381 protein-coding genes, 4 pseudogenes and 1 riboswitch (2 of these 386 cut by a window edge) are annotated in these 461,373 nt (G+C 72.1%); of the genes and pseudogenes, 208 read left to right on the plus strand and 177 right to left on the minus strand.

From position 1 onward, the window contains the following. A protein-coding gene (locus ACF08N_RS03675; protein WP_392322935.1) for a serine hydrolase crosses the window boundary here: on the minus strand, positions 1-430 show its start. It extends 470 nt beyond the left edge of the window; only the first 430 of its 900 coding nucleotides appear in the window; it begins with the start codon at positions 428-430; its stop codon lies off the left edge, out of view. 44 nt (positions 431-474) lie between these two features. Here ACF08N_RS03675 and ACF08N_RS03680 point away from each other — a divergent pair, with 44 nt between their 5' ends. Further along, a complete protein-coding gene (locus ACF08N_RS03680; RefSeq protein WP_392323417.1) occupies positions 475-1,419 on the plus strand; it encodes a LysR family transcriptional regulator in 945 nt (314 codons plus the stop codon). 19 nt (positions 1,420-1,438) lie between these two features. Here ACF08N_RS03680 and ACF08N_RS03685 read toward each other — a convergent pair whose 3' ends face one another. After that, a complete protein-coding gene (locus ACF08N_RS03685; protein ID WP_392322936.1) occupies positions 1,439-3,778 on the minus strand; it encodes an ATP-binding cassette domain-containing protein in 2,340 nt (779 codons plus the stop codon). 11 nt (positions 3,779-3,789) lie between these two features. After that, entirely contained in the window at positions 3,790-4,845 is a 1,056-nt protein-coding gene (locus ACF08N_RS03690; RefSeq protein WP_392322937.1) for an LLM class flavin-dependent oxidoreductase, read from the minus strand. Positions 4,846-4,925: 80 nt separating this feature from the next. Between ACF08N_RS03690 and ACF08N_RS03695 the strand changes: the two genes are divergently transcribed. Then, on the plus strand, positions 4,926-5,420 hold the full coding sequence (locus ACF08N_RS03695; protein ID WP_392322938.1) for a hypothetical protein: 495 nt from the start codon (positions 4,926-4,928) through the stop codon (positions 5,418-5,420). A 28-nt stretch (positions 5,421-5,448) separates the two neighbouring features. Here the strand turns inward: ACF08N_RS03695 and ACF08N_RS03700 are convergent, their stop codons facing one another. From ACF08N_RS03700 to ACF08N_RS03710, 3 genes are all read right to left on the minus strand, one after another. After that, positions 5,449-5,664, minus strand: coding sequence for a dodecin (locus ACF08N_RS03700; protein WP_392322939.1), 216 nt, complete (start codon positions 5,662-5,664; stop codon positions 5,449-5,451). A gap of 218 nt (positions 5,665-5,882) precedes the next feature. Beyond that, a complete protein-coding gene (locus tag ACF08N_RS03705) occupies positions 5,883-6,734 on the minus strand; it encodes an MBL fold metallo-hydrolase (RefSeq protein WP_392322940.1) in 852 nt (283 codons plus the stop codon). A gap of 130 nt (positions 6,735-6,864) precedes the next feature. Beyond that, entirely contained in the window at positions 6,865-7,881 is a 1,017-nt protein-coding gene (locus ACF08N_RS03710; protein ID WP_392322941.1) for a tetratricopeptide repeat protein, read from the minus strand. A 292-nt stretch (positions 7,882-8,173) separates the two neighbouring features. Between ACF08N_RS03710 and ACF08N_RS03715 the strand changes: the two genes are divergently transcribed. From ACF08N_RS03715 to ACF08N_RS03725, 3 genes are all read left to right on the plus strand, one after another. Next, positions 8,174-9,421 (plus strand): extracellular solute-binding protein, encoded by a 1,248-nt coding sequence (locus tag ACF08N_RS03715; RefSeq protein ID WP_392322942.1) that lies wholly within the window; start codon positions 8,174-8,176, stop codon positions 9,419-9,421. A 172-nt stretch (positions 9,422-9,593) separates the two neighbouring features. Continuing rightward, a complete protein-coding gene (locus tag ACF08N_RS03720) occupies positions 9,594-10,412 on the plus strand; it encodes a GNAT family N-acetyltransferase (protein ID WP_392322943.1) in 819 nt (272 codons plus the stop codon). Next, a complete protein-coding gene (locus ACF08N_RS03725) occupies positions 10,409-11,278 on the plus strand; it encodes a lysophospholipid acyltransferase family protein (protein ID WP_392322944.1) in 870 nt (289 codons plus the stop codon). Before ACF08N_RS03720 ends, ACF08N_RS03725 begins: the two co-directional genes overlap by 4 nt. Here the strand turns inward: ACF08N_RS03725 and egtD are convergent. From egtD to egtA, 4 genes are read right to left on the minus strand one after another with little or no spacing between them, the layout of a single operon-like run. After that, a complete protein-coding gene (egtD, locus tag ACF08N_RS03730) occupies positions 11,173-12,135 on the minus strand; it encodes an L-histidine N(alpha)-methyltransferase (RefSeq protein ID WP_392322945.1) in 963 nt (320 codons plus the stop codon). The two genes, ACF08N_RS03725 and egtD, sit on opposite strands and share 106 nt — an antisense overlap. Further along, positions 12,132-12,887, minus strand: coding sequence for an ergothioneine biosynthesis protein EgtC (gene egtC, locus ACF08N_RS03735; RefSeq protein ID WP_392322946.1), 756 nt, complete (start codon positions 12,885-12,887; stop codon positions 12,132-12,134). The genes egtD and egtC overlap by 4 nt, the downstream gene beginning before the upstream one ends. After that, a complete protein-coding gene (egtB, locus tag ACF08N_RS03740) occupies positions 12,887-14,203 on the minus strand; it encodes an ergothioneine biosynthesis protein EgtB (protein WP_392322947.1) in 1,317 nt (438 codons plus the stop codon). Before egtB ends, egtC begins: the two co-directional genes overlap by 1 nt. Continuing rightward, positions 14,200-15,474 carry an ergothioneine biosynthesis glutamate--cysteine ligase EgtA gene (egtA, locus tag ACF08N_RS03745; protein ID WP_392322948.1) on the minus strand — a complete coding sequence of 425 codons (1,275 nt, stop codon included), beginning with the start codon at positions 15,472-15,474 and terminating at the stop codon, positions 14,200-14,202. The genes egtB and egtA overlap by 4 nt, the downstream gene beginning before the upstream one ends. 138 nt (positions 15,475-15,612) lie before the next feature. Between egtA and ACF08N_RS03750 the strand changes: the two genes are divergently transcribed. From ACF08N_RS03750 to ACF08N_RS03765, 4 genes are all read left to right on the plus strand, one after another. Further along, positions 15,613-16,443: a TIGR02452 family protein gene (locus ACF08N_RS03750; protein ID WP_392322949.1), complete on the plus strand. Its 831-nt coding sequence runs from the start codon at positions 15,613-15,615 to the stop codon at positions 16,441-16,443. 231 nt (positions 16,444-16,674) lie between these two features. Then, the gene (locus ACF08N_RS03755; RefSeq protein ID WP_392322950.1) at positions 16,675-17,697 is read left to right on the plus strand and encodes a LacI family DNA-binding transcriptional regulator; all 1,023 of its coding nucleotides are present in this window, start codon (positions 16,675-16,677) and stop codon (positions 17,695-17,697) included. A gap of 70 nt (positions 17,698-17,767) precedes the next feature. Beyond that, positions 17,768-18,055: a hypothetical protein gene (locus ACF08N_RS03760; RefSeq protein ID WP_392322951.1), complete on the plus strand. Its 288-nt coding sequence runs from the start codon at positions 17,768-17,770 to the stop codon at positions 18,053-18,055. Between the two features lie 480 nt (positions 18,056-18,535). Beyond that, the gene (locus tag ACF08N_RS03765; protein ID WP_392322952.1) at positions 18,536-19,720 is read left to right on the plus strand and encodes a thiolase family protein; all 1,185 of its coding nucleotides are present in this window, start codon (positions 18,536-18,538) and stop codon (positions 19,718-19,720) included. Between the two features lie 131 nt (positions 19,721-19,851). Here the strand turns inward: ACF08N_RS03765 and trxA are convergent, their stop codons facing one another. Beyond that, positions 19,852-20,250, minus strand: coding sequence for a thioredoxin (trxA, locus tag ACF08N_RS03770; RefSeq protein WP_392322953.1), 399 nt, complete (start codon positions 20,248-20,250; stop codon positions 19,852-19,854). Between the two features lie 119 nt (positions 20,251-20,369). On the opposite strand from trxA, the gene ACF08N_RS03775 reads away from it, so the two are divergent. The 3 genes from ACF08N_RS03775 to ACF08N_RS03785 all read left to right on the plus strand — a co-directional run bounded on the left by ACF08N_RS03775 (position 20,370) and on the right by ACF08N_RS03785 (position 24,229). After that, entirely contained in the window at positions 20,370-21,803 is a 1,434-nt protein-coding gene (locus ACF08N_RS03775; protein WP_392322954.1) for a dihydrolipoyl dehydrogenase family protein, read from the plus strand. Positions 21,804-21,984: 181 nt separating this feature from the next. Continuing rightward, positions 21,985-23,181 (plus strand): glycoside hydrolase family 64 protein, encoded by a 1,197-nt coding sequence (locus ACF08N_RS03780; RefSeq protein ID WP_392322955.1) that lies wholly within the window; start codon positions 21,985-21,987, stop codon positions 23,179-23,181. Positions 23,182-23,281: 100 nt separating this feature from the next. Then, a complete protein-coding gene (locus tag ACF08N_RS03785; protein WP_392322956.1) occupies positions 23,282-24,229 on the plus strand; it encodes an AEC family transporter in 948 nt (315 codons plus the stop codon). 16 nt (positions 24,230-24,245) lie between these two features. On the opposite strand, the gene ACF08N_RS03790 is transcribed toward ACF08N_RS03785, so the two are convergent. Continuing rightward, on the minus strand, positions 24,246-24,590 hold the full coding sequence (locus tag ACF08N_RS03790; RefSeq protein WP_392322957.1) for a tetratricopeptide repeat protein: 345 nt from the start codon (positions 24,588-24,590) through the stop codon (positions 24,246-24,248). Between the two features lie 137 nt (positions 24,591-24,727). Here ACF08N_RS03790 and ACF08N_RS03795 point away from each other — a divergent pair, with 137 nt between their 5' ends. Beyond that, positions 24,728-25,693 carry a pirin family protein gene (locus tag ACF08N_RS03795; protein WP_392322958.1) on the plus strand — a complete coding sequence of 322 codons (966 nt, stop codon included), beginning with the start codon at positions 24,728-24,730 and terminating at the stop codon, positions 25,691-25,693. A gap of 79 nt (positions 25,694-25,772) precedes the next feature. Here ACF08N_RS03795 and ACF08N_RS03800 read toward each other — a convergent pair whose 3' ends face one another. From ACF08N_RS03800 to ACF08N_RS03820, 5 genes are all read right to left on the minus strand, one after another. Then, positions 25,773-26,894 carry an SDR family oxidoreductase gene (locus ACF08N_RS03800; protein WP_392322959.1) on the minus strand — a complete coding sequence of 374 codons (1,122 nt, stop codon included), beginning with the start codon at positions 26,892-26,894 and terminating at the stop codon, positions 25,773-25,775. Between the two features lie 179 nt (positions 26,895-27,073). After that, a complete protein-coding gene (locus ACF08N_RS03805) occupies positions 27,074-28,294 on the minus strand; it encodes a cytochrome P450 (protein ID WP_392322960.1) in 1,221 nt (406 codons plus the stop codon). A gap of 69 nt (positions 28,295-28,363) precedes the next feature. Next, complete coding sequence (locus ACF08N_RS03810) at positions 28,364-29,587, minus strand: beta-ketoacyl-[acyl-carrier-protein] synthase family protein (protein WP_392322961.1); 1,224 nt, start codon at positions 29,585-29,587, stop codon at positions 28,364-28,366. Then, positions 29,584-29,877: an acyl carrier protein gene (locus ACF08N_RS03815; protein ID WP_392322962.1), complete on the minus strand. Its 294-nt coding sequence runs from the start codon at positions 29,875-29,877 to the stop codon at positions 29,584-29,586. The genes ACF08N_RS03810 and ACF08N_RS03815 overlap by 4 nt, the downstream gene beginning before the upstream one ends. A 425-nt stretch (positions 29,878-30,302) precedes the next feature. After that, the gene (locus ACF08N_RS03820) at positions 30,303-30,875 is read right to left on the minus strand and encodes a hypothetical protein (protein ID WP_392322963.1); all 573 of its coding nucleotides are present in this window, start codon (positions 30,873-30,875) and stop codon (positions 30,303-30,305) included. 275 nt (positions 30,876-31,150) lie between these two features. Here ACF08N_RS03820 and ACF08N_RS03825 point away from each other — a divergent pair, with 275 nt between their 5' ends. Together ACF08N_RS03825 and ACF08N_RS03830 are read left to right on the plus strand one after the other, a co-directional pair. Next, on the plus strand, positions 31,151-32,383 hold the full coding sequence (locus tag ACF08N_RS03825; protein WP_392322964.1) for a macrolide family glycosyltransferase: 1,233 nt from the start codon (positions 31,151-31,153) through the stop codon (positions 32,381-32,383). A 281-nt stretch (positions 32,384-32,664) separates the two neighbouring features. Continuing rightward, positions 32,665-33,207: an NUDIX domain-containing protein gene (locus tag ACF08N_RS03830; protein WP_392322965.1), complete on the plus strand. Its 543-nt coding sequence runs from the start codon at positions 32,665-32,667 to the stop codon at positions 33,205-33,207. Between the two features lie 3 nt (positions 33,208-33,210). On the opposite strand, the gene ACF08N_RS03835 is transcribed toward ACF08N_RS03830, so the two are convergent. The 3 genes from ACF08N_RS03835 to ACF08N_RS03845 form a co-directional block, all read right to left on the minus strand. Then, complete coding sequence (locus ACF08N_RS03835; protein ID WP_392322966.1) at positions 33,211-33,741, minus strand: MarR family winged helix-turn-helix transcriptional regulator; 531 nt, start codon at positions 33,739-33,741, stop codon at positions 33,211-33,213. Positions 33,742-33,803: 62 nt separating this feature from the next. Next, positions 33,804-34,805 (minus strand): PP2C family protein-serine/threonine phosphatase, encoded by a 1,002-nt coding sequence (locus ACF08N_RS03840; RefSeq protein WP_392322967.1) that lies wholly within the window; start codon positions 34,803-34,805, stop codon positions 33,804-33,806. 663 nt (positions 34,806-35,468) lie between these two features. After that, positions 35,469-36,287: an alpha/beta fold hydrolase gene (locus ACF08N_RS03845; RefSeq protein ID WP_392322968.1), complete on the minus strand. Its 819-nt coding sequence runs from the start codon at positions 36,285-36,287 to the stop codon at positions 35,469-35,471. Positions 36,288-36,562: 275 nt separating this feature from the next. On the opposite strand from ACF08N_RS03845, the gene ACF08N_RS03850 reads away from it, so the two are divergent. Together ACF08N_RS03850 and ACF08N_RS03855 are read left to right on the plus strand one after the other, a co-directional pair. Continuing rightward, a complete protein-coding gene (locus ACF08N_RS03850; protein WP_392323418.1) occupies positions 36,563-37,924 on the plus strand; it encodes an FAD-binding oxidoreductase in 1,362 nt (453 codons plus the stop codon). Positions 37,925-38,220: 296 nt separating this feature from the next. Then, on the plus strand, positions 38,221-38,919 hold the full coding sequence (locus ACF08N_RS03855; RefSeq protein WP_392322969.1) for a DUF4142 domain-containing protein: 699 nt from the start codon (positions 38,221-38,223) through the stop codon (positions 38,917-38,919). A 187-nt stretch (positions 38,920-39,106) separates the two neighbouring features. Here the strand turns inward: ACF08N_RS03855 and ACF08N_RS03860 are convergent, their stop codons facing one another. From ACF08N_RS03860 to ACF08N_RS03870, 3 genes are read right to left on the minus strand one after another with little or no spacing between them, the layout of a single operon-like run. Next, positions 39,107-39,910 carry an ABC transporter ATP-binding protein gene (locus ACF08N_RS03860; protein WP_392322970.1) on the minus strand — a complete coding sequence of 268 codons (804 nt, stop codon included), beginning with the start codon at positions 39,908-39,910 and terminating at the stop codon, positions 39,107-39,109. 1 nt (position 39,911) lies between these two features. Then, positions 39,912-40,967 (minus strand): FecCD family ABC transporter permease, encoded by a 1,056-nt coding sequence (locus tag ACF08N_RS03865; RefSeq protein ID WP_392322971.1) that lies wholly within the window; start codon positions 40,965-40,967, stop codon positions 39,912-39,914. Beyond that, the gene (locus ACF08N_RS03870) at positions 40,964-42,034 is read right to left on the minus strand and encodes a FecCD family ABC transporter permease (RefSeq protein WP_392322972.1); all 1,071 of its coding nucleotides are present in this window, start codon (positions 42,032-42,034) and stop codon (positions 40,964-40,966) included. Before ACF08N_RS03870 ends, ACF08N_RS03865 begins: the two co-directional genes overlap by 4 nt. Positions 42,035-42,171: 137 nt before the next feature. Between ACF08N_RS03870 and ACF08N_RS03875 the strand changes: the two genes are divergently transcribed. Beyond that, positions 42,172-43,167, plus strand: coding sequence for an ABC transporter substrate-binding protein (locus ACF08N_RS03875; protein WP_392322973.1), 996 nt, complete (start codon positions 42,172-42,174; stop codon positions 43,165-43,167). A gap of 83 nt (positions 43,168-43,250) precedes the next feature. On the opposite strand, the gene ACF08N_RS03880 is transcribed toward ACF08N_RS03875, so the two are convergent. Beyond that, positions 43,251-44,108 (minus strand): (2Fe-2S)-binding protein, encoded by an 858-nt coding sequence (locus tag ACF08N_RS03880; RefSeq protein ID WP_392322974.1) that lies wholly within the window; start codon positions 44,106-44,108, stop codon positions 43,251-43,253. Positions 44,109-44,336: 228 nt separating this feature from the next. On the opposite strand from ACF08N_RS03880, the gene ACF08N_RS03885 reads away from it, so the two are divergent. Genes ACF08N_RS03885 through ACF08N_RS03895 form a run of 3 tightly spaced genes read left to right on the plus strand, consistent with a single transcriptional unit; the run spans position 44,337 to position 50,223 of the window. Continuing rightward, positions 44,337-45,527 carry an acetyl-CoA carboxylase biotin carboxylase subunit family protein gene (locus tag ACF08N_RS03885; RefSeq protein ID WP_392322975.1) on the plus strand — a complete coding sequence of 397 codons (1,191 nt, stop codon included), beginning with the start codon at positions 44,337-44,339 and terminating at the stop codon, positions 45,525-45,527. Then, positions 45,524-49,024 carry an IucA/IucC family protein gene (locus tag ACF08N_RS03890; RefSeq protein ID WP_392322976.1) on the plus strand — a complete coding sequence of 1,167 codons (3,501 nt, stop codon included), beginning with the start codon at positions 45,524-45,526 and terminating at the stop codon, positions 49,022-49,024. The genes ACF08N_RS03885 and ACF08N_RS03890 overlap by 4 nt, the downstream gene beginning before the upstream one ends. After that, the gene (locus ACF08N_RS03895) at positions 49,021-50,223 is read left to right on the plus strand and encodes a type III PLP-dependent enzyme (protein WP_392322977.1); all 1,203 of its coding nucleotides are present in this window, start codon (positions 49,021-49,023) and stop codon (positions 50,221-50,223) included. Before ACF08N_RS03890 ends, ACF08N_RS03895 begins: the two co-directional genes overlap by 4 nt. Before the next feature lie 71 nt (positions 50,224-50,294). Here the strand turns inward: ACF08N_RS03895 and ACF08N_RS03900 are convergent, their stop codons facing one another. Then, positions 50,295-51,242: a methionyl-tRNA formyltransferase gene (locus ACF08N_RS03900; RefSeq protein ID WP_392322978.1), complete on the minus strand. Its 948-nt coding sequence runs from the start codon at positions 51,240-51,242 to the stop codon at positions 50,295-50,297. Between the two features lie 246 nt (positions 51,243-51,488). Between ACF08N_RS03900 and ACF08N_RS03905 the strand changes: the two genes are divergently transcribed. The 5 genes from ACF08N_RS03905 (at position 51,489) to ACF08N_RS03925 (ending at position 70,834) form a co-directional block, all read left to right on the plus strand. Then, on the plus strand, positions 51,489-52,838 hold the full coding sequence (locus tag ACF08N_RS03905; RefSeq protein WP_392322979.1) for a lysine N(6)-hydroxylase/L-ornithine N(5)-oxygenase family protein: 1,350 nt from the start codon (positions 51,489-51,491) through the stop codon (positions 52,836-52,838). A gap of 91 nt (positions 52,839-52,929) precedes the next feature. Further along, entirely contained in the window at positions 52,930-53,964 is a 1,035-nt protein-coding gene (locus ACF08N_RS03910) for an iron-siderophore ABC transporter substrate-binding protein (protein ID WP_392322980.1), read from the plus strand. A 169-nt stretch (positions 53,965-54,133) separates the two neighbouring features. Continuing rightward, positions 54,134-55,126, plus strand: coding sequence for an iron-siderophore ABC transporter substrate-binding protein (locus tag ACF08N_RS03915; protein ID WP_392322981.1), 993 nt, complete (start codon positions 54,134-54,136; stop codon positions 55,124-55,126). Positions 55,127-55,169: 43 nt separating this feature from the next. Continuing rightward, a complete protein-coding gene (locus ACF08N_RS03920; RefSeq protein ID WP_392322982.1) occupies positions 55,170-70,628 on the plus strand; it encodes an amino acid adenylation domain-containing protein in 15,459 nt (5,152 codons plus the stop codon). Then, complete coding sequence (locus ACF08N_RS03925; protein WP_392322983.1) at positions 70,625-70,834, plus strand: MbtH family protein; 210 nt, start codon at positions 70,625-70,627, stop codon at positions 70,832-70,834. The genes ACF08N_RS03920 and ACF08N_RS03925 overlap by 4 nt, the downstream gene beginning before the upstream one ends. Positions 70,835-71,670: 836 nt before the next feature. Here the strand turns inward: ACF08N_RS03925 and ACF08N_RS03930 are convergent. Together ACF08N_RS03930 and ACF08N_RS03935 are read right to left on the minus strand one after the other, a co-directional pair. Then, a complete protein-coding gene (locus ACF08N_RS03930) occupies positions 71,671-73,473 on the minus strand; it encodes an ABC transporter ATP-binding protein (RefSeq protein WP_392322984.1) in 1,803 nt (600 codons plus the stop codon). A 56-nt stretch (positions 73,474-73,529) separates the two neighbouring features. Then, a complete protein-coding gene (locus tag ACF08N_RS03935; RefSeq protein ID WP_392322985.1) occupies positions 73,530-75,227 on the minus strand; it encodes an ABC transporter ATP-binding protein in 1,698 nt (565 codons plus the stop codon). A gap of 245 nt (positions 75,228-75,472) precedes the next feature. Between ACF08N_RS03935 and ACF08N_RS03940 the strand changes: the two genes are divergently transcribed. From ACF08N_RS03940 to ACF08N_RS03960, 5 genes are all read left to right on the plus strand, one after another. Beyond that, entirely contained in the window at positions 75,473-76,522 is a 1,050-nt protein-coding gene (locus ACF08N_RS03940) for a FecCD family ABC transporter permease (protein WP_392322986.1), read from the plus strand. Next, a complete protein-coding gene (locus ACF08N_RS03945) occupies positions 76,519-77,643 on the plus strand; it encodes a FecCD family ABC transporter permease (protein ID WP_392322987.1) in 1,125 nt (374 codons plus the stop codon). Before ACF08N_RS03940 ends, ACF08N_RS03945 begins: the two co-directional genes overlap by 4 nt. Beyond that, a complete protein-coding gene (locus tag ACF08N_RS03950) occupies positions 77,640-78,488 on the plus strand; it encodes an ABC transporter ATP-binding protein (RefSeq protein WP_392322988.1) in 849 nt (282 codons plus the stop codon). Before ACF08N_RS03945 ends, ACF08N_RS03950 begins: the two co-directional genes overlap by 4 nt. Positions 78,489-78,501: 13 nt before the next feature. Then, positions 78,502-80,061, plus strand: coding sequence for an amidohydrolase (locus ACF08N_RS03955; RefSeq protein ID WP_392322989.1), 1,560 nt, complete (start codon positions 78,502-78,504; stop codon positions 80,059-80,061). 82 nt (positions 80,062-80,143) lie between these two features. After that, entirely contained in the window at positions 80,144-80,668 is a 525-nt protein-coding gene (locus ACF08N_RS03960) for a GNAT family N-acetyltransferase (RefSeq protein ID WP_392322990.1), read from the plus strand. A 101-nt stretch (positions 80,669-80,769) separates the two neighbouring features. On the opposite strand, the gene ACF08N_RS03965 is transcribed toward ACF08N_RS03960, so the two are convergent. The 11 genes from ACF08N_RS03965 to ACF08N_RS04015 all read right to left on the minus strand — a co-directional run bounded on the left by ACF08N_RS03965 (position 80,770) and on the right by ACF08N_RS04015 (position 92,409). Further along, positions 80,770-81,981, minus strand: coding sequence for an acetylornithine transaminase (locus tag ACF08N_RS03965; protein ID WP_392322991.1), 1,212 nt, complete (start codon positions 81,979-81,981; stop codon positions 80,770-80,772). Further along, positions 81,978-82,835 carry an acetylglutamate kinase gene (argB, locus tag ACF08N_RS03970; RefSeq protein WP_392322992.1) on the minus strand — a complete coding sequence of 286 codons (858 nt, stop codon included), beginning with the start codon at positions 82,833-82,835 and terminating at the stop codon, positions 81,978-81,980. The genes ACF08N_RS03965 and argB overlap by 4 nt, the downstream gene beginning before the upstream one ends. After that, positions 82,832-83,986 carry a bifunctional glutamate N-acetyltransferase/amino-acid acetyltransferase ArgJ gene (gene argJ, locus ACF08N_RS03975; protein WP_392322993.1) on the minus strand — a complete coding sequence of 385 codons (1,155 nt, stop codon included), beginning with the start codon at positions 83,984-83,986 and terminating at the stop codon, positions 82,832-82,834. The genes argB and argJ overlap by 4 nt, the downstream gene beginning before the upstream one ends. Beyond that, complete coding sequence (gene argC / locus ACF08N_RS03980; RefSeq protein WP_392322994.1) at positions 83,983-85,014, minus strand: N-acetyl-gamma-glutamyl-phosphate reductase; 1,032 nt, start codon at positions 85,012-85,014, stop codon at positions 83,983-83,985. The genes argJ and argC overlap by 4 nt, the downstream gene beginning before the upstream one ends. A 66-nt stretch (positions 85,015-85,080) precedes the next feature. Further along, the gene (locus tag ACF08N_RS03985) at positions 85,081-85,737 is read right to left on the minus strand and encodes an isochorismatase family protein (protein WP_392322995.1); all 657 of its coding nucleotides are present in this window, start codon (positions 85,735-85,737) and stop codon (positions 85,081-85,083) included. 718 nt (positions 85,738-86,455) lie between these two features. Then, the gene (locus ACF08N_RS03990; RefSeq protein ID WP_392322996.1) at positions 86,456-87,223 is read right to left on the minus strand and encodes an MBL fold metallo-hydrolase; all 768 of its coding nucleotides are present in this window, start codon (positions 87,221-87,223) and stop codon (positions 86,456-86,458) included. A gap of 163 nt (positions 87,224-87,386) precedes the next feature. Further along, a complete protein-coding gene (locus ACF08N_RS03995) occupies positions 87,387-88,010 on the minus strand; it encodes a CGNR zinc finger domain-containing protein (RefSeq protein ID WP_392322997.1) in 624 nt (207 codons plus the stop codon). A 148-nt stretch (positions 88,011-88,158) separates the two neighbouring features. Beyond that, positions 88,159-88,464, minus strand: a complete 306-nt coding sequence (locus ACF08N_RS04000) for a hypothetical protein (protein ID WP_392322998.1) — start codon at positions 88,462-88,464, stop codon at positions 88,159-88,161. Between the two features lie 143 nt (positions 88,465-88,607). Further along, complete coding sequence (locus tag ACF08N_RS04005) at positions 88,608-89,930, minus strand: cation:proton antiporter (protein WP_392322999.1); 1,323 nt, start codon at positions 89,928-89,930, stop codon at positions 88,608-88,610. Then, a complete protein-coding gene (locus tag ACF08N_RS04010; protein WP_392323000.1) occupies positions 89,917-90,555 on the minus strand; it encodes a flavin reductase family protein in 639 nt (212 codons plus the stop codon). Before ACF08N_RS04010 ends, ACF08N_RS04005 begins: the two co-directional genes overlap by 14 nt. A gap of 255 nt (positions 90,556-90,810) precedes the next feature. Next, a complete protein-coding gene (locus tag ACF08N_RS04015; protein WP_392323001.1) occupies positions 90,811-92,409 on the minus strand; it encodes a tryptophan halogenase family protein in 1,599 nt (532 codons plus the stop codon). A 274-nt stretch (positions 92,410-92,683) separates the two neighbouring features. On the opposite strand from ACF08N_RS04015, the gene ACF08N_RS04020 reads away from it, so the two are divergent. From ACF08N_RS04020 to ACF08N_RS04085, 14 genes are all read left to right on the plus strand, one after another. Continuing rightward, positions 92,684-94,162 (plus strand): BTAD domain-containing putative transcriptional regulator, encoded by a 1,479-nt coding sequence (locus ACF08N_RS04020; RefSeq protein ID WP_392323002.1) that lies wholly within the window; start codon positions 92,684-92,686, stop codon positions 94,160-94,162. Between the two features lie 26 nt (positions 94,163-94,188). Next, positions 94,189-95,742 carry an aldehyde dehydrogenase family protein gene (locus tag ACF08N_RS04025; protein ID WP_392323003.1) on the plus strand — a complete coding sequence of 518 codons (1,554 nt, stop codon included), beginning with the start codon at positions 94,189-94,191 and terminating at the stop codon, positions 95,740-95,742. After that, positions 95,739-97,541, plus strand: a complete 1,803-nt coding sequence (locus ACF08N_RS04030; RefSeq protein WP_392323004.1) for a non-ribosomal peptide synthetase — start codon at positions 95,739-95,741, stop codon at positions 97,539-97,541. The genes ACF08N_RS04025 and ACF08N_RS04030 overlap by 4 nt, the downstream gene beginning before the upstream one ends. A gap of 4 nt (positions 97,542-97,545) precedes the next feature. Next, a complete protein-coding gene (locus ACF08N_RS04035) occupies positions 97,546-98,304 on the plus strand; it encodes a thioesterase II family protein (protein ID WP_392323005.1) in 759 nt (252 codons plus the stop codon). Positions 98,305-98,378: 74 nt separating this feature from the next. Further along, a complete protein-coding gene (locus ACF08N_RS04040) occupies positions 98,379-98,591 on the plus strand; it encodes an MbtH family protein (protein WP_392323006.1) in 213 nt (70 codons plus the stop codon). 1 nt (position 98,592) lies between these two features. After that, positions 98,593-99,822 (plus strand): cytochrome P450, encoded by a 1,230-nt coding sequence (locus tag ACF08N_RS04045; protein WP_392323007.1) that lies wholly within the window; start codon positions 98,593-98,595, stop codon positions 99,820-99,822. Then, a complete protein-coding gene (locus tag ACF08N_RS04050; RefSeq protein ID WP_392323008.1) occupies positions 99,819-103,838 on the plus strand; it encodes an amino acid adenylation domain-containing protein in 4,020 nt (1,339 codons plus the stop codon). The genes ACF08N_RS04045 and ACF08N_RS04050 overlap by 4 nt, the downstream gene beginning before the upstream one ends. 305 nt (positions 103,839-104,143) lie before the next feature. After that, positions 104,144-105,187 (plus strand): winged helix DNA-binding domain-containing protein, encoded by a 1,044-nt coding sequence (locus ACF08N_RS04055; protein ID WP_392323009.1) that lies wholly within the window; start codon positions 104,144-104,146, stop codon positions 105,185-105,187. Positions 105,188-105,295: 108 nt separating this feature from the next. Continuing rightward, entirely contained in the window at positions 105,296-106,579 is a 1,284-nt protein-coding gene (locus ACF08N_RS04060) for an MFS transporter (protein WP_392323010.1), read from the plus strand. Positions 106,580-107,024: 445 nt separating this feature from the next. Further along, positions 107,025-111,149, plus strand: coding sequence for an amino acid adenylation domain-containing protein (locus ACF08N_RS04065; protein ID WP_392323011.1), 4,125 nt, complete (start codon positions 107,025-107,027; stop codon positions 111,147-111,149). Continuing rightward, positions 111,142-114,501: an amino acid adenylation domain-containing protein gene (locus ACF08N_RS04070; protein WP_392323012.1), complete on the plus strand. Its 3,360-nt coding sequence runs from the start codon at positions 111,142-111,144 to the stop codon at positions 114,499-114,501. The genes ACF08N_RS04065 and ACF08N_RS04070 overlap by 8 nt, the downstream gene beginning before the upstream one ends. After that, the gene (locus tag ACF08N_RS04075) at positions 114,501-115,919 is read left to right on the plus strand and encodes a condensation domain-containing protein (protein ID WP_392323013.1); all 1,419 of its coding nucleotides are present in this window, start codon (positions 114,501-114,503) and stop codon (positions 115,917-115,919) included. Before ACF08N_RS04070 ends, ACF08N_RS04075 begins: the two co-directional genes overlap by 1 nt. A 16-nt stretch (positions 115,920-115,935) precedes the next feature. Then, entirely contained in the window at positions 115,936-117,126 is a 1,191-nt protein-coding gene (locus tag ACF08N_RS04080) for an acyl-CoA dehydrogenase family protein (RefSeq protein WP_392323014.1), read from the plus strand. Then, the gene (locus ACF08N_RS04085) at positions 117,123-118,265 is read left to right on the plus strand and encodes an acyl-CoA dehydrogenase family protein (protein WP_392323015.1); all 1,143 of its coding nucleotides are present in this window, start codon (positions 117,123-117,125) and stop codon (positions 118,263-118,265) included. Before ACF08N_RS04080 ends, ACF08N_RS04085 begins: the two co-directional genes overlap by 4 nt. Positions 118,266-118,442: 177 nt before the next feature. On the opposite strand, the gene ACF08N_RS04090 is transcribed toward ACF08N_RS04085, so the two are convergent. After that, positions 118,443-118,904, minus strand: a complete 462-nt coding sequence (locus tag ACF08N_RS04090) for an ATP-binding protein (RefSeq protein WP_392323419.1) — start codon at positions 118,902-118,904, stop codon at positions 118,443-118,445. Between the two features lie 363 nt (positions 118,905-119,267). Here ACF08N_RS04090 and ACF08N_RS04095 point away from each other — a divergent pair, with 363 nt between their 5' ends. Then, positions 119,268-119,891 (plus strand): nucleotidyltransferase domain-containing protein, encoded by a 624-nt coding sequence (locus tag ACF08N_RS04095; protein WP_392323016.1) that lies wholly within the window; start codon positions 119,268-119,270, stop codon positions 119,889-119,891. Here the strand turns inward: ACF08N_RS04095 and ACF08N_RS04100 are convergent. The 3 genes from ACF08N_RS04100 to ACF08N_RS04110 are packed head-to-tail and all read right to left on the minus strand — an operon-like array spanning position 119,878 to position 122,837. Next, positions 119,878-120,336: a PPC domain-containing DNA-binding protein gene (locus ACF08N_RS04100; protein WP_392323017.1), complete on the minus strand. Its 459-nt coding sequence runs from the start codon at positions 120,334-120,336 to the stop codon at positions 119,878-119,880. The genes ACF08N_RS04095 and ACF08N_RS04100 overlap by 14 nt on opposite strands. A gap of 27 nt (positions 120,337-120,363) precedes the next feature. After that, complete coding sequence (locus tag ACF08N_RS04105) at positions 120,364-121,365, minus strand: asparaginase (protein ID WP_392323018.1); 1,002 nt, start codon at positions 121,363-121,365, stop codon at positions 120,364-120,366. Positions 121,366-121,424: 59 nt separating this feature from the next. Further along, the gene (locus ACF08N_RS04110) at positions 121,425-122,837 is read right to left on the minus strand and encodes a helix-turn-helix domain-containing protein (protein ID WP_392323019.1); all 1,413 of its coding nucleotides are present in this window, start codon (positions 122,835-122,837) and stop codon (positions 121,425-121,427) included. Between the two features lie 305 nt (positions 122,838-123,142). On the opposite strand from ACF08N_RS04110, the gene ACF08N_RS04115 reads away from it, so the two are divergent. From ACF08N_RS04115 to ACF08N_RS04170, 12 genes are all read left to right on the plus strand, one after another. After that, positions 123,143-123,904: a hypothetical protein gene (locus tag ACF08N_RS04115; RefSeq protein WP_392323020.1), complete on the plus strand. Its 762-nt coding sequence runs from the start codon at positions 123,143-123,145 to the stop codon at positions 123,902-123,904. Further along, positions 123,901-124,587 (plus strand): dTMP kinase, encoded by a 687-nt coding sequence (locus tag ACF08N_RS04120; RefSeq protein WP_392323021.1) that lies wholly within the window; start codon positions 123,901-123,903, stop codon positions 124,585-124,587. The genes ACF08N_RS04115 and ACF08N_RS04120 overlap by 4 nt, the downstream gene beginning before the upstream one ends. Beyond that, the gene (locus ACF08N_RS04125) at positions 124,580-125,449 is read left to right on the plus strand and encodes an isocitrate lyase/phosphoenolpyruvate mutase family protein (RefSeq protein ID WP_392323022.1); all 870 of its coding nucleotides are present in this window, start codon (positions 124,580-124,582) and stop codon (positions 125,447-125,449) included. The genes ACF08N_RS04120 and ACF08N_RS04125 overlap by 8 nt, the downstream gene beginning before the upstream one ends. Beyond that, a complete protein-coding gene (locus ACF08N_RS04130) occupies positions 125,440-125,910 on the plus strand; it encodes an NUDIX domain-containing protein (RefSeq protein WP_392323023.1) in 471 nt (156 codons plus the stop codon). Before ACF08N_RS04125 ends, ACF08N_RS04130 begins: the two co-directional genes overlap by 10 nt. Positions 125,911-125,915: 5 nt before the next feature. Next, positions 125,916-126,581 (plus strand): TylF/MycF/NovP-related O-methyltransferase, encoded by a 666-nt coding sequence (locus tag ACF08N_RS04135; protein ID WP_392323024.1) that lies wholly within the window; start codon positions 125,916-125,918, stop codon positions 126,579-126,581. Continuing rightward, complete coding sequence (locus ACF08N_RS04140; protein WP_392323025.1) at positions 126,578-127,501, plus strand: NAD(P)-dependent oxidoreductase; 924 nt, start codon at positions 126,578-126,580, stop codon at positions 127,499-127,501. The genes ACF08N_RS04135 and ACF08N_RS04140 overlap by 4 nt, the downstream gene beginning before the upstream one ends. Further along, on the plus strand, positions 127,498-128,364 hold the full coding sequence (locus tag ACF08N_RS04145; protein WP_392323026.1) for a hypothetical protein: 867 nt from the start codon (positions 127,498-127,500) through the stop codon (positions 128,362-128,364). Before ACF08N_RS04140 ends, ACF08N_RS04145 begins: the two co-directional genes overlap by 4 nt. A 30-nt stretch (positions 128,365-128,394) precedes the next feature. Then, complete coding sequence (locus tag ACF08N_RS04150) at positions 128,395-130,278, plus strand: radical SAM protein (protein ID WP_392323027.1); 1,884 nt, start codon at positions 128,395-128,397, stop codon at positions 130,276-130,278. Beyond that, positions 130,275-130,994: a 2OG-Fe(II) oxygenase gene (locus ACF08N_RS04155; RefSeq protein ID WP_392323028.1), complete on the plus strand. Its 720-nt coding sequence runs from the start codon at positions 130,275-130,277 to the stop codon at positions 130,992-130,994. The genes ACF08N_RS04150 and ACF08N_RS04155 overlap by 4 nt, the downstream gene beginning before the upstream one ends. A 90-nt stretch (positions 130,995-131,084) precedes the next feature. Next, positions 131,085-131,246 (plus strand): hypothetical protein, encoded by a 162-nt coding sequence (locus tag ACF08N_RS04160; protein WP_392323029.1) that lies wholly within the window; start codon positions 131,085-131,087, stop codon positions 131,244-131,246. 57 nt (positions 131,247-131,303) lie between these two features. After that, positions 131,304-132,194 carry an aKG-HExxH-type peptide beta-hydroxylase gene (locus ACF08N_RS04165; RefSeq protein ID WP_392323030.1) on the plus strand — a complete coding sequence of 297 codons (891 nt, stop codon included), beginning with the start codon at positions 131,304-131,306 and terminating at the stop codon, positions 132,192-132,194. Between the two features lie 342 nt (positions 132,195-132,536). Beyond that, complete coding sequence (locus ACF08N_RS04170; RefSeq protein WP_392323031.1) at positions 132,537-133,460, plus strand: phosphorothioated DNA-binding restriction endonuclease; 924 nt, start codon at positions 132,537-132,539, stop codon at positions 133,458-133,460. A 179-nt stretch (positions 133,461-133,639) separates the two neighbouring features. Here the strand turns inward: ACF08N_RS04170 and ACF08N_RS04175 are convergent, their stop codons facing one another. The 6 genes from ACF08N_RS04175 to ACF08N_RS04200 form a co-directional block, all read right to left on the minus strand. Then, a complete protein-coding gene (locus ACF08N_RS04175) occupies positions 133,640-134,221 on the minus strand; it encodes a GNAT family N-acetyltransferase (RefSeq protein WP_392323032.1) in 582 nt (193 codons plus the stop codon). Further along, positions 134,218-135,312 carry a threonine aldolase family protein gene (locus ACF08N_RS04180; protein ID WP_392323033.1) on the minus strand — a complete coding sequence of 365 codons (1,095 nt, stop codon included), beginning with the start codon at positions 135,310-135,312 and terminating at the stop codon, positions 134,218-134,220. The genes ACF08N_RS04175 and ACF08N_RS04180 overlap by 4 nt, the downstream gene beginning before the upstream one ends. Continuing rightward, positions 135,309-136,007: a DUF2461 domain-containing protein gene (locus tag ACF08N_RS04185; RefSeq protein WP_392323034.1), complete on the minus strand. Its 699-nt coding sequence runs from the start codon at positions 136,005-136,007 to the stop codon at positions 135,309-135,311. Before ACF08N_RS04185 ends, ACF08N_RS04180 begins: the two co-directional genes overlap by 4 nt. Beyond that, positions 136,004-137,404, minus strand: coding sequence for a serine hydroxymethyltransferase (gene glyA / locus ACF08N_RS04190; RefSeq protein ID WP_392323035.1), 1,401 nt, complete (start codon positions 137,402-137,404; stop codon positions 136,004-136,006). The genes ACF08N_RS04185 and glyA overlap by 4 nt, the downstream gene beginning before the upstream one ends. Next, positions 137,401-140,736, minus strand: coding sequence for an amino acid adenylation domain-containing protein (locus tag ACF08N_RS04195; RefSeq protein ID WP_392323036.1), 3,336 nt, complete (start codon positions 140,734-140,736; stop codon positions 137,401-137,403). The genes glyA and ACF08N_RS04195 overlap by 4 nt, the downstream gene beginning before the upstream one ends. Before the next feature lie 76 nt (positions 140,737-140,812). Further along, the gene (locus ACF08N_RS04200) at positions 140,813-142,714 is read right to left on the minus strand and encodes a BTAD domain-containing putative transcriptional regulator (protein ID WP_392323037.1); all 1,902 of its coding nucleotides are present in this window, start codon (positions 142,712-142,714) and stop codon (positions 140,813-140,815) included. Between the two features lie 207 nt (positions 142,715-142,921). Here ACF08N_RS04200 and ACF08N_RS04205 point away from each other — a divergent pair, with 207 nt between their 5' ends. Then, complete coding sequence (locus ACF08N_RS04205) at positions 142,922-143,089, plus strand: hypothetical protein (protein ID WP_392323038.1); 168 nt, start codon at positions 142,922-142,924, stop codon at positions 143,087-143,089. A 395-nt stretch (positions 143,090-143,484) separates the two neighbouring features. Here ACF08N_RS04205 and ACF08N_RS04210 read toward each other — a convergent pair whose 3' ends face one another. Together ACF08N_RS04210 and ACF08N_RS04215 are read right to left on the minus strand one after the other, a co-directional pair. Continuing rightward, positions 143,485-146,505 carry a BTAD domain-containing putative transcriptional regulator gene (locus ACF08N_RS04210; protein ID WP_392323039.1) on the minus strand — a complete coding sequence of 1,007 codons (3,021 nt, stop codon included), beginning with the start codon at positions 146,503-146,505 and terminating at the stop codon, positions 143,485-143,487. A gap of 181 nt (positions 146,506-146,686) precedes the next feature. Then, positions 146,687-147,178 (minus strand): MarR family winged helix-turn-helix transcriptional regulator, encoded by a 492-nt coding sequence (locus tag ACF08N_RS04215; protein WP_392323040.1) that lies wholly within the window; start codon positions 147,176-147,178, stop codon positions 146,687-146,689. 260 nt (positions 147,179-147,438) lie between these two features. Here ACF08N_RS04215 and ACF08N_RS04220 point away from each other — a divergent pair, with 260 nt between their 5' ends. From ACF08N_RS04220 to ACF08N_RS04245, 6 genes are all read left to right on the plus strand, one after another. Further along, a complete protein-coding gene (locus tag ACF08N_RS04220) occupies positions 147,439-148,737 on the plus strand; it encodes an MFS transporter (RefSeq protein WP_392323041.1) in 1,299 nt (432 codons plus the stop codon). Beyond that, positions 148,697-159,829, plus strand: coding sequence for an amino acid adenylation domain-containing protein (locus ACF08N_RS04225; RefSeq protein WP_392323042.1), 11,133 nt, complete (start codon positions 148,697-148,699; stop codon positions 159,827-159,829). The genes ACF08N_RS04220 and ACF08N_RS04225 overlap by 41 nt, the downstream gene beginning before the upstream one ends. Before the next feature lie 75 nt (positions 159,830-159,904). After that, positions 159,905-160,912, plus strand: coding sequence for a branched-chain amino acid ABC transporter permease (locus ACF08N_RS04230; RefSeq protein ID WP_392323043.1), 1,008 nt, complete (start codon positions 159,905-159,907; stop codon positions 160,910-160,912). A 10-nt stretch (positions 160,913-160,922) separates the two neighbouring features. Continuing rightward, entirely contained in the window at positions 160,923-161,915 is a 993-nt protein-coding gene (locus tag ACF08N_RS04235; RefSeq protein WP_392323044.1) for a branched-chain amino acid ABC transporter permease, read from the plus strand. Next, positions 161,905-162,801: an ABC transporter ATP-binding protein gene (locus ACF08N_RS04240; protein WP_392323045.1), complete on the plus strand. Its 897-nt coding sequence runs from the start codon at positions 161,905-161,907 to the stop codon at positions 162,799-162,801. Before ACF08N_RS04235 ends, ACF08N_RS04240 begins: the two co-directional genes overlap by 11 nt. Next, on the plus strand, positions 162,791-163,552 hold the full coding sequence (locus tag ACF08N_RS04245; RefSeq protein ID WP_392323046.1) for an ABC transporter ATP-binding protein: 762 nt from the start codon (positions 162,791-162,793) through the stop codon (positions 163,550-163,552). Before ACF08N_RS04240 ends, ACF08N_RS04245 begins: the two co-directional genes overlap by 11 nt. Before the next feature lie 22 nt (positions 163,553-163,574). Here the strand turns inward: ACF08N_RS04245 and ACF08N_RS04250 are convergent, their stop codons facing one another. Continuing rightward, a complete protein-coding gene (locus tag ACF08N_RS04250; RefSeq protein ID WP_392323047.1) occupies positions 163,575-164,834 on the minus strand; it encodes an ABC transporter substrate-binding protein in 1,260 nt (419 codons plus the stop codon). Positions 164,835-165,027: 193 nt separating this feature from the next. Between ACF08N_RS04250 and ACF08N_RS04255 the strand changes: the two genes are divergently transcribed. Next, positions 165,028-165,936 (plus strand): aminoglycoside phosphotransferase family protein, encoded by a 909-nt coding sequence (locus ACF08N_RS04255; protein ID WP_392323048.1) that lies wholly within the window; start codon positions 165,028-165,030, stop codon positions 165,934-165,936. 477 nt (positions 165,937-166,413) lie between these two features. Here ACF08N_RS04255 and ACF08N_RS04260 read toward each other — a convergent pair whose 3' ends face one another. The 9 genes from ACF08N_RS04260 to ACF08N_RS04300 form a co-directional block, all read right to left on the minus strand. Beyond that, positions 166,414-167,409 carry an NEW3 domain-containing protein gene (locus ACF08N_RS04260; RefSeq protein WP_392323049.1) on the minus strand — a complete coding sequence of 332 codons (996 nt, stop codon included), beginning with the start codon at positions 167,407-167,409 and terminating at the stop codon, positions 166,414-166,416. Between the two features lie 49 nt (positions 167,410-167,458). After that, positions 167,459-168,907, minus strand: coding sequence for a Gfo/Idh/MocA family protein (locus ACF08N_RS04265; protein ID WP_392323050.1), 1,449 nt, complete (start codon positions 168,905-168,907; stop codon positions 167,459-167,461). A 638-nt stretch (positions 168,908-169,545) separates the two neighbouring features. Further along, complete coding sequence (locus tag ACF08N_RS04270) at positions 169,546-170,382, minus strand: ketose-bisphosphate aldolase (RefSeq protein WP_392323051.1); 837 nt, start codon at positions 170,380-170,382, stop codon at positions 169,546-169,548. After that, positions 170,363-171,295 (minus strand): 1-phosphofructokinase family hexose kinase, encoded by a 933-nt coding sequence (locus tag ACF08N_RS04275; protein ID WP_392323052.1) that lies wholly within the window; start codon positions 171,293-171,295, stop codon positions 170,363-170,365. Before ACF08N_RS04275 ends, ACF08N_RS04270 begins: the two co-directional genes overlap by 20 nt. Beyond that, on the minus strand, positions 171,292-172,308 hold the full coding sequence (locus ACF08N_RS04280; protein WP_392323053.1) for an ROK family protein: 1,017 nt from the start codon (positions 172,306-172,308) through the stop codon (positions 171,292-171,294). The genes ACF08N_RS04275 and ACF08N_RS04280 overlap by 4 nt, the downstream gene beginning before the upstream one ends. Then, complete coding sequence (locus ACF08N_RS04285) at positions 172,301-173,251, minus strand: SIS domain-containing protein (protein ID WP_392323054.1); 951 nt, start codon at positions 173,249-173,251, stop codon at positions 172,301-172,303. The genes ACF08N_RS04280 and ACF08N_RS04285 overlap by 8 nt, the downstream gene beginning before the upstream one ends. Positions 173,252-173,304: 53 nt before the next feature. After that, positions 173,305-174,198 carry a carbohydrate ABC transporter permease gene (locus ACF08N_RS04290; protein WP_392323055.1) on the minus strand — a complete coding sequence of 298 codons (894 nt, stop codon included), beginning with the start codon at positions 174,196-174,198 and terminating at the stop codon, positions 173,305-173,307. Further along, the gene (locus tag ACF08N_RS04295; protein ID WP_392323056.1) at positions 174,198-175,118 is read right to left on the minus strand and encodes a carbohydrate ABC transporter permease; all 921 of its coding nucleotides are present in this window, start codon (positions 175,116-175,118) and stop codon (positions 174,198-174,200) included. Before ACF08N_RS04295 ends, ACF08N_RS04290 begins: the two co-directional genes overlap by 1 nt. Before the next feature lie 39 nt (positions 175,119-175,157). After that, positions 175,158-176,420: an extracellular solute-binding protein gene (locus ACF08N_RS04300; RefSeq protein WP_392323057.1), complete on the minus strand. Its 1,263-nt coding sequence runs from the start codon at positions 176,418-176,420 to the stop codon at positions 175,158-175,160. Between the two features lie 319 nt (positions 176,421-176,739). Between ACF08N_RS04300 and ACF08N_RS04305 the strand changes: the two genes are divergently transcribed. The 4 genes from ACF08N_RS04305 (at position 176,740) to ACF08N_RS04320 (ending at position 182,432) form a co-directional block, all read left to right on the plus strand. After that, positions 176,740-177,537 (plus strand): DeoR/GlpR family DNA-binding transcription regulator, encoded by a 798-nt coding sequence (locus ACF08N_RS04305; protein WP_392323058.1) that lies wholly within the window; start codon positions 176,740-176,742, stop codon positions 177,535-177,537. A gap of 416 nt (positions 177,538-177,953) precedes the next feature. After that, the gene (locus ACF08N_RS04310) at positions 177,954-179,891 is read left to right on the plus strand and encodes a beta-N-acetylglucosaminidase domain-containing protein (RefSeq protein ID WP_392323420.1); all 1,938 of its coding nucleotides are present in this window, start codon (positions 177,954-177,956) and stop codon (positions 179,889-179,891) included. A 302-nt stretch (positions 179,892-180,193) separates the two neighbouring features. Next, positions 180,194-180,607 (plus strand): Fur family transcriptional regulator, encoded by a 414-nt coding sequence (locus ACF08N_RS04315; protein WP_392323059.1) that lies wholly within the window; start codon positions 180,194-180,196, stop codon positions 180,605-180,607. Positions 180,608-180,923: 316 nt separating this feature from the next. Beyond that, a complete protein-coding gene (locus ACF08N_RS04320) occupies positions 180,924-182,432 on the plus strand; it encodes an alkaline phosphatase D family protein (RefSeq protein ID WP_392323421.1) in 1,509 nt (502 codons plus the stop codon). A gap of 139 nt (positions 182,433-182,571) precedes the next feature. Here ACF08N_RS04320 and ACF08N_RS04325 read toward each other — a convergent pair whose 3' ends face one another. Together ACF08N_RS04325 and pgm are read right to left on the minus strand one after the other, a co-directional pair. Continuing rightward, entirely contained in the window at positions 182,572-183,060 is a 489-nt protein-coding gene (locus tag ACF08N_RS04325) for a hypothetical protein (RefSeq protein ID WP_392323060.1), read from the minus strand. A 293-nt stretch (positions 183,061-183,353) separates the two neighbouring features. Further along, the gene (pgm, locus tag ACF08N_RS04330) at positions 183,354-184,994 is read right to left on the minus strand and encodes a phosphoglucomutase (alpha-D-glucose-1,6-bisphosphate-dependent) (protein WP_392323061.1); all 1,641 of its coding nucleotides are present in this window, start codon (positions 184,992-184,994) and stop codon (positions 183,354-183,356) included. Between the two features lie 193 nt (positions 184,995-185,187). Between pgm and ACF08N_RS04335 the strand changes: the two genes are divergently transcribed. Continuing rightward, on the plus strand, positions 185,188-185,739 hold the full coding sequence (locus ACF08N_RS04335) for a tellurite resistance TerB family protein (protein WP_392323062.1): 552 nt from the start codon (positions 185,188-185,190) through the stop codon (positions 185,737-185,739). A gap of 51 nt (positions 185,740-185,790) precedes the next feature. Here ACF08N_RS04335 and ACF08N_RS04340 read toward each other — a convergent pair whose 3' ends face one another. Further along, the gene (locus tag ACF08N_RS04340; protein WP_392323063.1) at positions 185,791-185,982 is read right to left on the minus strand and encodes a CsbD family protein; all 192 of its coding nucleotides are present in this window, start codon (positions 185,980-185,982) and stop codon (positions 185,791-185,793) included. A gap of 187 nt (positions 185,983-186,169) precedes the next feature. Between ACF08N_RS04340 and ACF08N_RS04345 the strand changes: the two genes are divergently transcribed. Next, positions 186,170-186,466: a DUF6296 family protein gene (locus tag ACF08N_RS04345; protein WP_392323064.1), complete on the plus strand. Its 297-nt coding sequence runs from the start codon at positions 186,170-186,172 to the stop codon at positions 186,464-186,466. Between the two features lie 38 nt (positions 186,467-186,504). Here ACF08N_RS04345 and ACF08N_RS04350 read toward each other — a convergent pair whose 3' ends face one another. Together ACF08N_RS04350 and ACF08N_RS04355 are read right to left on the minus strand one after the other, a co-directional pair. Then, a complete protein-coding gene (locus tag ACF08N_RS04350; protein ID WP_392323065.1) occupies positions 186,505-186,948 on the minus strand; it encodes a hypothetical protein in 444 nt (147 codons plus the stop codon). A gap of 78 nt (positions 186,949-187,026) precedes the next feature. Beyond that, entirely contained in the window at positions 187,027-187,818 is a 792-nt protein-coding gene (locus ACF08N_RS04355; protein ID WP_392323066.1) for a transglutaminase domain-containing protein, read from the minus strand. A gap of 107 nt (positions 187,819-187,925) precedes the next feature. On the opposite strand from ACF08N_RS04355, the gene ACF08N_RS04360 reads away from it, so the two are divergent. Next, positions 187,926-188,222: a dsRBD fold-containing protein gene (locus tag ACF08N_RS04360; RefSeq protein ID WP_392323067.1), complete on the plus strand. Its 297-nt coding sequence runs from the start codon at positions 187,926-187,928 to the stop codon at positions 188,220-188,222. A 113-nt stretch (positions 188,223-188,335) separates the two neighbouring features. Here ACF08N_RS04360 and ACF08N_RS04365 read toward each other — a convergent pair whose 3' ends face one another. Beyond that, positions 188,336-189,193, minus strand: a complete 858-nt coding sequence (locus ACF08N_RS04365) for a universal stress protein (RefSeq protein WP_392323068.1) — start codon at positions 189,191-189,193, stop codon at positions 188,336-188,338. A 327-nt stretch (positions 189,194-189,520) separates the two neighbouring features. Here ACF08N_RS04365 and ACF08N_RS04370 point away from each other — a divergent pair, with 327 nt between their 5' ends. Both ACF08N_RS04370 and ACF08N_RS04375 read left to right on the plus strand, forming a co-directional pair. Further along, positions 189,521-190,321: an HAD family hydrolase gene (locus ACF08N_RS04370; RefSeq protein WP_392323069.1), complete on the plus strand. Its 801-nt coding sequence runs from the start codon at positions 189,521-189,523 to the stop codon at positions 190,319-190,321. Between the two features lie 2 nt (positions 190,322-190,323). Then, positions 190,324-192,738: a glycoside hydrolase family 65 protein gene (locus ACF08N_RS04375; protein ID WP_392323070.1), complete on the plus strand. Its 2,415-nt coding sequence runs from the start codon at positions 190,324-190,326 to the stop codon at positions 192,736-192,738. 187 nt (positions 192,739-192,925) lie between these two features. Here ACF08N_RS04375 and ACF08N_RS04380 read toward each other — a convergent pair whose 3' ends face one another. Next, positions 192,926-193,549 (minus strand): CBS domain-containing protein, encoded by a 624-nt coding sequence (locus ACF08N_RS04380; protein ID WP_392323071.1) that lies wholly within the window; start codon positions 193,547-193,549, stop codon positions 192,926-192,928. Positions 193,550-193,746: 197 nt separating this feature from the next. On the opposite strand from ACF08N_RS04380, the gene ACF08N_RS04385 reads away from it, so the two are divergent. Together ACF08N_RS04385 and ACF08N_RS04390 are read left to right on the plus strand one after the other, a co-directional pair. Next, a complete protein-coding gene (locus ACF08N_RS04385) occupies positions 193,747-194,451 on the plus strand; it encodes a helix-turn-helix domain-containing protein (RefSeq protein WP_392323072.1) in 705 nt (234 codons plus the stop codon). Between the two features lie 228 nt (positions 194,452-194,679). Continuing rightward, positions 194,680-195,459 carry an Fpg/Nei family DNA glycosylase gene (locus ACF08N_RS04390; protein WP_392323073.1) on the plus strand — a complete coding sequence of 260 codons (780 nt, stop codon included), beginning with the start codon at positions 194,680-194,682 and terminating at the stop codon, positions 195,457-195,459. Positions 195,460-195,713: 254 nt separating this feature from the next. On the opposite strand, the gene ACF08N_RS04395 is transcribed toward ACF08N_RS04390, so the two are convergent. Beyond that, on the minus strand, positions 195,714-196,895 hold the full coding sequence (locus ACF08N_RS04395) for a zinc-dependent alcohol dehydrogenase (RefSeq protein ID WP_392323074.1): 1,182 nt from the start codon (positions 196,893-196,895) through the stop codon (positions 195,714-195,716). Positions 196,896-197,355: 460 nt separating this feature from the next. Further along, positions 197,356-197,511: riboswitch (cyclic di-AMP (ydaO/yuaA leader) on the plus strand. Between the two features lie 5 nt (positions 197,512-197,516). On the opposite strand from ACF08N_RS04395, the gene ACF08N_RS04400 reads away from it, so the two are divergent. From ACF08N_RS04400 to ACF08N_RS04410, 3 genes are all read left to right on the plus strand, one after another. Next, positions 197,517-198,290: a transglycosylase SLT domain-containing protein gene (locus tag ACF08N_RS04400; protein ID WP_392323075.1), complete on the plus strand. Its 774-nt coding sequence runs from the start codon at positions 197,517-197,519 to the stop codon at positions 198,288-198,290. A 128-nt stretch (positions 198,291-198,418) separates the two neighbouring features. Continuing rightward, positions 198,419-198,910 (plus strand): metallophosphoesterase family protein, encoded by a 492-nt coding sequence (locus ACF08N_RS04405; RefSeq protein ID WP_392323076.1) that lies wholly within the window; start codon positions 198,419-198,421, stop codon positions 198,908-198,910. A gap of 45 nt (positions 198,911-198,955) precedes the next feature. Beyond that, on the plus strand, positions 198,956-199,801 hold the full coding sequence (locus ACF08N_RS04410; protein ID WP_392323077.1) for a hypothetical protein: 846 nt from the start codon (positions 198,956-198,958) through the stop codon (positions 199,799-199,801). 441 nt (positions 199,802-200,242) lie between these two features. Here ACF08N_RS04410 and ACF08N_RS04415 read toward each other — a convergent pair whose 3' ends face one another. The 3 genes from ACF08N_RS04415 to ACF08N_RS04425 form a co-directional block, all read right to left on the minus strand. Next, positions 200,243-200,986, minus strand: a complete 744-nt coding sequence (locus ACF08N_RS04415; RefSeq protein ID WP_392323078.1) for a cupin domain-containing protein — start codon at positions 200,984-200,986, stop codon at positions 200,243-200,245. A gap of 141 nt (positions 200,987-201,127) precedes the next feature. Continuing rightward, complete coding sequence (locus tag ACF08N_RS04420) at positions 201,128-202,099, minus strand: acetylxylan esterase (RefSeq protein ID WP_392323079.1); 972 nt, start codon at positions 202,097-202,099, stop codon at positions 201,128-201,130. An 84-nt stretch (positions 202,100-202,183) separates the two neighbouring features. Further along, positions 202,184-202,789 carry an ATP-binding cassette domain-containing protein gene (locus tag ACF08N_RS04425; RefSeq protein WP_392323080.1) on the minus strand — a complete coding sequence of 202 codons (606 nt, stop codon included), beginning with the start codon at positions 202,787-202,789 and terminating at the stop codon, positions 202,184-202,186. 428 nt (positions 202,790-203,217) lie between these two features. Between ACF08N_RS04425 and ACF08N_RS04430 the strand changes: the two genes are divergently transcribed. From ACF08N_RS04430 to ACF08N_RS04505, 16 genes are all read left to right on the plus strand, one after another. Next, entirely contained in the window at positions 203,218-203,454 is a 237-nt protein-coding gene (locus ACF08N_RS04430) for a DUF6186 family protein (RefSeq protein WP_392323081.1), read from the plus strand. A gap of 28 nt (positions 203,455-203,482) precedes the next feature. Then, complete coding sequence (locus ACF08N_RS04435; protein WP_392323082.1) at positions 203,483-203,908, plus strand: DUF6256 family protein; 426 nt, start codon at positions 203,483-203,485, stop codon at positions 203,906-203,908. Between the two features lie 398 nt (positions 203,909-204,306). Then, positions 204,307-205,776 (plus strand): cellulase family glycosylhydrolase, encoded by a 1,470-nt coding sequence (locus ACF08N_RS04440; protein WP_392323083.1) that lies wholly within the window; start codon positions 204,307-204,309, stop codon positions 205,774-205,776. A gap of 123 nt (positions 205,777-205,899) precedes the next feature. Beyond that, the gene (locus ACF08N_RS04445; protein ID WP_392323084.1) at positions 205,900-207,198 is read left to right on the plus strand and encodes an alpha/beta fold hydrolase; all 1,299 of its coding nucleotides are present in this window, start codon (positions 205,900-205,902) and stop codon (positions 207,196-207,198) included. 44 nt (positions 207,199-207,242) lie between these two features. After that, positions 207,243-207,992, plus strand: a complete 750-nt coding sequence (locus ACF08N_RS04450; protein WP_392323085.1) for a PIG-L deacetylase family protein — start codon at positions 207,243-207,245, stop codon at positions 207,990-207,992. 77 nt (positions 207,993-208,069) lie between these two features. Next, entirely contained in the window at positions 208,070-208,663 is a 594-nt protein-coding gene (locus ACF08N_RS04455) for a helix-turn-helix domain-containing protein (protein ID WP_392323086.1), read from the plus strand. A gap of 99 nt (positions 208,664-208,762) precedes the next feature. Then, positions 208,763-209,731 carry an NADPH:quinone oxidoreductase family protein gene (locus ACF08N_RS04460; RefSeq protein ID WP_392323087.1) on the plus strand — a complete coding sequence of 323 codons (969 nt, stop codon included), beginning with the start codon at positions 208,763-208,765 and terminating at the stop codon, positions 209,729-209,731. Further along, positions 209,728-210,918 carry an acyl-CoA dehydrogenase family protein gene (locus ACF08N_RS04465; RefSeq protein ID WP_392323088.1) on the plus strand — a complete coding sequence of 397 codons (1,191 nt, stop codon included), beginning with the start codon at positions 209,728-209,730 and terminating at the stop codon, positions 210,916-210,918. Before ACF08N_RS04460 ends, ACF08N_RS04465 begins: the two co-directional genes overlap by 4 nt. Continuing rightward, positions 210,915-211,991: an acyl-CoA dehydrogenase family protein gene (locus tag ACF08N_RS04470; protein ID WP_392323089.1), complete on the plus strand. Its 1,077-nt coding sequence runs from the start codon at positions 210,915-210,917 to the stop codon at positions 211,989-211,991. Before ACF08N_RS04465 ends, ACF08N_RS04470 begins: the two co-directional genes overlap by 4 nt. An 87-nt stretch (positions 211,992-212,078) precedes the next feature. Next, positions 212,079-213,677, plus strand: coding sequence for an ABC transporter substrate-binding protein (locus tag ACF08N_RS04475; protein ID WP_392323090.1), 1,599 nt, complete (start codon positions 212,079-212,081; stop codon positions 213,675-213,677). Beyond that, on the plus strand, positions 213,674-214,666 hold the full coding sequence (locus tag ACF08N_RS04480; RefSeq protein WP_392323091.1) for an ABC transporter permease: 993 nt from the start codon (positions 213,674-213,676) through the stop codon (positions 214,664-214,666). Before ACF08N_RS04475 ends, ACF08N_RS04480 begins: the two co-directional genes overlap by 4 nt. Further along, on the plus strand, positions 214,659-215,525 hold the full coding sequence (locus ACF08N_RS04485; protein ID WP_392323092.1) for an ABC transporter permease: 867 nt from the start codon (positions 214,659-214,661) through the stop codon (positions 215,523-215,525). The genes ACF08N_RS04480 and ACF08N_RS04485 overlap by 8 nt, the downstream gene beginning before the upstream one ends. 269 nt (positions 215,526-215,794) lie before the next feature. Further along, positions 215,795-216,694: an ABC transporter ATP-binding protein gene (locus ACF08N_RS04490; protein ID WP_392323422.1), complete on the plus strand. Its 900-nt coding sequence runs from the start codon at positions 215,795-215,797 to the stop codon at positions 216,692-216,694. Beyond that, a complete protein-coding gene (locus tag ACF08N_RS04495; RefSeq protein WP_392323093.1) occupies positions 216,687-217,343 on the plus strand; it encodes an ABC transporter ATP-binding protein in 657 nt (218 codons plus the stop codon). The genes ACF08N_RS04490 and ACF08N_RS04495 overlap by 8 nt, the downstream gene beginning before the upstream one ends. 135 nt (positions 217,344-217,478) lie before the next feature. Next, positions 217,479-218,348, plus strand: a complete 870-nt coding sequence (locus ACF08N_RS04500) for a phosphatidylinositol-specific phospholipase C/glycerophosphodiester phosphodiesterase family protein (protein ID WP_392323094.1) — start codon at positions 217,479-217,481, stop codon at positions 218,346-218,348. Between the two features lie 106 nt (positions 218,349-218,454). After that, positions 218,455-218,649, plus strand: coding sequence for a hypothetical protein (locus tag ACF08N_RS04505; RefSeq protein ID WP_392323095.1), 195 nt, complete (start codon positions 218,455-218,457; stop codon positions 218,647-218,649). A gap of 29 nt (positions 218,650-218,678) precedes the next feature. On the opposite strand, the gene ACF08N_RS04510 is transcribed toward ACF08N_RS04505, so the two are convergent. Next, a complete protein-coding gene (locus ACF08N_RS04510; protein ID WP_392323096.1) occupies positions 218,679-219,035 on the minus strand; it encodes a DUF779 domain-containing protein in 357 nt (118 codons plus the stop codon). A gap of 180 nt (positions 219,036-219,215) precedes the next feature. Between ACF08N_RS04510 and ACF08N_RS04515 the strand changes: the two genes are divergently transcribed. Continuing rightward, on the plus strand, positions 219,216-219,527 hold the full coding sequence (locus ACF08N_RS04515; RefSeq protein ID WP_392323097.1) for a DUF1490 family protein: 312 nt from the start codon (positions 219,216-219,218) through the stop codon (positions 219,525-219,527). A 2-nt stretch (positions 219,528-219,529) separates the two neighbouring features. After that, a complete protein-coding gene (locus ACF08N_RS04520; RefSeq protein ID WP_392323098.1) occupies positions 219,530-221,719 on the plus strand; it encodes a heavy metal translocating P-type ATPase in 2,190 nt (729 codons plus the stop codon). A gap of 29 nt (positions 221,720-221,748) precedes the next feature. Here the strand turns inward: ACF08N_RS04520 and ACF08N_RS04525 are convergent, their stop codons facing one another. Continuing rightward, positions 221,749-222,153: a DUF5997 family protein gene (locus ACF08N_RS04525; protein WP_392323099.1), complete on the minus strand. Its 405-nt coding sequence runs from the start codon at positions 222,151-222,153 to the stop codon at positions 221,749-221,751. 57 nt (positions 222,154-222,210) lie between these two features. Here ACF08N_RS04525 and ACF08N_RS04530 point away from each other — a divergent pair, with 57 nt between their 5' ends. After that, positions 222,211-222,990, plus strand: a complete 780-nt coding sequence (locus tag ACF08N_RS04530; protein ID WP_392323100.1) for a LysR family substrate-binding domain-containing protein — start codon at positions 222,211-222,213, stop codon at positions 222,988-222,990. A gap of 64 nt (positions 222,991-223,054) precedes the next feature. Here ACF08N_RS04530 and ACF08N_RS04535 read toward each other — a convergent pair. Continuing rightward, a pseudogene (locus tag ACF08N_RS04535) lies at positions 223,055-223,225 on the minus strand (thioesterase family protein); the annotation flags it as partial. A gap of 178 nt (positions 223,226-223,403) precedes the next feature. On the opposite strand from ACF08N_RS04535, the gene ACF08N_RS04540 reads away from it, so the two are divergent. From ACF08N_RS04540 to ACF08N_RS04565, 6 genes are all read left to right on the plus strand, one after another. Further along, a complete protein-coding gene (locus tag ACF08N_RS04540) occupies positions 223,404-223,625 on the plus strand; it encodes a helix-turn-helix domain-containing protein (protein WP_392323101.1) in 222 nt (73 codons plus the stop codon). Positions 223,626-223,720: 95 nt separating this feature from the next. Next, positions 223,721-224,092 (plus strand): hypothetical protein, encoded by a 372-nt coding sequence (locus tag ACF08N_RS04545; RefSeq protein ID WP_392323102.1) that lies wholly within the window; start codon positions 223,721-223,723, stop codon positions 224,090-224,092. A 28-nt stretch (positions 224,093-224,120) separates the two neighbouring features. Then, positions 224,121-224,459: a DUF6233 domain-containing protein gene (locus ACF08N_RS04550; RefSeq protein ID WP_392323103.1), complete on the plus strand. Its 339-nt coding sequence runs from the start codon at positions 224,121-224,123 to the stop codon at positions 224,457-224,459. A 245-nt stretch (positions 224,460-224,704) separates the two neighbouring features. After that, positions 224,705-225,283, plus strand: a complete 579-nt coding sequence (locus tag ACF08N_RS04555) for a Type-2Aa cytolytic delta-endotoxin (protein WP_392323104.1) — start codon at positions 224,705-224,707, stop codon at positions 225,281-225,283. A 187-nt stretch (positions 225,284-225,470) separates the two neighbouring features. Further along, positions 225,471-226,070 (plus strand): YdeI family protein, encoded by a 600-nt coding sequence (locus tag ACF08N_RS04560; protein ID WP_392323105.1) that lies wholly within the window; start codon positions 225,471-225,473, stop codon positions 226,068-226,070. A gap of 142 nt (positions 226,071-226,212) precedes the next feature. Then, entirely contained in the window at positions 226,213-227,667 is a 1,455-nt protein-coding gene (locus tag ACF08N_RS04565; protein WP_392323106.1) for a glyceraldehyde-3-phosphate dehydrogenase, read from the plus strand. A 137-nt stretch (positions 227,668-227,804) separates the two neighbouring features. On the opposite strand, the gene ACF08N_RS04570 is transcribed toward ACF08N_RS04565, so the two are convergent. The 5 genes from ACF08N_RS04570 to rhaI all read right to left on the minus strand — a co-directional run bounded on the left by ACF08N_RS04570 (position 227,805) and on the right by rhaI (position 235,108). Next, positions 227,805-228,740 carry a PmoA family protein gene (locus tag ACF08N_RS04570; RefSeq protein WP_392323107.1) on the minus strand — a complete coding sequence of 312 codons (936 nt, stop codon included), beginning with the start codon at positions 228,738-228,740 and terminating at the stop codon, positions 227,805-227,807. Continuing rightward, a complete protein-coding gene (locus ACF08N_RS04575) occupies positions 228,737-229,894 on the minus strand; it encodes a Gfo/Idh/MocA family protein (protein WP_392323108.1) in 1,158 nt (385 codons plus the stop codon). Before ACF08N_RS04575 ends, ACF08N_RS04570 begins: the two co-directional genes overlap by 4 nt. Before the next feature lie 78 nt (positions 229,895-229,972). Continuing rightward, a complete protein-coding gene (locus ACF08N_RS04580) occupies positions 229,973-231,448 on the minus strand; it encodes a rhamnulokinase family protein (protein WP_392323423.1) in 1,476 nt (491 codons plus the stop codon). Positions 231,449-231,608: 160 nt separating this feature from the next. Beyond that, the gene (locus ACF08N_RS04585) at positions 231,609-233,654 is read right to left on the minus strand and encodes a bifunctional aldolase/short-chain dehydrogenase (RefSeq protein ID WP_392323109.1); all 2,046 of its coding nucleotides are present in this window, start codon (positions 233,652-233,654) and stop codon (positions 231,609-231,611) included. A 293-nt stretch (positions 233,655-233,947) separates the two neighbouring features. Beyond that, positions 233,948-235,108: an L-rhamnose isomerase gene (gene rhaI / locus ACF08N_RS04590; protein ID WP_392323110.1), complete on the minus strand. Its 1,161-nt coding sequence runs from the start codon at positions 235,106-235,108 to the stop codon at positions 233,948-233,950. A gap of 249 nt (positions 235,109-235,357) precedes the next feature. On the opposite strand from rhaI, the gene ACF08N_RS04595 reads away from it, so the two are divergent. The 8 genes from ACF08N_RS04595 to ACF08N_RS04630 all read left to right on the plus strand — a co-directional run bounded on the left by ACF08N_RS04595 (position 235,358) and on the right by ACF08N_RS04630 (position 244,090). Further along, positions 235,358-236,887 carry a sugar ABC transporter ATP-binding protein gene (locus ACF08N_RS04595; protein WP_392323111.1) on the plus strand — a complete coding sequence of 510 codons (1,530 nt, stop codon included), beginning with the start codon at positions 235,358-235,360 and terminating at the stop codon, positions 236,885-236,887. After that, positions 236,884-237,936, plus strand: coding sequence for an ABC transporter permease (locus ACF08N_RS04600; protein WP_392323112.1), 1,053 nt, complete (start codon positions 236,884-236,886; stop codon positions 237,934-237,936). The genes ACF08N_RS04595 and ACF08N_RS04600 overlap by 4 nt, the downstream gene beginning before the upstream one ends. Further along, positions 237,920-238,972 (plus strand): ABC transporter permease, encoded by a 1,053-nt coding sequence (locus ACF08N_RS04605; RefSeq protein ID WP_392323113.1) that lies wholly within the window; start codon positions 237,920-237,922, stop codon positions 238,970-238,972. The genes ACF08N_RS04600 and ACF08N_RS04605 overlap by 17 nt, the downstream gene beginning before the upstream one ends. A gap of 14 nt (positions 238,973-238,986) precedes the next feature. Continuing rightward, positions 238,987-240,072, plus strand: coding sequence for a rhamnose ABC transporter substrate-binding protein (gene rhaS, locus ACF08N_RS04610; protein ID WP_392323114.1), 1,086 nt, complete (start codon positions 238,987-238,989; stop codon positions 240,070-240,072). A gap of 14 nt (positions 240,073-240,086) precedes the next feature. Beyond that, complete coding sequence (locus ACF08N_RS04615) at positions 240,087-240,407, plus strand: L-rhamnose mutarotase (RefSeq protein ID WP_392323115.1); 321 nt, start codon at positions 240,087-240,089, stop codon at positions 240,405-240,407. 12 nt (positions 240,408-240,419) lie between these two features. After that, positions 240,420-241,838, plus strand: a complete 1,419-nt coding sequence (locus ACF08N_RS04620) for a BNR repeat-containing protein (protein ID WP_392323116.1) — start codon at positions 240,420-240,422, stop codon at positions 241,836-241,838. Between the two features lie 14 nt (positions 241,839-241,852). After that, on the plus strand, positions 241,853-242,914 hold the full coding sequence (locus tag ACF08N_RS04625; RefSeq protein WP_392323117.1) for a LacI family DNA-binding transcriptional regulator: 1,062 nt from the start codon (positions 241,853-241,855) through the stop codon (positions 242,912-242,914). 162 nt (positions 242,915-243,076) lie between these two features. After that, positions 243,077-244,090 (plus strand): LacI family DNA-binding transcriptional regulator, encoded by a 1,014-nt coding sequence (locus ACF08N_RS04630; protein WP_392323424.1) that lies wholly within the window; start codon positions 243,077-243,079, stop codon positions 244,088-244,090. 100 nt (positions 244,091-244,190) lie between these two features. On the opposite strand, the gene ACF08N_RS04635 is transcribed toward ACF08N_RS04630, so the two are convergent. Then, entirely contained in the window at positions 244,191-245,696 is a 1,506-nt protein-coding gene (locus ACF08N_RS04635; protein ID WP_392323118.1) for an alpha-N-arabinofuranosidase, read from the minus strand. Between the two features lie 323 nt (positions 245,697-246,019). On the opposite strand from ACF08N_RS04635, the gene ACF08N_RS04640 reads away from it, so the two are divergent. The 7 genes from ACF08N_RS04640 (at position 246,020) to ACF08N_RS04670 (ending at position 254,651) form a co-directional block, all read left to right on the plus strand. After that, complete coding sequence (locus ACF08N_RS04640; protein WP_392323119.1) at positions 246,020-247,303, plus strand: ABC transporter substrate-binding protein; 1,284 nt, start codon at positions 246,020-246,022, stop codon at positions 247,301-247,303. 23 nt (positions 247,304-247,326) lie between these two features. Further along, positions 247,327-248,313, plus strand: coding sequence for a carbohydrate ABC transporter permease (locus tag ACF08N_RS04645; protein ID WP_392323120.1), 987 nt, complete (start codon positions 247,327-247,329; stop codon positions 248,311-248,313). Next, positions 248,310-249,185 (plus strand): carbohydrate ABC transporter permease, encoded by an 876-nt coding sequence (locus ACF08N_RS04650; RefSeq protein WP_392323121.1) that lies wholly within the window; start codon positions 248,310-248,312, stop codon positions 249,183-249,185. The genes ACF08N_RS04645 and ACF08N_RS04650 overlap by 4 nt, the downstream gene beginning before the upstream one ends. Before the next feature lie 75 nt (positions 249,186-249,260). Beyond that, entirely contained in the window at positions 249,261-249,848 is a 588-nt protein-coding gene (locus ACF08N_RS04655; protein ID WP_392323122.1) for a hypothetical protein, read from the plus strand. Between the two features lie 140 nt (positions 249,849-249,988). Beyond that, positions 249,989-252,730 (plus strand): Tat pathway signal sequence domain protein, encoded by a 2,742-nt coding sequence (locus tag ACF08N_RS04660; protein ID WP_392323123.1) that lies wholly within the window; start codon positions 249,989-249,991, stop codon positions 252,728-252,730. A 132-nt stretch (positions 252,731-252,862) separates the two neighbouring features. Further along, entirely contained in the window at positions 252,863-253,969 is a 1,107-nt protein-coding gene (locus tag ACF08N_RS04665) for a rhamnogalacturonan acetylesterase (protein WP_392323124.1), read from the plus strand. A 130-nt stretch (positions 253,970-254,099) separates the two neighbouring features. After that, on the plus strand, positions 254,100-254,651 hold the full coding sequence (locus ACF08N_RS04670; RefSeq protein WP_392323125.1) for an SgcJ/EcaC family oxidoreductase: 552 nt from the start codon (positions 254,100-254,102) through the stop codon (positions 254,649-254,651). On the opposite strand, the gene ACF08N_RS04675 is transcribed toward ACF08N_RS04670, so the two are convergent. From ACF08N_RS04675 to ACF08N_RS04695, 5 genes are all read right to left on the minus strand, one after another. Further along, a complete protein-coding gene (locus tag ACF08N_RS04675; protein ID WP_392323126.1) occupies positions 254,614-256,020 on the minus strand; it encodes a sensor histidine kinase in 1,407 nt (468 codons plus the stop codon). The genes ACF08N_RS04670 and ACF08N_RS04675 overlap by 38 nt on opposite strands. Then, positions 256,017-256,754 carry a response regulator transcription factor gene (locus ACF08N_RS04680; protein ID WP_392323127.1) on the minus strand — a complete coding sequence of 246 codons (738 nt, stop codon included), beginning with the start codon at positions 256,752-256,754 and terminating at the stop codon, positions 256,017-256,019. Before ACF08N_RS04680 ends, ACF08N_RS04675 begins: the two co-directional genes overlap by 4 nt. A gap of 123 nt (positions 256,755-256,877) precedes the next feature. Beyond that, positions 256,878-258,455 (minus strand): carbohydrate-binding protein, encoded by a 1,578-nt coding sequence (locus tag ACF08N_RS04685; RefSeq protein WP_392323128.1) that lies wholly within the window; start codon positions 258,453-258,455, stop codon positions 256,878-256,880. A gap of 717 nt (positions 258,456-259,172) precedes the next feature. Further along, on the minus strand, positions 259,173-260,099 hold the full coding sequence (locus tag ACF08N_RS04690) for an SDR family oxidoreductase (protein ID WP_392323129.1): 927 nt from the start codon (positions 260,097-260,099) through the stop codon (positions 259,173-259,175). 189 nt (positions 260,100-260,288) lie between these two features. After that, on the minus strand, positions 260,289-260,978 hold the full coding sequence (locus ACF08N_RS04695; RefSeq protein ID WP_392323130.1) for a class I SAM-dependent methyltransferase: 690 nt from the start codon (positions 260,976-260,978) through the stop codon (positions 260,289-260,291). A 220-nt stretch (positions 260,979-261,198) separates the two neighbouring features. Here ACF08N_RS04695 and ACF08N_RS04700 point away from each other — a divergent pair, with 220 nt between their 5' ends. After that, positions 261,199-261,408: a hypothetical protein gene (locus ACF08N_RS04700; RefSeq protein ID WP_392323131.1), complete on the plus strand. Its 210-nt coding sequence runs from the start codon at positions 261,199-261,201 to the stop codon at positions 261,406-261,408. An 81-nt stretch (positions 261,409-261,489) separates the two neighbouring features. Here ACF08N_RS04700 and ACF08N_RS04705 read toward each other — a convergent pair whose 3' ends face one another. The 5 genes from ACF08N_RS04705 to bfr form a co-directional block, all read right to left on the minus strand. Beyond that, the gene (locus ACF08N_RS04705; protein ID WP_392323132.1) at positions 261,490-262,566 is read right to left on the minus strand and encodes a lactonase family protein; all 1,077 of its coding nucleotides are present in this window, start codon (positions 262,564-262,566) and stop codon (positions 261,490-261,492) included. Between the two features lie 184 nt (positions 262,567-262,750). Beyond that, positions 262,751-263,803, minus strand: coding sequence for an ABC transporter ATP-binding protein (locus ACF08N_RS04710; protein ID WP_392323133.1), 1,053 nt, complete (start codon positions 263,801-263,803; stop codon positions 262,751-262,753). A 1-nt stretch (position 263,804) separates the two neighbouring features. Beyond that, entirely contained in the window at positions 263,805-265,340 is a 1,536-nt protein-coding gene (locus tag ACF08N_RS04715; protein ID WP_392323134.1) for an ABC transporter permease, read from the minus strand. A 29-nt stretch (positions 265,341-265,369) separates the two neighbouring features. Beyond that, the gene (locus ACF08N_RS04720; protein WP_392323135.1) at positions 265,370-266,419 is read right to left on the minus strand and encodes an iron ABC transporter substrate-binding protein; all 1,050 of its coding nucleotides are present in this window, start codon (positions 266,417-266,419) and stop codon (positions 265,370-265,372) included. Between the two features lie 150 nt (positions 266,420-266,569). Next, positions 266,570-267,043, minus strand: coding sequence for a bacterioferritin (gene bfr, locus ACF08N_RS04725; RefSeq protein ID WP_392323136.1), 474 nt, complete (start codon positions 267,041-267,043; stop codon positions 266,570-266,572). A gap of 149 nt (positions 267,044-267,192) precedes the next feature. Between bfr and ACF08N_RS04730 the strand changes: the two genes are divergently transcribed. Both ACF08N_RS04730 and ACF08N_RS04735 read left to right on the plus strand, forming a co-directional pair. After that, positions 267,193-267,900 carry a DUF2470 domain-containing protein gene (locus ACF08N_RS04730; protein WP_392323137.1) on the plus strand — a complete coding sequence of 236 codons (708 nt, stop codon included), beginning with the start codon at positions 267,193-267,195 and terminating at the stop codon, positions 267,898-267,900. 256 nt (positions 267,901-268,156) lie between these two features. Beyond that, on the plus strand, positions 268,157-268,765 hold the full coding sequence (locus tag ACF08N_RS04735; RefSeq protein ID WP_392323138.1) for a GNAT family N-acetyltransferase: 609 nt from the start codon (positions 268,157-268,159) through the stop codon (positions 268,763-268,765). 18 nt (positions 268,766-268,783) lie between these two features. Here ACF08N_RS04735 and ACF08N_RS04740 read toward each other — a convergent pair whose 3' ends face one another. Then, positions 268,784-269,731, minus strand: a complete 948-nt coding sequence (locus ACF08N_RS04740) for a GlxA family transcriptional regulator (protein WP_392323139.1) — start codon at positions 269,729-269,731, stop codon at positions 268,784-268,786. A gap of 100 nt (positions 269,732-269,831) precedes the next feature. Between ACF08N_RS04740 and ACF08N_RS04745 the strand changes: the two genes are divergently transcribed. Continuing rightward, entirely contained in the window at positions 269,832-270,938 is a 1,107-nt protein-coding gene (locus ACF08N_RS04745) for a saccharopine dehydrogenase family protein (RefSeq protein WP_392323140.1), read from the plus strand. A gap of 17 nt (positions 270,939-270,955) precedes the next feature. On the opposite strand, the gene ACF08N_RS04750 is transcribed toward ACF08N_RS04745, so the two are convergent. From ACF08N_RS04750 to ACF08N_RS04775, 6 genes are all read right to left on the minus strand, one after another. After that, on the minus strand, positions 270,956-272,044 hold the full coding sequence (locus ACF08N_RS04750) for an aldose epimerase family protein (RefSeq protein ID WP_392323141.1): 1,089 nt from the start codon (positions 272,042-272,044) through the stop codon (positions 270,956-270,958). A gap of 103 nt (positions 272,045-272,147) precedes the next feature. Then, positions 272,148-273,188 (minus strand): LacI family DNA-binding transcriptional regulator, encoded by a 1,041-nt coding sequence (locus ACF08N_RS04755; RefSeq protein ID WP_392323142.1) that lies wholly within the window; start codon positions 273,186-273,188, stop codon positions 272,148-272,150. 115 nt (positions 273,189-273,303) lie between these two features. Continuing rightward, positions 273,304-274,359, minus strand: a complete 1,056-nt coding sequence (locus ACF08N_RS04760; RefSeq protein WP_392323143.1) for an ABC transporter permease — start codon at positions 274,357-274,359, stop codon at positions 273,304-273,306. Beyond that, on the minus strand, positions 274,356-275,327 hold the full coding sequence (locus ACF08N_RS04765) for an ABC transporter permease (RefSeq protein WP_392323144.1): 972 nt from the start codon (positions 275,325-275,327) through the stop codon (positions 274,356-274,358). Before ACF08N_RS04765 ends, ACF08N_RS04760 begins: the two co-directional genes overlap by 4 nt. Further along, positions 275,324-277,144: a sugar ABC transporter ATP-binding protein gene (locus tag ACF08N_RS04770; protein WP_392323145.1), complete on the minus strand. Its 1,821-nt coding sequence runs from the start codon at positions 277,142-277,144 to the stop codon at positions 275,324-275,326. Before ACF08N_RS04770 ends, ACF08N_RS04765 begins: the two co-directional genes overlap by 4 nt. A gap of 175 nt (positions 277,145-277,319) precedes the next feature. After that, positions 277,320-278,405: an ABC transporter substrate-binding protein gene (locus ACF08N_RS04775; protein ID WP_392323146.1), complete on the minus strand. Its 1,086-nt coding sequence runs from the start codon at positions 278,403-278,405 to the stop codon at positions 277,320-277,322. Positions 278,406-278,988: 583 nt separating this feature from the next. Here ACF08N_RS04775 and ACF08N_RS04780 point away from each other — a divergent pair. Both ACF08N_RS04780 and ACF08N_RS04785 read left to right on the plus strand, forming a co-directional pair. Then, the gene (locus tag ACF08N_RS04780) at positions 278,989-282,312 is read left to right on the plus strand and encodes a LamG-like jellyroll fold domain-containing protein (RefSeq protein WP_392323147.1); all 3,324 of its coding nucleotides are present in this window, start codon (positions 278,989-278,991) and stop codon (positions 282,310-282,312) included. Positions 282,313-282,638: 326 nt separating this feature from the next. Next, entirely contained in the window at positions 282,639-284,759 is a 2,121-nt protein-coding gene (locus tag ACF08N_RS04785) for a PQQ-dependent sugar dehydrogenase (RefSeq protein WP_392323148.1), read from the plus strand. A gap of 83 nt (positions 284,760-284,842) precedes the next feature. On the opposite strand, the gene ACF08N_RS04790 is transcribed toward ACF08N_RS04785, so the two are convergent. From ACF08N_RS04790 to ACF08N_RS04805, 4 genes are all read right to left on the minus strand, one after another. Continuing rightward, on the minus strand, positions 284,843-285,772 hold the full coding sequence (locus ACF08N_RS04790; RefSeq protein ID WP_392323149.1) for a LysR family transcriptional regulator: 930 nt from the start codon (positions 285,770-285,772) through the stop codon (positions 284,843-284,845). 111 nt (positions 285,773-285,883) lie between these two features. Beyond that, a complete protein-coding gene (gene fdhD / locus ACF08N_RS04795) occupies positions 285,884-286,720 on the minus strand; it encodes a formate dehydrogenase accessory sulfurtransferase FdhD (protein WP_392323150.1) in 837 nt (278 codons plus the stop codon). A gap of 50 nt (positions 286,721-286,770) precedes the next feature. Then, positions 286,771-289,062, minus strand: a complete 2,292-nt coding sequence (locus ACF08N_RS04800; RefSeq protein ID WP_392323151.1) for an FdhF/YdeP family oxidoreductase — start codon at positions 289,060-289,062, stop codon at positions 286,771-286,773. 425 nt (positions 289,063-289,487) lie between these two features. Then, entirely contained in the window at positions 289,488-290,735 is a 1,248-nt protein-coding gene (locus tag ACF08N_RS04805; RefSeq protein ID WP_392323152.1) for a MalY/PatB family protein, read from the minus strand. Between the two features lie 81 nt (positions 290,736-290,816). Between ACF08N_RS04805 and ACF08N_RS04810 the strand changes: the two genes are divergently transcribed. Then, complete coding sequence (locus ACF08N_RS04810) at positions 290,817-291,302, plus strand: Lrp/AsnC family transcriptional regulator (protein WP_392323153.1); 486 nt, start codon at positions 290,817-290,819, stop codon at positions 291,300-291,302. 81 nt (positions 291,303-291,383) lie between these two features. Here ACF08N_RS04810 and ACF08N_RS04815 read toward each other — a convergent pair whose 3' ends face one another. Then, entirely contained in the window at positions 291,384-291,938 is a 555-nt protein-coding gene (locus tag ACF08N_RS04815) for a TetR/AcrR family transcriptional regulator (RefSeq protein WP_392323154.1), read from the minus strand. After that, on the minus strand, positions 291,938-292,258 hold the full coding sequence (locus tag ACF08N_RS04820) for a DMT family transporter (RefSeq protein ID WP_392323155.1): 321 nt from the start codon (positions 292,256-292,258) through the stop codon (positions 291,938-291,940). Before ACF08N_RS04820 ends, ACF08N_RS04815 begins: the two co-directional genes overlap by 1 nt. Before the next feature lie 113 nt (positions 292,259-292,371). On the opposite strand from ACF08N_RS04820, the gene ACF08N_RS04825 reads away from it, so the two are divergent. Then, positions 292,372-292,710 (plus strand): hypothetical protein, encoded by a 339-nt coding sequence (locus ACF08N_RS04825; protein ID WP_392323156.1) that lies wholly within the window; start codon positions 292,372-292,374, stop codon positions 292,708-292,710. An 88-nt stretch (positions 292,711-292,798) separates the two neighbouring features. On the opposite strand, the gene ACF08N_RS04830 is transcribed toward ACF08N_RS04825, so the two are convergent. The 11 genes from ACF08N_RS04830 to ACF08N_RS04880 all read right to left on the minus strand — a co-directional run bounded on the left by ACF08N_RS04830 (position 292,799) and on the right by ACF08N_RS04880 (position 308,002). Beyond that, positions 292,799-293,983, minus strand: coding sequence for an LLM class flavin-dependent oxidoreductase (locus ACF08N_RS04830; RefSeq protein WP_392323157.1), 1,185 nt, complete (start codon positions 293,981-293,983; stop codon positions 292,799-292,801). Between the two features lie 85 nt (positions 293,984-294,068). Next, positions 294,069-295,310, minus strand: a complete 1,242-nt coding sequence (locus ACF08N_RS04835; RefSeq protein ID WP_392323158.1) for a vanadium-dependent haloperoxidase — start codon at positions 295,308-295,310, stop codon at positions 294,069-294,071. Further along, positions 295,307-296,674: an LLM class flavin-dependent oxidoreductase gene (locus ACF08N_RS04840; protein WP_392323159.1), complete on the minus strand. Its 1,368-nt coding sequence runs from the start codon at positions 296,672-296,674 to the stop codon at positions 295,307-295,309. The genes ACF08N_RS04835 and ACF08N_RS04840 overlap by 4 nt, the downstream gene beginning before the upstream one ends. Beyond that, entirely contained in the window at positions 296,671-297,465 is a 795-nt protein-coding gene (locus ACF08N_RS04845) for an ABC transporter ATP-binding protein (protein ID WP_392323160.1), read from the minus strand. Before ACF08N_RS04845 ends, ACF08N_RS04840 begins: the two co-directional genes overlap by 4 nt. Continuing rightward, entirely contained in the window at positions 297,441-298,334 is an 894-nt protein-coding gene (locus tag ACF08N_RS04850; protein ID WP_392323161.1) for an ABC transporter permease, read from the minus strand. The genes ACF08N_RS04845 and ACF08N_RS04850 overlap by 25 nt, the downstream gene beginning before the upstream one ends. Further along, entirely contained in the window at positions 298,331-299,401 is a 1,071-nt protein-coding gene (locus ACF08N_RS04855; protein WP_392323162.1) for an ABC transporter substrate-binding protein, read from the minus strand. The genes ACF08N_RS04850 and ACF08N_RS04855 overlap by 4 nt, the downstream gene beginning before the upstream one ends. A 486-nt stretch (positions 299,402-299,887) precedes the next feature. After that, positions 299,888-302,134, minus strand: coding sequence for an endonuclease (locus ACF08N_RS04860; RefSeq protein ID WP_392323163.1), 2,247 nt, complete (start codon positions 302,132-302,134; stop codon positions 299,888-299,890). Positions 302,135-302,167: 33 nt separating this feature from the next. Beyond that, positions 302,168-304,204, minus strand: coding sequence for a M36 family metallopeptidase (locus tag ACF08N_RS04865; RefSeq protein ID WP_392323164.1), 2,037 nt, complete (start codon positions 304,202-304,204; stop codon positions 302,168-302,170). A 35-nt stretch (positions 304,205-304,239) separates the two neighbouring features. Further along, a complete protein-coding gene (locus ACF08N_RS04870; protein WP_392323165.1) occupies positions 304,240-306,123 on the minus strand; it encodes a M28 family metallopeptidase in 1,884 nt (627 codons plus the stop codon). Between the two features lie 299 nt (positions 306,124-306,422). Beyond that, positions 306,423-306,896, minus strand: coding sequence for a carboxymuconolactone decarboxylase family protein (locus ACF08N_RS04875; protein ID WP_392323166.1), 474 nt, complete (start codon positions 306,894-306,896; stop codon positions 306,423-306,425). 149 nt (positions 306,897-307,045) lie between these two features. Then, entirely contained in the window at positions 307,046-308,002 is a 957-nt protein-coding gene (locus tag ACF08N_RS04880; protein ID WP_392323167.1) for an adenosine kinase, read from the minus strand. A 341-nt stretch (positions 308,003-308,343) separates the two neighbouring features. Between ACF08N_RS04880 and ACF08N_RS04885 the strand changes: the two genes are divergently transcribed. After that, positions 308,344-309,672, plus strand: a complete 1,329-nt coding sequence (locus ACF08N_RS04885) for a DUF2188 domain-containing protein (RefSeq protein ID WP_392323168.1) — start codon at positions 308,344-308,346, stop codon at positions 309,670-309,672. A 139-nt stretch (positions 309,673-309,811) separates the two neighbouring features. Then, a complete protein-coding gene (locus tag ACF08N_RS04890; protein ID WP_392323169.1) occupies positions 309,812-310,072 on the plus strand; it encodes a type B 50S ribosomal protein L31 in 261 nt (86 codons plus the stop codon). A 27-nt stretch (positions 310,073-310,099) separates the two neighbouring features. On the opposite strand, the gene ACF08N_RS04895 is transcribed toward ACF08N_RS04890, so the two are convergent. After that, on the minus strand, positions 310,100-310,354 hold the full coding sequence (locus ACF08N_RS04895; protein WP_392323170.1) for a hypothetical protein: 255 nt from the start codon (positions 310,352-310,354) through the stop codon (positions 310,100-310,102). A gap of 87 nt (positions 310,355-310,441) precedes the next feature. Between ACF08N_RS04895 and ACF08N_RS04900 the strand changes: the two genes are divergently transcribed. The 5 genes from ACF08N_RS04900 (at position 310,442) to ACF08N_RS04920 (ending at position 313,378) form a co-directional block, all read left to right on the plus strand. After that, complete coding sequence (locus ACF08N_RS04900; RefSeq protein ID WP_392323171.1) at positions 310,442-311,023, plus strand: sugar O-acetyltransferase; 582 nt, start codon at positions 310,442-310,444, stop codon at positions 311,021-311,023. Further along, the gene (locus ACF08N_RS04905) at positions 311,023-311,568 is read left to right on the plus strand and encodes a TetR/AcrR family transcriptional regulator (protein WP_392323172.1); all 546 of its coding nucleotides are present in this window, start codon (positions 311,023-311,025) and stop codon (positions 311,566-311,568) included. Before ACF08N_RS04900 ends, ACF08N_RS04905 begins: the two co-directional genes overlap by 1 nt. Positions 311,569-311,788: 220 nt before the next feature. After that, a complete protein-coding gene (locus ACF08N_RS04910) occupies positions 311,789-312,505 on the plus strand; it encodes a DUF2267 domain-containing protein (RefSeq protein ID WP_392323173.1) in 717 nt (238 codons plus the stop codon). A gap of 23 nt (positions 312,506-312,528) precedes the next feature. Next, positions 312,529-312,939 (plus strand): DUF2267 domain-containing protein, encoded by a 411-nt coding sequence (locus ACF08N_RS04915; RefSeq protein ID WP_392323174.1) that lies wholly within the window; start codon positions 312,529-312,531, stop codon positions 312,937-312,939. A gap of 235 nt (positions 312,940-313,174) precedes the next feature. Then, the gene (locus tag ACF08N_RS04920) at positions 313,175-313,378 is read left to right on the plus strand and encodes a cold-shock protein (protein WP_215187024.1); all 204 of its coding nucleotides are present in this window, start codon (positions 313,175-313,177) and stop codon (positions 313,376-313,378) included. A 59-nt stretch (positions 313,379-313,437) separates the two neighbouring features. Here ACF08N_RS04920 and ACF08N_RS04925 read toward each other — a convergent pair whose 3' ends face one another. Both ACF08N_RS04925 and ACF08N_RS04930 read right to left on the minus strand, forming a co-directional pair. Beyond that, entirely contained in the window at positions 313,438-313,908 is a 471-nt protein-coding gene (locus ACF08N_RS04925; RefSeq protein ID WP_392323175.1) for an AAA family ATPase, read from the minus strand. A gap of 49 nt (positions 313,909-313,957) precedes the next feature. After that, complete coding sequence (locus tag ACF08N_RS04930) at positions 313,958-314,119, minus strand: hypothetical protein (protein WP_392323176.1); 162 nt, start codon at positions 314,117-314,119, stop codon at positions 313,958-313,960. Between the two features lie 381 nt (positions 314,120-314,500). On the opposite strand from ACF08N_RS04930, the gene ACF08N_RS04935 reads away from it, so the two are divergent. The 3 genes from ACF08N_RS04935 (at position 314,501) to ACF08N_RS04945 (ending at position 316,239) form a co-directional block, all read left to right on the plus strand. Further along, positions 314,501-314,953, plus strand: coding sequence for a YbhB/YbcL family Raf kinase inhibitor-like protein (locus ACF08N_RS04935; RefSeq protein ID WP_392323177.1), 453 nt, complete (start codon positions 314,501-314,503; stop codon positions 314,951-314,953). Between the two features lie 421 nt (positions 314,954-315,374). Further along, positions 315,375-315,767 carry a DUF2267 domain-containing protein gene (locus ACF08N_RS04940; RefSeq protein WP_392323178.1) on the plus strand — a complete coding sequence of 131 codons (393 nt, stop codon included), beginning with the start codon at positions 315,375-315,377 and terminating at the stop codon, positions 315,765-315,767. Positions 315,768-315,924: 157 nt separating this feature from the next. Beyond that, positions 315,925-316,239 (plus strand): hypothetical protein, encoded by a 315-nt coding sequence (locus tag ACF08N_RS04945; RefSeq protein WP_392323179.1) that lies wholly within the window; start codon positions 315,925-315,927, stop codon positions 316,237-316,239. Positions 316,240-316,485: 246 nt separating this feature from the next. On the opposite strand, the gene argG is transcribed toward ACF08N_RS04945, so the two are convergent. From argG to ACF08N_RS04960, 3 genes and pseudogenes are all read right to left on the minus strand, one after another. Beyond that, complete coding sequence (argG, locus tag ACF08N_RS04950; protein ID WP_392323180.1) at positions 316,486-317,934, minus strand: argininosuccinate synthase; 1,449 nt, start codon at positions 317,932-317,934, stop codon at positions 316,486-316,488. A gap of 77 nt (positions 317,935-318,011) precedes the next feature. Further along, a complete protein-coding gene (locus ACF08N_RS04955) occupies positions 318,012-319,565 on the minus strand; it encodes a polysaccharide lyase family 1 protein (RefSeq protein WP_392323181.1) in 1,554 nt (517 codons plus the stop codon). 281 nt (positions 319,566-319,846) lie between these two features. Further along, positions 319,847-319,930 (minus strand): annotated as a pseudogene (locus ACF08N_RS04960) (VOC family protein); the annotation flags it as partial. 183 nt (positions 319,931-320,113) lie between these two features. Here ACF08N_RS04960 and ACF08N_RS04965 point away from each other — a divergent pair. Genes ACF08N_RS04965 through ACF08N_RS04975 form a run of 3 tightly spaced genes read left to right on the plus strand, consistent with a single transcriptional unit; the run spans position 320,114 to position 321,596 of the window. After that, positions 320,114-320,560 (plus strand): SRPBCC domain-containing protein, encoded by a 447-nt coding sequence (locus ACF08N_RS04965; protein ID WP_392323182.1) that lies wholly within the window; start codon positions 320,114-320,116, stop codon positions 320,558-320,560. Continuing rightward, positions 320,557-320,940, plus strand: a complete 384-nt coding sequence (locus ACF08N_RS04970; protein ID WP_392323183.1) for an ArsR/SmtB family transcription factor — start codon at positions 320,557-320,559, stop codon at positions 320,938-320,940. Before ACF08N_RS04965 ends, ACF08N_RS04970 begins: the two co-directional genes overlap by 4 nt. Beyond that, a complete protein-coding gene (locus ACF08N_RS04975) occupies positions 320,937-321,596 on the plus strand; it encodes a hypothetical protein (protein ID WP_392323184.1) in 660 nt (219 codons plus the stop codon). Before ACF08N_RS04970 ends, ACF08N_RS04975 begins: the two co-directional genes overlap by 4 nt. Before the next feature lie 65 nt (positions 321,597-321,661). Here ACF08N_RS04975 and ACF08N_RS04980 read toward each other — a convergent pair whose 3' ends face one another. From ACF08N_RS04980 to ACF08N_RS05025, 10 genes are all read right to left on the minus strand, one after another. Continuing rightward, entirely contained in the window at positions 321,662-323,506 is a 1,845-nt protein-coding gene (locus ACF08N_RS04980) for a hypothetical protein (RefSeq protein ID WP_392323185.1), read from the minus strand. 80 nt (positions 323,507-323,586) lie between these two features. Next, entirely contained in the window at positions 323,587-325,134 is a 1,548-nt protein-coding gene (locus ACF08N_RS04985; protein WP_392323186.1) for a patatin-like phospholipase family protein, read from the minus strand. Next, positions 325,131-326,819, minus strand: coding sequence for a GMC oxidoreductase (locus tag ACF08N_RS04990; protein ID WP_392323187.1), 1,689 nt, complete (start codon positions 326,817-326,819; stop codon positions 325,131-325,133). Before ACF08N_RS04990 ends, ACF08N_RS04985 begins: the two co-directional genes overlap by 4 nt. Before the next feature lie 214 nt (positions 326,820-327,033). Then, positions 327,034-328,557: an aldehyde dehydrogenase gene (gene adh / locus ACF08N_RS04995; protein ID WP_392323188.1), complete on the minus strand. Its 1,524-nt coding sequence runs from the start codon at positions 328,555-328,557 to the stop codon at positions 327,034-327,036. 124 nt (positions 328,558-328,681) lie between these two features. Beyond that, complete coding sequence (locus tag ACF08N_RS05000) at positions 328,682-329,935, minus strand: GAF domain-containing protein (protein WP_392323189.1); 1,254 nt, start codon at positions 329,933-329,935, stop codon at positions 328,682-328,684. A gap of 89 nt (positions 329,936-330,024) precedes the next feature. Further along, complete coding sequence (locus tag ACF08N_RS05005; protein ID WP_392323190.1) at positions 330,025-330,615, minus strand: N-acetylmuramoyl-L-alanine amidase; 591 nt, start codon at positions 330,613-330,615, stop codon at positions 330,025-330,027. Positions 330,616-330,643: 28 nt separating this feature from the next. After that, positions 330,644-331,660 carry an acetamidase/formamidase family protein gene (locus ACF08N_RS05010; protein ID WP_392323191.1) on the minus strand — a complete coding sequence of 339 codons (1,017 nt, stop codon included), beginning with the start codon at positions 331,658-331,660 and terminating at the stop codon, positions 330,644-330,646. Continuing rightward, positions 331,657-332,109, minus strand: a complete 453-nt coding sequence (locus ACF08N_RS05015) for a hypothetical protein (RefSeq protein ID WP_392323192.1) — start codon at positions 332,107-332,109, stop codon at positions 331,657-331,659. The genes ACF08N_RS05010 and ACF08N_RS05015 overlap by 4 nt, the downstream gene beginning before the upstream one ends. A gap of 459 nt (positions 332,110-332,568) precedes the next feature. Continuing rightward, a complete protein-coding gene (locus tag ACF08N_RS05020; protein ID WP_392323193.1) occupies positions 332,569-333,873 on the minus strand; it encodes an SWF or SNF family helicase in 1,305 nt (434 codons plus the stop codon). Further along, positions 333,870-336,815, minus strand: a complete 2,946-nt coding sequence (locus ACF08N_RS05025) for a DEAD/DEAH box helicase (protein WP_392323194.1) — start codon at positions 336,813-336,815, stop codon at positions 333,870-333,872. The genes ACF08N_RS05020 and ACF08N_RS05025 overlap by 4 nt, the downstream gene beginning before the upstream one ends. Positions 336,816-337,235: 420 nt before the next feature. Between ACF08N_RS05025 and ACF08N_RS05030 the strand changes: the two genes are divergently transcribed. The 3 genes from ACF08N_RS05030 (at position 337,236) to ACF08N_RS05040 (ending at position 339,303) form a co-directional block, all read left to right on the plus strand. Next, a complete protein-coding gene (locus ACF08N_RS05030; protein ID WP_392323195.1) occupies positions 337,236-338,342 on the plus strand; it encodes an acyl-CoA desaturase in 1,107 nt (368 codons plus the stop codon). A gap of 69 nt (positions 338,343-338,411) precedes the next feature. Continuing rightward, positions 338,412-338,594: a hypothetical protein gene (locus ACF08N_RS05035; RefSeq protein ID WP_392323196.1), complete on the plus strand. Its 183-nt coding sequence runs from the start codon at positions 338,412-338,414 to the stop codon at positions 338,592-338,594. A 166-nt stretch (positions 338,595-338,760) separates the two neighbouring features. Continuing rightward, positions 338,761-339,303, plus strand: coding sequence for an MOSC domain-containing protein (locus ACF08N_RS05040; protein ID WP_392323197.1), 543 nt, complete (start codon positions 338,761-338,763; stop codon positions 339,301-339,303). 88 nt (positions 339,304-339,391) lie between these two features. Here the strand turns inward: ACF08N_RS05040 and ACF08N_RS05045 are convergent, their stop codons facing one another. The 3 genes from ACF08N_RS05045 to ACF08N_RS05055 form a co-directional block, all read right to left on the minus strand. Further along, a complete protein-coding gene (locus ACF08N_RS05045; RefSeq protein WP_392323198.1) occupies positions 339,392-340,261 on the minus strand; it encodes a hypothetical protein in 870 nt (289 codons plus the stop codon). A gap of 74 nt (positions 340,262-340,335) precedes the next feature. After that, positions 340,336-340,665: a hypothetical protein gene (locus tag ACF08N_RS05050; RefSeq protein ID WP_392323199.1), complete on the minus strand. Its 330-nt coding sequence runs from the start codon at positions 340,663-340,665 to the stop codon at positions 340,336-340,338. A gap of 152 nt (positions 340,666-340,817) precedes the next feature. Further along, positions 340,818-341,426, minus strand: a complete 609-nt coding sequence (locus tag ACF08N_RS05055) for a class I SAM-dependent methyltransferase (protein ID WP_392323200.1) — start codon at positions 341,424-341,426, stop codon at positions 340,818-340,820. Between the two features lie 159 nt (positions 341,427-341,585). On the opposite strand from ACF08N_RS05055, the gene ACF08N_RS05060 reads away from it, so the two are divergent. From ACF08N_RS05060 to ACF08N_RS05075, 4 genes are all read left to right on the plus strand, one after another. Further along, on the plus strand, positions 341,586-342,464 hold the full coding sequence (locus tag ACF08N_RS05060; protein ID WP_392323201.1) for an MHYT domain-containing protein: 879 nt from the start codon (positions 341,586-341,588) through the stop codon (positions 342,462-342,464). Between the two features lie 381 nt (positions 342,465-342,845). Beyond that, a complete protein-coding gene (locus tag ACF08N_RS05065; protein ID WP_392323202.1) occupies positions 342,846-345,581 on the plus strand; it encodes a nitrate- and nitrite sensing domain-containing protein in 2,736 nt (911 codons plus the stop codon). Continuing rightward, positions 345,578-346,000 (plus strand): roadblock/LC7 domain-containing protein, encoded by a 423-nt coding sequence (locus tag ACF08N_RS05070; protein ID WP_392323203.1) that lies wholly within the window; start codon positions 345,578-345,580, stop codon positions 345,998-346,000. Before ACF08N_RS05065 ends, ACF08N_RS05070 begins: the two co-directional genes overlap by 4 nt. Continuing rightward, complete coding sequence (locus ACF08N_RS05075) at positions 345,997-346,398, plus strand: DUF742 domain-containing protein (protein ID WP_392323204.1); 402 nt, start codon at positions 345,997-345,999, stop codon at positions 346,396-346,398. The genes ACF08N_RS05070 and ACF08N_RS05075 overlap by 4 nt, the downstream gene beginning before the upstream one ends. A gap of 37 nt (positions 346,399-346,435) precedes the next feature. On the opposite strand, the gene ACF08N_RS05080 is transcribed toward ACF08N_RS05075, so the two are convergent. Next, a complete protein-coding gene (locus tag ACF08N_RS05080; RefSeq protein ID WP_392323205.1) occupies positions 346,436-347,029 on the minus strand; it encodes a GNAT family N-acetyltransferase in 594 nt (197 codons plus the stop codon). A 188-nt stretch (positions 347,030-347,217) separates the two neighbouring features. Here ACF08N_RS05080 and ACF08N_RS05085 point away from each other — a divergent pair, with 188 nt between their 5' ends. From ACF08N_RS05085 to ACF08N_RS05095, 3 genes are all read left to right on the plus strand, one after another. Continuing rightward, entirely contained in the window at positions 347,218-347,823 is a 606-nt protein-coding gene (locus ACF08N_RS05085) for an ATP/GTP-binding protein (protein ID WP_392323206.1), read from the plus strand. Between the two features lie 118 nt (positions 347,824-347,941). Next, positions 347,942-348,343: a roadblock/LC7 domain-containing protein gene (locus ACF08N_RS05090; RefSeq protein ID WP_392323207.1), complete on the plus strand. Its 402-nt coding sequence runs from the start codon at positions 347,942-347,944 to the stop codon at positions 348,341-348,343. Between the two features lie 100 nt (positions 348,344-348,443). Next, positions 348,444-349,553 carry a DUF6397 family protein gene (locus tag ACF08N_RS05095; protein WP_392323208.1) on the plus strand — a complete coding sequence of 370 codons (1,110 nt, stop codon included), beginning with the start codon at positions 348,444-348,446 and terminating at the stop codon, positions 349,551-349,553. A gap of 83 nt (positions 349,554-349,636) precedes the next feature. Here the strand turns inward: ACF08N_RS05095 and ACF08N_RS05100 are convergent, their stop codons facing one another. Both ACF08N_RS05100 and ACF08N_RS05105 read right to left on the minus strand, forming a co-directional pair. Then, on the minus strand, positions 349,637-350,722 hold the full coding sequence (locus tag ACF08N_RS05100; protein ID WP_392323425.1) for an RES domain-containing protein: 1,086 nt from the start codon (positions 350,720-350,722) through the stop codon (positions 349,637-349,639). 56 nt (positions 350,723-350,778) lie between these two features. Beyond that, a complete protein-coding gene (locus ACF08N_RS05105) occupies positions 350,779-352,257 on the minus strand; it encodes an alpha/beta fold hydrolase (RefSeq protein ID WP_392323209.1) in 1,479 nt (492 codons plus the stop codon). Positions 352,258-352,490: 233 nt separating this feature from the next. Between ACF08N_RS05105 and ACF08N_RS05110 the strand changes: the two genes are divergently transcribed. The 5 genes from ACF08N_RS05110 (at position 352,491) to ACF08N_RS05130 (ending at position 357,370) form a co-directional block, all read left to right on the plus strand. Further along, on the plus strand, positions 352,491-353,516 hold the full coding sequence (locus ACF08N_RS05110) for a dipeptidase (protein ID WP_392323210.1): 1,026 nt from the start codon (positions 352,491-352,493) through the stop codon (positions 353,514-353,516). 247 nt (positions 353,517-353,763) lie between these two features. Beyond that, the gene (gene tdh, locus ACF08N_RS05115; protein WP_392323211.1) at positions 353,764-354,792 is read left to right on the plus strand and encodes an L-threonine 3-dehydrogenase; all 1,029 of its coding nucleotides are present in this window, start codon (positions 353,764-353,766) and stop codon (positions 354,790-354,792) included. Positions 354,793-354,834: 42 nt separating this feature from the next. Next, positions 354,835-356,028 (plus strand): glycine C-acetyltransferase, encoded by a 1,194-nt coding sequence (locus tag ACF08N_RS05120; RefSeq protein WP_392323212.1) that lies wholly within the window; start codon positions 354,835-354,837, stop codon positions 356,026-356,028. Between the two features lie 37 nt (positions 356,029-356,065). Further along, entirely contained in the window at positions 356,066-356,980 is a 915-nt protein-coding gene (locus ACF08N_RS05125; protein WP_392323213.1) for a LysR family transcriptional regulator, read from the plus strand. A gap of 57 nt (positions 356,981-357,037) precedes the next feature. Next, positions 357,038-357,370 carry a LysR substrate-binding domain-containing protein gene (locus tag ACF08N_RS05130; protein WP_392323214.1) on the plus strand — a complete coding sequence of 111 codons (333 nt, stop codon included), beginning with the start codon at positions 357,038-357,040 and terminating at the stop codon, positions 357,368-357,370. A gap of 119 nt (positions 357,371-357,489) precedes the next feature. On the opposite strand, the gene secD is transcribed toward ACF08N_RS05130, so the two are convergent. Beyond that, entirely contained in the window at positions 357,490-359,814 is a 2,325-nt protein-coding gene (gene secD, locus ACF08N_RS05135; RefSeq protein ID WP_392323215.1) for a protein translocase subunit SecD, read from the minus strand. A gap of 153 nt (positions 359,815-359,967) precedes the next feature. Next, the gene (locus ACF08N_RS05140) at positions 359,968-360,390 is read right to left on the minus strand and encodes a hypothetical protein (protein WP_392323216.1); all 423 of its coding nucleotides are present in this window, start codon (positions 360,388-360,390) and stop codon (positions 359,968-359,970) included. A 300-nt stretch (positions 360,391-360,690) separates the two neighbouring features. Here ACF08N_RS05140 and ACF08N_RS05145 point away from each other — a divergent pair, with 300 nt between their 5' ends. The 3 genes from ACF08N_RS05145 to ACF08N_RS05155 are packed head-to-tail and all read left to right on the plus strand — an operon-like array spanning position 360,691 to position 363,105. Next, the gene (locus tag ACF08N_RS05145) at positions 360,691-361,458 is read left to right on the plus strand and encodes an ABC transporter substrate-binding protein (RefSeq protein WP_392323426.1); all 768 of its coding nucleotides are present in this window, start codon (positions 360,691-360,693) and stop codon (positions 361,456-361,458) included. Continuing rightward, positions 361,425-362,255: an amino acid ABC transporter permease gene (locus tag ACF08N_RS05150; protein ID WP_392323217.1), complete on the plus strand. Its 831-nt coding sequence runs from the start codon at positions 361,425-361,427 to the stop codon at positions 362,253-362,255. The genes ACF08N_RS05145 and ACF08N_RS05150 overlap by 34 nt, the downstream gene beginning before the upstream one ends. A gap of 43 nt (positions 362,256-362,298) precedes the next feature. Then, positions 362,299-363,105 carry an amino acid ABC transporter ATP-binding protein gene (locus ACF08N_RS05155; protein ID WP_392323218.1) on the plus strand — a complete coding sequence of 269 codons (807 nt, stop codon included), beginning with the start codon at positions 362,299-362,301 and terminating at the stop codon, positions 363,103-363,105. An 80-nt stretch (positions 363,106-363,185) separates the two neighbouring features. Here the strand turns inward: ACF08N_RS05155 and ACF08N_RS05160 are convergent, their stop codons facing one another. Then, a complete protein-coding gene (locus tag ACF08N_RS05160; RefSeq protein WP_392323219.1) occupies positions 363,186-363,836 on the minus strand; it encodes a DUF4360 domain-containing protein in 651 nt (216 codons plus the stop codon). Between the two features lie 444 nt (positions 363,837-364,280). Here ACF08N_RS05160 and ACF08N_RS05165 point away from each other — a divergent pair, with 444 nt between their 5' ends. Next, positions 364,281-365,009 (plus strand): class I SAM-dependent methyltransferase, encoded by a 729-nt coding sequence (locus ACF08N_RS05165; protein WP_392323220.1) that lies wholly within the window; start codon positions 364,281-364,283, stop codon positions 365,007-365,009. Between the two features lie 12 nt (positions 365,010-365,021). Here the strand turns inward: ACF08N_RS05165 and ACF08N_RS05170 are convergent, their stop codons facing one another. Next, positions 365,022-365,762 carry a carbonic anhydrase gene (locus ACF08N_RS05170; RefSeq protein WP_392323221.1) on the minus strand — a complete coding sequence of 247 codons (741 nt, stop codon included), beginning with the start codon at positions 365,760-365,762 and terminating at the stop codon, positions 365,022-365,024. Positions 365,763-365,926: 164 nt separating this feature from the next. Here ACF08N_RS05170 and ACF08N_RS05175 point away from each other — a divergent pair, with 164 nt between their 5' ends. After that, on the plus strand, positions 365,927-366,814 hold the full coding sequence (locus tag ACF08N_RS05175) for an ATP-grasp domain-containing protein (protein WP_392323222.1): 888 nt from the start codon (positions 365,927-365,929) through the stop codon (positions 366,812-366,814). A 12-nt stretch (positions 366,815-366,826) separates the two neighbouring features. Here the strand turns inward: ACF08N_RS05175 and dnaN are convergent, their stop codons facing one another. Continuing rightward, positions 366,827-367,945, minus strand: a complete 1,119-nt coding sequence (gene dnaN, locus ACF08N_RS05180) for a DNA polymerase III subunit beta (RefSeq protein WP_392323223.1) — start codon at positions 367,943-367,945, stop codon at positions 366,827-366,829. Between the two features lie 138 nt (positions 367,946-368,083). Between dnaN and ACF08N_RS05185 the strand changes: the two genes are divergently transcribed. Then, positions 368,084-369,061, plus strand: a complete 978-nt coding sequence (locus tag ACF08N_RS05185) for an endonuclease/exonuclease/phosphatase family protein (RefSeq protein WP_392323224.1) — start codon at positions 368,084-368,086, stop codon at positions 369,059-369,061. Here ACF08N_RS05185 and ACF08N_RS05190 read toward each other — a convergent pair. Continuing rightward, on the minus strand, positions 369,051-369,965 hold the full coding sequence (locus tag ACF08N_RS05190; protein WP_392323225.1) for a LysR family transcriptional regulator: 915 nt from the start codon (positions 369,963-369,965) through the stop codon (positions 369,051-369,053). The two genes, ACF08N_RS05185 and ACF08N_RS05190, sit on opposite strands and share 11 nt — an antisense overlap. Positions 369,966-370,042: 77 nt before the next feature. On the opposite strand from ACF08N_RS05190, the gene ACF08N_RS05195 reads away from it, so the two are divergent. The 4 genes from ACF08N_RS05195 (at position 370,043) to ACF08N_RS05210 (ending at position 374,751) form a co-directional block, all read left to right on the plus strand. Continuing rightward, complete coding sequence (locus tag ACF08N_RS05195) at positions 370,043-370,774, plus strand: hypothetical protein (RefSeq protein WP_392323226.1); 732 nt, start codon at positions 370,043-370,045, stop codon at positions 370,772-370,774. A 75-nt stretch (positions 370,775-370,849) separates the two neighbouring features. Next, the gene (gene tap, locus ACF08N_RS05200; protein WP_392323227.1) at positions 370,850-373,258 is read left to right on the plus strand and encodes a telomere-associated protein Tap; all 2,409 of its coding nucleotides are present in this window, start codon (positions 370,850-370,852) and stop codon (positions 373,256-373,258) included. Between the two features lie 9 nt (positions 373,259-373,267). Next, positions 373,268-373,828, plus strand: a complete 561-nt coding sequence (gene tpg / locus ACF08N_RS05205) for a telomere-protecting terminal protein Tpg (RefSeq protein WP_392323228.1) — start codon at positions 373,268-373,270, stop codon at positions 373,826-373,828. A 56-nt stretch (positions 373,829-373,884) separates the two neighbouring features. Beyond that, positions 373,885-374,751: an aldo/keto reductase gene (locus ACF08N_RS05210; RefSeq protein ID WP_392323229.1), complete on the plus strand. Its 867-nt coding sequence runs from the start codon at positions 373,885-373,887 to the stop codon at positions 374,749-374,751. A gap of 138 nt (positions 374,752-374,889) precedes the next feature. Here the strand turns inward: ACF08N_RS05210 and ACF08N_RS05215 are convergent, their stop codons facing one another. Continuing rightward, a complete protein-coding gene (locus ACF08N_RS05215) occupies positions 374,890-375,642 on the minus strand; it encodes an aquaporin (protein WP_392323230.1) in 753 nt (250 codons plus the stop codon). A gap of 64 nt (positions 375,643-375,706) precedes the next feature. Then, positions 375,707-376,630, minus strand: coding sequence for a LysR substrate-binding domain-containing protein (locus ACF08N_RS05220; RefSeq protein ID WP_392323231.1), 924 nt, complete (start codon positions 376,628-376,630; stop codon positions 375,707-375,709). A 99-nt stretch (positions 376,631-376,729) separates the two neighbouring features. Between ACF08N_RS05220 and ACF08N_RS05225 the strand changes: the two genes are divergently transcribed. The 3 genes from ACF08N_RS05225 (at position 376,730) to ACF08N_RS05235 (ending at position 380,307) form a co-directional block, all read left to right on the plus strand. Further along, positions 376,730-377,836, plus strand: a complete 1,107-nt coding sequence (locus ACF08N_RS05225; protein WP_392323232.1) for a diaminopropionate ammonia-lyase — start codon at positions 376,730-376,732, stop codon at positions 377,834-377,836. Beyond that, positions 377,833-379,146, plus strand: coding sequence for a Zn-dependent hydrolase (locus tag ACF08N_RS05230; RefSeq protein ID WP_392323233.1), 1,314 nt, complete (start codon positions 377,833-377,835; stop codon positions 379,144-379,146). Before ACF08N_RS05225 ends, ACF08N_RS05230 begins: the two co-directional genes overlap by 4 nt. Positions 379,147-379,329: 183 nt before the next feature. Next, complete coding sequence (locus tag ACF08N_RS05235) at positions 379,330-380,307, plus strand: glycosyltransferase family 2 protein (RefSeq protein ID WP_392323234.1); 978 nt, start codon at positions 379,330-379,332, stop codon at positions 380,305-380,307. On the opposite strand, the gene ACF08N_RS05240 is transcribed toward ACF08N_RS05235, so the two are convergent. The 4 genes from ACF08N_RS05240 to ACF08N_RS05255 all read right to left on the minus strand — a co-directional run bounded on the left by ACF08N_RS05240 (position 380,282) and on the right by ACF08N_RS05255 (position 384,775). Beyond that, entirely contained in the window at positions 380,282-381,784 is a 1,503-nt protein-coding gene (locus ACF08N_RS05240) for a DUF6056 family protein (protein ID WP_392323235.1), read from the minus strand. The genes ACF08N_RS05235 and ACF08N_RS05240 overlap by 26 nt on opposite strands. A 155-nt stretch (positions 381,785-381,939) precedes the next feature. Continuing rightward, on the minus strand, positions 381,940-382,308 hold the full coding sequence (locus ACF08N_RS05245; protein WP_392323236.1) for a VOC family protein: 369 nt from the start codon (positions 382,306-382,308) through the stop codon (positions 381,940-381,942). 119 nt (positions 382,309-382,427) lie between these two features. Beyond that, positions 382,428-383,132 (minus strand): hypothetical protein, encoded by a 705-nt coding sequence (locus tag ACF08N_RS05250; RefSeq protein ID WP_392323237.1) that lies wholly within the window; start codon positions 383,130-383,132, stop codon positions 382,428-382,430. Then, positions 383,129-384,775, minus strand: coding sequence for a protein kinase (locus ACF08N_RS05255; protein WP_392323238.1), 1,647 nt, complete (start codon positions 384,773-384,775; stop codon positions 383,129-383,131). The genes ACF08N_RS05250 and ACF08N_RS05255 overlap by 4 nt, the downstream gene beginning before the upstream one ends. Before the next feature lie 271 nt (positions 384,776-385,046). Between ACF08N_RS05255 and ACF08N_RS05260 the strand changes: the two genes are divergently transcribed. Genes ACF08N_RS05260 through ACF08N_RS05270 form a run of 3 tightly spaced genes read left to right on the plus strand, consistent with a single transcriptional unit; the run spans position 385,047 to position 388,363 of the window. Then, the gene (locus tag ACF08N_RS05260; RefSeq protein ID WP_392323427.1) at positions 385,047-386,231 is read left to right on the plus strand and encodes a S1 family peptidase; all 1,185 of its coding nucleotides are present in this window, start codon (positions 385,047-385,049) and stop codon (positions 386,229-386,231) included. Positions 386,232-386,265: 34 nt separating this feature from the next. Further along, the gene (locus ACF08N_RS05265) at positions 386,266-386,712 is read left to right on the plus strand and encodes a carbohydrate ABC transporter permease (protein WP_392323239.1); all 447 of its coding nucleotides are present in this window, start codon (positions 386,266-386,268) and stop codon (positions 386,710-386,712) included. 49 nt (positions 386,713-386,761) lie between these two features. Beyond that, the gene (locus ACF08N_RS05270) at positions 386,762-388,363 is read left to right on the plus strand and encodes an alpha-amylase family glycosyl hydrolase (protein WP_392323240.1); all 1,602 of its coding nucleotides are present in this window, start codon (positions 386,762-386,764) and stop codon (positions 388,361-388,363) included. A 91-nt stretch (positions 388,364-388,454) separates the two neighbouring features. On the opposite strand, the gene ACF08N_RS05275 is transcribed toward ACF08N_RS05270, so the two are convergent. The 3 genes and pseudogenes from ACF08N_RS05275 to ACF08N_RS05285 all read right to left on the minus strand — a co-directional run. Further along, positions 388,455-389,705 (minus strand): pyridoxal-phosphate dependent enzyme, encoded by a 1,251-nt coding sequence (locus ACF08N_RS05275; RefSeq protein ID WP_392323241.1) that lies wholly within the window; start codon positions 389,703-389,705, stop codon positions 388,455-388,457. 88 nt (positions 389,706-389,793) lie between these two features. After that, positions 389,794-390,435 (minus strand): hypothetical protein, encoded by a 642-nt coding sequence (locus tag ACF08N_RS05280; RefSeq protein WP_392323242.1) that lies wholly within the window; start codon positions 390,433-390,435, stop codon positions 389,794-389,796. Positions 390,436-390,706: 271 nt separating this feature from the next. Then, positions 390,707-391,114, minus strand: a pseudogene (locus ACF08N_RS05285) (ornithine decarboxylase); the annotation flags it as partial. Positions 391,115-391,391: 277 nt separating this feature from the next. Here ACF08N_RS05285 and ACF08N_RS05290 point away from each other — a divergent pair. Then, a complete protein-coding gene (locus ACF08N_RS05290; protein WP_392323243.1) occupies positions 391,392-392,858 on the plus strand; it encodes a hypothetical protein in 1,467 nt (488 codons plus the stop codon). Between the two features lie 37 nt (positions 392,859-392,895). On the opposite strand, the gene ACF08N_RS05295 is transcribed toward ACF08N_RS05290, so the two are convergent. Next, positions 392,896-394,035 (minus strand): DUF2382 domain-containing protein, encoded by a 1,140-nt coding sequence (locus ACF08N_RS05295; RefSeq protein WP_392323244.1) that lies wholly within the window; start codon positions 394,033-394,035, stop codon positions 392,896-392,898. 179 nt (positions 394,036-394,214) lie between these two features. On the opposite strand from ACF08N_RS05295, the gene ACF08N_RS05300 reads away from it, so the two are divergent. Together ACF08N_RS05300 and ACF08N_RS05305 are read left to right on the plus strand one after the other, a co-directional pair. Beyond that, entirely contained in the window at positions 394,215-394,601 is a 387-nt protein-coding gene (locus ACF08N_RS05300; RefSeq protein WP_392323245.1) for a VOC family protein, read from the plus strand. Further along, positions 394,588-395,229, plus strand: a complete 642-nt coding sequence (locus ACF08N_RS05305) for a TetR/AcrR family transcriptional regulator (protein WP_392323246.1) — start codon at positions 394,588-394,590, stop codon at positions 395,227-395,229. The genes ACF08N_RS05300 and ACF08N_RS05305 overlap by 14 nt, the downstream gene beginning before the upstream one ends. A 138-nt stretch (positions 395,230-395,367) precedes the next feature. Here the strand turns inward: ACF08N_RS05305 and ACF08N_RS05310 are convergent, their stop codons facing one another. Then, complete coding sequence (locus tag ACF08N_RS05310; RefSeq protein WP_392323247.1) at positions 395,368-396,240, minus strand: LLM class flavin-dependent oxidoreductase; 873 nt, start codon at positions 396,238-396,240, stop codon at positions 395,368-395,370. A gap of 212 nt (positions 396,241-396,452) precedes the next feature. On the opposite strand from ACF08N_RS05310, the gene ACF08N_RS05315 reads away from it, so the two are divergent. Both ACF08N_RS05315 and ACF08N_RS05320 read left to right on the plus strand, forming a co-directional pair. Then, on the plus strand, positions 396,453-396,665 hold the full coding sequence (locus ACF08N_RS05315) for a hypothetical protein (RefSeq protein WP_392323248.1): 213 nt from the start codon (positions 396,453-396,455) through the stop codon (positions 396,663-396,665). 136 nt (positions 396,666-396,801) lie between these two features. Further along, complete coding sequence (locus ACF08N_RS05320; protein ID WP_392323249.1) at positions 396,802-397,530, plus strand: SDR family NAD(P)-dependent oxidoreductase; 729 nt, start codon at positions 396,802-396,804, stop codon at positions 397,528-397,530. Between the two features lie 28 nt (positions 397,531-397,558). Here the strand turns inward: ACF08N_RS05320 and ACF08N_RS05325 are convergent, their stop codons facing one another. Beyond that, a complete protein-coding gene (locus ACF08N_RS05325; protein WP_392323250.1) occupies positions 397,559-398,323 on the minus strand; it encodes a class E sortase in 765 nt (254 codons plus the stop codon). A gap of 236 nt (positions 398,324-398,559) precedes the next feature. Between ACF08N_RS05325 and ACF08N_RS05330 the strand changes: the two genes are divergently transcribed. The 3 genes from ACF08N_RS05330 to ACF08N_RS05340 all read left to right on the plus strand — a co-directional run bounded on the left by ACF08N_RS05330 (position 398,560) and on the right by ACF08N_RS05340 (position 400,160). Continuing rightward, entirely contained in the window at positions 398,560-398,967 is a 408-nt protein-coding gene (locus tag ACF08N_RS05330) for a helix-turn-helix transcriptional regulator (protein ID WP_392323428.1), read from the plus strand. Positions 398,968-399,023: 56 nt separating this feature from the next. Then, positions 399,024-399,470, plus strand: a complete 447-nt coding sequence (locus ACF08N_RS05335; RefSeq protein WP_392323251.1) for a VOC family protein — start codon at positions 399,024-399,026, stop codon at positions 399,468-399,470. A 72-nt stretch (positions 399,471-399,542) separates the two neighbouring features. Further along, on the plus strand, positions 399,543-400,160 hold the full coding sequence (locus ACF08N_RS05340; RefSeq protein ID WP_392323252.1) for a CAP domain-containing protein: 618 nt from the start codon (positions 399,543-399,545) through the stop codon (positions 400,158-400,160). Between the two features lie 34 nt (positions 400,161-400,194). On the opposite strand, the gene ACF08N_RS05345 is transcribed toward ACF08N_RS05340, so the two are convergent. After that, a complete protein-coding gene (locus ACF08N_RS05345) occupies positions 400,195-400,659 on the minus strand; it encodes an ATP-binding protein (protein WP_392323253.1) in 465 nt (154 codons plus the stop codon). A gap of 274 nt (positions 400,660-400,933) precedes the next feature. Between ACF08N_RS05345 and ACF08N_RS05350 the strand changes: the two genes are divergently transcribed. Together ACF08N_RS05350 and ACF08N_RS05355 are read left to right on the plus strand one after the other, a co-directional pair. Continuing rightward, complete coding sequence (locus ACF08N_RS05350; protein ID WP_392323429.1) at positions 400,934-401,149, plus strand: DUF397 domain-containing protein; 216 nt, start codon at positions 400,934-400,936, stop codon at positions 401,147-401,149. 92 nt (positions 401,150-401,241) lie between these two features. Beyond that, entirely contained in the window at positions 401,242-402,144 is a 903-nt protein-coding gene (locus ACF08N_RS05355; RefSeq protein WP_392323254.1) for a helix-turn-helix domain-containing protein, read from the plus strand. A 34-nt stretch (positions 402,145-402,178) separates the two neighbouring features. Here ACF08N_RS05355 and ACF08N_RS05360 read toward each other — a convergent pair whose 3' ends face one another. Continuing rightward, a complete protein-coding gene (locus ACF08N_RS05360; protein ID WP_392323255.1) occupies positions 402,179-402,991 on the minus strand; it encodes an SAM-dependent methyltransferase in 813 nt (270 codons plus the stop codon). A 192-nt stretch (positions 402,992-403,183) separates the two neighbouring features. Then, positions 403,184-403,636: a hypothetical protein gene (locus ACF08N_RS05365; RefSeq protein WP_392323256.1), complete on the minus strand. Its 453-nt coding sequence runs from the start codon at positions 403,634-403,636 to the stop codon at positions 403,184-403,186. A gap of 309 nt (positions 403,637-403,945) precedes the next feature. Here ACF08N_RS05365 and ACF08N_RS05370 point away from each other — a divergent pair, with 309 nt between their 5' ends. Then, the gene (locus ACF08N_RS05370) at positions 403,946-404,104 is read left to right on the plus strand and encodes a hypothetical protein (protein WP_177151492.1); all 159 of its coding nucleotides are present in this window, start codon (positions 403,946-403,948) and stop codon (positions 404,102-404,104) included. 53 nt (positions 404,105-404,157) lie between these two features. On the opposite strand, the gene ACF08N_RS05375 is transcribed toward ACF08N_RS05370, so the two are convergent. Both ACF08N_RS05375 and ACF08N_RS05380 read right to left on the minus strand, forming a co-directional pair. After that, positions 404,158-406,347 (minus strand): esterase-like activity of phytase family protein, encoded by a 2,190-nt coding sequence (locus tag ACF08N_RS05375; RefSeq protein ID WP_392323257.1) that lies wholly within the window; start codon positions 406,345-406,347, stop codon positions 404,158-404,160. Then, the gene (locus ACF08N_RS05380; RefSeq protein ID WP_392323258.1) at positions 406,344-406,784 is read right to left on the minus strand and encodes a hypothetical protein; all 441 of its coding nucleotides are present in this window, start codon (positions 406,782-406,784) and stop codon (positions 406,344-406,346) included. The genes ACF08N_RS05375 and ACF08N_RS05380 overlap by 4 nt, the downstream gene beginning before the upstream one ends. A gap of 245 nt (positions 406,785-407,029) precedes the next feature. On the opposite strand from ACF08N_RS05380, the gene ACF08N_RS05385 reads away from it, so the two are divergent. Continuing rightward, entirely contained in the window at positions 407,030-408,034 is a 1,005-nt protein-coding gene (locus ACF08N_RS05385; RefSeq protein ID WP_392323259.1) for a DUF3048 domain-containing protein, read from the plus strand. 13 nt (positions 408,035-408,047) lie between these two features. Here ACF08N_RS05385 and ACF08N_RS05390 read toward each other — a convergent pair whose 3' ends face one another. After that, positions 408,048-409,352, minus strand: a complete 1,305-nt coding sequence (locus ACF08N_RS05390; protein WP_392323260.1) for an MFS transporter — start codon at positions 409,350-409,352, stop codon at positions 408,048-408,050. Between the two features lie 198 nt (positions 409,353-409,550). Between ACF08N_RS05390 and ACF08N_RS05395 the strand changes: the two genes are divergently transcribed. The 3 genes from ACF08N_RS05395 to ACF08N_RS05405 all read left to right on the plus strand — a co-directional run bounded on the left by ACF08N_RS05395 (position 409,551) and on the right by ACF08N_RS05405 (position 420,708). Further along, a complete protein-coding gene (locus ACF08N_RS05395; RefSeq protein ID WP_392323261.1) occupies positions 409,551-418,664 on the plus strand; it encodes a DNRLRE domain-containing protein in 9,114 nt (3,037 codons plus the stop codon). Between the two features lie 14 nt (positions 418,665-418,678). Beyond that, positions 418,679-419,281 (plus strand): hypothetical protein, encoded by a 603-nt coding sequence (locus tag ACF08N_RS05400; protein WP_392323262.1) that lies wholly within the window; start codon positions 418,679-418,681, stop codon positions 419,279-419,281. 179 nt (positions 419,282-419,460) lie between these two features. Beyond that, positions 419,461-420,708: a PP2C family protein-serine/threonine phosphatase gene (locus ACF08N_RS05405; RefSeq protein ID WP_392323263.1), complete on the plus strand. Its 1,248-nt coding sequence runs from the start codon at positions 419,461-419,463 to the stop codon at positions 420,706-420,708. Positions 420,709-420,752: 44 nt separating this feature from the next. Here the strand turns inward: ACF08N_RS05405 and ACF08N_RS05410 are convergent, their stop codons facing one another. After that, entirely contained in the window at positions 420,753-421,982 is a 1,230-nt protein-coding gene (locus tag ACF08N_RS05410) for an MFS transporter (protein WP_392323430.1), read from the minus strand. 298 nt (positions 421,983-422,280) lie between these two features. Between ACF08N_RS05410 and ACF08N_RS05415 the strand changes: the two genes are divergently transcribed. Continuing rightward, the gene (locus tag ACF08N_RS05415; protein WP_392323264.1) at positions 422,281-423,699 is read left to right on the plus strand and encodes a cytochrome P450; all 1,419 of its coding nucleotides are present in this window, start codon (positions 422,281-422,283) and stop codon (positions 423,697-423,699) included. A 542-nt stretch (positions 423,700-424,241) separates the two neighbouring features. Here the strand turns inward: ACF08N_RS05415 and ACF08N_RS05420 are convergent. Beyond that, a complete protein-coding gene (locus ACF08N_RS05420) occupies positions 424,242-425,489 on the minus strand; it encodes a cytochrome P450 (protein WP_392323265.1) in 1,248 nt (415 codons plus the stop codon). 187 nt (positions 425,490-425,676) lie between these two features. Here ACF08N_RS05420 and ACF08N_RS05425 point away from each other — a divergent pair, with 187 nt between their 5' ends. After that, a complete protein-coding gene (locus ACF08N_RS05425; RefSeq protein WP_392323266.1) occupies positions 425,677-426,453 on the plus strand; it encodes a 2OG-Fe dioxygenase family protein in 777 nt (258 codons plus the stop codon). Positions 426,454-426,477: 24 nt separating this feature from the next. Here ACF08N_RS05425 and ACF08N_RS05430 read toward each other — a convergent pair whose 3' ends face one another. Together ACF08N_RS05430 and ACF08N_RS05435 are read right to left on the minus strand one after the other, a co-directional pair. After that, the gene (locus ACF08N_RS05430; protein WP_392323267.1) at positions 426,478-427,596 is read right to left on the minus strand and encodes a glutamate--cysteine ligase; all 1,119 of its coding nucleotides are present in this window, start codon (positions 427,594-427,596) and stop codon (positions 426,478-426,480) included. A gap of 71 nt (positions 427,597-427,667) precedes the next feature. After that, a complete protein-coding gene (locus tag ACF08N_RS05435) occupies positions 427,668-428,930 on the minus strand; it encodes a cation:proton antiporter (protein WP_392323268.1) in 1,263 nt (420 codons plus the stop codon). A 286-nt stretch (positions 428,931-429,216) separates the two neighbouring features. Here ACF08N_RS05435 and ACF08N_RS05440 point away from each other — a divergent pair, with 286 nt between their 5' ends. The 3 genes from ACF08N_RS05440 (at position 429,217) to ACF08N_RS05450 (ending at position 431,528) form a co-directional block, all read left to right on the plus strand. After that, positions 429,217-430,578, plus strand: coding sequence for an NAD(P)/FAD-dependent oxidoreductase (locus ACF08N_RS05440; protein WP_392323269.1), 1,362 nt, complete (start codon positions 429,217-429,219; stop codon positions 430,576-430,578). A 103-nt stretch (positions 430,579-430,681) separates the two neighbouring features. Beyond that, positions 430,682-431,239 (plus strand): GNAT family N-acetyltransferase, encoded by a 558-nt coding sequence (locus ACF08N_RS05445; protein ID WP_392323270.1) that lies wholly within the window; start codon positions 430,682-430,684, stop codon positions 431,237-431,239. A gap of 112 nt (positions 431,240-431,351) precedes the next feature. Then, positions 431,352-431,528, plus strand: a complete 177-nt coding sequence (locus ACF08N_RS05450) for a hypothetical protein (RefSeq protein WP_392323271.1) — start codon at positions 431,352-431,354, stop codon at positions 431,526-431,528. An 88-nt stretch (positions 431,529-431,616) separates the two neighbouring features. Here the strand turns inward: ACF08N_RS05450 and ACF08N_RS05455 are convergent, their stop codons facing one another. Then, positions 431,617-432,249, minus strand: a complete 633-nt coding sequence (locus ACF08N_RS05455) for a DNA polymerase ligase N-terminal domain-containing protein (RefSeq protein ID WP_392323272.1) — start codon at positions 432,247-432,249, stop codon at positions 431,617-431,619. Positions 432,250-432,479: 230 nt separating this feature from the next. Between ACF08N_RS05455 and ACF08N_RS05460 the strand changes: the two genes are divergently transcribed. Beyond that, the gene (locus tag ACF08N_RS05460; RefSeq protein ID WP_392323273.1) at positions 432,480-434,258 is read left to right on the plus strand and encodes an NUDIX domain-containing protein; all 1,779 of its coding nucleotides are present in this window, start codon (positions 432,480-432,482) and stop codon (positions 434,256-434,258) included. A 539-nt stretch (positions 434,259-434,797) separates the two neighbouring features. Here ACF08N_RS05460 and ACF08N_RS05465 read toward each other — a convergent pair. The 3 genes from ACF08N_RS05465 to ACF08N_RS05475 form a co-directional block, all read right to left on the minus strand. Then, complete coding sequence (locus ACF08N_RS05465; protein WP_392323274.1) at positions 434,798-435,643, minus strand: class I SAM-dependent methyltransferase; 846 nt, start codon at positions 435,641-435,643, stop codon at positions 434,798-434,800. Positions 435,644-435,854: 211 nt separating this feature from the next. Further along, positions 435,855-437,285 carry an FAD-dependent oxidoreductase gene (locus ACF08N_RS05470; RefSeq protein ID WP_392323431.1) on the minus strand — a complete coding sequence of 477 codons (1,431 nt, stop codon included), beginning with the start codon at positions 437,283-437,285 and terminating at the stop codon, positions 435,855-435,857. Between the two features lie 121 nt (positions 437,286-437,406). Further along, positions 437,407-437,736, minus strand: coding sequence for a hypothetical protein (locus tag ACF08N_RS05475; protein ID WP_392323275.1), 330 nt, complete (start codon positions 437,734-437,736; stop codon positions 437,407-437,409). Positions 437,737-437,840: 104 nt separating this feature from the next. Between ACF08N_RS05475 and ACF08N_RS05480 the strand changes: the two genes are divergently transcribed. The 7 genes and pseudogenes from ACF08N_RS05480 to ACF08N_RS05510 form a co-directional block, all read left to right on the plus strand. Next, positions 437,841-438,245, plus strand: a complete 405-nt coding sequence (locus ACF08N_RS05480; RefSeq protein ID WP_392323276.1) for a contact-dependent growth inhibition system immunity protein — start codon at positions 437,841-437,843, stop codon at positions 438,243-438,245. A 111-nt stretch (positions 438,246-438,356) separates the two neighbouring features. Continuing rightward, the gene (locus ACF08N_RS05485) at positions 438,357-439,025 is read left to right on the plus strand and encodes a DUF1524 domain-containing protein (protein ID WP_392323432.1); all 669 of its coding nucleotides are present in this window, start codon (positions 438,357-438,359) and stop codon (positions 439,023-439,025) included. A 65-nt stretch (positions 439,026-439,090) separates the two neighbouring features. Beyond that, a complete protein-coding gene (locus ACF08N_RS05490) occupies positions 439,091-439,609 on the plus strand; it encodes a GNAT family N-acetyltransferase (protein ID WP_392323277.1) in 519 nt (172 codons plus the stop codon). A gap of 9 nt (positions 439,610-439,618) precedes the next feature. Continuing rightward, entirely contained in the window at positions 439,619-439,792 is a 174-nt protein-coding gene (locus ACF08N_RS05495) for a hypothetical protein (RefSeq protein ID WP_392323278.1), read from the plus strand. Positions 439,793-439,954: 162 nt separating this feature from the next. Beyond that, positions 439,955-440,815 carry a PP2C family protein-serine/threonine phosphatase gene (locus ACF08N_RS05500; protein ID WP_392323279.1) on the plus strand — a complete coding sequence of 287 codons (861 nt, stop codon included), beginning with the start codon at positions 439,955-439,957 and terminating at the stop codon, positions 440,813-440,815. Between the two features lie 66 nt (positions 440,816-440,881). Continuing rightward, positions 440,882-441,898: an MASE1 domain-containing protein gene (locus tag ACF08N_RS05505; protein ID WP_392323433.1), complete on the plus strand. Its 1,017-nt coding sequence runs from the start codon at positions 440,882-440,884 to the stop codon at positions 441,896-441,898. Positions 441,899-442,051: 153 nt separating this feature from the next. Further along, positions 442,052-442,441 (plus strand): annotated as a pseudogene (locus ACF08N_RS05510) (Tat pathway signal sequence domain protein); the annotation flags it as partial. A gap of 370 nt (positions 442,442-442,811) precedes the next feature. Here ACF08N_RS05510 and ACF08N_RS05515 read toward each other — a convergent pair. Continuing rightward, the gene (locus ACF08N_RS05515) at positions 442,812-443,225 is read right to left on the minus strand and encodes an SMI1/KNR4 family protein (RefSeq protein WP_392323280.1); all 414 of its coding nucleotides are present in this window, start codon (positions 443,223-443,225) and stop codon (positions 442,812-442,814) included. Between the two features lie 239 nt (positions 443,226-443,464). On the opposite strand from ACF08N_RS05515, the gene ACF08N_RS05520 reads away from it, so the two are divergent. Together ACF08N_RS05520 and ACF08N_RS05525 are read left to right on the plus strand one after the other, a co-directional pair. Next, complete coding sequence (locus ACF08N_RS05520; protein ID WP_392323281.1) at positions 443,465-445,429, plus strand: glycoside hydrolase family 5 protein; 1,965 nt, start codon at positions 443,465-443,467, stop codon at positions 445,427-445,429. 336 nt (positions 445,430-445,765) lie between these two features. Continuing rightward, entirely contained in the window at positions 445,766-446,041 is a 276-nt protein-coding gene (locus tag ACF08N_RS05525) for a hypothetical protein (protein ID WP_392323282.1), read from the plus strand. A 260-nt stretch (positions 446,042-446,301) separates the two neighbouring features. Here the strand turns inward: ACF08N_RS05525 and ACF08N_RS05530 are convergent, their stop codons facing one another. The 6 genes from ACF08N_RS05530 to ACF08N_RS05555 all read right to left on the minus strand — a co-directional run bounded on the left by ACF08N_RS05530 (position 446,302) and on the right by ACF08N_RS05555 (position 453,443). Then, on the minus strand, positions 446,302-447,036 hold the full coding sequence (locus ACF08N_RS05530; RefSeq protein WP_392323283.1) for an alpha/beta fold hydrolase: 735 nt from the start codon (positions 447,034-447,036) through the stop codon (positions 446,302-446,304). 352 nt (positions 447,037-447,388) lie between these two features. Next, positions 447,389-448,411, minus strand: coding sequence for an NAD(P)H-dependent flavin oxidoreductase (locus ACF08N_RS05535; RefSeq protein WP_392323284.1), 1,023 nt, complete (start codon positions 448,409-448,411; stop codon positions 447,389-447,391). A 200-nt stretch (positions 448,412-448,611) separates the two neighbouring features. Then, positions 448,612-450,384, minus strand: a complete 1,773-nt coding sequence (locus ACF08N_RS05540; RefSeq protein ID WP_392323285.1) for an SDR family oxidoreductase — start codon at positions 450,382-450,384, stop codon at positions 448,612-448,614. Beyond that, the gene (locus ACF08N_RS05545; RefSeq protein WP_392323286.1) at positions 450,384-451,253 is read right to left on the minus strand and encodes a M24 family metallopeptidase; all 870 of its coding nucleotides are present in this window, start codon (positions 451,251-451,253) and stop codon (positions 450,384-450,386) included. Before ACF08N_RS05545 ends, ACF08N_RS05540 begins: the two co-directional genes overlap by 1 nt. 40 nt (positions 451,254-451,293) lie before the next feature. Then, the gene (locus tag ACF08N_RS05550; protein WP_392323287.1) at positions 451,294-452,388 is read right to left on the minus strand and encodes a PDR/VanB family oxidoreductase; all 1,095 of its coding nucleotides are present in this window, start codon (positions 452,386-452,388) and stop codon (positions 451,294-451,296) included. 176 nt (positions 452,389-452,564) lie between these two features. Then, positions 452,565-453,443, minus strand: a complete 879-nt coding sequence (locus ACF08N_RS05555; protein ID WP_392323288.1) for a metal-dependent hydrolase — start codon at positions 453,441-453,443, stop codon at positions 452,565-452,567. Between the two features lie 132 nt (positions 453,444-453,575). Between ACF08N_RS05555 and ACF08N_RS05560 the strand changes: the two genes are divergently transcribed. After that, positions 453,576-454,226 carry a TetR/AcrR family transcriptional regulator gene (locus ACF08N_RS05560; RefSeq protein ID WP_392323289.1) on the plus strand — a complete coding sequence of 217 codons (651 nt, stop codon included), beginning with the start codon at positions 453,576-453,578 and terminating at the stop codon, positions 454,224-454,226. Positions 454,227-454,396: 170 nt separating this feature from the next. Here the strand turns inward: ACF08N_RS05560 and ACF08N_RS05565 are convergent, their stop codons facing one another. Both ACF08N_RS05565 and ACF08N_RS05570 read right to left on the minus strand, forming a co-directional pair. After that, positions 454,397-454,552, minus strand: a complete 156-nt coding sequence (locus ACF08N_RS05565; protein WP_392323290.1) for a DUF6131 family protein — start codon at positions 454,550-454,552, stop codon at positions 454,397-454,399. A 95-nt stretch (positions 454,553-454,647) separates the two neighbouring features. Further along, complete coding sequence (locus ACF08N_RS05570; RefSeq protein WP_392323291.1) at positions 454,648-455,280, minus strand: TetR/AcrR family transcriptional regulator; 633 nt, start codon at positions 455,278-455,280, stop codon at positions 454,648-454,650. 125 nt (positions 455,281-455,405) lie between these two features. Here ACF08N_RS05570 and ACF08N_RS05575 point away from each other — a divergent pair, with 125 nt between their 5' ends. The 5 genes from ACF08N_RS05575 to ACF08N_RS05595 all read left to right on the plus strand — a co-directional run. Beyond that, entirely contained in the window at positions 455,406-456,851 is a 1,446-nt protein-coding gene (locus ACF08N_RS05575; protein WP_392323292.1) for an APC family permease, read from the plus strand. A gap of 10 nt (positions 456,852-456,861) precedes the next feature. After that, on the plus strand, positions 456,862-458,445 hold the full coding sequence (locus ACF08N_RS05580; RefSeq protein ID WP_392323293.1) for an amidohydrolase: 1,584 nt from the start codon (positions 456,862-456,864) through the stop codon (positions 458,443-458,445). A 319-nt stretch (positions 458,446-458,764) separates the two neighbouring features. Beyond that, positions 458,765-459,280 (plus strand): GNAT family N-acetyltransferase, encoded by a 516-nt coding sequence (locus ACF08N_RS05585; RefSeq protein ID WP_392323294.1) that lies wholly within the window; start codon positions 458,765-458,767, stop codon positions 459,278-459,280. 194 nt (positions 459,281-459,474) lie between these two features. Continuing rightward, positions 459,475-460,998 carry an APC family permease gene (locus ACF08N_RS05590; protein WP_392323295.1) on the plus strand — a complete coding sequence of 508 codons (1,524 nt, stop codon included), beginning with the start codon at positions 459,475-459,477 and terminating at the stop codon, positions 460,996-460,998. A 29-nt stretch (positions 460,999-461,027) separates the two neighbouring features. Next, positions 461,028-461,373: the start of a flavin monoamine oxidase family protein gene (locus ACF08N_RS05595; protein WP_392323296.1), read on the plus strand. Its footprint extends 1,340 nt past the window's final position; the window shows 346 of its 1,686 coding nt (coding positions 1-346); it begins with the start codon at positions 461,028-461,030; the stop codon falls past the right edge of the window.

The raw sequence follows: 461,373 nt of genomic DNA on the forward strand, positions 1-461,373 counted from the left end.
ACTCCAGCAGCTGCCGGGGACCGCCCACGATCCGGGTGTTCACCAGCCCCAGCTCCCCGGCCAGCAGGTTCACGGTGTCCACGCCCACCCGCTCCAGCAGCAGATCCGCGGCCGTGTTGTCGCTGACGGACATCGCGAAGTGCGCGAGGTCCCGCAGGGACAGCTCCACGTCGTCCAGGCACCCGCCCGTGCCCCAGCCCCCGAGCCGGTGCCCGGCCGTGACCAGCACCCGCTCCCGCGGATCGAGCTGACCGGCCGCCGTCTGCCGGGCGAACTCCAGCACCAGCAGCACCTTGAACACCGAGGCGAGGACGACCGGTTCGTCGGCCCCGTACCCCAGGTCCCGCCCGGAGTCGATGTCCACCGCGTGCAGACGGCCCTCGGCTCCCGCCGCCGCGAACACCGTGCGCAGCCTCTCCTCGCCCGTCATCCCGAGAACCCCTGCCCATCGCCTACTGTCGTTCCGTGGATCTCTTGCGCCACCTGCGTATCTTCGTCGCCGTCGCCGACGAGATGAACTTCGGGCGGGCAGCCGAACGGCTCGGCATGGCCCAGCCCCCGCTCAGCCGCGCCGTCCGCAGACTGGAGGACGACCTCGGCGCCGAACTCTTCGACCGCTCACGGCGCCAGATCCGGCTCACGCCGGCCGGCACGGTCCTCCTCGACGAGGCGCGGGACCTGCTGGCGCGAGAGGAACGCACCCGGGTCCTCGTACGGCGCGCCCGCGACGGCGACCTCGGCACCCTGCGGGCCGGAGTGCCGCCGGACACCTCGGCCGCGGTCCTCGGCGCCCTGCTCGCCGAGTGCGCGGACCGGGCGCCCGCGCTGCGGATCGACCTCCAGGAGGTGACGACGGACGAACAGCTGCGGCTGCTCGCGTCCGGCGGGCTGGACGTCGGCCTGGTGCACGCCCCCGTCGACGCCACAGACGTCGCGCTCGGACCCGAGGTCGGCATCGACCTCGGGGTCGTCCTGCCCCGGACCTCGCCCCTCGCCCGGCTGCCCGAGGTCGCGCTCGCCGACCTCGCCGGCCATGACCTGGTGCTCTTCCCGCGCTCCGCCGCACCCGGCTGGTACGACCGGACGCTCGACATCTGCCGGACGGAGGGCTTCGTGCCCGGCCGCGTACGCCACGCCCGCAACCCCGAATTCCTCATCGGGCTCGTGACCGCGGGCCGCGGAGTCGCCTTCGACCAGGGGCCGGTGGCCCGCAAGGAGCCCAGGGTGGCGTGGCGGCCCCTGGCCGGGCGGCCACTGACCCAGCGGATCCGCGCCGCGTGGCCGCGCCAGTCGCCGCACCCGGGGGCGCGGGAGTTCGCCGCGGTCGCGGCGGACGTCCTTGCACGCGACCGCACGACGGCGGCGCCGCGGTCCGATGAGGGGGAGACACCGCGCCCGTGGTCCGTGGTGTTCGGCTGACCACGGGCCCGCCGTACCCTCAGCCGAGGGCCTTCGCCAGATACGGCGCCGTACGACTGGACGGCGCGGCCGCCACCTGTGCCGGCGGGCCGGACGCGACGATCCGCCCGCCCTCGTCGCCGCCGCCCGGGCCCAGGTCCACCACCCAGTCCGCGGCGGCGACCACATCCATGTCGTGCTCGACCACCACCACCGTGTGGCCCGCGTCCACGAGCCCGTTCAACTGGCGCATCAGCACCTCCACATCGGCCGGATGCAGACCGGTCGTCGGTTCGTCGAGGACGTACAGTGTGTGCCCGCGGCGCATCCGCTGCAGCTCGCTCGCCAGCTTGATGCGCTGCGCCTCGCCGCCCGACAGCTCCGTCGCCGGCTGGCCGAGCCGCAGATAGCCGAGTCCCACGTCCGTGAGCGCGCGCAGGCTGCGGGCCGCGGCCGGCACCTCCGCGAAGAAGTCGGACGCCGACTCCACCGTGAGGTCCAGCACCTCGGCGATGTTCCGGCCCCGATAGGCCGGCTCCAGCGTCTGCGGGTTGTAGCGCGCGCCGCCGCAGTCCGGGCACGGGGCGTACGTACTGGGCAGGAACAGCAGCTCGACGGAGACGAACCCCTCGCCCTGGCAGGTCTCGCACCGCCCGCCCGCGACGTTGAACGAGAACCGGCCGGCCCGGTACCCGCGCGCACGCGCCACATCGGTGGCGGCGAACAGCTTGCGCACCACGTCGAAGAGACCCGTGTACGTGGCCAGGTTGGACCGCGGAGTGCGGCCGATCGGCTTCTGGTCCACCGTCACCACACGCCCGGCACCCGGCAGTTCCTCGGTGATCGAACCGACGAGGGTCGACTTCCCCGAGCCCGACACGCCCGTGACCACTGTCAGGACGCCGAGCGGGATGCGCGTCGTCAGCCCGCGCAGGTTGTGGCGGGTCAGCGGGCCGAGCGTCAGGTGCCCCGACGGCTCCCTCGGCGTCCGCGCGGGCGCCGGGCCGGTGTCGAAGAGGAAACGGCGGGTGGCGGACCCGGCCACCTTGGCGAGCTCGTGCGGCGGACCGCTGTGCAGCACCCGCCCGCCGTGCTCACCCGCGCGCGGCCCGACGTCCACCAGCCAGTCGGCGCGGCGCACCACGTCCAGATGGTGTTCCACGACGAAGACCGTGTTGCCGCTCGCCTTCAACCGGTCCAGGACCACCAGCAGGGCCTCCGTGTCGGCAGGATGCAGTCCGGCCGACGGCTCGTCCAGTACGTAGACGACGCCGAACAGCCCGGACCGCAGCTGTGTCGCCAGCCGCAGCCGCTGCAGCTCCCCGCTGGACAGCGTCGGCGTCGCCCGGTCCAGGCTCAGGTAGCCGAGGCCCAGCTCGGTCACCGTGCCGACCCTGGCCAGCAGATCCGCGGTGAGCACGCGGGCCGTCTCGCCGCCTTCCCCGTCCCGCAGGACGGCTGCCAGCTCGGTCAGCGGCAGCGCCGCCAGCTCGGCGATCGTGCGCCCCGCGAAGGTCACGGCCAGCGCCTCCGGGCGCAGCCGGCTGCCCCGGCACACCGGGCAGGGCTCACTGGTGAGGAACCGTTCGGCCCTGGCGCGCAGCGTCTGGCTCCTGGAGTCGGAGAAGGTGTGCATCACATAGCGCCGGGCGCTCATGTACGTGCCCTGGTAAGGGCGTTGGATGCGCCCCGCCTCCCGTACCGGATGCACCGTGACGACCGGCTGCTCGTCGGTGAACAGGATCCACTGCCGCTCCTCGGGCGCGAGCTCGCGCCACGGCCGGTCCACGTCGTAGCCGAGCGTGTCCAGCACGTCGCGCAGGTTCTTGCCCTGCCAGGCGCCCGGCCAGGCCGCGATCGCGCCCTCGCGGATCGACAGCGAGGGATCGGGGACCAGCAGCTCCTCCGTCGTGCCGTGGACCCGGCCGAGGCCGTGGCACTCGGGGCAGGCGCCGGCGGCCGTGTTCGGAGAGAAGGCGTCCGAATCGAGCCGCGCGGCCCCCGGCGGATAGTCGCCCGCCCGGGAGAAGAGCATCCGCAGCGAGTTGGACAGGGTGGTGACGGTGCCCACGGAGGAGCGCGAGGTGGGGGCCGAGCGGCGCTGCTCCAGCGAGACGGCGGGCGGCAGCCCGGTGATCTCGCCGACCTTCGGGGCTCCTACCTGGTGGATCAGCCGGCGGGCGTAGGGCGCGACGGACTCGAAGTAGCGCCGCTGCGCCTCGGCGTAGATCGTGCCGAACGCCAGCGAGGACTTGCCGGATCCGGAGACACCGGTGAAGACGACGAGCGCGTCACGCGGGATGTCGACGTCGACACCGCGCAGATTGTGCTCCCGCGCGCCGCGGACACGTACGAACGGATCGTGCGGGCTGCTGTGCATGAGGGACGATTCTAGGCGTCCGCGCTGGTCAGGCCACCGGCGGCAGGCCCGGCCACGGCCCCGGGCAGCTCCGCGACGCGCGCCAGGCGCCGGAAGGAGCCGAGCAGCGCGTCGCGGTCGTACGTGCTCGTGGTCACCAGCACCTCGTCCGCGCCGCTGTCCTTGATCACCGCCTCCAGGGCGTCCGCGACCTGCTCCTCCGTGCCGGCGACATGGCCCTCTACGCCCGCCCGGTGGAAGCCGCGCTCCTTGTCGGTCATCGCCAGCGCCTCGATCCGCTCCGGCGGCAGCAGCGGCGGGAAGACGCCGTGCGTCCGCGAGTACGCCAGCGACCACGCCTCGGGCACGAGCAGCCTGCGGGCCTCCTCCTCGGTCCCGGCGACCGCGACCGTCCCGGCGACGATCACGTACGGCCGCTCGGACCATGCGGACGCCTCGAAGCCCCGGCGGTAGTCCTCGATCGCGGCCAGCATCTTGTCCCGGCCGCGCAGATCACCGATGACCAGCGGAAGCCCGGCCCGAGCGGCGATCCCCGCCCCCTCGCCCGTGGCGAGGACGTACGGCGGGACCCGCAGGCCCTCGGCAGGGCGGGCATGGACCTGCGGATGCGCCCGCTGCCCGCCCGTGAACCAGCCCAGCAGCTCGTCCAGCTGCGCCGCGAAGTCGTCCGCGTCCTTCTTGTCCCGGCCGAGCGCCCTGCGGATACCGTCCGTGAAGCCGACGGAACGTCCGAGACCCATGTCGATCCGGCCCGGGAACAGCGACTCCAGCACCCCGAACTGCTCGGCCACCACAAGCGGTTGGTGGTTGGGCAGCATCACGCCGCCCGTGCCCACCCGGATGGTCGACGTGGCCGCCGCGACGGCCGCCGCGAGCACGGTGGGCGCCGAACCGGCGACACCCGGCACGCTGTGGTGCTCGGACACCCAGAACCGGTGGTAGCCCAGCGCCTCCAGCTCCTGGGCGAGGCGCACGGTGTCACGCAGCGCGGCCGGCCCGTCCTGCCCCTCACGGGTGCGGGAACGGTCCAGAACGGACAGGCGGGTGGAAGCGATCACTGAGCTCACCTCCTGTTCAACGCCCGTGCGCCGTGCAGATTCCCGCACCGGCCGCACCTCCGCGCCCGGACAGCCCCTACTCTTCTGCCGTGACGCGAAACACCAGGCCGCTGGCCGTCTTCGACCTCGACGGGACGCTCTCGGACGCCGGGCACCGCCAGTACCTGCTACAGCGCACGCCCCGCGCGTGGGACGCGTTCTTCGCCGCGGCCCCGCAGGACCCACCGCTGCCCGAGGGGGTCCGGCTGTGCCTGGAGGCGGCAGAGGAGTGCGAGGTCCTGTACCTCACGGGCCGGCCCGAGCGGTGCCGTGCGGACACCGTGGACTGGATCGCCGCCCAGGGACTGCCCGAGGGGCGTGTCTTCATGCGGCGCAACGACGACCGCCGGCCCGCGCGCAGGACCAAGCTGGAGATCCTGCGGCGACTCGGCCGCGATCGGGAGGTCCGGATGTTCGTCGACGACGACGAGCTGGTGTGCGAGGACGCCGAGCGCGCCGGTTTCCGGGTCGTACGGGCGCGGTGGGGCGAGCGGAGCACGAGTGAGGCCATGAAGGACGCGCAGGAGCGCGAGGGACGTACCTGACGCCTGCCGCTCCGGCCCCGCCGGCGCCTCAGGCACCGTCCTCCAGGCGGAAGCCGACCTTCAGACCGACCTGGTAGTGCTCGATCTGCCCCTCGACGATATGGCCCCTGACCTGCGTCACCTCGAACCAGTCGAGGCCGCGCAGCGTCTGGTTCGCGCGCGTGATGCCGTTGCGGATGGCCTGGTCGACGCCGTCCGGGGAGGTGCCCACGATCTCGGTGACACGGTAGGTGTGGTTCGACATGTGCGTCGCACTCCTCTCGATGCGTTCCCTCCACGGTGCCCCACGCGGACCGGTCCCGCGAGGCGTCGCACCCGGCCGGGCCGGCCCCGGCGGCAGGCCCGGCCCGCGAGGACCGACGCCGGGCTCTCCCGGGCCGCCGGTTCCGCACCGGACGCCGGCGCGGCCGGTGTACGCGTCAAGGGCGGCCGTCATGGTCACATCGGCCGGCTGACGCGGACTCACCGCCGCTGGAACGGGGCTCCGGGATGGCGGTGCGGCTCCTCGTGCGGGTGGTGCTCCGCGGACGGTTCCACGAACGAGCGGGTCAGGTGCGCCGTGCCCAGCAGGGCCCGGCGTTCCACCGCCAGCGCCAGCAGTGCCTCACGCGAGACGCGGGCCGCGGCCGGGTCCCGCTCGTGGGCGTACGCCACGGCCGGATCGGCCAACTGCACGGCGTGCACCAGCGCGTCACCGGTGATCATCACGTCCCGGTCGCCCGGCCGCTGCCCGGTCACCAGCACCGACTGGTGCCCGGGAGTGTGCCCCGGGGTGGGCAGCAGCTCCACACCGCCACCGAGCCGCAGCGCCCCGTCCGCCGCCTGCAACTGTCCTGCATCGCACAGCGGTTGCACCACCCAGTCCCACACCGGGTCCTGCCGGTCCAGCGCCTCGGTCTCGGCGCGCTGCACGACATATCGGGCACCGGGGAACATCGGCTCGCCCTTCGCCGCCATCGACCAGCCCACATGGTCCTCATGAAGATGTGTCAGGACCACCGTCTCGACGTCCGCCGGATCGATTCCGGCGTCGGCGAGCACCCAGGGCAGCCGCCCCGGCACCGGGCACCACTCGGCACCCGGTCCCTCCGCCGGGCCCACTCCCGCGTCCACCAGCAGCCACCGCCCGCCCGGGCGCGGGACCGCGAAGCAGCGGAAGTCCAGCAGCCAGGCGCCGTGCGGCCCCGCCGCGCCGGGGTCGACGGCCGCGGCCTTCGCCCAGGCGCCGGCGTCCGCGCCCGGAAAGGCGAGCGCGGCGGGCTTGAAGAACGTTCCCGTGGCGTCGAGGAGCGCCAGGACCTGTCCCTGCGCCATCACCGGATCCATCTCCCCACCCTGGCACACGTCAAGGCCCGCCACCCCCTGCGGCGCCGGACTCCGGTCCGGTGGAGTCTCAGGGGGCGGTCGGTGGCAGGGCCGCGCCGGCACACCGGCGCGCCGGTCGTCACGCCGCCATCAGCTCGGCCCGGAACGCGGCGGCGGTCCGGCGGGCCTCACGCAGGCCGATGCGCCCGAATTCGCCCTCCAGGTCCGAGAGTTCGGACAACACCTCGTCCCGTGGGCGGCCGCAGCGGAACCGGGACCGGGCGAGGCCGAGCCGGGCCAGCGCCGCGCCCCGTGCCTCGTCCATGTCCCGGAACTCGCGGAGCGCCACCGCGTAGACCGCGCGCGCCTCCTCGTAACGCCCGGCCCGGAACAGGACGTTGCCGCGCATCTTGTGGTTGTACGCGAGCGCTCCCGCCAGCTCCATCTCGCGGCAGACGGCCTCGGCCCGCGTCAGCAGCGCGAGGGCACGGTCCGTCGCGCCCCGCAGCGACAGCACATCGGCCATGCCGCGCAGCGACCACGCGCGCCCGCGGGCGTCGTCGGCCTCGGTCGCGATCCGTACGCACTCCGTGAACAGCTCCAGCGCCGTGGCGTGGTCGCCGGTGTTCCGGTGCATCTGGGCGATGCCGGACATCGCCCACACCATATGCCGGGACTCGCCGTGCGCCCGTGCCTGCCGCAGCAGTTGCTCGTGCAGCTCGGCCACGGCCGCGTAGTCGCCCTGTATCCGGCCCGTCTCTGCGAGACCGGCGAGGGCGTAGCCGTGGGCGAGACGGTCGTCCGCCGCCTCCGCGCACGCGACGGCGGCGGACAGCAGCCGGCGCGCGAGCCGCAGTGCGCCGCACTGGCGCGCGAGCGTCCCGCCGCTCCACAGCGCCCACGCCATCCCCGCCGGGTCACCGGCCTCGCGGGCGCAGCGGTAGCTGTCGTGCCAGGCCGCCCGGGCGTCGGCAGAGCGCCCGAGCCGCCGGTTGGCCTCCGCGACCGCCAGCGCGGCCCTGGCCCGGTCGAGAGCCGATCCCGCCTCGCGCCGGGCACGCCGCGCGGTGGCGAGGACCTCGTCGTACGAGGAGTTCACACTGAGCGCCGAGCCCAGATCGCCCTGGTACTCCGGTGCGAATGCCTTGCCGTACATGTCGAAGGGGCCTCCTGACCGTGGGGGGTTCGCTCACGAAGCTATGAGCGGCGGTCCGTAGCCCGGATCAGCCTGCCTATGTGTTCGCGGGGTCGGCCGCGAGTGCTACCCGACGTCGCCGCGTCATCATCACGACGGACCGGCAAACCGTCGATGCGCGCCCGGACGGGGAGCCGACAGGGCTTGACCGACCCTTTGGTCCATACCAAAATCCAGCCACACCCGTGCGAGCGCGCGCGCTTCCCCCCATGTCGGGTCCGTCCTCCATGCCCTCACGCTGAAGGTGACCCCCGTGAAGAACCGCCCGCTCACCCTGTCCACCGTCCTCGTGTGCGCCGTCACGCTCGGCGGCTGCGGGCTCGTACCGGGCAGCTCCGGCACCCGGACCGTGCACATCTGGCTGATGAAGAACAGCGTCTCCCAGGACTTCCTGGACCGCTTCACGGAAGCCTTCGAGAACGAGCACCCCGGCATCGAGCTCGACGTCGCCTTCCAGGAGTGGACCGGCATCGGGAAGAAGGTCACCGAGGCCCTGGCGAGCGACGACGCCCCCGAGATCATCGAGGTCGGCAACACCCAGGTCGCCCAGTACGCCGAGAGCGGCGCACTGCGCGACCTCACCCTCGAGTCCGTCCGCGACCTCGGCAACGAGGACTGGCTGCCCGGCCTCGCCGAACCGGGCAGCATCAACGGCTCCCAGTACGGCATCCCCTGGTACGCGGCCAATCGCGTCGTCATCTACCACAAGGACCTCTTCGCGCAGGCCGGCATCAAGGCGCCCCCGAAGACCCGCGCCGAGTGGCTGGAGATCTCCGAGCGGCTCAACACCGCGGGCACCGACGGCATCTACCTCTCCGGCCAGGACTGGTACACGCTCGCCGGCTTCATCTGGGACGAGGGCGGCGAACTCGCCGTGGAGAGAGCCGGCGAATGGGAGGGTGCCCTGCACACCCCCGCCGCACTGCGCGGCATGGACTTCTACGAGCGGCTCCAGTCGTACGGCTCCGGCCCCAAGGACGGCGACGAGGAGACCCCGCCGCAGGCCCAGGTCTTCGCCCGGGGCAGGGTCGCCCAGATGATCGCGGTCCCCAGCGCGGCCACCGTCATCGAACAGGCCAATCCCGCGCTCAAGGGCAAGCTCGGCTTCTTCCCGGTCCCCGGCAGGACCGCCGCCGAGCCGGGCGCCGTCTTCATCGGCGGCTCCGACCTCATCGTGCCCGAGAACTCCGCCGAGCGGGCCGCGGCCGTCGAGGTGGTCTCCGCGCTGGCGAGCGACACATGGCAGCTCGACCTCGCCCGGACGATGAACTACGTGCCGAACAAGACCACGCTCGCCGCCGAGCTGGAGGGCGAGGAGAGCACCGCCGCCATGGCGGCCGGCGCCGCACAGGGCCGAGCCACCCCGAACTCCCCGCAGTGGGCGAACGTCGAGGCGGACAACCCGATCAAGCCGTACATGACGGCCGTCCTGACGGGCCAGGACCCGCGGCGCGCCGCTCGGACCGCCTCCGACCGGATCACCGCCGCCCTGCTTCCCTGACCCCCGACACACGGACGGTGAACGGATCCGTACGCCGAATGCCCGGCATTCAGCGTCCGCACATCCACTCTCCGCCGGGCTGTCATGTCGAATCCAGCCGGCCACGGAAGAAGTAAGGAGCCGGGCCGCCGCACCCGCGGTCCGCCCCCTTCGTCCGGCACAGGAGACCGCCATGCCAGCATCGCCCGTCGTCGCCGCCCCGGCGCCCGCACTGATCCCGGCCCCCGCCCCGGTGCCGGACCAGACCCCCGAGGCCGACGAGCCGCGCTACATCGTCTCTCTCGCCCGGGACCAGGAGGACGTGCGCGCCGCCCAGCGACTGCGGCACCAGGTGTTCGCCGGAGAGATGGGCGCCCGTCTCGACGGCCCTGAGCCGGGGCTCGACACCGACGCCTTCGACGCGTACTGCGACCACCTCCTCGTCCGTGAGGCGGTGACCGGCGACGTCGTCGGCACCTACCGGCTGCTGCCCCCCGAGCGCGCCCGCATCGCCGGCCGCCTCTACTCCGAGGGCGAGTTCGACCTCGCCCGCCTCGCGCCCATCCGGGACGACCTCGTCGAGGTCGGCCGCTCCTGCGTCCACCCCCTGCACCGCAACGGCGCCGTCATCGCGCTGATCTGGGCCGGCCTCGCCCGCTACATGACCCGCACCGGGCACAACTGGCTGGCCGGCTGCTGCTCCCTCCCGCTCGCCGACGGGGGCACGCTCGCCGCCGCGACCTGGGACACCGTGCGCGCCAAGAACCTCGCCCCCGAGGAGTACTGGGTCACCCCGCACAAGCTCTGGAACGCGGACGCCGTCGCCCGCCCCGCAAGCCGCGTTGAGCTCCCGCCCCTGCTGCGCGGCTACCTGCGCCTCGGCGCCTGGGTGTGCGGCGCGCCCGCCCACGACCCCGACTTCAACGTCGCCGACCTGTACGTCCTGCTGTCGCTGCGCCGCACCAACCCCCGCTACCTGCGCCACTTCCTCTCGCTCGCCCCGGTGCGATGAGCGTCTGGCTGCCCACCGCGCCGTGCACGCCCCGGACGTGCGCCACCCACACGGGACGCACGGTCGCCGCACCGCTCGCCGTGCTCCGCCTGCTCGCCGGCGTGTCGGTCGTCCTCGCCGGGGTGCTGCTGTCCCCGCTCGCGGCGCTGCTCGGCCTGCTGTGCGGTGCGCGGGTACGCCACGCCCTGACCCGGTACTGGGCGCGCGCGGTCCTGTGGGCCTTCGGCGTACGCATGCGCGTCACCGGCGTCCCGCACGGCGAACGTGCCTCGCTCGTCGTCGCCAACCACATCTCCTGGCTGGACATCCCGCTGCTCGCCGCCGTGATGCCGGGCCGGATGCTCGCCAAGAGCGAGGTGCGCCGGTGGCCGGTCCTCGGCCCGCTGGCGGCCCGCGGCGGCACGCTGTTCCTGGAACGCGACCGGCTGCGCGCCCTGCCCGCCACCGTCGCCGCGATGGCGGACGCCCTCCGCGGCGGCGCCCGGGTGATCGTCTTCCCCGAGGGCTCCACCTGGTGCGGCCGGGGCCAGGGCAGGTTCCGGCCCGCCGCGTTCCAGGCCGCGCTGGACGCGGGCGCCGCCGTCCAGCCCGTGCACATCGGCTACGGGCCCATCGGAGCGGCCGCGTTCGTGGGCGACGACCCGCTGCCCGCGTCCCTGTGGCGGGTCGCGACGGCCGGTGCCCTCACCGCGGAGATACGGCTGCTTCCGCCGATACTCCCCGGCAGCCGCACCGACCGCCGCTCACTCGCCCTCGCGGCTCAGGCCACGGTCGCCAGACTCAGCGCGAACCGGCCCGCCCCGTCGGTCCACCAGTGCGTCAACTCCATACCGGCACCCGCCAGTTCGCTGCGCACACCGTCCTGACGGAACTTCGCCGACACCTCGGTGCGCAGCTCCTCACCGGCCTCGAACGGCACCACCAGATCCAGCGCACGGATCTTCACGCTGAGCGCGGAACGTGCCCGCAGCCGCATCTCGATCCACTCCTGCTCCCGGTCCCAGACCGCCACGTGGTCGAAATCGGCCGGGTCCACGTCCGCGCCCAGCTCCCGGGCGATGACGGCGAGCACGTTCTTGTTGAACTGCGCCGTCACCCCGGCCGCGTCGTCGTACGCGCGCACCAGCACGTCCTCGTCCTTCACCAGGTCGGTGCCCAGCAGCAGCGAGTCGCCCGGCGACAGCAGGGCACGCACCGACTTCAGGAACACCGCGCGCTCGGCGGGCAGCAGATTGCCGATCGTGCCGCCGAGGAAGGCGACCAGCCTCGGCCCCGGCGTGCCGGGCAGCGCCAGGCCCCGGGTGAAGTCGGCGATCAGCGCGTGCACGGAGAGTTCCGGCCGCTCCGCGAGCAGCGCCTGCGCGGCTCCCGTCAGCGCGCTCTCGCTCACGTCCACGGGCACGTACGTGTGCAGATCCGTCAGCGCGTCCAGCAGGAAACGCGTCTTCTCCGACGACCCGGAACCCAGCTCCACCAGAGTGCGGGCCCCGGTCGCGGCCGCGATCTCCCCGGCTCGCGCGGCCAGGATCTCCCGCTCGGCACGGGTGGGGTAGTACTCCGGCAGCCGGGTGATCTCCTCGAACAGCTCGCTGCCGCGGGCATCGTAGAACCACTTGGGCGGCAGCACCTTCGGCGTACGGGACAGGCCGTGCAGGACGTCGGCACGCAGATCGGCCTCCGTCGCGTCCTCGGGCAGGGTGCGGGTCAACAGGAACGGGCTCACTGGGTGGGCTCCTTGAGCTCGGTCAGCAGGAGATCGGCGCGCGTCGCGGTCAGCAGGGTCCGGTCCGGCACCTCCTGCCAGCGGGGATCGTCGTCGTACGGCTCCGAGGCCACGACCAGGCGGCCGCCGGAGCCGGCGAGGTACCAGAGGGTGTCGCCCCACGCGGTCGCCGCGATCGCGTGGCCGTCGGTGAGGAGGAGGTTCAGCCGGCAGTCGCCGGCCGCCGCCGCCGTGTCGCGCACGGTGTCGGCAAGGGCCTGACCGAGGTTGTCGCCCGCACGCAGGCGGTGGAGCACCAGGGCCCAGATCAGTGCGGAGTCGTTGCGTGCCTCCAGCGACAGCAGCTCGGTCGCCGGCAGCGACGCGGCCAGGCCCGCCAGGGAAGCCGGCCAGCCCCGCACCGCGCCGTTGTGGCTGAACAGCCAGCGTCCCGAGGCGAACGGTGCGGCCGCCGCCTCGTTGTCCGCCCCCGGCTCGGTGGCATCGCGCACGGCCGCGAGCAGCGCCTCACTGCGCACGACCCGGGCCAGATCGGTGAAGGACAGGTCCGCCCAGATCGGCCCGGCGCGGCGGTAGCGGGCGGGCAGCGGATCGCCGTCCGCGTACCAGCCGACACCGAAGCCGTCCGCGTTCACCGTGCCGTAGCGCTGCCGGCGCGGTGCCCAGGACTGGCGCATCAGGGCGTGCTCCGGCTCGGTGAGCAGCGCGCCGAGCGGCTCCGGGGGTCCGAGATAGGCGAGGTGGCGGCACATCAGGCGGCACCTCCCGTGCGCACCTCGGCGTCCCGTGCGGTGCGGAAACCGGAGAAGATCTGCCGGCGCACCGGCAGGTCCCAGTTGCGGAAGGTGCCCCGGCAGGCCACCGGGTCCACGGCGAACGAGCCGCCCCGCAGCACCTTGTGCGCGCTGCCGAAGAACACCTCGGAGTACTCGCGGTACGGGAAGGCGGCGAAGCCGGGATACGGCAGGAAGTCGCTCGACGTCCACTCCCACACGTCACCGATCAGCTGACGCACCCCGAGCGGCGACGCGCCCTCCGGGTAGCCGCCGGCCCGGGCGGGCCGCAGATGGCGCTGCCCCAGATTGGCGTGCACCGGCTCCGGATCGGCGTCGCCCCATGGATAGCGCCGGGAGCGTCCCGACGTGGGATCGTGCCGGGCCGCCTTCTCCCACTCGGCCTCGGTCGGCAGCCGGCGGCCCGCCCAGCGGGCGTACGCGTCGGCCTCGTACCAGCTCACGTGCAGCACCGGCTCGTCGGCCGGCACCTCCTCGGTGACACCGAAGCGGCGCCGCAGCCACACCCCGCCCTCGCGCCGCCAGAAGAGCGGTGCGCCGATGCCGTGCGCCCGGATCTGGTCCCAGCCCTCCTCGGCCCACCAGCGCCGCTCCGTGTAGCCGCCGTCGTCGATGAACGCCTGATAGGCGCCGCACGTCACCGGCACCGTGTCGATCCAGAAGGCGGGTACGTCTCGCCGGTGCGCGGGCCGCTCGTTGTCCAGCGCCCACGGCTCCGTCGAGGTGCCCATGGTGAACGGGCCGCCGGGCACCAGGACCTCGGCCGGCAGCGCCTCCACGGGATGGGCGGGCGGCTCCGGCGCGGTGAGCGCCGCGGGCCCCTTGCGCAGCTGATGGGTGATCAGCATCGTCTCGTCGTGCTGCTGCTCGTGCTGGGCGATCATGCCGAACGCGAAGGCGGCGTCGATCAGCGGCCCGCCCTCCAGCGGCGTGCGCTCCAGGATGTCCAGCACCCGGCCGCGTACGTCGGCGGCGTACACCCGGGCCTCGGCCGGAGCCAGCAGCGGCAGCGACGGCCGGGAGGCCCGGGGATGCTCGAAGGCGTCGTAGAGGGAGTCGATGTCCGGCCGCAGGGCCTCACGGCCGCCGACCGTGCGCAGCAGCCACTGCTCCTCCTGATTGCCGATGTGCGCCAGGTCCCACACGAGGGGGGACATCAACGGCGAGTGCTGCGCGGTCAGTTCGCCGTCGTCGACGCACGACGTGAGGACGGCGGTACGGGCACGGGCACGGGTCAGCGCGTCGAGTGCGTCGCGCCGCAGTTCGTCGGTCATGTGACAGGCTCCCAGGCCACGGAGGGATCGCGCTGGTCGTCGGCGGGGCAGCGGCCCGGCAGGACGTGGCGCTCGTTGAATGCGGCGACGCTCGCGCGCACGGCCTCGGACGCGCCGATGCGCTCCAGGGCCCCCAGCGCGGCGGCGAAGCAGGTGACGGCCGCGGAATGCAGTTCGGGGTCGGCCAGTCCGCGCCGGGCGGCGGCCACCCACAGGGGATTGCGCGGCGCCGGCAGTGAACCGGCGTACTCCGCGAGCGGTTTGACCGCCCGGTACACCGTCTCGGCCGCCTCGGGATCGTCGAACAGCGCGGTGGCGACGGCGAGCGGCACCATCCAGCCGTCCTCGCCCGGCTGGGCGTCGATCATGCGCAATTCGAGGTGGCCGCGCGGCCGGACGGGCGGGAAGAGAGTGGTCAGGTGGTAGTCGAGGTCTTCCTTCGTGGGCGGTCGCGGACTTCCCGAGCGCAGCCACTGCCGGAAGGTGAGCCCGTCGGGGGAGTCCCAGGCGCCCTCCGCCCGGCGCAGGCACATCACCGGTGCGTCCAGGGCGTGCGCCGCCCATGCGGCGCGCGGCTCCCGCGACAGGTCCGGGGCGAGGGGCCGCACCGGGTCGAGGGCCTCCCACACGGCCTGCCTCGTCGAGCGCCAGCCGGTGCGGTGCCCGGCGCGGACGGGGGAGTTGGCGAAGGCGGCCAGGAGGACCGCGCCCAGCAGATGGGCGAGCAGCCAGCGTCTGGCGTGTCCGAGGGGTCCCGGTTCCTCCTCGCCCGCGTCCAGGCAGACCTGGACGGATGCCGAACTGCACATCATCGTGCGTCCGGCGGGACCGGAACGGTCCAGATGCCGTTCCATCGCGTCGTAGCGCGGATCGTGCAGGAATCGGCGGGGCGGGTGCCAGGGATCGAGACCGAATCCGCTCGTGGCCAGACCCGCGGAGCGCAGTACGGCGCGTACGGCACGCAGGTCGGCGGCGGTGGAGTCGATGCACTCCATCAGGGTCGCGGCGGGACGGGAGCTGAGCTCCAGCTGGCCGCCCGGCTCGAAGGTCAGGGCCGAGTCCAGCGTCAGGGTGCGTACCTCGTCGAACGCCGCCGCGAGGCGTCCGGACGGCACCGGTGCACGGGGACGGTCGAGGTCATGGACCAGCCACTCGACCTCCACGCCCACCCTGCGGGGCGGGCCCGTCTTGAAGCAGATACATCGGAGCAGGTCCTCGGCTTCGTCCTCGGATATCGGGTGCCCGAAGTCGCCGGTATCTGGTGGATGCATGAATCCACTCCTCCTGTCGGGGGCCCTCGGCAGGGCCTGATGTCAACCTAAAGCCACCGCCGCCGGTTCGCACAAGAGTGCCCCTGAGGAGCGGAAATGCGGTTGCCGGTGTCCTCGCCGGTCACGGAGCATGCCGTCATGAGCGCACGACTGCGGGGGATCGCGAAAGAGAACGAGGAGATCGTCGCGGCGGGGGCCTACCGGCTGCCGGACGGCCGTGAGATCCGGCTGGCGGACGACATCGCCGCCGCCGTCGCCGGAACGCGGCTGTACGGCCCCGAACCCGTCCCGGTCACGCCCGACACTGACCGGCCGACCGTCCTCGACGTCACCGGCGAGAGCAGCACCCAGGCGGCCAGGAGGCTGACCGCCGCCGCCCCCGGAGCTGTCGCCGTACTCAACTTCGCCTCCGCGCGCAACCCCGGCGGCGGCTATGTGAACGGCGCCCAGGCGCAGGAGGAAGCCCTGTGCCGCGCCTCCGCGCTGTACACCACGCTGCTGCGCGCGCCCGCGTACTACGCGCACCACCGCGCGGACCGCAGCCCGTTCTACTCCCACCGTGTCATCATCTCGCCCGGCGTGCCCGTCTTCCGCGACGACCGGGGACGGCTCCTCGAAATCCCGTACCAGGCCGGATTCCTCACCTCTCCCGCCCCCAACGCCGGAGTGATCACCCGCCGTACGCCGGAGGAGGCGCACAGGATCCCCGCGGCACTCGCCACCCGCGCGGAACGCGTCCTGGAGGTCGCCGCCGCGGGGGGCTACCGGCGCCTCGTGCTCGGCGCCTGGGGCTGCGGCGTCTTCCGCAACGACCCCGCCGAGGTCGCGGGCGCCTTCCGGACACTGCTGGGCCCGGGCGGCCGGTTCGGGGGCCACTTCGACGAGGCCGTCTTCGCCGTCCTCGACCGAACTGCGGGGGAGAGGACCCTGGGGGCCTTCCGCCGGGTCTTCACGGGCGCGTCCGCATAGCGCCGCCGCCCCCGGCACCCCGGCGTGAGATCCGGCCATCGGGCGCCGCGGGGCGATGACCGCGGCCATGCCGGGACGGGTGCCGCGACCGGGCCGCGAGCAGGCCCGCGGCGCCCCCGGAAGTGGATAGCCCGCGCAACTGCCGCCCCCAGAAGGCGAGTTCGGTGCGGGAGTGTTTCCGGCCATCCTCCGGATCCGGTGATGCGCCGGTCTGGAAGGATGGCGCGGGCGATGAGCCAGACACCCGAACTGCCCGTGCAACGCTCCGTCCCGACCAGTGCCGACGTCGCCCGGCTGGCCGGAGTCTCCCGGGCCACCGTCTCGTACGTCCTCAACAACACCGCGCGGGTCCGCATCAGCGAAGCCACCCGGCTCCGGGTGCGCGCCGCCGCCGAGGAACTGGGGTATGTGCCCCACGCCGCGGCCCGCAGCCTGCGCGCCGGACGCACCCGCACCGTGCTGCTCCCCACGGCCCACCTGCCCCTCGGACCGCTGCCCGGTCCCTTCTCCGACGAGTTCCAGCGGGCCCTGCGCCGCCTCGACTACACCGTCGTGCAGTACGGCAGCCTCGGCCTCGAAGGGGACGAAGCCGCCCGCGCCTGGGCCGAGTTGCGACCGGTCGCCGTAGTGTGTCTCGGCGACGCCGAACCCACGGCGCACGGCGTGGAGGTGCTCAAACGGTCCGGTGCGCGGGCCGTCGTCACCCTCGGGCCGCACCCGGTGCGGGGCGCGCACGCGCTCGTCATGGACCAGCGCGCGGTCGGCGGCTGCGCGGCCGGGCATCTGATCCGGCGGGGCCGGCGGACCGTGGGGGTGGTCGTGCCCGAGGAGGCGGCACTGCGTCCGATCGCCGCGCCGCGTCTGGAGGGGGCGCGCGCCGCCGCCGACGGCACGGGCACGCGGATAGTGCCGCTGGCCATGGCGTACGCGGAGGAGTCGGCGGCGGCGCTCGCCGCCCGCTGGCGCACACTCGGCCTGGACGGCGTCTACGCGTACGACGACGAGTACGCGATGCTGCTGATGCGGGCCCTTCAGGACGAGGGCGTCGACATCCCCGACGAGACCGCCGTGATCGGCGCCGGGGACCTGCTGCTCGGCAGGCTGCTGCGGCCCCGGCTGAGCACCGTGAGCATCGATCTCGTCAGCGGGCGCCGGCTCGCCGAGCTCGTGGACCGCGTGGTCCGCGAGCCGGGGACGCGGCCCGAGCGGCACGAGCTGATGGCGGTCGGACCGGTGCACCGCGAGTCCAGCTGACACCGCCCGCGCCGCGGCCGCATGCGCCGACAACGTGCGAGCACGGCCGGGGATGTCTAGCGTCGCCTGCATGAGCACTCAACCGCAGCGCTTCGGGATCCTGATCCTGCCCGAGCACGTCGAGGGCGACGACCCGGTCACCGCGGCCGACAGCGCGATCCGCTCGGCCGTCGTCGACGCCACGGGCGAGCTCGGTGCCTCCGGCTATCCGCGCTACGTCGGGGACGGGGTCGAGGCGGACATCGATCCGGAGACCCGCGCGGTGGAGGCGCTGCTCGTCGACGGGGCGGAGCTGGACTACGGGCTGACGGTACGGGTGGTGGACGCCACGGAGGCCAGGGACGCCACGGAGACCTAGGGCCTCTCGTTTGGATCATGCCGGGCTCGCGGGCCCTGGCACGCTCCCCCGCAGCCTCCGGCGCGGGAGGTACCCCCACCCCCGTAGCCCTTCGGGCACGGGAGGTGCCCCCACGCCGCGTTGTCGTCGGTCGCCATGGCTCCGCCATTGTCTCCTCCCCCTACGCCTTCGGCGTGGGAGGTACCCCCACCTCCGCCTTGCGATCGCACGCACCAGACCCTCCCCCTACGCCCTGCGGGCCTGGGGAGACCCCATGCACCGGACGCCGCCTCCTGTCCGGCCCGGAACCACCGGACAGCCCTACGGACCGGTGTCCTCGCGACCGCGCCCCCCAGCGGCATCCGCCGGGGGCGTGGTCACGGCAGGCTGCCGTTGACATGCTGCCGTTGACATGGGGAGGGGACCGGCACAGACTCGGGCGACTCGATTGTGGACCATGGTTCATCAGGGGAACCTCGGTCCTGGCCCGGGAGAGATTCGATGAGCATCCGCGACGTCTACATCGTCGACGCCGTCCGTACGCCGATCGGAAAGTTCGGGGGCGCCCTCTCCTCCGTACGGCCCGACGACCTCGCCGCGCATGTCGTCAGGGCGCTCGTCGACCGTACTCCCGAGCTCGACCCGGCCCGTATCGACGACGTCGTCTTCGGCGACGCCAACGGCGCTGGAGAGGACAACCGTGATGTCGCCCGGATGGCGGTACTGCTGGCGGGCCTGCCCGTCTCCGTGCCCGGTGTGACCGTCAACCGCCTCTGCGGCTCCGGGCTCGAGGCCGTCGTCCAGGCCGCCCGGGCCATCGCCCTCGGCGACGCCTCGATCGCGGTCGCGGGAGGCGTCGAATCCATGTCCCGGGCCCCCTGGGTGCTGCAGAAGCCGGAGCGCGCCTTCCTCGCCGGCCACCAGCAGCTCCACTCGACCACCCTGGGCTGGCGCATGACCAACCCGCGCATGCCCACCGAGTGGACCGTGCAGCTCGGTGAGGGCGCGGAACTCGTCGCCGACAAGCACGGCATCGGCCGCGAGCAGCAGGACGCGTTCGCCCTGGCCAGCCACCGCAAGGCGGCCGAGGCGTGGGAGAAGGGGCGCTACGACGGCGAGGTCGTCGCGTACGAGGGCGTGGACCTGTCGCGCGACGAATGCATCCGCGACAACACGTCCATGGAGGCGCTCGCCAAGCTGAAGCCCTCCTTCCGCCCCGACGGCACGGTGACCGCGGGCAACGCGTCACCGCTCAACGACGGCGCCGCCGCGCTGCTCCTCGTCGACGACGAGGGCCTGCGGGCGACCGGCCGGGAGCCGCTCGCCCGCATCCGCGCGTCGGCGGTGACGGGCATCGAGCCGCAGTTGTTCGGACTCGGGCCGGTCGAGGCTGTGCAGCGGGCGCTGGCCAAGGCGGACCGGTCGTTCGGCGACCTGACGACCTTCGAGCTCAACGAGGCCTTCGCCGCCCAGGCGCTCGGCTGTCTCGCCGAATGGCCGGAGCTGGACCCGGCCGTGGTCAACCCGCGCGGTGGCGCCATCGCCATCGGCCATCCGCTCGGCGCGTCCGGGGCGCGGCTGGCCGGTGCGGTGGCCCACCAGCTCGCGGAGGCCGGCTCGGGCACGGGCGTCGCGGCGCTGTGCATCGGGGTGGGGCAGGGACTCGCCCTGGTCCTCGAACGCTGACCGGGGCCGGCCCGGGGCAGCGAGACGCGTATGACAAGCGGACGGCCGGGGTGCCGCGAGAGGCGAGCCCTCGCGGCACCCCGGCCGTATTCACCGGCCGTACTCCGCCGTGCGCAGCGCCACCGGCCGGATCAGGCCCCCGCGGGTCCGCCCGCCTCCGGCGAGCCGTTCTTCTGCGCTTCCTCGATCGACTTGCGCACCTGGTCCATGTCCAGCGCGCGTGCCTGGCCGATCACATCCTCCAGTGCGGACTCCGGCAGCGCACCGGGCTGCGCGAAAACGGCCACGTTGTCGCGGACGATCATCAGCGTCGGGATGGAACGGATCTCGAAGGCCGCGGCCAGCTCCTGCTGCGCCTCCGTGTCGACCTTGGCGAAAACCAGATCGGGGTGCCGCTCTGATGCGCCCTCGAAGACGGGGGCGAATTGACGGCAGGGTCCACACCAGGAAGCCCAGAAGTCGATCAGGATGAAGTCGTTGTCGGTCACGACCTGATCGAAATTGTCCTTGGTGAGCTCAAGTGTGCTCATCGCCTGTGTACCTCTTCCTGATGTCCGGTGGACTCGCCCCGCACAACGACGCCCGGGGCCGTGCTATTCCTGCCCCTGCCCATGTGGCCAGGACGCACACCCGGCAGCAGACTGACGCTATGACCCAAGCTGTGGAGTACGACGTCGTAGTGCTCGGTGCGGGCCCCGTGGGGGAGAACGTCGCCGACCGGACCAGAGCGGCAGGCCTGAGCACCGCGGTGGTGGAGAGCGAACTCCTGGGGGGCGACTGCTCGTACTGGGCCTGCATCCCGAGCAAGGCACTGCTCCGGCCCGTGATCGCCCGCGCGGACTCCCGCCGGGTCCCCGGACTCAGCGGCGCGGTCCAGGGCCCCCTCGACACCCCCGCCATCCTGGCCCGCCGCGACGAGCAGGTCTCCCACTGGAAGGACGACGGCCAGGCCGGCTGGCTCGACTCGATCGGTGCCCGCGTCTACCGCGGTCACGGCACGCTGCACGGTCCGCGAACGGTCGTCGTCGACGGCCCCGAGGGCGAGCACCACCTGCTGACCGCCCGCCACGCGGTCGCCGTCTGCACCGGCAGCCGCGCCGTCCTGCCCGAACTGCCGGGCCTCAAGGGCGCGCACGCGTGGACGAGCCGTGAGGCCACCAGCGCCCGCGAGGCGCCCGGGCGGCTCGCGATCGTGGGCGGGGGAGTCGTCGGCGTCGAGATGGCCACGGCCTGGCAGGCGCTGGGCTCTCAAGTGACGCTGCTGGCACGTGGCGACGGGCTGCTGCCCCGCATGGAGCCGTTCGTCGGCGAACACGTCGCGGCGGCGCTCAAGGAGGCGGGCGCGGACGTGCGGCTCGGTACGTCCGTCGCGGCCGTCGACCGTCCCGGCGGCAGCACCGGGCCCGTGACCCTGGTCCTGGAGGACGGCAGCAGTACCGAGGCGGACGAGGTCCTGTTCGCCACCGGACGGGCGCCGCGCACCGACGGCATCGGACTGGAGTCGGTCGGCCTGGAGGACGGCTCCTGGCTGTCCGTCGACGACAGCTGCCGGGTCGAGGGAACGGACTGGCTCTACGCGGTCGGAGACGTCAACCGCCGTGCCCTGCTGACCCATCAGGGCAAGTACCAGGCCCGGATCGCCGGAGCGGCCATCGCGGCCAGGGCCCAGCACGTTCCGCTGCTGGGGAGCGACCGCTGGGGTGCGCACACCGCGTCGGCCGACCGCTTCGCCGTGCCCCAGGTCGTCTTCAGCGACCCGGAGGCGGCGGCCGTCGGCCTCTCGCTCGCCGAGGCCGAGAAGGCCGGCCACCGCGTGCGCGCCGTCGACTACGACATCGGCTCGGTGTCGGGAGCGGCGCTGTACGCCGAGGGCTACCGCGGCCAGGCCCGTATGGTCGTCGACCTGGACCGCGAGGTGCTGCTCGGGGTCACGTTCGTCGGCCCCGGCGTGGGCGAGCTGCTGCACTCGGCGACCGTCGCGGTCGCGGGCGAGGTGCCGATCGACCGCCTGTGGCACGCCGTTCCGGCGTTCCCGACGATCAGCGAGATCTGGCTGCGGCTGCTGGAGACCTACCGGGGCTGACGCCGCGGAACGCTGCCCGGTCCGGCGCGTCCGGACCGGGCAACGTCGCGTCCGGGTACGGAAATCCTTGCCGGAGACCTTGACGGGGAGCTTGCCGCCCCCGACGCTGAGAGCGCTCTCAGGGGCGCCCTGTCCGGGCCCGGGCGTCCTCCCCCCACATCGACTGCCCAGGAGGTGGGACATGCGTGTTCCACGGAAAATGCTCGCGTCGGCGGCCGCCGCCCTGTTGTGCGCCGCGGGCTTCACGGCCACCGGGTCCACGGAGGCCGCCGACGCCGCCGTCCCGGCGACCGTACCGCTGACCTTCACGAACAACTCGGGCCGCAGCGAGCCGATTTACCTCTACAACCTCGGAACCGAACTCAGCAGCGGCCGCCAGGGCTGGGCCGACGCCGCCGGGACGTTCCACCCCTGGCCGGCCGGCGGCAACCCGCCCACCCCCGCCCCCGACGCCTCGATCGCGGGCCCCGCCAACGGCCGTTCCGTCACGATCCAGGTCCCCAAGTTCTCCGGCCGGATCTACTTCTCCTACGGCCGGAAACTGGTCTTCAAGCTCACCACCGGCGGACTGGTGCAGCCCGCCGTGCAGAACCCGTCCGACCCGAACCGCGACATCCTCTTCAACTGGTCCGAGTACACGCTCAACGACGCCGGCATCTGGCTCAACAGCACCCAGGTCGACATGTTCTCGGCCCCGTACGCGGTCGGTGTGAAGGCGGGCGACGGCACCGTGCGGAACACCGGCCGGCTGAAGCCCGGCGGCTACAAGGGCTTCTACAACGCGCTGCGCGCCCAGTCCGGAGGCTGGGCGAACCTCGTCCAGACCCGCTCCGACGGCACCGTCCTGCGCGCCCTCGCCCCCGGCCACGGCATCGCGGCCGGAGCCCTCCCCGCGGGTGTCATGGACGACTACATCAACCGCGTCTGGAGCAGGTACGCCACCTCGACGCTCACCGTCACACCCTTCGCCGACCGACCGGACACCAAGTACTACGGCCGGGTCTCCGGCGGGGTCATGAACTTCACCAACACCTCCGGTGCCGTCGTCACCTCGTTCCAGAAGCCCGACGCGGACAGCGTCTTCGGCTGCTACAAGAAGCTGGACGCGCCCAACGACCAGGTGCGCGGCCCCATTTCCCGCACCCTGTGCGCCGGGTTCAACCGCTCCACGCTGCTGACCAACCCCAACCAGCCCGACACCGGCAGCGCCGGCTTCTACCAGGACCCGGTCACCAACCACTACGCCCGCGCGATTCATGCGCAGATGGCGGACGGAAAGGCGTACGCCTTCGCCTTCGACGATGTCGGCGCCCATGAATCACTGGTGCACGACGGCAACCCGCAGCACGCGTACATCACGCTCGACCCGTTCGACTGACAGGCCGGCCGGCGCCCCGCCGTCCACCTGAGCGGCCGCCCCGGACCGTCGGTCCCGGGGCGGCCGCGGCACCTTGATCGCCCTCGGGCATGCTGGGTCGGTGACCGTCCTCTCCGGCTTCCTGCCCATCTGGGCCGTCACCGCGGTCGGCTGGGCAGCCGGCCGCTTCGACGTGCTCGGCAAGCAGGCACAGTCGGTGCTCGGCCGCTTCGCCTTCGCGTTCGCCATGCCCGCGCTGCTGTTCCTCACGCTCGCACGGGCCGACGTCTCGCGGCTGGCCACCCCGGGGGTCGCGGTGTTCGCGGCGAGCGTGCTCATCGTGTTCGCGCTGGGACTGCTGCTCGGCCGCCGGGTGTTCCGCCGCAGCCCTGCCGACCGGGCCATCGGCGCGATGGCGGGGTCCTACGTCAACTCGGCGAACCTCGGCATCCCGGTGGCCGTCCACGTCCTCGACGACGCGTCGTTCATGATCGCGGCCGCCCTGTTCCAGACGCTGTTCGTCACGCCGCTGATCCTGGTCCTCATCGACCTCGACGCGGGCGGCAGCGCACCGCGCGACCGCTGGAGGCGCGTGCTGCGGCTGCCGCTGCGCAACCCGATCATCGCGGCGTCGGCCGCCGGGATCACCATGGCACTGCTCGACGTGCGGCTGCCGCCCGAGGTGAGCGAACCCCTGGGGATGCTCGGCGGCGCGGCGGTCCCGGCCGCCCTGTTCGCGCTCGGCATGTCGCTGGACGTACGGACGACACGGACCGTCGGCAAGGAGGGGCGGCGGCCGCCGGGGCAGCGCGCCGACCGGCGGGTGCCGGTGGCGCTGAAGACCGTCGTCCAGCCGCTGCTCGCCTATGTCCTCGCCCGCTGGGGCTTCGGCCTCCACGGAGACGACCTGTTCGCCGTGGTGCTGTGCGCGGGCCTGCCGACGGCGCAGAACGCGTTCGTCTTCGCGTCCGAGTACCGGCTCGACACCGACCTGGCCAGGGACACCGTCCTGCTGTCGACGTTCGTGTCGATGGGGTCGCTGTCCCTGATCACCTGGCTGCTGGCGTAAGCCTCCCGTGGCCGGGTCAGGGGGCCTGCTCGCCCGCCATTGCCGCGGCCATCCGCAGATGCGGCGCCGCGTCCTTGGGCCTGCCCTGCCGTTCCAGCGTGCGGCCGAGCATCAGCCGCGCGTAGTGCTCGACAGGGTCGCGCTCCAGGACGGCCCGCAGCTCGGCCTCGGCCCTGCGCAGCTGGGCCGAGTGGTAGTAGGCACGGGCCAGCAGCAGCCGGGGCGCCACCTGCTCGGGCACCTCCTCGACCAGACCGCGCAGAATGCGGACCGCCGTCATGTACTCCTTGGCGTCGAAGAACAGCTGTGCCCGGTCCCACCGCTCGGCGGCCGTCCCGAACTCGTAGTAGCTCTCGCTCACGTGCTCTCCTTCCCTGGTCACGCGCTTGCCGCCCCGGTCAACAGCACATTGGTCCCTTCCATTCCGCTCCCCGCTCCACTTCGGGAAGTCGGGGCCACGACCGGACCGGGACGCCGTACAGGAACTAGGTTGTGTCCATGAGCAATCTCGATCGTCAGGCCGCCCTGTCCGTGTGCGGCGGCCGGGGCTTCGTCGTTGCCGAGCCCGTCCGCGAGCTCCTGAGCCCCCGCCGCGTCCAGCTCGGCGAATCCACCGAGGTCCGCCGGCTGCTGCCCAATCTCGGCCGCCGCATGGTGGGCGCGTGGGCCTTCGTCGACCACTACGGCCCCGATGACATCGCCGACGAACCCGGCATGCAGGTCCCGCCGCATCCGCACATGGGCCTGCAGACCGTGAGCTGGCTGCACGAGGGCGAGGTGCTGCACCGCGACAGCACGGGCTCGCTGGCCACCATCCGCCCGAAGGAACTGGGGCTGATGACCTCGGGTCGGGCGATCAGCCACTCGGAGGAGAGCCCCAAGCAGCACGCCCGGTTCCTGCACGGCGCCCAGCTGTGGGTGGCGCTGCCGGACGCCCACCGGACGGTCGAGCCGCACTTCCAGCACCACACCGCCCTTCCGCAGGTCACCGCCCCCGGCGTGACCGCGACGGTCGTGCTCGGCACCCTCGACGGCGCGACGTCGCCGGGCGCGACGTACACCCCGATCGTCGGCGCGGACCTGGCGCTGGCCGGCGGCGCGGAGGCGATGCTTCCGCTCGACCCGGACTTCGAGTACGCGGTGCTGGCCATGTCGGGCGAGGCCCACGTGGACGGAGTCCCGGTGCTCCCCGGCTCGATGCTCTACCTCGGCTGCGGCCGCTCCGAACTGCCGCTGCGCGCGGAGTCCGACGCGGGCCTGATGCTGCTGGGCGGGGAGCCGTTCGAGGAGGAGATCGTGATGTGGTGGAACTTCATCGGGCGCTCCCACGAGGAGATCGAGGCGGCCCGCACGGACTGGATGGAGAGCTCCCGCTTCGGCGAGGTCCACGGCTACGCCGGCGGCCGCCTGCCCGCTCCTGAACTCCCGCCTGTAGCGCTGAAGCCACGAGGCAGAGTGCGCTGACCTGTGATGATGTGACCGAGACGAGTCGCCCAACCAGGTAGACGGCTCGATCCCGGACTCGTCGCGCCCCCGCCCGTGATCAACATGTGAGCCGGGCAAGCGTCGACCTCCGTGCCGGGGGCGCGAAACTGGCACGCAGGTAGCGGCTGTCGAGAACGGGGGGATCGGCGAGGCCCAGAGCGGCGCATCGCGTCCGGTCATAGGTCCGGTGCAGGAATCCGTACGCCGCGATCCCTCCGCTCATCCGGTTCAGCAGCTTCTCCAGCACGCCGTGGGACGCGCCGCCCGCCGCTCCGATGTGGATCCGCAGCCACGGGGCGTGATGGGTGAGGGCATCCACGAGTGAGCGGATCGGCGTCTGCCGCGGATGGACCACGTGATAGGTCGTCACTCCCGGTACTGCGGGCTGCTCGGCGGCACGGATCATGGCGTCCGCCGCATACTGCACAGGCAGCACGTTCATGTGTGCGTCCGGGTCGCCGGGCATCGTGGCCACCACCACGCCGCCGGGCGGCATGCTGAACCGGTGGGCCAGCGGACCGGTGAGCATGTCCCCCAGGCGCGCGATCCCCGCCGCAGCGACCGTGTGCGGGCTGCTCGGGGAGCCGGGCGCGGGCACGCGGTCGTCGACGAGAACGCCTGGGCGGAACACCGTGACGGGGGTCTCGCGCTGCTCCGCGAAGGCACGAACGATCTTCTCGGCGCGGAATTTCGAGCCCTCGTACTCCGTGAGAAAGCCGGCCGAGTCGTCGAGCTCGTCCTCCGCCACGTGGCCATGGCTGTGCCGTCCCGCCACGTATGCCGTGCTGGTGTGAAAGAAGGGCACGGGGCGGCGGGTGGCGCCGACCAGGCCGAGGACGTGCCGCGTGCCCTGGACGTTGGTGCGGTCCAGCACCTCCGGTCGTGCGGTGAGCCGAATGTCTCCGGCCATGTGCCATACCGCCTGCGCCTTTTCGGCGAGTTCGTGATAGGTCCCTTCGTCCAGACCCAGGCGCGCGTGACCGAGATCCGCACGGACCAGCCGTACTCGTGCGTCGAGGTCTTCGGGCACCGGGACGCCTGTGGCGTGCAGCGCGGTACGCAGGCGGACGGAAGCCGCACGGGAGTCGTCGCGTACGAGTACCACGACGTCGGTGTCGCGCTGCTCCCGTAGCAGGCGGATCAGCACGTGGGAGCCCAGGAATCCGGTGGCCCCGGTCATGACGACAAGTCGTGGTGTTCGCCTGCCCGTATCAGAGCGAGTCATTTCGGATTACCCTTCGGGACGCTGTTGTGAGCGCGGCGGGAACCTTCGCCGTGCAAGTGCCCGGCGCCGGCCGCCGATCTGCGGTCCAGAACAATGCCTCCGGGTCGGCCGGGACGGCCCCGGCGGAGCGGTGGTCACGCTCCGGTCCGTACGGGCACGGCCATGAAGTGCCGGGAGACGTTGCCTCGGCAGCGCAGTTCACGGGCGTCGCCCGCCAGGGCGAGACGGGGGAAACGGCGGAACAGCTCCGTGAGCGCGATGCGCGTCTGGAGCCGGCCCAGACCCGCGCCGGGGCAGTAGTGGGGCCCGTGGCCGAACGAGAGGTGCGCCGCGGGCCGGGGCCGGTCGGCGCAGACGTTCCACGGGTCCGGCCAGGTGCCGGGGTCGGTGTTGGCCGCGGCGAGGCAGAGCACCACGGGGTCTCCGGCGGCGATCGGCTGCCCGCCCATGGCGACATCCGTGGAGGCGAAGCGCCAGATGCCGTGGACGAACGGCGCGGCCAGACGCAGCGCGTTCTCGATGAGCGCGTCCACCGCGCCGGATTCCCGGTGCAGCCGGTCGGCGGCGCCGGGCGTGCGCATGATGTGGAGGGCCGCGGCCGGGATCGCCGCCACGGTGGAGTCGATCCCGGCGAAGAGGAGGAATCCGAGATTGCCCAGGAGTTCCTCGGCAGTGAGATCGCCCGTTTCGCGGGCGGACAGCAGGGCGGAGCCGAGGCCCGTCTGCGGTCCGCCGCGGAGTTGGGCGATCACGCGGGTCAGGAGCTGCGGCATGCGCTGCGCCGCAGCGGTCATCCGCGGCGTCAGCGGGTGTTCGGCGTCACTGAGCCGCAGGCTGGTCTCGACGGCGGGGCGCAACGGGGTGGCGGGGACTCCCAGCAGAGCGCAGACGGAGGCGGTGGCCACGGGCAGCGCGAGATCGACGACCAGGTCTCCGCCACCACGCTCGGCCATGCGGTCCAGCGCGTCGTGAGCGGCGCGGCGCACCACGGGTTCCGCCGAGGTCACCGAGTGCGGAGTGAAGTAGGGGCGCATCAGGGCCCGCTGCCTCGTGTGGTCCGCGGCGTCGCTGCTGAGCACGTGACGGGTGCGGGACAGCCAGTCCAGTGGGTAACGGATGCGAGGAATGCCGTGCGGCGCCACGTCGGCGATCCTGCGCGGGTCGTGGACCAGCCGAGGGTCGCGCACGGCGGCCTGGATCTCCCGGTGGCCCGTGACCAGCCATGCGGACAGTCCCCCTGGGAGCATCACCCGTTGCACCGGCCCCTTGTCCCGCAGCAGCCGGTAGGAGTGGGCGGCTGTGCTGTGGGCCGGGCCGGGCAGCGTGACCGGGCACAGCTCAGTTGCGGCACGCATCACGTGTCGGTCCTTTCCTTCCGCGGCCTGCCCGATGAGGGAGACGGTGCGACGGGCAGCCGCCGCGGGTCATGCGGCGGTGAACACCAGGACCGCGTTCTGGCCTCCGAACCCGAACGAGTTGCTGATGGCGGCTCGCAGTCGTCCCCGGCGGGGCACCTTGGCGACGACATCCAGATCGATATCGGGATCGAGACGCTCCAGGTTCGCCGTGGGCGGGATCTCCTGGTGCTGGAGGGTCATGACGGTCAGGGCCGCTTCGATCGCGCCGACGCCCTCGATGGCGTGGCCCAGTACTCCCTTGGGGGCCGTTACGGGAGGAGGCGTACGGAAGACCGAGCGCAGGGCGTGCGCCTCGGCCAGGTCGTTGAGGCGGGTGGCGGAGCCGTGGGCGTTGACATGGTCGATGTCCTCGGGGCCGAGGCCCGCTGAGGCAAGGGCGGCTCGGATGGTCCGGGCGGCACCGGAGCCGTCAGGGGTCGGGGCCGTGGAGTGATGCGCTTCCGAGGTGAGGGCGGTCCCGGCCAGGTAGGCACGCACCGCCGCACCCCGGGCGCGTGCGTGACGGGCGTTCTCGAGTACGAGGATGCCTGCCCCCTCGCCCAGGACGAATCCGTCACGGTCGGCGTCGAAGGGGCGGCTGGCGGCCTGGGGCGCGCTGTTGCGGCGGGACAGGGCCGCCAGTTTGTGGAAGCACGCCGCCGCCATCCTTCCGGTGGCCACTCCGCTGCCGCCGGCCAGAACGATGTCGCAGACGCCCGAACGCAGCAGATCGCGGGCGACGCTGATCGCCGTCGCGCCGGAGGAGCAGGCGGTGTGGACGGCCAGACCCGGGCCCTGGATGCCGAGGTCGAGACTGATCTCGCCAGCGGCCATGTTCGCGGCGCCACGGGGAATGGTGGTCGGTGAGATTCCTTTGTGGCGCCCGCTGAGCAGCTTCTGCCACGCCCCGCCGATCGTGCTGTCGTCCTGTCCGCTGGCGCCCACGACCACGCCGACACGGGTGGCGTCCCAGGCGGCGTGGCCGAGGCCGGCGTCCCCGACGGCGTCCCGGGCGGCGGCGAGGGCCAGGTGGACGAACCGGTCCACCCGCCAGGTGAGCTGCCGGCCGAGCACCTTTTGCGCCTCGAAGGAATCCGCCCGGCAGGAGAACGTGACGGGCAGTCCTTCGAGGAGAGGGTCCGTCGTCGCGGTCGACACCCCACGACACATGCCGTCCCACGTGGACGAGGCATCGATGCCCGCGGGAGTGACCAGGCCGATGCCTGTCACCGCGACGGCGTCGGGCGTCATACCGCGGTCCCACTGCCCGCCGCGGTGACCTGCCGGTCACCCTCCGCGGACACGGACGCCGCCTGCAGATCGATCAGCGCCGCGACGTCGCCGAGTGTCGAGCTGCCCTTCAGCGATCCGTTGTCCTCGGGCATCGGGATGTCGTGTTCGTCCTCCAGGATGGTCAGGAGCTCAAGCACCGCAAGGGAGTCGAGCCCCAGGTCCTCCAGCCGACTGTCGGCCGTGACGATCTGCGGATCACGCCCGAAGTGCTCAACGAGATAAGTCGTCAGCAAGGGCAGCACGGACATGATGGGTCCTCTCTACGGCAGTGATGCACAGGAGTCCGCCGGTTGGGGTCCAGATCCATCCCGGCGGGACTGCAGAACGATCTCGTGATAAGTCGTGCAATGCAACGACTTTTCCCCTCAAATGGCACGAAATGGCCTGTTGTGAAGTCGAATGGCGCCATCCCGCGATTATCGGAATGCGGGATGGCCCCTTCGGTCCGGCGGGCCGTGCCCGCGGACGCGGTCCGCTCGGCCACGCCGCAGCAGCCGCAACACCCGGTACTTCCCTACGTGCCACGGAGGTCGCGCTTCACCACGGCGCCTCGGGCCGGCACCGGGCCATGGGCGGCAGTGCCGAACTGGAAGCGCCAGTCGCCCGGGAGCCGCAGCGGAACAGGCTCGGCGTGCCCGTCACCGATGCCGGTAGCCGGCACCGGCGGCCCGCGTCACCGGCTCAGGAAGGAGACGGTGCCCGACGCCTTCGTCCCGGTCACCGGCGTGGAGGCGGTGCACGTCGACGACGGAACGAATTCCATCGTGCCCTGGACGCCCAGCGCGGCGCCGGCCAGCACCTGGCTGTCCGCGGTCACGGCCGGGAGGGTGCCGTCGCTGCGCAGCTCCATGACCGAGGTGCCCAGGGTCGTCCCCGTCCGGCCGGGACCGGAGAACCACGTGACGGTGAGCCTCCCGGTGCCCGCCATGCCTTCGAAGCAGGATGCGACGCCTTCCTCCTTGAGGACGATCGCGGCGGAGCGAAGCCGGCTGTTGGAACCGTCCGGCGACGTGCAGTCGTCGAGCGCGCCGACACCCTCGGCGGTGTAGGGGCGGTCGGCCTCCCCTACGGCGGGGCTGACCTTCGTCTCCAGGGAGGCGCTACAGGTGAGATGGACAGCGGATGCCGCCACCTTGTTCGCCTCGGGCGCGGCGGTGTCGGCGTGGGCCTGGGCGACGGTTGTTGTGGCAGCCAGCGCGGCGATGCCCGCCATGGCGGCCAGGATGCCCTTAGGGACGGGAAGCATGCTCTCTCCTCAGAGGATGGATGGGTTGGATTCCGGATGAATGGGACCCGGTGTGATCATCTCCGTCCCGGCCGGGTCGTGAACGCTCTGCACGGAACCTCACCCGCCCGGACAGATCCAACGGGTGACCAGGAGCCCAACGAAGGGCCTGGTATCCCCCGTGCGGGTGGGGGAGCGGAACGACCTCCACGACTCCACGCGTCCCGGACGGTTTGATCTGTCAGTCGGCCCCCATCCCGGCGGCCGGCCCACCCAGTCCACCGGACGGAGTCTCCATGCCCGCTTCCGCCACAACAGCCTCCTCTGCGCCGGCCACCAGGGAGCCCGCGATCCGGCAGCAGGAACGACCGGGATCCGGCGGGGCGCACATCGCGGTGTTCGGCGTGCCGATGCCGGGCCACATCAATCCCACCCTGGCCGTCGTCGAAGAGCTCGTCGCACGTGGCCACCGGGTCAGCTACGCGATGACCGACGAGTTCGCCCCGCTGGTCAAGAGCGTCGGTGCCGAGCCCGTGGTGTACCCCGATGCCGTTCCCGGTGAGCACCAGACGGCGGAGAACGTGAACCGCCACCTGTCCCTGTCGCTGGTGCAGACCGCCCACGCCCTGGGCCCGTTGGCGGCCGCCTACGCCGACGACCGCCCGGATCTCGTACTGCACGACGTTCTTGCCTGGTCCGGCCTGATGCTGGCCCGCCAGTGGAAGGTGCCCTCGGTTCTGTCGTCGCCGACCCACCTGCCGTACGAGGGCGTCATCCCCGAAATGTTCGGCGTCGCAGACATCTACGACATCGAGGGCATCCCCGAGGTCGAGCCGGCCCTCGCGCACTACGGCATCACGGCCACCGCAAGGGAGGTGGCGTTCTCCCACGAGCGGGCCGTGGCGTACTTCCCGTCCGTCTTCCAGCGCCGGCTGGAGACCGTCGCCGTCAAGAGCGCCGCCTTCGTCGGGCCGGTCATCGGTGACCGGTCCTTCCAGGGGAGCTGGCAGCCGCCCGCTGACGGCCGGCCCGTCCTGTTCGTGTCCCTCGGCACGGTGTGCGTGTGGCCCCCCGAGTTCTTCCGTGCATGCGTGGACGCCTTCGCGGACCTGCCCTGGCACACCGTCGTATCAGTCGGCAGGAGCCTGGACCCACTGTCGCTGGGGCCGCTGCCCGACAACATGGAGGTTCATGCCAGCGTCCCCCAGCTGCGTGTCCTGGCCCACGCGCGAGCGTTCGTCACGCACGCCGGCATGGGCGGCACCATGGAGGCCGCGCACCATGGCGTGCCGATGGTCGCCATCCCCCAGACCGCCGAGCAGCAGGTCAACGCCGACCAGATCGAGAAGCTCAACCTGGGAGTCCACCTGCCCCCCGGCAGGCTCAGCCCCCGGGCCCTGCGCGAAGCCGTCCTGCATGTCGCGTCCAGCCCGGTCATCGCGCGCGGCATCACCGCCATGCGCCGGCACCTCGACGAAACGGGCGGCGCCACAGCCGCCGCCGACGCACTCGAAAGCCACCTCCCGTAACCGGCGAAGCGGCTTCAACCCCCGCCGTGGGCCGGGCGGTGGCACCGGCTGTGCCGGTGACCGCCGTGTCCCGGCCCGGAGCGACACTCGCGAGCAGCCGTGTGGACAGAGAGCTGTAGCACGTTGGGCATGGGAACCTTGCAGTGCAGCCTGCGAGCGCGACTCGCGAGGGGATGGACAGCTCCCGCTTCGGCGAGGTCCACGACTACGCCGGCGGCCGCCTTCCGGCGCCGGCGCTGCCGCCGGTGGCGCTGAAGCCGTAGGGGAGGGTGCGCTGACCTGTGGACGACATCGCCGGCGACGGTGTGGACTTCACCGCCTTCATCAACGGTCAGGAATGGCGCGTCGCGTGGTTCCCGCCCCCTGACGCGCCTCCGGGGACGCCGCACGGTGCGGAGGCGGTGTGTGTCGCGGGCGACCGGATTGTCGTGATCAGCGGTGACGGACAGCGATGGGGCCTGCCCGCGGGCCGCCCCGAGGGCCAGGAGCAGTGGGTCGACACGATGCGCCGCGAGGTCCGTGAGGAAGCGTGCGCGGAGGTGTCGGAGTGCCGGCTCCTCGGGTTCAGCCGGGGCCTGTGCATCGGGGGTCCCCAGGAAGGGCTCGTACTGGTCCGGTCGATGTGGCGGGCGGAGGTGCGTACGGCGGCGTGGGCCCCGCGCTTCGAGATGGCCCACCGCCGTCTCCTGCCACCGGACCAGGCGTTCCGGTCCCTGACCGTCCCCCACGGTCTCGGTCCCTTCTACCGGCGGCTGTTTACCGAAGCCGCCGTACCCCTGCCGGCTTCCGCGACCTCTGACGAGTGTCGCCGGGATGTCGAGTAGGACTCATCTGCCCTGGTGCAGCGGCGCGTCCGCCCAACCCAGTGGAGACGCACCGGTGTGTCCCACGGTCACGCCGGGCTCGCCGCCTGCCTCGGTGAAGGCGGTCAAGGCGTCTATGAGAGCCGAGCGCCGATCGGGAGACAGGCGCTCCACGATCGTCGCGATCTCCTGTCGGCGCTTCGCCGTGACGTCCTCGACGAGTGCACGGCCTTCGTCGGTGAGCCGCAGGACGGTTTCGCGACGGTTCTCGGGGTTGGTCCTGCGGTCCGCGAGACCGGCCGTGATGAGCCGGTCGATCATGCGCATGGCCGTCGAGGGATTGACGCCGAGCCGGTCCGCGAGCACGACGAGCTTGGCCGGGCCGTGGGTGGACAGCACGACGAGCAGCCGGAACTGCGCCAACGTCACTCTGTCCTCGACCGCCGCAAGGGAGCGCGCGGAGACGGCGACCAGCAGGCGCGACGCGGTGAGCACCGCACGGGTCACCGCGTCGACATCGTCGACGTCCTGCGGGCACTGCACTTCGTCGGCCATGCCGTCCTTTCTACCGTGCCGTGTCGACCCGTCGGGCCGCCGCCCCGGCAGGGGCCACCGCGTCAGCGCCCCTGGTAGCGCAGCAGCAGCATGGCCGCGTCGTCGTGGAGGGGGCCCTCGGCGTGCTGAACCAGGTCCTCGCGCAGGGCCTGGAGGGCCGATTCGGGGTCCGGGTCCTCGAGGAGGCCGGCCCGCTCGTCGAGGGGGTAGAAGCGGTTCGCACGGTCGCGGGCCTCCGAGACGCCGTCGGTGTACAGCAGGAGTTGATCGCCAGGGGCGAAGTCCGCCCGGTACGGCTCCGGTCCTTCCGCGGCGTGTATGCCGAGGCCGAGCGGCAGAGCATGACGAGGTGGCTCGGCGAAGTGCACCTTCCCGTCGGCGCGCACGATCAAGGGCGCCGGATGACCGTAGTTCAGCAGGGTGACACTCCTGTCGTCCGCCACCTCGGCCAGCACTGCGGTGACGAACTTCTCGCCCTGGAGCTCCCGGTCGGCGACCCGTTCGAGCCGTGCGCCGACGCTCCGCAGGTCGGGCTCGTCATGTGCGGCCTCGCGGAAGGCGCCCAGCACGACGGCCGCCGTTTCCACCGCCTCCAGCCCCTTGCCCTGCACGTCTCCGACGACGACCCGTACGCCGCCGGGCGATGCCACGACCTCGTACAGGTCCCCGCCGATCCGTGCCTCGGCGACCGCCGAGGTGTACGAGACACCGACGCGCAGGTGCCCGGCGCTGCGTGGCACCGGTCGCAGCAGCACCCGCTGGGCGACCTCCGCGATGGAACGGACGCTGGCGAGTTCGGCCTCTCGCCGCTGTCTCGTCACCGCGGCCACGAGTCCGGCCGCGGTCACTCCCGCGACCGAAGCGAGCGCGGTGTAGCCGCGGCGGCCGGCGAACAGGCCGTCGTACATCCCGAGTCCGAGGCAGAGCAGGAGGGCGAGGGCGCCGATGAACGCCGTACGCCGCCATCCGCCGGACAGGCCGGCGAACGCCGGTCCGAGGGACACCAGCGGCAGAAAACCCACCGAGGGCCCCGCGGTGATGTCGACCACGGTGACAACTGCCATGACGGCGTACGGCAGAACGGAAAGCAGCGCAAAGCGCTGTGGTGACTCCTCGGCCACGTCGCACCCTCGCGGTCTCACGGGCGGTGCGGCCGGCCTCGTCTTCCGGTCCCTGGCACCGCGCTGCAGAGTGACCGAAAGCTTTAGACTATGCAAAGATTTCACAGGCGAAGCATTTTGACCGGCCTGTTACCGAACCGCAGCCCAACTGGACGGTCTGGATGGGGCGGTGAGCACGTACGTGAGGTGCTCACTGGCTTCCGCTCGGGGAGTCCTGAACTGGCTCGTGAGGGAGAACCCAGGCCCGACTTCGCGCCAGGCGGCCCGGTTGAGCCCAAGTACGCCGCCAAGGCCCGTGAGCTCGGCGTCCACGTTCGTACGGTCAAAGGAGTGGGTCGCGGTTCCGGCGACACGGCGAGGCGGGGCTGGCCGCGAAGAAGAAGCCTGTCCGGCGTCGGTGCGGCCCTGCTGCCGGTCCGAGTGAGATCGTCGTGGTCGCCGCCGTACAGGTCGGCCACTGTCTGGGTACTTGGCCATGCGGCTGAGACAGCAGGTGTCCCGTCGCAATCACGCTGGCGGATTCTCACTCAATCTCATTCGTGCTGACAGATTCTGATCCGAGGCGGTGGCGGGCCAGGGCGCTGCCCTTCGGTGTTCAAGCGCGCATCAGGTTTCTCGGTCCCGCGCCTCGACCTCCCGCCAGAAGGCGTCGACCCGGGTGTTGAACATGGCGGGGACCTCCTGGAACGGCTGATGCGCCTCGCCGGGCAGCACCTCGAACTTGGCACCCGGGATCCTCTCGGCAACCGCGCGGCCAAGGCGCGGCGGTGCGGCGATGTCCAGTTCACCGGCCAGCACCAGGGTCGGCGCGGTGATCTCGGCCAGGCGGGCGAGCGTGTCATGGGTTCTGAACGGGGCGAGCTGGCGCTGGAAGGCCTCGACGGACTGCGGATACGGGAAGGCGAGCGTCTCCTCGATGATCCGGTCCACCGTGCCGTCGGCGTGCGCCCGCGGGGTGTACATCCACAGGTGGAACGCCTCCAGCATGGCGCGCTCGCTGGGGGCACGCTCGGCCATCCAGTGCCAGAAGTCCGCCATCGACCGGAAGTAGGCATCGGGGCGGCCCCATGTGCTCACGAGGACGAGGCTGCGGACGAGCCGGGGATGGCTGAGCGCCAGCTCCTGTGCGATGCGGCTCCCTCCCGAGAAGCCCATGACATGGGCGGCCGGGATGCCAAGCGCGTGCAGCACCGCGGCGGCGTCCTCGGCCATCCCGGGTACCGACAAAGGCCCCTCGGGCAGCGGCGTACGTCCAGTGCCGCGATTGTCGTAGGCGGTGAGCCGGTAGCGGTCGGCGAGCCCATCGAGCTGTGCCTGCCAGGCTTCGGCGGGATCACTGAGCCCCGCGATGAGCAGGACGTCCGGGCCCTTACCTCGGCGCTCAACCCAGATCTCGCCACCGTCGGCTTTGATCAGTTCGCCCATGCCCGGCCTCCTGGAGCGGATCTTCGTGGAGAGCTCACGCCAGTGCACCCGTATTCACACCGTCCCACAAGTCCCGGAGGTCTGCCTGAGTTGCAGCGCCGCGGAGGCCGTGCCGCTGTCCCGATGGCGGCCTCCTCCATCCGGGACGATGCTGAAAGCGGGAGGCGACCACCATGAGCGAGACGCACAACCGTGGAAATGCTCCCGACCGTGGAGAACGGACCAGCACGGATACCGGTCTTCCCGGCCCCGTCCTGGATCGCTTCGCCTCACGGCTGCGCGGGCGCCTCGTCCGCCCCCGGGACCCGGATTACGCGTCGGCGAGAGCACTGTGGAACGGCATGATCGACCGGCGGCCGGCGCTTGTGGCCCGATGCCGCGGTGAGGACGATGTGGTCGCCTCCGTGGACTTCGCCCGGGACAACCTGCTGCCACTCGCAGTGCGCGGGGGTGGGCACGGAGTGGCTGGCCAGGCCCTCTGCGACGGCGGACTGGTCGTCGACCTGTCGGAGATGACGGACATCGACGTCCACCCCGAGGGGCTCACCGCCCGTGCGCAGGGCGGCTGCACCCTGGGAGACCTCGACCGCGCAACCCAGCGGCACGGGCTCGCCGCACCCCTGGGGGTGGTGTCGGCGACCGGGATCGCCGGGCTCACCCTGTCGGGCGGAATGGGCTGGCTCCGGCGCAAGCACGCTCTGAGCTGCGACAACCTCGTATCGGCGAGATTGGTCACGGCCGACGGGAAGCTGCTCACCGCGAGCGGGAGCGAGGAGCAGGACCTCTTCTGGGCCATCCGCGGGGGCGGCGGCAACTTCGGCGTCGTGACGTCTTTCGAGTATCGCCTGCATCCCGTGGGCCCCCGCGTCTTCCTCTGCAACGTGTACTTCCCCATGGAACGCGCCGGGGAAGTGCTCAGGGCCTGCGAGCGGTACGTCGCGGAGGTGCCCGACGAGGCGGCACCGCTCGCCGTCCTCGGCCGGATACCGCAGGTCGAGGAGTTCCCGGCAGCGGTGCACGGAGAACCCTTCGTGGCACTCCTCGCCGTGTGCCCCGGCGCCGGTGAGGCCGCGGCCGAAGAGGGTCAGCGCGCGCTGCGGCCGCTCCGGGAGATCGCCGAGCCCCTCTGCGACCTCAGTGAGGTCACCACGTACACCGAGGCGCAGAAGTTCCTGGACGACGACTACCCGGACGGCGGGCTCTACTACTGGAAGTCCGTGAACGCGCCCGAGCTCAGCGACAAGCTGATCGAGCGCCTCACTGAAGACGCCGCCGCGGCACCCTCGCCCGACTCGACCATCGACGTTTGGTACCAGGGCGGCGCTATGGCGCGGGTGGCCGAGGAGGCAACCGCCTTCGCCAACCGCGGCGCGCCCTACCTGGTCGGCATCGAGGGGAACTGGGACCACACAGCCGACTCGGAGCGGAACGTGGCCTGGGTCCGTGACACCTTCGCTGACATGCGTCATTTCTCCACCGGGGGCGTCTACCTCAATTTCCCCGGCTTCCTGGAAGAGGGGGAGCAACTCCTGCGGGAGGGCTACGGCAGTAACTACGAGCGGCTGTCCGAGGTCAAGGCGAAGTACGACCCTGGCAACCTTTTCCGCTTCAACGCGAACATTGCTCCGAAGGGCTGAGCGCCGCACCGCCCCCGCGAACGGCTCCCTCTGCCATCTCCAAGCCCTCGTCCGGCACTTGGGAGGGGCTGCGCCGCCGGGGCCTTCGGACTCGCTCCCCGCTTCGCCGATTCCCGCCGCCGGGCAGTGCACACGCGAACAGGTGACCTCGCCGTAGGAAACGAGCGGCGAGAACCACACGATCGCTGAACGCCCCGGCGCCCCCATCCGTACCTGTGGCTGTGCGCCGTGCCAGCCGCCACACCAGCTCCCGACGACATGTACGACCAGCTCTCCATGCCGAACCGGGAGGCATCATGCGTCCGAATCGACGCGCAGCAACGCCCAGGATCTCGATGCGGGTCGTCGCGGTGATCGCCGCGATATGCGCCGCCGTCGCGACCGTTCTCGTCGCCGTACAGAGCAGTGGCGGCGAGGCCGCGGCCACGCAGCAGAACGGCTATGACCACTTCTCCGGCGCAGGTGCCGGACACTCCTCCGGGGCGGGACCGGCCACGACGACCGGTGCGGGCCCGCAGGCGGTGACCGAGATCGACAAGACCTTTCTCGTGAAGGTGCGGCAGGCGGGCCTGTGGGAGATCCCCGCGGGCCGGCTGGCCCAGACGCATGCTTCCAGCGAGGCCGTCAAGCGCGCCGGCCTGCATCTGATCGACGGTCACAGCAAGCTCGACCAACTCGTCCGGGAGGACGCCCGGATTCTCGGCGTCCAGCTCCCCGATCTGGCGACCGCCGAGCAGCAGGACTTCGTCAGGCAGCTGGAGAACGCCCACGGGGCCGAGTTCGACCGCCTCTTCGCCAACCTCCTGCGCTCCTCGCACGGGAAGATCTTCGCCACGATCGGTGAGGTCAGGGCGGCCACCCAGAACGACCTCATCCGCCGTCATGCCCGTCAGGCCAACCAGACCGTCCTGGACCACCTCGAAGTCCTGGAGGACACCGGCCTCGTGGACGGCGCGACCTTCGAGGAGGTCGAGAAGGCGGTGACTCCGCGGTAGCCGGGAAGGAGGCGGCGAACCCTGGAACTCTCCTTTGCACTGTGCAATGCTGCGGGGCGAGGAGGGCTCGGCGGATGGTCGGTCCTTGCCCGGGAGCTGGGCGCTGGCACGGTGAACAGCTGTACACGGCACGCCGGCCCCATCGCCGAAGCCCTCCTCACCAGCATGCGTACCGGTGCCGCCCTCGTCAGACGGTCTCGGCCCTGCGCCGCCCTCCCTCGGGAACGACGAGGGGCGTACCGGCCACCGGGCAGTCGATGACCGCCGCGCGCAGCCCGAACACCTCATGGACCAGGTCCGGTGTGACGATCTCGGACGGTGAACCGGCAGCCATGACGCGGCCGTCGCGCATGGCGATCAGGTGGTCGGCGTAGCGGCAGGCCAGGTTCAGCTCGTGCAGCACCATCACCACCGTGCGGCCCTCGGAGCGGTTGAGCTCCGCGACCAGTTCCAGCACGTCGACCTGATGGGCGAGGTCCAGGTACGTCGTCGGCTCGTCCAGCAGTAGCACGGGGGTGTCCTGGGCGAGGGCCATCGCGATCCACACCCGCTGGCGCTGGCCGCCCGAGAGTTCGTCGATGGAGCGGTGGGCCAGGTCGGCCGAGCCGGTCGCCGCGAGGGCGGCGTCCACGGCCGCCTCGTCGGACGAGGACCACTGGCGCCACCAGCGCTGGTGCGGGGTGCGGCCGCGGGCGACCAGGTCGCGGACGGTGATGCCGTCCGGGGCGCTCGGTGTCTGCGGCAGGAGGGCCAGGCGCAGGGCGAAGTCGCGGGACGACATGCCCGCGATGTCCTCGCCGTCCAGGTGGACGGTGCCGTCGGCCGGCTTGAGGAGCCGGGCCAGGGCGCGCAGCGCGGTGGACTTGCCGCAGGCGTTGGGGCCGACCAGGGCGGTGACCCGGCCCGGCGGGATGGCGAGGTCGAGGTCCTCGGCGACGATCCGGTCGCCGTAACCCAGGCGCAGGCCGGTGCCGTTCAGAGCGGTGGTCATGTCAGCCTCCCTTTCCGGCCCGGTTGGCCCGGGCGAGGAGCAGCAGCAGGTAGGGGGCGCCGACGGCGCCGGTGAGCACTCCGACGGGCAGTTCGGTCGGGGCCAGGACGAGCCGTGCGGCGAGGTCCGCGAGGATGAGCAGCACCGCACCGGTGAGCGCACTGGTGACCAGCGGAATCCCCGCGGTTCCGGCGAGGCGGCGGGCGATCTGCGGAGCGCCCAGTGCGACAAAGGCGATCGGGCCCGCGGCCGACGTGGCCAGGGCGGTGAGGCAGGTGGCGAGGACGAGCAGTGCGATCCGGGCATGCCGAAGCGGGATGCCGAGGCTGCACGCCGTGTCGTCGTCGTACTGGAGGAGTTGGTAGGGACGTGCCAGCGCGAGTGTCAGCGGCAGCAGCAGGGCCAGGGCGAGTCCGGACCACTGCACGTGCTCGTAGCCGCGGCCGTTGAGGCTGCCGGTGAGCCACACCATGGCGCGGGACGCCTGGTCGATGTCGGCGCGCGCCAGCATCCAGCGGGTGAGGGCGATGAGGGCGCCGTTCGCGGCGAGACCGACGAGCACGAAGCGGTAGCCGGTGATGGTGCCGTCCCGGTAGGCCAGCGAATAGATGACGGCGGAGGTGAGCAGTGCGCCCACGAGCGCGCCGAGCGGCACCGCTCCGAAGGTGCCTGCTCCGGCGGCCGTGACGCCGCCGATCAGGATGGCGCCGACCGCGCCCGCCCCCGACCCGGCCGCGATGCCGATGAGGTCGGGGCTGGCCAGCGGGTTGCGGGTGACGGCCTGGTAGACCGCGCCCGCGAGCCCGAACGCGGCGCCGACCAGCAGTGCGGTCAGCGCGCGGGGCAGGCGCAGCTGATGGACGATCAGATCGGCCGCGCCGTCACCGGTGCCCAGCACCGCGCCGAGCACATCGCCGACCGGGATGGCGTACGTGCCGAGCGAGACGGAGGCGATGAGGGCCGCGAAGCCCGTCAGGGTCAGCAGGACGACGGTGGCGGCGACCCGGGGCCGCACGGCGGCGCCGAGCGGGCCGGCCTCGAACGTCAGGGCGCTCATCGGGTGTGCTCCTTGAGCTTGCCGCGCTTGACCAGCGCGGCGAGGAACGGGGCGCCGAGCATGGCGGTGACCACTCCTGCCTCCAGTTCGCCGGGGCGGGCGACCATCCGACCGACGACGTCGGCGGTGAGCATCAGAGCCGCACCGCCGAGCGCCGAACAGGGCACCAGCCAGCGGGCGTCCGGCCCGGTGAAGGCCCGTACGACGTGCGGGACCACCAGGCCGATGAAGGAGACGGGCCCGGCCGCGGCCACCGCGGCACCGGTGAGGAGGATGACCGCGAGTGCGCCCAGGGCGCGGGTGGTCCTGACCCGGGTGCCCAGTGAGGTGGCGAGGTCGTCGCCGAGGGCCAGGGCGTTCAGCCGGCCGCTGAGTGCCACCGCCAGCAGCAGCCCGACGGCGATGAACGGCACGAGTTCCATGGCGAGTCCCGCGTCGCGGCCGGCGAGGGAGCCGACCGCCCAGAAGCGGTACTGGTCCAGGGTGCGGACGTCGAGCAGGACGAGGGTGTTGGTGCCCGCGTCGAGCAGGACGGTGACGGCCGCTCCGGCGAGGGCCAGCTTGGCGGGCGTGGCGCCGCCGTAGCCGGTGCCGCCGACCGCGTACGCGAGCAGGCCCGCCAGCGCGCCACCGAGGAAGGCGAACCAGACGTACTGGTACGAACTGGTCAGCCCCAGCGCTCCGATGCTCGCCGCGACCGCGAAGGCGCCTCCCGCGCTGATGCCGATGAGACCGGGGTCGCCGAGCGGATTGCGGGTGATGTCCTGGGCGACGGCCCCGGCGGCGCCGAGCGCGAGGCCCACCAGCAGGCCCAGGAACGTGCGCGGCATGCGCAGTTCCCGGACGACCACCGCGTCGCCGTCCGTGCTGCCGCCGATCGCGGCCAGCACGTCGGACAGGGGGACGGCTTTGGTGCCGATCGCGAGCGACGCGCAGGCCGCCGCGACAACGGCGGCGAGCAGGACAACCGCCACCGAGACGCGCCTCCCAACGTGCGGGGAGGGCAGGGGTGGTGGGGCGGGGCGGGGCAGGGCGGCCGCCCCTGTGGTGACGGGGTTCGCAGACACGTTGCTCAAGGTAAGGCACGCCTTACCGGTGTTGTCAGCCACCCCCTGTATGTATTCGGCCACTGCCAGGCGTTATCCTCACAGAACCTTTATGGAGGTAAGGCTTACCTAAGCACCCTTTCGTCCCTGGAGACCCGATGAACACCCTCGCTCAGCGTCGCCGGCCCGGCCGGATCGTCGCTGCCGTACTCACCGCGGCCCTGGCCTTCTCGGTGACCGCCTGCGGCAGCGGCGGCGACAGCAAGCCGTCCGCCGACAAGCCGTCCGCTGCTTCCGACGCGGGCTTCCCGCGCACCGTCACCCACGACAAGGGCAAGACCGAGATCAAGGCCAAGCCCAAGCGCGTCGTGGCGCTGGACAACAGCCTCGTCGAGGCCGTGATCGCGCTGGACGTCCCGCTGGTCGGTGGCATCGGCTCCTACCGGGACCAGAAGGGCTTCCCCCCGTACCTCGGTGCGGCGGTCGAGAAGACCAAGGACGTCGGCCCGATCGACAGCCCGAACCTCGAGGCGATCGCCGCTCTCAAGCCCGATCTGATCGTCTCGGCGACGGTCCGGCACGAAGACCTCTACGAGCAGCTGACCCAGATCGCGCCGACCGTCTTCGTGGCGACGACCGGCCCCATCTGGAAGGAGAACATCACCTTCCTGGGCAAGGCGCTCGGTGAGGAGAAGAAGGCCGCGGCCGAACTCACGGCCTACGAGACGCGCGCCAAGAAGATCGGTGCCGCGATCAATGCCAAGAACCCCGGGCAGACGTACTCCCTCGTCCGCTTCCTCGACGGTCCGACGCGCATCTACCTGCCGAAGACCTTCAGCGGCATCATCCTGGCCGACATGGGTCTCGCGCGGCCGGCCAACCAGCAGGACCCCGAGGAATTCAACATCGAGATCAGTGAGGAGCAGATCGGGCAGGCCGATGCCGATCACATCTTCGTCACCACCTTCTCGGGCGGTGAGGAGCGCAGGGAGAAGTTCCTCGCCAACCCGCTGTGGAAGCGCCTGAACGCCGTTCAGAAGGGCAACGTCCACGAGGTCGAGGACGCGGTCTGGATGACCTCCGTCTCGCTCCAGGGCGCGGACCTGGTCCTCGACGACATGGCGAAGACCTTCAAGGTCGACCCGGCGAAGTAACTCCGGACACCTGCTGCCGGCCGGTACAGGCGGCGTACGCATCCGTACGCCTCCGGTACCGGCCGGAGCCGTTTCGGGCGCTGTCAGTGCTCGCCCTGCAGCCTCTGCAGGCGCTCCGCGTCGCACGTCCGCGGGCATGTCAGGCATGCCTGGTCGGGATCGAGCGCGTAGTAGAGGCAGCAGCCGAGCCGGGTGCGCGTCGGGTGCCGCTGCCCTTCGCGTCCGGTCAGCCGGCGGAAGGCGGCGCCGCCGGGGAACGGTGGGATGCCGGTCGGGAGCAGCTCGGTCGCGGCCCGAACGGCTCGTTCCTCCTGGTCGAGCACGCGGCCGAGGTACCAGATGCCGGACACGAGGTCGTCGGCGACCATGCCCCACAGGGCGCGCGGGCCCCGGCGGGCGACCGGGCCGATGGCGGTCAGCAGGGGCCGTACGTGGTCGGCGACGGCGGACCGCAACTCCGCGCGCAGCGCCTCCTCGTGGCCGACGACCCGGGCGCCGGGCAGGAGTGCCGCCGGGTCGTCCGGCAGGCAGGCGAAACCGGACGTGGGGGAGACCTCCACGGCACCCGTCGCGAGGTCCAGCCGGATCTCGCCCGGGCGGATGCGCGGCACCCGCCGCTCCAGGTACCAGGGGCCGCTCATCAGCAGGCCGACGGGCCAGAGGTAGCCGTGCAGCGCGCGGGAGGCGGCGACGTCCCTGCGGGCGGTGAGCCCGTGGCGTTCCCGGATGCGGGCGGCCTCGGCGTCGACGAAGGCGTGCAGGGCCTCCTTGCTCTCCGCCGCCTCCGCGCCGCCGAGGTGCCCGCCGGCCGCCGGGCCCGGGGACGCGATCCGCACGTTCAGCGCTTCGCAGCAGGCCCTCAGGCGCAGATACGTGCCGGTGAGGGGAGAGGCGGCGGTCAGGTCAGGGCCGGCCGCGGCAGTCCCCGGAGCCATGGTCATCGACGCTCCAGCGTGAGGGAGGAAGGTAAGGCTTACCTTACGCATATCTCGGCTGACGCTGATCGAGGGGGTGTCACTTCCCGCGTGGCGGACGGAAGTTGATCCCTTAGGGTTACCTAACCTAAGCTGCCGCCGCCGAAGCCGGGAAACCGTCGGCACCGAGCCGGCCGCGGAGTACCCCATGCCGCTCATCACACGACCTCCTCGACTCGGAAGGGGCCGCCGCCCATGCGGCTGTACCTGCTTGCCCTCAACCCCACCGACTCGGTGACCGAAGGCTTCCTCCCCGCAGCAGCACGGCTCGGCCTCGGCGTCACGGTTCTCACGGACCAGCCCGACGCGCACCTCCGTTGCTCCCCGGACATCGAGGTCCTCCCGTGCGACGTACGCGACTTCCGCGCCGTCATCACCCGGATCTCGACACACCGCACGCCGGACGCGGTCTTCACCAACAGCGACCACCTCCAGACCCAGGCCGCCCTGGCCGCCCAGTACTTCGGGCTGCCGGCGAAGAACTGGCAGGCCGCGCTCCGCGCCAAGGACAAGGCGCACATGCGCCGTCACCTCGCCGCGACCGGTGCCGACACGGTGTGGTCCGCCGAACTCCCTGCCCAGGAGGACCCGGCAGTGCTGTCCCGCCTCGACGTGCCCTACCCCTGCGTGCTCAAGCCGCGTGAGGGCGTGGCCAGTGAGGACGTGGTGCTGGTCGACGGCGCCGAGGCCCTCGTACTGCGCTGCGAGGAGATCCGGGCCCGGCGGCCGCAGGCGGCACTGGTCGTGGAGGAGTACCTCGCCGGCGACCTGTACACCCTGGAGACGCTCGGCGACGGCCGCGTCCGGCACGTCCTGGGCGGCTTCCGCACGGACGTGTCCCCGCCGCCGTACTTCGTCGAGGAACGGATGACGCTGGTCCCGGCCCACCCCGAGCCGGTCGTCGCGCAGGTCCTCGCCCAACTCGACGCCCTCGGCGTCGGCTTCGGCGCCTGCCACACCGAATTCGTCGTCCTTGACGGCCGGGCCCGCCTCATCGAGGTCAACTACCGTGCCGCAGGCGACCACTGCGACCTGCTCCTGGCCCAGCTGCTCGACATCCCGCTCTTCGAGCACATCCTGCGTACGCACCTCGGAGAGCCGCTCCCGGACGACCTCGGCGCGCGCACCGGCGGCGCGGCCCGGATCGAATACCCCTGCGCCCGCACCGCGGGAACGCTGACGGCCGCCCCGGCCGCGGCGGACCTCCAGGTCGACGGCGTGACACTGTCGTACCGGCCACTGCGCGAGGTGGGCGAACGGCACGAGCTGTACCACACCAACCGCGACTACGTCGGCGTGCTCCGCGCCACCGGCACCGACCAGGAGACGGTCGACCGCGTCGCCACCGGCTTCCTCGCCGCGCAGGTCTGGGAGATCACCCCTTGACGGCAACGATCCCGGCCGCGACGAGCACCGCTGCCCCCGACACCGCCGAGAGCGACCTGCTGGTACGGGTCCTCGGCGCGCTGCTGCGGGAGGACGTCGTCGGCCTGCGCACCCGCTCCACGCTCGTCGACCGGCAGGACGGCCCCTGGCTGCGGCTCACGCCCCCCGGACGCGGCGACGATGCCCTGCTGCTCCCTGTGGTGGAGGACGGGTTCCAGAGTGTGTACGCCGCCAGGCTGCCCCTGCTCGTACGGGAGTCGGACGGCGCCGAACTGACCGGCTGCGGCCCGGTGCTGGACGCCCTGAGGGCGCTCGCCGACCCCGCCGACCGAGGCGGCTTCGACGCCCTCGCCGACGAGTGCCGACAGTCCCTCGCGACGACGCGGCTGCACACCCGCACCCGCGACGACGTCGTCGGCGGCCTGACGGCCCGCTACGGACCCGACCCCGCCGACTGGACCGGCCTGCGCGGCGGCCTCGCCCACGACACCCTCGCAGCCCGCCACGAGCACCCCGTCTACCCGACCGCGCGGGGGCGCTCCGGGCTCGACGACGGACAACTGCGCGCCTACGCACCCGAGTTCCACCCCCGCTTCGCGCTGCGCTGGCTCGCCGTGCCGCGGCATGCCCTCACCGTGCGGGGCACGCTCCCGCGTCACTGGCCCACACCCGCGACCCTGGGCCTGCCGGAGCTGTCCGCCGGCCATCTCGCCCTTCCCGTGCACCCGCTCACGCCCGGCGCCCGGCTGCGCGAGGCGCTGCGGGCAACGGGACTGGAGGGCGACGCGGTCCTCGCCGAGCTCCCGTACCTCGACGCCGTACCGACCTTGTCGATGCGCACGGTCGCGCTCGCCGCCCACCCCACCGTCCACCTCAAGCTGCCGCTCGCCACTGCCACCCTGGGGTGGCTCAACCGGCGGACCATCAAGCCCGGCACTCTGGTGGACGGCATGGCGGGTCAGCGTCTGCTGGAGAGCGTGATCGCCCGCGAGCCGCGTTTCCGCGACACCGTTCTGCACGCCGACGAGACGGTGTACGCCCACGCCGGGCACGAACTCCTCGCCGTGCTCTGCCGCCGCTACCCGGCCGGCCTCGACGACGCCGTGGTCGTGCCCATGGCGGGGCTGCTGAGCGAGGGTCCCGGTGGCCGACTGGTGATCGACCACCTCGCCGACCGCTTCTACGGGGGCGAACCGGTCGCCCTGCTCGACGCATGCCTCACTTTGCTCTTCGACTGGCAGACCACGCTCTTCGGCTACGGCATCGCCCTGGAGTCGCACCAGCAGAACATCTCGCTGGTCCTGGACGGCCGGCCGGGGCGCACCCGCCTGCGGCTGCTGCTCAAGGACAATGACGGCCCGCGCGTCAACACCCGCCGCCTGCGCGAGGCCCTCGGTGCCGACGCCCTCGCCGCGGCCGGGTTCGACGACGCCCGGATCCTCGTCGACGACGACCGGGCCGTCACCGACCTGTTCACCACGATCACCGTCCACCTGTGCGCGGGCGCGTACGCCTTCGGGCTGGCCCGGCACGGCCGCGCCCCGCTGGAGACGCTGCTCGGGCTGGTACGCGACCGGCTGGCCGAGGCCGTCGAGCGGCTCGGCACCGCGCCGGGGCAGCCGGGTGCCGTGCTCCGCGCCCATGTCCTGCGCGCCCCCGAACTGCCGGTCAAGGCGATGGTCACGGCCGGGACCCTGCTCACCAAGGAGCGCTCGGGCGCCGCCGACATCAACAAGCACTACACGACGGGCCCGAACTACCTGCGCCGGGTGAACCCGCTCGGTACCGCCCCCACCGGCCTCCCCACCGCCGACCACGTGGTGGCCCACACCCTGCTCAACTGCTTCCTGCGCGAGGTCTCGGGTCCCGAGCACCAGATCGCCGTCGACGACGGCCATCTGCTGTTCCGCCTGCCCCGCCGAGATGTCCTGCTGCGCATCGCTGTGCGCCGTACGTCCCTGCTGGGCGCCCACCGGTTCAGGGGGCCGGTGCTGGAGCAGCGGGACGGCGGCTGGGCGGACGTCGACTGGCGGCGCCTCGCCGCGTACGTCCAGGAGGAGCTGTCGCTCCGCACGGGTGTCCGGAACGAGGAGTTCTCGGACCAGCTCGTCTCCAGCCACCGGGCCGTCTCCGCCGCGCTCGCCGCACGATCCGGGCAGGCAGCGGCCGGCGGCGACGGGCTCGCCACCTACCTCGCCTCCGAGCAGTCCCTGCTGTTCGGCCACCGCTTCCACCCGACGCCCAAGGCCCGCTCGGGCGACGCCGCCTCCTGGCTGTCGTACGCGCCCGAGGCCGGTGCCTCCTTCCCGCTGCGCCATCTCGCCGTCCGTGAGCACCTGATCGCCGAGGAGGCCGCAGGGGACGGCGCCACCGCCCCGCTCGACGGGCTGTGCCCCCATGTCCCGGCCGGCTACCGGCTGCTGCCCGCGCACCCGTGGCAGTACGAGATGCTGCGCGACCGTCCCCCGTTCCGGGAGGCCCTCGACCGGGGCGACATCCTCGACCTGGGCCCGGGCGGCCGGCCCTTCGCCGCCACCGCCTCCGTGCGCACCCTCTACGACGGCGAGACGTTCCTGAAGTTCAGCCTGAACGTCCGCATCACCAACTGCCTGCGCAAGAACGCCAGTTACGAGCTGTCCGGGGCGGTCGCCCTGACGCGGGTGCTGGAGCCGGTCCTCACCGATCTGGCCGACCGCTTCCCCGGCAGCGCCGTGCTCCGCGAGCCCGCCTACCGCAGTCTCGCCCTGCCCGGCCCCGACGGCACACCGGACCGCGCCCTGCTCGAAGGCTTCGGTGTGATCGTCCGCGAGGGACTGTCCGCCCGGCTCATGCCCGGCACCACCCCGCTGCTCGCGGCCGCCGTCGCCGATGAGTACCCGACGGGCCCCGGCCACCTCTCCCGCCTCCTGGACGGCGCGGGCCCGCGGGCCGCACTCGACTGGTGGGCGGCGTACCTCCAGCTGCTCGTACCGCCCGTCCTGGCCGCCTACTTCGACCACGGACTGGTGCTGGAACCGCACCTGCAGAACGTGCTCGTCTGCGTGGACGACGACGGCATGCCCGCCCAGGTCCTGTTCCGTGACCTGGAGGGGACCAAGCTCGTCCCCGAACACCACGCCGACACCCTCGCCGGGCTCCCGGCCGACGTCGCCCGCCCCCTGACGTACGACGCCCGGCGGGGCTGGGACCGCGTCGTGTACTGCCTGCTGGTCAACCACGTCGCCGAGATGCTCGGTGCCGTCGCGGACCTGCACCCGCGGACAGAGCCCGCGCTGTGGGCCGAGGTCCGCGCCACCCTTCAGACGTATGCCGACCGGCACGGCTGCCCGCCGCGGCTCGCGGCCCTGCTCGCCGGGGTGCCCCTGCCGGCCAAGGCCAACCTGCTCACCCGCTGGGAACGCCGGGCCGACCGCGAGGCCGGTTACCTGTATCTGCCCTCACCGCTCGCGGAGGACGTGGTGTCCACCGCCGACCCCGTCCGGAGCGATGCCCGATGACCGCCCCCACCGCCGCCGTGCGCGACCGCGTCCTGGCCCTGTCCTCGGCGGAGCTGCCCGCCTACGTCTACGACCTCGCGGCCCTGCGCGAGCACGCGGCGGCCGTGCGGACGGCCCTGCCCGAGCGCGCCGAGCTGTACTACGCCGCCAAGGCCAACCCGGAGCCGGAGATCCTCGCCGCCCTCGGTCCGCTGGTGGACGGCTACGAGGTCTCCTCGGGCGGCGAACTCACCCACGTCGGCAAGGCGGTGCCGGGTCACCCCCTGGCCTTCGGCGGCCCCGGCAAGACCCCGGCCGAGATCACGACTGCGCTGGAACAGGGCGTGGGCCGCTTCCACATCGAGAGCCTGCACGAACTCGCCGTGCTGGCCGAACTCGCCCGCCGCGTGGTGCCGGACACGCGCGTGGCCGTCCTGATCCGCGTCAACCTGCCTTTGGCTCGGGCACCGGAGGGCTGCTCCCTGGTGATGGGAGGGCGCCCGACCCCGTTCGGCCTCGACCCGTCCGACGCGGACACGGTCGTCCGCCTGCTCACCGACGGCACCCACCCGCACCTCGAACTCCACGGCGTCCACGCCCACCTGGCCAGCGGCCTCGACGCACCCGAGCAACTGGCGGTGGCCGAGTCCGTCGTGACCTGGGCCGCCGGCCTGGCACGACGCCACCGGATCCGCCTCACGGAGGTCAACGTGGGCGGCGGCATGACCGTCGACTACGCAGACCCGCGGCGTCGCTTCGACTGGACCGCCTACGGCACGGGCCTCGCCCGCCTCGCCGGCGCCCACCCGGACCTGACCCTGCGCATCGAGCCGGGCCGCGCCCTGACCGCGTACTGCGGCTGGTACGCCACCGAGGTCCTGGACGTGAAGAACAGCCACGGCGAGGAGTTCGCCGTCGTCCGCGGCGGCACCCACCATCTGCGGACCCCGGCGACCAAGGGCCACGACCAGCCCTGCTCCGTCCTGCCGGTGGACGCCTGGGCCCACCCCTGGCCGCGTCCCTCTGCCCGGCACGGCCGGATCACCCTCACCGGCCAGCTCTGCACCCCCAAGGACGTTCTCGCCCGGAATGTTCCGGCGCCCGGGCTCCGAGCCGGTGACCGGGTGGTGTTCGGCCTCGCGGGAGCCTACGCGTGGAACATCTCGCACCACGACTTCCTCATGCACCCCCGGCCTGGCTTCCACTTCCTCGACCACTGACGCGAAAGCGCCGCCGCCGCGTGGACCGGCTGATCCACGCGGCGGTGCCGGCCGGACGGTGCAGCCCGTCGTCAGGGACGACTGGTGAGATATCCGCCCATCGCGGTGAAGTAGTCGGTCGCGGGCATCTCCTCACCGTCCTCCGTGCGTATCCGGGTGATGGCGAGGCCGTGGTTGCGGCCGGTGCGGGCGTCGGCTCCGGCCACGATCACCACGCCGTCGCCCTCGCGGTAGAAGATGCGGCCGGGAGTACCGCCGTAACGGCCCTCGGACACGACCGCCGCCAGGATCTCCAGGCGCTTGCCCTTGTGGAAGGTGAAGGCGCTCGGGTACGGGGCGGACTGGGCGCGGACGAGGCGGTCGAGGTCTTCGGCGGGCCAGTTCCAGTCGATACGGATGTCTTCGGCGGACCGCTTGTGGAAGAAGCTCGCCTGGGACCGGTCCTGCTTGGTGAAGTCGGTGCGTCCGGACGCGATGAGGTCGAGCGCGCCCGTGGTGACCGGGGCGATGAGGTCCACGGTCTTGTGGAACAGGTCGGTGGTCGTGTCCCTCGGCCCGACGGCCACCGCCTGCTGGAGCACGATGTCACCGGCGTCGAGCTCGTCGTCCATCATGTGCGCGGTCACGCCGACTTCGCTCTCGCCATTGATGAGCGCCCAGATCAGCGGGGAGAAGCCCGCGTACTTCGGCAGCAGCGAGTCGTGGACGTTGAGGGTGCCGTGCCGGGGCAGGCCGAAGATGCGCGGGGGAATCCACGTCCGCCAGTTGTTGGCCACGATGATGTCCGGGTCCGCCTCCTTGAGCCGCGCGAACAGCTCCTCGTCGTCGGGGCGGTTGCGGATCAGTACGGGGACGCCGTGCTCCTCGGCGAGGTCGGCTACCGAGTCGCTCCAGATCTTCTCGTACGCGTGGTCGCTCTTGGGGTGCGTCACGACCATCACCACGTCGTGTTCGGAGTCCAGGAGCGCTTGCAGGGTGCGATGCCCCCAGGTCTGATAACCGAACATGACGACCCGCATGGGTTCCTCCTCAGAGCGATGATGAATCAGCGCCAAGTAAAGCAAGCCTTACCTAACAGTGCAACGACGCCTGATTTGGGCGATGTTCGGGCCCATGCTCCACCGCTTGTCCGTTTTGTCCGGTCGACACGGCTCCCCAGATCAGGTTAGCTTTACCTAAGTTCCGCTGGGCCGCCGCTTCGCCGGTGTGCCCTGCTGCCGTTCCCCAACGCCTGACAAGCGGCTGCCCCGCACGATGGGAGTGACATGTCACAGGCTCTTCCTGACGACGCACCTCTGATCCACGACCTCATAGGAATCGGCTTCGGGCCGTCCAATGTGGCCATGGCGATTGCGCTCAGCGAGCACAACGCAAGCGTCGGAAGGCAGGAGGCGGTCACTGCTCACTTCTTCGAGCGGCAACCGCGCTTCGGCTGGCACCGCGGCATGCTGATCGACGACGCCACCATGCAGGTCTCCTTCCTCAAGGACCTGGTGACCCTGCGCAATCCGGCGAGCGAGTACAGCTTCCTCTGCTACCTGAAGAGCAAGGGACGGCTGATCGACTTCATCAACCACAAGAACCTGTTCCCGCTGCGGGTCGAGTTCCACGACTACTTCGAGTGGGCCGCGGCCAAGGTGGACGACATGGTGTCCTACGGACACGAGGTCGTCTCCGTGCAGCCCGTCGTACACGACGGAGTGGTGCAGTACGTGGACGTGACGGCCCGTTCGGGGTCGGAGCTGGTCGTCCACCGGGCGCGCAACCTCGTGATCGGCACGGGTCTGCGGCCGCAGATGCCCGAGGGCATCGAGCGTACGGACCGGATCTGGCACAACTCCGACCTGCTGGCACGGGTGGAAGGGCTGAAGGACGCCGACCCGTCCCGCTTCATCGTCGTCGGCGCCGGCCAGAGTGCCGCGGAGAACGTGGCGTACCTGCACCGGCACTTCCCCCGGGCCGAGGTCTGCGCGGTCTTCTCCCGCTACGGCTACAGCCCCGCGGACGACAGCAGCTTCGCCAACCGGATCTTCGACCCGGAAGCGGTCGACGAGTTCTTCACGGCGCCCGAGGACATCAAGCGCAAGCTGATCGGCTACCACGGCAACACGAACTACTCTGTCGTGGACATCGACCTGATCGACGACCTCTACCGCCAGGAGTACCAGGAGAAGGTCCTCGGCACCCGGCGTCTGCGCTTCCTCAAGGTGTCCCGGGTCACCGATGTGGTCGAGACCCCGGACAAGGTCCGTACCACGGTCGAGTCGCTGGTCACCGGAGAGAAGACTCCGCTGGACGCGGATGTGCTGGTCTATGCCACCGGATACCGGTCGGCCGACGCCTTCGGACTCCTCGGAGACGTCGAGGCGTACTGCCACCGCGACGACGAGGGCCGCGTCCGCGTCGAGCGTGACTACCGCATCGCGACGAACCCCGAACTCCGCTGCGGGATCTACCTGCAGGGCGGCACCGAGCACACGCACGGCATCACGTCGTCCCTGCTGTCGAACACCGCTGTCCGGGTCGGCGACATCCTTCAGTCGATCGTCGAACGAGGGCAGGAGCCGGCCGGCGTTCCCCGGCACGCCGACGACGAGATCCCCTCCTCCCTCTGATCAAGCCTCCCCCACAGTCGCGCCCGCTCGGTGGCTTCGCCGCCGGGCGGATGTGACGCGCTCCGTGAAACCCCCGTGAAAGGAAACATCCGTGTCCATTGGTTCACGCCCCGCGCTGACGAGGATCGTCAGACACCTCCCCCGCGTGGCTGTCGCCGCTGTCGCGGCGTTGGCGCTGACCGCCTGTGGCGGTGGCGCCGACAAGACCGAGTCCAAGCCGTCCGGGGAGTCGAGCGCGAAGTCGGCGGCGTTCCCGGTGACGGTCGAGCACAAGTACGGCAGCACGACGATCGAGGCGGAGCCGAAGAAGGTCGTCACGCTGGGCCTGTCGGACCAGGACGCGGTGCTGGCGCTGGGTGTCAAGCCGGTCGGTTCGGTGGACTGGTTCAAGGAGCAGCCGTACGGCAAGTGGCCGTGGACCAAGGAGCTGTGGGGTTCGACGCCGCCGCAGATCGTGGGCGAGCGTGACGAGTACAACATGGAGAAGATCGCGGCTCTCAAGCCGGATCTGATCATTGCTCAGTACTCGGGCATGAAGAAGGAGCAGTACGACACGCTCTCCAAGATCTCCAAGGTGGTCGCCCAGCCCAAGGGCGCCGAGGACTACCAGGCGTCCTGGCAGGTGATGACCCGGCAGATCGGCAAGGCGTTGGGCAAGACGGCCGAGACCGAGAAGCTGATCAGCGGCATCGACGAGCGCTTCAAGGCCGTCCGCGACAAGCACCCCGAGTGGAAGGGCAAGACCGTCGCCGTCGGCGAGCCCTTCGGCGGCAAGTACTCCGCCTTCTCGCCCAAGGACCCCAAGGTCGTCTTCCTGACCGAGATGGGCTTCACCACCTCCAAGGCCTATCAGGACGCGCTGGGCAAGCAGAACATCGCCGAGCTCAGCTCCGAGCGCCTCGACGTGATGGAGGCCGACCGGACCGTGTGGCTGGGTACGCCCGAGTCGGAGAAGGCCGTGAAGGCGGACCCGCTCTACAAGAAGCTGAAGGTCCACCAGGAGAAGCGTGACCTGTTCCTCCCGTACAGCGACCCGGACATCGGCGCGGCGCTCTCCTTCAACACCGTGCTGAGCATTCCCTACGCCATCGACGAGGTCGTGGCAAAGCTTGAAGCCATCAAGTAGCCGGCACGCCTCCCCGCGATACGTCCGGCTCCCACAGTCGCGCCTGCCCGGTGGCCGTCTCCCACCGGGCAGGCGTGACAGGCACCGTGGAACCACCTGAAGGGAAAGTCCTGTGTCCTTTGGCTCACGCCCCGCGCCGCTGACGTGGACCGTCAGACGCATCCGACGTGTGGCTGTCGCCGCTGTCGCGGCGTTGGCGCTGACCGCCTGTGGCGGTGGCGCCGACAAGACCGAGTCCAAGCCGTCCGGGGAGTCGAGCGCGAAGTCGGTGGCGTTCCCGGTGACGGTCGAGCACAAGTACGGCAGCACGACGATCGAGGCGGAGCCGAAGAAGGTCGTCACGCTGGGCCTGTCGGACCAGGACGCGGTGCTGGCGCTGGGTGTCAAGCCGGTCGGTTCGGTGGACTGGTTCAAGGAGCAGCCGTACGGCAAGTGGCCGTGGACCAAGGAGCTGTGGGGTTCGGCGCCGCCGCAGATCGTGGGCGAGCGTGACGAGTACAACATGGAGAAGATCGCGGCTCTCAAGCCGGATCTGATCATTGCTCAGTACTCGGGCATGAAGAAGGAGCAGTACGACACGCTCTCCAAGATCTCCAAGGCGGTCGCCCAGCCCAAGGGCCACGAGGACTATGCCGCCCCCTGGCAGGTGATGACCCGCCAGATCGGCAAGGCGCTGGGCAAGACGGCCGAGACCGAGAAGCTGATCAGCGGCATCGACGAGCGCTTCAAGGCCGTCCGCGACAAGCACCCCGCGTTCGCCCGGCAGAGCCTGACCGTGGCCGACAGCTTCCAAGCGGGCACGTACTCGGCGTTCACCAGCACCGATCCCAAAGCGATCTTCTTCTCCCAGTTGGGCTTCCGACTGAACCCCGAGATCGACAAGCTCGCCAAGCCCGGCTGGAACGTCGCCGAACTCAGTGCCGAACGGCTGGACGTGCTCGACGCCGACCGGCTCGTCTGGGTCACCTCCAGCACCGGCGCCAACGACCGGATCAAGGCGGAGCCCCTCTACAAGAAGCTGAAGGTCGCCCAGGAGAAGCGCGACCTGTTCGTGCCGTACCAGGACCCCGACATCGGCGCGGCGTTCTCCTTCAACACGGTGCTGTCGATCCCGTACGCCATCGACGAGATCGTGCCGCTGCTTGCCGGCGACGCCAACTGACGACTCACCACAGAAGCACAACCAGGGAAAGGCCACACGAACGATGTTTGACGCCGAGTCGGACCGGACATCCGCTGCCGGGACACCCGTCACCGGCGGGCAATCCGGTATCTGGCTTGCCCAGCAGATCGAGCCCGACAGCTCGGCCTACAACATCGCGTTCTTCCTGGAACTGGGGGGCGACGACCTCCACCTCGAGCGCCTGGCCGCCTCCGTACGGCAGGCCGTCGAGGAGGCGGAGTGCGTGCACGTGCGCGTCGACGCCGAGAACGGCGAACCGCGCCAGACTCCCGCGCGCTTGCCCGTCGACGTCCCCGTCCTCGATCTGCGGGACGAACCGGATCCCGCAGGCGCCGCCGCCGACTGGGCGGAAGCCGAGCGCGATCGGCCCGCCGACATGGCACGCGGCCCGCTGTTCGCACAAGCGCTGCTCCGGCTCGCTGACGACCGCGTCCTGTGGTACCAGCGCTACCACCACATCGTCATCGACGGCATGGGCGTCGCACTGATCACCCGCCGGGCCGGTGAGATCTACACGGCCGGTGAGCCGGCCGGCGAGCCCGCCGGGGACGTCGACTGGGCGCTGTCCCCGCTGGTCGCCTCCGACCGGTCCTACCGCGAGTCCGAGCAGTACCAGGAGGACCGCGCGTACTGGCTGAACCGACTGGCCGACCGGCCGGAGCCCGTGCGCCTCGTCGAGCGCGCGCAGGCACCGATGACGCGCCGGGTCCGGCGCACGGCGGAGCTGTCGCCGGAGGACACCGCCCGGCTGCGCGTCGCCGCGACCGGCGCGGGCGTGCGCCTCTCCCGGCTGCTCGTGGCGGCCGTGGCCGCCTACCTGCACCGCGTCACCGGCGAGCAGGACCTCGTCCTCGGCCTGCCGGTCACCGCCCGGCAGGACGCCGCGTCGACGGACGTGCCGGGCATGGTGTCCAACGTCCTCCCGCTGCGCGTCTCCGTTCGCGGGGGCATGACCGGGTCCGAGCTCGTGGACGCGGTGCGGAGCGAGGTCGCCGGGGCGGTCGAGCACGGCCGTTACCGTGCCGAGGACCTGGCGAGGGACCTCGGCCTGGTCGACGGCATACCGGAACTGGTCGGCCCCACGGTCAACATCCTCCCTGGCGGGGAGGGGATACGTTTCGGCGACCACGAGGCCGACCTCCACCCCGTATGGCTCGGCCCCGTCAGCGACCTGGCCGTCACCGTCGTCGAGGCCCGGGCGGGCAGGACCCTGCGTGTCCACTTCGACGCGGACGCGGAAGCATGCGACGAGCGGACGCTGCACGACCACGCGCGCCGATTCCTCATGCTCCTCGACACCTTCGTCGAGGGCATGGACCGCCCCATCGGCCACATCGAGCTGACTTCCGGCGCGGAGCGGGCCCAGCTCCTCGACGAGTTCGGTATCGCGCCGTGCGAGGTGCCCGAACTGTCCTGGCCCGCCGCCTTCGAGCGGCAGGTGCGCCGCTCGCCCGACGCCGTCGCGCTCGTCTGCGAGGAGCGGGAGCTGTCGTACGCCGGGCTCAACGCCGCCGCCAACCGGCTGGCCCGCCTGCTGATCGCGCGCGGCGTGGGCGCCGAGGACGTCGTCGCCGTGGCCGTCCCGCGCTCGCCCGAGCTGGTGGTCTCCCTGCTGGCGGTGATGAAGGCGGGGGCGGCGTATCTGCCGCTGGACGCCGACCACCCCCAGGACCGGATCGCCTACATGCTGTCCGACGCCGGCGCGCGGACCGTCGTCACCACGCGCGAGCTCGCCGGTGAACTGCCGGCGGCACCCGGCGTCGCACAGGTCCTGCTCGACGACCCGTCCGTGGCTGCCGAGTGCGCCGCGCTGGACGACGCGGACCCCGGCCTGCCGATCGCCCTGGACCAGGCCGCGTACGTCATCTACACCTCCGGCTCCACCGGCCGCCCCAAGGGCGTGGTGGTCTCGCACGACGGCGTCGGCAGCCTGATCGCCACAGCGACCGAGCGGATCGGCATCGACGCGGACAGCCGGGTCGTGCAGTTCGCCTCGGTCGGCTTCGACGTGACGGTCTGGGACCTGATCATGTCGCTGTGCGTCGGCGGCCGGATCATCGTCGTTCCCACCGAGCGCCGGGTCGCCGGGCCCGCCCTCACGGACTACATCGAGGAGCACCGGGCCACCCACATGATCCTGCCGCCGTCGCTCGTGTCGGCGCTGCCGCAGGACTGTGAACTGCCCGAGGGGGCAGTGCTCGTCGTCGGCACCGAGGCGGTGCCCAGCGAGCTGATCGCCCGCTGGTCCGGTCGGCTGCAGATCGTCGTCGCCTACGGCCTGACCGAGGCGACCGTCAACTCCACCCTCTGGCTCGCCGAGCCCGACTGGCAGGGCCCCGCGCCTATCGGCCGCCCCGACCCGAACACCTGCGCGTACGTGCTCGACGCGGCACTCCGTCCGGTCCCGGTGGGTGTCGAGGGTGAGCTGTACGTCGGCGGGCGCGGCCTGGCCCGCGGCTACCTCGGCCGGGCGGGGCTGACCTCGGAGCGGTTCGTCGCCGACCCGTTCGGACCGTCGGGCGCGCGGATGTACCGCACCGGCGACCGGGTGCGCTGGAGCGCCGACGGCAACCTGGAGTTCCTCGGCCGCGCGGACGGACAGGTCAAGATCCGCGGCCACCGGATCGAACCGGGCGAGATCGAGAGCGCGTTCATGGCGTGCCCGGGCATCTCCCAGGCCGCCGTCCTCCTGCGCGAGGACCACCGGGGAGTCAAGCGCCTCGTCGCCTACCTGGTCGCCGACGACGGCGCGGACGCCGACGCGTCCGTGGCGGCGGCGCGCGCCCAGGTGTCGGAGGCGGTGCCCGAGTACATGGTGCCGTCGGCGCTCGTGCTGCTGGACGGCCCGCTGCCGCTGACGCCCAACGGCAAGCTCAACGCCCGCGCCCTGCCCGAGCCGCAGTGGACGGCGATGACCGGTGACGCCGCCCCGACGACGCCCGCCGAAACCACCCTCGCCGAGCTGTTCGCCGAGGTCCTCGGCCTGCCTTCGGTGGGCGTCCACGACAGCTTCTTCGAGCTCGGCGGTGACAGCATCGTCGCGATCCAGCTCGTGAACCGGGCCCGTGCGGCCGGGCTGGCGATCACGCCGCGCGATGTCTTCCGACGCCGTACGGTGGCGGCACTCGCGGCACTGGCCGATGCCGCCGGCACGGTCGCCGACGCGGCCCCGGTGGAGCTCGACGAGACGGCGCTGCCGGTGTCCCCCCTCCAGGAGGGCTTCTTCTTCCACGCGCAGTTCGACGAGGACGCCGCCGACCTGTACGTGGTCCAGGAGCTGTTCGACCTCGCCGGACCCGTCGACCCGGAGCGGCTGCGGCGTGCCCTGCAGCAGCTGCTCGACCGGCATGCACTGCTGCGCGCGTCGTTCCGCCAGCTCCCCGGCGGAGAGGTCGTCCAGCAGCTCGCGGAGAACGTGACGCTGCCGTGGCGGGAGACCGACGTACCCCGAGAAGGGGTCGACGAACTGCTGCGGGCGGACCGGGCCGAGGAGTTCGACCTCGCACAGCCGCCGCTGATGCGCGCCACCCTGCTCCGGGACGGGCAGCGCCACCGGCTCCTGCTCACGCTGCACCACATCATCGCCGACGGCTGGTCGGTCTCCGTCCTGCTGCGCGAGCTGCTCGCGGCCTACCGGGGCGAGGAACTGCCCCCGGCGCCCGCCCCGCACGCGTACCTGTCCTGGCTCGCCGGCCGCGACCGCGAGGCGGCACGCGACGCCTGGCGGCTCGCCCTCGCGGACGTGGCCGGTCCGACCCGGCTGACCGCACCCGACACCGCCGCGGCCTCGGACGAGCACGGGTCGCCGGCCCGGCCCGAACACGTCGACGTCCGCCTGCCCGAGCGGCTCACCACGGACCTGACGGCCTACGCCCGGGCGCACGGTCTCACGATGAGCACCGTCGTCCACGGGGCCTGGGCCCTGCTGCTGGGCGGGCTCACCGGCAACGCGGACGTCGTCTTCGGCAGCACCGTCTCCGGGCGGACCACCGAGGTCGACGGCCTGGACTCCGCCGTGGGCCTGTTCATCAACACCCTTCCCGCGCGGGTGCGCATGCGCCCGGACGACTCGCTCACCGAGCTGCTGCGGCGCGCACAGGACGAGCAGGCCGGGCTGCTGGACCACCAGCACCTGGGACTCGCCGAGATCCAGCGGATCACCGGCAGCGGCGAACTCTTCGACACCCTGGTCGTGTTCGAGAACTATCCGGCCCAGCGCCTGCCCGCCGACCCGGACGCGCTCGCCATCACCGGCGCCGAGGTGTTCGACGCGGTGCACTACCCGCTCGCCCTCGTCGTGCAGCCGGGCGAGTCCCTGGAGCTGCGCTTCAAGCACGACGCGGCCCGCTTCGGCCACACCGCGGTCGCGGTGCTCGCCGCCCGGTTCGTGGCGCTGCTGGAGGCCGTGGTGACGAACCCGGACCAGCGGGTCGCCCAGCTCGAACTGCTCTCCGCCCGGGAGCAGGAGCACCTCGGCGAGCTCAACGCCACCGCCCACCCGGTGCCCGACCACACGCTCGTGTCCGCCTTCGCCGCGCAGGTGGCACGGACCCCGCACGCCACGGCCGTCGTCTTCGAGGACACCGCGCTGTCGTACGCGGAGCTCGACCGGCGCGCCGAAGCGCTCGCGCGACGCCTGCGGGCGGCCGGCGCCGGACCGGAGCGGTTCGTCGCGGTCGCCGTCCCGCGCTCGGCCGAGCTGATGGTGGCGCTGCTGGGCGTCCTCAAGTCGGGCGCCGCCTACCTGCCCGTCGACCTGGACTACCCCGCCGACCGGGTGGCGTTCATGCTCGCCGACTCGGGCGCGCGTACCGTCGTGACCACCGCCGAGGCGGCCGAGCGGCTGCCGGAGGGCACCGGACTGGAGTGCCTGGTCGTCGACGGCGCCGAGGACGCTGCGAACGTTCCCGATGTTTCGGGTGAGCAGGCCGGTCCCGACCACCCCGCCTACCTCATCTACACCTCCGGCTCCACCGGGCGCCCCAAGGGCGTCGCGGTCACCCACCGCGCCATCGTCAACCGGCTCGCCTGGATGCAGGGCCAGTACGGACTCGACGCGGACGACCGGGTGTTGCAGAAGACCCCGTCGAGCTTCGACGTGTCGGTGTGGGAGTTCTTCTGGGCGCTCCTCGAAGGGGCGACGGTCGTCCTCGCCCGCCCCGACGGGCACCGCGACCCGGCCTACCTCGCCGAGCTGATCCGCGCCGAGCGCATCACGACGCTGCACTTCGTGCCCTCCATGCTGGCCGCGTTCGTGCAGGCCATGGAGGAAGGCATGGGCGCCCGCGACTGGGCGGCGAGCCTGCGGCGCGTGTTCTCCAGCGGTGAGGCGCTCACCGGTGACGTCGCCCGGCGCTGGTGGGACGTGACGTCCCGCTCCGGGCGCGGCCCCGTGCCGCTGCACAACCTCTACGGCCCCACCGAGGCGGCCGTCGACGTGACCTGGTTCCCGTACGACGGCGGCTCGGAGCTGTCCGTCCCCATCGGCCGCCCGGTGTGGAACACCCGGCTGTACGTGCTGGACGCGTTCCTGCGCCAGCTCCCGGACGGCGTGCCCGGCGAGCTCTACCTGGCCGGAGTCCAGCTGGCCCGTGGCTACCACGACCGGCCCGGCCTGACCTCCGACCGGTTCGTCGCCGACCCGTTCGGCGCGCCGGGGGAGCGGATGTACCGGACCGGAGACCTGGTCCTGCGGCGTGCGGACGGGGCCATCGAGTACCTGGGCCGCACCGACCGGCAGGTCAAGATCCGCGGCAACCGCATCGAACTCGGCGAGATCGAGGCGGCGCTCGCCGCGCAGGCGGGCGTCGCCCGCGCGGCCGTCGTCGTCCGCGACGGGGCACTCGTCGGCTACGCAGTGCCCGCACCCGGTGCCGGTGCTCTGGACGCCGACGCCCTGCTTGCGGCGGTCGCCGACGCGCTGCCCGCGACGATGGTGCCGGCCGCCGTCGTCGTCCTCGACGAGCTGCCCCTGACGCCCAGCGGCAAGCTCGACCAGAACGCGCTGCCCGCGCCCGCCGTCACCACGGGGGCCGCCGGACGCGCGCCGCGCGACGAGCGCGAGCGCGCACTGTCCGAGATCTTCGCCGCCGTTCTCGGGATCGACGAGGTCGGCCCCGACCAGGACTTCTTCACGCTGGGCGGGGACAGCATCCTGTCCATCCTCGTGTCCAGTCGCGCCCGAAAGGCCGGTATGCCCATCAGTCCCCGGGAAGTGTTCGAGCACCGCACGCCCGCCGCGCTGGCCGCGGCGGTCGGGGAGACCGAGGAGACCGCGCCCCTGGCGGCGGTGACCGACTCCGACGGCGTGGGTGACGTCCCGCTGCTGCCGATCGTCCACTGGCTCCGCGAGCACGGCGGAACGATCAACCGCTTCAACCTGTCGATGCTGCTCCAGACGCCCGCCGCAGCGGACACCGACTCGCTGACGCGGGTCCTGCAAGAGGTGCTGGACCACCACGACGGCCTGCGGCTCACCCTGTCCCGCATGGACCTCGGGCCCGCCATTCCCCAGCTCTGGTCGGCCCAGACCCGCGCCCAGGGCGCGGTCGACGCGGCAGCGCTGCTGCACCGCGTCGACGTGCGCGGACTCGACGACGACGGCCTGCGCACGGTCATCGCCGACGAGTCCGACGCCGCCGCCTCACGGCTCGCCCCCGACGACGGCGTCATGGTCCAGGCGGTGTGGTTCGACGCCGGCGACGGCCGGCCCGGACGGCTGCTCCTCGTCGTCCACCACCTGGCGGTCGACGGCGTGTCCTGGCGCGTTCTGCTCGGCGACCTCGCCACCGCGTGGGAGGCCGTCTCCCGCGGGAAGCGCCCGCACCTGGAGCCGGTGCCGACCTCGCTGCGGCGGTTCGCCCGCGCGGTCGCCGAACAGGCCACCTCACCGCAGCGCCAGGCCGAGCTGCCGTACTGGGCCAAGACCCTGGCACCCGGCGCCGAGCTGATCGCCGGAGCCGCACGGAACGGAACCGCAGGCGCGGCCCGCGACCACATGGTGTCCCTCGCCACGGACGAGACCCAGGCCGTGCTGACCTCGGTGCCCGCCGCCGTGGGAGCCGATGTCACCGAGGTCATGCTCGCCGCCCTGCGCGTCGCCGTGTCGCGGTGGCGCGGTGAGGCGGGCGACACCGCGGGCGACCTGCTGGTCGACCTCGAACGCCACGGACGTGGCGGCGTCGACATGGACCTGTCGCGCACCGTCGGCTGGTTCACCAGCCTGCACCCGGTCCGGCTCCCCGCCGCCCACGACGCCCTCGACGTGCTCAAGCGCGTCAAGGAGTCCGTACGCTCCGCGCCCGACTCGGGCGCCGGGTACGGCATGCTGCGCTACCTCAACCCGCAGCTCGCCCCCGTCTTCGCCCAGCTGTCCAGCGCGCAGGTGCTGTTCAACTACTTCGGCCGGCTGCCCGCCGAGCAGCACCAGGACTGGGCCCCCGTGGCCGAGTCCGAGGCGCTGCGCACCGGACCCGACGCCGACCAGGCCATGCCGTACCCGCTCCAGGTCAACGCCGTGTGCGCGGACACCCCGGGCGGCCCCGAGCTGCGCGCGACCTGGAGCTGGACCGACGGCGGCGCGCTGACGGCGCAGGACGTGCAGGACCTCGCCCGCGCCTGGGCGGACGCCCTGCGTGAACTCGTCGCGCAGACGGCCCAGTCGGGGTCGGCGGCGCGTGCGCTCACCCCGTCGGACGTCCCGCTCGTCCGGCTCACGCAGGCCGACATCGACCTGGTCGAGAGCGTCAGCCCGGCCCCGGTCACCGACATCTGGCCGCTGTCGCCGCTCCAGGAAGGCATCCACTTCCACGCCAGCTACGACACCTCCGCGCTGGACGTCTACACCGCACAGGAGAGCTACGACTTCGGCCACCGCCTCGACATCGAGCGGGTCCGCGCGGCCTGCGCGACGATGCTGCGCCGGCACCCGAGCCTGCGCGCCGGCATCACCAGTGACGGCCTGCCGCGACCCGTGCAGTTCGTCTGTCCGGCGGACGAGATCCAGGTGCCGCTGACCGAGGTGGACCTCACGGGCCTGACCGAGCAGCAGCGGCAGGCACGGCTCACCGAGATCGCCGACGCCGACCGGCGGCAGCGTTTCGACCTGGCCGCGCCCCCGCTGTTCCGGCTCAAGCTGATCCGGCTCACCGACACCACCGACCGCCTGATGCTCAGCCACCACCTGGTGGCCTGGGACGGCTGGTCGCAGTCGCTGGTGTTCGACGAACTGCTGGAGCTGTACGCGGCGTCCGGCGACGACACGGCGCTGTCCGAGCCCGGCAGCTACCGCGACTACCTGACCTGGCTCGCCGGGCAGGACTTCGACGCGGCCCGCGAGACGTGGCGGCAGGCGCTGGCGGGCCTCGACGAGCCGACGCTCGTGGCGCGCGAGCGGGGCGACGAGCCGACGATCCCCCGACGCCGCACCTTCGAGCTGACCCCCGAACTCAGTGACCGCCTGCGGGCGTCCGCCCGTGAGCACGGGCTGACCATCAACGCGGTGCTCTCCGCCGCCTGGGCACTCGTCCTGTCCGCGACTGTCGGCAGCGACGACGTCGTGTTCGGCGCCACCGTCTCCGGACGTCCGGCGGACGTGGCCGGAGTGGATACGACGATCGGCATGTTCCTCAACACGGTGCCCCAGCGGATCGCCCTCGACCCCGACGAGCCCGTCGCGGACCTGCTGCGCCGCATGCAGTCCGAGCGGGTCGCGCTGATGGACCACGAGTACCTGGGTCTGGCCGAGCTCCAGCGGGTCGGCGGCCACAGCGTCCTCTTCGACACCCTGTACGTGCTGCAGAACTTCGCCGACGAGACCGCGTTCCGCCGGCTCACCGAGCGGCACGGCATCACCGGCGTGGCCAGTGTGGACGCCACCCACTACCCGATGACCCTCATCGTCAACCCGGCCGAGGTCGTCCGGGTGAAGCTGGAGTACCGCCCGGACCTGATCGACGACGACCGGGCCACGGCCACCCTGGAGCGCTTCGGCACCCTCGTGGAGCGGCTGATCGGCGACCTCTCCGCCCGCGTCGGCACCCTGGACCTGCTGCTGCCCGGCGAGCGTGCCGCGCTGCTCTCCGAGTGGAAGTCCAGCAACAACCCCGTGCCGAACGAGACCGTCGCAGACATGCTCGCCGCGCAGGTCGCCCGCACCCCCCAAGCGGTGGCCCTGGTGTTCGGCGAGCGCGCCCTCACCTATGCGGAGCTGGACGGGCAGATCAACCGGCTCGCCCGGCTGCTGCTCGCCCGTGGCGCCGGACCGGAGAAGGTCGTCGCCCTCGCGCTGCCGCGCTCCATCGAGATGGTCGTCGCACTGTTCGCGGTGCTGCGCACCGGCGCCGCCTACCTGCCGCTCGACCTGGACCACCCCGCCGACCGGCTGCGCCTGATGGTCGAGGACACCGGGCCGCTGTGCCTGCTGTCCACGACCGCCGTCGCCCCGACGCTGCGGGGCCCCTCCGGCCCGCTCGCCCAGGAAGTCCTGCTGGACGACCCGGCCGTCACCGGGGAACTCGCCGCCCTCCCGGACGGTGAGATCACCGACGCAGAGCGGCCCGCGTTCGCGCACGACGTGCCGGACCGGCTGGAGCACCCGGCGTACGTCATCTACACCTCCGGCTCGACCGGCAAGCCCAAGGGCGTCGTCACCCCGTACCGGGGCCTGACGAACATGCAGCTCAACCACCAGAAGGAGATCTTCGACCCGGCGATCGCGTCGGCGGGCGGGCGGCGCCTGCGCATCGCGCACACCGTCTCCTTCGCCTTCGACATGTCCTGGGAGGAGCTGCTCTGGCTCGTCGAGGGACACGAGGTCCACGTCTGCGACGAGGAGCTGCGCCGCGACGCCGAAGCGCTGGTGGCCTACTGCGACCGGCATCAGGTCGACGTGGTCAACGTGACGCCCACGTACGCCCAGTTGCTGATCGAGGAGGGCCTGCTCGACCAGGACGAGAGCGCCGGCAAGCACCGGCCCTGCCTGGTCCTGCTCGGCGGCGAGGCCGTGTCCGACGCGGTGTGGACGCGCCTGCGCCGCACCGAGGGCACCTACGGCTACAACCTGTACGGGCCGACCGAGTACACGATCAACACGCTCGGCGGCTCCACCGCCGACAGCGCGACCCCCACGGTCGGCATGCCCATCCGCAACACCCGGGCCTACGTCCTCGACGCGATGCTGCGCCCGGTCCCGCCGGGCTGCCCCGGTGAGCTGTACATCGCCGGCACCGGCCTCGCCCGGGGCTACCACGACCGGCCCGGCCTCACGGCCGAGCGGTTCGTCGCCGACCCGTTCGGCGCCCCCGGTGAGCGGATGTACCGCACCGGCGACCTCGTACGGCAGCGCCCGGACGGTCTGATCGACTTCCTCGGCCGTACCGACGACCAGGTCAAGATCCGCGGCTACCGGATCGAACTGGGCGAGATCTCCACGGCCCTGGCCGCCCACCCCGAGGTCGCGCACGCCGCGGTCGTCGTGGCGGAGACCGCCGGTACCAAGCGCCTCGTCGGCTACGTCGTACCCGAGGAAGGCACCGAGCGGGGCGAGACGCTGGTCCAGAGCCTGCGCGAGCACCTGAAGGCCGGCCTGCCGGACTACATGGTCCCGGCCGCGCTGGTGGCGGTGGACACCCTGCCGCTGACCGTCAACGGCAAGCTCGACGTCAAGGCCCTGCCCGCGCCGGCCTTCGCCGGGCCGAGCAGCAGCCGCCCGCCCCGGTCGCCGCAGGAGGAGACGCTCTGCGCGCTCTTCGCCGAGGTGCTCGGCCTCGCCGAGGGCAGCGTCGGAATCGACAGCAACTTCTTCGAGCTGGGCGGCCACTCCCTGCTGGCCACCCGGCTGATCAGCCGCGCCCGCACCGCGCTGAAGGCCGAGCTGGCGATCCGGGACCTCTTCGAGGCGCCGACCGTCGCCGAACTGGTGGAGCGCGCGGGCAGCACGCACGCCGCCGACCGGCCGGCGCTCACCGCCGGCGAGCGGCCCGACGAGCTGCCGCTCTCCCACGCCCAGCAGCGGCTGTGGGTCATCCAGCAGATCGAGTGCACCTCGGCCGCCTACAACTTCCCGCTCGTGATGCGGCTGCGCGGCGCGCTCGACGTGGACGCGTGGCGGGCGGCCCTGGCCGATGTGGCGGCACGCCACGAGGCGCTGCGCACGGTCTTCACCGAGCGCGAGGGCCAGGCGTTCCAGCGGGTGCTCCCCGCCGAGCAGGCGCAGCCCGAGGTGGAGTGCGTCCGCGCCGGTGAGGACGAGCTGGACGGCATCGTCGACGCCGCCGTCAACCGGCCGTTCGACCTCGCCACCGAACTGCCGCTCCGCGCGACGATCGTGGAGGTGGGGCCGGAGGACCACGTCGTCGTCCTGCTGCTGCACCACATCACCACCGACGAGTGGTCGGACCGGCCGTTCCTCCGCGATCTGGCCACCGCCTACGCCGCCCGCAAGTCCGGCTCGGCGCCCGAGTGGGAGCCGCTGCCCGTCCAGTACGCCGACTACGCACTGTGGCAGCAGCGCCTGCTCGGCGACCCGGCGGACGCGCAGAGCCTCGCCGCCCGTCAGCTGGAGTACTGGCGCACGACGCTTCAGGGCGCGCCCGAGGAGATCGAGCTGCCGACCGACCGGCCCCGGCCCGCACGGCCGGCGTTCACCGGAGCCGAGCTCGACATCGAGTTCGACGCCACGTCCTACCAGGGCCTGAAGCGACTGGCCCGGGAGAGCGGCGCCAGCATGTTCATGGTGGCGCACGCGGCCGTCGCCGCACTGCTCCACCGCATGGGCGCCGGCACGGACATCCCGCTCGGTTCGCCCATCGCCGGGCGCAGCGACGAGGCGCTCGACGAGCTGGTCGGCTTCTTCGTCAACACGCTCGTCCTGCGTACCGACCTCACCGGCGACCCGAGCTTCACCGAGCTGCTGGGCCGGGTCCGCGACACCGACCTGGCCGCGTTCTCCCACGCGGACGTGCCGTTCGAGTCCGTCGTCGAGAAGCTGAACCCGACGCGGTCGCTGGCCCGTAACCCGCTGTTCCAGGTGATGGTCGGCTACCACAACCGCACCGGCGACGCGATGGAGCTGCCCGGCCTCGGCGTGGAGCATGTGCCGTTCCGCATCCGCTCGGCCAAGTTCGACCTCGTGTTCAGCTTCACCGAGCACGTGAACGCTGCCGACAGCGACGAGGGCACTCTGGGCTGCCGGCTGGAGTTCGCCACCGAGCTGTTCGACCAGGAGACCGCCGAGCGCCTCGGCGACCGCCTGCGGCAGTTGGTCGCCGCGGTGGCCGCCGAGCCGGAGCGGCCGGTGTCCCGCGTGGACGTCCTCGCCGCCGACGAGCGGCAGTTGGTTCTGGAAGGCTTCAACGCCACTGCCCGGGAGGTGGACGAGGCCACGCTGCCCGCCCTGTTCGCCCGGCGGGTCGCCGAGCGGCCCGACGCGGTGGCCGTCGTGGAACGGTCCAGGTCGGTGACGTACGCCCAGCTCGACGCCAGGGCCCAGCGGATCGCCCGGCTGCTGGCCGCGCGCGGGGTGGGCGCCGAGAGCGTGGTCGGCGTGGCCGTGCCCCGGTCGGTCGACATGGTCGCCACGGTGCTCGCCGCCCACAAGCTGGGCGCCGCGTTCCTGCCGCTCGACCTGGTCCACCCCGCCGACCGGCTCACGTACATGATCGAGGACTCCGGGGCCGCGCTCGTCGTCGGCACCGAGCCGGTGGCCGGGAAGATCCCGGACGTCGCGGGCGTACCCGTGGTCCTGCTCGACGCTCCGGAGACCACGGCCGAACTGGACCGGCTGCCCGAGTCCGAGGTGGACGAAGCGCCGGTGAGCCTGGACCAGGCCGCCTACGTGATCTACACCTCCGGTTCGACCGGCCGCCCCAAGGGCGTGGTCGTCCCGCACGAGGGCATCTCCAGCCTGGTCGCCACAGCGGTCGACCGCATGGGCCTGGAACGCGACAGCAGAGTGCTCCAGTTCGCCTCGATCGGCTTCGACGTCTTCGCCTTCGAACTGTCGATGGCGCTGTGCCACGGCGGCCGGCTCGTGCTCATACCCGACGAGGCGCGCGTCGCCGGACCGGCGCTCACCGACTTCCTGGCGGACCAGCGGGTCACCCACATGATCCTGCCGCCCTCCCTGGTGTCGGCGCTGCCGGCGGGCTGCGAGCTGCCCGAGGGCTCCACCGTCCTGGTCGGTACGGAGACGGTGCCGCCGGACCTGTTCGAGCGCTTCGGCGCCACGGCCAACCTGATCTGCGCGTATGGCCTCACCGAGGCGACGGTCAACTCCACGCTGTGGCCGGCCTGGGAGCACGGCGGACGGCCCGCCGGACGGGTCCCGATCGGCAGGCCCGACCCCAACACGGTCTGCTACGTGCTGGACGAGCGCCTCTGCCCCGTCCCGCCCGGTGTGGTCGGCGAGCTGTACGTCTCCGGACGCGGACTCGCCCGCGGCTACCTCGGCAAGTCCGCGCTGACCTCCGAGCGGTTCGTCGCCGACCCGTTCGGTCCGGCCGGCAGCCGTATGTACCGCACCGGTGACCGTGCCCGCTGGCGTCGGGACGGCAACCTCGACTTCCTCGGCCGGGTCGACACCCAGGTGAAGATCCGCGGCTTCCGTATCGAGCTGGGCGAGATCGAGGCGGCCCTCGCCGGTCACCCCGGGGTCGCCCAGGCCGCCGTGGTGCCGGACCGGGACGGCGACATCGTCCGGCTGGTCGGCTACGCCGTTCCCGAAGCCGGGGAGCTCGACCCGCAGGCGCTGCGCACGCACGTCGCCGGGCTGCTGCCCGAGTACATGGTGCCCGCCCTGGTGGTGCCGCTGGACGGCCCGCTGCCGCTGACCCCCAACGGAAAGCTGGACCGCAAGGCGCTGCCCGTACCGGACTGGTCCGGGATGACCGGTGACGCCCGCCCGGCCACCGCGACGCAGGCCCGCCTGGCGGAGCTGTTCGGCGAGATCCTGAAGCTGGAAGAGGTCGGCATCCACGACAACTTCTTCGCCCTGGGCGGCCATTCGATGGCCTCGATGCGGCTCCTCGGCCGCATCCGCTCCGAGTTCGGCGTCGAGCTGACCATCCGGGACGTCTTCGACGCCCAGACGGTCGCCGGTATCGCGGCCAAGCTGGACGGAGCGTCGGCCGCCCGGCCCGCGCTGCGCCCGGTCGAGCACCGCGCGGACGGTGCCGCGCTGCCGGTCGCCCCCGTACAGCGCCGGCAGTGGTCCTCGTACCGCAGGCACGCGGCCTTCGACCACGCACTCGTGCTGCGCGCGCCCGGCGGGCTCGACGCCGACGCGCTGTCGGCCGCGCTGGGTGACGTGGTGGCACGGCACGAGCCGCTGCGCACGCTCTTCGCCGAGCGGGACGGCCAGGTGTGCCGGCAGGCCGCCGGGTTCCCGGCCCTGGAGGTGGAGCGGTGCGCCGACCTGGACGCCCGGCTCGCCGAACTCGCGGCCGAGGCCCCGGACCTGTCCGAGGAGCCGCCCCTGCGGGCCCGGCTGCTCACCGGGGCGGACGGCACCCAGGCGGTGCTGCTGACCATGCACTACCTCGCGGTGGACGAATGGTCCGTGGTACCCCTGTTCCGCGACCTCACCACGGCGTACGCGGCCCGTACGGAAGGCCGGGCCCCCGAGTGGGAGCCCCTGCCGGTGACGTACGCCGACTACACGCACTGGGCGCACGAGGTCCTCGGCGACCCCGCCGACCCCGACAGCCTGGGCGGGCGACAGCTCGCGTACTGGCAGCAGACGCTGAAGGACATCCCACGTGTGCTGGCGCTGCCGACGGACCGGCCGCGTCCCACCGCGTCCGGCCTGCCCGGCCACAGCGGTGACTACGTCGGATTCTTCCTCGACGAGCGGCTCCACGCCGACGTGGACAAGCTCGCGCAGGCGACCGGTACCAGCATGTTCATGGTGCTGCACTCGGCCCTGTCCGCCCTGCTCACCGCCCACGGCGCCGGCACCGACCTGCCGATCGGCACCATGGTCGCCGGCCGCGGCGACGACCAACTCGCCGATCTCGTCGGCTGCTTCGCCAACACCGTGGTGCTGCGCACCGACACCGCTGGCGACCCGACCTTCGCCGAGCTGCTGACCCGGGTACGGGAGACGACGCTCAGCGCGCTGGACCGGCAGGACGTCCCGTTCGACGAGGTCGTCCGCGCGACCGGCCTGCCCGCGGAGGGGCCGCAGGTCATGGTGATCCACCATGAGCAGGCGGACTTCCATGAGCTGGAGGGCGGCATGGGCTCCTTCCACGCCGTACCGACCGGCTCGACGCGGGCGGAGCTGACCTTGAGCTTCTACGAGCCGCGCGGCGACGGACCGGTCCACTGCGAGCTGATCCACGCGACCGAACTGCTCGGCGAGGCCAAGGCGCGCCGACTCGCCGACGAACTTCAGGTGCTGCTGCGGACCGTGGCAGCCGACCCGGAACAGCCGCTCTCGGAGCTGTTCACCGTTATGTCCATGAGGAGTGACAACATATGACGACCAACCCGTTCGAGGACCCGCAGGGCCGCTTCCTGGTTCTGACCAACGACGAGAACCAGCACTCGCTGTGGCCCTCCTTCGCCGAGGTGCCGGCGGGGTGGCGGACCGTCTTCGGTGAGGACACCAGGGAGGCGTGCCTCGCCTACGTGGAGGCCAACTGGACCGACCTGCGGCCCGCGAGCCTGATCGCGCAGCAGGCCTGACGCCTCTGAGAACCAGTCGCCGCCCGCGGTGAGCCGTCCGCTCACCGCGGGCGGCGTTGTGCGTTCACCGCCGCGCGGCACGTTTCTCTGCGGGACCGGGCGGCCGCGCAGGGCGCTGTACTTCGCCGACGGGCGGCTCGTCCGCGCCTGCGGGACCGGGCGGCCCGCGCCCCGGGTGGAACCCCGCGACCCTGGCGGCCCGCGTCTCCCCTGCGGACTGGTCGCCCTGGTGGCTGTGACCGTGGCGGTGTCATGCCCCCGGTGGGGCCGCGCCCCGTGCGGTCGTGACCCTGGTGTGGCCGTGACCCTGGTGGGGAGTCATGTCCCTGCCGGGGCCGCGCCCGGTGCGGTCGTGAACCCTGCGGACCGTGGCCTTGTGTGGCCGTGACCCTCGTGGGGCCGCCCGGTGGGCCATGACCCCGGTGGGGCCGCGCGCCCGTGCGGCTGTGAACCGGTGCGGACCGTGGCCCTGGTGGGCCGTGACCCCCTGCGGCCGGGAACCCAGGCCGGACGCGTCCCCGGCCGGACCGCGTCCCCGGCCGGACCGCGTCCCCGGCCGGACCGCGTCCCCGGCCGGACCGCGTCCCCGGCCGGACCGCGTCCCCGGCCGGACCGCGTCTCCGGGCGGACCGCGTCCCCCGGCCGCATGGGGGCGCCCGGTCGGGGCGGCCAGGGGCGTGTCGCAGCGGGTATGCCGGCGCACGGCCAGGACCGGCGGCCCGGCCCAGGAAGCGTTCGCTGCGGCGGTTGTTCGCGTCGTGTCGGGCACGCGAGCCCGACACCAACGCGTAGGCCCCTGGGGGAATCCCCCAGGGGCCTACGCATCGGTGCCGACTTCAGGACGCGGCGCTGCCCGGCTCCCGCCGGCTGTCGGACCACGCGGCCCACAGCGCCGCGTAGCGACCGCCCGCGGCCACCAATTCGTCGTGCGTGCCCGTCTCGACGACCCGGCCCTGGTCGAGGACGACGACCCGGTCCGCGGTGGCGGCTTGGGGAAGCCGGTGGGCGACCATCAGGCCCGTACGTCCCTCGAGTGCCCGCAGGGCGGCCGTCTCCAGTGTGCGGGCGCCCGCGCTGCCGGCGTCCGCGGTGGCCTCGTCGAGGATCGCGACCGGGGGATCGGCGAGGACGAGGCGGGCCAGGGCCAGTTGCTGGGCCTGGGTCACCGTGAGCCGGTGCCCGCCCTCGCCGACCACCGTGTCGAGCCCCTCGGGAAGTGCTTTCGCCCAGCCCAGGGCGTCGACGCGGGCGAGCGCGGCGCGCAGCTCCTCGTCGGTGGCGTCCGGCCGGGCCAGCCGCAGGTCCTCGGCCAACGGCCCCGCGAACACGTGGACTTCCTGGCTGATCAGCGTCACGGCCCGCCGGATCCCGTCGGGGCCGAGCTCCCGGCTGTCGACGCCGCCCAGGGAGATCGAGCCGCCGGTCGGCTGGTGGACGCCCGCGATGAGTTTCGCCAGGGTCGTCTTCCCGGCCCCGCTGGCGCCGACCAGGGCGACCCGCTCCCCGGAGCGCACCTCCAGGTCCACCTCACGCAGCACCTGGTGCCCGGAGACGTACGCGTGTCCGAGCGCGGACACCTTCACCGAACCGTCCACCGGCGCGGCCGACCCGTCGGACTCCGGCTCCGCAGTCAGGCTCGACACACCGACGAGTCGGGCGAGGCTCGCGCCGGCCGACTGTGCCTCGTCGATCAGGAAGAGCGCGGCGTTGACGGGGTTGAACAGGCTGTGGAAGTACAGCGCTGCCGCGGTCGCCGTGCCGATGCTCACGGAACCGTTGTCGACCAGGACGAATCCGGTGACCAGGACCCCCGTCAGTCCGATGAACTCGGCGAGGTTGAGCCGCGAGAAGAACCCGGAATAGAGGCGGATGCCGCGCAGCGCGAGCCCGACGGCTTCCTGCGACCGCTGCTCCAGCAGCTCCGCGTGCCTGCCGTTCAGCCGGAACGCGCGCACGGTCCGCACGCCGCCGACGCTGTCGAGTAGCTGGTGCTGCAGGGCGCCCGTCGCCACCCGGTGGGCGGCGTACACGGGCGTGGACCGGGGGATGTACCACCTGACGGTGAGGATGTGGACGGGCACGGCCAGCAGGACGGCGAGCAGGAACCGCCAGTCCAGGACGGCGAGCCCGGCCAGCGTCAGACCGATGGTCAGCAGGGCGCTGCTGAACTCGGGCAGCGCCTGGCGTACGGCCTTGGTGATCAGCGTCACATCGCCGGTCACGCGGGAGGTCAGGTCGCCCGAACCGGCCTTCTCGACGCGTTCGAGGGGCAGTCGCAGCGCCCGCTCGATGAACCGCTCGCGCAGGCTCGCGAGGATGCTCTCGCCGAGACGGGCGACGAGGGAGCTGCCGATCGCGGTGCCCGCACCCCGGCCGATGGCCACGGCGATGAGCAGGACCATGGGCAGGGTGAGCGAGCCGGGACCGCGCTGTTCGATCACCAGGTCGACGATGCGGCCGAGCAGCGGGGCGGTCAGCATGCCGATGCCGGTGCCGACGAGCAGGACGGTCACCGCGGAGACGGCCAGGAGCCGGTGCGGGCGCAGCAACGCGCCGACGACGGCGAGCGTCTGGGCGCCCGTGGCGATCGGCAGGAGCTCGCGCTCCGGGCCGGCGGCCCGCGTGCTGGTTCCGCTCATCGTCCGTCCTTTGTCGTTCGCGCCGTTGTCGTTCACTGCTTCGTCCGTCGGGGCCGTCATGCCAGGACCACCGAGCGGTACGCCTCGTCGGTCGCGACGAGGTCCGGATGGCGGCCGTCCGCGGTCACGGCACCGTCGTCGAGCACCACCACCCGATCGGTCACGGCGAGGAGAGCGGGACTGGTCGTCACGAGGACGGTGGTGCGGTCGCGGCGGAGCTCCTTCAGACGGGCGGCGATCCGCGACTCGGTGACCGTGTCTACGGCGGTGGTCGGATCGTGGACGACCAGAACCGGGGGATCGGCGGCAAGAGCCCGGGCCAGCGCGACCCGTTGACGCTGTCCGCCGGACAGGGAGCGCCCGCGCTCGGTGAGCATCGTGTCCACGCCCTCGGGCAGGGCCCGTGCGACGTCATCGGCGGCCGACGCCTTCAGCGCCGGTTCGATGTCCGCCGTGTCGCTGTCCGTTCCGGCCCGTACGTTGTCCAGCAGGGTGCTCTCGAACAGGTCCGCGTCGTGGTGGGCGACCAGGATCGCGCCGCGCACCGCGTCGGGGTCGAGCGAGGCAAGTGATACGCCGTCGAGCTCGACGGCCCCTTCGTCGGGGTCGCGTTCGCGGCCCAGGCAGAGCAGCAGGTCGGTCGCCGCGGCCGGGTCCTTGGCGACCACGCCGACGAAGTCTCCTCGTGCGATGTCGAGGTCGACGCCGCGCAGCGCGCCGTGCGTGACGCCACGCAGCCGGAGCCGCCCGGCAACCGGATGGGCAGGTGTGTCCGATCCCTCCGGCACGGCCGGGGGTGAGGCGAGAACTTCCGCGATCCGGCCGGCCGAGGCACGTCCCTGGGCGAACTCGGCACTCACATAGGTGAGGAGCTGGAACGGTCCGAGGAGGAACTGGGCGAGTCCCACAGCCGCCACCAGGTCCCCGACGCTGATGGAACCGCGTATCGCCAGATGCGCGCCGACCAGCCCGATGACCGCGATGAAGATGCCGGTCAGACAGAGCACCGCGCCGGCGTGCCAGGCCCGGCTCCGGGCGGCACGCAGCGCTGCCGACAGCGAGTCCTGACTGGTCCGCCGGTACCGGGACACCGCGGCCGGTTCGGCGCCGATGCCCTTGAGGACCCGCAGGCCCGCGACGAGGTCGGCGGCGACGCCGGACGCGTGTGCGGCGTGCTCCTGTTCGGCCTCGCTGCGCCGTTCGAGCGGTCGGCTGATCCGGTGGCCGAGCCACAGCAGGGGCGGGACGCCGAGGAGGATGAGCAGGCCGAGCGGCACCGAGATCCGAAGGAGCGTCACCGCGCTGATCGCGAGTCCGGCAACCGCCGACATCGCGTACGGGAGTGCGGACGCCACCGCGCCGACCCGTTTGGCGTCGCCGGTGGCGATGGCGGTCAGCGCGCCGGGGAGCCGGCCCGCGTCCGCTCCGCCGCGCGGGTGGAGCACCCGGGCGCCGAGTTCGAGCCGTATTCGGTGCGCGGCGTGTTCGCTCGCCCCGTCGGTGATCCTCGCGGCGGTCCGGTAGCACGTGGACAGGACGAAGAAGAGTACGGCGAGCACTACCAGCCAGCGCAGCAGGGCGCCGGAGGAACCCGTCGCCACCGCTTCGTCGATGATGACGCCGATGACGACGGGAACCATCGCCTCGCAGGCCTGGTGCGTCATGCCGAGCAGTGACGCCCCGGCCAGGCGGCGACGCTGGCTCCCGATCGCCCTTCGGAGGACGTGGCCCCCCGTCGGTCCTCCGTCGAGCATGCGGGTACCTCCGCGAAGATGGTGGGATAGTTAGGTAAGGCTACTCTAATCAAATGTGGCGCCGAGCTCCCCGTCCGGCCAGGTCCGGGTCGTGTACTGGCGGGAAATGCGCGGGCGTTGACCCTGAATTACGGTTCGGTTAGGCTCACCTAAGTACGTCATTTCTTGCGCGTCCGCCCTGTTTCCGGCGCGACGCGCAATCTGCCGCCGGGGGGTATTTCTTGTTGTCGGTCGAGGCCCGGGCGGTGTCCGAGAGCGGTGCCGACGATCCAGCCACGCCGTCGACGCGCCGGGTCGCGGCGGCAGCACTGCGCAGCGTGGGGCTCCTGGTGGGCCTCGGCGCGCTGATCGTGGTCGCGCTGCTCAGCGTGTGGGTGGGCACCAGGGACATCTCGTTCACCTCGACGTGGAGTGTCCTGTGGCAGCCCGACGGGTCGAACGCGGCGGTCATCATCCACGAGTACCGGATCCCCCGTACCCTGCTCGGCCTCATGGTGGGCCTGGGACTGGGGCTTTCGGGCGCCCTCATGCAGGCGTTGACCCGCAATCCGCTCGCCGATCCCGGTCTGCTCGGCGTGAGCCTGGGCGCCTCGACCGGTGTGGTGGTCGCCATCGCGTTCCTCGGTGTGGGGACGGCCCTCGGCTATGTGTGGTTCGCCTTCGTCGGTGCGGCGATCGCGTCCGTCGTGGTCTTTCTGCTCGGCTCCTCCGGACGCACGCTGGCGACCCCCGACCGCCTGGTCGTCGCGGGAGCGGCGGTCACGGCGGTGCTGTACGCCTTCAACTCGGCCGTGATGCTGCTCGATCCGCGGGCGTTCGACCACTTCCGGTTCTGGACCGTGGGCGCGCTCGCGGGCCGCAACTACGACGTCCTGTACGTGATCCTGCCCTTCGTCGCCGTGGGCGTGGTGATCGCCCTGGCCCTGGCCCCGTCGCTGAACGCGCTGGCCATGGGCGACCAGATGGGACGCGCTCTCGGCGTCGACGTGGGCCGCACCCGGGTGCTCGGCGCCGTCGCGGTGATGCTGCTGTGCGGCGCCGCCACCGCCGCGGCGGGACCGATCGGATTCGTCGGTCTCGTGGTGCCGCACATGGCGCGATTCGTGGTCGGCCCCGACCAACGATGGGTGCTGGCGTACTCGATGCTGATCGCGCCGATCCTGCTGATCGGCGCGGACACCCTGGGGCGGGTGATCGGCGCGCCCGGCGAGGTCCAGGTCGGCATCGTCACCGCGTTCATCGGGGCACCGCTGTTCATCGCGCTGTGCCGCCGCCGAAAGCTGGCGATGCTGTGAGCGCCGTACGGGAGGCCGGCACCTCCACGACCCAGGCAACCGACAAGGTGAGCGATTCCGTGGTCCCGAAGCCCCGCGTGGTGAGCGGTGTCATCATCCGTACCCGGACGGGACGGCTCTCCCTGCGGGTCCAGAGCCGTACCGTCGCCGTGACGGCGGCCCTGCTGGTCGCGCTCGTCGTGGTCATGGGCATCACCCTGACGACGGGGGACTTCCCGTTGTCGCTCACGGAGGTGCTTCAGGCGCTGGCCGGAAACGGGTCGGGCGGCGCGGACTTCATCGTCAACACCCTGCGCATGCCACGACTGGTGACCGCACTGTGCGTCGGGGCGGCGCTGGCGGTCAGCGGGGCCATCCTCCAGAGCCTGACCCGCAATTCGCTCGGCAGCCCGGACATCATCGGCTTCACGAACGGGTCGGCGACCGGAGCGCTGCTCGTCATCGTCGTGCTCAACGGCAGCATGACCCAAATCGCGCTCGGAGCACTCGTCGGCGGGCTGGCCACGGCCGCCGTGGTCTACCTGCTGGTGTTCAGCGCCGGTATGCACGGCTTCCGGCTCGTCGTCATGGGCATCGGTGTGAGCGCCCTGCTGCTCGCCGTCAACTCGTACCTGATCACCCGGGCGAGCTGGCAGGAGGCGCTGGAGGCCCAGGCGTGGCTGATCGGCAGCCTCGGCAACCGGGGCTGGGACCACGCCGGCGCGGTGGGCATCGCGGTGGCGGTCCTCCTCCCGCTCGCCTTCGGCCTCGCCCGCAGACTGTCCATGGTGGAGATGGGCGACGACACGGCGACGGCACTCGGCGTCAACGTGTCGCGCGACCGGCTGGCCCTGCTCTTCATCAGCGTCGCCCTGGCGGCGTTCGCCACCGCGGTGACCGGTCCCATCTGGTTCATCGCGCTGGCGGCGCCCCAGCTCGCCCGGCGGCTCATCAGTTCGTCCGGCGGCGCCGGACTGGTCCCTGCCGCCCTCATGGGCGCCGTACTGCTGGCCGGGAGCGATCTCGCGGTGCAGCGCATCTTCTCACCCGCTCTCCTTCCGGTGGGCACGGCGACCGGCACCATCGGTGGGTTGTATCTCATCTGGCTGCTGGTCACAGAATCGCGAAAGAGCCGCGCATGACAGCGACGATCCCCCCGACAGCCCGGCTGCGTGCCGAGGACCTGACACTCTCCTACGAGCAGCGGACCGTGGCCACCTCCCTCGGGGTCGTCATTCCCGACCACTCCTTCACGGTGATCATCGGTCCGAACGCCTGCGGAAAGTCCACCCTGCTCAAGGCGTTGGCCCGCATGCTGCGGCCCAAGGCCGGAGAGGTGTATCTCGACGGGGCGGCCATCTCGTCGTACCGGACCCGGGAAGTCGCGCGCCGGCTCGGCCTGCTCCCGCAGTCGTCGACCGCGCCCGGCGGCATCACGGTGGGGGACCTGGTGGCCCGCGGCCGCTACCCGCACCAGCGGATGCTCAAGCAGTGGTCCGCCGACGACGAGTCCGCCGTGATCGAGGCGATGAGCCAGACCGGCGTACTGGAACTCGCCGACCGGCCCGTCGACGACCTCTCCGGCGGCCAGCGCCAACGCGTATGGCTGTCGATGGTGCTGGCGCAGGAGACGTCCATCCTGCTGCTCGACGAACCGACGACCTACCTCGACATCGCGCACCAGGTCGAGGTGCTGAATCTGTGCGCCGATCTGCACGAGCGGAAGGGCCACACGATCGTCGCGGTCCTGCACGACCTCAACCAGGCCTGCCGCTACGCCAGTCACCTGGTGGTGATGCGGCCCGGCGGCACCATCGCCGCCGAAGGGGATCCGGCGACGGTCATGACCGCAGAGCTGGTCGAGGACGTGTTCGGCCTGCCCTGCAGGATCATCGACGACCCGGAGACCGGCACACCGCTGATGGTGCCCACCGCTCGCAAACCTCACGCCATGGCCGGCGACGCCGCGGCAGCGGACACACGCTAGGGACGGACTGCCCATGCTCTGCACCAGGCTGACGAACGCGAACATCGTCACCATGGCCCCGGACCACCCCGTCGCCCACGACCTGGGCATCTGGCGCGGCCGGATCGTGGGTCTGGACGACGCGGTGACCTCGCTGCCCGCACGCGAGGTGATCGACCTCCAAGGCGCCACCGTGCTGCCCGGATTCATCGACAGCCATGTGCACATGGCCTGGACGGGTCTCAAGGCGAGCACACCGAGCGTGGCGCCGTGCACGCGGGTCGAGGACGTACTCGCGGTCGTGGCCGAGGCGGTCGCCCGCAAGCCGTACGGTGCCTGGGTGGACGTCGCGGGGTACGACCAGCGGGCGCTGGGGCGCCACCTGACCGCGGCCGAACTGGACAAGGTCGGCGACGGGCGCAAGGTTTTCATGATGCACGACTCGGGACACGCCTGCGTCGTCAACAGCGGTGTCCTGGAGCTGCTGCCCGCCGACGTCCCGCACCAGGACGGTTTCCTGGCCGAGAGCGCCATGACCGCCGCGCGGCGGCTGCGGCTGCCGTACTCCCAGGAGGAGATCGCCGACGCGATCGAGCGCGCGGGCCGGGTCTGCCTGGCGGAAGGCATCACCGCCTGCGCCGAGGCGGGCATCGGAGGCGGCCTGCTCGGCCACAGCCCGGTCGAGCTCGGCGCCTACCAACTCCTGCGGGACCAGGGGCGCCTGCCCCTGCGCGTACAGCTCATGGCCGCCGGTGACACGCTGCGCCCCGTCGCCGCGCACGACTCCGACGGCATTCCCCGGGCCCTCGACCTCGGGCTGCGCACCGGCTTCGGTGACGACTGGCTCTCCATGGGCGCGCTGAAGATCTACACCGACGGCGGCATGATGGCCCGCACGGCCGCACTCACCAGGCCGTACCAGGGGATGGAACACACCGGCCAGTTCCAGGACGAGCCGGAGCGCATCGCGGACACCATCGTGGCCGGGCACCTCGCCGGCTGGCAGCTCGCCGTCCACGCCATCGGCGACCGCGCCGCCGACCTCGCCCTGGACGCCCTGGAACGGGCACAGAGCATCCGGCCGCGTCCGGGCGCCCGGCACCGCATCGAACACGCCGGCCTGATCCGGCCCGACCAGCTCCCGCGCTTCGCACGGCTGGGCGTGGCGGCGGTGATCCAGCCCAACTTCCTGCGCTACTTCGGCGACGACTACGCCGCGATCATGGGTGAGGACCGGGCACCGTGGCTGTACCGGGGGAGAGGGTTCCTGGACCACGGCATCACCCTGGTGGGCAGCTCCGATCGTCCCGTCACGGACGGATCGCCGCTGCGGGCCGTCCAGTTCATGGTCGAGCGTGCCTCCGAGTCGGGTCAGGTCATCGGCCCGGACGAGGGCATCACCGTCGAGGAGGCCCTGCGTGCGTACACCGTCGGCGGGGCCTACGCCTGCCACTGGGACGACAGCGCGGGCACTCTCGCTCCGGGGAAGCGCGCCGACCTGGTCGTGCTGGGCGACGACCCATGGCGCGTCAGCACCTCACGCATCGGTGACATCGCCGTGGTGTCGACATTCGTCGACGGGCGCCGGGTTTAGGTTAGGCTAACCTTAGTTCATGTCCCAAGTGTCGGCGCCGGCCGGCCCTCTTCGTCGGGGTGGGACCGAAGGAAGGAATGCCTTGACCACGGCCACCCCGCGCCTCGGCGCACTGCTGCCACGCACATCCCCGCCCGCCTCGCTCACCGTACGGTCCGCGTCCGCCGGGGATGCCCGCGCCCTCGAAGCCCTTTCGCGGCCGTTCGTCCGCACGGGCGCGTTGCGGGCGCGTCCTCGTTCCCTCTACGCCGCCGACGCGGCCGACTTCCTGGTCGTGGACGCCCCCGACGGCACGCTGGACGGCTGCCTGGGCCTGCGTGTTCACGCCGCCGACACGGTGGCCGGCCGCGGGCCCATGGGGATCCTGTACAACTTCTGCGTCGCGCCGCACCGGCAGGGCCACGGGGTCGGCGGGCTGCTCCTGCGCGCGGCGCTGGCCAGGGCGACCGCTCAGTCGCTGGACGCCCTGTTCACCGCGACGACCGGCGGTGGTGAACTCTTCCGCCGGCACGGCTTCGCACTCGCCAGTGCGCGTCTCGCTCCCGCGGCCTGGGCGAACTCCCTCGACCCCCGCCGCAATTCGCAGGTCCTCGCCCACGTGCTCTGAACCGCTTCTCGCCCACGTGCTCCGAACCGCGGGGCGGTTCGCACGCAGCAGGGGCTGGTCCGGAACGCCTCCGGACCAGCCCCTCCTGCGTGACGCCCTTGTCAGGCGTCGAGAACGCCCGGCAACGCCGCGAGCAGAGCGTCCACCTGCGCCTCGCCGACCGTCAGCGCCGGAGCCAGCCGCAGCGTCGTGGGGCCCGTGGCGTTGACCAGGAAACCCGCGTCCTGCGCGGCCTTCTGCACGCGCGGCGCGACCGGTTCGGCGAGGACGACGCCGAGCAGCAGGCCCACGCCCCGCACATGGCTCACGCGGGGATGCCCCAGTTCCTCGACACCGCGCCGCAACCGCTCGCCCACACACGTGACATGAGCGAGCAGCCCCTGCGCCTCGATGGTGTCGAGTACGGCGATGCCGGCCGCACACGCCACCGGATTGCCGCCGAAGGTGGAACCGTGCTGCCCCGGTGTCAGCAGGTCCGCCGCGGTACCGAACGCCACCGTGGCGCCGATCGGCAGACCGCCTCCCAGCCCCTTGGCCAGGACCACCACATCGGGGTCGGCGCCGTCCACCGCCTGATGCGCGAACCACCGTCCGGTGCGACCGATTCCCGTCTGCACCTCGTCCAGCACCAGGAGCGTGCCGGTGGCCCGGGTGATCTCACGGGCCGCCCGCAGGTACCCCTCGGGTGCCGGAATCACCCCGGCCTCGCCCTGCACCGGCTCGATGAATACGGCCGCCGTCTCCTCCGTGACCGCTGCCCGCAGCGCCGCCACATCACCGAAGGGCACATGGGTCACCTCGCCGGGCAGCGGCAGAAAGGGTGCGCGTTTCGCGGGCTGCCCGGTGAGGGCGAGCGCTCCCATCGTCCGGCCGTGGAAACCGCCCTGGGCCGCGGCCACATGGGGACGCCCGGTCCGACGGGCGATCTTGAAGGCCGCCTCGATCGCCTCCGTCCCGGAGTTGGAGAAGAACACACGACCTTGTCTTCCCAGCAGCCGCAGCAGGCGCTCCGCCAGTGCGACCGGAGGCTCGGAGACGTACAGGTTGGAGACGTGACCGAGCCCGGCGATCTGGGCGCTCACCGCCGACACCACGGCGGGATGGGCGTGCCCGAGTGTGTTCACGGCGATCCCGCCGGTGAAGTCGAGGTACGCGCGCCCGGACTCGTCCCATACGGTGCTCCCCTCGCCCCTGACCAGAGCCAGTGGGGGAGTGCCGTAGGTGTCCATCATCACGGCGCGCCAGCGGTCGGTGAGCAGCGGGCGGTCCTCCTCGGCAGCGGCCAGGAGCGCCTCGTCATGGCCGACGGTCATGCGTGCTCCTCCTGCGGGTCCGGAACCACGGTGGTCCCGGAGCTGTCGTGGGTGAAGACGCCCCGCACCACGGAGTGGGGCACCCGGCCGTCCAGGACGTGCGCCATGCGCACGCCCGACTGGACGGCCCGCAGGCAGCCCTCCATCTTGGGGAGCATCCCGCTCGCCAATTCCGGCAGCAGCTTCTCCAGCTCACCGGCCGTCAGATGGGCGATCACCTCGGGGCTGTGGGGCCAGTTCGCGTACAGGCCCTCGACGTCGGTCAGCATGACCAGCTTCTCCGCGTCGAGAGCCACCGCCAGCGCTGACGCCGCCAGATCGGCGTTGATGTTGTAGACCTGCCCGTCCGCGCCCCGCGCCACGGGGGAGACCACGGGGATGCGGCCCTGGTCCAGCAGAGCGCGCACGGTTTGCGGATTCACCTCGGTGATGTCGCCGACCTGCCCGATGTCCACCGGTTCGCCGTCCACCCATGCCACCCGCCGCACGGCCGTCATGGTGTGCGCGTCCTCGCCGGTCATCCCCACGGCGAACGGCCCGTGGTGGTTGATGAGGCCCACCAGCTCCCGCTGGACCCGGCCCGTCAGCACCATCCGGACCACGTCCATGATCTCCGGAGTGGTGACCCGCAGTCCCGCCTCGAAGCGGACCTCCAGATCGAGCCGTTCGAGCAACGCGCTGATCTGCGGTCCGCCGCCGTGCACGACCACCGGGCGCAGCCCCGCGCGCCACAGCTCCACGACATCCTGGGCGAACGTCCGCTTCAGGTCCTCGTCCACCATGGCGTTGCCACCGAACTTGATCACGACCGTCCGGCCCCGGAACGCCTCCAGGTGCGATTCCTCCGCGCTCATGAGCTGTACGCGCTGTTCTCGTGGACGTACTCGGCGGTCAGGTCATTGGTCCAGATCACCGCCGACGCGTCACCGGAGCGCAGATCGACCGTGACCCTGATCCGGCGCCCCGACAGGTCGACCTTGTCGCGCGACTCACCCGCCGCGCCGTCCCGGCACACCCACACATCGTTGATGGCCACGTCCAGGCGGTCCGGGTCGAACACGGCATCCGTCGTACCGATCGCCGACAGCACCCTGCCCCAATTCGGGTCCTCCCCGTGCAGAGCGCACTTGAGCAGGTTGTTCCTGGCCACCGAGCGGCCCACCGTCACGGCGTCCCCCTCCGACGCCGCGCCGACGACCTCCACCTCGATCTCCTTCGAGGCGCCCTCCGCGTCCGCGACCAACTGCCGTGCCAGGTCCAGGCACACCGTGTGCACCGCCGCGGCGAAGGCGGCCGGATCCGGTGTCACCCCCGAGGCGCCCGACGCGAGCAGCAGCACGGTGTCGTTCGTGGACATGCAGCCGTCCGAGTCCACCCGGTCGAAGGTCGTACGGACCGCCTCCCGCAGCGCGGAGTCGAGGTCCGGCGCGCTCACCTCCGCGTCCGTCGTGAGCACCACGAGCATGGTGGCCAGGCCGGGCGCGAGCATGCCCGCGCCCTTCGCCATACCGCCCACCGTCCAGCCGCCCGGGCCGGACGCCACCGCCGTCTTGTGCACCGAGTCCGTCGTCTTGATGGCGACGGCCGCGTCCTCGCCCCCTTCGGGCGACAGCCGTGCGGCGGCGGCGTCGATGCCCGCCGTGACCCGGTCCATCGGCAGCCGCACGCCGATGAGGCCGGTGGAGCACACCGCGACCTCGTCCGCGGCTGTTCCCACGGCCCGCGCCGTCCGCTCGGCCGTCACCCGCGTGTCGTCGGCGCCCGCGGGCCCCGTACAGGCGTTGGCGCCACCGGAGTTGAGGACGACGGCGGAGATCCGGCCGTCTGCCAGCACCCGCCGGGACCAGCGGACGGGGGCGGCCTGGACCCGGTTGGAGGTGAACACCCCGGCCGCCGCGCGCGACGGGCCACTGTTCACCACCAGGGCAAGGTCGGGATCACCGGACTCCTTTATCCCGGCGGCCACACCGCTCGCGAGGAATCCCTGTGCAGCGGTCACGGTCACGGGGCCACTCCATTCGTGGGAAGGCCCAGCCCTTCCGGCAGGCCCAGGGCGACATTCATGCTCTGCACCGCGCCACCCGCGGTGCCCTTCGTCAGGTTGTCGATGGCGCTCACGGCGATCAGGCGACCGGCCTGCTCGTCCACCGTCACCTGCACCTGCGCGGTGTTCGACCCGAGGACGGCGGCGGTGGACGGCCATTGGCCGTCCGGCAGGAGCCGGACGAACGGCTCGTCGGCGTAGGCGGCTTCGTACGCGGCCCGCACCTCGCGCGGGCCGGTGCCGGCCGGACGTACACGCGCCGAGCAGGTGGCGAGGATGCCCCGGGCCATCGGCGCCAGAGTGGGCGTGAAGGACACGGTCACGTGCTCGCCCGCCACCCGCGACAGGTTCTGCGTCAGTTCGGGCGTGTGCCGGTGGCCACCGCCGACTCCGTACGGGCTCATCGCGCCCATCACCTCGGAGCCGAGCAGGTGGGCCTTGGCCGCACGGCCCGCTCCCGAGGCGCCGCTCGCGGCCACGATCACGGCATCCGGCTCCACGAGGCCCGCGGCGAACGCCGGGAACAGCGCCAGGGTCACCGCGGTCGGATAGCAGCCGGGCACGGCGACGCGGGCCGCTCCCTTCAACTCGGCGCGTGCGCCCGGTAGTTCGGGCAGACCGTAGGGCCAGGTGCCGGCATGGGCCGAGCCGTAGAACCGCTCCCAGTCCGCCGCGTCACGCAGCCGGAAGTCGGCGCCGCAGTCCACGATCAGGGTCTCGGGAGGCAACTGCTCGACCAACGCGGCGGACTGCCCGTGCGGCAGTGCCAGGAACACCACGTCGTGTCCGCGCAACGACGCGGCCGAGGTCTCCACGAGCACCCGGTCCGCGAGCGCGGCCAGGTGCGGCTGCACCTCCCCGAGCGTGCGGCCCGCGCTGCTGTGTGCGGCGACCACGCCGATCTCCACCTCGGGGTGTGTCACCAGCAGGCGCAGGATCTCCCCGCCGGCGTAGCCGCTCGCTCCGGCCACCGCGACCCGTACCGTCATGTTCCTTCGTCTCTCCTCGTGCCTGCTCGGTGCCGGCCGCTTCCCGGCCGGATGTGTGATGTGCCGTCATGCGCCGCGTGTGGACCTGCCGATCAGGAGGTCGCGCAGCAGTGCGTCGGTGGTGCACACCACGCCGCTGCGTGCGGCCCACCGCAGCGCCATGGAGTGTTCCTCGGCGGAGAAGTCGGCCACGGCGTCGGCGACGACGAAGGGCTGTATGTCGTGCATGAAGGCGTCCGCCGCGGTCAGCAGGACACCGAGATGCGCGTACACACCACAGAGGATCAGCTGGTCCCGGCCCGTGGAGTGGAGCAGTCGGCCGAGATGGCTGCGGAGGAAGGCGTTGTGGCGCACGTTGGCCAGCAGGTGCTCTCCGGGCCGTGGAGCGAGCGGCGCGACGATCGCGGCGGCGTCGGGCTCGCGGCCGATTCCCGGGCCCCATACGTCGGCCAGCAGTCCGCGCTGCTCGGGCCGTTGAGCGGCCGGCTCGGCGCTGAAGACGACCGGCATGCCGAGTGTGGCCGCGAGTTCGCGCAGGGCGGCGATGTTGTCGACGAGCTCCACGACGGGGGAACGCCCCGCCGGGAACGCCTGGACGAAGTGGTTCTGCATGTCGTGGACCAACAGCGCGGCCCGTGCCGGGTCGATGGTCCAGGGGACGCAGGAGGGAGGGATCGCGGAGCGGTCGGGCATGGGGTAGGAGCCGATGGCCGGCAGGCCCATGGGTGATCTCCTCCCCTGATGACATGTCCACCGAGTCCGGACCCCATGCGCGCGCCCTGAACCGGCGGCCGGAGGACCGATGGGCGCCGGCATGCTGCCGACGGCGCGGCGGCTCCGGATCCACTTAGCTTAGCCTAACCTAATCGCCCCGGGTGATGTTCTTCTCGCCGTGAACGACGGCGCGGGTCCGCCCTGTCCGTCCGGACAGGGCGGTGCGTCCGGCGGGACCGGCGTTCAGAAGTACTGACAGTGGTCGGCCGGGATCGCCTTCTCCTCCAGGAACCACGTGGCGTCGACGGGCGTTCCGCCGCCGCTTCACCGCGCATGCCCGCCGCCGCGTACGCGTCGGTCGCGCTCTCCCGCTCGGTGACCGCGCGCGGCCGGTCACCCAGCAGCCCGGCGGCGTTGGCCGGTCTGCGATGCGCCGACGCGGCAGGCGCGATCTCGCCCCGGGAGCGGCGAAGCCGGGCGACGTCGGTCCACACCGCCACGGCCGACTCGAGCTTCCCGCACAACTCGGCACAGTCCGCCATGCGCTCCAGCGTGGTGATCCGGGCGTCCGGGTCGGCATCCTCCGGCCAGACGGCGAGTGCCCGCCGCGCCGGCGCGGCGGCGTCCCGGTAGGCGTGCACGGTGCAGTGCCGCTCGGCCGCGGCGAGCAGCAACGGCCGCGCACGCCCCGGTCGGTCCTCTCGTGGCCGCCGCTCGCGCAACCGGGTCAGGCCAGGTCGACGCGATCCAACAGCCCTGCCGCGCCGAAGGCGTTCACCAGCTCGTCGCGGCCCTCGGTGAAGTGGGCCCAGCTGTCGAAGTGGACGGGGACGATCTGGCGCGCGCCGAGGATCTGGGCGGCTTCGGCGGCCTGCGCACTGTCCAGGGTGAGCAGCGCGTGGTCGAGGATGGCGGTGCGGACCGCGCCGGCGAAGAGGACGGCGGTGTCGACCGGGCCGAAGCGTCCGGCGATCTCCTTGACCAGGCCGAGCTGGGCGTTGTCCCCGCTGACGTAGACCGTGGGCAGGCCGTCCCCGGTCAGGACGAATCCGACGACCTGGCCGACGATCGGTTCGAGCTCCGCGCGGTCCCCGGGGCCGTGCAGGGCGGGCACGCCCGTCACCGTGATCGTTCCGCCGTCGGGGCGGTCCAGTTCGACCGCCTCCCAGTCCGCAAGGCCCCGGGCGTTGCCGCCCAGGCGGGCCGCGCCGCCGGGGGTGGTGAGGGTGAGCGGGACGTCGGCGAGCAGGGCCCGGCCGGAGGCGTCGAGGTTGTCGTCGTGCTCGTCGTGGGAGAGCAGGACCACGTCGATGCGGCCGAGGTCGGCGGGAGAGGCGGCGGACGGGGCCGTCTTGGTGAGGCCCGAGTCGTAGGCGCGGGGGGCATCGAAGGTCGGGTCGGTGAGGAACCGCAGGCCGCCGTACTCGATGAGGGCGGTCGGGCCGCCGAAGACGCGGACGGGGACCTGCGCGGAGGGCGTCTGGGTACCGGTCATCAAAACACCTCACGGTTGAGATAGCGGTTATCCGTGAAGTGACCGTAGCTGGTTCTCACGGATGGCGGCAAGTCTTAACGTGAGGTGGGGGAAGTGTTGAGGCCCCTCCGCGGGTGCGGAGGGGCCTCAGTGGGTGGTCGGGCGGGGTGTTTCGCGTCCGTGCTCAGTCGGCCGCGGACTGGGTGCGGCGGGCGTAGGCGCGGGCCGCGCGGGCACGGTCGCCGCACCGGACCGAGCACCAGTGGCGGCGCCCCGTGCGCAGCAGGTAGCGGTTGCAGGGAGTGGAGTCGCAGGCGGCGAGGCGGTCCGCGTCGGGGCCGGTGAGCAGGTCGGCCGCGTTCGCGGCGAGGACGCCCAGGGCGTGGTCGACGATCTGGTCGACGGGATGCGCGGCGGTCCGGTGCAGGCCCCGGGCCGCGTCCCAGTGGAGGAGGGAGGCCGTGGGGACGCGGCTGAGCGCGTCGTTGACGGCTGCCAGCGCCGCGGGAGGGGCCGGCTGGCCGACGACCCGGGAGGCGAGCAGGGCGCGCACCTGTTCGCGCAGGGACCGCACCCGCGCCGCGCAGATCTCCTGCAGTCCGGCGCTCTGCGGGGCGAGGCCGCGCTCGGCCAGCCACCGTGACGCGGTGGCCGGCGTGCCGAGCAGGTCGAGGGACTGGCCGCCGGGCAGGGTGACGGCGCTGTTGGCCAGATCGAGCGCGGGGTACTGATCGGCGCCCGGTGCGGGCGGCAGGGCGGGGTCGACCTGCTCGGCGGGCGCGGTCTCGGCGGGCGCGGTCTCGCTCATGAGGCTCACGGTACAGCTTGCTTCAATCCGTGACAAAAGCATCTCGGACCCCACGGGCGGCCCGCTCCGGCCCGGGCGCCCGGCCGCTCCCGCCATTCCGGCGCGCGTGACGGCGGGTCAGGTCGCTCCGGTCGCTCGGGTCGCCGGCTCAGAAGGGAGGGTCCCCGCTGCCCTCGATCATCAGCAGGCCACGGTCGAAGCTGCGGCGGCCCACGACGAAATCGCCGATGCGACCGTCCGGCATCCGCAGCTGACAGGTCTGCGCATGGAAGACGGTGTCGGCGACCTCCTCGCTCTCCACCTCGAGCGATCCGTTCCAGTCGGACAGCCCCTCGATCCTGCCCTCGGCCCCACCGGCTTCCGGGTCCTGTTCGCCCCAGGAGCGCAGGTCGGCCGTTGCTGCGATCTCGACGCCATCGGCGATCACCGTGACGTCGTCGTGGAAAGCGCCCATGGTCCCAGTGTGCGCCTGCCTCGGCCGTCACGGGCAACGGCCTGGTCGGCGGGCAGCGGTCGAGGAGTCGCCGCGGGTCAGGGGCCGCCCCGCGCCCGGCCGGCGAACCCGTGGTCACCGGCCGGGCGGAGCCCCGTCGTGGCTCACGTCGAGGACGCGGCCGCCGTGGGCGTCGGCGGTGCCGGGGCCGACGAGGACGCGACCGCCGTCGCCGGGGCCGCGGTCGGGGCCGGTGTCGGAGGCTTCGGGGGCTGGAAGCGGCTGACGGCCGGGGACGTCGCCGCCGTGGTGATCAGCGCCATCAGGACCAGCATCGTGAACAGCTCCGGCCCGATCACCCCCAGTTCCAGGCCGATGTTCAGCACCACCAGCTCCGTCAGGCCCCGGCAGTTCATCAGGGCGCCGACCGACAGGGCCTCACGCCAGGTGCGGCCGCAGGCGCGGGCCGCCCCTGCCGCACCGCCCCACTTGCCGAGCACCGCGACCGCCAGCACCGCCCCCGCCCACAGCCACTGCACCGGGTCGGCGGCCAGGGCCCCGATCTCCGTGCGCAGGCCGGTGTGCACGAAGAAGAGCGGCAGCAGCACCGGGACCGCCACGGCGCGCAGCCGGGCCGCCGACGCCTCGATGCGGCGATGCCCGCGGGGCGTGACGACGCCGAACAGGAAGGCCCCGAACAGTGTGTGCACCCCCACGAGGTCCGTCATGAGCGCCGACAGGCTCAGGCCGCTGAACAACAGGACCAGCACCACCCCGTCGTTCGTCCGGTCCGCCCGTGCCGCCGCCCACCGCGCGAGCAGCGGACGGACCACCAGCACCATGGCGGCGGCGAAGCCCACCGCGAGTCCGGCCGTCGTGAGCGCGTCGAGCGGGGAGCCCGCCGAGGCCAGGGCCACCACCAGGGCCAGCAGGCACCAGGCGGCGACGTCGTCGAACGCCGCGCAGGCCATCGCGAGCGTGCCGAGCGGTGTCCCGTACAGGCCGCGGTCCACCAGGATCCGGGCCAGCACCGGGAAGGCCGTGACACTCATGGCCACCGCCACGAACAGGGTGAAGGGCATCAACCCGACCCCGTCCGGGGCGAGTTGCCCGTACATGCCGAGGGCCAGCAGCGCGCCGAGGCCCAACGGAAGCAGCATGCCCGCAGTGCTGACGGCCACCGCGATCCGGGAGTGGCCGCGCAGCGCGCCCAGGTCCAGTTCCAGGCCGACGAGAAACATGAACGCCAGCAGCCCCAGCTGCCCCAGGACCGAGGTGTACGGGAGGACCGCCTCCGGAAACAGCCAGTGGTGCGCCTCGGGCCACAGCCAGCCGATGAGCGAGGGGCCGAGCACGATGCCCATGGCGATCTCGCCGATCACGGGCGGCTGGCCGAGGCGTCTGAGCAGAGTCGCGCCCGTCTGGCAGGCCAGGATCACCGCGGGCACGGCGACGAGCAGCGCGGGCAGCGGGTCAGCGGCGGACACCGGCGGCTCCTTCGGACGGCAGCACGGGAGGTGCGGGCGCCGCCGCCGGCTGCGGCACGGAGGCAGCGTCGGACCATCCCGCGTAACGGCGCAGTCCGTACAGCAGCGGGTGCGCGGCGGGGCGCACCGTCACCCGGCTCGCCTGCGCGAAGACGGCCGTGTGGTCGCCGAACGCGAGCGTCTTCACGACGGTGCAGTCGGCGATGGCGTGGGCGGCCGCGATCAGGTGCGGGCCGCTCGCGCCCAGCGGCAGCCGCCACTCCGTGCGCTCGAAGCGGTCGGGCGCCCCGGAGGCGAACAGGTCGGAGGTCGCGCGGGCCCGCTCGTGCAGCAGGTTGAGCGCGAACTGCCCCTGTTCGAGCAGGGCCTGGAGCGTCGGACTCGCGGTCCGTATGCACACCACCAGCGTGGGCGGGGCCAGCGCGACGCTCGCCAGTGAACTGCACGTCAGGCCGCGCGGCCGGTCGTCGGCGCCGAGCGTGGTGACCACCGACACCCCGGACGGGAAGGCGGCCATGAAGGGTCGGAGGTCGGTCTGCCGGAGGACGGCGGAGCCCTCGGCCCCGGGCGTCCCTTCGTTGTCGTCGCTTCCCGGTACGTCCCGGTGCGGCGCGGAGTTGGGCATGTCTGACTCCCTGTGGGTGACGAAGCAGTGCGGCCCGGCACCCGGCGGGTTGCGCCGGGTGCCGGGCCGTGGGAGCGGCGACAGGGCCGGGGCCCGGGGGAGGCACCGGATCTGCGCCGGGGAGGGGAGGCGCCTGAACGGGGCCGTGGCTTGCCCGGGCAGGGGCCGTTGACGGTTGCTTTCCGGTGGGTGGTTTCCACGGGGTGCGGCGCCGGGACCGGGGGAGGCGACGCGCGGTCCGGTCCCGGCCACTGCCTACGCGTGCAGGTGCTTCAGGTACTCGTAGGCGCTGGGCAGCGTCTCCAGCAGGTTCTGCTGCTGGCGCTTGACCGTCTCGAACAGCGGCTCCGCGCCCGCCACGGACTCGGGCTTGTACGCCAGTGCCGGAAGCGGCGCGTCCGGCTCCAGGCCCAGGCCGGCGAAGATGCAGTAGTAGCTGCCGTTGGTCCAGAAGTTGCGGAACTCGGCCTCGAAGTTGCCGTAGTACGTCGACTCGTCGGTGATCGGCGAGTTGATGGGCAGCCCCGCCCGGTACGCGGAGATCTTCTGCTGGATGTTGTCGGGGAGGGTCAGCTTCTTGTTGGCCTGCCAGAACGGCGTGTCGTTGCGCGGCGCGTAGAAGAAGTGCGCCTGGATGAAGTCACGGGTGTCGTCGAACATCACCTCGATCTCGTGGTTGAAGCTGTCGATCAGACCCTGGTTGAAGGTCTTGTCGGGGAAGTGCTTGGCCAGCTGGTAGATCGCCGCGGTGATGAAGTAGATCCCGGTCGACTCCAGCGGCTCCAGGAAGCAGGACGACAGGCCGATGCCGACCACGTTCTTCACCCACGCCCGGCGGTTGCGGCCGACCCGGAAGCGGATGTGGTTGAACTTCGTCTTCTCCGGGTCCAGGCCCCACATCGCCGCGAACTCGGCCGTGGCCTCGTCCTGTTCGGTGAACTTGCTGGAGTAGACGTAACCGGTGCCGAAGCGGCCCAGCATCGGGATCTTCCACGCCCAGCCCGACGACATCGCGATAGCGGAGGTGTACGGCTCCACACCGCCCGCCTCGTCGTCGTGCGGCACGGCGGTGGCGACCGCGCTGTCGCACAGCAGGTGGTCGCTCATGTCGATGAACGGCTCCGCCATCGCCTGGTTGATCAGCAGTCCGCGGAAACCGGAGCAGTCCACGAAGAGGTCGGCGTCCAGCACCCTGCCGCCCTTGGTGTGCAGCTCCGTGACGAAGCCGCGCTCGTCCTGCCGCACCTCCGTCATCTCGTCCTGGACATGGTGGATGCCCTGCTTCTCGATGGCGAAGCGGCGCAGGAAGTCCGCGACGAGCTGGGCGTCGAAGTGCCAGGCGTAGCGGGTGGCGGACCGGCCGTCGAGCCAGCGCGGCGACTTCATCGCGTCCATCACCGGGGGCTCGCGGAAGCAGGCGTAGTCGAACGGCTCCGTGGTGCGGCCCTCGTGCTTGCGCTTGAACCAGTAGTGGGACAGCGGCGTCTGGTCGTAGTCGGGCAGCAGGCCGAACGGGTGGTAGAAGTGGTCGGGCCGGCCGTCGGGCAGCTCGCGTGCCGTCGCCTCGCCCTGGCCCTCCGTGCGCCAGTTCACGAACCGCACCGCCATCTTGAAGCTGGCATTGCACTCACGCATCCACTCGTCCTCGGCGATGCCGAGGTAGTCGAAGAACGCGCGCTGCAGATTGGGCACGGTCGCCTCGCCGACGCCGATCCGCGGGATCGTCGGGGCCTCCAGGACCGTGATGTCGACCGTGCCCTGGAGAGCCTTGCCGAGATACGCGGCGGTCATCCAGCCGGCCGTGCCGCCGCCCAGGACGACGACCTTCTTCAGTCGGGAGTCGGTGCTGGTCATGGAGCAGCCCTCATTTCGGAGTCGGGATTCGCGGCCGGAAGCCGAGGAGCTGGAGAAGAGGCGAGCCGGTGGGTGCCCGGGCCGGCCGCGTCCGGGCGGTCGCGGCCGGACACGTCCTGCGGCGTCGGTCCCGGGACCGATGGGCCTCAGTCTGCGCAGCCGCCCTATGACGGACCTACAGAGGCGAGATCCGGCCGGTATAGGGCGTTTGTAGAGCGCGGGAACACACTCGCCGCAGGCAGAACGGCGATACGACGGACCCCGGGAGGAAGCGATGACCACCGCGGTGACCGGTTTTGCGCGGCAGGCGGTACGCATCCGCTTCCTGGGCGACTTCGAACTGACCGTGAACGGGGCCCCGGTGCGGCACTGGCGGGCCGGCAAGGCCCGCGGGCTCTTCCAGTACCTCGTGATCCACCGTGGCCAGACGCTCACGCGCGACCGGCTGTACGAGGCGCTGTGGCCCGGCTCCGACCCGTCGGCGGGCGGCAGTTCGCTGAAGGTGGCCGCGCACGGGCTGCGCCGGGTCCTCGACGCGCACCCCGACAGCCCGCGCGAGTCGGGCATCCGGCTGCACTACCGTGACTTCGGCTACGCCCTGGACATCGCGGAACTCTGGTCCGACGTGGACCGCTTCCAGGAGCTGGTCCACACCGGCCTGCGGGCGGCCGCGGCCGGTGACCGCACCGGCGCCCGCGAGCAGCTGCGGTCGGCGGTGGAGCTGTACGCGGGGGAGTTCCTGCGCGGGGAGAGCGCCGACTGGGTCGTCGAACAGCGCGAGTACCTGCGGTCGCTTGCGCTCCGCGCCCTGGACGTCCTGCGCGCCGACGCCGTCGGGCGCGACGACTTCCCGGACCTGATCGAGATCTGCCGGCGCACGCTCGGCATCGACCGGCACCACGAGGAGACCTACCGCGCGCTGATGACGGCGCACGGCCGGCGCGGCGAGCACGCGTGTGTGCGGAACTGGTACGAGCTGTGCGCGCGCCGGTTGCGCGACGACCTCGATGTGGCGCCCTCCCGGGAGACGGACGAACTGCTCGCCGCGATACTTCCGGCGCCGGTGGCTCCCGCCGGGGGGCCGCCGCGCAGGGTGCGGACCATGACGCCCGCCCCGTCCCGCCGCACCCGCCCGGACCCCCGGGCGGCGGCCCGCGCAACGCCCCGGGGTTCCGTGCCGGTTGGGTGGCCCAGGACCCGGGCTGCCACCGCGTCCGATGCGTGGCCCGTGTCCCGGGCCGACGCGCGGCCCGGGCCCCGGTCCCGGGTCCGTCCGGAGGCGCGGCCCGCGTCCGGGGCAGGACCTCGGCCTGTCGGCCAGACCGGAACCCGGTCCGCTTTCCCGGCTGATGCCAGGTCCGGCGGCCGGCCCGTCTCCCAGACGCAAGTCCCGCCAGGGGTGCGGGCCGACTCCGGGCCCGACGCCCGGCAGGACGCCCTGCTCGCATCCCGGTCCCGAGTCCCGCTGCGCGGGCGGGGCGACGGCAGGCCCGAAGCCCGGCCCGGCGGCCGGACCGCGTCCCGGGCCGACCAGGGTGCTGCGCCCGGAACCGGTCGCCGAGTACCGCCCGGTGGACGGGTAGATGCCCGGCCCGGCGGCCGGACCGCGTCCCTGGGCGAGGCCACGCCGGGCGCCTCGCCCGACGCGTCGGGCGTCTTCCGGGCTGACGCCCGGTCCGCCGGCCCGGCAGGAAAGCCGGGCGATGCCGCGACAGCCGCCCCGGGCGCCGGGGCGCGCGGGCGAATTCAGTGATCGAGCGACTCAGTGAGGAACCCACCGTGACCGTGCTGACCGCACCGACGGCCCACCCGTCCGCGGCCTTCTTGCCGCCCCGCTACGACGACCAGTGGATCGGCGGCCGCTGGACGCCGTCCGACGCCGACAGCCGGCTCGTCGTCACCGACCCCAGCACCGAGGCGCCCCTGGCCACCGTGCCCGCCGGTACCGCCCGCGACGCCGACCTCGCCGTGCGTGCCGCCGCCGCGGCCTTCCCCGGGTGGTCCGCCACACCCGTACGGGAGCGGGCCGCCATGCTGCGCCGCGTCGTCGAGGGCCTGGAGCGCACCGCCGAGCGGTTCGCCGACGTCATCACCGCCGAGGTGGGCGCTCCCTCCCGGGTGTCCCTGCACACCCACGTCGGGCTGTCCGTCGGCATGGCGGCGCACTGCGTGGAGACCGCCGCCTCCTACGCGTACGAGGAGCGCGTGGGCCACTCCCTGGTCGTGCGGGAGGCCGCCGGTGTCGCCGCCTGCATCACCCCCTGGAACACCCCGCTGCTGCTCACGGTGCAGAAGCTGCTGCCCGCGCTCGCGGCCGGCTGCACCGTCGTCCACAAGCCGAGCGAGCTGACGCCGCTGCACGCCCGCCTCCTCGCCGAGGTGTTCGCCGAGGCCGATCTGCCGCCCGGCGTCGTCAACATGGCCGTCGGCACCGGCGACACCCTCGGCACGGCCCTGGTCACCCACCCCCTCGTCGACGTGGTGTCCCTGACCGGATCCACCCGTGCCGGGCGTCAGGTCTCGGCCCTCGGCGCCGACGGCATCAAGCGGATCCATCTGGAGCTCGGCGGCAAGAACGCCAGCCTCGTCCTGGACGACGCCGACCTCGCCGCCGCCGTCGGCGCCACCGTCGACCAGGTGCTCTTCAACACCGGGCAGACATGCCTGCAGTGGAGCCGGCTGCTCGTGCCCCGCGACCGGCAGGACGAGGCGGTGGAGCTCGCCGGACAGGCCATGGACGGCTATGTCACCGGCGACCCCCGCGACCCGGCCACCGACCTCGGCCCGCTCGTGACCGGCGCCGCGCACGCCCGGGTGAACGACTACATCCGGCGCGGCACCTCGGAGGGCGCCCGCCTGGTACGCGGCGGACCCGGCCGTCCCGAGGGCCTGGACACCGGCTACTACGTCCGGCCCACGATCTTCGCCGACGTCGACCCGATGTCCACGCTCGGCCAGGAGGAGATCTTCGGGCCGGTGCTGTGCGTCATCCCGTACGACGACGAGGACCAGGCGGTACGGATCGTCAACGGCACCCGCTACGGGCTGCACGGCGCGGTCTGGTCCGGGGACGACGCCCGCGCCGAGCGCGTCGCACGGCGGTTCCGCACCGGCCTCGTCGACGTCAACGGCGGAGCCTTCAACCCCGCCGCCCCCTTCGGCGGCTTCAAGCAGTCCGGGATCGGCCGCGAGTGCGGCACCGCCGGAGTCGAGTCGTTCCTGGAGACGAAGTCGATGCAGCTGCCCCAGGGACCCGAGGGCCGGCTCGTCGGCCCCCGCCTGCGCGCCACCGCGCCGGCGACCGCCCAGACCCCGGAGAGGAACGACGGATGACCGCCCAGCACGCCGGCCGACCGCCCAGAGACACGCTGCCGCCGCTGTTCGCCGCCCTGGAGCGCTGGACCCGCGAGCGGCCCGGCGAACGCGCCGTCAGCGCCGAGGACGGCACTCTCACCTACGCGGCGCTCACCGCACGTACCGCCGCCACAGCGGCCGCGCTCGCCTCCGCCGGCGTGGGGCCCGAGACCGCCGTCGGGCTGCTCCTCGGCCGCTCCCGGGAGAGCGTGCCGGCACTCCTCGCCGTCTGGAGCCTCGGCGCCACCGCCGTACCGCTCGACGCCGCGCACCCGGTCGAAAGGCTCGGTTCCGTCCTCCGCGACGCCGAGGTCTCCGTCCTGGTCGCCGCGGACGTCCCCGAGGGGCTCGACGTCACCGGCGTCCGCACGATCGACCCGGCGCAGCTGCCCGGCACCCCGCCCGGCCCGCTCGGCGTGGCCCGCCCCGGACAGGACGCCTGCGCCTACGTCGTCTACACCTCAGGAACCACCGGCCGGCCCAAGGGAGTCGAGGTCACCTACCGCGGCCTGGACACCTTCGTCGACGCCCTCGCCACCCTGGGCCTGCCGCCCGGCGGCCTCGGCCTCAACGCCGTCTCGCCCGCCTTCGACGGCTGGCTCTGGTGCACGCTGCTCTACCTCGTCCACGGCCAGGGCGTGGCCCTCGTGGACCTGTCCCTCGACGGGCTGCGCCGCGCCGGCGCCGAGGGCCGCGAACCGCTGCCCGCCGGACTGCGCACCGCGTCCCTCACGCCCTCCCTGCTGGCCGCCCACGGCGGCGGGCTGGACGCGGCCGAGGTCGTCGTCGTCGCCGGCGAGGCGTGCCCGGCGGCGCTCGCCGAACGCTTCGTCCGGGGACGGCGGCTGCTGAACGTGTACGGACCGACGGAGACCACCATCGCGGCGACCTGGGCCGACAGTGAGCGGGGTGACGACGTGACCACCATCGGACGACCGCTGCCCGGATACCGGGCGTACGTCCTGGACGACGACCTGATCCCGGTCGCCGCAGGCATCGAGGGGGAGCTCTACCTCGGCGGACCCGCCGTGGCCCGCGGCTACCGCAACCGGCCCGGCCTCACCGCCGCCCGGTTCCTGCCCGACCCGTTCCAGGGCGGCGGTGCCCGGATGTACCGCACCGGCGACCTGGTGGTCCGCCGGGCCGGCGGCGAACTGGAGTACCGGGGCCGCCGCGACGACCAGGTGAAGATCCGCGGCCACCGCATCGAACTGGGCGAGGTGGAGCGGATCGCCGCCGAACTCCCCGAGGTCGTCGCCGCCGCCTGCTGCACCCTCGCCGCAGGCCAGTCGCTGGGACTCGCGGTCGTCGCCGCCCCCGGCGCGCCCGAGGACCTGGCCGACGCGGTCGCCGCACACTGCGCCACGCTCCTCCCCGAGGCCGCGGTGCCCGCCACCGTCCGCGTCGTCGACCGCATCCCCACCCTCAGCACCGGCAAGGCCGACCGCGACGCGCTCGCCCGCCAACTCACCGCCCCGGCAGGGGCAGCGGAACCGGGGGCCGCCGCCACGGCACGCGAGCGCGAGGTGATGGCCGTCTGGGCCGACGTCCTCGAACGCGAGGTGCCGGGGCCGGACGCCGACTTCTTCGAACTGGGCGGGCACTCGCTCGCCGCGGCCCGGGTCGTCGCCGACCTGCGCCGGACCACCGGACTGCGCATCACACTGGGGAAGCTGCTCACCCGGCCCACCGTCGCGGACGTCGCCGCCGAACTCGACCGGCTCGCGGACGGCGCCGCGGCGGCACAGGCCCACGTCCTCACCGCCGAGGGGGCCTGACGCGATGGGCACCTGGATCTCCACCTGGCCGACCGGACCCGGCGACGCGGACCTTCCGGCCCTGCTCTGCCTGCCGCCGGCCGGCGCGGGCTGCCAGCAGTTCCGCGCCTGGACACCGGCGCTCGCCGGAGTCGCCCAGATCTACGGCGTGCAGCTGCCGGGCCGCGAGAACCGCTGGCGCGAGCCCATGCCGGAGACGTTCGACGAGGCCGTCGAGGCGATCGCCGCCGAGCTGCGGCCGATCGTCGGCGCCGGCCGCCGGCTTGTCGTCTTCGGGCACAGCTTCGGCGGGCTGCTCGGCTACGAGGTCGCCCGACGGGTCACGCCCGCCGCCCTGGTCGTCAGCGCCTGCCGGGCACCCGGTCACTGGGACGGCGCCGGCCGGGGCATCGTCGACGCCTCCGCCGATGACGACGAACTCGACAAGCTCTTCGACACCGCCGGGATGGACCCCGCCTACCTGGACGAGGACACGCGGGCGCTGATGGTCGAGATGCTCCGCAAGGACGCGCAGCTGTCGCTGAGTTACACCCATGCCCCAGGCGGCCGGATCCCCCTCCCCGTGCACGCCTGGGGAGCCGACGGCGACGAGACCGTCACCGCGCAGGACCTGGCCGGCTGGGCCGCGGTCACCACGGCCGGCTTCCACGTCCACCGCGTCACGGGCGGCCACCACGCCGTGCTGCGCCGCCCCGAGCCCGTACTCGAGCACCTGGCCGGACTGCTGCGGGAGGACGTGGCCGGACCGGCCCGCACCGCCTGACCGAGCCCGGCGGCCGTCCGGCCGGAATGCGCCGGACAGCCGCCCAGCCCGCCCACCCGATTCCGGAGGACGTCGTGCCCACCACCTACCAAGTCCTCGTCAACCACGAGGACCAGTACGCGCTGTACCCCGCGGCGCGCCGGCTGCCCGACGGCTGGACGCCGGCCGGGTTCAGCGGCACCGAGGACGAGTGCGCCGCCCACGTGGACGCGCGCTGGACCGACATGCGTCCCCGCAGCGTGCGCACGGCGGCAGCCCACCCCGCGACGCCGGGCGAAGGAGTCTGAGATGCACATCGACCTGCTCGACCCGGCGCCCTTCGCCCGCAACGACTTCTGGTCCGCCTTCACCTGGCTGCGCGCCAACTCGCCCGTCCACTGGCACCCCGAACCCGGCGGCGACGACGGCTTCTGGGTGCTCAGCAAGCATCGCGACATCATGAGCGTCTACGCGGACAGCGACACCTTCAGCTCCGCGCAGGGCATGCGGCTCGGCAGCGACCCCGCCGCCGTCGCCGCCGTCACCCAGCGGATGCTGATCGTCTCCGACGCGCCCCACCACACGCGTCTCAAGCGGGCCCTGTACCAGGCGTTCGGGCCCCAGCAGATGCCGAAAATGGAGGCCCTCGTCGAGACGGTCGTCGCCGAGCTGGTCGCCGAGGCCGCCGAGCAGGACGAACTGGACTTCATCGACCTCGCCAAGCAGCTCCCCAACCGGGTGGTCTGCGCGATGATGGGCATTCCGCGGGCCGACTGGTCCTGGATCGGGGCGCTCACCACCGACGCGTTCGACTCCCCGGACGAGAGCGTGCGCAGCAGCGCGCACTCCGAGATCTTCCTCTACTTCATCGAACTCCTCGGCGAGCGCAGGGCCCGCCCCGGCGACGACCTGGTCAGCCAGATCGCCCACGACACCCTCGTCGACGAGGGCGACGGCACCGAACGGCCGCTCACCGACGAGGAGATCGTCTTCAACTGCAACGGTGTGCTGTCCGGCGCCAACGAGACCACCCGCTACTCCGCCGCCGGCGCGGTGCACATGTTCGCCCGGCTCCCCGACCAGTGGGACCTGCTGCGCGGCCTCGGCCCCGCCGGCATCGCCCCGGCCGTCGAGGAGATCCTGCGCTGGACCACGCCCGGCGTGCACGCCCTGCGCACCGCCGTCCGCGACACCGAGATCAACGGGACGCCCATCGCCGCCGGCGACCGGGTCACGCTGTGGAACGTCTCCGCCAACCGCGACGAGGACGTCTTCACCGACCCGCACAGCTTCCGCGTCGACCGGCACCCCAACCGGCACGTCGCCTTCGGCCACGGCCGCCACCTCTGCCTCGGCGCCCGGCTGGCCCGCTTCGAACTCGGCGCCCTGCTCACCGAGATGCTCGACCGGTTCGACGGCTTCGAACCGACCGGTCCCGCCCTGTTCAACTCGTCCAACTTCACCTGGGGGATCCGGAGTCTCCCGGTACGGCTGCTGCGCAGCCGAGCCTTCGCACAGGCAGAAAGGGCCGCGCTGTGACCACCGCACTGATCGACTTCAACCGGACCGACACGGATTTCCCCGTCACCGGCTACCCCGAACTGCTCGCCGAGCAGACCGCCCGCACCCCGAGCGCTCCCGCCCTCGTCCAGGGCGACCGCTCCTGGACCTACGCGGAACTGGAGGCCGCCACCAACCGGCTGGCCCACGCGCTGATCGCGCACGGCGCCGCGCCCGGCGAGCGGATCGGCCTGTGCTACCCGCGCAGCGCCGACTACGTCATCGGCTCCCTCGCGATCATCAAGACGGGCGCCGCGATCGTCGCGCTCGACCCGGTCAACCCGGACGACCGGCTCGCCGCGATGATCGCCGACGCGGCCCCGCTGCTGGTCCTCACCCCGGCCGAGGTCGCCCCCCGGATGCCCGAGGGCGTGGCCCTGGCCGAGGTCGCCACCGAAGGCCGCGGCCGGCCGGAGACGCCGACCGGCGTCGTCACCGGCCCCGACACGGTCAGCCACCTCATCTACACCTCGGGCTCCACCGGCACCCCGAAGGCCGTCCTCGAACGGCACGGCGCCCTGACCAACCTGGTCCACTGGACCGCCCGTGCCTACGGGGTGCGCCCCGGCGACCGGGCGTCCTGGATGTCCACGCCCGGCTTCGCGGTACAGATCATGGAGTGGCTGCCGTATCTGCCCATGGGCGCGGCGATCCACATCCCCGAGGCCGGTCAGGCGCAGACGCCCGAGCAGATCCGCGACTGGCTCGCCGCCGAGCGGATCACCCACACCATGCTCGTCGCCGCGCTCGCCGAGCCCGTATGGGGACTCGACTGGCCCGCGGACACCGCGCTGCGCATCCTGGTGACCACCGCCGAGCGGGTGCACAGCTGGCCGCCCGTCGACACCCCCTTCCGGGTCGTCATGACGTACGGCACCACCGAGACCACCAACGTCCTCACCTGCCTCGACCTCGGCGCCGGCGTCGACTTCACCAGCCAGGCCACCCCGGAGGAGATCCGCGCCACCCGCCAGGTGCCCGTCGGTGTGCCCATCGCGAACATGCGCGTGCACCTGCTGGACGAGGAGGACCGCCCGGTCGCCGACGGCGAGGTCGGACGGCTCCACGTGTCGGGCGCCGGAGTGGCCGCCGGATACCACGGCCGCCCCGAGCTGACCGGTGCCAGGTTCCGTACCGGCGTCGTCCCCGGAGACCCGCACCCGGTGCTCTACGACACCGGTGACCTCGCCCGCCGCCGCGAGGACGGGGCCGTCGAACTCCTCGGCCGCTCCGACGCCCAGGTCAAGATCCGCGGCTTCCGCGTCGAACTCGGCGAGGTCGAGACCCATGTCGCCCGCCTCGACGGCGTCGCCGAGGCCGTCGTCGTCACCCACGAGCGCGGGACCAACGACAAACGGCTCGTCGCCTACGTCTCCGCCGACGGCGACGCGGCCCCGGACCCGGCCGGGATCCGGGCCGCCGTGGCCCGCACCCTGCCCTACTACATGGTCCCCGCCACCGTCGTCGTCCTGCCCGCGCTGCCCCGCCTGGCCAACGGCAAGGTCGACCGGCGCAGCCTGCCCGAACCGCCCGAGTCCCGCGACGCCGTCAGCGCCGGATACGAACCCCCGCGCAACGAGATCGAGGACGGCCTGGTGCGCCTGTGGGCCGAGGCGTTCCGCACCGACGGCGTCGGCATCCACGACAACTTCTTCGAACTCGGCGGCCACTCGCTGCTGGCGTTCCAGCTGATCGACGAGATCCGCCGCCGCTACGGCACCGAACTCAGCCTCTCCGACCTGTCGTCCTGCCCGACCGTCGCCGAACTGGGCACCCTCATCGTCACCGAACGCACCGCCGGGCGCGGCGAGTTCGGCGGCCTGGCCGCGATCGTCCCCGACCCGGACAACCGCTTCGAGCCCTTCCCGCTCACCGAGAGCCAGCAGGCCCTGTGGATCGGCCGGGGCGGACTGGTCGAGCTCGGCAACGTCGGCTGCCACGGCTACTTCGAGTGGGACAGCGAGCACCTCGACGTCGCCCGCTTCGAGGACGCCTGGCGCCGGCTCGTCGAACGCCACGACGCGCTGCGCACCCGCATCCTGCCCAACGGCACCCAGCAGGTGTACGAGGAGATCCCCGACTACTCCATCCCCGTCACCGACCTCGGCTCCCTGGACGACGCCGCCCGCGAGGCGGAACTCGCCGACCTGCGGGAGCAGTTGTCGCACCAGGTGCTCGACGCCGACGGCTGGCCCCTGTTCGACGTGCGGATCAGCCTGCTCGGCGGCGGACGCGCCCGCATCCACCTGTGCCTCGACTTCCTCGTCGCCGACGCCTGGAGCTACTTCCAGGTCCTGATCCCGGACCTGGTCGCCTACTACACCGAGCCCGGCACCGACCCCGTGGAAACCACCCACCGGACAGCAACCGTCAACGGCCCCCGACCGGGCAAGCCACGGCCCCGGTCAAGCGAGCTCGCGCCGCTGGAGCTGACGTTCCGCGACTACGTGCTGGCCGTGGGCAGCTCGCTGCGCGACAGCGAGCTCTACCGCCGCTCCGAGTGGTACTGGCGCGACCGCCTCGCCACCCTGCCGCCCGCCCCGCAGCTGCCCGAACGGCCGGCGGACGCCCCCGAGCTGCCCGTCCGTTTCGAACGCCTCAGCCACGTCGTGCCCGCCGAGCTGTGGAACCGTATCCAGGAGCGGGCGAGCGACCGCAAGGTCACCGCGTCCGGTGTGCTCGCCGCCGCCTACGCCGAAGTCCTCGGCAACGCCAGTGGGCAGGCCCGCTTCACCATCAACTTCCCCCTCTTCAACCGGCTTCCGCTGCACCCGCAGGTCAACTCCCTGCTGGCGGACACCACGACCACCCTGCTGCTCGCCGTCGAACAGCAGGAGACCACCTTCGCGGGCCGCGCCCAGGCCGTGCAGCGCCGCCTGTGGGCCGACCTGGAGCACCGCTACTTCAGCGGCGTCCAGGTGCTGCGCGAGCTGACCAAGCTGCGCGGCTCCCTCGCGCCCGCCATGCCCGTGGTGATGACGAGCCTCGCCGGCCACCCGCCGCAGTACGAGGAGACCGAACTGGGCGTGCCGGTGTACGGGATCTCCCAGACCCCGCAGGTCTCGCTGGACTTCCAGGTCTTCGAGAAGGCCGGCGGTCTCACGTTCAACTGGGACCACCTGCCCGCCGTCTACCCCGACGGGCTGATCGAGTCGATGTTCCGGGAGTTCGTCGAACTGCTCGAAGCCCTCGGCGACGAGGAGATCTGGGAGCGCTTCTCGCCGCCGCCCGGCGACGAGAGCGCGACCGCCGAACCCGTCGAGGAACGCGACACCGGCGACGCCTGGGAGCGCTACTGGGCCGGGATCGAGCGCACCGGCCGCGGCGGCGACGTCATCTGGGACGCCGACAGCGGCGAGGAGTTCCAATGGCTGCTCGGACAGGCGCGCACGCACTTCGGGACCGACCTGCCGGTCATCGACCTCGGCTGCGGCAACGGCCGCTACAGCCGCGAACTCGCGCCGCACTACCCGCGCGTGGTGGGTGTCGACGTCTCCGCCAGCGCGATCGAGCACGCCGCGCGCGAGGCGCGGGCGGCGGGCGTGACGAACGTCGAGTACCTCGCCGTCGACATGACCGACGCCGAACAGGCCGCCGCCCTGGGCGAGGGGCCGTACAACATCTTCGTCCGCGGCGTCTTCCACGTCCTCGACAGCGCTGCCCGGGCACGTCTCGCAACGGTCGCCGGCCGGCTGCTCGGCCCCGACGGAGTGCTGATCGTCCACGAGCCCGACTACTCCAGCAACTCCTTCGGGTACCTCGGCTTCGTCGGCGGCAAGCGCGGCCGCGCCGAGGACCTGGTCGGGCCGCTGGAGGCGGCGGGCGTACGCCACTCCAACCGCTTCACCCGTCCCGAACTCACCGCCGCCTTCCCGGCGGACGACTGGGAGATCCTGGACGACGAGGCGATCCAGCTCCACGCCATCGATCCGCAGTCGGACGCGGACGCGCTCCTGCTGCCGGGCTACTACGCGGTGCTGCGCCGCAGGCGCTGACGACTGCCGGCCCGCTGTTGTCCCGCCGTGGCGGGACCGGACGGCTTCGTCGCCGTTTCAGACTGCCGAGGGCTCCGCGCCACCCGCCTGCTCCGGCGGCCGGCGCGGAGCCCGACGGTCGTGCGAGAGCCGCGGGCGGTGCTTTGTGCCTCACGGCGGCCCGGGCCGCCGTGAGGACGGGGCGCCTACCCCTGCGCGTGGGCCGAGGCGGCCCGGACCGGAGCACGCGAGGAGTGGCCGACTGTGCGGCTGCCTGTGTACAGGAGCCGCCGTGTGCGGTGTCCGACGATGAAAGACTGGGGACCGTGGAACGACGAACTGCCGACCGGCTGCTCCGGGCACGCGCACAGGCGATCGGGGGCCGGGTCCGCGAGGCGACGGTCGCCGCCGCCCTGGACCGGGTCCTCGCCGTCCAGGCGCAGGACCTCGCGGCCGCCGGCCTCGGCCTGCGCGCCCGCGTACAGGGCCTGACCGCCGACGACGTCCGGCACGCCACCGACACCGAACGCAGCGCCGTCCGCGGCTGGTTCATGCGCGGCACGCTGCAGCTCGTGCCGGCGGCCGACGCCCGCTGGCTGCTCGGCCTCTTCGGCCCCGTCTACCTGGCACTCGCCGCCCGCCGGCTGCGCGAACTCGGCCTTGACGAGGCCCTGTGCGAACGGGCGGCGAAGCTGATCGTCAGCGCGGTCGACAGCGAGGGCCCGCTCACCCGGGCCCAACTCACCGACCGGCTGGGCACCTTGGGCGTGGAGTCCAAGGGCCAGTCCGCCTTCCACCTGATCCGCCGCACCGCGCTGTCCGGGCTGATCTGCCACGGGCCCCAGCGCGGGGGAGAGGCCACGTTCGTCCTGCTCGACGACTGGCTGCCGGCCTCCGGCCCGCCGCCGCTCACGGGCCCCGCCGCCGTCACCGAACTCGCCCGGCGCTACCGCGCGGCACACGGCCCCAGCGACGTACAGGATTTCACCCAGTGGTCGGGCCTGCGGACGACCGTCTGCAAAGCCGCCTGGGCGGCCGCCGGCGAACCTCCGCCGGAAGACGCCGGGGACATCCCGCAGGGCGACGTGCGGCTGCTGCCGGCGTACGACAACTACCTCGTCGGATACCGCGACAGAGACCTGTCCGTGCCCGCGGAGCACGAGCGCCGCGTCTGGCCCGGCGGCGGCGTCATCCGCGCCACGGTCGTGGTGGACGGCTGGGCGGTGGGCACCTGGTCGGGAGGCCGGCGCGGCGCCGAGCCGGTGGTGGAGCCCTTCACCGGGGACGAGCCGCTCGACGCCGCGGTCTCGGCGGGGATCGCCCGGGAGAGCGCCGACATCGCACGCTTCTACAACGCCTCTCATACGTAGTCCATCACCGGTCTTGCACCGGCCCGATCCGTAACCGGCCGCAAACCGGCTCTCCCTAGCGTCAGTGCCGTCCGACAATTCCGTCCCCAACCAGAAAAGGGCGTCGACATGGCACTCGGTCGGCATTCCGATTTCAATCGTCTGTGGTTCGGGCAGACCGTCAGCAACTTCGGCGACAAGATCTCACTGCTCGCGCTACCGACCCTCGCGGTCGTCTTTCTCGACGGAGGAGCGTTCGAGGTCGGCGTCCTCGGCGCACTGCGCTTCCTCCCCTTCCTGCTGCTGGCCCCGGTCGCCGGACTGGTCGCGGACAGGGTCTCGCGCCGCACGGTCATGATCGTGGCCGACCTGGGCCGCTTCGCGGCACTGGGCTCGATCCCGCTGGCCTTCGCGTTCGACTCGGTCACCATGACGCACGTCTACATCGCGGCCGGCGTCACCGGTGTCCTGACCACCTTCTTCGAGGTCTCCTACCAGTCGTGGCTGCCGCAGCTGATCGGCACGGAGAACCTCGTCGAGGGCAACACCAAGCTCCAGATCAGCCGCAGTGTCGCGGAGGCCGTGGGCGCCGGCGCCGGTGGCGCGCTGATCCAGCTGCTCGGCGCGGCCCGTGCCGTCACCGCGGACGCGTTCACCTTCCTCGTCTCCCTGGTCGCCCTGCTGGTCATCCGGCACCGTGACACCCGGGCCCGGGTGGAGGAGACGAAGGCGTCCGCCAAGGCCGAGATGAAGGAGGGACTGAAGACCCTCTTCGGCAACCCCGTCCTGCGCGGACTGTTCACGGCCAACGTCGTGGTCAACCTCGGTGCCGCCATGGGCGACGCCCTGCTGATCGTGTACGCGTACAAGGTCCTCGACCTGAGCCCCGGCCAGGTCGGCGCGGCCTTCGCCGTGATGTCGGTCTTCGTCATCGTCGGCGCGGTGCTGTCCGAGCAGGTCACCAAGGTGCTCACGGTCGGCCGCACGCTGGTCCTGACCGCGGTCGTGCTGGGCGCCGGGTACATCCTGGTGCCGACGGGCGGCGCGGTCGCAGGATTCGTCGGGCTGATCGTGGTCCAGGCCGTCATCGGCTTCGTGTCCCCGATGTTCGACATCCACGTCCTCAGCCTGGTCCAGGGCATCACGCCGAACGAGCAGATGGGCCGCGTCAGCGGCGCCGCGCTGTCGGCCGTCTACGGCGCCCTGTCCCTCGGCTACTTCGCGGGCGGCGCGCTCGGCGAGGCCTTCGGCCTCACGGCGGCGCTGGCCGTCGCCGGCGCGATCACCATCGTCGGCGGCCTGACGCTGCTGGGCGGCCCCGTGGCCGCGATCAAGGAGATGCCGGGCGCCGACGCCGCCGAGGGCGCGGCCGCCGCCGAGTCCGAGGCGGACGACGCCAAGGTCGGGGCGTAGCCCGACCGGACCACGCCGGAGCGGGTGCCGCCCCACACGGCACCCGCTCCGCAGCCGCCCCCCGGCCTGCCCCTTCCGCGGCCGGCGGCCCGCAGGCCCCACCACGGCGGTGCCGGGGCACACGCCCCACCACCCCGGCCGGTGGCCCGGAGGCCGCACCACCGCGGCTGCCGGCCAGCACGCCGCACACACCGCGGTGCTCGGGGCACCTGCCGCCAGACCGGGGCCGGCGGCCCGGAGACCGCACCACCCCGGCCGGCGGCCCGCACGCCGCACCACGTCGGTGCCGGGGCATACGCCGCACCACTGCGGTGCCGGCGCGAACGCCGCGCCTGACCGGAGCCGCCGCCTCGGCGGCCCCAGCCGGCAGCCCCCACCGGCCATCGGGGCGCTCCGCGCCCCACTCGCCGTATTCCTCTTCCTTCAGACCGCACGGAGGCACAAGGTGAGCGAGTCCCTCGCCGAACGCATAGCCGCACTGCCGACGCACCGCAGGGCACTGTTCCAGGCCCTCGCGGGCCGGGACGGAGGGCGCGGCGCCGTACGGGAGGACCCCGAACCGGCGCCGCGAGATCCCTCCGAGGCGCCCGTGCTCTCCTTCGCCCAGCGCCGCCTGTGGTTCATCGACCAGCTCCAGCCCGGCAGCCCCGCCTACAACGTGCCGGTCGCCACCCGTATCCGCGGACCTCTCGACGTGCCGGCCCTGCACGGCGCCCTCCAGGACGTGGTGGACCGGCACGAGGTGCTGCGCACCGTCTACCGGGACGTTCCCGGTGCCGCCGAGGCCGAGCCCCATGTGCTGCACGGTTTCCGGCTGCCGCTGCCGGTGACCGATCTGCCGGACGAGGCCGCCGTCCGCGCGTTCTACGACGCGGACGCCTCGGCGCCGTTCGACCTCGCCGGCGCCGTACCGCTGCGCGCCTCGCTCGCGCGCGTCGGCGCCGACGACCATGTCCTCGTCCTCAATCTGCACCACATCGTCACCGACGGCTGGTCCATGCGCCTGCTCTACACCGAGCTCGAGCGCGCGTACGCGGCACGCGTCGGAGCGGCCGCCGAGCCGCTCACCCATCTCGCCCTCCAGTACGCGGACTTCGCCGCCTGGCAGCGCCGCCGCATCAGCGGCGAACGACTGGAGAAGCTCACCGGCTTCTGGCGCGAGGAGCTGGACGGAGCCACCCCCGTCGACCTCCCCACCGACCGGCCCCGGCCGCCCGTCTTCGGCCACGCCGGAGCCTCCCGCTACATCGACCTGCCGCCACGGCTCATCGCGCGGCTGCGGGAGTTCGGCAAGTCGGAGGGCGCCACGCTCTACATGACGATGCTGGCCGGCTTCGCCGCCACCCTGCGCCGCTGGACCGGCCAGGAGGACATCGTCGTCGGCACCTCCGTCTCCGGCCGCGACCACCCCGCCTTCAGCGACCTCGTCGGCTTCTTCGTCAACACCCTGCCGCTGCGCATCAGGACGGGCGGTGACCCGGGCTTCGCCGAGCTCGTCCGCGCCACCCGCCGCACCACGCTCCAGGCGTACGCGCACCAGGAGCTGCCCTTCGACCTGATCGTCGACGCGCTCGCGCTGCCGCGCGACCCCAGCCGCCCGCCGCTCACCTCCGTGATGTTCCTGCTGGACGAGACCCCGGACACCGCACCGGGCCTCGCCGGACTCGCCACCGAGCCCATCGACTTCTCCTCCCGCGCCACCAAGTACGACCTGATGATCAGCGTCCACGACACCGGCAGCGCCGTCCGCGCCCTCGTGGAGTACCCCACCGCACTCTTCGACGCCTCGACCGTCGACCGGCTGCTCGGCCACTTCCTCACCACCCTGGAAGCCGCCGTCGCCGTGCCCGACGTGCCGATCTCCGCCCTGCCGCTGCTTACCGGCACCGAGCGCCGCACGGCCCTCGACGACTGGAACGCCACCCGCGCACCCTTCCCGCAGGACGCCTGCCTCCACCACCTGTTCGAGGAGCACGCGGACCGGCGCCCCGACTCCGCCGCCGTCGTCTGCGGCGGACTCGGCGGCTGGACCGTCACCTACCGGGAGCTGGAGGAGCGGGCCAACCGCCTCGCCCACCACCTGGCCGAGGCGGGCGCGGGACCGGACCGGACCGTCGCCCTGTGCCTGCGCCGCGGCCCGGGGCTCGTCACCGCGATCCTCGCCGTCCTCAAGGCCGGCGCCGCCTACGTCCCCCTCGACCCCGAGTACCCCGCCGAACGCCTGGGCCTCCTGCTGCGCGACGCCGCCCCGCCGATCGTCGTCTCCGACGCGGAGCTGATCGGCCGGCTCCCGCTGGGCCCCGACACCGTCCGGGTCCTGCTCGACACCGACCGGCCGGTGCTGGAGAGCCTGCCGGCGACCCGTCCGGCGGTCCCCGTCACCTCCCGGGACCTCGCCTACGTCATCTTCACCTCCGGCTCCACCGGCACCCCCAAGGGCATCGCGCTGGAGCACCGCGGGGTCGTCAACAACCTGCTCGACCTCAACCGCTCCTACGGCATCGGCCCCGGCGACGCGGTCCTCGCGCTGTCCTCGCCGAGCTTCGACATGAGCGTGTACGAGACGCTCGGCATACTGGCCGCGGGCGGCACCCTCGTCCTGCCCGACCCCGCCGCCGCCAAGGACCCTGCCCATTGGGCCGACCTGATCGAGCGTCACGGCGTCACCGTGTGGAACTCGGCGCCCGCCCTGCTGGGGCTTCTCCTCGACCAGCTCGAACACGCGGGCGGCCCCGCCCTGCCGAGGCTGCGCACCGCCTTCCTCGGCGGTGACTGGATCCCCGTCACCCAGCCGGACCGGCTCCGCGCCTTCGCCCCGGGGCTGGCGTTCGCCGCTCTCGGCGGCGCGACCGAGGCATCGATCCACTCCGTGGAGTACCGGGTCGGGCGGGTGGACCCCGGCTGGACGAAGCTCCCGTACGGCCGGCCCATGGCCAACCAGCATGCCTACATCCTCGACCCCGCCGACCGGCTGGTCCCCGTGGGCGTACCCGGCGAACTGCACCTCGGGGGAGTCGGACTGGCACGCGGCTACCTGAACCGGCCCGAGCTGACCGCCGAGAAGTTCGTCCACGTCGAGCTCGAACCCGGCCGCACCGAACGGCTCTACCGCACCGGTGACCTCGCCCGCTACCGGCCCGACGGCACCATCGAACTCCTCGGGCGCACCGACTTCCGCATCAAGCTCAACGGGCTGCGCATCGAGCCCGGTGAGGTGGAGAGCGCCCTGCGCGAGCAGCCCGGGGTCCGCGAGGCCGTCGTCGTCGCCCGCCAGGGCGCCGGCTCGGCCCGCCTGATCGGTTACGTCGTCCCCGAGGACGGCGCCGCCCCGGACCCGGCCGCCCTGCGAGGCGCGCTGGGAACCGTGCTCCCGCCGCACTGCGTGCCCGCCGAACTCGTCGTCCTGGACCGGCTGCCGCTCAGCCCCAACGGCAAGGTCGACCGCAAGGCCCTGCCGGAGCCACGGACCGCACGGCCCGCCGCCGGCGCCGTCACCGCGCCCACCGACACCGCAACGCCCGACACGGCCGCGCCCGCGGCGCCCACCGACGGCGACCCGGTCGCCATGCGCGTCGCCGCCGTCTGGGCCGAGGTCCTGGGCCTGGAGGCCGTCGGGCCCGACGACGACTTCTTCGCCATCGGCGGCGACTCCTTCGCCGCCGTCCGCGCGGTGCGAGCCGTCGCCGAGGCGCTGCCGCAGGCCCGCGGCCTGCGCGTGGTGGACCTGTTCAGCAACCCCACCCCCGCGGGCCTCGCCGCCCGCGTCACGGAACTCGGCGGGAGCAGCGCCGACGGCCCGGCCCCGCACCGGCTGCTGCACCGGCTGTCCCCGCGGCCCGCCGAAGGGCCCGCCGCCCTCACCCTCGTCTGCTTCCCGCACGGCGGCGGCGACGCCATCGCCTACCAGCCGCTGGCCGCCCACCTGCCGCCGCACATCGAGCTGCTGGCCGTGTCCCCGCCGGGACACGACCCGCTCAACCCGGGGCCGATGCTCCCGGTCGCAGAGTTCGCCGAACTCGCCGCCCGCGAGATCGCCCGCACCGTCACCGGACCGTTCGCCGTCTACGGCCACTGCGCCGGCGTCGTCTCCGCCCTGGAGACCACCCGCGTCCTGGAGCGCGACGGCCTGCGGCCGGTCGCCCTCCACCTCGCCGCCGCCCTCCCGGAGGAGGACCCCGCGTACGCGCTGGAGATGGAACGCGTCTCCAGCGACGACGACCTCGTCGGCTACCTCACCGCCATGGACGGCTTCGACGGCGTCCTCGACGACAGCGACCTGACCGCCGTGCTCCGGATGGTCCGGCACGACATGACCGAGGCCGCCCGCTTCTTCGCCCGTACGCCCGAGGGCTACGCATCCCCTCTCGTCACCCCGCTCACCTGCATCGTCGGTGACGCCGACGACGCGACCGAGGGCTACGAGCAGGGCCACCGCGCCTGGGGCCGCTACGCCCGCGACCTGCGGCTCGCCGTCGTCCCCGGCGGCCGCCACTACTTCGCCAAGCACCTGCCCGACCGGCTCGCCGCGCTGCTGGCCGACCTGCACCGCAACGGAGGAACCCATGTCTGACCTCGCCGAACGGCTCGGCCGGCTGCCCCAGGGACAGCGCTCCCGGTTGCTGGGCCGCATGCGCAACCAGATGACCGCCGCCGTCGGTCCGCGCAACGAACTGAGGCGCATCGACCACGGACCCCGTTCCCGCGCCTCCTTCCAGCAGGAACAGATGTGGTTCGTCGACCGGCTGGGGGCGGGCAAGGCCCGCAACAACATCGCCCTCGCGATACGCCTGGACGGCCCGCTCGACCGCGCCGCCCTCCACGAGGCGCTCAACGCGGTCGTCGCCCGCCACCAGGTGCTCCACAGCAAGCTCGTCGAGGTCGACGGCGTTCCCTGGCAGGAGCCCGTGCCCGGCTTCGTCCTCGGCGTGCAGACCAGCGACTTCGGCGACAGCGACGACCCCGACCGGGACCTCGCCGAACTCACCGCCTCCTGCGCGTCGGCGCCCTTCGACCTCGCCGCCGCACCGCCCGTACGGGCCCACCTCGCCCGCCTCGCCGACGACCGGCACATCCTGCTCTGGGTGGTGCACCACGTCGTCTGGGACCCCGGCTCCACCCGCATCTTCACCGAGGAACTCACCTCCTGCTACGCCGACGCCGCCCAGGGCAGGCGCCCCGAGGCCGGTGAACTCGCCGTCCAGTACGCCGACTTCGCCGCCTGGCAGCGTGCCAAGCTGGAACACCCCGAACACCGGCGGGCACTGGCCGACAAATGGCGGCAACTGCTCGCCGGCGCCGAGGCCACCGAGGTCATGCCCGACCACCCGCGCACCCCCGAGACGCGCGGCGACGGCCGCGGCCTGTCACTCACCCTCGAACAGGAACTGCTCGACCGGCTGAACGCGGTGGCCGAGAGCTCCGACACCACCGTCTTCACCACGCTCCTGGCCGCCTTCAACGCGCTGCTGCGGCACTGGACACACACCGAGGACGTCGTCGTCGGCACGGCGAGCGCCTCCCGCCCGCACCCCGACCTGGAACGGGTCATTGGCTGCTTCGTCCAGATGATCACCCTGCGCACCGAGGTCGGTGACACCCTCACCTTCCGCGAGCTGGTCGCCCGCACGGCGGGCACCGTGATGGACGCCTTCACCAACAGCGAGCTGCCGTTCGAGCAGGTCGTCGACGCCGTCCGCCCGGTCCGCGACCCGCTGCGCCACCCGCTGTTCCAGATCGAGTTCACCTCGCTCGGGCGCTGGGGCACGCAGACCGCCGAGGCGGCCGGGGTCGGGCTCGCCGTCGAGCAACTGCACGACGGGGCCGCCAAGTTCGACATGAGCTTCCTCGTCGGCGAGAACGACGGCCTGGAACTGTCCCTGGAGTACAACACCTCCCTCTACCGGCACGGCACCGCCTCCGCGCTCCTGACCGCCTTCCGGCGGGTCATCGAGCAGGTGGCCGAGAATCCCGACATGCGGATCGGCGACCTCACCCTCGTCGAGGAGCCCGCCGCCTCCCGCCACGCCCGCGAACTGTCCCGCGGCGGCCCGCTCGACGAGACCGCCTGGACCACCACCCTCGACCGCGCCTTCCGCGAGCGCGCCACCATCCGGCCCGACGCCGTCGCCGTCCGCCACGGCGCCACCACGCTCGACTACGCGGCCCTGGACCGCTGGTCGGAAGCCATCGCCCACCGCCTGCGCGACCGCGGCGTACGGCACGGCGACCCGGTCGCCGTCCGCCTCGGCCGGGGCCCCGCCGCCGTCGCCGGTCTGCTCGGCATCCTCAAGGCCGGCGCCCACTACGTGCCGGTCGACCCCACGGCCCCCGCCGACCGGACCAGGACCGTGCTCGCCGACGCCAAGGTCCGGCACGCCCTCGTCGACGACGACGCCGCCGACCTGCCCGTACCCCTCGAACGCGTCACGGCCGGCGCCACCGCCCCCGTGCGCGACGTGCCGTCCCTGCCCCCGGCGTCGACCCCCGCCGACCTCGCCTACGTCCTCTACACCTCGGGCAGCAGCGGCACCCCCAAGGGCGTGATGATCGAGCACCGTTCGGTCACCCACTTCTCCCGCACCATCGCCAGGGCGTACGAGATCGGCACCGGCGACCGCGTCCTCCACTTCGCCCCCCTCACCTTCGACGTCTCCGTCTTCGAGGTCTTCACGACCCTGCTCGCCGGCGCGGAACTGGTCATCGCCACCGACGACGAACGCCGCGACCCGGCCCTCCTCCAGGCCCGGATGCGCGAGGACGCCGTGACCGTCGCGGAGCTGCCGCCCGCGCTGCTGCCCCTCCTCGACCAGGCCGGGCTGCCCGCCCTGCGGCTGGTCTCTGTCGGCGGCGAGGCGTTCCCCGGCAGGCTGGTCGCCGAATGGACCGCGGGGGACCGCCGGTTCGTCAACGGCTACGGCCCCACCGAGGCCACCGTCGCCGTCACCCTCATGGACTGCACCGGCAGCTACGACCGCAACCCGCCCATCGGCCGCCCCATGCCCGGTCACCAGGCGTTCGTCCTCGACGACCGGCTGCGCCCGGTACCGCCCGGCGTGCCCGCCGAACTGTGCGTGGCCGGGCCCGGCGTCGCCCGCGGCTACCTGAACCGGCCCGAGCTGACCGCCGACCGGTTCGTCACCAACCCGTACGCCGACGGCCCGGAGACCGAGCGCCTCTACCGCACCGGCGACCTGGTGCGCTGGCTGCCCGGCGGCAACCTGGAGTTCCTCGGCCGCACCGACCGCCAGGTGAAGCTGCGCGGACACCGCATCGAACCGGGCGAGGTCGAGGCCGTGCTCATCGGCCACCCGCGCGTCCAGCAGGCCGTCGCCCTCGCCCAGCCGGCCGCGGGCGGCGACAAGATGCTCGCCGCATACGTCACCGTCGAGCAGGTCGGCGCGTACGCCTCCGAGGTCGTCGACGCCGAAGCGCTGCGCGCCTACGCCGCGTCCCGGCTCCCCGGCTACATGGTCCCGGTCGTCGTCGTGCTGGACGAGCTGCCGCTCACCCGGCACGGCAAGGTCGACGTCGCGGCACTGCCGCTGCCCACCGACCACGCCGCCGCCGGGGGCACCGCGCCCCGCGACGCGATCGAGGAGCAGATCTGCCGGGACATCCTCACGCCGATCCTCGAATGGTCCAGCCCCGACGTCGAAGGCGACTTCTTCGCCCTCGGCGGCAGCTCGCTCCAGGCCACCATCGTCGTCTCGCGGGTCCGCGCCGTCTTCGGCATCGACATCGCGCTCGCCGACTTCTTCGGCCGGCCCACCGTCGCGGGACTCGCCGACCTCGTCCGCACCGCGCAGGCCGAGGCGGCCGGCGAACAGGACCGGCTGCTGGCCGTCTTCGACCAGATCGAGAACATGTCCGACGACGAGGCGGCCGCCCTGCTCAAGTCCCTGCAGAACCCGGACGGCGCCTGATGACCGCTCCCTCGGACACGGGGGTCGACCAGGCCCTCGCCGCCCTGCCGGAGTCCAAGCGCGAACTGGCCCGGATGCTCCTGGCCGCGCGGCGCCCCGTCACCGCCCGGCCGGCCCCGCGCTCCGGCGCGGGGCCGGTCCCGGCCACCGCACTGCAGGCCCGGCTGCGGCGGCGCGAGCAGACCCGGCCGGGCACCGGCACGGGATCGCACGCCGTACGGCTCACCGGACGCCTCGACCACGGACGCCTGCGGGACGCGCTCACCGGTGTGCTCGCCCGCCACGAGGCCCTGCGCTGCCGGATCGCGGACGCCCCGGACGGCGGCCGCCCGCAGCTGACCGTGGACGACGAACCGGTCCTGCGGCTCATGTGCACGGACTTCACGGGCCGCGCGCCCGCCGAGCAGGACGAGGCCGTGAGGCGTGCGGTCACGGAGAGCGCCGAAACCGCCCTGTCCCTGGAGACCGGTGCGACCAGCCGATTCCGGCTTCTCACGCTCGCCCCCGACGAGCACGTGCTGATCCTCGCCTCGCACCTGGCGGTCTTCGACGGCTGGTCGTCGGGCGTCTTCCTCACCGACCTCGCGGCCGGGTACCGGGACGGTGCGGCCGGTCTCGCTCCGCCGGAACTCCAGTTCCCCGACTACGCCGACTGGCAGCGGCACTGGCTCACCTCCTCGGACGGCGCCGCCGAACTGGACCGCCGGAGGGCCGCGTTCGCAGGCGTCCCCCCGGCCCCGCGTGCCGCCGGCGGCTTCGAGCGCGGACACCTGCCGGTGCACCTGGACCGCGGGCCCGGAAGTGCCCTCGACGCCGGACTGGCCCTCGGCGCCGCCGAGGGAGCCACCCCCTTCATGACGCTGCTCGCGGCCCTCGCGGTGGTCCTCGCCCGCCGCGACGGGAGCACCGACGTCGTCGTCGGCACCCCGGCCGCCGGCCGCTTCTCCACCCAGCTCGAAGGAGCCGTGGGGCAGTTCACCACCGTGGTCCCGATCAGGATCGATCTGGCGGGCCGTCCGTCCTTCTCACAGCTGCTGCACCGCACCCGCGCCTCGGTCGCCGACGCGCTCGCCCACCAGCGGCTCCCGGTCGACGAGCTGTTCACCGACGGGACCCAGCCGTACAGCGTCCTGTTCGCCCTCCACAACTACCCGGCCGTGCCCTTCGGCCTCCCCGGAATAGAGGTGAACCAGCTGCCCGGCCCCCCCGCACGCCACCTGGAGCTCTACAGCCCCGACCCCGCCGCGACACTCGCCTGCCTCGGCCTCGTCGAACGCGACGGCGAGATCGGCGGAACAGCCGAGTTCAACCGCCAAGCCGCCGCTCCCGAGGACGTGACCGCGCTGCTCACCGGCATCGAGGACGTCCTGCGGCACGCCGCCGCGTCACCCGCCCCCCCCGGGATCACCACCCGATAGCCCCTGGGAGTATCCGTTGCTCACCACCGAGTTCTACCGGGCACCCGCCGACTGCGGGCTCGTCCGTTCCGGCGACGGCGTGCCCCGTACGCCCATGCGCGCCCTCCGTGAGGAGATCCACGATGTCCTGGTGTCCGCGCCGGTCGCCGCGGCGCGGCGCACCCGCGACCCCCGCCCCGTCCACCGGGCACTGGGGGAGGCCGGTCTGCTCGCCCCGCAGTGGCCCGAGGAGTACGGCGGCCGCGGAGTCAGCCAGGTCGCCGCCGCCGTCCTCGTCGAGGAACTGGCGATGCACGACGTGCCCGACCTGCTGCACACCCTGACCGTGCAGATCGTCGGCTCCACCCTGCTCAACGTCGCGAGCCCCGCGATGAAGGCCCGGCACCTGCCGGGCTTCGCGTCCGGGACCGCCTTCGGCTGCGTGCTCTTCAGCGAGCCGCAGGCCGGCTCCGACCTCAACATCCTCTCCACCCGCGCCGTTTCCGACGGCAACGGCGGCTACAAGCTGTACGGCACCAAGGTCCACTCGCTGTTCGCCGGACTCGCCGACTACGGGCTGTGCCTGGCCCGCGGCGAGGACGACGCCTTCAGCCTGTTCCTGGTCCCCCTCGCCCAGAAGGGCGTCACCATCCGAGCCGTCCCCGGCATCGGGGACGACGCCTTCCACGAGGTCACCCTCGACGGGGTGGCCGTCACCGCCGACGACGTCGTCGGCTCCATCGGGCAGGGCTGGGCCATCGTCGTCAAGACCCTCGCCTTCGAACGCACCGGACTCGACTACTACGTCAAGGCCCTGCGCTGGTACCGCGCCGCCGTCGAACGGCTGGAGGCGCACACCGACCGTCTCGAGGCCGGCCAGCACGACCACATCGGCCTGGCCAAGCTCAACGCCCGGCTGCTCGCCGCCGGCACGCTCGTACGCCGCGTCCTGACCCGGCTCGACCGGGGCGAGCTCAACGAGGACGAGGCGGCGGCGGCCAAGTGGTACACCACCGAGCTCGCGGCAGAGGTCGCCTGGTGGGCGGCCGAACTCGACGGCGACCGCAGCATGACCCTCGACGACCCGGAGGTCGACGGGGTGGCACACCCACTGGACTCGGCGATGCGTGAAGCCCCCGGGATGCGGATATCCGGCGGCACCGCCGAAATGATGCTGGAGACGCTGGCCCGGCTGCGTCTCGACTCAGGGGCGGAGGTACGGCCGTGACACAGAGCGCGACCACGGGACAGGAGGCCGGCGGCAGGGTGCCCGCCGAACGGTGGCGGGAGCGCGAGGAGGAGGACACCCTCTTCCGGCAGCTGCGCCTCACCGTCCGCCAGGGCCTGGAACTCGACTCCGGAGGCACCGCCGAATGCGCCTGGGTGGCACTGACCCAGGTCGGCGCCTGGGAGTTCGCGCTGCCCATCGACCGGGACGGGCTCGACCTCGGCCAGGCCGTCATCGCGATGGTCTGCGAGGAGGGCGGCAACGCGATGCAGCCGCTCCCGCTGACCGACACCCTCCTCGCCCTCGACCTGCTGTCCGGGCTCGGGCCCCTCGCCCCCGAAGGAACCGAGAGCCTGCTCGACCGGATCCGGGCCGGTGAGCACCCGGTGGCCGTGCCGGGGAGGCTGCCCGACCCGTGCGGTGCGGTGCGGTCCGGCATCACCTGGAAGCCGGACGGCGACAGCGGCGGCATCGTCCTGACCGGCACCGGCGGGCCCTTCGCCGCCGGCGTCGGCCCCGGCTCGCTGCTCGTCCTGGCCGACGGGCCCGACGGGCCGTGCGTCGCCCTGGTGGAACTGCCCGCCGACGGCGTCGCGTTGCGGCCGCTGCCCGACCACGGCGGCGGAGCGACCGCCGCCGCCGTCCTCGACGAGGCCCGCGTGCCCGCCGAGGCCGTCCTGCTGCGCGGGATCGCCGCCGAACGGGCACTGGCCCGGGTGGGGCTGCGGGCGGCCGTGCACCAGGCCGCGCTGCTCGCCGGCATCACCGCGGCCGCGCTGACCGCGGTGGTCTCGCGGATCAGGAGCCGGCAGCAGTTCGGCCAGGCGCTGGTCAAGCACCAGGGGCCGCGGCTGCGGGTGGCCGGGCTGCTGGCCCGTCTCGACGCGGTCCGCTGGGCGGTCGGGGACGCGGCCAAGGACCTCGACGAGGACCGGCTCACGCCCGGCGAGGCCGCGGGCCTCATCGCCCTGACGGCGGAAACGGCCCTGGACGTGACACGCGACGCGGTCCACCTGCACGGCGCGTCGGGACTGGTCCGGGACAGCCCGGTCGCCACCTGCTACCGCCGCACGGCCTGGGAGGCCCTGCGCTGCGGCCGCCCCACACAACTGTGGGACACGGCGGCGCACATGCCCTGAGGGGCGGGCAGGCGGCACCGACGCCGGGGAGTCTCGGGGCGCGTGCCGTGGCGGTTCCGGGCCCTGCCCGGGGCCGCCGCGCCGCCGCCACGGTGAGCGTTCGCGGTGGCGGCGAGGAGGCAGGAGGCAGGAGGCAGGCGGGGCCAAACAATGGTCGCGCTCATTGGCCAGGACCCGTCAGCGTTCTGCTCCCGCATCACCGTTGCTTGCCCAATCAGCGCAAAGGCGATCTCGATGGGTGCCGTCGGGCGGCGTCGCAGCGGATCCCGCGGCCAGCACGACCCAGGCTGCCTTGGTGCCGCATTCCGTGACGAGGAACCCCCACTGCCCCCGGGCCAACTCGTTCACGATGCGCAGACCTCGCCCGCGTTCAGCGAGTAACCCGCTCACACCCTCCACCGGTTCGGCGTTCGCCGAGGGCACGGCAGCGACGTACAGGTCCGCAGGGAGGAGGGGCTCCCCGTCGTGGATCTCGCAGACGTACCTCCCTCCGAACGAGCGAAGGTGCATCTCGTACGGTCCACAGGCGTGTTCGTGCGCGTTCGCCACAAGCTCGGAGACCGCGAGAGCTCCTTCGCTGATGGTGTTGCCGGACTCTAAGAACGGCCCGGGCTTCGCCGGTCGGGTTGATGGTGTGATCGTTCCAGCGGTACACGAGGCCGAGGGCGGTGGACGGCGCGCTGATCATTGGGCTGCGGACCTCCTGTGGGTGGCGTCGGTGGCCCTCCCGGGGGTCCGATGCGGTCGCGGAAGTGCGGCAGTACACCGCCGAGGGGCGTACTGCCGCAGGACGCACCTTGACGTCGGGTTGCGTGCGGCCCCGGGAAGATCGTGGCTCAAACCCCAGCCACGAGGCCGGACGTGAGTCACGCACTCAACGATCGCCGCCGGTGCCCCTGATGCTCATGGGCGTTTATGAGCACCGGACAGGCGCTCCGGCCGGTGCGTCGACCCGCCGTCGGCGTTCGCCTCCGCCGGTCTGGGCGCTGCGAGTATGGACGGGTGAGTGCTGACGTGCTGGGGCGCTGGGTGCCGGATCGTCCCGAGGATGTGGCCGCGGTGTTGGCCAAGGCGGACTTCCCGTGGTGGATCGCCGGCGGATACGCGATCGAGCTCGCGGCCGGCCGTGAACTGCGCCCGCACAGCGACCTCGACGTCCTCGTCCTCCGCCGCGACCAGGCCCTCGTACGTGATCTCCTGGCCGACTGGGACCTGCACGTGGCGGACCCGCCCGGCCAGGGGAAGCTGCGACCGTGGCGTCCCGGAGAGGTCCTTCAGCCGCCGCTCCACGACATCTGGTGCCGCCGCAGGCCGGAGGCCCCCTGGTCCATCCAGCTCATGCTGGACGAGGCCCAGGGCACCCAGTGGGTCTCGCGGCGCGACGCGGCGATCCGGCTACCGATCGACAGGCTCGGGCGAACGAGCGAGGCGGGTATCCCGTATCTCGCGCCCGAGGTGCAGCTCTTCTACAAGGCGAAGGCGACCCGAGAGAAGGACGAGACCGACTTCCGAGCGGTACTGCCGCTGCTGGACGCTCCGGCACGCGCCTGGCTGGCAGACGCGATCAAGGCGATTGCGCCGGACCACCCCTGGCTCCGCCGACTCCTTCCGATCAGCCGAACGTGAGCAGCGGAACGTCGTAGAGATCGGGGTTCCGGGGCCGGGTCATTGTGGGTGACGTGACCTCCACAATCAGCAGCTCGCTGAGGAACTGGACCTTGGCGCTGAGGAGGTGGCTCGTCCTGCCGTCGGCCGACTGGGCCTTCAGGCCGGCGGAGACGTGGATGTGCGGGAGTATCTCGCCGGAGACGGGATCGTGGGCGAGGGTGCCCGCCCCGAACGCCTCGACGTTGGTGACGTACGTCTTCGCCCAGACCGGCGCGTCCGGGTCCGCGAGTTTCTCGCAGGCGCCTACGATCTCGGCCTCCGCGAAGGCTCCGATGAACGAGGGGATGTAGCCCTGCCGCACGCCGTTGTCCCGGCAGAAGGAGGACAGCGCCTCGAAGAAGTCCTCCCCGTGATCGAAGGTGACGCCGAAGGTACGGCCTACGGTCAGCTCGTGAGCGCGCATGTGCGGGTGTCTCCTGAAGAGGTGGGATCAGCAGGCGGAGGCGGTGGTGAAGGTTTTGCGAACCGCCGCCCCATCGGCGCCCTGGGCGAGCAGGGCGTGCAGCAGAAGCCGCGCCTGATACGGGCTGAGGTCTCCGGCACCGATGAGCCCTCGGTCGAGGAGGTCCTTCTCGGAGCCGGGGAAGCCGTACGTGTCGGACAGGACGGGGCCGTTGCCGATACGGGAGGTGAGTACCACGGGAATGCGGGACGCGAGCTTGGTGAGCCCTTCGACGAGAGGCTCCGGGACGTGGCCGACGCCGAAGGCCGCGACCACGAGTCCGTCGCAATTGCCGCCCCACAGGTCGAGCAAGGCGCCGTCGTCGCCGAGGGTGACGGTGTACAGCCCGACGCGCGCCTGGCGGGTGGGGGCGCCGATCAGCGGTCCGCGGCGCGGCAGGCCGCCTGTCATCCGCACCCGGTTCTCCGCGATCCTGGCGATCGGGCCGCACGCCGGTGAGGTGAAGGCGGCGGGGCTGGTGGTGTGGGACTTGCGGACAGTCCGGGCCGCGTGGATCTCGTCGCCGAGTACGACGAGGCAGCCAGCGCCCCTGAGGCCGGGATCGGCGGCGGCCAGGACCGCGGCGTGGAGGTTGGCCGGGCCGTCGGCGCCGGGCATGGTGGGGTTGCGCATCGCGCCGGTGACGACGAGCGGCTGCTCGTGGCCGTGGTAGAGGTCGAGGAGGAAGGCGGTCTCCTCGATGGTGTCGGTGCCCTGGGTGATGACGACGCCCTCGACGTCTCCGGTCTCCAGCTCCGCCGTGATCGCGGCCGACAGTACGGTGAGGTCGTCGAAAGTCAGGGAGGCGCCGGGCAGACGTCGAAAGTCCCGTACCTTGAGGCCGATGCCGTTCGTGGATAGGGCGGGTACCGCAGCGAGGAGTTCGTGGGCTGAGAGCGCGGGTACGACGCCTCCGCTGGTGGGATCGGTGGTCATGGCGATCGTGCCGCCGAGGGAGAAGACCGCCACGTTCCTGACAGAATCCGTCATATCCCCTGCTCCCCTGTCCGGACGCCGCCGAGCTCGGCCTCACGAGTGGTTCAGGCAGGCTATCTGGTCGGCGCCGTCCGGGTACGCGGAATGATCACCAGCTGCTCGGCCACGAACCGGCAAGCGGCCTCCAGCCCTTCGAGGCCGAGCAACCGGCTGCGCGGCCGGGCGAGCCGCTCCGTGCCGACGGCCGACAACTGTGCGCACCGGCGACCGAGCCAGGAGGCGTCGAGCCCTAGGTACTCCGCCGTGGCCGCCAGTCGCATTCCGGGTTGTTCGGCTGCGGTGACGGAACGGTGGCTCGCGTGGCCGGTCACGTCGGCGAGGGTGCGCAGGGCTCCCGGCCGCGCGGTGATCGCGAGGTGGGAGGCCCCCTCGGTTCGTACCCAGGTGGCGATTAGGGCCCTGCGTCCTTGGGAGAGGGCGAAGCCGTCGGTGTGAGCGAAGCTTCCGTCGTCGGTCACCCAGGTACGGATACCGAAGGACTCCATGAGCGCGAGGGCGAGGAAGAGCAGGACGCGCTCGTACGCGGGTGAGGAGGCGACCGCTGTCTCGGGGACGCAGAACCCCCGGCCGCTGGCACCGCCCGGCTGTCGGGGTGCCGTGCGTTCGAGATACCGGTACTTGTGTCGGAAGAACAACCACGTGGCGGCCTCCTCCCCGCGCTGTTCCCTGGTCCAGAAGACCGGTTCGTCGGCCAGGTGGTCGCGGTGCCCCAGGATGTACCGGGCGCAGGTCTCCGAGCCGATCAGCATCCGGGAGACTTCGGTCAGGCCCTGATCGGAGGCGACGGGAGAGCCAGGTGCAGCGGGAAGCGACGCCAACGACGCGTGCAGTGCCTGATCATCACCCAGTAGTGCCGCCTCGAATCCCGACACAGCCCACAGAATGCCGTAGGTCAGGTCGTCCAGTTCATACGCAGCGGGAATGTCGACCGGGTCGGAGGCGGTGCCGCGTACGCCGCTCGGTCGGGCGTCGGTGACGAACTGCCGTACGGCCCCGTCCACCGTGCGGTTCGCGACGACGAGCGCGCGCATCGGCATGGTGCGCCAGGCGTCCAGCTCCGGGCGGGAGTCGAGTCTCAGGCTGTCCCCGAGGAAGGAGGCGGCCGGAAGGGTCAGCACAGGAAGCGCCGTCGTCGCGACGGACCGGCCGGCGGGTAACAGGAGCTGGCCCGGCCCTTCGGGCAGCGCCGCGTACCCACGGGCGCCGCTGTCCGCCGTCCCCCGTCGGCCCGCGGAGTCCGGAATGTGCGGATCGGCCGTGGGCAGGAGCCCGAGCAGCTCCTCCGGAACTCCCAGTGCATCGGTCCACTGGACGAACTGCCGGCGGTCGCGGATCCGTTTGAGGCCACGTTCCAGTCTGCTGACCTCGGCCTGGTCGATGCTGACCATCCGCGCCACGCCCGCCTGGGAGAGGCCCGTGTGCTTCCTGAACAGCTTGACGACGGTGCCGAGTTCCCATGCGGCCACGGCTCGCCGGACCGTCGGATCACGCCAGAAGGCCGGGTCGGCCCGTCGGGCGGCCGGCCCGTCCTGGCACGAGGCGCATCGTGTACCGGCGTTGAAGCGACTGAGTAGGACACCGCAGCGCGTACACCGCCGCTGTCCGCCGTCGACCATGGTCGGCATTCTCCCTCGCTCTGCGACCACCCGGACACGTTCCGCTGGTGGGGCTCATAAACACTCATAGGCGTGGGCCTTCGTGGCGGCCATCGTGGTGGAGCACCACCGACCGGAGCCGCGTGCCGCGACTCCCCGGACGTGAGGATCCACCTGTGACCTCCTTGACCCTGCCGCCAAGGCCCCCCGGTTCGCCGCCGCTGGCCCATGCATGGCAGACGCTGGCGGACGGGCTGCTGACCCAGCGGCTCCATCTCCATCTCGACGAATGGCGGGCTGCCGTCGCCGAGAAGAAGACGCTGCCCGACGTGCCGGGCGCCGATGTCTCCGTGCTGGCCCAGCGCCCGTCCCCGCTGGCGGCAGGCGACGAGTCCGCGACGGCGCTGCTGGAGGACGCCGGGCTCGGCTTCTGGTGGCAGCTGCCCCAGCAGCACGGAGCGGAGTCGCGGAACCAGCGCGGGGCACTTCACCGCGCCGCCGACACCGCTGCCCAGAGCATCCTCGCGGAGCAGTCCGGGGCGGCCTGGTCCGACGCCGTGACCGCCGCCAGCGCCGCCGCCGCGTGGTGGGTGGGCTTCTTCGCGGTGATCCGCCATGGCGGGGTGCACCACATCACGCTGGAACCGCACCCGGGCCCGCTGCATGAACAGGCCCTGGGTACCGCGGTGGGCGTCGTGGCCCACGGCATGGCCACGCGGGTGCTGGAGGCGGCGCTGCGCGACTCCGACGACGACCTGGACCTCCGCGCCGCGTCCTGCCGGGCCATCGAGGCCGGCATCTGCGCCGAGCCCGAGCTGCCCCGCCTCATCGACGAGGTGGCGGAGCTCCGGCTCGTGGACCTGGTGTCCACCACGGCCCGCTGGCGGGGCCGCTTCACCAAGTACGCCGGCGGCACGGGGGCGGGGCAGGTCGAATGAACCACCGCTATCCGTTCATCGTCATCGAGGGGCTCGACGGCACCGGCAAGACGACGCTGCGCAAGGGCCTGTTCCGGCTCTGGGAGGGGCTCTACGGCGTCACCCCGCTGTGCGTGCTCACCACCAACTTCCTCGCCGCCGACCAGGCCGCCGCCATCGTCACCGGCAAGTACCAGCCGAACGCCGGCAACCGTGACGCCTACCTGTCCGCGATCTCGGCGGACAAGCGGGCCACGCTGGATCGCCTCGTCCTCCTCCAGCGGCCGACCCGGCCCGTAATCGCGGATCGTTGGCTCCTCAGCGAGCTGGCCTTCTTCGCGGTGAAGCACGGCATGAGGGCATCGGAGACGTACGAGACGCTGGCCGCGCACCTCACCGTGGCCCCCGATCTCACGGTCGTCCTGGACCTGGAGACCGACGCCTCGATGAGCCGGGCGCAGGCCCGCCAGGGTGACGCCGTCCGGGCCGACTGGGACGTGCACGACGTCCAGAGCCGGGTTCGCGAGACCTACGAGGCCGTGGTCACGAAGCCCGACGCGTTCCCGCTCCTCGGCGATGTGGTCCGCCTGGACGCCCGCCGGCCCCGGTCCGAGGTGCTGCTCGCGACCTGGGACGTACTGCGCGAACGGCAGCTGGTGCCGTCGCTCGCTGCCCACGCGGAAGGAGGAGAGACTCATGGCTGACGACACGAAGGCGATGCATCTGCGTGAGGCCCTCGAAGACAGCGCGCGGAAGCACCCGCTCCTGGCAATCGGTGCGGTGAACGCACTCGCTGCGCACGTCGCGGCGGAGGCGGGCTTCGACGCCCTGTGGGTGAGCGGTCTGGAGGTGTCCGCGGCCTCCGGGCTGCCGGACGCCAACGTCCTGGGCCCCCGGGACCTGTCCGACGTCGTCGCCTCGCTCGGCCGCGTCACCGAGCTGCCCGTCATCGTGGACATCGACAACGCGGGCGGCTCGGGGCGCACGGCGGAGCGGTTCGCGTCCGACCTGATGCGCGCCGGAGCCGCGGCGGTGTGTGTCGAGGACAGCGCGTACCCGAAGTGCAACAGCTTCGCGGCCCACCGGGCCCAGACCCTGGCCGACCGGGACCTGCTGTGCGAGCAGGTAGGGCGCATACGGAAGGTCGCCGGTGACGGCCTCGTGGTCGTGGCCCGCACCGAGGCCCTGATCGCCGGCGAGGACATGGCCACGGCGATCGCCCGCGCCGAGGCGTACGGCGAGGCCGGAGCGGATGCGGTACTCATCCACTCCAAGGACGCGACCGGTGATCAGGCGCGGGCCATCGGAGGTGCGTGGAGGCACGGCGTACCGCTGGTCAGCGTGCCCACGGCGTTCCCCGACCTGAGCGCCGCCGAGCTCGGCGAGGCCGGCTTCCGCCTCTGCATCTACGCGAACCAGCTCAGCCGTGCCGCCCTCGCGGGTATGCGCACCGCCGCCCGTCAGTTCCGGCGCGGAGGGAGTTTCCGCTCCACCGTCGCGGGGTCCCTCGCCGAAGTCGGCGAGCTGATGCGCGTCGGCGAACCGGAGGCGCTGTCGTGCCTCTGACGCCCGAACTGCCTCGGATCAGTGTCTCCGTGAAGGCGGCGATCGTGCGCGACGGCGCCGTCCTGCTGCTGTCGTACGACGACGAGGCCGGGTTCCACTACAACCTCCCGGGCGGCAAGGCCCAGGTCGGCGAGGACCTGCGCCAGGCCATGAACCGCAAGGTCGCGCAGGAGACCGGTCTGCAGGTCGTGGCCCGGCGTCTGCTGTGCGTCGTCGAGTACGTGCCCGAGTCGTGGCAGGGCGAGTTCGGGGACGTGCAGAAGGTTCAGTTCAACTTCCTCGCGGAGCAGGTGGACGACGCCGAGCCGCGCATGCCGAAACCGCCGGACCCCATCCAGGTGGGCTTCGAGTGGGTTCCGCTGGAACGTCTGGGCGACGTGTACCTGCTGCCCCGGATCCACCGCCCGCTGTCGGCGGCGTTGCGCGGGGAACTCGCCGACCCCTTCGTGGACAGGTGGTGACCTTCATGTATCCGACGTTGAAGGATCTGCGGGAGTGGCTGCTGCGGGAACACTCCGGGACGGTCTGTGCCGACCGGCTCCGAGTGATCGCCGACGAGCTCGCCAACCTGACCATCCGCGGCGTGCCGGGCGCCGTGGTGGAACTCGGCTGCTACAGGGGCGCGATGGCCCTCTGGATCCGTAGCGTGCTCGACTCGCTGGGCGACAGCGACCGCGAGATCCACGTCTACGACTCCTTCCAGGGCATGCCCGCGCCCGGCGCCGAGGACTCGGACCATCTGGCAGCGGGCGAGCTCCGGTCATCCCCGGACGACGTGCGAGCCACGCACGCGGCCTGGGGCAGGCCAGCGCCGGTCATCCACCCGGGATGGTTCGACGAGACCCTTCCCAAAGAGTTGCCCGACGAGATCGCGTTCGCCTACCTGGACGGCGACTTCTACGACTCGACCCTCACGGGACTCACGCACTGCGTCACCCGCCTGATGCCGACGGGCGTGCTACTCGTCGACGACTACGCGGACACGGCGGTCAGTCCACGGGCCTGGGACGGGCTCCCGGGGGTGAAGCGCGCCTGCGACGCATACTTCGCGGAGCCGTCGCCCGTGACCGTCGTCGTCGGCGAGGGTGATCTCGCCTTCGGCCGGTACGAGAAGCCGGAGTTCCTCGGATGAGCGCTGTCCTGGTGCTACGCGGTGCGGCGGACGCAAGCGCGATCCGCCGCGCCCTGCCCGATGTCCTCGTACACGAATTGCCGGACCTGGACTCGCCTCCGCCCGCCGACACGGCCGTGCTCGTCCTGCGTTCCGGCGTCCGTCTCGGCGAGCGGGAGCTCGACGCGCTCCCTCGTCTGCGGCACGTCGTACGGACCGGCTCCGGCATCGACCACATCGACGTGAGCGCCCTCCGGCACCATGGCATCACACTGCACCGCAACCTCGAGGCCGGCGCAGGCGCCGTGGGCGAGTGGGTCCTCGCCGCTGCCCTCGCCCTGGCCCGGCGGATCCCCTTGGGGCAGCACGCGCTGCTACTCGGCCAACACGAGAAGCAGGCGTGCATGGGCGCGTCACTCGGCACCCTGGCCACAGGGATCTGGGGCGCGGGCCCGGTGGGACAGGCCGCCGACTGGGCCCTCGCCCCCTACGTGGGCCGCACGGCCTTCGCTGCGTGGCCATCGAACCCTCCCGGTCTGCGTGAGCTGTCGCAGACAGCACTCATGAAGCAGTCGCAGGTACACGTGATCGCTCTGCCGCTGCGCCCCACGACCGAACAGCTCATCGGTGAGGACTTTCTCGCGCGCGTCGCTCCGCAGCGGCCTCTGCTGATCTGCGCCGGGCGGCTGGAGACCCTGGACGTCGCGGCCTGCCTGCGGGCACTGGCGGACGGGAGGCTCTCGGGTCTCGCCCTCGACCCGGTCGAGCGGGAGCACCTGCCGCTCCTCACCGGCTCCACGACGCCGCTCAACCTCCTGGCCTCGCCCCACATCGGCGCCCAGCGCTCCGACGTGCGCGGCGCACTCGACCGATGGGCCGTCGGACTCCTCAGGGAGATCACCGCCGACGACAAGATCCTGATCGAAGGAGGCCACCGGTGAACCCATCGGCACGACGGCGCCGGGAGATCGCCGACAGGGTCGCCCAGGCGCTGCTCGCATCCGGTGAGGCCCGCGAGGTCTGGCTGGAGGGAGCCCTCGCCTGCGGCTTCGCCCACGCGGCGAGCGACATCGACCTGCGTGGCATCGTGGACGGCGCCCTTCCGGCGTGGGAGTCACGCATCGTGGACGGCGTCCGTGTCGACCTCCAGGCGACGGCGCCGCAACGAGCCGAGGAACTCCGTCATCTGCTCCGCTCCTTCGACGTCCACCGCGACGATCTCGGATCGTTCCGCCAGGTACGCGCCTCGATGCACGACCTCATGTGTCTGCGCACCGCTCTCTCGTACGGCTCCGGACGCTGGGATCCGGTGCTCGCCCCCGGGGAGCGCCAGGGCTACCGACGCTGGGCGGTCGCCGACCAGGCCGAGGTCGCGGCGAGTCTTGCCGAGGACCTGATCGGCCTCGTCGAGGACGGCCTCGCCGAACCCGTCGGCGTCGTGTGCCGGAAGCTGGAGAGCTGCCTCACCGCGCTCGAGTGCGCGACGGCCGGGCATCCGGTCCTGGGCGACAAGTGGCTGCCGCTGCTCGCCAGCGCTCCGTCCCGTCCGCCGATCGACCCGGCCGGCGCAGGAACGTGGGAGTGGTTCCGTCCGGTTCAGCGACGAGTGACCAGAGCGCTCCTGGGCTGCTGGCCCGTCAACGACCCGCTGCGGACGCCCCCCAACCTGGGTGCCCCTGACGCCAGCTGGCTGCCCCAGCGGTATGCCGACGGATGGTTCCTTCGCCGCGGCGACGTCCACATCCCCATCACCGGCGGACAGCTTCTCGGGTGGCTGTCCACGGTTTCCACCGGTGGCGCGTAGACCGCGCCTCTCCTCCTCGGGAGGTCTCTGATGCCCGTCACCCGCACCACCCCCATGGACCTGGAGAGTCTCTACGCCCCAATGTCGAGCACCGGGCCGGACACGGCGGTCTCCGTCATCCTCAAGCTGCGGGGAGAGACCTGCGATATCGACTGCCTGTACTGCTTCGAGAAGCGCAAGGAGTCACCGGGCGGCGCCCGTATCAGCACGGGACAGGTCCACCGCCTCGGTTCGATCTTCTCCGGGCGTCCACTCAGCGTCGAACTCCACGGCGGGGAGCCCCTGACCGCCGGCCGGGAACGGATCGCGGAGATCCTGGACGCGCTGGCCGCACAGCCGAACGTCATCCGCGTGAGCCTCCAGACCAACGGCCTCCAGCTCGACGACGCCTGGCTGGACCTGTTCGAGCGGCACTGCCCGGAGCTGGAGATCGGCATCTCCCTCGACGGGGACGCGCTCGGGAACTCGTGGCGCGTAGGTTACGACGGCCGCCCCACCTACGCCCGAGTGGTCGAAGCCCTGGAACTCCTCGGCCGTCGGGAACGCCGCGTCGGCGTCATCTGCGCGGTCACCCCGTACGTCCTCGGCCGGGCGTCCGAGGTCATGGAGCACCTCGCCTCCTTCCCCACCGTGACGACGGTCAGCCTTGTGCCGTGCTTCGACGCGGCGGTCAGCCGGCCGACCACGGTGGTCGGATCCCGTGCGCCGACCAGTCGGGCACTCCAGCGACGGGCCATCGGCCCCACCGGCCCGGCCTGGGCCGTCACGCCTCGTCAGTACGCCGACTTCGTGTTGGAGGCCGCCCACCACTGGGTCGCCAATGGCCTGTTCCGCCGCATCAAGCTGGAGCCCGTCGTCTCTGTCATCCGCCGTCTAAAGGGTTTGCGGACCCGTTCCTGTCACTTCTCCGACTTGAAGTGCGACCACGTCCTCACCCTCTATCCCGATGACCGCCTGGGAAGCTGCGACGAACTGCCCTGGCCGCAGGCCGGCCTCACCGCGCTCGGCGACGTACACACTGAGGCGGACGTAGCCGACGCCCAGGGCAGCTCTCCCCTGCTCCGGCAGGCACGCTCCCTGGTCACGAAGTGCACGACCTGCGACTACCGCGACACCTGCAGCGCGGGCTGCCCGGCAGTCCGCCTCCGCTTCGCCGCCGCGGGCGACGAAGACGCGTACTGCGACCACCGCATGCGCCTGATCGACGGCGTCGCCGCCATCCTCGCCCAGCCGGACCTCCAGCCCGGCGCGCCCTGCGCCCGACTGCGATGGCGCCCCATCCGCCCCAATGACATGCACCACGTCGCGGCGTTCCTGGCCCGGTGGGACGACCCCGCCGCGCCCCGCCCGACCGCGCGCCTCCAGGTCGGCGCCCACGGCAACATCAACACGGTCGGGCTCCCCGGCATGCACGAGGCAGACGATCTCGACCCGCAGCACCCCCAGTGGTACGAGGGCATCGAGCCCGGCGTCCGTCCGGTCGTCGACGCGCTCACCACGGGCTGGAACACCGTCACCTATGACAGCTGTCAGGGCCACACCTACGACGGCCTCCCCGGAGCCGAGCCCCGCTTCCTCTCGGTCGGTATCCTGCCGCGCGACCGCGCAGAGTACACGCAGACAGCGGCGCGCCTGTGCCGCGCCGCCGGCCGGGCCGAGTCCTCCCTGCCCAGGACGTGCTCGTTGGTTCTCGGCCGCAGCGAGCTCACGTGCCGCACCACCGGCCGGGGGTATCCAACGCTCGACCTCCATCTCGCTCCGGTTACCGAGGCGACGTCTACGGAGTACTTCCGGGACCTCGACCGAGCCGTGAAGGTCCTCACCGAGGCCCTGGCCGAGACGCCCCCCGCTCCGCCGTCCACTGGCTGCGGCTGCACGGCCGGCGCCGATCCTGCCGACGGAGGCCAGCAGTGATTCACATCGCCGAGACGCTGTCCATCCGTACCGTCGAGGGCTTCCTCGCGCCGACCGAGATCGAGCGCCTCAACCGCGTCATGGACGACACACTCGGCTCCCTCGGGCACGACCGGTACGGCACGACCCGCCGCACCACGATCCACGAGATCCCCGGCCACGCTCCCGCCCAGGCACAGGAGGTTTACGAACCGGCCGGCCGGGTCGAAATGACCGAGATCCCGTACGAGGCGACCACTCTCCTCGACCAGGCCCTGAAGCACCACATGGCCGCCGTCACCCGCACACTGCCGTCGGTCACCGGCCACCGACCGTGGATCTACCTCGAGTACGCCGCCGGCCAGTACATCACCCCGCACGCCGACGGCATCGCCCCCGATCCGCTCGCCCGGCCCCGCCAGATCGCCGCCGCCACGATCACGCTCACCGACACCCACAACACCGGCGGCGCGTTCTACGTCGAGACCTCGGGCAGCGACGCCCCCTGGGTCGCCGACGAGGCACCGGCCGAGTCGGGCTACGCCCCGGGAATGCGCTTCGTACATGACGGGACGGACATGTCCTCGCCTTGGTTTCTCGCCATGCCCCGCACCCGATGGAGCGTCTCACCCGCTCCCGGAACACTCGTGGTCTTCGGCAGCCAGCTCGTACACGGCACCGAGCCTGTCCGCATCGGCCGTGTACGCAAGTTCCTCACCCTCTTCGTCTCTGACTAGGGAGCCCGGCGCCATGACCGGACCCCGCGGCCCGCCCGCATCGCCCTCAACACAACCCACGGCCCCGATCACGAGGAGAGAGAGCGAGCAGTGGCAGACGACAAGACGTTCGACGAGTTCCTGGAGGCGGTTGCGTCCCTGCGCGACAGCGACACGGTGCGCACGACCGCGCACACCTCCAATGCGGCCACCGAGAGGTGGCTCGCCGCCACGGCCGAGCCCGGCGCCACCGCGCCCACCGCCACGTCCTGACCGCCACGGGGGCCGGACCAGCCGGGTCCGGCCCCCATTCCACCCCCTGGAGCTTGGATGAGCACCCTCTCCCCGGAAGCCCTGGTCACCCTCGACGGCATCGCCGGCCACCAGCAGCTCCGGACCAGCCGCATCGCCTCCGTACTCGGCAACCGCCTCGGCTCGTCCGCCCTCGACTACGCCGTGGCCCACCACCTACTCGAAGGCGCCGAAGAGGCCGCGCGCTCCCGGGACGCGGACCGCCTCGCCTGGTACCGCAATACGACGTCGCAAGACCTGACCCACCTGTCCGCCGGCTCGCACATCATCCTCAATCCGCGCCCCGCGGACCTTCTCCGCTCGGAGATCTCCGAAACCGCCTACTACCTCGTCCGCCCCGACACCATCCCCGCCCCGCACAAAGCCCAGGCCCTCGTCCATGCCGCCCTTGCCTCCGCCACCGAGCACGGCTTCGGCACGCTGCTCACCCAGCACGCCCCCGTAATCTGCCTGCTCAGCCCCCGCCGACTGGACGAGACCCTCCACAGCTGGGCCCTCACTCGCCTCCCGGGCACCGTCTTCACTGACTACACCGCCCACCCCGAGGTGCTGGCACGCGACCTGATCCACGAGGCCGCCCACAACTGGCTCAACGACGCCCTGGCCGCGCAAGACGTCAGCCTCCCCGCCGACGTGACCTTCTACTCCCCCTGGCGAGGTACCCCGCGTCCCGTCTTCGGCTTCCTTCACGCCTGCTGGGCATTCGCTCTGACCATGCTGTACGCACGGCAGGCCCGCCGCGACGCCACGGGTGCTGTGGTTCCCTTTCTGAACGCCCACCTGCACCAGCAGGAGGGCCAGTTCGCTTCCGCCGCCGAGTCCTTGGAGAAGGCACTCTCGTACGTCCCCGCGGACGAAGTCCGTGATCACGTCGGCCGCGTGGTCGGCGAGGTCATGGGAGCGGCATAGCTTCTGCCCGGGCCCCGGCTCAGGAAGGGAAGCACATCAGCGTTCCGTCCCCCGGGTGTGATGGGTAGGGCGGAAGCTCGGTGCGTATGCCCAGGTGCTGCGTCTACCTGGCCTGGGTGCCCACTCCTGGGCAAAGGTCTCGCGAGATACTCGAGATCGTCGAGCGCCTCAACACCGAAATCGATGACGCGATCGCGGCCCTTGAGGCCGCCTGCGCAGCAGCGCGATAGGCCGCATCCGGCTACAAGCAGCACTTCAGGAACGGGGCGGCCCGGGCGGGTCGGCCGTCGGTTGGCCGTTGCATACTTGGCCTTTCCATGAGAAGGCAGGGTGACGTCTGTGATGGCGCGTGACGAACTGATGAGCGCCCTGTCCGGACTGCGGCGGGCGCAGATAGGCGGCCGCCGAGCTCCGCACAAGCCGCTGCTCGTGCTGTGGCTGCTGGGGAGGTTCGCTGAATCGGGCAGCACGGCGGTCACGTACGACGAAGCTGAAGAGCCGGTCAGCCAGCTGATCAACGACTTCGGGCCGGTCGTGACGAGCCCGACGCGGGCGCGGGAACGGGCTGCGATGCCGTTCGTGCATCTGGAGCGCGAGCTGTGGGACTTGCGGGACCGAGACAGCAACGCTATCGGCCCGGATGTCTCCGAGCGGGGTAGTCCGCTGCGAGCCCGGGGGGCCCACGGCCGACTGCGTCCCGAGGTCGAGAAGCTGCTGGCCGAGCCCAGCACGCTGGCCGCGGTCGTACGGCTCCTGCTGGAGCAGCACTTCACCCCGGCGCTGGAGGCGCCCATCTGCGATGCGGTCGGCCTGGACCTGTCCGGGCTGGACGAGGCGGGATACGGGTCGGCGGAGCGGAAGCGGCGCAAGCGGCGCGCCGGGTTCGCCGAGGAGGTGCTGCACGCCTATGCATACGCGTGCGCATTCTGCGGGTTCGACGGTGCGCTGGGCCGGAATCCAGTGGGCCTGGAGGCGGCGCATGTGCGGTGGCACAGCCAGGACGGTCCGGATGAGGTGCACAACGGACTGGCCCTGTGCTCTCTCCACCACACCCTATTCGATGTCGGTGTGCTGGGTCTTCTGCCTGATCTGCGGATCCAGGTCTCGCAGTTGTACGTCGCACGCAGCCAGTCGGGGCAGGCCATTGACGCTCTTCATGGCCAGCCGGTTGGGCACCCCAGGCCCGGACGGCCCACCATCGACCCCACGTTCGTCCTCTGGCACGGCCAGCAGGTCTTCAAACGCCCTGGCGCGCAGGTCGCGTAGTCAGCGGTTCGGCGACGCAGCAGAGCTGCCGGGCAGGCCCGCGACAGCCATGTCGCCGCCACCGCGACGTCGCGCCGTCGGCGCGCGACCTCCGGCCCGACGCCGTCCGCGCCGCGGGGGCGACCGGCACAGTGAAGGGGCCCCGGCGCGGCCCCCTCACCACGTGCCACGCGACCCCGTCAGTCCAGGTCGCGCCGCATCACCCACCGGTACCGCTTGTCGCTCTTCGCCTCCGTCCGCTTCACGCGGCGGAAGCCCGCCCGTTCGAACATCTCCATCGTGCCGACGTACGCCAGCGTCGGGTTCACCTTGCCGCCCTCGGGGTCCACGGGGTAACCCTCCACCGCCGGAGCGCCGTTGGCCCGCGCGTGGGCCACCGCGCCCTCCAGCAGGCCCGACGCGACCCCCTTGCCGCGGAAGTCCTTGCGGACGACGAAACAGGTCACCGACCACACCGGGGTGTCGTCGACCGGCGTGATCGTCTTCGACGACGCGAGACGGTCCAGCTGCTTGCGCGGTGCGACGTTGCACCACCCGGCCACCTCCCCGTCGAGGTAGCCCAGCACCCCCGGCGGGGGATCGGCCGCCTCGACGAGGGAGCGCATGTGCTCGCCCCGCTCATCGGCGGTCATCCGCCCGTAGTCGCCGGTGGACAGCCGCCAGGCCATGCACCAGCACGTGTGTGCGCTCTTCCTGGGCTGCAGAACCGCCTGCAGGTCGTCCCAGCGCTCGGCGGTCGCCGGCAGAACTTCCAGACTCATACCGCTACTTCGCTCTCTTTCCCTTGCCGTGTGTGCTCCGCCGCCGTGGTCCTGCCCGGTCCCGGACGGCCTTCACCCATAACGGCCGTCAGGACCTCCACGGCACGACGGCACGCCTGTCGTCCCACATCCAGATGCGTGACCAGCCGGACCACTCCCGGACCCGGCGCGGTCACCAGCACTCCTTCCCGCGCCGCCCGTACCACGACATCCTCGGCGCCGGGCGTCTCGACGAGAACGATGTTGGTCTCCCGGGGCCGCACCGCGTACCCCGCCTCCCGCAGCCCGTCCGCGAGCAGCGCCGCGTTGGCGTGGTCCTCGGCGATGCGCTCCAGATGGTGGTCGAGGGCGTGCAGGCCGGCGGCCGCCAGGATCCCCGACTGCCGCATGCCACCCCCCAGACCATGCCGCAGCGACCGTGCTCTCGCCAGGAGTTCGGCGGATGCCAGGAGTACGGACCCCACCGGCGCGCCCAGTCCCTTGGACAGGCAGACCGCGAGGGTGTCGGCGACCGGTGCCCCGTACGCGCCGAGGGGCGTGCCCGTCGCGGCGTGCGCGTTCCAGATCCGCGCGCCGTCGATGTGCACCGCGATGCCCGCCTCCGCGGTCAGCCCGCGCACCGCGCGCAGGGTCTCCAGCGGGTACACGCTCCCGCCCGCCCGGGTGTGGGTCTGTTCGAGCGCCACCGCCCGGGTGCCGACGGTGTACGCGTTGCCCGGCCGCAGGATGCCCGTGAGCGCCTCGACGCCCACCAGGCCCCGCTCGCCGGACACGGTCCGCGTCTGGATGCCGCCGTAGCGCGCGGGTGAGCCCTCCTCGTGGGCGAGGATGTGCGCCTCGGCGTCGCACACGACCTCCTGGCCGGGCGCGGCGAGCAGCCGCAGCGCGATCTGGTTGGCCATCACGCCCGACGGGACGAACAACGCGCCGGGGAAGCCGAACAGGCCGGCGACCCGTTCCTCCAGCGCACGGACGGTGGGGTCCTCCCCGAACAGGTCGTCCCCGACCTCCGCGGTCGCCATCGCCCTGCGCATGCCGGGCGTGGGCCGGGTGACGGTGTCGCTGCGCAGATCCACCATCTCGGCCGTCATGGCGATGTGTCAGCTCCCTCGGTCGCGGGGGTCCGGGGCCGCGGTGTCAGCCCGCGGGCCGCGACCCAGTCCAGCAGCGGGCGCACCAGCTGCCAGGTCTCCCGGACGAAGTCCGCGGCCCGGTCCGACCTCAGGTCGGGGCCCGGAGCGAGACGCCGCCCGGCGTCGATCCTGCGGTGCCGCAGCAGGTCCAGCCGGGGATGGTCGGCCGGTACGCCGCGCGGCCGGGACTTCAGCCGGTCGCCGCCGATCGTGAACCCCTCCTTCTCAAGACCGGCGGTGATCGCGGCCAGTTGCGTGCCGCCGTCCTCCTCGTCGACGGCGGCCCGGTAGCGGGCGACCTCCTCGCCCCCGTACGGGTAGTAGCGCCCGGAGGCGTACAGCCCGTCGCGGTCCAGATGGACCCAGAAGCCCAGACAGGGCAGCACGTCCAGGTAGCCGCCCTGGTAGGTCTTGTACGGGGACTTGTCGTGGGACATCCGGGTGTCGCGGACGGGGCCGAGCACCCGCACCCCGTCCGCACCGCCGTACTCCGCGAAGTCGGCGGACAGTTCGGCGGCCAGCTCGTCCATCGGCGCGCGCACGTCCCGCTCGTACACCGCGCGGTGGCGCAGCCGCCACGCCTCCTTGGAGTTGTCGTCCGCCAGGTCCTCGTACAGGCGCAGCGCCGACGGCGGAAATCCGTTGAACGTCACGACCGGTACCCCGGCAGCGGGTAGCGGGCGCAGAGCTCGGAGACCCGGGTGCGCGCCGCGGCGCGCACCGCCGCAGGGAGCACCCCGCCGCCGGCCCGCAGCGCGTCGAGCACGTCCGCGACCAGGTCCGCGCAGGCGGCGGCCGCGCCGCGGTCCATCCCGCGGGCCGCCAGCGTGTTGCTGCCCAGCCGCAGGCCGCCGGTGGTGCGCACGGGTGTCGTGTCGCCGGGGACGCGGTTGCGGTTGACGACGATCCCGCAGGACTCCAGGGCCTCTTCGGCGACGTCGCCGGTCAGTCCGGTGCCGCGCAGGTCGATGAGCACCATGTGGGTGTCCGTGCCGCCGGTGACCAGGCGCATTCCGCGCTCCAGGAGCCGTTCGGCGATGGCCTGGGCGCCGTCGGCGAGCCGCTTGGCCAGTTCGGCGAAGTCGGGTCCCGCCACGAAGTCCAGCGCCCGCGCCTTCGCCGCGACCGACGCCAGGTCGGGGGTGCCCTGGGTGAAGGGGAAAACGGCCCGGCGCATGGTCGCCGCGAGCGTGCCGCGCTCCGGTCCGGCCTTGCGGGCGTCGCGGCCCAGCAGGATCAGGCCGCCGCGCGGCCCGTACAGCTGCTTGTAGGTGCTCGTGGTGGTGATGTGGGCGTGGTCGACGGGGCTTTGGTGCAGTCCGGCCGCCACCAGGCCGGCGATGTGGGAGATGTCGGCGAGGAGGTAGGCGTTGGCCTCGTCCGCGATCTCCCGGAAGCGGGCGAAGTCGATGCTGCGCGGATACGCGCTGGCACCCGAGACGATCAGCTTGGGCCGGTGGGTGAGGGCCAGTTCGCGGATCTGGTCGTAGTCCAGCAGGCCGTCCGGCGTGACCCGGTAGCCCACCGCCCGGTAGTAGCGGCCGCTGACCGAGGCGGGGGAGCCGTGCGTGAGGTGACCTCCGCAGTCGAGGTCCAGGCCGAGCAGCGTGTCACCGGGGCCGAGCAGGGCGGTGAGGACGGCGAGGTTGGCGGACGACCCGGAGTGCGGCTGGACGATCGCGTCCCTGGCCCCGAACGCCGCGCGGGCCCGATCGATCGCCAGCTGCTCGATCTCGTCGGCGACACCGCATCCCGCGTGGTACCGGCCGCCGGGATAGCCCTCGGCCGTCAGGTTCCCGAGGGCGCTGCCGCCGCAGGCGAGCACCGACGGATCGGCGACGCTGGAGGCGGCGACCATCATCAGGGTGTCGTTCTGCCGGGCCGACTCCCGGTTCAGCAGGTCGTACAGTGCGGGATCGGTCTCCCGGAGCCGGGCGGCCGCGCGGCCGGCGAAGTCGCCGAGGTCGGTTCCGTGCGGTGCGGGTCCGGCGGCCGGCCGGGTGCGCTCCTCGGCCGGTACGCCGAGTGGTGCGGGCAGGGTGAAGGTCATGACTGTCCCCTCCTGGAGTTCCGGCTGTCGGTGGCGTCCGGGCCGCCCGTCCCGGCGGAGGCGGGCGCGTCGGCCGGGTCGTCGGTGTCGTCCGGGGACATGGCGGCCAGCGCCTCGGCGGCGGCCACCGCCCCGGCGCCGTACTCCTCGTCGGCGGCGATCTTCCCGGCGAGCTCGGCGACGACCGGCGTCTGGAACACGGTCTTGACCGGTACGGGCACGCCCAGCAGCTCCTGGAGCAGCCCGGCGAGCCGGGTGCCGCTGAGGGAGTCCCCGCCCAGTTTGAAGAAGTTGTCACCCGGGCCCACGTGGTCGAGGCCGAGGATGTCGCCGACCGCCGCGCAGAGCACCAGCGCCAGGGCGTCGTCCGGCTCGGCGCCGCCGTCCGCGGCGGCCGCGTCCGCAGCGGGCTGCTGCGCCCCCGCGGTCTGCGCCAGCAGCAGCCGGTCCACCTTGCCGTTGCGGGTGAGCGGCAGCTCGTCGAGGACGGTGATCGCCGACGGGACCATGTAGGAGGGCAGCTGCTCGGTGAGCCGGGCGAGGATCTGCTCCCCCGAGGTGCCGCTGCCGGCGACGACATAGGCGTGCAGGCGGCGTACGCCGTGGGAACTGGCCGGGGCGACGACCACGGCCGCGGTGACCCGCTCGTCCTGGCGGAGTGCGGCCTCGATCTCGCCGAGCTCGATCCGGTGGCCCTGGACCTTCACCTGGAAGTCGTCCCTGCCGAGGATCTCGATGCTGCCGTCGGGCAGGTAGCGGCCCAGGTCTCCGGTCAGATAGGCGCGTTCACCGGTCTCGGGGAGGCGGACGAAGCGGCTACGGGTGCGTTCCTCGTCGCCCCAGTAGCCGAGCGCAAGACCCACGTCGCTGGCCACGGCCATCTCGCCGACCACGCCGAGCGGGCGCTCGCGCGCGGTGCTGTCGACGATGTAGTAGCGCTGGTTGGTGATGGGCGTGCCGTACGGGATGCTCGTCCACGCCGGGTCGATCTCGCCGATCGGCTGGAACAGCGACCAGCAGATCGTCTCCGTCGGACCGCCCGAGCCCACGACCTGGATCCGCGGGCTCTGGGCGCGCAGCCGGTCCGGCAGGGTCAGCGGGATCCAGTCGCCGGACAGCACGGACAGCCGCAGGGACTCCAGCGGCCGGCCGCCGCCGCGCCGCTCGCGCACCTCCGCCTCGCCGACGAGGAGTTCCATCAGCACGGGCACCGAGTTCCACAGCGTGACCCGCTCCGCGGCCACCAGATCGGCCCACACGTCCGGCTGCGCGTGCTCGAAGGGCGGCGGGATCACGACCGTGCCGCCCTGCGTCAGCACGCCGAAGACGTCGTAGACGGAGGCGTCGAAGTGCAGCCCCGAGACGGCCAGCAGCCGGTCGGACGCGTCGACGCCGAACCGCTCGGCGACGTCACGGATCAGGTTGACCACACCGATGTGGTCGACCATGACGCCCTTGGGCTCGCCGGTCGAACCCGAGGTGAAGATGGTGTACGCCAGGTCCGCCGGGGTCTGCGCGATGTCGGGCCGGGTGGTGTCGCCGACCTCGAAGTCCTGGTCCACGCGGTAGCGCTGAACGTTCGGCGGCCAGGCGATCCGGGTCTCCAGCGAGGACTGGGTGAGGACCTTGTCGACGCCGGCGTCGGCGAGCAGCCGGCGCAGCCGCTCGGGCGGCACGGTCGCGTCGAGCGGAAGGTAGGCGGCGCCGGACGCGAGGACGCCGTAGACCGCCGCGTACTGTTCCCAGCCCTTCTCCATCACGACGGCGACCAGCTCGCCGGGCTTCGCGCCGTGCTGCCGCAGCCGGTGGCCGATGCGCCAGGCGTACGCGGCGAGTTCGGCGTACGTCAGCCGGCGCTTCGCGTCGACGACGGCCTCCGCGCCGGGGGTGCGCGCGGCCTGCTCGGCGAACAGCTCGTGCAGGGTGGTGTACGGGATCTGCCCCGCCGTGTCGTTGATCCGGCGGCGCAGCTCGCGCTCGGCCGCAGGGATCAGGTCGAACCGCTCGGTGCGCAGGGCGTCCGGGTCGTCGAGGATGCGCTGGAGCAGCGCGACGTACACGCCGAACGCGGCTTCGGTGAAGCCGGGCGCGAAGGCTCCGTCGACGTAGTCCCAGATGATCCGCAGCTCGCCGTCCAGTTCGCGCAACTGGACGTCGAGGGACACCTGCGGGGTCTGCGAGATCGAGTAGACCTCCCGCCCCAGGTCGGTGACCGGGCGGCGGACCGGGTAGTCGAGCAGGCTGGTGACGACCACCGGCATGCCGGCCTGGTCGCCCACGCCGTGCAGCCGGGTCAGCTCGCGCAGCACCCGCACCCCGTTGAAGGCACCGTGCTCCAGGTCGCGGTTCAGCTGGTCGCGCAGGGCGTGCGCGCGGTCCAGGAACGTCCGGCCCGAGCTGTCCGCGGCGAGCAGGACGGCGTTGGTGAAGTCGCCGAGGACCGCGCCGATGTCCTCGTGCACCCGGGGCCGCTGGAAGACCGGGTAGTTGAGGGTGAAGTCCGCCTCCTGCGCCCAGCACCGCACCACCTCGGCGAACGCGGCCGTGAGCAGCACGGACGGCGTCAGCTCCGCCTCGTCGGCCACGCTCCGCAGCCGCTGCCAGTCGCCGGGGGAGAGCCGGTGCTCGTGCCGCTCGAAGCGGACCGCGCCGTCGCGGGCGCCGCCGGCCGGCAGCGACGGCGCCGGCGGCAGCTGGGGCACCCGCTCCAGCCAGTACTCCCTGGCCGCGCGGAACGTCTCGGTGTGGGGCATGTCGTCGGCACGCCAGCGCGCGTACTCGGCGAACGTGATGCCGGGTTCCGGCAGCTCGGCCCGCGGGTTCTCGTACAGGTCGATCAGGTCCGGGAAGAGCACCTGGAAGGCGCTGGACGCGTCCAGCACCTGGAGATCGATGCCGAGATGGATACGGCTGAGGTTCTCCTCGCCGGGCAGCAGGATGATCCGCAGGTCGAACAGGGGCCAGCTGCCGACCGGGAACACCTGGTGGCTCATCTCCGCCCGCAGCTCCGCGAGCCGCCGCTCCGCGTCCGCCGCATCGAGACCGCGCAGGTCCAGGACCGGTATGTCGTACGGCGGCGGTTCCCTCAGCACCTGTTGGGTTCCGTCGGCGCGGCCGACCGCGCGGAGCATGTCGTGGCGGGCCACCACCCGCCGCCAGGCGGTCGCCAACCGCTCCGGGTCCAGATCGGCACGCTCCCACTCGAAGTAGCCGTAGCAGCCGATGCTGCCCAGCTCGACACCCTCGCCCCGCCCGATCATCAGCGCCTGCTGCGTCTCGGTCATGGGGAAGAAGGCGGCGCTGTCGGCGCGGCCGTGCAAGAGCTCGGTCATGGTCCAACTCCACTCGGTTCAACGGAATTCGGAAGGCCGGGGCCACAGGGGGTGCCGCGCTGCTGGCACGGCGAGGCTAGGGGCGGCTGGTTAGCCACCGGTTACGCGCCACCGGAACCTCCTCCCGGCCCGCACGGTCGCGTCCCTCCGGCAGGGACAGGGCGAAGAGCCGGACCAGCGGGTGGAACAGGTAGCAGGGCCGGCCCCACGCGTCGGCGCCGCTGACGTCCAGCAGCGCGGCGTCCGCCATCGCCTCCAGCAGCAGCTCGGCGTCCTGCTCCGGCAGGTCCAGCAGCACCGCCGCCTCCAGCGCGGCGAACGGTTCGGGGCCGAGACCCGCCAGCGCGGGAAGCGCCCGGCGCGCCCTGGGCTCCAGCGCCCGCCACGACGGCAGCAGCGCGCCGTGCACATCAAGGTCCCCCGAGTGCAGTTCGCGCAGCCGGGTGGCGGGATCGGCCAGCCGCCGGGCGAGCCGGTCCGGCGCGAAGTGCGGTCGGGCGGCGATCCGGGTGCCCGCGATCCGCAGCGCCAGCGGCAGCCCGGCGCAGTGCTCGACGATGACGGCCGCCGCACCGGGGGCCGCGGCGATCCGGTCGGGGCCCGCGGCGGCGGCGAGCATCTCCAGCGCCGGGCCGTCCTCCAGCGGGTCCAGGGCCACGGTGTGCGCCCCGGCCACGGTGGGCAGGGCGGTGCGGCCGGTCACGAGGACGGCCGGTTCGGGGGTGTTGGGCAGCAGCGGGCCGAGCTGGGCGGAACTCTCCGCGTTGTCCAGCAGGATGAGCAGGCGTCTGCCTGCGGTCCGCTCCCGGTAGAGACGGACCAGCTCGTCGAGATCGTCGGCCGCCGCGGTGTCCACGGGCCGGCCGAGGGAACGCAGCAGGTGCAGCAGCACCTGGCCGGCGGGCCGCGGCGTGCCGCCCGGGGCGCGCAGGTCGGCGTACAACTGGCCGTCCGGGAAGTGCGGTGTGCAGCGGTGCGCCGCGTGCACGGCGAGCGCCGTCTTGCCGACCCCGGCCATGCCGGTCACCAGGACGCGGCGCGGGCGGCCGGGCGCGGCGGAGTCCGGGGCGAGTGCCCGGTGGAGCACGTCGAGTTCGCGCTCGCGGCCGGTGAAGTCGACGGTGTCCGGGGGAAGGGTCGCGGGGGCGCCCTGGGTCTCCTGGACGGACGTCTCCGGCGGGCGCCGCACGGCGCGCGCCCGGGTCCGCGGCTGCGGCAGGCGCACGAGCGAGCCGTCGAGCAGGGACTGGTAGGTGGCCTGCAGTTCCTCGCCGGGATCGACGCCGAGCTCCTCGGCCAGCACCTCGCGTCCGTGGTGGTACAGGTGGATCGCGTCGGCCTGCCGGCCGCTGCGGCACAGTGCGGTCATCAGCTGGCTGCGGAAGCGCTCGCGCAGCGGGAACTCGGCGACCAGGCCGGTGAGTTCGACGGTGATCTGCTCGTGCCGGCCGAGCGCCAGGTCCGCCGCGATCCGGTGCTCAAGCGTTGCCGCGCGGGCCTCGGCCAGGCAGGGGGCCTCGGAGTCGAAGAGATGCTCGGTGGTGTTCGCGAGCGGACGGCCGTTCCAGCGTGCCAGCGCGTCCCGCAGGAAATCGCCCGCCCTTTCGAAGTCTCCCTCGAGCAGAGCCTCCCGGCCTTTGCAATCACATTCCTCGAATTCTGTCAGGTCGAGACTGGAATTACCGATGGACATGACATAGCCGGGCGGCCTGCGGTCGATGAGCACGTCGTCACCGAGTATTTTCCGCAGCCGCGAAATGTAGGTGTACAGCTGCGCGTTCGCGGTGGCCGGCGGTGCCCACCCCCACAGCAGGCGGCTGAGCCGGTCGTCGGACACGACCTCGCCGCGGGCCAGCAGGAGAGCTGCCAGCACGGTGTGCAGCTTGGTGCCGGACAGCGGCGCCCTGCGTCCCTGGTCGCGCACCTCGACCGGCCCGAGAACTCGGAATTCCATGGGCACCCCCCGTTCGTGATCCATGTGACGAATCTACGGACGAAGATATGGGCTCCCGCTGTTCTCTCGTTATCGTCTTGATTTCACGGGACCCGGCGCTGAAAAACCGAAGGGACAGGCCAGGAAAAGGACGCGTCCCTACTGTCCGTCGCACCGCGGCAAGCGGCAATCACGGTCGACGGATGAGGCGGAATGGATATGCGAATCACTCGGACGGGAAAGCGGGCGACGATGGCCGGTCTGATCGTACTTGCGGGACTGATCGCGGGCTCCGGCGCGGCGGGACAGGGCGCCCCCGCGTACGCGGACACGGTGGCGGGCGACGACGACATGCCGTGGGGCGTCGTCGAACCGGCCGCGCCGCGTGCCGCCGGCGACGACGACATGCCCTGGGGCTGAATCCGGCGCCCGGATGAGGGCATGCTCCTGCGGGCGGGATCTGTGCCCGGGCGAGGGCAAGCCGGGAGCCGGGAGCCGATAGCTGGAGCTGGGAGCCCGAAGCTGGAGCCGCTAGCTGGAGTTGGAGCCGGCAGCCGTGCTGGATAACGGCATGCTCAAGAGGCCGGAGCCCGGCGCCCGGATGACGGCAAGCTCCTGAACCGGAACCGGAACCGGAACCGGAACCGGAACGGACCCGGGCCCGGTGACGGGGTGCCGTGGGGCCCCGGTGCGGGACGTGGGGAGTGCCGTCAGGCGACGGGCGCGGCCCGCGTCAGCCGGTCAGTGGGCGAGCGCGGCCTTCGGCCGCCCCCGCCGGTCAGTGGGCGAGCGCGGCCTTCGGCCGCCCCCGCAGGTCAGTCCGGCCCGTCCGACAGCAGGAGTTGCAGCGCCTGCGGTGTGACGGATCGTTCCGTCCCGGTGCCGGGTGGCGCGGCGTCCCCCTCGTACGCGCCCCGTACCCGCGTGAGCAGCCGCATCACCCGCGCCCGCCAGGGCTGCGCCCCCACTTCGCCGAGCGCCGCGTGCGCCCGCTCGAACCTCTCCGCCGCGGCCGCGTGGTGACCGCCGATCGCCTCGACACAGCCGAGATCGGTTTCCACCCGCGCGTAGAGAAAGCGGTCGGCCAGCTCCTCGGTGATCTCCAGGGCCTCGTTCAGCGTGCGCTCGGCGGCGGGGAGCATGCCCTGCGTCCACTGCGTCTCGCCCAGTCCGCGCAGTGCGTGGGCCTCCCCGACCCGGTCGCCCTCCCGGCGGGACAGCTGGAGGACCTCGTGGAAGGATTCGGCGGCCCGGTCCAGATCGCCCGCCCGCAGCCGGACTTCGGCCAGGCGGTAGATGCTCTGCGTCTCGGCGCGGACCGACCCGGTGCGCCGGCTGAGCGCCAGTGCCTCGACGGCCAGCGGCAGCGCCCGTTCCACCTCACCGCGGTCCAGCTCGATCTGGGCGAGGTAGCCCATCAGGTGGGCCTCGTTGCCGCTGTCCCCGACCTCGTGGAAGCCCTGGAGTGCCGCCCGGCAGTACTCCAGCGCCCGGTCCCAGTCGCCCTGGAAGCGGGCGCACATGGCCAGGTTCCGCTGGGCGAGCGCCGCTCCGGGTACGTCGTCGCTCTCCGCGAGCAGTCGCAGCGCGGCGAGGTTCCACCCCTCGGCCTGCTCGTAGCGCCGCTGGTAGATGGCGAGCGAGCCCAGCACCCGCAGCATGGTGGCCTCGCCCGTCCGGTCGCCGGTGCGCCGGGCCGACGACAGTGCGGCCTCGGCACAGCGCTGCCAGTCCTCCAGGTAGTTCCTGGTCTCGAAGTGCGGCACGGCGCTCTCGGTGAGCGCCCAGGCGTACCGCGCCCGGTCCGTCTCGGCCGCGTGCACCACGACGTCCGTGACGGTGGCGCGCTCGGAGTCGAACCATTCCAGCGGCGCGGCCAGCAGGTCGTCCGCCGTGCCCCGCAGGAAGGCCGGCCCGGGCTCCGGAGGATGGGTGACGGGGAACTCCCGCCCGTCCAGCCGCCGGTGGGCCTCCTCGGCGAGCCACAGCCAGGCGGCGAAAATCCGGTCCAGTGCCGCGTCGCACTCCGCATCCGTCTCGTCGGCCTCGGCGCGTTCACGGGCGAACAGCTGGAGCAGGTCCTGGAACCGGTAGCGGGCGGCACGGCCCGGCACCGGCTCGACCGACTCCAGCAACTGGGCGTCGACGAGCTGGTCGAGCAGCTGCTCGGCGTGCCAGACGTCGGTGCCCAGCGCCGCCGCGCCCACCCAGGCGGCGAAGTCCGCCGTACGCAGCAGTCCGAGCCTGCGGTACATCCGGGCGGCGTCCGGGGACAGATCTCGGTACGTCAGCCGGAAGCCGGCCCGCACTCCGCCCTCCGAGGGGCTCAGCTCGTCCAGGCGCCGCCGCTGATCGCTCAGCCGTTCCACCAGACCGCGCACGGTCAGGCTCGGCTTGGTGGCCAGCCGCGCCCCGGCGATCCGCAGTGCCAGCGGCAGGCAGTCGCAGAGCGCGCTCAGCTGCTCCAGCGCCACCGGGTCACTGCCGAAGCGGTCGGCACCGGCGATCCTGGTGAGCAAGGTGGTGGCCTCGGCCGGCGGCAGGACGCGCAGCCTGATCCGCAGGGCCGTGTAGTCGCCGGTCACATCGTCGAGGGCCTCGCGGCCGACCGCCAGTACGACACTGCGGCCCCCGCCCGGCAGCAGGGGTCTGAGCTGGTCGAAGGACCGCACGTTGTCGAGGACGATGAGCGCCTTGCGGGTGCTGAGCAGACTGCGGAACAGCGCCGCGCGCTCGTCCGGCTCCGCGGGGATCTGCGGGGCGGGCGTACCGAGGGCCCGCAGGAAGCGGTCCAGCACCACCGCCGGGGAGACCGGCGGGTTGTCCTCGTCGTAGCCGCGCAGGTCGGCGAAGAGCTGACCGTCGGGGAAGCGGTCGGCGGCCTGGCTCGCCCAGTGGACGGCCAGCGCGGTCTTGCCCACCCCGCCGACGCCGACGATCGTCGCCAGGGCGGGTGCGTGCGGCTGGTACGGCTCCTTCAACAGCCGGTCGAGCAGGGCCATTTCCTCCTGGCGGCCGGTGAATCTCATGACGTCCGCGGGGAGCTGGGCGGGCGTGGTCTGGAGGGTGACCGGGGCGGTGGGGGCGGCGGCGACCGGCCGGGTCAGCTCCGGCGAGTCGTGCAGGATCAGCTCGTGCAGCTGCTGGAGCGCGGGGCCGGGCTCGATGCCCAGCTCCTCGTTCATCAGGGAGCGGCCCTGCCGGAAGACCTCCAGGGCCTCGGCGCGCTGCCCCGAACGGTAGAGCGCCAGCATGAGATGCTCGCGCGACTGCTCGCGCAGCGGGTGCCGGGCGACCAGTTCGCCGAGTTCCCCGGTCAGCAGCCGGTGCCGTCCCAGCTCCAGCATCAGCCCGGCGCGCTCCTCGATCAGGTCGAGCCGCAGGTGTTCCAGCCGGGCCGCCTCCGCCTCGATGCGCTCCCCGGGCAGCTCGTCGAGGGCCGCGCCGCGCCACGTGCTGAGCGCCTCCTCCAGCAGGGCGCACGCCTCCTCGGCCCGGCCGTGCCGTGCGGCGTTCCGCCCGCGCTCGGCATCCTGGAGGAACTCCATGACGTCGATGCGGTGCGTGCCCCGGGCGAGGACGTAACCCGGGGGAGAGGTCAGCAGGATGTCGCTCCCCCCGGCCTCCTTGAACGTCTTGCGCAGCGTGGCCACACAGATCGCGATCTGGTTGCGTGCGGTCGCCGGAGGGGAGTCGGGCCACACGGCGTCGACGAGCGTGTCGACGGACACGATCCGGTCGGCGGAGAGCAGCAGCATCGCGAGAACGGTGGACTGCCGCCTGCCCTTGATGCGCACGGGTGCCCCGTCGGCCTGTACGAGCAGTGGCCCCAGCATTCTGAAGACGAACTGATTCACTGGTCCCCCCGGCCTGTGACCTTAAGGCAGGTCGGTAACGGTACAACAGGGAAGTGGCCCCGATCAGTGGGGAGTCGGCACGTGTCAGCGGGGCGGATGCCGCGGCGCGTGGGCCGGTCGAGGGTGGGGCCGCAGGCCGCGCGGCGGTTCGTCCGCGACCTCAGGACCGGGCCTGGGGGACAACGGCGCCGAGGGCGAGCGACAGCTCGCGCAACACCTCGGTGGTTCTGCCGAATTCCTTCTCGCCGCCCAGCTCCAGGCACAGCCGGCGGGCCAGTTCGGCGTGCCCGGCGTCGATCTCGCGCAGCACCGCCTGCCCCCGCTCCGTGGCCACCAGCAGTCGGGCGCGCCGGTGCGCGGGATTGGCGCGGTAGTCGGCGAGCTGCTGCGCCACCAGCAGGTCGGCGATGCGCTGCACGCTCTGCCGGGTGACGCCCAGCAGACGGGCGATGCCGGAGACCGGCTGCGGTGCGTCCTCGACCGCGCCGAGAACCTGCCACTGGGCGGCGCTCAGCCCGGCCGGAGCCGTCAACTGGTCGAGCAGGGCGCCGAATCTGCCGTTCAGATGGAAGACGGCCAGGGCGGAACGGCTGAACGCGTCGACGGAGTTCATGCCGTCGCGGATCTGCTCACCGGATGTCGCGACACGCACTACGGCCCCCTCCGCCGGCAGTCGACGTCCGCGGCCGGGAATGACCCCGGCCATGCGTTGCTGCACCGTACATGCGTGCGACATGGCTGTCCATGGAGGAGGGCCGGGCGCGGGGCCGGGTCCCACGGGGCACGAGCCGGGTCCCCGGCGCCGGCGTTCCGCGTCGGACCGGTGGTCGGGCCGCGCCGCACTCGACATGCCGGGGACGGCATGGCTACGGTTCCGGGGCGGCGGAGGTCCGTGGTGCTCGGGGGAGTGAAGTGACGGCTGTGAGTGGGCGGTTCCGCTGCCTGGTGTCCGCGTACGCCGTGTCCTGCTACGGCAACTACCTCAGCCTCATCGCCCTGAGCCTGTTCACCTACGAGGTGACGGGCAGCGCGTTCGGCATCGGCGCGCTCATGGCACTGCGGCTGTTCGCCGGCATGCTGGCCGGCGTCGCCGCCGGAGCGCTCGCCGCGAAGGCGGGCCGCCGGGCCCTGATGATCTCCGCGGACCTCGCCCAGGCCGGCGCCATGGCCGTTCTCGCGGCGACCGCGCCCAGCACCCCGGTGCCGCTGCTCGCCTGCGCCGTCGTGGTGCTCGGCGCGGGGAACACCCTGTTCACCGTCGGCCTGCGCAGCGCCGTGCCGGTGATGGTCGGTCAGGAGGAGCGCGTAAGGGCGAACGGCCTGCTCGTCACGGTGCGGTCCTTCGCCACCGTGCTCGGCTTCGCGTCCGCCGCGCCCGTCATCGGATACGGCGGCTACGCGGCCGCCTTCGCGATCAACGGCGCCAGCTTCCTCGTGTCCGCGGCGGCGCTGCTCGTGCTGCGGCCCCGCACCGACGCCGACGAGGCGGACGAGCCCGCGGAAGCCGCAGGCGCCCGCGCCGCCGAGCAGCGGCGCGGACTGCGGGGACTGCGCGGCCTGTCCGCCCTGCTGATCGGGATGATCCTCCTCAGAGGCGCCGACGCCCTGGCGTCGTCCTCGCACAACGTGGCCCTGCCGGTCGCCGCCGGCGGCGCGTCGCCGGACAACCCCGCCCTGTTCATGACGCAGTTCTGGGCCGCCTGGGCCGTCGGCACGCTGCTCGCCCACCAGGTGGTCAAGCGCCGGCTGCGCGGCGACAGGGTGGCGGGGGACCGCGCCTTCGCGATCGGCACCTGCGCCATGTCCCTGTTCTTCGTGCTGGCGTTCACCGGACTGCCCGCGCCCGCGCTGGTGATCGTCGCCCTGGGCGCGGGCCTGGCGGACGGCTGCACCGAAATCGTCTACACCTCCCGGCTGCAGGCCGTCCCCGACCGGCAGCGCAGCCGGCTGTTCGGCCTCTCGGCCACGGCCGAGACCTCGGGATTCACGCTCGGGACCGTCGCCGCCGCCGCGGCGCTCGAGGCCCTGCCCGCCCTCGCCGTGGTGGGGGCGTTCCACGGAACGGCCGTCATCGGGGCGCTGGCCCTGCTGATGTCCGCCGCACGGGGCGGTACGGCCCCACGGCGGTCACGATCCACACACGGTGCGACACGAGGAGGAGAGACCACGCATGGAGCGCGGACGGGGACAGGCGATCTGCCGGGGGCCTGAGGCGGAGTACACCGACGACGATCCGCGGGACGCGGTCCGGGCACTGCTGCGCGCCGCGGACCGCGCTCCCGAAGCGGCTGTCGTCACCGTCGCACAGGACGGCGCCACGACCAGGCAGACCTATCCCGAACTCCTCTCACGCGCCCGCCGACTGCTCACCGGCCTGCGCGGCAACGGCCTGCGCCCCGGTGACGCCCTCGTGCTGTGCGGACTCCCCCTCGACGAGTTCTTCCCCGCCTTCTGGGCCGCCGTGCTCGGCGGCGCCCGGCCCGTGGCCATCGCGGAACGCCCCGGTGAGGGGTCCGGGGCCCTCGAACGCCTGCGGCACACCTGCGATCTGCTGGACGGACCGCTCGTGCTCAGCGACGCCGCCGGAGCCGCGAGCCTCGCCCGGACAGCCCCCGGCCTGCGGGTCGCCGTCGCCGCCGACTGCCTGCGCCACGAGCCCGCGGACGACCACGAGGAACCCGCGGGGACGGACGTCGCCCTGCTGATGCTCTCGTCCGGCAGCACAGGCGTGCCCAAAGCCGCGCAGCTCACGCACGGCGGGCTCGCGGACTTCGCCGCGAGCAGCCGGCGGCTCCTCGGCGTGCATCCCGGCCACACGACCCTCAACTGGCTGCCCGTGGACCACAGCGGCGCCTTCCTGCTGTACCACGTGCTCGCGGTGTTCACCGGCTGCACCAACGTCCACGTCCCGACCGGACCGGTCGTCGCGGAGCCCCTGCGCTGGCTCGACCTCCTCGAGGAACACCGCGCCGAGCACAGCTGGGCACCCACGTTCGCCTACCAGTTGGTCGCCGACGCGCTCGCCGAACGGCCCGGCGGCAGCAGGCGTCTCGACCACCTGAGGACCCTGGTGTGCGGAGGCGAGCAGATCGCACTCCCGGTGCTCCGCCGCTTCCTGGCGGCGACGGCTCCGTACGGCATCCGGGACGAGCACATCGTGCCGGTGTGGGGGATGGCCGAGACGGTCACCGGCATCACGTACGGCAGGCTCGACCGGCCGGGAACGGTGCAGCGCATCCTCAGGAGCAGCCTCGGCGGTCCCCTGGTGGCGGCCGCGGAACACACGCCCGACGAGGAGTGCGTCACCTTCGTCGCGGTCGGCTCGCCCGCCCACGGGACCACGCTGCGCCTCGTGGACGACGCCGGGGAACCGGTCGCGGAGAACAGGATCGGCCGGCTCCAGGTGAGGTCGGAGGCCCGCGTCACGCCGGGCTACGTCCGCGACCCGGAGGCCGACGCCGCCGCCTTCCCCGCGGAGCCGGGCTGGCTCGACACCGGTGACCTCGCCTTCTTCGCGGAAGGCCAGGTGGTGATCACCGGCAGGCGCAAGGACCTGATCATCCTCAACGGCCACAACATCTCCTGCCACGAGGTCGAGGACGCCGCCACCGCCGTCACCGGCGTCCGTACGGGGGACGTGGCCGCGTGCGGAATCCCGGACCCGGACAGCGGTACCGAGACCCTGGCGGTGTTCTTCGTGAGCCGGGGCGGCCGCGAGGACGCGCGCATCGCGAGGGAGCTCAGGTCGGTGCTGTACGGCCGGCTCCGGCTGACCGCGTCCCACGTCCTGCCGGTCCCGCCGGCGGAGTTCCCGCGGACCCCCGCGGGCAAGGTGCGGCGAGGCGGCCTGCGCGACCGGCTGGCCACCGGCGGGTTCGCACCCCCCGCCCCCGCGGCCGTCCCGGCCCTGCGGCACACCGGGGAGGTGTCCTCGGCCGTCCAGGAGGAGATCACGGCAGTGCTCGGTCACCCGGTGCCCGCGCACGTCCCGTTCTACGAACTCGGCCTGGACTCGGTGAAGTTGGTGCGCCTGCGCGTCCGGCTGGAGGAGCGGTTCGGTACGGAGATCGCGCAGACCGCGCTCTTCGAACACCCCACGGCCGCCGAGCTCGCGGCCCACCTGGCCGCGGTTCCCGGGACGTTGTCGGGGACGCCGTCCGACGCCGTGCCGCAGGCAGCGGCGGACTCGAGTGCGGGTACGGGCGCGGGTGCGGATCCCGGCGCGGACGCCGGGACGGGTGAGCGTTCGGGTACGGACGCCGGAACGGGCACGGAACCCCACGCGGACGCGGGGACGGGTACGGAACCCCACGCGGACGCCGGGACGGGCGCGCGTGGCGACCACCGCATCGCCGTGATCGGCATGTCCGCACGCTTCCCCGGGGCGCGTTCGACAGCACAGTTCTGGGCGAATCTGCGCGATGGCGTGGACAGCGTCCGCCGCTTCACGCCGGACGACCTGGTGTCCGCCGGGCTCTCCGCCCAGGAGGCGGGGGCCGCCGACCGGGTCCCCGTCGCCGGAGTGCTCGACGGCGTCGAGGAGTTCGACGCGGAGTTCTTCGGCGTGAGCCCCAAGGAGGCGCGCCTCACGCACCCGGCCCACCGGCTGTTCCTCGAATGCTGCCACGAGGCACTGGAGGACGGCGGCTACGCGGCGACCGCACCCGGCACCCGCGTCGGCGTGTTCGCCGGCTCAGGGATGAACCTCTACGGCCACCAGCACCCGCCCACCGCCACCCGCGACGACGGCGATCCGGCCACCGGCATGCAGACGGCCATCGGACAGCAGCCGGACTTCCTCGCCTCCCGGGTCGCCTACCGGCTCGGTCTCACCGGCCCCGCCATCGGCGTCCAGACCGCGTGCTCGACGTCGCTCGTCGCCGTCCATCTCGCGGTCCAGGCGCTGCTGAGCGGCGACGCGGACCTGGCCCTCGCGGGCGCCGCGGCCGTGCACACCCCCCAGGAGACGGGCTACCGCAGCCACCCCGGCTCGATCCTGTCACCCACCGGACGCTGCCGTGCCTTCGACGCCGACGCCGACGGCACCGTGGGCGGCAACGGCGTGGCCGCCGTCCTCCTCAAGCGGCTCGACCGGGCCCTCGCCGACGGGGACACCGTGCACGCCGTGATCCTCGGCTCGGCGGTCAACAACGACGGGGCCGCGAAAGTCGGGTTCAGCGCCCCCGGCGTCGCGGGCCAGGTCGAGGTCGTACGGCAGGCGCTGCGCCGGGCGGCGGTCCCCGCGGACACCGTCTCGTACGTCGAGGCGCACGGCACGGGCACACGGCTGGGCGACCCGGTGGAGTTCGAGGCACTCGCCCGGGCCCTCGGCGAGGACACCGACCGGACGGGCTTCTGCACCGTGGGCTCGGTGAAGCCGGCCGTCGGACACCTCGACAGCTGCGCCGGCATGGCCGGCCTGATCAAGACCGTGCTGATGCTCGAACACCGCACGCTGGTCGCGACGCTGCACCTGGACCGGCCCAACCCCGAACTGCGCCTGGCCGACGGCCCCTTGGTCCTCGGCACGGAGACCGTCCCCTGGCGGACGCCGGACGGAGTACCGCGCAGGGCGGGCGTCAGCGCGCTCGGCGTGGGCGGCACCAACGCCCATGTGATCCTCGAAGAGGCACCCGAGCGCTCCGCTCCCGCCGACCCCGGCCCCTCGGACGAGCCCGTCCTCGTACCGCTGTCCGCGCGCGATCCCCAGGCGCTGGCCGAGTCCGCCACCCGGCTGCGCGAGCATCTGCTCGCCCACCCCCGCCTCGCGGCCGCCGACGTGGCTGCGACGCTGGCGCTGGGCCGGCCGCACCGCGCGGCACGCACGGCCGTCGTCGGCCGGACGGCTCACGGGCTCGCCCGCGCGCTGGAACGCCCGCCCGCCCAGGAGGCCCCTCTCGGGCCCGTCGCCTTCGCCTACAGCGGGCAGGGCAGCGCCCGGCGCGGCATGGCCCGCGGCATCTGGGACGCGTACCCGGAGGCCCGCCGCGTGCTCGGACGCTGCGAGCGCGTGTACGGCGACGAGTTCGGCGGCAGTCTGCTGCACCTGCTCCTCGACGAGGACCCGGCCGCAGACGGCATCTGGCCCACCGACACGGCCCAACCCGCCCTGTTCGCCCACCACATGGCGCTCACCGAGTTGTGGCGCGCCTTCGGCGTGCGCTCCGCCCTGCTGCTCGGGCACAGCGTCGGCGAGTACGCGGCCCTGTGCGCGGGCGGCGCCCTGTCCCTGGAGGACGGCCTGCGGCTCACCGCATGGCGAGGCAGGCTGATGCAGGAGACCGCCGCACCGGGCGGCATGCTCGCCGTGCGTGCCGACGCGGCGACCGCCGAACGGATCGCCCGCGCCGCGGGTGCCGAACCGGCCGCCTTCAACGGGCCCCGGTCCCAGGTGATATCCGGGTCGGAGCGGGCCCTGGAGGAGGCGGCCTGCCTCCTCGCCGCGGAGGACATACGGTCGCGGGCGCTTCCGGTCGACCGGGCGTTCCACTCGGCCGCGCTCGACGAGGCGCTCCGCCACTTCCGCGTGTACGCCGAGAAGACGGCGTATGCGCCGCTGCACACCCCGCTCGCGTCGGGACTCGACGGCGAGCTGCGCCCCGAGGGCTGGACCGTCGACGCCGAATACCTCTGCCGCCAGGCACGCCTGCCGGTCCGGTTCGACCGGGCGGTGGCCGCCGCGTCGGGCCGGGGGTGCGCGGACTTCCTGGAGATCGGGGCGGGCAGCACACTCGCCGGCCTGGGCAGGCACTGTGCACCGGAGAGCCGCTGGTACGCCGGCCAGGGCCAGGGTGCCGAGCAGGTGACCGGCATGACGGAGACGCTCGGGGAGCTGTACCGCGCGGGGGCCGCACTCGAGTGGGGGGCCGTCACCAGGAGCGGGGGCAGGATCCCCCTGCCCGGCCATCCGCTGCGGCGCCGCACGGTCGCCGCCGTGGCCGCGCGGGCGGTAGCCGCTCCGGCCGCCACCGTCGCCGCCCCTGCCGGGCCGGCCGTCGTGGCCGAACCGGCACCTGTACCCGCACCCGCACCCGCACCCGTACCCGCGCAGCCGGAACAGGGCCCCGTACCCTCGGACGAACTGCTCGACGACATCAGGCGGTTGACGGCGCAGAAGCTGGGGGCCGAGGTGTCCGACACCTCACCCGACACCTCGTTCTTCGCCCTGGGCGCGGACTCGCTCGCCCTGATGGGCATGGTGGCGGAGCTGGAGAGCCGTCACGGGGTACGGGTCCGGGTCCGCGACCTGTTCTCGGACGCGGACACGCCGCGGAAGCTCGCGGCCCACGTGGCGGGCCTGCGGGGCGGCGTGGCCGCCGCCGCGCCCCCCGTGCAGCCTGCGACGGCGGCCGTACCGCCTGCGAGCGAGCCCGCCGCCCGGCCCGCACTCACCTCCGCCGCGCCCGCCGCGCACCCCGCCGCCGAGCCCGCTCCCGTCCCGGCCGCCGACGAGAGCCTGCACCAGCTGTTCACGCAGCAGATCCGGCTCGCCGAGAACCTGGTGGAGCAGGTGACCGGGCTGCTCACCCGCCAACTGGACGCCCTCCCCAGCGCCCGACCGGCGCAACCCGCCCCGCCACCGCAACCCGCACCGCCCGCCGCGGCGCGACCGCAGCCCGTGCGGCCGCAAGCACAACCACGAACGCAACCGCAATCGCAACCACAAACGGCGCGGGCGTCCTCCGACGCGGCGCACTGCGATCTCAGCCTGTACTTCTTCGGCGACTACCCGCAGGAGGCCGACGGCGACAAGTACGCGCTGATCATGGAAGCGGCCGAGTTCGCCGACCGGCACGGCTTCCATGCCCTGTGGTTCCCCGAACGGCACTTCAACTCGTTCGGCGCGCTGTTCCCCAACCCCTCGGTGCTCGCCGCCGCCCTGGCGGCCCGGACCGAACGGATCCGGCTGCACGCGGGATCCGTGGTCCTGCCGCTGCACCACCCGGTCCGGGTCGCCGAGGAGTGGTCGGTGGTCGACAACCTCTCGGGCGGCCGCGCGGGCCTGTGCTTCGCGAGCGGCTGGCACGCCACGGACTTCGCCCTGGCCCCGGAGAACTACGGCCGGCACCGCGACGTGATGTACGAGCGGCTGGAGGACGTCCGCCGACTGTGGTCGGGGCAGCCGCTCCCGGTGACCGCAGGGGACGGCACGGCGACCGAGGTCCGGCTGCATCCGCGGCCCCTCCAGGCCCAGCCGCCGCTGTACGTCGCCGTGGTCGGCAACCCGGACAGCTACCGGCAGGCCGCAGCCCGCGACCTCGGCGTGGTCACCAACCTGATGGCGCAGACGGTCGAGCAGCTCGCGGAGAACATCGCCCTGTACCGCCGCACCCGTGCCGAGCACGGGCTCGACCCGGAAGCGGGCCGGGTGGTGGTCCTCGTGCACACGTACCTGGCCGACGACGCCGAACGGGCGCGTGCCGAGGCGTACGGGCCGTTCGTGTCGTACCTGCGTTCCTCGCTGTCACTCTTCGACCAGGTCACCAACAGCCTCGGTTTCGAGGTCGACCTGGAGAACACCTCCGAGGACGACGTGGAGTTCCTGCTCGGCCGCGCCTACGAGCGGTACTGCGACTCCCGCGCCCTGATCGGTGACGAGGACACCGCGGCCGCGACGGTACGCCGCCTCGTGGACGCCGGTGCCGACGAGATCGCCTGCTTCGTCGACTTCGGTGTCCCGGCGGAGCGGGTGCTGGCCGCGCTGCCCGCCCTCGACCGGCTCCGGCAACGGCAGCACAAGGCTGCCGGCGGCACCGGGATCGTACCGACAGGTGGGCGTACGGGCCCCACGGCCGACAGGGGCCGCGAAGGGCGGCGGTCACCGCTGTCGCCGGCCCAGCGCCGCATCTGGTTCCTCGAACAGCTGCACCCGGGGACGCGCATGTACCACGAGCCCAAGGCCGTCCGGCTGGAGGGACCGCTGAACACCGAGGCGCTGCGGTGGGCGCTCCAGCAGGTGTGCGACCGCCACCCCGCGCTGCGCACCGTGTTCCGGGAAGCCGGCGGCACGCCCTACCGGGAGGTCCTCCCGCACGTGCGGCTCGATTGCCCGGTGGCCGACCACACCGGGGACACCGAGGAGGCCGCGCTGCGGGCCGCCCTCGAGACCGAGGGGCGCCGGACATTCGACCTGAGCGACGGACCTCTGGTCTCGGCGCGCCTGCTGCGTCTCGCGGACGACCGGCATCTGCTGTTCCTCCTCGCCCATCACATCGTCTTCGACTCGTCCTCCACCACCGTGCTCACCCGCGACCTCGCCGCCTTCTACCGGGCCTGGCCGCACCGGGACGACGCCGCTCCCGTGCTGCCGCCCCTGACCGCCCTGCCCGCCGATCCGCCGGACCGCGCTCGGACCGCCGAGGCCCTGGCCCACTGGCGGCGCGAGCTGAGCGGGGCCCCGGAGCTCGCCCTGCCCACCGACCGGCCCCGGCCCCCGGTCAGGTCGGGCGAGGGAGCGAGCCTCACCTATGAGTTCGACGCCGAACTCACCAGTCGGCTCCGGCAGTTGGCGGCCGGTCACCGCGCCACTCTGTTCATGGTGCTGACGAGCGCGATCGGTGCCGTGCTCGGCCGCTTCAGCGGACAGCAGGACGTCGTGATCGGCACCGCCGTCGCCGCGCGGCCCGCCGAGGCCGCAGACCACATCGGTCTGTTCCTCGACACCGTGCCGCTGCGCCTCGACCTGTCCGGCGACCCCGGCTTCGGCGAACTGCTGCGCCGGGTACGGGAGAGCAGCACCGCGGCGTTCGAACACCGCGACGTCCCCTTCGACGAACTCGTCGGCGCGCTCAACCCGCACCGCGACGCCGGCCGCAACCCCCTCTTCCAGGTGCTGGTGGAGTACGAGAACGCGGGCGAGGCGGAGTTCGACCCGCCCAGGGTGACCGCCACCCTGCTCGACCTGCCCAGCGCCCGTGCGCCGTTCGACCTCACCGTCTATCTGACGCACCACCGCGAGGGCGTGCGGTGCGCGGTCGAGTACGACACCGCCCTCTTCGACGCGTCCACGGTGAGGAGACTGCTCGCCCACGTGGAGAGCGTGCTGCGCCGGGCGCTGGAGACGACGGCCGCAGCGCTGTCCGAACTGACGGCGCCCACCGACGCCGACCGCGCTGCCCTGTCCCGCCTGGGCCGTCTGGACGAGGCCCTGCCGGGGTATGCCGACACGCTGAGCGGGCTGTTCGAGGCCCAGGCGCGACGGACCCCGGACGCGGTCGCCCTTGTCCACGGCGAGGAGCGGGTCGGCTACGCGGAGCTGGACCGGCGGGCGAACCGCCTGGCCCGGCGGCTGCGGGCCGGGGGAGCGGGACGCGGAGAGCGGGTGGCGGTGCTGCTGCCCCGCGGCCCCGAGCTGATCACGGCCCTTCTCGGGGTGCTCAAGAGCGGCGCCGCGTACCTTCCCCTCGACGTCTCCCTGCCCACGGCCCGGCTGGAGCTGCTCCTCGCCGACGGCGACCCGGCTCTGCTGCTCACCACGGCCGCGCTGCTCGACCGGCATCCGGCCCTGGCGGCCCGGCCCGTGCACCTCGTGGACGGACCGGCGGCAGGCGGGGACGAGGACGACGTCCCGGGCGGCACGGACCTCGGCCCGCACGACGGGCCGCGGCCGGAGGACCCCGCGTACTGCATCTACACCTCCGGCTCCACCGGCCGCCCGAAGGGCGTCGTCGTACCGCACCGCGGCCCGGCCGGACTGGTGCGCGGCCACCTGGAACAGCACCCCCCGCTGCGCACCCTCCAGTGGACCTCGCCCGCCTTCGACGTCAGCGTGCAGGAGATCTTCACGACCCTGGCGGCCGGCGCGGAGCTCGTCCTCGTCGACGACGACGTACGGCTCGACCCGGCCGCGGTCGCCGCGGCGGTGCGCCGCCACGCGGTCGAGCGCCTCTTCATGCCCTGCACCCCGCTCCGGTACCTCATGGAGACCGGACCCGAACTGCCCACCCTGCGCGAGCTGTTCTCGGCCGGTGAGGCACTCGAACTCACCGCGGCCTTCCGCCGGTTCCTCGCCGCACACCCGCGCTGTGCGCTGTACAACCAGTACGGGCCCACCGAGACCTCGATCATCGTCACCTCGCACCGGGTCGACCCGGCCGCCGACGAACGCCCGCCCATCGGCACCCCGGTCCGGGGCGCGGCCATCCGGCTCCTCGACGCGGAGGGCCGCCCGGTGCCGCTGGGCGCGGTCGGCGAGATCCATGTGTCCGGGACGCCGGTCGCGTACGGGTATCACGCACGCCCCGAGGAGACGGCCGCCGCCTTCGTCACCGACGACACGGGCGCGACCCTGTACCGGACCGGCGATCTCGCCCGCTGGCGCTCCGACGGCACCCTCGCCTACCTCGGCCGCGCCGACGACCAGGTCAAGATCCGGGGCCACCGGGTCGAACCGGCCGAGGTCCAGGTCGTGCTGAACGCCCGCGCGGACGTCGTCGAGGCGGCCGTCGTCGCCCGCCGCGACCGGGCCGGAGAGGCCGAACTCGTCGCCTACGTGGTCCCCGTGGAACCGGACGCCGACGTCGGCCGGCTGCGCGCCACCCTGGCCGCCGCCCTCCCCGATCACCTGGTGCCACGCCACTGGGTCCGTATGGACCGGCTGCCCGTCAACGCCTCCGGGAAGCTGGACCGGGAGCGGCTGCCCGCCCCGGACGGGGGAACGGCCCCGGCGGGCGCCGAGCCCGCCACCCCGCTGGAGAAGGAGCTGCACGAGCTGTGGTGCGGCGAACTCGGCCTGCCGCACGCGTCCGTGACCCGGTCCTTCTTCGAACTCGGCGGGCACTCCCTGAGCGCGATCCGGCTGCTGAACCGGATGTCGGCGCTGCTCGGTGCCGAACTCGGCATGGCCGACTTCTTCCGCGCCCCCACCATCCGGGGGGTCGCGTCACGGTTCGAGGAAGGCGAGTTGCCCGCGCCCGGGGCCGGAGCGGAAGCCCCCGGGGCCGTCGCCGCCCTCGTGCCCATGACGTCCACCCTGCGCCGGCTGTGGCGGCGTCACCACGAGCGCACCGATCCCAGCGTCTACAACGTCGCCCACCGCATCGACCTCGAGGGGCCCCTCGATCCGGACGCCCTGACGCGTGCGCTGCGGGACCTGGTGGAACGACACGAGGCGCTGCGCAGCAGGGGCGTGCAGCGCGACGGCGACCTCTTCGTCGAGGTGCTCGCCGAGGTGCCCGTGGACGTCGAGGTCACCGACCTGACCGCGTACGCCGGCGACACCGCCCGCGTCGAGCGCTGGTGCCTGGACCACGCCTGCGAGCCGTTCGCGCTGGATGCCGCCCCGCTGTTCCGCTTCCGGCTCGGCAGGCTCGGCCCGGACCGCTGGGTGCTGGTGGCCGTACTGCACCACGCCGTCTGCGACGGCTGGTCGATGGGCATCGTCTGGAACGACCTGCGGGAGCTGTACAACGCCCACAGCGAGGGCTCGGCCCCCGCATTGGTGCCGCCGCCCGCGCAGTTCACGGACGTCGCCCGGGCGGAGCACCGGCTCACCGACGCGCGCCGGGAGGAACTGGAGCGCTTCTGGCGCACCGAGCTCGCGGGCGTGCCCCTGAAGCCCGGCCTGCCCTGCGACCGCCCCCGGCCGGACGCGCCGTCAGGCCGCGGCGCCCTGCACACCTGGGTCATCGAGGGCGCCGCGCCGGGCCGGGCGGCCCGGGCCGCAGAACAGCTGGGCGTCACCCCGTACGCGGTCCTCGCGGCGGCGTTCGCGACCTGGACGGCCCGGCTGTGCGGGCGCACCGACGATGTCGTCCTCGCGGCCTCCAGCGCCAACCGTGCCCGGCCGGAGCGGGAGGGCGTGGTCGGGCTGCTGGGTGATGCGGTGCTGCTGCGTGCCCGCCTGTCGCAGGCTCCGGTGTTCGCCGACCTGGTGACCCGGCTCGGCTCGACGCTGTTCAGCGCACTCGACCACCAGGACCTGCCGCTCACCGAGGTCGTACGGCTCGTCTCGCCCGAGACGGCCGACGGGCTGTTCCCCACCGTGCTGTTCACCGTGGTCACGACACCGCCACCGGCACTGGACCTGCGGGGGGTGTCCGCCACGGTCCGCGGCCTGCCCACCCGGGCCGTCGCCCGCAACGAGCTGTACGCCGTCCTCGTCCCCCGCGGCGACGCGATCGACGTCACCTTCGAGTACGCCACCGACCTGTTCGACGCGGCCACGGTCCAGGCCTGGGCCGAGGACTTCACCGCACTGTTCGACAAGGTCACGGCGGAGCCGTCGACGCCGGTCGCCGAGCTGCTGAGCCCGGCCGCGGGAGCGGAGGGCAGCGGGGTGAACGAGCCGCCCTCCACCGCCTGATCATCTCTGTGCCGGCACCCCGATGCGCGCCTACACTGAGCGCATCGGGGTGCTTGCGAGAGACCGGACCGGACCGTGGGGCATCAGCGGTTGTTCGTGGCGGCACTCGCCCTGCTCCTCGCGGCCCTGCCGGCGGCCGGCAGCGCGGCCGCGGACACCGCACAGGGCGAGGAGGTCCCGCACGGCCCCGGATTCGGTGCCCGGGCCCTTCAGGCGCTGATCGACGGCATCCAGTTCGGCGTGATCATCGCGATCACCGCGGTCGGGCTGTCGCTGATCTTCGGGACCATCCACCTGATCAACTTCGCGCACGGCGAGCTCGTCACCATCGGCGCCGCGTCCGCCTTCTTCCTCAACGTCTCCCCGGCGGGCCCCGGCTGGCACCTGGTCCCCGCCGCCTTCGCCGCCGTGGCCTTCGGCGCCCTGCTGGGCGCGGCGATCGACCGCGGCCTCTGGCGTCCGCTGCGGGCCCGCGGCACCGGGCTGATCAACATGTTCATCGTCACGATCGGCCTGTCCCTGCTGCTGCGGCACATCGTGCTCGTGCTCTACGGGGCCCGCCCCGGCTCCTACGCCCAGTACGACATCCAGCAGACGATCGACCTGGGCCCGGCCGGCATCACCCCCCGGGACCTCACCGTCACCCTGCTCTCCCTGCTGACGCTGCTCGGCGTCGCGGCACTGCTGCAACGGACCCGGATCGGCACCGCGATCCGCGCGGTCTCCGGCAACCGCGACCTCGCCGAGGCCTCCGGCATCGACGTGCAGCGGGTCGTGCTCGTCGTCTGGATGCTCGGCGGCGCGCTCGCCGCCCTCGGCGGGGTCTTCTTCGGACTGGTCGAGGTCGTCACCTGGGACATGGGGTTCAAGCTGCTGCTGCTCATGTTCGCCGGAGTGATCCTCGGCGGTCTCGGCAACGCGTACGGCGCGATGGCCGGCAGCCTCGTCATCGGCGTCGTCGCCCAGATGTCCACCCTGTGGTTCCCGGTCGACCTGCAGTACGCATGGGCCCTGCTGGCCCTGATCGTCGTGCTGCTGGTGCGGCCGCAGGGGATCCTCGGCCGGGCCGAACGCATCGGGTGAGGAGCGCGCCGTGGACTTCTCCGTCATCCTCTCCGACGCGATCCGCTCCGGCATCGGCCCCATCGCCGCGATCTACGCGATCGCCGCCCTGGGTCTCAACCTGCACTTCGGCTACACGGGCCTGCTCAACTTCGGCCAGGTCGGCTTCATGCTCGTCGGCGGCTACGGACTCGCCATCACCGTGGTCACATGGGGCGGTTCGATGTGGCTCGGCATCCTGGCCGGGCTCGCCTCCGCGGTCGTCCTGGCCCTGCTGCTCGGCCTGCCCACCCTGCGGCTGCGCGCCGACTACCTCGCCATCACCACGATCGCCGCGGGGGAGACACTGCGGCTCTTCTACCGCTCCAGCTGGGCCGAGCCCACCACGGGCGGGGTGTTCGGCCTCCAGCGCTTCGCGGGCGACTTCTACGACCTCAACCCGATCCCGCCGGGCCGCTACGGCGTGTGGAAGGTCGAGTTCACCTCCCGGGACCTGTGGGTGCTGATCGTCGCCTGGGCCCTGGTCGTCGTGCTCGCCGCCCTGCTGGCCCTGCTCGTGCACAGCCCCTGGGGCCGTGTCGTGCGTTCCGTGCGCGAGGACGAGACGGCCGTACGCAGCCTGGGCAAGAACGTGTACGCGTACAAGATGCAGAGCCTCGTCATCGGCGGCGTGATCGGGGCGGTCGCCGGGATACTCCAGGCGATCCAGGTGCAGTCGGTGAACCCGGACAGCTACGACCCCGCCGTCACCTTCTTCCTCTACACGCTGCTGGTGCTGGGCGGCGCCGGGCGGATCCTGGGGCCGGTCGTCGGCTCGGTCCTGTTCTGGTTCGTCCTCACCTTCCTCGACAGCGCTCTGCGCCAGGCCATCGGCACCGGAGCCATCCCCTCCGAGGTGATCAGCACGTCGGAGGTCGGCGCCGTGCGCTTCGCCCTCGTCGGGCTGGCCCTCATCCTGCTCGTGGCGTTCCGCCCGCAGGGCATCCTCGGGAGCCGGAAGGAGATGCTGCTCAGTGGCCGCTGAGAACCGCAGCCCCGCCACGCCCCGCGGCCCCCGTGCCACGGACGCGCAGGCCGTCGCGGCCGAACCCGGTGTGCGCAAGCCCGACGCGCTGCTCGTCCTGGACGGCGTGCGCCGCAGCTTCGGCGGCCTCGCCGCCGTGCACGTCGACCACCTGGAGGTGCAGCGCGGCACCATCACCGCGCTCATCGGGCCCAACGGCGCGGGCAAGACCACGCTGTTCAACGTGGTGAGCGGCTTCGACCGGGCCGACGGCGGCCGGTGGGCGTTCGACGGGCAGCCGCTCGCCGGCCGCCCCGCCCACACGATCGCCCGCAGCGGCCTGGTGCGCACCTTCCAGCTGACCCGCACGCTCTCCCGGCTCACCGTCCTGGAGAACCTGCTGCTCGCCGCGACCCCGCAGCGCGGCGAGCGGCTGCTGCCCGCGCTGCTGCCACCGCTGTGGCGCGGCCAGGAACGGGAGAACGAGGCCAGGGCCGGTGAGCTGCTGGGCCGTTTCCGTCTCGGACCGCTGCGCGACGACTTCGCGGGCACGCTCTCCGGCGGGCAGCGCAAACTGCTCGAACTCGCCCGCGCCCTGATGGTCCGCCCGCGGATGGTGCTGCTCGACGAGCCCATGGCCGGTGTGAACCCCGCCCTGACCCAGTCGCTGCTCGGTCACATCACCCAGCTGCGCGACGAGGGCATGACGGTGTGTTTCGTCGAGCACGACATGGACGTGGTGATGGGCATCAGCGACTGGGTGGCCGTCATGGCCGGCGGCCGCCTGGTGGCCGAGGGCCCGCCGTCCGCGATCGGCCGGAACGCGGCCGTGGTCGACGCCTACCTCGGCAAGCACCACGACGAACCCGAAGCCACCGGCGAGGAGGACGAGTCCCGTGACACCTGACCGCATCCCGGAGCGGCCCCCGACCGCGCCCCCCGTCCTCGCGGCCGACGACGTCGTCGCCGGCTACGTGCCCGGTGTCGACATCCTGCGCGGCTGCAGCATCGAGGTCCGGCCCGGCGAACTGGTCGGCGTGATCGGCCCCAACGGCGCCGGGAAGTCGACCCTCGCCAAGGCCGTCTTCGGACTGCTCCGCATCCGCGGGGGATCCGTGCGGCTGCACGGCGAGGACGTCACCAACCGGCCCGCGCACGAACTGGTCCGCAGCGGCGTCGGATACGTGCCGCAGCTGCAGAACGTCTTCCCCGCGCTCACCGTCGAGGAGAACCTGCGCATGGGCACGTACCTGCGCCCCAAGTCCTTTGCGGCGCGTGCCCGGGAGGTCGAGGAGATCTTCCCGGTCCTGGCCGACCGCCGGAAGCAGAAGGCGGGCTCCATGTCCGGCGGCGAGCGGCAGATGCTCGCGATGGCCCGCGCGCTGATGACCGAGCCGCGGCTGCTGCTGCTCGACGAGCCGTCGGCCGGACTCTCACCGCGCTACCAGGACCAGGTGTTCGACCGCGTCAAGGAGATCAACGGCGCGGGCGTCGCGGTGCTCATGGTCGAGCAGAACGCCCGCAGGTGTCTGCAGATCTGCGCCCGTGGCTACGTCCTCGACCAGGGCCGCAACGCCCACACCGGCACCGGCACGGACCTGCTCCACGACGAGAAGGTGATCGAGTGCTACCTCGGCACCCTCGCCCGCGTCCGCTGACACATCCGTTTCCACGGCCGTCTCACTCCTCGCCCCGGCTCACCTCGGTGCGCACGGTCTGCAGCTTGCCCTGGTCGTCGTAGGTGTAGACCTCGATCGTCGCCTGGCCCGGCTCGCCGGCGTCGGTGAACTCCAGCGGACCGCTCACGCCGTCGTAGTCGATGTTCCTGCCGTCGGCCAGCAGCTCCTTGCACGCGGCGAAGGACGTGCACTTGTCGCCGTCCTTGGTGACACCGACCATCTCCTCGGAAAAGGCGCCCGGGTCGTCCGACTTCGCCTGCTCGGCAGCGAGCGCGATCGTCGTGACGCAGTCGAAGACCTGCGGCGCGAACTGCAGCTCCTTCAGCTCGGGCGCGAACGCCTTGAGCTGCCTCACGTACTCCGCGTTGGACGCCGACGCCGGGGCCGTGCCCTTCATGCCGGCGAGCCGTTCGGGGTTCCTCGGCGCGACCAGGGAGGGCAGTTCCGCGCTGCGCAGGCCGTCGGCTCCGTAGACACCGATCTGCTGCGGCCCCACTCCGGCCTCGATGAGCCCTTGCAGGATCTGCGCACCCTCCTCGAACGAGATCACCACGACGCCGTCCGGGTTCGCGTTCCTGACCTGCTGCACGAGCTGGTCGTAGTTGGTCGCCCTCGTGTCGTACGTCTCGGCGACCACGACCTCCGTGCCGCCTTCCTCCAGAGCGTCCCTGGTGGACTCCAGCAGCCCGCGACCGTAGTCGTCGGCCCGCGCGACCAGCGCCACCCGGTCGTGGCCGTCGGCCTGGATGACGTCGGCGAGCACCGGCGCCTGGAGCACGTCGCTCGGCGCGGTACGGAAGTAGAAGCCGTCGTCCTCGTAGTCGGTGAAGGTCGGTGCCGTGTTGGAGCCGGAGCACTGGACGACGCCCGCCCCGGTTACGCGGTCGATGAACGACAGCGACATCCCGGATGCCGCCGCGCCGATGATCGCGTCCACTCCGCTTGCCAGCACGCGGTCCGCCGACTGCGCCGCCACGGCCTCCTGACCTGCCTCGTCACCGGAGACCACCGCGGGGATCGGCTTGCCGAGCACTCCGCCCGCGTCGTTGATCGCCTTGATCGCGAACTTCATCGACTGGATCTGGGGAGGCCCGAGAAAGGCCAGCTGACCGGTCTCGGGCAGGACGTACCCGAGCTTGAGTACACCGTCCTCGTCGCGCGCCGCCGCTGCCGAAGCGCCCCCACCGCTCGAGCCGCAGGCGGCCAGCAGAAGCGTGGCCGCGCCCAGGAAGATCGCGGACCGCCGTATCGACGTGTGCATGTCCGCCTCCCTCAGTAGAGGCTGTGTGCTGTTTTGTCAAAGAATAGGCCGTTTGGGGAGGGGTGGCCCCGCCGACCGTTCCCGTCCGCGCGCGGAAAAGCCGTCGCGGCGGCCCGGACCGGCTGGCTAGGCTCCCGCTCCCGCCGTGCTCCAGCGAGCGCGTCCCTGTCCGTGTACCCCGCCGAGGAGGTCCATGTCCGGCGTGAAGATGCATGCCGACGAGGTCGACATCGACGCGTCGCTGGTCGGCCGGCTGGTCGCGGCGCAGTTCCCCCAGTGGGCCCGTCTGCGCGTCACGAAGGCCCCCTCCGCGGGTACCGACAACGCCATGTACCGGCTGGGTGACGACCTGGTGGTCCGCCTGCCGCGCATTCCGGGCGCGGCGCGACAGGTCGGCACGGAGCAGCGCTGGCTCCCGTTCCTCGCCCCGCATCTGCCGCTGGCCGTGCCGGTGCCGCTCGGGCGGGGCGTTCCGGGCGAGGGGTACGAGCTGCCCTGGTCGGTGTACGCATGGCTCGACGGCGCGAACGCGTTCGACGAGCCGCTCGCCGATCTCGCCCACACGGCCGTGGAGTTGGGCCGGTTCGGCGCGGCCCTGCGCACGGTCGACGCCTCCGGCGGGCCGCCGTCCTTCCGGGGCGGCCCGGTCGGCACGCACGACGCCGACGTCCGCGCGGCGATCCGGGCCCTGGGCGCGGACGGCACGGTGGACGCGGACGCGGCGACGGCGGCCTGGGAGGAGGTCCTGCGGCTGCCCCAGTGGCAGGGCGACCCGGTGTGGGTCCACAGCGATCTCCTGCCGGGGAACCTGCTCGTCCGGGACGGCCGGCTCGCCGCCGTCATCGACTTCGGCGGCGTGGGCGTCGGCGATCCCGCCTGCGACATGATGGCCGCCTGGACGCTGCTCACGGCCGGGACCCGGGACCTGTTCCGCGAGGCGGCCGACGTGGACGACGCCACCTGGGCACGCGGCCGGGGCTGGGCGCTGTCCTGGGGGCTGATCACGGAGCACTACTACCGCGTCAGGAACCCCGTGCTCGCCACGGTGGCGCGCCGCGCGATGCGCGAAGCCCTCGCGGAGTACGAGTCCGGCACGGCCTGACCCTGCCCGGCGCCGGGGCGCTTCAGGCCCGGGCGGTCCCGGCGGACCACCTGGCGCACGACCTCCGTCAGCGCCTCGGCCCGCGCGGTCTGCCGCACGTCGGCCGGCCACCGTGCTGGTCACCCTGCGGCTGCGCCCCCGGGACACCCCGCGCCGCTACCGGGTCCCCTTCGGCACCGTCGGCTTCCGCACCTGCGCCGTGCTCGTCTATGCGTGCATCGTCCTCGGCCCCTGGACCGCTCTCTTCTCCGGAACCCTGGAACCCGGGACCGGGGCTCCCGCCGGCCGGACGAACGCCGGCCGGCGGAGGGCATCACTCCGCCGGCCGGCCGTACAGCGGGTACCCCCGGAGCCAGGCCCTGTCCGGGCGATCTTGCCGGGCTCGCGTGCCCTGGCACGCACTCCCCGTATCCCTTCGGGCAACGGGAGAGGCTCCCTCCTCCGCTCACTGATCCGGCCTGGCCCAAACGAAAGACCCTAGGGGGCGACCGCCATGTCGAACACATGGACATTGGCGTTGCCCGGCAGCACGACCAGCTCGACCGTCTTCTCGGGATCGAGCGGGACCGAGTGGGCGAACACCCGGTAGGCGATGCCCGCGTTGCCGTAACCGTCGGGCCGGTTGCGGCCGTTCGTCGACTTGATCAGCGTCGCGCCGTGGTCCGTGGCGTTCTGGAACGACCAGTTGGGGAAGCCCACCGCACCGCTGGTGCTGGACCCGTCGGTGTAGAACACCGTCGCGGTGCCGGTGGCCCCGGTGGTGACACCCGAGCCGAGCAGGACCAGACGGCTGCCCCGACCGTCGAGCCGCACGGCCTGCCCGGAGCTCGCGACGTTGTTCATCGTCCCCGGGGCCGCGGTCGGCCAGGTCAGCCGCGCTCCCAGGGCGGTCACGGCCGCTCCTGGCGTGAGCCCGACGTCGGCCAGCTTCTGCGCCGAGAAGCTGTTTCCGTCACCGTCGTAGTCACCGGGCGCGGTGTTGCTCTCGTCGGTGATGCCCACGTTGTTGTAGGCGTCCGAGAGGCGGGCCAGGACCGGACCGTAGCGCTGCACCCGGGTGCCGGTGGCCGTGCCCTCGCCGTCGCCGCCTTCGTAGGTGGCGGTGGCCGTGAACGTGCGCATCGTGAAGCCGGAGCGCTTCTCCGGCACCTGGATCCTGAACTCCGCCGTGGCATCGGCGCCCGGCGCGTACGACCCGTCGACGCTGCGCACCGAGGGCTGCACCGCCCACCCCGCGGGGCCCGCGAAGGTGACCTTGAGGCGGCGCATGCGCTCCGGGCCCGCGTTGGTGACGGTGACCTTCACCGCCGAGATGGCCGGCCCGTCCAGATCGACGGGGGATATCGCCACCTCGGTGCGTGCCGCGGGCTCCTCGGCGGCGTATGCGGCGGCCGCGTGGGCGGGGGTGAACGCCACCGCCACCACCGCCAGGGCCGCCACGGCTCTTCGTGGCGCGGTCAGAAGGACGGACATGGCTGCTCGCTCCTTGTCTCGGTGGAACGGGGCATGGCAGGGGCCGGCGTCACACCGGCGGCATGTCGGTCATGCGCGAGTCGAGCCCGCCGCGCAGGTTCACCCACGAGCCCCGCGTGAAGTCGGGCACCGCCACGGGCTTGCCCTTGCGGTCGAGGGACATGACGCTCAGCGGGACCGGCGAGCACCAGGCGGCCGAGTCGTACACGTCGATGTCCGGTACCAGACCGGCCCGCATCTGCTGCACCGTGCGCCACTGCAGCACGTAGTCCATGCCACCGTGGCCGCCGTTGTTCGCCGCGTCGTCGCCGATCTTCACCCAGAGCCAGTGGTCGAACTCCTTGCGGTACGGCGCGAAGTCCCGCCACGCGTGCCCGCCGTGATCGGGCTCGAAGTAGATGCGCCCGCCGGTGGTTGACGTGCCCGCGTAGTCCTCGAAGATGCCGCGGCTGCCGGCGAGGGAGTTGATCCGGCTGTAGGGGCGGGGGGAGCTGACGTCGTGCTCGGCGCGGATCACCCGGCCCTTCGCGGTGTCGATCATGCAGGTGACCAGGTCACCGTTGATGTACGTCTCGTTCCAGGACGGGTGGCCCTTGGGGACGAAACGCTCCCGGTAGTCGGCGAGGCCCTTGGGAGCGGTCGCGGTGGCGCGCAGCGTCGTCATCCGGTCGCCGCGGTTGATGTCCATCGCGGCGGCGACCGGGGCGAGCCCGTGCATCGGGTAGAACGACGCGGTGCTGCGCGTGTGCCACAGACGGCGCCAGGCGTCCGTGTAGTACGTGGTGGAGAAGAGCAGCGCGCGCAGGTCGTGCAGGTAGCCGCCGTGCCCGTTGGTGACGTCGCCGAACACGCCTTCGTGGGCCATCTTGAGCATGGCCAGCTCGTTGCGCCCGTACGAGCAGTTCTCGGCGAGCATCAGGTGGCGGCGGGTCCGCTCCGAGGTGTCGACCAGGTCCCACAGCTCGTCGAGCTCGGTGGCGATGGGCAGCTCGACGATGACGTGCTTCCCCGCGAGCAGCGCGGCCCTGCCCTGCTCGTAGTGGAACTCCCACGGCGTCGCGATGTACACGAGGTCGATGTCGTCGCGCTCCAGCATCCGCGCGTACGACTCCGCGGAGCCGCCGTACTCGGCGGGGCGCGGCTTGCCCGCCTTGACCAGGTCGTCCGCGACGCGCTTCGCGCGGTCGGCGCGGATGTCGCAGACGGCGGTCACCCGGCAGCCGGGAACGACGGACCAGCCCTTGGTCATCCCGTTGCCGCGGTTGCCGAGTCCGATGGTGGCGACCCGGACCGTGCGGTGTACCTCGTACGGCACATTGATCATGGACGTCTGACCGGCCCGGCGACTCGGCGTCGCGGCCCCGGCGGCGGAGTCGGCGTCGGCGGCCGGCGCGGCGAGAGCCGGCGCGGAGCCGCCGGCTCCCAGGCCGACGGCCAGCGCACCGGCGGCGGCACCTCCGAGCACCGAACGCCGGGAGACTTCGGGGACTTCAGGCATGACGAACTCCAGACATGGGGTCGGCATCACTGGCGGGACGACTCTGACGGGACCGCCACAGATGTGTCAATGGATGCTCACTGGAACCCGATTGCAAACAAAAATGCACAAGGCAGCGGCGGTGCCCGGGCCTTCGCGCCTGGCCCGGCAGAGCCCGTGGTCACACCGCCCCGGCCCCCTCGTCACCTGGCACCGTGCGATGCGGGCGCGCCGAAGGGCTCCGGGCGGAGATCCGAACGGGCCCTGGATGCCCGGCGCTTGGGGACGGGCTCACACGGCCCGTCGGGCCGAAGGCGCAACACGCCGGTTCCGCCAGGGGCGCGGGCCGTACGTGCGCCCGGCGCCGACTGTCCCCGGTGCGCGCGGACATGGGGCGCGGCGGTCCGCCCGTACGGCGGACCCGACACTCCGCCGTACGGCCCTGTGGGCCACGCGTTGGGCTGGGGGAGGACCGCAGACGGCGGGCCTTTCGCGTGGCCGCCCGGCCGGACAGGACCTAGGGGGTGTCTCGCCGAGCCGGGCTCGCGACGCCTGGCACCGCGCCTCTCCCCCGTAGCCCTTCGGGCACGGGTGGCGCCCCCAGTGTTGTCGTCGGTCGCCGACGCTCCGCGTCGCCTCCCTGCTCCGCCTTGCGATCCCTAGACCCCCGCGAGGACGCCCAGCAGCCTGGCCACCTCCGACGCCACCGCGTCGCGGGCCGGGCCCAGGTACTTGCGGGGGTCCGCGACGTCCGGGGACGCCTCCAGACGTTCCCGCACGGTCCGGGTGAACAGCTTGTTGAGGTGCGTGGAGATGTTCACCTTCGTCATGCCCGCCGCGACCGCTTTCGCGAGGTCCGTGTCACCGACACCCGACGAACCGTGCAGGACCAGGGGCACGCCGACGGCCTCGCGCAGTCGGGCGATGAGCTCGAAGTCGAGGACCGCGTCCCGGGTCAGCATGGCGTGCGAGCTGCCCACCGCGACGGCCAGCGCGTCGACGGCCGTCGCCTCGGCGAACGCGCGCGCCTCGTCCGGATCGGTGCGGACACCGGGCGCGTGCGCGCCGTCCTTGCCGCCCACCTCGCCCAGCTCCGCCTCGACCCACACACCGGCGCGGTGGCAGTAGTCGGTGATGTCCCGCGTGGCGGACACGTTCTCGTCGTAGGGAAGCCTGGAGGCGTCGAACATGACCGAGGTGAAGCCGAGTTCGACGGCCTCCCGGACGAGGACGGCCGACTCGGCGTGGTCGAGGTGGACCGCCACCGGGACGGTGGCCGCCCGCGCGACGGCGAGGGAGGCGAGGCCGACCGGGGCGAGCGCGCCGTGATAGCGGGCGGTGTTCTCGCTGATCTGCAGGACGACCGGCAGCTGGGCGAGTTCGGCACCGGCGACGATGGCCTCGGCGTGTTCGAGCTGCACGACGTTGAACGCGCCGACCCCCGAGTTGCCGGCACGGGCGGGACCGACGATGGCGTCAGTGGATGTCAGAGGCATGGGTGTTCTCCACGGAAACGGTGGTACGGAACTGGTCGTAGATGTCCCGGTCGACATCGCCGGCCATGGGACAGGGCACCGCGGCCGCCGACAGCGCCACGGCCTCGCGCAGCCGTACGGGCCACGGTTCGCCGCTCGCGAGCGAGGCGGCGAGCGCCGCGACACAGGCGTCTCCCGCTCCCGTCGGGTTCCCGGACAGCCGACGCGGGGGAGTGGCCCGCCACGCACCGTCCGGGGTGACGGCGTACAGCCCTTCGGGCCCTCGGGAGGCCACCACGGCCTGCGCTCCGCGCGCCCGCAGCGCCTCGGCGGCGGCCACGACGTCCTCGTGGCCGGTGACGTCGGCGATCTCGGCCGTGTTGGGCTTGACGACGGTCGGCCCGGCCGCCAGCGCCGCCGTCAGGGCCGGCCCGCTGGTGTCCAGGACGGTGGACGCCCCCGCCGCGGCGGCCGTCCGGACGAGCCGCGCGTACGCGTCGGAGGGCAGCCCGGGCGGCAGACTGCCGGACAGCACCACGACCGCGGCCTCGCGGACCAGGCGGGCGAAACGCGCGGCGAAGTCCGCCCAGGCCGCCCGATCCACGTGCGGGCCGGGCTGGTTGAAGACGGTGGCGTCGCCGTCGTCGCGGGAGACGACGGTGACCGTGCGGCGCGAGTCGCCCGCCATGGGCACCAGTTCGTCCCGCAGTCCGGCCGTGCGCAGCTCGTCACGTACGAGCTGCCCCGTCGGGCCACCCGCGAGCCCGGTCACCGTCGCCGGTGTGCCGAGGGCCGACAGGACGCGCGCGACATTGACGCCCTTGCCACCGGCCCGTTCATGGACGGCGCGCACGCGGTGCGAGCCGCGCGGCACCAGGGCGTCGACCTCGTAGGTGACGTCGAGCGCCGCGTTCAGGGTCACGGTGAGGATCACGGCGCCGTCGCTCCCGCCACCGGCCGGTGCCCGCGCGCGGGAGCGGCGGATTCCGCAGGCACCGGCTCGCGGACGGCGGGCTCGACCCCCGCCGCCTGCCAGGCCAGGATGCCGGCACCCAGGCAGCCTGCCTCGTCGCCCAGTCGGGCGCGGACCAGGCGTGGCCGGCGCTGGAAGGTGAGCCGTTCGCCGAGCCGTGCCCGCAGCGGATCGAGGAGCAGGCCGCCCGCTTCGGCGAGGCCGCCGCCGACCACGATCAGACCGGGGGCCAGGAGCGTCGTGAACGTCGCCAGCGCCGTGGCCAGCGCGTCGACCGCGCGCTCCCACACGGCCACGGCCTCGCGGTCGCCGTCCGCCACCAGACGCGCCACCCCGGCGGCGCCGTCGACGGTTCGTCCGGTACGCGCCGTGTACGCCGCCGCGATCGCCGCGGCGGACGCCACGGTCTCGAGGCAGCCGCGGCTTCCGCAAGCGCACGGGTCGCCGCCCGGCTCCACCACGGCGTGCCCCAGCTCCCCGGCGTGGCCGAGGCCGCGCACCACCTGTCCCTCGCACACGACGGCCGCCGAGATGCCCGTGCCGATCGGCACGAACAGCACGTCCCGCGCGCCGCGCGCGGCACCGGTACGGCACTCGGCGAGTCCGCCGGCGCGCACGTCGTGCCCGAGCGCGACGGGCAGGCCGGACGCGTCCCGGAGCAGTGCCGCGAGGGGCAGGTCCGACCAGCCGATGTTGGCCGAGTACACCGCCCGCCCGGCCTCCTCGTCGACGATGCCGGGCACCACCGTGCCCGCCTGGCGGACCGTCAGGCGCCGGGCGGCGGCCTGCGACGCGAGGTCGCGCAGCACGGTGGTGATCGCGGTCACCACCGCTTCGGGGCCGTCGCGGCGGGGCGTCGGCCTGCGCAGCGTGGTCAGGGGCGTCAGCTCCCGGTCGAGCAGGGCCCCCTTCATGCCGGTGCCGCCGACGTCCAGCGCGACGACGCAGTCGCGCCTGCCGAGCGTGTCAGGCATGGCTGTTCTCGAGGATCACGGACCGGGTGAGGTTGCGGGGGCGGTCGGGGTCGTAGCCGCGGGCCTCGGCGAGCAGAACGGCCAGCCGCTGCACCCGTACGAGGTCTGCCAGCGGGTCGAGTTCACCGGCCGCGTCCCCGGACCCGGCGACGAAGGTGCCGCCGACCCGCGCGACGTCGTCGGCCAGTCCCGTGGGCGCCGCACCGAAGAGCCATGCCACCCGGCCCGGCCCGGTGATGCTGATCGGCCCGTGCCGGTACTCCATGGCCGGGTACGACTCGGTCCACGCGCCCGCGGCCTCCCGCATCTTGAGCCCGGCCTCCAGCGCCAGGCCGTAGGTCCAGCCGGTGCCGAGGAAGGTGAACTGCTCGGCGGCGCGCACCTGGGCGCTGAGCGGCTCGGCGAGGGCACGCTCGGCATCCTCGACCGCCCGTGCCAGCGGCCGCACCCCGGCCGGCAGCGCGTCCTCGGCCTCCAGGTGCGCGCGCAGCAGGGCGAGCGCGGTGGTGGCGAAGCGGGTCTGGACGACCGAATCCTCGTCGGCGTAGTCGAGGACGGCGACGGCGTCGGCGGCGTCCATGACCGGGGTGGCGGGGTCGGCGGTGAGGGCCGCGGTCGCGACGGTCCCCTTCACCCTGGCCAGCAGGTCGAGGACCTCGGTGGTGGTGCCCGACCGGGTGATGGCGAGAATGCGGTCGTAGGCGCGGCCGGCGGGGAACTCGGAGGCGGCGAAGGCGTCGGTCTCGCCGTGGCCGCCCGCCTCGCGGAGGTGGGCGTAGGCGAGGGCCATGAACCAGGAGGTGCCGCAGCCGACGACGGCGACACGCTCGCCGCGGCGCGGCAGGACGCCTTCGAGCGAGCCGAGGGACTCGGCCGCTCGCCTCCAGGTGTCCGGCTGGGAGGCGATCTCGACCGAGGTACGTGAGGCGTCCGGGGCGGTCATGGGCTGAACTCCTTGCTGAGAGCGGTCGGTTGACGGATCGGGTGGCAGGCCCGCTATTTGACGGAGCCGGCGGTCAGACCGGACACCACCTTGCGTTCGATGAAAGCGAACAGCACGACGACGGGCACGATGGCGATGACCGAGCCGGCGAAGAGATAGTTCCACTGCACGGTGTAATTGCCGATGAAGCTGTTGATGCCGACCGTAAGGGGCTGGCTCTCCGGGATCGTCGACAGGGTCAGGCCCATGACGAACTCGTTCCACGCCGCGATGAAGGTGAAGATCATCGCGGTGACGACCCCGGGCAGTGCCAGCGGCAGGGTGACCCGTACGAGCGCGCCGATGCGGCCGAGGCCGTCGATCATCGCGGACTCCTCCAGGGCCACCGGGATGGAGCCGATGTACGCGGTCAGGATCCAGATGGCGAAGGCGAGGTTGAAGGCGGCGTTGCACAGGATCAGCGTCCACACCGAGTTGAGCATGTCCAGCTGGTAGAACTCGCGGTAGAGGCCCACCAGAAGCGATGTCGGCTGGAACATCTGGGTGACCAGCACGAGCAGCAGGAACAGCCTGCGGCCGCGGTACCTGACGCGAGCGGTGTAGTACGCGGCGGGCAGCGCGACCAGCAGGACCAGCAGCGTGGACCCGCCGGCCACCAGGAGCGTGACGCGCAGATTGGCACCCAGGTTCGAGTCGCGCCACACGTCGACGAAGTTCGACCAGGCGAACGCCTCGGGCAGGTAGGTCGCGTCGCGCAGTTCGTCGGCCGGCCGCAGCGCGGTGATCACCATCTCGGCGTACGGCAGGAGGAAGACCACGGCGATCATCCAGGCGGCCGCCGCCACGACGACCGTGCGCGGCCGCAGGGTGCCGCGTGGCCGGACGGTGTCGGGGCGGGGCCCGCCGGGGGGCCGCGTGACGGCGGGGGCGAGCGTCTGCTGGGCCATCAGTTCTCCTCCTGGTTCCACCGGCCGGCCTTCAGGAAGACGGCGACCATGACCACGACCAGGGCGAAGTTGACGACGGACATGGCGGCGGACTCGCCGATGTCGGAGTTCTTGAGCTGGTACATGAAGACGGTGGTGGTGGCCGTGTCGCTGTCCGGACCGCCGTGCGTCATGCTCCAGATGATGGGGAACGAGTTGAAGACGTTGATCAGGTTGATGACGACGCCGACCAGGAAGGCCGGCCGCAGCAGCGGCAGGGTGATCCGCCGGTAGGTCTGCCACGTACCGCTGCCGTCGACCCTCGCCGCCTCGTACACCTCGCCCGGCACGGTCTGCAGACCGGCCAGCAGCGTGTACGTCGTGAAGGGCAGGGAGACGAAGACCGCGACGAACATCATCCACGGCCAGGCGGTGGCCGGTGTGCCGAGCCAGTCCTTCGGGCCGTCGATGAACCCCAGGTCGGTCATCAGGGTGTTGAGAACGCCCGCGGTCTGGTTGAGCATCCACTTGAAGCCGATGGCGGTCATGACCACCGAGGCCGCCCAGGGCGCGATGAGCGCCCAGCGGGTCAGGCGACGGCCCGGGAACTTCTGGTCGAACAACTGGGCAAGGGCGAGGGAGACGACCATCGTCGCGGTCACGACGACCACTGTCCACACGACGGTGGCGAGGAGGACCGAGGGCAGCGACGGGTCGTCGAACAGCTGCCGGTACTTGTCGAATCCGGCCGAGCCGCGGACGAAACCACTGCTGCTGATCCTGAGGAACGAGGTGCGGACCATCTCGAAGACGGGCCAGACCACGACGAGCACGATGAGCAGGACGGCGGGCCCGATCCAGGGCAGCGGGCCGAGACGGGCGAGCCCGCCGCCCCGGCCGGTGCGGCCGGAGCGGCGAGTCGTGGGGGAGGTGGTGGACACGAGGGTGCCTTCCGTGTCGGTGCGGGAACGGGCCGTCGGCTACTGGTCGGCGACCGCGTCCTCGGCCTTCTTCTGCAACTCGCCCAGCACCTTGGCCGGATCGCCGCTCACCGCGGTGCCGCCGCTCTTCTTGATCTCGGCCGAGACGGTGTCCCAGGTGGTGTCGCCGAGCGGGTAGAACACCGCGTTCGGCAGCAGCTCGAAGAACGGCTCCAGGTCCTTGTGCTTCCCGCTGCCCGTCATCTCCTTCAGGGTGTCCTCGGTGACGGGCATCAGGTTGTAGGTCTCGTCGAACTTCAGCGTGTTCTCCTTGGAGTACGCGAAGTCGAGGAACTTCCTGATCTCCTCCTGGTGGCCGTTGTCCTTGAAGGCCATCATCCAGTCCGCGACGCCCAGGGTGGAGGTCAGTGCTCCCGTGCGGCCCGGGATGGGGGCGACCCCGTAGTCGACCTTGCCGTCCTTCGCCATCCGGATCAGCGAGGGGTGGCCGTTGAGCATGGCGGCCTTGCCGGCCGCGAAGTCCGCGAACGCCGTCTTGCGGTCCGTCGTCGCCGGGTTGGCGTAGGTGAGACCCGGCGCGACCAGCTGGGACTTCAGCCAGGAGAACGCCTCGACGTTGGCCTTGCTGTCGAGGGTGTACGTGCCCTTGGCGTCCGTGTAGCCGCCGCCGTTGCCGAGCTCCCAGATCAGCGACTCGCCCTGCGCCTCCTCGGGGCCGAGCGGCAGCGCGTACGGGGTGACGCCGGGAGCCTCGGCCTTGATCTTCTCGGCGGCGGCCTTCACCTCGTCCCATGTCTTCGGCGCCTCGTTGATGCCCGCCTTCGCGAACACCGCCTTGTTGTAGAACAGGGCGCGGGCCGAGGAGACGAACGGGATGCCGTACTGCGTCCCGTCGACCTCGCCCGCCTTCGCGAAGCTGTCGATGAGGTTGGCCCGGGTCTTCTCCGACAGCACCTCGTCCGCCTTGTGGAGCAGGTCGTCGGCGACCTTGTCGGCGTAGCCGCCGGTCTGGAGGACGTCCGGCACGTTCCCGCTCTGGATCATGGTCTTGACCTGGGCGTCGATGTCGTTCCAATTGATGACCCGGACATCGACCTTGATCTTCGGGTTGGCGGCGGTGAACCGCTTCGCCACGTCCTCCCAGTACGCCGTGGAGCTGTTGGACGCCTTGTCCCCGTAGTCGACGGCGACGAGCTTCAGCGTCACCTCTCCGTCGGCCGAACCGCCGCCACCGCCGCATGCCGTGAGCGTGAGCGCGCCGATCGCGCAGGCCGCGGAGAGAGCGAGTATGCGCTTGTTCACTGCCAAGACCGCCTTTTGTCACCAACCGACCCTGCCCCAGCACGGGGCCCTTGCGCTCAGCACGCTGTCGCACTGTCGGCGCTCTTGTCAAGAGTTGCTCATTTCTCGGGACTTTCAAGCAGAAGTAAGCGAAATGCTTGTGAGGCGGGGCCCCGGCAGGGGCACCGGTCCCGACATGTGTCCGCGGCATCCCAGTACGATCAGTTCCGTACAAGGGCAGCTCAGGGGCGGGTTGCGCAGGCTCCCGCCGGCATGAGCCCCCAGGAGGCCCGGCGACGACAACCGGTCCGCACCAGTCCTCCCGACAAGGAGTCCGACGATGTCCAAGCACGAGCGCTGGAGCGCGCTGCTGGAACTGCTGGCCGCCGAGGGGCGCCTGGATGTCGAGGAGGCCGCGACCGCGCTGGACGTGTCCAGTGCGACCATCCGCAGAGACCTCGACGAGCTGGCGGAGCAGCAGATGCTCGTCCGTACCCGTGGCGGCGCGATCGCGCACGGCGTCTCCTACGAACTGCCGCTGCGCTACAAGTCCTCGCGGCACGCGCCGGAGAAGCAGCGGATAGCGGCGGCGGCCGCCGACCTCATCGGCGACGGCGAGGTGGTGGGCCTCAACGGCGGGACGACGACGACCGAGGTCGCCCGGGCGCTCGCGCTGCGGGCGAGCGGCGGACAGCGGGAGTCCACGGGGGCGCCATCGCCCGCTTTCACCGTGGTGACCAACGCGCTCAACATCGCGGGCGAACTCGCGGTGCGTCCCCAGATCAAGATCGTGACCACCGGCGGCGTGGCCCGCCCGCAGACCTACGAACTCGTCGGCCCGCTCACCATGGGCGTCCTCAACGAGGTCGTGCTCGACGCGGTCGTCCTCGGTGTCGACGGCGTGGACCCGCAGCTGGGGATCATGGCGCACCACGAGGACGAGGCGAGTGTCAGCAGGCTGTTCGCCGAGCGGGCGCACCGGGTGATCGTCGTGACCGACTCGTCCAAGCTGGGCAGGCGCGCCTTCGCCCGGATCTGCGGACTCGACCGCATCGACGTCCTCGTCACCGACGCCAACATCTCCGCCGAGACCTCGGCCCGCCTGGTCGACGCAGGCGTCAAGGTCGTCGCCGTCTGACACCGCGCCGGGCCCACCGGTGCTGCCCGAAGCGCGGGGGCGGCCCCGGTCGCCCGGCCGTCATCCGCTCCTCGGCGGCGTCGGGGGCGGACCCGCCCCGGTGACGTGCCCATCGGGGACGCGGTCGGGTCCAAGCGGTCATGATTGCCCTGCAGACCGCCCGCCCGGCGCCACTTGGGTGCTGCGCGGCCGGCAGAACAACCCGTCGGCCCGATTCATCGACTCGGTCGACAGGAGCAGACTGCTCATCGTCGAACACGCCATCACGATGCCCCACAATCCAACGGCGCGTTCGCACACAACCCCACGGGACCCCTTGACCGCTCCTGCCCCTCGCGAGACTCTGGCCGCCCAACTGGTTTAGACCACATGGAGTCTCAGTGAGACGACGCGACGTGACATCACTCGCCTGCCTGATGGCCACGACCACGACCGCCCTGGTCTGCCTGACGCCCCCCGCCGCCGCGCGCCCGGCCGTCGAAGCGGTCCGCACCTCCGCCCTCCCTCCGGTCTCTCCCACCCCCCAGTCCCTCACCCGCTCCGGAACCGACGCCGCCGTCACGGACCGGGTGCTGGTCGTCGCCGACGAGCGCACCGATCCCGCCGCCCGCCATCGCCTCGTCGAGGAACTGAAGGCGCACGGTGCCCAGCGCGTGGACGTCGTCGCCCCCGGCAGCATCCCCCCGGCCGCCGCCGGTCTGCTCACCGTGCGCCTGGGACCGGCGGCCCGCCCCGACATCGCCGCCGCGCTCGCCGGCACCGCCGCGCCCGACCGCGCCGAGGGCTACGCGCTGCGCGTCTCGGCAGCGCACCCCGGCGCGACGATCGCCCTGGGAGGCTCGGACGCGACGGGCCAGTTCTACGCGGTGCAGACCCTGCGCCAGCTGTTCGTGCGCGCGGACGACGGCTGGAAGGTCGCGGGCGCCCAGGCGGCGGACTTCCCCTCCATGCCACTGCGCGGCACCATCGAGGGCTTCTACGGGCAGCCGTGGACCCACGCCGAACGCCTCGACCAGATGGACTTCTACGGCGACGTGAAGGCCAACACCTACATCTACGCGCCCAAGGACGACCCGTACCACCGCAGCAAGTGGCGCGAGCCGTACCCGGCCGCCAAACTCGCCGAACTGGGCGAACTGGTGCGGCGGGCCACCGCCAACCACGTCCGCTTCACCTTCGCCGTCTCTCCCGGCGAGTCGGTGTGCTACTCCGACCCCGAACACCGCAAGGACCTCAAGGCCAAGCTCCAGGCGCTCCACGACCTCGGCACCCGCGCCTTCTCCGTCCCGCTGGACGACATCAGCTACACCCGCTGGAACTGCGAGGCGGACCGGGCCGCTTACGGTGCCCCCGGCCGGCAGGCGGCGGCGAGGGCTCAGGTCGACCTCCTCAACGACGTGCAGCGCACCTTTGTGGCCACGCACGAGGGCACCCAGCCGCTTCAGATGGTCCCCACCGAGTACGGCGACCTCACGGACACCTCGTACAAGCAGACTCTCCGGGCCACGCTCGACCCCGCCGTCGAGGTGATGTGGACGGGCACCGACGTCGTGCCGCCCAGCATCACCAACCAGCAGGCGGAAGGGGCGGCGAAGCTCTTCGGCCGCAAGGTGTTCGTCTGGGACAACTATCCCGTCAACGACTACTGGAACACCGGCGGACGGCTGCTGCTCGCCCCGTACGACAAGCGGGAGGCGGGCCTGTCCCGGCATCTGACCGGCATCGTCGCCAACCCCATGAACCAGCCCTACGCGAGCAAGGTCGCCGTCTTCGGCACCGCCGACTTCACCTGGAACGACGCGGCGTACGACGCGCGCGCCAACTGGCCGCGCGCCATGGCGTATCTCGCCGGCGGCGACCGGGCGGCGACCGAGGCGCTGCTGGTCTTCGGCGACCTCGAACACATGGCGCCCACCTTCGGTGCCACCCCCTGGCAGCCGCAGGCGCCGGAACTCGCCCGCCGGGTCGCGGCGTTCTGGTCGGCGTGGGACGCGGGCGACCGGTCCGGCGCGGTGCGGGACCTGCGGCCGTACGCGATGTCGATCGAGAAGGCGCCCGGGACGATCCGCGGCGGTGCCGTCGAGGACGGGTTCGTCACCGACGCCGCGCCCTGGCTGGACGCCACCGAGCTCTGGGGTCGCGCCACCGTCATCATGCTGGACGCTCTCGACGCCTGGCGCTCCGGCGACCGGGACAGGGCCGCCCAACTCCTCGCGCAATCACGGTCCCTGCAGGACCGGGCCCGCGCGGTGCGGGTCGATCCGGCCCGCAACACGTGGGGCAGGGTCCAGCCGAAGGTGGGCGACGGCGTGCTCGACACCTTCCTCGCCCAGGCCGAGGCCCGTATGCGGTGACCGGTCCGCGGTGCGGGCAGCGGTGCCTTGTTGAAAACGATTGCCATTCCATCTAGGGTGTGCGTCGTCGCGTCGTGTCCGCGACGGGCGGGGCCGTGGCGGGCCGCGGCCGTCGCGCCCGGCGGCGCACACCGGTGCCGTACCGCGACCGCAGGCGGCGGGACCGCCGCCTCCTGAACGGGAGTTGCGCCTCGCCTTCCCCGGGGCCGCGGCGTCCCGCCGGCCGGCGCCGGGACTCCTCCTCCCCGGCGCCGGTCCCACCGTCCGCCGAAGCCTTCTCGTCCCCTGGGAGTCCGTCACCCATGCAGCACGTCCGGGCCCGCCGCGCGGCCGCACGCAGGAACGCGGTGCTCGCCGCGCTCCGGGACCTCGGAGGTTTCGTCAGCGCCCAGCAGCTCCACGTGACGCTCGTGGACCAGGGGTGCGTGGTCGGGCTCTCGACGGTCTACCGGGCACTCGCCGAGGCCGATGCCGACGGACTGCTGGAGACGGTCCACGGCTCGGGCGGCGGCCGCGCCTTCCGCTACCTCTCGGTCCACGAACACCGCATCCGGTGCACGGTGTGCGGGGACAGCGTGTCGTTCCTCTCCCCGGAACTGGAGCACTGGATCGAGAGCCTCGGCCCCACGTACGGCTTCCACGACGTGCGCCACGCCGTGAGCGTGACCGGCACGTGCGCCCTCTGCGCGACCGGCCCGGCGGACGACCCACCCTGACGCGCGGCCGCGCACCACCGATCCAACCGTCCGCCGTGCACGCGCCCTTGGGCCGCGCCGCGACCGTCCTGAACGGCAGCCCGAGCCGCGGCGAACAGCAGGGCAACGCGGCGACCTCGGCATGCGGCGCGCGCCAAGTGGCTGTCGTGTTCACGTACTTCTCGGGACCCGGCCACTTCACGGGCGGCCACGGGTCATCGACCCCCACGAGGGTTCTGGCGGTTCACACCGAACAGCCAAGGAGGACCCCGTGGGCGTACGCCCCCTGTCCCGGCGGAAGTTGCTCGGCCTCGGCGGCGCAGGGGCCGCCGCGCTGATGCTGGGCACCGGCGAATGGAGCACCGGCGCCGCGTTCGCCGCACCCGCCATGAAGGGCAACCCCTTCACGCTCGGCGTTGCTTCCGGCGACCCGCGGTCCGACGGCGTGGTGCTGTGGACCCGTCTCGCCCCCGACCCGTTCGCGCAGGACGGCCTCGGCGGCATGCCCGCGACACCCGTCCGCGTGCACTACGAGGTCGCCGAGGACGAGCGGTTCCGCCGTGTCGTGCGCAGCGGCAGCGTCGTGGCCACGCCCGAACTCGCCCACTCCGTGCACCCCGAGATCGAGGGCCTGCGACCCGACCGGGTCTACTACTACCGCTTCCGCGCGGGCTCCGAGATCTCACCGGTCGGCCGTACCAGGACCACCCCGCTGCCGTGGGCGGTCCCCGCGGACCTGAAGTTCGCGTTCGCCTCCTGCCAGGCCTGGCAGGACGGCTACTTCACCGCCTACCAGCACATGGCCGAAGAGGATCTCGACCTCGTGGTCCATCTCGGCGACTACCTCTACGAGTACGGCGTCAAGACGAACAAGCGCGGTGTCGTCACCGACCCGAAGTTCCACACCGAGACCGTCGACCTCGCCCGCTACCGGCTCCAGTACGGCCTCTACAAGTCCGAGGCCCCGCTGCAGCAGGCGCACGCCCGCTTCCCGTGGATCATGACGTTCGACGACCACGAGGTGGAGAACGACTGGGCCGACGGCATCCCCGAGAAGGACCAGGACCCCGAGGCGTTCATGCTGCGCAGGGCCGCCGCCTTCCAGGCCCTGTACGAGCACGCGCCGCTGCGCCGCCCCCAGCTGCCCGAAGGCCCGGACGTGCAGATGTACCGCAGGCTCTCCTACGGGCGCCTCGCCGACTTCACCATGCTCGACACCCGGCAGTACCGCGACGACCAGGCGTGCGGCGGCGGTGTCTCGGCGGACTGCGCCGACCGCTTCGCCCCCGACCGGACGCTGCTGGGCGCCCGGCAGCGGGACTGGGTCCTCAAGGGCTTCAGCCGTTCCCCCGCCCGCTGGCAGATCCTCGGCAACCAGGCCCCCATGGGCCAGACCGACCACGACCCGGGCCCCGGCACGACGGTGTGGACGGACCCCTGGGACGGCTACGTGTCCGAGCGCAACCGACTGCTCGCCGAGGCGGACTCCCGCGGGGTGCGCAACCTCGTCGTCATCACCGGCGACCGGCACCAGAACTACGCCTGGGACCTCAAGCGGGACTACGCCGACCCCCAATCGCCCACGGTCGGATCCGAGTTCGTCGGCACGTCCGTCACCAGCGGCGGCGACGGCGCCGACATGACGGCCCAGGGGCAGACGTTCCTCGCCGCCAACCCGCACATGAAGTTCTTCAACGGCCAGCGCGGCTATGTGCGCGTCCGTGTCGACGGCAGCCGCTGGACGAGCGACTTCCGTGTCATGCCGTACGTCACCAGGCCCGGAGCCCCGATGAGCACGCGTGCCCGCGTCGTGGTCGAGGACGGCGTGCCCGGCGTCCAGGTCTGACGGCACCTCACGCGGAGGCCGTGCCGGCGGAAGCCGGTGCGGCCCTCGCCGCGACCGGCTCACCTCCGCGGCACTGGCACGGCGGCGGTGCGCGGGTCCGGCAGCGGTCGGACCTGGCGCGGGCGGGGCGCTGCCAGGGTCAGAGCCGGCCGCTGCTGCGGCGGCGAAGAAGGACGGCTCCGGCGGCCGCGGCCACGCCTGTCAGGGCGGCGCCCGCGGCGACCTCACTGGTGCCAGGTGTGTAGGAGCCGCCGAGGCCGCCTTGCGCTGCCGTGCCGGCAAGGACGGTGAACGTCGCGCTGGCGGTGCGGCCGCCACAGTGCACGCTCAGGGTGGCCGCGCCGGGGGTTGCGGTGTTGTCCACCCGCGCGGTGGCCGTCGTCGTCGCACCCGCGGGCAGCGTGACGGTGGGGAAGGCGGCCGAGGTGACGGTCCCGCCGCCGGTACAACCCGAGGCGGTGACCGTCAGCGTTGCGCCCTGATGCACCTGCGCCGGGCTCACCCGCACATTCGACGGCCCCGATGCCGCCCCGGGAGCGCCGTCCGCCCACGCCACCGTCGGCGAGAGCGCCAGTATCCCGACGACGGCTGCTTCGGCCAGCCCGACACATATCCGTGAAACACGCATGACACTCCTCCCGAAAGGCAGCCCTGGCGGTGGAAGGCGCGGCCGTAGCGTTCCCGGAGGGGGTGTCGTCGGCTGCCTCCCGTACACACTCTGCGCACGATCACCGGCAGCGGCACGCCCACATCACCCTTGTCCTGTCCCGAAGATGGGGGGAAGCGCAGGTGACAGGGGGTATCGACGGCGTGGGCCGGGCGGTGGCGCGTTGGTGCAGTCGGCCTATCGACGGCCTGTTCCGCCCGGCCCGGCGGACGGGAGGCATCCTCCCGCCGGCGCAGGACAACCGGTCGGGTCGGTCAGGCGCTCAGCGCCGCCGACACGACCGCACGGGCCTCCTCCTGGACGCGGGCGAGGTGCTCGGGGCCGAGGAAGGACTCCGCGTACACCTTGTAAACGTCCTCCGTGCCGGACGGGCGCGCCGCGAACCAGGCGTTGGCCGTGGTCACCTTGATGCCGCCGATCGCAGCGCCGTTGCCCGGCGCCTCGGTGAGCACGCCGGTGACCGGCTCCCCGGCCAGCGTGCCGGCCGTCACCTGCTCGGGAGACAGCCGGCTCAGCACCGCCTTCTCCTCCCGCGTCGCCGGGGCGTCGACACGGGCGTACGCCGGCTCCCCGAACCGGTCGGTGAGCGCCGCGTAGTGCTCACTCGGCGTCCGGCCCGTCACCGCCAGCATCTCGGAGGCCAGCAGGGCCAGGATGATGCCGTCCTTGTCGGTGGTCCACACCGAACCGTCGCGGCGCAGGAACGAGGCCCCGGCCGACTCCTCGCCGCCGAAGCCCAGCGTGCCGTCCGCCAGCCCGTCCACGAACCACTTGAAGCCGACGGGCACTTCCACCAGCTCGCGGCCGACGTCGGCGGCCACCCGGTCGATCATCCCGGACGACACCAGCGTCTTGCCGACGGCCGCCCGCGCGGGCCACTGCTCGCGGTGGCGGAAGAGATAGCCGATCGCGACCGCGAGGTAGTGGTTGGGATTCATCAGCCCGCCGTCCGGGGTGACGATGCCGTGCCGGTCGGCGTCCGCGTCGTTGCCGGTGGCGATGGCGTAACGGTCCCGGGCCTCGATCAGTGAGGCCATCGCGTACGGCGAGGAGCAGTCCATCCGGATCCTGCCGTCCCAGTCGAGCGTCATGAACCGCCAGGTGGGATCGGTGTGCGGATTCACCACGGTCAGGTCGAGCCGGTGCTCCTCCGCGATACGGCCCCAGTACGCCACCGAGGCGCCGCCCAGCGGGTCCGCACCGATGCGCACACCCGTGGCCCGCACCGCGTCCAGATCGAGGACGGCCGGCAGGTCCCGCACATACGAGCCGAGGAAGTCGTACCGGCCGGTCGTCTCCGCGGCCAGGGCCCGCGCATACGGCAGCCGCAGCACGTCTTTCAGCCCGCCGCCGATGATCTCGTTCGCCCGCTCCTGGATCCAGCCGGTCGCCTCCGACCCGGCCGGTCCTCCGTTCGGCGGGTTGTACTTGAAACCGCCGTCCGACGGCGGATTGTGCGACGGCGTGACCACCACCCCGTCCGCCCGCCCGCCCGGCCGCGACCGGTTGTGGGCGAGGACGGCGTGCGACACCGCCGGCGTGGGCGTGTAGCCGTCGGCCGAGTCGAGCAGCACGGTCACGCCGTTGGCCGCGAAGACCTCGACGGCGGTCACCCGCGCGGGCTCGGACAGCGCATGGGTGTCCGCGCCCAGGAACAGGGGCCCGTCCACGCCCTGACGCGCCCGGTACTCGCAGATCGCCTGGCTCGTCGCGGCGATGTGGTCCTCGTTGAAGGCCGTCGCGAGGGACGACCCGCGATGCCCCGACGTGCCGAACGCGACACGCTGGGCCGGGTCGGCCGGATCGGGGTGCAGGGCGTAGTACGCGGTCACCAGCCGCGCCACGTCGATGAGGTCCTCCGGCCGCGCCTGCTGTCCCGCGCGCTCGTTCGGCATCCGTCCACTCCTCCACGTCGGTCGGGTCCGTTCAGTGTGGCGTCACCGTGTCCGGCGGCGCGAGGCGGCCCCGCCGGGACTTCCGTGCACGCCTGCCAGGAACTTCACGGGTCCCGGCGGCGTTGCCATGGTGACGCGCGGGAACGCGCCGAGTACGGACCGGAACGACACGGGCAGAAGCCGAGGTGCACCAGTGGCGATGTGGGATCGGATCAAGGACCAGGCCAAGAGCCTGCAGCAGCAGTCCCAGGGCGCGCGGGGCGCGGCCGGACACGGCAGGCCGGGACCGGGCTCCTCGGGCGGCTCCCGCGCCCAGCTCGTGAGCACGCTGAAGACGCAGCTCACCTCGCTGAAGACGGAGTTGAAGAGCGGCGCCTACCGGGACGCGAGCATGGCGATGTGCGCCCTCGTGGCCGCCGCCGACGGGCATGTCGACCCGGCCGAGAGGCAGCACGTCGAATCGCTGATCCTCGGCAACGACGTCCTGCAGAACTTCCCGCCGGAGCAGCTGCGCCAGCGGTTCAACAAGCACGCCGACCAGCTGGCCTTCAACTTCCAGCAGGGCAAGGCAGAGGCCCTGCAGGAGATCGCCAAGGCCGCGAAGAAGCCGGCGGAGGCCCGTGCCGTGATCCAGACCGGTTTCGTCGTGGCGGGAGCGGACGGGTACGTGGCACCGGCCGAGGAGCAGATCCTCCGCGAGGCCTGCTCCGTCCTCGGACTGTCACCGGCCGAGTTCGGTCTGTGAGCACTGCTCCGCCGCCGTCCCGGGGCAGGGACGGCGGCGGAGCCGGTGGTGTCAGGTTTCGTCCCGCAGAGATCGGCCTGCGCCGCGTGCACGGTCCTTGGCGTCCCCGACTGCCTTCTTGGCCCGGGCCTTCGCCTGGTCCGCGCGGCCCTCGGCCTGCATCCGCTCGTTGCCGGTGGCCTTGCCCATCGTCTCCTTGGCCTTGCCCTTCAGCTTGTCGGCCTTGCCCTTGTCCTTCGCCATGACGTACTCCCAGGTGGAGGCGGCGGCCGCAGGACCGCGGCCGAGTGAAATCTCACCCTGCGGGTACCCCGTTTCTGGACGACATGCATGCGGAGCGGCAGGTCATCACCGGGGCCGCCGCGGATCCGCCGTCCCGGGAGGCGCCGGGCAGCCGCACGGGCCACGATGGAAGAAGGCGGTGGCATCCATGAACAACAGTCCTGATACCTATGAGCTCGTATTCCAGGCCCCTGCTGTGGAGGACGACGTCGTCGTGGTCCGCCGCACCGAGAGGGCGGGCGCGGGCGGCTACCCCGTGTACGAGGACGACACCGGCATCGTGCGCGCGGAGATCAGCGACCGGGGCGAGGTGAGGATGCTGGCCAGCGGCGGACACCAGACCTACCACTTCCCCGTCCTGGCGCGCGTCCCGGCCCCGGACCGGGCAGGCCCTCCGCCGGAGGCCCCACAGGGCGGCCGCACGGGTCAGCCGGCGGCTGCCTGACGGAGCGGGTCCACGGCGAACCGCAGCGCACCACCGGCTTACCAGGACAGACGCGGATCCCGTGCGTGCTCCGGCGAGTGCTCGGGCGGGATTCCGCCCTGGCCGGTCCGGAGCAGGACACCGGGATCCGGGCTGTCCGCACGCCACGACGGGGGAGGCGTGTGAATGCGCCGAGTGCCCGGGATCGCCACCTCCACCAGCGCGCCGTCCCGGAACATCCACAGGCCGAAGCAGTCGTCGTCCTCGTCGTGCAGCATGACCTGCACGCACTCCGGGTTGTTCCACGGCAGCGACTCCAGGTCCCTGAGTACTCCGGAGCGCTGCTCCCACCGGGAGAACTCGATGTACCAGCCGCCGACGAACCAGTCGGGTATCTGCTCGAACCGGCCGCGCCAGGTGCGCGCCTCGTCGTACCGCGTCAGCGGCTCCATCACCTCGTCCTCGTACCGCGCCAGCACGATGATCTGCGCCATTCTGCTCATGGCCGCATGTCATCGTCCGCGGGCGCCGAGGGCAAGTCGTTTACGGCGCCGACGCCGACGGCTGGGAGCGCCCGCCCGTCAGCGTGCCGATGAACCCGCCGAACGGCGGCCCATCACCGGCTCGGCCACCAGGCGTGCCGTGCGGCACAGCGTCTGGCCGTGAAGGGCGAAGAGAGCATCGCGCGAGTCGAAACGGCCCAGGTCCGTGACCACATGGCCGGACAGGTCGCAGGACGAGGCGTCCGCGGCGCAGCCCGTGCGCCCGTCCCAGTCGATCGCCGTACGGGACAGGGCCTCGAACAGGGTCTCCGGGCCCGCGTTCGTGAAGCCGCCGCCGGGGCGGCCGCTCAACTCCTCGAGTCCGCCGAAGAGTTCGGAGACGGTGACCCACCCGCCGTCCGCATCGTCGGCCGACCCCAGTCGGAACTCGGGCCACGCCAGCAGCACCTCGTCCGGGACCAGCCGGCGCATCCGCGGGAAGCGCGGGTACCACAGCGTCCCGTCCACCACCAGGCCGCGGACCCGGGTGGCGACACCGCCGGCCCGCGCCACGGACTCGAGGACCGCGAGGCGCTGGCTGCACGACCCGCGGCCGCGCCGCAGCACCTCCGACACGGGGCGTTCGTCCTGCACGGAGTAGACGGGCCGCACGGTCGCGGCGATCCTGCGGTGCGCCCGGCGCAGGGCCTCCAGCCGCCGGCCGACGGACGCGTCCCGACCCGGCGCGGCGCCGAGGCTGCCGAGCAGTTCGCCGACCCGCGGATGGCGCCAGTCCAGGATCCGCGTCGGCTCCGTGCTCCCGTCCGCGGTCCTCCCGTCGGGCGTGGCAGTGCGGAGCCGGTTCCGCGGCCGCAGTATCGAACTCGTCATGGCGGCCATTGTGCCCCCCGCCGCCCCGGGCCCCGCAGCCGGTCGCCGAAGAGCGGGCCGGGACGGATGCTGGTAGCAGGATCCCCGACAGGCCGGGAGAGTGCGCCATGACAAGGACGCTGGAGTGGAAGGTCGGGATCGTCCTCGTCGAGGAGGACGGTACGACCAGAGCTCGGGCGGTGCTGGACACCGGCACCACCACGATCACCGGGCACGGCACGGCCCACCGCAACCCGCAGGACGTGGACGTACCCGAGATCGGCGACGAGCTCGCGGCCGCCCGCGCGCTGCACAGCCTCACACGGCAGCTGATGAAGGCGGCGGACCATGACCTCGAAGCGGTCGGCGCCGGCAACGGCACCCCGCCCGGCGAGGGATACGGCTGGCCCTACACGACTCCATGAGCGCGACGGCCCGCGCCGGGTGCCTGGACGGGTGTGGCCGCACCGGGTGTCCCCGTGGGTCCGCTCGCCCCCGGGTGCCCGGACGGGACCCGCGCCCCGCGCCCCGTGCCCCGTCAGTCGTGGGCGACGACCGCCACCGGCGCCCGGCAGTGGTGCATCGTGGCATGCGCGACATGACCGATGTGCGGCACCAGTGGCGCGTGGCGCACGTGGCGTCCGACCACGACCAGTCCCGCGTCGGCGGCCTCGTCGACCAGCACCTGCGCACCGGAGCCCATCACGGACCGTTCCACCACCTCCACCGAGGGATGCTCCCGGCGCCACGGCTCCAGCGCGGCGCCGAGGGCCGCGGCCGCCTCGCGCCCGCCCTCGGCCCGGGCGTCGGCCGCGTGGCCGAGGACCAGCGGCAGCTTCCACGCGTGGACGGCCCTCAGGAGGCACCCGCGCCGCGCGGCCTCGTCGAAGGCGAAGGCGAGCACCGGATCGGCCGGCCGGTGGAGATCCACCCCGACGACAACGTCCTTGTCCGGGGCGTGTCCGCCGACGTTGCCCTCGGCCCGTACGACGACGACCGGCGTCCGCGTGGCTCCGATGGTCGCCAGGCCCACGGAGCCCATGAGCGCGCCCATCACCGTGCCGAGTCCCCGCGAGCCGAGGACCAGCAGCTCCGCGTCGTCCGCCTCGACGGCAAGTGCGGCGGGGGGCCGCCCCGACACCCGGCGCGTGGAGATCCGCAGGCCGGCGTGGGTGGCGCGCAGTTCCCCGGCGGCGCTCTCCAGCAGCCTGTCCGCCCAGGTCCGGTGGTCGTCGCGGGTGACCGTGGGCATGGCCACGGCCACCGGAAGCGGCCACTCCTCCACATGCACCAGGAGCAGGTCCGCACCGCGCAGCCCTGCGTCCCGGGCCGCCCAGTGGGCCGCCGCGAGGCTCTCGGGCGAGTTGTCCAGGCCGACGGTCACATGCCGGGTCATGGTGGCTTCCTCCTTCGGATCGCTCCTGCGGCCACCTTCCAGCGTCCCGCTCCGGCGCGCCCGGCGGCATTCCGGCTGGTGCCCGCTCGCGCCCGCGTACATGCGCCCTCGCCGGCCGCCGGTCGCGTACATGCGCCCGGGCCCGCCCGTGCCCGTGCGCATCCGGCCGCCCGCCGCGCCGCCGGGACGCACGGCCGGGGAAACACCGTTCGGCGGGCGCCCGACGGGGTACCCGGCCGTCCTCACCGCCGCGGCCACCCCGCGTCGCGGCCAGGACGGGCCCGCCGCACGTACCGGTGCGCCGGGCGCAGGACAGGGAGGGCCGTCATGACCGCGGACAAGGGCGCCGCCCGGCCGGGCCCCGGCATCAGTCCGGCCTGGCGGGACGCCGAGGCCGTCGTCCTCGACACCGACGGCGTCATCACCGACTCCGCACGCGTCCACGCGGCCGCCTGGAAGACCGCCTTCGACGCCTGCCTGAGGGACCATCCGCCGGACGACCCCCGCGAGCGCCGCCCCTTCGACGCCCGGGACGACTATCTGCGCCATGTCGACGGCAGGTCCCGCCTGGACGGGGCCGCCGCCTTCCTCGACTCCCGCGGCCTGCGCCTGCCGCGGGGCAGCGCCGACGACCCGCCGGGCACCGGCACCGTGTGCGCCGTCGCCGCCTACAAGGAGCGGCTGTTCACCGAACGGCTGCGGCAGCAGGGCGTCGACGCCTATCCGGGGACCGTACGCCTCCTGAAGGAGCTGCACTCGCGGTCCGTGCCGCTCGCCGCCGTGTCCGCGTCCCGCCACGCCCGCGAACTGCTCACCCACGCAGGCGTCCTGCCGTTCTTCGACGCCCTGGTCGACGGACACGAGGCGGCCCGCCTGCGGCTGACGGGCAAACCGGACCCCGCGCTCTTCCTGGAGGCGGCGCGCAGGCTCGGCGTGCCGCCCGGCCGGTGTGCCGTCGTCGAGGACGCGCTCGCCGGTGTGGCGGCGGGCCGGCGCGGCGGCTTCGCCCTGGTCGTCGGTGTCGACCGCACCGCCGGCCCCGGAACGGGGGCCGCGCTGCGCGAACACGGCGCCGACCTCGTCGTCCGCGACCTCGCCGAACTGCTTCCCGACGCCCCCGAGGACTGACGATGCCCGAGTGGATCTGGACGTACGAGGGCTACGCCGCCGGCCGCGAGCGCCTGCGGGAAGCCCTGTGCACGCTCGGCAACGGCTACTTCGCCACCCGCGGCACCGCCCCCGAATGCGTCGCGGACGCCGTGCACTACCCCGGCACCTACGCGGCCGGCTGCTACAACCGGCTGACCTCCACCGTTGCCGGCCGTCAGGTCCTCAACGAGGACATGGTCAACCTGCCGAACTGGCTGCCGCTGCGTTTCCGTATGCACAGCCCGAGCGGCGACGCCCCCTGGTTCCACCCCGACAGCACGGCCCTGCGCGAACACCGCCAGCGACTCGACCTGCACGCCGGGACGCTGGAACGCATCCTGCGGTACGCGGCGGGCGACGGGCGCGTACTGGCGGTGCGCCAGCTGCGGTTCGTCCACATGGGAGACCCCCATCTCGCCGTGCTGCGCACCCAGTTCACCGCGGAGGGCTGGTCCGGGGACATCGAGATCGAGGCCGCGCTCGACGGGTCCGTCACCAACAGCGGCGTGGCCCGCTACCGCCAGCTCAACGGCAGCCACCTCGTCCACGTCAACGCGGGGGAAGCCGAGCGAGACGTGATGTGGCTGCGGTGCCGTACCACCGCCTCCGACATCCGCGTCGGCATGGCGGCCCGCACCACCGCCGACGAGCCCGAGGACCCGCGGCGCACGGACACGGAGCGGCTGCGTACGGCCCATGAACCGCTGCGTGCCGTACAGCTGGTGCGGCTGTCCCTCGCGGACGGCCGTACCCGCACCGTCGACAAGACCGTCGCGCTGCACACCTCCCGGGACGCGGCGATCAGCGACCCCCTGCACGCCGCCGTCGACCGCGTCGACCGCGCCCCCGCCTTCGACGCCCTCCTGGAGTCCCACCGCACCGCCTGGCGGCAGCTGTGGGGGAGGGGTGAGCTGGACGTGCCGGGGGAGGCCGGCCGCATCCTGCGCCTGCACCTCTTCCACGTCCTGCAGACGCTGTCGCCGAACACCGCCGACCTCGACGTCGGCGTACCGGCCCGCGGGCTGCACGGCGAGGCGTACCGCGGGCACATCTTCTGGGACGAGCTGTTCGTCCTGCCCTATCTGAACCTGCACTTCCCCGAGGTCTCCCGGGCCCTGCTCATGTACCGCTACCGCCGCCTGGAGCAGGCCCTGCGGCTGGCCCGCGATGCCGGGTACACCGGGGCCATGTACCCGTGGCAGAGCGGCAGCGACGGCCGCGAGGAGACGCAGGAACTGCACCTCAACCCGCGCTCGGGGCGCTGGCTGCCCGACCACTCCCGGCTCCAGCACCATGTCGGATCGGCCATCGCGTACAACGTCTGGCAGTACTGCGAGGCGAGCGGCGACGCGGAGTTCCTGCACACCAAGGGCGCGGAGATGCTGACGCAGATCGCCCGCTTCTGGGCCGACTACGCCTCCTACGACGAGGACATGGAGCGCTACCGCATCCGCGGTGTCGTCGGACCCGACGAGTACCACGACGCGTACCCCGGAGCGAAGCTGCCGGGACTCGACGACAACGCGTACACCAATGTCACCGCCGCCTGGGTGCTCACCCGGGCACTCGACGTCCTGCGTGAACTGCCCTCGCCGCGCCTGCGCGAACTGAGCGATCGCATCCTGCTCGACGACACGGAACTGGAGCACTGGGAAGAGGTCTCGCGGCGGCTGTACGTGCCCTTCCACGACGGCGTCATCAGCCAGTTCCACGGCTACGGCGAACTGGCGGAACTCGACTGGGCCGGGCTGCGCGGCCGCCACGGCGACATCCGCCGCCTCGACCGCGTCCTGGAGGCCGAGGGCGACACCGTGAACCGCTACAAGGCGTCCAAGCAGGCCGACGTGCTGATGCTCGGCTACCTGTTCTCGTCCGCCGAGCTGCGCGGCATCTTCCGGCGCCTGGGCTACGAACTCGACGACGAGGCCTGGCACCGGACCGTGGACTACTACCTGGGGCGCACCAGTCACGGCTCGACGCTGAGCGGACTGGTCCACGGCTGGGTGCTGGCCCGCGTGCGCCGGAAGGACGCCTGGGAGTACTGCCGTGAGGCGCTGGAGGGCGACATCGCCGATCTGCAGGGCGGCACCACGGAGGAGGGCGTGCACCTGGGCGCCATGGCCGGCACGCTCGACCTCGTGCAGCGCGGCCTGACGGGGATGGAGACCCGGGGCGGGGCGCTGCGGTTCGACCCGGTCCACTCGCCCGAACTCCCCGACTACGGGTTCTCCGTCCGCTACCACGGGCACTGGGGCGTGCGGGTGCGCATGCGGCCGGGCGAGCTGGAGATCGGGGTGCCCGACTCGGACGCGTCCCCGATCGAGGTGCGCCTCACGGACAGCGCGGTGTCGGTGGAACCGGGTACCTCGTGCGTGCTGCCGTTCCCCGTCGACTAGGGGGGTGTCTCGCCGATCTTGCCGGGCTCCCGGCGTCTGGCACCGCGCCTCGCCGCGTTGTCGTCGGTCGCCGACGCTCCGCGTCGCCTCCCTCCTCCGCCTTGCGATGCACGGCACCAGACGCCGCTCGCTGATCCGGCCTGATCGACAAGACACCCCCTAGGCCGTTCCGTCCGCCGGGGCCGGCTCAGGCGTGGGCCGTGTCGTCCTGCGCGTACGCGAGGCGGTCCACCACGTCCACGACTCCGTCGACGCTCTGGCACAGGCGTACCACCACCCGCACGAGGCTCCTGCGCTCCAGCGTCCCGCTGAGCGTCACCCGGCCCTCGTCGACCTGGACGGTGACCGCCGCGGGCGACACGCCCAGCGTGCCGCCGAGGACGTCCTCCACGATCTCCTCCTGAATGGCGCGGTCCCGCCGCAGGAACAGCTGGAGGAGGTCGCTGCGGCTCACCACGCCGATCAGCCGCCCGGAGCCGTCCACCACCGGCAGCCGCTTGATGTGCCGGTCCTCCATCACCCTGGCCGCGGCCACCGCGCTCCACTCCGGCCGCGCGACCACGGCGGGGCTCGTCATCAGCCCCTCGGCCGTGTCGCCGTTCCCGCTCGTGCCGGAGCCGGTCCCGCTGGTGTGCCGGCGCAGCAGGTCGGCCTCGGACACGACGCCGACGGGCCGCCCGTCGTCGTCTATCACCGGCACGGCCGTGATGCCGAACTCGTCGAGCAGCCGCGCGATCTCCTTGAAGGTGGTGCCGCGCTGGACGCACACCGCCTCGGGCGTCATCAGGTCGGCGACGGAGCGGTGTCTCATCGTGCACCGGTCCTCGGCGTCATGGCTCCACCTCCACCTGGGGACAGCTCGTCGTCCCCAGTATTTCCGAGGCACCCGCCCCGGTCGCGGCGGGGCCCCCGGGGGCTCCTGCCACCGTGCGGCCCCCGGGGCCCCTGGCTAACGTGGGCGCGAGGCCCGAGCCGCACCCGGAACACCGACCTGGGAAGGTGCCCACCATGCCCGAGAAGCCGCAGACGGGAGCCCCCGCCCCGAGGTCCTCCAGGGGCGACATCGGCCGCCGGGTGGCCGCCCGCCGGCAGCAGCTCGGGCTGTCCCGCGAGGACGTCGCGCTGCGCGCCGGATCCGCGCCCGGGTACATCGAGTACCTGGAGGAGCAGACCGCGACCCCGGGCATGGGGTTCCTGCTGCGGTTGGCCGACGCTCTGGAGACCACCGTCACCGCGCTGACCGGAGCCGACGTGGACGCGCCGCCCGGTTCGGGGCGGGCCGCGCACCGCCCCGAACTGGTGGAGCTGGCCGAGGACGAGTGCTGGGCACTGCTCGGCACGCACGGAGTGGGACGTATCGCCGTCGCGGGCCGGGACGGGCCCGCCATTCTCCCGGTCAACTACGTGGTCGCCGAAGGGGAGGTGGCGTTCCGCACCTCCCCGGAGGCGCTGCCCGGGCAGGCGGCGGGCCAGGAGATCGCTTTCGAGGTGGATCACATCGACGAGGCGTTCAGCCGCGGCTGGAGCGTCCTGATCGTCGGCGCGGCACGGTCGGTCACGGACCAGGACGCCGTGCGGGAGCTGGAACGGCAGGCGTACAGCGCGCCGTGGGCAGGTGGCGAGCGGGACCTGTGGATCGTCCTCGCCCCGGACCGGATCACCGGCCGCCGCATCCTCGTGCGCGGTGCGCAGGCACCGTGGGACATTCGCTGACGCGGACCGGCCCTCGGGTCAGCAGCCCCAGCACGACCGTCTGCACCGGCCCCTGGGTGGCGAGCAGTCCGGCCGGTCGTCGCGGCCCAGGTCCCCGAGGACGAGCGCACGGCCCTCTCCTCCGGGGCAGTTCCGGTACGCGGCCACCCGCGCGGGCGTCGTTCACCCGCGGACGTATCGCTGGTGCGCCGCGGGGTACCCGGGGGACGGCCGACGAGGGAGAAGGACATGCCCGAGCTGCCGGATGTCGAGGGGTTCCGGGAGGTACTGCGCTCCTGCGGCACGGGCCGCCGGATCAGCAGGGTCGACGTGCGCGACCCGGGCGTGCTGCGCGGGGTGACCGTGCGGCGGCTGCGGAAGGAACTCGAGGGGCGGCGTCTGGAGGAGCCCTGGAGGCACGGCAAGTGGCTCGTCGCCCCCACCGACGGGCCCCGCGTCGTCTGGCACTTCGGCATGACCGGGCTGCTGCTGTGCGCCGCGCCCGGCGACCCCGTGGCGGACCACGACCGCCTCGTGCTCACTCTCGACGACGACCGCAGGCTGCACTACCGCGACCAGCGCAAGCTCCAGGGCGTCCACCTGGCCGGCAGCGACGAGGCCGTCGAGCATGTACTCGGTGATCTGGGCCCCGACGCGCTCGGCCTGCCGAGGGACACCTTCCTGGAACGCGTCGCCGGGCGGCGGGGCGCCGTCAAGAACGTGCTGATGGACCAGTCGGTGCTCGCCGGCCTGGGCAACCTGCTCACCGACGAGATCCTCTGGCGCGCCCGGGTGGCGCCCGGGCGGCCCGCGCGTGACCTCGACGAGGCCGAACTGCGCCGGATCCATGCGGCGATGGGCCGGGTCCTGCGCTCGGCCGTGCCGACCGCGCGCGTACCGCCCCGGCGGACCTGGCTCACCGGGCGCCGGGACGACCGGGACCCGGTGTGCCCGCGCTGCCGCGGACCGCTGCGCGCGGACCGCACGGGCGGACGCCGCTCGATGTGGTGCCCCACCTGCCAAACCTGACCGGGCGCCGCGAGTACCTGCGGCTTGGGGGCGCCGCACCGCTGGTGGGCTACGGCGCAGCGCGCTGCGGGCAGCGAGGGGGCTGAAGCTTCAGCGCGCGCCGGCAACAGCGACGGTGCTGCGGCTCCCGCGCGCCGCGGACAGCCGGGCGCTACGGGTTCAGCGCGCCGCGGACGGCGAGGGCGCTCCGGCTCCGCCGCGCCGCGGACGGCCGGGGCGCGCCGCGGCCGCAGCGCGCTGCGCACCTCCGGGCGCTACGGCTTCAGCAGCGTCTTGACCATGCCATCACCCTTGGCCTGGAAGGTCGCGTACGCCTCGGGTCCCTTCTCCAGCGGCATGGTGTGCGTGGCGAAGCCCTCGACGCCGAGCGGATCGGCGTCCGTCAGCAGCGGAAGGATGTCGTCCACCCACCGCCGGACGTTGGCCTGCCCCATGCGGAGCTGGATCTGCTTGTCGAACAGGGTGAGCATCGGCACGGGATCCGCCATGCCGCCGTAGACCCCGGCCAGCGAGATCGTGCCGCCGCGCCGTACCGCGTCGATGGCCGTGTAGAACGCCTCCAGCCGGTCCACGCCGACATGCTCCATGACGCGCCGGGCCACGCGCCCTGGCAGCAGGCCGGTCGCCCACTGTCCCGCCTTGGCGACCGGGGCGCCGTGGGCCTCCATGCCCACGGCGTCGATCACCGCGTCCGAGCCGCGGCCGTTCGTCAGGTCGCGGACCGCGTCGGCGACCTCGTCGTGCTCGCGCAGGTCGAGGACCGTCACTCCCCGCGCCTGCGCCCGGACCAGGCGCGCGGGGACGAGGTCGACGCCGATGACGAGTCCGGCGCCCCGGTGCAGTGCGACGCGGCACGCCATGTCGCCGATCGGCCCGAGGCCCAGGACGGTCAGCGAGCCGCCGGGCGGGACGTCTGCGTACTCCACGGCCTGCCAGGCCGTCGGCAGCACGTCCGAGAGGTAGACGAAGCGCTCGTCGGGCGGTCCCTCGGGCACCTTGACCGGCAGCGTGTCGCCGAAGGGCACCCGCAGGTACTCGGCCTGTCCGCCGGGCACCTGTCCGTACAGCTTCGTGTAGCCGAACAGCGACGCTCCGGTGCCCCGGTCCCGTACCTGGGTCGTCTCGCACTGCGAGTGGAGTCCCTGGTCGCACATGAAGCACTCGCCGCACGAGACGTTGAACGGGACGACGACGCGGTCGCCGGCCGAGAGAGCGGTCACCTCCGGTCCGGTCTCCTCGACGATGCCCATGGGCTCGTGGCCGAGGATGTCGCCGGGATCGAGATAGGGGCCCAGTACCTCGTACAGGTGCAGATCAGAACCGCAGATGCCGGTGGACGTCACCCGGACGATCACATCCTTCGGCTCGGTGATGCGGGGATCGGGGACGGTCTCGATCCGGACGTCTCGCCGGCCCTGCCATGTCAGTGCGCGCATCGTGTCCTCCCGCGTGATGTCGGTGGCGGCGGGCGACCGCGTACGGGCGGAGAGCCGCGCCCCCGGCCACCGCGGACGAGTACCCGAAGCGGACGATGCCATTACATAAAGAATAAAACGGACTATTAGCACCCGATGAGTTGTGAGCTTTTCCTCTCCGGGGCCGCCCTCCTCCATTCCTTAATGTCCGTTTACGTGCGACTCGGGCGACTCGTCTTTCTTGTTCTCGGTTCCGTGACATCGGTCACGCGGTGGAACCACGACAGCGGCGAGCGCGTCCGCACCCTCCTTGTGCGGAGGGAAAGTTGAGTTCCCGACAGAAGGCGAGGAAGGTCGTTCCTGCCCCTTTTCCCCGGTTCCGCATTGCGGTTGTGAATTCAGGGCTTGTTCCGTCGGGCCGCTCTCGCTTACGGTCACCGCAATCCGGATGGACCGCCGAATCCTGCCGCCGTCCGGAATCCGACCACACGCACTCACGTTCGGCAGGAGCGGGGGACCCAGGTAAGCCGCCGATCCGGAAATCCGGAACGGCTCGGGGTGAAGTCGCACCGACCATGCGACCGGGCATCTCCAGCCCGAACCCGACAGCTCACCTCGCAGGCGACGGAGAGGAAATGCGTCATGCCTGCAAAGGGTAAGCACCGCCGTCCCAAGTCCAGCCGACTCACCCGCGGCTTCGTCGCCGCGGGCACGGGCGGCGCCGCGCTCGCCCTGCCGGTGATCGGCGCGACCACCGCCTCCGCCGCGCAGCCCGCGATCGCGAAGGCCGCCGTCACGGCGCCCGCCCCGGCGAAGAAGGCCCCCGCCACGTACACCGTCGTAGCGGGTGACTCCCTGGCCAAGATCGCCGAGGAGCAGTCCGTCAGCGGCGGCTGGAAGAAGCTCTACAACGACAACCGCCGGAACATCGGCGCCGACCCGTCGCTGATCCGCCCCGGCCTGAAGCTGACCATCGGCGCCAAGGCCAAGCCCGCGGACCGCACCGCGGACACCGGCCGCGCCGACCGCTCCGAGGCCCGCACCGCCCCGGCGAAGAAGACCCCGGCCGCGAAGCCCGCCAAGGCCAAGGCGTATTCCAACGATCTCGACGGCTGGATCAAGGAATCGCTCGACGTCATGGCCAAGCACGGAATTCCCGGCACCTACGAGGGAATCCACCGCAACATCATGCGCGAGTCCTCCGGAAATCCGCTGGCGATCAACAACTGGGACATCAACGCGGTCAACGGCACGCCGTCCAAGGGCCTTCTCCAGGTGATCGACCCCACCTTCCGGGCCTACCACGTGCCCGGCACGCCCTTCGACAGCTACGACCCGGTCGCGAACATCACCGCCGCGTGCAACTACGCCGCCGCCAGGTACGGCTCGATCGACAATGTGAACGGTCCGTACTGACCGTAGCCCCGAATTCGCGGCTTCGATTGCAGATGGAATCGCGCCGGGCGCCCATTCTGACGTCACGTCAGTGCGGCGCCCGGCGCGGCCGTGTGCCCGCCGGGCGCCGCAGCGGGAAGGTGGCAGGCATGCGACTGCTGCTGATCTCCGACACCCATGTGCCCCTCCGTGCCCGCCGCCTGCCCGATGAGGTGATGGCCCGTGTCGAGGAGGCCGACGTGGTGATCCACGCCGGCGACTGGGTCGACACCGCGACCCTCGACCTCCTCCAGGAACGCTCCGCCCGCCTCCTCGCCGTGTACGGCAACAACGACGGCCCCGAACTGCGCGCCCGGCTCCCGGAGGTGGCCCGGGCGGAGCTCGGCGGCCTCCGGTTCGGAGTCGTGCACGAGACCGGCCCGTCCCGCGGGCGCGAGCAGCGGTGCGCCGACCGCTTCCCCGACCTCGCCGTGCTGGTCTTCGGCCACAGCCACATCCCCTGGGACACCACGGCCCCCGGCGGCCTGCGGCTCCTCAACCCCGGCTCCCCGACCGACCGCAGGCGCCAGCCGCATCACACGTACATGACCGCGCAGGTGGCGGACGGCCTGCTGACCGAGGTCCGGCTGCACCGCCTGTGACCGGACCGAGTAGTTTTGCGGTCAACCGATCACAGGAGCCGCCCCGTGTCCGCCAGGTCCCGCCTGCTGTACGTCACCGACCTTGCCTACCAGGCCAAGGGCCGGCGGTACTGCGACGAGGACATCCACCTGTCCTCGCGGCTGCGTGAGGAGTTCACCATCGCCCTCGCCCATCCGGCGGACGCGGCCGCACTGATGGACGGCTTCGACGGCGTCGTGGTCCGCAACAGCGGGCCCGTCCTGCACTACCAGGACGCGTACGACGCCTTCCGCGCGCGGGCGGCCGAGCGCGGCACCCGGGTCTACAACCCCCTGACCGCCCGCGGCGACATGGCCGGCAAGCAGTACCTGCTCGACCTCACGAAGGCCGGCTACCCGGTCATCCCCACCGTCGACCGGCTCGACGACCTCGGCCTGCTCCCTGCCGCCGACGAGTACGCGGTCAAGCCCAAGGCAGGCGCCGACTCCATCGGCCTCCACTTCGCGGACCGCGGCCGGCTCGCTCAGCTCGCGCGTGGCGACGTGCTGATACAACCGCGCATCGACTTCCTCTACGAGGTCTCCTTCTACTTCGTCGACGACGCCTTCCAGTACGCCCTCCACGCCCCCGACCCCGCCCGCCGCTGGGACCTGGCGCCGTACGAACCCACCGCGGCCGACCTCGACTTCGCCCGGCGCTTCATCGCCTGGAACACGGTCGACCACGGCATCCAGCGCGTCGACGCCTGCCGCACCCGTGACTTCGGCCTGCTGCTCGTCGAACTCGAGGACCTCAATCCGTACCTGTCCCTGAACCTGGTCGACGACGCGACCCGCGAGGCGTTCGTCGCGGCGATGAAGACCTCACTGCACTGCTTCCTCGCCGCCCCGTCCGCTCCCGCCGCCCAGTGACTGTCCGGCCCCGTCGGCCCGTCCGCTCCGTACCTGCTCGAACAGGCGAGCCCAGCGGGCGGGACGCCGGGCGTCCCCCTCGCCGTCGCGGCGCGCCGCTGGAACTGGACCGCCGCGCCCGCAAGACCTTCCGCAAACCCGCAGAACGCACGGGCGGCTGCGGGCCACCTATGACCAGATCGCTGGACTCCGCGCGAAAGCCAAGCGCCGGGCCATCGACTGGCAACACCAGGGCAGTCGTCAGGCGTGCGAAGCGCGTCAAGCCCACCACCGCAAGGTAGGAGGGAATCTCCCGGCTTCAGCCGGGAGAGCACTTCAATCGCTCACCCTGCTCGTGCGCGCAACAGCCTCACCGGACTGCGCGCCCTCCCGGACACGCCCGCGGCACGGGACGCCCGCGCGTACGGCCGACTCCGCCGGCCCCGCCCCCGCCGGCCGCGCTCATGCGGGTCGTGCGTCGTACACGTCCAGGCGGCCGCACATGCCGAAACGGCCGTGGGCCGTGGGCCGTTCCGCCCGTACGGTGGCGTCCGCCAAGTACGCGGCGTCACCACTTTCCAGACGCGCGAGCTGCGCGCCGGTGGCGGCCGACGCGGCCGCGGCGCCCGTCAGCCACCGCTCACGCCAGCGCTCCGTGAGCGGGCGCACCAGCGCGGCCGCCGCGCGGTGGAACGCGGCCAGCGGCCGGGCGTCCCCGGCGTCGGCCGCTGACCGCAGCGCGGTGAAGCCCTCGATCGCCAGGTCACGGCGGCGTCGGGCGGCCCCGGCGAGCTGTTCCTCGGAGCCGGTCGCGGGCAGGGCCACGGTCTCCCGGTAGAGGGCCGGGTCGGCCAGGTAGCGCGGCGGCAGGGTGAGCACCGCGTCGCCGGCCTCCGGCAGCCCGCAGTTCTGCATCAGGACGACGATGGTCAGGTCGCCGTCGTTGACCAGCCGGTGGATCGTGCCGGGGGTGAACCAGACCAGGGCGCCGGGGGCGAGCGGCGTCTCCTCGAACCCGGAGGCGGTCAGAGTCTGCACCGCGCCGCGCCCTCCGGTCACGGCGTACCCCTCCGAACAGGTCAGGTGCAGATGCGGCGTTCCGCCCCGCAGCCCGTCCGCCGTCGGCCAGTCGTACACGCGCAGGCGGGACACGCCGATCCCGCCGGGGAGACCGTCGTACGCGGTGGCTGTACCGGGAGGGTTCAACTCGGCCTCCTGGGGACGGGGCGGCGGTGTTCACCACGCGGCGAGACGGTGCGTGCGGCGTTCAGCAAGCGCTTTCCACCGCACGCTAGGCCGCGCCCTCCAGCCCGGTCAAGAGCGCCGGTGCCGCCGCGCCGACGGCGGTCACCGCATCAGCGCGTCCGGCAGCCACGCCAGCCGGACCGCCTCCTGGAAGGGACCGCCACCTTCGTGGTCGTTGAAGTCGTACACCTCGATGCGCTTCTCCTCGTGGGCGTAGGCGTTGAACGCGGCGAACACCGTCGAGGGCGGGCACGTCTGGTCCTCCAGAGCCGCCGAGAAGAGCGCCGGGGCCCGCCCGCGCGCCGCGAAGTGGACGCCGTCGAAGTAGGCGAGCGTGCGCGCCGCCTGCTCGCTTCGGCCGCGGTGGGTCCGCAGGTAGTTGCCGACCTCCCGGTAGGGGTCGCGGTCGGTGAGCGTCGTCGCGCGCGGGAAGTCGCACAGGAACGGCACGTCCGGGGCGACGGCCGCGAGATCCGGCACCAGGCCGCCCACGGCCAGCGCGATGCCGCCGCCCTGGCTCGCACCGACGGCCGCCGTCCTGGACGCGTCCGTCAGCGGATGGGAGCGCGCCGCCTCGACGGCGCGCACGGCGTCGGTGAACACCCGACGGTAGTAGAACTCGTGCGGGTCCTCGATGCCCCGGGTGAGAAAGCCGGGGTAGGCGGGTGCACTGCCCACCGGGTCGGGCGTGCTGCCGTTCGCCCAGCCGCTGCCCTGGCCGCGGGTGTCCATGACGAAGTGGGCGAAACCCGCCGACGCCCACAGCAGATGGGTGTGGGGCAGTCCGCGCCCGCCGCCGTAGCCGAGGAACTCCACGACCACCGGAACCGGTTCGGCGGCCCCTGCGGGCAGCACCAGCCAGCCCTTCACCGGATGGCCGCCGAAGCCGGCGAAGGTCACGTCGTGGACCTCGACCGACGTCAGACGGGTGCTGACGCGCTCGAAGCGCGCTCCGAGATCGTGACTGCGGGCCTCAGCCAGCGTCTTCGTCCAGAACGCGTCGAAGTCCGCCGGTGCGGCGGAGACACTTCGATACCTGCGCAGCTCGTCGAGCGGGAGATCGAACAGGGCCATGGGCACCGCCTTCGGTACGGGAGAAGGGAGCAGATCAGCACGCTCGGTCGCCGCCTGGCAAGAGCGCGGCTCCCCAGGGCGGTCTCACGCGTCCGCGACCGAGTCGAACTCCACCTGGTCGCGGGCCACTCCCTGCGCGTCCGCGTCCACCGAGCGGCGCAGCGCCTCATGGAGCTTCGCCGGCGTCAGTACGCCGAGGAATCGTGTGCCGTCGAGGACCGCCACCCAGCCGGCGTCGTGCGGAAGCATCTCGCTGAACGCCTGTTTCAACGGCGCGCCGACCGGCACCCAGGCGTCCATCCGGCGGGTCAGGTCACCGACCGTGCCCTGCTCGCCCGCGATCGCCAGGGAGTCGTCCGACACCCATCCGTGCAGGGTGCCGTCGCCGCCGAGGACGACGGCCCAGCGGGCGCCTTCGGCGCGCAGCCGTGAGGCCGCAGCCTTCGCGGAGTAGCCGATGCGGCGGCGGAGCTTCACCGGGTCGACGGCGGCGATGTCCGCACCGTCCACGAGGATGCGGCCCGCGGTGGGCTCGATGAGCCGGTTGACCATCATCGTCGTGGTCGTCTTCCCGCAGCCGGACGGGCCGACGAGGGTGACCAGTTCGCCCTCGGTGACGTCGCAGGAGAGATCGTCCACGGCGGTCGTGCCGTCCGGGTACACCTTGCCGACGTGCTCGAACCGGATCATGGGCTCACCGTAGAAGCGCCGGGACGGGGCTGCACACGCGCCGGACTGTCCGTGTCGCCGGCCGACCCGCGTTGCGCCCCGCCGGCGCTCGGCGTCCCCCGCGGAAGCGCGGCGTCGTGCCCCGCGGTGCTGTGCCGTTCGGCGTAGCGCCGCGCGCCGCCCGACCGCGCCTCTCCTACGGTCGAGAGGCGGCCGCAGGGGCCGTGAGGAGGCACCAGAGCGAACAAGCCGAACAGCCGGTCTCTGTGCGGCCGGCGGGACCGGCATCGCCGCGGCCCGCCGTCGCCCACGCCCGTAGTGACGCCGGTGGTACGCCGGTTCGCGGTTCCGTCGGACCTGGGCACCGCACCGGTCGCCCGAGCGTCGTGACCGATGCACGGCCCGGCAGCCCGTGGCGGCGGTCGGCGCACGCGCGTGTGGAGGTCGCGATGAGGGAGCATCCGGTGATCGGCTATCTCGTCTGGGCGATTCTGTTCGGCGCCGTGTTCGCCTGGGAGGGTCTGGCCCTCGTGCGCACTGGGGACACTTTCCCCACCCTGAGCGATGCCCTGCGCGCGGTGATGCGCTACCCGGTCGGGCGATGGGCGCTGTTCGCGCTGTGGTTGTGGTTCGGCTGGCACACGTTCGTCCGCGGCTGGCACTTCCTGCTCCGGGACGCACCGTGACGGCCCGGCCGGACGCAGGGTCGCTCCCGTGCTGCCCCTCCCTCTGAACATCGGGCTCATGCTGACCGGCTACCTGCTGGTCATGGGGTACCTCGGCCTCGGCCTGTGGCTCCTGCGCCGACAGCCGCCCGGCCGCGGCACGGCGACCGGGCGGCCGGAGCGCCGACTCGCGCGACAACTCGCCCCCGGCGCGGCGAGACGCGGCTGGTCCGGTCTGATCCGCCAGGTGCTCGGCACGGTCGTCGGCGGATACGTGCTGCTCATGGCGGTGGTGGTCGGCTACTACCACGGTGTGGCACGCCTGGGCGGCCGCTTCCTCAACAGCGCGTTCACCGGTTCGGCAGTGCTGGTGGGCGTCGCCCTGCCGGTGTTCTCCGCCGCCTCGTGGCTCGTCGAACGCCGGCGCCGCAAGCGGCACGGGGCGCGGGACATCCGTGGCGGCGAAGAGCGGTGACCCGTTCCTCACGCGGGGACCGGAGCGTCGTCGCCACGAGGATCTGCCCGGCCCGCTCGACGCAGCATTCGCCGGCGGGGGGCGAGGAAGGCCTGGAGCGCGGCTTCCCGGTGCCCGTGGTCGGCGCCCTTGGTGCTTACGGGTGGGGCGTTCTCCCTCTCCCGTGCCGCTGTTGCCGGGCTCCGTGCGGGCCTCCGCCGGCCGGAGCCGGGGACCGCCGGCTCTGTGTCGGGCGCCGAGCCGTGGACGGCCGCTCCAGGCGTGTCCGTCGTGTCCGGGCCCTTGCCGAGCGGTGGTCGCCCCTGCTATCTCTCTCGGTTAGGAAAGTTTCCTTCCAATCAGCGCCCCGATGCATCGGTTCTGTCCCGGCCCATCCGCCCAGCCAACGGAGACCCCCCATGAGACCGGCACGGCTCTGGAAACGCCCGCTCACCGCCCTCGGCGTCATAGGCACCGCCCTGACCCTGGCCCTGGCCGTGGAGGCCACAGCACCCGCGGCCCCCGCCCACGAAGCCCTCGCCCCCGCCGCCGCCGTCACCCACGAGGCCGAGAACGCGACCGTCTCGCGCGCTCTCGTCGAGTCCAACCACGCCGGCTACACCGGCACCGGATTCGTCAACTACGAAAACGCGAGCGGCAGTTACGTCCAGTGGTCGGTCAGTGCCGCGCAGGCGGGCCGGGCCACCCTGACCCTGCGCTACGCCAACGGCACCACCACCAACCGCCCGATGGACATCTCCGTCAACGGCACCCTCTCCGCCGACGAACGCGCCTTCAACGGAACCGGCTCCTGGTCCTCCTGGTCGACAGTCACCGTCACGGCAGACCTGAAGGCCGGTGCCAACACCATCAGGGCCACCGCCACCACCGCCAACGGCGGTCCCAACGTCGACCACCTCGCCGTCGACGCCGCCCCGACCACTGCCGGCACGCCCGTCGCGGTCAACGGTCAGCTGAAGGTCTGCGGCACCAAGCTCTGCAACCAGTACGGAAAGCCCGTCCAGCTGCGCGGCATGAGCACCCACGGCCTGCAGTGGTACAGCCAGTGCGTCACCACCGGTTCGCTGAACGCGCTGGCGACCGACTGGAACGCCGACGTCCTGCGCATCTCCATGTACATCCAGGAAGGCGGCTACGAGACAGACCCGCGCGGCTTCACCGACAAGGTCCACTCGATCATCGAGCAGGCCACGGCCCGCGGCATGTACGCGATCGTCGACTGGCACATGCTCAGCCCGGGCGACCCGAACCACAACCTCGCCCGCGCCAAGACGTTCTTCACCGAGATCGCCCAGCGCCACCGCAGCAAGAACAACCTGCTGTTCGAGATCGCCAACGAGCCCAGCGGCGTGAGCTGGTCCACGGTCAAGAGCTACGCCGAGCAGCTGATCCCGGTCATCCGGCAGAACGACCCCGACACCCCGATCCTCGTCGGCACCCGCGCCTGGTCCTCCCTCGGCGTCTCCGAGGGCTCGAACGAGAGCGAGGTCGTGAACAACCCGGTCGACGCGGCCAACATCATGTACACCTTCCACTTCTACGCGGCCTCGCACCGGGACGAGTACCTGAACACCCTGTCCCGTGCCGCCGACAAACTCCCCATGTTCGTCACCGAGTTCGGCACCCAGGACTACGCCGGCGAAGGCGCCGACGACTTCACCATGTCCCAGCGCTACCTCGACCTGATGGCGAGCAAGAAGATCAGCTGGGTCAACTGGAACTACTCCGACGACCAGCGATCGGGAGCCGTATTCAAGACCGGCACCTGCAACAACAACGGTCCCTGGACCGGCACCACGTCGCTGAAGCCCGCCGGTGTCTGGATCCGTGACCGCGTCAGGACTCCGGACAACTTCCCGACCGGCTGATCCCGTTCCCGGAGGCTTCCCGGCCCCGCCTCCGGACACCCCCTGCCGCGTCCCCGTCCGCCCGCTGTGATCCACTGGGCGGACGGGGGCGCCACAGGGAACAGGGCACACACAGGAGCAGCATTGACCAGGTACCGGCAGCCGGGAGTCGTCCTCACCGACCACCGCTTCACCGTCCCGCTCGACCACGACGACCCGGGCGGCGAGCAGATCGAGCTCTACGGCCGCGAGGTCACCGGTGCCGGCCGCACCGGAGACGACCTGCCCTGGCTCCTGTACCTGGAGGGCGGGCCCGGCAACGCCGCCCGACGCTTCGTCGGGGCACAGGCCTGGCTCGCCCGCGCCGTGAAGGAATACCGCGTACTCCTCCTCGACCAGCGCGGCACCGGCCGCTCCACGCCCCAGAGCCGCCAGACGCTCGCGCAGCGCGGCGGGCCGCGGGAACAGGCCGCGCACCTCGCCCACTTCCGCGCCGACTCCATCGTCCGCGACTGCGAGACCATCCGGCCGCGGCTCACCGGCGGGGCGCCCTGGACCGTGCTCGGCCAGAGCTTCGGCGGCTTCTGCACCACCCACTACCTCTCGACCGCCCCCGAAGGACTGCACACCGCCCTGATCACCGGCGGTCTGCCCGCCCTCGACGGGCACGCCGACGACGTCTACCGGGCCGCCTATCCGCGCATCCGGCGCAAGGTCGAGGCCCATTACGCCCGCTACCCGCAGGACGTCGAGCGGGCTCGGCGCATCGCCTCCCACCTCGCGGACCGTCCCACCGTGCTGCCCGGCGGCTACACCCTCACGCCCGAGGCGTTCCAGTCGCTCGGTATCGTCCTCGGCGGCCAGGACGGCAGCCACCAGTTGCACTACCTGCTCGAGAACGCCTTCGTGCGCACCGCGTCGGGCCACGAACTCTCCGACGCCTTCCAGGAAGCCGTCCGTCCCGTCCTGTCGTTCGCCGCCAACCCCCTCTACGCCGTGCTGCACGAGGCGATCTACGCCCAGGGCGGCCGGCCCACCGACTGGGCCGCCGAGCGCGTACGGGCCGAGTTCCCGGAGTTCGACGCGAAGACGGCGCTCGCGGGCGACGGTCCGCTGATGTTCACCGGCGAGACCATCCACCCCTGGCACTTCGAGGCGGACCCCGCGCTGCGCCCGCTGCGCGAGTGCGCCGAACTGCTCGCCGCCCGCACCGACTGGCCCGCGCTCTACGATCCGGCACGCCTTGCCGCCAACGAGGTCCCGGTCGCCGCGGCGGTCTACCACGACGACATGTATGTCGACACCGACGACTCGCTGCGCACCGCCCGCGCCGTCCGCGGACTGCGTACCTGGGTCACCGACGAGTACGAGCACGACGGCGTCCGCGCGAGCGGCACCAGGGTCCTCGACCGCCTGCTCGCCCTCGCCCGTGACGAGGTCTGACGAACCGTCCTGTCCGCCGTGGGCAGGGGCCTTATCCTGCGGCCATGACCGATCATGTGACCGAACAGCTCCAGGAGATGCCCGGCGACTGGCAGCGCGCGCTGGCCGTCGTCGCCCACCCCGACGACCTCGAATACGGCTGCGCCGCCGCCATCGCCGGGTGGACCGACGAGGGACGCGAGGTCGTCTACGTCCTCGCGACCCGGGGCGAGGCGGGCATCGACTCCCTCGCCCCGGCCGAGTGCGCACCGCTGCGCGAGCAGGAGCAGCGCGCCAGCGCCGCGGTCGTGGGCGTCTCCACCGTCGAGTTCCTCGACCACGAGGACGGCGTCATCGAGTACGGGACGGCGCTGCGGCGTGACATCGCGGCCGCCATCCGCCGCCACCGCCCCGAGCTGGTCATCACCCTCAACCACCGTGACACCTGGGGCGGTACGGTCTGGAACACCCCCGACCACCGCGCCGTGGGCCGTGCGACCCTGGACGCCGCCGGCGACGCGGGCAACCGCTGGATCTTCCCCGAACTCGTCTCCGAGCAGGGCCTCGAACCGTGGGACGGCGTGCGCTGGGTGGCCGTGGCGGGCTCGAACAACCCGACGCACGCGGTCGAGGCGGGGCCCGGCCTGGAGCGGTCCGTGCGCTCCCTGCTGGAGCACCGCCTGTACATCGAGGGCCTGACGGACAAGGACTCGGAGGAGTACTGCCGCACCTTCCTCACCGGTATGGCCGAGGCCGCGGCGCCGCGCTTCGGCGGCCGCCCCGCCGTCACGTTCGAGGTGTTCCCGCGACGCTGACGCGCCCGTGCCGCACACGGCCCCGGACCGCCGCGCGGTCCGGGGCCGGTTTGACAAATGGCCTTGCTGTTTCTGCAATGAAGCGCATGGACGACGACGCACGGCTCGACGCCGTACTGAACGAGGTGGGGCCGAGGCTCCGCAGGATCCGGCGCGAGCGCGGCGCCACGCTCGGCAGCCTGTCCGAGGCGACCGGTATCTCGGTGAGCACCCTGTCCCGGCTGGAGTCGGGCGGGCGCAGGCCCAGCCTGGAGCTGCTGCTGCCCATCGCCCGCGCCCACCAGGTGCCGCTCGACGAACTGGTCGGCGCCCCGCCCGTGGGCGATCCGCGCGTGCGGTCCAAGCCGATCGTCCGCGGACACCGGACGATGTATCCGCTCACCAACCGGCCGGGTGGCCTCCAGGCGTACAAGGTGGTGCACAAGCCGAGCGCGGAGCCCTGTGAGCAGCGCACGCACGACGGCTACGAGTGGCTCTACGTGCTCTCCGGCCGGCTCCGGCTGCTGCTCGGCGACCACGACGTGGTGCTGGCCGCGGGGGAGGCGGCTGAGTTCGACACCCGGGTACCGCACTGGTTCGGCGCGGCCGACGACAAGCCCGTGGAGTTCCTGAGCCTCTTCGGCCCGCAGGGGGAGCGGATGCACGTGCGCGCGAGGCCGCGGCGCGACTGAGGAATCCGGCGGTCGGCCGGGCAGGGTCTTCCACGCGAGCAAGCGACCGCTTAGTATGCGGCCCAGCGCAGTACGCCTACGGCTGTGGGAGGCCCTGACATGCAGGCATGGCAAGTGCACCGGAGCGGCGAGCCGAGCGAGGTGATGCGGCTCGAAGAGGTGGACCGGCCCACGCCCGGCGAGGGGCAGGTCCTCCTCCGGGTCCGTGCCGCGAACATCAACTTCCCCGACGCGCTGCTGTGCCGGGGGCAGTACCAGATCAAGCCGCCGCTGCCGTTCACCCCGGGCGTGGAGATCTGCGGCGAGACCGGGGACGGTCGCCGGGTGATCGCCAACCCCGCCCTGCCGCACGGCGGTCTCGCCGAGTACGTGGTCGCCGACGCGGCCGCGCTGCTGCCCGCGCCCGACGCACTGGACGACGCCGAGGCCGCGGCCCTGCACATCGGCTACCAGACCGGCTGGTTCGGACTCCACCGCCGGGCGGGCCTCAAGGAGGGCGAGACGCTGCTCGTCCACGCCGCGGCCGGCGGTGTCGGCAGCGCCGCCGTGCAGCTCGGCAAGGCGGCCGGGGCCACGGTCATCGGGGTCGTCGGCGGCCCGCAGAAGGCTGCCGTCGCCCGCGAACTGGGCTGTGACGTGGTCGTCGACCGCCGCACCGAGGACATCGTCGCCGCCGTCAAGGACGCCACCGGCGGCCGGGGCGCCGACGTGATCTACGACCCCGTCGGCGGCGACGCCTACGCCAAGTCCGCGAAGTGCGTCGCCTTCGAGGGCCGCATCGTGGTCGTCGGCTTCGCCAGCGGCGACATCCCGGCCCCCGCGCTCAACCACGCCCTGGTCAAGAACTACTCGATCATGGGCCTGCACTGGGGCCTCTACGCCCAGAAGGACCCCGCGTCCATCGGGCACTGCCACCGGACGCTGACCGAGTACGCCGCCAAGGGACTGATCAAGCCCCTGGTCAGTGAGCGGGTCCCCTTCAAGGACGCCGCCGACGCCGTCCAGCGCGTCGCCGACGGCACGACCACCGGCCGCCTGGTCGTCGTCCCGGAAGGAGCGCACCGGTGAACAGGACCCCCGACGCCGCCGAACTGCGAGAGCGGACACAGGAGTTGCTCGCCGCGCACCCGCCGGCCACCACGGAACGCGGCGCGTTCCTCCGCGCCCGCTTCGCTGCCGGACTTGCCTGGGTGCACTGTCCCGAGGGCCTCGGCGGCCTCGGCGCGCCCCGCTCCATGCAGGCCGTCGTCGACGCCGAACTCGCCGCCGCCGGCGCGCCCGACAACGACCCCCGCCGCATCGGCATCGGCCTCGGCATGGCCGCGCCGACGATCCTCGCCCACGGCTCCGAGGAGGTGCAGCGGCGCTTCCTCGAACCCCTGTGGACCGGCGAGGAGGTGTGGTGCCAGCTGTTCAGCGAGCCCGGCGCGGGCTCCGACCTCGCGGCGCTCGGCACGCGCGCGGTCCGCGACGGCGACCACTGGGTGGTGACCGGGCAGAAGGTGTGGACCTCCAGCGCCCATGTCGCCCGCTGGGCCATCCTCATCGCCCGCACCGACCCGGACCTGCCCAAGCACCGGGGCATCACCTACTTCATCTGCGACATGACCGACCCCGGTGTCGAGGTGCGGCCACTGCGCCAGATCACCGGCGAGGCGGAGTTCAACGAGGTCTTCCTCACAGATGTCCGGATCCCCGACGCACACCGGCTCGGCGAGGTCGGCGCGGGCTGGAAGGTCGCCCAGACCACGCTGATGAACGAACGGGTGTCCATCGGCGGTATGCGGCTGCCCCGCGAGGGCGGAATGATCGGCCCCGTCGCCCGCACCTGGCGCGAACGCCCCGAACTGCGCACCCACGACCTGCACCAGCGGCTGCTGACCCTTTGGGTCGAGGCCGAGGTCGCCCGGCTCACCGGCGAACGGCTGCGCCAGCAGCTGGCCGCGGGCCGGCCCGGCCCCGAGGGCAGCGGCACGAAGCTCGCCTTCGCCCGCCTGAACCAGGAGATCAGCGGCCTGGAGGTCGAACTCCTCGGTGAGGAGGGGCTGTTGTACGACGACTGGACCATGCGCCGCCCCGAGCTGGTCGACTTCACCGGTCGTGACGCCGGCTACCGCTACCTGCGCTCCAAGGGCAACTCCATCGAGGGCGGCACCAGCGAGGTGCTGCTCAACATCGTCGCCGAACGCGTCCTCGGCCTGCCCGCCGAACCGCGCAGCGACAAGGACATCGCCTGGAAGGACCTCGCGCGATGACGGACCTGCTGTACTCCGAGGCCGAGACCGATCTGCGGGCCGCCGTCCGCTCGCTGCTCACCGCGCACGCCGACCCCGCGGCCCTCGTCGCGGGCGCAGCCGAGAGCGGCAACCCGTACGACGCCGGTCTGTGGAAGGCCCTGGCGTCCGACGTCGGCGCCGCCGGGCTCCTCGTGCCCGAGAAGCTGGGCGGTCAGGGTGCGAGCCACCGCGAGGCGGCGGTCGTCCTGGAGGAGCTCGGCCGCCGTGTCGCCCCGGCGCCGTATCTGACCAGTTCGGTCGTCGCGACGGAGGTGCTGCTCGCGCTCGGTGACGACGCCGGGGAGGTGACCGCGCTGCTGGGCGACCTCGCCGCGGGCCGCCGCACCGCCGTGACCGCCCTGCCGCTGTCGGCATCCGCCGACGGACCGCTGCCGCTGGACGCGGAACGGGTCACCGGCGTCGCGGACGCCGTCCGCGCCGACGTGTTCCTGGTACCGCGGGCGGACGGCCTGTACCTGCTGGAGCGTTCCGAGGTCTCGGTGGAACCGCAGACCGCGCTCGACCTGACCCGTCCGCTCGCCTCCGTCACCCCCGGCCCCGGGGGCACGCGCGTCGCGGGCCGCGAGGCGGGCGAGGCGGCCGTACGGCGCGGGCTGCTCGCAGGGGCGGGGCTGCTCGCCTCCGAGCAACTGGGCGTCGCGGAATGGTGCCTTGAGGAGACGGTCCGGCACACCCGGGAGCGGCACCAGTTCAACCGGCCCGTCGGCTCCTTCCAGGCGCTCAAGCACCGGATGGCCCAGGTGTGGCTGGAGGTCGTCTCGGCGCGGGCCGCCGCGCGCGCCGCGGCCGACGCCCTGGCCACCGGGAGCCCCGATGCCGCGACGGCGGTGGCCGTCGCCCAGGCGTACTGCTCGCGGGTCGCCGTCCACGCCGCCGAGGAGTGCGTGCAGCTGCACGGCGGTATCGGCATGACTTGGGAACACCCCGCGCACCTCTACCTCAAGCGGGCCAAGGCCGACGAGATCGCCCTCGGCACGCCGGGCCGCCACACGCAGGCACTGGCCGAGCTCGTCGATCTCCAGGCTCCGTAACACCCCCTGTTTCGTCACGCCCTTTACGTGTTGTTTAATTGCGATCAGTTTGCAATAACGGCTGATCTTCAACAGGGGTGTACGAGCATGACGGGCCGATCGATACGAGCCGCGGCCGCCACGGCGCTCGCCGCCGCGCTGACCTTCGGCGCGGCGGCCTGCTCCCAGCCGGGCAGCGCCGGTGGGACCGGCGGGCGGGCCGAGGACTCGGCGGTCGTCGGCATCGCCTACGAACCCGAGACGCTGAGCCCGCTCCTCGGCTACGGCAAGGACGGCAACTCCAAGATCTTCGACGGACTGCTCGCCTTCGACGCGGACATGAAACTCCGCCCGGCGCTCGCCGCCGCGCTGCCCGAGGTGAGCGACGACGGGCTCACGTACACCTACCGGCTTCGCAAGGGCGTCGAGTTCAGCGACGGCGAGCCGTTCGGCGCCGGTGACGTCGTCTTCACCTACCGGACCATCCTCGACAAGCGGACCAACAATCCGTCCCGGACCGAACTGGACGTCGTCAAGGACGTGAAGGCCGTCGGGGACGACACCGTCGTCTTCACCCTCAAGTACCCCTACGCGCCGTTCGCCCAGCGCACCGTCCTGCCCATCGCCCCCGAGCACATCGCCGGCCGGCAGGACGTCAACACCGGCGACTTCACCACCGAGCCCGTCGGCACCGGCCCCTACATTCTCACCGGCTGGTCCAAGGGTGAGAAGATCAGCTTCAGGGCCAACCCCCGCTACTGGGGCGGCGCACCCGCGGTGAAGAAGTTCACCATGGCGATCATCAAGGACGACGACGTCCGCGCCACCCGGCTGCGCGCGGGCGACCTCGACGGGGCCATCCTGCCGCCCAACCTGGCCAAGGGCTTCGGCAGGGACGCGGGCCGGAAGACGTACACGGCCACCACCTACGACTACCGCACCGTCACCCTGCCCACCGGCAACAAGGTCGCCGGCGACACCGCCGTCCGCCGCGCCCTCGACATCGCCGTCGACCGCGAGGCCATGGTGAACAGCATCCTCAGCGGCGCGGGCAAGCCCGCCTACGGGCCCGTCCCCATCGGCAGCGAATGGTTCACCCGGGGCACCGAGCGCCGCCACGACCTCGCGGCGGCCAAGGAGATCCTCGACGACGCCGGCTGGAAGCCCGGCAAGGACGGCATCCGCGTCAAGGACGGCGTCCGCGCCGCCTTCCCGCTCTGGTACCTCACCGGCGACAAGCTCCGCCAGGACCACGCCCTCGCCTACGCCTCCGACGCCAAGAAGGCCGGCATCGACATCACCACCAAGGCCGGCACCTGGGAGGTCATCGAGCCCCGTATGGAGCACGACGCCGTCCTCGCGGGCGGCGGCGCACCCGGTGACCCCGACTTCGACCAGTACCTCCTGCTGAACTCCCGCCTCGCCGGCGACGGCTTCAACAACATGGCGCACTACGACAACCCGGCCGTCGACAAGGCCCTGGAGGACGGCCGCCGCAGCGGCGACAAGGCCGCACGCAAGGCCGCGTACGACACCGTCCAGCGCGAACTCGTCAAGAACCCCGGCTACACCTTCCTCACCCACATCGACCACGTCTACGTCGTGAACGACCGGTGGGACGGGCTGAGCACCCAGGTCGAGCCGCACGACCACGGTCTGGCCTCCGGCCCCTGGTGGAACGTCGAGGACTGGACGCCGAAGCAGTGAACCGCCGCCTCCCCTGGGGCGCGCTCGCACGCATGACCGGGCGGCGGGTCCTGCTCGCCGTGCCCGTCCTCGGCACCGTGACCTTCGCCGTGTTCGCCGTGGCCGCAGCCTCACCCTTCGACCCGGTCAAGGCGTACACCGGCAGCGCGGGACTGACCGCGTCGCAGGAGAACCTCGACCAGATCCGTGCCAACCTCGGCGTCGACCAGCCGCTGGTCACCCGCTGGTGGAACTGGCTGACGGCCGCCCTCCAGGGCGACTTCGGCGACTCCGCCGTCATGCGCATGCCCGTCGCCGACGTCATCGGCGAACGCATCGGCTGGTCCGTGCTGCTCGCCGCGACCGCGTTCGCACTCGCCGTCGTCCTCGGCACCGCCCTCGGCGTGCTCGCGGCCCGCCGCCGCGGCGGCTCGCTCGACCGCTGCGTCAGCTCCGCCGCGTACACCCTGGAGGCGGCCCCCGCGTTCTGGCTCGGACTGCTCGCCATCTGGTTCTTCGCCCTCGAACTGGGCGTCCTGCCCGCCGGCGGGCTCACCGACACCGCCAGCGACACCGTCACCTTCGGCCAGGTCGCCACCCATCTCGTGCTGCCCGCCGCCGTCCTCGGCATCACCCAGCTGCCGTGGTTCTTCCTCTACGCACGCCAAGGCGTCGGCGATGCCCTGGAGGAGGACCCGGTGCGCGGCGCCCGCGCCCGCGGCCTCACCGAACGCACCGTGCTCATCGGCCACGCCCTGCGCTCGGGCATGCTGCCGATGCTGACCCTCATCGGCTCCCGCGTTCCCGAACTCATCACCGGTGCCCTGCTGGTGGAGACGGTCTTCAGCTGGCCCGGCATCGCCGCGGCCACCGTCCAGGCCGCCACCTCCGTCGACTTCCCGCTGCTCGCCGCACTCACCGTGTTCGCGACGGCGGCCGTGCTGCTGGGCAACCTGATCTCCGACCTGCTGTACGGCCTGGCCGACCCGAGGGTGGGATTCGATGGCTGACCTCGCCTGGACGTCGCGCGGCCGCACCCGCCGCTCGACCCGCGCCGTGCGCGTCACCGTGTCGGCCGCCGTCGTCACCGTCGTGGCGCTCGCCGTCCTCGTCGTACCGCCCCTCGTGCAGCTCGACCAGCAGGCCGTCGACTTGTCGATGAAGCTCCAACCGCCCTCCGCCGCCCATCCGTTCGGGACCGACGACGTCGGCCGGGACCTGCTCCTGCGCTGCGTCTACGGGCTGCGCGTCTCGCTGCTCGTCGGTCTCGTCGCCGCCGTCGTCGCGACCCTCATCGGCACGGCGGTCGGAGCGGCCGCCGCGGCGTGCGGCGGCTGGACCGACCGGCTCCTGATGCGACTGGTGGACACGTTCTCCTCCGTGCCGCATCTGCTGCTCGGCATCTTCGTGGTCGCCATGTTCCGGCCGGGGGTGTGGCCCGTCATCGTCTCCGTCGCCCTCACGCACTGGCTGTCCACCGCCCGGATCGTCCGCTCCGAGGTGCTGTCCCTGCGCTCGCGCCCGTACATCGACGCGGCGATCAGCGGCGGCGCCACCAGGTGGCGGGTGACCGTACGGCACCTGCTGCCGGGCGTGCTGCCGCAGGCCGGGCTCGCGGCGGTCCTGATGGTGCCGCATGCGATGTGGCACGAATCGGCCCTGTCGTTCCTGGGCCTCGGCCTGCCGACGCACCAGGCCAGCCTCGGCAACCTCGTGCAGTCCGCACGCGGTTCGCTGCTCGCCGGCGACTGGTGGCCCACGCTCTTCCCCGGACTCCTCCTCATCGTCCCCACGCTGGCGATAGCGGGCCTGGCCGGCGCCTGGCGCGAAAGGATCAACCCGCGACGCCGATCGGAGCTGATGCTGTGACCACGCCGCAGACCCCCCGCCCGGCGCCACCGGACTCCTGCACCGCTGCGCCTGCGTCTGCGGCGGCCTCGGACGCGCGTGTGCGTGCCACGCAAGGTGCTGCCTCCGCCCCCGACGCGCTCGCCGGCGACGCGCCCGCGCCCGCGACGCAGCCCGCGCCTGCGGCAGACTCGGGCGCGCCCGGGCGCGCCGCGCGCGCCGTGCCCGGCGCAGACGTCGGGCCGCGGCCGCCCGTCCTCGGCGTACGCGGGCTTTCCGTGCGGTTTCGTATGCGTGGTGGGCGGCACGTCGCCGCCGTCGCCGACGTCTCGTTCGACCTCGCGGCGGGGGAGTGCCTCGCCCTCGTCGGCGAGAGCGGCTGCGGCAAGTCCGTGCTCGCCTCCGCGCTGCTCGGGCTGCTGCCGGGCAACGCGCAGACCGCCGGGTCCGCGGTCGTCGACGGCATCGAACTCCTCGACGCCGACGAGCGGACCCTCGCACGCACCGTCCGAGGGCGGCGCATCGGTCTGATCCCGCAGAGTCCCGCCGCCCACCTCACGCCCGTGCGGACCGTCGGTGCCCAACTCGCCGAGACCGTACGGCAGCTCACCGGACTTCGCGGAGCCGCAGCACGCCGCGCCGCCGCCGAGGCTGCTCAGCGTGCCGCGTTCCCCGCCGGCCACCTCGACAGGCACCCGCACGAACTGTCCGGCGGTCTCGCCCAGCGCGCCGCGACGGCGCTGGCCCTCGTCGGTGACGCGCCCCTGCTGCTCGCCGACGAACCGACCACCGGCCTCGACCGCGACCTCGTCGAGCACACCGCCGACGAACTGCGCCGCCACGCGGACCAGGGCCGTGCCCTGCTCCTGATCACCCACGACCTCGCCGCCGCGCAGCGCACCGCCGACCGCGTCGCCGTCATGTACGCCGGACGGATCGTCGAAATCGCCGATGCCGCCGGGTTCTTCGGCACACCCGGCCCCCGCCACCCGTACGCCCGTGGCCTGCTGAACGCCCTGCCGGAACGGGAGTTCGCGCCGATCCCCGGCCTGCCGCCGGAACTCGGCGACCTGCCGCCCGGATGCGCGTTCGCCCCGCGCTGCGTGCGCGCGTCCGACACCTGCGCCGCTCTGCCCGCACTCACCGACGGCGTCGCCTGCCACCACGCCGAGGAGCTCGACCGTGTTTGAACTCCAGGACGTCACCGCGGGCTACGACCGCCGCCACCCGGTCGTGCGAGGCGCCTCGCTGCACCTCGCGCCCGGCGAGGCCGTCGGCCTCCTCGGCCCCAGCGGCTGCGGCAAGTCCACCCTCGCCAGGGTCGCCGCGCTGCTGCACCGCCCCGACGCGGGCCGCGTCGTCCTCGACGGCGCGCCGGTACGCGGCTGGCGGCACGCCGCTCCCCGGGACCTGCGTACCGCCATCGGCGTCGTCTTCCAGCAGCCCCGGCTGTCCGCCGACCCCCGCCTGACGCTGCGGGCCCTGATCGCCGAACCGCTGCGCGCGACCGGGCGGCGGGCCGGGGCGGCCGACCGGGTCGAGGAGCTGGCGCGCACCGTGGGCCTGACCGGTGAACTCCTCGGCCGCCGACCGCACGAGGTCAGCGACGGCCAGCTGCAACGCGCCTGCCTCGCCCGAGCCCTGGTGCTCCGCCCGCGCTGGCTGATCTGCGACGAGATGACCGCGATGCTGGACGCCTCCACCACCGCGGCCCTCGTGGCCGCCGTCGAGAGCTACCGGCAGGACAGCGGTGCGGGCCTCCTCGCCGTCGGTCACGACCACGTCCTGCTGGGACGCTGGTGCGACCGCACCGTCCACTGGTCCCAGATCGCTTCCTGACGGCCCATAAGCCACCGGTCGCCACCACACGCACAGGTGACGGATGGCCGAACTCTTGGCCGTGGCCTGCCCATTGGCTCGCCGTCGTCGGATACTCGCGGAGCCCCGTCCGACTCGCCGAGCCCGGAGGCCACCGTGCCGACCACCCGTCGCAGAGCCGTCACCACGTTCGCCGCCGCACTGGCGGGCGCCGTCGCCGCCCCCGCCGCCGCGCAGGCCGCCGAGCGCGGCGGCGGACCCGCCCGGCCCACACCGCTCCGCCGCGCCCATGCCCACAACGACTACCTGCACGAACGGCCGCTCCACGACGCCCTCTCACACGGCTTCACCAGCGTCGAGGCCGACATCTTCCTCGTCGACGGCGACCTGCTCGTCGCCCACGAGCCCGCCGAACTCGACCCCTCCCGCACCCTGCGCGGCCTCTACCTCGAACCGCTGCTCGCCCGCGTGCGCGCCAACCACGGCAGCGTGTACCGCGGTTACCGCCGGCCGGTGCAGCTGCTCGTCGACATCAAGACGGACGGCGTCGCCGCCTACCGCGAGCTCGACCGCCAACTGCGCGACTACCGGCGGATGCTGAGCAGCTGCACCGACGGCCGCGTCCGCCTGGGCGCCGTCACTCCCGTCGTCTCCGGCGACCGCACCGCCCGTTCCCCCATGGAGGAGCAGCGCCGCCGGTACGCCTTCTACGATGGGCGCCTGGACGACCTCGCCGCCCCGGCGCCCGCCCCCGCCTCCTTCATCCCGCTGATCTCCAGCAACTGGACCCACAGCTTCAGCTGGCTCGGCATGGGCCCGTTCCCCGCGGCGGAACGGGAGAAGCTGCACGCCCTCGTCGCCACCGCCCACGGCCGCGGCCAGCGGGTCCGCTTCTGGGCCACCCCCGACACGCCCGGCCCCGCCCGCGACGCACTGTGGCGCGAACTGCTGGCCGCCGACGTGGACCACGTCAACACCGACGACCTGGCAGGACTCGAGAGGTTCCTGCGTTCCGAGGACCGCTGAGCCGAGTCACCCGTACGGCCGACACGCCAGTCGGCCGTACGGGCCCACCGCTGCGCCAGACTGGCCGCCGAACGCCGCAATCCCGCCGCGGCGAAGGAGGTTGGTGATGGCCATTTCGATCTCGTTGGTACTTCTGCTCCTCGTACTGGCAGTGATCTTTCTGCGCAACGGTGGTCTGAAGATGTCCCATGCCGTGGTCTGCGCCCTGCTCGGATTCTTCCTCGCCGGCACGAGCATGGCTCCGACCATCCACGAGGGCATCGCGGCGACCGCCGATGTCGTCGGCAACCTCAGGCCATGAACCACCTGCTCAGGCCATGAACCACCTGATCAGGCCATGAACGACCTGATCAGGAACCGCACTCCCTCAGGGGCCTCCAGTGAGAAGCCGCTGCCCCGGCCCTCGACCACGTCGACCACGAGCCGGGTGTGGCTCCACCGCTCGTACTGACTCCGGGACATCCAGAACGGAACCGGCTCCCCGACTCCCTCCACACCCAACTCGGCCAGCAGCACGTCCGACGCCCCGGTCCGGAACTCCCCGGCCTGGTAGCACATGGGCGCACTGCCGTCGCAGCAGCCGCCCGACTGGTGGAACATCAGCGGCCCGTGGGCCGCCCGCAGCCGCCGCAGCAGATCGGCCGCCGCGGGCGTGAGTTCCACCGGGCGGCTCCCGTGCTCGTTCATAGGACGACCCCTTCTCGACCACCTGCCGACGCGGACAGTGACCAGTCAACTCCGCCGCGGGTTGCGAGAACGTTGCACGCCCGGCGGGCCACACCGGCGCTGGTTGCCCGTCGTCGGCGCAGGGGGCCACAATTGAGGCAGGTTGGGTCATGGGGGCGCAGGACCTCATAAGGAGCGCCCATGCATCCCGCTGCTCTGGCCGGTGCCGCCGCAGGCCGCCTGGCACACTTCGCCGTCTCGGGCACAGTCGGCGCACTGATCCTCCGCGGAGCCGCCAAAGCCGCGCCCGCTCTGAAGCCCGCTGCCCGCAAGGCACTCGTCGGCGGGATCGCGGGCGGGATCGTGGCAGGCCGCTGGCTCGGTTCGGCGGCCGAGGAAGCGCGGCTCAAGGCGGGGGACATGATGGCCGAGGCCCGGTCCTCGCTGGGTGAGGAGGCGCCGCCGCCCTCCGCGGTCAGCGTCGAGGGCCACGACCACGACCACGAACACTGATCATGTCCGGCATCGCCGTGCGCTCCGTGGCCGCGGGCCGGGTGCGGCTGACCGTGCCGTGGCTCAGGGACCGGCCCGGCTGCGCCGGCCTGGTCGACGAGCGGCTCGCCGATGTCCGGGGGTTCCGGGCGCTGCGGATCTTTCCCCGCACCGGCAGCGTGGTGGTCTGGGTCGCGCAGGACCACCTGGACGTGGACCGGCTGGTGGCCGCCCTTGAGGAGGCGCCGCCGCCGTCCGCCGTGGTCCGGGAGAGCCGCGCGACACCGGACTCCTCCACGGGTGAACTCGCCCGGCTGGTGGTGGGCGGAGCCGTCCTCGCGGTCGTCGCCGTGCACCGGCTGCTGCTGCGCCGCCCGCCCTGGACCGGGGGAGGCCGGCTGGGCTTCCTGCGCTTCGCCACCGTCTTCAGCGGCCTGCCCTTCTTCCGCGGCGCCGTGACCACCGCGCTGGGCCGCAGGTACCCCGGTACGGACACGCTGGTCACCGCGGCGACGGTGATTTCGCTGGTGCTGCGGGAGAACGTGGTGGCGCTGACCGTGCTGTGGCTGCTGAACATCGGCGAGTTCCTGCAGACCATCACGCTGCGCCGCACCCGCCGGGCCATCGAGGAGCTTTTGAGCGTCGGGGAGGAGCGGGTGTGGCTCGTACGCGAGGGCGTCGAGGTGGAGGTGCCCCTGGAGGACGTCGCGACGGACGACCTGGTCGCCGTCTACGAGCACCACAGGATCCCCGTCGACGGCACGGTCGTCGCCGGTGAGGGCCTGGTCGACCAGGCGGCGATCACCGGAGAGGCCCTCCCCGTCTACATGCACCAGGGCAGCGACGTCTACGCCGGCACCGTCGTCACCAACGGGTCCCTCATCGTCCGGGCCACGTCCGTCGGCCGCGACACCACCGTGGGCCGCATCATCGGGCGGGTGGAGGAGGCCCAGGCGGACCGGGCGCCCATCCAGACCGTGGCGACCCGCTTCACGCGCCGGTTCGTCCCGGTCTCCTTCGCCCTCGCGGCGGGTACGTACGCCCTCACCCGTGACGCCCGGCGGGCCATGACCATGCTGCTCATCGCCTGCCCCTGCGCCGCCGGACTGGCCACGCCGACCGCGATCAGCGCGGCCATCGGCAACGGCGCCCGCCACGGAACCCTCATCAAGGGCGGCACACACCTGGAGGGCGTCGGACGGGTCACGGCCGTGGTCTTCGACAAGACCGGCACCCTCACGCTGGGCCGGCCGCTCGTCACCAGCGTGGTCACCTTCCACGACCGGTTCACCACCGACGAGGTGCTGAGCCTCGCGGCGTCGGGCGAACTGCACGCCCGGCACCCCCTGGCGGAGGCCATCGTGCGCCGCAGTGAGGAGCAGCACCTGCAGGTGCCGATCCACCAGGCGTGCGAGGTCGTCCTCGGCATGGGGATGCGCGCCGAGCTGGACGGCAGCCGCCTTCTCGTCGGCAGCCCGGCCCTGCTCCGCAGGCACGGGATGCAACTGCCGCCGGACGCGCAGGCGTGGACGGAACGGCTGCGCGCACAGGGCGAGACCGTCATCTGCATCGCCCACGACGACGACCTCATCGGCATGCTCGGCCTCTCCGACGCCGTCCGCGGCGGAGCGCACACGGTCGTGCGGCAGCTGGAGGACCTCGGTGTGCGGCGCATCGTCCTGCTCACCGGAGACGCCCCCGAGACGGCCCAGGCGGTCGCCGACGCCCTCGGCATCACCGAGGTGCATGCCCACGCCCTGCCCGAGGGCAAGCTCCAGCTGATCCGCGACCTTCAGGACGAGGGGCATCTCGTCGCCATGGTCGGCGACGGCACCAACGACGCCCCAGCTCTCGCCCTGGCGGACGTCGGCATCGCGATGGGCGCGCACTCCTCGCACGTGGCGCTGGAGACCGCCGACATCGCGCTGGCGGGCAACGACCTCCAGCAGGTCGCCGCCGTCGTCGAACTGAGCCGCCGGACGCTGCGCGTCGTACGGCAGAACTACGGTCTGGCCATCGGTGTGAACCTGGCCGGCCTCGGCGCCGGGGCCGGCGGCTCGATCAACCCGGTGGTGGCCGCCCTGCTGCACAACACGAGCAGCATCGCGGTGGTCGGCAACTCGGCCCGGCTCGTCAACCACACCCCGCGCCTGCCGGGCGAACGAGGCCCGGCCCGGTACGCGGCGCCGCTGGAGAGCCGCCGGGTGATCTGAGAACCGGACCCCGCGACCGGGCCCGGAGGTCAGCGACGTGGCTGCTCGTCCGCGGCGGCCCGCTCCTCGTTCTTCGCCTTGATACGCGCCGCTTCCTTGCGGACCTCGGCCTGGGTGGCCCGCTCCTTCTGCAGCCACTCGGGGAGGTCCCGCTTCAGCGCGTCGATCTGCTCCGTGGTGAGCGGGTCGGTGATTCCGCCGCGGGCGAGGCCCGCGATCGAGATGCCGAGCTTCGCCGCGACCACCGGCCGGGGGTGCGGGCCGTTGCGTCGCAGGTCCTGCAGCCACTGGGGCGGATCGGCCTGCAGGGCGTTCAGTTCGGTGCGCGAGACGACACCCTCCTGGAACTCGGCGGGGGTGGCCTCGAGGTACACACCCAGTTTCTTCGCCGCGGTGGCGGGCTTCATCGTCTGGGTGCTCTGGTGCGACGTCATGGGTCAAGGGTATCGAGCGTGTGTGCTGCCGCCGACCACGGACGGTAGCCTTGCGGCGTGACAGGTTCGGAAGCATCCCCTTCGTTCCGGCTCGCCTATGTCCCGGGAGTGACGCCCACGAAGTGGGTGCGGATCTGGAACGAGCGGCTGCCCGACGTCCCCCTGACCCTGGTCGGCGTGGCCGCCGACGAGGCGTTCGACATGCTGCGGGGCGGTGACGCCGACGCCGGTTTCGTACGGCTGCCGGTCGACCGGACGGACCTCAGCGCCATCCCCCTCTACACCGAGACGACGGTCGTCGTGGTCCCGAAGGACCACCTCGTCGCGGCGGTGGACGAGGTGTCCACCGACGATCTCGCCGACGACATCGTGCTGCATCCCCTCGACGACACCCTCGACTGGGAGCACCCGCCGGGACGCCCCGCGATCGAGCGCCCGGCGACGACGGCGGACGCCGTCGAACTGGTGGCGGCAGGGGTGGGACTGCTGGTCGTCCCGCAGTCGCTGGCCCGCCTGCACCACCGCAAGGACCTGACCTACCGGCCCGTCTCGGACGCCCCCCAGTCACGCGTCGCGCTGTCGTGGCCGCAGGACGAGACCACCGACCTGGTGGAGCAGTTCATCGGCATCGTGCGCGGCCGCACCGTCAACAGCACGCGGGGCCGCCCGCCGGCCGAGGCCCAGCCGAAGACCAGGACCAAGCCCAAGGCACAGAGTCAGGACAAGGGCGGCGCACGGCGGAAGCCCGCGGCCGGCACGTCCTCCGGCCGCGGCCCCCGCACCGGTTCCGGCGGCGCCAAGGGCGCCAAGCGCGGCCGTCCGCGGCGCAAGTCCTAGGGGGGTGTCTCGCGCCGACGCCGTCCCCGCGCCTCACGGTCCGGGGTCGGCGGCCGGCAGCGGGCATGGTCAGGATCTGCTGCGCGTGTCCGACCGGGCCGGTGACGTCGTGCAGGACGGTGCTGGTGATGCCCTGGCCGGCGGGGCCGAAGGTCACCGTGGTGTCGAGTCCCGTCCAGCGGCCCTCGGGCCGGCGGTGGAGGTGGACGGTCAGGTCGACGTTGGGGTCCATCCACCTCGGGTGGGCGGGCTGGACGTGGTGACGCGGGCGGGGCTCAGGGACCGAGGACCGTACTGGCCAGGACCACGTGGACGGCCGTGCCGCCGAGGATGCTCAGGTACCGCACGGTGCTGCTCGCGCGCAGCGGGGCGAGGGCGGCGCAGATGCAGGCCGAGCTGGACGAGGTGATCTGATGCCGATCGCCGTCGACATCGACGTGATGCCGGCCAAGCGGAAGATGTCCGTGGGTGAACTCGCGGAACGTGTCGGGATCACCCCCGCCAACCTGGCGGTGCTCAAGAACGGCCGCGCCAAGGCGGTGCGCTTCACGACGCTCGCCGCGCTCTGCGAGGCACTGGAGTGCCGGCCGGGAGACCTGCTGCGCCGGGAGTCCGAGGACGCCGCGGAAGGTTGACGTCCGCGGCCGCCGGCGACGGCGGGCACGGCTGACGCGTCGTATCACCGCGCCGCACTCGCCAAGTAAATTCGAACAGGAGTATGGTTTCGAGCATGGCCGAGACCGACTTCCCCGACGACCTGCGCAATGCCCAGACCCGGCTTCACCAGGCAACATCCGAGCTGGCCGCGCTGTGCCGCACCCTGCCGTGGAGTGTGGAGCCCCTGGCCGGCTGGGAAGGGCAGGTGCATCCGCACACCGGCGACGTCACCGGTGGTCGCGAGGACAGCCCTGGCTGGACCGAGCAGCAGAAGGCCGCCGTGGACAGGCTCCGCGCGGAGTGCCTCGCGCTGTCCGCCGCCGTGGCCACGCATCCGTACTGGGACACCGTCGAACGGGAGAAGGCCGTGGACACCCGGATGCGGCTGAAGTCCGTCACCCGGCCCGAGGCGGTGCCCGTCGTGGACGTCGAGACCGCCGCCTAGAGCGACCGACCGAGATACCTGTCCCGCCATGTCCGATCCGATACCCCAGCTGTCCCGTCTGCAGAAGCTGCGCATCGTGGAGCAGTACCAGGCGTACCAACTGGAGCGCACCAGGGCCACGATCAGCGCGCTGGAAGCGGCGGAGGGGCGCCGGCTGAAGCAGGAGCGCGCGGCGCGCGAAGGGGCCTCGTGGAAGATCGAGCCGTCCCGGGCGACAGCCGACGACTTCGCGATCCTGCACCGCGGCGGCTGTCACATGTACCGGCATCCGGGAGGCCGACTGAGCCGCGAGGAGGCGGTGATCGCCCTCGGGGAGGCGGACATCAGGCCGTGCGAGATCTGCCGGCCGGAGACCGGGCTCGCGTGACGTACAGGGCGCGCGGCCTCCGGCAAGCCGCCGGAGGCTCGCGCCGGCGTACGGGCCGGGAGGGCGGTTCAGGCGTCGGGGCCGTACGCGTCGCGCAGTTCGGGGCGAGTTGAGGTGTTCCGGATCGTGGACGCGACGAGGCGCGGGAGGCGCGGCGCCGTCCGCACGGCGGGACACCGTCGCCCGGGTGGGGCCGGCTCGGCATACTGACGTGTCTTGATCACCGCCACTCACCAGGAGGAGCCATGGCTGCTGCTTTCAAGACCGTCATCCGGGTGGACCCGGACCATCTCGAACAGGCCCGGGCCATCGACCGGTTGTTCCAGGAGGCGATCGCCCCGGCGACCGTCAACTTCGACTTCGGCAACATCCGGGCCGCCGCCGCCTCGCTCCCCGACAGCGCCATCGTGAAGATGGTCCGGGGCTGGGGGCTCCAGGAGATCGCACCCGCCATGGTCATGGTGCTCTCGCTCAAGGAAGCGGTCCGCCAGGCCCTGCCGGGGACGTTCGCCGACGCCTCCTGCTGGGAGACGGTCGAAGAGGAACTCGTCCGCGCGTTCGCCGGCCTCGGTGCGCAGCAGGGTGAGCCGGGCCTCTCGTTCTACGAGGAGGGCGCGGACCGCACCAGCTACTACCGGGACCTGTTCTTCGCCCTCCAGGACGAGGAGACCGGTGAGCACCTCTACGCGATCGCCCTGTGCATCGATGTGACCGTCGGCCTGGGGAAGGCCGCGGTCGAGGCCCTGGAGATCTCGGACATCGCCCCGTACGCGATCCGGCTCAACGCCATCGTGCTGCGGCAGCAGCTGGGGCTCGCGGCGTGACGCACGTCTGACCGGCACCGGTACGCACTCGCACCGGTCCCGCCCCGGCCCGCCGTCCCGGGCCGGAATCCCGCACACGTCCGCCCCGATCCACACCAAGGCCCGCCGGACCCGGAACACATGGTCCGGTTCCCGCACAACGCCCCATCCGCTCGCCTCCGTTCACGGACGGCGCTAGCGTGACCGGGTGGACACGATCAACGGGGTGGAGATCATCGCCTTCCCGGACGCCGAGGCGTTCGATGACTGGCTCGCGCACCACCACACGCGCCGTGAGGGCGTGTGGGTCAAGGTCGCCAAGAGAAACTCCGGCATCCCGTCGGTCACGAGCGAGGAGCTCGTGGACGTGGGACTGTGCTACGGCTGGATCTCCGGGCAACGGCGGGCGCTCGACGACCGGCACTACCTCCAGAAGTACGTACCGCGGCGACCCCACAGCCTCTGGTCGCAGGTGAACGTCGAGAAGGTCGTGCGACTCACGGCAGAGGGACGCATGCGGGAGCCCGGCCTGGCCGAGGTCCGCAAGGCGCAGGAGGACGGGCGCTGGGCCAGGGCGTACGAATCGCAGAAGTCGGCCACGGTGCCGGACGACCTCATGGCCGCGCTCGATGCGCACCCCTCGGCGAAGACGGCCTTCGAGGCACTGGACAGGACCGATCGGTACCTGCTGATCCTGCCGCTGCTCCAGGCGCCCACCGCCCGTGCCAGGCGGCTGCGGCTGGACAAGGCGCTGCGCACGCTGACCGAAGGGCCGTCGGGTCCACCCCACTCGCCGGCCGCTCCCTGAGCAGCAGCGGCGGAGCAGAGCCGCGATGAGCCGGGCACAACAGGGCGAATCGGCACAGACTGTCGCTCGGGCAGGGGCGATGGAATGATCGAAAGAGAGGGGGGTTAGCATATGAGCGCCGCCTAGCTCGAAAGATAAACCTGTGACTGTCAACGACGACTCGTTCACCAACTGGAAGAACCGCGAAGAGATCGCGGAGTCGATGATCCCGATCATCGGGAAGCTGCACCGGGAGCGGGACGTCACCGTCCTCCTCCACAGCCGCTCCTTGGTGAACAAGTCGGTGGTCAGCATCCTCAAGACCCACCGCTTCGCCCGGCAGATCGCAGGCGAGGAGCTCTCGGTCACCGAGACCCTGCCGTTCCTGCAGGCCCTCACCGCGCTGGATCTCGGGCCTTCCCAGATCGACATCGGCATGCTCGCCGCGACGTACAAGACCGACGACCGGGGTCTGTCGGTGGACGAGTTCACCGCCGAGGCCGTCGCCGGTGCCACGGGCGCCAACAAGATCGAGCGCCGCGAGGGACGCGACGTCGTCCTCTACGGCTTCGGCCGCATCGGCCGCCTCGTCGCCCGCCTCCTCATCGAGAAGGCCGGTTCCGGCAACGGCCTGCGCCTGCGCGCCATCGTCGTGCGCGGGGGCGGCGAGCGGGCCGCCGAGGACATCGTCAAGCGCGCCTCGCTGCTGCGCCGCGACTCGATCCACGGCCAGTTCCAGGGCACCATCACCGTCGACGAGGCGACCAGCACGATCGTCGCCAACGGCAACGCGATCAAGGTGATCTACGCGAACGACCCGTCCGAGGTCGACTACACCGCGTACGGCATCAAGGACGCCATCCTCATCGACAACACCGGCAAGTGGCGCGACCGCGAGGGCCTGTCGAAGCACCTGCGTCCCGGCATCGACAAGGTGGTCCTGACCGCCCCGGGCAAGGGCGACGTCCCCAACATCGTGCACGGTGTCAACCACGACATGATCAAGCCGGACGAGCGGGTCCTGTCCTGCGCCTCCTGCACCACCAACGCGATCGTCCCGCCGCTGAAGGCGATGGACGACGAGTACGGCGTCCTGCGCGGCCACGTGGAGACCGTCCACTCGTTCACCAACGACCAGAACCTGCTGGACAACTACCACAAGGCCGACCGCCGCGGCCGCTCGGCGCCGCTCAACATGGTGATCACCGAGACCGGTGCCGCCTCCGCCGTCGCCAAGGCGCTGCCCGACCTGAAGGCGCCGATCACCGGCAGCTCGATCCGCGTCCCCGTCCCGGACGTCTCGATCGCCATCCTGAGCCTGCGCCTGGGCCGCGAGACCACCCGCGACGAGGTCCTGGAGTACCTCCGCGACGTCTCGCTGCACTCGCCGCTCAAGCGCCAGATCGACTTCACCACCGCCCCCGACGCGGTCTCCATGGACTTCGTCGGCTCGCGTCACGCCTCGATCGTCGACGCCGGTGCCACCAAGGTCGACGGCGACAACGCCATCCTCTACCTCTGGTACGACAACGAGTTCGGCTACTCCTGCCAGGTCATCCGGGTCGTCCAGCACGTCTCCGGCGTGGAGTACCCGACCTTCCCGGCTCCGGCGGTCTGATCCCGGCAAACCGTCCGGCCGTTCGATCCGGTGACCCGGCAGGCGGGGCGGCGGTGGGGCAACCGAGCCCGATCAGGGGTCCGGTTGCTCTCCCACCGCCACCCGCCGGCCGGCACCGGGGGCTCCCCGCCTGGGGCTCACCACCCGTGGGACGTGAGGTAGGACTCGATCCGGTCGCCGTCCCATGCGCCGTCGGCGACCACGATCCGGTAGCGGTAGGAGAAGCCGTCTCCGGGCGGCAGTTCGAACTCCTCGTAGAAGGCCCACGAGACGGCGACGGTGGGAGTGGGTTCCGAGCGGACGAACCAGTGGGACTCGTGGATCGCGCCGCTGTTCTCCGGCGCGTGGGCGAAGACCAGCGTGCTGTGCGCGTCGACCGCGTCGTGCTCCCCGGTGAAGGCCAGCCACGGGGCCTGAACCCCCATCATGTCGGCGGCTCCCGCCTCCCCGTCGCCCCCGCGCCCGTCGGGACCGAGAACATCGCCGCCGGTGAAGTCGCGCGGCCCGCGCCAGTGCAGCCCGGTGTAGCCGGCCCGCTCCCGGCCGGCCGTGGCCGGGGACCCGAACCACAGAGGCTCCGAACGGACGTTGGTCAGGTGGATCGACCAGTCCAGCGCCCAGGCACCCTCCTCCGGCTCGACGGAGTGGACGGCGACGGTGCGCCGCTCCCGCGCCCACTCCCGGCCACCGTTCTCGACCCACGACAGCCGTTCGGTGAAGGCGAGCCTGTCGTCGGACGGCTCGAACGCGTCGAAGCCGTCGTGCCGCATCCGGCCGATCCGGCCGGGCAGCGGCAGATAACCCTCGCCGTGGACATAGGAGTTGCCGCCCCAGAAGTTCTGGCCTGACAGATGGCTCGCGGTCATCTGCAGTCCTTTGTGCCAGCGGTGGTCGTGGGGACGGTAGCCCGAGACCGGGCGGCCGGACAGCGTGCGCAGCGGGTGGACATACGGCTTGCGGGACTCGAACGCCTCCGGATCCGGCCGGTACACGTACGTCATGAGCTCGACGCCGCCGGCCGCGACCGTGATCTGCTCGCCGTGCGTGTGCCTGACGGTGATCGGTGCGCTCATCGGCCCTCGTCCTCCGTGGTGGTCGCCGTGCGCGGGGCCCAGTCGGGGTGGTCTCCGTGCAGGGCGGCGTAGTACGCGTCGCCGGGCGTGATCTCGCCCGCCCGCACCGGCAGTCCGGTGAACGCCGCCTTGTAGAGGGCGGAGACGAACTCCAGCGTCCGGCGGGCGTCGTGGAGCCCGCCGGGCGGGCGGGTCGCCGAGCGCATCGCCTTCAGGAGGCCCCCGAGCTGGGCGGCGTGCGAGCTGGGGACATCGGCGGCGGGTGTCCGCCAGACGTTTGTCCGGGGCGTGTCGGCGGCGACGTGCGGGGCCGGGGTGTAGACCCAGTCGTCGTTGGTGTGCCCGTAGAGGTGGGTGAGTTCGACGGTCGCGTCCGAGCAGTCGATGCGGATGCGGCTGACCTCGTGGGGCGAGAGCACGCTGTTGACGACGGTGCCCACCGCCCCGTTGGCGAAGCGCACCAGCGCGGTGGACACGTCCTCGCTCTCCACGTCGTGCACCAGACGGCCGGCCATCGCCCGTATCTCGGCCCAGTCGCCGAGCAGGTGCAGCAGAAGATCCATCTGGTGGATGCCGTGCCCCATGGAGGGGCCACCGCCCTCGGTGGACCAGCGGCCACGCCAGGGGACGGCGTAGTAGGCGGTGTCGCGGTACCAGGTCGTCTGGCAGTGCGCGACCAGCGGGGTGCCCAGTGCGCCCGAGGCCAGCAGGTCGCGGGCATGGACGGCCCCCGAGCCGTAGCGGTGCTGGGAGATCACGGCCGCGTACGGGCCGCCGTGGCCCCCTGCGCCCTCCGCCTCCGCTTCGACGATGGCGTCGTACTCGGCGAGCGACAGGCACAGCGGCTTCTCGCACAGCACCCAGGCACCCGCGCGCAGGGCGGCCACCGTCTGTTCGAGGTGGAAGGCCGGCGGCGATCCGATCAGTACCAGGTCGGGGCGCTCGGCGGCCAGCATCTCGTCGAGCCGCAGGTAGCCCGCGACGTTCCCGCCGGCGACCCTGCGGAAGCCGTCGAGCCGTTCGTCGTCCACGTCGACGGCGGCAACGAGCTCGACGTCGCGGGCATGAGCGGCGAGAGCGGGCAGGTGGCTGCCGCGGGCGATGGCTCCGGTGCCGACGACGGCGGCCCGGATGCGCGCGGTGGCTGAGGACATGTCGGTTCGCTCCTCGGAGAGGGGGACAACGCACGTGCCGTACAGGGTTCTTGTTCGTGCGGTGAGGCGTTCGGCCCCCTAGGGGCCGTCCGGAGCGGGCCGGCCGGTCGCGCACGCATCGCTCTCCTCCCGCACGACAGCCGCGGCACGGTCCCACGCGGAGCGGTCGGCCGATGGCGCGTACCGGCGCAGCGGCTGCGTCCGGCGCAGCAGCGCCCTCAGCTCGGGAAGACCGCCGCGCACGGCGCCCGCCGCCCGCGCCTGGACGAGGAGGTTCCCGAAGGCCGCGGCCTCCGCCGGACCCGCGACGACGGGCATCCCGCAGGCGTCGGCGGTCAGTCGGCACAGCAGCTCGTTGTGCGCCCCGCCGCCGACGACGTGCACCACGTCCACCGCACGGCCGGACAGCCGCCGCGCGTCCTCGACCGCCAGCCGGTGGGCGAGGGCGAGGGAGTCCAGCACGCACCGCGTGGTCTCGGCCGGGGTGCGCGGTACGGCCCGGCCGGCGCGACGGCACGCGTCCGCGATCCGCTGCGGCATGTTGCCAGGCGCCAGGAACTCCCGGTCCCCGGCGTCGATGTACGACCGCAGCGGCGGCACGTCGGCGGCCTCCTGGAGCAGCGGTGCCAGATCCTGCCCGCGGCCCTCGGCCGCCCAACTGCGCAGGCACTCCTGGAGCATCCACAGGCCCATGATGTTCCGCAGGTACCGAACGGTGCCGTCGACCCCCAGCTCGTTGGTGAAGTTGGCCCGGCGGCTCTCCTCGGTGAGCACCGGTGCGTCCAGCTCGACTCCGGCGAGCGACCAGGTACCGGTGGCGATGTACGCGAAGCGGTCCCCGTCCGCCGGGACTCCGGCCACCGCCGACGCGGTGTCGTGCGAGCCGACGGCCGTCACCGGCACGGGGCCGGTGAGGCCGGTGTCGGCCAGCACACCCGGGAGCAGATGCCCGGCGGGGGAGCCGGGGCGGCGCAGCGGCGGGAACAGGCTCAGATCGATGCCGAGCGCCGCGGCGACGGGCCGGGACCAGTCGCGGGTGCGCGGGTCGATCAGCTGGGTGGTGGAGGCGTTGGTCAGCTCGGTGCCCATGTCGCCGGTCAGCCAGTACGCGATGAGGTCGGGGATCAGGAGCAGGCGGTGGGCGACGACGAGTGCGGGCGTTCCCTGAGCCGCCGTCAGCTGGTAGACGGTGTTGAAGGGAAGGTGCTGCAGGCCGGTCGCCGCGTACAGCTCCGACGGGGGCAGAGCTTCCGCCACCTTCTCCGCAGTGCCGTCGGTGCGGGCGTCGCGGTAGTGCACGGGGTTGCCGAGGAGCGCGCCGGAGGCGTCGAGCAGCCCGTAGTCGACGGCCCACGTGTCGATGCCGACACTCGTCAGGCGACCGCCGGTGACGCGGCCCGCCGCGCGCAGGCCGTCGAGCACGCCCCGGTAGAGGGACAGGATGTCCCAGTGCAGGGTGCCGCCGACGCGCACCGGGAGGTTCGGGAAGCGGTGCACCTCCTCCAGCCGCAGGGCGCCCGACCCGCCGGGACGTACGGACACGTGCCCGACCATGACGCGCCCGCTGGACGCGCCGAGGTCGACGGCGGCGAAGGGGAGGGAGTCGGTGGATGACACAGCAACCTCGGGAATCGGCGGAGTTCGGTGAGCGGCACCGGTCCCGGGCTGTGCCGCTCACCGTTGGGCCGGGCAGCGACAGGACCGTGACGGTACGTCAGCGCAGGAACGCGGCGGCGACACCGGCGTCGACGGGCACGTGCAGTCCTGTGGTGCGCGAGAGTTCGCCGCCGGTGAGGGCGAAGACCGCGCTCGCCACGTGCTCCGGCAGCACCTCGCGCTTCAACAGCGTCCGCTGGGCGTAGAACTCGCCGAGCCTCTCCTCGGGCACGCCGTACACCGCGGCCCGCTGGGCGCCCCACCCGCCGGCGAAGATGCCGGAGCCGCGGACGACGCCGTCGGGGTTGATGCCGTTGACCCGGATGCCGTGCCCGCCGAGCTCCGCGGCCAGCAGGCGCACCTGGTGCGCCTGGTCGGCCTTGGTGGCGCCGTACGCGATGTTGTCGGGACCGGCGAACACGCCGTTCTTGGATGCGATGTAGACGATGTCGCCGCCGAGTCCCTGCTCGATCATGACGCGGGCCGCCTCGCGGGAGACGAGGAACGAGCCGCGCGCCATGATGTCGTGCTGCAGGTCCCAGTCCTCGGCGGTGGTCTCGAGCAGGGGCTTGGAGAGGGAGATGCCCGCGTTGTTCACCACGAGGTCCACACCGCCGAAGGCGAGGGCCGCGGCCCGGAACGCCTCGGCGATCTGCTCCTCGGACGTCACGTCGACGGTGACCGCGATCGCCCGGTCGGGGCCGCCGAGTTCCTCGGCGACCGCCGTCGCACTGTCGGCATTGAGGTCCGCGACGACCACGCAGGCGCCCTCGGCGGCCAGCCGGTGGGCGATGGCCCTGCCGATGCCGGAGCCCGCGCCGGTGACCAGCGCGATCCGGGTGGCCAGCGGCTTCGGCTCCGGCATGCGCCGCAGCTTGGCCTCCTCCAGCTCCCAGTACTCGATGCGGAACTTCTCCGACTCCTCGATGGGGGTGTAGGACGAGACGGCCTCGGCGCCGCGCATGACATTGACGGCGTTGACGTAGAACTCGCCCGCGACCCGGGCGGTCTGCTTGTCCTTGCCGAACGAGAACATGCCCACACCGGGCACGAGGACGATCGCCGGGTCGGCGCCGCGCATCGCGGGGGAGTCGGGCGTCGCGTGGCGCCGGTAGTAGGCGGCGTACTCGGCCCGGTACTGCTGGTGGAGTTCCTTCAGCCGGGCGACCGCCTGCTCGTGCGGGGCGCCGGCGGGCAGGTCGAGGACCAACGGGCGCACCTTCGTCCGCAGGAAGTGGTCCGGACAGGACGTGCCGAGCCGGGCCAGGCGCGGGTGCTCGGCCCGGGAGAGGAAGTCCAGGACCACGTCGGAGTCGGTGAAGTGGCCGACCTGAGGCCGGTCGGTGGAGGCCAGGGCGCGGACGGCCGGGGCCAGCGCGGCGGCCCTCGCGCGGCGCTCGTCCTCCGGCAGCGGGGCGTACCCCGGCAGTACGGGACCGAACGGCTCCGTCCTGCCGCGCCGGGCGAGGAACTCCTCGGCGGTGCGGATGATGTGCAGCGAGTTGCGCTCGCACTCGTCGCCGGTGGCGCCCCAGGCGGTGATGCCGTGACCGCCGAGGATGCAGCCGACTGCCCGCGGGTGGGCCTTCCGGACGGCGGCGATGTCCAGGCCGAGCTGGAATCCGGGGCGGCGCCAGGGCACCCAGACCACCTGGTCGCCGAAGCACTCCTCGGTGAGTGCCTCTCCGTCGGCGGCACAGGCGAGCGCGATGCCGGAGTCGGGGTGGAGGTGGTCGACATGGGCGGCGTCCACGAGGCCGTGCATGGCGGTGTCGATGGACGGAGCCGCCCCGCCCTTGCCGTGCAGGCAGTAGTCGAACGCGGCGACCATCTCGTCCTCGCGCTCCACCCCGGGGTACACCCCGGTCAGCGCGCGCAGCCGGTCGAGGCGCAGCGCGGCCAGGCCGTCGGCCGTGAGCGTGCCGAGGTCGCCGCCGGAACCCTTGACCCACATCAGCTCGACCTTCCCGCCGGTCACGGGGTCGATGGCCGTGCCTTTGGCGGAGGTGTTGCCGCCGGCGTAGTTGGTGTTGCGCGGGTCGGACCCGAGCCGGTGCGAGCGCCGCAGCAGCTCCGCTGCCTCGGCATGGACGTCGGGGTTCATCGTGTCTTCCCTCGTGCCTCGTGGTGGGTGGCGAATGCGTCGTGGTGGTGGCGGCGGGCCGGCGCCGCGCGCCGTTCGCTGCGGGCGCGGGCGCGGGCGCGGGCGCGGGCGGGGGCGGGGGGGCGAGTGCGGGCGTGGCCCGGGTGCGGGTGTGCGGGTGTGCGGGTGTGCGGGTGTGTGGGTGCGCGCGCGGGCGTGCGTGGGCGCGGCTCGCCGTCGTGGGTCGGGTGGGCGCGTCGGTGGGCGACCGAGTGCTGCCGCGCTCGTCCGCCCTGCCGCCCCCGAGGCGGCGGCTACGCGCCCCAGCCGGCCTGTTCGCCACCGACCCGTTCGGCGACGATGCGCTCGGCCCAGCCCGACCGGCGGTAGGCGGCCACCGGATCCGGGTCCAGGCCCATCTCCTCGCGCACCTCGGCGAGCAGCGGCCGTACGTCGGTGTTGTACGCGTCCATCAGGACGGCGTTCGCGCCGAGGACATCACCGCTGCCCTGCGCCTCCGCCAGTGCCGCCGAGTCCACCAGCAGCGCCTTGGCCGTGGCCTCCTGGACGTTGAGCACCGAGCGGATGACGGCGGGGATCTTGGGCTCGATGTTGTGGCACTGGTCGAGCATGAAGGCGACGTCGGGGGAGTAGCCGCCGCCCCGCACCACCTCGTGCATGATCCGGAAGAGCTGGAAGGGGTCGGCGGCGCCGGCCATCAGGTCGTCGTCGGCGTAGAAGCGGGAGTTGAAGTCGAAGCCGCCGAGCTTCCCCTCGCGCAGCAGGAACGCCACGATGAACTCGATGTTGGTGCCCGGTGCGTGGTGTCCGGTGTCCACCACCACCTGCGCCTTCGGCCCGAGCCGCTGGCAGTGCGCGTACGCCGTGCCCCAGTCGGGGACATCGGTTGCGTAGAAGGCGGGCTCGAAGAGCTTGTACTCCAGCAGCATCCGCTGACCGTCGCCCAGCCGCTCGTAGACCTCGCCCAGCGCGGCGGCGAGGCGGTCCTGCCGGGCCGCGATGTCGTCCTGGCCCGGGTAGTTGGTGCCGTCCGAGAACCACAGCTTGAGGTCGCGCGAGCCGGTGGCGTCCATGATGTCGACGCACTCCAGCAGGTGGTCCGTCGCCTTGCGGCGGACGGCGGGGTCGGGGTGGGTGACCGAGCCCAGCCTGTAGTCGTCGTCCTGGAAGACGTTGGCGTTGACGGCGCCGAGCTTCACGCCGCGGTCCTCGGCGTACTTGGCGAGCGCGGCGTAGTCGTCCACCCGGTCCCAGGGGATGTGCAGCGCGACGGTCGGCGCGACGCCCGTGTGGGCGTGGACGCGGGCGGCGTCGTCGAGCTTCTCCTGCGCAGTGCGCGGAACACCGGGCTGTGCGAACACCTTGAAGCGGGTGCCGGAGTTGCCGTACGCCCAGGACGGCGTCTCGATGGCCTGCGTCTTCAGGGCCGCCTTCACGGCGGGTACGGCGGTCATGGATAGCACTCCCATGCGTCCCGAAGCTATGAATCGTTTCATCGAGGAAGCTAAGGGCGAGTCAGGCGCCTGTCAAGGCCGGATACAGGAACCCTCGCGGCTGGGCAACCGCTTGGGGCGGGGTGGCAAATTCCGGCCGCAGAACCATTGACTCCGTTGCCGGGCCGCCTCTACGTTCCGTGAAACGTAATTGAAACCTTTCACAGCGTGTGGTGCCGAATCCCGCTCGCCGCCGCTGAGGAGCCCCTCATGAATCAGTCCGAAACGGGCGACGCCGCGCCCGTCCTCGCCCTGCGGGACGTGCACAAGTCCTTCGGGGCCGTGCGGGCCCTCCAGGACGTCTCCCTGGAGCTGTACGCCGGTGAGGCGCATGCTCTGGCCGGCGAGAACGGCGCGGGCAAGTCCACGGTCATCAAGACGCTCGCCGGCGTCCACCGCCCCGACTCCGGGCAGGTCCTGCTCGACGGCGTTCCCGTGGTGTTCCACGGTCCGGCCGATGCCCGGGATGCCGGCATCGCGGTCATCTACCAGGAGCCGACGCTCTTCCCCGACCTCTCCGTCGCCGAGAACATCTTCATGGGCCGTCAGCCCCGCGGCTCGTTCGGGCGGATCGACCGCAAGGCCGTCCACGACACCACCGCGTCCCTCATGCGCCGGCTGGGCGTCGACCTCGACCCGGCCCGGCTGGCCCGCGGCCTGTCGATCGCCGACCAGCAGATCGTCGAGATCGCCAAGGCACTGTCGTTCGACGCCCGTGTCCTGATCATGGACGAGCCCACCGCGGCCCTCACCGGCAGCGAGACCGCGCGCCTCTTCGGCGTCGTGGAGAACCTGCGGGCCGACGGCGCGGCCGTCCTGTTCATCTCGCACCGCCTGGAGGAGATCTTCGAGCTGTGCCGGCGGGTCACCACCCTGCGCGACGGCCGGTGGATCTCCTCCGAACCGCTGGACGGACTCACCGAGGACGACCTCGTGCGCCGCATGGTCGGCCGCGACCTCGACGACCTCTACCCCAAGCAGGCCACGACGGTGGGGGAGACCGCCCTGTCGGTGCGGCGCCTGACGCGCGAGGGCGTCTTCCGCGACATCTCCTTCGACGTGCGCCGCGGCGAGATCGTGGCCCTCGCCGGACTCGTGGGCGCCGGGCGCTCCGAGGTCGCCCGGGCCGTCTTCGGCGTCGACCGCGCGGACGCCGGCGAGGTACGGGTGAACGGCACGGCGCTGCGGCCGGGTTCGCCCACCGCCGCCATGGACGCCGGGCTCGCGCTCGTCCCCGAGGACCGCCGCCAGCAGGGACTGGTGATGGACCTGTCCATCGAGCGCAACATCGGCCTGACCGGTCTCGGCGCGCTCGGCAGCGCGGGCCTGGTGCGCCGGGCCCTGGAGCGCGGGCGGGCGGCCGACTGGGCCGTGCGGCTGCAACTGAAGTACAACCGCCTCTCCGACACGGTCGGCGTGCTCTCCGGCGGCAACCAGCAGAAGGTCGTCCTCGCCAAGTGGCTCGCCACCGAGCCGGCCGTCCTTGTCGTCGACGAGCCCACCCGCGGCATCGACGTCGGGACCAAGGCGGAGGTCCACCGCCTGCTGTCCTCTCTCGCCGCCGAAGGACTCGCGGTGCTGATGATCTCCTCCGACCTGCCCGAAGTGCTCGGCATGGCGGATCGCGTCCTGGTGATGCACGAAGGCCGGCTGGTCGCCGAGATCCCGCGGGACCGTGCCACCGAGGAGTCGGTCATGGCGGCGGCCACCGGCCGCAACGGAAAGGAGAGGGCCGCATGACCACGACGCTCCCGCGGCCGCCCGCCGCCCCGCCCGCAGACGCCCGCTCGGCGCGCTCGCTCGTCGACGCGGTCTTCCGCGCCCGCGAGATCAGCATTGCCGGCGCACTCGTGCTGCTCCTCGTCGGAACGTGGATCACCAACCCGCGCTTCCTGTCCGACCAGGGCGTGAAGGACCTGCTGCTCAACGCCTCGATCCTGGTCCTGCTCGCCGTCGGCCAGACCGTCGTGGTGATCACCCGCAACATCGACCTGTCCGTCGGCTCGGTCGTCGGCCTCTCCGCCTTCGCCTGCGGCACCTTCGTCGCCGGTACGGACCACGGGCCGCTCACCGTCCTGCTGCTCGGCACCGCCATCGGCGTGCTGTGCGGACTCGTCAACGGGGCGCTCGTCAGCTTCGGCAAGGTCCCCGCCCTGGTGGTCACCCTCGGAACGCTCTACATCATCCAGGGCATCGACTACTGGTGGGCGCAAGGCCGGCAGATCAGCGCCAACGAGGTCCCCGACGCCGTGCTCAGGCTCGGCAGCGGAAGCGTCCTCGGCATCCCCTATCTGCCGCTGCTCGGCGTGGCCGTGCTCGCCGTGACGGCGTACTACCTGCGCAGCTACCGCAGCGGGCGCGAGCTGTACGCCATCGGCTCCAGCCCCCAGGCAGCCCGGCTCGCCGGTGTGCCGATCCGCCGCCGCGTGTTCGGCGCGTACCTCTTCTCCGGCGCGGTCGCCGGGTTCGCCGGAGCCCTGTGGCTCGCCCGCTTCGGGACCGTCGTCGCCGACAACGCGCGCGGCTGGGAGCTGACGGTCGTCAGCGCCGTCGTGGTCGGTGGCGTCGCCGTCGTGGGCGGTGTCGGGAGCGTCTGGGGCGCGGCGCTCGGCGCCCTGCTGCTGACCACCATCGGCAGCGTCCTTGTCGTACTCAAGGTCGACGCCTTCTGGCAGGGAGCCATCACCGGCGCCCTCCTGCTGGCGGCCATCAGCGTCGACCGCATCGTGAACCTGCGCGTGACCCGTGCACTGACGAAGAGGAGCGCCCGCCATGGCAACGGCGCCTGACACCGCGGCACGGACGCCGCGGCCCGCCCCGCCCTCCCGCGCACGGCTCGTCAGGAGCGCGGGCCTGCGCTGGGACACCGCGATCGCCGTCCTGCTGGTCGCCGTGTTCGTCACCGGCCTCGGCACCACCGAGGGCTTCGCCAGCAGCGGCAACCTCGCCTTCGCGCTCAACGACGTCGTCGAGGTCGCCCTCATCGCCCTGCCCATGACCCTGCTGGTGGTGGCCGGGCAGGTGGACCTCTCGGTCGCTTCCATGCTGGGCCTGGGCAGCGCGCTGACGGGAGCGCTGTGGGAGGCCGGCTGGGCCTTCGAGCTGATCGCGCCGGTGGTCCTGGTCGTCGGCGTCGCGGGCGGGCTGCTCAACGGATGGCTCGTGACCCGGGTCGGGCTGCCCTCGCTCGCCGTCACCATCGGCACCCTGGCCCTCTACCGGGGGCTCGCCTCGGTCGTGCTCGGCAGCGACGCGGTCACCGACTTCCCCCAGGCGTACGCGAGTTGGGCCACCGACACGACGACCGTCCCCGGCACGTTCCTGACCTACCCCGTGGTCCTGTTCGCCGTGCTGGCCGTCGTCGCCGGCGTGGTGCTGCACGCCACCGGACTCGGCAGGTCGCTGTACGCCATCGGCGCCCAGGAGGAGGCCGCGTACTTCGCCGGCATCCGCGTGAAGCGCATCAAGCTCCTGCTGTTCGTCGCCACCGGCCTCTTCTCCGCCTTCGCCGGGATCGTGTTCACCCTCCGCTACGGCAGCGCCCGCGCCGACAACGGCTTCGGCTTCGAGATGCTCGTCATCGCCTCCGTCCTCCTCGGCGGTGTCGACTTCGACGGCGGCAAGGGCACCCTCTTCGGCGCCGTCGCCGGGGTGCTGCTGATCGGCCTCCTGAAGAACCTGCTCACCCTCGGCGACGTGGCCAACGAGGTCCAGGTGATCGTCACCGGACTTCTGCTCGTCGCCTCCGTCCTGACCCCCCGCGTCGTCGCCACCCTGGTGGAACGGCAGCACCGGCGCGCAGCCGCCGCCCCCCGGTCCTCCTGAAAGGTCAACCGCCCATGTTCCCGCACACCCCCGCCCGGCGCCGCGCCGCCGCGACCGCCGCCGCCTGTGCCCTGGCCGTCGCCCTGGCCGGCTGCTCCGGCACCACGAAGGACTCCGTCGAGAAGAGCTCCGGGGGCGCCCAGGGCTCCAACGCGAAGGCCGACCCCGACGCCCCGCTGAAGAAGAACCTGAAGGTCGCCTTCCTGCCCAAGCAGATCAACAACCCGTACGAGAAGATCGTCGACGAGGCGGGCATCGAGGCCGCGAAGGAGTACGGGGGGACCGGCAAGGAGGTCGGCCCCTCCGACGCCAGCGCCTCCTCCCAGGTCTCCTACATCAACACCCTCATCCAGCAGCGGCAGGACGCCATCCTCATCGCCGCCAACGACCCCAACGCGGTGTGCGGCCCGCTCAAGCAGGCCATGAAGCGGGACATCAAAGTCGTCGCCTACGACTCCGACACCGCGAAGGACTGCCGCCAACTGTTCATCAACCAGGCGTCCTCGGAGGAGATCGGCCGCAGCCTGGTACGGAACCTCGGCAAGCAGATCGGCTACCGGGGCGAGATCGCCATCCTCTCGGCCACGCAGAACGCCACGAACCAGAACGCGTGGATCGCGTTCATGAAGGACGAGCTGAACAAGCCCCAGTACAAGGACATGAAGCTGGTCAAGGTCGCCTACGGCGACGACGCCGACCAGAAGTCCTTCCAGCAGACCCAGGGCCTGCTCCAGGCCTACCCCGACCTCAAGGGCATCATCTCGCCCACCACCGTCGGCATCGCCGCGGCCGCCCGCTACCTCAGCGATTCCTCGTACCGGGGCAAGGTCGTCCTCAACGGCCTCGGCACACCCAACCAGATGCGCAAGTACGTCAAGGACGGCACGGTCGAGCAGTTCTCCCTGTGGGACCCGAAGAAGCTCGGCTACCTCGGCTCGTACGCCGCGGCCGCCCTCGCCTCCGGGCAGATCACCGGCGCCGAGGGGGAGAAGTTCACGGCCGGGAAGCTCGGTGAGTACACGATCGGCAAGGACGGGGAGGTCATCCTCGGTCCGCCGACGGTCTTCAGCAAGGACAACATCGACGACTTCGACTTCTGAGGCCGGGCGATCAGATGCGGCGTGTCTGCTTTCTGCTGAAGGTCCGTCAGGACCGCCTGGAGGAGTACCGGGAGCGGCACGCCGCCGTCTGGCCCGAGATGCTCCGGGCGCTCTCCGCGGCCGGATGGCACAACTACTCCCTCTTCCTGCGGGAGGACGGCCTCCTCGTCGGCTACCTCGAGACCGACGACTTCGCGGCCGCCCAGGAGGCCATGGCCGCAACCGAGGTCAACGCCCGCTGGCAGGCCGAGATGGCCCCCTTCTTCGAATCGCTCGACGGCGCGAAGCCGGACGAGGTCATGAGCCCGCTCACCGAAGTCTTCCACCTGGACTGAAACGAGACCCCCATGAGACCCCCGGCCGCCGGGGTGCTGAGCGCTGCCCTGCTCACCGCCCTCACCGTGACCGCCCCCGCCCACGCCGCCGACCCGGCGCCCTCCGTCACCCGCATCGCCGACACCGAACTCGACTCCCGGGCCGTCTACTTCGTCTCCTACGACGGCCTGGTCAACAACAACGCGTTCCAGAAGAACGGCCTGCTCACCTACAAGGGCTACCAGTACGCCGCCTGGTACACCGCCGAGCGGAACGCCGTGGTCGCCCGCCGCCCGCTGAACGCCACGACCTGGGAGACGGTGACGCTGCCCCACAAGCTCACCGTGAACGACTCCCACAACGTCATCTCCATGGGCATCTCGCGCATCGACGGCCGGCTGCACCTGAACATGGACTCGCACAGCAACGGCTTCTTCTACGTGAAGTCGGCGGCCGGGCTCATGAACTCGCCCGCCGGACGGGCCTGGAACGACAAGGCGTTCGGTGCCGTCCGGACCACCCTCGACGGCCTCACCCTCACCGACCGCTTCACCTACCCGCAGTTCGTCTCAACCCCCGAGGGCAGGCTCCAGCTCAGCTACCGCGCGGGCGTCTCCGGGAACGGCACCAACGGCCTCGCCGAGTACGACGGCCACCGGTGGCGGGCCCTCGGCGAGTGGACCGGCGCCACCGGCACGTACACCAGCGAGCACGGCTCCAGCACCCGCCGCAACATGTACCTGCACGGCATCGACTACGGGCCGGACGGCACCCTGCACGCCTTCTTCACCTGGCGCGAGCAGAACGGGGCCGTCATGTGCGCCGGCGGCGGCCTCACCAACCACGACACCGGCTACGTCCACAGCACCGACCGCGGCCGCACCTGGCGCAACCCGGCAGGCGAGGTCGTCGGCACCACCGGCGGCCAGGACCGGGTCTCGGTCGACGACGCCGGCACGGTCGCCGACCCGCTGAACCCCGACCACGCGCTGATGAACCAGGAGAGCCAGGCCACCGACTCGGCCGGACGGCCCCACGCCGTCGTCAGCTACGTCCCCGGACGCTTCACCCGGTGCAGCACCGACTACGTGGCGGACCGGGTGAAATACGGCCGGGCCTTCCACGTCTTCGAGGACGCCGCGGGGCGCTGGAAGAAGACCGAGATCCCCGTGCCGCTGAACTCCAGCCAGCGCACGCACCTCGTCTTCGACACCCACGACAACGCGTACGCCGTGATGCCCTACGGCCGCATCGTCGCCGCGTCCAGGACCTCCGGCTGGACCGACTGGAAGACGGTGTTCGACGGCAGCGGGCTGAACGCCTTCGGCGAGGTCGTCGTGGACGACACACGCGTCGCCCAGGACGGCATCCTGTCCTTCATGTACCAGCAGAAGTCGACCGGGACCACGCCCTCGCCGATCCGCGTCGTCGACTTCCGCCTGCCGCGGTAGGGGACACGACGCCGATGGGCCAGGCGGTGGGAATCAAGGACGTGGCCCGGGCCGCGGGAGTCTCCGTCGGCACGGTCTCCAACGTGATCAACCGGCCGGACACGGTCTCCGAGGAGACCCGGGCCCGGGTCCTGTCCACCATCGACCGGCTCGGCTACGTCCGCAGCGAGTCCGCCCGGCAGCTGCGGGCGGGCCACAGCCGCATGCTCGCCCTTCTGGTCCTCGACATGGCGAACCCGTTCTTCGTGGACGTGGCCGCGGGCGCCGAGCGGTCGGCGCGCGAGACCGGGCTCGGCATGATGGTGTGCAACAGCGCGGAGAGCCCGCAGGAAGAGGCCTCCTACCTGTCGCTCTTCGCGGAGCAGCGGGTGCGCGGGCTGCTGGTCACCCCCGCCGACACGACCGGCCGCACGCTGGAGCGGTTCCGGCGGCACGGCATCCCGTTCGTCTTCGTCGACCGGCTCGTACCGAGCGCGGAGGCGTGCTCCGTCTCGGTCGACGACGTCACAGGCGGCGCCCTCGCCGTGGGGCATCTGCTCGACCAGGGCCACCGCACCCTCGCCTACGTCAGCGGCCCCATGCACCTCGCCCAGTGCCAGGACCGTCACGCGGGCGCGCTGCGCGCCTTCGAGGCGGCCGGAGTGCCCGCGGAACGGCTGCGGCACCTGGAGGCGGAACGCCTCGACGTGGCCGCGGGGCGGGACGCGGGGGCTCGGCTGCTGGGCATGTCGCCGCGCCCGACCGGGGTGTTCTGCGCCAACGACCTGCTCGCCCTGGGCGTGCTGCAGACGCTGTACGGGGCCCGGGTGGCGGTGCCCGACGACGTCGCCCTCGTCGGGTACGACGACATCGAGTTCGCCGCGGCGGCGGCCGTCCCGCTGACCTCCGTACGCCGCCCCGCGTTCCACATGGGCCGCACCGCCTCGCGCCTGCTGATCGAGGAGACGGGCGCGACGGCGTCCGCGCACGACCACCGGCGGATCGTGCTCCAACCCGAGCTCGTCGTGCGTGAGTCGACGCTGGGACGACACCGGCGCGCGGCGCGGACAGGAAGCGGCCCGGGAGCCGGCGCATAGGCGGTCGGTCCGCGCGGAGGCGGCCGCACGCTCGCGGCGCGGGCCGCGTGCAGGCCGTCCGGCTGCTCCCGTGCCCGTGCGGGCGGCCCGGTCCCTTCGGCCTGCTGAAGGGACGGGGCCCGGCACCGGTCAGGAGTGCGTAGCATGTCGCTCGTGTCACGCATGGTGGGAATCAAGGACGTCGCCCGGCGGGCGGGGGTGTCGGTCGGGACGGTCTCCAACGTGATCAACCGACCCGACATGGTGGCCGAGGAGACCCGCGAGCGCGTCCAGGCGGCCATCACCGCCCTGGGGTACGTCCGCAGCGAGACGGCCCGGCAGTTGCGGGCCGGCCGCAGCCGGATCATCTCCCTGCTGGTCCTGGACATGGCCAACCCGTTCTTCGTCGACGTGGCCTCGGGCGCCGAGCGGGCGGCGCGCCGGGCGGGCCTCGGTGTGATGCTGTGCAACAGCGCGCAGAGCCCGGCCGAAGAGGCGGAGTACCTCTCCCTCTTCGCGGAGCAGCAGGTGCGCGGCGTGCTCATCACTCCCGCCGACATGACGGGACGCAACCTCGCGGACTTCCGGCGCCGCGGGATCCCCTTCGTCTGCGTCGACCGGGTCCTCGGCAGCGCCGAGGGCTGCTCGGTGTCCGTCGACGACATACTGGGCGGCGAACTCGCGGCCCGCCACCTCATGGAGCAGGGACACCGGGACCTCGTCTACATCAGTGGACCGATGTTCCTCGCCCAGTGCCAGGACCGGCGCACCGGAGCCCTGAACGCGCTGCGCGAGGGCGGCCTGCCCGAGTCCGCGCTGCGGCACATCGAGACCGAGCGCATGGACGTGGCCGCGGGGCGGGACGCCGGTGCCCGGCTGCTGGGCATGTCACCGCGCCCGACCGGGGTGTTCTGCGCAAACGACCTGCTCGCCCTGGGCGTCCTCCAGGCGCTCTACGGCGCCGGGCTGACCGTTCCCGACGACATGGCCCTGGTCGGGTACGACGACATCGAGTTCGCGGCGGCCGCTGCCGTGCCTCTGACGTCCGTACGCCAGCCCGCCCACCGCATGGGCCGGACGGCGGCGGAGCTGCTGATCGAGGAGACCGGCGACAGGGCGGACCGGCACGAGCACCGGCAGATCGTCCTCGAACCGGAACTGGTGGTCCGCGCCTCCACCCTCGGCACCCGGGTCTGAGACCGGACCCTCAGCGCCCTTCGCCGCAGCGGAGCCCCCGCTCGCCGGCACGTCTTCGCTGCCGCAGCGGGCCCCCGCTCGCCGGCACCCCGCCGCCTGCTCACCCCAGCCGGATGACGTTCCACGACATCGGCTCCAGCGTGGCGCGGAGGGTGCCGTCGGCCAGGGTGGTCCCCTGTCCGGTGCGCGGGGTGACGCGGTCCGGTGCGTCGAGGGTGTTGCGGGCCTCCGGATCGGCGTCGGCGAGCACACCGTGCCCGATCACCTTGCCGACCGCCGCCCCGCGCAGGTCCACCTCCAGCGGAAGCGGCTCGCTCAGGCTGCGGTTGACGGCGAAGAGGGTGATCGCGCCGGTGGCATCGTCCATGGTCGCGGTGGCGTGCAGCAGCGGCACCTCGCCGTATCGGGCCGTCTCGTGCACGGGGCTGTCGACGTCTACCCGCAGTGCCCGGCCGCGGCCGTACCGGCTCGCCTGCGCGAACGGGAAGAAGGTCGTCTGCTTCCACGCCGGTCCGCCCGGCTCGGTCATGATCGGGGCGATGACATTGACGAGCTGGGCCAGACAGGCCACCGTCACCCGGTCGGCGTGGCGCAGCAGGGCGATGAGCAGCGAGCCGAGGACGACGGCGTCGGTCACCGAGTAGTTGTCCTCCAGCAGCCGCGGCGCCTCGTCCCACTCCGGCAGGCCCGCGTCCCGGAACCGTGCCTGGTACCAGACGTTCCACTCGTCGAAGGACAGCTGGATCCGCTTTTTCGACTTGAGGCGGGCGCCGACGTGGTCGCAGGTGGCGACGACGTTGTCGATGAAGGACTCCATGTCCACGGCGGAGGCGAGGAACGAGTCCCGGTCGCCGTCGACTTCCTCGTAGTAGGCGTGCAGCGAGACGAAGTCGACCAGGTCGTACGCCTCTTCCAGCACGGTGGCCTCCCACGCCGCGAAGGTCGGCATGGACTGGCTGGAGCTGCCGCACGCGACGAGCTCCACCCCGGGGTCGAACTGCCGCATGGCGCGGGCGGTCTCGGCGGCCACCCGCCCGTACTCCTCGGCGGTCTTGTGCCCGGTCTGCCAGGGGCCGTCCATCTCGTTGCCCAGGCACCACAGGCGGATGCCGTAGGGCTCCTTGTCGCCGTGGGAGACGCGGCGCTGCGACAGCTCGGTGCCGCCGGGGTGGTTGGCGTACTCCTGGAGTTCGAGGGCCTCGGCCACGCCCCGGGTGCCGAGGTTGAGCGCCATCATCGGCTCGGCGTCGACCTTGCGCAGGAAGTCGATGTACTCGGACAGGCCGAACCGGTTGGTCTCGGTCGAGCGCCAGGCGAGGTCGAGCCGGCGCGGGCGCCGCTCGACCGGGCCGGTGCCGTCCTCCCACCGGTGGCCGGAGACGAAGTTGCCGCCGGGATAGCGGACGACGGTCACGCCGAGCTCGCGGACGAGGGCCAGGACGTCCCGGCGCAGACCGGCCGCGTCGGCGGTGGGGTGGTCCGGTTCGAAGACGCCGGTGTAGACGCAGCGTCCGAGGTGCTCGACGAAGGAGCCGAACAGGCGGGGGCTGACGTCGCCGATGGTGAAGGCGGGGTCGAGTGTGAAGCGTGCGGTGCCGTCGGACATGGGTTCCTTCCCGGTGCGGTGCAGGGCGTCCCGTCATCGGCCTAGGGGCTGTCCGGCACAGCGGGGGTGAGGCCGGGCTTCGGGGTGCCGCTGTCATGGCGTGTCCAAAGGATTGAATCGATTTTGTCCCTCGGGCGGGGAGGGTTCCAACCGGCGACCGGCATGTCAACACTTCGGGCCGACACGGCCCCCTCTCAGTAGGTGCCGTCACCGTTTCTCCGTCCCAACCGTTGACGTACCCCGCACCACTCTTTACGGTGTCGCAGAAAGCGCTTGCTTGCAACGATTCAATATGCACTCCCCCGTGGCTGGAAGGACAAGCTGTGCGCAAGAACGCGAACATCGACCGGCGCAGTCTGCTGAAGATCGGCGGCGGCTCCCTGGCCGCCCTCGGGCTGACCGCGGCCGGCTGCGGCGGCAGTGGGTCCGGCAGCGGCGGACCCGTGACCATCCGATACGCCTGGTGGGGTTCCGAGGACCGTGCCCAGCGGATCAACCAATCGATCAGGCTCTTCGAGAAGAAGTTCCCGAAGATCAAGGTCAAGACCGACTTCCAGCCCTATCTGGACTTCTGGAAGAAGTTCAACACGCAGGCGTCCGGCGGCAACCCGCCCGACGTCTTCCAGAACGCCATCGGGTTCCTGCGCAAGTACGACGCCAAGAACGTCCTGCTCGATCTGCACGCGCAGGCCGGGGCCGGCAATCTCGACCTGGGCAACTTCCGCGCCGGACTGGAGAAGTTCGGCGAGGTCGACGGCAGGCTCCTCGGCGTTCCGGTCGGCAGCAACTCGATGGCCTTCGTCATCGACAAGCCCGTCTTCGAAAAGGCCGGCATCGCGCCGGAGATGGGCTGGACCTGGGACGACTTCGACGCCGCCCTGCGGGGGATCCGCCAGACCCAGAAGATGGCGGGCGACAGCGGCATGTACGGCGTGATGTATGCGTACGACCTCTATCTGCGCCAGCAGGGCAAGGCGTTCTTCTCCGGGAAGGGGCTGGGCTTCACCGAGGCCGACCTCACCGCCTGGTGGACCAAGGCATCCGCGGGTGTCCGGAGCGGCATCTTCGCCGACCCCAAGAAGGTCGCGCAGGTCAAGCCCAAGTCGGCGGTGTCGGCGAAGCTGGCGGCCGGCGAGTTCACCTGGGACAACTTCATCGTCCGCTACACCTCCGAGGGGCAGAGCGACTACGGCCTGGCGCCGATCCCCACCACCGACGGCAAGCGGACGGGCCAGTACCTCGGCTCCCTGATGCTGAGTGCCTCCAAGCGCACCAAGCACCCGGCGGAAGCCGCCCAGTTCATCAACTTCATGGTCCACGACCCCGAGGTCGGCAGGATCATGGGGTACGACCGGGGTGTGCTGGCGACGACCGAGCAGTACGACGCGTTCCAGCCGACCGACGCGATCAACAAGCAGATCGCCGCGTACGAGAAGCAGCTCGTCGACGCCCGGGTGCTGGAGCCCATCACCGTCCACCCGGCCGGTTCCGACATCGCCGAGGCGGCCTTTCTGAGGGTCGCCGAGGAACTGGCCCTCGGCCGGCGTTCGGTCGACGAAGCGGTGGAGATGTACTTCACCGAGACGAAGACGGCCTTCAGCGCCTGAGGGGAACCACGGTGACGCACATCATGACCCCTGCGGCCCCGGAGACGGTTGCCACAGGCCCCGGGCCGGGGCCCGGCCCGGGGCGCCCGGCAGGACCCGCCGCCGTACGCAGGCGCGGCCGCCGGGAGAACCTGGCCGGCTATCTCTTCCTGTCCCCCTGGATCGCCGGATTCCTGCTGCTGACCGCGGGTCCGATGGTCGCCTCGCTGTACTTCGCGTTCACGGACTACAACCTCTTCGACACGCCGGAGTGGATCGGCCTGCGCAACTTCACCGACATGTTCGCCGACCCCCGGTGGCGCAAGTCGGTCGAGGTGACGGCGTGGTACGTGGTCGTCGGCACGCCGGTGAAGCTGATCGCCGCGCTCGCGGTGGCGCTGCTGCTCAACCAGAGCCGGCGCGGCCAGGGGTTCTACCGGGCGGCGTTCTACGCCCCGTCGCTCATCGGCGCGAGTGTCTCCATCGCCATCGTGTGGCGTGCGCTGTTCTCGGACGACGCGATCGTCGACCGTGCCCAGAAGGCATTCGGTTCGGATGTCGGCGGCTGGATCGGCGATCCGGAATGGATCATGTACGCGCTGGTGGCGCTCACCGTGTGGCAGTTCGGCGCGCCGATGGTGATCTTCCTCGCCGGTCTCCAGCAGGTGCCGCGCGAGCTGTACGAGGCGGCCCAGGTCGACGGCGCGGGGAGCCTGCGCCGGTTCTGGAGCATCACCCTGCCGATGATCTCCCCGGTGCTGTTCTTCAACGTCCTGCTGGAGACCATCCATTCCTTCCAGATCTTCTCCTCGGCGTACATCGTCGGCGGGGGAGCGGGCGGCAACGCCTGCGGCCCCGCGGACGGTTCGCTCGTCTACACCTGTTACCTGTACGTCCAGGGCTTCGAGAACAGCCGCATGGGCTTCGCCTCCGCCATGGCCTGGATGCTGCTGCTGGCGGTCGGCCTGGTGACGGCGTTTCTGTTCTGGTCCCAGCGACGCTGGGTGCACTACGAGGAGGGGGCCCGATGAGCAGCAGCGTGCAGCGCCTGACGGGCGCGACGGGGAACCGCAGGCGTGTCGCGGGGGCGCTGGCCTGGCATCTGGGCGCGCTGGCCGTGCTCGCGGTGGTGCTCTACCCGCTGGTCTGGCTGATCGGGGGTTCGTTCAAGCCGAACGACCAGATCGTCGGCTCGCTCGACCTGTTCCCCGTGGACGCCGTCGTCGGCAACTACACCCGGCTCGCGGACGGCATCGCGGACATACCGATCTCCACCTTCTTCGTGAACTCAGCGATGCTCGCGGTGGGTTCGGTGGTGGGCGTGCTGCTGTCCTGCTCGCTGGCGGCCTACGCCTTCGCTCGGGTCCGTTTCGCCGGCCGCAACGTCCTGTTCGCGTTGATGATCGGCACGCTGCTGCTGCCGTACCACGTCCTGCTGATCCCGCAGTACGTGCTGTTCCAGAAGCTGGAACTGATCAACACCTTCACACCGCTGCTGCTCGGCAAGTACCTGGCGACGGACGCGTTCTTCGTCTTCCTGATGATGCAGTTCATGCGGAGCCTGCCCCGGGAGCTGGACGAGGCGGCCCGCCTGGACGGCTGCGGACACCTGCGGATCTACTGGTCGATCGTGCTTCCGCTGTGCCGGCCCGCGCTGATCACGAGTGCGATCTTCACCTTCATCCAGGCGTGGAACGACTTCATGGGCCCGCTGATCTACCTCAACGATCCCGAGAAGTACACCGTCTCCCTCGGCCTGAAGATGTTCGTCGACCAGGAGGGCGTCGCCAACTACGGCGGCATGATCGCCATGTCGCTCGTCGCGCTGCTGCCGGTGGTCCTGTTCTTCCTGGCCTTCCAGCGCTACCTGGTCGACGGCATGGCCACGTCCGGACTGAAGTGACGGCACGAGCGCCGAAGTGACGACACCGGCGACGACGTCGGACGACCCGAAGGGCCGATCAGCGAGATGAGCGTCATGTCCCGTTCCCGGGCACCCCGTCAGGAGTCCCCCGCCGCAGAGCGGTTCGGCGTCTTCGCCGAGTGCCTGCTCACCGGCGTGTGGATCGCGCTGGCGGCTCTGCCGGTGGTGACCCTGCCCGCCACCGTCGCCGCGGGCGCCGCGCACCTGCGGCGCCACGGGGCGGGGGAGCGGTCCACCTGGCGCGAGTTCACCGCGGACCTGCGGGCCGCCGCCCGGCGCGGCTGGCTCGTGGGCCTGGCGGGGACGGCGGCCCTCGGCGTGCTGTGGGCGGACCTCGCGGTCGCGCGCGCCGCCCTGCCCGGCGGGCCGTTGATCGCGGCGGTCGTGGCCCTGTGCATGCTGGGCGTGGTCGTGACCGGGCTGCGCGCGGCCGTGTCCTGGCGGCCCGGGGAGTCGTGGCGGGCGCTGTCTGCCGCGGCGGCCCGCCGTACGGTCCTGGACCCGGCCGGCTCGCTGACGCTGGTCTGCGGTTTCGCCGTCGTCGGGGTGTCGGCCTGGTTCGCCGCACCACTGGCCGCGCCCGCACTCGGCATCGTCACGGGCGCGGCGCTGGCGGTCGAGGAACGCCGTCGCCGCCGCTGAATCTCCCACCTCTCCACTCGTCTTGCTCGCCCGGTCCGTTCCGGCACACGGTACCCGCGGCGACATGTCATGCCCATGATCGACCCATGCTCAGAGGCACGCCGGAGGCACCGGCGGTTCTCACACGGAAAGGAACGACGATGTCTCCGATCCCCCGCAGATCCCTGCTGAAGGCCGCCGCCGTGGCCGGCGCCGCCGCCCAGTTCAGCTGGACACTCGGCCGGGCGGACGCCCACGCCGCCCCCGCGGCCCCCGAGGCCGGCGAACCGGTCGCCGTCGAGTGGCTGGAGAAGGGCGGGCTGGGAGCCGCCCCCGGCAACACGTTCGGGGTGGCCTGGCCCAAGGGCGCCCATCCCGGCGACCGGACCTTCGCGCTCGCCACCACCGACGGCAAGGAGGTCCCCGTACAGAGCTGGGCGACCGCCTACTGGCCCGACGGCTCACTGAAGTGGTCCGCCCACGCCGTCGGGCCCGACGCCGCAGGCACCGACCGCTTCACGCTCACCGCCGGCGACGCCGCCGCCCCGGCGAAGACGGTGACCGTCACCGAGACGGACGGGCGCATCACCGTCGACACCGGAGTGGTCAAGGCCGTCATCGGCAAGGACGGCACCCGGCTCGTGCACTCCGTCACCCGCGGCGGCACCACGATCGCGACGGACGGCCGACTGGTCGTGCTGCGCCAGGGCGAACTCACGGACGGCGACCAGGGCAACGCCAAGTGGGAGCGGTTCGACGGCGAGATCGAGGAGGCGACGGCGGAGCAGGACGGACCCGTCCGCGCGGTGGTCCGCATCGACGGCAGACACCGCAAGGGCCGCCGCAGTTGGCTGCCGTTCAGCGTCCGGCTCTACTTCTACGCCGGCGCCGAATCGTTCCGCATGGTCCACACGCTGACCTACGACGGCGACCAGACGGCCGGACAGTCCACCGGGGACTTCATCCGCGGCCTCGGCGTCCGCTTCAGCGTGCCGATGCGGGACAAGGAGTACGACCGGCACATCCGCATCGCGGGCGAGGGCAAGGGCTTCCTCACCGAGGCCGTCAAGGGCATCACGGGCATGCGCCGCGATCCGGGCGCCGCCGTGCGGGCCGCCCAGGTCAAGGGCGAGAAGCTGCCCGACCCGGCCACTTGGGACCAGCGGGTCACCAGCCGCCTGCACCTCATCCCGACCTGGGGCGACTACACGCTCGCCCAGCTCTCCGCCGACGGGTTCACCCTGCGCAAGCGCACCAAGCCGGGGCACGGCTGGATCACCGCGGGCGGCGGCGGCCGTGCGTCCGGCTTCGGCTATGTGGGCGGGGTCAGCGGCGGACTCTCCTTCGGCCTGCGGGACTTCTGGCAGCGGCACCCCACCCAGCTCGACATCCGCGGCGCCGCCGGCGCCGAGGCCGAGGTGACCCTGTGGCTGTGGTCGCCCGAGGCGCAGCCGATGGACCTGCGCTTCTACCACGACGGCATGGGCCAGAACACCTACCCGGAGCAGCTGGAGGGCCTGAACATCACCTACGAGGACTACGAGCCCGGCTTCGGCACCCCGTACGGCATCGCCCGCACCAGCGAGCTGATGTTCTGGGCCAATGCCGCCACCCCGAGCGCGGACGTCCTCGTCCAGCAAGCTGCGGCGGTGCGCACCCCGCCGCAGCTCGCCGCCGGACCGGAGACTCTGTCCCGCGCGGGCGTCTTCGGCGGCCTGTTCGCCCCGGTGGACCGCTCCACGCCCGCGAAGGCCGCGATCGAGGACCACCTCGACTTCCTCTTCACCTACTACCGGGACCAGGTGGAGCAGCGCCGCTGGTACGGCTTCTGGGACCACGGCGACGTCATGCACACCTACGACACGGACCGGCACCAGTGGCGCTACGACGTCGGCGGCTACGCCTGGGACAACTCCGAGCTGTCACCCGACCTGTGGCTCTGGTACGCCTATCTGCGCTCCGGCCGCGCGGACATCTTCCGCTTCGCGGAGGCGATGACCCGCCACACGGGCGAGGTGGACGTCTACCACCTCGGCAAGTGGGCCGGCCTCGGCACCCGGCACGGCGTGCAGCACTACGCCGACAGCGCCAAACAGCAGCGCATCTCCACCGCCGCGTACCGGCGGTTCTACTACTTCCTCACCGCCGACGAGCGGGTCGGCGACCTCATGCACGCGCTGGTCGACTCCGACGAGACGTTCCTCGTCCTCGACCCCATCCGCAAGATCCGCACCGAGCCGTACGAACCGGACCGCAACGCCCTGTCGATCGGCTTCGGCACCGACTGGAGCGGACTGGCCGCCGCATGGCTGACGGAGTGGGAGCGCAGAGGCCCCAAGGCGGCGAAGGCCGAGGCGCGGCTGCGTTCCACCATGGAGACCATCGCGGCGCAGCCCAACGGTTTCGTGCAGGGCAGCGGCCTGTACGACCTCGACACCGGTCGCTTCGCGCTCGCCGACAGTCCCGTGGTCAACGTCTCGCACCTGTCGGCGGTCTTCGGCCTGGTCGAGATGTGCGCTGAGCTGATCGACCTGATCGACATGCCGAGGTTCACGGAGGCGTGGCTCGACTACTGCCGCTACTACAACGCCACCAAGGCCGAGCAGGCCGCCCGCTACGGCAAGAACTTCGGCAGCATCATCCTCTTCCAGGGCCACTCGCGCCTGGACGGGTACGCGGCCGCCCGGCTCGACGACGACGGACTGGCGGCCCGGGCCTGGCAGAAGTTCCTGCGCAGTGACGGCTACACCGTGGCCATGAACTGGAGCAGGACCGAGCTGGAGGGCCCCGCGGTCCTGGAACCCGGCTACGAGAACCCGGCGATCAGTACCAACGACACGGCACAGTACGGGCTCGCCGCCATCCAGAACCTCGCGCTGGTGGGCGACAGGCTGCCCGGCTGAGGCCCCGCTCCGCCCCTCGCCGCGGCCGGACCCGGCGCTTCCGTACGGGTCCGGCCGCGCACCTCGCCTTGTCCCACTGCTCCACCCGCACGGCACGACCCGTTCCCGATGAAGCCCGGAAGGACACCCCTGATGCGACGTGCCGCCCCCGCCCTGTCGGCCGCCCTCACCGTGGCCGCGATCTGCACCGTCGTCGGTCCCGCCCACGCCGACCGGCCCGGTTACGGCACCGGCCCCGGTCTCGCGCACTGCACCGGCAGCTCCCCGACGGTCTGCCACTTCGACGTCCCGCCCGGGACCTACGACGTCAGCCTGACGATCGGCGGCCCCACAGCCGGCCGTACCCGTGTCACCGCCGAGACCCGCCGCCCCCTGCTCGCCGAGACGGTGACCGACGCGGGCGAACGCGTGCGCCGTGACGTCACCGTGGACGTACGCGCCCCCGAGGGCGAGCCGACGGGCCCTGCGGGCAGCCCGGGGCTCGACCTGTATGTGGACGGCCCGGCGCCCCGCCTGGCCGCACTGCGGGTCACGCCCGCACCGCGCACCGCCCGGCTGTTCCTCGCCGGTGACTCCACCGTGTGCGACCAGCCCGGCGAGCCGTACTCCGGCTGGGGCCAGCAACTCCCGCAGTTCCTCACCCGGGGCCTCGCGGTCGCCAACTACGCCGACTCGGGGGAGGGTTCCCAGTCCTTCCTGGACACACCGGCCCTCTTCCCCGCGCTGGAGGCCCGCCTCGCACACGACGACCTAGTGCTGATCCAGCTCGCGCACAACGACAAGCAGACACCGGCCGACGTCTACCGCGCCAACCTGACCGCCATGATCGAGCGCGCACGGGAACGCGGCGCACGCCCCGTCCTGGTCACCCCGGTGGTGCGCCGCTGGTTCAACGGCGACGGCACCCTCGACAACGCCCCGGCCCTGCACGTCAACGGCCTCGGCGTCGACCTCCCCGCGCAGATGCGCTCCCTCGCCGCGGAGCAGCACGTACCGCTCGTCGACCTCACCGCGCTCAGCAAGCGGCGGGTCGAGGAACTCGGCCCCGAGAACTCCAAGCCGCTGTTCCTCACCGCCGAGAAGCGCGACAACACCCACACCTCGGCCCGCGGCGCCACCGAGTTCGCCTCCCTGGTCCTGGGCGAGCTGAGAGCGCAGGGACTGCTGCCGGCGGACCAGGCCGTCGCCGCCCCGTCCCGAGGTCTTGACTCCGGCGCGACGCGTGAAGCGGTGACCTAGGCTCACCTTCCGTGACTTGGACGGATCTTGTTCATGTGCTGGACGACCGTTGTACGGGCCTTGGACGGCGGCCCGAGAAGGTGAGGGCACTCCCGCAAAGGCGGGGGGACACCGCACCGAAGGATGTGTCATGAAGCGTCGGATACCTGTCCGGGCCGCCCTCGCCACCACGGCCGCCGCCCTCGTCGTCGCCGGTACCGTCACCGCCGGCGTCAGCGCGGCCACTCCGGAGCACAGCGGGTCGCAGGCCCGGCACAGCGCACCGCCCGCGCAGTCCACCAAGGCCACCAAGGTCACGAAGCAGGAGATCGCGGCGCTCTTCGACCAGTGGAACGCCGCGCTCCGAACCGGCGACCCGCGGAAGGTCGCCGACCGCTACGCGTCCGACGCGGTGCTGCTCCCCACCGCCTCACCCGTGATCCGTACCGACCGCGCGCAGATCGTCGACTACTTCGAGCACTTCCTGCTGAAGAAGCCGGAGGGCGAGAAGATCCGCTCGGTCGTGAGCGTCCTCGACCGCGACTCGGCCATCGACGCGGGGGTGTACGCGTTCCACCTCACCGACTCGAAGACCGGTGAGAAGAGCACCGTCGAGGCCCGCTACACGTACGCGTACGAGAAGCGCGGCGGCAAGTGGCTCATCGTCAACCACCACTCCTCGGTGCTGCCGGCCGCGAGCTGAGCCGCAGCAAGATCCGAACGCACAGCCCGCCGCCGGGTGCGTCCCGAAGGGCCACCCGGCCGCCGTCGTCCGTCACCAGCTGCTTGACGATGGCGAGGCCGAGCCCCGAGCCGGACCTGCCGGTCAGCCCCTGGCCGCGCCAGAACCGGTCGAAGGCCCGGGCCTGTTCGGCGGGTGACATCCCCGGGCCCTGGTCCAGGATCTCCAGCGCCACCTCATCCGGGTGGACGTCGGCGCGGACGGTGATCGTGCCGCCGTCCGGAGAGACTTCCAGGGCATTGGAGAGCACGTTGTCCAGCACTTGGTCGAGGTGGCCGGGGCTGGACAACACCCGCAGCCGGCCGTCGAACTCCCCCGCGAGCCCGATCACCACCCGGCGCTCGTCGGCGGCCGGCCGCCACACCGCGAGCCGGTCCTCCACCGTCTCCCGCAGGAGGAGCGGCTCGGCGGCCGACACCTTAGCCTCGGCCCGGGCCAGCACCAGCAGCCCGCTGACCAGCCGGCTCATCCGCACCACCTCGGCGGTCGCCTGCTCCACGTCCTCACGGACCAACTCGTCGTCGACGCCGTCCGCGATGTTGTCCAGGGACAGCCGCAGCGCCGTCAGCGGCGTGCGGAGCTGGTGCGAGGCGTCGGCGACGAAGATGCGCTGTGCCGCGACCAGGGTGTCGAGCCGCTCGGCACCCTGGTTGAGCGTACGGGCCAGCGTCTGGGTCTCCGGCGGTCCGGTGACCGGCGAGCGCGCGGTCAGATCTCCGTCGCCGAACCGGCTCGCCATGGCATTGAGCTCACGCAGCGGCCGGGTCAGCCGACGCGCCGCAAGGGCGCCGAGGCCGGCCGCCACCCCCAGGACGGCGACGGCGAGGATCGCACGGAAGCCCCAGATGGACCACAGCCGGTCGGTGAGATCGGCGGTCCTGTACGTGATGCGTACGGCACCCGCCACCTCGCGCGAGCCGTCCTGGGGACGCGCCGGAACGGTGATCGTCAGGTGCCGCCCCCAGACGAACGGGGAGCCCCAGTCGACGGAGTCCTTCCCGTCCTCCAGGGCGCGGGTCAGCGCCGCGTCGTACGGCTCACCGGACCGGACGGGCAGGGGCAGCGGCCCCACCGCGGTGCCCGCGGCCGTGACGGCCTGGACGGTGCCGGGCGTCTCGTCCTCGTACGCCTTGGCCATCTCCACCAGCGCCTCGCGGGAGGCGGGGTCCGGGTCGGCGAGCAGCAGGGCCATGGTCGTGGCCTCGCGGCGCACCGACAGTTCGGTGTCACCGCGCAGCTGGTCGGTGAGGGTGAAGGCCACGGGCACGGTGAAGGCGGCGATGGCGACGGCGACCAGCAGCACGTAGCTGACGATCAGCTGCCGGATCACGGCGCGATCCCGTCCGGGCCGTCACCCGGTTCGCTGCCGTCGACGAGCAGCCGGAAGCCGACCCCGCGCACCGCCTCGATGGAGATCGCCCCCGCGAGCTTGCGGCGCAGGGCGGCCACATGCACGTCCAGCGTCTTCGTGGGCCCGAACCAGTTGGCGTCCCACACCGCTTCCATGATCTGCTCGCGCGACATCAGCGCACCCGGCTCCTCGGTGAGGAAGGCCAGCAGCTGGTACTCCTTCGGGGTGAGCGTCACCTCTGTGCCGTCCACGTGCACACGGGCGGCCTTGCGGTCGACGGCCAGCCGCGGCCCGTACCGGTCCGGGCCGCCCGTCTCCACCGAGGTGGATTGCCCGCCCGACTGCTGTGCGGGCCTGGGCTGGACGCGGCGCATCACCGCCCTGATCCGGGCGATCACCTCGCGCACTCCGAAAGGCTTCGAGACGTAGTCGTCGGCGCCGATCTCCAGTCCTACGACCCGGTCGGTCTCGTCGCTGCGGGCGCTGATCACGATGACCGGGACGGCCTCGCCGCGGTCCTGCAGTGCCCGGCACACATCGAGCCCGTCCGTGTCGGGCAGACCGAGGTCGAGCAGCACCAGGTCGTACGTGGGGTCGGCGGCCAGAGCCGCCCGGCCGGTGGCGACCCACTCGACCTCGAACCCGTAGCGGACCAGCCCGCGCCGCAGCGACTGGGCGACCGGCTCATCGTCTTCAACCAGGAGTACGCGCACGTGACGCACCCTAGCGAGCCCGGCGCTAATTTTGAAAGGTAGTGAACTTAATGGTCGGAGGCTCTACGACCCCGGCCGGCCCGTCCGGTGGACAGGACGGGCCGCCGGGGCCGAGGGGTGTAGTTACGGCGTTGCCGGATTGCCGCCGAAGGTCACGACGAGGCGCCCGTCCGCAGCGAAGGACCAGCGCAGGGCACCGGCGTACGAGGAGCACCGGGACCCGTTCGTGCCGGACCAGAACTGGTTCGAGCTGTCGGCGTCACCGACGACCCTGTCGTTCGTCCCGCTGCCGCTGCGGCACGAGGTGTTGCTGCGGAACACCGAAGTACCGGCGTCGAACGAGTAGTTGCGCTGCGCGTTGTCGATGCTGGTGTTGCTCGACACCGACATCGTGCCGGGGTTCCTGTTGTAGGTGAACCCGTGCTTGCCGTTGCGGTAGGCGATACTGCGCCGGACGACGTGGTTCACCCCGATGTCCTCGCCGCCGAGCTTGTAGCCGTTGCGGTCACCGTTGCCGGCCTGGGACCCGTCGCTGAGGGTGCCGTTGTCGTAGGCGAGGGAGTCCTCGATGGTCACGGGGCCGATGGGGCCCGTGTCCGTCTTGGTGTAGAGGTCCCAGCCGTCGTCGATGTTGTGGTGGGCCACGGCGTAGCGGAAGACGTTCCCGGGACCGGAGGTGAGCTTCGCGGCGAAACCGTCGGCGTCCTCGCCGTCGGAGTCGGCGTTGTCGTGCGACTCCGCGGAGAGGATGAGGTTGTGGGACGGCCACTGGTCGCGCGGCGTCGTGGAGGCCATCCGCGAGAGCTGCAGTCCCGTGTCCCGGTTGAAGCGCGTCACCGTGCGCTCGAGGACGTTGTTGCTGCCGCCGACGAAGATGCCGTTGTCGCCTGCGCGTTCGACGACGATGCCTTTGACGTGCCAGTACGACGCGTTGACGGCGAGGCCGCGGTTCGACGCGGCCTCGGTCTGGGCCGAGAAGTTCAGGACGGGGGTCTCGCCCGGGTAGGCGAACAGTTCCGTACGGTCGCCGGAGGTGCCGTTCCTGCCCGCCGGGACGGTGACCGTCTGGGAGTAGCGGTAGGTCCCGCCGCGCAGGTAGATCGTCCCGCCGGGAGTGATACGGCTGATCGCCGAGGTGAGCGTTGTCGGGGCGGACACCGTTCCGGCAGCGCTGTCGCTGCCGTTCGGCGCCACGTACAGCGCGCTGCCCGTCGGCGGCGGGGTGGTGGTCCCGCCCGTCTCGACCTCGACGTAGTCGATGTTGGGCAGGCCGGCGGACGTGGTCGGGTTGAAGCGGATGGTGTTGCTGCCCGCGTTCACCGGGACGGTCAGCGTCTTGGTGACCCAGGTCGTCCAGGCGCCCGTGGCTTCGTACGACGGCGTCTGTCCCGTGGCCCCGTTGACCACCAGACCGGCCGGCCGCGCGGTGCCGGATCCGTTGGCGAACCGGACCCGCAGGGTTGCCGTGCCGGAGGCGGGGGCGTGCACCGTGAACTGCGCGTAGGCGCCCGCCGCGTTGTTGCCGTTGCAGAAGCCGGCGCCGGAGTAGCCGGCCCAGTCGGAGTCGACGGTGCCGGTGCAGATGGCCGGGGATGTCTCGGCCTCGTACCGGGTGGACGCTGCCTGCGCCGGGTGTCCGGCCAGCGTGACGAGCGCGCCGGCTAACAGGCCGACGCAGGCCGTGAGGGGTCTCAGATGCATCGTTGGTCTCCAGGATGGTGGGGGAGCGGGACGGGTGGCCGGGAAACCGCGCGGTGGCGCGGTCGGTCCCCCCGGTGCCGCCCGTGGTGCCGTGCTGCCGGGCGTGGGGGCCGACGGCGTCCGAGGCGGACACGTCGCCCGGCAGCACCGTGCGCCTCAGGGTTGCCGCGGAGCGGCGCGGGGTTGCCGGGTCGCAGAGGTTTTTAGCGGCGTGTAGTAGCGGGGCCGGACCGCGCTTGGTGGCGCGCACCTCCCGGGCCCGACCGCCTTTCGCGACGCGGAGTTGCCGTGGCGGCACGCCCGTTCACGGCGCTCTCATTGCGCCCTCGCGGCGCGTAAGGCGGCCGTGCCGGGCGGACCCGAGTTCATCAGCGGGCATTCGCGCTCGAGGAAGGCACGAGAGGCGATCCTGGACCCGAAGCCGGTGATGCGCGGCACGAGCGGACCGGCCGAGGATGCGGACTGATCCGCGGCGTACAAGCGGCGCAACGCCGTGGGAAGTTCACCGAGCGGTGCGGTGCCCGAGTTCGGGGTGCTCGTCATGCCCCCGTCGGAGAGGATGAGCCCTCGCTCGATTGGTGGGCGCGCTCGCCGGACCGCGCGGACGTACGGCTGCACGCCCGCCGTGATGGGGCGCCGCCCGTCGCGCGGGTCGCGCCGGACCGCGGCGTTGTACGGCGGACAGCCGTCAGCGCCGCGGCCCGTGAGCGGTTGCCGTCACCGATACCCCGTTGCGTCCGCCGGCTTGCCGGCGTCGTCGACCTCGACCAAGTAGCGCCAGCAGTCCGGACGCGAACCGTCGAGGTCGGTGAAGCCGTACTCCTGAGCGAGTTGCCCGCTGGACAGTGACTGGCCGTTCCAGCGCGCGACACCGACGTCACCGGCCAGCGCCGCGACCGCTCGTCCGACGTACGACGGGCTCTCCGAAATGCAGAAGTGCGGCACCTCGGCCAGCGCGTCGCGCCAGTTGTCCTCGGTGACGCCGAAGCCGTCGAGCATCATCTCCGAGCGCAGCCAGCCCGGAGTGAGCGCCACCGCCGTCCCGCCATGCGGTTTCAGCTCGTGTGCGAGCACGAACGCCATGCGCAGCACGCTGTTCTTGACCAGGTCGTAGAAGTACGAGTTTCTGTAGTTCTCCCCGTTGTACGCGGATGTTCCGTCGGTCATCTCGACCACGAGCCCGCCCGGTTGCCGCACCAGCAGTGGCAGCAGGAAATGGCTGGTGATCGCGTGTGTCTCCACGCCCAGTCGGAGCAGCCGCAGTCCGTTGTCGAGGTCGTGCTCCCAGACCGGCGTGTCGAACGCGAACAGCCGCTCGCCGCCCCAGACATCGTTGACCAACACGTCGAGCCGCCCCTGCTCGGCATCGATGCGCTCGGCCAGCGCACGGACCTGCTCGGGCACCAGGTGGTCGGTCGGCACCGCGATGCCGGTTCCGCCGGCGGCGGTGACGAGTTCCGCGGTCTCCTCGAGCGTCTCGGGCCGATCGTATTCCGAGCGCCGTTGCCGAGTCGTGCGGCCGGTGACGTAGACCGTCGCACCCGCCGCGCCGAGCTGGACCGCGATGCCGCGCCCGGCGCCCCGCGAGGCGCCCGCGACCAGCGCGATCTTTCCGTGGAGGTCCGGTGTCGATGTGTCGGACATGAATCCCCTTGAGGTCGTTGTCCACCTGTACGGCCCGGTCCACGTCCGCCATCGACGCCGACCGGTGAAACCATGGTCGGTCCAAAACCCGACACCTTGTGTCCTATTTCTTCACTCGTCTCACGGACGCCGAGGATGAACCACTCGTTCGGTCCGTGGGCTCCACAGGAACAGTGTTGCCGTCATCGATCACCGCGGACTCGAGTCCGGATCTGCCGACGACTCCGCCGGCTTCCGGGCCAGGAGGTACGCCTGCCGGCCCTGCCGGGGCTTCTCGCTCTCGGTGGGCTCGCGGATCAGCCGGGCGTCCACGACAAGCCCGGTCCGGCTCACCAGCTCCTCGACGGTGTCGGGGGGCAACCAGTAGACGTCGAGCGAGAGGTCGTGACCGTACGCGTGCTCCAGGTGCCGGTGCTTGTCACCGGCCTTGAAACCGATCAGCAGATGGCCGCCCGGGGCCAGCACCCGGTGGAACTCGGCGAACACCACCGGCAACTGCTCCGGAGGGGTGTGGACGGTCGAATACCAGGCGACGATGCCGCCGAGGGCGCCGTCGGCCAGGTCGAGGCCGGTCATCGACCCTTCTTCGAACTGCAGGTCGAGGTGCGTCCGGCGGGCGACCGCAACCATCTTCGGCGACAGGTCGATGCCGAAGGCGCGTACCCCGAGGGAGTGCAGATGTGCCGTCACATGGCCGGGCCCGCAGCCGATGTCGGCGACGGGCCCGAGGTCGGAATCCCGTACGAGGTCGGCGAACACGCTCAGCATCGCGCGCCCGTAGAGGTCGCCCTCGAAAAGGGGTGGGACGAGCTTGGCGTAGTCGACGGCCACGGTGTCGTAGGCCACCCGGGAGGCATGCAGGTAGGTCGGCTCGGTCATGGCCAAGGACGGTAGCGCTCTCTGCTCCCCGGGGGGCTGTCCCCGGTCCGGAGCCGGCACGACGAGGGCGGTGGCGGCATCCACGCGCCGCCTCGCATGGTCGTCGTCTCTGCTGAGTCGACCGGCCCAGCCGCCTGTGGAGGCTCGCCCTAATCGGCCCATGCGCGGTTGGACGTGCCCTTCCCGGTGAACCGTCGGCTCCTACGACAATGTGCGGACCGTGCAGCAACTGCGCTTTCCCGGCCACCGGGCCGACGTCAGAGCATTCGCCGAGAAGCTCCGCGCCTACGAGCGAGCCGGCTACACCCTTCCCGAGGACGCCCGGACGATGTACCGGCGTGCAGCGCTCTGTCCGCCGTTGACCTTCACGGAAACCTACCGCGATCACTACGACCGGTTCGTCGCGATCGAGCCCTGCAACGCCCAGTGAGCTGACAGGATTCCCGACTCGGCCGCCTCGCGGTGTGATGTGAGCGCGGGCCGGCCGGGTCGGAGCGTCAAGCCTGCGGGGTCAGGCGAAGACCACGCAGGCGGCGGCCGGCACCGACACCGCGCCTGCGCGGCGCAGTTGCCCGCTGCGCGGGTCGACGTCGAACCAGGTGACGTCCCCGGACCATTCGTTGGCGACGTACAGCCTGCGTCCCGAGGGGTCGGCCACAAGATCGCGCGGCCAGCTGCCACCGCACGACACGCTGCTGGTGACCCGTGGTTTCTCGGTTCCGTCGGCGAGGGAGAGCGTGTGGAGTGTGTTGCTGCCGCGGACCGCGGCCCGGACGAAGCGCCCGTCGGACGAGACGGAGACGACCGAGGGGTAGGCCCGTACGTCCTCCGGAGCATCATCGGTGTCGATCGCGACCTCGGAGAGCGGCTCCAGCTGCCCGGATGCCGGATCCCAGCGGCAGACGGTCACCTGCGGCTCCAGCTCGTGCAGCACGTAGACCACCTCGCCGTCGGGGTGGAAGGCCAGGTGACGCGGTCCCGATCCTGACCGGAGCACCGTCTCGGCGTGTGTGCGGAGGTCACCGGTGGCCGGGTCGAGCGCGCAGACGCGTACCGAATCGGTTCCGAGGTCCACAGTGAGCACCCAGTCGCCGCTGGGGTCGGACAGCACCTGGTGGGCGTGCGGTCCTTGCTGCCTGTCGGTGTCGGGGCCCGAACCGTGGTGCGCGAGGACGGCGGGAGGTCCGGACACGCTGCCGTCGGCTGCCAACGGCAGGCTGCTCACGCTGCCGGACGCGTAGTTGGCGGTCAGCAGTCGGCGCCCGGCCACGCTGAGATGGGTGGGGCCGGCGCCGCCCACCTCGACCGCCGGGCCGAGTGCGGTGAGAGTCCCGGCCCCGGGCAGGAAGGCCGCGGCCCTGCCCGGCGTCGTGTCGCTCACGGCGTAGAGCACGCCGGTGTCCGGAGCGAGGGCCAGGCACGAGGGGTTCTCGACGGTGTCGACGGCCGTGCGCGGGGTCAGCGCTCCGGTCGCCGGGTCCACGGCCGCGACAGTGATGCCGTGGCCGCCTCCCGAGGTGAACGAGCCGATGTACGCCCACTGCCCGCCGCTCACGTCCGTCGGGTTCCTGCGCTCGCTGCCGCCCATGGGATGCCCTCTCCAGCCGTGCCTGATCCGCTTCGGGGCCCAACGATCGGCCGGGCGCTGTGGTCACGGCGCCGCCAACTGCCCACGGCGCACCGATCCGCCGATCGAGCGCCCCTGTGCAGCGAACGGGTGAAGGGCGCCGAGACGGACAGCCGGGCGCCGGGCGAGCCCGGACCTGCTGCCGTCACCGGTCGCCTCGGTAGAGGCGGGCCGCACCGCGGACGCGCAGGCCGACCTCGTCGCCGAGGGTGTACGGGACCGCGGTGGGGTCGAAGATGCGAGCCGTCACCGGCGTACCGTCCGTCAGTTGCAACGCGAGGAGCGCGTCATGGCCTTGGAAGTCGCGGCGTACGACGGTGGCCGCGACCGTGCTCGCGGTGCCGAGGGGGACGACCTCGATCTGTTCGGGCCGCAGGAGGACGCGCCCGGGACCTGACGGCGGCAGGCCGCCGACTGCCGGGATGACGGGCACTGGGCCGAGCGGTGTGCGGGCCTCGTGGCCGTGCAGCGCGGCGGGCAGCCACACCGCCTCGCCGACGAATCCGGCCACCCACGGGTCGGCGGGTGAGCCGTAGACGAGGTCCGGTGGTCCGCTCTGGACGATGCGGCCCTCCCGCATGACGGCGATCTCGTCGGCGATCGACAGGGCCTCGGCCTGGTCGTGGGTGACGAGGACGGCCGTGGCGCCGTCGGCGCGCAGGGCCTGGCGCACGTCCCGGCGCAGCTCGGTACGGAGGGCCGCGTCGAGCGAGCTGAACGGCTCGTCGAGCAGGACGACCGGCGGGTGCGGGGCCACTGCCCGGGCGACCGCGACGCGTTGCTGCTGGCCGCCGGAGAGGTGGTACGGCATCCGGTCCCTGAAGCCCGTCAGGCCCACGAGCTCCAGCACGGCAGCGACGCGGCCGGAACGCCGGGCCGACCGGTCGAGACCGTAGGCGACGTTCGCGCGGACCGACAGGTGCGGGAAGAGGGCGCCTTCCTGCGGGACCACCGCGATGCGCCGCCGTTCGGGCGGCAGATCGGAACCGGGGGCAGCGACCCGGCGGTCGTCGAGCCGGATCTCCCCGGCATCCACGGCCTCGAAGCCGGCGATGCAGCGCAGCAGTGTGGTCTTGCCGCAGCCGGAGGGGCCCAGCACCGCCATCAGCGAACCCGAGCGGACGACGAGGTCCACCCCGCGCAGGGCGCGCACCGGGCCGTACGACTTGTGCAGTCCGGTGATGCGCAGGTCCGCCACGTCAGCCCCCTCCCCGGACGGGTACGCCGGTGCGTGTCGAGAGCCACCAGGTGGGTACGGCGGCCAGGAGCACCAGCAGGGCCGCATAGGGCGCGGCGGCCGCGTACGCGGAGACCGACGTCTGCGTCCACAGCTCGGTGGCGAGCGTGTCCATGCCGGTCGGGCGCAGCAGCAGCGTGGCGGGCAGCTCCTTCATGCAGGTGAGGAAGACGAGTGCGGCTCCCGCGCCGATGCCGGGTGCGGCCAGCGGCAGCGTCACCGTGCGCAGGACGTACGTCCGCCGGCGCCCGAGCGAGCGGGCCACCTCCTCCAGACCGGGCGGGGCCTGTACGGCGGCGGCCCCGACGGCGGCCACCGCAAGGGGGAGGAAGAGCGCCGCGTACGACAGCGCGAGGAGCCACACGCTCTGATAGAGCGGGTAGGCCACGTTGATCCCGAAGAAGACCAGCGACAACCCGATGACCAGGCCGGGCAGCGCGTGGGACACGTAGGCGAGGCGGTCCAGGGCGACGGTGACCGGGCCTGGTGCGCGGGCGGACAGCAGCCCGAGCGGCAGGGCGAGCAGCATGGTGAGGCCCGCGCCTGCGAGGGCGACCGACAGCGAGTTTCCCGCCGCGGTGGCGACTTCGGCCACCGAACCGGGCCGCGACACTCCCTCGCCGAACCACCGCACCAGGCTCGCCATGGGAACTCCGAGGGACAGCGCCGCCACACAGGTCAGCCCGAGCACGGCCGGCCACCGCGTGCTCCCCAGTCGCCACCGCACCGGTGGCCGGCCGGCTCCGCCACCGAGGCGGGCGTAACGGGCCCCGCGGCGCCGGGTCAGCTGCTCGGCGATGACGATCAGCAGGGTCAGCGCGACGAGGACGGTGGCGAGCACGAGCGCGCCGGTGCGGTCGAAGCCGAGGTTGATCGCGGTGAAGATCGCCCGGGTGAAGACCTCCACACGCAGGATGGACACGGCCCCGAAGTCGGAGAGCACGTACAGCGCGACGAGCAGCGCGCCCGCCGCCACCGCGGGCCTGACCTGACGCATCGTCACGCCGAGGAACGTACGCAGCGGACCGCGCCCGAGCGACCGTGCCACCTCCTCCTGCGCGGCGTCCACACCGGTCAACGCGGCCGCGACGGGGAGGTGGACGTACGGGTACGAGCACAGGGTGAGCACAAGGGCGGCCGCCCAGAAGCCCTCGAAGCGGACGAAGGTGGAGACCCAGGCGAAGCCCGCCACATAGCTGGGTACGGCGAGCGGCAGCGCGGCGAGTACGCCGAACAGCCGCCGCGCCGGCAGATCGGTGCGCGTGACAAGGAGCGCCGTCGTCACACCGAGCACCGTGCACGCCGCGGTGACCAACCCGGCCAACGCCACGCTCCGGGCGGCAAGCGCGGCGGTCCGACCGGAGAGGAGTTCCTCGGTGATCCGCGCCCACCCCGCGTCGGCGACGCGTACACCCAGATAGGCCAGCGGGATCAGCGCGACGCCGACCCCGAGCGCCGCGGCGGCCGCCAGCGCCGGGCGCGGCACCAGCCGCCGCACCCAGGGAGGGGCGAGGGACGGCAGCGTACTCAGGCCAACCCCGAATCCTTGATCATTTCGACCGTGGTCTCCAGATCGTCCAGGTCGTTGAGGTCGATGTCCGGTGTCTTCAGCGCGGACAGCTCGGGCAGCCCCGGGGCGCTGTCCACACCGGCCGTCAGCGGGTACTCGAACGTCTCCCGGGCGAAGTAGTTCTGGGCCGCGGTGCCCAGCAGATAGTCGAGGAACGCGCGCGCGTCCGGATCGTCGCCCGCCTTCTTCAGCACGCCGACTCCCGAGACATTGACCAGCGCACCGATGTCTCCGCCCGGGAAGAAGTGGTTCTTCGCCTTGAGCGCGGTGACGGGAGTGCCCTCCTCCTTGGCCAGCTCGTACACGTAGTAGTGATTGACCAGTCCGGCGGCGATCCGGCCTCGGTCGACATCGGCGACGATGGGGCCGTTCCCTTCCCTGATCTGAGCGCCGTTGGCCTTGAGTCCCGCCAGGAAGTCCTTGGTCCGCTGCTCGCCGTGCTCCACGCGCATGGCGGTGACGAACGCCTGGAAGGAGCCGTTGGTCGGTGCGATGCCGATCTTGCCCTTCCATTCCGGTCGGGTCAGATCGAAGACGGACTTCGGCAGCTCCGCCGCGGGTACCTGGTCCGCGTTGTAGACCATCGTGCGCGAACAGCCGGTCACCCCGACCCACTCCCCGTCGTCGTCCCGGTAGGCGTCCGGCACCTTGTCCAGCACCGCGTCGGGCAGCTCGGCGAACAGGCCCCGCTTGGCCACGGCTCCCAGAGCCCCGGCGTCCTGCGCGAGGAACACGTCGGCCGGGCTGCGGCCGCCCTCCTCCTGGAGCTGAGCGGCCATCGCGGCGGTGTCGCCGTACCGGACCTCGGTGGTGATGCCGCTGGCCTTGCGGAAGTCGTCCAGTACCGGCTCGACGAGGGACTCGCTCCGCCCGCTGTAGATGGTGATCTTCTTCTCGGGGCCGGAGGACGGCTGCTCGTCCCCGTCCTCGCCGCATGCAGCGACACCGAGCACCAGCAGGCCGCCGACGGCCAGCGCGGCGACGCGTCTCCCGTGAGCTGTACGCACGCTCTCACTCCTGTCCCACAGGCCCACGGGCCTTATTAGGAAAGCCTTACCTCTCCTGAGTCAACATAATTCATGACATCTCGGGGCGTGCCCGTGACGCGCTGCATCCGAGTGAGAGGTGTCCGTGGGTGAGGGGCGGCGCGGTGTGCTCTACGGCTGTTCGATGACCTGTGCGATGTAGAGCGCTTCGCCGAGCTTGTCGATCAGCTCCAGCTGGGTGTCGAGATAATCGATGTGCTGCTCTTCGTCGGCGAGGATCGACTCGAAGAGGTTGGCGGATGTGATGTCGCTCTTCGTCCGCATGACCTCGATGCCACGCTTGAGGCGGTCGATGGCCCCGACCTCGATCTCCCGGTCGGCCTGGAACATCTCGGTGACCGTCTGGCCGACGGTGACGTGGAAGAGGCGTTGGTAGTTCGGCAGGCCGTCCAGGATGAGGATCCGGTCGGTCAGCGCCTCCGCGTGATTCATCTCCTCGAAGGACTCGTGACGCGTATGCGCGGCGAGCTTCGGCCAGCCGAAGCTGTCCTGCATCTTCGAATGGAGGAAGTACTGATTGATCGCAGTCAGTTCGGCGGTCAACTGCTCGTTCAGAAACTCGAGAACCTCGGAATCGCCCTTCATGGTCCTGGGCTCCTTCCGCGCGCACGGAGGGGCGGATACCCACATCCTTTCACCCGGTACTGATCAGTTCCAGGAAGGTCGGCCTTCCTCGGCCGGGGACCCGTAAGGTAACTTAGGTAAGCCTAAGCTAACTTGAAAGGGGGCTCGGTGTGGGTGCTGCGGACATCTGTACGGCTCGGCCGACCAACGGGGAACGCGTTCGCAGCGTGGTGGCCGCCGCGGGATCCCTGACAGTGGTCACCGACCGGCACGCGTGCGAGCTGGCCGGGCTGCACAGCCTGGACGAGCGGGGGCGGTTGTGTCTGCGCGTGCCGGACGAGTGTGCGCTGGCGGCCGAAGTCGCCCTGGCGCCCCGCGGGATCGTTGCCGCCCTGTTGAAGTTCACCGACATCGCACCCACCGCCGTGCGCGAGCGGGTGCGTGCGCGTGTGACGCTCTCCGGATGGCTGGCACCCACCGGACCGGTCTCCGGGACGCCGGGCACGGACGTACGTCTGGACTTTGCGCATGCCGAGCTGGTGACCGCGACGGGAGCGGTCACCGTCGGACTCGACGAACTCACCCTCGCAGAGGCGGACCCCCTGGCGGTGCACGAGGCCGACATGCTCACCCACCTCGTCGACGTGCACAGCGACGAAGTCGCCCTGCTCACCCGCCTGGTGGACCCCCGGCTGATGCGCGGCGTCCTGCGCGTGCTGCCCCTGTCCATGGACCGGTACGGGATCACACTGCGATGTGAACGCGCCGACGCGTATCACGACGTGCGCCTGCCGTTTCCCACTCCGCTGAGCGACGCGGCGGAGGCGGGCGACCGTGTCCGCACGTTGCTCGCCGCCGCTACGCTTCCAGGGGCGTAGCCGACAGTGCGCAACCTGGGGGACTCGTGAGCCGACCACTGCTGTTCCTCGACGTGGACGGGCCCCTCAGGCGTACGTGACGGCCCACCATCACGGGCATGGCCTGCTGCACCACGTAGCCGCGCGTCCCCGCGGCCGCCGCGGACACATCTCGCGGTCTCTCACCTGAACCACCGTGCCACACCGCCTCGTTGGCCCGTGATCGGACCGCGACCCCCCTGCGCCACGAATGATCACCGCGTGCAGAATGACCTGTATGTCGACAACCAACATGCCGAGGACGACAACGGTCCACGACGCTCCTGTGATCAGCCGCACGCTGGCCCGTGCCTTCGACGACGATCCGATGATGCGCTGGTTCTTCCCCGACGACGCCTCGCGCGAGGCAGCGCTGGGCCGCTACTTCACCACGATCTTCACCCGGCAGTACCTCCACCACGCCGTGTGCGAGCGCACCGAGGCGGCGGCGGCCTTCTGGGTGCCGCCGGAGGCGCAGGCCAAGGCTGTCCCCGACGCCGAAACCGTTCAGGAGCTCCAGAACATCCTGGGCGACCGGGCCGGGCTGTTCAGGGACACCGTCGAGACCGCCTCCCGGCACACACCCCAGGAACCGCACTGGTACCTGGCGCTGATCGGCGCCGACCCGGCCGCCCAGGGCCAGGGGCAGGGGGCCGCCCTGCTGCGCTCGGGGCTGGCCAAGGCCGATGCGGCGGGGCTGCCGGCCTGTCTGGAGTCCTCCAAGCCGTCCAACCTCCCCTTCTACGAGCACTTCGGCTTCACGGTGCGTGAGGAGCTGCGGCTGCCGGAGGGCGGACCGGTGCTGTGGGCGATGTGGCGCGAGCCGCGCCGCTCGGCCGCCGCGTGACACAACGGCCCGACGCCGTCAGGGCGAGCGCCTGCGGAAGGTACGCCGGTAGGCGTCCGGAGGCACGCCCACACTGCTCTTGAAGTGGCGGCGCAAGGTCGTGGCGGTGCCCATGCCCGTGGCCGCGGCGATCGCATCGACGGTGTCGTCGGTGGTTTCGAGGAGTTCCTGGGCCCGGTGGATGCGCTGGGTGAGCAGCCAGCGCAGGGGCGTGGTGCCGGTGACGGCCGTGAAGTGGCGGGCCAGGTTGCGTGAGCTCATGTTCGCCTGGCCCGCCAGTTGCTCCACGGTGAGCGGCTGGTCGAGGCGCTGCATGGCCCAGGACAGCAGGGCGGCGAGGGGGTGGTCCCGGGGTTCGGGCAACGGGGTGGCGACGAACTGGGCCTGGCCGCCCGCCCGGTGGGGCGGGACGACCAGGCGGCGGGCGACCTGGTTGGCAACGGCCGAGCCGTGGTCGAGGCGGATCAGGTGAAGGCACAGGTCCATGGCGGCGGCCTTGCCGGCGGAGGTGAGGACACGGCCGTTGTCGACGTAGAGGACGTCCGGGTCGACCCGCACGCGGGGGTACGCGGCGGCCAGCGCCGCGGCATGCGCCCAGTGGGTGGTGGCGCGTTGCCCGTCCAGCAGCCCGGCGGCGGCCAGCACGAACGCGCCCGTGCACAGGGAAGCCACCCGCGCGCCGGCTTCGTGTGCGGCGCGTACGGCGTCGACCAGCTCGGCGGGCGGGGCCTCCTCGGGGTCGGCGCACGCGGGGACGATCACCGTATGGGCGTGCGCGAGGTGGTCGAGTCCGTGGTCGGGTTCGAGGCGGAAACGGTCGCCGACCGGCACGGTCGCCGGGCCGCAGACGGTGAAGTCGTACCAGGGATCGACGAGGTCGGAGCGGTCGACGCCGAACACATCGCAGGCCGCGGCCAGTTCGAAGTGCGGAACGCCCGCCGTGACGGCCAGCGCGACAGTCCTCATGTCCGAAAGTGTACGGGCGATGGCATTGCCGCCACTCACGGCCGGAGGCCGGCACGAGCACGATGGCTCCCGTGGATCATTCGCGAGGACAGGGGATCCGATGGAATCGGCTCAGACGGTGGCGGTCTTCGGCGCCTACGGGCACACCGGGCGCTTCGTGGTGGCAGAGTTGCTGGAGCGGGGGCTGACCCCGGTCCTTTCCGGGCGTGACACCGACAGGCTCCGTTCGCTCGGGGCGTCGTTCCCCGGCCTGGAGATGCGGGTGGCGTCGGTGGACGATGCGGACTCGCTCGATCGTGCACTGGCCGGCGCAGCAGCCGTGATCAACTGTGCCGGTCCCTTCGCCGCGACGACCGGGCCGGTGATCGAGGCGGCGCTGCGGGCGCGGATCGCCTACGTCGATGTCGCGGCGGAGGTGGAAGCGGTGGCCGACACCTTCGCGCACTTCGACGAGCGGGCCCGTGACGCCGGGACCGTCGTCGTGCCCGCGATGGCGTTCTACGGCGGTTTGGGCGACCTGCTGGCCACCGCGGCGATGGGCGCGTGGTCGCAGGCCGACGAGGTGTTCCTCGCCTATGCGCTGAGCAGTTGGCATCCCACGGCGGGCACCCGGAAGGCAACCCAGGTCTCCCGGCGACGCCGCGACAACCAGCGCCTGGTCTTCGCGGACGGCCGTATGGAGCTGCGTACCGACCAAGCACCCACCGGCCGTTGGTCCTTCCCGGCGCCGGTCGGCGAGCGGGCCGTGCTGGGCGAGTTCACCACCGCGGACAGTGTGACCGTCCCGCGTCACTTGAATACCCCAACGCTCCAGACCTACATGACCGTCGAGGCGGTCAGGGACGTACTGGCTCCCGATGCCACGCCGCCGGTGCCGGTCGACGAGCGGGGGCGCTCCGCCCAGACGTTTCTCGTCGACGTCGTCGTCCGCTCCGGCGCCGAGCAGCGCCGTGCCGTGGCCGGCGGCCAGGACATCTACGCCATCAGTGCCCCCCTCGCCGTCGAAGCGGTGATCCGGATCCTGGACGGGCAGGTCAAGGGGGCCGGGGTCGCCCCGGCGGGAGAGATCTTCGACGCGCCGGATTTCCTGCGCTCGCTGTCGCCGCATCTGTCGTTCGAACTGGGCGAGGTCGAGTCCGGCGGTGTTGTGCCCGGTGGTGCGGCGCCGGGACCGGCGTCACCGACGACGCGACCCCCGGCCGGCTGAGGCGCCGGTTCCGAGTTTCACGACTCCCGTGGGTTCGAGGTGCTCGCAAGGTGGGGGAAGCGGAATTCGGTGCGGCTGTGCCCCGTTGTTCCGGGGCGCAGCACGGCGTCGGGGTAGTCCGGGCGGTTGGGTGTGTCGGGGAAGTGCTGCGTCTCCAGGCAGATCCCACTGTGTCGGCCGTGCGCGCGGCCGTTGACGTCCGTGAGGGTGCCGTCGAGTTGGTTGGCGGTGTAGACCTGGATGCCGGGTTCCGTGGTCCACACCTCCATGACCCGGGTGCCGGCCGGAGCCGTGAGCCGGGCCGCCCGCCGCAGGGGGGTGTCACCGGCGGCCAGGGCCCAGCAGTGGTCGTAGCCCGCGGCCCGGCGGATCTGGTCGTCCGCCGCCAGGAGTTGATCCCCGAGACGTCGGGGTGACGTCAGGTCGAAGGGGGTACCGGCCACTGCGGCAGCGGGGCCGTGCGGGATACCGTCCGTGTCCACGGGGAGGTAGGCGGTGGCGTCGACCTGAAGGGTGTGCCCGGTGATGTCGTCGCTGCCGCCCAGATTGAAGTAGGCGTGGTTGGTGGTGTTGACGACGGTGGGGCGGTCCGTCTCGGTCGAGTACTCGACCGACAGCGTGCCGCAGGCGTCGAGCGTGTAGGTGACGGTGATGTCGAGTGCACCGGGGAATCCCATGTCGCCGTCCGGGCTGTGCAGTGCCAGCCGTACCGCGGCGCTGTCCCCCTCCACCAGGGGAGTGGCGTGCCACACCTTGGTGTGGAACCCTTCCGGTCCGCCGTGCAGGGCGTGGCCGCGGTCGGTGACGGGGATCCGGTACGTCGTTCCGTCGAGGGTGAAGCGGCCGTGGGCGATGCGGTTGGCATAGCGGCCGATGAGGGCACCGAAGTAGGGGCCCTTCTCGGCGTACTGGTCGACGGAGGCCAGCGACAGGACGACAGAGGCCGTTTCACCCGCGGTATCGGGCACGCCGAGGGCGTGGAGGATGCCTCCGTAGGTGAGGATCTCGGCATGCACCCCGGAGGGGGACTCCAGTCGCCAGAGGCCGACGTCCTCTCCGCTCGGGGCCGTGCCGAACGGGCGGTGGTGCACGGTGGGTCGGGTCATGATCAGTCCTCTTGGCGAGCGAGTGAGCGAGTCAGTGGGCGGTCGGTCGGTCACAGGGAACAGGGCACGGGTCGGCCGGACGGGGTCGGACGCCCGTCGTGGCTCAGCCGTCGGCGTACCGCTGTGCGGAGGTCCGCCCGGTGCGGGTCGACTCCCTGACGACGAGCCGGTATCCGGGCCTGATCCTCCGCGGCTCCGACACCGGTCCACCGGTGAGCCGTTCGACGAGCCGGTCGACGGCCAGGCGGGCGATGGCCGACTTGTCGGGGGAGATGGTCGTCAGCGTGACGGCGCCGTAGCGGCTCTCCTCGATGTCGTCGAAGCCGACCATGGCGACGTCGTCGGGGACCGCGAGGCCGCGCTCGGTGAGCGTGCGCATGGCTCCCAGGGCGATCAGGTCGTTGTAGGCGAACACGGCGTCGGGACGTTCTCCGCGCTCCAGCAGCTCGGCCATGGCCGCGGCGCCGTCGGCACGGCCGTAGCCGTCCGTGGCGACGACAAGGCGGTCTTCCGGCTCGAGACCGGCCGCGGTGAGCTCCTCCCGCCAGCCGCGCAACCGCAGGTGGGCGGGCCGGCGCTCGCGGCTCGTACGGGAGCCGAGGAAGGCGATCCGGCGGCGGCCGAGGTCCAGCAGATGGCGTACCGCCGTGCGGGCGGCGGCCACGTTGTCGATGGCGATCTGGTCGTAGGGCGCCTCGTACTCCCGCTCGCCGAGCAGCACCAGCGGGGAGGTCTCCTGCCGGGCGAGCAGGTCCGCATTCTCCAGGTGGATGGGGCTGAGGATCAGGCCGTCGATGACGTGGGAACGGAACTCCTGGCTGACCAGCAGCTCCCGCTCCCGAAGACCGCCCGTGTGGTCGACCAGGACGGTGTAGTCGTGCACGGCCGCGGCGTCGATGACGGCACCGGCCAGCTCGGCGAAGTAGGGGTTGCCCAGCTCGGGTACCGCGAAGGCGATGATGCCCGTGCGCCCCTTGCGCAGATGGCGTGCGGTGAGATTGGGACGGTAACCGAGCTCGTCGATGGCCTGTTGCACCTTGGCGCGCATCTGCGGGGTGACGTGAGGGTAGTTGTTCACGACGTTCGACACGGTTTTGATCGACACGCCCGCCCGCTGCGCGACGTCCTTGAGGCTGACGCCCACGGCACTCCTCCGACTCGGTTCTGTTCGACAGGGACCCGGACCGGTGCTGTCCGGGTTCCTGGGGTGGTGCGCCGGTGTCCCGGCGGTCCTGCGTCCGCGCGGGATCCGGGCGGGGTCAGGCGGCTCTTCGGCTGTGGGCCAGGTACCGCTGCGCGACCACGACGAGAATAAGGAACCCGCCGCTGACCACGGACTGGTAGGAGGAGTTGAGCGAGCCGATCTGGTTGATGAGGTTCTGGATCACGGCGAGCAGGAGTACGCCCCAGAGTGTGCCGCTGACGGATCCGGCACCGCCGACGAGGAGCGTGCCGCCGATGACCACGGCGGCGATGGCGTCGAGCTCCATCCCGGCGCCGATGATGGTCACGCCGGAGGACAGCCGTGCCGCGTTGACGGCTCCGGCGAGGCCGGCCAGGAGCCCGCTGAGCAGATACACCAGGATCTTGGCGCGGGCGACGGGGAGCCCCATCAGGGTGGCCGCGTCGCTGCTCCCGCCCACCGCGAAGAGGGTCTGGCCGAAAGAGGTGCGCTGCAGCACCAGGCCGCCCGCGCCGAAGAGCACGAGGGCGATCAGGATCGGGAGGCCGAAGCCCCAGATGCTGCCCTGGCCGAGTGCCGCGAACGCCGAGTCCTTCGGGACGAGATGGGTGGTGGCGCCTTCGTCGGTGAGCGCGAGCAGCAGTCCGCGGGCCCCGAGCAGGCTCGCGAGGGTGACGATGAAGGGCGCCATCCCGGCACGGGCGATGAGTAGACCGTTGAGCAGTCCGATCGCCCCGCACACCAGGAGCGGTACGAGCAGCGCCGGCAGGATGCCCCACTGCGAGGCCCACGCGGCCAGCACACCGCCGAGGGCGAAGACCGAGCCGACGGACAGATCGATGCCGCCGGTGATGATCACCAGGGTCATGCCCAGCGCCACGATGGCGAGGAAGGACGCCTGCACGGTCACACCGCGGGCGTTGTCCAGGGTGGCGAACGTGGGGTAGACGAACGAGGCGATGAGGACGACGAGGAGCAGGACCGCGAGGACACCCTGACGCTGGACGAGCGAGGCGAGACGTTCCTTGCCGGAAGCGTCGGTCCCCGCGGGCTCCGTGCCGGCTCCGCCCTCCAGAGGCGCGGACGCACGGGTGCCTGCCCCGGACGCGGCGAGTGGTGAGGTGAGTTTCATCGGGATCGGCGCTCCCGTGCGACGTAGACGGCGACGACGATGATGGCCGCCTGGGCTATCTGGGCAGTGGAGTCGGGCAGGTCGTGCTTGACGAGCGTGGCGCGCAGCAACTGCATCAGCAGCGCTCCGGCGACGGTGCCGAGCACGCGGATGGAGCCTCCGGTGAGCGGGGTCCCGCCCACGACCACGGCGGTGATCGCGGACAGTTCCATCAAGGTGCCCAGCGAGGACGGGTCGGCGGCGGTGAGCCGGGCGGTGGCGAGAATGCCCGCCAGTGCCGCGAGGACACCGCACAGAATGTAGACGCCGGTCAGGACGCGCTTGACGGGCAGGCCGGCCAGGGCTGCTGCGGACCGGTTGCCGCCGATCGCGACCACCTGCCGCCCGAAGGTGGTCCGGTGCACGAGGAAGGCCACCGCGAGCGCCAGTACGGCGGCGATGACGACGACCAGCGGGATGCCGAGGAGGCTGCCGGTGCCGAGGGACAACAGGTCGGGGTTGGTGATCTGCTTCAGCCGGCCGTCCGCCATGACGAGGGCGAGTCCGCGCCCGCCGACGAACAGGGCGAGTGTGGCGACGATCGGTTGCAGCCCCACCACGGACACCAAGGTGCCGTTGACGGCGCCGACCACGGCACCGGCGAGGAGCGCGATGAGCAGGGCGGGCACGAGTCCGTAGCCGAGGTACAGCGGCAGCAGCGCCGCCGCCAGTGCCATGGCGGAACCCACCGACAGGTCCACCCCTTCGGTGCCGATGACCAGCGCCATTCCGAGGGCCACGATGACGATCGGGGCCACCTGGATCAGCTGGGTGCGGAGGTTGTCGGCGGTGAGGAAGTGGTCGGTGAACACCGCGTTGAAGACCAGGAGTGCGGCCACCGCCGCGTACACGCCGTACTCCTGGAACCATGCGGCGCCGCTCGGCCGTGACAGGCCGCGTGAAGGTGCCGCGGTGGCCTGGGTGGTCATCGGTGGTCCTCCTTGCCGGCCGCGGTCCGGGCCGGGTCCGGGGCCAGGGCTGGGGCCGGGTCCGGCTCCGGGATGTGCGTGTCGGTGCCGGTGGCTTCGTCGGTGTCCGCGGTGCCGGGGGCGTCGTTGTCCGGCGCCGGTGGGTCGGCATCGGTGTCCGCCACCGATGGAGCGGCGTCGGTGGCCGTCACCGGAGAGGCGACGGCGGGGGAGTGGTCGGCGAGCACGGTGAGCAGGGCGTCCTCCGAGACCTGATCGCCGATCAGTTCGCCCGCGGTGGCCCCGCTCCGCAGCACCACGATCCGGTCCGACCCTTCGACGAGTTCCTCGATGTCGGAGGAGATCAGCAGCACGGCGAGCCCTTCTTGCGCGAGCTCGTCGATGAGGCCCTGAACCTCCGCCTTGGCGCCGACGTCGATGCCGCGCGTGGGCTCGTCGAGCAGCAGTACCTTCGGCTCGAGACACAGCCATCGGGCGAGGAGGACCTTCTGCTGGTTCCCGCCGGAGAGTTCACCGACCTTCTGCTCGGGGCTCGACGCCTTGATGCGCAGGCGCTGCATGAAGATGTCGACGATGCGGTCCTGCCGCCTGCGCGAGACGATGCCGGCGCGCGAGAGCCGGGGCAGCGCGGCGAGCACGATGTTCTCGCGGACCGAGAGGCCGGGCACGATGCCCTCGGCCTTCCGGTCTTCGGGGAGGAGGCTGATGCCGGCACGGATGGCGCTCGCGGAGGAGAACCGGCCAAGCGGGCTGCCGTTGATGCGGATCTCTCCCGCGTCGAGCGGCAGGGCTCCGGCGAGCGCCTTGGCGGTCTCGCTGCGGCCGGACCCCAGAAGGCCCCCGAGGCCGAGCACTTCGCCGGGGTGGAGTTTCAACGACACGTCGTCCAACTGGTGCCTCCTGACCAGACCGGTGGCGCTGAGGACGGGCGCCTGCGCGATGTCGTGGACCTCTTCGCCGAAGCTCGTCACGCCGTGCCGGCGGACCTCGGAGACCTCCCTGCCGAGCATCATGGACACCAGCTGCATACGGTCGAGGCCGGCCAGGTCGCCGGTGTGGATGTGCTTGCCGTCGCGGAGCACGGTGACCCGGTCGCATATGCGGTAGAGCTCGTCCATGCGGTGGCTGACATAGACGACGGCGATGTTCTGCCGCCGCAGATCGCCGATGACCCGGAACAGGGTCTCGACCTCACGCGGCTCCAGGGACGAGGTGGGTTCGTCCATGACGACCACCTGGGCCCTGACGGACACCGCACGGGCCAGCGCGACCATCTGCTGGGTGCCGACGCCCAGGGTGTTCAGCGGACGGCGTGGGTCGACGGTGACGCCGAACCCTTCCAGGAGGCCTTCCGCCTCGCTGTGCATGCGCGCGAAGTCGATCAGCCCGAGTCGGTTCCTGGGCTCGCGGCCGAGGAAGATGTTGCGCGCCACGCTCATCAGCGGAACCAGGTTCACCTCCTGGTAGATCGTGGAGATGCCGGCCTGCTGGGCCTCGAAGGGGCGGGCGAAGTGCACCGGCTGTCCCGACAGGAGCAGTGTGCCCTTGTCCGGGCGGTGGACGCCGGTGAGTACCTTGATCAGGGTGGACTTGCCCGCGCCGTTCTCGCCGACGAGCGCGTGGGTCTCACCCGCGCGCAGGGTGAACGAGACGTCGTCGAGGGCGACCACGCCGGGGAAGCGTTTGCCGACGCCGCGAGCCTCCAGCACCGTGGGCGCGGCGGCCGGCTGCGTGCCGGTCGCCGCGGGCGCTGCCGCTTCGGGCGCTGCGGCTTGTGGCGCTGCCGCTTCGGGAGGTGCCGCTTCGGGAGGTGCCATGAACGTGGCCTTCCGGAGATGGATCGCTGGGGACGGGGGCCCGGCCGGCACGGGAAGTGACCACCGTGGGCCCGGGCCGCCACGGGAAGGGAGCACCGTGGCGGCCCGGAGCGGGCCGGGAAGTACCGTTCGGATCAGGCCGGTTCAGAGGCAGGACCCGAATGCGGGACCAGGGTCAGTAGGCTCCGCCGATCGAGGCCTTGGCGTTGGACGCGTCGTAGGCGCGGTCGGCGATGATGACGTTCTCCGGGATCTCCTCGCCGGCGTAGAACTTCTGGGCGGTGGCGAAGGCGAGCGGGCCGAAGCGGGGGTTGGACTCGATGACCGCGCTGAGTTCGCCGTTGGCGAGGGCCTGAACGGCGTTGCGCGTGCCGTCGATGGAGACGATCTTGACGTCCTTGCCGGGGGTCTTGCCGGCGGCCTTCAGGGCGGTGACGGCGCCGAGTGCCATCTCGTCGTTCTCGGCGTAGACGGCCGTGATGTCGGGCTTGGACTGGATGAGCTGCTCCATGACCTGCTGGCCCTTGTCACGGGCGAATTCGCCGGTCTGCTGGGCGACGATCTCCAGCCCCGGGGCCTGGGCCCCGACCTGGTCGACGAATCCCTTGGTGCGGTCGGTGGTGACGCTGTTGCCGGAGGAGCCGAGGAGGATGGCGACCTTGCCCTTGCCGCCGGTGGCCTCGACCATGGCGTCGGCCGCACGCTTGCCCTGCTCGACGAAGTCCGAGCCGAGGAAGGCCAGATAGTCCTTGCAGGCGGTGGCGTTGACCTTGCGGTCGATGGTGAGGACGGGCACCTTCTTCGCCGCGGCGGCCTGGAAGGCGGGCTCCAGTCCGTCCGAGTTGAGCGGCGCGACGATGAGGAACTGCGCGCCCTGGGCGAGCATGTCCTGGATGTCGCTGATCTGCTTCGACAGCTGCGACTGGGCGTTGGTGGTGAGGAGCTTCTTCACACCGACCTTGGCGGCCTCGTCCTTGATGGACTGCGTCTCGGCGATCCGGAAGGGGTTGGCCTCCTTCTCGGACTGGGAGAAGCCCACGACGGCGTTCTTCAGGTCGAGCTTGGGAGCGCCGTAGGTCTCGAGCGTGCAGCCGGGGCCCGAGGAGGCCGCGGGGGTCTGGACGGCCTGGGCCGCCTGGCTGCTGTCGCCGCCGGCGTTGTCCGAGGTCTCCGGCTTGGCGCAGCCGGACAGGGCCAAAGTCGCGGTGGCGGCGACCGAGCAGGCGACAGCGAGCGTGCGGGATCTCATCGGAAGGGTCATCTGAAGACACTCCTAGGCGGGGGGACAGCACCGCCGAGTGGCGTGCGGTCGGGCGGGGTGGGTGGCAGAGCCATGCCTGTTCCGGATGTCCGACAAGAGGGTCAAGTGCGGCTCTGACCTGGGGAGTACGCCTCTGGAAGCCTCCGTACGGCAGGTCGGGGGCTCCGTCTTTACAACGTTATAACGCTGCCTGGGTGCGGGCGGCAAGGGTGCGGTGCGACGTTTCGGGAACGGGTCCGGAGTCGTGACTCGCCGATCATGAACGGTCGTTGACGTCACGTCAGACGAGTCTGTGTGCGGGGTCTGGACAGCCGCCGGGCGGCGTGCTGTCATTCCGCTGCACCCAGTTTCCAACGTTGGAACGATCGTTGGCGGTTGTGGTCCGGCCGCTGTCCGGCCGCTCCCGGGCCGGCGTCCTGCCGATCCGGTACGCCTCCGGTCGGAGTCCGTTCGCCCGAGTGTGCCGGTGACCCGCCAGACGTCAGGGCCTCAAGCGAACACAGCACCTCGCCGGCGCCCTCCAGCAGTTTCCGCCCCCTCCCAGATCCGGCTCCTGATCCCCTCTGTGCGAGGAAAGATTGCGATGACAAGACAACACACCCGTCCGCGAGCGAGAGTGTGGGCGCTGCTGACCGCGGCCGCCCTGGTGCTGCCGACGAGCAGCCTGGTCTCCACGGCGTCGGCCGCAGAGCCGACCGGCAGCGCGTCCGCCCTCTCCGCCGAGAACGCCGGCTCCCGGAACGCCGCCCCCAAGAACATCGCTCCCCAGAACACCGCCTCCGAGGACGCCGCCATCGAGGTGCACGGCCTGAAGGGCGAGTACTTCAGGATGTCGGCGCCGGGTGCCCGGGACTTCGCCGAACTCGGCGGCACGGTGCTCGATCCCCAGATCAACTTCTCCGGTCTGACGAGCACCTTCGAGGAGCTGACCGGGCGCACCGAGCACACAACCGCCCGCTGGACAGGCCGGATCGAGGCGCCGGCCACCGGTGACTACACGTTCTACGGCATCGGCGACAACGGCTTCCGGCTGTTCGTCGACGGCAGGCCGGTCATCGACCACTGGGAGCCCGACTGGGACAAGGAGCAGACCAGCGCGCCGGTCAGGCTGACCGCCGGTCAGACGTACGACTTCCGCCTGGAGATGTTCCAGGACTTCGGCGGGGCGAACATGTTCCTTCGCTGGTCGACTCCGACGATGCCCAAGCAACTCGTGCCCGAGTCGGCGTTCACCCCGCCGGCCGACTTCGAGGTCTACCCGGTGGAGCTGTCCGTCGCAGAGGACGGACGGCGGCTGCGGGCACGGTTCGAGAACAGCGTCAGTGACATCGAGACGGTCGAGGACCATCTGAAGATCGAGGCCGACACGACGGCCATGCCGATCAGGTCGGTCGCGGTCGACCCCGGCGACCCGGCCTCCCTGATCGTCACGCTCGCGGAACCGATCCAGAAGAACCAGCAGGTCCGAGTCACGTACGACGGCGCAGGCGGCCTCAAGTCCGGCGACGAGACCGTGCCGCGGATCATCCGCTCGGCGCGGAACGCCTCCGTCCACCGGCTCACCACCGAGTGGGGCGACAAGCTCGACGAGAACCATCCGCTGCCGGAGTACCCCCGTCCGCAGCAGGTGCGCGGCAAGTGGCAGAACCTCAACGGCCCGTGGCAGTTCAGCGGCGCCGAAGCGGGCGAGCAGCCGGTCTTCGGCAAGGATCTCGACGAGAAGATCGTCGTGCCCTTCCCGGTCGAGTCGCAGCTGTCCGGTCTCGAGCGGCACGAGGACCACATGTTCTACCGCAGGCTCGTCACCGTGCCCCGGGACTGGAAGGTCGGCAAGGGCAACCGGCTCAAGCTCAACTTCGGTGCCGTCGACTACCAGGCCCGCGTCTGGGTGAACGGCGAGCAGGTCGCCCGGCACACCGGCGGCTACACCGGCTTCAGCGCCGACGTCACCGACGCGCTCAAGGGCAGCGGACCGCAGGAGGTCGTGGTCGCGGTCACCGACACCGGCGGCGCGAACCAGCCGATGGGCAAGCAGTCCACCCACCCGAGCGGCATCTTCTACACGCAGTCGTCGGGCATCTGGCAGACGGTCTGGATGGAGCCCGTCGCCGACGCCTCCATTGACAACGTCGTCACGACACCCGACGTCGACACCAGCAGCCTGGCGGTGACCGTCGAGTCCGACGACGCCTCCTCGACCGCCCGTGTCGAGGCCGTCGCCCGCGACGCCCGCGGCAAGGTCGTCGGCAGGATCAGCGGGCCGGCCAACAGCAAGCTGCGCCTGCCGGTGGCCGATCAGCACCTGTGGAGCCCCGACGACCCGTACCTCTACGACCTCGACGTCACGCTGACCGACGGCAGGTCGACCGACAGCATCGACAGCTACTTCGGGATGCGGAAGATCGGGATCGAGAAGGTCGGCGGCTTCCAGAAGCTGGTGCTCAACGGAAAGCCGGTCTTCTCCCTCGCCACGCTCGACCAGGGATTCTGGCCCGACGGCCTGTACACCCCGCCCAGCGACCAGGCCCTCGCGTTCGACCTCGAAGCGCACAAGAAGCTCGGCTTCAACGCGGTGCGCAAGCACATCAAGGTGGAGTCGCCCCGCTGGTTCTACCACGCGGACAGACTCGGCCTGCTGGTCTGGCAGGACTTCGTCTCCGGGAACATCACGAACGAGACCGGCCGGAAGGCCTTCGTCGACCAGGGCCGGGAGATGATGCGACAGCATCACAACGCGCCCTCCGTCATCGGCTGGATCGTCTTCAACGAGGGCTGGGGCGAGTGGGACCGCGAAGAGACCGGCCGCATCGCCGAGTCCGTCAAGGCCGCCGACCCGTCCCGCGTCGTCAACGCCCACAGCGGTGTCAACTGCTGTAATTCCAAGGGCGACTCGGGCAAGGGCGACATCATCGACCACCACGACTACAACAACACCGACGCCCCGTTCCCCGACCACCGCGCCGCCATGGACGGCGAACACGGCGGCTTCACCCTCCGCACCCCCGGCCACATGTGGCCGGGTGCCCCGACGGTGATCTACAGCGGCGTCGCCGACAAGGAGGCGCTGACCCGCAAGTACGTCGAGAACACCGAGAAGTTCTACCTCGAGGCGGCCGGGGCCGAGCTCTCCGGCTCGGTGTACACCCAGATCTCCGACCTGGAGAACGAACTGAACGGTCTCTACACGTACGACCGCCGGGAGATCAAGGTCGATCCGGTCAGGGTGCGGGAGATCAACCGCAAGGTCATCGCGGCCGGCGCCGCCGCCGGTGACCGGGACGAGCTGAAGGGCGGCGGTCACTGGGCCCTCGACGAGGGCAAGGGCAGCACCGCCGGCGACGCCGGCCCCAACGACAAGCCCCTGGAGCTCACCGATGGCACCGCCTGGACCTCCGGCGTCAAGGGCAGCGCACTGAGGTTCAACGGCCAGGGCCAGTACGCCGAGACCGACGGCCCGGTGCTCGACACCACCAAGAGCTACTCCGTCGCGGCCTGGGTCACGCTGGATGCCCTCCCCGGCAACTACGCGACCGCCGTCAGCCAGGACGGCCGGCGCCAGGAGAACCCGTTCTATCTGCAGTACGGGCAGGGTGCCTTCGCCTTCAGCACGCCCGGCGGCCACCGAGCCCGCCTGGAGACCACGCCCGAACCGGGCCGCTGGTACCACCTCGTCGGTGTGCGCGACACGGCGAGCAACGACATCAGGCTGTACGTCGACGGCAAGCTCGTCGCGACGGCCGCACCCGGCCCGGCCGACGTCAGCACCGGCCCCCTCTCCGTCGGCCGCGCCCGGTGGAACGGCGGGAACGTCGACTTCTGGAACGGAGCGATCGACCAGGTCCACGCCTTCGACAAGGCACTCACCGCCGAGGAGGTGAGCGCGCTGCACGCCCAGGAGAAGCCGTAGTCCTGAGCGCACCAGGAGATCCCCCGGCGAGCGGCCGACGGTCCGTTCGCCGGGGGATTCGCGTGCCCGGGGGAGCCGCCTGCCGAACGGTCGATGTGGTCGTCCTCGTACCAATCATGCGGAATGTTCTCTCGGCTCCACGGCCAAGTACCCAGAATCCAAGCAGTCTTTCTCCGAGAAAGTTCAAACTTCATCCTTGACGTGTGGAAAGTGCGCGCTCTAGCGTCCAAACGACTCTCTCCGCACGGGTTTTCACCCCTGCACCGGCCAGGGGGCTAGCCACCCCTATGCGTTGTGGCCGACAACCAGAGCCAAAGGAGTTCTGAGTGCGCAACAGACGGATAGTCAACTTCGTGGGGGCGGTGGCGCTCTCCGGGACAGTCGGGCTGGTGCCCGTGTCCGCTGTCCAAGCCGCCGAGTCGGACCCGGCGCCGCCGGCCGCGTCGGCCTTCCAGAAGGTCACCCTCAACGACCGCCCGGGCGAGCCCATGGCCCTCTCCGTCCTGCCCGACCTGCGGGTGCTGCACACGGCGCGCACAGGAGAGGTGCGGATCCACGACCCGAAGAGCGGCGTGAACTTCCTCGCCGCCGACATGAAGAAGAGCCCCGCAGGGCTCTACCAGCACGACGAGGAGGGCGTGCAGGGCATCGCCGTCGACCCCGACTTCAGCAGGAACCACTGGGTCTACCTCTACTACTCGCCCCGCCTCGACACCCCCATGGACAACCCGGCCACCCCGGGCGTCAACGAGGGGGACGCGCCGGAGTACGGCACGCCCGAGGACTTCGCCGCCTACAAGGGCGTCACCCGGCTGTCGCGGTTCAAGCTCGAAGGCAACAAGCTCGACTTCGCCACCGAGCAGAAGATCCTCGACGTCCCGGCCGACCGCGGCATCTGCTGCCACGTCGGCGGCAAGATCGACTTCGACCACAAGGGCAACCTGTTCCTGTCGACCGGTGACGACTCCAACCCGTTCGCCTCCGACGGCTACACACCGGTCGACGACCGCCCGGACCGCAACCCGGTCTACGACGCGCGGCGCACCTCCGGCAACAGCAACGACCTGCGCGGCAAGGTCCTGCGCATCAAGGTGAAGCGCGACGGCGGCTACGTGGTCCCGGACGGCAACCTCTTCGCGCCCGGCACGCCGAAGACCCGTCCCGAGATCTACGCCATGGGTCTGCGCAACCCGTTCCGCTTCGGGGTGGACGACAAGACCGGCGAGGTCTACGTGGGCGACTACTCGCCCGACGCCCGCAACGCGAACCCCGACCGCGGCCCCGGCGGCCAGGGCCGCTGGATGGTCATCGACCGCCCCGCGAACTACGGCTGGCCCTTCTGCGTGACCCAGGACATGCCGTACCACGACTACGACTTCGCCGCCAAGAAGTCGAACGGCGCCTTCGACTGCGCCAAGCCGGTCAACGACTCGCGCCACAACACCGGCCTGAGCGAGCTGGCGCCGGTCACGGACGCCGAGATCGTCTACGGCTACGGTGCCTCCGCGGCGTTCCCGGAGCTCGGCACGGGCGGCATCGGCCCCATGGGCGGGCCGGCGTACCGCTACGACAGGAAGAACACGGCCGAGAACCGCTGGCCCGACTACTTCGACGGCAAGCCGCTCTTCTACGAGTGGACCCGCGACCAGATGAAGGCCATCACCCTCGGCCGGAACAACGAGGTCGAGAAGATCGAGGACGCGATCCCGTCGATCAGGACGGACGGCCCGATCGACGCCGAATTCGGCCCGGACGGTGCGCTGTACGTCCTCGAGTACGGCACCGGCTACTTCGCGGAACTGCCCGAGGCGCAGCTCTCCCGCGTCGACTTCACGCGGGGCAACCGCACCCCGGAGCCCAAGGTCGCCGCGGACGTGACCAACGGCACCGGTCCGCTGACGGTCCGGTTCTCCAGCGCGGGCACGAAGGACGCCGACGGTGACGCCCTCAGCTACGCGTGGGACTTCGATGCCGACGGCACCGTGGACTCCACGGAGGCCGATCCGAAGCACACGTTCACCAAGAACGCCGTCTTCGACGCCACGCTGAAGGTCACCGACAGCACCGGCCGCTCGGCCTCCGCCTCGGTTCCGGTCGTCGTCGGCAACAAGGCGCCGGTGGTGTCGCTCACGACCGACCCGGCTCCGCACGGCGGCACGGCGTTCCACTGGGGCGACACGGTCACCTGGAAGGTCGCCGTCACCGACGACCAGGCGGTGGACTGCTCGAAGGTCACCGTCTCGTTCATCCTCGGCCACGACACGCACGGGCATCCGCTGTCGTCGAGCAACGGCTGTTCCGGATCGTTCAAGACGTTCGTGGACGGCGGTCACGCCGGTTCGAGCAACCTGAAGGCGGTCTTCAACGCCACCTACAAGGACTCACCCCCGGACGGCCTGCCGGCCCTCTCGGGCAGCGCCGAGGTCGCGCTGACGCCGGCCGGCTGACCGGCGGCGGAGACACAGGGGCGGGGCGCCATCCGTGGGGGGTGGCGCCCCGTCGCCGTCCCCACTCGGCTCCTCCTGGGTCACTACTGAGGCCCGGAATCCCCCGGGACGCGTTCCAGTGCGGCGGCGACATCGGTGCTCCGGGCGATGTCCGTCAGGGCGCGGGCCATCACCGGCCCCGGCTCCCGGGCCGTGGTCACCAGCCCGACCGGCACCGTCCGGGCGGGCTCGACCAGCGGCACCGCCCGCATGCCGTGCGGGACGCCGAAGACATGCAGCCAGGTGTGCGGCACGACACTGGCCCACCGGCCGGTCCTGACGTGGGCGAACAGGGCGGCCACCGAATCGGTTTCGACCCGGGGCGACGGCCGCAGCCCCGCCTCGGCGAACACCTCGTCCAGCACCTTGCGCCCCTGCATGGCCCCGATCAGCAGGCACAGCGGCAGCCGCGACGCCTCCGCCCAGGTCGCCGTAGTCTTATGGACGAAGCCGTCGGCGGCGTTCGTCAGCAGCACATACCGCTCCTGGTACAGCGGGACCGACCGGAAACCCTCCGAAAGACCCTTGTGCAGATAGGTGATTCCGGCGTCGAGCTCGAAATTCTGGAGCTGGCGGAGGATGTCCTCCGACTGGAGGTCCGCGATGACCTCCACGGTGACCAGCGGGTGCGCCGCGCAGAACGGGGCGGTCAGCAGGGACACGGCGCCTGATGCGGTCGGGACCGAGCCGATCCGCATCCTGCCGCTCAGTCCGGTGCGCAGTGCGCCGACCTCGTCCTTGAGGGCGTCGCGGTCCGCCAGGATCCGCTGCGCCCACACCACGATGCGCTCGCCCTCGGGAGTGAGGCCCTCGTACTTCCGGCCGCGCCGGACCAGAGGTACGTCCAGCTCTTCCTCCAGCTTCCGGATCGCCTCGGAGAGCGCGGGCTGGGAGACGTAGCAGGCCTGGGCGGCGCGGGCGAAATGGCGCTCCCGGGAGAGCGCCAGCAGGTATTCCAGTTGGCGAAACAGCACGTCATGGGTCTACCCGACCGCTCGTCGGAACGCCAGTCGGGCCGCCGCCCGTCGTGGCGCCGGGCGCGCCCCGGCACTCGCTGCCGCCCCTTCCGCGGCCCCGCGGGTGGGTCAGGCCACGGGCAGGGGGTGCAGGCGCTCGGCGCCGGTGTAGACGTTCATCGAGGTGCCGCGCAGGAAACCGACCAGGGTCAGGCCGCTTTCCGCGGCCAGGTCCACGGCGAGCGAGGACGGTGCGGAGACGGCGGCCAGCATCGGGATTCCCGCCATCACCGCCTTCTGCACCAGCTCGAAGGAGGCCCGGCCGCTGACCATCAGCACCGTCCCGCGCAGGGGCAGCAGTCCGGATCGCAGGGCGTGGCCGACGACCTTGTCCACGGCGTTGTGCCGACCGACGTCCTCTCGCAGGCACAGCAGCTCGCCGTCGGCCGTGAAGAGTCCGGCGGCGTGCAGCCCGCCGGTGCTGTCGAACACCCGCTGGGCAGCCCGCAGCCGGTCGGGGAGGGCCGTCAGTCCCTCCGGCCCTATGCGCAGCGGATCGTCGGCGACGGACCACGCCGCCGTGGTGCGCACCGCGTCCAGGCCGGCCTTGCCGCAGAGCCCGCACGAGGACGTGGTGTAGAAGTTCCGCTCCAGCGACGCGTCGGGAGCGGCCACGCCGTGGGCCAGGGCGACGTCCACCACGTTGTAGGTGTTTCCGCCGTCGGCCGTGGCGCCCGCACAGTAGCGGATCCCGGCCACGTCGTCCCCACCGTGCACCACGCCCTCGCTCACCAGGAACCCGGCCGCGAGGTCGAAGTCGTCACCCGGCGTGCGCATGGTCACGGCGAGCGGGCGCCCGCCGACGCGGATCTCCATCGGCTCCTCGGCGGCCAGGGTGTCCGGGCGATGCGAGGACGCCCCGTCGCGCACACGCAGCACCCTCCGTCGTACGGTCACTCGCCCCATCGTCTGCTCCCCTCCCCGGAGCCGCGCTCCGGATCCTTCCGCTCGTTGGTTCAGTCAGAGGTGCGGGCCGGCTCCAGGCGCACCACGACGCCCTTGGAGGTGGGGCAGTTGCTGAAGTCGGCGACGCTGTCCAGGGGGACGAGGACGTTGGTTTCGGGGTAGTAGGCGGCGGCGGAGCCGGGGCTGGTGGGGTACGCCACCACCCGGAAGCCGGGGGCGCGGCGTTCGATGCCGTCGTTCCAGACGCCGACGAGGTCGACCAGGTCGCGGTCGGCGAAGCCGAGGGCGGACAGGTCGGCGGGGTTGACCAGGACGACACGACGGGCGTTGTGGATGCCGCGGTAGCGGTCGTTCATGGCGTAGGGAACGGTGTTCCACTGGTCGTGGGAACGTAGGGTCTGCAGGATGAGGTGCCCCGCGGGGGCCTCCAGCATCGCGAACTCGTTGCGCGTGAAGACGGCCTTGCCGCTGGGGGTGGGGTAGACGCCCTGGTTGACGGGGTTGGGCAGGACGAACCCGCCGGGCCTGTCGACGCGGGCGTTGAAGTCCTCGAAGCCGGGGATGACGCGGGCGATACGGTCACGGATGGTGCTGTAGTCGCGCTCGAACTGCTCCCAGGGAATGGACGTCCGGTCGCCCAGGGTGCGTCCGGCCAGCCGGGCGATGATCGCCACTTCACTGAGCAGGTGCGGGGACGCGGGGGCGAGACGGCCGCGCGAGGCGTGGACCTCGCTCATGGAGTCCTCGACGGTGACGAACTGCTCGCCGCTTTCCTGGATGTCGCGGTCGCTGCGGCCCAGGGTGGGCAGGATGAGGGCGGTCTCGCCGCAGACGGTGTGGGAGCGGTTGAGCTTGGTGGAGATCTGCGCGGTCAGCCGGCAGCTGCGCAGTGCCCGCTCGGTGACATCACTGTCGGGTGTGGCGCGGACGAAGTTGCCGGCGACACCGAGGAAGAAGGCGGCCTTGCCGTCCCGCATGGCGCGGATGGAGTTGACGGCGTCCAGGCCGTGGTGTGCGGGCGGGGTGAAGCCGAACTCCCGGCCGAGCGCGTCGAGGAATGCCTGCGGCATCTGCTCCCACACGCCCATGGTGCGGTCACCCTGCACATTGCTGTGGCCGCGCACCGGGCACACGCCCGCGCCGGGCCGACCGATGTTGCCGCGCAGCAGCAGGAAGTTGACGACCTCGCGAATGGTGGGCACACCGTGCTTCTGCTGGGTCAGTCCCATCGCCCAGCAGACGATGATCTTCTTGCTGCCCAGGACCCGCTGGTGGACCTGCTCGATCTCGGCGCGGGTCAGGCCGGTCGCGGCCAGCACGTCGTCCCAGGAGGTCTTGCGGGCGTGCTCGGCGAACGCTTCGAAACCGGTGGTGTCGGACCGGATGAAGGAGTGGTCGAGGACAGTGCCCGGCGCGGCGTCCTCGGCCTGGAGCAGCAGCAGGTTCAGCGCCTGGAAGAGGGCGAGGTCGCCGCCGGCGCGTATGTGGAGGAACTGGTCGGCGATCGCGGTGCCCCGGCCGATCACACCGCGTGCCTTCTGCGGGTGCTTGAACCGCATCAGCCCGGCCTCGGGCAGCGTGTTGACCGCCACCACCTGGCCGCCGTTGCGCTTCGTCTCCTCCAGCGCTGACAGCATCCGGGGGTGGTTGGTGCCCGGGTTCTGCCCCACCACGAAGATCAGGTCGGCGTTGTGGATGTCGTCCAGCGACACACTGCCCTTGCCGATGCCCAGCGTCTCCTTCAGCGCGAAACCACTGGACTCGTGGCACATGTTGGAGCAGTCCGGCAGGTTGTTCGTACCGAACGCGCGGGCGAACAGCTGGAGGAGGAACGCCGCCTCGTTGTTGAGCCGGCCCGAGGTGTAGAACAGGGCCTCGTCCGGTGAGTCGAGGCGGCGCAGTTCGTCGGCGAGCAGGTCGAACGCCTCGTCCCAGCCGATGGGTTCGTAATGCGTCGCACCCGGCCGCTTGACCATCGGCTCGGTCAGCCGGCCCTGCTGGTTGAGCCAGTAGTCGGACCTGCCGCCCAGCTCGGCGATCGAGTGCTCGCGAAAGAAGTCGGCGGTGACCCGCCGCGAGGTGGCCTCGTCGGCGATGTGCTTGGCACCGTTCTCGCAGTACTCGTTCATGTGCCGCTTGCCCGGCGCGGGCTCCGGCCAGGCGCAGCCCGGGCAGTCGAAGCCCTTGGTCTGGTTGATGTTCAGCAGCGTCAACGCGGTGCGCCGTACGGATGTCTGCCCCAGGGAGTACTCCAGCGCGTGCGCCACCCCGGGCACCCCCGTCGCCCAGGTCTTGGGCGGGGTGACCGACAGGTCGTCGCTCGGGTCCTCGATGCTGCTCATGATCTCGTCTGCCTCTTTCTGCCGTGCGCCGTTGCGCGGGTGCGGCCTCACGCGAGGTGCGGACCGAAAGCGGCAGCGCGTTTCCCTGTCGACGACCCGTGCTCGTGCACCGAAACACTCTCCTGTGTCGTCCCCGTCCCGGAACGCCTGACTCCCGCTGCGGGAGCAGCTTCCGCCGCCCCCCGGGAGAAGTCAAAGAGGGCCTTTCGATCAACCGATAGGTGCCGCTTATCACGCCGCTTCCCGCGTGCCCCGACCGGCGATCCCGCAGCCGGCTCCCAGAGCCGACGTCGGCTTTCTGAACGGCGGTGCCTGTCCGAGGACCGGCGTCGCGCCATCGGGGCGTGCGCGGCCCCGGCGGCCGGCGCCCGGGATGTACGTCCCGGGCGGGCATGCCTCGTACTCCGGATCCGAACGAAACTGGCTCACAGACCCTCGACGGCCGTGAGCAGCCGCCGAGTGGCTTCGTCAACTGTGGAGCGAGGGCAGCCCAGGTTCACCCGCATGTAGCCGTGGCCCTCGATCCCGAACTTCTGGCCCTTGTCCAGCCACAGGCGCGCCCTGGTGAGCATGAACTTGTCCAGGGACTCGGCGTCCATCCCGAGGGCTCGGCAGTCCATCCACGCCAAGTAGAGGGAGTTGGCCGGCAGCACTCGCACCTTGGAGGTGGCGGAGTTGACCGCCTGCGCGAAGTGCGTGTGGTTGTCGCGCAGGTAGGTGAGCATCTCCTCCAGCCACGGCTCGCCGTGCGTGTAGGCGGCCTCGGCGGCGACCATGCCCAGCACGTTGACCAGCGGGAACACGTTCCGCTCGTACTGGCGGGCCAGTTCCTCGCGTAGCCTCGGGTCGGGCACGAACACGTTGGCACTCTGCAGACCGGGGAGGTTGAACGTCTTGCTGGGGGCCGTGCAGGTGATGCTGTTCCGTGCGAACTCCCCGCCGAGAGAGGCGAACGGGATGTGCTTCTTGTCCACGTTGACGATGAGGTCCTGGTGGATCTCATCGGAGATGACCAGGACTCCGTGCCGGGCGCAGATCTCACCCATAGTCCTCAGTTCGTCCTCGGTCCAGACGTTGCCCGTGGGGTTGTGGGGGTGGCTGAGGATGAACAGCTTGGTGTCGGGCCGGATCGCGGCCTCGAACGTCCGGGCATCGAAGCGATAGCCGTCGTCGGTCCGCACCAGCGGCGCGAACGCGAGATGCCGACCGTTGAGCAGGACGTCGTTGTGGAAGTGGGCGTAGACCGGCGGCTGGATCAGGACTGAGTCGCCCGGCGCGGAGAATGCCTGCACGGCGGTCTTGAGCGTGGTGATGACGCCTGCGGTCTGCAGCACCCACTCAGGCGGCACTTCCCAGCCGAACCGCTTGGCCTGCCAGCCGGTCACGGCGTCGAGGTAGCTCTCGGTGGTGCCGCCGGGATATCCGAAGACGCCGTGGTCCACGGCCTCGTGAAGCGCGTCGATCACGGCCTGGGGAGCCTTGAAGTCGGTGTCGGCGACCCACATCGGCAGCGGGTCGGCCGCGGCCTCGTCGGCCGTGAGGAGCTGATGGGCGTAGGCCCACTTCATCGAATTGGAGTTCTTGCGGTCCACGACGGTGTCGAAGATCGAACCTGCCGTTCCCGTGGTGACGTCGTGTGGCGCACGGTCGAGGGGGGTGCTGTCGGTTGCCATGGCTGGATGCTAGCCATCACAGAGGGCAAAATGTTCGTTACTTTTGCCATGGAAAGGTCATTCAGCATTAGAATCTTGCTCATGGACTCCACGGATCGCAAAATTCTTGCCACGCTCCAATCCGAGGGGCGGATCACACTCACCGATCTGGCCGAGAAGGTCCGGCTCAGCGTCTCCAGGTGCCAGCGACGCGTCCGTGAACTGGAGGCGGCCGGAATCATCCGCGGCTACCGTGCCGTCGTCGACGCCGCGGCCATGGGATACGGGTTTGAGGTCCTGGTCTTCGCCACGCTCAGCCGACCCGACGCGGTGACCGAGTTCGACGCGGCACTCGCCGACATCCCCGAGGTCGTCGAGGCGCAGCGGCTGTTCGGCGAACCGGACTATCTGATCCGGGTTGTCAGCGCCGACCTGCCGTCCTACCAGCACCTGTACGAGTCCGTGCTCATCCATCTGCCGGGACTCCGCGGCCTCAACTCGACCATTGTGATGAAGCAGGCCGTCCACCCCCGCCCCTTGCCGGGGCGAGCGCCGCGTGAGGTGACGGCACCGGCTGCCACCCGCTGAAGAGGCGCAACCGTCTACCCGGCCGGACTCCGCATCGCCGGCGTCTTCCTCCGGTCCGCTCGGTGATCCAGACGAAACTGCCTAGTCGCCCGCCCCGATCACCCGCGCGAGCGCATCCCTCGCGTACTCCTCGTCGTACTCCCCACCCGTCAGCAGCACCTGCAGACAGATTCCGTCGAGCAGCGCGACCAGGGCGCGCCCGGTGAATGGGTCGGTGCGTCGGGCGAGCAGTTCGGCGACCTCCTCGCACCACTCGGCGGCGACGGTCCGCAACGCGGGGCGGCGCAGCGCGGCGAGGTAGAGCTCGTACTCCAGCTCCACTCCGGGGCGGTCGCCGCCCAGCCACTGGCCGGTCAGCCGGGCCAGCTCGGCGGCGAGGTCGCAGTCGGGGTCGGCGAGAGCGCCGCCGTGTTCGCGTACGACCTTGGCGAAGCCCTCGTTGGTCTGGCGAAGGGCGGCCACGAGGAGGTCGTCGAGGGTCTTGAAGTGGTACGTGGTGGAGCCGAGCGGCACGTCCGCCTCGGCCGCGACGGTGCGATGGCTGAGCCCGGCGATGCCGGAGCGGCCCACCACCCGGATCGCGGCGTCGATGATCCGCTGGCGCCGCTCGGGGTCGTACCGCCGTGCCGGCGGCATCAGTGCGCCCCGCCGAGATTGAGCAGCACGACACCGAGGATCACGAGGACGATCCCGGCGAGCTTGACGAACCCGGCCGACTCGCCGAGGAAGAGGATCCCGATCGCGGCGACGGCCGCGGTGCCCACCCCGGCCCAGATCGCGTAGGCGGTGCCGACCTGCATCGTCTTCAGGGTCTGGGCGAGCAGCGCGAAGGCGAGCAGATAACCGGCGACCGTGCCGAGCGAGGGCCACAGCTTGCTGAACCCCTCGCTGTACTTCATGGCCGTCGTCCCGGCCACCTCCGCCGCGATCGCCGCGGCCAGCAGTCCGTATCCCATGTGTACGAGTGTACACATCGTTGTGTACGCGCGTACGCAACGATGTGTGGTCCGGCAGCACCGAGCCGTGCCCCGCCGAACGCCGGCGACCGGCAGCCGAGCATGATGACCGCATGACCGCACACGACCACCAGGCCCCCGGCCGGAACCGATCTCTGAGGACGACGGGCCTCACCGGCATGCTCCTGTTCGCCGCCCTGGCGGCCGTGTTGTGGCTCGTCGCCGATGCCTCCGGGACCAAGAAGTGTTTCGACAGCGGCTATGGGTTGGGCGACAGCATCACCATGACCGAGGAAGGGTGCGAAGTCACTGTGCGGACCGCCGACGGCGTGAGGAGCAGCGTGCTGCCCACCCTCGACGAACCGATCGCGACGGCGGCCCTGATCGCGGGGCTGGCCGGTGCCGTCCCGCCCGGCATCTGCCTCTGGCTGGCGACCCGGCGCACGCGCTGACACGCACCACAGGCGGATCCGCGGAGCAGTCGCGGCGACGAACGGTTCGCCGCGATGCGCCGGCCAGCTGCCGGCGGCGAGGAACGGTTCAACGCGATGCCCCCGCCACTGCCGGCGTGCCCACGGCGCCCGCGACGGGCGCCCGGGCCGTGGCCGGGGCGGGTGCCGCCGGGCGGAAGGGGTGGGTCCACAGGCCCTGCGCCTGAAGCCTCGGCAACACGCCCTCCCCGAACCAGTACGCCTCCTCCAGGTGCGGGTAGCCGGAGAGGACGAACTCCTCGATGCCGAGGGCGTGGTACTCCTTGATCCGCTCGGCGACCTCGTCGTGGCTGCCGACCAGGGCGGTGCCCGCGCCGCCGCGCACCAGGCCGATGCCGGCCCACAGGTTGGGGTGGATCTCCAGGCGGTCACGGCTGCCGCCGTGCAGGGCGAGCATGCGCCGCTGGCCCTCGGACTCGCTGCGGGCGAGGCCCGCCTGGGCGGCCGCGACGGCCTCGGGGCCGAAGCCGTCGAGGAGTCGGTTCGCCTCCGCCCATGCCTGCTCGGCGGTGTCACGGGTGATGACGTGCAGCCGGATGCCGAAGCGCAGGGTGCGACCCTGCCGCGCGGCCGACCCCCGGATCCAGGAGATCTTCTCGGCGACCTGTGCGGGCGGCTCGCCCCAGGTCAGGTAGACGTCCGCGTGGCGTGCGGCGACCTCGCCGGCGGCGGGGGAGGAGCCGCCGAAGTACACCTGGGGGACGGGGTCGGGCAGCCGGGCCAGCCGGGCGTCCTCGACCCGGAGGTGCTCGCCGGCCAGGTCGACGGTCTTGCCCTCCCACAACTGACGGACGACCTCGAGGAATTCGCCGGTACGGCGATAGCGCGCGTCCTTGTCGAGGAAGTCGCCGTAGGCACGCTGTTCGCGGCTCTCGCCGCCCGTGACGATGTTGAGCAGGAGCCTGCCGCCGGTCTGCCGCTGGAAGCTGGATGCCATTTGCGCGGCGAGCGTCGGCGAGACGAAGCCGGGGCGGAAGGCGACCAGGAAGGCGAGCCGTTCCGTGTTCTGGCTGACCATCGCGGTGGTCAGCCAGGCGTCCTCGCACCAGGCGCCGGTGGGGGTGAGCGCGCCGACGAACCCGAGGTCCTCGGCGGCGCGGGCGATCTGGCTCAGGTAGGCGACCGTCGGCGGCCGGTCGCGGCCGGACTCCGATGCGGGAGTGCCGTGGCCGCCGCCGACGACGTGGCGGCTGTCGCCGCTGGTGGGGAGGAACCAGTGGAAGGTGAGGGACACGTGGGGTCTCCGATCAGGGGTGTGCGCAGAGCACGCCGTGCCGGGCCGGTTCGGGTGCTGTGGGGACGTAGCGGCAGACGGGTTGTCACGGCGAGGCGAGGAGCCGCCCCGAGTTGTCCAGGACGTACCGGGCCACGCGTGAGCCGAGCGTGATGCCCGCCTCGTCGGCCGACCGGGTGTGGATGCCGGAGAAGACCCGGGCGTCGACGTTCTCGTCCGAGAGCTGCTGCCAGGCGGTGTACGTCCGGGTCACACCGGGTGCGGTGGGGCTGGTCAGCGTGAACGGGGCGGTACGCGGCCCGGCGAGCGCCGACAGCACCGTCCCGGCGGCACCCGAGTAGGTGGTGTGGCCGCTCGGATAGTCCGGGTGCGCGGGGGTGTTGTGCAGTGGCGTCCATCCCGGGTCGGGGTCGATGGCGCCGGTACGGATCGCGGTGACGGGACGCCACCGCCCATAGGCGTACTTGCTGTCGGAGGTGGCGATCTGAGTGTCCACCAGCGCGACGTGGAAGAGCGCGACCAGCCGGGCCTGACCGGCGGCTCCCTCGCTCGAGCGGGAGAGCGCCACGCACAGCGGCTCCGTGTAGAGGGTGAGGGAGGAGCCGAGCCAGAAGGTGGCGGTCTGCGTCTGCTGTGCGCTGCGCGCCGCGCTGTCCGCGGCGCCGTACGTCCGTACCTCCGCGAGGTCGGCCGCGTACCGCCGCGTCTCCAGGGCGGGCGGGGGACCGAGCCGGAACTGGCTCTGCGTCGTGAGCACGAACGGCTCGGCCAGACGGTTGCCGTACTGTGTCGCCGGGGCGTACGCGGACGGCGTGGGCTGCCAGACACCGGGCGCCGCGGGCGGCACGGGGTAGGGCGCGTTGACCGAGGCGGGGTCGAGGCCGTCGCTCTCCCTCGATCCGAGGACGAGGTCCGCCTGTCGCTCGCCCGCCGCGACACCGCGCTGCTCCGCCGGGCCGTCGGGCAGCGCGTCGAGGGTCTCCCCGAACGTCGCGTCGAGCTGCTCCCTACGGCTCGGGACCAGCGTCACCAGCGCACGGTGCACGGCCGCGGCGAGGGCCGCCTCCTGGTACGTGTCGCGCTCGACGCCCGTGGGCACGCTGCGGGTGGCCCGGGCGGCCGCGAGCCAACTGATGGCCCAGGTACGGCTGTTGGTTACCTGGGTGGGCGCTCCGGCCGTCGCGACGGTCTCGGCCGTGGCGTCGTACCAGGTGAGTGCCGTGGACGTACGGCCGGCCGCTGCGGCCTGCGGAACAGTGACGGACGCGGCCAGCAGCGCAGCCGCTCCCAGGACGACGAGGGCGGACCGGGATCCGGACGAATTCACGCGTGCTCCTTCGGTGTGTTCGGTGTGTTCGGTGTGATCGGCGCGGCGTGGCCGCCGGCGGGCCTCGGCAGTCCGTAGTGGTCGCGCAGCGTGGCGCCCTCGTACGCGGTGCGGAACAGGCCGCGCTCGCGCAGGATCGGGACCACCTGGTCGGCGAAGAGGTCGAAGCCTCCGGGCAGCCAGGGCGGCATGATGTTGAAGCCGTCCGCCGCCCCGTGCTCGAACCACTCCTGGATCTCGTCGGCGACCTGTTCCGGCGTCCCCGTGACGACACGGTGGCCGCGGGCGCCGGCGAGGCGGTGCAGCAGACCGCGGACGGTGGGCTGTTCGCGGTCGATGATGTCGAGGACCAGCTGGAATCGGCTGCCGTTGCCGCGCTCGCCCCGGGTCTCGATGAGCTCGCGTGGTACCGGGCCGTCGAGCTGGTCGGCACGGAGCTCGATGCCCAGGAGGCGGTGCAGGAGGTCGAGCGAGTACTCCGGCTGCGTGAGCTCGTCGAACTCCTCGTGCAGCGCCCGCGCTTCCGCCTCGGTCGAGCCGATGAACGGACTGATGCCCGGCAGGACGAGCACCCGGTCCGGGTCACGGCCGAGCGTCGCCGTCCGCGCCTTGATGTCGGCGTAGAACTCCTGGCCGCTCCGCAGGGTCTGGTGCGCGGTGAACACGGCCTCGGCGAACCGGGCCGCGAACGCGCGGCCGTCCCGCGAGGAACCGGCCTGGACGTAGACCGGGCGGCCCTGGGGCGTACGCGGTGTGTTGAGCGGCCCGCGCACCTTCAGATGACGGCCCTTGTGGTCGATGGCGCGGATCCGGTCGGTGTCCGCGAAGACGCCCGTCTTCTGGTCGGCGACCAGCGCCCCGTCCTCCCAGCTGTCCCACAACTTCGTCACGACGTCCACGAACTCCCGGGCCCGGTCGTAGCGTTCGGCGTGCACCGGGTGCGCGTCGAGGCCGAAATTCTGCGCTGCCTGCGGGGCGCCCGTGGTGACGATGTTCCAGCCCGCCCGGCCCCCGCTGAGGTGGTCGAGCGACGCGAACAGACGAGCCAGGTTGTACGGCTCGGTGTAGGTGGTGGAGGCCGTGGCGATGAGGCCGATCCTCTCGGTGGCCGCGGCGATCGCGGACAGCCAGGTGAACGGCTCCAGCCGGAAGCGGCTTGCGTAGCGGACGTTGTCGGCCAGGGACGGGCCGTCCGCGAGGAAGACGGCGTCGAAGGTGGCCCGTTCGGCCGCGCGGGCGAGATCCTGATAGAAGCGGATGTCCAGGATGCGGCTCGGGTCGGTGCCGTGGTGGCGCCAGGCGGCCTCGTGGTGGCCGCCCGGGTAGACGAACAGGTTCAGGTGCAGTTGCCGTCGCGTGGTCATGCCGGCCCGCCCTCCGCCGCGAGGTCCACTCCCAGCTGTGCGAGCAGGCGATCGCGCAGGGCCGCGTACTCGGGGCTGCCGTGGCGGCGCGGTGCCGGGAGACCCACGGAGAGGTCGGCCGCGATCCGGCCCTGGTCCAGCACCACCACCCGGTCGGCGAGGACGATCGCCTCGTCGACGTCATGGGTGACCAGGAGCACGGCGGGCCGGTGCAGTGCGCACAGCCGGCGCAGCAGGACGTGCATCCTGATCCGGGTGAGGGCGTCCAGCGCGCCGAACGGTTCGTCGGCGAGCAGGAGGCCCGGTTCGCGGACGAGGGAGCGGGCGAGCGACACGCGTTGCTGCTCCCCTCCGGACAGTTCGACGGGCCAGGCCCGCTCGCGCCCCTGGAGTCCGACTTCGGTGAGAGCGGCCCTGCCGCGCCGGTCGGCGTCCGGTCCGGTCAGACCCAGGACGACGTTGTCGAGCACGCGTTTCCAGGGCAGCAGACGGGCGTCCTGGAAGACGACGGAGACATGGTCGGGGGCGGCCAGTTCGCCGCTCCCCGCCACTTCGTGGTCGAGCCTGGCCAGCGCCCGCAGCAGCGTGCTCTTGCCGGAGCCGCTGCGCCCGAGCAGGGCCACGAACTCGCCCGGCTCGATGCTCAGGTCGAGCCCGTCCAGCACGGTGCGCCCGCCGAAGGAGCGCACCAGGTTCCCGATCCGGACGGTTGCGCGATCGGCACCACCGCCGGTCGCGGGCCCGGTCGTCCGGTCCTCGGTCGCGGTCAGTCCGCCAGCGTGCGCCGCCATGACAGCGACCTCCTCTCCACGAGTCGCACCAGGGCGTCCGAGAAGAGCCCGAGGAATCCGTACACGACGAGGCCGACGATGATGACGTCGGTCTGCCCGTACGTCCGCGCGAGCTCCATCATGTAGCCGATCCCGCTGGTCGCGTTGACCTGTTCGACGACGACCAGCGCGAGCCACGCGGTGGTCACCGCGAAGCGCATCCCCAGCAGGAAGCCGGGAAGGGCGCCGGGCAGCACGACGTGGCGGACGAAGCGCAGTCTGCTGAGCCGCACGGTCTCGGCGAGCTCGGCATAACGGTTGTCGATGGTGCGCAGCCCGTTGTGGGTGTGGATGTACACGGGTACGAAGACGCCGAGCGCGATCGTGACGACCTTCATCGTCTCCCCGATGCCGAACCACAGGATCAGCAGCGGGATCAACGCGAGCGACGGCACCGCACGCTTGATCTGCACCGGGCCGTCGATCAACGCCTCACCGAGCCGGCTGAGCCCGGAGACGACCGCCAGGAGCAGCCCGGTCGCAACCCCGAACACCAGGCCCAGCAGGGCGCGTTGGGCGGAGGTCGCGAGGTGGGACTGCAGCCTGCCGTCGGCGATCAGGTCGCCCGCCGCGGTCGCGATGGTCCACGGTGCGGGCAGGGCGCGGGCGTCGACGAGGCCGGAGGCGGAACCCGTCGCCCAGACGGCGAGCAGCAGCAGCGGGCCGAGCGCCCAGCCGTACGGCACCGGGCGACCAGGGCCGAGCCGCTTGCGCGTGCGGTGGCGTGAGGGGCGCCGGAGGGCGGAGGGAACGGTTCGTTCCCCAGCGGGCGGTGGCTGCTTGTCTGCCGTCACCGGTGACGTCTGCTCGTCGAAGACCGTGGTGCTCATGGTGTCTTCCCTTCGCCGTTCCCGTCACCGGCGAGTGCCTCGGCGGCCACGGACTCGTAGCGCCGGTCGAAGAGGATGTCCGCCGTGAACGGCTCGCGGTTCTGTTTCTTCGCCAGCAGATCGATGGTCTGCTGCTGACGTCGGATGGCGCCTGACCAGTCCGCCGGGATGTCGGGGTGGCCGTTCCGCTCGACGAGGTAGGCGCCGTCCTCGCGGCTCAGTCCCTGGTCCTTGACGTAATAGCCGTCGACCCATTCCTTCGGGTGCTTGTCGATCCAGATCTGCGCCCGCGCCCAGAATGTGATGAGTTCCCTGACGGCGGCGGACTTCTGCCCGTCGCCGACGGAGTCGGTCAGCGCCCACAGGTGCTCCGGGTCGTCACGCAGCCCGTGCTTGATGGTCGTTCCGCCGGTCCTGCCGTATTTCGTCAGATACCGCTTGACGTTGACGTCCCCGATGGGGGCGGCATCAACCTGGCCGTTTCCGAGTGCCGTGGGATAGACGTCATCGGTGCTGGCCAGCTCGACGAGCTGGACGTCCTCCTGCGTGAGACCGGCCCGCTCCAGGATCCGCAGCACGAGCGCGCCCTGCGCCTGGCCCGGGCTGTAGGCGATCTTCTTCCCGCGCAGGTCCGCGAGCGTCCTGATGCCCGCCCCGGGAGCGATGCCCAGCTCGTAGACCGGATGCCGGAACGGCTCCTTGCGGAATTTCGCCGCCACGAGTTTGGTGTCGAGGCCCGTCCAGTGCGCGTTGATCGACGGGATCTCCGCTGCCGAGCAGACGTCGAGAGCGCCCGCGCGGAAGGCCTCGGAGCACTTCGGACCGCCGCTGATGTTGGCCCACTCGACCGTGAAAGGCAGCTTGTCGATCTGACCCGACAGCTCCAGCGCGACCTTGAGCTGCGGCGCACCCACGGTGAGGGTGGTGTCCGGGGAGACCGCGGCCGGGATCTTCTCGTCGGAGAGTTCCTTGCCGGTCACCGTGGACTGCGTGGCACCCGTGCACGAGGTCAGGAGCAGGGCAGCCGAGAGCGTGGCCGCGATGGTGGTGAGTGTGGATTCGGGCATGCGTAGGCGAGGGATCATTCATGCCTTCTCAGAAGGGGGAAGCCACCAGGGCAGGGGGAAGTGCCCGAAAGGCGGCGAAAGACGAAAAGGAAAAGGGAAAGCGGAGCAGACGGACAGAGCGGTGGGATCAACAGCACACCGCTGTGGGAATCAGCCGCACAACCGCGGTGGGAATCAGCCGCACACGGCCGTGGGAATCAGCCGCACACCGCGGTGGGATCAGCTACACACCGCGGTGGCGACGCGCATCAGATCGATGGCCCGCCTCTTCCGGAACCGCTGGGAAATCCACATACCGGCGAACCTAACCACCGGCCACAACCCGGTCAAGGCAGGTCGGTCGGTTCGGCCACCTCCGCAATGACACTGTCGTAGGCAGGCCATGTGCGCGTTACAACACGGCCCGCGCCGCCGGAAAAGCGCTGCCCGGCCCCTCGCCGCACAGACCGGCCCGGCCCCTCCGACGGCTCGGTGTTCAGGGCGCGTTCACGGCCACACGCCGGAGAAGTCGAGCTCGTGGGCCCACTCCGGGTGGTCTATCAGCGGGTTGCGGTTGCCCTGGATCTCGGCGATCGCGGCATTGCGATGCAACTCGTACTCGCTCACCGGCTCGTTGTCGTGCCAGGAGAGCAGCAGCGGCAGCCGGTTCTCGGGGAACTCCCGCGCGGCGTCACCGACGAGCCCCGGGTACCGCAGCAGGAAGTACAGGGTGGCCCTCGCGACGGCGCCCTTGCCCTCCTCGGGCTCGAAGCCCACCGCCTCGCGCATTCCGCACTCGTGCCGGACCGCCTCCTCGAAGCCCGGGAAGTCGACGTAGGGGAAGTTGCCGCGGAAGCTGTTGCACCCCACCTCGCAGGCGAAGAGGTGGTGGAGGTCTCCCCGCATGGGTTCCTCCTTGGTGAACCACGACTGCGGGACGACGTGCTCGCAGTTGAACGGCATCGACGCCTCCAGCGCGTCGAACTCCGCCGCCAGTTCGGCCGGCCCCGCGGTGCTCTCCCGCAGCAGGAGTTCCTCCAGACGTGCGATGCGGGCCGTTTCGACGGCGGCGTCGGCGCGGATGAACTCCTCGGCCGTGAAGGTCCTGCCGGAGTAGATGCTGCGCAGCCGGCCGTCCTTGTGCAGGTCGACCCACGGGTACACGAGACGGATCGGCTGGTACCTCGGCCTCGGTGCGTGCGTGTCCTCCAGCAGCCGGGTCAGCGCCCTGCGCAGCGCCTTGCCGTCACCGGCCCGGATCCCCGCGTAGTAGGCGTCGCGTGCGGCGTTGTCGGTGGCACGGTCGAAGTACACGCGCTCCTGTCCGAGCCGGAAGTTGACCAGGGCCGCGTCCACGTCCCTCTCGACCGCGAGGGCGGCGTCCGACTGTCCGTCCGCGCCCGGTACGGGCGGGGCGCCGGCTGGCGCCACGACGGCCCGGGGTGCGGGCTCGCGCCCCCGTCCCATGCCGTCCGCCGGCCCCGCAGGTCCCAGAGATACGGTGAACCGCAGGGGGATCGTGAAGCGAACGGCATCCTCGAAGACGGCCGTTCCGCCTCCGGCGACTTCCCCGCGGGGAACGGCGACCCCGTCGGCAGAGGCCGTGACGGACTCGCCCGCCGCCGCGCCGTCGAGCGACGGCTGCCCGGCCGGACGGCGCGAGGCACCGAACGACGGCGGTGCGGCCGCGGCGGTGAACACCTCGTCCCGCAGCCGTGCTTCCGCTCCGGTCAGTGTGATCTCGCGCAGCGCCTGCAGTACGCGGCTGATCCGCACGCCCTCGTTGGCCTTCCAGGCGATGCGGTGCTCGCCCATCGCCGGTGTCCATACGCTTCCGTCGATGCTCAGGGGCCGGTTCGCCGAGTCCGTCACGGGAACTGCCGAGTGATGCAGTGCGACGACCTCCCACTGGTCGTTGAACACCGGAGAGCCCGACGACCCCTGATCGGTGTCGGACGCGTAGTGCAGGAACCGCTCCAGCAGGTCGACGACCTGGTTCTCGCGGAGCGCGAGTTGTTTCGGCTCACCCCGGGGGTGCTGGATGACGTTGACGAACTCCCCGAGAATGACCTTTCCCTGGGCTCCGCTGAGCGGCAGCCACCCGAACGCGGAGAGCGGATCGCCCCGCGCGTTGCGTTGCGCCACGGCGACAAGGCTGAAGTCCAGGGCCCGGTCCGTCACGAAGAACCGCTCGGGCTCCAGCGGGAACACGACCGGATCGAGCGCTTCGCCACCGGGTCCCGCCTGGAGGTTGAACGCGACGACGCTTCTGCCCGCCGCCTCCTTGCTGCGCAGCACATGGTTGTTGGTGAGTAGCAGGGAGGGGGAGACCATGAATCCCGTGCCGTGGCCGCCCCCTGGGCCGTTGGTGGTGATGCGGCCCACCGCTCGGGCTGCCCGGGTACCGTCCTCCAGGAACGCCACCGGGGTGAGGTTGTTGCGCCCGATGAGCCGTTCCAGCCCCAGGACATCGGCGCTGAAGCTGTCCGGGGGCACGGGCAGGGTGCTGCCCGCCGTGGTGGCGGGTTGCGTGGGCGACTGGTCGATCGCCCGGGCCAGGGACCAGTCGGCACCCAGCCGGGCGAGTCGTTTGCCGACCCGTTCCGGCTCGTCGGCGTACAGGACGCCGCGATCGTCGAGCACGGACCGGGTGCGCTCGCGTTCCGCGGTACGGTCCGCATAGCGCCGCGCCGCCGCCTCGAGCTGTGACACGTAGTCCGCTTCCACCTCGGAAACGCGTTCCGATGTCGTCATGGCTTCGTCTCCTCGCCTGCTTCCCGGGATGCCTCAGTCGTCCCGCCCGGGCGGAGGCATCCGCGTGCCGCCCCGGCAGCCGAAGAATGAGGCGTTCGGGCAGAAGGCGTCGAAGCCCATCCCGAACCGCGCGAAGGCGCTCCAGGCCGCATCGCGGACCTGTTCGTACTCCTCCGGGCTCAGCGGCCCGCCCTCGTTCTTCATCGCCTTGAAGACGCTCAGGACGGCGTCGCGGGCCATGAGGAACGACGGGTCCTTCGGTGTGAGCTTGAGACCGTCGACGACGGCCTGCCAGGTCACGCGGTATCCCCGCTTCTTGTCACCGAGCGCGGCGGAGACCTTGCGGGTCAGCTCCATGAGCGCCGCGCACCAGATCTCGCCGACGTCGTGGACCTCCTGGTACGTCAGGTTCTCGTTGCCGGCGCCGGAGATCTCTCCCGGTCCCTTGCCGATGTCCCCGAAACCGGCGGGGTACCCGGAGTCGTACGGCCGCTGCCGGATGCCTCCCGGCTGTTGGACCACCCAACTGCCGGTGACCGTCCGCTCGTCGGAGCGCGAGAAGTTCCGGATGGTGAGCGCGAAATAGTCTCCCCACCCCTCGCCCATCGCCTCCGACTGCTCCTCCTCCAGTCCGTTCGCGTCGAACATGCCGCCCACGAGGCGGTTCGTCACGCCGTGGACGAACTCGTGGTACACGACGTCAGCGTCGTCGGCCGTGTGGCGCTGGCTGCTGCCGCGCCCGACCGGGCCCATGTTCATCACCGCGGCCAGCCCGTCCGCCCGTGTCGCCATGTTGGCCGTCCCGAACACCGGCTTCGGGTGCGCGAAGGCGAGGACGGGGTCGGCGCCCTTCCCCAGCCCGCTCGGGTTCGTGGCCTGGAAGTTGCCGTGCTCCTCCGTGAAGCCGAGCGTCATGAAGAAGTCGTGCATGTAGTTGCAGAAGTAGAAGATGTTGGTGACGAACTGCTCGGGCGTGTCCTCCCGGGCCTTGAACACGCCGTTGCCTGCGCCGTCGAGTGTGATCCGCACGGGTTGCCGGCTCGTCCCGTTGAGGGCGCGCACGTTGTTGCCCTCGGTCGTGAGATTTCCGTTCTGCGGCTGGTTCCAGGCCATGAACTCGGGAGGGAAGCCCGTCGGCAGCAGGGTGGGATAGTCGCTCGCGGGCAGCGGGAAGGGCACCTCGTCGAAGGTGCTCTCGCCCGGGTTCTGCCGGAAGACGTGCCCGGCGACCGCGTGGTTGGTGGTGTCGTAGAAGTAGAGGATCTCCGGCGCGCCGAGGTCCGCGGTCCGGTCGTCGGCCTCGACGAAGGCCTGGTACTGGGCGGCCAGGTTCTCCCTGGAGAAGACGAACAGCCAGGTCAGCCGGACGTGATCGCCCATGTTGAGGTACACGAGACGGGCCGGGACGGGCTCCTCGAACGGTCCCTTGCTGAAGGTCATGGGCTGGTCGTTGCGCGGCTGGTGCGACAGGCGCTCGAAGCCCTCCGAGAGGTCCAGACGGGGGAGTTCGTCGGTGCCGAAGGGGCTTTCGAGCGTGCGCGGCTCGGCGGCCTTCGCCGCCGCCACCTGCAGAGCCACCTCGGCAGTGACCGCCGGCCTGGCCGGGAGATCCGTCGGCACGCTCGCCGTCTGCCCGACGATCCGGTCGACTTGGCCTCCCTCGCGAAGCCACACCTTCGGCGACATCGCCCACACCTCGATGCCGTTGAGCGTCTGCCGCAGGCTCACCACCCGCATGCCCTCGCTCGTGGTCGTCACCGTCGGATCGGCCTCGAACTCCACCGCGTCCTCGGGCGCGAACCCGATCGCCTCCGACACCGAGGTGATGTACGCCTTGGCACGGTCGATGTAGTCGGCGTCCGAGACCGCGCGCGTCTCGTCCTCTGCGGCGAATCCGGGAGCGTCGGCCGATCGCAGCTCGCCCAGATGCCCGGTGAAGCGGTTCAGCTTGCCGCGCTGGGCACTGCGGGTGTCGTCGTCCGGGCCGGTCGACTCCAGGAAGGCGTCGGCTCCCTCCACCTCGCCCAGGCGGTCGTACGTCATGTCTCGTTTGTCGATGAGTGCGCTCATGGCGCGATCCCCTGTCCGGAGTGTTCGAAAGAGCGTCAGAGACCCGCGAGCGTCAGCGCGGCCACCGCGACCGTGCGGGCGATCGAGGCTGCGTAGTCCGTGTCGTGGTCCCTGTCGAGAAGGGTGTCGCCCGGCCTGTGGTACTGCCGGGTGCCGGTGGCGGGTCGGCTGTCGTCGAAGAAGTTCTCGGAGACGGCGACGGCCGCCCAGCCGCGTTCGTGGAAGCTCGCATGGTCGCTGCGGCCCACGGCCGGATCGGCGGCGCCCGTGAGCCGCTGGACGGTGACGTCCGGGGCGACCGCGGGACCGGCCTGTGCGACGAGGTCGGCGAGTGCGTCGGAGGCGCCCGCGACCGGACCGGGAACGACGGAGCCCGCGTGGATCTCCATCGTCCGCGTGCCGCCCTGGAAGCCCGCGATCATGTCCATCTGGAGGACGCCCGCGATGTCGTCCCCGGCCGCCGCGGCAGCCCGCGCGTAGGCCTTGCTGCCGACGAGCCCCTGCTCCTCGGCGTTGAACAGCACGAAGCGCAGACTCCGTGCCGGTGTCCTGCCCGCGGCGACCATCGAACTCAGGCACTCCGCCGTCGCCATGACCGCCGCTGTTCCGCTGGCGTCGTCGTCCGCGCCCGGCGCCGGGTCGACCGCCGGGTCGTACGGGCGTGAACGGCCCGCGGAGTCGAAGAACTCGCCCTCTGCACCGGTCGAGTCGAGATGAGCGGTGACGAGGACGGCGCCGTCCGAGGCCTCGACCGCGAGCTCGGCCTCCACATTGGAGAGGCGGTGACCGCGCCACGTGAACGTGTGGCGCCTGACCTCCAGACCCAGCTGCCGCAGCCGCCCGGCGAGCGCGTCGACGACCCGTTCGTTGTCCGCGCTCGACGCGTCACGGCTGCGCACCGTGAGCGGGTCGCCCTCGACGAGCGGATCCACACCGGAGATACGGGCCACGTGGGCCCGCATGGCCGACGGCGTCACCGCCGCGCGCACCGCGTCGACCGTCTCCTGGGCCGGTGCGCCGGGGGCGAAGGCGGCGACGAGTTGTTCGGCACGCGCCTGACCGGGGCGGGAGAGGAGTGCGGGGTCGGGAAGCAGACGCTCGATGTGCCCGGGCCGGGTGCCGGGGATGTGCACGTTCTCGACCGGGAGACCGGCGGCGGCGGCGATGTAGACGCCGCCGGGCGCAGGACCGAGCGAGGAGACCGGCGGCCGCGATCCGGAGAGTTCGTCCGAGAGGAAGGCGAACGCCGCCGCCGCGCGCAGGGCCGCCTCGGCCGTGGCCCTGGAGGCCGCCGAGGCTTGAGCGAAGGCCTCCGGTACGGAAACCGGACGGTCGTCACGCACGAGGAAGGCGGACGTCTCCTCCACCTGACCGCGGAGGTCGGCGGTGAACCCGCTCTGCTCCACGGCGTGTACGCCCCGCGCGGTCGCCATGGCGAGCACGAGCCGCTCGGAGGCCACGTGCACCGGCACGATCTCGTCGCGGTTCGCGACCGCCTCCAACTCGGCCGGGCTCCGGTCCTCCGGCACCTCGATCCTCGCCCAGAAAACGGGACGGCCCTCGACCGCGGCGAGCGTGAAGACGGGGTGTGCCGCGGTGCGCATCCCGGCCTCGCGCGCGAACGCGCGCTCGTCGGGATCCTCGCCCACGAACACGCAGTCGCCTGCTTCCGCCCCCGCGCTCGTCACGGCGCCGTCGAATATCGCCCGACCGTCCTTGGCGCCCCAGTGAACCAGTGCCTCGTCCGTGAAGCGGCCGCCGAACGCCGCCTCCAGCGCGGCCGCCGCGTTCTCACGCGCGGTGGCCCCGGGGCCCGGGTTGGACATGATGCCCTTGCGTACGTGTGCAAAGGAATCGAGAACGTCGGCGACGCGCGGCCGTGGATGAAAGGTCAACGAGCCGTCGGCTGCGACGCTCACGTCCGCGAGTGTGGCACCGATGTCGAAGAACAGTACGGACATCTCGGCGTCCCCAGAGAAGAACACGCCTTCCGGTAAGGGCTCCAGCGGCTGCAACGAGAAGGCGTACCGCCCGCTGTAGGAGTCCCCGATATCTCCACTATTCCCGCAGCTGAGGATTCCTGCATCCGGGGCCGGAACCCGTGGGCGGCGCGGCAGCGACAACACCCGTGCTGTCGCTGCCGCGCATTGCCCGCGGTGCCCGGGGGCTGCTTCCGGTGCCGGGCGGCACCAGCCCTCGGGCCGGGGCGTACTCCTCGTTATCCGAACTGACCGGGCTGGTAGTCGCCGGCGGGCTGCTGGGCGATGACGTTCAGCCGGTTGAAGGCGTTGATGACCGCGATCAGGGACACCAGGGCGACAAGCTGCTCCTCGTCGTAGTACTTGGCGGCGTTCGCCCAGGCCTCGTCCGTGACCCCGCCGGCCGCGTCGGCGAGGCGGGTGCCCTGCTCCGTCACCTCCAGCGCCGCGCGCTCCGCGTCGGTGAAGACCGTGGCCTCCCGCCACGCCGCGATCAGATGGAGGCGCGTCGAGGTCTCACCTGCGGCGGCGGCGTCCTTGGTGTGCATGTCGAGGCAGAAACCGCAGCCGTTGATCTGGCTGGCGCGGATCTTCACCAGTTCCTGCGTCGCGGCCGGCAGCGCCGTGTCCGAGACCGCTTTGCCTGCCGAGATGAAGTGCTTGAGGACCTTGCCTGCGGTCGGGCTGCCGAAGACGTTCACACGGGCGTCCATGGTGTGCTCCTCTGTCGTTGTCGGTGGCTACACAGCTACGACGGAACGGCTCGGCACGATGTGACATGGGTGGATGTGACGTGCGTCACCACGGCGCCTGTGTCGCACGGTCGGCGGCCTGCACGCGCGCAACCGGCGCTGCCGGTTCCTCAGACAAGGGCTCCCACCGCGTCGACATGAGCCGGACGCGTGGATGGCGTGGACGTCAACTCCGCAACGCGGGCGAGGAGTTCATCGCGGCTGATGGGATCCGTCCTGGTCGACGGCACGGTGCAGGCATGCGCTCCGGCCACCGCGCCGTACAGGGCGCACCGCTGCGCCGGCTCGCCGGCCAGCCAGCCGGAGAGGAAGCCGGATGCGAAGGCGTCGCCGGCCCCGTTGGTGTCCACCACCGGGGCCGGGGGAGTGACGGCCGGAACGTGGGTCACCGCGTCGTCGGCGAGCACGTACGCGCCGTCCGCTCCGGCCGTGGCGACGACCACGTCGGCCCGGCCCCGCTCGGTGATTCGGCGCATGGTGCGCTCTGGATCGGCCAGAGCGGTGGTGGACAGGAAGACGAGATCCGCCTGGTAGGCGAAGGGTTCGTGATACGGGTTGATGCCGTCCCAGTTGTGCAGGTCGGTCGAGAGGGTCAGTCCGGCGTCGCGCACGGCGGGAAGAGCGAACGCGCAGGGCTGGGTGATGCAGACATGGGCGTGGCGGCTCACCGCGGCCAGGGACCGGACCGTCGCATCGGGCAGCCGATCCTCTTCCCGCGAACGGCCGGCGTCGTACAGGGACAGCCGCCGCCCGTCGGGACTGACGAGATTGACCGCACGCTTGGTGCCGCCGTGCAGGGCGACTTCGGTGAACGGGATGCCCCGGGTGCGGTGCAGTTCGCGGATCAGGTCACCTTCGTGATCGTCGCCGATCATGTCGAGGTGATGCGTGCGCAGGCCCAGTGCGCTCAGTCCCAACGCGACGAAGTCCCCGGTCTGTCCCGCCCGCGTCTCGATACCGGGCCGGATCATGTAGCTGTCGGCGAACGGGAGCGGCAACTCGGGGACGTACACGATGGTGTCCACACCGGCGCCCCCCAGGACCAGAACGTCGATGTCGGTGCTCATGGGCAATCCTCCCGGGCCGCGAGGTGATACGGAACGGTACCCCGACGAGGGTCCGCAGGCGGTCCGTTGCTTTACGGAGGGCGCGCCGCGCGCTGATGGGCGAGACGGCGGCCAGGGCGCCGGCCGGATACCGGCCGTCGCCCTGGAGGCTGACCGTTCGGTCGCGTCTTGACGACCCGTCGGTTCCCGGGCGGAGGCCACAGTCGTCGCCGCGTGGCCGGTGCCGGTCGAAGGGCGCGACGACCCGGTGCGGCAGTACGTCAGCCGCCCGCTCCGTGGCCCATCGCAGACCGTGCACCGCGCCACGCGGTAGACGCGTTATGTGTGGGTATGCGAAGTATGTGGTTCTTGTTCCTCCGGTGGAGCCGATGCTGGCCCGGGCGGTCTCGGGCCTGCCCGGCCCCGGTGCGCTGCCCGGAGGCACGGTGTTCGAGCCGAAGTACGACGGCTACCGGCTGATCGTGTTCGCCGACGCGGAGGGGGTCTTCCTGCAGTCGCGCAACGGCCGGGATCTGACGGCGTTCTTCCCGGAGATCGCCGATGCCGCCGCGGCGCTGGGGGAGGACGTCGTGATCGACGGCGAGGTCGTGATCCACACGGGCGGCCGCCTCGACTTCTCGGCGCTGCAGCAGCGGATCAACCGCCGGCCCCGGACCGTTGCGCGGTTCGCGCGGGACACACCGGCGCATCTGATCGCGTTCGATCTTCTGCAGCACGCCGGTGCCGAGATGCTGACCTGGCCCTACCGTGAACGCCGGGCGGCTCTGGAGTCGCTGTTCCAAGGGCACGGCCTGGAGGCGCCGTGGGCACTCAGCCCCTCGACCACCGATCGTGACGAGGCGCAGCGGTGGCTGCGGAAGTGGGCCGCCGTGGGGGTGGAGGGTCTGGTCGCCAAGGGGCTCGGCCAGGCGTACGAGCCGGGCCGGCGCGGATGGCAGAAGTACCGCTCCCGCCACACCGCCGAAGCGGTGGTCGGCGCTGTCACCGGCACGCTCAAGCGGCCGGAGAGCGTGCTCCTCGGCCGATACGACGCCGGGGGCGAGTTGCGTCTGGTTGCCCGCAGCACACCCCTGCCTGCCGCGCTGCGCTCCGAGCTGGGCGGCCTGTTCACGGCGGCAGGCCCCGATCATCCGTGGCGTGGTGTGCGGATCTCGTCGCACTGGGGCAGTCGTGAGCCGCTCGACTTCACCCCCGTGGCGCCGCAGGTGGTGGCCGAGTTCTACGGCGACACCGCTGTCGACCGCGGACGGTGGCGGCATCCTGTCCGGCTCCACCGTGTGCGGACCGACATGACGCCCGATGACCTGCCGCTCCACGGGCCGCAGCGCACCGGTCGACCGGCCGCGGAACCGACGGCCGCCCCCGCCGAAGGTCGCACAACGAGACGACATCCGAGAGGACAACCCATGGCAGAGAAAGCGCCGGAGCGAACCGTTTACCACATCACGCCCCGCCAAGGCACGGCCGGTGGCGCGTGGCAGGTGGAGCACATGGAAGGCCGCCGCAGCGTGCGTGAGCCGCACCCCACCCAGCGTCAGGCCGTCGACGCCGCCCGGCGGCAGGCACTGCAGCACCAGCCCGCGCAGGTCGTCGTCCACGGTCGGGACGGGCGGGTCCGCACCGAGTACACCTTCGGCGACGGCCCGGGCCGCGCCCCCGGCCAGGCATGACGGCACCTGGTGAAACCGCCGGTCGGCAGTGGCTCTGCGGATCCAGCGCCCCTCCGGTGCAGGGCTGTCCGAGTGCGGCTGCGCGGGGCGCGGTGCTGTGCGACGGTGTCTGGAAGCCGACCGGAGAGGCAGGAGAGGGATGCAACAGGACAAGCACCCGGACTACTGGCCGACGGTCTTCCGCGACCGAGCGGCCGGCTACGCATTCCTGACGCGTTCGACCGCGCGCAGCGTCGAGACCATCGAGTGGGACGACGGGGAGACGTATCCGGTCATCGATGTGGAGATCTCCTCCGAGAGCCATCCGTTCTTCACCGGCAAGGCCCGCGTGGTGGACGGAGAGGGGCGTGTCGCCGCATTCGAGCGGCGTTACGGCGGCGCCGAGCGGAGCAACAGCTGACCGCGGCGGGTTTGGCTGCTCCGATCCTCATACCCCGGATACCCCGGCTTCCCGCCGCTCGATGTCGACCGCCAGGCGTCGCAGATCCTCCGGCGCCGCCGGCCCGCCGGCCTGAGGTGTCGACCAGTACGGATGCCACCAGACCCGCACCGACAGGCGCAGCAGCCGGCGCCGCAGGCTCGTGTAGTCGCGAGGCCCCGCTTTCGCGAGCGCCACATAGGTGCGGATCCACTCGCGCTGCGCCTGCACGAGGTCGTCGGGGAAGGTTGTCGGAAGCGCCACCCCCCAATTAGACCACTTGTTCGAATTACTGCGCATGTTCGACCTTGAAGCGTACGAACGTACGCTCCAGGGTGTACGATCGTACGCATGCCGACGGACTACTTCACCGACGACCCGCGCACGAACCTGGAGCGGATGCTCGCCGGGGATCTCTACATGGCCGACGACCCGGAGATCGCCCGGCGCCAGCAGCGCGCGATGCGGCTGGCCGCCCGTTATCAGGCCGCCTATGTCGAGGACGTCGCCGAGGCCGGGCCGATCCTGGCCGAACTGCTCGCTTTCGTGGGCCAGGACGTCGACGTGCGGCCGCCGCTCTCCGTCGACTACGGCAGCAACATTTCCATCGGGGCCCGCACCTTCGTCAATTACCACCTGACCGCGCTCGACGTCGCACGGATCACCATCGGCGAGGACTGCCAGATCGGCCCGAACGTCCAGCTGCTCACTCCGACCCACCCGGTGGAGCCGCAGCCGCGGAGGGACAAGCTGGAAGCCGCACAGCCCATCACCATCGGGGACAACGTCTGGCTCGGCGGCGGCGTGATCGTGTGTCCGGGGGTGACCATCGGCGACAACTCCGTCATCGGCGCCGGCTCGGTGGTCACCAAGGACATCCCCGCCGGCGTCGTCGCCGTCGGCCATCCCGCCCGCCCCGTCCGGACTCTGTGATGGCGACCGGACAGACCGACCCGCAGCGGCGCGAACGGATCCTCGCGGCCACACTCGACCTGATCGCGGACGAAGGGGTCGCCGGCGTCTCCCACCGCAAGATCGCGGACCGCGCCGGTGTCCCGCTCGGGTCGATGACGTACCACTTCGACGGAATGGACGGCCTGTTGCGTGAGGCCTTCACCCGGTTCGCCGACCGGATCGTGATCGTCTTCGAACAGCACCTGGCCAAGGCCGACACCACCGAGCAGGCCCGCGAGGCAGTCACCGATCTCGTCCACGCGCTCTCCGAGGGGCCCCGCCGCGACCTGATCCTCGCCCAGGAGCTCTACACCCTCGCCGCCCGCCGCCCCGAGTACCGCGAACTCACCCAGGCGTGGATGCGCCGCAGCCGCCGCCTGCTGGAGCGGCACTTCGACGCGGACACCGCCCGTCAGCTGGACGCACTGATCGAAGGACTGACCCTGCATCGCGCCCTGGACGGCGATCCGCACGACCGCGAGCTGACGCGCCTGGCCGTCGCCCGCATCACCGCGGCGGCATAGCCGCCGCCCCCAGCAGCCCGTGGGGCGCGGAACCTGACGCCGCGCCCCACGGGCCTCCAACCGACCGGCATCCCCAAGCGGAGCGCCGTCCGCCAAGGCGACCGCCGTGCCGGCCCCCATCCCGAACCCCGCCCTTTTCCGAGGCGGGGTTCTTCTCGTGTGTATCGGGTGGTGCGGCGGGTACCGGGGCAGGGCCCGACCACTACTCCTGGGAGATGCCATGATCACCCACGCAGACCTGACCCAGGACGTCGTCCGGCTGGCACGTCTGACGGATGCCGACCAGGCACTCCGTGTGATCAGGGTCGTCCTAGCCTCGTTGGCGCACCGGCTCCCGATGCCCCAGCGCCGGCGGCTGCGTGAAGCCATGCCCGGCCCGGAGCGTGACGCGGCCTATGCCACGGTTCCCCCTGCGGCCGACGACGTCACCGGTCTCGTCGGCGAAGTCGCGCGCCATCTCGACGTACCGCCCGAGCGGGCCCGGTTCCTGGCCCAAGCCGTTCTGTCGCGGATCGCGGAGGACGAGCCCGAACTGGGCCAGGACTTGCGCGAGCACCTTGCCGACGGATACGCCCCGCTGTTCTCCCCGCCGCCCGCGTACGCGGAGCGCATGCACTCGGCGACCGATGCCCCGGCGCCCCTGACCTCCGACGAGGTGGACCGCGAGCTGGGCCGGCGACCGCAGTGGAGCGGTGACCCCGGCCATCTGACGCGCATCGTGGCGCTGCCGGAGGACCGGCTTCCCCCGCTGCTCAACGCGGTGGAGCGAGCCGCCCGGGACGCACGTCACCAGGTCGACGTGAAGCGGACGGACGGAGGTGTCGCCTTCACCCTCAGTACCCGCTCGGTGCATGCGGTCACCCGGCTCGACCTGGAGCTGGCCGACCGGATCGACGAGGCCGTCGCGGCCGTCGGCTCCGGCGGCCACCCCGGATGACCGCCAGTCGAAAGGAGGCTGCCATGGATCACGACACGTTCATCGGACAGGTGCAGGACCGCGCCCACCTGGACAGCCGCGGTGCGGCGGAAGCCGCGACGAGGGCCACCCTGGAGACCCTGGCCGAACGCGTCCCCGCCGGCCTGGCGGACAACCTCGCCGCCCAGCTGCCGGCCGAGATCGGCGAACACCTGCGCAGGGTGGTCACCGCCCCCGACCAGCCCGCCACCGGGGCACGGATGACGAACCGCGAGTTCTTCGACCGGGTCGCGCAGCGTGCCGGCGACGACACGCCCAAGGCCGCCCACGAAGCGCGCTGTGTCATGGAGATCGTCGGCGAGGCCACCCAGGGCGCCCTCACGGACAAGATCCGCCAGTCCCTGGACGACGAACTGGCCGGCAGCCTGCTCGCCGGCAGCACCGGAAGCGCATGACCACCCGCCGGCCACGGCCGGAACGGGGAGCGAAGCTCACCGGCTCGGCAGTGGCACGGCCCGATGAGGAGGAGGTGACGCCTCGGGCTCCTCGACCGGACGCCGGTTCGTGCGCCGGGTCGTCTGTCGGCAGGACCTGAGCGTGTCTGCGCCCCGCGAGCGCGGAGACAGGCGACGATCGCACAGCACACGCAGAACGCGGGACGAGATCCCGCTCCCCATGAAGGAGATCACCATGGCCACCGGCACCGTGAAGTGGTTCAACCCTGAAAAGGGCTTCGGCTTCATCGAGCAGGACGGCGGCGGCCCCGACGTGTTCGTCCACTACTCGGCCATCGCCAGCACCGGATACCGCGAACTCTCGGAGGGACAGAAGGTCCAGTTCGACGTCACGCAAGGCCCCAAAGGCCCCCAGGCGGAGAACGTCACACCCGCCTGACGTCACACCCGCCTGAAGACGCCCAGTCCCCCAGCCCTTGGTCTCCTTGGGCTCGGGGCTCACAACCGGCCGGGCGGCTCGGCGCGGTCCTCTGCCGCCCGCACCTCGAATCCACCAGCATCGTCGATGCGCACCTCGTGAACGGCGTCGAACCCGTCGGTCACGGACGGCCTGCGCAGCCGCCGCAGGGTGGCGTGGACGCCGACATCCGGCACACGTTCACGGCCTTCGCGGGCGGCGTTGCGCCGCAGGGAGCCTTCGACGTCCGGGGGGAACCAGTACGCGGTGACCGTGGCCCCGTGGGCGTGGGCCTGCGCGATCAGTGGCTGCCACTCGTCCACCGACGGGTTGGTGTTGTCCACGGCCACGGGCCTCCCCTCTGCCAGCGCCTCCGCCACGAGACGCATCTGCCGCTGCTGCTTGTTCCGCGCCCCGCGCGGAAAGAGGTCCTTGCTCACCAGTGCGTAACGGCCGGCAAGGCAGCGGCGGTAGAAGGTGGACTTGCCCGCGGCCTGGAGCCCGACGAGCACGGCAACATCCAGACCTGTCGTCTCCGGGTCTCGTGACCCCACGGAGTGGTCAGGACTTCGTGTCGGGCTCATTGCGCCGGGTCTCGAAGGTCTTGTGCCCGTTGGGGCACGACGGGATCTTGTCCCCCTGGGTCACATGCACTTTCTCCCGGCACTGCGCGCAGTAGAAGTCACCGGTCTTCTGCGCCTTCTCTCCGGCGTGCGCACTCACTGTTCTCGCGTCCTCTCTCTGCCGACGTCCGGGGTCGTTCCACCGGTTCCCGCCGTGGTCGCCGCTCCGGTGCCCGATGCCTCGTCCATGCCCGGGGCGACGGAGCCGTCCCCGCCGAAGCCGAGCGCCACCTTCGTCCAGCCGGTCTCCCGACGGTCGAAGCTCGGGTACGCCTCGACGGCATCCTCGGCGCCGGACCAACGGGTGATCCTTCCGGCCGGCCCGCACAGGGACGTCCGAGTGCCCGGACCCGTACGAGAGAAACAGGACCCACCCCCCGTCGGGACCGCCGCCCCAGTCCGGCACGGACGGGGTCTTCCTGTCGGCCACTTGGCCCCAGACGCCTCGTGGCCGGCCTCGACCGGCGGTACAGCTGAGTACATGGCTGGAATCGACCTCAGCAGTTCCGCATTCAACGACCACGCGCTGATCCCGCAGCGCTACGCACGCGACGGCGAGAACGTCTCCCCGCCTCTGACCTGGTCAGGCGTGCCCGACGGCGCCGCAGAGCTGGTCCTGCTCTGCGAGGACCCCGACGCTCCCTCCGGCACCTTCCTGCACTGGCTCGTCACTGGCATTCGCCCCGCGGACGGCGCCGTGGACGCCGGTGAGACTCCTGCCGGCGGCACATCCCGTTCCAACGGCTTCGGCGGGGAGGGCTGGGGCGGACCCCAACCGCCCGTCGGTGACGGGGCGCACCGGTACTTCTTCCACCTGTACGCCGTGCCCGAGCCCGTGACGCTCCCCGACAACGCCACCGCCGACGACGTCCACCGCGCGGTGGACAAAGCACAACTGGCCAGCGGCACGATCGTCGGCCTGTACCAGCGCTGACTGTCCGCAGTCGGATGCGCGTCGTCAAGCGGGCGCGGGCGGCTCGAAGTCGGCCTGGAAGGCTGTCATGCAGGGGACGCAATGCCGGTCCGTTCTCCGGTCCTCGTCGCTGACGTCGCTCCGCCGGAGCTGTCCGCACAGCGTGGCAGCAGTGCCCGGCACCACAACGTGCCACACCAGCCCCTCACCGCTCGCGGCTGACCCGATCCACATCTCGTACATGACAGGCTCCCGGCTCGATACCAGAGACCCTCCCATCGGATCACCGGCCCACCCGGACGGCGCTCCCCGGCAGGCCATACGAGTGACAGGCCCTCATCGGCGGCCCCCTGCCCGGGGCCTCCACTGCCCATAATCCCCCTGTTGGGGAAGGACGCCCCTGCGCACCCGCATGGGACCGGATCAAGAGTGAAGGACGGCTATGAGGTACGACGAGTTCCTGGCCCAGGTGCGCGAGCGCGGCGAGTACACCGGCCAGGAGGAGGCCGCCACGGTCACCGCCGCGGTCCTGGACGTCCTCGCTGCCCGGATCACCCCGGGGGAGGCGGCCGATCTGGCCGCACAACTCCCGGAACCGCTGCGGGAACCGCTGATCGCCGACAAGGAGCAGCCGACCGAGCGCTTCGGCGTCGAAGAGTTCTACCGCCGCGTCGCCGCGCGCACCGGCGCCCGCCCGCGCACCGCACAGTGGGACGCCAGCGCGGTCTTGACCACCCTCGCCGACTCCATCTCCGGCGGAGAACTCAACCAGGTCATCAGCCAACTGCCCTCCGGCTACGCCGTCCTGTTCGGCAAGGCGGACCTGGCGGACTGACTCCCTGGCGCGCCGCGTCGCCCCCCGCCGGCGGCGTCACGCGGCAGCGGCGTTCTCCACGGCGACGGCCAGGTCGACCGCGTCCCGTGCGGGAGCGGCGTCGTGGACGCGTACCAGGCGGGCGCCCCGACCGACCGCGAGGGCGCACGCCGCGACCGTGGCCGGGCCGCGCTCGTCCTTGGCGCGGCCGAGCAGCCGGCCGACCGTCTACAACTCCTGTTCGCACAACGCCAACGCGACGACCCTGACGATGGGCATCTCCGTCGGCTGGGCGGACGTCTACGCCAAGGATCTGGCCGGACAGTCCTTCGACGTCAGCGCGTTGATGAATCTCCCGACGCAGGAGTACACCCTGGAGATGACGAACCCGCTCGGCATCCCGCACGAGTCCCACCGCACGGCCCCCCAAGTCGAGGTCACGATCGGCCGGGGCGTACCGGTGGGCGTCGGCGGTCCGCGACCGGGCGTCTGACCGCACCCACGCGCGGGAGCGCCAGCGGGACCTGCCTGCTGCCCGATGGGACTGGACCGCATCTGGGCCGGCCCGGGCACGGCGTGGACGGCGGCTGGAGTCGGGCCCGGCCGGCTCCGGCGGCCGTCACACCGGTCCGGCGGGGACCCGGCGGGTGACGTCGCCTCCCCGCTACGTCATGGGCCCCGGCGGAACAGTGTTCCGCCGGGGCCCATGGCCTCGATGCGTGACGACCGCCGACCGGTCTCAGTCCGTGCCGGACTCCATGGCGGCGCGGTCCAGCAGCGCCTCCTCGTCCGTGGCCTCGCCGCGCGAGGCGATCGCCTCGGCGCCGCCGGTGTCCATCGCGCCGATCAGACCCGTCGAAGCCGCCTGCGCCGCGCCGATCGGCGTCGGGTGAGCGGTGCCGACCAGGCCGAGCCCCACGTACTGCTCGAGCCGCGCCCGCGAGTCCGCGATGTCCAGGTTCCGCATGGTGAGCTGGCCGATCCGGTCCACCGGGCCGAACGCCGAGTCCTCGGTCCGCTCCATGGAGAGCTTGTCCGGGTGGTAGCTGAGCGCCGGGCCCCGGGTGTCGAGGATCGAGTAGTCCTCGCCGCGCCGCAGCCGCAGGGTCACCTCGCCGGTGATCGCGGCGCCGACCCAGCGCTGCAGCGACTCCCGCACCATCAGGGCCTGCGGGTCCAGCCAGCGGCCCTCGTAGAGCAGCCGGCCGAGGCGCCGGCCCTCGCTGTGGTAGGCCGCCACGGTGTCCTCGTTGTGGATCGCGTTGACCAGCCGCTCGTAGACGATGTGCAGCAGCGCCATGCCGGGCGCCTCGTAGATGCCGCGGCTCTTGGCCTCGATCACCCGGTTCTCGATCTGGTCCGACATGCCGAGCCCGTGCCGGCCGCCGATCGCGTTGGCCTCCATGACGAGGTCGACCGGGGTGGCGAAATCCTTGCCGTTGATCGTGACCGGGCGGCCCTGGTCGAAGCCGACCGTCACGTCCTCCGTGGCGATCTCCACCGACGGGTCCCAGAACCGCACGCCCATGATCGGTTCGACCGTCTCGATGCCGGTGTCGAGGTGCTCCAGCGTCTTGGCCTCGTGCGTGGCGCCCCAGATGTTGGCGTCCGTGGAGTACGCCTTCTCCGCCGAGTCCCGGTACGGCAGCCCGTGCGCGAGCAGCCACTCCGACATCTCCTTGCGGCCGCCGAGCTCCGTGACGAAGTCCGCGTCCAGCCAGGGCTTGTAGATCCGCAGGTGCGGATTGGCGAGCAGACCGTACCGGTAGAACCGCTCGATGTCGTTGCCCTTGAAGGTGGAGCCGTCGCCCCAGATCTGCACCCCGTCCTCGAGCATCGCCCGGACCAGCAGGGTGCCGGTCACGGCGCGTCCCAGCGGCGTGGTGTTGAAGTACGGGCGCCCGCCCGACTTGATGTGGAACGCGCCGCAGGAGAGCGCCGCCAGCCCTTCCTCGACCAGCGCGGCACGGCAGTCGACGAGCCGCGCGATCTCGGCGCCGTACGCGGTGGCACGGCCGGGGACCGACGCGATGTCGGGCTCGTCGTACTGACCGATGTCGGCGGTGTACGTGCAGGGGACGGCGCCCTTGTCGCGCATCCAGGCGACGGCGACCGAGGTGTCGAGTCCGCCGGAGAAGGCGATGCCGACGCGCTCGCCGGTGGGGAGGGAGGTGAGGACCTTGGACATGGCAATATTATGCATTGACATGCATGATCATGCAAGCCTCGTCCTCGCCCCCTGTGGCGAACCCCGGGGAGGGGCTGCTACCCCGCGTACGTCTCGTACTCGGCGACCTGCGGCGTGCCGGTCGAGCTGGTGATCTCGAAGGTGATCTTGTGCAGCGAGGTCCGGGGGAAGGAGACGGCGCCCGCCCCGCTGCTGGAGGCCAGGACGGCGCCGGTGTCGGCGTTGACGACCCTCCAGGACCCGATTCTGCCTGCGGCGCCCGACGCCTCCCGAATGTTGATCATGGACACGGTGGTCGGGGAGCCCCACTTGATCGAGACAGAACCGGTCGAGCCGGTCGGCGACCAGTAGGTGCTCATGTTGCCGTCACGCACGTTGCCGTAGCTCGTGCCGTCGGCCTTGCCGGAGCCGTCGGAGCCGGCTCCGATGCTGAGGTTGGTCCCGCCGGGCTGGGTCGGTCCCGGCGTGGGGTCGGTGGGTCCCGGTGTGGGGTCGGTCGGCGTCGGCGTCGGTGTCGGCGTCTGCGGTGAGCAGCTGCCGTCCGACACCTGAAGCCCCTTGTTGGCGCCTGCCGTCCGGTTCACGATGCCCGGCACGCAGCCTGCCGCGTCGAGGCTGTAGGAGTAGGGGATGCCGACAGTGGTGTTGGACTGCGGGTCGGGTCCTGCCGGGTGGTTCTCGCTGCCGGGGCCGGACCAGGTCACGTTGTCGAAGATATTGCCGCTGACCTGCCAGTAGCCCGCCGCGTCGGTGTAGAAGGTGCCCAGGACGTCCTTGGAGTCCTCGAAGTAGTTGCTGTCCACCTTGGCGCGGGCCCCGGCCCGGGAGTTGATGCCCGACTCGTTGAGCCGCACGTAGTGGTTGTTGTACATGTGGGCTGTGCCGCCGCGCAGCAGGGGAGCGCGGGAGTCGATGTTCTCGTACCTGTTGTGGTGGTACGTGATGAAGCTGTTCGAGAGGTCGCTCTCGCTGGACCCGACGAGGCCGCCGCGGCCGGAGTTGCGCAGGATGCTGTAGGACAGGGTCACGTACTGGGTGTTGTCCTTCATGTCGAAGAGGCCGTCGTACCCCTCCGACTCGCCGCCCGACGCCTCCAGGGTGACGTGATCGACCCAGACGTTGCGGACGCCGCTCTCCATGCCGATGGCGTCACCACCGTTGGACGTGGGCGAGCCCGACTTCTTGACGTTCTTGACGGTGACGTTCTGGATGACGATGTTGCGGGACTCGCGGATGTGGATGCCCAGTTGGTCGAAGACTGCGCCGCTGCCGGCCCCGATGATCGTGACGTTGCTGATCTGCTTGAGCTCGATCACACCGGCGGCGGTGTTGCAGCTGTCGCCCGACACCTTTTCGGTGTTGCCGTGGTTGATGGTTCCCTCGACCTCGATGGTGATCGGGGTGCTGCTGCTGGCCCGGCCGCACAGGGCGGCATGGATCGCGGTTCCCGTGGTGGCCCGCACTCGCTGTCCGCCCGCGCCGCCGGTGGTCCCGCCGTTCTGGGTCGCGTAGCCGGTGGCGCTGCCGGTCACTGCCGATGCCTCGGGTACCGACAGAACCGCACCGGTCGCGGCCGCGAGCGCCGTCGTGGCCAGCGCCGCGTAGAGTTTCCGTGCGAGTGGTCGTCTCATGCTCGTCTCCCCAATCCCTTTGGGCGTGCTGGTCGTTGCTGCTGCACGCCGTAGTCGTCACCGCAGGGTGTGGAGGTTGCCCGGAACCTCCCCGCACTTCAGCACTCCACGCAGGACGGAACGACCGTGATATCCGAGAATCGAACGGCGGCTCTGTGGCTGCGCGCGGCCCTGGCCGCCGCCCTGTACGCCGTCGCCGCCTTGACACCGCCGCCGGTGGTCCCGCCGTTCTGACGCGAGGGCTCGCCCTGCCCTCGTCGGGCGACCGGCCCTCCTCGGGCGACCGGCTCGCCGATGCCCAGCAGGCTCCCCTCGCTGTCACGGAACCAGGCAGCGCGCTCGCCTCGTGCGCCCTTGCTCGGGTGGCCGGGAGCCTCGTCGCCGCCCTGGCCTGGGCCAGGAGATTCCTGTCGTCTGTGTCGATGTCTCACTGGCCGTGAACGGGGACCGGAAGGCGGGAGGACCGGTGTGCAACTCGCGGGTTGCACCTGGAGGGGGTGATGTGCAACCCTGGAGTTGCATCAATGGCGACGGTGAAGGAGCCCCTCATGAGCGAGGACCGGATCGAACGCGAAACCCTGATCGCGGCATCCCTGGAACGGGTCTGGTCGCTGGTGACCCAGCCCGGGTTCTGGGTCGCCGATGAGGCGAGCCTGCCGGGCACGGTGGCCGAGGAAGGCGACTCGATGGTGGTGAGGAACGCCGAGCACGGCGACTTCCCGGTGCGCGTGGAGAAGATCGAGCCGCCCACGTACGTGGCGTACCGCTGGACCAGTGCGTTCCCCGGAGAAGAGCTCCGCGAGAACAACAGCACCCTCGTGGAGTTCACCTTGACGCAGGAAGGAGACCAGACGCGGCTTCGTGTCGTCGAGAGCGGGTTCGCCTCGCTGGCCGGGTCCGAGGAGCTGCGCAGCCAGAATCTGAAGGACCACGCCGCCGGCTGGCCCCAGTGCTTCGACGCGCTCAAGAAGCGCGCCGAGCAGTCATCCGTGTGACGGACGAACGTCCCGGCGGCGCCGAGGCGGTCGACAGCGTCCTCGTCGCACTGGCCGACCCGACCCGACGTCAGCTGCTGGAGCTGCTGGCCGCCAAGGGCGAGGCCACCGCGACGATGCTCGCCGAACGACTTCCCGTCTCGCGGCAGGCGGTGGTCAAGCACCTCGCCGTCCTGGACGCCGCCGGGCTGGTGTCCGGCCGCCGGGCCGGACGCGAGGTGCGGTACGCGGTGCGCCCCGCGGCGCTGGACGCGACGGCGCGATGGATGGCCGCGCTGGCGGCCGACTGGGATCGACGGTTGGCGAACATCAAGCGCGTCGCCGAGGCGGCGGAGCGGGAGGCGGGAACCAATGACCGATCACAAGACCGGAACACGTGAGGAGTGGCTCGTCGGCCCGGCTCCCCGGCGGCCTCGGCGGCGTCGAGGCCCGCCGCGACGCGGTCGAAGTCCTCGCGAATCGACTCGAAGAGCTTCACCCAGCGGAAGACCGCGATGTCCCCCAGGTCGATGTCGCTCATCAGGAACTTCGGCGCTTCGTCGAGTCGCCCATCGGATGCGAGCAGTTTGCCGAGCTCGATCTTGCAGTCGAGGTTGCGGCCCTGTTCCCAGCCGCGCCGGAACCATTCGGCGGCCTCGGGATCGCCGTTCTCCTTGAGCAGTACGCCGAGTCCGTAGGCGCATCCGGCATGCCGGTCGGCCACGGCGCGGTAGAGCGCCTCCGCCGTCTGCCGGTCGCCCCGGATCTTCCGGTACCGGGCAAGGGTGTAGTGCGAGAAGGCGTCCCCCGCGGCCACCGCCTGCTCCCAGTACGGGATTCCTTCGTCCACGTGATGGCCGAGCACGCAGAAGTCGGTGTGCCGGCGGGCAGTCTTCGCGTCACCGGCGCGCGGGGCGGCGACCAGCGCCTCTCCGCGGGTCTGTATGTCCTGCGTCATGAGCCGCATCGTGCCAGGTGGGGCCAAGTACCGGCCAGTTGGAGGCCGTTGTCCGCCCGCCCGGGCCCGGCCGGCGAAGGCCGCCAGGACGCGCCCTGAGCGTGGATCGATGATGGTGGGTCAGTTGATCGGGAGCTGTCTGTCCGGCTGGTTGGAGTCTTGAATCAGGCACCGGGCACCCCCGTCCGCCTGATCACGATGGGCTCTTCGATGAGCCGCACAGTCGGCGGCGTCCTGGGCACCGGCCGCAGCCACGCGGCCGGGGTGTCCGCAACCTCGTCGAGGAGCCAGTCCCGGCAGGTGCCGTCGAGTGCCAGCGGGTAGAGGGTGAGTGTGCCGTCCCGTGCGATGTGCATCCGCACGAATCCCTTGCGGTCGTCGATGGACTGGCCGGACATCTGCCACTCGGCGACCAGGCCCCGGTCCGTCCACAGCACCCACAGGGCGAAGAGCTGGGAGCCGAGGAACGCGCCCGTCACGGCAGCGACGACCAGCAGTATCGCCAGGAGCCAGAATCCGTTCCATGAGGGTGGGACCGACCGGGCCACGGCGACAGTGACGGACAGTGCCGCGACGGTGACCGCCAACTGAAACAGCACGGCGACGATCGCGCCGGACGGTGCCCTCGGCCGCCGTCCGTGCAGCAGCCCGTTACCCCAGCCGAACACGAAGGGCAGAGCGAAGAGGGCGGCGCTCGTGCAGAGCAGGCCGAGCAGGTCGTCGGTGCCGGCCCTGCGCAGGGCGTCGACGGGATCGAGTCTGCCTTCGGCCAGCGCGAACGCGGCACTCGTCAGAAGGACGAGTACCAGATGCAGGGCCCCGGCCAGTACGGCGAACCCGGGGTTGCGCCGCGGGAGCCAGTACCGCGACCAGGGCTTGGCGATCGCGCGCGCGAGCGAGCGGGACTCCGCCGCATCGGGGTACGTGTGTTGTGCGAGGGCGAATGCCGGCGGCGGGTCGTCCTTCGCCCGCATCCGCGAGGTGGCCGGCGGCAGCGGCAGAGCTTTCGGGAGCCTGTGTGTGGATGCCAGGAACGCGCCGCCCAGGCCGCACGTCACCATCTGGCGCCGCCGGGGATCCGGAGGCAGGGCGTCGTCGGATCCGGGCCGGTCATCGGGCAAGCGTTCCGCGTAGCGGGCGTAGTGGTGCTTGTCGCCGGTCAGCCACAGTCGGATGGACGCGCCCGTGTCCTCGCGTTTCCCGGTCGCCGGGTTGAAGCGGGTCCGAATGATGTTTCGGTCGAACCAGTGCAGGGAGTTGAAGGCGTTGGGTTCCTCGTTGCTCTTCACCCATGTGGGCGCGGCGGAGCAGACGATCACGCTGTCGCCCGGCAGCAGTCGCGTCGAGAGGCAGGACTCGAAGTAGCGCCGCTGCGGATCGTCGAAGTAGGAGCCGAGTTGGCTGTCCAGCCCGACGAGCCACCAGCGCTGAGGCAGCTGCACGGCGAAGTAGCTCCGGGTCTGCCGGGTCTGCCAGCCGCCGATGGGCCTTCCCTGGGCGAACATCCGCAGGAACGCGGTGAGTCCGTCGTACCAGTCGTGGTTACCCGGCAGCACCAGCATGAGCGGCTGGTCCGGTGCCGACGGGAGCGCGGCGCGGTAGGGCCCCTTCATCCTGTCCTCGTACGCTGTCGTGGACGCCACCGGGTACACCTGGTCCCCGCCGAGGACGAGCAGCGAGCCACGAGGGAGCGAGTCGGGCCCGGCGACGGCGAGCCGGGCCGCTGCCAGTGCGGATGCCACCGAGTACGTCGCCTCGAAACCGTCGCCGAGGTCGGCGACGAAGTCGATCCAGATGTCCTCGGCGCCGGGATTCGCCAAGGGTGCCCGCAGGAGATCGGCCTGCAGCGCGCCCTGTATCTCGCGCTTGTCCGAGTAGCCGGCGAACACGGCGGCCAGCCCGACTTTGACCGCCGTACGAGCCAGTTCCTTCGGTGCCAGCCAGCGCACCGGTTCCTGCGGGGTGAACCGCAGCGCCGCCGCGTGCTTGCGCAACTCATGGACGTCCACGATGGCTCCTCCGTCGGCCCGGATCCCTCACACGGGACATGTCGTCGCCGTTCGGCGTCACGTGGCAGCACGGCCATCGGTCACAGCGGTGACCAGGGCAAGAGGTTCTGCGCGTACACATCCCACAGCTTGCCGAAGAAGAACTGCCCGAAGCGCCCCAGCGTGGTTGCCTTGCCGGGGAGCGTTGCCGCTTCGACCCGGAAGGTGGTGAGTTGCTTCAGGAAGTCGGTCGGGCGGATGCGCACGGCTCCCGAGGCCACCAACTCGGCTTCGGACTCTTTGTCGGCATCGACATGCCCACGAACAATGCGCGTGTAGAGGACGGACGTGTCCTTCCAGATTCCCCGACGGGAGTCCTCACTGACGTCCTTGTATCCACTGAGTGTGAGCCGATGACCGGCGCGGTCGGTGAAGAACAAGCGATAACACATTCGAAGGTGTTCCGGGTCGGTGTGCTCCACGAACAGCTGGAAGGTTCCTCGCTCGACCTGAAGGCGTCCGCCCAGCTCCTGGCAGACGATCTCTCCCTGCAGTGAGGCTTCATGCTCCGGACTGACGATGAAGCGGTCCACACCCTGGATGTCGATGGTCAGGTGCAAGGCCATGTCGGCGGCTGCGCCACCCTCCGACGAGGCCCCCGTCCGGTAGTCGTTCTCGCCGAAGCCGACGCGGCCGACCATGCGTTCGGTAAATCGAATGCGGGTCGGGTCGGTGGGGAGGTCCGGAGGGGCACTGGGCTGCCACGGAATCCCCTGGGCCGTGCACCACTGGCGAGCACGACGGACTCCGAGTTCCACGGCCTGGGTGAAACGGTCCCTGCTGAAGTTGATCAGGTAGTTCAGCGGAACCTCGGCGCTCAGCAGCCTGACATCGATCAGGCGTCCGAACTCTCCGTGGTCTCCTCTGCGGATGGCCGCGTTGCTGACCTCGATCCGACGCAGCCAGTGCTTCAACTGACCGTTGGCCACCGTTTCGATGATGTGGAAATAGTTGGCCACGAAGCCGTCCCGCCAGCGGTGCCGTCGGCTGACCGTCCAGATGATCCACAGTTCGTCGCAGCCCCGCCGAATCGCCTCCTCGACGTTTCCATCGGTCAGATAGACCGGGTCGATGTAGGTCTGCCCGTCGATGACGACCGGTGGAAACCACATGGGCAGCGACACCCCGGCACAGAAGCGATCCTCGTCCATGCGGTCGGCGGTCACTGCCTCCAGTTCATTGGCGCTGAAGTTGTAGAGGTTGAAGGTGGCTTCCCGATCGGTGGCCCGGATTCTCTCCCAGTCCAGCCCCCAGTCCGGGAAGACGCGACGCCGATAGCCGTCCAGCGTGAAGAGGGAACGGGCGTACGGCCCCTTCGGCAACTCGCGCCAGTTCGGGGTGACGCCCTTCAAAGGAGAGAGACTGCGCCAATTGTCCGCAATCTCGCGCCCGGACTTCCCCTGGCAGTACATCGCGAGGTTGAAAATGCCTCCGCTGGCGCCGTCGACATGGTCGAATTCCAACTCGGCCTCGTCGAGCAGGACCTGGAGGACCCCCGCCTGGAAAGCCACCTTCAGCCCGCCGCCGGCGAGGATGAGAGATCTGCGCGGGGAGCCGCTGCGGGGCTCGGTGCCCTGTCCGGTCGTCATGAGGGCCTCGTCGGGTTCTTCCGGTGATCCTCGATGATGCGGTCGGCCGACCGGTCGGCCAGCGCCGCGATGGTGAGCGAAGGATTCGGGCCCACGGGACCGGGCATCACCGAGCCGTCGGCGATCGACAACCCCGGATGGCCGTACACGCGCCCGAAGGAGTCCACCACGCCTTCCTGCGCAGTGCGCCCCATTGGCGCGCCACCCAAGGGATGCACGGTGATGAGGCGGTTGAGCCACCACAGTGGATTCGAGGCGTAGCGCCCGCCCAGATCGTGTGACACGCGCTCCATGGTCTCGTTCATCCGGTCGAAGTACTGATCGGACGCGGCCAGATGCCAGTCGAGGTCCAGATGCCCGTCCCGGAGAAACATCCGGCCGTTGGGGACGTCCCTTCCCATGCCGAGCAACGGTAGGGACGTCGCGGTGAACAGCCCCTTGCCCATGGCGTCACCGAGCTGTCGGCCGACACGGCTCTTGGCGGTTCCGGTCAGCTGTGACCAGCCTCGCCGCAGCAGGAACCTCGCGACCCTGTTGGACATGGTGAGGACGTTGTGCTCCACGAGCCAGTTGAGGAATTCCGGGTAACCGGCATCCTCGATGTAGAAACCCCGGGTGGTCTCGCCGTTCGCCTTGCGGTCCATGCGCATCGCACTCGTGATGACCGGGCCGAAACTCGGTTCCAGCATGCGAGGAAGCGTCTCCCCGGGCCGGTCCTGACGCCTTTCGCGTGCTTTGAGCACCAGCCCGAGGAAGTCCCCGTTTCCGGAGAAACGAGTACCCAGCGCCGGGCCGAGTGCAGGAAAGGCGCTGCGGTTTCTCAGCAGCAGATAGGTGGTGCCGAGCGTACCGGCGGAGAGGATCAGCCGTCTGGCCTTGACGGTGCGCCGCTCGGGAGGAGCGAGCGGATCTCCGCCCCCGGCGGCGCCGTGCTCGATGTACGAGACCAGGAACCCCCCTCGGATCGGTTCGAACGAGCGGACCTCACAGAGGGGCCGGATATCCACCCCGAGCCTGTCCCCGGCGCTGAGGTAGGTGAAATCCAGGCTGTTCTTGCTGCCGAAGTTGCAACCCAGGTCGCATTCACCGACAAGTCTGCACGTATAGCGTGGGCTGTGGTGCAGATTGTTCTCACCGCCCTCGATGGGAACGCCGGGCACCGGGGGATCTCCGAAGGAGACGGCCAGCGGCGGAAGCTCCCACGGAAGCCCCAGCCGCGAGGCCGCCTGCTGCATGGCGGCGGTCTTGGGCGTGTCCTGGTAGGGCTTCTCATGGAACGGGTACCGCTGCGCACCCAGCATGATCTCGACACGATCGTAGTGAGGATCGAGATCCTCACGTGTGACGGGCCAGTTCTCGTAGCCCCCGTCGAACGACTCGTGCACGAACCAGCTTTCCGGCTTGCGAATCAGGACATTCGCATAGATCAACGAGCCTCCGCCCAGCCCGCTGGACACAAGGGCGTCGAGCTTCGAGAAGCTCCACATGTCGTACATCCCGTACAAGTGGGAATCCGGATCCCAGAAGTTCTTGGCCGTGTCATGGGGACTGCGTGGAAAAGACCCGGGCGGGAACGGCTTTCCTCTTTCCAGAAGGCATACGCGCAGGTCGGCCTCGGCCAGACGAAATGCGGTCACGGACCCGCCGAAACCCGACCCGACGACGACGGCATCGAAATCGTCCACGCTCGCCACCTCTAGAAGTCCAAGCCCAGGCCTTGACTTCCCCCGTATGCGGCTGCTGCACGCACGACCTCTTTCCATGGTTCACCCGCGTGTGGCGACGCGCACGTCGTAGCGCCGGCCCGCAGCCTCGAGCGCTTCGCAGCCACCGCAACGCGGCGGGGTTGCAGGGCGCCCGCCGGGCCACATCCCAGGTCAGGCGCCCTGCTCCGTGCCGCTAGAAGAAGCCGAGCTTCTTCGGCGAGTACGACACCAGCAGGTTCTTCGTCTGCTGGTAGTGGTCCAGCATCATCTTGTGCGTCTCGCGTCCGATGCCCGACTGCTTGTAGCCGCCGAACGCGGCATGCGCGGGATAGGCGTGGTAGCAGTTGGTCCACACCCGGCCCGCCTGGATCGCCCGGCCCGCGCGGTAGGCCGTGCTGCCGTCCCTCGTCCACACCCCGGCGCCCAGGCCGTACAGCGTGTCGTTCGCCGTGGCGATCGCGTCGTCGAAGTCCGTGAAGGACGTGACGGCGACGACCGGGCCGAAGATCTCCTCCTGGAAGATCCGCATCCTGTTGTCGCCCTCGAAGATCGTGGGCTGGACGTAGTAGCCGCCCGCCAGTTCACCGCCGTGCTCGATGCGCTGACCACCCGTCAGGATCTTGGCACCCTCCTGACGGCCGATGTCCAGATACGAAAGGATCTTCTGCAGCTGGTCGTTGGAGGCCTGCGCGCCGATCATCGTGTCCGTGTCGAGCGGGTGCCCGGGCACGATCTTCTCCGTGCGGACCACCGCCGCCTCCAGGAACTCGCCGTAGCGTCCGCGCTGGATCAGCGCTCGCGACGGGCACGTGCACACCTCGCCCTGGTTCAGGGCGAACATGGTGAAGCCCTCCAGCGCCTTGTCGCGGAAGTCGTCGTCCGCCGCCCACACGTCGTCGAAGAAGATGTTCGGCGACTTGCCGCCCAGCTCCAGCGTGACCGGCTTGATGTTCTCCGAGGCGTACTGCATGATCAGCCGCCCCGTCGTGGTCTCGCCCGTGAACGCGATCTTCGCCACCCGCGGGCTCGATGCCAGCGGCTTGCCCGCCTCCACGCCGAAGCCGTTGACGATGTTGAGGACGCCCGGCGGCAGCAGATCGGCGACCAGGCTCAGCCACACGTGGATGGAGGCCGGGGTCTGCTCGGCCGGCTTCAGCACGACCGCGTTGCCCGCCGCCAGCGCGGGCGCCAGCTTCCATGTCGCCATCAGGATGGGGAAGTTCCACGGGATGATCTGCGCGACCACACCCAGCGGCTCGTGGAAGTGGTACGCCACCGTGTCGTCGTCGATCTCGCTCAGCGCGCCCTCCTGGGCGCGCAGGGTGCCGGCGAAGTAGCGGAAGTGGTCGATCGCCAGCGGAATGTCCGCGGCCAGCGTCTCGCGCACCGGCTTGCCGTTGTCCCACGTCTCGGCGACCGCGAGCTGTTCGAGGTTCGCCTCCATCCGGTCGGCGATCCTCAGCAGGATGCCCGCGCGTTCGGCCGCCGAGGTGCGGCCCCACACCGGCGCGGCCGCATGGGCCGCGTCCAGAGCGCGTTCGACGTCCTCGGCCGTACCGCGGGCGATCTCGGTGAAGGGACGGCCGTCGACCGGGCTCGGATTCTCGAAGTACTGCCCGCGGGTCGGTGCGACGTACTCGCCGCCGATCCAGTGGTCGTAGCGCGACGCGTAGGAGACGACGGAGCCTTCGGCGTTCGGCTGTGCGTATCGGGTCATGTCCAGGGCCTCCCGGTGGGGGCGCCGCCCGCCGTTGGGCGGCGCTCCCGCAGAGGCTAGGAAGCGGAACGTTGCAACGACGTTGCTCGGTGCGGTCTCTGCGAACGGTGCCGCGGTGCGGCGGTCACCCGCGCTGCCAGGCGTCCAGCTCCGCCACGCGCGCCAGCGCGGCCGCCTGCCGGTCACGCGGCAGCACGGACGCCAGCGCACGCCAGGCGGGCAGATCGTCCTCGCCCCACGTGCTGTACGCCCAGTCAGCCAGCAGCGCCGGATCGCCGCGCGCGATCAGCGCCGCCCGCAGCTGGTTGTCCCGCCTCCCGCGCAGCCGGACCACCGCGGGCGCCTGCGACGACGGCAGCAGCGGGCCCGCGTACGCCCCCATCGCGCCCGTCACGGCACCGGACGCCAGCCGTCGCGTCACCGTGTCGAAGTCGGCGTCGACCGGGGCCGCGAGCCGGTAGGGGCGCGAGCGCAGCAGTCCGGGGCCGAGCAGGTGCCGCAGCCGGGACAGTTCCGCGCGCAGCGTCACGGGCGTGACCGTCTCGTCCTCGTACAGCTCCACCAGCAGCTCGTCGCCCCCGATGCCGTCGGGGCGGCCGGCCAGGACGACGAGGATCTCGCTGTGCCGACGGCTGAGCCGCAGCCTGCGGCCACCGGCGACCAGCAACGCCTCGTCCCGCCCGAGCGCGGTCAGCCGAAGGCACTCGGCCGCGGGCGCCGGCGCGAGCAGCGCCAGCTGCGACTCGGCGGCCCGGGCCACGGCGCCGACGAACGCGAGGCTGTGCGGATGGGCCAGCTGGTCCCCGCCGGTGATGTCCACCGCGCCGAGGACGCGGCCCGTGGCCGGGTCGTGGATCGGGGCCGCGGCGCACGTCCACGACTGCACGGGTCTGCGGAAGTGCTCCGCGGCGAACACCTGCACCGGCCGTCCCACGGTGATCGCCGTACCTGGCGCGTTCGTGCCGGCGACCGCCTCGGCCCAGCGGGCGCCGGGCACGAAGTTCATCCGGCTCGCCCTGCGGCGTGTCGCCTGCGGTCCGTCCACCCACAGCAGCCGGCCATGGGCGTCGCAGACGGCCACCAGGTGTCCGCCGTCATTCGCGTACCCACCCGTCAGTTCGCGGATCACCGGCATCACCCGGGCCAGTGCGTGACTGTCGCGGTAGGCGCCGAGATCCTCCCCGTCGAGCTCCACTCCAGCCATGCCCTCCGGGCTGACCCGCGCCCGCGCGGAGCGCCGCCAGGAGTCGGCCACCTCGCGCCGTACGGGCACCTCGACACGGCCCGCCGTCACATACGCGTCGTACGCCCGGCGCAGCGCCGCGCCGCGCTCGGCCGGATCGGCACCGGGCTCCAGGGCCACCCACGCATCGCTCACATCGCCCTCCCGCGCCCATCGTCGCCCGGACGGCGGGGTCCGACAAGAACCGTGCACCGGCCACGCGGCGCGCGGTTCCTGGCGGGATCTCAGGCGAAGTTGACGAGCCGGATGTAGCGGCTCCAGTCCCAGTACGGGCCCGGATCGGTGTGCGTGGCGCCCGGCACCTCACGGTGGCCGATGATGTGCTCCCGGTCCTTGGGAATGCCGTACCGGTCGCAGACCCAGGCCGTGAGCGCGGCCGACCGTTCGTACATCGCGTGGGTGAAGTACGCGGGACGGTCCACCCAGCCCTCGTGCTCGATGCCGATGCTGCGGGTGTTGTAGTCCCAGTTGCCGGCGTGCCAGGCGATGTCGCGCTCCCGCACGCACTGGGCGACGTGCCCGTCCGCGGAGCGCACGACATAGTGCGCCGACACCTTCCTGGCCGGGTCCTTGAAGATCGCCAGGGTGTCCGCGTACGTCTCCTGGGCGACATGGACGACGACGTACCGGACGGGATACGCCGACGGCCTGCTCGACACGGTGTAGTTGGACGCCGCCGCGGGCACCCACTCGGCGTCGGGGAAGTCGGCCGCGAGGGAGGCCGCGCGGGCGTCGGCGTGGGCGGAGGGGGCGGGTACCAGGATGCCGGCGGCGGCCGTCGCGGCGGCGCCCCGGAGCAGAGTCCTGCGGTCCATGGGAGACCTCTCCTCGTGGGGGGGTGGGTCACGGGCGCGGCAGGACGGTGGAGACCTCCCGCAGATGACGGTGCAGACCGCCATGAGGATCCCCTGCCGGCAGCCACTGTTTGCGGATTTTCGCCACACAGGTGTAGTTGGTGTCGCAGACGTTGGCGAGCGGTGCCTCGCCCGCCTGGGTGACCAACTGGTACGCGTCGAGCGTGGACAGGCCGTAGTCCCGGGCGAGCCACTGCACCAGGTCCAACTGCGAGACGCGGAACGCGTCTTCGAGGGGTCGAGCGGAGCCGGTCGACATGATGTGGGTGTCGGACTCCAGCCGGGGCCAGGGCGTCGCCACGCCCTTGAGCAGCTCGACCACGACCACCGTGTTCATCGCGCACTCGACCGCCACACCGCACGTCTCGCCCTCACCCTGGCGGGCGTGTCCGTCGCCGAGGCTCAGCAGCGCGCCCTCGACGTTGACCCCGAGGTAGCAGGTCACCCCCGCACGCATCTCCGGGGTGTCCATGTTCCCGCCGTGCGCGTCCGGCACGAGGGCGGAGCGCACCTCCAGGTTGGCGGGCGCCACACCGACGGTGCCGTGCATCGGGTCCATCGGCAGCTCGATCTCGATGTCGCTGTCGCGGGCGCTGAACAGGCAGGTGCGGCGCGCCCGGTCCAGCTGCCACATCCACACCACCTCCGGCAGCGGCTCCTGGAGCGTGGCCGTGGTGTGCGTGGAGGTGAGGGCGCCGAACAGCGGGACCGTCGTCGAGGCGGCCCAGTCCCCGGCCGGTTCGACGGAGACGAAGTGGACGGCGACCGTGTCGCCCGGCTCCGCGCCCTCCACATGGAAGGGACCGGTCTGCGGGTTGAGGAACGGGAACTCGCACACCCGGGACACCAGGTCCTTCTCCGACCGCACCCGGCCGGCGAAGCAGTCCTCGGTGTACAGGTCGAGGACCGTGCCCGGCGCGATGCGGGCGATCGGCGGCGCGCCGCCGAACGTCCAGGCGTACTCGCCCGCCTCGGGGCGTACGGTCACGATCCGCGGGTCGCTCATCGGCGCACCTTTCCTGTCCGCTCCTGGGTGCCGGCGCCGGGTGCCGGCTCGTCGAGATGGATCCGGCCCGTCCGGGCCACCCGTTCGGGATGCCGCCGCATCAGCACGGCGAGAACGACACAGCCGATGAGCATCCAGACGCCGACGACCGGTCCCGCGTAGGAGACGGGCGGGGTCAGCTCGGTCACGAAGTCGAAGACGGGGATCCGGGCGGCCGTCAGCAGGGCAGGGACGAAGGCGGCGATGCCCAGCAGCGGGAACAGCAGGTGCAGCACGGGGTGGAACGCGTCCCTGCGGCGACGCAGGAAGTACCCGGCGCACGCCAGGTCGGCGACGATGTACACCCCGATGACCACGGTCACGATCACGGTGGCCAGCAGCACGGACGCCGTCACCGGGTCGTAGGCGAAGCCGAGCGCGAGCAACCCGCCGTCCGCATCCCCCGACACCCTCGACTCCTCGTGTCCGCTGACCGGTAAGAGCCTCGCGGGCCCTACGGTACTGGCGTCGGCACGCGAGGCGGAAGACAGCGGCGGGCGTCAACCCGCCAGTTACCGCGAGGAGTTGGCGCCTCCGTCCGCCTCAGCCGCGCGGAGGTGCGTCGGCCGCCCCGGTCAGGCCGAGCCGACTCCGGATCCGGCCGTGCTCGCCGGCGCGGCACTCGGGCGGCCGGCGATTCGGCACCGTCCGGGAGCCGGCTCATCGCCGGTCACCGCCGCCCGGCACCGCCACGACCTTGCGCCGCCACTTCACGAGCAGAGTGGGTCTGCCTCCGGACGCCTACCGGCGTACCTTCCGCAGGCACTCGCCCTGACAGCGTCGGGCCGTTGAGTCACGCGGCGGCCGAGCGGCGCCGGGGGCCGAACCGACTCCCGATCAGCCGACCCCGGCAGCCGGGGACATCGCCGTCAGGACTCCGCCGCTCGTTCGCCCAGTGCGAGCGCCAGTGCCGAGGCGGGATCCGCCGACGCCGGGCCCGCCGGCGCCCACACCGAACGCTCCCGGCGGTACGGCCACCAGTGGCCGTCCGGGCCCAGGCGCAGCTGCACCTGCGCGCCGACCACCGTCCAGCGCGCCGCGCCCGCCGACCGCAACCGCGGCCGGTCGGACTCGTCCGCCTCCGCCCACGCCGCGTCGAGGGCCGCCGTCGCACGTGCCGACAGCGCCGGATCGGGCGTGACGTCGTCCTCCAGGACGGCAAGCGAGGCGGCCCCGCCGTACCGCCACGCCCGCACCGCGAGGTCGAGCTCCGCACTGCTGCGGCCGGTTCCCGCGGCGATCCGGCCGGCGACGACCGGACCCGGGGACGACGCCGCCATGCGCACCGCGTCCTGGTCGGGCGTCAGCGCGGGCGGAGGCGGAGCCTCCTCGTGCCCCGGCGCGAGCGCCGCCGCGAGCAGCACGCGGGCGCGCGCGGCGGCGTCCGCCGCGAGGTGCTCCAGGGCGTCCGGGTCGATCCCGGGCGGCGGAGGCGTCTCCGTGTCCAGCGCAGGTGCGGGACCCGGTTCCCCGGGCAGCGCCGGGGGAGGGGGCAGCGGGGGCAGGATGTCCCGGGCGGCGAACGCCTCGTCGGCACGTACGCCGGCCGCCGCCGCGTCCTCGTCCGTCTGCGTCGACTGCGCCGACGGCGTGGTCGCACGCGCCACGCTGCGCGCCTGCAGCTCGTCCAGCAGCCTCCGCTCCGCGCGACCGCGCATCAGCAGCAGCACGAACGGGTCCTGGTCCAGCAGCCGCGCGACCTGGTAGCAGAGCGCGGCCGTGTGGGGACAGTGGTCCCAGGCGTCACAGGTGCACTCGGGCTCCAGGTCGCCGATACCGGGCAGAAGCTCGACCCCGGCCGCCGCCGCGTCCTCCACGAGATGCGGCGGCATCTCCCGGTCGAGCAGGGCCGCGATGTGCCCCGACCGGTCCACCGCCATGTCGAGGAACCGGTCCCACTGCTCCCCGTCCAGCTCCTGCAGCAGCACGTCGCTGCGGTACGCGGTGCCGTCCCGGTCGCGCACGACCGCGGTGATACGGCCGGGACGCACCGAGACCGCGCCGACCGCACCGGCGCGCGCATGCCCGCGGCCCTTCTTCAGCTGCCGGCCGTCCAGCGCCGTGTCCTCCAGCGCCTTGAGCCAGGCCTGCCCCCACCAGGTCCGCGCGAAGCCCCTGCCCCCCGCGGGAGGCAGGGCCTCGAACGTCCGCTCCACGTCAGGTGATCCGCTCATCGTCCGCTCCCCCGCAGTTCCACCAGTTCCGCCAGTTCGGCGTCGGTCAGCTCCGTCAGCGCCGCCTCGCCGGAGCCGAGCACCGCGTCCGCCAGCTCCCTCTTCCTGTCCAGCATCTGCGCGATGCGGTCCTCGATCGTGCCCTCCGCGATCAGCCGGTGCACCTGCACGGGCCGGTCCTGGCCGATGCGGTAGGCGCGGTCGGTGGCCTGCGCCTCGACGGCCGGGTTCCACCAGCGGTCGAAGTGCACGACGTGCTCAGCCCTGGTGAGGTTGAGCCCGGTGCCCGCCGCCTTCAACGACAGCAGGAACACCGGCACTTCACCGTTCTGGAACCGCTGCACCATGGCCTCGCGCTCGGCGACGGGCGTACCGCCGTGCAGGAACTGCGTCCGTACGCCCCGGCCCGCCAGATGCTCCTCCAGCAGCCGTGCCATCTGCACGTACTGGGTGAACACGAGCACGCTCGCGTCTTCGGCCAGGATCGTGTCCAGCAACTCGTCCAGCAGTTCCAGCTTTCCGGAGCGGTCCGCGATCCTAGGCCGTTCCTCCTTGAGGTACTGCGCGGGGTGGTTGCAGATCTGCTTGAGCCCGGTGAGCAGTTTGACGACCAGACCCCGCCGCTCCATGCCGCCGGCCTCCGAGATCGCGGCGAGGGTCTCGCGCACGACCGCCTCGTACAGCCCGGCCTGTTCGGCGGTGAGGGACACCGTCCGGTCGGTCTCGGTCTTGGGCGGCAGTTCGGGCGCGATGCCCGGGTCCGACTTGCGCCTGCGGAGCAGGAACGGCCGCACGAGCGCGGAGAGCCGGGCGGCGGCCGCCGGATCGCCGCCCTCCACCGCCTGGGCGTAGCGCGTACGGAAAGAACCGAGCCGGCCGAGCAGGCCGGGCGTGGTCCAGTCGAGGATGGCCCACAGCTCGGAGAGGTTGTTCTCGACGGGCGTGCCGCTCAGCGCGACGCGCGCCTTGGTCCCGATGGTGCGCAGTTGCCGCGCGGTCGCCGAGTACGGGTTCTTCACGTGCTGCGCCTCGTCGGCGACGACCATGCCCCACGGCACCTCGCCGAGCCGGGCCGCGTCCAGACGCATGGTGCCGTACGTGGTGAGCACGAACTCGCCCTCGCCCAGGGCGTCGAGCGAGCGGGCGGAGCCGTGGAAGCGCCGCACCGGTGTGCCGGGCGCGAAACGCTCGATCTCCCGCTGCCAGTTGCCCATCAGCGAGGTGGGGCAGACGACGAGAGTGGGACCGGCGGCCGAGGGGTCGGTCTGCCGGTGCAGATGGAGCGCGACGAGGGTGATGGTCTTGCCGAGTCCCATGTCGTCGGCGAGACATCCACCGAGGCCGAGGGACGTCATCCGGTGGAGCCAGTTGAGGCCCCGCAGCTGGTAGTCGCGCAGGGTCGCGGCCAGAGCGGCGGGCTGGGCGACGTCCTGCGGCCCTCCCTCGGGGTCGGTGAGCCGTTCCCGCAGCCGTTCCAGGGGACCGGCCGCCGTCACCTCTACCCGCCGGCCGTCGACCTCCGCCGATCCGGTGAGCACGGCGCCGAGCGCGTCGATCGGCGTCAGCTTGCGGTCCTGGCTGTCCCGGGCCCGCCGCGCCTCCTCGGGGTCGATGAGCACCCACTCGTCACGCAGCCGGACCAGCGGGCGGCCCGCCTCGGCGAGCCGGTCCAGCTCGGACCGGGTGAGCTGCGTGTCGCCCAGCGCGAAACGCCAGTTGAAGGCGAGGAGGGCGTCGGCCGACAGGAAGGACGGCAGCCCGGACGACTCGTGGCCGGCCGCGTCCGCCCCTGCGCCGTCCGCCGGACCCCCGTCCCCGGGACCGCCGTCCGCTGCACCGACGTCGACCGGGCCGACGACCGCGCGGGCCGTCAGACGCCGGGCCAGCTGCCGGGGCCAGTGCACCTTCAGGCCGGTTGCCGCGAGGGCGCGCGTGGCGTCGCCCAGCAGTTCGGCGATCTCCTCGTCGGCGAGTTCGATCGTGTCGGGGACGGCCGCGTGGAGCAGCGGGGCGAGCGGAGGCCAGGCGCGTGCGGCTCGGCGCAGGGCGAGCAGGGCGTCCAGCCGGGCGCGCGGGCCGAAGGCGGCCGCGGAGGGGCCCGTGCCGGCCCAGACGTCGGCGGCGTCGGCGACCAGCGCCGGATCGCTCACACTGTGCATCTGCACCACGGCCCGGAACGCCGGACCGTCGCCGTCCTGCGGATCCGCCGTGTCGAGGCCGAGGACCTCGACGCGCAGGGACAGCCGCACGCCCGCGTCGTGCCCGGCGGCGATGTCGGCGGCCCAGCCCCGGTGGTCGGGCAGCCGCAGCGGCTCCTGCGCCGCGAACGCCCGGCCGCCTGCCGCGAGCGGCGCGGCGGGGCTGCGCGGCAGCCCGTCGGCCACGGCGTCGACGAACTCCCGCAGCAGCACTTGCGGTTCGGGCAGCAGCAGCGGGTCGGCCGCGGGGTCGAGGGGGACCGCGTGTGCGGCGGGAGGCATGGACGCCGCGAGCGTACGCAGCCGGTCCAGGTCCTCGGACGTGAGCGGTCCCATGCGCCAGGCGTCGCTGTCGGTGGCGCTCAGACCGGGCAACAGCAGTCCGCGCGCGGCGAGTTGCAGGGCGAACACCGCGGCCGTGCCCCAGAACGCGGCCGCATCGGAGGCACCGGGCAGGACGCGGGCCCGGGTCAGTACGGGAAGTGCGTCGGCCACGGGCATCAGCAGCGCCGGTGCGGCGGCGGTCCGCACGTCCTCCGTGACGACGGTGATCCGGCCGTGCTCGCCCGCGCGGCACTCGGCGGCAGGCGATTCGGCACCGTCCGGGAGCAGGAAGGCGATGCGGCCGGTCCTGGCCGGATCGCCCGGCAGGAACAGGGCGGGGCAGCGGGCGAGGGCGGAGGCGGCGGATACGGAGAGCGCGGATTCGGCGGGCGGAGACGGCGTTGCTGCCGTGGGAGCCATGGGCACAGGAAGACGTATTCCTCAAATTTGACTACTCGGATCCGGAATCGCCGAGGGTACCCCAACAAAGGCCCGCGCGGGCCCTGTCGGGCTGTGATGCCAGTCACTCTCCGCGTCGGTGCAAAGACGCCAGGTACAGTCGACACCACCCCCGCGGGCGGGGCCTTCCCCCGATCGATCCGGGTGGTGGCGTCATGGTCCGCCGGGCGCCGCGATCCCTACGTTGGGTTCAGGTCGGAACGGTCGTGCATCGGCACGGACGGCACCCGGCGCCTTCCCGGCACAGCAGGCTGCCGGCCATCTTCCGATCCTCAGCTCTCATCTCTCTCAGCTCTCATCTCTCGCGGCTGTCGGCCGTCGGTTGTCCACGGACAGCCGGCCAAGCCCGCCCAGCCCTCCCTCCCGCAGACCGGAGACCATATGCCTCAGGCCAGTGCCACCCTCACGGCCCCTCCCGCCGAGCCGTCCACCCGCGGCGCAGGCCCCGCCGCCCGCGGCCGGGCGGGCGCGGCGAGCGAGTTCTCGCCGCTGCTTCGGACCGTCAAGGAGCAGGGGCTCCTGGAACGCCGGCCGGGTTGGTACGCCCGCGGCATCACCGTGAACCTGCTGGCCCTCGCGGCGGTGATCACCGGCATGGCGCTGACGGGCGGCTCCTGGTGGGTACTCCTGCTCGCCCCGCTGCTCGCGCTGTTCTCCGCCCGCGCCGCCTTCTTCGGCCACGACGCCGGACACGCACAGATCAGCGGCGACCGCCGCAGGAGCAGGCTCATCCAGCTCGTCCACGCCAATCTGCTCCTCGGCATGAGCCAGGAATGGTGGAACGACAAGCACAACCGGCATCACGCCAACCCCAACCACGTCGACAAGGACCCCGACGTCGAGCCCGACGTCCTGGTCTTCACCAGCGCGCACGCCACGGGCCGCACGGGCCTGCGCGGATGGCTCACCCGGCACCAGGCCTGGTTGTTCTTCCCGCTCACCACGCTCGAAGGCATCGCGCTCAAGGTCTACGGATTCCGGGCGGTCTTCTCCCGCACGGCCTCCGTCCGTCAGAGCCCGCGTGAACGGGCCGTCGAAGCGCTCCTGCTCCTCGCTCACGTCGCCGCGTACGCGGCCCTGCTGCTGATCACCATGCCGCTCGCCCAGGCCCTCGTTTTCGGCCTGCTGCACCAGATGGTCCTCGGGCTCCACCTCGGCATGGCGTTCGCGCCCAACCACAAGGGCATGGAGATGCCCGACGGCGAGCACGGCAAGGACTGGGGCCATCTGCGCCGGCAGGTCCTCACCTCGCGCAACATCCGGGGCGGGGCCGTGACCGACTGGTTCCTCGGCGGCCTCAACTACCAGATCGAGCACCATCTCTTCCCGAGCATGCCGCGCCCCCACCTCGCCCTCGTCCGCCCTCTGGTCCGTGCCCACTGCCGCGCCCTGTCCGTTCCGTACACCGAGACCGGCCTGGTCGACTCGTACCGCCAGGCCCTGGGGCATCTGCGCGATGTGGGCGAACCGCTGCGCGGCGGCGCGTAGGGGAACCGGCGGGCGGGCGCGAGCGTTCTTCCCACAGGAGCGGCCACGGCCGCGGAGGAGGCGACGAAAATGTCGACACGTACGAAGATCGTGATCGGGGGAGTGGCTGTCGGCCTGCTCCTGATGCCGCTGCTCGGATTCTGGCTCTCACTGCTGGTGGTGGTCGGCGTGCCGGCCGTGGCCTATCTGATGCTCGACCCGAGCCAGCGCCGCAGGCTGCGCCGCGTCTCCCGCCGCGAGATCGGCCGCTGACCGTCCGCCGGCCGGCGGACCTGACGGGCCGCTGACCGGCCGAGGAGGACCCCCGAGGGGCGGGGGCGGGCCGCAGTGCTGCGGCCCGCCTTCCGTGTGCGGACCGTCGCGTTCCCGCAGAGGTATGGTCGTGGACGATCACTGGCACGGGGAGGGGAGCCCGACGATGGGTGCGGCAGTCACGGCGGTCAGCAGCAACGGGGAGTACACGTTCACCAAGCCGAACCGCGACAGCATCACGCTGCTCGCCGGACTCGGGGTGGAGGGCGACGTCCACGCGGGAGTGACCGTCAAGCACAGGTCGCGGGTCGCGCAGGACCCGACCCAGCCCAATCTCCGTCAGGTGCACCTCATCCACGAGGAGCTGTTCGCCGAGGTGGGGGAGGCCGGTTTCGCGGTGGCCCCCGGCGACCTCGGGGAGAACGTGACCACCACCGGCATCGACCTGCTGTCCCTCCCGGTCGGCACGCTGCTGAGGCTCGGCCCGGAAGCGGTCGTGGAGGTCACCGGCCTGCGCAATCCCTGCGTGCAGATCGACGCCTTCCAGGACGGCCTGCTCAAGCAGGTCGTCGGCCGGGACGCGTCGGGGGCCCTCGTGCGCAAGGCCGGGATCATGAGCGTGGTCAGGACGGGCGGCGTGGTCCGGCCGGGCGATGCCATCGACGTGGAACTGCCCGAGGGCCCGCACCGCCCGCTCGAACGGGTCTGAGACGGCGCTGCGCGAACGGGGCCGGGCCGGGGAGACCCCGGGCCAGGGCCGACCGGGGCGTGCTCGACCGGGCCGCAGTGACCCACGGTCATGCAGGGTGGACTGCCACCTGCTCCAACGCCTCCAGCAGACCGGGGAGTTCGGCCCCTCGTCCCACCGGGATCACCTCGCCCGGCTCCTCGTCCAGCAGGACGAAGGCGATGTCGTCCGTCCTCGCGACCATCGACCAGCCGGGACCGTCGGCACGGATCGTCCGCGCCCCTCCGGGCGCGAACGACGACCGGACCCGTCCGGGCGGCGGAGCCGACTCGGTGTAGGCGCGGGCTTCCCCGAGCGCGCGGCGCACGCCCTGGCTCAGCCCGCCCGACGCCGTCCCAGCACCCGCCTCCGCCGGGCCGGACGCCTGAGACGCCGCCACAGACGCCTCGGAAGCCCCGGACGCCTCGGCGGTGTCGGTGCCGTCCGGTGCGTCGAGATCGGTCTGCTCGCGCCACCGTGCCCACTGCAAGGCGATCTCGTCCGCACCCAGCCTGCGCTGGGCCGGGCCCCAGCGGTCCGTGTCCGGCGGCGCGAGCGGCGGGCGGTCCCCCTCCTCGGGGGCCGGATCGTGGGGGGAGGGCAGGTCGGGCGCGGCGACGGCGACCGCCAGGGGCCAGCCCGGCAGGGCTGCGACCATCGAACGCTCGTCGGGGGAGAGGTCGTACTCCATGCCGCAGTCCCACGAGGCGATGGCGACGGCGACGAGGGACACGTCGTCGACCACCACCGTCCAGCGGGCACCGTCCGCGTCCTGCCCGAGGACCAGCCCGTACCCTTCGGCGTACGGTTCGAGGCCGAGGGCCCGGCAGGCCGCCGGATAGTCGTCGCCGAGCACGCTGGGGAACTGCGCGGGTGTGAGCAGCACCGCGGTCAGCACATACAGCGCGTCGTCTTCGACGGCCTCTTCTGCCCCGGCCACGGCAACCTCCCCGTCCGATCGTTCGTCGGCGCACCTTAACCAGTGAGTAACCCGTGCGTCGAGGGTTCGCGGAGCTAAATCGGTCGGGACGGTTCCGCTCCGGGCAGGCCGAGGAGACCGCGCGCGACCGATTCGACGGGCTCGTTCCGCTCACGGGCGAGGGCTATGACCGCACGGCAGGCGAGTTCGTTGATCCCGAAGACGAGGGCGTCGGGCGCGACCCAGCCCGTGGCCTCGTCGATCCGGTCCCAGTCGTCCTCGACGCTCGCCGCCACATAGGTCGCGGCGGCCTCGAAGACGTTGTGCTGGGGCGGGCGCCCCGCGCCGGACGTCCGGGCGGAACGGGCGGTACGAGCGGTACGGGCGGAACGGGCGACGAAGAACGTGCGGATGCGGGCGAACACGTGGACCACCTTCCCCGAGGAGAGGGCGGCGGATGCCGCCGACGCCTCAAGTCTCCCACTCTCGCACGGGGTTCGAACGGGACGGAGCGGGTGTGCGAACGCGGCATTGCGTGCGCGCCGCTCTTGGTTCCTCGGGACCCCTGCCGGAGTGCTCAGGACCCGCTGTCCTCGCGTACGGCCAGCGCCAGGAAGCGGTCGTCCCGGTCCGTGTACGAGGTCATCCGCCATCCCGAACCGGCAAGAAGCGGACGCAGGTTGGGCTCCGCCCGGAGATCGTCGTCCGTGATCGCGCGGCCGTGGCGGGCGGCGAGCGCGGCCCGGCCGATGGGGTGGAAGAGGGCCAGCGCGCCGCCCGGCCTTACGACGCGTGCGAGCTCGCGCAGGTTCTCCGCCGGGTGCGGCAGATGGGAGATCAACCCCGCGCCGAACACGGCGTCCAGTGATCCGGAGCGCAGCGGAAGGCGGGCGACGTCGCCGAGCAGCAGCAGCCCGCTGCTCCCGCGTCCCGCCCGCCTGGCCTCGTCCAGCATCTCGGGCGTGAGGTCGAGGCCCAGGACGCTGCCGCGCGGGCCCACGGCGGCGCGCAGCGGTTCCAGCGCACGCCCCGTGCCGCAGCCGGCGTCGAGCACCCGGTCGCCGGGGCGCAGGCCGAGGTCCGCGACGGCGGCGGCGTACGCGGGTCCGTCGTCGGGGAACCGGCTGTCCCAGCGTGCGGCGCGCGCGCCGAAGAACTCCTGCACCTGAGTGTGGTCGTCGGCCATGGGGCCATGATCCGCCATGAGGGGGCGGCGCGTCACCCGGCCGTTCTGCGCACATGTTCGGACGGTGCACGATCGTTCAGGAACATCTCTCCGTCATATTCCATCAGCTTGCGAAGTGCGCCCGGCGTACGCCCCCATGAGGGCTAGCGTCCCTGGGCCATGGGACACCTGGACCACGCCGCATTCGGCATCCTGACCCCCGCGCTGTCGTACCTCATGGCCGTCATCGGCGCCGCCCTCGGGCTGCGCTGTACGGTGCGCGCCCTGAGCACGACCGGCCGCGCCCGGCGGAACTGGCTGCTCACCGCCGCGTCCGCCATCGGCACCGGCATCTGGACCATGCACTTCGTCGCCATGCTCGGCTTCGCCGTGCGCGGCACCGACATCCGCTACGACGTGCCGCTGACCGTCCTCAGCCTGCTGGTCGCCGTGCTCGTCGTCGGCGCCGGCGTCTTCTGCGTCGGCTACGGCCGCGACCCGGTACGGGCCCTGCTGATCGGCGGCCTGTCCACCGGCCTCGGCGTGGCGAGCATGCACTACCTGGGCATGGCAGCCCTTCGGCTGCACGGGAGCGTGCACTACGACCCCCTGCTGGTCGCCCTGTCCGTCGCTATCGCCGTGGTCGCCGCGACGGCGGCCCTGTGGGCGGCCCTCCACATCAAGTCGCCGCTCGCCGTCGCCGTCGCCTCGCTCGTCATGGGCGCCGCCGTCAGCAGCATGCACTACACCGGAATGCTCGCCGTCTCGGTGGACGTGGCCCCGGTGGCGGGGCGGCTGCCCGGCGCGGGGGCGATGCAGTTCATCTTCCCGCTCGCCGTCGGGCTCGGGTCCTACCTCTTCGTCACCGCCGCGTTCGTGGCGCTCTCCCCGACGGCGGGCGAACGCGCCGCGTACGTGTCGGCGGGCCGGGACGAGGACACCGACCAGGACCACGACATCCCGGGCAAGGCGATGGGTGCCGCCCCGCCGATGGCGCCCGGCCCCACCGGGCCCATCGCCGCAGCTCCCTCGGCGCCGGCCCCCACGACGACCGCCTGACCGGTCGGCCGCATCCCGCACCTCTGCGGGGGCCGCCTGATCGGGGCGGTACCGCCCCGCACCACTGCCGGGGGGCCGCCCTACCCGGTCGGCCCACCGCCCACCACCCATGGCGACCGCCTTACCGGTCGGCCCACCGCCCACCACCCATGGCGACCGCCTTACCCGGTCGGCCCACCGCCCACCACCCATGGCGACCGCCTTACCCGGTCGGCCCACCGCCCACCACCCATGGCGACCGCCTTACCCGGTCGGCCCCACTCCGCCCCACCACACGCGGCGACCGCCCGACCCGTCGGGCCCGACCCGCCCCACCACCGCGGGGCCGCCCGACCGGCCGACGGCCACGGCCGCCGGTCCCGCATCCGGAACGAGGAGGCCATGCGCACACCCCGCAGGATCCCGGGCGACGACACCCGGGCCCCGAACCCGCCGCCCACCGGGCCGGCAGCCCGCCGGCGGCGCGCACACGCCGGGGCACCCGCGGTCGAACACACCGGGCAACGGCCGGAGCCGCGGCCCGGCTCCCGCCCCACGGCCCGGCGCCGCCTCCTCCCGCGGCCCCGCACCGTACGCGCGAAGATCATCTCGCTTCTCATGGTGCCCGTGCTGTCCCTGCTCGCGCTCTGGGGCTTCGCGACCGTGACCACCGCTCAGGACGTTGCACGGCTGCGGCAGTCGCAACGCGTCGGCGAGCAGATCGGCGAACCGGTCGCCGCCGTCGTCGCCGCCGTACAGGCCGAACGCCGGGCCGCCCTCCATCGGATCGCCTCCCCCTCCACGGACCGGGACGCCGCGCTCACGTCGGCGTCCCGGCGCACCGACAGCGCCGTGCGCCGACTGCGCCTCGACGAGCGGCACACGGTGGCCGCGGGCGGGGAGACACCGAGCGAAGTGGCCGCGCGTCTGGACGAGTTCGTCACGCTCGCGGAGAGGCTCGGGCCGACGCGCACGGCCGCCGCCGACGACAAGATCGCCTGGAACAGCGCGTATGAGACCTACAACGGCGTCGTCACCGCCGGCCTCGCCGTCGGCGGTGCCGTCGCGGGCGTCCACGACAGCGGCCGCGCCTCCGACGCCCGTGTCCTGCTCGAACTCGACCGGGCCGGCGACATGCTCGCCCGCGAGGACGTACTCGTGACCTCGGCCCGGCTCACCGGCTCCTTCGACGCCCACCGGCTGCGCCTGTTCACCGGCGCTGCCGCGGCCCGCGCGGCACTCACCGAAGGCGCGGCCGCCGACCTGCGCGGCCCCGCTCGCGCGGCCTGGCAGAGACTCGCCGGACAACCCGCCTACCGGCAGCTGGCCGTCGCGGAGCAGCGCGTGGCCGCGGCCCGCGCGGGCCGCGCGGCGGCCACGGCCGTGCCCGCGGACACCTGGGAGCAGGCCCGCACCGCCGTCGGCAACGGAATTCGCGGCATCGGGAGCGACGCCCGCCGCAGCGCCACGAGCGACGCCGACCCGGTCGCGGCCGGGCTGCTGACGCCGGCAGGAGCGGCCGTGCTCCTCGGGCTCGCCGCCGTCGCCGCCTCCCTCGTCATCTCCGTACGCATCGGCCGAGCGCTCGTCGTCGAACTCGTCTCCCTGCGCAACAGCGCTCTGGAGATCGCCCGGCGCAAGCTGCCACAGGCCATGACCCGACTGCGCACCGGCGCGCCGATCGACATCCGCGCCGAGGCACCGCCCGGCACCGCGACCGACGACGAGATCGGGCAGGTCGGTGAGGCCCTCGCGACCGTGCACCGCGCGGCGCTCAGCGCGGCCGTAGAACGCGCCGAACTCGCCGGCGGCATCTCCGGCGTCTTCGTCAACCTCGCCCGCCGCAGCCAGACCCTCGTCCACCGCCAGCTTGCGCTGCTCGACGCCATGGAACGCCGCGTCGACGATCCCGGCGAACTCGGCGACCTCTTCCGTCTCGACCACCTCACCACCCGGATGCGCCGCCACGCCGAGAGCCTGATCATCCTGTCCGGCGCCGCCCCCGGCCGCGCGTGGAGCAGGCCCGTCCCGCTGACCGGCGTCGTGCGCGCAGCCGTCTCCGAGATCGAGGACTACGCGCGCGTGGAGGTCCGGCAGCTGCCCGAGGCGGCCGTCCTCGGCGCGGCTGTCGCCGACATCACCCACCTGCTCGCCGAACTGGTCGAGAACGCGGCCCAGTTCTCCCCGCCGCACACCAAGGTGCGCATCACCGGCGAGCCCGTGGGCAACGGCTACGCACTGGAGGTCGAGGACCGCGGGCTGGGCATGGGACAGGAAGCCCTCGCCGAGGCCAACCGCAAACTGGAGGAGTCGCAGGCGCTGGACCTCTTCGACAGCGACCGCCTCGGGCTGTTCGTCGTCAGCCGCCTCGCCTTCCGTCACGGCATCAAGGTGCGGCTGTGCACCTCGCCGTACGGGGGCAGCACGGCGGTGGTGCTGCTGCCGACCGCACTGCTGCAGGGCGCCCTGCCCGCGGGCGCGGGCGGCGGCCGCGGGCCTGGACCGGCGTCCCGCGTGCCGCAGGGCCGGGAGCAGTCGCAGGGCCGGGACCAGGGGAGCACCCGCGCGTACCCGCCGGGTGAGGGGCGGACCCCTGGGCTTCGCGTCGACAGCCCCCGGGCGGACGAGTTGACGGCAGGCCACGCACGGCCCAGGCCCGTACCGAACGCCGTCCGCGCCCCCTCGGACGCCCCAGCCGGGCCCTCGACACGGGCCGCAGGACCCGGGTCGCCCCCGGCCGGAGCCCGGGACGCGCAGCAGGCGCCGCCCGCCGCGGTCCGCGCACTGCGGCCGCGTGGCGTCCAGGCGCCGGCCGCAGAGGGTGAACTCCCGCGCCGGATACGCCAGTCCCACCTCGCACCCCAGCTGCGTCAGGCCCCGCAGGAAGCCCCGCCGAGCAGCGCCCCGCCCGCCGACGGCTCTGCCGACCGCAGTCCCGATGTCGTCCGCGCCCGGATGAACGCGTACCGCAGCGGCTGGGTGAGGGGCGGCGGCGCAGCGCCCGGATCTTCCCGCCCTGGCGCCCCCGGGGCGCACCGGGATGCCCAAGAGCCCCACCGCGACCTTCAGCCCCACCCCGCCCCTCAGCCCCACCGCGACCGCCGGTCACTCCCCGGCAGCGAAGGAGACCGAGCATGACCGAGCACGAATCAGCCGTGGCCCCTTACCGATTCGGCGACCTCGACTGGCTGCTGGACGATCTCGTCCTGCGCGTGGCCGAGGTGCGGCACGCGGTCGTGCTGTCCGACGACGGACTCCCCGTCGGCGCCTCCGACGGTCTGTCCCGCGAGGACGCCGAGCATCTCGCGGCCGTGGCCTCGGGCTTCCACAGCCTCGCCAAGGGCGCGGGACGCCACTTCCACGCCGGCGGCGTACGGCAGACGATGGTCGAGATGGACGACGGCTTCCTCTTCGTGGCGGCAGCCGGAGACGGCTCCTGTCTCGCCCTGCTGACCGCCGTCAGCGCGGACATCGGGCTGATCGCCTACGAGATGGCCCGCCTCGTCAACCGTGTCGGTGAACACCTGCGCACACCGGCGCGCGTCAGCACGCCATGAGCGGCACCGCCGAGCCCACCGGCAGCCAGTGGTACGACGCGGACGCGGGACCGCTCGTCCGCCCGTACGCGATGACCGGCGGGCGGACCGAACCGGGCCCCGGCCATGTCCGCTTCGACCTCATCGCCCTGGTCGTCGTGGACGACGACGCGCCCGGGTCGGACGATGTCTCGCTCCTGGGTCCCGAGCACCGCACGCTGCTGGCGCTGTGCCGGTGCGAGACGCAGTCCGTCGCGGAACTCGCGGCCGACGCCGACCTGCCCGTCGGTGTCGTACGCGTGCTCCTCGGCGATCTGCTGGCAGCCGGGCACGTGAAGGTCAGCCGCCCCGTGCCGCCCGCACAACTGCCCGAGGAAAGGATCCTGCGTGAGGTCATCGAGGGCCTGCGCGCCCTGTGACGGCTGCGGCCGGTACGCGGGCCGGAACCCCGGCCGCTCAGTCTTTCGGGGCGGCCCCGCCGCCCAGCCATTCCGCCCGGGTGACGGCGTACTCGACATCCCCGAACTCCGAGCCCTCGATGGCGTCCGGCCACTCCTCGAAGAAGGTGCGAACGTAGCCGAGACCCGCCTTCTCCATCACACGACGCGAACGCTGGTTGACCGTCATCGTGTTGGCGGTCACCCGCAGCACCCCCAGCTCGGTGAAGCCGAGCCGGATCAGCGCCCGCGAACCCTCCGTCGCCAGCCCGCGACCCCACGCCCGGCGGTTCAGACGGTAGCCCAGCTCCACCTCGTCACATCTGTCGTCGCGCAGCGGGCGGAACTCGAACCAGCCGAGGAAGGCACCCGAGCTGCGGTCCTGGGCCGCCCAGTACCCGCGGCCTTCGACGCCCGCCCTGCCGTCCAGGCACGGGTAGTGCCGCAGGAGAGCAGGCATCTTCTCGCGCAGCACCTCCTCACGGGACGTGGGCTCACCGCCGTTGAGGCAGCGCATGACCTCGGGGTCGCTGTCGAGAGCGAGTACGTCGTCCGCGTCGGACTCGCGGAAGGGCCGCAGCGTCAGACGGTCGGTCTCCAGGAAGGCGCGCATGCCGGGATCATCGTCGGCCGCCGCTGCGCCCGCCAGGGAATATCCGGATCAACGCGTCCCATCGCCGCCGCCGCCCGTATCCGTTCCCGACGGGAACGCGCCGCCCGCATCCGCCTCCGGCGGGAACGCGCCGGCGGTCCCTGCACCACCCCGCCCTTGCCCGTCCACCCCCCTGGGAGAAACGACCGATGTCCTCCACCACCCACGACACCGACGCCGCGGACTCCGTCGACCTCGCGCTCAAGATCCTCGTCGCAGGCGGCTTCGGCGTCGGCAAGACCACGCTCGTCGGCGCGGTCAGCGAGATCCGGCCGCTGCGCACGGAGGAACAGCTCAGCGAGGCCGGGAGCACCGTGGACGACACCGAGGGTGTCGCCCGCAAGACGACCACGACCGTCGCCATGGACTTCGGCCGTATAACGATCCGGTCGGGACTGTCCCTCTATCTGTTCGGCACCCCGGGCCAGGACCGCTTCTGGTTCCTGTGGGACGAGCTTTCACAGGGCGCGCTCGGCGCGGTCGTCCTCGCCGACACCCGGCGGCTCGGCGACTGCTTTCCCGCCGTCGACTACTTCGAGCACCGCCGCATCCCGTTCGTCGTCGCGGTCAACTGCTTCCCCGACGCGCGTTCCTTCGGTGCCCACGAGGTCTCCCGCGCACTCGATCTCGACCGGGGCACGCCGGTCGTCCTGTGCGACGCGCGAGACCGCGACTCCGGCAAGGAGGTCCTGGTCCGGCTCGTCGAGTACGCGGGCCGAGTGCACACCGCCCGGATGCTGGACTCCGTCGGTTGACCGGTCGTGCACTGTTGCGCGGCGGTCGTCCGCGGCGGCACCTTGCCGTGGGCGCACACGTGCGAAAGGCTTACCGGCGAACGAGACCACGGGGCGTACGAGCGGGGAGGGACCGGCCATGGCGTTGGACAAGGGACTCGACTGGCTGCTGGACGACCTGACCGAGCGGGTCGAGTACATACGGCACGCACTCGTGCTCTCCAACGACGGCCTGGTCACCGGGGCCAGTGCTGGCCTCGCGCGCGAGGACGCGGAGCACTTGGCGGCGGTCTCCTCCGGCCTGCACTCCCTCGCCCGCGGCTCCGGGCGCCACTTCCGGGCCGGCCGCGCGCGCCAGACCATGGTCGAGTTCGACGAGGCTCTGCTGTTCGTGACCGCGGCGGGCGAAGGCAGTTGCCTGTGCGTCCTCAGCGACGCCGAGGCGGACGTGGGCCAGGTCGCCTACGAGATGACGCTGATGGTCAACCGGGTCGGCGAGCACCTGGGCGTCGAGGCACGCCAGCCTGGCAACACGTTCTGACCTGCGAAGACAGGGGTTGTCCACAGGCCGGGCGGGATGTCGCGGCTGCGGGCTATGGTCATCACCGAGAGTATTCACGGCTCTACGGGGGAGACCGACCATGGTGACCAAGCAGGACGCGCTGTCGTACGCGGCAGGGGACGCGATGTACGCCTCGCGGTACGGAGTTCGGGTCCCGGCCGCGCAAGGCACGGGGCAGGCGCCGGCGCAGGATACGGGACAGGCCACGGGACGGACGGTGGCGCAGGCCACGGGGCAGACGGGGCCGCAGGGCCTCGCGCTGAGCCGGGCTGCACGGGACCTGAGTTTGAAACGCAGCGAGTTGGATCTCGCCGTACAGCTCGGTCAGGTGCGCACGACGCCGGACGCGAGCGGTGGCCCGCCCAGGATCGCCCGGTACGAGATCGACAGGCTCCGGGCGGCGGAGGGTTTCCCGGATGTGCTGCGGGAGCGGGTCCGGACGGTCGGCACCCGCGAGGGCGCCGAGCTTCTCGCGATCACCGGACACCGGTTCACCGGGCTCGCCCGCACGGGCCACTTCGTCCCGGTGCGCTTCTACCTCAACCGCTACCGGGCGGTCGTGTGGCTCTATCTCGCATGCGAGCTGCGCGACTTCGCCCAGGACCACGCCGAGCTGCTGACCGGACGGACCCCGCCCGCGGTGCGGGCGGCGCTCGATGCAGGTGAGGACCGGCGCGCGCGGAACTGGCGCGGCCGAAAGCTCGGGCTCCTGCTGCGGTCCACGGCGGACCCATGGGCGCGCGCCGCCGCCATCGCGGCGGTGCTCGACCCGGTGTCGGTGGCCGAGGTGGTTCCCGACCCATACGAGCGGTCCCGTCTGCGCGTGCTCCGGCCCGACCTGCTGCCCGGCGGCAGACCCGAATCCCCGGCGGGCCGCGAGCTGGTGGACCGCCTGCTGCTCGCGGACCACCCCGACGAGATCCTGTGGCACCGGGTCAGCCTGGCCGAGGCACTGCGCGAAGCGCGTCAGCAGACTCCGGCGCCCAGGCCCGGTCACCCCACGTCACCTCAGGGTGTGCCGCAAGGTCCGGTCGTGTCTCCGGGCCTGCCGCGTCCGGCCGGGCGGCGGGGCAGGCACGCGGCTACCAGCCGCCCGGACCGGCGCCCGCCCGCACTACCGCTGTCACGCCGCACCCCGCGCGCCCTGCTGGACCGTCTCCGGCGCCGAAAGCCGACCCCGGCGGGCTGACGCGGCCGTCGGCCGACCGCAGCGGCTGACACCCCTGTCGGCCGATGCCGGCCGGCACTTGTCTCAGCATGCTCCCGGGGGAGTCAGACGTGCTGCTTCGAAGGAGCACGTTCGACGACCAGTTCGGTGTGAGGCCGGAGGCGAAGCATGGCGCCTGGTTGATCGGCGTGCTCGTCGACGCAGCCCTCGGGTCCCGTGAAGAGCACGTAGTTGATCCCGCCGTTCTGGGCGGAGCGGAAGACGATGCCCTCGACCCGCAGCGGAGAAAGCCAGCGGAAGTACTCGGTCAGGACCTGAGTGGGGACGTACTCGGTGTGCTCGCGTCCGTCGAGCACCACCGGTCGGCTCAAGTCCTCGGAGAACGACCGGATGAACGCGACCGGGTGAACAAGGGACCTCCAGTCGGGGTCGAAGACGCTCGGGGGCTCCGGGACGGCCGACAGGTCGATCACGGCGACCGGGCGTGTCAGCTCGAAGGCGGCGACCGCCGCGTAAGGACGGACATCATGAGCCGATATCTCCGCGACGACGGTGTCCACGTCCGCGGATCCGTAGAACATGGACACCCCTGCCGGGCTCAATCGGTTGGCCGTGGCGCGGGTCCGTGGCGTCGATCCGATGGTGGCTGCCACGAAGCCGGGACGGGTCGTGTCGGCACGCATCCGGCCGCGCCACACCCGGTGACCTGCCGGCAGTGTGCGGACACGCCCAAGCTTCTCGATGACGGCCGATACGACGTCGAGCATGTCGACCGGCGGCTGCTCATCGTGGTCGGTCCCGGAAAGCAGAGTGAACCGCCGCTGATGTCTGACCCGTTCACGGAAGGCGGACCACGGTACGAAGGTCACTTCCCCGGTCGTTCCGGGCCGGGAGAACCCGCGGGACCGCCAGCCCGCGCGTTCCGTACAGTCCGCCACTGCGCGCGTGACGGCGGCATCGATCGCGCGGTGGCAGATCTCCTCGACAGCAACGGAGGTGGGGATTCCCTGATCAGGCCCGGCAGTCTGCTCGTATGCCTCTCGTACAGCCGCCATGACGCTCCGCACGAGTGTGCCGAGGTCCACGGCCACCGGCCGTGAGCGGTCCATGCGGGTACAGAAGTCACAGCGATCGGAGGTCAGCGACGCGGTGAGCCGGCGGCGGAGGTGGTCATCGGTGATGTGGTCCATGCAGACCACGCGCGACAGGAGGGCGGCTCGTTTCGATGGCGTCACCAGGCGTCTCCTCACGCGATCTCGTCGTACGCACGTCTCTTCGCCTGAAGCCGACCGTGGAGAAGGTCGTGGATCGTCCTGCGACGGGTGGTGAAGTGGATGCTCCAACTGGGATCGTCGGACAGCTCGCTCATCATCGGTTCCCAGATCAACTCGAAACTCTCCGAGACGCTCATCCCACCGCGCCCTGCCCCGAAGAGGGGGAAGCAGATGGAGTTGAGGGGGAGCCCCAGCTCGTCCCTTTCCCGTCTGGCCAGGTCGAAGGTGTTGTGGACCGCGCGGGGGATCGCCTGCGGGGCGATCCGGTAGCTGTTCGTTCCGGACACGGGGCTCGCAATGGCCGCGTGGTAGATCCGGTGGACGTTCCGTCGTTGGAGGGCGCCCGCCGGTGTCGGGGCCACAGTCCCTTCGGGCACCGGCAAACCGTAGCTGCCGTGGTTGCGGAGCCATGCGGCGAGGTGGTCGCCGGCCACATCCTCGAGGATCTGGCCGCTACCGCTCTTCTCGGCGGCAGCCCAACGCAGACTGCCGGAGGTCGACGGCTTGAAGAACTGGGAGAGCTGGAGGTAGGTGTTCTCCGACGAGACCACGATGTCGACGTTCCTGAGCTGTTCCACCGGGCCGCCGTGGAGGAAGAACTCGCTTGTGTGCGCGCCGGTGCCGCCGGTGGGGATGGTGATGGGGCCGGCGATCTCCAGTTCGGTGAAGACGTCGTCGGTGCGGTGGGCCGGTCGTCGATGGTGGGGGATGTCCGCTTCGGGTTGCGGCTCGACGGGAAACGGCTCGGCCAGGGCCCGGGCCAGCTCCTTGCGCATCGCGTGGACGATCCGGCTGTCGGGTCCCTTGGGCCGGATGATGGTGAAGTGGTCGCCGGGCAGGACGCCCGTCTCGGGGAAGAATCCCGCCGCCGAAGAGGGAACGACGACGTTGTCGCTCTCTCCTGCGTACGCGACGATCGGGATCGGGCACCTGTCGCTCGAGACATGCGGCGCCCGGACGATCCCGTCGATGACCCGGCGCTGTGTCTCGAGTACCGATGTCTGCAGCGGCTTGAGTTCTCGCTCCTGGCTGTTCCGGGTCATCGGAATCAGGCCTCTGCGGGCCAGCAGGAACAAGTCCGATCCGTTGTTCGGACACGCGAACATCACCAGTCGACGGAGCCTGGCCAGTTCTCTGCCCCGGCCCGACAACAGCATTCTGGAGAGAAACCGCTGGGCGACCAGCCCGCCCTGGCTGTGGGTGACGAGAGCCACGCGTTCATAGCCGCCCGTCAGGTCCCCGATGAAGCCGCGAAGACTCTCCGCCACGGTGTCAAGGTCAGGCATCCGCCGCAGAGGGTTCCAGGTGAGCGGCCTCGTAGCGTACTCGAAGAAGAGGAAGTCGAACTCGTCCGCGACCGAAGGGATCGCGCATAACTCCTGTTGGAGCGGCGTCCATGTGGCCGGAGAGGAGAACAGCCCGTGAACGAAGACGACGGCAGCCTGTCGCAAGTGTCCCCCTGGATGTCTGCCCCGGTGCGCGATCGCGGGCATCATACGCAGGTCTGTGAGGGCGCGCGGGGGTCGGTGCGGTCGCCGAGGAAAACCGGGGAGGCGTCCGGCAGTTGGGTCCCCAGTAATTGGTCGGCGCGGGTGCCCGCCTCGGGAATACCGTTCTGATTCTGCCCAGTCGGCTCGGTGATCAACTGATCGCCCGGCCCACCCCACGTCAGGATGGTCCCACAGTGCCCCAAGCCCTGTACCGCACCCCCGTCGTCGCCGATGCCCACAACGACCTGCTGATCGCTGTCGCCGCACGGCCCCCGCACCGCTGGGCCGAGTTCTTCCGTGAGCGGTGGCTGCCCCAACTGCGCGACGGTGGCGTCACCTTGCAGGTGCTGCCGGTCTTCATCGGCGACCGCTTCCGTCCCGAAGGCGCTCTGCGGGAAACACTCCGCATGATCGAATGCGCCCACGTCATAGCTGAGGGCAACGCTGACGCGGTGCGCCTGTGCCTGGACGGCGACGACATCGACGCGGCCCTGGCGGATGGCAGGATCGCGCTCGTGCTCGCGTTGGAGAGCGCGCCCGGAGTCGATGCCGACGTGGAGCTGTTCTCCACCCTGCACCGGCTCGGCGTGCGCATCGCCTCCATCGCGCACTGGGGGCGCACGCCGCTCGCCGACGGCAGCGGCGAGGACGCCACCGGCAGCCGGCTCACCGAAGCCGGAGTGGCGGCGCTGGCCGAGATGGAGCGCCTGGGCATCATCTTCGACGTGTCGCACCTGAGCGCGTCGGGCGTGGCCCATGTGCTGGAGCTGGCGACGCGGCCGGTGATGGCCACCCACTCCTCGGCCCGCGCCCTGCGCGACCACCACCGCAACCTCACGGACGACCAGATACGCGGCATCGCGGCCACCGGCGGCACGGTCTGCGTCAACTTCCTCCCCGAGTTCCTCGCCGCCGACCCCGCGGGGGCCACGCTCGACGTGCTGGTCGACCACATCGTGCACATCACCGACGTCGCCGGAGCGGAGCACGTCGGACTCGGCCCCGACTTCATCAAGGAGGTCAACGACGACATCACGCCGCCCTGCTGCGAGGAGGGCTACGCGTACGAGTGGTCCCTGCCCCGTCTCGAAGGCCCCCGCGGACTGCCCCTCGTCACCGAGGCTCTGAATCGGCGGGGCATGCCGGAGGACACCCTGCGCGCTGTCCTCGGTGGCAACCTCCTCGACCTGTTCCGCAAGGAGTTGGGCCGCCCCGCCTGACGGCGACGGCCCGGCCCGGCCCGACGACGACGGCCGGGCCCGGCCGGGTGGCCGGCCGGCGCGGGACGGGGTGGCCGCACGGTCCGTCGGACCGGGCGGGGAAGGGCATGAAGCTGGACTGTGGGGCCGCTTAAGAAAACCTCGATGGACGCGACGCTCCGAGCTGGGCAGATTGGAGCGCGTCCACTGAGCGGGGCCGTATTTTCGGTATCCGGCCAGTCCCGTCACCATGCCTGGAGCCGCCCTGATGAAGGCACTTGTCAAGCAGCACGCTGAGCCCGGGCTGTGGCTCATGGACGTGCCGGAGCCCGAGACCGGCCCCGGCGACGTGCTCATCAAGGTGCTGCGCACCGGCATCTGCGGCACGGACCTGCACATCAGGTCCTGGGACGGCTGGGCGCAGCAGGCCGTCACGACGCCGCGCATCCTCGGACACGAGTTCGTCGGCGAGGTCGCGGCGGTCGGTGCCGACGTGTCGGACATCGCCGTCGGGGACATCGTGAGCGGTGAGGGCCACCTGGTCTGCGGCAAGTGCCGCAACTGCCTGGCCGGCCGGCGCCATCTGTGCCGGAGCACCATCGGTCTCGGCGTCGGCCGCGACGGCGCCTTCGCCGAGTACGTCGCGCTGCCCGCCTCCAACGTGTGGGTGCACCGCACCGCGGTGGACCTGGACGTCGCCGCCATCTTCGACCCGTTCGGCAACGCCGTGCACACGGCCCTGTCCTTCCCGCTCGTGGGTGAGGACGTGCTGATCACGGGCGCGGGCCCGATCGGCATCATGGCCGCCGCCGTCGCCAAGCACGCCGGCGCGCGCAACGTGGTGATCACCGATGTCAGCGAGTCCCGCCTGGAGCTCGCCCGCAAGGTCGGCGCCACCCTCGCGGTGAACGTCTCCCAGACCGACATCGCCGCCGCCCAGCGGCAGCTGGGTCTCAAGGAGGGCTTCGACATCGGCCTGGAGATGTCCGGCCGGCCCGAGGCCATGCGGGACATGGTCGACAACATGACGCACGGCGGCCGGATCGCGATGCTGGGCCTGCCGGCTCAGGAGTTCGCCGTCGACTGGTCGAAGATCGTCACCTCGATGATCACCGTCAAGGGCATCTACGGCCGCGAGATGTTCGAGACCTGGTACGCCATGACGGTGCTTCTGGAGGGCGGCCTCGACCTGACCCCCGTGATCACCGGCAGCTACGGCTACCAGGACTTCGACGCCGCCTTCGACGAGGCCGCGACCGCCCGGAGCGGCAAGATCATCCTCGACTGGACCGTCTGAGTCCCGCTCTCTCACCGAGAAACAGCCTCAAGGAGAACCCTCATGTACGCGTCCGTCCGCGACGAGCTCCGCGCCACCCTCGACGAGATCCGCGACGCCGGTCTCTACAAGCCCGAGCGGGTCATCGGCACCCCGCAGAGCGCGTCCGTCGCCGTCACGGCCGGCGGCGCCCCCGGTGACGTGCTCAACTTCTGCGCCAACAACTACCTGGGCCTCGCCGACCACCCCGACGTCGTCGCCGCCGCGAAGGACGCGCTCGACCGCTGGGGATACGGAATGGCCTCCGTGCGCTTCATCTGCGGCACCCAGGAGATCCACAAGGAGCTCGAGCGGCGTCTGTCGGCGTTCCTCGGCCAGGAGGACACGATCCTCTACTCCTCCTGCTTCGACGCCAACGGCGGAGTGTTCGAGACCCTGCTCGGCCCCGAGGACGCCGTCATCTCCGACGCCCTCAACCACGCCTCCATCATCGACGGCATCCGCCTGTCCAAGGCCCGCCGCCACCGGTACGCCAACCGCGACCTGGCCGACCTGGAGCAGCAGCTCAAGGAGACCCAGGACGCGCGCCGCCGCCTCATCGTCACCGACGGCGTCTTCTCCATGGACGGCTACATCGCGCCCCTCGCCGAGATCTGCGACCTCGCCGACCGCTACGACGCCATGGTCATGGTCGACGACTCGCACGCCGTCGGTTTCGTCGGCCCCGGCGGCCGCGGCACCCCCGAACTGCACGGTGTGATGGACCGCGTCGACATCATCACCGGCACCCTCGGCAAGGCGCTCGGCGGCGCGTCCGGCGGTTACGTCGCCGCCCGCGCCGAGATCGTCGAGCTGCTGCGCCAGCGCTCCCGCCCCTACCTGTTCTCCAACTCCCTCGCCCCCGTGATCGCCGCCGCCTCCCTCAAGGTCCTGGACCTGCTGGAATCCGCCGGTGACCTGCGCGAGAAGCTGGCGGCCAACACCAAGCTGTTCCGCACGAAGATGACCGAGGCCGGTTTCGAGATCCTGCCCGGCGAGCACGCCATCGCACCGGTCATGATCGGCGACGCCGCGGAGGCGGGCCGCATGGCCGAGCTGCTGCTGGAGCGCGGCGTCTACGTGATCGGCTTCTCGTACCCCGTGGTGCCGATGGGCCAGGCACGCATCCGCGTCCAGCTGTCCGCCGCGCACTCCACCGCGGACGTCGAGCGCGCCGTCGCCGCCTTCACGGACGCCCGCCGGGTCCTGAAGGGCTGAGGCCGGAGAGAGCCGCCCGGGCTGGCAAAATGGCCTGGTGATCGACCCCCGGCGGCTGCGCATCCTGCGGGCCGTGGCGGACCACCGTACGGTGACCGCCGCGGCCTCCGCGCTGTACCTCACCCCCTCGGCCGTCTCCCAGCAGCTCAACGCGCTGGAACAGGAGACGGGCCACACCCTCCTGATCCGCAGCGGCAAGGGCGTGACCCTCACGGCCGCGGGCGAGATCCTCCTCGCCCACACCCACACCGTCCTCGCCCAGCTGGAGCGGGCCGAGGCGGAGCTCGCCGCGTACGCGGGCGGGGCGGCGGGCGAGGTGACCGTCGCCGCGTTCGCCACCGGCATCGCCGAGGTGGTGGCGCCGGCCATAGGGCGGCTCGCGGCCGACCGCCCCGGCATCCGGGTGCGCGTCCGGGACGCCGAGGGTGACGAGAGCCTGCCGCTGGTCCTCGACGGCGAGGCCGATCTCGCGGTGGCCGTCGAGTACCGGGGCGCTCCCGGCGCGGACGACCGGCGGCTGGCCAGGGTTCCCCTGTACGCGGAGCCGTTCGACGCCGTGCTGCGCGCCGATCATCCGCTGGCGGGCAGCGACAAGGTCGAGCTGGCGGAGTTCGGCGACAGCGACTGGATCGGCCCCTACCCCGGCAACCCGTGCCACGACATGGTGCTGCTCGCCTGCGAACTCGCGGGTTTCCAGCCCCGGCTCGTCCACCTGTCGGACGACTTCCGTGCCGTCGTCGCTCTCGCCGGCGCGGGAGCGGGTGTCGCCCTCGTGCCGCGCTCGGCGCTGCGCGGGATGGAACTGAGCGACACCGTGGTCCGGCCCGTGTCGGGCCCCGCCGCCACGCGCCGGGTGTTCGCCGCGGTGCGCCGCGGTGCGGAGAGCCATCCCCTGATCCGCCCGGTCCTCGACGCCCTCGCGCTCACGGCCGAGGGCCTGTCCACCGGCTGACGGGCCGGGAGTTCACCCGCGACCGCTCTCCGGCGCGCCGGTCCGGGGGCCAGGCTGGTGGACAGCGAGGACTACGCCACGGCCCAGGGCTTCGTCGCCGCCGGGCTCGGCATCAGCCTGATGCCGGTCATGGGCATCGGCGGGCGCCACCCGGGGGTCGTGGTGCGCAAGGTGCGCGGCCCCGAGCCGGTGCGAGCCGTTCACGCCGCCGTACGCCGCTCCCAACCCTGCGGGCCCCGCGCTGAGCGGCCTTCTGGGCGCCCTGCGCGAGGCGGCTCAGCGGTAGCCCCGACCCGGCGGCTCGGGTCCGCACCGACGCCGGGCCGCTCGGCGCACAGGGCCTTTGGATCACGGCATGCGCCCGGCTCACGGGATCGTCGGACCGCGTAGGCCGCCCGGACCACCGGGTGGTCGCACCCGCCCACTCGGCTCACCGGCCCGGCCACGGCGGCGCCGTCGGCTGCGCGGCCCGCCCGTGAGCCGGTGCGCAGCCGACGGGCCGCCGGTCGTCAGACGACCGCCCCGCTGCGGTCGTCCGACCGCAGCGCCCGTCCGCCGCGCGGTGTACGGGCCGGGCGGGACCGCCCGGAGCGGCGGGACTGGAGGATCACGGCCACCGGCATGGCCGTGAACACCGTGGACGCCATGCCCACCACGACCCCCGCGAGGAGCGCCACGGAGAAGTCCGTCAGCGAGTCGCCGCCGAGGACGGCGAGCGCGACCAGGACGAACAGCGCGCCCATGCCCGTGTTGACCGTACGCGGCAGGGTCTGCGCCACCGCCCGGTCCGCGAGGTCCGCCCACTCCAGGGACGTGCCGGTACGGCGCAGTTCGCGCAGCCGGTCCAGGACGACGACCGTGTCGTTGACGGAGTAGCCGACCACCGTGAGCAGCGCCGCCAGGAAGACGCTGTCGACCGGCCTGCCCAGCCAGGCGAACAGCCCCACCACCAGCAGCACGTCCTGCACCATCGCGACGACCGCCGCCGTCGCGAAGGTCCACCGGAACCGCAGGCTCAGATACACCAGTTGTGCCGCGACCGCGATGCCCAGGGCGACCAGCGCGTGGGTGCGCAGCTCGCCGCCGAGACTGGGGCCGATCAGCTCGTCCCGTTCCACCGTGACGTCGCCGCCGACCGTCTCCAGCGCCTCACGGATCCGTTCCTGCTGCCGGTCGCCGGTCTCCTTGGTGCGGACGGACACCGTGTCCTCACCGGTCGTCTGCACCACCGCCTGCGGGAAGCCCGCCTCGACCACGGCCGCGCGCGCCGCGTCCGCGTCCACCGGCCGCTCGGCCGCGTACTGCACGCTGCGTCCGCCGGTGAACTCGACCCCGAACTCCAGCCCGCGCACACCGATCCCGCCGACGGCGAGGAGCAGCGCACCGGCGCAGATCCCGAGCCAGCGCCGCCGGTGCCGCATCAGCCGCGGCGTACGCCGCGCGAGACGCGCCCGCAATCGTCCGATGGTCGCCATCCCGGTGAGCGCCGGCCGCCGGCGCACGAACGCCGTCCGCACGGCCCATTCGGCGAGCAGCCGCGTGATCAGCATCGCGGAGACCATGGACGCCAGCACACCGATGGCGAGGGTGACGCCGAAGCCCTTGACCGGGCCGGTGGCAAACGCGAACAGCAGACCGGCGGCGAGCAGTGTCGTCACATTCGAATCGGCCACCGCGCTCCACGCCTTGGCGAAGCCGGTGCGCAGTGGCGGGCGCAGGTCGCGGGGCCCCTTGGGCCGCCGGCCGCCGGGGCGCGTGTACTCCTCCCTCGCCCGTTCGAAGACGAGCACATTGGCGTCCACGGCGATGCCGATCGCGAGGACGAACCCGGCCAGGCCCGGCAGCGTGAGGGTCGCGCCGAGCGCCACGACCGCGGCGTAGGAGATGAGCCCGTACAGCGCGAGCGCGACGGTGGCGAGGAGCCCCAGCAGCCGGTACACGGCGATGATGAACAGCCCGGTGCAGACCAGGCCGATCACGGCGGCGAGCGCGCTCGCCCGGATCGCCTCGGCGCCGAGCGTGGGGCCCACCGTGCTCTGTTCGACCGTCGTCACGGGAACGGGCAGGGCTCCGCCTTTCACGAGCGCTGCCAGGTCGCGCGCCTCGGCGGCGTCGAAGCCGCCGCTGATCTGCGCGGAGCCGCCGGTGATGCCCGTCCCGCAGGGCACGCTGCTCTGCATGCCGGGCGCGGACACGATCCGGTCGTCCAGCACGATCGCCACGCGCCGGGCCGGGTCCGAGGGTGCCGCGCAGGCCGCGTCGCCCGTCAGGCGTGCCCAGGTCCCGCCAGCGGCGCCGCGGAACGACAGGTCGACGCTCCAGCCCCTGCCGCTCTGTGTGTCGAGCACGGCCTCGGCGTCCTCGACGCCGTCGCCGGTCAGGGCGGCAGGCCCGAGTCGCAGATGGCCGCCGGGCGTGTCGGGGTCGGCGAGGACGCGCGACCCGTCCGCGGCGGGGCGGCTCACCGGTCCCGGTGCCGCACCGGTGACGGCGTGGAAGGACAACTGGGCGGTGCGGCCGATGACGTCGGCGGCCTTGCGGGGGTCCTGCACCCCGGGCAGTTCGACGACGATGCGCCGCTCCCCGGAGCGGGCGAGGGATGGTTCGGCGACACCGAGCCCGTCGACGCGACGGCGCAGCACCTCCAGCGCGCGGTCCGTCGCCGACGCGTCGGCACGGACAGTGGGGGAGTCCTCGGTCTCCAGGACGATCCGCGTGCCGCCGCGCAGATCGAGTCCGAGGCGTGCGGGAGTGGTGAGAGCGACGCCGAGGGAGACGGCGACGACGGCGAGCGCGATCAGCGCACGCCACAACGTGGTACGGCGAGATGACATGAAGGCTCCACGAACGGTCCGCGGAGGACGGGCGCGCCGTTTCGGTGACGGGTGACGCCCGCGCCGGCGGACGGAAGGACACAGGAAGGGCGCCACGTCGTCCGGGGCGGCGCGGGCATGCCGCGGCGCCCCGGAACGGCGGGCGCGGGATCGTCAGCTGTGCCGGGTGGAGGGAGGTCCGCGGGTGTGCCGCGGATCGTACGCGTGGCGCGGCGGAGCACGCTCCTGACGCGGTCCCGCCGTCACACCCCCGCGCAGGGGGAGGGGCTGCACTGCGGTCACGGGACCGGCCGGCAGCGGCGGTGCGCCGGACAGCCGCACCGACTGCTCGGCGGCCGCGTCGTGGTGCACCGCCTTTTCGGGCCCCCGCGGAGTTGGCCGTTCCGCTCGTACGGTCTCGGCGCCGGCGACCGGGGGGAGCGCCGGTGCGACCACGGGGACCGACGCGAGGGCGGGCACGGGCGGCGCACTCTGCGTGCCCGGAGCCGTACCGGCGAGTGACAGGAGCAGCGACAGGACGCCGAGGAGCACGGACGGGAGGGCCGCCGCGAGGGCCCGATGCGTACGCCGGCGCATCCCCGCCCCCTCACCGCTCGTTCCGTTTGCCCAGCTGCCCTGCCGGGGCTCAGCCTAGGCGACGGGGACCGGTCAGGGGCACCGGCACGTGTGCTCGCCCGTCGGCCAGGGCAGGGAACCCGTCGTGGACGGCTGCGGCAGAGCACGCCCCGGTTGGCTTACGATCACGGCGGGCGGCCGCGCTCTGGCGGTCGCCGGCCCACACCCCTGGAGGTCACCGTGTTCGGGACGGCCCGCGGACACCGCACCCACCGAAGCAGCTTCCGCTCCCGCGCCACCGCAGGTGCCGTGGCGGCCGGCATGTTCCTTGCCGTCGGCTGTGCCTCCGCCGACGACGGCCCCGGTGAGGCGGCGGGCGGCGTCCCGGTGGTGGAGAAGGGCAAGCTGACCACCTGCACGCACCTGCCCTACCCGCCCTTCCAGTTCGAGCAGGACGGGAAGATCGTCGGCTTCGACGTGGCGCTGATCGACCTCGTGGCGAAGAACCTCGAGGTGGAGCAGAAGATCCTCGACACCCCGTTCGAGAACTTCAAGACCGGTGCCTTCCTCAACTCCGGTGAATGCGATCTCGCGGCGGCCGGTATGACGATCACCGACGATCGCAAGAAGAACGTGGACTTCTCCGTCCCCTACTTCGACGCCACCCAGGCGCTGCTCGCCACCAAGAAGAGCGGCGTGAAGACCCTCGCCGACGTCAAGTCCCAGAAGAAGAAGCTCGGCGCCCAGGCCGAGACGACTGGTGAGAGCTACGCCAAGAGCCAGGGCTTCGACCCCGTCGCCTTCGAAAGCTCCGACGCCGTCCTCAACGGCCTGCGCACCGGCCAGGTCGACGCCGTCGTGATCGACTACCCGGTCGTCCAGGGCTGGCTGAAGGACAAGGCGAATGCCGCGGAGTTCGTCCTCGGGGAGAACATCGAGACCGGTGAGCAGTACGGCTTCTCGGTGAAGAAGGGCAACGACAAGCTGCGCGCCGCGATCGACAAGGCGATCAAGGACGCCCGCGCCGACGGCACCTACAACAAGCTCTACGAGCAGTGGATCGGCCCGCTGCCCAAGGACGGGTCGTGACCTCACGACTCACCCGGCGCCAGCGGCGCCGGGTCTCGCAGGGCATTCAGTACGCGCTGTTCGTGGCGGTCCTGGTCGTCATCGGTGTGCTCGCCGACTGGGACCGCCTGCAGAACCAGTTCGCGCAGCAGGAGCTCGCCGAGGAACTGTTCCCGGACATCATCACCACCGCGCTGCGCAACACGGTGGTCTACACCGTGTCCGGTTTCGTGTTCGGCCTGGTCCTCGGCCTGGTCATCGCGCTGATGAGGCTGTCGTCCGTCGCCCCCTACCGGTGGGTGGCGAGCGTCTACATCGAGATCTTCCGCGGTCTGCCCGCGCTGCTGATCTTCATCTTCGTCGGCGTCGCGGTCCCGCTGGCCTTCCCCGGCACGGAGATCCCGGGCGGTACGTACGGGAAGGTCGCCCTCGGCCTCGGCCTGGTCGCCGCCGCGTACATGGCGGAGACCATCAGGGCGGGCATCCAGGCGGTGCCCAAGGGGCAGATGGAGGCGGCCCGTTCGCTGGGCTTCTCGCACGCCAGGGCCATGGTCTCGGTGATCATCCCGCAGGCGTTCCGTATCGTGATCCCGCCACTGACGAACGAACTGGTGCTTCTGTTCAAGGACTCGTCGCTCGTCCTGTTCCTCGGCGTGACGCTGCAGGAGCGCGAGCTGACCAAGTTCGGCCGCGACCTGGCGAGCCAGACGGCCAACTCCACACCGATCCTGGTCGCCGGCCTGTGCTATCTGCTGGTGACCGTGCCGCTGAGTTTCGTGGTGCGCCGCCTCGAGGCCCGCGCCGAGAAGGCGAAGTGAGGAACGGATGCCGGAGAAGCACACACAGGCGGGGAGCGGGAGCATGAGCGCCACGGGCCGCCCCGAGATCGAGATCCGGGGCCTCTTCAAGTCCTTCGGCGACAACCAGGTCCTGCGCGGCATCGATCTCGACGTCGCGGCGGGCGAGGTGGTCTGCGTCATCGGTCCCTCGGGCTCCGGGAAGTCGACGCTGCTGCGCTGTGTGAACCTGCTGGAAGAGCCGACCGAGGGCCAGGTCTTCGTCGGCGGCACCGAGGTCACCGACCTCGATGTCGACATCGACGCGGTACGCCGCCGGATCGGCATGGTCTTCCAGCAGTTCAACCTCTTCCCGCACGTGAACGTGACGGAGAACCTGACACTTCCCCAGCGGCGCGTGCTGCGCCGGGACAAGGCGAAGGCCGCCGAGGTGGCCCGGCGGAACCTGGAGCGGGTCGGTCTCGCGGACAAGGCCGAGGCGTATCCCGCGCAGCTGTCCGGCGGCCAGCAGCAGCGGGTGGCGATCGCCCGGGCACTGGTCATGGACCCGGAGGTCATGCTCTTCGACGAGCCGACCTCGGCGCTCGACCCGGAGCTGGTGGGCGATGTCCTCGCGGTGATGCGCCAGCTGGCCGCCGAGGGCATGACCATGATGGTCGTCACGCACGAGATGAGCTTCGCCCGGGAGGTCGCCGACCGGGTCGTGTTCATGGACGGCGGAGTGATCGTCGAGGAGGGTCCCGCGGAGCAGGTCGTGGGAAACCCGCGGCACGAGCGGACGCGCAACTTCCTGATGCGGCTGCTCGACCCGGCCGCGGCCGATCAGCCCGGCACCGAGGGACCGGCGGACGGTCCGGACAAGGAACGCTGACACGGGTCCGCAGGACCGGACGGCCCCGGCCGGGAGGGGGATGCCCGGCCGGGGCCTTCGCGGTGGTCCGTTTCCCCCGGTCAGCTGCCGGGGCACTCCTTCCACGCCAGGTGGTAGATCGTGCTGATGTCACCGTCCGTCGAGTCCATCGTCATGTAGCTCGTCGCCGCGGGGGCCGACGCGCCCGCGCTGACGCGGAGTTCGGTGTTGATGTTGAAGTTCCGCTGCACCCCGCAGGGCGCCCACACCAGCTGCGCCCAGTCGGTCTCGTCGGTGGCCTGCCAGTTGTCCTCGTACGGTCCCTGGAACGTGTGCGACCGTGACGCGGTGCTCGGCGAGCCCTGGAAGTAGTACGAGGCCTTCTCCGTGCCGCTCGCGCCGGCCTGCAGCGAGGCGTAGCCGCGGTAGTCGGCGCTTGCGACGGCGTAGGTGAAGCCGTGGGGGACGTGGACGACGAGGTTGAGCTGGCAGTTCTTGCGCGACGCGGTCGGCGAGGAGTCGCCGCCCACCTGGGCCAGATAGTCGCTGTACGTCACGGTGAAGGCGGTGTTGTCCTCCGAGACGGCGACGGCCGCGGTGCCCAGGGGGCATCCCGAGCCGTTGACCGTGGCGACATCGATGACGATCTTGTCGGGCGGCGGGTCGGTGATCCCCGACGGACTGTGCTGCGCGGGCAGCGCGGAGGCGAACAGAGCGGCGACCGCTCCACTCACCAGCAGACCGGCGTTCATGGTTCTCCCATCCATTGCTTTCGGTGCCGGGTGCCGGGCGCGCGCAGGGGCGCCCGGCGCGAGGTGGGGGGTGCGGCCGGCCGTGGAGCGCCGGCCGTCACGGACCAAGTGCGTTGGATCGAGCTGCGAGCTGCGTCGTACAGGAACGCGTCGAACGGCGGCGGGCGACTGCCGAAGGTTGAATAGTCATGTACATGACAGTCGCAGCGTCGTGGTACCCGGTCGCTGAGGACCGGGAGTGGTCGAATGGTACAAACCAGCGGCAGGGGCGACCAGCCGACGACCGGCCAATGAACAGGGCCCCGGAGGGCCTCTTCGTGGCCGGGTTCCGACCCTGCGGACCGGGCGGGGCCTCAGCCCAGCAGGTTCGCAATCGCGCTCGCGTCGTGGAAAGCGCCGGACCGTCCGGTGCCCGCCGCGGCCCCGAACGTTAGGCTGATCACGATGTTCACCGCACACGGGCCCACCCTGAAGGAGCTGGCCGTCCAGGCGCTGTCCTCGACCCAGCGGGGCTACGACCTGCTCGCACCGAAATTCGACCTGACGCCCTTCCGGACCCCGGATCCCATCCTCGACTCCGTCGCCCGGGCCCTGCGGCCGCTGGGCCCGTTCGCCTCCGGCCTCGACATCTGCTGCGGCACCGGCGCCGGGGTCGGGATGCTGCGCGAGCTGTGCACCGACCGCGTCACCGGTGTCGACTTCAGCGCCGGCATGCTCGCCACCGCCCGCGCGACCGTCCCCGCGAGCGGACCGCCGGCCGTCTCCTGGGTGCGGGCGGACGCTCGGGCCCTGCCCTTCGAGGGCGACTTCGACCTGGCGGTCAGTTTCGGCGCCTTCGGCCACTTCCTGCCGAAGGAGCGCCCCCTGCTCTTCGCCCGGGCCCACGCCGCCCTGCGGCCCGGCGGGCGATTCGCCTTCCCGGTGCTCGCACCGCCGAGCCCCCGGACCCCGCTCTACTGGGCGCTGTTCGGCTTCGACGTCATCATGCGCGTACGCAACGCCCTGTGGCGGCCCCAGTTCGTCATGTACTACCGCACCTTCCCGCTCTCGCGAGTGCTTGCCGACCTCGAACGGGTCGGATTCCAGGTGGATTTGATCCCGCTCACCGATCTCGGCCGACTGTCCGGCGGCGCGCCGCGCGCCCGGCTCGTGGTCGCGCGGCGGCCCGACTGACAGTCCGGCGCGTCAGACGAGGGTGTGCACCCGCTGCGAGGTCAGCTCGTAGCGCGCGCCGACGACTGCCAGGGCGCCGGTGGAAATCAGGGCGGCGAGGTCGGGCTCCTCGGCGAGCCGCCGGGTCACCAGGGCGACATTGCGGTCGATCGTGGAGTCGATCCGTGCCTCGCCCTGCTGGCTGTGGTCGATCGCGGGGCGTATGCGATCGGCTATGTACTGGATGTGGGTGGGCAGTTCCTCGCCGGTCTCCTCGGCCCGTACCGCCGCGCTCACCGCTCCGCACGCCTGGTGCCCGAGCACCATGACCAGTGGTGTGCCGAGTTCCAGGACGCCGTACGCCACACTGCCCAGCACGGCCTCGTCCAGCACCTCGCCCGCGGCGCGCACCGTCATCAGGTCGCCGAGTCCCTGGTCGAAGATCAGCTCCGGGGGCACGCGGGAGTCGATGCAGCCCAGGATCACGGCGAACGGGTGCTGCCCGTGGGCCAGAGTCTGGCGTACGGCATCGCTCTCGTGCGGGTGCTGCTGATGGAAGGTGCGCCAACGGCGGTTGCCCGCGGCCAGTTCGCGCAATGCGGCGGAGGGCGTGGTGGGCCGCGGGCGCGCGGGGGCGGTGCGGGGAGCCGCCGACGCGGGTACGGCGCCGAGGGCGAGGCCGCCCGTGGCGAGGGCTCCGCCGGCGACGGCCGCGCGCAGCAGGGTCCGGCGGCTCTCGCTCACCGGCTTGTTCGTCTGTCGAATGAGTGTCACGTACGTGAACGTAGAGTGTACGCCCGAACAAGGGTGCACCTCGCGGCGTTCTTTGCGGCTGCTTGGGCAAACCTTGGCCCGGGCAGCATCCGAGCGAGAGCAAGGGTTTGCATCCATGAACCGCGCGGGCACCCCGGGGCTCGATCGGCGCATAGGGTGGCCGCATGCCCACTCCGGTCCTCTACTGCCGTGACCCCCTCAACCCCCGCCGTGTCGACGAGCACTTCGCGCCAGAGGCCAAGGCCGTGCGCACAGTGGGTGGTGAGGTGGCGCTCGTCGACCACGACGCCCTGCTGGCCGGCGACGCCGACGCCGCGGTCGCCCGCGTCCCGCAGGGGCTCGGCGGCCTCTGGTACCGGGGCTGGATGGTGCCCTCCGAGCGGTACGGCGCCCTGGCCGAAGCGCTCCGCAGGCGCGGCGCCGACCTGCTCACTACCCCCGACCGCTATCGGGCGGCCCATGAACTGCCCGGCTGGTACGCCGCGTTCCGCGACGTCACACCCGCGAGCGTCTGGCACCCCGCCCGACAATCCGGGGGCGCCGTTCCGTCCCCCGACGAGCTCACCGCCCTCGCGGAACGGCTGCCGGCCGGGCCCGCCGTGGTGAAGGACTACGTCAAATCCCGCAAGGACGCCTGGGACGAGGCCTGCTACGTCCCCGACCTCGCCGACGGCCCCCGGCTGCGGCGCGTCGTGGCACGCTTCGCCGCACTCCAGGACGCGTACCTCACCGGCGGAATCGTGCTGCGCGTCTTCGAACCGTTCGCCCGCCACGGCGAGACCCCGGCCGAGATGCGCGTCTGGTGGCTCGACGGAGTACCCCGGCTCGTGACGCCGCACCCCGACAACCTCCACCGCGGCGGCCCCGCACCGGAACTCGGCCACATCGCAACCGCCGTCCGTGCCCTCGGCTGCCGGTTCGTCACCACGGACGTCGCGCTGCGCACGGACGGTGTGTGGCGTGTGGTGGAGGTCGGCGACGGCCAGGTCAGCGACCTCCACCGGGACGTCGACCCCGCGGACCTCGCCGTGCTCCTGGCGGGCACCCGCTGACGACTTCCGGTGTCACACCAGCTGCTTGACCGACATCAGCAGATGACGGTGCACCGGCTCCGTATCCTTGTCGTCGGCCGACGACAGACCCGTCAGGAGCGCCCGCTGTCCCGGACCCAGCAGGTCGAAACGGACCACGGGCGCGTCGAAGGACGACAACGCGTCCACGAGATACGACGGGTTGAACGCGACCGTCATCTCCGGAGCGCCCTCCAGTGCCGACGGCAGCCGCTGCGAGGCCACATCGTCCTCGTACCCCGCGCGCAGACACACCGAGCCGTCCGAGAAGTCCAGCTGCAGGGGACTGTCGCTCTCCGCGACGACCGCGACCCGCTTCACCGCCTCCAGCAGCGGCTCGCGGTCCGTCACGGCGACGGCAGCCGGTATGAGGGCGAACAGCTTGTCATGGCGCGGCAGTTGCCCGTCCAGCAGGCGGGTCGTGATCCGCATGCCCCCGTTCTCGAAGCCGATCGAGCCCGTGTCGAGCGCGATCCGGACCGTCCCCGAACGGGCCAGCGAGCGCCCGATGTCGGTGAGCCGGCGCGCCGACACGACGGCCTCACCGGACGCGTGCGGCGTCTGTGGCTTCCAGCCGAGCGTCCGCACCGCGTACCGGTACCGGTCGGTCGCGGCCAGCGTCATCGTCTCGCCGTCGAAGGCCACACGGATGCCCGTGAGCACCGGCAGCGCGTCGTCACGCCCTGCCGCGACAGCGACATGACCGACCGCCGCGGCGAACACCTCGGCGTCCACCACACCGCGGAACTCCGGCAGCGGGGGAAGGGCGGGGTAGTCGTCGAACGGCAGCACCGACAGCCCGAACCGCGCGCCGTCGCTCACCACCGAGAAACGCGACCCGTCGACCGAACACTCCACCGTGCCCGCGGGCAGCACCTTGCAGATGTCGACCAGTCTGCGTCCCATGACCAGCACCCGGCCCGGGCGCACCACATCCGCCGCGACCTCGATGCGCGCGGACGCCTCGTAGTCCAGCCCCGAGACGCGCAGCGTCCCGGAGTCCGCGTCCAGGAGAAGGCCGCCGAGCACGGGCACGGGCGAGCGGGTGGGCAGCACGCGGGCCGCCCACGCGACCGCTTCGGCCAGCTCACTGCGTGCGATCCGGAACTCCATGCGAGACCTCTCCTCGTCGACGGCGACGCTTCGACGCTATCGGCCACCACTGACAACGCCCTTGTCACAGCGACCTGGCAGGATCGTGCAGCGGGGACCACAAAGCGTCCCGGCAGCGGAGGGGGACAGGGGGATGCCGTGGGCGACACGGAGGAGGGACCCGTCGCGGGGACGACGGCGCAGCATGCGGGTCCGGCCCGGCCGCGTGGCCGCCTGATCGTCGCGTGCGCCGTCGTCACGGCGCTCCTGCTCACCTTCCACCAGGCCGTACCGAACACCGTCGGCCGGCTCGGCAGTCTGCTGGAGACCTTTCTGCCCTGGCTCGGCCTCGCCGTGCCGGTGCTGCTCGTCCCCGCACTGCTGCGGAGGTCGGTCACCGCCCTCGTCGCCCTGCTGCTGCCCGCGGCCGCATGGCTCGGCCACTTCGGCCCGCTGCTGCTGCCCGCCGGCGACGAACCGCACGACATCACCGCGGTGCAGCACAACGTCAGCGATGTGAACGCCGACCCCGCAGGCACCGCACAGGCGCTCTTGGGGGAGCGCCCCGACATCGTCGCCCTGGAGGAGCTGACCCCCGAGGCACTGCCGGTGTACGCCCGGACGCTCGCGTCCCGCCTCTCCCACCACGCGGTCGTGGGCACCGTGGGCCTGTGGTCAGCCCATCCCCTCAGGGACGTACGGCCGGTGGACATCAGGCCCCGAGGCATCGGACCGGGGTGGAACAGAGGGCTGCGTGCCACCGTGCGCACACCGGAGGGCGATGTCGCCGTCTACGTGGCCCACCTGCCCTCGGTGCGCCTCGGTGTGCCGCACGGCCTCGGCTCCGCCCGCCGCGACGAGAGCGCCGCCCTGCTCGGGGCGGCGATCGCCGCCGAGAAGGTGGACCGCGTGATCCTGCTCGGCGACCTCAACGGCACCGTCGACGACCGCGGCCTCGATCCGCTCGGCTCCCGACTGTGCGTGACGGGGCCGGGCATGGCGTTCAGCTGGCCCGCGGCGTTTCCCATGGCCAGGATCGACCAGATCATGGCGCGGTCCGCGGCCGTCCTCCAAGTCAGATCGTTGCCCGCGACCGGAAGCGACCATCTGCCCGTCGCCGCCCACATCAGGCTCTGACGAGGTCCGCCGTCCCGCTCCACGCGGAGGCGAGCCGGGCGGCCAGGAGAGCCGCCGGTCCCGTCCCCGTCCCGGCGTGCAACGCCTCGACCCGGTGCACCGTGCGCGGCGCCGTCACCGCGATGCCCACCACGCCGCACGCGTCCTCCAGCACCGAGCGCGGCAGCAGCGCGAGGCCGTGCCCGGCGGCGACGAGAGCGACCAGTCCGCGGACATCGGTCCCCTCGTACCGCAGGGACACGGGGAAGCCGTCGTACCCGCAGACGGTCCGCAACCGGTCGCGCCCCACCGCGATGTCGGGCGCGTCGATCCACCGCGCGTCGCCGAGATCGACGAGCCGGACGCCCTCCCGGCCGGCCAGCGGATGCCCGGCCGGCAGCACGACGGCCGGCGGCTCCTCGGCCACACCCGTCGCCGTGAGCGGACCCGTCTCGGGCAGGTGCAGGGGATCGCTCGGCGCGGCGATGCCGTCGACCAGCGCGAGGTCCAGCTCCCCGGTGGCGACACTCCGCACGACCGCGGAGTGACCGGCTGTCCGCACAGCGATCGCCAACCCCGGCTGTTCACCGCGCAGTTCGGCGAGCGACCGGGTCAGACGGGACGACATGGCCAGGGGCGTGACCCCGAGCGTGAGCCGGCCCGCCGGCACCGCCAGCAGCCGGGCGATGTCGGCGCGTGCGGCGTCGAGCCGCAGGAGCAGCGGCCCGGCGTGCTCCAGCAGACGTGCTCCGGCCTCGGTGGGGACGACGGGACGGCGCAGCAGCAACGCTGCTCCCAGATCGTTCTCCAGTGCGGCGATGTGCTGCGACACCGCGGACTGGGTGTAGCCCAGTTCGCGAGCGGCGGCCGAGAAGGACCCGAGACCGGCCACGGTGACGAAGGTGCGCAGCAGATGCGGATCCATGGTCCATCAGTATCGCTGATGGCAGGGTCATGAATCATCGTTGGTGCTGAACCTCACGGTCGGGTCAGGATGTGCGCATGTCCGCTTCCCACCGCACCTCTTCGGCCCGTCTCGCCCTCGTCGGCGACCGCTCACCCGGCGTGCGCGCCCACGCCCGCATCCCGGCACTACTGCAGTCACTCGCCGCGCGTGACCAACTCGTCCTCGACGCCTACTGGATCCCCACCCCCGACGCCGAACAGCCCGGCGCGCTCGTCGGCTTCGACGCCGTCTGGCTCGTCCCCGGAAGTCCGTACGCGAGCGAGGCAGGCGCGCTCGCCGCCGTGCGCACAGCGCGCGAACGGGGCATTCCCTTCCTCGGGACGTGCGGAGGGTTCCAGCACGCGGTCCTCGAGTACGCACGGTCCGTCTGCTCCCTCGGGGACGCCGCCCACGCGGAGAACCGCCCCGGCGCCGAGGACCCGTTGATCGCCCCGCTCGCCTGCTCGCTGGTCGGACACGAGGGCGCGGTCGAGGTGGAGCGCGGCTCGCTGGCCGAACGGGTCCTCGGCGCCGAGCGGACAGTGGAGCGCTACCACTGCTCGTACGGCACCAGCCCTGCGTACGTCGACGTCCTGCGGGACCACGGCCTGCGCTTCAGCGGGTGGGACGACGCAGGCGATGTCCGCATCGCCGAACTGCCGGGCCACCCCTTCTTCCTCGCCACACTGTTCCAGCCCGAACTCGCGGGGGACGGAACCCGCCCGCACCCGGTCGTGCGCGCCCTCGCCGCGGCGGCCGCGGAGCACGCGCGGCACGAGACCGGGTGACCCCGTGGCATCGGTGTGTTCCGAGTGCGATCCGGGGTGCGATCGGGACTAGGGTGGACGCCGGAGGTGATCCGCGTGGCCAACGAGCAGGCAGAGCTGTTCGCGGCGGTGGACGCGCTGCTGGAACAGGCGGCGGCACAGGACACGCTGCCCGCACCGGCGGAGCGCAAGCGTCTGCGCGAGGCCGCGGGGGTCAGCCAGGAGCAGGTGGCACAGGCGCTCAAGGTGCGGCGGGAAACCGTGACGAGCTGGGAGGCCGGCCGGACGGAACCGCGACCGCCGAAGCGCGCGGCCTACGCCCGCTTCCTGGAGGGCCTCGCCGCCCAACACCCGCCCCGGCCCACGCCGGAAGCGGTGCCTGCGCCGGAGGCAGCCCCGCACCACCCGGCCGCGCCCGAGCGGACCCCCGCCCCGGAACCGGTCGCCGGCGCCGGCCCCGGCGCGGCGCACCTCGCGTCCGGCCGCGGAGCCGGCACGCCGCCGGCCCCGACTGCGCCGCCGACCACGGCACCTGTGCCCGTAACGGACCGGGCGGGCACGCCGGCAGCGGCTCCCGTGCCGGCCCCGGCCCCCGTCACGTCAGAAACGCCCGCCGCGCCCGATCCGGCGGCCCGAGCAGCGGTACGCACCCCCGACCCCGCGCCCGACCCTGTCGCGCCGCGCCGCCCCAGTGGCAGGCCCGCGGCCGCCTCCACTCGCGGGCGCGCCACGAGGCGGACGCCCACGCCGTCCCGCCCGGCCACCGCCACCGCCGACCCCCGGTTCGCCGACGGGCCGCTCGCCGTGCTCGACGGTGACGGCAACGCCCACTGCGCCGGCGGCCTGGTCCTCGACTGCCCCGCCGACGACGTGCCCGCCCTCGTCGAGTGGACGCTCGGCGAGACACGGCTCGGCGCGCCCCGGCTGCACCGCAACGGCCAGGACGCCGACCCCCTGATCGTGCTCACCGAGGCCGCCGCCGTACGACTCGGGCTGCCCGCCGAGCTGGCGGACCGCCGCACGCTGCGGCTCCCGGACGACCACCCGGTCGTCCGCGGACTCGCCCGTGCCAAGTGGCGGCTGACCAAGCGCGGCTTCGGTCCCTGGCCGCGCATCTACCGCCCCGCCCAGGCCGGGCAGCGCAGGTGCGTCCAGCTCGCCGTCCTGCCGTGGGGCGCGCTCGACGCCCGTACGTGGGGCGATGCCGACACCCTCCCGCCGCCCGAACTGGCCCGCGTGCTCAGCACGTACGCCGCACGTGTCCTGACCCCGCGCGGGTCGGCCGCCGTGTCCGGGCTGGAGCTGATGACCGCGCTGCGGCCGCCGACCCGCGCGGTGCAGGACGCCGCCACGGGCGCATGGACGTCCGGCCCCGTGCCCGGCGCGCTCACCGAGTCCGTCGACCCGGCGCCGCCCGAGGCGCCGGACGAGCACCCCGTCGTCGCCTCCCTGTATCCGCGCGGCCACCGGCGCACCTCCGAGGAGGTTCTCGACGAGGAGGCGTTCGAGTGGACGCGCGACCCCGAGCTCCTCACGGACGCCGAGTGCGCGAAGGAGTACGCGGTCGGCATCGACGTCAACACCGCGTTCCTGGCGGCGGCCAACCGGCTCCTCGTCGGCCTCGGGGAGGCCGTCCACGTCCGCGCGCCGGCGTTCGACAAGGCGGTTCCCGGTTCCTGGCTCGTCGACCTGTCCGGAATCGAGATCGACCCGCGGCTGCCGAACCCCTTCACCCCTCACGGCGGCCGCCCCGAGGGGCCGGCCTGGTACGCGACCCCGACCGTCGCCTACGCCCGGGAACTCGTCGACACCTACCGCCTGCCCGTCACGATCGCGCCGGTCGAGGCGTGGGTCCGTACCGAGAGCGGACCGTATCTCGACCCCTGGTACAAGCGTCTCAGCGAGGCGTACAAGGCGACGATGGCCGACCTCGGGGTGGAAGCGGGCCTGGGCGAGGCGGAGTTCCTCGCCGCGATGGAGTCGCACCGGCACCAGGACCCGGCACTCGCCGCCGTGCTCACGGCGATCAAGGCGACGGTCAAGGGCGGCATCGGCAAGCTGCGGGAACGGCCCCAGGGCACCTCGTACCGGCCGGGGGAGCGGTGGCCGGCCCTGTCCCGCCCCACCTGGCGGCCCGACATCCGCGCCGCGGTCATCGCGACGGCCCGTGTCAACATGCACCGCAAGCTCCTCAGGACCGCTCTCGCCACTCAGCGGGACCCGGCTCCGGTCGGTCATCTCCGCCTCGGCGAGGACGCGTTGTGCGCGATCGCGCTGCTGTCGGACGGCGCGGTCTACCTTGCGGACGGCCCGGGCCCACTGGACTTCCTGCCGCACACGGCCGACGGCAGGCCGGTACCCGGCACCTTCCGCCTCGGGGGGAGCCCGGGCATGGTCAAGCACGAGGGGACGCGGTCCATGATGTGGGCGGTGCAGTTGCTCGACCAGGGGCTCAACCCGGCCCGGCACATCAAGGGCTCGGACGCCGCGGACGACGGAGAATAGGGGCAGGCCATGGGGCATATCGGCGACAGCCTGGACCGGGCGGCGCTCAGCGTCTCCACCCGCCCGATCCCGGTGGGCGCGCAGGCGCGGGTGCGGTTCCTCGTCAAGCGCGCCAAGGGCTCCACCAAGGCGGTCGCCGAACAGCTCGGCGTCTCCCAGCGCACGATCGAGCGGTACCTGAAGGGCGAGATCAGAAGGCCGCGCAAGGAGCTCGCGGACCGGATGGCCGCGGAGGTGCGCCGCCTGTGGCAGCCGCGGGTGAAGCAGCGTGCGCGCAGGCAGGCCGCGACGGCGACGGGCCTGGTGATCGAGACCCGGGCCCGCTTCGGTTTCACCGCGGCCCCCGGCAGCACCGACGACAGCCGCGTCCGCCGCATCACCCAGCACCTGCCGCCCGACTACGCGGCCCGCCTGTTCGCCGCGCAGGACGCGGGGGCGGGCGAACGCCAGTTGCAGCAGATCGCGGCGGAAGGGCTCCAGGAGATCTACTTCAAGGACCGCGGCCGCCGCGCGGATGGCCTGCAGGTGGAGTTCACCGACATCGACTACGTCGAGATCGACTACAGCTGACCGCCCCGTCCGGCAGGCGGTCCGCGGGTATCGTCGGGTCGGCGAGGGGGAAGCACATGACGTCACGGACGACTGACACTCCGGGCACGACGCGCACGTTCTCGATCGGCGGCGAATACCGGGTCGGCCGACTCGGGTTCGGCGCCATGCGCCTGTCGACCGAGCCCGGTTCCGAGCGTGAGGCCGCCATCGCGGTGGCCCGGCGCGCCGTCGAACTGGGCGTCACCCTGATCGACACTGCCCACCTGTACGGATGGGGGGCGAACGAGGAACTCCTGGCCGAGGCCCTGCATCCCTACCCGGACGACCTGTTGATCACCACCAAGGTCGGGGTCACCCGGGGCGGGCCGGAAGGGTGGGTGTACGACGCACGACCGGAGAGCCTGCGCGAGCAGGTCGAGCAGGGCCTGCGCCGGCTCCGGACCGAGCGCGTCGGCCTCCTGCAGCTGCACCGGATGGACCCGAAGGTTCCGGTCACCGAACAGATCGGCGCGCTCCGCGAACTCCAACGGGAAGGGAAAATCGGGCACATCGGGCTGTCCGAGGTCACCACCGCTCAACTCGCCGAGGCCCGGCAGACCGCCGAGATCGCGAGCGTCCAGAACCGCTACAACCTTGTCGACCGGGACCACGAGCCGGTTCTGGCGGCATGCGAGGCGGCCGGCATCGCCTTCCTTCCCTGGCGCCCCGTCGCCGCGGCAGCCGACTCCGGCCGGGCGTCCGCGCTCGACACCGTCGCCACCGAACTCGGCGCCACCGTCCCGCAGGTCATGCTCTCCTGGCTGCTCGGCCGTTCCCCGGTCCTCCTGCCGATCCCCGGCACCGGCTCGCTCGCCCACCTGGAGGACAACGTCGCCGCGGCAGACCTCCCGCTCACCGACTCCCAGCGGCAGCGCCTCGACCGTACAGCCCCGCCCGCCTGACGTGCCGACCGTCGCGGGCCGCTGTCCACTGAGTCGCACCACGCCGTCCGGCCGCAGCAACAGCGTTCGATGCGGTGACCCGCGTGTCCATGGACCGGCGCTTCACCGGCCGAACCGGCGCAGAGGCAGTCGCAGCCTTCACGACGCCAGATCGAGCGACTCGCCTCGGCGGGCGCGCTCTGCGGGCCGCACGGACGCGGCACTCATTCTCCGGGGCCGTCCGTACAGCAGCACGGCCAGACCGGCTCCCAGCGTGCCGCCCACGAGCTGCGCGGCCACGAATCCGGGCAGCGACGCCGGCGCGATGCCTGCGAAGGAGTCCGACAACGATCTGCCCACGGAGGCAGCGGGGTTGGCGAACGAGCCGGACGAGGTGAACCAGATCGCCGCGGCGATGTACGCGGCGACCCCGACGGGCGCGAACCTGGCACGGCCGGTCCGCCGCAGTCCCGTGATCAGCAGCACGAGTCCCGCCGTGGCGACCGTTTCGCCGAGGAGCAGGTGCCACTCCGATCGTGTGTGCGTGGACCACGTGCCGGGGCGCCGGCCGAACATGAGGTCGGCCAGCACGGCGCCCGCCGCCGCGCCCGCCAGCTGCGCCGCGACGTAGGTCAGCGCCTCCAAGGCGGCTGCGCGGCCCCGCCGTCCCTCGTACCACCAGGCGCACAGGGTGACCACCGGGTTGAGATGGGCGCCGGAGACGGGGGACAGCAGAGCGATCAGCAGACCGAGTCCGATCGCGGAGGCCAGCGAGTTGGCCAGCAGTGCGGTCCCCGGATCCGGGCTGAGCCCGGCGGCCCGGATCCCGGAGCCGACGACGACGGTCACGAGTGCGGCGGTGCCGACCAGTTCGGCCACCGCCCGGCGCGGCAGCGCCGCCTGTGCAGTCACGATCTCTCCCCACCCATGTCGCTGTGCGGAAAGTATATTCCGTAAAACGGAATGCTGTGTGGGGTCAGCCGACCGCCGCGGCCTCCCGCAGCGCGTCGCGGAATGCCCGGATCGCAGGATGCCGCCCCCGCCCGCGCCGTACCGCCGTGAAGAGCCTGCGCGCCCGCTGACCGCGCGGGAGCTGTCGCAGCGCCACGGTCGGCGGGCGGCCGGACCACACCAGGTCGGGCAGGAGAGCGGCGGCGTGCCCCTGCTCCGCGAGCCGCAGATGCAGCAGGAGGTCGGTGGACTCGTAGCGCACGTCCGGCTCGAAACCCGCCGCCCGGCAGAGCGCCGTCGCCCAGTGCCGGGCCGCCGTGCCCTCGGGCTCCATGACCCAGGGGTGCCCGGCCAGCCGCATGAGCGCCGCCTGCGGCCCCCGGCGCTGCGCGGACTCCCCGCTCCCGACTGCTACGCCTGCGGGCAGGGCGAGCCGCAGCGGGTCCTCGCACAGGTCCTCCTGTTCGAGCTCCGCCGGACGGGGATTGGCGCTGCCCGGATACTCCTCGGCCACCACCACGTCGAAGTCCCGGGCCAGCAGCGCCGGAAGGGCACGCTCGGGCTCCGCCTGCGTCATGTGCACGCGCAGCCGCGGATGGGCGTCGCGCAGCAGCGTCAGCGCGGTCGGCACCAGGGCGAGCGCGGCGGTCTGGAAGGAGGCGATGCGCAGGGTGCCGGTGATCTCGGACAGCGAGGTCGCGATGTCCGCCTCGGCCCTCTCCAGCCGTTCGAGCACCGCCTCGGTATGCGCGACGAGGATCTCGGCCTGTTCGGTCAGCCGCACACGGCGCCCGACCGGCTCCAGCAGCGGCACACCGGCCTCGGCCTCCAGCTGGGAGAGCTGCTGCGAGACGGACGAGGGGCTGTAGGAGAGCGCGGCGGCGACGGCGGCCAGCGTCCCGCGGTGTTTGAGCTCGCGCAGCAGACGCAGTCGATGAAGATCGAACACGGGCGGGAGTCCTTCCGGTGATTGTTCGGCTTCTCCGACGATTATCGGTCGGAAACATTCGCTGGACCGACGTAATGCTCAGGCGGCACGGTGGTGCACATGTCCGGAACCCCTGATCCCACCGCCCCGTTCTGGTACGCGCGGCCCGCCGCCCGTGCCTGGACCTGTGCTCCCGTGTCGCCCGGCGTGTCCCGCTTCCACGCCGGACTGCCCGGCTATGCCCCCACCCCGCTGACCGAACTGCCCGCTCTCGCGGCCCGCCTCGGCGTCGGACGGCTCTTCGTCAAGGACGAGTCGTCCCGCCTCGGACTCCCGGCGTTCAAGGCGCTCGGCGCGACCTGGGCCGTCCACCGCATCCTCGCGGGCCGCCCGGCCGGCACCCGGCTGCGCCTCGTCGCCGCCACGGACGGCAACCACGGCCGGGCCGTCGCCCGCACCGCCCGCCTCGGCGGCCACCACGCCGAGATCCACGTACCCCGCGGCCTGCATCCCTCGGCCGTGGCGGCGATCGCGGCCGAGGGCGCCCGCGTCGAGCAGGTCGACGGCGACTACGACACGGCCGTCCGGCAGGCCGCCGATGCCGCGCGAGCCGATGGGGCCGTTCTGGTCCAGGACAGCGCCTGGCCCGGCTACGAGGAGATCCCCGGCTGGATCGTCGAGGGCTACGCGACCCTGTTCGCCGAGATCGACGACCAGCTGGCAGCGGCCGGAGCCCCGGCGCCCGACCTGGTCGCCGTGCCGGTCGGCGTCGGCTCGCTCGCCCAGGCCGCCGTCACCCACTACCGCAGCCAAGGACGCGCACACGCCCCCGCGCTGCTGTCCGTCGAGCCGGTGACCGCCGCGTGCGTCCTCGCCGGACTCGTGGCCGGCGAACGCCTCAGCGTGCCCACAGCCCTCACCACGATGGCCGGGCTCAACTGCGGCACTCCCTCCGCGCTCGCCTGGCCGTACCTGCGCGACGGCCTCGACGCGGCCGTCGCCGTCACCGACGCCCAAAGCGCCGACGCAGCCCGCGAACTCGCCGCGCTCGGCGTCGGCTCCGGCCCGTGCGGCGCCGCCGCACTCGGGGGCGTACGCGCCGCACTCGAGGGCCCGGGCGCCGCAGCGCGCCGCGCCGCCCTGGACCTCGACCCCTCGGCCACCCTCGTCCTGCTCAGCACCGAGGGACCGGCGGCCAACCCCCATCACCAGGAGAACCCGTCATGACCGCCCCCACGACCACTGCCCCGATCCTCCGCGTCGACGGCGACCGCCTGTGGCGCTCACTCATGGAACTGGCCGAGATCGGCGCCTACGACGACGAACGCACCGGCCTGCGCGGCGTCAACCGCCTCGCCCTCACCGACGCCGACGCGGCCGGACGACGGCTGGTCATCGGCTGGATGCGGGAGGCGGGACTGACCGTCCGCGTCGACCGGATGGGCAACATCTACGGCCGCCGCGAGGGCGCCGACCCGGACGCGCGCCCCGTACTCACCGGCTCGCACATCGACAGCGTCGCCACCGCCGGCGCGTTCGACGGATGCCTTGGCGTCCTCGGCGGCATCGAGGTCGTCCGCACGCTGAACGACCTCGGCATCACGACCCGCCGACCCCTCGAAGTCGCCGTCTTCACCGAGGAGGAGGGCACGCGGTTCGGCACCGACATGCTCGGCAGCGCGGTCGCCGCCGGCCGGATCACCCTCGGCCGGGCCCATGCGCTCACCGACCGAGACGGCGTCGCCCTCGGCGCCGAACTGACCCGCACCGGATTCGACGGCACCGCCTGCGAACGCCTCGACCCCCCGCACGCCTACGTGGAGTGCCACATCGAACAGGGTCCCGTACTCGCCAGGGCCGGCGTCGACATCGGCGTCGTCACCGGCGTGCAGGGCATCTCCTGGCAGGAGATCACCCTCCACGGCCGTGCCGCGCACGCCGGGACGACCCCCACCGAACTGCGTGCCGACGCGGGACTCGCCGCCGCCCGCATCGTCACGCACCTGCGCGCCATGGTCGAATCCGGCGCGTACGGCGAACTGCGCGCGACCGTCGGGCACATGGCCGTGCACCCCGGCCTGACGAACATCGTTCCCGCACGCGCGGAACTCACCGTCGACCTCCGCAACCCCGACGACGCGGCCATGGCCCGTGCCGAGGAGGACCTGCTCAGCCATGTGCGCGCGCTGGAGGGCGAGCAGCCGGGGCTGACCGCGTCCGTGCGCCGGATGGCGCGGACGGCCGCCGTCCCCTTCGACGAGGAGGTGCAAAAGGCCGTCGCCCGGGCCGCGGACGACCACGGACTCGCCCATGTCTCCCTGCTCTCGGGCGCCGGACACGACGCCCAGGAGATCGCGGCGCTGTGCCCCACGGCCATGGTCTTCGTGCGGGGCGAGTACGACGGCATCAGCCACAACCCCCGCGAGTACTCCAACCCAGAGGCGTGCGCCCACGGTGTCGATGTCCTCGCCACCACGCTCCTGCGGCTCGCGGAGCCGGTACCAGGGGCGGCAACCGACGCGGTGCCCCGGTCCTGACCGCCCGTCGGAGCCGCGCCCGGGGCGCGACAGCCGAACGGCGCAGTCGACACGCGCCCGGGACGGGCCGCTCCGCGGAACGAACCGGGACGCGTCCCACCATGGACGCAACCACGACGGGCCGCCGGCCATCTTCCTGTGCAACGCGCCGTAGCCCGCCCGCACCACAGCGCATGGAGTGAGATGACAACGGTCCGTACGTCGGTCGTCGTGCCGTGCTTCAACGAGAGCGAGGTCATCGGGGCGTTCCACGAGGCCCTCGTCGCCGCTCTGGAGCCGACCGGGGCGACCTTCGAGATCTGCTACGTGGACGACGGCAGCGACGACCGGACGCGGGCGCACCTCAAGGACCTGGCCGCGGCGGACCGCCGGGTGCGGTACACCTCCTTCAGCCGGAACTTCGGCAAGGAAGCCGCGATGCTCGCCGGGCTGCGCATGGCTCAGGGCGATGTCGTGGTCCTGATGGACGCCGATCTCCAGCATCCGCCCGATCTGATCCCGCGGATGCTCGAACTGCACCGGCACGGCTACGACCAGGTCGTCGCCCGGCGCGACCGCACCGGCGAGGGGATGGTGCGCACCTCCCTCAGCCAGGCGTACTACCGCCTCGTGCGCCGCTTCATGGAGGTCGAAGTGGTCGACGGGGCGGGCGACTTCAGGCTGCTCTCCCGCCGCGCGGTCGCCGCGGTCCTGTCCCTGCCGGAGGCCAACCGCTTCTCCAAGGGACTCTTCTCCTGGATCGGATTCGACACCGTCAGCTTCACGTACACCAATGTGCGGCGCGCCGCCGGCCGGTCCAAGTGGGGTGGCCGGCGGCTGCTGAACTACGGCATCGACGGCCTGCTCTCCTTCAACAGCCGCCCGCTGCGCCTCGCGATCCACACCGGCCTGTGGCTGCTGCTCTCGGCGCTCGCCTACGCGGCCTGGATCGTCGGCAACGCCGTGGTCAGCGGCGTCGACACCCCCGGCTACGCCACGCTGATCACCGCGATCGTCGGCATCGGCGGCATACAGCTCGTCACGCTCGGTGTGATCGGCGAGTACGTGGGCCGGATCTACCACGAGGCCAAACGGCGGCCCCACTACGTGATCCGCGAGACCGACGAGACGGCCACCGCGCAGCCGGACCCCTCCGTCAGGGGAGCCGCTTGGAGTAAGTGACCTTCTCCAGGTGGTAGTAGTCCGCCACACACTGCGCGGGCCACGCCAGGCGCCCGTTGTTGCTGAACGGCTCCAGCATTTTCGCCACCGACACAGGGGTGTACGGCAGCTGCTTCGCACCGCGCGCGGCTCCCTCCCGCAGCGAGCGGTCCTGGCGGTCCCACCGCTCGGCCCGCACCTGCATGTCGTGCCCCAGGGAGACGAGCGGGGCCACGAGCCCGAGGACGGCCGCGGCACACAAGGCGGCGGCCGTCGCCGTCGCGACACCCGGACGGTGGCGCCGCAGGCGGCGCCCGAGGAACGCGCCCGCCGCCACCAGCAGCACGATGTACAGCAGCAGATAGTCGTTCCATGTCCTCTCCGTGGTCACCACCCTCGCGCCGAACACGGGATAGGTGATGACGGTGCACAGATAGCCGGACACCAGGAACGCGAGCGCGCCCAGCGACAGCAGCGGCAGCGGCCGCCACGGGAGGAGGGCCGCCGGCCGAGCGGACCGGCGCCGGGCCACGAGCCCCAGCAGCACGCCCGCGGCCACCGCGCCCACGTACTGCCATGTCGAGAACACCGTGGCCAGGATGTGGGCGAAGCCGCGCAGGGAGCCCAGCAGCGATTCGGGGGCGAGCATGGACGCGCTCTCGGCGCCGTGCCGCTCGCGCCGGTTGCGCGAGCCCGGGGAGGTGACCAGCAGCAGCGTGCCGATCCCGACACCGGCCATGCCCGCCAGCGACCAGAGACGGGCGAAGCGCCGTGCCCCGCCCGAAAAGAGACGCGGGGCGAACAGCACGGCGCCGGACAGCACGACGAGGGCGACGACCGACGCCTCCTCCGACAGCGTCCCCATGAACACGCCCGCGACCGCCACCGTCACCAGCGCGGCGACACGCCCCGCACGGCCGCGGGCCCGCAGCAGCGGCAGCACGGCGGCACACGCCAGGACCGGCGCCACGGTGTGCGAGACGGACGCGGCGGGCCAGTAGAACGTCTTGTACGTGTTCTGCGTGGCGAAGAGGAACACCGCCACGACCATGGCGGCGACGAGCAGCGGCACTCCGCGCGGCACCGACTGGCCAGTCCTGCGCAGCACCTGCGCGGTCAGGGCCCACAGCAGCCCCAGCATCAGGACACCGCTGACCAGTCCGAACCACTGGAGCCCGGCGACGGAGAACTTCGCGTACAGACCGACCAGCAGCCCGTTGCCGAACCGGCCGTTGTCGGTGTACCAGAACTTGCCGACCAGGCCGGGGATGCCGTGGTCACGGACCATGGGGAGGAAGCACCACTCGTCGGCGCTGGGCCGCACATGACGCCCGAACCACGACGCCAGCGCCAGCAGGCCCAGCGGCAGTGCGGCCAGCGCGAACGGCCAGGCGGCCCACCAGGGCGCCCAGCCGCGCCGACGACCGCTCCGCCGCTCCCGGCCGCCGCGCCCGTCCGGTTCCCGCGCGACGGTGATCCCCGATGCGTCGGAGGACATGTCATCACTGCCCTTCGGAAAACTGATGGTCCGGCATCCAAGAGGTGAATCCCGGATGTACCGTTCCATCTTCCGTCGGACAAGATCGGCAAGCCGCCACGACAGGCCGAGGACGAGGAAGCCGCAGGTTGCCGGCCGGCGACCGAGCAGAGCAATCAGCGTCTGACGATGCAGAAGGGATGGCCGGCCGGATCGATGAGGACCCGCCACCTGTCCTCATTCGGCTGATGAGCCGGCTTGCCCGCCCCCAGCTCCAGCAGCCGGGCCTCGGCCTCGTCCAGGTCCTCGACCGCGAAGTCGAGGTGGAACTGTTGGGGAACGGTTTGGTCGGGCCAGCGCGGTGCCCGGTAGCCGTCGACCCGTTGAAAGCCGATGAGGAGCCCGTCCGCACCGTTGAGCCCGGCGAAGTCGGCGTGTGACTTCGGGTGCGGTTCAAGGCCGGTGGCCTGCTGATAGAACGCCGCGAGAGCCGGCGGATTCAGGCAGTCGAGTGTGATCGCGGACAACGTCATCTGCAGGGGCATGGCACCTCCGGGCCGATCGGCGGACAGTCGCGACGGGCAGCCTAGAGGCGGCGGCCCGCTCGCCGACCCGCGGGCCGGGTGAGGGCAGGGGATCCGCGCCGGGTGTCCTCCACACGCTCTCACCGGCAGGAGTACACGAACCGCGCCGACGCCGTGTGTCGTGACGGTGAGACGATGCGCAGCTCGGCGCGCGCCCGGTACTCGCCGCGGCCGTGGAAGGTCCACAACAGGTGCAAGGTCGCCTGCTTCTGACCTCGCGCCACCTTCTCGTGGAGCGGTTCCGACGTCGTGCCGTCGCTGCGCAGCCAGCGGTAGGTGAGGGTGCCGGGCCTGCCGTCGGTTCTCACCACGCCGACGACATCGGCGGTGCCGTCGCAACCGGGCACCTCGGCGGGGGTTCGTACGGCGACGTCGCGGACGGCGACCCCGGGCCCGTAGCGCTGCCAGGCCAGGAAGGCCAGCACGGCCACCAGCACGACGGCCACCGGCGCCCAGCGGCGCAGCCGGGGGCCGCGCCGGCGTGCGGGGCCACCCACCGGCGGCTGCCCGGGGAGCGTGCCGTGCCACAGGGCGACGGCCGTCGTGGCACCGCCGGCGCGCCGTACGGCCGCGGTGACGCCCGGCCCGAATCGCAGGACGTCGCCCTCGACCCGGTCGGGCGTGGCGTCCGGTGTCCGGCGGGCGAACACGGCCGTCGGTGTGTCGTCGGCGTCCTGTGGCTCCGGATGGGTGAACCAGTGGCTTCCCAGGGCGGTCGCGCTGTAATCCTCGGCACCGCTGCCGTCCTGCCCCTCACCGGGGCGTGGAGCGAGGTGACCGCTCATGAGACCGGGCACCCCCTGCTCGTGAGGAGCTGCTGGGTGGACGTGCCGTTCGCGGCGCCCGGGTCCGTGGACGCCTGGACACCCCAGTAGCAGCCCTGCCCCTGGAAGGTGTGGGTGAGCGGGAGGGTGTACAGCGTGGCGCCGCTGCGTGCGAACGCCTGCGAGCCGTCCGGCGCGCCGAGCTGCCCCTTGGTGTCGCCGGTGTACCAGGACACGACGATCGTGACCGGACCCGTCCCGTCCGTGGTGACGTCGACCGTGGCCGATCCGGTCACCGTGCCGGTCTGGCGGAAGCTCGTGACGGAGACGGACCGTACGGACACCGGAGCCGTCGGCGTCGTGGGCGTCGTCGGGGTCGTCGGCCCGAGTGACGGCCCGGCGGACGGTTCGGTGCCGGGCCACGTGCTGGGCCCGGCCGTCGCAGGAGGTGGGCTCGTCGTCGGGGAGCCGGTGGGGCCGGGCGGGACACTCGCCGAGGGGGACGGTGAGGGCGACGGCGTCGCGGCCTCGTGCGACGGCGCCGGACCGACGGACCCCTCGGCCCCGGGGGCCGGCGTGCCGGGGCCGGTCGGCAGCGCACGCGTGGTGGCCACGGCCTCGGTGGTGGTCCGCCCGCCCGCGTCGCTGCCCGCCCGCGCGGCGACGGCGACGAGTACGGCGACCACGGCCGCGACGACTCCGGCAAGTATCCGGCGAAGCCCGGGAGTCAGCCATCCGCCGGGTCCCGTGTCCAGCGTGGTCGTCGCCACAGCGGTGGTGCCCGCCGCGCTCCCCCCTGCCGAGGGGAACAGCAGCGGCAGCAGCGCGGCGAGCGCCGCCAGCCTGCGCCGGCCGCGCTCCTCCCAGGCGGGCCCGTACGCCGCACCGGCGATCTCCTCCAGTTCGGCCACGAACGCCGCCGCGTTCTGCGGGCGTTCGGCGGGCGACTTCGCCAGCCCGCGCCGGATCAGCGGCCTGACCGCCTCGGGCGTGTCGTCCTCGGGGACCGGCGCGCCGATGTGCTGAAGGGCCAACTCGGCGATGTTCTCGCCGGTGTAGGGCTTGCGGCCGGTCAGGCACTCGTAGAACGTCGCGGTCGCCGCGTAGACGTCGGCCGCCGGGGAGGCCGGCTCGCCGTGCCACTGCTCCGGTGCCATGTACGCGGGAGTGCCTGCCACACCGGGCGTGCTGCCCCGGCCCGCCGCGATGCCGAAGTCCACCAGCTTGGACGTGCCGTCGGCCGACACCAGCACGTTCTCGGGCTTGTAGTCGCGGTGCACGACACCCGCGCCGTGGGCGGCGGCGAGTCCCAGCAGGGAGCCCTTGAGCACCACGAGGGCCGCCTCAGGACCGGTCGCCCCCTCGCGGACGAGCAGCGACCGCAACGCGATCCCGTCGACCAGTTCCATCACGATGGCGGCACCGTGCGGCGCCTCGACGTATTCGTAGAGCCGCACGACATGCGGTGAGTCCAGGGCGCCGAGCAGTCGCGCCTCCGCCCGGAACTCACGGACGAAGGCCGCGTCGCGGCGCAGCCGTTCACCGAGGTACTTCACCGCGACCGGCACGCCGGTGGCGTCATGGACGGCGAGGACGACACGCCCGCCGGCCCCCGATCCGAGCTCCCGGGACTCGGTGTATCCCGGCACCGACCACACGCTCATCGCGTCCCCCTGTCTGGCGGACGTCCCCGTGCCGGTCGTCGTCGCCGACCCGGCTCACGGACTGTCCCCAGCACAGACACATTTTCCTCACGGGCGGTTCCCGTAGGGATAGGGACAATTCCCGCACCCGCGACGCTTGGTATGGACCTGTCAGGCTCCCTCGGTTACGCTCCGCCCCGGCGCCTTCTGAGAGCGCTCTCAGTCCGACCTGTTTCCTCCCCACCCTGCCGGAACCAGTGAAAGGTCGAACGCCGTGAAACGCACGAAAATCCTGGTCACGAAACCCAGTCGTACCGGAGCCAGGAGCGCGACGACGCTCGTACGCACCGGCCTCGCCGCACTCCTCGCCTTCGGCGCCTGGGCGTCCGCCGGTGGCGGCCCCGCCTCCGCCACCGCGAGGGACCGGGTCCCGTCCGCAGGAGCCCAGGTGTCCGCGGGTCTGCTCGCGGCCGTGCAGCGGGACCTGGGGCTCACCGAAGCCCAGGCGCGGGAGCGCCTCGCGGCCGAGCGGGCCGCCGTCGCGATCGAACCCACGGCGCGTCGCGCCGCCGGGGGAGCGTACGCCGGGTCCTGGTTCGACGTGGACAGCGGACGCCTGACCGTCGCCGTCGCCGACGCGGGCAGGGCGGGTGCCGTACGGGCCACGGGCGCGGCGGTCCGGATCGTCGAGCACAGCGCGAGCCGGCTCGACGCGGCCAAACGGAAGATCGACGCGATGGCTGCTCCCGCCGGAGTGGGCAGCTGGCACGTCGACCCGGAGGCCAACCGGATCGTGATGAACGTCGTCGGCGCCGAGCGTGCGGACAACGATGTCGCAGCCTTCCTCGACCGTGCGCGTCAGGCCGGTCCGGTCGAGGTGAGGGAGGTGGCCGAGGCGCCGCGGACCTTCGCCGCGGGCACGGTCGGTGGCGACCCGTACTACACGGGCAACGTCCGCTGCTCGATCGGGTTCTCGGTGCACGGCGGCTTCGTGACGGCGGGCCACTGCGGGCGGCCGGGCGCGGCCGTGCGCGGCTGGGACGGCTCCCATATCGGCACGTTCCAGGGGTCGTCGTTCCCGGACAACGACTATGCGTGGGTGAACGTCGGCAGCGGCTGGTGGACCGTTCCCGTGGTGCTGGGCTGGGGCACGGTGCCCGACCGGTTGGTGCGCGGCTCGGCCGAGGCGCCCGTCGGCGCCTCGATCTGCCGCTCGGGCTCCACGACGCACTGGCACTGCGGGAGCGTTCTCGCGAAGAACGAGACCGTCAACTACAGCCAGGGTGCGGTCCATCAGATGACGAAGACCAGTGTGTGCGCCGAACCGGGCGACTCCGGCGGGTCGTTCATCAGCGGCGACCAGGCGCAGGGCGTCACGTCCGGCGGCTGGGGCAACTGCGGCGGCGGCGGACAGACGTGGTACCAGCCGGTCAACGAGATCCTGTCCCGCTACGGGCTGAGGCTGCACACGGCCTGACCGGTACGCGCTGGCCGCGCCTCTGTACCTGCTGATGCGCGAAACCGGCATGCTCAACACGCACCAGGGTCTGATCGTCGTCTACGTCGCCCTCAACGTGCCGTTCGCGATCTGGATCCTGCGGAACTACTTCCTGTCCATCCCCAAGGAGATGGAGGAGGTCGCCTGGATGGACGGCGCCTCGCCGGTCCGCACCGTCGTCTCGGTGATCCTTCCGCAGGCCAGGCCGGGCGTGTTCACCGCCGGCGTGTTCACCTTCACCGCATGCTGGACGGAGTTCCTGATAGCCGTCACGCTGAACAGTGCCGACGCCTACCGGACCATCCCGGTCGGCATGGCCCTGTTCGGCGACCAGTACGACGTCCCCTACGGCACGATCTTCGCCGCCGCGACCGTCTCCGTCCTGCCCATCGCCCTGTTGGTCCTCGTCTTCCGCAAGGCCGTCGTCTCCGGTCTGACCTCCGGCGCCGTCAAGGGCTGACCCGGCCTCGGCCCCCCGCCGCCCCGCATCGAAAGGCTGCACCCTCTTCATGACCACGTTCCGACCCGCCCCCGCCTGGCTGGCCGACGCCGTCTTCTACCAGATCTATCCGCAGAGCTTCGCCGACTCGAACGGCGACGGCATCGGCGACTTCAACGGCATCACCGACCGCCTCGACCACCTCGCCTGGCTGGGCGTGAACACGGTCTGGCTCAACCCGTGCTTCTCCTCGCCCTTCCGCGACGCCGGCTACGACATCGACGACTACCTCGCCCTCGCGCCCCGCTACGGAACCGACGACGACCTCGCCCGGCTCGTCGCCGAGGCGGCCCGCAGGGGCATCCGGGTCCTGCTCGACCTCGTCGCCGGACACACCTCGGACCGCCACCCCTGGTTCCTCGCGTCGGTCGACGACCCGGCCGACCACCGCTACATCTGGACCGACGGCGACCGGCCCGAAGGCTTCGTCGCCTCGCCGGGCCGCCGCCCCGGCGCCTACCTGCCCAACTTCTTCGACTCCCAGCCCGCCCTCAACTTCGGCTACGCGCGCCTCGACCCGGCCGAACCGTGGCGGCAGGGCCCCGACGCCGAAGGGCCGCGCGCCAACCGGCAGGCGCTGCGCGACATCATGGACCACTGGCTGCGGCTCGGCCTCGCGGGCTTCCGCGTCGACATGGCCGCCTCCCTCGTCAAGGACGACCCGGACAAGCGCGAGACCGCCGCCGTCTGGACCGGGCTGCGGCAGTGGCTGGACCGCACGCACCCGGAGGCCGTACTTCTGTCCGAGTGGGGCGACCCCGCCGTCTCCGTGCCGGCGGGCTTCCACGCGGACTTCTTCCTCCAGTTCGGCGGCCCCACCAACGGACGGCCCCTGCGCTCCCTGTGGAACAACCGCACCGGCACCGACAACGACGACTGGGACCCCGTCGACTGCTTCTTCGACCCCGAGGGCAAGGGAACCCCCGCCCACTTCGTCGAGGCATGGCAGTCCGCCGTCGAGGCCATCGGCGACAACGGCTTCACCGCCCTGCCCACGGCCAACCACGACTTCTCCCGCCTCAACTGCGGCCCCCGCACGGCCGAACAGCTCCCGGCGGCCTTCGCCTTCCAGCTCACCTGGCCCACCCTCCCCGCCGTCTACTACGGCGACGAGATCGGCATGCGCTTCGTCCCCGACCTCCCCGACAAGGAGGGCAGCGTCCTCGGTCCGCGCTACAACCGGGCCGGCTCCCGCACCCCCATGCAGTGGGACGACACCGAGAACGCCGGCTTCTCCACGGCCCCGGCCGACGCCCTCTACCTGCCCCTCGACCCCGACCCGGCCCGGCCCTCGGTCGCCGCCCAGCGCGACGACGACGCCTCGCTGCTGAACCTGGTCCGCCGCCTGATCGCCCTGCGCCGCGCCTCGCCGGAGCTCGGCCCCTCCGGATCGGTGGAGATCCTGCACACCGGCTACCCGTTCGTCCACGTACGCGGCGGCCGGTACCTCGTGATCGTCAACCCCGGCGCCGCCCCCGCGACGATCACGGTCGACGAGTCCCGCACCGCGGGCGCCCGCGCGCTGGAGGCGCACGGCATCCGCATCACGGACGGCACGATCACGGCGGACGGGTTCGCCTACGGCGTGTACAGCCTGACGCCGGGCGCCTGACACACCCGGGCACCGCCCGGCCCGCGCCGGATCCTCCCGCGCGTGCCGGCGGCTCGGCCGCCGGCACGGGCCGCCGACCGGGGGCACCGCGTCAGGCGAGCAGGGCCTTGATCGCCGGCCAGTCCGGCTCCATCGGTGCCGGCGATTCCCTGCCCGTCGCGATGTCCTTGAAGCCGCTGGACGTCGCGACGCACACCACGGGGCCGTCGTGGGACAGGGCGCCGGTGCGCAGGCCCGCGAGGGCGGCCGCCGACGAGAGCTCCACCCACAGGCCCTGGGCGGCCAGTTCGCGCGCCGCCGCGGCCATGTGCTCGTCCGTAACGGTGAGCGCCGCCCCGCCGCTCTCGCGTACCGCGACGACCCCGCGGACGCTGCCGACCGCACAGTCGATGGCGTACGCGTCCGTCGGGCCGACCGGCACCTGAGCGGCCGGGCGTCCCGTGCGGATCGCCGCGGCGAGCGCACCCGCCGCGGCGGGCTCGCAGGCGACCATGCGCGGGACGCGCGGCGCGAGGCCGAGCAGCGTCAGCTCGTGGAAGCCCTTCCAGACCCCGAACAGCAACTCGCCGTAGCCCGTAGGCACGTACACGGCCTCCGGCACCTCGCCGAGGTCGAGAAAGATCTCGTACGCGATGGTCTTGTAGCCCTCCGGCCCGAACGGGTGCCCGGTGTGCGCGCTGCTGGTCAGGCTGCTCACCGGCTGGTAGCCGAACTCGTCGGCGATGCGCCGCATCAGCGGCTTCACGGACTCGTACGGCACGGTCAGGACCACGGCGCCGTACGCCCGAAGGAAGGACGCGACCGCGGGCGGGACCGACGGTGAGGTGAAGACCGCGCACGGCAGACCGGCGCGGGCCGCGTACGCCGCCGCGGCGGCCCCGTGGTTGCCGGAGGAGGAGACGACGATGCCGCGGGCCCCGCTCGCCGCCGCCGCGCCGACGGCGACGCGGTTGAGACGGTCCTTGTGGCTCCACGTCGGGTTGCGCGACTCGTCCTTGACGAGGACGCCGTCGGGCAGTGCGACGAGCGGGGTGCCGCCCTCGCCGAGGCCGGGCGAGCCCAGCGGCGGCAGCAGCGGGGCCCAGCGCTCCAGACCGTGCGCCGCGGGGCGCGTGAACAGGTCCGTGGGCACCCGGTCGTAGTCGTAGTCGATCTCCAGCGGGTAGGGCAGGCCCACGGTGGACGTGGCGGGGCACCCGCCGGTGAGCGGAGGCCACAGCGGAAAGCGGGCCGTGGGATCGCCCAATGACCGCTGGGCGACCGCGAGTGAGGGCTCCGGCGCTGAACTCCGCGCCGGAGTCGGGGAGGTGGACCGGTCGGGCACGCGGTTCGGTGTCTCCATAGAGGCGATCATGCCAGCGCCCCCGCTGCGTGCCGGGCCCTTCCGCGCAACCCCGCTCGGCACCAGGCCCTCTCGCCCGCACGGCGGGTCAGGCCGCCACGACCCGTACGCTCTCCATCGACGGGTCGGCCGCGTCCGGGATCAGGAGTCCGGAAGCCGCACCGCTGCGCAGATAGTCCAGCACCTCGGCCGTGACGAGTTCGCCGGGAGCCACGGCAGGCACGCCGGGCGGATAGGGGCTGATCATCTCGGCCGCGATCCGCCCCACCGCCTGCGAGGCGGGAACCTGTTCGGCAGGACCGAAGAACGCCGTGCGCGGCAGCATGACCTGTTCCAGCTCCAGCGCACCCGGTTCGGGCAGATCCACCGGACGACCGCCGTCGACGGCACCGGCTCCGGCCGCGTCGACCAGCCGGGTCAGCGAGTCGAGGAACAGCTCCTCCGTACGGTCGTCGTCGGCATGCGTGATCACGCCACTGACCCGGCAGGTGTCCGACGCCCCCATGTCCACATGGCAGTTCGTACGCAGCCACTCGGTGGCCCGCATGCCGCTGATGCCCAGCTCCCGCACGTCCACCACGATCTTGAGCAGATCGAGGTCGGCCGCGAGACCCATCTCCACGATCTCGGGCCCCATCAGCCGCAGACCCGGTACCGCCTCCAGCGCCTTCCGCAGCCGGCGGGCGCGGCGCAGGGCGCCGTCGACGAGCTCGTAGCCCTGTTCCACCATCTGCCGCCGCCAGCCGTCCAGCGACGCGTAGACCAGCGACGAGGCGCTCGTCGTGCCGAGGAGGTCCTAGGGGGTGTCTCGCCGATCATGCCGGGCTCGCGACGCCCTGCGACCCCGTCTCCCGCGTTGTCGTCGGTCGCCATGGCTCCGCCATTGTCTCCCTCCTCCGCCTTGGATCCGGGCCCGCATGACGCCGCTCACTGATCCGGCCCGATCGGCGAGACACCCCCTAGCGCTGCTTGAGCGCGTCGGCCGACACACGGTCGCCCTAGAGGTGGAAGACCGAACTCTGCTCGACCGCGCTGCCCATCTTGTGCACGCTCGTGACGACGAGATCGGCGCCCGCGTCCATGCCCCAGGCCGGCAGGCCGTCGTGGAACGGAAGATGCGCGCCCCACGCCTCGTCGACGATGAGCGGCACGTCCTGGGCATGGCAGACCCTGGCCAGGCCCTCGATGTCCGCACACGAACCCCAGTCGGTCGGAGTGATCAGCAGCATGCCCTTCGCCTCAGGGTGCTCCGCCAGCGCCCGGCGCACGTCGTCCGGCTCCGGCGGGTGCGCGAGGTGCCGCTCGGCATCGAACGCGGGGTGCACCCACACCGGCTCGACGCCGCTGACGACGACCGCCGCGATCACGGACTTGTGGGCATTGCGGGACACGAGGAGCTTCTCACCGGGCGCGTACGGCCGATACGACCGCGGGGGTACGGGTTGCCACCCGGAGCGCGCTCAAACCGGCGTCGTCCCGCGTGGGCGCGGGGGTGCCCGACGGCCGTGGAGCGGACGGCACGCCAACTCCACGCCGAGCCCGTGCGGTTGGGCGGCGGCCCGCGCCTGTCCGACCACACGGCCCGGACCGGCGGAAGCCGGGGACCCGGCCGGGGTTGGCCGACCGGCCGGGTGGGCGATGTGCGCCGCTTGGCCAGAACGTTCCGACAGCGGCTACGGTGCTGAGGTGGTGATCACTGGAGAGAACTCGGCGCCGGGTACCGCGTTGCTGCTGGCAGCGGCCCCGGCCGGCAAAGGCCGTCTCGTGGACGCGGCGTCCGTGCTGCCGGCGCTCGCCGCCGTGCCTGCTCCTGTGCTGACCGGTACCACGGGCACGGCAGCCACCGTGATCGAGCTCGCCGACCCGCTCGACCCGCAGACCGTGCTGACCCGCATCCGCGGGGCGGCCGCCGCGCCCGGGCCGCTGTTCCTCTACCTCGCGGGGCAGTTGCACGTCGACCGCAAGCAGAGACAGCTGCACTTCGCCCTCGCCCGGACGACCCCGGCGACCGTGCGGTACACGGCGCTGCCGTGGCACTGGCTGGCAGGTGAGCTCAGGGCCCGCCGGCCGGGGACGACGACGGTGGTCGTGGACCTGGTCGCCGACGGCGAGGCATGGCAGCAGGTGTCCGAGGGCCACGCCGGACTCGGCCCCGGGACGCTGCTGTACGGCAGGATCGCGCCCGCACCCGGCCGCCGTACGGTGGCGCCGCCGGCGTACCTGAGGGCGATGGCCACCATCTGGCGCAGCGGCGCGCGGCCGTCCTTCGCGCAGCTGCACGAGCAGGCCGCCGCCCAGTCGGAACATCCGGCCGGCGCCCTGCTCTTCCCCCCGATACCGACGTCACCCGCAACGCCCCAGCCCCCAGCCGCACGTGCCCCGCTCCCCACACCGCCCGAGCCCCAGCCCCCCGGCACGCCCGCGCCCGCGGGGGCGACGGCGCCCGCGGTCCATGCGCCCACGTCCGCAGACGCGACCGTGGCCGGCGCCCAGGCGCCTGCGCTCGGGAGAGAGTTCGGTGGGGCGGTGCCGCCCGCGCCCGCACAGACGCCCCAGTCCGCGCAGGGCCCCGTGCCCGCGACCACGCAACCCGCGCCCGCGCGACCCGCATCCGCCCACGCGCCCGCGGAGAGGCCCCCGTCCGAAGTACCGTCCGCGGATCCTCAAGTCGCCGCAGCCGTCCCGGCCGTTGCGAGCGGCGGGGCGCTCTCCGGCCGGGAGGATCCGCATCCGGCCATCCTCGCCGCGGCCCGCGCCGGGCGGCACACCGAGGCCGCCGCGGCCGCCGCCGCATGTGAGGGCGAGGCCCTGCGCGCGTACGGGCCCGCCTCGGTGCAGGCGCTGCACTGGCTGGAGGTACGGGCCGACCTCGCGCGCCTCGCCCGCGACCCCGCCCGCAGCTGCGAGCTGTGGATGGCGGTGGCCGACGCCCGGCTGCGGCGGCAGCAGACCGCCGACGACCCCGATGTCGAAGGGGCCGTCGACCGCGCGCACCATCAGTGGGAGCAGATCCGCGACGCCGCGCGGGCACGCCGGCTCGCGCCGGAACTCGTCCGGTTGCGCAGGCGCGTACCGGGCCGTCAACGCGGCGCACTGCAGCTGCTCCAGCGCAGGCTGGAGCAACTGCAGTCGGGGCCTTCCGTCACATCCTGAGTTGCTCCCGCGCATCCGGAGTTGCTCCCGCGCACCGTCAGGTCGGACGGCTCCTGCCCCGCTCACCGGGCATCCTGCCCCGCTCACCGGGCATCGTGCCCCGCGCATCGGGCATGTCGGTCTCGATCCGCTCCTTGCGGACCTGGCCCGTGACCGTTTCCTCCTCCGTGCGCTCCTCGACCCTCAGGCGGATCCGCTCCACGGGTTCAGTGCGGGTCTCGACCACCGGCCGCTCCTCGTACAGCGGGACGTCGTGCTCCGCCTCGGAGATCTCCGGGCCGGACATCGCGGCCGCCCGGTTGGCCTCGGTGATCGGCTCGCGCTCAACGCGCACCTCGGTGTGGCGCAGCGGGACGGTCTGCTGTTCCTCTTCGGTGACGACGTACTTGCGCAGCCGGGCGTGCCCGACCTCGCGCCGCTCCGTGCCGACGTGCAGGTGTTCCTCGGAGCGCGTCATGGCGATGTCGGTGTCCTCGGCCTTGAGGTCGCCGGCGGTGCCGCGCCGCATCGATTCGCCCGCCTTGCCGCGCGATGCGGTGGTGTCGCCCGCGTCAGGGGTGCCGCGCATCGGCTTGGTGCCGGCCGCGCCGTGTGCCGGGGAGGTGCGGCCGGCCATGCCCTGGCCCTCCGCCGTTCCCCTCATGTCCTTGGCGGCGGATTCGCCGGTGGTGCTGCGGTCGCGTGCGTGCCTGCCGGTGCCCGCGACGCCCGCGGCTCCCGCGATGCCTCCGGCGGCGCCGGCTCCGGCCGCACCCGCGGCACCCGAGCGGTCCGTTCCGGAGGAGGTCCCCGCCGCGCCGGCCGTGCCGGACTGGGCCCAGCCCTTGTCGGGGCGGTTCGCGTCCTGCCATGCGGCGTCCCAGTCGATGCTGTAGTGCCGGTACAGGCGCTCCTCCTCCTGACGGGAGAGGTGGCCGCCGGCGTCGACGTCGACGTGGGGAGCTTCCTTGATCTTGTTCTTCGGGTAGGGCACCTCGAGGTGGTCCTCGACCATCGCGGCGTCTCTGATGGGTACGAAGGACTCGCTGGTGCCGAACAGGCCGGTCTGCACGCTGACCCAGTCCGGCTGCCCCGTGGCGTCGTCGACGAAGACATGCTTCGCGTTGCCGACCTTGTTGCCTTCGGCGTCGTAGACCGGACGGTCCAGCACATTCGGGATCTGGTCTCGGGTGATCACTGTCTTCCTCCCTCTTCGCGGCGTCCCTCCGCGCCCCGAGTAGCCGGAAGAAATAGGGCTAAACAACTATAAAGTTGGCAATATCGATCAGACCGGAAGGGGCCTCGTTGGCCTCTTTCCTCTCCGTGTCGCGACTGTTACGATCCGTTCCGGAACGGAATGAAAATAGGGGAGGCATGATGCGCGTCAAGGATTTCGATCACCTCGTACTCAACGTGGCGGACGTCGAGCGCTCGCTCGAGTTCTACTGCGGCCCTCTTGGGCTGGAGCCGGTCAGGGTGGAGGAGTGGCGGGCGGGCAAGGTGCCGTTCCCCTCGGCGCGGATCAGCCCGACCGCCATCATCGACCTGGTAAGCCGCCCCCGCGGCGAGTCCAACGTGGACCACCTGTGCCTGGTCGTCGACCCGCTCGACTGGCAGGAGGTCATCGACTCCGGGCGGTTCACCGTCCTCGAAGGGCCGGTCGACCGCTACGGAGCCCGGGGCAGCGCGCAGTCGATATACGTGCAGGACCCGGACGGCAACACGGTCGAACTGCGTTGGTACCCGCAGGATGCCGCGGACTGAGCCCCGCCGCGGGCGGCCCCGGGACCCGGCGATCGACACCGCCGTACTGTCGGCGACCCTCGCGGTCCTGCGCGAACAGGGGTACGCGCGATTCGCCCTTGAGGCGGTCGCTGCCCGGGCGGGCACGACCAAGCCCTCGATCCGGCGCCGTTGGCCGGTCCGCCAGGAGCTGGTCATCGATGCCCTGGCGTCGGTCCTCGTCACGCCCCCCGTCCCGGACACCGGCTGCACCCGCTGCGATCTGACGGAGAGTGTGCGGCTGCTCGCCGAGGCACTGCACGACCGGCTCCCGGCCGGCGTCCTCGCCCCGCTGGTGGCCGACTGCGCACGCGAACCCGCGCTGCACCGGCGCCTGATCGACACCGTGGTGCAGCCGAGCAGGCGGGCCGCGGCGGTCGCGGTACGGCGCGCGGTCGACCGGGGCGATCTGCACGCCGACGTGGATCCCGAACTGCTCGTCGATCTGCTCGCGTCGACGGTCTACCAGCGGGCGCTGTTCGGCGACGGGCCGATCGGCGAGACATCCGCACGCCCGCTGGTGGACCTGCTGCTGCGCGGGGTCGCCGTCGATTTCGACCGGCTGGTGCGGATCAGCCGGCGGTCCGCCGGCGCCCGGCACCGCCACTGATCCTCGGCCGACCGCCCGTACCGCCGGCGCCCGCCACCGCCACCGCCACCGCCACTGAGCCTCAGCGAACCGCCGCTGTAACGCCGACGCCGGCACCATCAATTGAGTTCAGTGAACCGCCCCGTACCGCTGCCCCTGTCACGGCACGAGCGGACGAACCTCCTCAGCGACGAACCGTACGAAGCCCTCCGGGTCCGGCTCGTCGGCGGTGGGCTGCAGCACGACCGTGTCGGCTCCGGCCTCCGCGAGACGCTGAACCGCCTTGGCCACCGCACCCGCGTCCCCGGCGACGCCCAGCTCCGGCACCGACTCGCCCGGGGAACCGGCCAGTTCGCCCCTCAGCCGGTCCGCGGCCCCGGGTCCGGTCGCGGCGTGGAGGTAGACGACCACCGTATGGGAGTCGGTGCGTCCGGCCGCCGCGCGTCCCTCGTCGATGAGCTGCCGGGCCCTGCGCACACCGTCGGCGGACACGCTCGCGTCCAGGAGCGTCCCGTCGGCCGCCTCGCCCGACAGGCGCAGCGACTTGGGCCCGAGAGCCCCGGCGAGCACAGGCGGCGCGGCCGGGGGCGGCCAGTCCAGGGCGACGCCTTCGAGCTTCACGTAGCGGCCCTGCACCGTCAGGCGCTCACCGCCCAACAGGGCCCGGGTGGCCAGCAGATGCTCGCGCAGCAGGGTGACCGGCGACTCGACGCGCGCGCCCACCTGCCCCATCCAGTCCTGCACACCGTGTCCCAGCGCCAGGGCGATGCGCCCGGGGAACAGTCGCAGGAGCGTGGCGGCTTCCATCGACGTCAGTGCCGCATTGCGCAACGGGACCGGCAACAGGCCGATGCCCACCCGCAGTCGCTCCGTCCAGGCGAGTGCGGCCGCGGCGGTGGCCATGCCGCTCTCGAGGAAGCAGTCCTCCCAGAGCCACAGCTCCTCCAGTCCGGCCGCGTCGGCCGCACGGGCCATGCCACGAAGTCGTTCAGGCGGCAACTGCGGCCGGAACACGGCGCCGAGAGTAGTCATGGGCCCATTCCTACCGACCCGTGCGGGCGCCCACAAGACCGCTCTCCCAGGCGGTGGCCGGGGACGAGGGCGGTGCGGGGTCGACGGGGGCGAATCTGTCTGCCAGGGCAGGGACAGCATGCCCGACCTGCTGGTTTTTCCGCTGACATGCGAGCAATGTCCGGCCGTGCAAGGCTGAACGCGCCCAGACCCCCACCTCGAAGGAGAGACTGATGGGTATCAAGGACCAGTTCCAGGACAAGGCCGAACAGCTCAAGGACGAGGCGCAGAAGCGCGCGGCCGACGCCAAGGCGCGCGGCCGGCAGTCCCGGGAGCGCGGCGGCCCGCAGCAGTCCGAGGAGCGAGCCCGGCAGGAGCAGGAGCGCGGCCGTCAGAGCCGTGAACCGCGCCAGGAGATGCTGGACGAGGACGAGGACCGCTTCTAGAGCTGATCCGGGCTGGAACGTCAGTTGAAGGGGCGCACCCCCGGGTGCGCCCCTTTCTGAGGCCGCCCCTTGTGCCGAGGGCCGCGGACTCCCAACTACAGTCGGGGAGCAGCCCGAACGCACCCCGGAGACCACTTTGACCCAGCACCTCACCGTCGTCACCGGCGGCAGCCGCGGCATCGGCGCCGCGATCTCCGCACGCCTCGCCGCCGAAGGCCACGACGTGGTGGTGGGCTACCGCTCCGACGAGGAAGCCGCGCTGAAGGTCGTCGAAACGGTCACCGCAGCCGGCCGGCGCGCGCTCGCCGTCCCTGTCGACACCGCTGACGAGGCGTCCGTCGACCTGCTGTTCGACCGCGCCGCCGAACTGGGCACCGTCACAGGTCTCGTCAACAACGCCGGGATCAGCGGCCCCAACGGCCGCCTCGCCGACGCCGATGCCGCGGGCATGCGCCGCGCCCTGGACGTCAACGTCCTCGGCTACCTGCTCTGCGCGCGCCGCGCCGTGCGGGACATGACCCGTTCCGGCGGCGGCGCCGTCGTCAACATCTCCTCGGCGGCCGCCACCCTCGGCAGCCCCGGCCAGTACGTGCACTACGCGGCGACCAAGGCCGCGGTCGACGCCATGACGGTGGGCCTGGCCAAGGAGGTCGCCGCCGACGGCGTACGCGTCAACTGCGTTGCCCCCGGCGTCGTATGGACCGAGTTCCACGAGGATCCGCAGCGCCCCTCCAAGCTCGCCGGCACCATTCCGCTCGGCCGGGCGGGACGGCCCGAGGAGATCGCCGGATCGGTCGCGTGGCTGCTGTCCGGCGACGCGTCCTTCACCACGGGCGCGGTGCTGCGCGTCGCGGGCGGCATGTAGGCGCGTCCGCGTCCAGCGCGCGCCGTCGTCAGCGAGGGGATCGCTCGGGCGCGGTCTCGCGCAGCACGCCCACCTTGTCGATGCGGTGCTCGGGGTTGCCCCGGTCGTCACGCCAGAAGTTCCCCGCGGCGTTGTCCTCCGGGGTCGCGCAGGTCGAGATCGTGATCATCGCCTTGACCGGCCGCTCGCCGGGACGGCCGGGGACGGCCGCCCGCTGTTCGGCGAGGGAGCGCTCGGAGCGGAACGACGTCGTCCTGGTCTCCGTGATCTCGTACTCGTACACCCGGCCGCCGGCCCGGACGAACACCGATTCGCCCTCGTCGAGCGAGGGCAGATCGCGCAGCGGGCCTCCCGCGGACAGGCGGTGCGCGGTGACCAGGTAGTTTCCGACCTCGCCGGGGCCTACGCCGCCGTTCTCGCCGTACGGGCTGGCGCCGACGCCGCGGTTCTGGATCCGGGTGCCGGGCCAGTCGTCGGTGGTGCCCTCGTACGGGACGACCTTCAGCTCCTTGAGCCCGATGGAGGGTATGGACAGCAGTGCTGTCTCCGTCCGGGGCCGGGACGGCTCGGGCGCCGGAGTCGCGGATATCGTCCCGGCCACGGGCTCCATCGATGTCGTCGCGGGAGCCGCAGGGGCAGGGGCGGGAGCGGCGGAGCGTGCGACCGTGGCGGTCGCGGCGCCCGCCGTCGGGCGCTCCTCGGAGGCCCTGCCGTCAGCCGCCGGGGCGCACCCGGCAAGGACGGTCACGAGCCCGCCCGCGAGGGCGAGGGGAACAGCTCGGAGAACAGTCATGGGATTCCGGATCGTCGGCCGTGCGCGCCAGCGGCGCTCCGGCGCGGACGCGCCGATCACACCAATGGCCCATTTTCAGACACAACGACGGCATTCGACCGGATGTTCCCGCGTCCGGCCCGGCGCCCTGCTCTGCCCTGTCCGTGCAGGTCAGGCGGTATGTCAGTGCCGCGTGCCAGCATGAGGACGTGACGAACCTGGCCCACCTGAAGCAGCTGAGGCTCGCCAAGGACGCGATGGATCGCGACTGGGCGGAGCCGCTCGACCTCGACGCGGTCGCCGCCCACGCGGGGTACTCGCGCTATCACTTCGTGCGCGCCTTCAAGGCGGTCTACGGGCAGACGCCCGGCCAGTACCTGTCGGGCCGCCGGATAGAGCGGGCGGAGGAGATGCTCCGCACGGCCAACCTGTCCGTCACTGAGATCTGCACCCTGGTGGGATTCACCAGCCTCGGCACGTTCTCGGCCCGGTTCAAGCGGCAGACCGGCCTGTCCCCGAGTGAGTACCGCGCGCGGCACGTCGGCCGCGGGGCCGCGCTCATACCGGGGTGCTACGCGATGCTGTGGGCCGGCGGCTTCTCCCCGGCGAAGGAGCCGTCCGGGCGAAGGGACGCGGGAGACCGCAATTCTGAAGAAGCGGGCTGAGAGGGCCACTGCCTACGGTGGCAGGGCAACGGACACCCACTCCCCAGGAGCACGTCATGATCAAGGGTCTCGCCATCTCCACCGTCTGGGTGCTGGACCAGGACCGGGCCAAGGAGTTCTACACCGAGAAGCTGGGCCTTGAGGTACGGACGGACATGACCATGGGGGAGGGTGGCATGCGCTGGCTCACCGTGGGGGCTGTGAACCAGCCCGACGTGGAGCTCACGCTGATGGTCCCCGGCCCGCCCGCCATGGACCCCGAGTCAGCCGAGGCGATGAAGAAGCTGGTCTCCAAGGGCATCCTCGGCGCCGGAGTGCTCGCGACCGACGACATCCACGGCGACTACGAGAAGCTCAAGGCGCGCGGCGTGCAGTTCCTTCAGGAGCCGCAGGAGCGCCCGTACGGCACCGAGGCGATCTTCCGGGACGACTCCGGCAACTGGTTCTCCTTCACCCAGGCCCGCGAGGGCGGCCTCGACCCGGACAAGGACTGGGCCTGCTGACGGCAGTCTTCGTGCAGGGGAGGGGGCGGACCCTGCACCGGTGTTCCCCTCTCCCCGAATGCGAGGCTGCCCATGTACCACGACGACCGCGCCCTGTCCGGAGGTGGTCGTGCCCTGTCCGCAGGCGATGACGAGCCCCCGCGCGGGACCGCCGCGGTACGGAGCGCGGCGACCGCCGCTGTGGCGTTCGCCGTCGCCGCGACCGGGCTGCTCGGGGGCGCCTCCGGCGAGCTGGAGGCGCCGCGCGCCGCGGGAGACCCTCCGGTGGAGGAGTCCGCGCCTGCCGCGGGCGCGCTCGGGACGACCGCCGACCATGCGCGGCGGATCGTCTCGCTGGTGAACGCGCACAGGGAGCGCGCCGGCTGCGCTCCGCTGCGCGTCGACGACCGCGTGCAGGCCGCGGCCCAGGCCCACGCCGACGACATGGCGGCCCGCGGCTTCTACGCGCACAAGAGCCCTGAAGGCCGCGAGGGGGGCGACCGCCTGAAGGCCGAGGGCTACGCGTGGAGCCGCTGGGCCGAGAACATCCACCGCGGCCCCCGCGACCCTGCCGCCACCGTCTCCGGATGGATGGGCAGCGCCGCGCACCGCGAGAACATCGTGGACTGCCGCCTCAAGGACACCGGAGTCGGCGTCAGCCTCAAGCCCAACGGCCCTTGGTGGGTCCAGGACTTCGCCACCGGAAGGTGACCGGCGAGGACACGGTCGGGGGCCTCGGTGCGAGTCAGACGGCGGGCCCGGACAGCGTCACTGTCGCCCAGACCGTCTTTCCCCGCGGGGGAGTCGGGCACCAGGACCACGCGTCGCTCAGCGCGCCGATCAGAGCGAGTCCCCTCCCGCCCGGCGACCCGGCGTCGGCCGCCCGTGGGCGCGGCGGCTCGGGGCTCGGGTCCATGACGGCGCAGACGACGTGACGTGGATGCCGGAACAGCCCGAGCCACACGGGGTATTCCGTACCGCTCGGCGCGACGGGGGAGAGCCCATGGCGTACGGCGTTGCTCACGAGTTCGGTGACGAGGAGCTGCATGTCACCCGTGAGCGAGGTCAGCGCCCAGTCGTCGAGGGTCGCCGAGACGAAGCGGCGCGCCTGGCCGGCGTTCTGCAGGTGGCCGTCGAGCCCGCAGGCCGCGAAGCCGCCCGGTGTGAGGCAGGGTGATTGACCGGCGGGCCCGCAGTCGGCCTCACCCACGCAGAACGAAGGGGCTGCTCCAGGAGGCGACTTCACGCCGGAACCGGCATGCCGAATCGTCCCTGCCCGCGTGATGCCGGTGTCCGGGAAGCCCGGCAGGTGAATCGCCACTGGTCATGTCTCCCTGCAGGATTCGCTGTTCGACAGATGACGCAGGACGAGTATTGTCGAGCACGGCCCGCTGATGCAATTGCATCTGGGATTGCACTCATGGGGTCAGGGGGACCGGATCGCGAGCGACGAGGGGCTGGTGCGAGTGGAGTTCGTCAACGGAATGCAGGCCGGAGCACTGACCGCGGTGACCTGGATCAAGAGCAGTCACAGCAATGCCACAGGGAACTGCGTGGAGATGGCCGTCCTGCCGGGCGGCCGGATCGCCGTCCGCAACTCCCGTGATCCGCACGGGCCGGCGCTCGTCTACACCCGTGAGGAGATCGCCGCCTTCGTGGCCGGCGCCCGGGACGGGGACTTCGACGCGATGGTTGGCTGAAAACCACCCCACTCAAGATGTCCGGTCCATTGGTGTGCGCAGGCATGTGCTGGGATACTGGCGCCTTCTCATAGTCTCCGCAGGAGTGTGTGATGACTGCCGCCGATCCGAGCCCGTCGTTGTTCGTTCGGCCGCTGGGAGCGGTCGAGGGCAACCCGACCGCCCTGAAGCTCATCCTGGGCGGCAAGTTGCGCGAACTGCGGACGAGCGCGGGTCTCGACCCCGCCGATGTCGACGGCAAGCTCGGCTTCTCCCGGTCGAAGACCAGCCGCATAGAACTGGGCCGCCACGGCTGCAAGCCGTCCGACGCGCTTGCCCTGCTGAGCCTCTACGGGGTGCAGGACGAGGACCAGATCGCCGAGTTCATGCGCCTCGTGCAGCAGTCCCGCCGTTCGGACTGGTGGCGGTCCTTCAGCGACGTCCTGTCCGACTTCTTCACGCCGCTCGTCGCCCTGGAGGGCGCCGCGGCCACGATCCGTACCTACGAGCCGTTCTACATCCCCGGTCTGCTCCAGACACCGGCGTACACCCGCGCCGTCATCCAGTCGGGGCCCGGGAATCCGCTCGCCCATGACATCCAGCGCCGCGTCGATCTGCGGCAGGAGCGCCAGCGGCAGCTCGACCAGCCGGATGCCCCGCGCCTGTGGGCGATCGTCGACGAGTCCGTTCTGATGCGCTCCGTCGGCGGCCGCCAGGTGATGCAGGATCAGCTGCGGCATCTCATCACGATGATGCAGCGCTCCCACGTCACCCTGCAGATCGCGCCCCTGGACGTGACGGCCGCCGTGGGCGTGGGTACGGGCGTGAGTTATCTGCGCTTCGCGCTCGGCGATCTGAAGGACGCGGTGTACATCGAGCACCTCACCGACAGCACCTTCACCCAGAAGCCGGGGACTGTCGAGCAGTACCGCGACATGCTCGACCGCCTCAGTGCGTGCGCGCTCACACCCAAGGAAACGCTGCAGACGCTCCGGGAGCGTCTGGCAGCGTTGTGATCCTCGGGGCCGGGACCCTCGACGGGGAGCCGACTCAGGCCAGCCGGCCCACGCCGCCCCACTCGATCCACTCGTCCGTCTGCTGGACGGGCGCCAGATCGGTGTCGGGCCGCCAGGTGGAGACCTCCACCAGGCCGGGTTCCAGGATCTCCATACCGTCGAAATACTGCCGGACCTCGTGCTCCTCGCGGACCCGGCCCCAGTTGCCACCGGTCGCCTCGGCCATGAAGTCGGTGACGAAGGTACGGATCTCGGGGCGGTCGCTCACCAGCTGACACACCACCATGAAGCTGCCGGGGGCGAGCCGTTCGGCCACGCGCCGTACCAGCGCGGCGGGGTCGTCCTTGTCCGGGATGCAGTGCAGCACCGAGACGAACAGCGCGGCGACCGGCCGGCTGAAGTCGATCAGCCGGGTCGTCTCCTCGTGGCCGAAGATGCCGTCGGTGTCGCGCATGTCGGCCTGGATGACCGCTGTGCGGTCGTTCTCGTCGAGCAGTGCCCGGCCGTGTGCGAGAACGATGGGGTCGTTGTCGACATAGACGACGCGGGACTCGGGGTCGACGGCCTGGGCCACCTGGTGGACGTTGTCCTGCGTGGGCAGACCGGAACCGTGGTCGACGAACTGGCGGATGCCGTACTCGCTCGCCAGCAGACGCACCACCCGCCGGAGGAAGTTGCGGTTGTTGACGGCCAGGACCTTGGTGCTGGGGACCTGTTTCAGCAGTTCTTCACACGCGTCGCGATCCGACTGGTAGTTGTCGTCACCCCCCAGGAAGTAGTCGTACATACGTGCCACGCTGGGCACCTTGGTGTCGATGGCGTCCGGGCGCCACGACTCGCGTCGCATCCAGTCCTCACCCGCGTCCGTGGAAATCAGGCTGTGGGACGAACATGCTAGGGAGCGCATGCGCGGCGGTACAGACGAATGGTCAAGTGACGCACTGTGCAGGGCGTCTTTCGGCCATGCGTCGTCCGGACGGCATGCGCCCCCTCGATGCATGCGGAAGCGCGCCGGGTGGCGTCGGACGCGTGTCGGCGGTCAGGCGGTGATGCGGACGTCGAACTCCAGGCACGCCTCCCACGTGTTGTTGTCGCCCGTCACGTGGACGCGCACGTCGAGGTCCTGACCGGCCAGCAACGGGCTCGGGGTCATCTCGTGCGCGACGGTGTAGGTCTCGCCGGCGCTCACGGCGCCGATCGCGCCGCGTGTGTACGCGAACTCGCCGAACGCTCCTCTGGTCCGTACATGGAGCTGGGTCGCCCCATGATCGAGGCCGGCGCGGAAGTCCAGTTCGAACCGTGTGGTCTTTCCGGCGTCGAGCGTGAGGGGACCCGTGTCCGTCCCGGTGTGACCGGAGACACGGAAGTCGGTCACCTGACCGACCCCTCCGCACTCCTCGGCCGGGCCGATGGGACCGGCGTGGGCGGGGGCGGCGGACAGCAGACCGAGGGCGAGCGCGCTCGCGGCGACGGAGTAAGTGATCTTCTTCACGCCCGCCCCAACGATGCCCCCCGTGCCACGGTCACCTCCTGTTACCCCGTCCGGGGCCGGTTCGGTGGTCAAATGCACTCGAACAGCGCATGGCGCGCGTACCGCCCCCGGGTCGCGTGACCAGCGGCGGAGCAAGGAGGCGTGTCCGAACGGTCACCCAGAGTGCCCACGCGGGGGTCGCCGACCGGGCGCCGCCGCCCCACCCCGTACACTCGGCCCCTGCTTCCGGCAGTACGGCGTGAAGCCCGTGCCGCCGCACGGATCCGTGCCAGGGCGCCAGCCCAGTGCAACCGAACGAAGGGACCCAACGTGAGCTCCGCAGACAGGGCTGACGCACCCATCTACGACAGCCTGGTCGAAGAGCGGGGCGACGTCCCCGCGGATGTCCGTCAGACGGCCGAGGAGACGCTGCGCGAGGTGAGCCGCACGCTGGACTTCGAGCTGCAGGGCTTCGCCGCACGCGGCTAGACCCTGTCCGACGACCGGCAGGTGACCGGCCGGCGGCGGGCAGACCGCCGGCGTCAGCGGTCCACGTCGACCGCGAACGAGTAGAGCCGCGTCAGCTGCTCCTTGGTGTCGTTGTCGTCCGAGACGAGATAGAGCACCCTGCGGCCCTTGTACCTCCCCTCGGTCAATTCCGGGCCCAGTGCCATGCCTTCGGCGTTGGCCAGCAGCGGCTGCTTCGCGTTGGACGGCTCGAAATTGCCCTTCGCCCCCGCCTGCGGGCACGCGGCGAGGTTGAACAACAGCTCCTTCCGGGCCAGGACGTCCGCCGGCTCCCTGCCGAGGTCGTCCGCTTCCGAGACGTCCCGGTCGGCCAGCGTCGTACGGAACACCTGGACGGTGTTGCCGTGCACGGAGTGGTACGACCTCTCCAGCGTCAGCAGCTCCCCTTCGGCGAGCGGTACGAGGTCGGCCAGCTCGCCGCCGTGCTCGACCGGATAGGCCAGCTGCTTGTGCAGCTGCCAGCCGCCGTCGGCCCTGGCGCGGTAGTGCAGCAGGCGCAGTCTGTCGCTGCCCTGGTTGCTGCTGTCCGAGGACAGGGCGGTCTGCAGCCCCGAGTACAGATGACGTCCGTCCGGCGTCATGCCCAGCGATTCCAGCAGCTCCGACGCCTTGGCAGCGCTTCCCGGCCCGGGGCGGAACCGCGCCGGGACCACCAGCTCCTCCTGGAGGCGGCCGCCGGCGCGGTCGAACCGGCTGATGGACGGCGCGGTCTCGGACGCCACCAGCACGCTGTCCCCCTGCGCGACGAGCCCCTCGCCGTCGAACTCCTCGTCCGCGTACCCCGCCCCGTCCGCGTCCTTCAGCTGGGTCGTGCCGACAGGGCGCACGTCCAGCCGGTCGGGGGCGCCCAGCTGCAGCTCGTACAGCCGTGCGTTCTTGTCGTCGACCACCAGGGCCCGGTCCTGGCCCGTCATGGTGATGCCCGACAGGCCGACGATGCGGTTGCCGCCGTAGCTCTCGTCGTCCAACTGGTCGGAGAAGTCCAGCAGTGCCGCGCCGGGGGAGCAGGGGCCCGCCGTGGCCGCGGGGGCCGTGGGCGACGGATGCTCGGTCGGCTGCGAGGGCCGGGGCGACGACGGGCCGGGACCGCCCTGCCCGTTCTTCCCGGGAGCGGTCTCCGGCCACAGGACCGCGCCGACGACGCCGGCCGTGACGACGAGCGCCGCGGCGCCGGCGGCGAGGGCGGTCCGGCGGGGCGAGCCCCACCAGCTGGTGTGCGCCTGGCTCCGGTCGGGCGGATCCGCCGCCGGGACCGGTCCGGCGGCGTGCGGCACGGACCGGCGCGGCTGCGGCTCGGCCCCGGTCTCCGGTTCCGCGCCGGTCCGTGTCCGGGCAGCCCGCGGCTCAAGGCTCGTGACCTCGGGGCTCACCGGCGCGGCAGTGCCCGGCACCGGCGTCTCCGGAACGGCAGGAGCCGGCGCGGCACTCCTCGCGTCCCGCCCCGCCGCTTCCGGGACGGGACCTACGCCGGCGTCGTCGCCCACGGCCCGGTTGAGCACGAAGGGCGCTCGGCCCACGTCCCCGCACGAGCCGCGCCGCGGCCGGGGAGTGGTGGTACGGCTCAGCTCCTCGAAGATCTCGTCCAGCGACAGCACCGGCCCCCGGCCCGCGACACCGTTGTCCAGCAGCTCCACCAGGGCGCCGGTGAACTCGGTGTAGCGCCGCCCCTGGAGGGCGAGGGCGACGGCGTCGTCGGCGCAGGCCGCCAGGCGGTACGTTCCTTCGATCCTGGTCATCGGCAGGATGTCCGTACCCGCCGACAGCGACTCGATCATGAGACCGCTGTGGCAGCAGTCCAGGATCACGATCCTGCGCCGTGCCCGGGAGACGCGCAGCGCGCGGCGGATCTCCTCCCAGCCGACGCTGGTGTGCGACTGCTGCGCCTGCGTGAGCCCCACGCTCAGCCGCAGCGTCCCGTGCTCGGGGTCGACCACGCCGTGACCGGAGTAGTAGATCAGCAGGGTGTCCTCGGCCGCCTCGGCGGCGGCCGTGACCGCGCCGAGGAGCTCGTCCGTGTGCTTCGGATCGATCAGCAGCTCGCAGTTCGGCACGGGCAGCCCCAGCACCGTGCGCTCGGTGAGCAGCTGCCACAGCTTCTTGCAGCCGTTCCTGGCCGCGGGGACGGCGTCCAGGTGCGTGTACGTGCCGACCCCGATGAGCACGGCGACCGAGCGCTCCGGGTCGGGCAGCCCCCAGGCCGTCATCCGGCCGCCCGCCGCGTCCCGTCCGGCTCGCCGCCGTCCGCCGTCGTGGCCCCGCCCAGCGCCTGCCGTACGGATGCGGGGTCCGATGCCGCATCCGCGGGCACGGTCACCGTGCGGCCTTCCGTCGTGATCACCACATCGCCGTTGGCCTGCACTGTGATCGTCCGGGCCTCGCCCTGCACGGTCGTGGCCGCCTGCGGCCTGCACGCCCGTCGCCAGGCGGCGATGGCCACGAGGAGGTTCGCCAGGTCGAAGGCCGGGTCGAGGGCGAGCTGGATGGCGTCGAAGACGGAGCCCATGCTTCCGGGCTGCTGGGGGGCGGGCACGAGCGTGATCCTGGCGTTCGTCCGGATCTCGTCGTGCTGCCGGAACCACGCGAGCAGGGATCGCTGGTCCCGGCCCCGCTCGTCCGTGGGGAGGGTGACGTAAAGGATCATGGAGATGCTCCCGGCCGTAGTGAGGTACGGGGCGCGTGGCACGAGTGGCACGGCTGCTGTGCAGGTGCCCGCCCGCCCCGTGCAACACGCCATGGTGACAACGCTGTTGCGCCCCCGCCGGTTCCGCCGGCACGGTTCCGGATTCGGGATTCTTTGAAGGCCCGTGTCACCCCGACGCCGACGCCTGCCCCGGCTGTCGCCTGCCCCTCTTTCGTGGTGCACTTGAAGGCACGGGAGCTGGGCCGATGAAGACACGACGAAGACAGCGTCACCGGCGGAGCGGCAGTGCCGTCGCCGCGCTCACCGCCGCCTCCCTCGCACTCGGGCTCTTCGGTTGCTCCGACGGGGACGACCGCCCGGAGCCGACGCCGACCCGCCCGCCGACCTCCGCGCAGCCGCGCACCTCGTACTTCACCGGCCTGCCGGCCGACCCGGGCCGCCCGGTGCTCGCCGTCAAGATCGACAATGTGCGCCCCGCACGCCCGCACACCGGGCTCGACGCGGCCGACCTCGTCTACGTCGAGCAGGTCGAGTCGGGGCTCAGCCGCATCCTCGCCGTGTACTCGTCCCGGCTGCCGCCGCAGGTCGGACCGGTGCGCAGCGCCCGCGAGTCGGACCTCGAACTGCTGCGCCAGTTCGGCCGGCCCGCCCTCGCCTACTCCGGCGCGCAGTCCCGGCTCGGACCGCTGATCGACGCGGCCCCCGTCGTCGCCCTCCCACCCGGCAAGGCGCCCGGTGCCTACATCCGCGGCAGCGACCGCCCGGCCCCGCACAACCTCTATCTGCGACCCGGGAAGGCGCTGGACGCGGCCCGCGGCGTGAGCGACGCATCCGACATCGGCCTGCGCTTCGGCCCCGCTCCCCGGGACGGGCGGCCGACCGCTGAGCAGACCGTGCGCTATCCGGCGGCCCGCTACGCCTTCACCTGGTCGGCAGCCGAGAAGCGGTGGCTGGTGGCCATGGACGGGACGGCGGCCCGGACGACGGACGGCAAGCGGCTCGGCGCGGCCACGGTGGTCGTCCAGTACACCGACGTCCGCCCTTCGGCGTTCCGTGACCGTGGGGGCAGTGTGTCCCCGTACACGGAGACGGTCGGCAAGGGCACCGCGCTCGTCCTGCGCGACGGCCGTGCTTTCGACGCCCGTTGGGAGCGGCGGACGGCGGGCGGGGACACGGTGTTCACCACCGCCGCGGGGGAGCGGTTCAACTTTGCCCGCGGCCAGGTGTGGGTCGTGCTCACCGAGCGCTGACCCCGCCCCGGGATCAGCGTTCCAGCTCCTTGTGGGCGCTCTCCGGCAGCCGCAGGTACACCGCCGACGACACGAGGCACAGCATGGCGACGTACCAGGGGAACAGGCCCGGACGGTCCATCTCCTTGAAGAGCGTGCCCACATAGGGTGCCGTGCCGCCGAAGACGGCGACCGTGAGCGAGTAGGGGAACCCGATGCCCGCGGCCCGTACCCGCGCCGGGAACACCTCCGCGTTGACCGCCGCCGAGACGGACGTGAACCCGGTCAGGAGCACCATGCCGGCGCACTGCACCAGGAGCAGCGAGACGAAGGAACCGTTCACGGCCTTCAGCAGCGGCACGCTCAGCAGTGCGAACCCCAGCCCGAAGAACAACAGCGCCGGCTTGCGCCCGAAACGGTCCGAGAGCAGCCCGCCGACCGGCTGCAGCAGAGTGAAGAACGCCAGTGACAGGGTGCCCGCGAGCAGCGCGTCGGCCTTGTCCATCCCGGTGTTGAGTTCCGCGTACGTCGGCAGGTACGAGGTCCAGGTGTAGTACGCGAGTGTGCCGCCGGCCGTGATGCCGCAGATCAGCAGGGATTCGCGCGGGTGGTGGCGCAGGGCGTCGAACAGGCCCGGCCGCTCGGCGCGCTGCTGCGCGGCGCTGCGGGTCTCGTGGGCGCTGCGCCGGATCCAGAAGCCGACGAGGCTGAGCAGCGCGCCCAGCACGAACGGCACCCGCCAGCCCCAGCTGTTCATCTGCTCCTCGCCGAGCCGGCTCACCAGCAGGGCCGCGACACCGGACGCGGCGAGCTGCCCGATGGAGGTGGAGACGTACTGGAAGGAGGAGAACAGGCCCCGCCGCCCCGGCCCGGCCGACTCCACCAGGAACGTCGTCGATGCGGCGAACTCGCCGCCCACGGACAGGCCCTGCAGCAGCCGCGCCACGACCAGCACCACCGGCGCCACGATTCCCGCGGCCGCATACGTCGGTGTCAGTCCCACCAGCAGACTGCTGCCGCCCATCAGCAGGATCGTGACCGTGAGCGCGGCGCGCCGGCCGTGGCGGTCCGCGACGGCACCCATGAGCAGGCCGCCGACCGGGCGCATGAAGAAGCCCACGGCGAACACCGCGAACGTGGACAGGAGCGGCACCAGCGAGTTGTCCGAACTCCTGGGGAACACCTGGTCGGCGATGTAGGCGGCGAGGAAGGTGTACGCGTACCAGTCGTACCACTCCACCGCGTTGCCGACCGAGGCCGCGAGCAGCTGCCTGACCGGGCGCCGGGTGTGCGGGGCCACGGTCCGGACGGAGGCGGAATCTGTCATGATCGCGACCATCCCCAGCTCGGCCCGGCCCTACACATCCCGCGCGCGCTCCGCGACATGAGGCACCGGGAGTGAGCCGCGATCACCGTCCACGATGCTCCGTCAAATCCCAAGTGCCGCCGATGCCTTGAATATCCAATCGCTTGACACGCTCATTTCATAACCCCCACAACTCTCCCTTGACGACCGACCACAGGTTGAGGAGAGACGATGCATGGAAGACGTGCACGGCGCTGGCTGATCGTCAGCAGCGTCGTCGCGCTGGCCGCCACCGGCGTGCCGCAGCCGGCATTCGCCGCACCACCCCCCGACGACGGACCGGGGCTCGTCGAGGGGTTCAGGAACTTCCTCGGCCTGGACGACGAGGACACCGAGGCCGTAGAGCCGCCGGACCTTCCGGACACGGCCGTGCCGCGCAACGAGCACCTGCCCAAGGGCAGGAACGCGGCCCCCGCGAAGCGGGTCAAGGAACTCGAGGACCGGCGCACCCCCAACGCCCGCTACTGGCAGCTGTCCGACGGCCGCGTCCAGTCCGAGGTGTCCGCCGTCCCCACGCACTACAAGGACGGCAAGGTCTGGAAGTCCGTCGAGACGGCCGTCACGGCCATCACGGCCGCCGACCGCACGGGCTTCACCCACGCCAACACCACCAACGTCGCCCGGACCTACTTCGGTGAACGCCCCGGCGAGCTCGTCCGCTTCGAGCTCGACCAGGGCCACTGGGTCGCCATCGGCATCAAGGGCGCGGCCGCCGGCCGGCTCACACCCGAGGTCGACGGGTCCACCGTCACCTACAAGGACGCCCTCGGCCGCGGCACCGACCTCACCTACACCGTCGGCAACGGCACCGTGAAGGAAGGCATCGTCCTCGGCGGTGCCCCCACCGCCGCCCCTTCCTACGAGTTCACCCTCACCACCCACGGCCTGAGCGCCGAGCGCCGCAAGAACGGCTCGATCGCCCTCCACAGCGAGAGCTCCGGCCCGACCCGGCCCGAACTGGTCATCCCTGCGCCCTTCATGACGGACGCGAAGAAGGACCCGCAGGCCGCCTACGGAACCGCGAGCAGCGACCGCGTCGAGCAGAGGCTGACCGGCCGCGACGGCTCGTACACGCTCACCCTGCGTCCCGACGCGGCATGGCTGAAGGCCCCGGAGCGGCGCTTCCCGGTGGTGGTCGACCCCACGATCTCCATCGCGCCGACCTCCACCCAGTCCCAGGACGTCATGATCTCCTCGGACGGGCCGGCGTCGAACTACGACGGGAACTGGCGCCTGTCCGTCGGCAACACCAGCAGCGGTTCCTCACGGGCACTGCTCAAGTTCCCGCTGGGCGCGGTCCCGGCCGGCACCCAGCTGGACTCGGCCGACCTCAAGCTCTACTACGACCAGACCCACACCACCGGTGACACCGAGGTCCAGCTGGAGGCGCACCGCGCCACGGCCGCCTGGGACGAGACCACCGCCACCTGGAACAGCGCCTCCGGCATCACCGGGGAGCTGTCCGGCACCTCCGTCGTCGTCGACGACGGCGACTCCGGGGCCACCGCGGCCAAGGGAGCCTGGCCCGCGTCCGGGAACACCGCGTTCACCCAGTACGCGGTCAACAAGGACTACCTCTACAACAAGGACGCGGTCGCCGGCGACACCTACACCTGGCAGCCGAACCTCCCGGAGGACGGCCAGTACCAGGTCGAGGCGCACTACGTGCCCGCCTCCGACCGCGCCGCGAACGCCCCGTACACCGTCACCTACAACGGCGGCAGCAAGACCTACACGGTCGACCAGCGCGCCGGCAGCGGCGGCATGTGGACGACGCTCGGCACGCACCCGTTCAAGGCGGGCACCGCCGGCAAGGTGGTGCTCGGCGACGGTCCCGCCTCCACGTCCACCGCCGTCCTCGCCGACGCCCTGCGCTTCACCAAGGGCGGCGTGGTCACCAAGAAGCCGGGCACCTCCAACACCTGGCACTCCTTCAGTGTGACCAAGACCGTCCAGTCCTGGATCAACGGCACGAACGCCAACCACGGCTTCGTCGTCAAGGCAGGGGACGAGAGCGCGAACGGGCCGAAGGGCGGGCCGCGTTACGAGGCCGCCGAGTACGCCTACAAGGGCGAGGTGGCCAACTACCCCAAGCTCGTGCTCACCTGGGGCCGCCCGGGCGTCACCCTCGACGCCCCCGAGGTCATCCGGGCCACCGGCGCCGAGCTGAAGTGGTCCGCCTACCAGGACCAGGACCCGGTCGCCACCGGTGACGACATCGCCGAGTACCAGGTCCACCGCAGCGTCTTCCAGACGTTCAAGCCGTCGTCGCAGACGCTCGTCGCACCGGTCCCCGCCGGCACGACCGCGTTCGCGGACACCACGGCGACGCCGACCCCGGCGGACTCGTCCGAGGCCTTCGGCAACGTCTTCTACTACATGGTCGCGGTGAAGACCCGGGACGGCGAGATCATCCCGGCGCCCACCCAGATCGTCCGCCTTCCCAAGGCGGGCCGCACCACGGTCGTCCTCCAGGGCAGCGCGGCCGACACCACCCTGTCCTCCGCCCAGCCCACCACCGGACACGACAGCATCGCCGACGGCGGTGTCGCCCACCCGTGGCTGTCCGTGGGCAACAACTCCGGCACGTACGGCACGACGCGGGCACTGCTGAAGTTCCCGGCGCTCAGCCAGGTGCCTGTGACCTCGCGCGTGCTGGAGGCGCAGCTCGACCTCTGGGGCACCACGACCACCACCGGCAGCGCCGGAGCCGTCTACGAACTGCACGCGCTCAATCGCGACTTCGACGAGGGCGCGGCGTCCTGGAACAACGCGACGGCCACCACGCCGTGGACCACCCCGGGCGGTGACGTCGACGCCGCCGTCGCCGACACCGTCTCCACCGTCACCAACGACCCGGCCCGTCAGTCCTGGTACCTGACCTCGCTCGCCCAGTCGTGGGTCACCACCCCGGCCTCCAACAAGGGCGTCGCCGTCAAGCTCAAGGACGAGTCATCGTCGGGACCGCAGGAGCGGACGATCTTCCTCTCCTCGGAGGCGGAGGAACCACAGCTGCGCCCGCAGCTCGTGGTCACCTACATCGACAAGTCGACCGACTCCACGTACTTCGCCCCGGACACCCCGGCGCGGATGATCCCCGGCGACCAGTACACCGTCGACGTCACCCTCACCAACACCACCACCGCCACCTGGAAGGCCGCCGACCAGGCCCTTTCCTACACCTGGTCCCTCCCGGACGGCACCGACGCCACGACGGGCGGCAACCAGCTCCGGACGGCGCTGCCCAAGGACGTCCTGCCCGGCGAGACGGTCACCGTCCAGGCCGCACTCAAGGCCCCGATCAACTCGGACTCCGGCAACAAGCGCCTGGAGTACGTGCTCAAGTGGGACCTGCTGAACACGACCGCGGGCACCTGGCTGTCGGCCACCGAGTCCATCCCCGCCCTCGCACAGAACGTGCGCGTGGAGGACCCGACCTCCGACCAGCTCGGCCTGGAGAAGTTCTACTCCTACGCGGGCAAGAACACCGGCGCCGGCTCGTCGCTGATGAACAACCTGTACGCGGGCAACACGGTCTGGCAGTACAACGCCTTCACCAACCCCGGCCGCGGCCTGACCACCTTCACGCGGTTCTCGTACAACAGCCAGGACACCTCCGACACCGTCCTCGGCCACGGCTGGTCCGCGCAGGCGGCGATGCCGCTGCGGCTCGGCGCGGCCCTCGACTTCCACCCCAACCCCAACCCGCGCGAGGTGACGCTGCCCGACGGCGACGGCACCGCGCACATCTTCCGCAAGCAGGACGACGGGACGTGGAAGGCCCCGGCCGGTGTGCACTACCTGCTCCAGCAGGGCTCCGGCACCGACTGCACCCCCAACCAGGACGGTGACCCGCAGGCCTGGTCGCTCACGCGCCCGGACCGCACCCAGTTCTTCTTCGACTGCGACGGCTACCTGACGTCCATCACGGACAAGAACGGCAACACGCAGACCTACACCTACGAAGAGCGCAAGTCCAACAACAAGCCGGTCAAGTTCCTCCGGTACATCACCGACCCGTCCGGCCGGCAGACGCTCACCGTCGACTACTGGACGAAGGCCGACACCAGCAGCCCGAAGATCATCGACCACGTCAGGTCGATGACCGACGTCTCCGGGCGCAAGCTGACCTTCGACTACTCCGACAAGGGGCTGCTCACCAGGCTCACCGACGGCGCGGGCTCCGCCCAGCCGAAGGTGTTCGCCTTCGAGTACGACGCGACCCAGGGCAACAAGAACGTCAAGCTCGTCAAGGTCACCGACCCCCGCGGCAACACCACCTCGCTCGACTACTACTACCCGAACGAGGGCGACGACCCGAAGTTCCACTGGAACACCCAGACCATCACCGACCGCCTGGGCGGCACCACCGGATTCGTCTACACCGATCCGGACGGCACGGCGGGCTCCGTGATCGACACCCGGGTCACGGACGCCGAGAACAACGACACCGTCCACGTCATGGACGGCTACGGCCGGCCCACCCGGATCACCAACGCCAAGCAGGAGTCCACCAAGCTCGCCTGGGACGCGGACAACAACGTCACCCGTCTCGAGGAGCCCAACGGAGCCGTCTCCACCTGGACGTACGACCACAAGACGGGCTACCCGCTGGAGAAGAAGGACGCGGAGGCCAACAAGAACGGCACCCCCGCGCAGACCCTCACCTACTCCACGGGGCTGAACGGCCACATCGCCGACCTCTTCGAGAAGAAGTCGCCCGAGGGCCGCACCTGGCGCTTCGGCTACGACCCCCGCGGCAATCTGACGTCCGTCACCGACCCCAAGGGCGTCGCGACGGCCACCGAGGGCGACTACACCTCGACGTCCGAGTACGACAGCCTCGGGCGCCTCGTAAAGGAGACGGACGCCAACGGGCACGCCACGCTCAACAGTGACTTCCACCCGTCCGGCTATCCGGAGAAGATCACCGATCCCCTGGGCAACGCCTCCGGCTTCGTGTACGACCCGCGCGGCAACGTGCTCAAGGTGACCAACGCCAAGGGCGCTGAGGTCACCCAGGCGTACGACGACTTCGGCCGCCCCCTGGAGAAGAAGGAGCCCAAGGACCGGGCGGCAGGCGTCTTCATCACCACGCCGGCACCCGAGTACGACGCCAACGACAACATCACCAAGGTCGTCGCGGCCAACGGCTCGGTGTCGACCTCCGTGTACGACAAGGCCGACCAGATCACCGAGGCGGCGGTCCCCGGTGACGAGGCGGGCGCCCCCGCCCGACGGACGACCACGACGTACGACAAGGTCGGCAACCCGCTGACCATCACGGAACCCAAGGGCAACGCGACCGCGACCGCCGGCGACTACACCACGACGACGGTCTACGACGCGGTGTACCAGCCGATCGAGGTGGTGAACGCCAACGGCGGCCGCGCCACGTCCACATACGACAACGTGGGCAACGTCGTCAAGGTCGTCGACCCGCGCAAGAACGCGACCGCCGATCCGGACGACTACACCACCAAGTACCGCTACGACCTCAACCACCGGGTCGTCGCGACCACCGACGCCGCCGGCAACACGTCGTCCCTGCGGTTCGACCTCGACGGCAACACGGTGGGCACCACCGACCCCGAGGGCAACGAGTCGCTGGGCGTCTTCGACGAGCGCGGCGCACTGGTCGAGTCGAAGGTCCCGCTGAGCAAGGACGCCTCGGGCACCGTCAGTTACCGGACCACCCGCTACGAGTACGACGAAGTCGGCAACCGGACCCGCACGATCACCCCGCGCGGCGTCGCCACCACCGGTGACACCACCGACTTCGCCGCGGAGACCGTCTACGACGAACTGAACCGGGTGAAGGAGGAGCGCTCGCCCTACAGCAAGGCGGACGCCCGGTACAACACCCCCGACTCGACGTTCTACTTCTACGACCCGGTCGGCAACCTCAGCTCCGTCTCGGCACCGCCGTCCGAGGGCCAGACGACCCGCAACGTCACCGAGTACACCTACTACGACAACGGCTGGACCAAGTCCTCCAAGGACCCGTGGGACATCACCACCTCCTACGACTACAACGAGCTCGGCCAGCAGACCAAGAACACCCTGACCGCGGCAGGCGGCTCCCAGCAGCGCACCATGACCTGGGACTTCTACCCGTCGGGCAACCAGAGGGCCCGCTCCGACGACGGCATCCCCGTCGGCCGGCACGCCGTCCTCGTCGACAGCTCGGACTTCAACAACACCGCGATCCAGGGCAACTGGTCCCGCACCCAGGCCGAACAGCAGTACGGCTACGACACCTATTCGCATCCGGCGGGTACGGGCACCAACACCTTCGCCTGGCAGCTCAACATCCCGCAGAACGGGACGTACGAGGTCTTCGTCCGCCACCCGAAGGTGACCGGTGCCGCCGGCGACGCCAGGTTCACGGTCGACCACGACGGCGGCTCCGCCACCCGGACGGTCGACCAGACGCAGAACGCCGGCGACTGGATCTCGCTCGGCAGCTACGCCTTCGTCGAGGACGGCCCGCAGAAGGTGAGCGTCACCGACCAGGCGAACGGCACCGTCCTCGCCGACGCGGTGAAGCTGGTCCGCTCGAACACCGGTGAACCGGACAACGAGAAGAAGGACTTCACCTACACGTACGACGCCAACGCCAACATGGTGGAGGTCAAGGACAACTCGCCCGGCGCGAAGATCGACACGTACCGGATCGGCTACGAGGGACTCAACCAGGTCTCCAAGGTCGAGGAGCTGGCCTCCGGCGTGGTGAAGAACACCACGTCGATCACCTACAACGAGATCGGCAACCCGCTCACCACGACGCACGACCTCACCTGGTCCAAGGTCGACTACGACGCACGGGACCTGGTCAGCCGGGTGACCAACGCCGACTCGCCCACGGCGGGCAACCAGCAGATCACCAACCTCACCTACACCCCCCGCGGGCTCCTGCTGAAGCAGACCAAGCCCAACGGCAACACGCTCGACATGTCCTACTACCTCGACGGATCGGTCAAGCAGTCCGTCGAGAAGACATCGGGCGGAACCGTCGTCGCCCAGCACGACCTGGAGTACGGGCCCAACGGCAACCGCTCCAAGGACGTGCTGAAGCTGATGAACGCGGACAACACCGCGGACTACATCGACAACACCTACACGTTCGACTACGACCCGCAGGACCGGATCGCCAAGGTCACCAAGGCCGGTGACTCCTCGTCCACCGAGTCCTACACGTACGACCGCAACAGCAACATCGTCGAGCAGACCGTCGACGGTCGGACCCAGACGTCCCGCTTCGACCGCAACCGGCTGCTGTCCTCCACGGCCGGCGGCGTCACGTCCACCTGCAACTACGACCCGCTCGGCCGCGTCGACACCGTCAGCAGCGGGGGCCAGACCGAGCAGAAGTACACGTACGACGGCTTCGACCGCACCGTGAAGACCCGCGCGGGCTCCGGCGCCACGGCGGTGACCACGTCCTACGTCTTCGACCCGTTCGACCGGACGGTGTCCCAGACGACGTCCGGCACCGAGTCCAAGACCACGGCGTTCACCTACCTCGGCATCGACAACCAGGTCCTGCGCGAGGAACTGAACGGCAAGGCGGACAAGTCCTACCAGTACCTGGCCTCCGGCCAGCGGGCCACGCAGATCAAGCACAAGGACGACGGCACCAAGGAGGTCTCGCAGTACACCACCAGCCCGCGCGGTGACGTCGAGGCCATCACGAAGGAGGACGGCAAGACCCGGGCCACGTACGGCTACACCGCCTACGGCTCCAACGACACGTCCCAGATGACCGGCGCCGACAAGCCCGACGACGCCGACCCCGACAAGGACTCGTACAACGCCTTCCGCTTCAACTCGTCCCGCTGGGACAAGGCGTCGGGCACGTACGACATGGGCTTCCGCAACTACGACCCGGGTCTGAACCGCTTCCTGACCCGTGACATGTACGGTGGCGCGCTCGCCGACATGTCGCTCGCCTCCGACCCGTTCACCGGCAACCGCTACGCGTTCGCCGGCGGCAACCCGATCAGCTTCGTCGAACTCGACGGCCACCTGTTCGGGCTCTCCCTCTCCGACATCGGCCACGCGGCGCTCGACGTCGTGGGCCTGATCCCGGTGGTGGGCGAGGTCGCCGACGTCGCCAACGGCATCTGGTACGCGGCCGAGGGCAACTACGTGGACGCCGCCCTGTCGATGTCCTCGGCCATTCCGCTCGTCGGCTACGGCGCGACCGCCGTCAAGGCCGGCAAGTACGCCAAGAAGGGCCTCGACGCGGCGGACAGCGCCAATGACGCCCGCAAGGCGGAGGACAAGGTCGACACGGCCACCGACGCGGCGTCGACCACCCGCAAGGGGGACGACGCGCCGGCGGCGCCGAAGGAGCCGGAGGCGCCCAAGGCCTGCAAGAACAGCTTCGTTCCGGGCACCCAGGTGGTCCTCGCCGACGGTTCCACGAAGGCGATCGAGGACCTGCGGGTCGGCGAGCAGGTCCTGGCCACGGACGTGGAGCGCGGTGACATCCAGTCCCGCGAGATCCTCGACGTCCGCAGCGACAAGGGCACCAAGCACCTGGTCACCCTCACCGTCGACACCGACGGCACCGAGGGCTCGGCCACCGGCAAGGTCACCTCGACCGACGGCCACCTGTACTGGCTGCCGGACTCGGGCCGTTGGGTCCGGGCCGACACGCTGGCCTCCGGCATGTGGCTGCAGACGTCGGCCGGCACCTGGGTCCAGATCACCGCGGTCGACCACACGACCCGTCACGAGCGCGTCCACAACCTCACCGTCGACGCGGTTCACGACTACTTCGTGCTGGCCGGCAAGGCCCAGGTCCTCGTCCACAACTGCAACGAGAAGGCCGCCAAGGAGCTCGACGACCGTGTGCAGCAACTGCACGGCCAGCTCCACAAGAAGGCGCAGACCCGGCGCACCACCGCCATCATCAGGGCGGACAAGGGCGACGGCACCTTCGTCGACGTCCTCGCAGCCAGCGGGGACCGCATCGTCGACCCGAAGATCCGCAACGCGATGAAGACGGACGGTTCGGAGATCCTGGCCGACGTCATCCCCGGCGACGCGGAGGTCAGTGCACTGGCCCACATCAGGAAGATGGGGTGGACCCCGGTCGCGGGCGCCGCGAACCGGGCCGTGTGCCCCTGGTGCCAGAACGAACTGTTCCAGCCCTTCAACGACAGCGTGGGCCCCGCCCGCCTGGTGGGCACGCACTGGAAGACTGTCATCCTGAACAAGTTCCGCAAGACGCCGAGCGGGGCCCAGCTCACCGGCGCCCGTGCATTCGCCTGGTAGGGAAAATGACGCAAGTGGAAGTAACGTCCGCGGGGCTGGCCGAGGCCGGCCCCGCGGGGCGGGCGATCCTCGCATCGCTCGCACTGCACAGGGTTTCCCTGTTCCCCCTGGAGGACAGGTTCTTCGCCCCGTACCCCGGGTCGAAGGACTTCTTCCGCCGGGCCGTGGCCGTGTGCCGGTCACTGGCTCTGGGGGAGTCGGCCGAGCAGGAACTGGCCGAGACACTCGAGGAGTACAACGAGATCGTCCAGCCGGACGGAGAACACGTGGAGGAACCGGACGGCCCCGCCGCCTGGGGCCTGGACGTGCTGGACATCGCCGGCTACGCCCTTGAGGTGTGGGACGATCCCGACGCCGGCGCCGAGACGGTCGCGGACACCCTGGACGCGATGCATTCGTTCGCCGACGCGCTGGAGGAGATGATCGCCGCTCCGGAAGGCGCCGACCCCTCGGAGGACCTGCGGGTCCGCGAGATCCGCCGCCAGGTGGAGGATCTCGCAGGGGTGCGGGACGCCACGTCGGGTGGAGCCGTCGACCGTGCCGCGGTCGAGAACCTCCACGCCGCGTCCCAGCCCCTCGCCACGGCCTACCGGGACAGGATCACCCTCCTGCCCTGACCGCCGCACGCGACGACGCTCTGCCGGAGGTGCACCGCACCTCCGGCAGAGCCGTGTCCGGCCGCTCGCCCGACGGCCGGCGATGACGCACATCTGTGCGCCGCCCTGCGTCGTTGCCCTGTTCGCAGCCGATTCGCTGATGTGATGACGTGCGAACGCGCGACGCGGTGGAGGTGGCCTTGTCCGGACAAGACGAGTGGCTGGATCGGGTACGGGCACGGCTGGAGGCGGTCGATCGGGCTCTGGAGCTCATCGGCAGCAGGCTCGACGAGAGGACCGTCTGCGCCGAGCTCACCCAGTTCCTGTGCCCGTCCCTGTGCGAAGCCGCCGCGGTCGACCTCCTGATCGAGGACGTCGTCGCGGACCGGCCGCACGAGCACGGCCCGCCGGCCCGCATCTGCGCGCGCGGTCGCGAGGACCTTCTCGACGCCGGGACCGACACCGCCGCGCAATCGGTGGCAGCGCTGGACGAGGGCCACGCCATCCGCACGGTCACGACCCTCGCGGGCGGCCGTCCCGTCACCCACCTGCACGTACCGCTCCTCGCCCACGGCCGCGCCTACGGTGTGCTCCTCGCCGCCCGGCCGGGCGAGGGCTTCACCGAGGACGAGACCGCGACAATCCACTACGCGGCCCGCCTCGCCGCCGTCCTCATCGGTCACGCCCGCGCCCACGCCTCCGTGCGCAGCACCGCGCTCAATCTCCAGCGCGCGCTGCTCGCCGAACCCGGCCAGCCGCACCCCAACCTGGAGGTCGCCACCCGCTACCTGCCGGCGGGAAACAGCACCCTCGTAGGCGGCGACTGGTTCGAGACCGTGCGGCTCCACTACGGGCGCACCCTGCTGGTCGTCGGGGACGTGATGGGCCACGGTCTCGACGCGGCCGTCGACATGAACGCCTACCGCTCCGCCCTGCGCTACGTCGCCTCCGCGGACCTGCCCCCGCACCGGGTGCTGCGCCAGCTCGACGCCACCAGCGCCGGCCGCCGCCCGGCCACCTGTCTGCTCATCCGGGTCGATCCCACGCGGCGCGTGGCCGCGATCGCCAGCGCGGGCCATCTGCCGCCCGTCCTGTTCACCGCGGACAACACCGCCGAGGTGGTGCCCGTCCCGGTCGGCCCGCCGCTCGGCACGGGCGTCGGCGGATACGAACTGATCACCCGCACGATGGTCCCGGGACAGACCCTGCTGCTGTTCACCGACGGCCTCGTCGAGCGCAGGGGAGAGGACATCGACGTCTCGCTGGCGCGTCTCGCCGGACGGTGGCTCCGGCCCGGCGCCGATGTCGAGGACCTGCTCGACACGGTCGTCGACCGGTTCGACGCGCACCACGCCGAGGACGACGTCGCGATCCTCGCCGCCCGCATCCGCCGCCGCCCCCCGGCGGCCCACGACTCCACGGCGGCACCACACCCCGACACGATGTGAGGCACCCCGGCGCGGGACCCGGAAGGGAGAGCCGCCGACCCGGCCTACGCCCTCGGCAGTCTCCTCACCGACGGGAGCACGAGCAGCACGCCCACGGCCAGCGCCCCGAGCACCACGCCGCCCAGCAGCACCTGCCGGGCGCCCAGCGCCTCGGAGGCCGGGCCGGCGAGCGCCCTGCCCGCCGCCAGCATCAGGAGCGAGCCGGCCACGTCATAGGCGTGCAGCCGGTTCAGCGACTGCTGCGGCACATGCGTCTGCACCGACGTCGACCACATCACCAGCCAGTACGCGAAGGCGGCGCCCACCACGAACTGCCCGGCGCCCAGCATGGCGACCGACACGTCGGAGGCCAGCAGGGCGAGGTTCACCGGCACCCCGAGCAGGGTCACCGCGCCGGCGGCGAGCGGGCGCACCGGACGTGAACGCAGCGCCAGCAGACCGCCGGCCGCGCTGCCCGCCCCGTTCACCGCCATCAGCAGCCCGTACGACGCCGAGCCGTGCCGGTCCGTCACCAGCGCCGCCGTGAGCGGCAGCATCGGTCCGAGGACGGTCAGCCCGTACACCGTCCAGACCGCGATCACCTGCCACAGCCAGCTGCGGGCCCTGAACTCGCGCCAGCCGTCCATCAGTTCCGCGAGCATCGACCCGCGGGGAACCTGGTCGCCCGGCACGGGAACCAGCCGCATCAGCGCCAGACAGACGGCGCTGACACCGAACGTCGCGGCGTTCGCCCCGAAGACCGCTCCCGCACCCGCCAGCCCGACGACCAGACCGGCGAACGCGGGCCCGGCCATCGTCATCAGCGCCTCACTGACCCGCAGAACGGCATTGGACCGCTGGATGTCCACCGATATTCGCGGGATCGTGCTCGCCACACCCGGCTGGAACAGGGCCGCCCCGACGCCGCTGACCGCGCTGAGCGCGTACACCGACCACAGGGGCGGGCTGCCCGCGGCGAACAGCACGGCGAGCGCCGACGCGCCGGCGAGCCGGAGCACATCCGCGATGATCATCATGCGGCGGGCCGTGAACCGGTCCGCCAGTACCCCTCCGAAGAGCACCAGGAGCGCGAACGGCCCCATCCAGGAAGCCAGCGCATACCCGACGGAGGACGCGGGACGGCCCGCGTCCAGCAGCCCCGCAGCGAGCGCCACGGGCACCATCCCGTCACCGAACACGGCGACGGAACGGGCCACGAAGAACAGCCGGAAGTTGCGGTTCCAGAGGCCGGGGCGTTCCGTGCCGGCCGCCCACCCGCGGGCCTCGGCGTTCACTGGAGAGGCGGGAACCTGCCGGCCCGCCGGAATGTTTTCCGTCACGGATGTGACATGTATCAGCCGAGAGGTCTGGACCACCAGGGGTTTTCACGGGCCGCGTCGCAGCCCTGCAGAGCGCCGCGGCAAGTGCCCACGCAGGACCGGCGCGAACTCACCGCCGCCGGAGCGGCGTTGGAGGCGGGGCGGGCTGCCAGGGCCAGGTGATCACGTGGGTATGCTGCGGGCGCGGTGCTGCGGGGCTTGACGGGGCGGGTCTCGGCTTCCTTGTTTCCTTCCTTGTTCTCTGGAGGTTGTGGTGACCACTCCTTTCTCCGACTCGTCGGACACGCCTGCGGCCGTTCCCCCCGTGGGGTGTCCGGCGCACGCGTCCGGTGGGATGGGGCGGCGACGGTTGTACGGGCCGGAGGCGGACACTCCGTACGCCCTGTACGACGCGCTCCGCCGGGAGCACGGTCCGGTCGCACCGGTGCTGCTGCCGGGTGACGTCCCGGCCTGGTTCGTGCTGGGCCACCGCGAGAACCTCGAAGTGATGCGCTCGCCCTCGCAGTTCTCCTGCGACTCGCGCATATGGAACATCCAGCTCCAGGCGGACTCCCCGCTGCTGCCGATCACGGCATGGCAGCCGCTGCTCGTCTTCGCCGACGGGGAGGAGCACGCGCGGCTGCGCTCCGCGGTCACCGACAGCCTCGCCCGCTTCAACCGGAACGGCGTACGCCGCTACGTCGTCCGCTACACCCACCAGTTGATCGACTCGTTCGCCGGCACGGGCCACGCCGACCTGGTGGCCGACTTCGCCGAGAAGCTGCCGGTGCTCGTCCTGGCGCGGCAGTTCGGCATCCGGGAGTCCGACGCGCTCGCCCTCGGCGCGGCGGTGCGCGACATGGTCAAGGGCACCGAGACGGCGCTGCAGAGCAACCAGTTCGTGGTGTCGGTCATGTCCGAGCTGGTGCAGCGCAAGAAGGAGCAGCCGGGCGAGGACTTCACCAGCTGGCTGATCGCCCACGAATCGGCCCTGACCGACGACGAGGTGATGGAGCATCTGCGTCACGCGATGGTCGCCGCGAACGAGAACACCACCAACCTCATCGCCAACACGCTCCGGATGATCCTCACCGACCGCCGCTTCCGCGCGAGCCTGTCCGGCGGTTCGATGACCCTGCCGGACGCGCTGGACCAGGTGATGTGGGACGCTCCCCCGCTCGCGGTCGGCGCGTGCCGCTGGGCGACCGGCGACACCCGGCTCGGCGACCAGACGATCAGCGCGGGCGACCTGGTGCTCCTGGGGCTCGCGGCGGGGAACGTGGACCCGGAGATCCGGCCCGACCTGTCCGCGCCGGTGCACGGCAACCGCTCGCACCTCGCGTTCAGCAGCGGGCCGCACGAGTGCCCAGGCCAGGACATCGGGCGCGCCATCGCGGACACGGGCATCGACACGCTGCTCGCGCGGCTGCCCGACCTCCGGCTGGCCGTCGGCGAGGAGGAGCTGCATGTGACGGCCTCGCTCGTCTCCAGCCGGCTCGACAACCTGCCGACCCGGTTCACCGCCCGTCGCCCGCTGCGCGACGGCGACACGGGCGCGATCCCGGTCGCGGCCGCGCCGGCGGCCTCGGCGGGCCGCCCGCTCCCGGCGGCCGCACCGGCACCCGAGCCGGTCCCCGCGGGCCCGGCCCGGTCGCCGCGCGTTTCGTGGTGGTCCCGGCTCGTCGGCCGCTAGGGTCTTTCGTTTGGATCAGGCCGGATCAGTGAGCGGGGTCTGGTGCGTGCGATCGCAAGGCGGAGGAGGGAGACAATGGCGGAGCCATGGCGACCGACGACAACGCGGCGAGCGTGCGTGCCAGGGCCCGCGAGCCCGGCGTGATCCAAACGAGAGGCCCTAGGCGTTGCGGGCGGTCCGGATGCCGCCGGGGCCGCGCCAAGCGTCCGGCGGGCGGCCCCGATGCAGCGGGCATGCGGCCCCGGAGCGGCGCCCGCTGCCGGCCGCCGCCCCGGCATCCGAACCGGTACCGGCGGGCCTCCTCGCACGTCGTGGGCCGGCGAGCCGTCCGATCATGCCCTCGGACGGTCGCGCGGCGGACCGGCGCCCGGCCGGTCGGACGGCCGCGAACGACGCCGGATGTGCTGCTTGCGGAATGGGCGCACCCGTCCCGCGCCTTCCGCCGCCGCATCTGCGCAGGTGCGGGATCCGGTCTGTGATCCCGCAGTGGCCGGTGCGCCACCGGCCCCCTCCCTGTTGGGCGGGGTGGCCAGGCGCTCCCGTCAGCTCTGCGGGACCTCTTCGGTCGGGCGCAGCCGTACGGGCAGGGTGTGGAAGCCCTGGAGCGCGATCGAGGCGAGACGGCCCGGCTCACCCGCCGCTGCCAGGCCGGGGAAGCGGCCGAAGAGCGTGCCCAGCGCGATCTCCGTCTCGAGGCGGGCCAGCCGCGCCCCCAGGCAGTAGTGCGCGCCGAACCCGAAGGCGACATGGTCGCGGCGCGTGGGCCGGGTGAAGTCGAACTCGTCCGGTCTCTCGTGCCGCACCGGGTCTCGTCCCGCGGCGAACAGGCTGGCGACGACCGGATCCCCCTGCGCGACCGGCACACCCGCGATCTCGGTGTCCCTGACCGCGTATCGCATGAGCGCGTGCGGCACGGGCGAGGAGTAGCGGAGCCCCTCGTCCGCGACTGCCGACCACGTGTCCGGGTCCTCGGACTCAAGGGCCCGCGCGAGCGCGGCCGGGTTCTCCAGGAGCGACTGCACGGTGTTGGTGATCGCGTTGATCGTCGTCTCGTGACCGGCGATGAGGATGAGGAACAGCGTCTCCACCAGTTCCTGCTCGCTCAGCCGGTCGCCGTCGTCGCGGGCCTGGATCAGAGCCGTCGTCAGATCGTCGCCGGGAGCGGTGCGCTTGGCCTCGATGAGCGCGCCCAGCGACGCGTAGATGTCCGCGACGGCGACGCGGATGTCTCCCGCACCGCTGCCGTCCTGCTGCGGAGTGACCAGGCGGTCGAAGCGGTGCCGCAGCTCGGACACCGCCGTGTCCGGTACCCCGAGGACCTCGCAGATGACCCGTACGGGCAGCGGATACGCGAACTGCTCGCGCAGGTCCACCGTCTCGCCGTCGCCCTTCGCCTCTGCCTGGTCGAGCAGTTCACCGGCGATCTCCTCGATGCGCGGCCGCAGGGCCTCGATGGGTGCGCGGGAGAACGCGGAGCTGACCAGGTGCCGCAGCCGGCGGTGGTCCGCGCCGCCCTGGTGGAGCATGGCGGCGCCGCGGACCAGGGCGATGAGCTCCCAGTCGTCCGGTATGCGGCCCTCGGCCAGGTCGGGCCAGTACGCGGGGTCCTTCGTCAGGTCCTCGTGGCCGAGCACCTGCTGCGCCGTGACCAGGTCGGTCGCGGTCCAGGCAGCGACACCACCGGGCAGTTCGACCGCGACGAGAGGGCCGAGGGCACGCAACTCCCTCGCCTGGGCGACCGGATCCGCCTGGGGATCGAGCACGAAAGGCTTGCGGCGCAGCAGTTCCACGGACACTCCTTCTTCGGGGCGACAGTCCGGGGGAAGCGTAATGAAGCCGCGGTTGCGATCACAGGGCACCAAAGGGGAAGGGAACGGGACGGACCGGCCACGAAACGGCTGGTTGGAGGTCCGGGAAGGGGGAACTCGGGGGCTTCCGGGCGGCAAGCCCAGCATGATCAGGAAGGCGGTCGGACCCATGCACCCCACGCTTGACAGCCGAGGCCCCGCGGCGGACACCGACGGCACCGGCGGCAACGCCCCCGTCGACGAGGCGCGTGCCGCGCTGGCGTCGAACGGCGTGTACTTCATGCCCCCGGAGACAGTTCTCGCGTCGCTCGGCGCCGACGGACCGCACTGGGCCGACTGGGCCGCGTTCGCCGCCCACTGGGACGACCTGGTGGAGGACCCGTACGCGGCACAGCGCGGCACCCGCCGGCTGCGGCGCTACGGCCACTTCGCGCTCGAACCCGCCACCGGCGGCATACGGCTCCTGCCGCACGAGACGTTCGTCCAGCCGGAGCACACCAACCCGCTCTACGACGCCGTCGACCGCCACTTCGAGCCGCTGACCGGCGCTTTCACCGACGACCCCGTCCTGCGGGCCGTTCTCGGCCTTCTGGGGCACCTCGCGGGGGCCCTGGACGGGACAGCGCGGTGGAGTGTCAAGGTGCACCCGTTCCGCGTGATCGCGACGGCGGGCGGTGTGGCGGAGCCGACCCCCGAGGGACGCCACCGGGACGGCGTCACCCTGGTGTCCTCGCTGCTCGTCGCGCGGGACAACGTCTCCGGCGGCGAGAGCACCGTTGTGACCCCGGAGGGACGGCAGCTGCTGTCGACGACGCTGCGCGATCCCGGAAGTCTCCTGCTCAACGACGACCGCTGCACGCTCCACGGGGTCTCCGCCGTCCGCCCGGTCGATCCCGCGCGCCCGGCGCACCGCGACGTCCTGGTCACCACCTTCACCGCCACCTGACGACGGCATGACGGCCTGACGGGATCAGCCGACGGCCCCGGCGAGGAGGCCGTCCACCACGTCCGCAAGCCGGGACCGCCGCTCCCACAGGGCACGTTGCCGCCGCGCACCGCAGCCCTGCGCGGCCAGCCGCCCGAGGAACGCCGTCACCCGGCCGAGGTCCCCGCACTCCTCCAGAACCTCCCTCACCTGGCCGACCAGACGGGCCGCCTGGTCCTCGAACGGCACCACCTCCTCGGTGGACCCGTCCACGCCCGCACCCGTCCACCCGTCCCGCGCCGCCCGCCAGTACGAGGCGCGCAGCAGCTCACCGCACGTCCGCGGACCCGGATCGCCCTGCCGGACCAGCGCCACCGAGCGCACCACGAGCGCCCGCACGAGCGCGGCGAGAGCCGCGGTGTCCGCCGGGTCGGCGGGCACGTCCATCACGCGGACCTCCAGAGTCGGCACCCGCGGATTGGGCCGCAGGTCCCAGAAGGGGTTGTTCGCGTCGAGCATCGCCTCCGACGCCTCCAGCGCCGCCGTCAGACGCTCGTAGTGCGCGAGTGACTCGGCGTACGGCGGTGCGCTCAGGGCGGGGAAGCGAAGCCGTACGACCGTGCGCCAGCTCGCGTAACCGGTGTCGCGGCCGTGGAAGTACGGCGCGTTCGCGCTCATCGCCACCAGCAGTGGCAGCCAGGGCCGCACATGGTTGCCCGCGAGGACCGCGGTCTCCCGGTCCGGAACGTGGACGTGGACATGGGCCGAGCACACGGTGAAGTCGTCGAGCATCGCGCCGAACTGCCGGATGCCCGCCCGGTAGCGCGGATGGTCGCCGACGACCCGCGCCCCGGGGCCGCCGATGACCGGAGTGCCGCTCGCACACAGCCCCAGGCCGTCGGCACGGGCGGCCCCGGCCGCCGCCGCCCGCACGGAGGCCAGCGCCCGGTGCACCTCGCCCGCGTCGTGGCACGGCGGTGTGCGCACCTCGATCTGGCTCTCGTGGAACTCGCCCGCCACCAGGTCACCGGCCGTTGCCCGGGTCTGCGCGACGAGGCGGCTTCCCGCCGGTTCCAGGGCTCTGCTGTCCGCCCGTACGACGAAGAACTCCTCCTCGACTCCGACCGTCGGCATCCGGCCGTCGCCGGACACCGGCTCGGGCATGGCCACCACCTCCGCCGCCCCGGGTACCCCGGGGAGCGGGCACGATGTCCGGGCCCGCCGGCGGCCACGGGTCACGGCGGTTCGCCGGACCGGCGCCGCAGGCGGTCCAGGCGGGTGATGACGGGCGTGGCCGCGACGCCGTGGATCACCACGGACCCCATCACGGTGCACGCCACCACCGCCCACAACTGCTCGGCGCGGCCCCCGAAGCCGTCGTGCCCGAGTGCGTACGCGAGGTAGAACAGCGAGCCGATGCCCCGGATGCCGAACAGGGACGTCACCAGCCGCTCACGCGGGCCGGCGGGGAAGCCGATCTGGGCGGCCCACCCCGTGACGGGCCGCACGACCAGGAGGAGCAGACCCGACAGGAGCGCCCCCTGCCAGGTCAGTGCCGCGAGCCCGCCGTCCGCGACGAACCCGCCCAGCAGAAACAGGAGAAACGCGGTGAGCAGCCGCTCGATCTGCTCGGTGAACTCGTGGAGGACCTTGTGGTACCCGTGACTGCGCTCGGCCGCGCGGATCGTGCAGGCGGTGACGAACACGGCGAAGAACCCGTAGCCGTGCAGCAGCTCGGCGACCCCGTACGACACGAACGTGGCACCCAGGGCGACAAAGCCCTCCATGTGCTCCGACAGGCGCAGCGCCGACGCCTTGGCGCGGAAGAACATCCGCCCGAGGAGCCGGCCGATCACCAATCCGGTGGCCAGCCCGACCGCGGCCCTGCCGAGGACGTCGGTCAGCAGCCAGCCGCCCATCCACCCGGCCGACCAGCCCGCCCCCGCCGCCGCGGACAGCGCCAGCGCGGCGAGCACGAAGGGGAACGCCAGCCCGTCGTTCAGCCCCGCCTCGCTGGTCAGGGTGAAGCGCACCTCGTCCTCGTCGTGTTCGTCGTCGGTCGGCTCCCCGACCCGTACCTCCGCGGCCAGTACGGGGTCGGTGGGCGCCAGCACCGCCGCCAACAGCAGGGCCGCGGCCGGCGGCCAGCCCAGCAGCCACGCCGCGAGCGCCGCCGTCGCCGCGACGGTGAGCGGCAGGGTGATGCCCAGCAGACGCCAAGGACCCGCCCATGCCCGCAGCCCCACCGGCCTGTTGATCGCGAGTCCCGCACCCATCAGGGACACGATCACGCACACTTCTGTCACGTGCTCGACCCACAGCCGGTCGCGCACCGGGTCCACGGTCGGCAACGGGACGGGGAGCAGTGCGGCGAGCACCCCGGCGGCCAGGAACACCATGGGCATCGACAGGGGTCGCCGGAACACGATCCGCGGCACGACGGCGGCGGCCAGCGCGCCGATTCCCAAGGCGGCGTAGACGGCGTCCGAGAGCATCATCCCGGCCATCCTCACCCACCGATGTCGGCCCGGCAGGTCAGCCGCGTACCCCGAACGCGCCCCCGTATGCGTACGAACGCGCCCCCGTACAACTACGGCGGGCGGCGGCGCGCTGCGTGCATGGAGGCCGGGCCTCCGGGTAACCGGGCAGAGCGGGCGGCGGGCACGTCGTTGCAGGAGAATCGTCGTGCTGCCGGCTCATCCCGCGGCTGCGCAACCCGCCGGTCGGGGCAGGACAGGGCCCCTGAGCGGCGGGAGGACTGCCGACTCGGAAGGGACGGACACTGTGGCACGACCGACGATTCTCGTGGTGGGCGCCGGATTCGCAGGAGTGGAGTGCGTACGCCGGCTGGAACGCGAACTGTCCGCCGCGGAGGCGGAGATCCTGCTGGTCACCCCCTTCTCGTACCAGCTCTACCTGCCGCTGCTGCCCCAGGTGGCGGCGGGCGTGCTCACCCCCCAGTCGGTCGCCCTCTCCCTGCGGCGCAGCCGCAGGCACCGGACCCGGATCATCCCCGGCGGAGCGATCGGCGTGGACACCGCGGCGAAGGTGTGCGTCCTGCGCAAGATCACGGGCGAAACGGTGGCGCAGCGGTACGACCGCCTCGTCCTGGCACCCGGCAGCATCACCCGTACCTTCGACATCCCCGGCCTCCTCGAGCACGCGCGCGGCATGAAGACCCTCGCCGAAGCGGCCTACATCCGCGACCACGTCATCGCCCAGCTGGACCTGGCGGACGCCAGCCAGGACGAGGCGGAACGCACGTCCCGGCTCCAGTTCGTGGTGGTCGGCGGCGGATACGCCGGTACGGAGACCGCCGCCTGCCTGCAGCGCCTCACCCACCACGCCGTGAAGCGCTACCCCCGTCTCGACCCCCGGCAGATCAGGTGGCACCTCGTCGACATCGCGCCCAAACTGATGCCCGAACTCGGCGACCGGCTCGGCCTCGTCGCCCTGGACATCCTGCGCAGGCGAGGGATCGAGGTGTCGCTCGGCGTGTCGGTCGCCGAGGCCGGACCCGAGAAGGTGACCCTCACCGACGGCCGAGTCCTGCCGAGCCGCACCCTCATCTGGACGGCCGGCGTCGCGGCGAGCCCCCTCGTGGGCACACTCGACGCGGAGACGGTCCGCGGCCGTCTGGTCGTGACCCCAGAGATGACCGTCCCCGGCGCCGACGGCGTCTTCGCCCTCGGTGACGCCGCGGCGGTGCCGGACCTGGCCAAGGGCGACGGAGCGGTCTGCCCGCCCACCGCACAGCACGCCCTGCGGCAGGGACGCAAGGCCGCGGGCAATGTCATCGCCTCGCTGCGCGGGCAGGAGCTCAAGCCGTACGCGCACAAGGACCTGGGGCTGGTGGTGGACCTCGGCGGCAAGGACGCCGTCTCCAAGCCGCTCGGCGTCGAACTCCGCGGCCTGCCCGCGCAGGCCGTGGCCCGCGGCTACCACTGGTCGGCGCTGCGGACCAACGTCGCCAAGATCCGCGTCATGACCAACTGGATGCTCAACGCCGTCGCCGGGGACGACTTCGTGCGCACCGGATTCCAGGCGCAGAAGTCCGGCACGCTGCGGGACTTCGAGTACACCGACGCCTACCTGACGCCGGAGCAGATCCGCGAGCACACGGCCTCCTTGCGCGCCCGTACCTGACGGTCCCGCTCCCGACGACCGCGCTCCCGACCGCCGCGCGGGGGCCCGGCGGCGCCGGGCCCCCGCGCCGGTCCCGTTCGGGGCCGGTCCTATTCTGCTGGTCATGATCTTCGAGTCCGACGCTCCCGCCGACGGCCTGCATCTGCGTCCCCTCGCCGTCGCCGACGCCGAGAACCTCCTGGACGCCCATGTGCGCAACCGCGCGCACCTGCGTCCGTGGGAGCCGGAGCGCGGCGACAGTTTCTTCACCCTGGACGGCCAGACCGAGCGCCTGCGCGACCAGGTCGCGGAGCAGGAGGCCGGCAGGCTGCGGGGCTGGCTGATCGGGGACGGGCAGTGCGTCGTCGGACGGGTGACCCTGACCACCATCGTCGGGGGACCGTTCCGCAGCGCGAGCCTCGGCTACTGGGTCGACGCGCGGTACACGGGCCGGGGTCTGGCCACCGCGGCCGTCGAACTCGCCTGCCGCGCCGCCGACGAGGACCTCGGGCTGCACCGCGTCGAGGCGGGCACGGTGCTGGAGAACACCGGGTCGCAGCGTGTCCTGGAGAAGTGCGGCTTCACCGTCATCGGAGTCGCCGCCGCGTACCTCCACATCAACGGCGCCTGGCGTGACCACCGGCTGTTCCAGCGCATCCTGAACCAGCGCGACCCCCACTGAGCGCCGCCTGCGCCGCGGGTCTGCGGACGGAGCCGGCCGCGCGGTCGGCCGTGTCCTCCGGCGCCCCTCGGCAGTTGAACAGGGCATGAAGAAGCGCAGCATTCTTGCCGTCATGTCTCTGGCCACCGGTGCCGTGATCGCCGCCGTCAGCCCGCCGCCCGCGGCGCAGGCGGACGCCCTGGACGGGGCGCTGATGGCCCCGGACGTCCTCAGCAGCGTCGACGCACTCCTCACGGACGCCGACGGCGACGTACAGGCAGCCCAGGACGGCACGGCCGACCAGGTCTGAGACCACTCCTTCACACGTCCTTCGCACGCCGGACGCCCGTCTCCGCAAGGAGGCGGGCGTCGCTCGTTCCCCGGACCGGGCTGCGCGGTCAGCGCTCCGCCGACCCGTCCTCCGCGGCTGCGTCGGCCGCCACTCGCTTGAGGGTGCGGCCCGTGCGGGCGGACCTGGCCCGGCGCGGTTCCGTCGCATGGTGCGAGGACGCGTACCGGTCGTTCTTCTTCACCAGCAGCCAGGTCTCGCGCTGCCCTTCCCCGCCCGGCCGGGTCCGCGTCAGCGCGTAACCGCCGCGGAGCTTGCCGCCGTGCATGCAGAACGAGGCGTGACCGTCCCGCAGGGCGTCCGTGAACGGGATCTCGCGCCCACGGCGGTCGGTGGCGATGCTGTGGTACGTGCCCTCGTCCCAGATGATGACGGTGCCGCCGCCGTACTCACCCTCGGCGATCACGCCCTCGAAGTCCGCGTAGTCGAGCGGATGGTCCTCGGTCGGCATTGCCAGGCGCTTGTCGTGCGGATCGGCGGACGGTCCCTTCGGCACGGCCCAGCTCCTGAGGACCCCGTCCACCTCGAGCCGGAAGTCGAAGTGCACAGCGGTGGCGTCGTGGATCTGCACGACGAACGTGGGCTCGGCCCGTCCGCGGTGCCCGGTGCTTCCCCTGGGCTCGGCGGTTCTGCGGAAGTCGCGTTTGCGGTGGTACTCCGCCAAGGCGTCGGTCGAGGGCATGGGAACCTCCTTCGCGGCCGGACACGGCTCCGGCCCCCGGGTTCCCCGGCAGCCGGGCCCATAAGCGCGCGGCGGGGACCCGCCGCCGCGCACCTGGGCGCCGGACCTGCAGCCGCGCACCAGACTGCGGCACCGCTCGGCGAGAACGGCGCGAAGGCCGGAAGTCGCCGTAACGGGCCCCCGACCAGGGACGTTGAGGTCTCGGACAGTCCCCGACGTGGAGGTGTGCCGTGCCCGTGCCCCCTGACGGCGCCGCCCCGGCCGCCGACCCCGAGCTGGTGGCCTACCTGGCCGGGCACCCCGCCCCGGCCGCGTGCGCCGACGCCCTGATCCGCGACGGCCTGGGTCGTGTCCTGCTCGTCGACCCCACGTACAAGGACGGCTGGGACCTGCCCGGAGGCATGCTCGAGGACGAGGAGCCCGCCCGCGGACTCGTCCGGGAGGTCCGCGAGGAACTGGGCGTGGCCGTCGAGGCCGGCCGGCTGCTCGCCGTCGACACCGTGCCGCCCGGTGTGTACGGCCGCACCGTCGTCGCCTTCCTCTATGCCGCCGTCAGCGGCCGCGCCCCCCTCGACATCGCCGACCTGGTCCTCCAGGGCAGCGAGATCCGCGAGGCACGCTTCGTCACCGAGGACGAGGCCCTCGCGTTGCTTCCGGCGGAGCTGGGCCGGCGCCTGGCCGCGGCGTGCGCGGCCGAACGCGGCACGGGCACCGCGGTCCTGCGCCACGGGCACCCCGTCGCCACCGGCGCCTGTTCCGACGAGGCCGCGCGTGCCGAGCGGGTGCGCCGCGCGGCGGACCGGGCGCGCGCCGCGATGGTCGAACGGCTGGAGGCCCAGGGCGCCCTCACCGACGACGGTCTGCGCCGGGCGCTCCTGGGGGTCCGGCGCGAGGTCCTGCTGCCGCGCTGCTACGTCCCCCGCACCACCGGGCCCGGTATGCCGAAGGCATGGCAGCTGCTCGACGGCGCCGACCCGCGCGACGAGGACGAGTGGCTGGCGGCCGTCCACGACGGTGACTCCGTCATGGTCCAGCACGGCGGCGAGGCGCCGGACGCCGTCGAACGGGGCCGGGTCGTCGTCGGCCGCGGGTTCACCGCCATGAGTACGGGCATGACCGTCTCCGTGCAGGTCCTCCAGGAACTGCGCCCGGGTCCGGGGGACCGGGTGCTGGAGGCGGGCACGGGGCCCGGGCTCACGGCCGCCGTCCTGTGCGAGCTGGTGGGCGAGGCGCACGTGACCACGGTCGAGGCGGACCCGCACATCGCGGAAGCGGCCCGCGACCGCCTGGCCCGGCTCGGTCGCCGGCCCACGCTGCTGTGCGGGGACGGCACGGCCGGGGTGCGGGGCGCCGCGTTCGACCGGATCACGCTCTCCTTCGCGGTGCGCTGCCTGCCGCCGGCCCTTCTCGAACAGCTCGCGCCGGGCGGGGTGCTGGTGGCACCCGTGACCACGGGGCGTGCGGGCCGGGCGGCGCGTGCCCTCGTCCGCCGGACCCCCGAGGGGCTGGACGCGGTGCTGCGGCCGGTGCACTCGGGGCACCGGCCCGGCCGCGGTCTGGACCTCGTCCTCCCTCCGGGGTCCATGCCGGAACCGGCCACCCGCACCCTGCACCGGGCGGGCGTGCTGCCGGGCCCGTCGCAGGGCGGGTTCTGGCTCGCCGTCGGCCATGTCGTCCCGGGCGTCGTCACGGACCGGTCGGCCGACGGACTCGTGCTGCACGCTCCCGAGGACGCGTCGGCCATCGACATCCGCATGGGTCCGACGGGCACGACGGTCGACCACTCGGGTCCGCGGGACCTGTGGGCGGAGATCCGGGGACTGCACGGGCGATGGGTGCGCGCGGGCCGCCCCGAGGAGTACCGGATCGACCTGACCGTGCCGGGACGGCAGCGGGTGACCGGCGGAAGCGGCCACCCGCTGGTATGGGAGCTGCCGGACCGGCCGCTCGGCGAGCCCGCCACCGAGGCGGCCACGGATGCGGACCCCGGCGCGCCGGTGCCGCGGTGACACCCGTCCCGAGCGGCCGGACGCGCCCTACCTCTGGAGGAACCGCGCATCCGGTGTCAGGCTCCCGAGGTCCGACCGGGCCGCGACGGCTTCCGGTGCGACGTAGCGCTCCAGCGTTCCCGCGGCCGTCCCGGCGGCTCTTGCGGTGACCGGCGCCCGGTCGCCCGCCTCGGCGGCGAGGAGGCTAGGGGGTGTCTCGCCGATCTTGCCGGGCTCGCGAGGCCTGGCACCGCGCCTCTCCCCCGTAGCCCTTCGGGCACGGGAGGTGCCCCCAGCGTTGTCGTCGGTCGCCGACGCTCCGCGTCGCCTCCCTCCTCCGCCTTGCGATCCACGGCACCAGACCCTCCCCCTACGCCCTGCGGGCGTGGGGGGACCCCCACTCCCTCATCCGGCCTGATCGACAAGACACCCCCTAGGGCCACGGCCGCTACCGCGGTGGCCGGGCGCGGTGTGAGTTCTGCATGCCGTGCTCAACGACGCGGACCGGAGGAAGTCAGCGGCACCCCCGCGCACGCCCGGCACCCCCGTGCACGCCCGGCTCAGCCGCGCGTGCGCGCGGTGAACAGCAGGTACTCCCAGTCCATGGCCGCCGGCGCGGTTTCGTCCGTGTCGCCGGCCTGGCGCGCCAGGGCAGCGAGTTCCCGGTCGAGCGCGGCGACGCGATCGGGGTCCTCGGCGATGTTCCGGTACGTGGCGATGGTGGGTCCGTAGTTCGCCTTGAAATAGTCGCGGAACGCCTCCGGCGACTCGAACCGGTCCACCCGTACCGTCTGCCGCACGACCTCCACATCGGTGACCCGGTCGGCGAACAGCGCCTGGAGGTGTTGTTCCTGGCCCCACAGCGGCGGCGGCTGGGCGCCGGGCGGAGGAGGCGGCGCGTACGGCTTCATCGTGGCGAACATGCGTCCGATGAAGCCCTCGGGCGTCCAGTTGATCAGGCCGATCGTGCCGCCGGGACGGCAGACCCGCAGCAGCTCGTCCGCGGTCGCCTGGTGATGCGGGGCGAACATGACCCCGACGCAGGACATCACGGTGTCGAACTCGTCGTCCCCGAACGGCAGCGCCTCGGCGTCCGCCTCGCGCCACTCCAGCTCGATACCCTGTTTCTCCGCCGCCTGCCGGCCGGCCTCCAGCAGCTCCGGCGTGAGGTCGGAGGCCACGACATGGGCTCCGGCGAGCGCCGCGGGGATCGCGGCGTTGCCCGTACCGGCCGCGACGTCGAGCACGCGCTGCCCGCTGCCGATCCCGCAGGCCCGTACGAGTACCGGCCCCAGCTCGGGGATCAACTCGTTCGCTATGGCCGGGTAGTCACCCAGTGCCCACATCTTTCGGTGCTTGGTCTTCAGGGCACGGTCGGCTTCGGCCGCGCTGTTCGCGTCACTCATGACGGATCTCCTCGCAAGCCTTCTGCGCGTCCGCGCGGGACGGCTTCTGCGCGTCTGCGCGGGACGGCCGGGTCCGGCGCAGGGCCCGCCTCCGGCGGATCGTGTCCGGGCGAGACGCGCCCCGGTCCGCCGGACAGGCCCAGGTCACCTCTTCCCCATCATCCGCCGTTGCCCCGCACCGCGCCGCCCGGCCGCGTCCCGCGGCCGACGCTCAGCCGGACACCGCCTCGCGGGTCATGGGCGGCTTGCCCGGCGTCCGAGCCACGGGGCCGAAGAGCACGGCGCGGGCCACATTCGGCGCGAACACCCTGGTCAGCGGGGAGGTGAGCGTCAGGACGGAGCGGAAGGCGGGCCCCACGACGGGGTCGCCCGGATACCGCTGCAGGACACGGCTCAGATACCAGTCCGCGGCCCGGTCCGCGGCCCGGACGGTCACGGCGTTCCCCTCCGCGCCCGGCATCTTCTTGTCCGCGCCCGCCGAGATGTCCCACGCCTGCCGCGACGCCTCGAACAGCGCCCGCTGCACCCGCGCGGTCGTCGGTGTCCGCCGTGGATCGGCGAGCGCGTCGCGCAGCGCCACCGCGCTCATCGCCGCGACCGCCATGCCCTGCCCGTAGATCGGGTTGAACGTGCACAGCGCGTCACCCGTCGCGAGGAAGCCGGCGGGGCGCCGGCCCGGCCGGTCGTAGCGGCGGCGCAGGTTGGACGTCTGGCGGAAGCCGAAGGGCGGCGTGTCCGGCTCGGCCTCCCGCAGCCAGTCGTGGATGAAGGGATGCGGGAAGCGGGCGGCGTAGGCGGTGAACCCCTCCTCGTCCGTGGGCGGTTCGTCGCCCCGCAGCCCCGAGAGGATGACCAGATAGCGCCCGTCCTCCAGGGGCAGGACCCCACCGCCGTACACCTGCTCGGGGCCGGGGAAGACGTAGTAGCCGAGGGCATCGGAGCCGAGGTGGTCGCCCTTGTTGTGGTAGATGCGGGAGGCGTACGCGAGTCCCGTGTCGATGGTCTCCTCCTCGGGTGGCTCGGCGCCGATCGCCGACAGCCACTGCCGGGCACGTGAACCGCGCCCCGAGGCGTCCACGACCAGGTCCGCCTCCAGCGTCCGCGGCTCCTGTCCGCCGTTGCCCGCCTCCTCGCCGCGCTCGCGCAGCAGCACGCCGCGCACGCGTGAGGCGTCACCGAGCAGCCCGACGGCCTCCGTCGACGTGACCGAGGTGATCACCGGGTTGGCCAGCACCCGCCCGCGGACCAGGTGCTCGATCTGCGCACGCGAGCCGGTGTAGATGTGCGAGGTCGCCTCCGTGCGGCGGAACCAGCGGCCGCTCTGCCACTGCACCATGTCCGAGGGCATCCCGATCCGGGGCGCGCCCGCAGCCCTCAACTCGGCCATGAACCCGGGCAGCAGCGCGTCGAGCGCGAGCTGCCCGCCGTCGAGGAGCACATGGGCGTGACGCCCCTGCGGAACGCCCGGGCGGGTCTCCGGTCCGGAGGGGAAGCGGTCGCGTTCGACGATCGTCACCCTGTCGGCGTGCTCGGCGAGGACGTGCGCCGCGAGCAGTCCCGCGAGGCTGCCCCCGACGACGACGGCGTGCCGCCCGGCCGCGCCGCGTCGCCAACTGCCCTGCTCCTGCGTGGTGTCCACCATGTAGCTGCCCCTCGTGGTCGGCGAGCCGGTCTTGTCCGACCAGTATTCCGGCCCCACGGTCCCGAAGATCACCGCGACGGCTGGATGACGACCTTTCGGGGGACCCGATGCGCTTCCGCGATCAGCGTGTCCTGAAGTCGCGTAGGAGAGCGGCGAGTTGCGCGCGACCCTCGCCCGGTGTCCTGCCCCGTGTCATCCTCAGGGCCGTCGGCCGGGTGGTGCGGCCGGGCCCGCGCAGCGCGTACCGGCGGCACCCGCGCCACTGGCCCGGCAGGGCACCGAGGCGCTGTCCGCCGTGTGTGATGAGCGTGTTGACCGGCGTCATCGGGTCGGAGCCGACCGATCTGGCGAGCAGCATCCCGGCCGCCAGCGGCAACAGGACGCCCGCCAGGGCCGTGCCCGTCGTGGCGACGTGCCGCATACGGGGTCGGGGGGACGCGTCAGGAGTCATGGACGTCATTCGATCAGCGGCGTGACCGGCCGGAATCGGACGAGGTACTCAGCGGCGGTGCCCCTCGTACTCATCCTCCGCGCGGAGCGGCCTACGATGCGTCCATGAGCCACCTCCTGCATCTCGACCGCACCCTCGAGGAGCTGGAGGACTTCCGATGGCCGCCACCGGGCGACACCACGTACCTCGTCACGAAGGTCCACGCGCTGCGGCGCAGGCCGCTCGGGACGCTGACGCCCGAGGACCTGCGCACGCTGATCGCGCAGAGTGTCGGTCTGCCCTTCCTCCTGCCGATCGCCATGGAGGTGCTGCGGCAGGACCCGCTGACGGACGCGCGGTTCTACGAGGGCGACCTCCTGGAAGTGGTCCTGTCCACGGACGCGGGCGTATGGGCGCTGTTCCCTGATCTGGCAGGCGAGTTGCGCGGGGTGGTGCAGCAACTGACCGGTCTGCCGGGCCACCTGCGGAGGGAGGCGGACGGCTTCCTGGAGCGTACGGCGGTGCTGTGACACCGGGATCGTTTCTGCGGTGAACGTACTCGCCCGTCCGGGTGAGCGCCCTCTGGCGCGGCACATCCCCGTGGCCCGGACCGCTATCAAGCTGCTGTGCCCACCGACCCGATGCTTCGCCCCGGCGCGCTCACCCCTGTGCTCACCCTCACCCTCCTCCTCACCCAGCTCACCGCGACGCCGGCCGCAGCCCGGGCGGCGGAGGTCCTCACGCTCGCCGACGCCGTCGGCAGGGTCCCCGTCGTGCCGGAGGACCCCGCCGGATACAGCAGGGACGCCTTCCGGCACTGGAACGCCGGTACCCGTCCCGGCGACGGCTGCGACACCCGTGGCGAGGTCCTGATCGCCGAAGCGGTCAAGGCCCCGACGACAGGTCCCGGATGCGCCCTGACGGGCGGGACGTGGCTGTCGTACTACGACGGGCAGGAGGTCACCGACCCCGCCGACCTCGCCGTCGACCACATGGTCCCGCTCGCCGAGGCGTGGGCGTCGGGCGCGTCCTCGTGGAACGCGGCCCGCAGGGAGGCGTACGCCAACGACCAGGGGGCGAGCACCACGCTCGTCGCGGTCACCGCCCGCACCCACCGGGACAGGGCGGGCAGGGACCCGGCCGACTGGATCCCCCCGGCGACGGACCAGCGCTGCCGCTACGTCGCCGAGTGGGTCACCACCAAGCTCCGCTGGCAACTCGACGCGGACACCGCCGAGATGGAGGCCCTCAAGGTCTTCGCCGAGGGGCCCTGCGAGGACGCCCTGGTCCAGTACCGCCCGGCGCCGTAGGACGGCCGGGGCCGGGCCCGAAATACGTTCGAGGACCGCCGGGCACCGCCGGTAGGGTGCGCGGCATGACAGCGTCGCTCCGCCTGGACAAGATCACCGCCGACAACGTGCTCGCCGCGTGCGACCTGGCGGTCCGACCGGACCAGCAGGGCTTCGTGGCGCCCGTGGCCCGGTCGCTGGCCGAGGCGTACGCGCAACCCGACATCGCCTGGCCCCGGCTGATCGTCGACGGCGACCGGCTCGTCGGCTTCGTGATGGCTTTCTTCGACGTACGGTTCCACCCCGAGGACCCTGACGACCGGCCGCGGTCCGGGCTGTGGCGGCTCGCCGTGGCCGCCGGCGAACAGGGCCGCGGATACGGCCGCTTCGCCGTCGAAGCCGTGTGCGAGGAGATCCGCAGGCGGGGCGGCACGCGCGTGACGGTGACGTGGAAGCAGGGGGAGACGGGGCCGGAGGACTTCTATCTGAAGCTCGGCTTCCGGCTGACCGGCGAGCTGAGCGGGGACGAGGTCGTCGGGGAACGCGACCTGACCGGCGCGCACGGGATCCTCCCCGCACCTCGCGTCGCCGGACGGAGCCGGTAGCCTCGCGCCATGGGGGAACAGATGTCCGCGGCCGCCGCAGGCGCGGTCCGTCCGTGCCGGTGGTGCGGCCGGCCCTTCCGGCACGCCGGACGGCGGGGCCGCCTCGCGCTCTACTGCCGGCGGACGCATCTGTGGCGGCGCCGCCTGTCCGACCTCGTGGAACTGGTGACCGACACCGTCTAGCGACGGCCTGCCCCGGGCCGTCGCCCGCGTCCGCGCCGCGCGGTGGCGGGCCCGCCGGAAATATAATGAGTGCGGGCTGTACGAGCCCAGCTGAGCCGGGGCCACCGTGCGGCACGGGAGTGGCCGGGCCAGTCGGCCTTCGGACGTTCCTCGGAGAGGTCCATGACCCGGCGTCGTCCCTCGCGATCGGCGACCGCCGACGATCTCCTGACGACCCTGGGACGGCTGACGGACCGGGTGCGGCAGGGCGCGGAGCGCCAGCGTGCCCGTGTCGAGCTCGCCGAGGCCCTCCAGCGTTCGATGCTGCCCACCGGCCTGCCCGAAGTGCCCGGACTGCGGGTCGCGGCCGAGTACGCGCCGGCGCGCAACGGCCTCGACATCGGCGGTGACTGGTACGACGGCTTCGTGCTGCCCGACGGGTCGCTCGGCTTCTCGATCGGCGACGTGCAGGGCCACGACGTGGAGGCCGCCGCGTTCATGGGACAGGTCCGCATAGGGCTGCGCGCCGTCGCCACCGCCACCACGGACCCGGGTGAGGTCCTGGGCAGGGCCAACGAACTCCTGCTCTCCGTGGACCACGGCCTCTTCGCGACCTGCAGTTTCCTCCGCTTCGACCCGGCCACCGGCGAGCTGGAGAGCGCCCGGGCCGGCCACGTGCCCGCCGTGTGGGCGACGTCCGGCGGGCAGGGCGGGGTCGTCGAGGACGAGGCGGGCGTGCCGCTCGGCATCCTGCCCGGCGAGGTGTATCCCGTGGCGCGGCGCCGGCTGGCCGGCGGCGCCTTCGTCCTGCTCACCGACGGCGTGGTGGAAGGGCCGTCGTATCCGATCGAGGCGGGTCTCGACGCCGTGGCCGGCCTCGTCCGCTCCGCGGTCGCCACCGGCGCCTCGGCCTCCGAGCTGGCATCACAGGTGATGGGCGTCGCCGGCCTCACGGACCACACGGACGACGCCGCGGTCCTGGTGCTCGTCCACGATCCCGACGAGAGCAGCCCGGCATCCCCGGGGCCGTCGGACAGCCGGTAGATCCACGGCGCGGGCAACGCGTGTCAGGGCGGCGCGCGGAGGCGGGAACGTTGTCTGATGACAGACGTGCCCCGTAGCGAACACCTCCGACGTCCGGCCGCAGCGCTGCTGCGGATGCTCGCCGTCGCCGCCGCCTACTGGGCCGGTGGACAGATCGGCCTCCTCCAGCAGGTGGTGGTCGAAGGGGCGGTCGTGACACCGCTGTGGCCGCCCACCGGGATCGCCCTGAGCTGCCTGCTGTGGATGGGCGCCCGGGTGTGGCCGGGGATCGCCGTCGGGGTGCTCGCCGTCATCGCCACGATCGACACCGTGGACTTCTCGACAACTGGGTTGCTCGTGGGGAACACGGCCGCGCCGGTGGCCGCGTATCTGATGCTCCGGCGGATCGACTTCCGGCCGGAGCTCGACCGGCTGCGGGACGGGCTCGCGCTGGTGTTCCTCGGAGCGCTGGGCGGCATGCTGATCAGCGCCACCTTCGGCGGGCTGACGCTGGTGTGGAGCGGGTCGCTGCCGCTCGGCGAGTTCTGGTCGGTGTGGTCGGCGTGGTGGGCGGGCGACGCCATGGGCGTCCTCGTGATCACGCCGCTCCTGCTGGTGCTGCGCCGCGCCCGGCTGCCCCGCGACACGCGGCCCTACTGGTGGACCGAGGCCGTCGCCCTTTCCCTGGCTTCGGCCGGGGTCGCGCTTGTCGTCACCCGGATCGAACTGTCCCTGCTCTTCCTGGTCTTCCCCGTGCTGATCTGGGCGGCCCTGCGTTTCCAGCTGCCCGGATCCGCCCCGTGCGCCCTGCTGATCTCGGTGCTGGCGATCTCGGCCGCGACGGCAGGGGCCGGGCCGTTCGCGGGCCGCACGCTGCTGGAGCTCATGGTGATCCTCCAGGCCCTCAACGGCTGTGCCGCGCTGACGGCCCTGCTGCTCGCCGCCATCGTCACCGAGCAGATCGGCATCCGCCGCCGGATCGAACAGGCGTGTTCGGCCCTCGCGGAGGTCGTGGACCAGCTCGCGCCCGGCGAGACCGCCCACCTGTGGCCGGTGGTCGACGGCAGGAGAGGCGCGTCGGAGGCGGCGGGCGGGGACGAGTAGCGCCACGCCCGTTACGACGGTCGCGGCCCGCCTGCTTTTCATCGGATCTCTCCCGGTCTGTTGACTGGTCCGACGCCTCATCTCTGCCTCCCTCGGTGAGAAAGCTCGGATGAATTTAGGGGAGTTACCCGACGAGCCGCCGGGAAGGCGTCCATGGTCACGTCCAGGAGAACCGTCCTCGCCACCGGCACCGCGCTCGGCGGTGCCCTCGCGACGGGAGGCGTCCCCGCCGCCCGGGCGGCGTCCGGGGCCGGCGCGGCACCGGGAATCGCCGCGGCACCGGGACGCTCCGAGGGCGCCTGGTGCGCGGTCCTCGACGACGCCGACCTCGTCTGGCAGCGCATGCCCAGGACCTGGTACGAAGGGCCCTTCCTGGGCAACGGCCGCCTCGGCTCGGGCATCTACGCCGAGCCCGGCGGCGAGAACGCGATCCGCTTCACCGTGCCGCACTCGGAAGTGCAGGACCACCGGCCCCAGTTCGGGTCCCTGTTCGGCCTCGCCCGGCTGCCGATCGGGCGGCACTTCACCCTCGAACCGGTCGGAACGGGCGCCTTCCTGCTCGGCGCGGTCCGGGAACAGGGGCGTACCCGCTGGGTGCGGCTGACCAGCGAGGCCGGTGCGCCCTGCGTCGTGCGGCACGGCCTCGACGGTCCGGTCGACGTCCGCGACGACCGGGGACGGCCGCTGCCGTACGAGGACGTCGCCGACGGCACGGTCCGCGTCCCGCTGGGCAAGGGCGAAACGGCGCTGATCACGGCCCGCGGTGACCGCCCCGACCTGCGGATCCGCCCGGTGCCCGCGAACGAGCCGGCACCGCCGTGGGGTCTGCCGGCCTGACGGGCGCCCCGAGGGGCGGCGCGGGGAGCGTCGGCCCCGCTGGTGGGCCGCTCTGTGCGGGTGAGTCGGTCGGGCCTCAGTGCTCGCTCGGCTCGTTCTCGAACTCGTCGGCTGGGGCGAGGCCCTCGATGAAGGAGCGGAGGTCCGGCGCGAGGGCCAGCTCCGAGTTGTCGTCCGTGTCGAACCAGGTGACGGACGGTTCCCCGTGCGGGCCGCAGGCCCGGTAGTCGAGTCCGATCCAGTAGTGCCCGTCGCCCGAGATCAGCACCACTGCCGGAGGAAGACCCCATTCGTCGGCCAGGTACGGACTGTCGAGCAGGGACAGCGCCTGCCCGCTGCGGCCGATGCCCATCAGGCAGTCGAAGGGGACATGGTCGGCACTCCACGATGTCGGCCGGCTCGTGGGGAAGGCATCCCTGCTGGGGGAGACCTGGCCACCGTTCTGATGGCGCAGCAGGTCGAGCAGGGTGCTGGGGAGGGTGACGTTCAACAGGTCCTCGGCCTCCGGAATCGCCTCCTCGGTCAGGGCGGCTGCACTCCGTAGGTGCTGTTTGTGTCCCAGAAGAGGTGCCGGAGATCCTCAGAACGTGCCATGACCGCATCGTAGGAGCCGGGTCGGACAGTTCACCGTCCGGTCCCGGTCGGAGGAGCACAACCGTTGTCCGGCCTCTGCCGCCTTGGCCGGCGCCTCTGTTCACCGGTGCGGCGGTCCGTCATTATGTCGGTGTCATGTCAAGAGCCGCGCGGTCCCTGCGTACGCCGGAACGGAGAGCCGTGAACAGGACCCTCTTCTGGTCTGCCGTGGCGGCGCTCGTGCTGGGCCTGTTCCCCGCAGGCCCACCGGGCGAGGCCGCGTCGGCGGCGCCCGCCTCCGCCGCCGGCCCGGCCACGCGGTCCGCCGCCGACTGGACGCCCCCGCTCAGCACCCGCGGCCGGTACATCGTCGACGCCGAAGGCAACCGGTTCAAGCTCAAGTCCGGGAACTGGCACGGTGCCTCCGGCACCTGGACCGGGTCCGGCAGCCCGGACGACCCGGCGAACCACCACGCGGGCGAGATGTCCGGGCGCATCCCGCTCGGCCTGGACCGCGCGCCCCTCGGCGAGATCGTCGTCGGCTTCCGTGAACTCGGGCTCAACAGCGTCCGCCTGCCCTTCTCCAACGAGATGGTCCACGACACGCGTCCCGTCACCGATGCCGCCGTCGCGGCCAACCCCGGGCTGCGCGGCAGAACACACCTGGAGGTGTACGACGCCGCCGTCAGCGCTCTCACCGGAGCCGGGCTCGCGGTGATCCTCAACAACCACACCAACACCACCCGCTGGTGCTGCGGCCTGGACGGCAACGAGCGCTGGAACGCCGGCCAGAGCGACCGCGCCTGGGAGGACGACTGGCTCTTCATGGCGAAGCGCTACCGCAACAACCCGCGCGTCGTCGGCGCCGACCTCTACAACGAGGTGCGCCGTTCCCTGTGGGACGACCCCAACTGGGGCCTGGGGGACCGGCACGACTGGTTCGCCGCCTCCCAGCGGCTCGGTGACCGCATCCTCCAGGAGGCGAATCCGGACCTCCTCGTGATCGTCGAGGGCATCAACTGGACCGGTGTCCCCGTCGACGGCCTCCCGCACGGTCGCCCCACCCTGGAGCCCGTCCAGCGGCTCTCGCACACGCTCGTCACCTCGGGCAAACTCGTGTACTCGGCCCACTTCTACGACTACACCGGGCCTCACCACAGCGGCGCGACCGGGACCGGCGAGACCTCGGACCCCCGCTACCGGGACCTCACGCCCGCTGCTCTGGAGGACGTCCTGCACCAACAGGCCTTCTACGTCACCGCCAGAAACGACCAGCACTTCACCGCGCCCGTGTGGATCAGCGAGTTCGGGATCGGCGGGCGGGACGAGCACGGTGAGAAGCAGCGCGCGTGGTTCGAGAACTTCGTCGACCAGTTGATCCGGGCCGACGCCGACTTCGCCTACTGGCCGCTCGTCGGCTGGCACGAGGACAAGAAGGGCAACGGCTGGGCGCTGCTCCACTGGGACAGCGCCGGCCGGCGCATCGGCGTCTTCGACGGCGACGACTGGCGGGCGGGCGCATGGTCCCGGCTGACCGGCGCCGACGGCAGGACGGGCCAGGTCCCCGTCGTGGACCGGTGGTCGATGCTCAGTCCCGACCACGGCGACTTCGTCCAGTCCGCGCGGATGCGGGCCGCGGGGGACTGGGACACGGGCGCACGCAAGGCGGCCTGCTCCGACGGGCAACGTCTCGCCGGACTGAGCCACACCGGCAACCGCGGCCTGTGCACCGACGCCTCGGCCCGCGACCTGTGGGCGCCGGACCGCGCGCACGAGGCGGTGCGCGACGAGCGGTACGTGGTCCCGGGCCGTGACTGGGCGAGCGGCTGGACCAAACTCCAGTGCGCGCCCGGCCACTTCCTCATCGGGTACAGCGTCCGCGGCGCCGCCGTCTCAGCCGCCCTGTGCGCCCCGGCCGCGACGCCGCTGGGCACGGCGGACCGGACGGTCTGGTTCGACCGCCACGACAACCGTCCGCCGGCGCCCTCGGGCGGCGACTTCGCGCACGGCCACTACAAGGGCCAGTGCGCCGACGACGAGTACGTCGCGGGCGTCGCGTTCACTCGCCGCGCGGGGGCGCCGGGCAGACCGGACGCCTTGCTCTGCCGCCCACTGCGCTGATCGTGCCCGGCGCCCGGCGCCCGGCGCCCGGCGCCGGGCACCGGGCAGGGCGGGGGCGCCGGCCCTCTCGGCGCCCCGCCGCCGGCGGAGCGCCCGTCGCCCCCGGGCAGGCCCCTGTGAAGGAGCGTTTTGTCCCAGCAGGATGCTTTGTTGCGCTTCGGGTGGCGGGGTGTTCAGGGCTGGCTGAGGTAGCGAACGTCTGTTGTGGCAGGTGGGACGACGGTGCTGCTTACGGTCCGGACCAGTAGCCCGGGCGGCTCACGCCGCCGTGCGGAGGCTGGGGCGGGCTGCTCGACTGGAGGCGTCCCCCGCCCCTGACTTCACGGGAGCAGCACTATGGCCATCATCGTCATCGTCGATTTGCCGGGCGTCACCAAGGAGCAGTACCTGGCCAACCACGCGAACATCCACGCGGCGCCGTGGTGGCCGGCGGAGGGCTTCATTTCCCATGCGGGGGCCCCGTCGGACGGCGGCTGGCTCGTGGTCGACCTGTGGGAGTCGAAGGAGGCTTTCGGGGCATGGATGGAGAAGGCGGCGCCGATCTTCGAGGACGGTGGTTTTCCGAGGGTCGAGCCGAAGATCTACGAAGCGGTGAACGTGGACATCGGCTAGGAAGACCGTCCGCGACGACCCTCCGGCCAACGCCACAGCCCCCACACACACATAGCACTCCACGGGCGGATCCTCACACGCCTCCATGCGTCGCACCATCGGCCGACACCGTACGAGTTACCCAACACCCCCCGACAGAAGAAGACGCTCCATTACGCACTGTTCGCCGGCCTGCTTCCCGGCGTACCTCGGGAGGTTCGGTGAGGACGAGCGGGGCTGATCAGGAAGGCCGCCTCCAGCCCGCGGCCGCAGAGTGCACTTCAGCCGCTGCCCGTCAACACGAGATCGGCCACCGCTTCGCGATCGTCGGACATCGGCGAATGCCCGCAGCCTTTCAGACTGACGTGATGTGCTTGCGGCAGCCGCCGCGCAGCGCGTCGGGCCTGATGCGGCGGCGTCAGCAGGTCACGCGTGCCCCACGCGATAGTGACGGGCACCTTGGGGACGAAGCTCGTCAGCCGATACGTGCGGACCGCCCGCCGCGTCGCCTCGAATCCCGGTGAGCGAGCCAAGTTGTGCAACGCGTCGCGGGCGGTCTGTTCGGGGACAGCCCACGGCCGCGCAGCGAGTTGCCAGAATGCGAGCGTGCGCCCCACCGGATTGCCCGCCACCAGTTGAGTACGGTGATCGACTGCGCGCGCAAACATGCCCGCCAACCGAAGCGAGCCGGTCGCGTAGATGGCCTCCGGTCGAGTCCACAGGCCGATCGGGGAAAGTGCCGTGGCGCTGCCGACGGCATCGGCGCGTGCCATTTCGATCGCGACAGCACCACCGAGCGAGTTCCCTGCCACCGGTGGGCGCCCGAGGCCGGCGGCGCGGAGCCAGGCAATGACTGCGTCGGCCAGCGCCGCGACCGTGGGGGTCGTCCCCTGAGGAAACGGGGGACTGTCACCGAAGCCAGGCAGGTCGACGGCCACAACCTCGCGCTCGCGCGAGAGGCGGTCAACAACCGGGCCCCACCCCTCCCGATCCAGTTGCTGGATCACCACGAGCATCGGCCCGCTGCCCCGGCTTCTGTGCGCTAGCTCCATGCCCAGACGCTAGTAGATGCCCGGTAGCCCGCAGCGGATCCTGACGGGTCAGTCCTTTTGTGTCCGCGCCCGGTGACCGTCACGGCTGACTCCACGCCCCGAATGTGCTGGGCTGCGGCAGACCTACTCGCGACAATCCGGCCCGGCCACCCCTGGGGAGCAAGCCGTCACCGCCCACCTGACCGTTCGCGCGGCCCGCTTCCGCGCACCCTCGGTGGTGTGTCCGAGGAAGAGCTAGGGATCGGGAAGGGGATGTCGAGCCGGCGCGGCCCGATGGGGGCCAGGTCCGGTCAATGACGTGGGGGCGCAGGGTCGGTCAGCTGAGCAGCGAGCGGGGCCGTGAGTTCAGGATGGCCTCGGCCTCATCACTGATCTGGCGTACCACGTCCGCGGCGGGGCGGATGGCATCGACGAGGGCCGCTGACTGACCGTAGAGGATCATGCTCGTGTCGGGGTCGGGTGGGGCGTCGAAGGGGTTGACGTCTTCCGGGGGCGCGAATTCCTCCTTGCGGTCCCGCAGCGTTGGTTCGCGATCCGCCCACTCGTCGGTGAACCGGTTGCGGCGCATGCGTGCGCCGATCGCCGCCGGCCAGGGCAGTCCCGACACGATGTCGTAGGCCCGCGTCCATACGGTGTCGCCGCCGTCGCTCTCGATGATCAGGCGCTTGTGGACGTCGTGCACCTCGACCGCTTCAGGCGTAGCGAGAAACGCCGTGCCCAGCCAGGCGCCGTCCGCGCCGGCGGTGAGAACGGCCGCGAGCGTTCGGCCGTCGGCGATGCCGCCCGCGGCCAGCACCGGAATGTCGGGATACCGCTTCACGACCCCGGCCAGGAACGGCAGCAGCCCCATCATCCCGGTATGGCCGCCGGCCTCGGTGCCCTGCGTCACGAGGACGTCCGCTCCCGCGGCGACGGCCAGCTCGGCGTCGTCGTAGGTCTGGACCTGGCACATCACCCGGGCGCCTGCGTCCTTGGCCCGAGTGAGCCACGGCTGGGGGTCGGCGAACGACAATGCGACGATCTCTGGTCGCTCCTCGAGCGTGGCGTCGAACAGCGGCTCGGTGAAGGGGAGGAACGGTGTGATGAAGCCGACTCCGAACGGCCGGTCCGTCGCGGCGCGGATGGTCGCGATCTCCGCGCGGATCCAGTCAGGCCCTTTCCAGGGATGCGTACCCCCGAAGGAGCCGAGTCCGCCGGCAGCGGACACGGCGGCGGCGAGTGTCCCGCCGCTGTGCAAGCCCATGGGGGCCGCCATCACCGGGTAGGCGAGACCGAACATATCGGTGAATCTCGTATGCAACATGGACTGACGGTAGCGGACTTGGCGAACCGAACGCACTCGCAGCGGGGCGGGCGGTCGAGCAGGTCTTGGACGGTCCGGATGCCGACGAGTGATCCATAGAACGCTCTTTAGGCAGAACTGCCCCCGCGCGGCAGCCCCGGCCCGAGCCGCGCCCGTGCCCGGCGGTACCGGGGCGGGAGACCCCCGCGGTAGAGACCCCCGCGGTACCGGAGCCGGTGGCGTCGCGGCGCGTGGGATCAGCCGATGTCGAGGCGGGCGGCGGTGCGCAGCAGGCCGGGGGAGAGGCGGCCGAGCACGCGGGCCGCCTTGGCCTCGAAGGTGACCGGCACGACCGCCCGGTCGGAGGTGACGGCGCGCAGGATCTCGTCGGCCACCTTCTCCGGCGGGAAGTTCCGCTTGGCGTACATGCCGGAGAACCGCTTCTGCCGCGCCGCCTCCTGCGCGGCGTCGAGGCCGGAGAACGTCGTCGTCCTCGTGATGTTGGTGTTGACGATGCCGGGGCAGATCGCGGAGACGCCCACACCGAAGCCGGCCATCTCGGCGCGCAGACAGTCGGAGAGCATGAACACGGCGGCCTTGCTGGTGGCGTACGCGGCCAGCATCTTGGACGGCAGATAGGCCGCGGCGGACGCGAGGTTGACGATGTGCCCGCCCTCGCCGCGTTCGGCCATGAGGCTGCCGAAGGCGCGGCAGCCGTGGATGACACCCCACAGGTTGACGTCCAGGACGCGCCGCCACTCCTCCTCCGTCGTCTCCAGGAAAGTGCCGGAGTGGCCGATGCCCGCGTTGTTCACGACGATGTCCGGCACGCCGAACTCCGCGGTGACGCCGGCGGCGAAGGCGTCGACCGCCGTGCCGTCCGAGACGTCGACCCGCCAGGCACGGGCCGAGGCCCCGAGCAGGCGGGCCAGCTCGGCGGTGCGTTCGGCGGCCTCGACGTCGAGGTCGCACAGCGCGACGTCGGCGCCCTGCTCGGCGAAGGCCAGGGCGGTGGCCCGGCCGATGCCGCTGCCGGCGCCGGTGACGACGGCCAGCCTGCCGGTGAAGGGCTTGCGTTCCTCATGGGACCGGCTCGGCGCGGGTGCGGTCCGCCCCTCGTGGCGGGCGACGAACTCCTTGACCATACGGGCCACGGTGGTTCCCTTCTCCAGCAGTGCGGACCAGTGGGTGGCGGGCACGGTGCGCCGCGACAGGTGCGGGACCCAGCGTTCGACGCCTTCGGCGAGTGCCGGGCTGACGTAATGGTCGCGGGTGAGGCCGATCAGCTGCACCGGCACCGTTGTGGGCCTGGCCCGCGGGCGCAGCAGCCGGGGCAGCATGTTGGCGCGGTAGAGGTTGATGCCGCGTACCGCGTCCTCGGCCAGCGTGGGCTGTGGGTGGCCGGGTCGCGGGCTCACCGCCTCGGCCAGGCGCAGCACCGTGCCCCAGCGGTCGGCCAGCCCGTGCCGCCAGGCGGCGGGGGCGAGGACGGGCAGATGGAAGGCGGCGATGTACCAGGAGTGCGCCAACTGACCCAGGAGCTGGGCGACATGCCGTGGCGTGGGCCTGGCCAGGCGGTGGCGGATCCAGTGTCCGACGTGGTCCAGACACGGGCCGGAGAGCGAGGTGTACGACGCGATGCGGTCGGCCGCGTCGCGATGGGTGACGGCCTCCCACGACTGGATGGAGCCCCAGTCGTGTGCGACCACGTGCACGGGGCGGTCGGGGCTGACGGCCCGGGCCACGGCGAACAGGTCCTCGGCGAGCAGCTCCAGGCGGTAGTCGCGCCGGCGGGCGGGCTGCCCCGAGTCGCCCGCGCCGCGTACGTCGTAGCGCACGACGTGGTGCTCGGCGGCGAGGGCGGCGGCGACGTCGTCCCACACCCGGTGGGTGTCGGGGTAGCCGTGCACCAGCAGCACGGTGGGCCGGGCGGGGTCGCCCTGTTCGTACACGGCGAGCGGGACGCCGCCGGAGCGCACGGTGCGGCGGCGGGGCTCGCCCAGGGCGCCTGGGGTCTCTGCGGCGGCCATCAGGCTGCGGCCTGCTGCCAGCGGCGGACGTGGGGCAGGTCGTCGTCGAGCCAGTAGGCGTCGTCCTCGGTGACCACCAGCAGCTCCTCGAACTTCAGGCCCACGTCCCGGAATCCGATGTGCGGTTCGACCGCCCACAGCCCGGGGGTCGGTGCGTGGCGGGAGGAACGGCCGTCGGCCCACAGCGGGGACCGGCCGTGCAGCCGCTCGCTGATCAGTTCGCGGCCCAGGGTCTGCAGCGTACGCACGCCGAAGCCGAACACGGTGACCCCGGCCGGCCCGCGGGCCTTCATCCGGGTGACCTGATGTCCGATGACCCGGCCCGGGTAGACCTTGTGCCGGTTGTCGTAGCCGTGCCGGGCGATGAGCGCGTCCACGGCCGCGTACACCTCGTCGAGCGGCTTGCGATGCCGCACCTCACGCACGATGAGTTCGCGGTACTCGCGCAGGTCCTGGGCGATCTTGTCCCAGACGGGGTTGTCGCCGATCTTCCCGGCGTATCCGATGTCGGCCGTGTAGCCGTCGACGACGGGAGCGCAGTCCAGGACGTAGGACATGCCCTCTTCGAGGCGGCGGCCGCTGGCGAAGAACTGCAGCGGTGTGCGGAAGTGCCGGAACGCGGTGCGGTCGCCGAACCAGGCGAACGGCACGTGGAAGAAGTCCTGGACGCCTTCGGCGACCAGTTCACGGCGCAGCCGGGCCGCGGCCTGGCGTTCGGTGACGCCCGGTTCCAGCCAGTCGCCGACGCGCTGGGCGCAGCTGTAGGCGAGCTGCTGGAGGGCGCGGAACCGGTCGAGGTCGTGGTCGTCGAACGGGAACGAGGGCATGCGGGAGGAGCGTGTCGTGCGGCCTGTCGCGTCGGTGCTCATGGTCTCGCCTTCGTGGTGTCCGTGGTGTCGGGGGAGGGGACTACAGGTCCAGTTCGAGGCGGGAGCCCTCGGGTGCGCGGGAGACGCACACGCGGATCCGGCCGTCGGCGCGCTCCTGCTCGGTGAGCCGGCCGTCCCGGTGGTCGACCGTGCCCGTGGTGACCCGCTGGGTGCACACGCCGCAGAAACCCTGGCGGCAGGAGTAGGGGGTCGCCGGGTCCCGCGCCAGCAGCACGTCCAGCGCGGACCGGTCGGCGGGCACGGGCAGCACCGCACCGCTGCGTCGCAGCCTCAGTTCGAACGGCCGGCCGTCGCGGACCGGCGCTGCGGTGAACCGTTCGAAGTGCAGGGCGGACGCGCCGCTGCCGTCGAAGGCCCCGCGTACGGAATCCAGCATGGGGCCGGGGCCGCAGCAGTAGACGGCGGCTCCGGCCGGCGCGCGGCCGAGGAGCTTCGCACCGTCGGGAGCGCCGTACTCGTCGTCGGGCAGGATCTCCACCCGGTCGCCGCCGAGCGCCGCGAGCGCGTCGAGTTCGGCGGCGAACGGCAGTGAGGCGCGGGTGCGGCCGGTGTGGACCAGGTGCCAGTCCAGTCCGAGCCGGGCGGCCTCGCGGACCATCGGCAGGACCGGCGTGATGCCGATGCCGCCCGCGAGGAACAGCACGGCCGGCTCGGCGGCGAAGGGGAACGCGTTGCGCGGCCCCTTGACGGTGACCCGCGAACCGACTCGCAAGGTGTCGTGCACCTCGACGGAACCACCGCCTCCGCCGGCGATCCGGCGAACCGCGATCCGGTAGGCGTACCGGTCGTCGGCCGCGCCGCACAGCGAGTACTGCCGTACCCGCCCGGACGGCAGGCGCAGGTCGAGGTGGGCGCCGGCCTGCCAGCGGGGCAGCGGTGCGCCGTCCGGTGCCGTCAGCCGCAGCGACACGACGTCGTCGGCCTCGGTCTCGCGCGCGGCGACGACGAGTTCGAGGCCGGTGGCCGTGGGCAGGGGCGGACGCTGTCCGTAGCGGTCGGCCCGGGTGACGGCGGGGAGGTAGACGTCGGAGAACGCGGCGAGGAAGCGCATGAGGCGGTCGCTGCGGCCTCTTCCGTAGAGGTCGGGTGGCGCGGGGGCGCGGTGGCGGCTCATCGGGGTCCTTGTCTGGCGTACGGCGGATCGGGGGCGTACGGCGCGGGGCGCGGGCGGGTTCGTGCGCCGTGCCGCGCTCCGGTGCCAGGGGGCGCGGCGGGGCCGGGTTGGTGCATCGTCGCGAGCCGGACGGTGTGCCCACGGCGCGCGCGGGCAGCGGGTGGGCGCGCGCCCGTTCAGTGCGCGGCGGCGCGGGCAGCGGGAGAGGAACCGAGATAGGCGACCGCCTGCTGGGTCGAGCCCTCCTGCGAGGGGTGGTAGCGGGGGCTGAGGTAGCGCGACGCGGAGCGCGTCAGCCTGCCGAGCCGCGGCAGCAGCCCCCGCCGCGCGGCCTCCGCGTAGGCGCGCCAGGTCGGCCGGGCGCCCGGCGGGAGCGTCGGATCGGCCGCCATCAGGAACCGGGCCCCGCGGATCCACAGGTGGAAGAGCACCGGGCCGCCGACGGCCATGGTGCGGATGCGCCGCAGGTATCCGGGGTCGAGATGCCGCAGGAGGTCGTACGCCACGCTGCGGTGCTCGACCTCCTCGGCGCCGTGCCAGCGGAGCAGGTCGAGCATCGTCGGATCGGCGCCGGCCCGGTCGAGCCCCTTCGCGTTGAGCACCCAGTCGCCGAGGAACGCGGTGAAGTGCTCGACGGCGGCGATGATGGCGACCCGCTCGATCACCTGCTCACGCCGCCGCACCTCCGACAGACCCGGCCGCGTGCCCAGGACCCGCCCGAAGACGAACTCGACCTGCTCGACGTAGGGACGGGGGTCGAGGCCCTGGGCCAGCAGGTGGTCCAGGACGCCCTGGTGGGCTTCGGCGTGGACGGCCTCCTGCCCGATGAAGCCGAGGACCTCCTCGCGCAGCTTCTCGTCGGTGATCAGGGGCAGCGCCTCCTGGAAGGTCCGCACGAACCAGCGTTCCCCCTCCGGCAGGAGCAGGTGGAGGACGTTGACGACATGGGTGGCCATCGGCCGCCCGGGGATCCAGTGCAGGGGCAGCCGCGTCCAGTCGAAGCTGACGTCCCGCGGCTGAAGGACCAGATCGTCGTGCTCTTCCATGGTGCTCATACGGGCACTCCTCCGACGCGTTGCGAGGGGGCGGGCAGGAACCCGGAAGGGGACGGCGTCGTCCGGCCGCGCCCCTTATTGAGGGTTACTCAACAGTAGAAGTTATCGACTTCTTGTCAATAGGATGGGGACATGACTCGGCACAGCTCCTCCGCCCGCGCGTCGCGGATGCCTCCGACCGACCGGCGGACCCAGATCCTGGCCGCGGCGCGCCGGATCCTGGAGGCCCGCACCATCGACGAGATCTCCGTCGAAGCGGTCGCCGCCGAGGCCGGCGTCTCGCCGGGGCTGCTCTTCCACTACTTCGGGTCGCAGCGCACGTTCCGGCAGGCGATTCTCCAGGCGGCCGCGGAGGAGCTGCTGGCGCACGTCCGGCCCGACCCGGCCCTGGGCCCGGCCGAGCAACTGCGTTCCGGCATGGAGACCTTCGTCGCGTACGTGTCCCGGCATCCGACCGTCTATCAGGCCGTCACCCGGCTGAACGCGGGCAGCGGGATGCGCACCCTGCACCGCTCGGCCAGGTCCACGCTCGCCGGCTGGCTCTCGGACGCGCTGCGTGCCGCGGGCGCGCCGGACACCCCGGCCGTCGCGCTGGCCGTGGCGGGGTGGCTCGCGTACATGGAGGAAGTCGTCCTGGCATGGCTGGACGAGCCGTCGATGGAGCGGACGGCCCTGATCGATCTGTGCGAACGCAGCTTCTACGCCCTGGTCAGGACGGCCGTCGACGACGACGCCGGGTGGGAGCGCATCCTCGCCGGCATCGGTGTGCACCCGTCCCGTTGACGCATCCCGCTGTACGCAGCACCGCCCCGCCGGCCGGTGGCCGACGGGGCGGTGAGGTGTTCACAGCGGTGCTGCGTACCAGGCGGTGCTGCGTACCAAGCGGTGCTGCCTGGTGGTGCTGCGTACCAAGCGGTGCTGCCTGCGGGGGCGGCGTTCCGACCGGGGACGGGTCACCAGTAGTGGCGGCGACCGCCGACCGCGTGGCCGACCGCGCCGAGCAGCCAGAGGATCGCCCCGACCGCGATCAGGATGATGCCGATGGTCCACAGGATGCCGATGTTGGCGACGGCGCCAACGATGAGAAGTATCAGCCCGAGGATGATCATTTTTCCCTCCGTTGTCGGAGCGGCCCTGTGCTGTACGGCTTTCCACTCTCCCCGGACGCAAACGGGCTGAGGCCGGGCCGCGTGGTCGTGACGGCCTACGGCTGCGCGCCGGCCCCCGGCTCGGACGCGGCCAGGAGCGTACGGAAGTGCGCGATGCACGCGGTCACGGCGAGTTCGAACGCGGCGTCCGCACGGCGCGGCGACAGCGCGGCCAGCGCGCCGGCCAGCTGCGGCGTGGCCGCCTCGTCGGCGAGCTCCCACATCGCCTGCGGCGCCGCGAGGTCCAGGGCCGAGCCCAGGACCAGGTTCTCCAGGGCGATGATCACGTTCATCACCTCGGCGAGCGGGAAGCCCGCGCCGAGCAGCAGGCCGACGGCCTGCTCGTACTGTTCCAGGACCTTCGGGGCGCGGACCGGCGAGGTCATCAGCAGCGGGATCACCCGCGGATGGGCGGCGAAGGCGGCGCGGTAGGAGCGGGCCCACATCGTCATGGCGGTGTCCCACGGCCGCAGGTCGAGGGTCCGGGTGTCGATGGCGTCGCACACCCGCTCACGCATCAGCTCGACGATCCCGTCCCGGCCGTCCACATGGTGGTACACCGACGCGGTCTGCACCCCCAGTCGCCGGGCGATCTGCGGGACGCTGAACTCGCCCTGCTCGTCGATGAGTTGCAGCGCGGTTGCCGCGATGCGCGTCCTGTCCAGCATTGGTGTCCGCGGCCGTCCCATGTGCGCTGCTCCCCGTCGATGTCTTCCCCGCTGCCCAGGTGGAAGCTACATTGCCACAACCGAAAGCCTTTAGGTTTACGGATCGCGCCCGTCCTCCCGCCGCTTCGCAGAAGGGCTATCCCCGCATGTCCGCAACCACCGAGGTGAGAGCCGGCTCCGCTCCCGACCTCCGCCCGGGCACGCTCGGCACCGCCGACATCGCCTTCTTCGTCGTCTCCGCCGCCGCCCCGCTCACCGTGATGGCGGGCGTCGCCCCCATCGCCATCGTGCTCGGGGGCATCGGCGCCCCGGCGGGCTATCTGCTCGCCGGGATCACCCTGGCGATCTTCGCCGTCGGCTTCACCACGATGAGCCGCAACGTCCGCAGCGGGGGCGCCTTCTACGCCTACATCACCCGCGGCCTCGGCAAGCCCGTCGGCATGGGCGCCGCCCTGCTCGCGATGATCGGCTACAACGGGATGGAGATCGGCGTCTACGGCCTCCTGGGAACGGCCACCGCCGACACCGCCCATGCACTGTGGGGCATCGACATCCCCTGGTTGCCGGTCTCGCTCGCCGGACTGCTGCTCATCTGGTGGGGCGGCTTCCGCTCGATCGACTTCGGCGCCAAGGTGCTGGGCGTCCTGCTCGTCGCCGAAACCGGAATCCTCCTGCTGCTCGCGGGGGGCGTCCTGATCAAGGGCGGCGCGAGCGGCATCGGCCTCGGCTCCTTCGCCCCCGAACACGTCCTCGTCCCGGGCACCGCCGCGGTCCTCGCCTTCGCCTTCTCCGCCTTCACCGGCTTCGAGTCCACCGTCATCTACCGCCGCGAGGCCCGCGACCCGTCCCGCACCATCCCCCGTGCCACCTACATCGCCGTCGGATTCCTCGGCCTCTTCTACGCGTTCATCGTCTGGACCGTGATCCAGGCCTTCGGCGACGAAGCCGTCGTCGCCGCGGCGGGCGACGACCCCGGCGGGCTGTTCTTCACCGCCATCACCACCTACGTCGGCGGCTGGGCGGCGGACCTGATGCACGTGTTCATCGTGACCAGCATCCTGGCGTCGCTTCTCGCCTTCCACAACGCCATCAACCGCTACGGCCTCGCCCTGTCCGAGGAAGGCGTCCTGCCCAAGGCGCTCGCCACGGTGCACCCGCGCCACCGTTCCCCCTACGTCGCGGGCATCGCCCAGACGGTCCTCGGAGCCGTGGTCGTCCTCGGCTTCGCGGCCGCCGGAGCCGACCCCTACACGCAGCTGCTGCTGTGGGTGAACACCCCCGGCATGATCGGGCTCATGGCGCTGATGCTGCTCGCCGCCGTCGCCGTCCCCTGCTACTTCCGCCGCGTCAGCCACCGCGAGGGCCGGATGCGCACCGTCGTCGCACCCGTGGCCGCCGCGGTCCTGCTCGTCGTCGCCATCTGGCTGGTCGTCTCGAAGGTCGCGCTCTTCACCGGCGCGTCGCCCCTCGTCAACACCGTCCTCGTCGTGCTCGTCCCCGCCGTCTTCCTCGTCGGCATCGGGCTCGCCCTGTGGCTGCGGCGCACCCGGCCCGAGGCGTACGCCGGATTCGCCACCGAACCGAACGAATAAGGAACCGTCCGTGCCCACCGCAGACATCGTCCTCACCGCAGCCCGCGTCCACACCCTCGACCCGGCCCGTCCGCACGCCACCGCCGTCGCGGTCAAGGGCGGCATCATCGCCGCCGTCGGGGACGAGCACGACGTACGCCCGTGGCGGGGACCGGACACCGTGCGCATCGACCTGCCCGGTGCGACCCTCGTCCCCGGCCTCACCGACAGCCACAGCCACCCCGTCTGGGGACTGGAGATGGCCACCGGCACCGACCTCTCCGCCGTACGCGACCTCGACCAGCTGCGCACCGCCCTGCGCTCGGCGGTCCGCACCGGCGGCTGGATCACCGCGTACGGTCTCGACCACAACGTCTTCGGCGGCAAGCCCGTCGACCGCGACCTCATCGAGGACGTCCTCGCCGGCGCACCCGCCTTCATCCGGCTCTACGACGGCCACTCCGCCCTCGTCAGCGGCGCCGCACTGCGGGCCGCCGGCATCGAGGGGCCCCGGTCCTTCGACCAGCGAGCGACCGTGGTGTGCGACAGCACCGGCCGCCCCACCGGACACCTGATCGAGCACGCCGCCATGGACCTGGTGAGCGTGCTGGTCCCCAAGCCGTCCGTTGGCGAACGCCGGGCCCGCCTCGTCGAGTTGCTCTCCGCGATGGCGGCGACCGGACTGACCGGCGCCCATGTCATGGACCTCGGCGACGGCGACGTCCCCGAACTCCTCGCCGCCGTCGAGGAGGAGGTCGTCCTGCCGCTGCGCCTGCGCCTCGCGCCCTGGTGCATGCCCGGTGCGACCGCAGCGGACCTGGACGAGCTCATCGCGCTCCAGGCCCGCGGGGGACGCCACTGGCAGGTCGACGGAGTCAAGTTCTTCATGGACGGCACCGTCGAGGGCGGCACCGCGTGGCTGGAGCACGCGGACTGCCACGGCCAGGGGACGGACGCCTTCTGGCCCGATCCGCAGGCGTACACCGCGGCCGTCCACCGACTGCACGCCGCCGGAGTGCGCACCGCCACCCACGCCATCGGCGACGCCGCCGTCCGGCACGTGCTGGACACCGTCGAGGCACTGGGCACCGGCGCACGGCTCAGGCACCGCATCGAACACATCGAGACCGTGCCGAAGGAGCAGATCCCCCGCTTCGCGCAGCTGGGCGTGATCGCCTCCATGCAGCCGCCGCACACCGCGTACACCCGGGCCGACCGCACCGACGAATGGTCCCGGCGGCTCGGCGGCGAACGGGCCGGCCGTGCCTGGCGCTGCCGCGACCTGCGGGACGCCGGAGCGTGGCTGGCGCTCGGCTCCGACTGGCCGATCGCCCACTACGACGCCCGCGAGGTGCTGTCGACCGCCCGCGCCCCGAAGGGCGCCGCGTCGTCACGCGCCGGACTGACGGGCCTGATGGCACTGGAGGGCTGCACCACGCACGCGGCCGTGGCGGGCGGGGAACAGGCCGTGGCCGGCCGCATCACTCCCGGCCGCAGGGCGGACCTCACCGCCTTCGGCCTCGATCCCGTGGACGCCCCGGCGGACGAGGTCGCCGAGGCGCCGGTCCTGCTGACCATGACCGGAGGACACATCACCCACCGCCCGGCGGGATAGTGCGCCCGCGGGCCCGGCGAATACGCCGGGCCCGCAGAGGGACCCCGGCAACGGGCTCAGGTGTCGATCCCGCCGACCCACGGTGGCCCTGGGGATCCGGCTGGTTGACGTCATATGGTCACCGCGATGCGCCCCATCGCGCGCTGGTGAGCCGCCGGGCACGCGTTGATACGATCCCTGGGCGTGCGAACGCCGCGACTGCCGCTGCGACAAGGGAGGTTGATGCATATGGCCCGCCAGGCCCGTCATCGCCATGCCCTTGTCCGGGCCGCGCGCGGAGTGTGAGCGGTCCGGTCGTCAAGACGACCAGGAGAGTCGCGTGTCCTCTTTCTTCTCATCCACCGGTACGGATCTGACCACCGACCGCCTCGTGCTGCGGACATGGTCCGCCGGCGACCTCGCCGCCGTCCTCGGTGGCGCCTCCGCCGCCCACTGGGCGGACGACTTCCCCGCCGAGGGCGACCGCGTCATCGCGGGGTTCCTCACCGGCCACCCCGAGGCCCTGAACACCTACGGGCACCGGCTGATCATCGAACGGGCCGGTGGGCTGCTGGTCGGCTCCATCGGCCTGTTCTGGCCGCCCACCGACGGGGCCCTCGAAATCGGCTACGGCGTCGTGCCCTCCCGGCGGGGCAGGGGCTACGCCTCCGAAGCCACCCGCGCCCTCGCGGAGTTCGCCCTGACCGCACCGGGCGTGCACACCGTGCACGCGCAGGTGGAGCTGTCGAACCCGGCATCGGTCCGTGTGCTGGAGAAGGCCGGGATGCGGCGCATGAGCGGCGACGGGGACATGGTCCGGTTCCGTATGACGGCAGTGGACCCGACCCGGAGGTGAACCGCCGGGGGCTGGGCTGCGGAGTGCTCCCGCGGCCGGCCCCCGGCGCCTCGACGAGGGGCCCGGCGAGGGCCCCACGGGCGGAGAGGCCCTCGCGGAAGCCCTCCGGGACGACAACTCGTCTGCCGGGTTGGGCAATTGTTCGACCACCTGTCGATTGTGGCGTGGGTCACGTCGGAGGAAGCTCTCTCGCCATGGCAGACAACCGCACCCCCGAGGTGCAGCGGCTCAAGGCGAATTCGGTCGGCCTCGTCGGCGTCGTCTTCATGGCGGTCGCGACCGCCGCCCCCATCACGGCGATGACCGGCAACCTTCCGATCGCCGTCGGATTCGGCAACGGCACCGGCGCGCCCGCCGGTTATCTCTTCGCGACGCTCGTCCTGACCGTCTTCTCCGTCGGCTACGTCGCCATGGCGAAACGGATCACCGCGGCCGGCGCCTTCTACGGCTACATCTCCCACGGCCTGGGCCGGATCGCCGGCATGGCCTCGGGGATGCTCGCCGTCCTCGCGTACATCGTCTTCGAGGCATCGATCGTCGGCGTCTTCGCCTACTTCGCGCGCACGACCGTCGCCGACCAGCTCGGCGTGGACCTGCCGTGGATCGTGTACGCGGTGGCGATGCTCGCGGTGACCGGCGTCCTCGCGTACTTCGACATCAACCTCACCGCCAAGGCACTCGGCGTGATGCTCGTCGCCGAGATCGCGGTCCTCTTCGCCGTGGCCACCGCCGTACTCCTCGCCGGCGGCGGCCCCGACGGAATCCCGCTCGAACCCGTCAACCCGAAGAACGCCTTCACCGGCGCCTCCGCCGGTCTCGGCCTCTTCTTCGCCTTCTGGTCGTGGGTCGGCTTCGAGTCGACCGCGATGTACGGCGAGGAGTCCCGGGACCCCAAGCGCGTCATCCCCCGCGCCACGCTCGTCTCCGTCATCGGCGTCGGGCTCTTCTACATCTACGTCTCGTGGATGACGATCGCCGGGAACGGGCTGCGAGGCGCCGTCGAGGTCTCCGCCTCCACCAGCCCGCTCGACCTCTTCTTCGACCCCACCACCGCGTTCATCGGAGCCTGGGCCGTCGACGCCTTCCAATGGCTGCTGCTCACCGGCTCGTTCGCCTGCGGCATGGCCTTCCACCAGTGCGCGTCGCGGTACCTGTACGCGATCGGACGCGAGGGCTTCCTGCACCCGGCCCTCGGCCGTACGCACCGCTCGCACGGCTCCCCGTACATCGCCTCCTACGTCCAGAGCGCCATCGCCGTCGTGCTCGTCGGCGCCTTCTGGCTGACCGGCCAGGACCCGTACATCCACCTGTACACGCTGCTCGCCATCCTCGGCACGATGGCGATCCTGATCGTCCAGACGCTGTGCTCGTTCGCCGTCATCGGCTACTTCCTCCGGAACCACCCCGAGGACCGGCACTGGTTCAGGACCCTCACCGCACCGCTGCTCGGCGGCGTGGGCATGATCGCCGTCGTCGTCCTGCTGGTGCTGAACATGGAGACCGCCGCCGGACTCGCAGCCGACTCGGTCTTCTTCGCCGCCATCCCGTGGATCGTCGGAGCCGTCTTCTTCGGCGGCCTCGGCCTCGGCCTCTACCTGAAGGCCAGGCGGCCCGACCGGTACGAGATCATCGGCCGGATCGTCCTGGAGGACGCGACCGAACGCACCGATGACGGCGAGCGACCCGCCACCGACGCCACCGCCGTCACCCAGAGCTGACCCCCACCTCTTCCTCCCAGGAGCGCCCCATGGCACGCACCAACCCGATGCACCTCCTGAAGCAGTTGGCGGCCGACCACGCCGCCGCCCGGCGCCTGCGGGTGCCCGTCGCCGAACTGCGCGGCATGCGCGGCGAGATGGCGGTCCCCCCGACCGGAGACCGGACACGGTCCGAGCAGGTGGACCGCAGAACCCTGCTCAGGTACGCCGCCGCGGCCGGCGTGACGGCCACCGCGGCGGCAGCCGTCTCCCGGCCCGCGCCCGCCGCCGCGGCGACGCCGCGGGCCGCGGCCGGCAGCAGCGCCCGGATCGCCGTCGTGGGCGCCGGGATCTCCGGCCTCACCGCCGCCCTCACCCTCCAGGACGCGGGCCTCG

Source organism: Streptomyces sp. NPDC015127, assembly GCF_043080095.1.
In the GTDB taxonomy this organism is placed as follows: domain Bacteria; phylum Actinomycetota; class Actinomycetes; order Streptomycetales; family Streptomycetaceae; genus Streptomyces.

Excerpts from the sequence above, each read along its gene's own strand:
- ACF08N_RS03685 (WP_392322936.1), bottom strand. The coding sequence starts at position 3,778 with ATGCACAGCAGCCCGCACGATCCGTTCGTACGTGTCCGCGGCGCGCGG.
- ACF08N_RS03700 (WP_392322939.1), bottom strand. The coding sequence starts at position 5,664 with ATGTCGAACCACACCTACCGTGTCACCGAGATCGTGGGCACCTCCCCG.
- ACF08N_RS03705 (WP_392322940.1), bottom strand. The coding sequence starts at position 6,734 with ATGGCGCAGGGACAGGTCCTGGCGCTCCTCGACGCCACGGGAACGTTC.
- ACF08N_RS03710 (WP_392322941.1), bottom strand. The coding sequence starts at position 7,881 with ATGTACGGCAAGGCATTCGCACCGGAGTACCAGGGCGATCTGGGCTCG.
- ACF08N_RS03720 (WP_392322943.1), top strand. The coding sequence starts at position 9,594 with ATGCCAGCATCGCCCGTCGTCGCCGCCCCGGCGCCCGCACTGATCCCG.
- ACF08N_RS03725 (WP_392322944.1), top strand. The coding sequence starts at position 10,409 with ATGAGCGTCTGGCTGCCCACCGCGCCGTGCACGCCCCGGACGTGCGCC.
- egtC (WP_392322946.1), bottom strand. The coding sequence starts at position 12,887 with ATGTGCCGCCACCTCGCCTATCTCGGACCCCCGGAGCCGCTCGGCGCG.
- egtB (WP_392322947.1), bottom strand. The coding sequence starts at position 14,203 with ATGACCGACGAACTGCGGCGCGACGCACTCGACGCGCTGACCCGTGCC.
- egtA (WP_392322948.1), bottom strand. The coding sequence starts at position 15,474 with ATGCATCCACCAGATACCGGCGACTTCGGGCACCCGATATCCGAGGAC.
- ACF08N_RS03750 (WP_392322949.1), top strand. The coding sequence starts at position 15,613 with ATGAGCGCACGACTGCGGGGGATCGCGAAAGAGAACGAGGAGATCGTC.
- ACF08N_RS03755 (WP_392322950.1), top strand. The coding sequence starts at position 16,675 with ATGAGCCAGACACCCGAACTGCCCGTGCAACGCTCCGTCCCGACCAGT.
- ACF08N_RS03760 (WP_392322951.1), top strand. The coding sequence starts at position 17,768 with ATGAGCACTCAACCGCAGCGCTTCGGGATCCTGATCCTGCCCGAGCAC.
- ACF08N_RS03765 (WP_392322952.1), top strand. The coding sequence starts at position 18,536 with ATGAGCATCCGCGACGTCTACATCGTCGACGCCGTCCGTACGCCGATC.
- trxA (WP_392322953.1), bottom strand. The coding sequence starts at position 20,250 with ATGAGCACACTTGAGCTCACCAAGGACAATTTCGATCAGGTCGTGACC.
- ACF08N_RS03775 (WP_392322954.1), top strand. The coding sequence starts at position 20,370 with ATGACCCAAGCTGTGGAGTACGACGTCGTAGTGCTCGGTGCGGGCCCC.
- ACF08N_RS03780 (WP_392322955.1), top strand. The coding sequence starts at position 21,985 with ATGCGTGTTCCACGGAAAATGCTCGCGTCGGCGGCCGCCGCCCTGTTG.
- ACF08N_RS03795 (WP_392322958.1), top strand. The coding sequence starts at position 24,728 with ATGAGCAATCTCGATCGTCAGGCCGCCCTGTCCGTGTGCGGCGGCCGG.
- ACF08N_RS03800 (WP_392322959.1), bottom strand. The coding sequence starts at position 26,894 with ATGACCGGGGCCACCGGATTCCTGGGCTCCCACGTGCTGATCCGCCTG.
- ACF08N_RS03805 (WP_392322960.1), bottom strand. The coding sequence starts at position 28,294 with ATGCGTGCCGCAACTGAGCTGTGCCCGGTCACGCTGCCCGGCCCGGCC.
- ACF08N_RS03810 (WP_392322961.1), bottom strand. The coding sequence starts at position 29,587 with ATGACGCCCGACGCCGTCGCGGTGACAGGCATCGGCCTGGTCACTCCC.
- ACF08N_RS03815 (WP_392322962.1), bottom strand. The coding sequence starts at position 29,877 with ATGTCCGTGCTGCCCTTGCTGACGACTTATCTCGTTGAGCACTTCGGG.
- ACF08N_RS03820 (WP_392322963.1), bottom strand. The coding sequence starts at position 30,875 with ATGCTTCCCGTCCCTAAGGGCATCCTGGCCGCCATGGCGGGCATCGCC.
- ACF08N_RS03825 (WP_392322964.1), top strand. The coding sequence starts at position 31,151 with ATGCCCGCTTCCGCCACAACAGCCTCCTCTGCGCCGGCCACCAGGGAG.
- ACF08N_RS03835 (WP_392322966.1), bottom strand. The coding sequence starts at position 33,741 with ATGGCCGACGAAGTGCAGTGCCCGCAGGACGTCGACGATGTCGACGCG.
- ACF08N_RS03840 (WP_392322967.1), bottom strand. The coding sequence starts at position 34,805 with ATGGCAGTTGTCACCGTGGTCGACATCACCGCGGGGCCCTCGGTGGGT.
- ACF08N_RS03845 (WP_392322968.1), bottom strand. The coding sequence starts at position 36,287 with ATGGGCGAACTGATCAAAGCCGACGGTGGCGAGATCTGGGTTGAGCGC.
- ACF08N_RS03855 (WP_392322969.1), top strand. The coding sequence starts at position 38,221 with ATGCGTCCGAATCGACGCGCAGCAACGCCCAGGATCTCGATGCGGGTC.
- ACF08N_RS03860 (WP_392322970.1), bottom strand. The coding sequence starts at position 39,910 with ATGACCACCGCTCTGAACGGCACCGGCCTGCGCCTGGGTTACGGCGAC.
- ACF08N_RS03865 (WP_392322971.1), bottom strand. The coding sequence starts at position 40,967 with ATGAGCGCCCTGACGTTCGAGGCCGGCCCGCTCGGCGCCGCCGTGCGG.
- ACF08N_RS03875 (WP_392322973.1), top strand. The coding sequence starts at position 42,172 with ATGAACACCCTCGCTCAGCGTCGCCGGCCCGGCCGGATCGTCGCTGCC.
- ACF08N_RS03880 (WP_392322974.1), bottom strand. The coding sequence starts at position 44,108 with ATGACCATGGCTCCGGGGACTGCCGCGGCCGGCCCTGACCTGACCGCC.
- ACF08N_RS03885 (WP_392322975.1), top strand. The coding sequence starts at position 44,337 with ATGCGGCTGTACCTGCTTGCCCTCAACCCCACCGACTCGGTGACCGAA.
- ACF08N_RS03895 (WP_392322977.1), top strand. The coding sequence starts at position 49,021 with ATGACCGCCCCCACCGCCGCCGTGCGCGACCGCGTCCTGGCCCTGTCC.
- ACF08N_RS03900 (WP_392322978.1), bottom strand. The coding sequence starts at position 51,242 with ATGCGGGTCGTCATGTTCGGTTATCAGACCTGGGGGCATCGCACCCTG.
- ACF08N_RS03905 (WP_392322979.1), top strand. The coding sequence starts at position 51,489 with ATGTCACAGGCTCTTCCTGACGACGCACCTCTGATCCACGACCTCATA.
- ACF08N_RS03920 (WP_392322982.1), top strand. The coding sequence starts at position 55,170 with ATGTTTGACGCCGAGTCGGACCGGACATCCGCTGCCGGGACACCCGTC.
- ACF08N_RS03925 (WP_392322983.1), top strand. The coding sequence starts at position 70,625 with ATGACGACCAACCCGTTCGAGGACCCGCAGGGCCGCTTCCTGGTTCTG.
- ACF08N_RS03930 (WP_392322984.1), bottom strand. The coding sequence starts at position 73,473 with ATGAGCGGAACCAGCACGCGGGCCGCCGGCCCGGAGCGCGAGCTCCTG.
- ACF08N_RS03935 (WP_392322985.1), bottom strand. The coding sequence starts at position 75,227 with ATGCTCGACGGAGGACCGACGGGGGGCCACGTCCTCCGAAGGGCGATC.
- ACF08N_RS03950 (WP_392322988.1), top strand. The coding sequence starts at position 77,640 with ATGACAGCGACGATCCCCCCGACAGCCCGGCTGCGTGCCGAGGACCTG.
- ACF08N_RS03955 (WP_392322989.1), top strand. The coding sequence starts at position 78,502 with ATGCTCTGCACCAGGCTGACGAACGCGAACATCGTCACCATGGCCCCG.
- ACF08N_RS03965 (WP_392322991.1), bottom strand. The coding sequence starts at position 81,981 with ATGACCGTCGGCCATGACGAGGCGCTCCTGGCCGCTGCCGAGGAGGAC.
- argB (WP_392322992.1), bottom strand. The coding sequence starts at position 82,835 with ATGAGCGCGGAGGAATCGCACCTGGAGGCGTTCCGGGGCCGGACGGTC.
- argC (WP_392322994.1), bottom strand. The coding sequence starts at position 85,014 with ATGACGGTACGGGTCGCGGTGGCCGGAGCGAGCGGCTACGCCGGCGGG.
- ACF08N_RS03985 (WP_392322995.1), bottom strand. The coding sequence starts at position 85,737 with ATGGGCCTGCCGGCCATCGGCTCCTACCCCATGCCCGACCGCTCCGCG.
- ACF08N_RS03990 (WP_392322996.1), bottom strand. The coding sequence starts at position 87,223 with ATGACCGGTACCCAGACGCCCTCCGCGCAGGTCCCCGTCCGCGTCTTC.
- ACF08N_RS03995 (WP_392322997.1), bottom strand. The coding sequence starts at position 88,010 with ATGAGCGAGACCGCGCCCGCCGAGACCGCGCCCGCCGAGCAGGTCGAC.
- ACF08N_RS04000 (WP_392322998.1), bottom strand. The coding sequence starts at position 88,464 with ATGGGCGCTTTCCACGACGACGTCACGGTGATCGCCGATGGCGTCGAG.
- ACF08N_RS04010 (WP_392323000.1), bottom strand. The coding sequence starts at position 90,555 with ATGCCCAACTCCGCGCCGCACCGGGACGTACCGGGAAGCGACGACAAC.
- ACF08N_RS04015 (WP_392323001.1), bottom strand. The coding sequence starts at position 92,409 with ATGACCAGCACCGACTCCCGACTGAAGAAGGTCGTCGTCCTGGGCGGC.
- ACF08N_RS04020 (WP_392323002.1), top strand. The coding sequence starts at position 92,684 with ATGACCACCGCGGTGACCGGTTTTGCGCGGCAGGCGGTACGCATCCGC.
- ACF08N_RS04030 (WP_392323004.1), top strand. The coding sequence starts at position 95,739 with ATGACCGCCCAGCACGCCGGCCGACCGCCCAGAGACACGCTGCCGCCG.
- ACF08N_RS04035 (WP_392323005.1), top strand. The coding sequence starts at position 97,546 with ATGGGCACCTGGATCTCCACCTGGCCGACCGGACCCGGCGACGCGGAC.
- ACF08N_RS04045 (WP_392323007.1), top strand. The coding sequence starts at position 98,593 with ATGCACATCGACCTGCTCGACCCGGCGCCCTTCGCCCGCAACGACTTC.
- ACF08N_RS04060 (WP_392323010.1), top strand. The coding sequence starts at position 105,296 with ATGGCACTCGGTCGGCATTCCGATTTCAATCGTCTGTGGTTCGGGCAG.
- ACF08N_RS04070 (WP_392323012.1), top strand. The coding sequence starts at position 111,142 with ATGTCTGACCTCGCCGAACGGCTCGGCCGGCTGCCCCAGGGACAGCGC.
- ACF08N_RS04075 (WP_392323013.1), top strand. The coding sequence starts at position 114,501 with ATGACCGCTCCCTCGGACACGGGGGTCGACCAGGCCCTCGCCGCCCTG.
- ACF08N_RS04100 (WP_392323017.1), bottom strand. The coding sequence starts at position 120,336 with ATGCGCGCTCACGAGCTGACCGTAGGCCGTACCTTCGGCGTCACCTTC.
- ACF08N_RS04105 (WP_392323018.1), bottom strand. The coding sequence starts at position 121,365 with ATGACGGATTCTGTCAGGAACGTGGCGGTCTTCTCCCTCGGCGGCACG.
- ACF08N_RS04120 (WP_392323021.1), top strand. The coding sequence starts at position 123,901 with ATGAACCACCGCTATCCGTTCATCGTCATCGAGGGGCTCGACGGCACC.
- ACF08N_RS04125 (WP_392323022.1), top strand. The coding sequence starts at position 124,580 with ATGGCTGACGACACGAAGGCGATGCATCTGCGTGAGGCCCTCGAAGAC.
- ACF08N_RS04135 (WP_392323024.1), top strand. The coding sequence starts at position 125,916 with ATGTATCCGACGTTGAAGGATCTGCGGGAGTGGCTGCTGCGGGAACAC.
- ACF08N_RS04140 (WP_392323025.1), top strand. The coding sequence starts at position 126,578 with ATGAGCGCTGTCCTGGTGCTACGCGGTGCGGCGGACGCAAGCGCGATC.
- ACF08N_RS04150 (WP_392323027.1), top strand. The coding sequence starts at position 128,395 with ATGCCCGTCACCCGCACCACCCCCATGGACCTGGAGAGTCTCTACGCC.
- ACF08N_RS04165 (WP_392323030.1), top strand. The coding sequence starts at position 131,304 with ATGAGCACCCTCTCCCCGGAAGCCCTGGTCACCCTCGACGGCATCGCC.
- ACF08N_RS04170 (WP_392323031.1), top strand. The coding sequence starts at position 132,537 with ATGGCGCGTGACGAACTGATGAGCGCCCTGTCCGGACTGCGGCGGGCG.
- ACF08N_RS04175 (WP_392323032.1), bottom strand. The coding sequence starts at position 134,221 with ATGAGTCTGGAAGTTCTGCCGGCGACCGCCGAGCGCTGGGACGACCTG.
- ACF08N_RS04180 (WP_392323033.1), bottom strand. The coding sequence starts at position 135,312 with ATGACGGCCGAGATGGTGGATCTGCGCAGCGACACCGTCACCCGGCCC.
- glyA (WP_392323035.1), bottom strand. The coding sequence starts at position 137,404 with ATGACCTTCACCCTGCCCGCACCACTCGGCGTACCGGCCGAGGAGCGC.
- ACF08N_RS04195 (WP_392323036.1), bottom strand. The coding sequence starts at position 140,736 with ATGACCGAGCTCTTGCACGGCCGCGCCGACAGCGCCGCCTTCTTCCCC.
- ACF08N_RS04200 (WP_392323037.1), bottom strand. The coding sequence starts at position 142,714 with ATGGATCACGAACGGGGGGTGCCCATGGAATTCCGAGTTCTCGGGCCG.
- ACF08N_RS04205 (WP_392323038.1), top strand. The coding sequence starts at position 142,922 with ATGGCCGGTCTGATCGTACTTGCGGGACTGATCGCGGGCTCCGGCGCG.
- ACF08N_RS04210 (WP_392323039.1), bottom strand. The coding sequence starts at position 146,505 with ATGCTGGGGCCACTGCTCGTACAGGCCGACGGGGCACCCGTGCGCATC.
- ACF08N_RS04225 (WP_392323042.1), top strand. The coding sequence starts at position 148,697 with ATGGAGCGCGGACGGGGACAGGCGATCTGCCGGGGGCCTGAGGCGGAG.
- ACF08N_RS04250 (WP_392323047.1), bottom strand. The coding sequence starts at position 164,834 with ATGCACACGTCGATACGGCGGTCCGCGATCTTCCTGGGCGCGGCCACG.
- ACF08N_RS04255 (WP_392323048.1), top strand. The coding sequence starts at position 165,028 with ATGTCCGGCGTGAAGATGCATGCCGACGAGGTCGACATCGACGCGTCG.
- ACF08N_RS04260 (WP_392323049.1), bottom strand. The coding sequence starts at position 167,409 with ATGTCCGTCCTTCTGACCGCGCCACGAAGAGCCGTGGCGGCCCTGGCG.
- ACF08N_RS04265 (WP_392323050.1), bottom strand. The coding sequence starts at position 168,907 with ATGCCTGAAGTCCCCGAAGTCTCCCGGCGTTCGGTGCTCGGAGGTGCC.
- ACF08N_RS04270 (WP_392323051.1), bottom strand. The coding sequence starts at position 170,382 with ATGCCTCTGACATCCACTGACGCCATCGTCGGTCCCGCCCGTGCCGGC.
- ACF08N_RS04280 (WP_392323053.1), bottom strand. The coding sequence starts at position 172,308 with ATGCCTGACACGCTCGGCAGGCGCGACTGCGTCGTCGCGCTGGACGTC.
- ACF08N_RS04285 (WP_392323054.1), bottom strand. The coding sequence starts at position 173,251 with ATGACCGCCCCGGACGCCTCACGTACCTCGGTCGAGATCGCCTCCCAG.
- ACF08N_RS04290 (WP_392323055.1), bottom strand. The coding sequence starts at position 174,198 with ATGGCCCAGCAGACGCTCGCCCCCGCCGTCACGCGGCCCCCCGGCGGG.
- ACF08N_RS04305 (WP_392323058.1), top strand. The coding sequence starts at position 176,740 with ATGTCCAAGCACGAGCGCTGGAGCGCGCTGCTGGAACTGCTGGCCGCC.
- ACF08N_RS04310 (WP_392323420.1), top strand. The coding sequence starts at position 177,954 with ATGGCCACGACCACGACCGCCCTGGTCTGCCTGACGCCCCCCGCCGCC.
- ACF08N_RS04315 (WP_392323059.1), top strand. The coding sequence starts at position 180,194 with ATGCAGCACGTCCGGGCCCGCCGCGCGGCCGCACGCAGGAACGCGGTG.
- ACF08N_RS04320 (WP_392323421.1), top strand. The coding sequence starts at position 180,924 with ATGCTGGGCACCGGCGAATGGAGCACCGGCGCCGCGTTCGCCGCACCC.
- ACF08N_RS04325 (WP_392323060.1), bottom strand. The coding sequence starts at position 183,060 with ATGCGTGTTTCACGGATATGTGTCGGGCTGGCCGAAGCAGCCGTCGTC.
- pgm (WP_392323061.1), bottom strand. The coding sequence starts at position 184,994 with ATGCCGAACGAGCGCGCGGGACAGCAGGCGCGGCCGGAGGACCTCATC.
- ACF08N_RS04340 (WP_392323063.1), bottom strand. The coding sequence starts at position 185,982 with ATGGCGAAGGACAAGGGCAAGGCCGACAAGCTGAAGGGCAAGGCCAAG.
- ACF08N_RS04345 (WP_392323064.1), top strand. The coding sequence starts at position 186,170 with ATGAACAACAGTCCTGATACCTATGAGCTCGTATTCCAGGCCCCTGCT.
- ACF08N_RS04350 (WP_392323065.1), bottom strand. The coding sequence starts at position 186,948 with ATGAGCAGAATGGCGCAGATCATCGTGCTGGCGCGGTACGAGGACGAG.
- ACF08N_RS04355 (WP_392323066.1), bottom strand. The coding sequence starts at position 187,818 with ATGACGAGTTCGATACTGCGGCCGCGGAACCGGCTCCGCACTGCCACG.
- ACF08N_RS04360 (WP_392323067.1), top strand. The coding sequence starts at position 187,926 with ATGACAAGGACGCTGGAGTGGAAGGTCGGGATCGTCCTCGTCGAGGAG.
- ACF08N_RS04365 (WP_392323068.1), bottom strand. The coding sequence starts at position 189,193 with ATGACCCGGCATGTGACCGTCGGCCTGGACAACTCGCCCGAGAGCCTC.
- ACF08N_RS04370 (WP_392323069.1), top strand. The coding sequence starts at position 189,521 with ATGACCGCGGACAAGGGCGCCGCCCGGCCGGGCCCCGGCATCAGTCCG.
- ACF08N_RS04375 (WP_392323070.1), top strand. The coding sequence starts at position 190,324 with ATGCCCGAGTGGATCTGGACGTACGAGGGCTACGCCGCCGGCCGCGAG.
- ACF08N_RS04380 (WP_392323071.1), bottom strand. The coding sequence starts at position 193,549 with ATGAGACACCGCTCCGTCGCCGACCTGATGACGCCCGAGGCGGTGTGC.
- ACF08N_RS04385 (WP_392323072.1), top strand. The coding sequence starts at position 193,747 with ATGCCCGAGAAGCCGCAGACGGGAGCCCCCGCCCCGAGGTCCTCCAGG.
- ACF08N_RS04390 (WP_392323073.1), top strand. The coding sequence starts at position 194,680 with ATGCCCGAGCTGCCGGATGTCGAGGGGTTCCGGGAGGTACTGCGCTCC.
- ACF08N_RS04395 (WP_392323074.1), bottom strand. The coding sequence starts at position 196,895 with ATGCGCGCACTGACATGGCAGGGCCGGCGAGACGTCCGGATCGAGACC.
- ACF08N_RS04400 (WP_392323075.1), top strand. The coding sequence starts at position 197,517 with ATGCCTGCAAAGGGTAAGCACCGCCGTCCCAAGTCCAGCCGACTCACC.
- ACF08N_RS04405 (WP_392323076.1), top strand. The coding sequence starts at position 198,419 with ATGCGACTGCTGCTGATCTCCGACACCCATGTGCCCCTCCGTGCCCGC.
- ACF08N_RS04420 (WP_392323079.1), bottom strand. The coding sequence starts at position 202,099 with ATGGCCCTGTTCGATCTCCCGCTCGACGAGCTGCGCAGGTATCGAAGT.
- ACF08N_RS04425 (WP_392323080.1), bottom strand. The coding sequence starts at position 202,789 with ATGATCCGGTTCGAGCACGTCGGCAAGGTGTACCCGGACGGCACGACC.
- ACF08N_RS04430 (WP_392323081.1), top strand. The coding sequence starts at position 203,218 with ATGAGGGAGCATCCGGTGATCGGCTATCTCGTCTGGGCGATTCTGTTC.
- ACF08N_RS04440 (WP_392323083.1), top strand. The coding sequence starts at position 204,307 with ATGAGACCGGCACGGCTCTGGAAACGCCCGCTCACCGCCCTCGGCGTC.
- ACF08N_RS04450 (WP_392323085.1), top strand. The coding sequence starts at position 207,243 with ATGACCGATCATGTGACCGAACAGCTCCAGGAGATGCCCGGCGACTGG.
- ACF08N_RS04455 (WP_392323086.1), top strand. The coding sequence starts at position 208,070 with ATGAAGCGCATGGACGACGACGCACGGCTCGACGCCGTACTGAACGAG.
- ACF08N_RS04460 (WP_392323087.1), top strand. The coding sequence starts at position 208,763 with ATGCAGGCATGGCAAGTGCACCGGAGCGGCGAGCCGAGCGAGGTGATG.
- ACF08N_RS04470 (WP_392323089.1), top strand. The coding sequence starts at position 210,915 with ATGACGGACCTGCTGTACTCCGAGGCCGAGACCGATCTGCGGGCCGCC.
- ACF08N_RS04475 (WP_392323090.1), top strand. The coding sequence starts at position 212,079 with ATGACGGGCCGATCGATACGAGCCGCGGCCGCCACGGCGCTCGCCGCC.
- ACF08N_RS04485 (WP_392323092.1), top strand. The coding sequence starts at position 214,659 with ATGGCTGACCTCGCCTGGACGTCGCGCGGCCGCACCCGCCGCTCGACC.
- ACF08N_RS04490 (WP_392323422.1), top strand. The coding sequence starts at position 215,795 with ATGCGTGGTGGGCGGCACGTCGCCGCCGTCGCCGACGTCTCGTTCGAC.
- ACF08N_RS04505 (WP_392323095.1), top strand. The coding sequence starts at position 218,455 with ATGGCCATTTCGATCTCGTTGGTACTTCTGCTCCTCGTACTGGCAGTG.
- ACF08N_RS04510 (WP_392323096.1), bottom strand. The coding sequence starts at position 219,035 with ATGAACGAGCACGGGAGCCGCCCGGTGGAACTCACGCCCGCGGCGGCC.
- ACF08N_RS04515 (WP_392323097.1), top strand. The coding sequence starts at position 219,216 with ATGCATCCCGCTGCTCTGGCCGGTGCCGCCGCAGGCCGCCTGGCACAC.
- ACF08N_RS04520 (WP_392323098.1), top strand. The coding sequence starts at position 219,530 with ATGTCCGGCATCGCCGTGCGCTCCGTGGCCGCGGGCCGGGTGCGGCTG.
- ACF08N_RS04525 (WP_392323099.1), bottom strand. The coding sequence starts at position 222,153 with ATGACGTCGCACCAGAGCACCCAGACGATGAAGCCCGCCACCGCGGCG.
- ACF08N_RS04540 (WP_392323101.1), top strand. The coding sequence starts at position 223,404 with ATGCCGATCGCCGTCGACATCGACGTGATGCCGGCCAAGCGGAAGATG.
- ACF08N_RS04545 (WP_392323102.1), top strand. The coding sequence starts at position 223,721 with ATGGCCGAGACCGACTTCCCCGACGACCTGCGCAATGCCCAGACCCGG.
- ACF08N_RS04550 (WP_392323103.1), top strand. The coding sequence starts at position 224,121 with ATGTCCGATCCGATACCCCAGCTGTCCCGTCTGCAGAAGCTGCGCATC.
- ACF08N_RS04555 (WP_392323104.1), top strand. The coding sequence starts at position 224,705 with ATGGCTGCTGCTTTCAAGACCGTCATCCGGGTGGACCCGGACCATCTC.
- ACF08N_RS04570 (WP_392323107.1), bottom strand. The coding sequence starts at position 228,740 with ATGAGCGCACCGATCACCGTCAGGCACACGCACGGCGAGCAGATCACG.
- ACF08N_RS04575 (WP_392323108.1), bottom strand. The coding sequence starts at position 229,894 with ATGTCCTCAGCCACCGCGCGCATCCGGGCCGCCGTCGTCGGCACCGGA.
- ACF08N_RS04580 (WP_392323423.1), bottom strand. The coding sequence starts at position 231,448 with ATGGTCGGGCACGTGTCCGTACGTCCCGGCGGGTCGGGCGCCCTGCGG.
- ACF08N_RS04585 (WP_392323109.1), bottom strand. The coding sequence starts at position 233,654 with ATGAACCCCGACGTCCATGCCGAGGCAGCGGAGCTGCTGCGGCGCTCG.
- rhaI (WP_392323110.1), bottom strand. The coding sequence starts at position 235,108 with ATGACCGCCGTACCCGCCGTGAAGGCGGCCCTGAAGACGCAGGCCATC.
- ACF08N_RS04595 (WP_392323111.1), top strand. The coding sequence starts at position 235,358 with ATGAATCAGTCCGAAACGGGCGACGCCGCGCCCGTCCTCGCCCTGCGG.
- ACF08N_RS04600 (WP_392323112.1), top strand. The coding sequence starts at position 236,884 with ATGACCACGACGCTCCCGCGGCCGCCCGCCGCCCCGCCCGCAGACGCC.
- ACF08N_RS04605 (WP_392323113.1), top strand. The coding sequence starts at position 237,920 with ATGGCAACGGCGCCTGACACCGCGGCACGGACGCCGCGGCCCGCCCCG.
- rhaS (WP_392323114.1), top strand. The coding sequence starts at position 238,987 with ATGTTCCCGCACACCCCCGCCCGGCGCCGCGCCGCCGCGACCGCCGCC.
- ACF08N_RS04615 (WP_392323115.1), top strand. The coding sequence starts at position 240,087 with ATGCGGCGTGTCTGCTTTCTGCTGAAGGTCCGTCAGGACCGCCTGGAG.
- ACF08N_RS04620 (WP_392323116.1), top strand. The coding sequence starts at position 240,420 with ATGAGACCCCCGGCCGCCGGGGTGCTGAGCGCTGCCCTGCTCACCGCC.
- ACF08N_RS04625 (WP_392323117.1), top strand. The coding sequence starts at position 241,853 with ATGGGCCAGGCGGTGGGAATCAAGGACGTGGCCCGGGCCGCGGGAGTC.
- ACF08N_RS04630 (WP_392323424.1), top strand. The coding sequence starts at position 243,077 with ATGGTGGGAATCAAGGACGTCGCCCGGCGGGCGGGGGTGTCGGTCGGG.
- ACF08N_RS04635 (WP_392323118.1), bottom strand. The coding sequence starts at position 245,696 with ATGTCCGACGGCACCGCACGCTTCACACTCGACCCCGCCTTCACCATC.
- ACF08N_RS04645 (WP_392323120.1), top strand. The coding sequence starts at position 247,327 with ATGACCCCTGCGGCCCCGGAGACGGTTGCCACAGGCCCCGGGCCGGGG.
- ACF08N_RS04650 (WP_392323121.1), top strand. The coding sequence starts at position 248,310 with ATGAGCAGCAGCGTGCAGCGCCTGACGGGCGCGACGGGGAACCGCAGG.
- ACF08N_RS04655 (WP_392323122.1), top strand. The coding sequence starts at position 249,261 with ATGTCCCGTTCCCGGGCACCCCGTCAGGAGTCCCCCGCCGCAGAGCGG.
- ACF08N_RS04660 (WP_392323123.1), top strand. The coding sequence starts at position 249,989 with ATGTCTCCGATCCCCCGCAGATCCCTGCTGAAGGCCGCCGCCGTGGCC.
- ACF08N_RS04665 (WP_392323124.1), top strand. The coding sequence starts at position 252,863 with ATGCGACGTGCCGCCCCCGCCCTGTCGGCCGCCCTCACCGTGGCCGCG.
- ACF08N_RS04670 (WP_392323125.1), top strand. The coding sequence starts at position 254,100 with ATGAAGCGTCGGATACCTGTCCGGGCCGCCCTCGCCACCACGGCCGCC.
- ACF08N_RS04685 (WP_392323128.1), bottom strand. The coding sequence starts at position 258,455 with ATGCATCTGAGACCCCTCACGGCCTGCGTCGGCCTGTTAGCCGGCGCG.
- ACF08N_RS04690 (WP_392323129.1), bottom strand. The coding sequence starts at position 260,099 with ATGTCCGACACATCGACACCGGACCTCCACGGAAAGATCGCGCTGGTC.
- ACF08N_RS04695 (WP_392323130.1), bottom strand. The coding sequence starts at position 260,978 with ATGACCGAGCCGACCTACCTGCATGCCTCCCGGGTGGCCTACGACACC.
- ACF08N_RS04705 (WP_392323132.1), bottom strand. The coding sequence starts at position 262,566 with ATGGGCGGCAGCGAGCGCAGGAACCCGACGGACGTGAGCGGCGGGCAG.
- bfr (WP_392323136.1), bottom strand. The coding sequence starts at position 267,043 with ATGAAGGGCGATTCCGAGGTTCTCGAGTTTCTGAACGAGCAGTTGACC.
- ACF08N_RS04735 (WP_392323138.1), top strand. The coding sequence starts at position 268,157 with ATGTCGACAACCAACATGCCGAGGACGACAACGGTCCACGACGCTCCT.
- ACF08N_RS04740 (WP_392323139.1), bottom strand. The coding sequence starts at position 269,731 with ATGAGGACTGTCGCGCTGGCCGTCACGGCGGGCGTTCCGCACTTCGAA.
- ACF08N_RS04745 (WP_392323140.1), top strand. The coding sequence starts at position 269,832 with ATGGAATCGGCTCAGACGGTGGCGGTCTTCGGCGCCTACGGGCACACC.
- ACF08N_RS04750 (WP_392323141.1), bottom strand. The coding sequence starts at position 272,044 with ATGACCCGACCCACCGTGCACCACCGCCCGTTCGGCACGGCCCCGAGC.
- ACF08N_RS04760 (WP_392323143.1), bottom strand. The coding sequence starts at position 274,359 with ATGAAACTCACCTCACCACTCGCCGCGTCCGGGGCAGGCACCCGTGCG.
- ACF08N_RS04765 (WP_392323144.1), bottom strand. The coding sequence starts at position 275,327 with ATGACCACCCAGGCCACCGCGGCACCTTCACGCGGCCTGTCACGGCCG.
- ACF08N_RS04770 (WP_392323145.1), bottom strand. The coding sequence starts at position 277,144 with ATGGCACCTCCCGAAGCGGCACCTCCCGAAGCGGCAGCGCCACAAGCC.
- ACF08N_RS04775 (WP_392323146.1), bottom strand. The coding sequence starts at position 278,405 with ATGACCCTTCCGATGAGATCCCGCACGCTCGCTGTCGCCTGCTCGGTC.
- ACF08N_RS04780 (WP_392323147.1), top strand. The coding sequence starts at position 278,989 with ATGACAAGACAACACACCCGTCCGCGAGCGAGAGTGTGGGCGCTGCTG.
- fdhD (WP_392323150.1), bottom strand. The coding sequence starts at position 286,720 with ATGGGGCGAGTGACCGTACGACGGAGGGTGCTGCGTGTGCGCGACGGG.
- ACF08N_RS04800 (WP_392323151.1), bottom strand. The coding sequence starts at position 289,062 with ATGAGCAGCATCGAGGACCCGAGCGACGACCTGTCGGTCACCCCGCCC.
- ACF08N_RS04805 (WP_392323152.1), bottom strand. The coding sequence starts at position 290,735 with ATGGCAACCGACAGCACCCCCCTCGACCGTGCGCCACACGACGTCACC.
- ACF08N_RS04810 (WP_392323153.1), top strand. The coding sequence starts at position 290,817 with ATGGACTCCACGGATCGCAAAATTCTTGCCACGCTCCAATCCGAGGGG.
- ACF08N_RS04815 (WP_392323154.1), bottom strand. The coding sequence starts at position 291,938 with ATGCCGCCGGCACGGCGGTACGACCCCGAGCGGCGCCAGCGGATCATC.
- ACF08N_RS04820 (WP_392323155.1), bottom strand. The coding sequence starts at position 292,258 with ATGGGATACGGACTGCTGGCCGCGGCGATCGCGGCGGAGGTGGCCGGG.
- ACF08N_RS04825 (WP_392323156.1), top strand. The coding sequence starts at position 292,372 with ATGACCGCACACGACCACCAGGCCCCCGGCCGGAACCGATCTCTGAGG.
- ACF08N_RS04840 (WP_392323159.1), bottom strand. The coding sequence starts at position 296,674 with ATGACCACGCGACGGCAACTGCACCTGAACCTGTTCGTCTACCCGGGC.
- ACF08N_RS04845 (WP_392323160.1), bottom strand. The coding sequence starts at position 297,465 with ATGGCGGCGCACGCTGGCGGACTGACCGCGACCGAGGACCGGACGACC.
- ACF08N_RS04850 (WP_392323161.1), bottom strand. The coding sequence starts at position 298,334 with ATGAGCACCACGGTCTTCGACGAGCAGACGTCACCGGTGACGGCAGAC.
- ACF08N_RS04855 (WP_392323162.1), bottom strand. The coding sequence starts at position 299,401 with ATGCCCGAATCCACACTCACCACCATCGCGGCCACGCTCTCGGCTGCC.
- ACF08N_RS04860 (WP_392323163.1), bottom strand. The coding sequence starts at position 302,134 with ATGACGACATCGGAACGCGTTTCCGAGGTGGAAGCGGACTACGTGTCA.
- ACF08N_RS04865 (WP_392323164.1), bottom strand. The coding sequence starts at position 304,204 with ATGAGCGCACTCATCGACAAACGAGACATGACGTACGACCGCCTGGGC.
- ACF08N_RS04875 (WP_392323166.1), bottom strand. The coding sequence starts at position 306,896 with ATGGACGCCCGTGTGAACGTCTTCGGCAGCCCGACCGCAGGCAAGGTC.
- ACF08N_RS04880 (WP_392323167.1), bottom strand. The coding sequence starts at position 308,002 with ATGAGCACCGACATCGACGTTCTGGTCCTGGGGGGCGCCGGTGTGGAC.
- ACF08N_RS04890 (WP_392323169.1), top strand. The coding sequence starts at position 309,812 with ATGCAACAGGACAAGCACCCGGACTACTGGCCGACGGTCTTCCGCGAC.
- ACF08N_RS04900 (WP_392323171.1), top strand. The coding sequence starts at position 310,442 with ATGCCGACGGACTACTTCACCGACGACCCGCGCACGAACCTGGAGCGG.
- ACF08N_RS04905 (WP_392323172.1), top strand. The coding sequence starts at position 311,023 with ATGGCGACCGGACAGACCGACCCGCAGCGGCGCGAACGGATCCTCGCG.
- ACF08N_RS04910 (WP_392323173.1), top strand. The coding sequence starts at position 311,789 with ATGATCACCCACGCAGACCTGACCCAGGACGTCGTCCGGCTGGCACGT.
- ACF08N_RS04915 (WP_392323174.1), top strand. The coding sequence starts at position 312,529 with ATGGATCACGACACGTTCATCGGACAGGTGCAGGACCGCGCCCACCTG.
- ACF08N_RS04920 (WP_215187024.1), top strand. The coding sequence starts at position 313,175 with ATGGCCACCGGCACCGTGAAGTGGTTCAACCCTGAAAAGGGCTTCGGC.
- ACF08N_RS04935 (WP_392323177.1), top strand. The coding sequence starts at position 314,501 with ATGGCTGGAATCGACCTCAGCAGTTCCGCATTCAACGACCACGCGCTG.
- ACF08N_RS04940 (WP_392323178.1), top strand. The coding sequence starts at position 315,375 with ATGAGGTACGACGAGTTCCTGGCCCAGGTGCGCGAGCGCGGCGAGTAC.
- argG (WP_392323180.1), bottom strand. The coding sequence starts at position 317,934 with ATGTCCAAGGTCCTCACCTCCCTCCCCACCGGCGAGCGCGTCGGCATC.
- ACF08N_RS04955 (WP_392323181.1), bottom strand. The coding sequence starts at position 319,565 with ATGAGACGACCACTCGCACGGAAACTCTACGCGGCGCTGGCCACGACG.
- ACF08N_RS04965 (WP_392323182.1), top strand. The coding sequence starts at position 320,114 with ATGAGCGAGGACCGGATCGAACGCGAAACCCTGATCGCGGCATCCCTG.
- ACF08N_RS04985 (WP_392323186.1), bottom strand. The coding sequence starts at position 325,134 with ATGACGACCGGACAGGGCACCGAGCCCCGCAGCGGCTCCCCGCGCAGA.
- adh (WP_392323188.1), bottom strand. The coding sequence starts at position 328,557 with ATGACCCGATACGCACAGCCGAACGCCGAAGGCTCCGTCGTCTCCTAC.
- ACF08N_RS05005 (WP_392323190.1), bottom strand. The coding sequence starts at position 330,615 with ATGGACCGCAGGACTCTGCTCCGGGGCGCCGCCGCGACGGCCGCCGCC.
- ACF08N_RS05010 (WP_392323191.1), bottom strand. The coding sequence starts at position 331,660 with ATGAGCGACCCGCGGATCGTGACCGTACGCCCCGAGGCGGGCGAGTAC.
- ACF08N_RS05020 (WP_392323193.1), bottom strand. The coding sequence starts at position 333,873 with ATGAGCGGATCACCTGACGTGGAGCGGACGTTCGAGGCCCTGCCTCCC.
- ACF08N_RS05025 (WP_392323194.1), bottom strand. The coding sequence starts at position 336,815 with ATGGCTCCCACGGCAGCAACGCCGTCTCCGCCCGCCGAATCCGCGCTC.
- ACF08N_RS05030 (WP_392323195.1), top strand. The coding sequence starts at position 337,236 with ATGCCTCAGGCCAGTGCCACCCTCACGGCCCCTCCCGCCGAGCCGTCC.
- ACF08N_RS05035 (WP_392323196.1), top strand. The coding sequence starts at position 338,412 with ATGTCGACACGTACGAAGATCGTGATCGGGGGAGTGGCTGTCGGCCTG.
- ACF08N_RS05040 (WP_392323197.1), top strand. The coding sequence starts at position 338,761 with ATGGGTGCGGCAGTCACGGCGGTCAGCAGCAACGGGGAGTACACGTTC.
- ACF08N_RS05055 (WP_392323200.1), bottom strand. The coding sequence starts at position 341,426 with ATGGCCGACGACCACACTCAGGTGCAGGAGTTCTTCGGCGCGCGCGCC.
- ACF08N_RS05060 (WP_392323201.1), top strand. The coding sequence starts at position 341,586 with ATGGGACACCTGGACCACGCCGCATTCGGCATCCTGACCCCCGCGCTG.
- ACF08N_RS05065 (WP_392323202.1), top strand. The coding sequence starts at position 342,846 with ATGCGCACACCCCGCAGGATCCCGGGCGACGACACCCGGGCCCCGAAC.
- ACF08N_RS05070 (WP_392323203.1), top strand. The coding sequence starts at position 345,578 with ATGACCGAGCACGAATCAGCCGTGGCCCCTTACCGATTCGGCGACCTC.
- ACF08N_RS05075 (WP_392323204.1), top strand. The coding sequence starts at position 345,997 with ATGAGCGGCACCGCCGAGCCCACCGGCAGCCAGTGGTACGACGCGGAC.
- ACF08N_RS05080 (WP_392323205.1), bottom strand. The coding sequence starts at position 347,029 with ATGCGCGCCTTCCTGGAGACCGACCGTCTGACGCTGCGGCCCTTCCGC.
- ACF08N_RS05085 (WP_392323206.1), top strand. The coding sequence starts at position 347,218 with ATGTCCTCCACCACCCACGACACCGACGCCGCGGACTCCGTCGACCTC.
- ACF08N_RS05090 (WP_392323207.1), top strand. The coding sequence starts at position 347,942 with ATGGCGTTGGACAAGGGACTCGACTGGCTGCTGGACGACCTGACCGAG.
- ACF08N_RS05095 (WP_392323208.1), top strand. The coding sequence starts at position 348,444 with ATGGTGACCAAGCAGGACGCGCTGTCGTACGCGGCAGGGGACGCGATG.
- ACF08N_RS05100 (WP_392323425.1), bottom strand. The coding sequence starts at position 350,722 with ATGGACCACATCACCGATGACCACCTCCGCCGCCGGCTCACCGCGTCG.
- tdh (WP_392323211.1), top strand. The coding sequence starts at position 353,764 with ATGAAGGCACTTGTCAAGCAGCACGCTGAGCCCGGGCTGTGGCTCATG.
- ACF08N_RS05120 (WP_392323212.1), top strand. The coding sequence starts at position 354,835 with ATGTACGCGTCCGTCCGCGACGAGCTCCGCGCCACCCTCGACGAGATC.
- secD (WP_392323215.1), bottom strand. The coding sequence starts at position 359,814 with ATGTCATCTCGCCGTACCACGTTGTGGCGTGCGCTGATCGCGCTCGCC.
- ACF08N_RS05140 (WP_392323216.1), bottom strand. The coding sequence starts at position 360,390 with ATGCGCCGGCGTACGCATCGGGCCCTCGCGGCGGCCCTCCCGTCCGTG.
- ACF08N_RS05145 (WP_392323426.1), top strand. The coding sequence starts at position 360,691 with ATGTTCCTTGCCGTCGGCTGTGCCTCCGCCGACGACGGCCCCGGTGAG.
- ACF08N_RS05155 (WP_392323218.1), top strand. The coding sequence starts at position 362,299 with ATGAGCGCCACGGGCCGCCCCGAGATCGAGATCCGGGGCCTCTTCAAG.
- ACF08N_RS05160 (WP_392323219.1), bottom strand. The coding sequence starts at position 363,836 with ATGAACGCCGGTCTGCTGGTGAGTGGAGCGGTCGCCGCTCTGTTCGCC.
- ACF08N_RS05165 (WP_392323220.1), top strand. The coding sequence starts at position 364,281 with ATGTTCACCGCACACGGGCCCACCCTGAAGGAGCTGGCCGTCCAGGCG.
- ACF08N_RS05175 (WP_392323222.1), top strand. The coding sequence starts at position 365,927 with ATGCCCACTCCGGTCCTCTACTGCCGTGACCCCCTCAACCCCCGCCGT.
- dnaN (WP_392323223.1), bottom strand. The coding sequence starts at position 367,945 with ATGGAGTTCCGGATCGCACGCAGTGAGCTGGCCGAAGCGGTCGCGTGG.
- ACF08N_RS05190 (WP_392323225.1), bottom strand. The coding sequence starts at position 369,965 with ATGGATCCGCATCTGCTGCGCACCTTCGTCACCGTGGCCGGTCTCGGG.
- ACF08N_RS05195 (WP_392323226.1), top strand. The coding sequence starts at position 370,043 with ATGTCCGCTTCCCACCGCACCTCTTCGGCCCGTCTCGCCCTCGTCGGC.
- tpg (WP_392323228.1), top strand. The coding sequence starts at position 373,268 with ATGGGGCATATCGGCGACAGCCTGGACCGGGCGGCGCTCAGCGTCTCC.
- ACF08N_RS05210 (WP_392323229.1), top strand. The coding sequence starts at position 373,885 with ATGACGTCACGGACGACTGACACTCCGGGCACGACGCGCACGTTCTCG.
- ACF08N_RS05225 (WP_392323232.1), top strand. The coding sequence starts at position 376,730 with ATGTCCGGAACCCCTGATCCCACCGCCCCGTTCTGGTACGCGCGGCCC.
- ACF08N_RS05230 (WP_392323233.1), top strand. The coding sequence starts at position 377,833 with ATGACCGCCCCCACGACCACTGCCCCGATCCTCCGCGTCGACGGCGAC.
- ACF08N_RS05235 (WP_392323234.1), top strand. The coding sequence starts at position 379,330 with ATGACAACGGTCCGTACGTCGGTCGTCGTGCCGTGCTTCAACGAGAGC.
- ACF08N_RS05240 (WP_392323235.1), bottom strand. The coding sequence starts at position 381,784 with ATGTCCTCCGACGCATCGGGGATCACCGTCGCGCGGGAACCGGACGGG.
- ACF08N_RS05245 (WP_392323236.1), bottom strand. The coding sequence starts at position 382,308 with ATGCCCCTGCAGATGACGTTGTCCGCGATCACACTCGACTGCCTGAAT.
- ACF08N_RS05250 (WP_392323237.1), bottom strand. The coding sequence starts at position 383,132 with ATGAGCGGTCACCTCGCTCCACGCCCCGGTGAGGGGCAGGACGGCAGC.
- ACF08N_RS05255 (WP_392323238.1), bottom strand. The coding sequence starts at position 384,775 with ATGAGCGTGTGGTCGGTGCCGGGATACACCGAGTCCCGGGAGCTCGGA.
- ACF08N_RS05265 (WP_392323239.1), top strand. The coding sequence starts at position 386,266 with ATGCGCGAAACCGGCATGCTCAACACGCACCAGGGTCTGATCGTCGTC.
- ACF08N_RS05270 (WP_392323240.1), top strand. The coding sequence starts at position 386,762 with ATGACCACGTTCCGACCCGCCCCCGCCTGGCTGGCCGACGCCGTCTTC.
- ACF08N_RS05275 (WP_392323241.1), bottom strand. The coding sequence starts at position 389,705 with ATGGAGACACCGAACCGCGTGCCCGACCGGTCCACCTCCCCGACTCCG.
- ACF08N_RS05280 (WP_392323242.1), bottom strand. The coding sequence starts at position 390,435 with ATGGTGGAACAGGGCTACGAGCTCGTCGACGGCGCCCTGCGCCGCGCC.
- ACF08N_RS05300 (WP_392323245.1), top strand. The coding sequence starts at position 394,215 with ATGCGCGTCAAGGATTTCGATCACCTCGTACTCAACGTGGCGGACGTC.
- ACF08N_RS05305 (WP_392323246.1), top strand. The coding sequence starts at position 394,588 with ATGCCGCGGACTGAGCCCCGCCGCGGGCGGCCCCGGGACCCGGCGATC.
- ACF08N_RS05310 (WP_392323247.1), bottom strand. The coding sequence starts at position 396,240 with ATGACTACTCTCGGCGCCGTGTTCCGGCCGCAGTTGCCGCCTGAACGA.
- ACF08N_RS05315 (WP_392323248.1), top strand. The coding sequence starts at position 396,453 with ATGGGTATCAAGGACCAGTTCCAGGACAAGGCCGAACAGCTCAAGGAC.
- ACF08N_RS05325 (WP_392323250.1), bottom strand. The coding sequence starts at position 398,323 with ATGACTGTTCTCCGAGCTGTTCCCCTCGCCCTCGCGGGCGGGCTCGTG.
- ACF08N_RS05330 (WP_392323428.1), top strand. The coding sequence starts at position 398,560 with ATGGATCGCGACTGGGCGGAGCCGCTCGACCTCGACGCGGTCGCCGCC.
- ACF08N_RS05335 (WP_392323251.1), top strand. The coding sequence starts at position 399,024 with ATGATCAAGGGTCTCGCCATCTCCACCGTCTGGGTGCTGGACCAGGAC.
- ACF08N_RS05340 (WP_392323252.1), top strand. The coding sequence starts at position 399,543 with ATGTACCACGACGACCGCGCCCTGTCCGGAGGTGGTCGTGCCCTGTCC.
- ACF08N_RS05350 (WP_392323429.1), top strand. The coding sequence starts at position 400,934 with ATGCAGGCCGGAGCACTGACCGCGGTGACCTGGATCAAGAGCAGTCAC.
- ACF08N_RS05355 (WP_392323254.1), top strand. The coding sequence starts at position 401,242 with ATGACTGCCGCCGATCCGAGCCCGTCGTTGTTCGTTCGGCCGCTGGGA.
- ACF08N_RS05360 (WP_392323255.1), bottom strand. The coding sequence starts at position 402,991 with ATGCGACGCGAGTCGTGGCGCCCGGACGCCATCGACACCAAGGTGCCC.
- ACF08N_RS05375 (WP_392323257.1), bottom strand. The coding sequence starts at position 406,347 with ATGACGGCCTGGGGGCTGCCCGACCCGGAGCGCTCGGTCGCCGTGCTC.
- ACF08N_RS05380 (WP_392323258.1), bottom strand. The coding sequence starts at position 406,784 with ATGATCCTTTACGTCACCCTCCCCACGGACGAGCGGGGCCGGGACCAG.
- ACF08N_RS05385 (WP_392323259.1), top strand. The coding sequence starts at position 407,030 with ATGAAGACACGACGAAGACAGCGTCACCGGCGGAGCGGCAGTGCCGTC.
- ACF08N_RS05390 (WP_392323260.1), bottom strand. The coding sequence starts at position 409,352 with ATGGTCGCGATCATGACAGATTCCGCCTCCGTCCGGACCGTGGCCCCG.
- ACF08N_RS05395 (WP_392323261.1), top strand. The coding sequence starts at position 409,551 with ATGCATGGAAGACGTGCACGGCGCTGGCTGATCGTCAGCAGCGTCGTC.
- ACF08N_RS05425 (WP_392323266.1), top strand. The coding sequence starts at position 425,677 with ATGCACCCCACGCTTGACAGCCGAGGCCCCGCGGCGGACACCGACGGC.
- ACF08N_RS05430 (WP_392323267.1), bottom strand. The coding sequence starts at position 427,596 with ATGCCCGAGCCGGTGTCCGGCGACGGCCGGATGCCGACGGTCGGAGTC.
- ACF08N_RS05435 (WP_392323268.1), bottom strand. The coding sequence starts at position 428,930 with ATGATGCTCTCGGACGCCGTCTACGCCGCCTTGGGAATCGGCGCGCTG.
- ACF08N_RS05445 (WP_392323270.1), top strand. The coding sequence starts at position 430,682 with ATGATCTTCGAGTCCGACGCTCCCGCCGACGGCCTGCATCTGCGTCCC.
- ACF08N_RS05450 (WP_392323271.1), top strand. The coding sequence starts at position 431,352 with ATGTCTCTGGCCACCGGTGCCGTGATCGCCGCCGTCAGCCCGCCGCCC.
- ACF08N_RS05455 (WP_392323272.1), bottom strand. The coding sequence starts at position 432,249 with ATGCCCTCGACCGACGCCTTGGCGGAGTACCACCGCAAACGCGACTTC.
- ACF08N_RS05465 (WP_392323274.1), bottom strand. The coding sequence starts at position 435,643 with ATGAGTGACGCGAACAGCGCGGCCGAAGCCGACCGTGCCCTGAAGACC.
- ACF08N_RS05470 (WP_392323431.1), bottom strand. The coding sequence starts at position 437,285 with ATGGTGGACACCACGCAGGAGCAGGGCAGTTGGCGACGCGGCGCGGCC.
- ACF08N_RS05475 (WP_392323275.1), bottom strand. The coding sequence starts at position 437,736 with ATGACTCCTGACGCGTCCCCCCGACCCCGTATGCGGCACGTCGCCACG.
- ACF08N_RS05480 (WP_392323276.1), top strand. The coding sequence starts at position 437,841 with ATGAGCCACCTCCTGCATCTCGACCGCACCCTCGAGGAGCTGGAGGAC.
- ACF08N_RS05485 (WP_392323432.1), top strand. The coding sequence starts at position 438,357 with ATGCTTCGCCCCGGCGCGCTCACCCCTGTGCTCACCCTCACCCTCCTC.
- ACF08N_RS05490 (WP_392323277.1), top strand. The coding sequence starts at position 439,091 with ATGACAGCGTCGCTCCGCCTGGACAAGATCACCGCCGACAACGTGCTC.
- ACF08N_RS05495 (WP_392323278.1), top strand. The coding sequence starts at position 439,619 with ATGGGGGAACAGATGTCCGCGGCCGCCGCAGGCGCGGTCCGTCCGTGC.
- ACF08N_RS05500 (WP_392323279.1), top strand. The coding sequence starts at position 439,955 with ATGACCCGGCGTCGTCCCTCGCGATCGGCGACCGCCGACGATCTCCTG.
- ACF08N_RS05520 (WP_392323281.1), top strand. The coding sequence starts at position 443,465 with ATGTCAAGAGCCGCGCGGTCCCTGCGTACGCCGGAACGGAGAGCCGTG.
- ACF08N_RS05525 (WP_392323282.1), top strand. The coding sequence starts at position 445,766 with ATGGCCATCATCGTCATCGTCGATTTGCCGGGCGTCACCAAGGAGCAG.
- ACF08N_RS05530 (WP_392323283.1), bottom strand. The coding sequence starts at position 447,036 with ATGCTCGTGGTGATCCAGCAACTGGATCGGGAGGGGTGGGGCCCGGTT.
- ACF08N_RS05540 (WP_392323285.1), bottom strand. The coding sequence starts at position 450,384 with ATGGCCGCCGCAGAGACCCCAGGCGCCCTGGGCGAGCCCCGCCGCCGC.
- ACF08N_RS05545 (WP_392323286.1), bottom strand. The coding sequence starts at position 451,253 with ATGAGCACCGACGCGACAGGCCGCACGACACGCTCCTCCCGCATGCCC.
- ACF08N_RS05550 (WP_392323287.1), bottom strand. The coding sequence starts at position 452,388 with ATGAGCCGCCACCGCGCCCCCGCGCCACCCGACCTCTACGGAAGAGGC.
- ACF08N_RS05555 (WP_392323288.1), bottom strand. The coding sequence starts at position 453,443 with ATGAGCACCATGGAAGAGCACGACGATCTGGTCCTTCAGCCGCGGGAC.
- ACF08N_RS05560 (WP_392323289.1), top strand. The coding sequence starts at position 453,576 with ATGACTCGGCACAGCTCCTCCGCCCGCGCGTCGCGGATGCCTCCGACC.
- ACF08N_RS05565 (WP_392323290.1), bottom strand. The coding sequence starts at position 454,552 with ATGATCATCCTCGGGCTGATACTTCTCATCGTTGGCGCCGTCGCCAAC.
- ACF08N_RS05570 (WP_392323291.1), bottom strand. The coding sequence starts at position 455,280 with ATGGGACGGCCGCGGACACCAATGCTGGACAGGACGCGCATCGCGGCA.
- ACF08N_RS05575 (WP_392323292.1), top strand. The coding sequence starts at position 455,406 with ATGTCCGCAACCACCGAGGTGAGAGCCGGCTCCGCTCCCGACCTCCGC.
- ACF08N_RS05590 (WP_392323295.1), top strand. The coding sequence starts at position 459,475 with ATGGCAGACAACCGCACCCCCGAGGTGCAGCGGCTCAAGGCGAATTCG.